Genomic DNA, 452,519 nt, shown 5'->3' on the forward strand with positions numbered 1-452,519 from the left:
CCTTCAGGCTTGCGAACAGGCCGTCGGCGTAGGCTTGCGAGATGCCCGCGCCCGCCAGCACTTCGGCCATCATGGCGAACAGGAATACGGAGTACACGGCGTGGCGTCCGGTGCTCCAGGCCGCGCGCGCCTGGGTGGCGAGCAGGCCGCGCTGGCGGCTTACGGCCGCCATCAGCAAGGCGCCGACGATCAGCCAGCTGCCCGCATGCAGCATGGGCATCCAGCCTAGCAGGTCCACAAACGGACTGAACGCCGCCAGTCCGCCCAGGCCGCTGTTCAGGCCCGGCAGCAGGCGCGTGGCGACCAGCCATGCAATCATCAGGATGTAGGGCAGGGCCTTGCGCGCCGCGGCCATCATGCGGGGCTGGTCCGGCCGGCGGTCCAGCAGGAAGCGCAGCACGATGAGCGGACCATAGGCCGACAGCAGCGCGGTTTCCGGTCCCAGCAGCGCCGTCGCGGCGCTGAGCGCGGCTAGGCTCGCCATCATCCATGCGGCCTCGCGTACATGCTCGGCGGGCTCGGCCCGCAAGCCCGCGCGTCTTGCGGTGCGCCAGTACAGCAGCATCCACAGCACGGTCAGCAAGGCCACCGGCACCATGCCGTACAGCGCCAGCTGCGTGGCCGGGACACGCGCATAGGCCGAGGCCAGCAGCGTGCCGCTGCCCATGGCGCCCCAGGGAATCAGGGTCTGGCTCAGCAGCGCGAACACCATGGTCTCGCGCGGCTTGAGGTCCAGCGGCCGGATCAGCAACACCGTTCCCAGCATGCCCACGCCAAAGCCGGTGGCCGACTCGGCGAAGGGGCCGACCAGGAAACAGGCGAAGAACAGCAGCCGGCGGCGCGCCAGCGGATGGGCCAGCGCGGTCTTGCCGCCGTCCGCCGCCTCGCGTGTCGCGCGTCCTTGCGCCGCCATGTTCCAGAACAGCAGTCCGCCCAGGATGTATGGGGTGATGATCCAGCCTATCCAGAGACCCCGTTCCAGCGCCAGCCCGAGCTGGCCGGCGCCAAAAGACGCGGGCGCCGTGTACAGCGCGATCGGTACGGCGGCAAGCAGGCCCAGGACGGCGGCGGCGGTGGTGTTCAGGCGTCCGCTGGCAATGGCGCCGATGACGGCCAGGGCGGGTATGGACCACAGGAGGTACATCATGGATCGAGCGTCTGCATGGCGGAGTCCGGGGTGTGGCGTAGCGCGTAGCAGTGTATGCCGGTAGCGCGACGGCGCCGGCTCATGCCTGCCTGATTGCAGGGTCTTTTGGAAGGTGCGGCAACCGTACGCTGCGTCCTGCGTCTGGAACGCAGGACGATGATAAAAATGCCGCAACCTGCTGGGGCAGGTTCAGAAATCCAGCGTGGCGTGCGGCCAGCGCTTCTGTGCCACCAGCTCGCGGGCGACCTGGCGCAGGATATCGACCACCGCCTTGGTGGCGCGCGAGGCCGGCCGGTCCGATGGGTGGGCCAGTATGCGGCGCAGGCTGAGGCCTTCGATCGGCTGGGCGGACAGGCGGCCTTCCTCGATGTCTTCCAGCACGGTCGCGGCGAAATGCACGGTCACGCCGACCTTTTCCCTGATGAGGCGTTTGGCGACTTCCATGGTTTCCACTTCCACCACCGGATTCAGATGCACGCCCGCGTGCGCCGCCTGGGCCTCGAGCTCGAGCCGCACGCCGGACTTGGCCAGGCCGGTCATCACCAGGGGCAGCTCGGCCAGGTCCCGTACGCCGATCCTGGCGGGCCGCGTCTTGCGCGGCGTGGGCGGGCCGATGAGACACATGCCTTCGGTCAGGAAGGGATAGGTGAGCAGGTTGGCGACGGGAACCGGACCATTGAGCACGGCCAGGTCCACCTGGCCCTTGAGCAGCATCTCGTGCAAGGCGGGAGAGAAGGCTTGAACGAAGCGCAGCCGGACTTCCGGCAGCTGTTCATGCACCGCGCGGGTCAGGGGCACGGCCAGCGTCATGGCGAGTCCGGGGGAAATGCCGATGACGATGGGGCCGCTGGGATGGCGTTGCAGGGCCGACATGTCCTGCTTGAGCTGTTCGGCGTAGCGCAGCAGGAAGGAGGCGCGTTCCAGCAGGAAGGCGGCTTCCTCGGTGGGGGACGCGCCGCGCGAGTGGCGCACGAAGAGCTGCACGCCGAGCTCTTCCTCGAGCAGCTGGATCTGGCGCGTGAGCGCGGGCTGCGCCACGTGCAGGACGCTTGCGGCCCGGCCGAAATGCCTCTGATGGGCCAGAACGACAAAGTAGCGGAGTTGCCGCAGATCCATTTCTGTCCGTGCTCCCAGTACCAGAACGAGTCATAACAAAATTATATGAGAGTGGTAAGAAAATGGTAGTGGACGCTGTATGGAGCAGGGCTTTAACTTGCATCAGCCGCGAGAAAAGCGCAGCGAAATCTCTGTTTGAAGCCCATCTAAAAAAGGAATGACATGGATATCAACGTCCAGGAAATGGAAGCCACCCGCATCGCGCGCTGGGGCAAGGTCGAGCCCTACCGCGAGACCTTCATCGAAAGCCGCCTGCCGGGCATGAAGAAGAACATCTACAAGATCATGAACCGCGGCGTGCTGGAGAACAAAGGCGTGGAGCCGGCCATTCCCGGCAACCACCGTTTTGGCGTGACCTTCATTGAAATCCCCGTGGGACAGGGCGCCAGCCTGCATGCCCACAAGACCGAGGAAGTCTTCTGCCCGCTGAACGGCCAGATGGAAGTGATCTGGGGCGAGAAGGGCGAACACTCGGTCATGCTGAACCAGTGGGACGTGATTTCCTGCCCCATCGGCGTGATGCGCGGATTCCGCAATCCCAACCCGCATGCCCTGGTGGTGTATTCCGTGGTCGGCGGCACCGATGAGGAATGCGGCCGCATCGCCTGGCATCCGGACGTGGTGCGGGCTGCCGAGAACACCGGCCTGGTTTACGGCACGGACGGCTTCCTGAAGGAAAAAGCGGACAGCTGATGTCCGCGGATGGCGTGCGCCAGTTTTCGGGTGGCGCCATCAATCAGAAAAAGAACATCGAGGAGATCATGGAATGAGCGATGCCAACGGCCTGTCCCGGCTGATAGCGAGACGACGCGTGCTGCGGGCTGTCGCCTGTACCGGCGCGCTTTGCGCGGTCCCCGCGATGGGCCAGGCCAAGCAGATCGTTCCCTTCTTCGGCAGGAGTTCGCGCAAGCCGGTGCGCCTGGTGGTGCCGTTTGCGGCTGGCGGCACTACGGATATCGTCGCGCGCCTGCTGGCCGCGCACCTGCCCGCCTACCTGGGCCAGACCGTGATCGTCGAGAACCGTCCGGGCGCCGGCGGCAATATCGGCGTCGCCTCGGTCGCGAAGGCGGACCCGGATGGCGGCACGCTGCTGCTGGTGTCCTCCTCGTTCGTCACCAATCCGGCCATCGCCCGGGAGCGGCCCGCCTACGACCCCATGCGCGACTTTGCGCCGGTCAGCCTGGCGGTCAGCTCGCCGGACGTCATCGTGGTGCGCGCCGAAAGCGGCTTGGCCACGCTCAAGGACCTGCTGGACGCTGCGGCCCGCAGCCCCGGCACGCTCACGTACGCCACGCCGGGCAACGGCAACAGCGTGCATCTGGCGGCCGAACTGCTGTGGCGGCGCGCGGGCGTAACAGCCCTGCACGTGCCGTACTCGGGCGCCGCGCCCGCCGTGGTGGCTGCACTGGGCGGCCAGGTCGACTGCGCGTTCTCCGCGCTGCCCGCGGCTCAAGCCTTTCTTGCGGAAGGCAAGCTCAGGGCCTTGGCGGTGGGCGGAGAAGAGCGCTGGCCGGCGCTCTCCAGCGTGCCGACGATTGCGCAAGCCGGGTTCGCGGACTTCCGCTCCGAAACGATCCAGGCGCTGTTCGCGCCGGCGGGCACCCCGGCCGCCACGGTGGAGCGCGTCAACAAGGCGGTGGCCGAAGTGCTGGGCAAGGCACCCGTCCGCAAGCAATTGGACGGACTTGGATTCCGTGTGGTGGCCAGTTCCGCCGCGGAACTGCAGGCACGGGTGGCGCAGGAAGTCCCCAAATGGGCAGCCGTTGCATCCCAGGCCGGCATATCGGCCGACTGAAGCGCGGCCCGCAAATTTCAATAGTCAGACTACAGGGTTGAACGTATATGAGTCATGCCAATTCCTCCACGCAGACGCGCGCTGCCGGCGAGCCGCGCGCCATTCCCGCCACGCCGCAAGCGCTGCTGGCAGCCGTACTGGCGGCCAACCAGGCGCAGGATCCGCGCACCCGCGAAGTCCTGGATTCTTTGATCCGCCACCTGCACGCGTTCGCGGCGGACGTGAAGCTGAGCTACGAGGAACTGCACCAGGGCCTGGATTTCATGGTGCGGGTGGGGCAGGCCACCAATCCGCTGCGGCACGAAGGCATATTGCTGGCCGACATCCTGGGCGTGGCCACGCTGGTGTTGCTGATGGACGCCGAGGGCGTGCTCGAGGCCGGCGGCACCGAGCCTGCGCTGATCGGGCCATTCTGGCGCGCAAACCAGCCCATACTCGAGAACGGCGCGACGATCGCCTCCGAAGATACGACGGGGGAGCGGCTGCTGGTGTCCGGCCGCATCTGTACGCTTGACGGCAAGCCGCTGGCGGGAGCCCGCCTGGAAACCTGGCAAGCCGCGCCCAGCGGCCTCTACGAGAACCAGGATCCGCACCAGGAAGACATGAACCTGCGGGCCGTGTTCCTGAGCGACGAGGACGGCCGCTTCTGGTTCGACAGCGTCAAGCCGGCCGGTTACGGGGTACCCATCGATGGCCCTTGCGGCGACCTGCTGGCCGTGCAGCAGCGCAACCACATGCGGCCCGCGCACCTGCACTTCATTGCGTCGGCCCCCGGCCATAAAGTCCTCACCACGCAGATCTTCGACGCCAATGACGCCTACGCCTACAGCGACGCGGCGTTCGGTGCGGTCGGCTCGCTGTTGCGGAAGTTCGAGCCCTCGGGCGATGGCAGCTATCGCCTGGAGGTGGAGCTCAAGCTCGAACCGGGCGAAACCCGCATGCCCAAGCCGCCGCTTTCCTGATTGCGCCTTTCCCCATCAGTCCTCAACCCCGGCGCGGCTTGCCGCGCCCAGGGCAGCCTTTGCCCACCACAACCAGAATCCAGAGACAGACATGAGCCAGAAAACCCAAGCCCTGCGCGTGATCGAACGCGTCTCCGCCGTCGCCGACCTGCAGCCGACCCTGGTCGACATATCCGTACCGCAGGCACCCGAAGGCCACGCCGTGGTGGAAGTCAGCGCCGCCGGGATCAATCCCAGCGACGTCAAGGCTGCGATGGGCATGATGCCTTACGCCATCTGGCCGCGCACGCCGGGGCGCGATTACGCGGGCAAGGTGATCGCCGGCCCCGGGGAATGGATCGGGCAGGAAGTCTGGGGCACGGGCGGCGACCTGGGCATTACGCGCGACGGCACCCACGCGCGCTACCTGCTGCTGCCGGTTGCGGCGCTGGTGCGCAGGCCCGCGCACATACCCGCCGCCAGCGCGGCCATGGCGGGCGTGCCTTTCGTCACCGCCTACGAAGGCTTGCGCCGCGCCGGCCTGTCCGGCGCGGGCCAGACGGTGGTGGTGTTCGGCTCGAACGGCAAGGTCGGGCAGGCCGCCATCCAACTAGCCAGCCGCGTCGGCGCCAGGGTGATCGGCGTGGAGCGCGGCGGCGAAGGCTATGTCGGCCACGCGATGTCGGGCGTGTCGGTCATCGATGGCAGCCGCGACGGGATCGCCCAGCGCGTCATGGAACTGACCGGCCAGGCGGGCGCCGACATTGCCTACAACACGGTGGGCTCGCCGTACTTCGCCGCGGCGCTGGAATCGCTCAAGGTGGGCGGCCGGCAGATCGTCATTTCCACGCCTGACCGCAACGTGCCTTTCGACATCCAGGCCTTCTACCGCCGCGACCTGCAGCTGATCGGCGTGGACAGCCTGAAGCTGGACTCGGCCCGTTGCGCCGCGGTGTTCCGCGAGCTGCTGCCCGGCTTCGAGGACGGCAGCCTGCAGTCCTTTCCCGTGAACCCGGACGCCGTGGTGCCGCTGGCGCAGGCCCGCGAGGCCTACATCAAGGTGCTGGAGGGCGCGCAGGACAGGCCTGTGCTCGCGCCCTGATCCCCCGCAAGTCTTATCTGGCCGATCGCCTGTCCGTCCTTGGCGATCGGCTTTTTTTCGCGCAGCAGAAGAACATCAGGAGACAAATCATGACACTGCATCGCAGGCATTTCCTTCAATACGCGACCGCGCTGGCCGGCACGGTGGGGCTGAGTTCCACGCTGCTGGCGCAGTCGGACTATCCGGTGCGCCCCATCAGGATGGTGGTGCCGTTCACGGCGGGATCGACCACCGACGTCATAGGCAGGACGGTGGCCGAGCAGCTGGAGAAAAAGCTCGGCCAGCCGGTGGTGGTGGAGAACCGGCCCGGCGCGGGCGGCGTGCTGGGCGCCACCATGGTGGCCGGCGCCGCGGCCGATGGCTACACCGTGCTGGTGCATTCCGCCGCCCATGTGGCGAACCAGTCGCTCTACGCCAACCTCAAATACGACACGCTCAAGGACTTCGCGCCCGTGACCATGCTGGCGTCGATGCCGAACGTGATCGTCGCATCGAACGCGCGCAACTTCACATCGCTGAAGGACCTGGTGGAGCGTGCCCGCGCCGAACCCGACCAGTACACCTACGGCTCGTCCGGCAGCGGCAGCGGCGCCCACATCGCCGGAGAGAAGTTCCGGGCGGCGACCGGCATCCAGGCGATCCACGTGCCATACCGTGGCACGCCGGAGGCGGTCAATGACGTGATCGCCGGCCGGGTGGACTGGTTCTTCCTGCCGCTGCCGCTGGCGCTGCCCATGGTCAAGGCCGGCAAGTTGACCGCCTTGGCGATCAGCGCCGACAGCCGTTCGCCGGCGCTGCCGGACGTGCCCACGACGGCGGAAGCGGGCTACCGCGGCGTGGATCAGCAGTTCTGGGTGGCCATGTTCGCGCCGGCCGCGACGCCGCCGGCGGTCCTGGCCAAGCTGCATGCCGGCACCGAACAGGCGCTGCGCTCGGAGACCACGCGCGAACGCTTCGAGAACCTGGGGGCCGAGCCCGCGCCGATGCCGCAGCAGCAATTCGCCGAGCTGATCAGCCGCGAAATGGAAAGCACCGGCAGCCTGATCCGCGGCGCTGGCATACGCGTAGGCAACTGAGGCAGGGGGAAGGGGGGATATGTCTACACTGAGAAAAATCGGCTTGCTGGGCGCCTGTGCGCTGGCCGGTCCGGCGTTTGCGCAATCGTCGTCGCTGACGCTGTTCGGCCATATCGATCTGAACGTGACCAGCGCCTCGGCGGGCAGCACGTCCAAGGTCGGCATGGACCAGGGCGGCTACATGCTGCCCAGCCGCATCGGCATGCGCGGCACGGAGAGCCTGGGCAATGGCAACTCGGTCGGCTTCTGGCTGGAGGCGCCGATCCTGCCGGCCTCGGGCGGGCCGCAAGGCTTGAACTGGACCCGGCGCTCGACCATCAGCCTGAGCAACGACCGCTATGGGGAGCTGCGGCTGGGGCGGGACTACACGGCGGCATTCTGGAACGTGTCGTCGTTCTCGCCCTTCGGCACCGTGGGCGTGGGCGGCAGCAGCAACATCATCAAGGGATGGCCTCTGGGGCTGGAAGGCGCCACTACGCTCTCGCGCGCCAGCAACATGGTGGCTTACTTCCTGCCGAAGAAGCTCGGCGGCGTATACGGGCACCTGAACTATGCGCGCGAAGAGGATCTGCGCGGCGCCGATTATGCGGGCGGGCGGCTGGGCTACCAGTCCGGTCCGCTCAACGTCGCGGCGGCTTATGGCAGAACCTCGATGGGCGGCGGCGACCACTACGAAACGGCAACCCTGGGCGCCAGCTATGACTTCAGCGTGGTGAAGCTGTTTGCCAACTATCTGCTGCAGAAGATCGGGCCGGACAAACAGCACGTAGCCCTGGCGGGCGCGTCGGTGCCCGTGGGCGGCGGCCATGTGACGCTGTCGTATTCGCGTTCCACCCAGAGCGGCCAATACGAAGGCGACGACGCCCAGCAGTTTGCGCTGGGCTACACCTACGCGCTCAGTAAGCGCACCGTGCTGTACACGGCGGCCTCGTTCATCAAGAACGACGGCAACGCCGCCTTTGTGACCGGGGACGTCGCGCCGGAAGGCGTGCCGGGCGCCAACTCGAAGGGATTCCAGGTGGGTATCAGCCACTCGTTTTGACCGCGGCGCCGGGCGGCCCCGCGTGTACTGCGGGGCCGCGGCCGTCTTCGTCGAACCGGACAGCACCGGCGGCCCGATCCGTGGCGTCGTGTTGGTCACAATTCCTTGCCAACTTTCTCTTCTGGAGAGGGGCGGCACGCTACCCCTGTAACCATGACGTGTCACAGTGTTCTGGCGACTCTCAGCTGAAGCTTGCCGCCGCGCCCGGAGACTCTGACAATTAGCTTACAGACGCCGTATTACGTGTACTATCGAACACAGTGTTGCGGGTGGCCCTTCACGGGCTGTCCGTGACCACGGCGCCAATGATGTATCTCCAAGCTAGAGAATTTGCAGTTCCGGATTTTTCAAAAAAGCAGTGGGTATATCTTGTTGGATGCTATGTCTATAACCCCCTCCGTCTCGTGTGGCACCGCGCGCAACTGTGCGATCTATATTTCCGGTGGTATCGGCGACGGCGTGCTCAGCATGGTTTTCGTCCGGGCGCTCGCCGAGCAAACTGGGGGGACTGTTTCATTGCTGATGACTCAAAACGAGTCGGCGCAGGAACTGTTTCGCGCTCAGCCCTACGTGCGGGAAGTCGTATCGGTGCGATCAGAGCATCGACTGCGAGGGTGGGAACGAGTCGCACGGCTGAGCCAGGTATTGGCGGACCACGCCTACGACACCCTGTTTTTCTTTACCTTCCGTACTCACGTTGCCTTGGCGGCCCGCTTGGCGGGGATTCCACAACGCATCGGTTTCGTGCGCATGCACCAGCCGCATCTCGGGGCGCTGCTTACGCATCGGATCTGGGTGCGCCGCAAGGGGACCCCGCATCCTGATTTCTATACATGGCTGCCGTTGCTGTATGCCAAGGCGGGCTACCAGTATGAGCCGCGTTATCCTTCGTTGTTCTGTACCGCGTCGGCCAGCAGCAAGGCCATGCAATTGTGTCAGACACAGTCGCGGATGATCGGATTCGGTTTGAATGGCTCAGTGCCATGCAAACGCTATAGCGGCCGGGCTTTTGCCGAGGTGGCGCGGATCTTGCATGCGCGGGACAACGGGCTGCGTTTCATGTTGGTGGGCGGCCGCGACGTCCAGCATATTGCGCAAGAGATCTGCGCCTTGCTGCCTGAGTCCATGGTCGTGCTGGACGCGACACGGCAGGCCTCGGACATATGCGAGAGTCAGGCATTGATCGCGCGCTGTTCGGTATTTGTGTCCAACGATAGTATGGGCATGCATATTGCAGCGGCCCACGGATTGCCGACCATAGGATTGTTCGGGGCTACCCCTGCGATGCGCTATGTGCCTTGGCTCCATCCTCTTCAATCCACCGTGGATGGCGACATGGCCGCCATCGCGCCGGCAACGGTGGCCGACGCGATCTGGGAGCGTTTGGGCGAAGCCTCCGAGAAGGCGGAGGCGGTTCCCGCGCTCCACCAAGAGTCGGTATGAAACGATGCGCGGCGCCGCGTCGGCAGCGTGACCGCGCTTTTGCGGATTACCTGCCACCTCGCGCGGGCGCGGCCGGCAGCGCGCCGGCGTCGTGCACCGCCTTGCCTCCCAGCAGCGTGAGGACGGAATTGATCGCGTGGATCTGGTCGGCCGGCATCGTCAGATAGGGCTGGTCCAGCACTGCCAGGTCGGCCAGCTTGCCGGCCTTCAATTGGCCGCGATCGTCTTCGTCGAATGCCAGCCAGGCGGCCTGGCGCGTATAGAGAGCGAGCGCTTCTTCGCGCGTCAGGAGGTTGTCCGGCTGGCGCTGCACGGTGGCGCCGATGGCTTGCCCGTGGACGTGGTACTCGACCGCCTGCCAGACGCCGGCCACGCCGATGCGGGTGGAGTCCGTGCCGCCGGCGACGGGCAGGCCCAGGTCCAGCGCCGTGCGCACCGGCGGCGAATCCTGCTCCGCGCCCTTGGGATTGGCGGCGCGTATCGCCTCGCCCTCGAAGTACGGACCCATCTGCACCGTATAGGCCAGTCCCAGCCGCGCCATGCGCTCCAGCGTGCGCCGCGAGCCGGTATTCAGGTGGGCGATCGACCAGCGCAGCGGCCGCAGGTCGTGGTCGCGGCCGACTTCCTCGAACACATCTAGGATGGCGCTGGCGGCATCATCGGTGTAGGCGTGGATCTCCAGGGGAATGCGGCGTTCGGCTGCGTAGCGGGCGATGCGGGTAAGTTCCTGGCGCGCTTCTGCCGGAGGGTTGAACCCCGGCCCCATGCGCACGCCGTCGTTCATGGCGGACACCAGGTTTTCGCCCAGCCCCAGGAAGGCAAGCTGGCCATCGTCATGGCGCGGCGGGCGGAATGCCATGATCTCGCGGAACCATTGCGCCTCGCCGCCCGCGCGCATGGCCGAGATCCGGTAGCCGGCGCGCACGGTGAGCGCGCCGCGGTCGCGCAGCGCGTAGAGCGGCTCGTAGGCCTCGGCGGCGCCGGCTGAGGGATCGATGAAGCCCGTCAGCCCGCGCGCGTTCATGGCGCGCAGAAAGGCTTGCAGCCCGGCGGCACGGTCGGCCGTGTGGCTCAGGCGGGCGAACAGTGCGTTGAACGGGCCGATGCCGCCCAGCAGCCTGCCGGTGGCGCGGCCTTGCGCGTCGCGCTCGACCGTGATGCCGTGCAATTCCGGTGGCTCGGCGCGGTCCAGACCCAGGGCTTCGATGCCGCGACTGTTGAGCAGGGCGTAGTCATACAGGTACTGCACATAGGCGGGATGGCCGGGAACCGCCTGGTCCAGGTCGGCCCGCGTGGGCGCCCGGCGCTCGCGGAACTGCCGCGGATGCCACGATCCGACCACGGCCACCCAATGGTCGCGCGGGCGTTGCGCCGCGTCGCGCGCCAGCCGCGCCAGGGCATCGGCCAGGCTGGGCGCGTCGTACCAGTAGGTTTCGAACGCATAGGTCTGGCCGCCGCGGATGGCGTGGATGTGCGTGTCGATGAGGCCGGGTATCACCGTGCGGCCCTGCAGGTCCAGCTCGCGGGTGGCCGGGCCGATGTGCTCTGCCACTGCGTCATCGCCGCCCACCGCGACGATGCGCTCGCCGCGGATCGCCAAGGCGGTCGCGCGCGGCGCGGCCGCGTCCATGGTGATGATGTGGCCGTTGCGCAGCACCAGGTCCGCATCGTGGCCGTAGGCGGCGTAGGGCAGCGCGGCGGCCAGGGCGAGGACGAGGGTCGTGGTTTTTTTCATGGATGGTCTCCAGTCATCGATGGGGCTCAGTAGCGCCATAGCGCTTCCAGGCCAAGAAAATGGACGGTCTCGGCGCGGCCCGTATCGCGGATGAAGCTTCCGGGCCGGAACAGCGAGTAGGCAGCTTCGAAACTCAGGTGCCGCGACACCTCCCAGCCCAGCACCACGTCGGCCTGCGTGCCGATGTAGCGCGAACGGCTGGAGCCGGCCGGGCGCAGCAGATTGCCGGCCACACCGTAAACGCCGTCCTGCAAGCTCTGACGCCAGTAGAAGATGGCCGCGGTTCCCAGCGTCCAGCCGGACCCCAGGTCCAGCGTGAGCGAGGGGTGCAGGTTGATCAGGTTGGAAGGGCCTATCAGGCCTGCTTCGCCGAAGTACTTGCCCTTGGGGAAGAAGACGGCGAAGGTCTGCAGTTTGGGATCGTCCGGATTGCGGTCGCCGCTGATGATGTTGGCTTTCAGGCCCAAGCGCGGCTGCAACGGCGCGCCGCGGAAGGTGTAGCTGACGTCGCTGGCGAGCGACCAGGCCCGCACCGGCGCGCCGGCGAAGCTGCCGTACTGGTACACCGCCTCCAGGTCCCAGCGCCATCCCGCACGCTTGCCGAAGTAGCGCGTGCCCAGCGCGTTGCGGGTCTCGGGGCCGCTGCCCTGGTTGTAGCGGGCCGAGTCGCTGGACAGCGACAACAGATACGCGTCCAGGCCGGCGACGCCTGGGGGCTCGGACCAGGTGCCGTAAAGGCCGGCCAGTTTGCGCTGCGGATCGGCGCGGTCGCTGAAGTCGTCCGGGTCGTTGCGCACCGGGCGCACGTAGAAACCGTCCACGCGCAGGTCCTGGCCCTGCCAACTGAGCGCGCCGCCGTCGAACGAGCGCAGCACGTTCGGCCCGTAGCGCGCCGAGATGAGCCGTTCGCTGCCATAGGCCATGACCTGGCGGCCCGCGCGCGCGGTCCAGGTTCCCGCATCGCCCGGCAAGGAAACGTCGACGAAAGCCTGCAGCACATCGTTGCCGGTGTCATCCGGCGGGCCAATGGAACCGGCATCCCGCTCCGCGTGGGTCAGGCTCAACTGGCCGAAGGCGCGGACCCGCGAGCCCAGCCGCAGGTCCGCGTAGGGCAGAAAGCGATAGAGCTGGTAGCCCTCGTCGGGTACCGGCGCATCGCCGAATTCGTTGTTGCGGTAGCGCTCGTAGCGCGCCCGCAATTCGGCGCCGAAGGTCAGCGCCGCGGAATCTCCCAGCCGGATCCATTTGCCGGCCTCGCCCCAGGCGCCGGTGCGCTGGGCGGGATCGTCCAGGTAGCTGTAGTCCTCGGAATAGCGCCAGGGGTCGATGGGCGGCAGCGCGGTTTCGGCGGCCTGCGCGGTGCCGATAGCCAGCGCGGCCAGCAGGATGATTGCGAAATGGTGGAAGTTCAAGTTGCCTGGGCTGCGGCCGGCACGTGCGGACGCAGAATGTGATGAATGGAGCCAGGCGGGGAAGATAGGGTATGCGCAGGGGCGGCGGTAGTCGTCGCGAACCGCCTGATGCGTCCTATAAAAGGAACGACTGAACCAGGCGCCATGTGCGGACCTGGGTTGAAGAAAATGCGATCAATCGACGCAAAAATCGCGCTCGCCGACGCCGGGGCGGCCCGATACAGTGATCTGGCGGCAAGATCCTGCGCCGCGTGCACCGAACTCTTGCATAAGGCAGCCACCGTGTCTCAAACGCAGCAAACCCATTCTTCATCCCCGGACCGAGCCGCAGCGCCCGCCGGGCCCCTGGCGGGCGTGCGTGTGCTCGATATCGCGACGTTCATCGCCGCGCCGTTCTGCGGCACGATCCTGGCGGATTTCGGCGCCGAGGTCATCAAGATCGAACAGCCGGGCGAAGGCGACTCGCTGCGCCAGTTCGGCACCGTGACGGAATGCGGCGATAGCCTGATCTGGCTGAGCGAAGCCCGCAACAAGCAGACCACGACGCTGGATCTGCGGCAGCCGGAAGGCGCGGAACTGTTCCGGCAACTGGTCGCCCAATCCGACGTGGTGCTGGAGAACTTTCGTCCCGGCACCCTGGAAAAGTGGGGGATCGGCTATGAAGACCTGCGCAAGATCAATCCGCGGCTGATCATGCTGCGGATTTCCGCTTACGGGCAGACCGGGCCCAAGAACCAGGAACCCGGGTTTGCGCGCATCGCGCATGCGTTTTCGGGCCTGGCCAACCTGGCGGGCGAGGCGGATGGCCCGCCCGTGGTGCCCGGATCCACCTCGATGGCGGACTACACCTCGGGCATGTGGGGCGCCATCGGCGTGCTGCTGGCCCTGCGCGTGGTGGAGGCCGGCGGGGACGGGCAATTCATCGATATCGGGCTGTACGAATCGGTGTTCCGGTTGCTGGACGAAATGGCGCCTGCCTACGCGCGCTATGGCGTGGTGCGCGAGCGGCTGGGCGCCGATGTGGTGAACGTGGTGCCGCACAGCCACTACCGCTGCGCAGGCGGCGAATGGGTGGCGCTGGCGTGTTCGAATCACCGCATGTTCGAGCGGCTGGCGGGGGCGATGGGCCAGCCTGAACTGGCGCAAGCCTATCCGAACGGCACGGTGCGCGTGGCCAATCGCGATGCGATCAACCGGCGCGTGGCCGACTGGATCGGCGGCCTGGCCATGGCCGAGGTATTGCGCCAGACCCAGGAGGCCGGAGTGCCTTGCGCGCAGATCTACACCATCGAGGACATATTCAAGGATCCGCAGTACGCCGCCCGCGCCAATCTGCTGAACGTGCAGGATGCGCGCGCCGGCGAACTGGTGCTGCCCGCGGCGGTGCCGCGCCTGTCGGCCACGCCGGCCAGCTTTCGCCACAGCGGACGCGGCCTGGCGGCCGATAACGATGCCGTCTATGGCGGCCTGCTGGGCCTTTCGGCCGAGCGCATGCAGGCGCTGCGGCAGGCGCGCGTCATCTAGCGTCGGTCTACATTCATAGGAGAGATGCATGAGTGCCACTCTGATTGCGCCAGCCACGGCGCGCTTGCAACGGTCGCAGCTGGCCGTGCCGGCATCCAATACCGCCTTGTTCGAGAAGGCGGCGCGTTCGCAAGCCGACGTGATCTTCCTTGACTGCGAGGATGCTGTTGCGCCCGGGGAAAAGGCGACGGCGCGGCGCAACGTCATTGCCGCCCTCAACGAGATCGACTGGGGCGGCAAGACGATGCAGGTGCGTATCAACGGCCTGGATACCGAGTATATGTACCGCGATGTGGTCGATATCGTGGAAGCCTGCCCGCGCCTGGACATGCTGCTGATACCCAAGGCCGGCGTGGCCGCGGACGTGTATGCGCTGGACATGCTGGTGAGCCAGATCGAAATGGCGCGGCCACGGGCCAGGCGCGTCGGCTTCGATGTGCTGATCGAGACCGCCCTGGGGCTGGCGAACGTGGACCGGATTGCGCAGAGTTCGCGCCGCATCGAGGCCCTGTCGTTCGGCGTGGGTGACTACGCCGCCTCGGTGCGGGCGCGGTCCACGGTCATTGGCGGCGGGCATCCCGACTATGGGGTCCTGTCCGAGGGCGAGGCCGGGGCACGCGCCTTCCATCCCGCGGACCTGTGGCACTACGCGCAATCGCGCGTGCTGGTGGCTTGCCGGGCGTATGGACTGCGGCCGATAGACGGCCCGTTCGGCGACTATTCCGATGCGCAGGGCTATGCAGCGGCCGCTCGCCGCGCGGCGGCGCTGGGCTATGAGGGCAAGTGGGCCATCCATCCCTCGCAGATCGCACTGGCCAACGCAGCCTTCACGCCGGCCGAGGCCGAACTGGCGCAGGCGCGCAGGATCCTGGCCGCCATGGAGCAGGCGCAGGCGCAAGGCCGCGGCGCCGCCAGCCTGGACGGCCGCCTGATCGACATCGCCAGCATCAAGATGGCCGAGAACCTGTTGCGGCTGGCGCCCAAGCCGGATGGGCCGCAAGCAGCGGGCGGCGCGCCAGGCGGCAATGGGGGGCGGACATGAACGTTGCGCAAGAGCGGAGCGAGCGTCCCTTCCGTTCGGTGTTGTACATGCCGGGCGCCAATCCGCGCGCGCTGGCGCGCGCCAGGGACCTGGACGCGGACGCGGTGATCCTGGACCTCGAGGATGCCGTGGCGATAGCGGCCAAGGAGGAGGCGCGGGGCCTGGTGGAACAGGCGCTGCGGCAGAGAGGTTTCGGCCGCCGCAGCGTGGTGGTGCGGGTCAATGGCCTGGACACGCCCTGGGGCCGCGCCGACGTGCGCGCGGTCGCGCCGCTGCGGCCCGACGCCTTGCTGCTGCCCAAAGTAGAGCGCCCGGAACAGTTGGCCGAGGTATCGGAACTGGCTGGCCGGTGCGGCGCCGCGGATCTGCCGCTCTGGGCCATGGTGGAGACGCCGCGAGCCATCGTGAACCTGGCTGCCATCGCCGGCGCCGGGCTGCCCCTGCGCGCACTGGTGGCGGGCACTTCGGACCTGGTCAAGGACCTGCATGCCCGCCATACGCCGGCGCGCACGGAAGTGCTGGCCGCTTTGTCGCTGACGGTGCTGGCGGCGCGGGCGCATGGGTTACTGGCGCTGGACGGTGTGCATCTGGCACTGGACGACGCGGCGGGCCTGCAGGCGGCCTGCGAGCAGGGGCGCGATCTGGGCTTTGACGGCAAGACGCTGATCCATCCGCGCCAGATCGAGGCGGCCAATGCTGTCTTCGGCATGTCGGCTGCCGAGATCGAACGGGCGCAGGCCGTGATCGCGGCCTGGAGGGAGGCTCAGGCGCGCGGCAGCGGCGTCGCCGTGCTCGATGGCAGGCTGGTCGAGGCCCTGCACGTGGGCGAAGCGCAGCGCGTGCTGGCGCTGGCGCGCGCGATCGCCGCAGCCTGAAGCTTCAGATTGCCCCGGCGATCATGCGTTGAGCCAGGTCGGCCAGCCGGGTCGCCGCCGGCGACAATTCCCTGCCGCGCAGCGTGCAAATGGCCAATTGGCGGGTTAGCGATGGACGCGCGATGCGCAGTGCCGTCAGGCCCGAGCCGCGCGTATCCGGCAGCGCGATCTTGGGCAGGATGGCGCAGCCCAGGCCGGCGCGGGCCATTTCCACCAGGGTCTGGACCTGGGTGAACTGGTAGCGGCATTGCCATTGCAGCCCGGCCGTGCGCAACGCGTCCTCGATGATCGCGCGCAGGCCGGTGGCGTGGTCCAGCAGCAGCAGCGGCATCCGCGCCACGGCTTGCAGCGAAATGGTGGCGGCGGAGGTGGACAGACTGAATTGCTTGGGCGTAACCGCGTACAAAGGGTCGTCGCAGATGTGGCGGAAGTCGAAGTCCGCGCTGTCGGTGACTGGACCCACGGCGAAGTCGACCTGTTCGCCGCGCACGCTGTCGAACATGGATTGCGCCGACTGTTCGAACACCTGGACGTGCACGCCGGGGTAGTCGCGCTCGAACACGGCCAGGATGCCGGCCAGCTGCGAGCCAGCCACGGTGGGGGCGCAGGCCAGCGCGACGCGTCCGCGCCTGATCTCGACGGCTTCGCGCAGGCCGCGCAGCCCTTGGTCGATCTCCTGGACGGCGCGGCGCGCGTGCGCCAGCAACTGTTCGCCTTCCTGGGTCAGCCGCACATTGCGGGTGGTGCGGCGGAACAATTCCACGCCAAGCTGGGTTTCCAGCTGGCGCACCTGAGCGCTGACGGCGGACTGGGAACGGTTGGCGCGGCGGGCCGCTTCGCGGAAGCTTCCTACTTCGCCGACCAGCGCGAAGATCTGCAGCAGCTTCAGATTGATGTTCGGCGCCAGGGGAGCGGGGCGGTCGGTGGGCATGGCGCTGGCCGGGTCCGGCATCAGGAACGGAAGATCGAGGCGGGCATGCTCTCGACCATTTCGCAGGCGCGCTTCAGATGGGCCTTGACCTCGGCAGCCGCCTTGCGGCCGTCGCCGTCGATGATGGCCTGGGCTATCCGGCGGTGCTCGTCGATGGACGCCTGGATGGACCCCGGGCTGATGGCGCCGCCCAGCTGGAACATGATCAGCGGCAATTGCAGTTTCTTGATCAGGTCGGCCAACTGGGTGTTGCCCGACAGGTCGGCGATCGCCTGGTGAAAACGCCGGTTTTCGTCGAAGTAGGGCGTGGCCGCCAACGGATGGCTCTCCCAGATGGGCCCGATGGCCCTCAGGAAGGCGGTCTTGGCCGCAGGATCCTGCATGCACTGCGCCGCGCGCCTGGCTGCCAGCGCTTCGAGTTCGGCGCGGATCTCGAAGAGCTCCAGCATCTCTGCCTTGGAATAGCGGCGGACCATGGTGGTCTGGTTGGGAATGCTCTCGACCAGACCCTCGGCTGAAAGGCGGCGGAAAGACTCGCGCACCGGCCCCCGGCTGACGCCCAGCTGGCGCGTGAGGTCGGCTTCGACCAGGCGCTGGCCCGGCACCAGCCGGCCGCTGAGTATGCCCTGGCGCAGGGTGTCGACGACGTATTCGAGCGTGCTGCCAGCGCTGGCGGCGGGCTTGTTGGTTTCGGTCATGAGGTTCGGTCTGCTACGCGATTACCCTGATTGTACGGCACATGGCCGTACATTATTGTCCTACAAAACCGTAGTTCAATAACGCTGAGCAGACTGGCGCAGCCACCCCCGGAGACATGTGGACATGAATGCCGTAGAACGTATCGACAAACTGCTGAACCCACGCAGCATCGCCATCGTTGGTGCATCCCAGGCGCCCAACAAACTGGCGGGGCAACTGATTCCAGCCCTGCTCGAAGGGGGCTATCAAGGCCACATCTATCCCGTCAATCCGCGCTACCAGGAAGTGGCGGGGCTGGCCTGCTACGGGTCGGTGGCGCAGATTCCCGCAGCGGTGGACCACTGCGTGATCGTGGTCGGCAAGGAGCGGGTGCCGCAGGTGCTGCAAGAGTGCCGCGTCAAGGGCGTGCCCGGCGCCAGCATCTACACCTCCGGCTATGCCGAGGCCAGCGCGGACGGCCATGAGGCGCAGCAGACGCTGGAGGAACTGGCGCGCGGCATGACCTTCATCGGCCCCAATTGCATGGGGTTCTCGAACTTGGCGGCACGGGTGATGGCGGCGCCTTCGGCCGTGCTCAAGCGCGCCCAGGGCGTGGGCGACGTGGCCCTGGTGTCGCAAAGTGGCGGCCTGGCCTACGCCACGATTGCCTATTTCGCGCAGCGAGCCGGCCTGGGCTTCAGCCATATCGTCAACACCGGGAATTCGGCCGGCGTCTCGTACGGCGACCTGCTGGAATACATGTTCCAGGATCGGGCCACGCGCGTGGTGCTGGCGGTGACCGAAGCCGAGCGGGCGGCCTGCGAGGTCATCGATGCGGTGCGCAGGCTGGGCCTGCGCAAGCCCGTGGTGCTGTTGAAGCTCGGGCGTGGCCAGACCGGCACGCGCATGGCGCTGTCCCATACGGGATCGCTGGCGGGCGACTACCGGCTGGTGCGCGACGTGGCGGAGCAGCACGGCATCGTCTGCGCCAGCGACGCCGATGAGGCGCTGGGCCTGTGCGAACTGCTGCGGCATGGCTTTGACGCCGGGCATGCGCAGGGCATCGCGTCCCTCTGCATCTCGGGAGGCAACATCACCTTGTTCGCGGATCAGGCCGACGCGTACGGCCTGCATTTCGCCGAACTGGCGCCGGCCACCGAAGCCCGGTTGGCCGAGGTCTTGCCCGACTACATCTCGGTGCACAACCCGATCGACATCACCGCCTTGGGATACGAAAACCCGGGGCTGCACGCCGACGTGCTGAACGTCCTGCTGACGGACCCGGCCGTGCACACCGTCGTTCCCATTCTGACGACCCTGGACGATTACACGGAAGTCTGCGGGATCCTGGCAGGCGTGTGCGCGGCCACTGCATGCCGCATGGCCGTCCTGTGGAGCGGAGGCTCCTACGAGTCACGGTCGCGGGAAATCTTGCGGGACGCCGGCATTCCAGTGTTCCACTCGGCCTCGCTGCTGGCGGCCTGCCTGGACCGTCTGCGCCGCGCGGCGGGCCGCCGGCCCGCCGGCGCGTCGCTGCCGTCGGCGGGCAAGCCCGGCGTATCCTCGCAAGCGATGAGTGAAGGCGCGGCGTTGCAATGGCTGGCCGAACGGGGCGTGGCGGTGCCCGCCATGCGCGCCTGCGCGCGCGACGGCCTGGCGATGGCGGCGCGGGAACTGGGTTATCCGCTGGTGATCAAGGCCGACACCACCGAGACTCACATTTCCGACCAGGACGGCGTCATCCTCAATATCCGCAATGACGATGATCTGGCGCAGGCGCTGGCGCGCGTGGCGCAGTGGCGCAGCGAACGCGTGCTGGTCCTGCGCTATCTGCCTGGCAACGAGCTGGTCGCGGGCACCTTCGCGCATCCGCAGCTGGGACTGGTGCTGATGGTGGGATCGGGAGGACTATGGGTCGAACTGCTGAAGGACGTGCGCTTCGTGGCCTTGCCGGCCAGCGTTGAAGAGCTGGCCAGCGCGCTCGAATCGACTCTGGTGGGTCGCGCCTTGCGGGAAGGCTACCGCGGCGCCAGCGGCTTCGAGCAAGCGGTGCAACTGTTGGGCGCGTTGGCGGATGCGGCGCTGCAAGCCGCGCCGGCGGTGACGCAGATCGAGTTGAACCCGGTCACGGTGGGAAAACATGGCGCCGCCGCGGTCGATGCGGCGATCTATCTGCAGGCATAGGCAGACAAGCACAAGGAGATTGTGATGAGCAAGTTCGCTGCAATATTGGCGGCGCTGGTCTTGGCCGGTGCCACGGCGCCAATCTGGGCGCAGGCGGCCGGGTATCCGGAAAAGCCTGTGAAAGTCGTGGTGCCGTATTCCGCCGGCGGGCCGGCCGACGCGCTGATGCGCGCGGTCGGCCAGAAACTGAGCGAGAAGTGGGGCCAGCCGGTGATCGTGGAGAATCGGCCGGGCGCCAATGAAATCATCGGCGCCGACCTGGTGGCCAAGTCCGCGCCCGACGGCTACACCTTGCTGCTGGGGTCCGAAGCCGCCTTTTCGCTGAATCCTCAGCTGTACGCGAAACTCCCCTACAAGGCGGAATCCGACCTGGCGCCGGTCTGCCGCGTGGTCACCGCGCAGCTGATGCTGGTGACGCGGCCCGATTTTCCCGCCAACGACGTGGCCGGAACCATCGCCTTCCTGAAGTCCAATCCCGGCAAGCACACCTTTGCCATCACCGGCATAGGCGGGGTGCTGCATCTGGCGGCAGCCTGGTTCGACAAGCTGTACGGCGTGCAGACCACCGAAGTGCCCTACAAGGGGCTGCCGCTGGCGCTACAGGACGTGATGGCGGGGCGCGTGGACATGCTCTTCGCCATCAGCGGCGGTCCCATGCCCTATGTTGCCACCGGCAAGCTGAAGGCCATCGCGCTGGCAGGGCCGCATCGCGTGGCGATCGCGCCCGACGTGCCGACGTTCGCGCAGGCGGGCTATCCCGAATTCGATGCGTCGGTGTATTTTGCGTTGGCTGCGCCAGCGGGCACGCCGCAAGCCATACGCAGCAAGATTGCCGCCGACGTGGCCGAGATCGTGGGCGCCGCCGACTTCATTGATAAGAACCTGACGGCGATCGGCTTCGAGCCCGTCAGCGAAACGCCGGAAGCTTTCGCAGGCTTCCTGACCAAGGACCGCGCCGTCGCGGCGCAACGCGTGCAGACCGCCGGCGTGAAGCTGGACTAGGCCGGGCACAGACTACACGGAGCACAAGCATGACTACCCTGACTTCCGACATGGGCTGGAGCAACGCCACGAAGATCGTGGTGCGCGGCCACGATCTCAATCGCGACATCATCGGCCGCTTGAATCTCGGCGATTTTGCATTCCTGGAAATTACCGGCCGTACCCCCAATCCGCAAGAGTCGACGCTATTCAACGCGCTGCTGGCGGTGCTGGTCGAGCATGGCATGACGCCCACCGCGATGGTGGCGCGCCTGACGTACCTCGGCGCTCCCGAGTCGATGCAGGCCGCCATTGCGGCCGGTCTGTGCGGCATGGGGACCAAGTTCGTCGGTACGGCGGAAGGCGCGGCCCGGCTGCTGCAACAGGCGTTGCCGCTGGGCAGCGCGGAGCCGCTGGATATCGATACCGCCGCGCGCGCCATCGTCGCCGATCATCGCGCCGGCAAGCAACTGGTGCCGGGGCTGGGGCATCCGGTGCACAAGCCGGTGGACCCGCGCGCAACGGCGCTGTTTGCCGTCGCCGAGCGCACCGGGTTCAAGGGCCGCTATGTGGCGCTGATGCAGGCCTTGTCGGCAGAGGCGGAGCGGGCATTGAACAAGCCGGGCGTGCTGCCGGTGAACGCCACCGGGGCGCTGGCGGCCCTGGCGAGCGAGCTGGGCATACCCTGGCAGCTGTGCCGCGGCATCGCCGTGATCGGGCGCGCGGTGGGGCTGGTCGGCCACATCGCGGAGGAATTGCGCAATCCCATCGCCGAACGCTTGTGGGTGCGCACGGATGCGGAAGTGTCGGCGCATCTGCACGCGGCCGCAGCCGTCTTGCCGCAATAGGCGTGGCGCGGGCGGCCTCAGCCAGCGTATGGCCGCGTCGAACTGCGGATGGTGAGCGTGGCCGGAAAGCGCGAGGGCAGGGGATGGCCGGGGTCGGCCGGGGTGGGTTCGGTCTCGCCGTGTATGCGGGCCAGCAGCAGGTTGATGGCGTAGGCGCCCATGGGATATACGGGGGGCGCCACGGTGGTCAGGCCGTCGCCGACCAACTCGAACCAGTCAGGGTCGCCGTAACCCACCACCGATACGTCGGCCGGGCAGGCCAGGCCCAGGCCGCGCAATGCCTTGAGCGCGCCGACCGTAAGGCGCGAACTGCCTACGATCAGCGCGGTCGGCGGCTTGGCGCCGCTCATCATGCCGTGTACTGCGCGATGGGCGAACTCGACCCGGGGCGGCCCCACCGCGGTCATGCTGGCGTCCAGCCCGGCATGCCGCATCGCGCCGTAGAAGCCGGCCAGCCTGTCCTCGCCGCAACTCAGGTCGGTGGTGGTGCCGACATAGGCGATGCGCCGGTGGCCGTAGTGGATCAGGTGCTCGGCGGCGGCGCGGGTCGCGGCCTGCTCGTCGATCACCACCGCTTCGGCCGCCATCGAGGCATGCTGGCGGATCAGCTGGATTGCGTGCACGCCCTTGAGCAGCGCCACGGTCTCGGGTTTGGGGGTGACGGTGGGCGTGATGATGACGCCGGCCGCGCGCGACACGACGAAGGCGCGCAGATCGTTGAGCTCGCGTTCCGGGTTGTCCTCGGTGATGCTCAGGGCCAGCTGGAAGCCACGGGCAACGGCGGCGTCGGCGACGATCTTGGCGATCGAGGCGTAGAAATCGTTTTGGATGTCCGGCACGATCAGGCCTATCACCGGGTTGCGCGCCGAACGCATGTTCTGCGCGGTGCCGTTGGGCACGTAGCCCATCTTGCTGGCGGCGTCGCGCACGCTGGCCTTGGTGGCGGCGCTGATCTTGGGGTGGTCGGCCAGCGCGCGCGACACGGTTGCATGCGACAGGTCCAACGCGATTGCGATGTCCTTGATGGTGACGTTGGTGCGGGCGGCTATGTCAGCCATGGCTGGGTCCGTTGCTGGCGTTGCTGGAAGGCGTTGATCTCGGCGGTTCGCTGCAGCGCGAGGTCGATGTCGTCCGTGCCGTCGAGCAGCAATTGACGCCGCCCGGCATCGATGTCGAAGGGGTACGCGCGGCCGTCCGGGCCGATGACGCGCTGGCTGGCCAGATCCACGGTGCAGCGGCTGCCGGGGCGGTCCAATACCTGTTCCATCAAGGCGTCGATGGCGTCGCTGGGCAGGGTGACGGGCAGCAGCCCGTTCTTGAGACAGTTCTCGTGGAAGATCGGCCCGTAGCTGGCGGCCACGATGGCGCGGATGCCATATTCCTGATGCGCCCATACCGCATGTTCGCGCGACGAGCCGCAGCCGTAATTTTCGCGCGCCAGCACGATGGCGGCGCCTTGGTAGCCGGCCTGGTTCAGGACGCAGTCCGGGCGCGGCTGGCCGTGCTCGTCGTAGCGCAATCCTCCCATGAAGCCATCGGCCAGGCCGCTGCGTTCGACAGTCACCAGCCAGCGCTGGGGCACGATCGCGTCGGTGTCCACGTGGTCTTGATTCATGGGCAGGATGATGCCGTGGGCTTGGAGGAAGGGCTTCATATTAGACCAGATCCCTATGATCGATGATGGCGCCGGCAATGGCCGCGGCGGCCGCGCTGGCGGGGCTGGCGAGATGGGTGCGGGCGCCCGGTCCCTGGCGGCCTTCGAAGTTGCGGTTCGAGGTCGACACGCAGCGCTCCCCGGGTGGCACCTTGTCCGCGTTCATACCCACGCACATGGAGCATCCGGGTTCGCGCCATTCGAATCCGGCCGCGCGGAAGATGCTGTCCAGGCCCAGCTTCTCGGCCGCGCGCTTGACCCGCTGCGATCCAGGGACCACCAGCGCGCGCACGCCCGCGGCGACCTGGCGGCCCTGCGCGACGCGCGCCGCGGCCAGCAGATCGGACAGGCGGCCGTTAGTGCAGGATCCGATGAATACCCACTGCACCGGCACGCCCGCCAGCGCGGCGCCTGGCGTGAGGCCCATGTAGCGATAAGCCTGCCGCAGGGCGGCGCGTTCGCTGGCATCGGCTGCGTCGTCAGGGGCGGGCAGAGCTTCGCGCACGCCCGCGACCTGCGACGGGCTGGTGCCCCAGGTCAGTTGCGGGCTGTCCAGCGCCAAGGTCAGTTCCAGCTCGGCTTCGTAGCGCGCCCCCGCATCGCTGCGCAAGGCGCGGAAGGCCTGTTGCGCGGCGTCGTCGAGGCAGGTGGCGGGCGCATGGCGGCGCAGGTAGTCCAAGGTAATCGCGTCGGGTGCGATCACGGCCGCGCGCGCGCCGGCTTCGATCGCCATGTTGCAAAGAGTCAAGCGCTCTTCCATCGACAGCGCGGCTACCGGCGCGCCTGCCAGTTCCAGGAACCCGGCAGCCGCGCCGCGCACGCCTATGCGGCGCAGCACGTGCAGCGTCAGGTCCTTGGCGCTGAGGCCGGCGGGCAGGGCGCCGGCCAGCGTCAGACGGATCGCCCGCGGACGGCGCATCGCCAAGGTTTGGGTGGCCAGCACATGCTCGGCCTCGGAGGTGCCTATGCCCCAGGCCCAGGCACCCAGCGCGCCCAGGGTAGAGGTATGGCTGTCGCCGCAGGCCACCGTCATGCCCGGCAGCACCAGGCCCAGTTCGGGCGCGATGACATGCACGATGCCCTGATCGGGATCGTCGATGCCGTAATGGCGTATGCCGCTGCGAGCGGCATTGCTTTCCAGCGCGGCGATCATGGCCTCGCTGCCGGGTACATGTTCGCCGCGACGTCCGGGCGCCGTAGTCACGATGTGGTCGGCGATCGCCACATTCCGTTGCGGGCTGTGCACGCGGCGGCCCTGGGCCTGCAGCGATGCGAAGGCCTGCGGGCTGGAGAGGTCGTGCAGCAGGTGACGGTCGATGTGGATCAGGCTGCGCCCGTCGGCCAGGTCGGCCACGTGATGGGCCCCCCAAAGCTTGTCGAACAGGGTTTGCGGCAAACCGCCAGGGAGGTCGGACAACGCGGTGACGGGATTCGGCATGGCGACTCTCTAGTGCACACGTATGAATTCTAAGGGGTTGGTATAAAAACTCGGGTAAACGAGCATCATCAGGCTTATTGACTCGAAATTTCCGGCTCATTATATTGCGATCAGTGCAAACGTGTGCATTATCAGAAAGTCGCTTCCAAAAAAATAAAGAGGAGACAACCATGAAGTGCGTAAAGCAGGTTCGCAGCAGGGCGGTCGCCATGCTGGCAGCGCTGAGTTTGTGCGCGGCGCTGACGCCAGCCGCCGCCACGGCGGCCTATCCAGACAAGGCCATCAGGCTGATCGTGCCATTCGGCGCGGGCGGCACCACCGACATCCTGGGCCGTGTGCTCGGGCAGAAGCTGGGCGACGCCTTGGGCCAGACCGTGATCGTGGAGAACCGCCCCGGCGCCAACGGCAACATAGGCAGCGATGCGGTGGCGAAGGCGGCAGCCGACGGCTACACGCTGTTGTTCGCCGCCGATGCCACGTTGGTCATCAATCCCTCGCTGTATCGCCAACTGCCGTTCCAGCCTGAACGCGATTTCGCGCCGATCTCGCGCATTGCCGTGGTGCCGCTGGTGCTGGTGGCCAATCCGGGCGTCAAGGCCGACACGCTGCCCGAGTTGGTCAAGCTGGGTCGCAGCGGTGACTCGCGCTTGGATTTCGGCAGCGCCGGCGCTGGCAGCATGGGCCATCTGGTCGGCGAGCGCCTGAACCGCGCGACCAGCATGAAGATGACGCATATCCCCTACAAGAGCGGCGCACAGGCGATCGCCGACGTCGTGTCGGGTCAGATTCCGCTGTTGATCACCGGGCTGGCGGTAGCCGATCCGTTTCTCAAGAATGGCAAGCTCAAAGCCATTGCGGTCACCTCCGGCCAGCGCTTTCCAGGCGCGCCGACGGTGCCCACGATCGCCGAAGGCGGAGTAAAGGATTTCGATTCCCCCAGCTGGTACGGCCTGCTGGCGCCGGCCGGCACGCCCGCGCCGGTGCTGGAGAAAATCCATAGCGCCCTGGCGACCGCCTTGCAGACCGAAGAGATGAAGGCGCGCATGGTCGAACTGGGCGCGTGGCCGGTGGTCGACAGCCAAGCGGCGTTCGCCGAACTCATCAAGCAAGACACCGTCCGCTGGTCGCAGATCATCCAGGCCGCCGGCATCACCGTCCAATAACCTCACATTGACGACTCATTCATGCGCATTACCGCCATACGAGAAATCGCCGTCCCCCTGCAAGGCAACATATCGAATTCGCTGGTCAACTTCGCCGAACATACGGTGTCGCTGGTGGCGCTGGTAAGCGATGCGGTGCGAGATGGCCGTCCGGTCATCGGCTACGCCTTCGATTCCATCGGCCGCTACGCCCAGCCCGGCCTGTTGCGCGAACGCTTCGTTCCGCGCCTGCTCGCGGCGCCGCCCGAAGCGCTGCTCAATGAGGACGGCACTGCGTTCGATCCCGCGCGCGCAAGCAGCGTCATGATGCGCAACGAGAAACCCGGCGGCCACGGCGATCGGGCCGCCGCGGTTGGCGCGCTGGAACTGGCGTTCTGGGACTTGAACGCCAAGCTGCTGGACGAGCCGGCCTATCGCGGCATCGCGCGGCACGCGGGGCTTGCTCCAGGTGGCGGCTCGGCGCAGGTGTACGCGGCTGGCGGCTATTACTACGACAGCGGCGACCCCTTGCGGCGCTTGCGGGAGGAATTCCAGGCCTACCGCGACCAGGGGTTCACCAAGTTCAAGATGAAGATCGGCGGCGCGTCCTTGCCGCAGGACCTGGCCCGCATCGAGGCCGCGCTGGGGGTGGCGGGCGAGGGCGCCAATCTGGCGGTGGACGCCAACGGGCGCTTCGACCTGCCTACCGCCTTGGCCTATGCCCGCGCCATGGAACCCTATGGCCTGCGCTGGTATGAGGAAATCGGCGACCCGCTGGACTATGAGCTCAACAGGCAGGTCGCGCAGGCCTATGCCGGCCCGATCGCCACCGGCGAGAATCTGTTTTCGTTACCTGACGTGAACAATCTGCTGCGCTTTGGCGGCATGCGCCCGGCCAGCGACATCCTGCAGATGGACGCGGGCCTGGCCTACGGCCTGACCGAGTACCTGCGCATGGTGGCGGCAGTGGAACGGGCTGGCTTTTCGCGCGGCTGCCTGCATCCGCACGGCGGGCATTTGATCAATCTGCACATCGCCGCCGGTCTGGGACTGGGCGGGTGCGAAGCCTACCCGGGGGTGTTTCAGCCATTCGGCGGCTATCCCGCGCAGTGCGCGCTGGGCGAGGGACAAGTCCGGCCGACCGACGCCCCTGGATTCGGGCTGGAACAGAAACAGGAATTGGCGCCGTATATTGCGGCCCTGGCTACAGGCAGTGCTTGAGGAAGCTGACATCATGAAGATTGCGATTATGGGATGTGGGGCCATGGGCTCCGTGTACGCCGGCCTGCTGGCGGCGGGCGGGCATGATGTGCTCGCCATCGATCATTGGGCCGAGCACGTCGAGGCCATGGCTTCCCGCGGCCTGCGCGTGGAAGGCGCCAGCGGCGACCGCGTGGCGCGGCTGCGCGCGTTCAGCCAGGCGCCGGCCGAAGCGGTCGATCTGATCATCATCGCGGTCAAGGCCGCGCAAGCCGCCAGCGCGGCTGAGCAGGCGCGCGCGATGCTCGGACCGCGGACGCGGGTGCTGACGATACAGAACGGCCTGGGCAGCGCAGACGGCGTGGCCCAGGCCATAGGGGCGGACAGGTTGGCGGTTGGTATCGCCGCCGCGTTTGGCGCGTCCTTGCCGGGACCGGGGCATGTCCACCACAACGGCATGTCGGCGGTACGCATGGGCGCCTACGCGGGCATGCCGCAGGCGGAGCTCGAGGATATCGCCGCAGTGTGGAGCAATGCCGGCTTCAATGCGCAGGCAGTGGACAACCTGGCTGCCATGCAATGGGAAAAGTTGATCTGCAACGTCGCCTACAGCGCGCCTTGCGCGCTCACCGGGCTGACCATAGGCGCCGTCATGGACGATCCGCACATCGGCGCGGTCAGCCAGGCGGCGGCCACCGAGGCATGGACGGTGGCCCGCGCCCTGGGCGTGCCAATCCAGGTCGCCGACCCCGTCGCACACGTCCGCGCCTTCGGCGACCGCATACGCGACGCCAAGCCTTCGGTGCTGCTGGATCATGAGCGAAAGCGCACGAGCGAGATCGACTACATCAACGGCGCGATTCCCGTCCAGGCCAGGAAGGCTGGCATTTCCGCGCCTGTGAATGAGACCCTGACCAGGCTGGTCAAACAGCGCGAAGGGGACTTCAGCAGCGGCCGCGCCAAGCGCTAGCAGGCGCGGCGAGCGGACGCATGGCAAAGCGCACGCCAGTTCCCCGTGCGTTCGAGCACGTTCAGGCGTCTCCGCGTGCGGCTACGCCAGGAAGGTCCTGTTGATGTCCTTGATCGTCGCCGTGCCGGCAAGCTTCATGCTGAGCTCCAGCTCGTACTTCAAGGTGTTCAGCACGGACGTCACGCCCGCGGCCCCACCCAAGGCCAGGCCGTACAACACCGGGCGGCCGACGGCGACTCCGCTGGCGCCCATGGCCAGCGCCTTGAACACATGCACGCCACGGCGCACGCCGCCATCGAGGTAGACAGGCACCTTGTGGCCTACGGCGTCCACGACCCCGGGCAGAGTCGTGAACGCGCCGGGAACGGAGTCCAGTTGGCGCCCGCCATGGTTGGACACCTGGATGGCGGCCGCGCCGGCATTGACCGCTTCCTTGGCGTTGGCAGGCGATTGAATACCCTTGACCACGACGGGTAGGCCCGATTCGCTGGCGATGAACTCCAGGTCCTTGAAGTCCAGGTCGCGCTTGAAGATCGTGAACAGTTCGGCCAGCGTCGCGCCCGCAGGCGCGCTGGGGACGTTGGGGAAGGGCAGGGACGCCGGGAATTTGAAGCCGGTGCGCCGGTCCGATTCGCGGTTGCCCGACCACTCCAGATCCACCGTGAAAACAATGGCCGTCGCGCCCATGGCCTTGGCCCGCGCGATCAGTTCGCGGTTCACGCCCATATCCTTGGTGAAATACAGCTGGAACCACTTCGGGCCGCGACTGACCTTGGCCATTTCCGACAGGGGGACGTTGGCCAGCGTCTGGGCAGTGAATAGCGCGCCGGCATCGGCCGCGCCTTTCGCCGTGCCTAGTTCCGCCGAGGCGTGGGCCAGACCATGCGCGGCCATGGGTGGCACGAATATCGGGATATCGACCTTGGATCCGAGCAACTCGGTCCGGGTGTCGGGCTGCTTCACCCCGGCCAGATAGCGCGGCATGATCGCGTGATCGTCGAACGAGCGCAGGTTTTCGCGCAAGGTCCATTCGTCGCCGGAACCGCTGCTGATGTAGCTGAACTGCGGAACGGGGATGAGTTTCCTGGCCTCTTCCTCGAGGTCATGGAGATTGATGATGTCCAGCTTTCTTTCGGCGCTGCCAGCCTTGTAGACGCCGGCGCCTGCGGGGGCTGCTTGTGCGGCAGAGACAGGCGAGGCCGAAGCCGCCAAGAGGCCGCCCGCCATCATGCTCAGGCTGCCGATCATCATTTCACGTCTGGAAGTTTGCATTTTTCTACTCCGCCGCACGGGGTTTGCCCGCCGGCAACATCTCTTGGTCCGGATTACGCCCGGCGCGGACGCGTCCACGCCGAAATCGCTGCGCTTTCAGCGGATGCTGAAGACGTCCTATAAGCTTAAGCAGCAGGATATTGGTGCGGTAGGAGGCAATAATTGATCTGACTGTCCTGATTTTGTATTTAATTGACAGCTCCGCTTAGGAACGCCTCAAAAGCCGGCGGTGTAACTCGCGTACCAGACCCATAATTTCGGTCCGCATAAATCTACAAAACAATAAATATCTTTATTGTAGAAAAAATATATAAAATTGGTAGAATTGCCGCGACAGGCCGCAAAGACGGCCCCCAGCGGCCGCCGGCCGCGTTTCTGGAGACCAAGAGTGAAAAGCTTTTCCGCGATCGTCCTGGCGGTTGGCATGGCATGCGCGACCTCGGTACCGGCTGCCAGCCCGCCGCCCCCCAATGTGCTCATCATCCTGGCCGACGACCTGGGCTACAACGACATCCAGCCGTTCGGCCAGGACCTGATCCAGACCCCCGCGCTCCAGCAACTGGCGCAGGAAGGCATGCGCTTCACCAATTTCCACGTCAACCCGACCTGCTCGCCGACCCGCGCGCAACTGCTTACCGGGGTGGACAATCACCTGGCCGGCATGGGCGCCATGGGCGAGTACCGCATCCCGGAGATGGACAAGCATCCCGGCAATTACATCGGCTCGCTCAACGACCGCGTCAACACGCTGGCCGAAGTGCTCAAGGAGCGCGGCTACGCGACCTTCATGGCGGGCAAGTGGCATCTGGGCGGCAAGCCGGAGCAGTTGCCGGGGGCGCGCGGATTCGAGCGTTCCTTCGCCCTGATCAATCCAGGTGGCAGCCACTGGGACAACAAGGGCTTGCTGGCGGTGCAGCCGCGCACCCGCTTTGTCGAGGACGACAAGACAGTGGCGCGCGACACGGGCGAGTTCTCGTCCAATCTCTACACCGACCGTTTCGTCGATTACATGAAAGCCGCCCAGCAGGCCGGCAAGCCGTTCTTCGGCTATCTGGCGTTCCAGGCCGTGCATGATCCCTTGCACGCGCCCGAGGCCGACATCGCCAAGTACCGGGGCAAGTTCTCGGAGGGCTACGACGTGCACCGCCAGCGGCTGTTCGAGAACATGCAGCGCCTGGGCGTCATCCCCGCCGGCACGCGCATGTCCGCGCCGGCGCCGCTGTTCACGCCCTGGAAGGACCTGGTTCCAGAGGAGCGCGCCCGTCAGGAGCGCGTCATGGAGATCTACGCCGGCATGGTGGACAACCTGGACAGCAATGTCGGACGCGTCATCGACCAGCTCAAGCGCAGCGGCCAGTATGAGAATACGGCGATCTTCTTTTTCTCGGACAACGGTCCTTCTGCCGCGTATATGGATTTCTACCCGGGCAATGCCGATGGCAGCTGGATCGCCAAGGAGTTCGACACTTCGTTCAAGAACATGGGCGCGCCCGGATCGTTCGCCGGGGTGGGCCCGGGCTGGGCATACGCCAGTTCCGCGCCTTTCAAGCTTTTCAAGCTGGTCATGACCGAAGGCGGCACGATCTCGCCGCTGATCGTCAAGGCGCCCATGGTGGCCAGGCCCGGCGCGATGAATGACGGCTACCTGGGCGTGGAGGACATCTACCCGACGGTGACGGCCATGACAGGCGCCGTGCGCGGCGAAACGCGCCAGGGCGTGCCGCTGGAACCGCTGAAGGGCGAGTCGTTCCTCAAGGTGCTGGACGGCGGCGCGGCGTCGGCGCGCGCGCCGGACTTCGAGCGGGGCGCCGAACTGTTCGGGAACAAGGAGTACCGGATGGGCAAGTGGAAGCTGAGCTGGCTGCCGGAACCCTTCGGCACCGCCGGCTGGCAGCTCTACGATACCGATGCGGACCGCGGAGAAACCGAAGACCTGGCCGCCAGGCACCCCGAAATCGTCAAGGCGATGGCGGCCAAGTACGAAGCATGGAGCAAGGCTAATCGCGTCATCCAGTGGGATACGCAGTATCTGGCGGATCAGCTCTTCAACTACTTCGACTGGCGCAAAGGCATGCCGCGCCAGATCGTCGACCAGCACTAGCCGGCCATGTTTCCGAAGAAACGCGCATGGGCCGCGGCGGCGCTGTTGTCCGGGTTTGCGGCGGCGGGGGCGTATCTGCTGCCGGCCGCGGCGCCGCAGGCAGGGCAACTGGGCGATGGCCGCCACGGGCCCGCCGGCATGGTGTGGATTCCGGCTGGCGATTTCCTGATGGGCAGCGACAGCCCGCGCTCGCAGGCCAATGAGCGGCCCGCCCACCCGGTGCGACTGGCCGGCTTCTGGATCGATCGCGACCATGTGACGAACCGGGATTTCGCCAGGTTCGTGGCCGCGACCGGCTACCTGACTACGGCGGAGCGGACGCCGGACTGGGACACGATCCGCGTGCATCTGCCCGCGGGCACGCCGCGTCCCGCAGGCCTGGTGCCAGGCGCGTTGGTGTTCGTGGGCAGCGGCAAACCCGTGGACCTGAACGATTACGCGCGCTGGTGGCGTTTCGCGCCGGGCGCCAGTTGGCGCCACCCGCAGGGGCCGGGCTCGGACATCGCCGGCAAGGAAGAACATCCTGTCGTGCAGGTGTCGTACGAGGACGCCCTTGCGTATGCGGCCTGGGCGGGCAAGCGTCTGCCGACCGAGGCCGAATGGGAATACGCGGCCCGCGGCGGCCTGGAACAGGCGGACTTCGCCTGGGGCGCGGACCTGCGGCCCGGCGGCAGGCCGATGGCGCGCACCTGGGACGCGGGCCTGGCGTTTCCGCTGCAGTCGCCCAAGGTCATGCCGGGCACCGAACCGGCGGGCAGCTATCCGGCCAACGGCTACGGGGTCCGCGACATGGCGGGCAATGCCTGGCAGTGGGTGGCCGACTGGTACCGGCCGGATGCGTTCAGCCTGCAGTCGCAGGAACGGCGAGTGCGCAATCCCGGCGGACCCGCCGCCCCCTACGATCCCGCCATGGTCAGGCCCGAGGCGCCCAAGCGCGTCATCCGCGGCGGCTCGTTCCTGTGCAGCGAAGACTATTGCGAAGGCTACCGGGTCAGCGCGAGGCAGGGCCAGGATCCCTACAGCAGCGCGTCCAATGTCGGGTTCCGGTTGGCGTTGAGCGCCGCGGACTGGCAGCCGCAAAGGCCCTAGCGCGCGTTCCCCAGGCGATCGGCGTGTTCGAGCACCAGGGCGGTGGTGACGCGCAGATGCTCGGACAGCAGGGCGCAAGCCAGGTCGGCGTTCTTGGCGAGGGCGGCCTTGGCGATGGCTTCGTGTTCGGCTTGCACGTCGCGGGCGTCGGCCTCCGCCGGCCCCATGACCGAGAGGTTGCGGTACCGCGCGGTCTGTTGACGCAGGATCAAGGAAAACCGCATGCTCCAGCGCGAGGGGCAGGCCGACAGCAGCGCTTCGTGGAAGGCATCGTGCGCCAGTTCCCACGCGGGGTTCAGGCCGGCGGGATCCGCCAGCATCATCGCCTGGCGGTTGAGCCGGTGCAGGGCCGCCAGCACCCGTCCTTCCCATTCAATGTCGCCATTGGCGATGGAGGCGCGCAAGGCGTCGGACTCGATGCGTTGGCGGGTCTGGGTGATGTCCAGCAGTTCTTCGCGGGACGTGCGGCTGACGCTGAAACCGCGCTGGTCCTCGGCATTGACGAAGCCGGTGGTGGCCAGGCGCGAGAGCGCCTCGCGCAGCGGGTTCACGCCCGTGCCGTAGCGCAGCGCCAGTTCCTTCAGCTTGAGCTTGGAGCCTGGCAGCAGCCGGCCGGCGATGATGTCTTCCTGGATGGCGGTGGTGAGCACCGACGCCTGCGTGGGTTGCTGCGTGGCATGGCCAGGGGCGTGGTCGATGGCGAGCGGCTGAGGCATGGAAAGAACAGATCCGGGTTGGGCCCCCGAATTTTACGCGCCGGGCTCAAAATCGACAAACCAATAAATATATATTTTTATTGATTTGTAGATATAAATGCCTATACTGATCCGCAGGTTGGACGGGCATGCCGCAGCGTCCATCCCGCCTGATCCCGGCGCCCGGTCCGCGGATGCGGGCGCGGCGCTTCATCGCTCATCAAGGACGTCTAGCTCATCATGAAATTCATACGCTTTTCCCACGGCAACGAGCAGCATCTCGGCATCCAGGAAGGCGACCAGGTGGTCAGCCTCGGACAGCATGAATTGCTGGACCTGCTGCGGCAAAAGGCGGACCTGTCCGCATTCGCGCGCGAACGCGCCGCGTCGGGCAAGCGTTACGCCCTGCAGGAAATCCAATACCTGCCGCCGCTGGCCAATCCTGGAAAGATCATCTGCATCGGCCTGAACTATCTGGACCACACCGCGGAAAGCAAGTTCGAGCAGCCCGCGTACCCCACGGTGTTCAATCGCTTCAACAGCAGCCTGATCGCGCATGAACAGCCCATGATCCGCCCCAAGTCCTCCGATTCCCTGGATTACGAAGGCGAGCTGGCCGTGGTGCTGTCAGGCGGCGGGCGCTACATCAGCAAGGAGGATGCGCTCAAGCACGTGGCGGGCTATTCGGTCTTCAATGACGGTTCGGTGCGCGAATACCAGTTCAAGTCGCCCCAGTGGACGGTGGGCAAGAACTTCGACGGCACCGGCGGTTTCGGTCCGGCGCTGGTCACCGCGGACGAACTGCCGCCGGGCGGCTCGGGCCTGGCGCTCGAAACCAGGCTGAACGGCAAGGTGGTGCAGTCGGCCAACACGCGCGACATGGTTTTCGACGTGGCCACCCTGATTGCGCTGCTGAGCGAGGCGTTCACGCTGGAAGCGGGCGACGTTATCGTGGCCGGCACGCCGTCGGGCGTGGGCTGGGCGCGCGAGCCGCGCCTGCTGATGCAGGACGGCGACGTCTGCGAAGTATCTATCGAAGGTGTGGGCATCTTGCGCAATCCCATTGCCTTGGAGCGCTAGCGCCAGGCGCGGGGCAAGAACAGCATTGGATACCGCCAGAGGCCGGCCGCAGCGGCCCTGGCAGGAATATGGAGAGAGACATGAAGGAAATCGAGATCCCCGTCCTCGTGGTCGGGGCCGGGCCGGCCGGCCTGGCGGCGACGGCCCTGCTGGCCAAGTACGGCATCCAGACCCTGGCCATCACCCGTTATCCGGGCACCGCCAATTCGCCGCGCGCGCACATCACCAACCAGCGCACCATCGAAGTCATGCGCGACCTGGGCATCGAGGACCGGGTGCGGGCGCAGGCCACGCCCAACGCGCTGATGCTGAACAACGTCTGGGCCACCAGCTTTGCGGGCAAGGAGTTGGCGCGCCTGCAAACCTGGGGCGGCGGGGACCAGCGGCGCGACGATTATGACCGGGCCAGCCCCTGCGCCATGTGCAACATCCCGCAGCACCTGTTGGAACCCATCATCCTGACGGCGGCGCGCGAGCACGGCGCGCAATTCCTTTTCAATACCGAACTCAAGACCATCAGCCAGGATGCGGACGGCGTGGTCGCCGAGATGGTGGACACGATCAGCGGCGAGGAAATCCGCGTCCGCGCCCAGTACGCCGTGGGCGCCGATGGCGGCAACAGCCTGGTGGCGAAACAGCTGGGCTTTGAATTCGACGGAGAAATGGGCCTGGGCGCAGCCATCAGCTGCTGGCTGGATGTGGACCTGACGCCCTATGTGCAGCACCGCCCAGGCGTACTCTATTGGATGGCCGAGCCGGGCAACAGCTATTGGTTCGGCAGCGGCACTTTTGTCTGCGTGCGGCCCTGGAACGAGTGGATCATGCTGTCCATGTACGACAAGTCCAAGGGCGAGCCGGACCTGAGCGAGGACGCCATCGTGGCGCGCGCCCGCGCCGTGATCGGGGTGCCGGACATTCCCGTGAAGGTGAAGTCGGCCAATAAATGGCAGATCAACCATATCGCCGCGCGCGCAATGGGCAAGGGCAGGGTGTTCCTGGCGGGCGACGCCGCGCACCGCCACCCGCCGGCCAACGGCCTGGGCACCAACACCTCGATCCAGGATGGCTTCAACCTGGCCTGGAAGCTGGCCCTGGTCCTGAAGGGCCAGGCCGGCCCGGACCTGCTTGAGACCTACAGCCAGGAGCGCCAGCCTGTCGCGCGCGGCGTGGTGGATCGGGCCATGAAGTCCGTGAACGACATGAAGGCCATCGCCGATGCCATCGGCTTCACGCCGGGCCAGTCGGCGCAGGAAGGCTGGGCCAACCTGGACGAGCTGTTCAGCGATAGCGGCCGTGGCCGCGAGCGCCGCGCGCAGCTGGACGCGGCCGTGGCGCTGCAGAACTACCAATTCAACTGCCATGGCGTCGAACTTGGCCAGATGTATGTGTCTTCCGCCATCGTGCCCGATGGCAGCGCGCGCCGCCCGCCCGAGCGCGATAGCGAGCTCTACCACCAGGCCACGACCTTCCCGGGCGCTTCCTTGCCGCATGCCTGGGTGGAACAGGGGCGGCGCCGTATTTCCACGCTGGATCTGGCCGGGCATGGGCGCTTCGCCCTGCTGGTCGGACGTACGGACCAGACTTGGCGCGCGGCTGCGGCGCAAGCCGCCAGCGTATTCGGCATCGACATCGCGGTGTACAGCATCGGGGCCGGTTGCGAGGTGCTGGACATCTACGGCGACTGGGCGCGGCTGCGCGAGGTGTCGGAGTCGGGCTGCCTGCTGGTGCGTCCGGATCGCCATGTGGCCTGGCGCAAGCATGCCGCGCCGGATGAGCATGGCGCGGCGGCGGAATTGCTGGACGCCCTGCAAGGCATACTGGGCCGGCGGGCCCGCGCCGGCCTGGGCGCGCGCGCGGTGGCTGAAGCCGCTTTGTCCTGAGCGGACACTGTTCCAAGGGAGACTTGAGCCATGTCCTTCAACAAAGCCAACGCCGCGCGCTACGGCGTGCATTCCATCGATCATTTCGCGCTGATCGTGCCCGACCTGGCGGAAGCCGGGAAATTCCTGACGGCGTTCGGCCTGGACGTCCGGTCGGCCGCGGGCGGGCTGGAATTACGCTGCGCGGGCGACGAACATTGCTGGGCGCGCATCGCGGGCGAAGGCCCCAAGCGCCTGGCGTACCTGAGCCTGAACTGTCACGGTGACGAGCTCGAGGCTATCAAGGCGCAGGCCCACGCCCAGGGCGCGCGGCCGGCGGCGGCGGCCCCGGGCGCCGCGGCGGCAGGCGAGGGCTTCTGGTGCCTGGACCCCGACGGCAATCTGCTGCAGATCAAGGCCGGGCCCAAGACCACGCCCCACACCAAGAGCCGCAATGCGTGCGTGCAGATCGCGCCCGGCCAGCGCGGCGCGCTGGGCCGGTCCGCAAGGGCCGCGGTCAGTCCGACGCGGCTGTCCCACGTCCTGCTCTTCACCACGGACCTGGAGCGCAGCCTGGCGTTCTACGCCCAGGCCTTGGGGCTGTACCTGTCGGACCGCTCGCGCGATATCGTCGCCTTCATGCATGGGCGGCACGGCTCGGACCATCATTTGCTGGCCTTCGTGCAGGACCGCGCGCCCGGGTGGCACCATAGCGCGTGGGATGTGCCGGGCATCGAAGAGGTCGGCAGCGGCTCCGAGCAGATGCGGGCCGCGGGCTACCCGGAAGGCTGGGGCGTGGCGCGCCACACGCTGGGTTCGAATTACTTCTACTACGTGCGCGACCCCTGGGGATCGTTCTGGGAGTACTCGGCCCACATCGATTACGTGCCGGCCGGATACGACTGGCCGGCCGGCGACTATCCACCAGAGGATGCGCTCTACATGTGGGGGCCGGAAATGCCGGAGTACTTCATCCGCAACACCGGCTAGTCCTCCTGCAGCCGCCCGAAGCGCTCCGCCAGGTAATCCACCAGCGCCCGGACCGACGACAGCAGGCCGCGCCGAGACGGGAACACCGCGTGTATCAGTTCGCGGCGCGGCGCCCAGTCCGGCAGCAGCCGGATCAGTTGTCCCGCCTGCAGCTGGTCCCGCACCATCAGCGTGGGCAGCTGCACCACGCCCACGCCGGCCATCGCCGCGTTGCGCAAGGCGATCATGTCGGTGGTGATCATCCTGGGCGCGAGCGAGACCGTGGCCTGCTGGCCGTCCTGCTTGTACAGCTCCAGGCGATAGGCCTGGTTGGGCGCGCCCAGCGCCAGGCTGGGCCAGGCGCCCAGGTCGTCCGGCGTCGCCGGCTGCCCGCATTCGGCGGCCAGCGCGGGGCTCGCGACCAGGCTCTGCCCGCGATCCGCCAGTACGCGCATGACCAGGTCGCTGTCCTCCAGGGGAGGCGGCCGCACGCGTATCGCCACGTCCACGGCTTCGCCCAGCACGTCGACCCGGCGGTTGGTGGCTTCCAGCTGTATCACCACGCGCGGGTACTTCAGCATGAAGTCCGCCAGCATCCCGCCCACATGGGTATGCAGCAGGGCGATGGGACAGGTCAGCTTGATGACCCCGCGCGGTTCGACCTGGGCCGCGTCTATCACTTCCTGCGCGGCCTCGGCTTCGGCCAGCATGGCCTTGCAGCGTTCGTAATAGGTCTGGCCGATGTCCGTGACCATGAAGTGCCGCGTCGAGCGCTGGATCAGCCGCACGCCCAGGCGTTCTTCCAGCAGGGCCAGCCTGCGGCTGAGGCGGGACTTGGGCATGCCCAATGCGCGTCCGGCGGGCGCGAAGCCCTGATGCTCGACGGTCTGCACGAAATAGAAAAGATCGTTGAGGTCCTGCATCGCGTTCCTTTACATCCAAAAATAGGACTCTGATAACAAAAAACTGGTCTTTCGCCAATTTTGTTCTATTTTTATTATTTGTGCAGCCATAAGGCTTCTGGTTCGGCACACCGCCGTCGATTTTCAATCAAGGAGTACACCATGTCCGCACCCGCCAACTTCAACGGCCAACGTCCCGTCATCGATCCCGCCGACGCCGTCATGCTGCTGATCGACCATCAAAGCGGCCTGTTCCAGACCGTGGGCGACATGCCCATGCCCGAGCTGCGCGCCCGCGCCGGCGCGCTGGCTTCGATGGCCACGCTGACCAAGATGCCGGTCATCACGACCGCTTCCGTGCCGCAAGGCCCGAACGGCCCGCTGATTCCCGAGATCCACGCCAACGCGCCGCATGCGCAATACATTGCGCGCAAGGGCGAGATCAACGCCTGGGACAACCCCGAATTCGTCGCCGCCGTGAAGGCCACCGGCCGCAAGACGCTCATCATCGCCGGCACCATTACCAGCGTGTGCATGGCATTCCCGGCCATCAGCGCGGTCGCCGACGGCTACAAGGTGTTCGCGGTGATCGACGCCTCGGGCACCTACACCAAGATGGCGCAGGAAATCACGCTGGCGCGCGTGGTGCAGGCTGGCGTGGTGCCGATGGACACGGCCGCCGTGGCCTCCGAGCTGCAGAAGACCTGGAACCGCGAAGACGCCATGCAGTGGGCCGAGGTCTACACCAAGGTGTTCCCGGCCTACCAGTTGCTGATCGAAAGCTATGCGAAGGCGCAGGAAGTGGTGAAGAACAACGAAGCGCTGGATTCGCAACGCTGATCCGCTACGAAAGCTGGCGGCCATCCGGGCCTCAGGGTCCGGATCAGGCTGCCACGCCATGGCGCTCGGCAATGCGCAGCAGCAAGGCTTCCAGTTCCTGGAGGATGGGCCGGTGGTCGTCCACCCGCCGCACCAGGGCCGAGGGCATGGCGGGCAGGTCTATCTCCACGAAGGCGATCTCGGGCGTTGCGTAGTAGCTGGCGGCGCGCTTGGTCAGCATCAGCAGGCCCTCGCGCGTGTTCACGGCGGCGATGCCTTCGCGGATGGTGCGCACCACGGGGCCGTCGCCTATGGGTTTGCCCTTGGGGGTATGGCGCGGAAAGTGGTAGTCCTGCCATTCCTGGTTGACCGATCCCGGCACCATGCGCACCAGTCGCTCCTCGGCCAGCAGCTCGGGGTCCAGCAGGGTCGCCGCGGCAAACGGGTGATCCAGCGGGACGCACAGCATGCGCTGGTCCCGCAGCACTATCGGCCCATGGCACAGGCCGTCCGCGCCCAGCGGCAAGCGACAGAACGCCACGTCGACCGAACCATCGGCCACCGCCGCGTAGTGGGTGACATAGGTCAGTTCCACGAACTCCAGCTCCACGTTGGGATGTGCCGCCTTGAATTCCGAGACCAGGGGCCGATACAACTCGTAAAAACCGCCGCCCAGGAAGCCGATGCGCAGATGGCGCGGCTTGCCCGCGGCCTGGCGCTTGCAGTCGTCCAGCGCGGCTTTCAGCATGACGACGGCCGGCCCCGCGCCCAGCTTCAGGGTTTCACCCAGCGGCGTCAGCGCGACGCGGCGGCTGCTGCGCTCGAACAAGGGGGCGCCCAACGTTTTTTCCAAGGCCTTGACCGCCTCCGACACGGAGGACTGGCTCATGTGCAGCGTTTCCGCCGCGCGGCCGAAATGCAGTTTGTCCGCGACGGCCAGAAAGCAATCGAATTGGCGTAGATCCATGGCTCCGGGGCATCCAAGGGGGGAAATTAATTGTTCCTATATCAATCGGAATTAACGATTGATTGCGTGAATAATAGCGCTTGTTCGCGCGCGGCCCGATGGGCAGAATTCGACCTGTTCACACAAGCTTAGCTCATTGATGAGCGACAAGGAGACAGGCATGAGTCCATCTATGCCAAACAGGTCAGGTCCAAAAGGATCGGCAGAGCCGATTGAATTCATGGTTGAAGGCGACTTGGTCCGCGGCACCTTCTACCTGCCGTCGAATGCCGCTGGTCCCGTGGCCGCGGTTGCGCTCGCGCACGGCTGGTCCATGGTGGCGGGTGGAGACCTGGAGGAGTACGCCGCCGCCGTGGTGGCCCAGGGCCTGGCCGCGTTGACCTTCGACTTCCGTCATCTCGGCCGCAGCGAAGGCATGCCGCGCCAGGAGATCGATCCGCAGCGGCAGATCCAGGACTTCCGGTCCGCCATTTCCTATCTGCGCCGGCGCCCGGAAGTGGACCGCGAACGCATCGGTATCTGGGGCAGCAGCTATAGCGGCGGCCACGCCCTGACGGTTGCGGCCATCGACCGGCGCGTCAAATGCGTGGTCAGCCAGGTTCCCACCACCAGCGGCTTCTCGGCGGCGCAACGGCGCGTGCGCTACGACAAGGCGCAGGCGCTGCAGGCCGCGTTCGAAGCGGATCGCGAGGCTCGCGATGCCGGACAGCCGCCGGCGGTGCTGCGCATGGTCGATGCCGACCCCGACGCGGCGGTCGCCTATCCGGGTCCGGATTCCTACAACTACATGACCGGCGAAGCGCGCCGCTGCCCGGCATGGGTCAACGAAGTCACCTTGCGTTCGCTGGAATTGGCTCGCGCCTATGAGCCTGGCATGTACGTGCGACGCATCGCGCCCACGCCGCTGCTGATGATCGTCGCCACCGGCGACGGCCTGACGCCGGCCGACCTGCAGCAGGACGCGTTCAACGCGGCGCACCAGCCCAAGGAGTTGTTGCTGCTGCCTGGCGGCCACTACTCGGTCTATACGGAACATTTCGAACGCACCAGCAGCGCCGCGGCCAACTGGTTCGCGCAGCATCTGGGTTGAGACAAGCACGGATAAAAAAATGACGACGACAATAATGATGGAGACACAGGACCGCCAACGCCGCCACGCTTCGCTGCGCGCGGCGGCCGTGGGCAATGCCCTGGAGTGGTTCGACTGGACCTTGTACGGCACGTTCTCGGCTTATCTGGCCATGAACCTGTTCGATCCGTCCGACCGCGGTTCGGCGCTGTTGGCCACGCTGGCCGTGTTCGCCGGCGGCTTCCTGGCGCGGCCGATCGGTGGCTGGCTGTTCGGCCGCATCGGCGACCGCTATGGCCGCAAGTTCACGCTGGTCCTGACCATGTGCCTGCTGGCCTTGACCAGCCTGGCGATCGCGTTGCTTCCCACCTATGAGCAGGCAGGCGTGATGGCGTCGGTGCTGCTGTTCATCTGCCGCCTGATGCAGGGCCTGGCGCATGGAGGCGAGTCCGGCGTGGCCTACACCTATGTGGCGGAAATCGCGCCGCCGGCCAAACGCGGATTGTGGTCCAGCTCGGTGTTCGTCAGCGTCACCATCGGCGTCATGGCGGCGACCGCGCTGGCGGCGTTGCTGACCTCCTGGCTGGGCAAGCCGGCGATGGAGGCCTGGGGCTGGCGCGTGGGCTTCGGCGTCGGCGCGTTGTTGGGCGTCTATGCGCTGTTCCTGCGCCGCAGCGCCAGCGAGAGCGAGGTGTTCGAACACAGGACGGAGCAGGGCGGCGCGCAAAAGGTCTCGGCCCGCCAGGCGTTCAAGATCGCCCGCAACATCGTGATGATCGCCGCCGCGTCCAACGCCACTTACTACACCTGGGTCACGTTCGCGCCGGCCACGGCCATCGCGACCAAGGGCATGGATCCATCGGGCGCCTATACGGCCAGCCTGATCGCGCAGCTGGTCTGCCTGTTGTGGCTGCCGGTGTGCGGCTGGCTGGCGGACCGCTACGGCCGCAAGCCCATGGTGATGGCCTTCGGCCTGGGCGTGGCGCTGGCGGTGTTCCCGGTATCGCACATCGTGACCGACCAGCCCTGGACCCTGTTCGTGGGGCAACTGATCGGCCTGCTGGTCTGGGCGCTGCTTGCCGCGATTTTCCCGGCCGTCGTGGCCGAGCAGGTGCCGACCGGCGCGCGCGCCATGGGCGTGGGCTTCATTTCATCGCTGTCGGTCGCGATCTTCGGCGGCACGGCGCCCTACATCAATGCCTGGCTGGGCGCCCAGGGACTGGACTGGGTATATACGGCCTACGTGGGGGCGCTGGGGCTGATGGCTTTCGCGGGCGCTTTCCTCATCAAGGAAACGGCGGGGATGGACCTGAACGACATCCGCCTGCCGGGCGAGGAGGCGGGCGCCACCACTGGCAACAAGCCCGCCAAGCGCGCGGCATTCAACTGAACTTTCATACATCCATCATCACATGAGCAACATGAACTATCCGGATCTGGCAGGAAAAATCGCGGTCGTCACGGGCGCCGGGGGCGGCATCGGGCGCGCCATGGCGGCGGCGTTCCGCCAGCAGGGGGCGACCGTGGTAGCCACCGACCTGAACCTGGAAGCGCTGTCCGGCGTGGACGCGGATTGCCGCGAGCTGGACGTGACCCAGGCGCAAGCGGTGCGCGAGCTGGCCGACGCGGTGGCTGCGCAATACGGCGCGCTGGACGTGTGGGTCAACAACGCCGGCTTCATGGCCCGCATGCCCGCCCTGGACCTGGACGAGGCCGCATGGCAACGCACCATGGACATCAATCTCAAAGGCACGTTCTTCGGCGCCCAGGCGGCCGCGCGCCACATGATCGCGCAAGGCAGCGGCGCCATCATCAACCTGTCCAGCTATGCCGGCGTCAAGCCGCGCCCGAACTGCGCCGACTATGCCGCCGCCAAGGCCGGCGTGGCCCACCTGACCCAGTGCCTGGCGCTGGAATGGAGTCCCAAGGGGCTGCGCGTCAACGCCATCGCGCCCGGATTCATCGAAACGCCGATGAGCAGCTGGATGCACGGCGATGCCGCCACCTATGCCGCGTACGTCGAGCGCCTGCCGGTGCAGCGGGTCGGCCAGCCGTCGGAGATCGCCGATGCGGCGCTCTACCTGGCCTCGCAGGCCTCGGCCTATGTCACGGGCCACGTGCTGATGGTTGACGGCGGAGTCTCCAAGACATGAGGACCGGGAACGGCGTGGAATCGTACTGGACCGGAAAGGCGGCGGTCGTTACGGGCGCGGCGCGGGGGCAGGGCGCTGCCGAGGCGCTGCGCCTGCTGCAGGCCGGCGCAACCGTCTACGCGCTGGACGTCCTGCCCGAAAGCGATGCGACCTGGACGGACTTGCGCGCGGCTGCGGGCGCGGATGCCGAACGGCTGCGCATCCGCGTGGCGGACGTGGCCCGCGAATCCGATTGGCTGACGCTGGCCGAAGAAATTTCGCAGGCTGGCGTGCCGCTCTACGGCCTGGTCAACAACGCCGGCGTGACCCTGCGCAAGACCGTGACCGAGACCACGCACGCGGAATGGCGGCGTCTGCTGGACATCAACCTGGACGGGCCGTTCCTCGCGATCCGCAATCTCGCCGGACTGATGCCGGAGGGGGCGGCCATCGTCAATACCTCGTCGACGGCTGGGCTCACGGGCTATTTCAGCGCGGCATACACCGCCAGCAAGTGGGCCTTGCGCGGCCTGACGCGGGCGGCATCGCTGGAACTGGCGGGGCGCGGCATACGCGTCAACACGGTATGCCCGGGCCTGGTGGAAACGCCGATGATCATGCAGCCCAATGCGGTGCACGACGCCGGACGGGCGCGCCTGTTCTATGAAGGCAACCGCGATGCCACACCGCTGTCGCGCGGCGCGGACGCCGATGAAATTGCGGCGGCGGTGATGTTCCTGTTGGGACCGGAGGCTTCGTTCATTACCGGCGCGGACCTGCCGGTCGACGGCGGCATGACGGGAGGGGGCGTGTACTGGCGGATCGGCAAGTCCACCGGCAATCTGTAGCCTCAGTCCCGGGCGGCGGCCCGGGACTCGTGGCTGCGCAAGTAAAAGCGGCTTAGTGCTTGTCGCCGTAGATGTTGCCGGCGATGCCGCCGGCGGCGGCGCCGATGGCGGCTCCGGTCCAGCCGCTGCCGCCCGCGATGGCGGCGATGCCCGCGCCGGCGGCGGCGCCGATGGCCGCGCCCGACAGCGTGCCTTGCTGCTTGGAACTCATGTTGGTGCAGGCAACCAGCGACCCCATCATGAGGCCTATGGCAATCGATCGGATGACTTTCATGGCTGACTCCTAGCGGGCGCGCTTGGCGGGAGTGGCGGGAGTGGCGGGAGTGGCGGGAGTGGCGGGAGTGGCGGGAGCGGCTGGCGCGACGATTTCAAACCAGAGCGTTTCCACCACGGGCCGGTCCATCCTGCTCGGATTGGCCGCATACCAGCGATCCAGGCTTTCGCGCACGGAGTCCAGCGTGTGGCTTTGCAGGCCCTGGGCGAAGCGGGGGATCAGCGTCTGGTTGGCCGCCGGCGCGCGGCGTTGCTGATAGGCTTGCTCCACTTGGATGATATTGGCCATGCCCAGCAGGTAGGCCTTTTTCAGGTTTGCGTCGGACTCTGTCCATTGCTTCCCGGTGATGATGGGCGCCGGCTCAGTGGGCGCGGCCACCACCGGCGCGGCGGCCAGCAATGACAGCGCAAGCGCTGCCGGACCTAACAGGTGTTTCACTTTCATCGCATCGCTCCTTGTGGAACAAAAGACAGAAAAACAACCCAATGACGCCATTCGCGCCGCGCGCTTGCAGGGGCCAGACGGCGGGCGACATCAATCAATTTAGGCTCGAACGCAGGCCGGCGCAAGAGGCGCGGCGGGCGGGTCAGATTCCCAGATAGGCCTGCCGCACCTTGGGATCGGACAGCAGCGATTGCGCCGGGCCGGAAAGCGCGATGCGGCCGGTCTCCATCACATAGCCGCGGTCCGCGCCCGTCAGCGCCAGATGGATGTCCTGCTCCACCAGCAGCACCGTGACGCCTTCCTCGCGGATATCGGCCAGCACGCCCATCAGCTGCTCGACCACCACCGGCGCCAGGCCCAGGCTCATTTCATCGATCATCATGAGCACCGGCGCCGCCATCAGGGCGCGCGCCATGGCGCACATCTGTTGTTCGCCGCCGGACATGCTGCCGGCAAGCTGGCGCCGCCGTTCCGACAGCCGTGGAAAGTAGGCGTAGACGCGCTCCAGGTCGCGCGCGACATCCGCCTTGCCGCCGCGGCGGTAGGCGCCCATCAGCAGGTTGTCCTGCACCGTCATGCGGTCGAACAGCTGGCGTCCCTCGGGCACCTGCACCATCCCGCAGGCAAAAGCCTCGTCCGGCGCCGCGCGTGACAGCTGGCGGCCGTCCATCACGATGCTGCCGGTGCAGGGCAGCACCCGCGACAGCGCCCGCAGCAAGGTGGTCTTGCCGGCGCCGTTGCTGCCCACAAGCGCCACGATCTCGGCGCGGCGGACTTCGAGCGCAATGTCGCGCAGCACCGGCAGTTCGCCATAGCCGGCGCTCAGTCCTTCCACTTTCAATAGGGGGGCGTCGGCGTCGCTCATGCGCGTCTCTTGCCCAGATAGGCCTGCACCACCGCGGGATCGGCCAGCACCGCGTCGGGCGCGCCGTCCGCGATCTTTTCGCCATGATGCAGCACCAGCAGCCGGTCCGACAGGCTCTTGATGGCTTTGATGACGTGTTCGATCACCAGCACGCTGATGCCGCTGTCGCGGACCTTGCGGATGACCTCGATGACTTCGTCGATCTCGACCAGGTTGAGCCCGGCCATGACCTCGTCGCACAGCAGCACCTTGGGCTGCATGGCCAGGGCCTTGGCCAGTTCCAGCCGCTTGCGGCCCGGGCCGCCCAGCTCCTCGGCGCGCTGCTCCGCCGCGCGGCCCAGTCCGACGAAGTCCAGGCAGGCGCGGGCCTGTTCGCGCGCCAGCGCAAGCTTGGGCTGGCCGCCCCCGTGGCCGAACAAGGCGCCCACCGCCACATTGTCCAGCACCGACAGGCCAGGAAACGGCCGCATGATCTGGAAGGTCCGGCCTATGCCCAGGCGGGCGCGACGGTAGGCCGGCAATCCGCCTATCGGCCGGTCCTGATAGAGAATTTCGCCTGCGCTGGGCGCCAGCGTGCCGCTGATCAGACTGACCAGCGTGGTCTTGCCCGCACCATTGGGGCCGATCAGGCCCAGGATTTCGCCCTCGGCCAGCGTAAAGCTGACCTGGTTCACGGCCACCAGCCCGGCAAAGCGCCGGGTCACATTGCGCAGGTCCAGGATCGCGCTCATAGCCGGTGCGCCCGTATGTTGTCGATGAAGTAGCGCCAGCCCGACTTGCGCGCGTGCCGCAGCAAGTCCGCCAATCCGCGCGGCATCAGCACCACCGCCGCGACGATCACCGCGCCGAAGAACAGTCCCGCCACGCTGGTGATCTCGCTGGAAAGCAGTTCGGAAATGGCCGATAGCGAGAACGCGCCCACTACCGGACCCAGCACCGTGCCTGCGCCCCCGAACACCGCCATGATGATCATCTTCACGTTCAGGCTGATGTCGAAGGCGCTTTCCGGATCGAGAAAAGTGATCCAGTAGGCATGGATGCCGCCGGCCAGGGCGCTGAACACCCCCGAGATCGCGAACGCCGTCACCTTGTACAGCGTGGTGTTCACGCCCATGACGGCCGCGCCTTCTTCGTTCTCCCGGATCGCGATCAGTCCGAAGCCGAAGCGGCTGCGCGTAAGCCAGGCGACGGTCAGCGTGGCCAGTGTCAGCAGGCCCAGGGATAGTTCATAGAACAGCGGATCGTTGTTCAGCGGCGGCAGCACCAGGCCAATGTTCTGCCCGGCCAAGCCGATGTTGGAGACGATGGCCGTCATGACCTGCGCCAGCGCCAGGGTGGCGATGGCGAAATAATGGCCGCGCAGCCGCAGCACCGGCACGCCCAGCAGCACGGCGAAGACTACCGCCAGCGCGGCTCCCAACGCCAGCCCGGCCGCGAAGGGCAGTTCCCACTGCGCCATGGCGATGGCCACGCCGTAGCTGCCCAGGCCGTAGAAGACCGAGTTGCCGAAGGACGCATAGCCGGCGTACCCGCCGATGATGTTCCAGCCCTGGGCCAGCACGGCCAGCAGCAGGGTATTGATGCCGAATTGCACCAATACGTCCGAGCCATACCAGGGCACGCCGGCCAGCACGGCCAGCGCCAGCAAAGCCAGCAGCAGGCGCGGCGCCTTCATGCCGCTCTGCCCAAGAGGCCGCTGGGCTTGGCCAGCAGCACCAGCACCAGGATGCCGAAGCTGGCCACGTCGGCGTAGGTGGGCCCTATGTACAAGGTGGTCAGCGATTCCACGATGCCCAGGAACAGGCCGCCCACCATCACGCCCAGCGGATTGTCCAATCCGCCGATGATGGAAATGGCGAAGCACTTTGCGGTTAGCGTGGCGCCGATGTAGGGATTGATCTGCGAGACCGTGCCGTACAACCCGCCCGCCGCGCCCGCCAACGCCAGGCCCAGGCCGAAGGTCACCGCGTAAAGGTGGCGCGGCTCCACCCCATAAAGCATGGCCGCCACCAGGTTCTGCGCGGTGGCGCGGATGGCGCGGCCCAGGCGGCTGTGCAGCAGGAACAGCCACATGCCCAGCGTGATCACCAGCGCCACGCCGAAGGCGGCCAGCCGCGCCATGGGCAAGGTGACGGGACCCAGCGCGTAGCTGTCGCCGGCATAGGGAGGGTTGATGGTGCGGAAGTCGGCCGAGAATGCCAGCTGCGCCAGATAGGTCAGCACCACCTCCAGGCCGAAGGTGATGAGCAGCGTGTTGAACATGGGCGCGCGCACCACCAGGTTCAGCAGGCCGCGCTGCAGCGCGTAGCCCAGCAGGAACATGGCGGCCGCCGTCAATGGCAAGCCCAGGAAGGGATCGACGCCCGCGTCGTTGTACAGGTACCAGGACGCGTACGCCCCCAGCATGATGAACGCGCCATGCGCCAGGTTGACGATGTTCAGCACGCCCCAGACCAGCGCCAGGCCTTGCGCCATCACGGCATACAGTCCGCCCAGCAGTATGCCGTTGACGAGGATTTGCGCGAGCAGATCCATCCTGTCCTCCGGCCGGCCCTAGCGCGCGTTCCAGGCCGGCATCGGGTACTTGGGCTGCGTGATGAAGCCCTTGGCGCCGTAGACCGCGGCCAACTGGTCGCCCTGCACCTGGATCACCACCTGAGGCAGGTCGATCTGCCCCTGCGCGTTGAAAGCGACCGGGCCGTACAAGCTGTCGAACTTGATCTTGGCCAGGGCATCGCGCACTTGCTGCGGCTTGGCGCTGCCGGCGCTTTCCATGGCATAGACCAGCGCTTCGACGTCGGCCACGCCGGATGCCGCGTGGTAGTCCGGGTCATAGCCGTACTTGGCTTTGTAGGCGCGGGCGAATTGCTCGGCGTCGCCGAACCAGCGGTCCTTCAGCGCGGCCGAAGGCAGCCAGGCGGTCATGCCGAAAGCGTAGTCCGCGTCGCGCCCCAGCGCCTTGCGGAAATCCTCCGACGGCACGCCGACGGTGAAGGAATACATCTTGGGCGCGACGGCCAGGCTCTTGGCCTGGCGCACGAAGTTCAGGATCTCGGTCTCGTGTCCCGCCACCAGCACCGCGTCCACGTTCTTGCTCTTGATCTGCGACAGCAGCGAGTTGAAGTCGGTGGCGTTGGTGCTGTAGCGCTCGTCCATCGCCACGGGCAGTCCCGCCGCCTTCAGCAGCGGGCGGGTACCCTGGGCCACCGAGACATCGAAAGCGTCATCCGCATACAGCAGCGCCACGTTGGCGGGCATGGGCTTGAGCGCCTTCAGCATTTCCACGGTGCTGCCGAAGTAGTTGCTGGCCGGCGCCAAGGTGCCGAAGATGTACTTGAATTTGCGCGAGAAGATCTGGTCCGAGGCGCCGCCGCCCTGGACCATGGGTACTTTGTACTTTTCCGAAACCGCCGAATCGGCCAGCGCGAAATTGCTGGCGAAGGGGCCTAGCAGCAGATTGGCCTTGTCCTGCGTCACCAGTTGCGTGTACTGGCGCACGCTCAGGTTGACGTCCGACTGGTTATCGTAGATCTTCAGCGCCAGCTTGTGGGTGGCGCCGCCGATCTTGACGCCGCCTGCGGCATTGATCTGGTCCACCGCCATCTGGTAGGCATCGCGGTAGTAGCGGCCGGTATTGGCGACGGGGCCGGTCAGTTGAACGGATGCGCCCAGCAGGATATCGGGCGCCGGTGCCGCTGCCGAGGCGGCGCTGTGCAGGGCCAGCGCCAGGACGGGCAGGGCGAGCAATAGTCTCCGAGACATGATGATGTCTCCTGCAAGTTCTTATGCGGTCCATTCTCTGCCCCTGCGTTTACGTCTACCTGAACCGTGCCACAGCCCGGTACTGGTTACATATTCTGACTAAGCTGATCAAATGAAACAGCGTTCCACGAACCCGTGATTTGGCTGTACATATTGTTGGCGGTCGCTTCGGGCGGCATGGCCCTCTCGAAGCCGGCAGGCAGATAGAAGACAAATAAATCCGAGGAGGAGTCAATGCGTACGTTCAATCGCAGGGCCGCCGCATGGCTGGCGAGTGGGCTGATTGCAGTGCTGGCAGGCTGCGCATCGCCCGGAGGCAAGAAAGAAACCGTAGACATGAAGGGGCTGTCCCAGCCCGTGGAGATCGTGCGCGACCGGCATGGGGTGTCGCACATCTACGCGCAGAACCAGGATGACCTGTTCTTCGCGCAGGGCTTCAGCGCGGCGCGCGACCGCCTCTGGCAGCTGGACCTGTGGCGCCGCCAGGGCGAGGGCAAGATGGCCGAACAGTTCGGCCCGCGCTTTGTCGAACAGGACCGCGCGGCGCGCTTGTTCCTGTACCGCGGCGATATGCAGGCTGAATTCGCCAGCTACCATCCGCAGGGCAAGGCCATCCTCACGTCTTTCGCGGCGGGCATCAATGCCTATGTCGATTGGGTCAAGGCGAATCCCGAGCAGATGCCGCCGGAATTCAAGCTGACCGGCACCGAACCCGGCTATTGGAGTCCCGAGACTTCGCTGATCCGCATCTACGGCCTGACGCGCAACCTCAGCGAAGAGGTCAGGATGGCGCAGCGGGTCGCCGCGCTGGGCCTGAACGCCGTGCAAGGACTCAGCACTTTCGAGCCGCCGCTGGCCCTGCAGGTGCCGGCCGGCCTGGATGTGCGCCAGATCGACAACACGGTCCTGGCCGACTACAACCTGGCGCGCAACGGCCAGAAGTTCGTCGCCGCCGACTTCCCGCGCAGCCCGCTCGCCGCCGCCGAACGCGAGAAGCTCGCGCGCGAACTGTCGGCCAGCATGCTGGCCTCGCTGGACCCCGCCTTCGATCCCATGGCGACCCGCTATGAAAGCAACAACTGGACCATAGGCGGGCAGCACACGGCCACAGGCAAGCCCATCCTGGCGGGCGATCCGCACCGTTCCATCACCATGCCGTCGCTGCGCTACATGGTGCACCTGAACGCGCCCGGCTGGAATGTGATCGGCGCCGGCGAGCCGGCGCTGCCCGGCGTGTCCATGGGACACAACGACCGCATCGCCTTCGGGTTGACCATCTTCGCCTTTGGCGACGAGGAAGACCTGTATGTCTACGATACCAACCCGGCCAAGCCCGACGAATACCGCTATAAGGGCCGCTGGGAGAAGATGCGGCAGGTCGACGAATCCATCCCGGTGCGCGGACAGAGCGCCGCGGTGCGCCAGCTGAAATTCACCCGCCACGGCCCGGTCATCCACGTGGACCCTGTACGCCACAAAGCCTATGCCTTGCGCGCGGCCTACCTGGAATTTCCGGGAACCGCGGCCTATCTGGCCAGCCTGCGGCTGAACCAGGCGCAGAACTGGAACGAGTTCGTCGCCGGCATGGAAAAGCACTACACGCCCAGCGAGAACATGGTCTACGCCGACGTCGACGGCAACATCGGCTGGTTCGGCGGCAGCATCGCGCCGATACGTCCGCGCGCAGACTGGTCCGGCATGCTGCCCGTGCCGGGCAACGGCGATTTCGAATGGCGCGGCGTCCTGCCGGGCAATGCGCTGCCGCGCGCCTACAACCCGCCGGAAGGCTACGTCGCCACCGCCAACGAGTACAACCTGCCGGCCGACTACCGCTACAAGGACATGTCCGCGCGCACCTGGGCGGAACCCTACCGCGTGCAGCGCATACGCGAAGTGCTTGCCGACAGCAAGGGCCAGACGGTCCAGGCTTCGCAGGCGCTGCAGTATGACAATCTGTCCATCCCGGCGCGCACCCTGACGGGCTACGCGAAATCGCTGAATTCGGCCGATTCCGGAACCTCGCAGGCCTTGAGCTTGTTGAAGGACTGGGATGCCCGCGTAGGCACCGAGTCGCGCGCCGCGACGGTTTACGAGTTCTGGCTGCCCGAAGTGGTCAAGCGCGTGACCGAGCTGTACGTGCCTGCCAATGGCCGCGCCGCGTTCGGCAATCTGTCCACCGCGAAAACGCTGGAGAAGCTGGCGACGCCGGACAGCGCCTTCGGCCCGCAGCCGCAGCAGGGCCGCGATGCCTTGCTGCTCCAGGCCTTGAACGACGGCATGCAGAAGCTGCGCGCCAAGCTGGGTCCGGACTCCTCGCAATGGCAGTGGGGCAAGCTGCACCACATTCAGTTCGAGCACAGCCTGGCCAGCTTCCTGCCCCCGGCGACCGCCAATGCCTACGGCACGCCGCGCTATCCGGTCAGCGGGGACAACGACACGGTGCATCGCGCCACCTTCCGCGCCAGCGACTTCCGCCAGATCAGCGGCTCGTCCTACCGCCAGGTGATCGATGTGGCCGACTGGGATAACTCGCGCGTGCAGAACGTGCCCGGGCAGTCGGCCGATCCGCGCAGCCCGTACTACCAGAACCTGCTCAAGGACTGGGCGACCGGCGAGTATTTCCCCATGGCGTTCAGCCGCGGCAAGGTGGATAGCGAGAAGGCCGATACCTTGAATCTGCGTCCGGCGCCGCGCTGATTCAGGCGAGAGCGCCCATGGTCGAATTGACAAGGGTGCTTACCGACGGTTGCGTGCGCGTATGGCTTGGCCCAGTTAAGGTTTCGGGGTCGCACGGAATTCCCGATCCAGGAGACTGAGGCCCCCATGCATTCCACGCAATCCTACAAAACCGTTGTTCCGCGCAAACCCGCAGCCGGCTCGCCGATCAGCTGGCTACGGGAGCGCACGCAGTTCGTCCGGGCGCTGTTGTCCAATCCCGCCGCCATAGGCGCGGTGGCGCCGTCCGGCCCGGCGCTGGCGGCGGCCATTACCGCCTGCATTCCGCCCAGCGCGGGCAAAGTCCTGGAACTGGGCTGCGGCACCGGCGTCTTCACGCGTGAAATGCTGCGCCGCGGGGTGGACCCCGCCCGCCTGGTGCTGGTCGAGCAGGACTTGGCCATGAGCTCCAGCTTGCGGACGCAGTTTCCAGAGGCGGCGGTGTTGCAGGTCGCGGCGCAGGATCTTTCCCGCAAGAGCCATCCGGAGCTTGACGGGATCGGCGCCGCGATTTGCGGCCTGCCGTTGCGCAACATGAGCCAGGCGCATCATCACCAACTGCTGGCCGCGGTGTTCGATGCCTTGCCTGCCGAGGGATCGATGGCCCTGTTCACCTATGGGGTGCGCTGTCCGATATCCACGGGCGTGCTCGAGGCTTGCGGCCTGCGGGCGCGCAAGGTCGGTTTCGTGCCGCTGAATCTGCCGCCGGCCTCGGTGTACAGCCTGGCCCGGCAGGTCTAGGGGGCGGCCCGGCAGGCTCGCGGCTTGCCCTAGCCAAATGAACTAGGGCAGCGTATTGCAAATAACTAATTGACACGAAAAGGTCGCTGAACCAACATCGCAGGCATAACTATTGGCGGCCTGGGACACGTGGGTGCGGGGTAAACAGCCACGTTGAAGCAGGCCGGCAGGGTTCGGGAACAACAACGATTCCCGGCCCCAACGAGGAGACTGCGATGCGTTCATCCCTGATCGAGAGCGCGGCGCGCCGGCGCCTGTTGGCCGGCGGCGCGAGTGCCTTGGCCGCAGCAAGCTTGGGACGCGCGGCCTTGGCCGCGGAACAGAAGGCGGCACCGGGCGCGGCTGCGCCACCGGCTCCGGCCTCCGCTGCCAAGCCATTGCCCGCCTACGCGGCGTGGAAGCAGCCCGACGCGATGATCGTGCATAGCGCCAACACCATAGAAACGCGCCGCGAGGCATTCGGCAGCGGAGTGGTGACGCCTTTGCGCCAACTCTATGTGCGCAACAACTTGCCGCCGCCGGACGAGGCGATCGTGGCCGATCGGGACGCGTGGACCATCGAGATCGCGGGAGTGGCCAAGCCCATGTCCCTGAGCGTGGGGCAACTGAAGACCATGGGCTTGCAGACGCTGGCGATGGTGCTGCAGTGCTCGGGCAACGGCCGTGGCTATTTCCCGAACAAGCCCAGCGGCACGCCCTGGCAGGTCGGCGCGGCCGGCTGCGTGATCTGGAGCGGCGTGCCGGTAAGCGTGCTGGTCGAGCATTGCGGCGGATTGGCGGCGGCAGCCGTGTACATGACCGGTACCGGCGGCGAGAAGTTGCCGGACGGACTGGATCCGAACATGGTCATGGTCGAGCGTTCGGTGCCCAAGGAAGCGATGCGGGATGCGCTCCTGGCGTGGGAACTGAACGGCGAGCCGATTCCGCTGGCCCACGGCGGCCCCTTGCGCCTGATCGTGCCGGGGTACACCGGCGTGAACAGCGTCAAGTACATCAAGCGGCTGGCCTTCACCGAAAAGGAAAGCCCGGCCGCGATTCAGCAGACCGGCTACCGCCTGGCGCCACCGGGTCAGAAGGGTGATCCGAGCCAACCCTCGGTGTGGGCCATGGGCGTGAAGTCGTGGATCAATACGCCCAATCCGGCCGCTGCCACCCTGAAGGCCGGGCGCGTGGTGGTGCAGGGAGTGGCGTTTGGCGGCACCAACGGCATCAAGCAGGTCGAGGTTTCGACCGACGGCGGCAAGAACTGGCAGAAAGCGGAACTGGTCGGCCCGGACCTCGGGCGCTATGCCTGGCGCCAGTTCGCGCTGCCGGTGGAATTGGCGGCCGGCGAACACGTGCTGGTCAGCCGGGCGACCGATACCGAGGGCAGGGTGCAGGACGAAGAACGCCCACAGAATTCCGGCGGCTACATCAACAACGGCTGGCGCGATCACGCCGTGGCCGTGGCGGTCAAGGCATGACGGCGAAAGCTCTGGCATCGCCTTGGAAGCTTGCGTTTTGCGCAGTATTGTTGGGCGCCAGCCTGCCTGGAGGCGCGCTGGCGGCCGAGCCCGACATGGAGGCGGGCCGCGCCTTGTTCGTCGGCGCGGCGCCAGCCTGTGCGCTTTGCCACACCTTGAATGACGCGCAATCCAGCGGGGCCATCGGCCCCAAGCTCGATGAGATCAAGCCCGACGCGGCGCGCGTGGAGACGGCCATCCGCAACGGTATTGGCCAGATGCCGGCATATACGACCCTGTCGGACAAGGAGATCGAGACGTTGGCGGCATACGTGGCCAAGGCTACCGGCGCGCAGCCTTGATGCCGTCAGGGGCCGCACGCCCCAATCAGGATTTGCCGTGGCGGAAGGCCCTTTGCAGCCGGTTGGCGGCGGCCTCCAGCAGCGGCAGGACCTCCGCGACCAGCCTGTCTCGCGTGTAGTCCTTTGTGTTCACCGACACTGCCAGCCCATATCGCTGGGCGCCAGCTTCCACCAAGGTGCCGATGGCTGAATAGCCCATGCCCAGGTCCTCTTCGACCAGAGACCAGCCGCGTTTGCGGGATTCCTTGATTTCCTTCGTCAGCTTGCCGCGGTGAACCAGCGTCTTGGGCGTCATCTGCGTGATGCTCATGGCGGCCACGTGCGCATCGATGTCCTCGGCTTGCGCGATCAGCATGCGGCCCATCGCTGTGCAGTGGGCAGGCAGGCGGCTCCCGACATGGATGTTCATCGTGACCAGCTTGCGGGTTTCGAGGGACGCGATGGAGCGGGCCACCACCACGACCTCGTCGCCATCCAGCAACCCCAGATGCACCGAGCCGCCAACGGCGTCGGCCAGCACCTCCATTTCGCTTTCCGCCATCAGCGGCAGGGACAGGCTGGACAGCGCCGCATAGCCCAATTCCAGCACCAGCGGCCGCAATTGGTAGCGCTTGGATTCCTCATCATGGCCGACATAGCCTTCGTCCTGCAGGGTGCGCAGAAAGCGCAGGCAGGTCGCCTTGGTCAGTTTCACTCGTGTCGCAATCTCGGTGAGAGACGGCGAGGGGATTTCATTGAAAACGCGAACGATGGCGAGGCCTCGCGAAAGCGAGCGGTTTGAAACGGTCACGGTATCTCCGATTTTGCGGACTTATTGTTGCCGCAAAGACTATCGCATAAGCGTCTTGGTGTTGATGCTTCCCACGCGTGGGCACCTAGTGTAAATGGGTGGGCGCGCCGTCCTGGACACAACGCTGCCGACGTAGAAAAACGAATGATTTCAAGGACGTCCGCGGCCATGTTTTCGCTGCGGTGCAGAACAACTTGTTCTTGCATGTTCATGATTTGCCCACTAGCATGGGTTTAAAGAGCGATACAAAGGTTCATTAGATGAACCATGATGATAACTAAAGGAGGCATGCATGCATACCCTATTTGGTTCCATCCGGCGCGCATTCACGGCCGCGTTGTTTGCAGTATCACTTGCCGCGCCCATGGCCCATGCGCAGGACCCGGTGAAGCTGACGCTTTGGTTCACCGACTCGCGGGCGCAGTACAAGACCTGGCTGGAAAAGTCCGCCGCGGAGTTCCGCAAGACCAATCCAAACGTCAGTTTCGAGATCGTCCAGATGTCTCCGAACGATGCCTACATCAAATGGCCAGCCTCGATCGCCGCGGGCAACCAGCCGGACATCACCTGGATGTTCTTCGCGTTCTCCGCTTGGGTAAATGACATTCCCGGCGGGACCTTGGCCTCCATGGACGACGTGGTCAACGCGCTGGGCCGGGACAAGTTCCATCCCGACGGCCTGTCCGCGTGGCGTTACAAGGACAAGTACCTGGGCGTGCCGTATACCCGACAGCCGTTCTATCTGTTCTGGCGCAAGGACAAGTTCGCGGCGGCTGGGCTGCCCGCCCCCAAGACCTGGGAAGACATCGTCAATGCCGCCAAGGTGCTGCACAAGCCGGAAAAAGGGGAGTACGGCATCGCCATCGCGGGCAAGAACGATTGGACGGTACGCCAGAACTTCGAGCTGGTGCTGTATTCGAATGGCGGTCATCTGCTGACCAAGGACGGCAAGGCTGCGTTCGATAACGACGTGGGCCGCAAGGCCATCGATATCTACACCGAACTCTTCAAGTACACGCCGCCGGGGTCCCTGAACGCGGCCTACGCGGAAGTGAACCGCAGCTTTGCCACCGGCACCGCGGCGATGGCCATCTCCCTGCCGGTGGCGCTGAGCCAGTTCCACGATGCCAATCCGGGCAAGGCGGGGCAGGTCGGGGCGCTGATACCGTCCGACGCCGGGCTGGCCCTGACCATGCAGAACAACAAGGGCTGGTCGGTCTTCGAGAAGTCCAAGCATCAGGCCGAGGCCAAGAAGTTCGTGCAGTTCCTCTATGAGACGGAGCAGTATGCCCGCGGACTGGAGGCCAGCGCCTTGGGGGGACTGGCGCTGTACGACGACAAGCAGGCCGTCGAAATGTACTTCGACCGGGTCGGCTCGGTGAAGGCGTACCCCGATGTCGTGAAGACCTTGCTCTCCAATCATTCGGGCTACTACTCGGGCATCGATTGGTATGGACAGAATCCCAAGGGCGGGCTGGTGGGCTCCAAGGGCATCGTGGAGCGCAACCTGAACATGCATCTGGCCAAGAAGCAGGACTCGGCCCAGACCGCCCAGGCCATACAGCGCGAACTGCAGGAAATATTCGACTGACGTTCCGGAGAGGCACTCCTCTCCCGCTTTTCCATCCATCGGAGAAACAGCATGCAGGATGACACCATCCTTGGCACGGGGTTGCGCGCGCTCGCGCAACGCTGGGAGCGCAATGGATACCAATTGATGAGTCGCCGCCTGGAAGGGGCGCTGGGACGCGAGTTCCGTTTCGAATGCACCGGCGAACCTGCCATGAGCGTGAAGCTGACGGCCAGCGCGGCCGAGATCCGTCCGGCCGACCCCGCGCAGCCCGCATACGCGACCATCGCCATGGGCGCCGCGGACTGGAAACAGGTCTTTTCCGGCAAGTGGTCGGTGATGACGGTCGTGCTGGGCGGCCGCAGCAATTTTCCCAAGCATGAACGCCGCTACATCATGCAGCTGTCCATGCTGATGCAGGCACTTTTGCTTCTGGAGGCATGAATGGGCGCGTCGGAATTGCAGCAAGCGCAGGGACTGGTGCGCGAACCGGTCACCATGGAATACGCCAGGTTCGTCGCCGGCCTGAACTACGAGGCGTTGCCCGAGGCGGTCGCCACGACGGCCAAGGACCAGATCCTCGCCACGATAGGATCCTGTCTCGCCGGCTCACGCATGCCGGGCGCGGAATCCTTGCGCAGGGGCAGCCGGATCCTGGGCAGCGGCGAAGTCGCAACCCTGTTCGGTCTGCCCGAGAAGGTTCCCGCGCCGGCCGCGGCGCTCTACAACGCGGGCACGGGCCAGATCATCGAATGGGATGACTGGGTCCTGATCAGCCACACGGGCGCCTGTGTCGTGCCCACCGCCTTTGCCAGCGGCGAAGCCTGCCGCAGCAGCGGCCGCGACGTGGTGACTGCGGTCGTGATCGGCAACGAGATCGCGGGCCGCACCTCGCGGGCCATCCAGCGCGGCGCGTATCTCGGCAACGGCATGCCGAACCATCAGGCCGAAGCGTCCCTGGTCGCCGGCCATCTGATGAAGCTCGATCCCATTGCATTGGCGCGGTCGGTCAGCCATTCGGCCTATCTGGCGATGGAGAACTGCTTCCTGGGCTGGGCCAGCGATTCCAAGGTGCTGGTGAACGGGCTGCCGGCCATGTGGGGCATCGTCTCGGCGAGTCTTGCCAAGGAAGGGTTGATCGGCAATCTCGACATGATCGAGCATCCGGCGGGCTACCTGGCCACGGTCTCCGAGGAGGTGGACCATGCCGAACTGCTCAAGGGCTTGGGGCAGGACTGGTACACCCTGACTTTGAACACCAAGCGCTATCCGTCCTGCGCCTACAACCTGGCGGCGATCGAATCGGCCATTACGCTCAACGCCCGGCTCGGGCCGCAGGCGATGCGCAGGATCCGCAAGATCGTCATTCAATGCCCCGGCGTCACGATCTACGTCAGCGGCCGCTACCACGGCTTCGAACCGGACATCCGCGAACTGATCCGCGACGACAGGTTGAGCCACATGGGCCTGTGCTTTGACGCGGGCTATGCCGTGGCCGCCGCGCTGGTCGACGGCAAGCTCACCTACAAGCAGTTCCTCAAAGAGCGGATCTTCGACCCCGAGATCGCGCGGCTGCACGGCATCGTCGAGTACCGCACCGATCCTGACATGCAGAAGGCCTATTACAAGGACTACCAGTACGGCTCGCGGGTGGAACTGCACATGGAGGACGGCGAAGTGCTGCATGAGGAGCGCAAGCAGTTGCTGGGCGCCCGCGACCGGACTTTCGACCACGTCGAGAAATTCATGGAAGGCGCGGAGGACGTGCTGTCCTATTCCCAGGCTTGCGAGGCCGCGCAGGCCTTGCGCACGCTGGAAACGATCCATGACATCAATGAAGTCGGCGCCTTGCTGCGCCCCAGGAACGGCTAACCCCACGAGGAAACGCGAAATGAAGAATTTCTCCACCGTATGGCCGCGCGACATGGTGTTCGGGCGCGGGGCGTTGAGCCAGCTGGGCGCGCGCGCGAAGGCCATGAATGTGCGGCGCATGCTGATTGTCACCGACGCCGGGCTGGTCAAGTGCGGCCTGGCGGACAGTGTCGCGCGGACGCTGGCCAAGGACGGCATCGACGCGCGCATCTTCGGCGAAGTGCAGCCCAACCCCACGATGACCGAGGTGCGGCGAGGCGTCGAACTCTGGCGCTCGGAAGCGTTCGACGGCTTGCTGGCCTTGGGCGGCGGCAGCTCCATGGACGCCGCCAAGGCCATGGCCACGACCCTGTTGTCGGGTAAGGAGATCGTGGAGCAGGTGACCCAGGGCGTCGACCATCTGCCGGGGGAACCGGTGCCGTTCTTCGCCGTGCCAACCACCTCCGGCACCGGTAGCGAGGCGACCTCGGCTGCGATGGTGAAGGACGACGACGGCCGGAAGTACCTGATCCGCAGCTTGCGCTGCCGGCCCGTGTTGTCGGTCCTGGACCCCGAGATCACGGCGAGCGTGCCGGCGCGCATGACCGCCGCCACCGGGATGGACGCGCTGATCCACGCCATGGGCGCCTATACGAACAGCAGCCAGCATCCCATTGCCGATGTCCTGGCGTTGGAGGCGATGCGCCTGGTCATCGAGAACCTGCCGCGCGCCGTGCGGCAGGGAGACGACCTGGAGGCGCGCGAGAACATGATGCTGGCCAGCCATCTGGCGGGCATCGCCATTTCCTGCAAGGGCAACGATGCCGTGCATGGACTGTCCACGCCGGTCGAATCCTTGCTGGATGTGACGCACGGCGAAAGCCTCTCGGCCATCCTGCCGCACGTCATGGCGTTCAACCTGGAGGCGCGGCCGGACCTCTACGCCACGATAGGGCGGGCGATAGGCGCGGCAGGCAAGGACGCGGACGACCAAGCCGCCGCCCGGGCCCTGCTGGAGCGCGTGACGGCCTTGCGCGACGAGATCGGCGTGTCGCGTTCGCTGGCGCCGCTGGGCGTTAAGCCCGAAATGATAGAACGCCTGTCGGAACTGGCGGAGAACAGCCGCTCCACCCTGATCAACTGCCGCAAGATGTCGCGCGGCGAGATCCAGTCCATGTACCAGCGGATGCTGTGATGAACGCGCCCGCCATATCCCTGTGGCGGCCGGGTCCCAGGTTGGCCCGGCACAGCCTGCCTTATCTGCTGATGGCGCCGGCGCTCATCCTGCTGACGGCGCTGACGCTGGTGCCGCTGCTGTACTCCATTTTCCTGAGCTTCTACGAAGCCCAGCTGGGGTTGGGGTTGGGGCGCTTTGTCGGCCTGGACAACTACGTTGCGGTCCTCAAGGAGCCCCGGTTCTGGATCGCGGCGTGGAATACCCTGGTCTGGGTGGCGGGCTCGGTTTCTTCTCAGATCATCGTGGGGGTGGGACTGGCCGTGATCCTGGAACGGCTCGTCATCGGGCGCAATTTCTTCCGCGCGGCGCTGTTCCTGCCCTGGGTGATGCCGGTGGCCGTCATCGCCTATCTATGGCGCTGGATCCTCAATCCGCAATCGGGCATTGTCAATGTCACGCTGCGGAACCTGGGGTTCGACTGGGGCGCGACCTTGCCCTGGCTGTCGGAGCCGGACACCGCCATGGCCAGCGCGCTGCTGATCAACCTGTGGCGCGGCGTGCCGTTCGTGCTGATCATGGTGGTTGCCGCCTTGCAGGGCATACCCAAGGACGAATACGAGGCGGCGCGCATCTCGGGGGCTGGAGCGTTGCGGGAATTCTGGTACGTGACGTTGCCGAACCTGAAGCTGATCATCGCCACCCTGGTGCTGTTGCGCACCATGCAGATCGCGAACAACTTCTCGCTCATGTGGCTGCTGACGGGCGGCGGACCGGCGGACTCGACGGAAATACTGCCGATCCTGGTGTACCTGAAAGCCTTTGGCGCACACCAGTTCGGGCAGGCCTCCGCGCTGGCCGTGCTGCTGCTGATCGTCCTGATGGCGGTCGCCGTGGTCTATGCGAGGGCGCTGAAGGAGAACCGCCATGCTTAGGAAGCCGACTCCGGGTGTGCTCTTTGCCTACGCCGCCGTGATCGCGACCACGTTCGCGGTGCTGTTTCCGATTGTGTGGATGGTGTTGACGGCGATCAAGCCCACGGCCGAAATCTATTCGCCGCAAGCGTCGTGGATACCGGCCACGATCGACTGGTCGCATTTGCGCTCCGCCTGGCTGGAGAAGAACTTCAGCGTCTATTTCCTGAACAGCCTGATCGTCTCGACCGCCACGGCGGTCTTCAGCACCGTGGTGGCGATACTTGGAGGCTACGCCTTGTCGCGCTTCGAGTTCAGGGGCAAGCGGGTGCTGGGCGCCTTCGTGCTGGTGATCTACCTCGTGCCGGTCATTCTGCTGGCCTTGCCGTTCTATCTGCTGCTCAGCAAGCTTGGGCTCCTGGACACGAGGTTGGGGTTGATCCTGGCCGTGGCGACCTATGCCGTGCCGTTCTCGGTCTGGGTGCTCAAGGGGTACTTCGCGCAAGTGCCCCCGGAAATCGAAGAGGCCGCCATCGTGGACGGCGCCAGTCGCATCGGCGCCTTGTGGCGCGTGGTCCTGCCGGTGGCCCTGCCGGGCATCGTGGCGACCTTTCTCTTCTGTTTCATCCTGGCCTGGGACGACTATCTGTTCGGGCTGATCATCATCAACTCCGACAGCATGCGCACGCTGCCCCTGGCTGTCGGCTTGCTGGCGGCCGACTACTCGGTCACGGACGGCCAGATGATGGCCATGGGAACCATCACCACCATTCCCATCATTTTCCTGTACCTGTTCTTTCAACGCTATTTCATCAGCGGCCTGACCTCTGGATCGGTCAAGGGCTAGCAATAGGAGACAAAAATGGATCAGGCATTGCCGAAGACCTTGCGCCAGAAGCCGTACCCCTTGTTGATCGGCGGCCAGGAAGTGCCCGCGGCTTCCGGGGCGACCTTCGCCAGCATCAATCCGGACAACGGCGAAATCCTGGCGCAGGTGGCGCAGGCCGGGGCCGAGGACGTGGACCGCGCGGTGCAGGCGGCCCGCCTGGCCTTCGAGGGCGCGTGGGGCCGGATGACGCCCAAGGAGCGCAGCAAGGCGTTGTTGCGGCTGGCGGCCGCGCTGAACGACAGGGCCGAGATGCTGGCGCAGATCGAAATGCTGGACGTGGGCAAGCCCATCAAGCAATCGCGGGCGTCGATGGCAGGGTTGGCGCCGACGCTGGAGTACTACGCCGGCGTGCTGCTGGGCATGGGCGGAGAGACCATCAATGTTTCCGATCCCACCATCATGGACTTCACCTTGCGCGAACCCCTGGGCGTATGCGGTTTGATCGTGCCCTGGAATTATCCCGTCAGCCTGGCGGTCCTGAAACTGGCGCCGGCGCTGGCGGCGGGCAATACCGTGGTGATCAAGCCCTCGGAAGTCACCCCGCTGTCCACCACCGAGCTGGGCCTGGCCGCCCTGGAGGCAGGTATTCCGCCGGGCGTCATCAATATCATCCACGGCACGGGAGAGGAGGCGGGCGACGCGCTGGCGCGTCATCCGGGCGTGGCCAAGATCTCGTTTACCGGCGGCACGGTGACGGGCCGCAAGATCTTCCGCGCGGCGGCGGATTCGATCAAGCGCTTGACCTTGGAACTGGGCGGCAAGTCACCCCTGATCGTGTTTGCCGACAGCGACATCGACGCTGCCGTCACCACCGCCTACAACGACATGACGCGCAATACCGGGCAGGTATGCGCCGCCTGCACGCGGCTGGTCGTCGAGCGGCGGGTCCACGACGAATTCATCGAGAAGCTGGGCAAGCGGATCGCGCAGGTGCGGATCGGCCGGCCCGCCGACGAAGCCACGGAAATGGGGCCCATTGTCAACGCCACGCAGATCAAGCGTATCCAGGCCTATCTGCAGGTGGCGAGCGAGGAGGGCGTGCGGACCGTGCGCGGCGTGGACCTCGCCAACCGGCCGGAGCTGAGCAAAGGCTATTACATGGATCCCGTCCTGTTCCTGGAGGCCGACAACACCATGCGAGTGGCGCGTGAAGAGATCTTCGGCCCGGTGCAGACCGTCATGGCCTTCGACACCGAGGACGACGCGGTGCGGATTGCCAACGATTCGCCGTTCGGGCTGGCGGCCGCCGTCTTCACGCGCGACGCGGCCCGTTCCATGCGCCTGGTGCGCAAGATCCAGGCCGGCACGGTGTGCGTCAACCATGGCGCCAAGGCGGCCGTCGATGCTCCTTTTGGCGGCTACAAGGAAAGCGGCATCGGCAAGGAGCGCGGCATGTTGGCAATGTTGGACGACACGCAGGTGAAAAATGTCCGTTATGCACTTGTCTAAGCCCAGCTCCCGGATCGAGATCGACGGGATCGCGAAGCGCTTCGGCGACAACGCCGTCCTGCACGACCTGAACTTGTCCATCGATCCCGGCGAGTTCGTGGTGCTGCTGGGGCCCTCGGGCTGCGGCAAGAGCACCTTGCTGCGATTGATCGCAGGCCTGGAGGAGCCCAGCGCCGGGCGCATCCGCATCGGCGCGCGCGACGTGACGGATTTCCCGCCGCGCCGCCGCGACATCGCTATGGTGTTCCAGAGCTACGCGCTCTATGCCCACCTGAGCGTGGCCGACAACATCAGCTTTCCGCTGCGGATGCGCGACATGCCCTGGTACTACGAGATACCGCTGTTGCGAGGCTTGATCCCCGCGGCGCGGGAACGCAAGCGCTCGCATCGCGATCAGGCCGCCAAGGCCGCGGAAGCCGTGGGCATGCAGCACCTGCTGCATCGCAAACCGCGTGAACTCTCCGGCGGCCAGCGCCAACGCGTGGCGCTGGCGCGCGCCATGATCCACGATCCGTCCGTCTTCCTGATGGACGAGCCGCTGTCCAACCTGGATGCGCAGCTGCGCTCCCATACGCGGGCCGAGATCATACGGCTGCACCAGCGCCTGAAGCGCACCTTCATCTACGTGACGCACGACCAGGTCGAGGCGATGACCATGGGCACCCGCGTCATCGTCATGAACCAGGGCAGGATCCAGCAGGACGGCACGCCGGACGATCTTTACGACGCCCCGGCCAACGCGTTCGTCGCGGGTTTCGTGGGCAGTCCCGCCATCAATCTGGTGACGGCGCAGCCCGCGGGGGAAGGGTTCGCCATCAACGGACAGGTGCTGCCCGGATCGGTCCGGTACCGCGCCGCTTCGGGATACGGCCCGTTGCCGAACAGCCTGACGCTGGGCATACGGCCCGAGTATCTCCGGATAGGGGAGGAGGGATTGCCGGCGGCGATCGAACTGGTGGAGCGCCTGGGCACGGAACAGGTGGTCACCCTCCAGGCCTGTGGTGTCTCATTGCGCGTCAAGCTCGATAGCGAGGTGCGCTACCGCGCCGGCGACCGCGTGAACCTGAGTCTGGACTGGAGCCGCGTGCATCTGTTCGACGCGGACAACGGAAACCGTATTGAACCCGTGCGCGCCGACGCGCGTCCGCTGAGGGAGAAATTCGCATGAACCCAAAGACTGTCAGGGAGCCGGCCCGCGAGACTCCCGTGCTGGGAGAACCCGACGTGCTGGTGGCCGGAGGCGGCGTGGCGGGCATCGCCGCCGCGGCCGCCGCGGCCCGGGCGGGGGCCAAAGTGCTGCTGCTGGAGCGCTGGGGCTTTCTGGGCGGCACGGTGTCCGCAGTCACGCTGGGAGGCTTCTGCGGCGTCTGGGCGGTCACGCCCGATGACCTGATTCCCGTCGTCGACGGCCTGTTCGGTGAACTGGTGGACCGGCTGAAGCAGCGCGATGCCGTGACGGCTCCGCGGCGCTGGTCCCAAGCCGCGTCGCTGCCTTACGATCCCACCAGCGTGCGCCTGGTGGCCGACGAGATGATGGCAGCCTATGGCGTGGAGGTCATGTTCCATTCCTGGGTGGCCGACGTTGCCGCCGAAGACGGCCGGGTCGCCACCGTCTTTGTGGAAAACAAGGGTGGGCGCCACGCGGTGCGGCCCCGCATGGTCATCGACTGTACCGGCGACGGCGACATCGCCGCGCGTGCCGGCGCGCCATTCGAGCTGGGTTCGGGCGGGATCACGCAGTTCGGTTCCAGCATGTTCCGCATGGCGCCCGTGGATGTGGAAACGTTCGGCAAATTGAGCCGGGACGAGGTCGGCGAACGCATGGCCGCGATCGTCGCGGCCGGCACGCCGTTGCCCCGGACCATGGTCGCGCTATACCCGAACCCGATAGAAGGCGTCGTGCACCTGAACGCGACCCGCGTCGCCCGCAGCGACGGCGAGCCATTCGACCTGACCGATCCGATGCAGTTGTCCGAAGCGGAAAGAGAAGGACGCCGCCAGGCCTATTTGTACGAATCCGTGCTGCGCGAGCACATGCCCGGTTTTGCGCGGGCGCGCATCATCGATATTGGCGCGCAGATCGGCATCCGGGAAACGCGGCTGATCGAAGGCGACCACGTGCTGACGGCGGAAGAAGTCCTGGGCGCCGCGAAGCCTGAAGACGGGATCGCCTGCAACGCCTGGCCCGTCGAAGTCCATGCCCAGGGACTGAAAACCGTATGGAAGTTCCTGGAACCCGGCGAGTACTGCCGGATCCCGTATCGCTGCCTGACGCCGGCCGGGCTGCGCAACGTGCTGGTGGCCGGGCGCTGCGTGTCGTCCACGCATGAGGCGCAAGCGTCGATCCGCGTATCCGCGCCATCGATGGCCATGGGCGAAGCCGCGGGCATCGCCGCGGCCATGGCGCTGTCGGCAAACTGCGACAGCCGCTCGGTCGAGGTCCCGGCGCTGCAAGAGGCGCTGCGGCGGGAGGGCGCGATACTGGAGCCGGGGGGCTGAGCGGCTCGCACGCATGAGCAGATCGTGCTGGCTCGGATCAAGAGGCCGCGTTGGCCGCCCCTTCCAGAAAGAGCTTCTGCACCATGGAAGTCATGCCGAGCGGCGCAATTTCCCCGCGCTGAGCGGCATCCATCGCCGCGTACAGCAGGGAGTCGTACGCCCTGACCAGCCACAGGGAAGGCACATCTATACGAAAGACGCCAGCCTTCTGACCGCTCAGGAAGAAGGTCTCCAAGGCATCCCCGTAGAACGAGGGTATCGGTGCGTTGACGTCCTCGTTTCTTGCATCTATCACGCGGACCCACTGGGCGTGATTCCAGAACAGGTAGTACTCCCGGCCCAGGACCATCGCTTCGGTCAGGCGCTGGAGCGCTGCCGCATGGGGCGGCGTCTCCAGGTCCGCGCGGACCAGCGCATCTTGCAGGTGTTGGGTGGCCCGCTCGATGAGCAGGTCGATGACCCCTTCGCGGGTGGGCGATATCCGGTACAGCGTCGCTTTGCTGATGCCGGCGCTGCGCGCCAGCTGTTGCAGGTTCGCCCTGGGCTGTTGTGAGACGGATAGGGCCAATGCGCGGGCGAGCTTGTCGTCGAGGGCTTCAGACATGGGGTTCTCCTGGCGACCGATATTGTTGAGTCTTTTTGAATTCAATTGTGGCTAAAAACAAACACATAAAGTCTACTACGAATCTTATGAGTCTACTAAAAATCTATTGAATCAATATTGACTCATTTAAATCCAATAAGTACTATCGGGTCCTCGATCGCCTCAGCCTGAGGCGGCATTTGGATGTCAGAGGACTACATGACCCGATTCAGAGCCAGCGCCATGGCGCTATGCCTGCTCGCCGTTCTCGCCGGGTGTGGCGAGCAGGACCCGCAAGCGGCGCAGGTGCCGCCCGTCGAAGTGGAGCCCCTGGTGATTGCCCCCCGGCCCCAGGCGATCATGGTCGATCTGCCCGGGCGGATTTCCCCTGTGCGCGTGGCGGAAGTGCGCGCGCGGGTCGCGGGCATCGTCCAGAAGCGCCATTTCGAGGAAGGGGCCACGGTGAAGGAGGGCGATCTGCTTTTCACGATCGAGCCGGCGCCGCTGGAGGCCTCGCTAGCGCGTACCCAAGGCGCGCTGGCGCGGGCCCAGGCCCAGGTCAAGCAGGCCCAGGCGCTGGTCAGCCGGTATCAGCCCCTGGTCAAGATCGAGGCTGTCAGCCGTCAGGAATATGACGACGCGTTGGCCGCGCTTCAGACCGCGAAGGCCAATCAGCAGTCCGCCCAGGCGGAGGTAAAGGTCGCGCAGCTGGACCTGGGCTATGCCAGTGTGCGCGCGCCCATCTCGGGCCGCATCGGCCGCGGCCTGGTGACCGAAGGCAGCCTGGTCGGGCAGGGCGAATCGACGCCCATGGCGCTGATCCAGCAGATCGATCCCATCTATGCGGACTTCCGGCAGCCTGTCAATGCGGTGCTGAAGCTGCGCGAGGCAGTCGCAGGCGGTCGGATGCAGACTGGCGGCCAGGCCGAATCGGCGGTGAGCGTCCGGGTGGATGGCACGAACTACACGGCCCAGGGCAGGCTGCTGTTCTCCGACGTCTCCGTCGATCCGGGCACGGGCCAGGTGTTGCTGCGAGGCCAATTCAGCAATCCCGACGGGCTGCTCTTGCCCGGCATGTATGTGCGAGTCAACGCCGAACAGGGCGTGGACCAGAACGCGATTCTCATCCCCCAGCGCGCCATCATGCGCGGGGCGGACGGCCAAGCCAAGGTGCTGGTCGTGTCCGACGACAGCAAGGCGGAAGAGCGCGCGGTGCAGACCGGCGCGATGCAGGGTACGGAGTGGCAGATCACGCAGGGACTGGCGGCGGGCGACAAGGTCATCGTGGATGGCGCCGCCAAGATCCCCGCCGGCACGCCAGTGACCGTCAAACAACCTTGAGCCCAGACTGATCACATCATGCCGAACTTCTTCATCCAGCGGCCCAACTTCGCGTTGGTCATCGCGATCTTCATTTCCCTGGCGGGCCTGCTCGCCATCTTTGCGCTACCCGTGGCCCAGTACCCCAGCGTTGCGCCACCGCAGGTCATCATCAAGGCGACTTATCCCGGCGCATCCGCCGAAGTCATCAACGACACGGTCATCAGCCTGATCGAGGAAGAACTCAACGGCGCCAAGGGCCTGCTTTACTACGAGTCGCAGAGCAACAGCTCTGGCGTGGCGGAAACCACGGTGACTTTTGAGCCGGGCACCAATCCCGATCTGGCGCAAGTCGACGTGCAGAACCGCATCAAGCGGGTGGAATCGCGACTGCCGCAGGCCGTCATCCAGCAGGGCCTGCAACTCGAACAAGCCAGTTCCAGCTTCTTGCTGATCTACGCGCTGACCTACAAGGACGCAGGCAAGGACCAGGTGGGCCTGGCTGACTACGCGGCCCGCAATATCAACAACGAAATCCGCCGCGTGCCGGGCGTGGGCCGGGTGCAGATGTTCGCGGCCGAACGGGCGCTTCGCATCTGGATCGATCCGGCCAAGCTGGTCGGCTACGGCTTGTCGGTCGATGAGGTCAACAAGGCGATCGCCGCGCAGAACGTGCAGGTTTCGGGCGGCTCCACGGGCGAACAGCCCAGCCCGTCGACGCAGGAAATCACTGCGACCATCATGGTCCAGGGCCAGCTCACGACCATTCCGGAATTCGAGGGCATTGTGCTGCGCGCCAACCCGGACGGTTCCACGGTCCGTCTTGGCGACGTCGCGCGCATTGAACTGGGTCGCCAGGACTACCGCTTGTCCAGCCGCCTGAACGGCCAACCGGCCGCGGCCATGGGCGTGCAGCTCGCGCCCGGCGCCAACGCGCTGGAAACCGCCAAAGGCATCAAGGCGCGCTTGGCCGAGCTGTCCAGGAACTTCCCCGGAGATATGGCGTATAGCGTGCCGTTCGACACCTCGGTATTCGTCGAGGTGGCCATCTCCAAGGTATTGATGACGCTGGCCGAGGCCGTCGTCCTGGTGTTCCTGGTGATGCTGCTGTTTCTGCAGAACTTCCGCTACACCCTGATCCCGACCATCGTTGTGCCCATCTGCCTGTTGGGCACGCTGGCGGTCATGCTGCCGCTGGGGTTCTCCGTCAACATGATGACCATGTTCGGCATGGTGCTGGCGATCGGCATTCTGGTGGACGACGCCATCGTGGTGGTCGAGAACGTCGAACGGCTGATGGCCGAAGAGGGCCTGTCGCCGAAGGAGGCGACCATCAAGGCCATGGGGCAGATCAGCGGCGCGATCGTGGGCATCACGCTGGTGCTGGCCGCCGTGTTCCTGCCGCTGGCCTTCATGACGGGCTCCGTAGGCGTGATCTACCGTCAGTTCTCGGTGTCGTTGGCCGTGTCGATTCTGTTTTCGGGCTTCCTGGCGCTGACTCTGACGCCGGCGCTCTGCATCCTGTTGCTCAAGCCGATTGAAAAGGGGCATCACGAAAAGAAGGGCTTCTTCGGCTGGTTCAACCGGGTGTTCGCGCGCATGACCGAGCGCTACTCGGCGACCAACGCGCGCCTGCTTGCGCGCAGCGGCCGCATGATGGTGCTGTACGCCGTTCTTGTAGGCGGGTTGGGCTACGTCTATGCGAGCCTGCCGTCGGCCTTCCTGCCGACCGAGGATCAGGGCTACATGAACACGGACATACAGTTGCCGCCGGGCGCCACGCTGTCGCGCACGCTGGAAACGACCCAGCAGTTGGAACAGTACCTGGACACGCGCCCGGCCGTCTCGGACGTGCTCACGGTGCAAGGCTTCAGTTTCTCCGGGCAAGGCCAGAACGCGGGCCTGGGCTTCGTGATGTTCAAGGATTGGGCCCAGCGCGCAAAGAGCGAGTCGGCCATGGCCGAGGCGGACCAGGCCAATCAGGACCTCGCGGGAGTTCCCGATGGCGTGCTGTTCTCGGTGGTGCCGCCCTCAGTGGAAGGCATGGGTAATTCCTCGGGCTTTGCGCTGCGCCTGCAGGACCGTGCCGGCCTGGGCCGGGAGGCCTTGCTGTCGGCCACCGAAAGCCTCATGAAGAAGGTGTACGGGAATCCCAAGGTCTTTTCCTACATCCTGATCGAGGGGCTTTCCGACGCGCCGGAGCTGGATCTGCGCATCGACCGCAGCAAGGCCGAGGCCCTGGGCGTGTCGTTTGATGCCATCAACTCGGCGCTGTCCACGGCGTTCGGCTCGGCGCTGGTCAACGAGTTTCCCAACCAGGGCCGCATGCAGCGCGTGATCGTGCAAGCCCAGCCCGAAAGCCGCGACACGCCGGAGTCGGTGGGCAAGCTCAATGTCCTCAACCGTGCGGGCGAGCTGGTGCCGCTCGAATCCTTCAGCGAGATTGGCTGGAAGCATGGTCCGGTTCAATTGATCCGCTACAACGGCTATCCCAGCATCAAGCTGATCGGAGATGCCGCGGCCGGAGGCAGCACGGGCGAGGCGATGAAGGAAATCGAACGGCTGATCTCGGAATTGCCCCAGGGCATCGGCTTCGAGTGGACCGGCCTGTCGTTTCAGGAAAAGGCCACGGGTTCGCAAGCCCCCATGCTGCTGGCGCTGGCGCTGCTGGTGGTGTTCCTGGTGCTGGTCGCACTGTACGAAAGCTGGAAGATCCCCGCGTCCGTGCTGCTGATCGTGCCGGTAGGCGCGCTGGGCGCGGTGGCCGCCGTGATCGTGGCCGGCTTGCCCAATGACGTGTATTTCAAGGTGGGGCTGGTGACCATCATTGGCCTCGCGGCCAAGAACGCCATCCTGATCATCGAGTTTGCCAAGGATCTGCATGAGCAGGGGCGCTCACTGAAGGAGGCCGCGATCGAGGCCGCCCGCCTGCGGTTCCGTCCCATCGTGATGACGTCGGTCGCCTTCATCCTGGGCGTGGTGCCGCTGGTCATCGCAACGGGGGCGGGCGCCACCAGCCAGCGCGCCATAGGCACCGGCGTGCTGGGCGGCATGCTCAGCGCCACCATCCTGGGCGTGCTGTTCGTGCCTGTGTTCTTCGTCTGGACGCTATCCGCTTTCAAACGCCGCAAGGCGCATGTCGCGCCCGGCCAGTTGGCGACCAATCAAGCAGGTGAGAAATGAAAGCGATGACCCATACCCTCATGCGGCTCAAGCCGCTGGCCGCGGCTGCCGCTGTCATGGCAATGCTGACGGGCTGCGCGCTGGCGCCGACCTATGAGCGCCCCGCGTCCCCCGTCGCTCAGCAGTGGGGCGCCGAAGACCGGGCGGACTTCGCGTCCGGACCTGGCTCGGCCGCCGCCGCGCTGGATTGGCGCGGCTTCGTGACCGACCCGTCGCTGCGCGGACTGATCGAAACCGCGCTCGCCAACAACCGTGATTTGCGCCGCGCCTTGCTCAACGTCGAAGCGGCGCGCGCGATGTACCGCGTGCAGCGTTCCGAGCAGTTGCCATCCATTGGCGCCCAGGCTGGCGGCACGCGCCAGCACAGTCCGGCGGATCTGAATGCCAACGGCACGTCCAGCGTGCAGAGCGAGTGGCGCGCCGGCGTGGGCGTCACAACCTTCGAGCTGGACCTGTTCGGCCGCGTGCGCAGCCTGTCGGAGGCGGCGCTGCAAGAGTATCTGGCCACCGAGAACGGCGCCCGCAGCGCCCGCATCAGCCTGATCGCGGAAGTGATAGACGCCTATCTCACACGCGAGGGCGCGCGACAACGCGGCCTGCATACCGAACGCACTTTGGCATCGCGCGAGCAGTCGCTGCAGTTGATCGCCCGGCGCCGCGCCGAAGGCATCGGGAGCGCCTTGGATTATGAGCAGGCGAAGGGCCTGACGGACCAGGCGCGCGCCGATCTGGCGCGCATGGAACGGCAGTACCGGCAGTCGACCAATGCGCTGACGCTGCTGGCAGGAGTCAGCGATTTGAGCCCATACCTGGCTCCCAATGACGGCGCCGCGCCCATGCTGGTGCAGCAACTGGCGGCGGGCACGCCGTCAGAGCTGCTGACCTACCGTCCAGACATCCTGGCCGCGGAGCATCGGCTGCGGGCGCGCAACGCCGATATCGGCGCCGCGCGCGCGGCGTTTTTCCCACGCATCTCCTTGACCGGCATGTTCGGCAGCGCCAGTTCGGACCTGTCGGATCTGTTTTCGGGCGGCCAGCGCGCCTGGTCGTTCGCGCCGCAGATCACGCTGCCCATCTTCGACGGCGGCCGCAATCTGGCCAACCTGGATTTGGCCCGGGTCCGGAAGGAAGCGGCGGTGGCCGAGTACGAACAGTCGATCCAGACCGCGTTCCGCGAGGTCATGGACGGGCTGGCCGCGACCGACACCTTGCGCAGGCAGGAGGACGCGCTGCGCGCGCAAACCGATAGCAGCCAGGCCGCGCTGCGCCTGTCCGAGGCGCGCTATCGCGGCGGCGTGGACAACTATCTGCGCTACCTGGATGCCCAGCGCAGCGACTTCGCCAATCAGATCGCGTTGATCGAAGTCCGGACCGAGCGCCAGATCGCGCTGGCCTCGTTGTTTCGCGCCCTGGGCGGAGGCTGGCGTGGCGATGGGGTAGCGGAAAAGTAGGGCGCCCATTGCGCGGCAGCCGGTTCGAACGACGGGGGTGAACGTTTGCCTGGCCGTTCCGGGCCGGAGGGAGAGGGAAGGGGCGTCATGCGTCCTGTTCCGAAGCCGTGGCCGCGCGTTTGGGCGGACGCGCTCGGGACAGCTGCACGTTCATGCGCGGCATGGAAGGCTCCAGTCCGGCCTGGTCCAGCCGGCGCCGCAGGCGCATGTTGAAGGCACGCTGGACTTCCCATTGCCGCAGCGGCGCGGTCTTGAAGCGAAAGCGCAGGATCGCCTGGCCGTTGTCGAAACTTTCCACGCCTTGCTGTTCGATGGGCGACCACAGGAAGGGATAGATCGCCGGATCGGTGCGCAGCTCCGTGGCCACTTCGCGGACCAGCGCCACGGCGTCGTCGATCGGCATGGTGGCCGGCACCGGCCAGCGGAACATGGCGTAGCCGAACTCGCGCGAGTAGTTCTTGATAGTCTTGATTGCGCTGAACGGAATCGTGTGCACCACGCCATCCAGGTCTCTCAGGCGCACGGTGCGTATGGTCAGGCCCTCGACAAATCCAAGGTGATTGCCCACGTCCACGTAGTCGTCGATGGAAAGGGAGTTCTCGATGATGATGAACAGGCCCGTGATCAGGTCGGCCACCAGCGATTGCGCGCCGAAGCCGATGGCCAGGCCGATGACGCCGGCGCCGGCCAGCAGTGGCGTGACGTTCATGCCCATGTTGGCCAGCGCGACGATCACGGCAATCACGAAAATAGTGGCAAGCAGGACGTTGCGGATCAGCGGCAGCATGGTCAGCGCGCGGACGTTGGCCCGGTTTTTGCCGCTGGTGCCCAGGGTGTGCTGCAGCGCGGTGTCAGTCAGGATCCATATCAGCCAGGCTACCAGCAGGGTGCCGACGAAGCTTGCCACCTTGGGGCCGATCGCCGATCCGCTACTTTCCATGAACGCGATCAGAGACAGGCCCAGCACGCGCAAGCCGATTTCCAGGAACACCAGCAGGTTGGCGATCCAGAGCAGGGTGTAGCCGAAGTACCTGAGCTGTCCCAGGTAGGCCGTGCGCCGGTTCGCGGCGCGGCTGGAACTGAGGTAGGCGCGGCGGATGATGCCGCTGACGGTCATACCCGCGATTGCCACCAGCGCGCAAAGCAGGGCGCGGCGTATCACCTGATCGCTGTCGTTGGCGGTAGCCAGGGTGGTGAACAGCGAGATGCCAACCAGGATGAGGAACGGGACGAACCAAAGCGGCCCGATCAGCCGCAGCAGCTTGTGTAGCCCTTGGCGCTTGACGCGGCGCTCTTTGGGCTGGTTGCGGATCAGGTGCGTGACGGGGCGGCGGAACCGCAGGATGAACAGCGCGCTCAGCGTCGCGGCGGCTACGTTGGCGAGCAGGCCGGCGAACTGAGCGATGCCGAGTCCGAACACGCTGGTCACCTCGGGATCGTGCAGGGCGTCGCCCAGTGCGGCCAGACTGCCTATCAGCCAAAGCGGCAGGGCGGCGCGGCGCTGCAGAATATCCAGCGCCCGCCCGCGGTGCGCGCCGTCCAGCAGGGTCAGGGCGATCAGGCAGAGCGAAGAGAAGAGCGCGCCGACGAGCAGCACGTAGGCCAGCACCAGGGCCCCGAGCCGGCCCACGGAGTCCGGCGTCAGGACGGAAAGGGCGAGCATGATCACAAAGGCGATGGCCCAGGGCGCCAACTGCCGCGCCGCCAGCCAGAGCAGCTGGCGGGTCTTCGGACGGCCGGGCACCGCGTCAGCCGGTGCCCGGCGCCGCTCGAGGCGCCGGCCTATCCAGCGCAGCGCCAGGGCCAGGCCGGCCCAGATCGCCAGAACGATCAGGAAATCGGCAATCAGCGTGGGCCATTCGCGCCATGCCGGCAAGCCGGTGGCGAGCTCGGCGCGCGCTTGCCGGTACAGCATGCTCCAGCGGGTCAATGCGCCTTCGGGGCCATCCAGGCGTCGTTCCAGGCTTTCGGCGGTGTCGCGGATGAGGGCGAGGATGCCGTCCTTTTCGTTCTCCGCGCCTTGCTTGGTCGCGTCGCGCAGCTGCTTCAGCTGGCTCAGGAGGTCAGCGCGTTGCTTGTCGTTTTCAAGCGTCTGGATGACCTGGTCCAGCGATTGGTTCAGTTGCGCGTTGTCGATGGGTTTGCTGGAAGTCGACCCGGTCAGGCTGGGGAGCGCTGCGGATGAGGTTGGGATGAAACCCAAGCTCAGCACAAGGAGTATCAACGGCAGGCATAGGCGGAAACAGCGCAGGGTTGAAACTCGCAAGACCGTCTCCCTGATGGTGATATGGCTACCTTTTAGAGGAGTCCCGAGCAGGACGCAAGGCTTGGTCTTCAGGAGTCCAGGGGTAGCCTGGTCCCGTGTTGGCGTTATGCGCATAATGTGTATTATGTAAAGTAAGATAAATCGTTTTATCAGGCCCGCCTGGGCCTGACGTCCAATCAACCACACTTCCCGATCAAAATTCGAGGCCGCGCAAGCCTCAAAGCTTGTGCACCCATCGCAAAACGAAGCGATTGCCTTCAGCCCTGTTCTCCGCGCCTGACTCGAAGTACAGATTGGCGTACAGGATGTTGTTGCGCGAGAACGAGTACATGGCTCCGGGACCGATGCCGAATACCTGTTCGCGTCGACCGGAAACGGCGTTGCCGTTGACTTTGGTGTCGGTGAATTGCTTCAGCCAATAGCCGTTGATGCCGGCGTGCAGCTGGTCCGTGAACGCATAGGCGGCGTTGAAGTTGATGTGCACAGCCTGCCCGGCCTGCACGTTCTTGACGTCCGCTCCGTATAGGGCCGGCGACGGCGCATTGTTCTTGGCGTTCCAGAGGTAGTGCGCGTTCCACGTGACGGTGGTCCTGGGCGTGAGCCATAGGGTTGCCGCCCAATACGGGTTGACCGACCAGAAGTTTGCTCCGGGATTGATGGCGCGGTCCTTGTTGTATTTGCCGGTGGGCAGTACGACGTCCAGCTCCAGCCGGTGGGCGAATATGGGGCCGTTCTTTCCCATCAGCGGTTCGAACTGCAGGAAGGCGCCGGCCCGAAGGTCGGCAACGCCATCCTGTGCCTTGAGCACGGCATTGTTCAGGCCGTCGTTCACCTCGGCCTTGGTAAGCACCGGCAGGATGAAGCTAAGGCCCCAGTTGACGTTCTTCGAGGCGCCGTCCTGGTAAATCAGCTGCAGCGCCGTGGCGTCGACGCTGGTGGTGGATTTAGGCAGGCCGATCTTGTCCCCGCGGCTGTCGGTAATCCTGCGTCCTTCGTAGCGGGATGAATAAACCGATGCGGACCATCCCGGCCCGCCGGGAATGGGAGCGCCGTCATAGAAGGTGGTCAACCCCAGGTTGACCGTGGGCAAGTCCCCCGCTTGCGCGATGCCGGCAAATAGGGAAAATCCGCACAATGAATGTGCCAGGACACTTTTCTTTGGACAAGACGCTACCAAACAGCTCATGAAGATCTGCTCCGCTGGAATTGTTCTTTGAGGAAAATGCGCTTCGAACGGGATGCCTGCATGCCGGCCCCGGACCAGATCGTCCGGCCGGTTTCAGGAGATGAAGCCGCGCTTCATCAGTTCAGAAAGTGATCAGTCGCTGCCTGCGTCCGCATTGAACATGTCCCGGTGCAGCAGCCACTTCCCGTCCACGGACTTCCAGATAACCAGGTAGCGGCCCTTCTCGACCACTATGGGGTCGCCCGCGGGCGTTCTTGCATAAAGCTCATAACTGCCGATCTCGTTGGCCTCCTGCCCCCTGCCCTCCACTTCGACCACCTGGAATCTCGCCCCGGTGACGCCCATCCGAAAGACCTGCTCGAAGAAGCCGCCAATGGCCGCCTTGCCGTGCAAGGTCGGCTGCCCGTTGGGCATCAGCCGGGCGTCCTCGGTGTACAGCGCGATCACCTGCGCCACATCTGAACGTTCAATTGCCGCCGCCAGGGAGTGCTCGGCCGCCTGGATCTGCTCATGCAGTGTCATGTGAGTTTCCATCTGATCTCTCCCGATTCAAGGTCGTTGGAACTCTACCGGCGAGCCGCAGCCGTGCCATGACAAAAGACGGTCATATGCTGCCAATCCATCAGCCCGACGGGATTCCTGCGCTCCATTCGCCATGGTCCGAACGGCATGGCCAGCGCAGCTCGCCAATGAGTACGGCCGTCAGGCAGGGAAAAGAGAGGAAGGGAGATCGCCCTGCGGCGGATCTTCCCTATCGATCAGCGCTCTTCCTGGGCATGCTGCGCCCTGGGCGGGAAACCGAAATGCCTGATGAAGGCGCGGCGTAGCTGCTGTTCGCTGCTGAAGCCGCATTCCCTGGCGATCTGTTTAAGTGAGAGATGCGCTTCGCCAAGGCGGCGGTTGACTGCCTCGACCCGGAACAGCTCGACGGTTTTCGCCGGCGTGCGGTTCACGCGCTCGACATAGCGCCGCGCGAAGGTGCGCGGCGTCATGTTGGTCTGCGCCGCGAGCGCCTCGACGCTCAGGTCGGCGGCAAGATTGTTCAGCATCCAGGCGTGCAGCGCGCCGAAATCGGCGCTCGCTCCGGACTGGCTGGCAAGTGGCGCGGAATGCTGGGCCTGGCCCGCCGGGCGCTTGAGAAAGACCACCAGGAGCTGGGCGATTTCGATGGCGGCGGAGTAGCCGCGGTCTTCCTCGATGAGCGCCAGGGCCATGTCGACCCCGGCGCTGAAGCCGGCGGTACTCCACAGCGCATCGTCGCGCTGGATGGGTCGTACAAGTCAAGCACCTCGCGGTTGGCGCCGGACAGTTGCCTGCCGTCGGCGAAGGAGCCGTGGCGGCGCGTGAGGAAGGAATCGACGCTCGCGAGTCTTGCAGTCGTGGGTGTGCTCAAGGGTATTTCCTCCGGTTGATCGGCCCAAGGGCCATTACCGCCAGGAGGCTATCCGGAGGCGCCGCTGCCATCTTGACTCAGCGTGCAACTCATTCTCAGGGGAAGGGTCGCGCCGGGGACATATGCTCGATATTCCCCTTCCTGGCGTTCAGTCGAGTGGTTGGAAGTTGGTTTTCTGAACGAATGCCTGGTAGCGCTCGGACGCAGCAGCCAGATCCTCACCGTACTGTTTGGCCTGCTTGAAGTCTGGCCGGTACTCAAGGATCCGCAAGGCGTTGAGGACACTGGCCTCTCCCATCGCCTTCTGCACGGCCTCCTGCATTCGGAGAATGGTCTTCTCCGGCGTTCCCTTTTTCGCAATAATGCCGATGGATTCCTCGAAAACGAGATCGCCATAGCCCAGTTCAGCAAGGGTTGGGACCTCGGGCGAGAATGGGGAACGGGTAGCAGTGCTCACAGCCAGGACCTTGACCTTGCCGGCTTTTGCGAGCTCGACAAAATTGCTCGACAGGTTGATCGCCACGTCCACTTCGCCAGCCAGTACCGCTTGGGTCAGTTGGGGACCACCCCGGTACAAGATGGGCTCCAATGCCAAATCCTCGGCTTTCGAGAGCAAGTTACCGACGAAGTCAGTCCCGCTCCCACGGCTGGGTACACCGAAGGTGCCTCTCTTGGTCTCCTTGGCCCAGGCGACGAATTCCTTGAGCGTCGAGAACGGCGAATCGCTGCGCGTAACCACTGAGACGTGGTAGTCGCATATCTTGCAAACAGGAACGAAGTTGTTTGGATCGTAGGAGAGTTTCTTGTAGACATGGGGAAAGGACGCGAGCATGGCAGCCGGTGTCAGGCCAAAGGCTGATCCGTCGGCAGCCTGGTTGCCCAGCCAGTCCAGGGCAATTCTGCCTCCCGCGCCGGTCTTGTTTTGAACCACTATGGGCTGATTGAGTTCGCGCTGCCCTGCCTCGGCCAACGCCCGGGCCACCAGGTCAGGTCCACCGCCGGCGGGAAAGCCTACAACCAGGGTAATCGGTCCATTCGATTGCGCGTGCGCAGCGACCGGGCCAGTCAGCGCGGCGCCAACGCCAGCAAGGCGTACGGCAACGGCGCTGGCCCCGATCTTCGTCAAGAAATCGCGTCTTGTAGACATCTGTGTCTCCTCACAGTTAGTAGGTCACATGGGGGATGAGGCCGTTTTCAGGGCTCCACGACGTTGAAAAGCGGATCGAACGAGTCCAGTCCCGCCAGGAGAGAAAGGACAGGCCCGGCATTGCCGTCGATCCGGACGTCGCCGCTGTCGACGGCCCCTGAAAAGCCGGTTTCTGCCTGTAGCGCCTGAAATAGTCCCGCGCGCGTGGTCTGAAGCACGGCGTCGGCCGCGTCGCCGTGCGATCCCGGGCGATGGCTCAGCGCGCCATTGCTGAGTGTCACTTTGGTGCAGCTCTGCTCGTCGGTCATGTGCCAATCAAAACGGATGGTCTGCCCCTCGACCGCCTCGCCCACGACACGAATGGCGATGAAGTCAAAGAACAGTGGCATCGGCAGCTTGGACACCACGCCAGGACTGATGCGGTTGCCATCCTTCTCGCGCGGCCGCAGACCCTCGCGCAGCTCGCGCGCGCCGAGCAGATATGCATTGCGCCAGGTGGCTGATTCCGCTTGATACCCCAATTGCTCGAAGGCATCGGCGCAGAGTTCGCGCGCTGCCCTGTTCGCCGGATCGGCAAACACCGCATGGTTCATGATCTGGGCCACCCAGCGGAATTCTCCGCGCTCAAAGTCTTCACGGGCGCGGGCAATGGCGCGCTCCGCGCCTCCGGCGTACTCAATGTATTTGGCCGCGGCGGCACTCGGCGGCAATGGGTTCAGGTTGACGGGATTTCCGTCGTAGGGACCCATGTAAAAGGCATAGATCGCCTGCACGTTGTGCACCACCGCGCCGTAGTACCCCCGGGTGTGCCATTGCTTGGACAAGTCGTTGGGCATCATGAGCTGCTCGGAGATTTCCCGAGGCGTCAGCCCGTGGCTCATCAATCGAAGCGTCTGATCGTGGATGTATCGGTACAGGTCACGCTGTTGGCTGAGATACGTGATGACCTTTTCCTGGCCCCAGGTAGGCCAATGGTGCTGAGCCAGACATACGTCTGCCTGGCCGGCGTAGAGCTCCACACTCTCGTCCAGGTAACTTGCCCAAGCCAGCGCATCGCGCACCTTTGCGCCGCGGAGGGGACAAAGATTGTGCATCGTGTGGCACGCATTCTCGGCCATGTTGAGGGCGCGCATCTGCGGGAAGTAGAAATTCATCTCCGCCGGCGCTTCCGTGCCCGGGGTCATCTGGAAGATCACCTCGACCCCATCGATCACCATGCGCTCATTGGTATGGGTGATCAGGCGCGTAGGCGGGATCAGACTGGAGGTTCCGGTGCCCATGCCCTTGCCCAACCCGCTGTCCACGTGAGCCTGCGGGCCGGGTTCCAGGTAGGTGCCGAACTGAAATTCGGCGCGTCGGCGCGATGGGATGCCGGCGAGCAGAGACTCCGACATGACCTCTTCCATGAAGCCTTCGGGGGCAATGATCTGCACCCGCCCTGCTGCTACATCTTCCTCGCTGACCACTCCCTTTACGCCGCCATAGTGGTCCCGATGGCTGTGGCTATACATGACGGCCACCACTTTCCGCGGGCCGAAGTGCTTTTCGTACAACTCCAAGGCGGCGCGCGCCGGTTCTTCGAACGTCAGCGGATCGATGACGATGAGACCGGTGTCCCCTTCGATGAAGGTGATGTTGGCGAGGTCGAAGCCACGCACCTGGTAGATGCGGTCGCAGACCTTGAACAAGCCGTGGATCTTGTTGAGCCGGGACATGCGCCACAAGCTCGGATTCACGGTGAAGGGAACATATGCATTGTCGAGAAAGGAATACTCCTTTTGGCTCCAGACCACCCTGCCGCTGGCGTTGCGGACCGTTGCGTCTTCGATCGTGCCGATGAAACCCCGATTGGCATCGTCGAAATCATCGGCATCCGAAAAATCCAGCGATGAACGCAAGCGTTCCTGCATGGAGACCGTGCGCGGGTGCGCTTCCTTGTGCCGGCTGTTGGTTGTGTCGTGGTTCATGTTTGATCCGCCAATGGCATGGGTCAGGCGCTAGCCTGGGTGTGGGTGAAGTCCAGCACGGTCCGTCCGACACCGCGGTGCTGGTCCAGGTCTTGGAGAATGTTGCTGATTTCGCCAGGGGCTTTGACTGTGATCGGGGGGGCCTGCAGCTTGCCGGCCTTGGCAAGCTCGACTACGCCATGCAGGTCGCTCAAGGTCCCGACGAATGAACCGACGATGGCGATGGACCTCTGGGCCACGGGAGGCATGGGCAGAGCAACTTCGCCGCCGTGCAGTCCCACCAGTACGTATGTTCCGCCTTTGCGCAGGACGGAATAAGGCAGGTTGAAGGTCGAAGGCATGCCCACAAAATCAATGGCGGCAGCCAGACGTCCCTCCGTGGCTTGGTTCAGTGCGTCGCGCGCCTGCAGGTCGTCGCTGCGGACCGTTCGGGCAGCGCCCTGCACCTTCGCAGCATCCAGTTTTGCGTCGTCGATATCGCAGGCCACGATGTTCCGGAACCCCATGCCCTTCAACATGGAAATCGCAAGCAGCCCGAGACCGCCGCAGCCGACGACGGAGATCCAGTCGTCTGTGCGCATTTGCGGGATGGCTTTCGCAATGGCCGAATAGCAGGTGACACCGGAGCAGGCCAGGGTCGCGGCGAATGCGTGGTCAATGCCGGAGACGTCGACCAGATATTTCGGATCCGGCACGAGCAGGTGCGTGGCAAACGCGCCCGGCGTGGCGATGCCCACATTTTTAGGGGTGGCGCACAGCGTGGACTGGCCTTCATCGCAGGCCCAGCACTTGCCGCAGCCGATCCACGGGTAAACCACCCGCCTGTCTCCGACGGCCACTCCGCGAGCGTCCGGGCCAAGCGCCTCGACGATGCCCAGCGGCTCGTGTCCCAGCGTCAGCGGCGGATTCAGACCCCGGTCCTTGAGATAGGCGCGTTTGCCCTCCCCCAGATCGAAGTAGCCGTGCCAGAGGTGGACGTCGGAGTGGCAGACGCCGGAATGCGTGATCCGGACCAGGATCTCGGTTCCAGAGGGTTTGGGCGTTTCGCGCAGGCGGACCTGCAAGGGTTTGCCGTGTTCGGTTACTTCATAGCTCAGCATGCTGTCTCCAATCTGTTGCGTCGTAAGGCGGCGCCATTCATAAATTCCAGTTTAAGTCACGTGACTTATAAAAAGCAATCAGGTGACTTAAAAATGAAATGCGCCTTACAATCGCAACAGATCTGACACTGCGCTCCAGTCATGCCTACACCTGCCAAAGCAAGTCCGCCGACGACCAAACATTCGTCTCGTGTGCCAGCATCGAGAGGGAAAGAGAGTGCCGCCGCCCTTATCGCTACCGCCCAACGCCTGTTTGCCGAGCGCGGCATCGATGCCGTTTCGTTCCGGGAGATCGCACGAGAAGCGGGGCAGAAAAATAATTCCGCCCTCGCCTACCATTTCGGATCCAAGGAGGCCCTGATTCAGGCCATCCTTGATGCAGGGATGCAAGAGGTCAACGTATTGCGCAATGACTACGTCGATCAGCTCTACACATCCGGGAGATACACCGATTTGCGGGCATTGGCCGAGGCGCTGGTGTGGCCGCTTGCGACCAAGCTTCTGACTGAGAAAAAGAAGACATACAACCGCTTTCTTGCTGCCGCGCAGTTGCATCCCGACATTGACTTGGGCGCAAGTTCCACAGAGGTGGACCGGGGCTTTCGACGGGTCTATGAACTGCTCGAGGCGGCACTGCCAAACGTTCCCGGACCGATCCTGAGACAGCGCTGGCTCGCCAGCATCAGCTTCATGATGTTTGCTTTGGCCGACTATGAGCGTCTCAGCGCCAGGCGCAGCAAATCCGGGCAGTCATTCGACATTCATCGCGCTATCGAGAATCTCATCGACATGCTGACGGGAGCGTTGGCGGCGCCCGTCTCCGTGGAAGCTGCGAGTCGCCTCACGAGCCCGATTCCTCCGTCTGACAATCTGGCCGTCGACGGATAGCGCGCCTCCAACTAGGGAATTGGCGGATCGAACGCGGCCGCATAGATCGCCAAGGCGTCAGCCTGCGTAACTTCGCGCGGGTTATTCATCAGCAGGCGGGTTTGCAGCATGGCATCGCTGGCCATGCGCGCCAGGTCGTCCTGCTGCACCCCGACCTCCCGCAAGCTGCGCGGGATGCCCGTGTCGGCGACCAGCTTTTCAAAATAGCCGGCAAGCGCCGCTGTCTTGGCCTCGTCGCTGCCGCTAGTGCCGGGCACGACTACCTCGGCGATCTGCGCATAGAGCTTACTGGCGGCCGGCGCGTTGAATTTCAACACGGGCGCAAGCACCAGCGAATTCGACAGTCCGTGTGGCACGTGGAAGATGCCGCCGATAGGATATGCCAGGGCATGTACGGCGCCGACCGGCGAATTGGCGAAGGACTGGCCGGCAAACATTGCGCCCAACAGCATGGCTGCACGCGCTTCCCGATTCTTGCCGTCCTGGCATGCACTCAGGATGTTGCGGGACAACAGTTCCAGAGCCTTGATGGCCAGCATGTCCGATACGGGGTTCTTCAGGCGGGCTGAAGTGTAGGCTTCTATGGCGTGTACCATCGCGTCGATCCCGGTGTAGGCTGTGGCCGCGCCAGGCAGTCCGATGCTCAGCTCCGCGTCAAGGACTGCGAGATCTGCGTACAGCTGCGGCGCGACCACGCCCATCTTGGTGGTGCCTCCGGTCGTTACGATGGATACCGCCGTCACTTCCGAGCCGGTACCGGCGGTAGTCGGCATCTGCACCAACGGCAGGCGCGGGCCGGCCACCTTGCCCACGCCATACATGTCTTCCAGCGACTGCTGGCCTGGCAACAGCACGGCCAGCAGCTTTGCCACATCCATTGATGAGCCGCCACCCAGTCCAAGCACCACTTCGATATCTGCCTTGCGGGCGCGCTTGGCGGCTTCGAGCACGATGTGCGCGGGGGGATCGGCGATCACATCATCGATCACGGTAACCTGCCAATGGTGCTTGGCCAGATCAGCCAGAGCCGGGGCCAGGAGACCGCTCTTGTGCAGGAAGCCATCAGTGACAACGCACAGCCGCAGCAAAGACGGATATTGCTTGCGCAGAATCGCGCCCAGCTGGCGCGCCCCGCCGAATTCGGAAATGATCGTGGGAACCGTCTGGAAGTGAAATGAGTTCATGGAACTGTGCATCAAGGTTGTTGTAGCGTTTCGCGCAGGAAGGAGGCCGCCCGGATTGTCATGGTGCGCCCGGTGCCGATACGGCCCGCGGATGTGACGATGCCGTGCGCGTGCGCAGGCAGGTGGTGATGCTCGACGCGCACGCCGGCGGCGATGGCTCGTGCGGCATAGGCCACTCCTTCGTCGGCCAGCGGATCAAGTCCGCAGCTGAGCAAGAACATCGGCGCTAGGGACAAGCGTGGGGCCAATAGCGGGGAAAGACGGGGATCGTCCCAGGCCGTGCCGGGCCCGACGTAGTGGTTGCGGAACCAGCGCATTGAACCAGCGGTCAGCGGGAAGCCGGAGACAATGCGACGGTACGACGCCGTATCGCCTCGCAGATCGGTCACCGGATAGAACAGAACCTGCGCCCGCAAGCAGCAGCCTTGCGGCAACGGCTCGTCCGAGTTCGCCAGAACCGCGGCCAGGTTTCCGCCCGCGCTATCACCCGCAAGCGCCAGACGCAACGGGTCAATTCCGAGCGTCTTGGCATTCTCGACGAGCCAGCGCAACACCGCCGAACAATCTTCGAACGGCCCGGGAAACGGATGCTCGGGAGCCAGGCGGTAGTCGACGGCGTATACCGCGGCTTCGCTTTCCCTGGCCAGCAACCGGCAGACGGCGTCGTGCGTATCCAGGCTGCCGATCACCCAGCCTCCGCCATGCATGAAGAGTACCGGGGGCAGCATTTCCGCCGCGCTGCCGCGATATTCACGCACGAGTATCGTCCCCCCATGGACGGGGACTTCATGATCACGGACCACGGCGCATTCGGTACGCGGCAAGCCGTTGGCTTCACAGCCGCGCGCGTAATTCTCGCGCGCAGTGGCCAAGGGGACATCCTGGAAAGAGACCTCCCCGTTCTCGCGGTAGGCCCGGATCAGATCGCGCGCATCCGGGGCAATGGAGGACAAGGGGATACTTTCAGCGCGTTCCGCGAGGGGTTTGCTCATCTCGATGCCCCCTCGCCCATCCACAGGTAGTCGTCCGCCTTCCAGCGTACGGCGGCCCGGTATTGATCCACTGTCCCGGACCAATTGTTGATGACTTTTCCCGCCTTGTTCTTGTACCAGCTGGAGCAATCGGATGAAAACGCCGACGTGGCCATATCCGCCTGCAGCTTGCTATTGAAGTCGTGAAATACCGGAGGTTTCACGGCCAGCGCCGCGCCCTGGAGTTCGGCAGCCCGTAATGCTTCGATGATGTAGTTCTGCTGGATTTCCAGCATGGTGATGATGGAGTTGTGGTTCAGATTGGTGTTGGGTCCATAGACCAGGAACATGTTCGGGAAGTCCGGAACAGCCATGCCGAGATAGGCTGCCGCGCCCTCTTCCCAGGCGTGCGACAGGTTGGAGCCAGCTGCGCCGCGTATCGTAAGGTCACCGTGAAACGCCTGGCTGGCGAAGCCCGTACCGAAAATAACGGTGTCGAAAGGCAATTCGTCGCCGTCGGCAGTCACTATCCCCTGCGCGTAGAAGCCCTTGATCGGGCGCGTTTCGAGCGTTACGTTGGGCCGGGCGAGCGCCGGATAGAAATCGTCGGAACGCAGGATGCGTTTGCAGCCCAATTCGTAGTCCGGAGTCAGTTTGGCGCGCAGCTGCGGATCGGCGACCTGGGCGGCCAGGTGTTGCCTGGCGATGCTGACGCCCTCTTGTTGGTCGTGGGTGCCGATTTGCGTGCGCCGGAACCCCCTCTCGCGAAAGTCGTGCAGTTGCTTGCGCGAGGCCTCGAATGTGCTGGGGTCGGCCTCGTAGGCGTCCAGCTGTTCTTCCGTAAAGACCTGCTGATTGCGCGGCATGATCCAGTTTGCCGAACGCTGGAAGACAGTCAGATGCGCAACTTCGGGAGCAATCTCGGGTACGTACTGCACGGCCGATGCGGCGTTCCCGATGGACGCCACGCGCTTGCCCCGCAGGGCTGCGCCTTCGTCCCAACGCGCCGAGTGGAAAAACTTGCCCCGGTATACGTCCAAGCCTTCAAAAGCGGGAATGGAAGGCTGATTCAGCTGACCCCAGGCCGGCACAAAGAACGTCGCCGTGCAGCGCTCGCCGTCAGCCATCTCGAAGCGCCACACGCCGTTCTCCGTATCCCAGCGCGCCTCGGCAACCTCGCGATTCAGGCGCAAATGGGCGCGCAGGCCAAAGGCGTCTGTCAGCCGGTTCATATAGCCCAGCAGTTCTTCGCGGCCAGCGTACATGCGGCTGACCCGCAGGTGCGGGAAAAACGAATAGCAATAGAGATGCGCCTCGGTGTCGCAGGCGGCACCCGGATAGTTGTTATCCAGCCAGACTCCGCCAATATCACTGGAGCGCTCAAGGATGACAAAGTCTTCGTCGCCATTGCGGACCAGCTGGGCCCCCATGCCCAGGCCGCCGAAGCCGGCGCCGAGTATCAGGGTACGAAAATGCGGAATGCGTTCGCTCATGATGGTTCTACTCCAATTGAATCAGGCGCCGTGGCGCTCCAGGTGGGCGCGGTCCACCTCGTGCAGGGAAATGTTCCTGGTTTCCGACAGCAAGCCGAGCGCCAACAGCGACACCACGACGGTTCCGGCCAGGTAGACAACGATGGGACCGGTGCTGCCGAAGTCGCGCAGCAAGACGGTTGCGACCAGCGGCGCGATGGAGCCCGCGACTATCGTCGCTATCTGGTAGCAGAAGGACGCGCCCGCATATCGCATCGAGGTCGGGAAAATTTCCGAGAAATAGGCCGCCTGGGGGCCATAGCACAGCGCCTGGAAAAAGAGTCCCAGGCAAATGACGCCGAGTATCTGGATGTTGGAGCCGGAATCCAGCCCGGGAAAATACAAGAACGCCCAGACCAGCAGGCCTGCATAGCCCAGCCCGATGCACGCCTTGCGTCCGATGCGGTCAGACAGATAGCCGCCGAACAACATGGAGAAGAATTGCAGGATGTTCGCGACGAACATGATGAACATCACTGTCTGCGCAGGCAGCTTGGCATGGACGGTGAGATAGGTGATCGAGAACACGACAATGATGTAGTAGACGGTGTTTTCGCCCACGCGCAGAAGGATGCTGAAGATGGACTTTCCGGGATAGGCGGCCAATGCGTCCTTGAGCGAGGCCGCTTTCTTTTTGGCCGCCTTTTGCCGGAGATAGGTCTCCACAAAAATCGGCGCGTCTTCCACGGACCGGCGGATGTAATAGCCGACAAACACGATGATTCCGGAGAGCCAGAACGCCACGCGCCAGCCCCAGTCGAGGAATGCCTCCTTGGACAACAGGGACGAGAGGCTGAACAGCACGATCGACGCCAGAACGTTGCCTATGCACGCCGCCGATTGCGGATAGCTCGCCCAATAGCCACGCCGGTCAGGAGGCGAATGCTCGGAGATCAACAGCACCGCCCCACCCCATTCGCCGCCGACGGCAAAGCCCTGGATGAATCGCAGCAATACCAGCAGTGCTGGCGCCGCGAAGCCGATGGCCTGGAACCCGGGCAGGCATCCCATCAGAAAAGTGGAAGATCCAACCAGCAGCAGGCTGAACTGCAGCAGCTTCTTTCTTCCCAGCCTGTCACCGAAATGGCCAAAGACGATGCCCCCCAGCGGCCTGGCGACGAAGCCGACCGCGTAGGTCGCGAACGCTGCGATGATGGCGCTGAGCGGGCTGTCGACGTTCGGGAAGAACAAGGGGCCAAAAACAAGTGTGCTGGCCACGCCGTAGATGAAGAACTCATACCATTCCGCGACCGTGCCGGCCATCGAGGCCGCCACCACTTTCTTGATCCCGCTGGTCTCTGCTTTTTCTGGTGGATTTCCGTCTATGGGAGCGACGATCCCGCTGCTGCTGATGGCCATGCCTATCTCCTCCTGGTAACCGCATTTCTATGTGTTTGGGTTGAGGCGCGATCGTCCTTCTTGATCGCGCTCAAATGAATATGGAATAAAATCCATGCAGGAGAAGGAAGCGTATCGCCGGCCCAAACGCGGCGTCTTGCACCAAAGCGCAAGTGACTTGCTCCAGGCTGCAAAGAGATTCCCCCAGGAGAGACACATGCAGTTGGTTTTCGATGCTCGGCAACACGAGCTTCCGCAGCGTCGCGATCTATGGCAGGAAGCGCTATGCAGCGCCTACATAGCACTGGATGCCGAACTGCCGGGTACAAATGGTTATCAAGGCAGTTTGTGCAAGGCGGATTTCGGCCCGGTATCCATCACCGACATCCAGCTGTCTCCACATAGGATCCGGCGGCGCAAGCAGCATCTTGCTCGGCTCGACAAGGACTGCTACTACTTGCAAATCCTCCAGAAAGGCCGCGCACAGCTCGCCCAAGGCGGTCACGAGCTGCCGTCAAACCCCGCGGTCGCGGCATTGTTCTATTCTGGCGAACCCTATGACCTGCAATGCCTCGCCGAGATGCGCGCGCTTTATCTGGAAATTCCAAGGGAAAGCCTGAAAAGCCGCATGGCGCGCCAGGATCTGCCGATTGCAGGCAATGTCAGTATCGGTAACGGTATTGGCAAGCTCGCCGCACAGTTGTGCGCGAACTTGGTCGCGGAAAGCCTGGCCATCGCCGCGACCGACAAGCCGCGGCTCGGCGCGGAATTGCTGAACATCGTCGCTCTCGTGCTGGATCGAGACCCGGTTCCGGACACCGATGGCGACCCGCACCGGTTAGCCCGGTTGAGCTTGATTCAATCCTGGATCGAACAGCATTTGTCGGACCCCGGGCTGTCGCTGGAAGCAATCGCCAAGTATCACCACATCTCGGTGCGGTTGCTGCATCATCTCTTCCGCGAAGTGGGCGCCTCCCCCGCGGATTGGATCTGGAGCCGGCGGCTTCAGAAGTGCCATGACCTGATCTGTTCTCAGCAGGAATTGCACCGCTCTATCACGGACATTGCGTACTCGCTGGGCTTTAGCAGCTCCTCGCATTTCAGCAATGCGTTCAAGGCGAAGTTCGGCATGCGCCCCAGCGAAGCGCGGCGCAAGTAAGCCGCGGCCGCTGATCGGCTTGGGGCGCCCTAGACGCCATGGCGGTTCAACTTCAGCGCGGCCCCAACACTTCGGCCAGTTGCTCGCCCTGCGGCATGCCGTTGAACTTCTTTATCGAGCCGTCGTTCTCCCGGACCACGATGCCAGGCGTGCCGCGGAAGCCGGTCGATATCATCAGCATGTGGTTGTCTTCGAGTATCCGGAGAATCTCGTCGGGGACGCTGGCGGCGGGCTTGATGCCGCCCTGGTCAAACTTGTGTTCGTTCTCAGTCAGCGCGGCCGATGGATCGGACGCGCCAAGGATCGCCGCCGCCTTGGCTGGGCTGTCTGCACGGATCACGCCTACGAGCAGATGGCGAAGTTGGACTTTGCCTGCCTGCACCCAGGGACGAGCGGCTTCCCAGAACTGGTGGCAATAGGGACAATTTGCATCGGAGAAGGTATAGATAATGCGGGGCGCGTCGGATTTTCCATCCTGCACCCAGGTAGCGGACTCCAGTTGGGCCCAAGTCTTCTCGCCCATGGGCTTTTCAACCAACTCGCGAAGCTTCGCCCTGTCGATCGGCTTGCCATTGGCGTCCAGGCGCGTACCCACGATAGCGTTGCCATCGCTGGTGACATAGATCGCAACGGGGCGATCTTCTGCCGCGCCCGCGAACGCACGCAAGCCGCCTTCCACCTCGAATTCTGCGATGACGGCGAGGCCTTGCGCTTCCAATGCATGGATGGCTGGCGGCCGGTTCCCGTTCTGCGCCTGGCTGTAGCCGGCCGCCAGCATGAGCGGGATGGCTGCGATCGACGAAAAACGCATACGCAATGCAAACATGGTTATTCCTTATTTGGGTAAATCTTGAGCGCCGTTCGAGGGAAGATCGAAACGGCGTGACATCTTGTCCTTGAGACTGGCCATGGTGATCTCGCCTAGATGCGAATCCACCAGACGTCCCTCCGCGTCAAAGAACAGGGTCGTGGGCAAGCCGCGCGAGTTCATTGCCTGCATCGACGCGGATGCCGGGTCGAGCAGAACGTCGTTCAATGCCAGGCCTGCGCTGTCGAGAAAGGCCCGCGCCAGTTGCGCGCTCTCCCCCTGATTGATCAGAACGATGCCGACACCGGGGAACTCAGACTGCGCTTTTTCCAGCGCGGGCATCTCACGGCGGCAAGGCGGACACCAGCTGGCCCAAAGGTTGACGACCATCGGCTTGCCCTCGTACGACCTCAACGCGATGGGTTGGCCATCCAGCGTCACCAACTGCACATCTGGCAGGCGCGGCGACTCGTAGAGCAGTGAAAACACGGCGCCGCCTGTGAACCAGGCGACTACCCCGGCCAATACCCCGGCGTAGATGGGGCGGCGCGGCACAGACATGGACCGGGTTCGCCACCAGATGAACGCAATCGTCGCCGGCACCCCAATCCACCAGTAATATCCACCATCGCCGATTGCAATCATCGACATGGGCGCCGCGAAATAGTCTTCCCACCAGAAGGCGATGTATCCCAGGCGGGCTGCCACGATGCCCCAAAAAACCGCGTCGAGCAGCACGGCGCCGGCAAGCCGATGAGAGGCGTCCGGCAAGCGTTTGGCCAGCGCGCGGGTCACCAGCCAGGAAAGCAGTACCGCCGCGACGACACCAATGCTCTGAATGGAGAACGGACCGATACCTATCATGGCGTGCCTGCCTGGTTCAGATGCCCCAGGAAATCAGCCGCGCTGACCTCACCCACCACACGCAGGTCTCTGCGCTCCGTGCCGTCAGGCCCCACCAGGATAAGCGTGGGCGGCCCCATGACGCCCCAGTGCTTGAGCAGGGCCTGATCGGTGGCATCGTTGCGCGTCACGTCCGGCCGCAGTACCAGCATGCGCGCCAGCCGTTGCGCCACAGCCGGGTCGCCAAACACATTGCGCTCGATCACGTGGCAACTGATGCACCAGTCGGCGTAGAAATCGATCAAGGTCCATTGGCCCTGCGCAGCCGCTTGCGCCAGGCGCTTATCGACGTCCTCGACAGACTTGGCCTGGACGTAGGCCGGTTTGGCGGTCGCTGACGCGGCCGCCGAAGATGCGGCGCGCAGATGCGCCAACGGCTGCGACGCCGACTCGCCTCCCGACGCGGCGCCCACGAGCATGAAGATGGACCATAGGCCGGCAATGGCTCCCAGTGTGCGCAAGGTCCACATCAGACGCAGTCTTTGCGCCAGCGCTTGCGCCCAGGCCAGCAGGCCGATGGCGATAGACAGTATCCAAGCCCCCCACAGCACCAGGCTTACGGTAGCTGGCAGGAAGCGGTCGAGCATCATCACCGCCATTCCGACCATGACGTAGCCGAAGGCGACGCGTACGCTATTCATCCAGGCCCCGGGCTTGGGCAGTATGCGGGCGCCGCAGACAGCGATCGCCAGCAGCGGCAGACCCATGCCCAGGCCCAGGGAAAACAGCGCCAGGCCACCATACAGCGCGCTGCCCGTCTGACTGATATAGAGCAGAGCCCCCGCCAAGGGCGCGGTCATGCAGGGGCCGACCAGCAATGCCGACAAGAAACCCAGCGCCGCAGCGCCGACCACGCTGCCGCCAGAACGTCCTTGGTTGGTGGATCCGAGCCGGTTCAACAATGCGGACGGCAAGCGCAACTCGAACAGTCCGAACAAGGAACTGGCGAGAATCAGGAACAAGGCCGCAAATGCTCCCAGCAGCCAGGGCGATTGCAGGGTCGCCTGGAGATTGGCGCCTGCCAAGCCTGCCGCGACACCCACGGCAGCATAGGTGCCGGCCATGGCCAAGACATAGAACAGGGATGTGATGAAGGCGCGTCGCGGCTTGGCTTGATTGCCGACGACCATGCTGGAAATGATGGGAATCATCGGCAAGGTGCAAGGCGTGAAAGCCAACAACAGCCCGAAGCCGAAGAACAGCAAGGTGCCTGCGACCGGCCCCAGCGTCGCAAGACGTTGGGCAGCAGCCTGGTCCTCGGCGACGTTGGCGCCGCCGCTTGCGCCCGCCTCCCGTGGACGGACGCTTGCCGGAGGTGGGACAGCGGGAGCAGCGGCGGCTGCAGAGGCTTCAGCCGCCGTCACGGGCAAATTCACGGCCATGGTCTGCGGCGGATAACAGATGCCCCCTTCCGCACACCCTTGCCAATGCAGCGTCAGCGGACCTGTCACGGAGGAAGGAAAACGCAGGCGCAGCGCATCTCCGAGATAGATTTCCGTATTGCCAAAGAACTCATCATTCTTGGGCGTGCCTGGAGGGAGATCCAGGCGGACCTCCTCGCCCTGCCCGGAAACCAGCTTCAACGAGTGACGATAAACATAGTAGCTATCGGCAATGCGCCCTTGCGCCGTCAGCTCCCTTCCCTGCCGCTGCACTTGCGCCAGTTTGAATACATCGACCGGATCCAGGAATTCGGCTTCCTCCTTCCAGGAAAACAGTCCGGTACTCGCCCACGCACTGCCGATGGCGAGCAAACACAGAAAGACAATGGCCAGTACTCGCCGATATACAAACAACCTGATTCCTCCGGGCAATAGTCGGCCCCCTGACCACCCTCATGCGGCGGTGAAAGGGAGCATATCCAGCGATGATGGAGGAGGTCGATTAACTGAAACTAAAGAAGGGAACGCAGGCGCGGAGAGCTTGGATACCCAGGAGCCGACCTGCCTGGGTCAACAATTTCTGGCCTAACATATGGATTCTTTGCTGCAGCGGATTGGGATGCAAATGCGGGTATTGCTGGTAGAAGACGACGAACTGATCGGCAAAGGAATTGTGGCTGGCTTGCGCGCGCACGGCATCATGGTGCATCACGTTTGCACGGCAGTGGAAGCTGAAGCCGCCCAAACCGGGAACTCCTTCAATGCCCTGGTTCTCGACCTGGGACTTCCCGACCGTGACGGCATGGAGTTGCTCTCCGTTGTGCGCGCCATGGAGCCGTGCTTGCCCGTGCTGATACTGTCCGCCCGGGATGCCATAGAGCACAGGATCGCGGGCCTGCACCAGGGCGCCGACGACTACATGACCAAGCCGTTTGATCTGCGGGAATTGGCAGCGCGATTGCATGCGCTGGTCAGACGCACACAGGGGCGCGCAGCCCAGATCATCGCGGCGGGTCCGTTGCGCCTGGAACCTGAAAGCGGGCTTGCCTGGCTGGAAGGCCAAGCCATCTCGCTATCGCGTCGCGAGCTGGATCTGCTGGCTCATCTGGCCACTGCCGACGCGAGATGGATTTCTCCTGATCTGCTCAATGAACGCCTGTACGGGTTGGGCGAGGAAGTCAGCAGCAACGCGCTCAATGTCCATATTCACAACCTGCGCCGCAAACTTGGAGCTGAAGTGATTGAAACTTCGCGTGGATTGGGATACAGGCTGGGTTGGAGGCTCAACGCATGAGCTTGCGTCTTCGCGCGGTCCTGATCGCCGGAATTTCTCTGATGGTTTTGTGGGCGGCGGCAGCCGCCTGGATGATGCTGGGTGTGCGTGCCGACGTTGCTCGTACACTCGACGGCCGGCTGGCCATGTCGGCTCGCATGGTCTCTGGCCTGCTTGCAGGCTCGGCGATAGATCCCGACGCCAAGCCGACGGATTTCGCGCAAGCGGTTCGTGTCAATGGCAGCGAAGGAATCGCTTGCGAGATTCGCGCGCTTCGCGGTGAAGTCTTGGCGCGCACCAGCGGCAGCCCCGCCTCGGACTTCGAAAGCCTGCCTGGCGGTTACAGCACGCGCATGATAGCGGGGCAGGAATGGCGGATCTATGTGCTTCGTGACGACGGCTACCAAATCACGACAGCGGATCGTGTCGATCAAAGGAACACGCTGATCAATGAGTTGCTGCTTGCGGCAGGCGTGCCATTCCTGATCGCGCTTCTTGGTGGACTGGCTGCTCTCTGGATCGGTATTGGGCAAGGCCTTGCGCCGCTGCAAGCCTTGCGCATGCAGTTGCGGGCCAAGGAGACGGACGACACCACGCCTATTGCCGTCGCGAAGCCGCCAACGGAGCTGCGTCCGGTCCTGGATGCGATGAACGGACTGTTGGGACGCCTGGCCCAGGCACTCTCAAGCCAGCGGGCGTTTACGGATGCGGCAGCGCATGAATTGCGGACCCCTCTGACCGTGATCGATACTCACCTGCAAGTGGCCAGGCTGACTGAAGGCGAAGAAGCCGCGTCTTCACTTTGTAGTGCCGAAGAAGGCGTAAAGCGCCTGCGGCGCACCCTGGACCAAATGATGGTTCTTGCTCGTGCCGAGGCATCAATCAACCCGGAAGACAGGTGCGCATCCATCCAGGAAGTCATCTCCAGCGTCATCAATGCAACAACGGTCGAGGCACAGGTGCGCTTGGCGCTTTCCATCCATGGCTCAGATAGCGGTAGTTCGATTCCCCGCGGGATGCTGGAGGCTGCCGTCCGCAACCTTGTAGACAATGCAATCCGCTACTCCCCCGAAAACATGGCTGTCGAAGTCGCGGCGCACTTCGAGTCCCCGACCCGACAATGCCGTGTCATCGTGGCCGATCGCGGGCCAGGGCTCAGTGAGGATCAAGTAGCCAAAATTGGGCGACGCTTCTGGCGCGGAGACCAAGGCCGAAGCCGCAACGACGGTGCTGGTCTTGGTATCTCGATCGTGCATGCCATTGCCGAGCGATTCGGAGGGACGCTGAATCTGAAGCCCCGGGCAGGCGGAGGTCTGATTGCGGAACTTGTGCTTCCATGTTTCCCGCAGGTTCAGTGAACTTCAGAATGCACTAGCAGCAGTCCGACAGGCCACAGCGACAGATACAGTGGCTCTCTCCCCTACTCTCTGGATCCCGCAGGACCGTTCTTTTCGCTCTTGCTGGCCTGGAAGCGGGCCTTCTTCTGGCGATTCCCGCACGTGTTCATGTCGCACCACCGGCGGCTGCGGCTCTGGCTGGTGTCAAAAAAAGCGGCCTGGCAGCTTGGCGATGCGCACAAGGCCAGCTTTCCGTCTCGTTCGCCTGCGACGATGCTGATGGCGTCGGCGGCAATGACGCCCAGGGCATCTTCCACGCGGGCCGCCGGACCCAGCCACCACTGCCGCCTGCCTTCGGCTGTCAGGATTGCCGCAGCCTTGCTCCCGACGCTGCGGGCATTGATGACCTGGACGGCGGAGGCAGGCAGTGCATCTCCGACGGCGGCCGCGCTCGCGGCGGCGTGGATCGCTTCCCGCAGTTCCCGGGCAAGGTCGAGCTGGGCGGCGTTGCAGGACGTCACGGCCAGGCCGTTCAACGCCAGCCAATCCAGGAGCCGGCGCGGCGTGGGAATGCGCTCCACGGGATCACCCTGGCGTTCCGTCAAGGTTCCGGTGAAGCATGTCGCCAGCACGCTGCCGAGACGGAATTCAGGAAAATCGGCGCGCATGAGCACTCCTAAGCCGGTTGACGGTGAAATTGGCGGTATGTTAGAACCATCTAAGCCGGTTCGCAATGGCTCGTACTTCAAACCACGACGACCAGGAGATCGCATGCCTGCTTCAAACAACGACGTACACGTATTTGAGGCCCGCGCTACTGACGCGGATCTCGACGATCTGCGCGCCCGACTGGCTGCGGCGCGCTTGCCGGAGGCTGAAACCGTTCAGGGCGCGGCACCCGGCGCCGGCCGCTGGGCGCAAGGCGTTCCGCTGTCCGACCTCATCAGCGTGGTGGACTACTGGCGCACCGCGTACGATTGGCGCTCGTTCGAGGCGCGCCTGAACGGGATCGGGCAGTTCCGCACCGTGATTGATGGCCTGGGGATCCACTTCCTGCACCGCCGGTCCCGGCGCGCGGACGCGACTCCATTGATCCTGACGCATGGTTGGCCGGGCAGCATCGTTGAATTCATCGATATCGTGGACGAGCTGGCAGATCCGAAGGACGCCAGCGCGCCGGCGTTTCATGTGGTGGCGCCGTCGCTGCCGGGATTCGGCTATAGCGACAAGCCGGCGGCGACGGGCTGGGGAACCGGGAAGATCGCAGCGGCCTGGGTGGAACTGATGGAACGGTTGGGCTATGACAAGTTCCTGGCCCACGGCGGCGATTGGGGAGGCGTGATCACCGCGATCCTGGGCGGCAGGTTTCCGGCGCAGGTCATGGGCATCCACACCACGCTCGCGCAGGCCCCGCCTGGGTTGGCGTTGGATGGGCTGACGGCCGCCGAGCGCAAATGGGCCGAGGACACCCGCGACTTCTGGCGCTACCGCGCCGCTTACGCGAAACAGCAGGCGACCCGGCCGCAGACGATAGGGTATGCGCTGGTCGACTCGCCGGTCGGGCAACTGGCCTGGATCCTGGATAAATTCGCGGAGTGGACGGATAGCGTAGACAGCCCGTTCGAGCGGATTTCGCGGGATCGCATCCTGGACAACGTCACCCTGTATTGGCTGACGCGGACCGGCGCGTCGTCGGCGCGTATCTATTACGAAAGCCACGACTCGCTGGACCCCGAGTTGCGGGTGGATGTGCCGTCGGCCATCAGCATCTACCCCCGCGACATCGAAAAATGTCCGCATCCCTGGGCGCAGCAGCGGTATCGGCGGATCGTCCGGTGGCGGACACCGGCCATCGGCGGGCATTTTCCGTCGCTGGAAGCGCCCGAGGATTTCGTCAAGGATCTGCAGGCTGGCCTCGCGGCCGTGTTGGCCGCCCATCGGTGAGGCGCGCCCGGGACTTATGGTCATGCACGGTGGGATGGGCGTATTCGCGGGCCATGCAATCTCAACGACCTCCTGCGCCACCAGAGCCAGAGCCCGCTGATGCCCAATGCTCCCAAGCCCAGGCCCAGCAAGGCCACGACGGCTTCTCCCGCAACGCCGCCCAGCTCGCCCGTGTGCAACGGATAAAGCACGGAATTGATCCGCGCGCCCGGATCGAGTTCGTTCCAGCGCTGCGCCGCCAGCACCTTGCCGTCGCGCGGGTCCAGCCAGACGGTGGACCGTCCGTTGGGATGCGGATCGTCCGGCACGATCATGCGGATGGCCAAGGGCCGGTCGCTGCGCGGGGTGTAAAGAAAGTAGCCTATCGAGCCGTCCGGAAATGCCGCCTGGGCGGCGGCGGCCAGTTCGTCCAGGGACCGAGGCTGGATGGCGCCTGCGGGCCGCGCCGGCAGCTTGGGTGCGACGACCGGGGTCTGGCCGCTGGCCAGCGTGATCCAGCCGCCTATCGGACGCCAAGCCATGTAGGCGCCGCTGGCCATGCACACGGCTAACGCAAGCGCCAGGATGGCGCCGCCGTTGCGGTGCAGGTCGAACAAGGCGCGCAAGGTGCCCTTATCGAACGCCATGCGCAAGGACGGCGGCCATTTGCGCGGCCACCAGACGATCAGGCCGGATACCGTCAGGACCAGATAGGCCAGCGCCGTCCAGGCCAGTATGGCTTTGCCGGTCTGTTCCAGCATCAGGGCGCTGTGCAGCTTATAGACCAGGGCGACGATGCCCTCGTCCTCCCCCCTTCTGCCCTGCTCCCGGCCGCTGGCCGGATCCAGGTAGACCGTGCCGTCCCAGGCGCCCGCCACCCTCACCCTGACCTGCATGGTTTCGCCCGGTTCGCGCGGCGGGCGGAAGGTGTAGGAAGCTTGCGGGCCGAACTCGGCGGCCAGATGGCGGCGCAAGGATTCGAACGATGCCGCAGGCCCGGCGCCTGCGCTGCCGGCCCGGAAGAGCTCCGGATGCAGCAGCTTGTCCAGCGGCCGCGCGGCCACGAGGAAGGCGCCGGTCAGCCCGGACAGGATCAGGATCCCGCCCAGGCTCAGCGCCACCCAGCGATGGCAGAGCAGCCAGATGCGCTTGGGCATCAGTAAGCCAGGCGCGCCTGCAGGTAGACCATGCGCGGCGCGCCGACCATGCGGCCGCCGTTGGTGTCGACGTTGCGGGTGTAGTAGCGGCGGTCAAACAAATTGTTCACGCCGACGGCCAGTTCGCTGCCCTTCCATTGCGGCAGTTTGTAGCTCAGCTGCGTGTTCCAGACGCTGAAGCCCGGCACCCGGCCATCGCTCGCGTCGGCGCTCTCGTCTTCGGTGTTGGCCGTGTCCGAATACTGGCCGCTCTGCGCGGTGGTGTAGAGGTTGAAGGTCCAGTTGTTGCGGGTGTAGCGGCCGCCCAGCGTGCCGGTCTGGCGCGAATAGAACGGCACGTCGTTGCCTTCGAACTCGCCGGATTTCTGGATGGCGCGCACGTAGGTGTAGTTGGCGTAGAGATTCAGGCCGGCGAGCGGTCCGGACTTGTCGAAGTCGTAGTCGATGGCGAATTCGACGCCGTTGTGGGTGGTGGCGCCCAGATTGCGGAACACGGCCGGATTGGTGCCGGGGATCGACAGGATCTGGTTGTCGAAGCGCAGATCGAAGACCGTGAATTCGGTGTGGGTCTGTTCGCCCGAGTAGCGCAGGCCCGCTTCGATGGTCTTGGCGACTTCCGGGCTGAGCGGATTGGACGCCGACATCGAGTTCAGCTGCGTGTACTGCACCGCGCCGAACGAGGTGTTGTAGTTGGTATAGAGCGTCAGCGCGTCGTCGACCAGATAGGCGACGTTCAGCGACGGCAGGCCGCGGCTGTTGCGCAGGTCGAACGGCGTGTCGTTGGCGGTGCCGCTGGGCTGGCGGTTGGTGCGGATGTGCTCATAGCGCACGCCGGGCGTCACGCGCCATTGGCCGAAGGCGATGCGGTCGTCCAGGTAGATGGAGTGCGCTTCGGTCTTGTTGTCGAAGACCTGGGCGACGCCGACGCGCTGGCCGGTGGCCAGGGATTCCGAATAGCGCCGGTCCTGGCCGGTTTCGTGGATGTAGCGATAGCCGATGGTCACGTCGTGCGTGGTCGGGCCCCATTCCAGGCGCTGCGTGTAGCGCGGCTCTATGCCCAGCACCTGGTTGTTGCGCGGCTGGTAGTCGTTGCGTCCCGTCGTGGTGTTGATCAGCGAACTCTGGCGCGAGCTGTCGTAGTGATAGACGCGGGCCTCGAACTCCTGGGTGTCCGAGATGGAGTTCAGGTAACCGATGTCGACCTGGTCGCGCTGGCCTTTCCAGTAGTCGGTGGGATGGGTGTTCTGGAACGGATCGTCGCGGTACTGCGCCACGGTCAGGCCGCCCGGCGTCATGGACTTGACGTCGTAATGCGCGAACTTGCCGTAGATTTCCGAGGTCGGGGTCAGCTCAAAACGCCATTTCAGCGCCACGTCGTTGTAGCGGTCATGGCTGGCATCGCGCCATTGTTCGCCGTCCATGCCGGAATACATCAGCGCCACGCCCAGGCCGTTCTCGAACTGCGTGCCCATGAAGCCGGTGTACTGGGTATTGGTGCCGCCCTGGCTGAAGATGTTGTAGCGGGCGGAAGCCTCGGCGGTGAGTCCGGGGGTAGTCGGAATCGAGCGGGTCTTGAAGTTGATCACGCCACCCACGTTCTGCGGGCCATAGCGCACTGCCCCGCCGCCGCGCACCACGTCGATGGCCTCGATATTGCCGAGGCTGGTCGGCGACATCACCAGGTTCGGCTGGCCGTAAGGCGCCATGGCCATGGGGATGCCGTCCAGCAGCATGGTGGTGCGAAACGAATTGCGCGGATTCAGGCCGCGGATGCCGACATGCAGGCCTACCGAACTGCCGCTGGCGCTGGTGCTGCCGCTGATCTGCACGCCGGGCACGCGGCGCAACACGTCGGCCACGCTGGTGGCGCCGCTGTTCTGGATTTCGTCGCGCTTGACCAGCGTGCGGGCGCCGCCGAAGGTCTGCACGCTGTTCTCCAGGCCGGTGCCCAGCCAGTCGCCGCTGACCTGGATCGACTCCAGCGTGTTGGCGTTGCCTGCCGGTATGGCCTTGGCCGCGGGGGCGGGCGCGCGCACCACGTACCCCTGGCCGCCCTGCTCCACCGCCACCAGGCCGGTGCCGGACAGCAGCTGGGCCAGCCCGGATTCCACGCCGTAGCTGCCATCCAGGCCCTGGGTCCGCAGCCCGCCGGTGTCCTCGGGACGGAAGGAAAGCGTGATGCCGCCTGCCTTGGCGAAGGCGGAGAGCGCCTGGTCCAAGGGACCTGCCGGGATGCGATAGTCGTGCATGGCGGCCGGCGCGGCGCTTTGGGCTGCCGCGGGCGGCGCCGCGGCGAACGCGGCCGCCAGGCTCAGCGTCAATCCGGCTAGCCGCAGGACGCGGGTTTGGGTTTGGTCTTCGACTGCCACTTGGTCACATCCCTACAGGTCATCAATGCGCGGTATGCCGGATGAGGCCGGGGGAAAGGGACAACCGTGATGCGGCAAAGTTGTAAATAAGTGAAACCTGGACGGACTGGCGGCGCGTCAGCGCGTCAGCGTGACCCAGTAGGACGTGCGCGCCACGACGCGCAGATCCAGCGTCTTGGCCACAACAGCGAGCAGCGCGTCGGTGTCTTGCAGGCGGAACACGCCGGACACCCGCAGGCCGCCCACCGCCGGATCGCAACGCACCACGCCGCGCCGGTAGCGCGATACCTCGCCCAGCAGCGCGTCCAGCCGCATGTTGTCGGCTTCGATGACGCCGCGCGTCCATCCGGGCGACTCCAACGCGGCGGGCGCGCTGGGCAGGAAGGCATGGGAGGTGAAGCGGACCGACTCGCCGGCGTTGAAGATCCGTTCCGGACTCCCATTCCTGAGGTTCACGGCGACGCGGTGCTCCAGCACAGCCAGTTCGGTCAGGGCGTCGCCGTCATCCAGTTGCCGGACCACGAAGCGGGTGCCCAAGGCGCGCAAGCGGCCCTGGGGCGTCTCGACGATGAAGGGCCGCGCCCTGCCCGACTGGTCGGCGGCCGTGCGCACATAGACTTCGCCGCCGCGCAGCTGCAGCAGGCGTGTTTCGTCGGAATAGCGCACGTCCATGGCCGTGTCGGTATTCAGGTGAACCTGGCTGCCGTCGGCCAGGCGCAGATCCTGGTTTTCGCCCACCGCCGTGTGATAGGCGCCCGCCGGCTGAGTATTCATGCGGTAGGCCAGCAAGGCGGCCGGCGGCAGCGTCAGCCCCAGGGCTGCCAGCGTGCGCAGCACCGTGCGCCGGCTGACTTGCGGCGCACGCGTCAAGAGCGGCACGCCTACCGAGGCCGGCACGGCGTCGAATTGCTGCATCAGGCGCTGCGCGCGCTGCCAGGCAAGCTCGCGCTCCGGATTGCCGTGGCGCCAGCGTTCAAAGGCGGCATGATCGGCCGGCCCGGCCTCGCCGGAGTGCAGGCGCACCAGCCAGCGGGCGGCTTCCCGAATGACCGAGGCATCGATCGGCTTGGATCCTGTCGCGTCCATTTGTCAGGAGTCCAGCATGGTCAGGCAGATTTCGAAGCCTTGGGCCATGTAGCGCTTTACCGTGCGGTCGCTCAGTCCGGTGCGGGCGGCGATCTCGACGTAGGTAAGACCTTCCAGCTGCGACAGGACGAACACCTCGCGCGCCTGCGGCGCAAGGTTGCCGAGCATGCGGTCCAGCTGTTGCAGCGCCTGCTGCACGCCCAGCAGCATCTCGGGCGTAGCCTCCAATTCCGGCGGCAGCGCGGCCATGGCCTCGAGCCAGGCGCGTTCCAGCGAGCGGCGGCGCCAGTGATCGTTGAGCAGCCCCCGGGCGATGGTCGTCAGATAGGCCCTGGGCTGGCGCAGCGTGCGGACTTCCTCGGGATTGCGCAGCACGCGTAGAAAAGTGTCGTGCGCGAAGTCGGATGCCTCATCGCCATGGCCGAGGCGATGCCGCCACCATTGGCAGAGCCATTCGTAGTGGTTTTCGCAGAGTAGCTGGAGCGGCTGTAGGGGGTTGGACATGCTCGAACGCCCCGATAGGCAGCGCGATGACACGGAACGGCGGCCTGCCGGGCGGTAGCGCCGGCGGCCAATTGGGCTAAATGATACCAAGAACCGTTCGCAGTATCGAACTGGCGGCGCCGCCGCGACGCATGGGCCTCAGGCGTACATCAACTGCGGAATGCCGGCCAAAGCCGCTCCTTCGTAGAAGGCCACGAGATTCTTGAAGGACGTGGCGTAGGCCTTGCCGCCATTCGGGTCGACAACCCGCGCGCTCAAGCCCTGGAAGTCGGCCGTGTCGCCCTTGAGTCCGGACAGGACGATGGCATGGCCCATCTGGGCGTTGCTCGAATATCCCAAAAGCAAGATCGGCCCCGGGCTTAGCAAACTGCCCCAGGCATCGGCCGTCATGGACTTCAAGCCGTCCGTGCGGACCTTCAAAGCGGCGGCGAAAGGGACCACGCGATCGGCAGTGATGGGGGACTTGGTGTCGTACATGGGCTTCCACATGCCGCCGAGTTCGCCAGCGAGTTGCGCCATCGTGACGGGCACTCCCCGTGTTGCCGACATCAGCATGGCCGCGGACGCGAGCCAGCACAGATTCGACAAGCCCTGGTCCACTGGCACGATTCTGTTCGTATGGTCTATATCAACTGGCGCGGCAAGCGCCGAGCGGGATACGCACGCCGCGGCGGCCGCGACGATGAACTGACGTCTTTGCACCATTGCGTGTTCCCCTCGAAGTACGCGATCCGCTCGCCGGATTCCGCCGGGGCGCAGCTCGGGCGCGTCTGGCGGAAGACCGTCCGATTTCAGCTGCTACGCGCGTTGTCGTCCATACTCAAAACGGAGTATGGGAATCCCGGCGGGGAACCGGGATTGCGCGTCACTCATGCAAGGCAAGCTGCCTCATGCGCTCAGAATGGCACCATCACCTTCAAGGTGCCGCGGTGACTTTGTATGTGGGACGAAAAGTCGCCGTCGTACTGCAGCCGGAAGTCGATGCCGCCGGCGTTCGACACCTGCAGGCCCGCGCCGATGCGGCCGATGACGTCGTCCATGGGCACCGAGGTCTCGAAGGCACCCGAGCCCGCGGGCGCGCCCTGCAATTGCGCCTTGACCGTGTATTCGTCCTTGGACAGGAACGACACGCCGCCATACATATAAGGGCGCATGGTGGCGCCGTTCTTCAGCGCAATCTTGCCGCCCAGCTCCAGCGTCGGCGAGAGGGCCATGACGAACTGGTTGCTGCTTTCCACGTCCAGATGCAGGGCGTTGCGGGATTCGCTGTAGCCGGGCATGTGGGTGTAGGACGCGTCCAGGTCCACATAGGGTTTCAGATAAACGTGTTCCGCGGCGTAGGTGCGGGCGATGCGCAGGCGCAAGGCCGCGCCATAGACGTCCAGGTCCGAGTCGGCCGTGCTCTGCATGCCGGGGATGCGGATGCTGCGGTCGATGTCGTACTGGCCATAGCCGCCGCCCAGGGCCGCGGACAAGGTCCATGGGCCGGCTTCGCGTTTGACCACCACGCCCGCAAAGCCGCTGTCGCCTTTTCCGCTGACACGTCCGTCGTCGCCGCTCAGATGGCTGTTTTGATAGGCGACGGAGCCGCCCAGGAACCAGCCTGGGCTTACCTGGCGTTGGCCGCCGAACTGGTAGGTGACGCCATCGAAGGAGAAGCCGGAGACGCCGCCGTCGCCATTCTGATTGGTATTGATGCCGGACACCTGGCCCCAGACGCAATCCTGCTCGCCGGTCAGCGCGTCGCCGCCCTGGAACGCGGGGCACGACAGCATGGCGCCGGTAAAGCGCGCCATGCTGGCCTGCATCTGCGCGGCGGGCGCCACGGTGACGCCGGCCGACAGGTCCGACAGCCGGTTCGAATAGGTGTCGGCGCCTTCCCGGGAGGCCATGTCCAGCGCCGCGAACAAGGACGCCATCGCGGTGTTCCCACCCAGGTTCCAGGCGCCTTGCAGATGCCGGGCCACCGAGCGCTGGTTGGCCGCCAGCTGCATGGACGGCGCGGCGAAGTCGGCCTGTACGGCGCGCACGCGCACGTCGCGGCCGTCCAACCTGGCGTCATAGTCGATCACCGGACTGTCCTTGGCCGCCGGGCTGCCCTGGACGTCGCCTTGCAGCGTCGCCACGGTGACTTCGTAATCGGGCAGCAGCGTGATGGGCTGCACATTGACCAGGCCGTTCAGCCGCGTGTCTCCCTGCACCACCATGCGCGGCGATTTGAGGTTGGCGAAGTCCACGTCCGCCTGCAGGATGCCGCCGGCCTGCAGATTGAAATTACCCGCCACCGTCAGGCTGTCGAATGCGCCGGACCTGCCGATGGCCACCAGGCCCGCGTTGTCGATGTTGGCCTGATAAAGCGTGGCGTCGCTCAGGGTGCCGGTGGCGGCGTTCCAGACGTTGCAGGCGATGCCGCCCGCGCCGCCGCATTCGATATTGCCGAGGACGGTCCCTGCATTGTTGATGGCGAGGCCGGCGCTGGCGGGGCTGGCGAGGAAGCTCGCGGTTTTCGCCTGCTGCAAGGCGGCGCCGTCGTAGCGCACGGCGCTGCCGCCGGCGCCGGCCGTGATCGTGCCTGCGGTACCCACGGTCAGCGTGTTCTGCTTGTCTCCCGCGATCCAGACGCCATAGGCGCCCGCGCCCGTGCCGCCGCTGACGGCACCGTTGACGGTGACCGCGACTTGGCCCGAACCTTGCGGCCCCGCGCTTTGCGCAAAGATGCCGGTGGCGCCGGCTCCAGTGGCGGCGATGCTGCCGCTTTGCATTAGCGTGATGTTCCCGCCCGAACCCGTGCTGCCCGCGCCCGCCGTGCTGCCCGCGAAACCGCCGGCGGCGTTGCCGCCCAGCCCGCCCCCGCCGCCGATGGATTGGGCGATCACGCCGTAGGCGTAGTCGCCTTGGGTCGTGATGTTACTGGCGACATTGAGGTTGAGCGTGCCGCCGCTGCCGCTGCCGCCCGTCTGGCCGCTGCCCGGGATCCAAGCGCCCGAGCCCAGTTGCAGCCCCTTGCTGGTGTCGCCCGCAATACCGCCGCCGCCGCCGATGGACTGGGCGATCAGGCCATGCGAGCCTGCGCCCCCGGTCGTGATGTGGCTGCCTGCGTTCAGTGTCAAGGTCACGGCCCCGCCGTCGCCGGCTGCGCCGCCGCGCCCGCCCAGCGACACGCCGGTCAGGTTGCTGGCGTCGCCCGCGCCGCCCAGGCCGCCGCCGCCGCCGATCGATTGCGCCAGCACGCCATAGGCGCGCGCGCCTTGCGTGGTGGCGGCGATGCCGGTGGCGACGTTAATGGCGCCGCCCGAACCGGCCAAGCCGCCGCTGCCGCCCACCGAGACGCTCATGGAATGGCTGTTTTGCTGCAGCTTGGAGCTGCTGTTGCCCGCGCCTGCCGTGCCACCGCCGCCGCCGATGGACTGCATCGCCAGGGCTGGCGCGTCGTCGCCCGAGGTCTGGACGTTCAGCCATCCGCCCCCGCCGGAGGTCAGGATGCTGCCGCCGTTGCCGGCCACGCCGCCGGTGCCGCCAAACGAGGCGCCGACGGTGATGGTGCCCTGGGCCTGGTCCGAGCCGTCGCCGCCCTGCCCGCCCCCTCCGCCTATGGATTGCAGCAGCACGCCATAGGCGTTGTAGCCCGCAGTGGAAATGCTGTTGCCATGGTCGTCGTCGAAGGAGACGCTCAGGCTGCCGCCGTCGCCGCCGGCGCCGCCGCTGCCGCCCACGCCGATGATCGCGTTGGCCTTGATCTTGCTGCCCGAGGCGCTGGACGATCCGCCCACCCCGCCGCCCCCGCCTATCGATTGGGCCACCAGGCCGTCGGCCCAGTCGCCGGCGGTGGCGATCTTGCCCGCGTAGTTCACGCTGACGTTGCCGCCATGGCCGCCCGTGCCGCCGGTGCCGCCCACGTCCACGCCGAATTGGTAGGTGCTGTTCTCGTCGTCGAGCCGTTCCTTGTTGTCGCTGTGGTTGCCGATCCGGTCCAGGATGGGATAGGACGAGGCGTCGGCGCCCAACGATCCGCCCAGTCCGCCACCGCCGCCTATCGATTGCAGCAGGACGCCATCGGCGTCGCCGCCTTCGGTGCGGATCGCGCCTTGCAAGGTTGCATTGATGTCGCCGCCCGTGGCGCCCGAGCCCCCGGTGGCGCCCAGGCCCACCTGCAAGCGGGCGGATGGCCGGTCTTCGGCGCTGCCGGCCACGTTCAGCGTGCCACCCTGCGAGGCCCCGCCGCCGCCGCCGACGGACTGCGCCATGAGGCCGCGCGAACCCGAGCCCAGCGTGCGGATAGTGAAGTTGGGGTTCAGCGTCACGTCCACCTTGCCGCCGGTGCCGCCCGCCCCGCCAGTGCCGCCCAAGGCCAGCGTGAGCTTGACGTTGGTGGGGCCGCCATGCGTGTAGGCGTTGCTGCTGCCCACTCCGCCATTGCCGCCGCCCCCGCCTATGGATTGCGCCAGCACGCCATTGGCGTAATCGCCATAGGTCACGATGGTGGACGCCGGCGGCACGCGCACGCCTGGCGGCGTCAACAGCGATGGGGGCAAGCCCGCATAGGCGCCGTTGGCGTCGCCCAGGCCCACGCTTACCGCGCCGCCGTTGCCGCCGCCGGAGCCGGAGCCGCCCAAGGTCATGCCGGCGGACAGCGAGATCGTGGTTTCATCGCCCAGCACCGTGGACAGCACGGATGAATCGCCGCCGTTGCCGCCTCCTCCTCCGACAGACTGCGCCATCACCGCGTGGGAGCCGTCGCCCAGCGTGACGACCGTGGAGCCGTTGCTGAGGTTGATCTGCGTGACGCAGGTGGTATCTCCGGCCGGGCAGGCGTCGCTGCCCGCGCCGCCGCTGCCGCCCACCGCGGCTTCGAAGTTGAATGCCAGCGACGCGCCCTCGCCGGTGGGCACCGCCACCACCAGATCGCTGGCGCTGGAGCTGCCGCCGTTGCCGCCGCCGCCTCCTATGGTCTGCGCCAGGATGCCGAACGAGTCGTTGGGCGCGTAGGTGTCTGGGTCGATATCCGGGCTGGCGTAGTCCATGCCCGTGGCGACATGGGAGCTGCTGAGGTTCACGATGGAGGAATAGCCGGTGCCGCCCGAGCCGCCGCTGCCGCCCAGCACCACGGCCGCGTTGAAGCCCACGGTGACGTTGTAGTAGCTGGCATCGCCGCCGTTGCCGCCGCCTCCGCCTATCGATTGGGCCAGGATGCCGGCCGAGTGGGCGCCGCCGGTGCTGATGTTGAGGTTGCTGTAGCCCACCTTGACCTCGGCGGCCTTGCCCCCGCCGCCGCCGCTGCCGCCCAGTTGCAGCGCGGCGAACGAGGCCACGCTGGCGTTCTTGACGCTGCCACCCGTGCCGCCGCCACCGCCAACGCTCTGCGCGATGATGCCCGGCGCATAGTTGCCGTGAGTGGCGATGTTCGATGTCGAATACGTCAACGTGCCGTCGCAGCCGCCCTGATTGCTCATGCAGACCGAGCCGCCGTCGCCGCCGCCGCTGGCGCTGCCGCCGATCGCCACCGATACGCCGACCGATGCGGTGAAGGTGTCGCCGCCGTTGCCGCCGCCCCCGCCCACGGACTGGGCCAGCACGCCCGCGCCGAATTGGCCGGCGGTCTGGATAGAACCCAGATCCTGGATGATGACGTTGCCGCCCGCGCCGCCCCCGGCGCCGCCGCCGCCCACGCCCAACACGCCGATACTGTCGCCGCCGCTGCCGCCGCCGCCGCCGATGGACTGGGCCACCATGCCGATGGCGGCGTTGCCGGCAGTCGTGATGGAGCCGGTGTTGCCGAGCACCACCGTGCTGCCGGACGAACCAGTGGCCCCGGCCGAGCTTCCGCCCACGCTGAGCAAACCGGTGGCGCTGCCGGAGGCCCCGCCGCCGCCGCCGATGGACTGGCCGATCATGCCGTGCGAGTTGTAGCCCGACGTGGCGATGGAACCCGTGTTGTTCAGGCTGACCTGGCTGGCCGCGCCGCCGCCCGCGCCGTCTCCGCCCAGCGAAACCAGTTCGGCCGTGTCCGCTCCGCCCGCGCCGCCGCTGCCGGCGATGGACTGGGCCAGCACGCCGTAGGCATGGTCGCCGCTGGTCGTGATGGTTCCGCCGGTCGTGGCGGTCACCGTGCCGGCGTTGCCGCCATTGCCGCCGTTGCCGCCCTGGCCGCCCAGCACCGAGACGAAGTCGCTGCCGGTGCCGCCGCCGCCGCCGATCGATTGCGCCACGATGCCGGTCGCAAAACTGCCTGTGGTGCTGATGGCGCTGCCGCTCGCGGCTACGACGTTGACAGCGCTGGCGTTGCCGCCAAACCCGCCGCCGCCGCCCTGCCCGGCCAGCGCGGTGCTGTCGCTGCCATCGCCGCCCTGTCCGCCCAGGCTTTGCGCCGCCAGGCCAGGAAGATTGTCGCCGCGGGTGGCGACGCTGGCGCCCTGATAGAGATTGATGGCGACGCTTCCGCCCGCGCCGCCATTTCCGCCCGAGTGGTCCTTGTCGGGACCCGTGCCGCCTTTGCCGCCTATGGCGCGGGCAGCGACGCCCGCGCCTTCGATGGTAGCGCCAGCGGCCGAACCGGCCACATCCAGCAGCACCGAGCCATTGACGTCCACCGTCACCTTCTGGGTCCAGCTGTCCGACGTGCCGCCGCCGTTGCCGCCGTTGTCGCTATTGTCGGTCGAGGCCGTGCCGTCGCCGCCGATGCTCTGCGCATAGATGCCAAAGACCGTGGCGCTGTCGTAGACCTGCCAGTAGCTGTAGGCCTGGCCCTGGTGCGTCACCTGCACCGTGCCGCCGGTGCCGGCATTGCCGTTGTTGTAGCCGCCCATGCCGCCCACGGAATTCGCGTAGATGGCGGCGCCGTTGGCATAGGTGCGCAGGCGCGCCGCGCTGCTGCCCAGGTTGATGGCGCCGGTATTGCTGACCGTGACCGTGCTGGCGTTGCCGCCATTGCCGCCCACCTGCTCGCCGTATTCCAGCGTCGGGTCGTTCTGGTCGCCGCCCGCCCCGCCCAAGGCGCGGGCATTGATGCCGTATAGGCCCTGGCGCGGCGTGGGCAAGGAACCCGACATCGTCAGGTTGCCGGAGTTGGTCACGGTGACGGTCTGGCCCAGGCCCCCGTGGCCGCCGTTGGAGTCGTTGTTGTCGTTGGCGGGGTCGCCGATCCCGCCGGACGATACCGCCATGATCAGGCTGTTGAAGTTGCTGAGCGCCGTGCCGTTGAGCGCGACGTCGCCGCTGCTGGACACAGTGACGTTGCCGCCGTCACCCGCGGTGCCTTCGTCCACGCCGTCGCCGCCGCGCGATAGGGCCGTGACCACGCCCAGCGGGTTCAGCCGGGTTTGATTCGCGTCGGCGTTGTAATTGCCCGATGAGGTGACGGACACGTCAGGCCCGTTCTGGCCGTCCTTCTCGTCGTTGTGGTCCACCCCGCTATCGCCTTCGCAGATGGCCTGGGCGCTTGGGTAGTTTCCCGACGACACATTCAGCGAAGGGCCGCCGGCACAGGCGTAGCCGGCCTGCGCGCTGCCCGTCGCGCCCCAGGCGCAGGCGCCCAGCGCCGACACCACGGCCAATCGCAGGGTGTTCTGCCGCAGCAGAGGGAAAGGCAGGCCGGGGGGGCGCACGGGGAAAGAGATGGGCTTCATCGATTCGCGGATTCTGTTGGCCTGAGCGCGAAGGCCGCCCGGATGCCCGGGGGCGCGCTCAGTAGTAACTGGCAAAGTTTCGCCACTAGAATCCGCAGGGTGCGCGCTGGGTGCAACTTTTTTTCGACGAATCAGTGGTTTTTTTCGACGAAATCCGCAAAAAAAACCACATCGTTACATTGGGTCCGGGCTTAGGTGTAAGCGAAAGTTAGGCCCCTGGAGGCGGCGCCGCCCCGCATATCAGGAACGGGTAGAGCCGCTGGCCGACGCCAGCAGCGTCCGCCCTTTCTGCGTCAGGATGACGACCGGTTCGGTATGCGCTTCTTCCCGGTCCCGGGACATGTCGACCAGCCCATTGGCGGTTGCGTCTTCCCAGGCGGACAGACGCGGGCAAGAACTGCGCCAGGCGTCCATGGTCTGCGCATAGGTGCGCGGCCGCTCGGCGATCCAGGCCAGGAATTGCAGCAAGTTGCCGAGCTGGGAGGTGCCGGGCTCGAGTGTGGGGTTGTCGTGCATGATGTGCTCCCGCCATGGCGGCTGTCCATGAACAATACTCCGGCGGGCTCGCCGGAGTCATTCCGCCTGGAGCCGTGCCGGCCTAGACCGCCAGCCTGCGCATCGTCAGCGCGACGACCGCCGTGGCGACGAGCTGCATGCCGGCCACAACGTACAGCCCGGCGGCGACGCCGCCCGTCCATTCCTTGAGCCAGCCCATCATGAAAGGCGTGGCGAAGCCCGCCAGGTTGCCCACCGAATTGATGAAGGCGATGCCGCCGGCCGCGGCGGTGCCGGTCAGGAATGCTGCCGGGATGGCCCAGAACACCGGGAAGGCGCCCAGCACGCCGATGGCGGCGATGCTCAAGGAGGCCATCGCCAGTACCGGGCTGCCGATATAGGCGCCGGTCAAGGACAGGCCCAGCGCGCCGACCAGGGTGGCACCCGCGCAATGCAGCCGGCGTTCGCGGGTGGAATCCGAGTGCATGCCATTGATCACCATCGCGGCGGTGCCCAGGATGAAGGGAATGGCCGACAGCAGGCCTATGTTCAGGGTGCCTTGCACGCCCAGTTCGCGCACGATCGAGGGCATCCAGAACGCCAGCGTCGCGTTGCCGCCGACGATGCAGAAGTAGGCGGCGGTGCACAGCCACAAGGCGGGCAGGCGCAAGGCCTGGGCGAAGCTGGCGTGCTTGGCGGGATCCAGGCGCTCGCTGTCCAGTTCAGCCGTGAGCGCGGCCTTTTCCGCCGCGCTGAGCCAGCGCGCCTGCTGCGGGCGGTCCGGCAGATACGCCAGCACCACCATCCCGGCGATTACGGACGGAATGCCTTCCAACACGAACAGCCATTGCCAGTTGCGCAGCGGGGCCACGCCGTCCATGCCGCTCATGATGAGACCGGCTATCGGCCCGCCCACGATGCCGGCCAGCCCGAACGACGTCATGAACCAGCCATTGATGCGCCCTCGCCGGCTGGCGGGAATCCAGTACGTCAGATAGAGCATCACCCCGGGGAAAAAGCCGGCTTCGAAGGCGCCGAGCAGAAAGCGCAAGACGTAGAAGGAAGTCGGCGTGGTGACGAACGCCATCGCCATCGACGTCAGGCCCCACATTATGGTGATGCGGGCCAGGGTCTTGCGCGCGCCGATGCGCTGCAGCAGCAGGTTGCTGGGCACCTCGAAGATGAAATAGCCGATAAAGAAGATGCCCGCCCCCAGGCCGTACACGGCCTCGCTGAAGCGCAGGTCCTGCAGCATCTGCAACTTGGCGAAGCCGACATTGACGCGGTCGATCCATGCCAGCAGGAACAGGAATATCAGGAAAGGGATGAGTCGCCAGGCGACCTTGCGGTGCATCAGGCCTGGATCGGCGGCAGCCGACGCGGCGTCTTGTGGCGGCGCGGAGAGGGGTTGCGGTGAAACAGCATCCATAGCGGGTTCCTCGGTGGAGCGGATCAGGGGTGCGCCCTAGCCCGCCGATACCGGGGCAAGGTCACGCGAGCAGATGTTTTAGGCTGCTATAAATATATTTTGCCATTTTGAAAAAATACAATAATGAGGATTTACCCGCATTGTCCGTACCCGGGACGAGCCTTGCCCTGATGCCGGATCGTCAGGCCAGCAGGTTCTTGGGCAGTGCGGCAACAAAGGAAGCAAAGCTGATCGACCCTTGTCCGGGGCTCATATGCAGCGTCATGACCGCGGCCGCGCGGGCCGAGTCCTGCGCCTGGATCGCCTCGAGCAACTGGCCGTGCTGCTCCCACGACGACGCAAGGCGGCCGAAGGCGGAGAAGGCGTGGAGCCGGTAGGCGCCCGTGCGCGAGCGCATGCGCAGGATCTCCTGGCGCAGATAGGGATTGCGGGCGCCCATGTACAGCGCATCGTGAAACCGCCGGTTGTGCTCCTGCCAGGCGTCGGTGTCCTCGCGCCGCACCACCGCGGCGGCGCGCTCATGGATGACCGCCAGCTCATCGCGTTCCGCGGGCGTCATGCGTTCGCAAGCCAGGCGCGCGCCGATCCCCTCCAGTTCGGCCAATAGCTCCCACATGGCCATCAGCTGAGCCACATCCATCTTGGCCACCACCATGCCGCCGCGCGGCAGGCTGGCCACCAGCCCCTGCGCCTGCAGTTGCAGCAGCGCCTCGCGCACCGGCGTGCGAGAGACGTCGTAGGTCTGCATCAGCATCTGTTCGTCGACGGGATCTCCCGGCAACAGGCTGCCGTCGCGGATCGACTCTTCGACGGACAGGCGGATGCGCTCAGCGGCTTTCATGGCGGACTCCGGTCAGGGTGCTAAGAAAATTCATCCACAGCATAGTATTTTCTTGACTTATATAAATATATTTATGAGACTAGACTTTTATTTTACCGAGCAAAGTGCGGCAGGAGGTAATGAGCATGGAAGACTCGCCCAAGCTGGCGTGGCAGGCCTGGGTGGCCCTGGTGTGCAGGACCCATGGCCTGAAGGTGCCCGCCGAAACCCAAGCGGCGGTCGCGCGCAGCTTGCTGCGCCTCTCCGTTATCGAGGCGGATATCGCGAATTGCGGGGATGAGGATGCTTGACCCCCGCGCTCATCTTTCCATCGGCGACATGCGCAGACGCTATGGCCAGGCCACCGCAGGCGAGCGCGTCGAGCTTGTTTCGGCGCAGGCCGCCACGTTCGAGCGCAGCGCGGCTGAGCTGCACTGCGCCACGCGTATCTATCAGCCCTGCCCGCCCGCCGGTCGGTCCGGCGGCCTGCTGGAAGGTGTGGCGCTCGCGCACAAGGATGCATTCGAGACCGGCGCGCATGCGCCTGGCCGTGGCCGGCCGCTGCGCGACGATGCGCCGGGACCGATGGCGACCGTACTGCGGCGCTTGCAGGACCAGGGCGCGCTCAATCTCGGCGCCCTGGCGATGGCCGAGCACGCCTGCGGGGCCACGGCCGAGAACCCGCATGGCCCGGCCCTGGTCAATCCGCTCGATCCCGCCGCCGCGGTGGGCGGCTCTTCCAGCGGCTGTGCGGTGGCGGTGGCGGCCGGCCTGGTGCCCGCCTCGCTCGGCACCGACACGGCCGGCTCGGTGCGGATGCCGGCGGCTACCTGCGGCCTGGTGGGGCTCAAGCCGACCCAAGGGGTGATCCCGGCGGACGGCGTGGCGGCCTTGGCGCCGACGCTGGACACGGTGGGGGTGATCGGCCGAGACGCGCTGGACGCCGCCTGCGTCTATGCCGCGTTGCTGCCATCGGCGACGGTCGCGCCGGCGCTGCCCACGGATGCGGCGGGTATCGAACAGGAACTTTCCAGGCCCCGGCGCTGGCGGGTGGCGTCCACGCTCGCGACCGCCGGCGCGCGCGCCGACGTGGGCGCGGCGATGGCGTGCTTCGAACAGCGATTGCGGGATTCGGCTCGGATCGGTGCCCAACCGGGGCCCGATCTGGACCGCCTCAACCGCCTGGCGCAGATCGTGCTGCACGCGGAGGCTGCCGCCACGCTCGCCGGCAGCGTGCGCCGCGAATTGGCGTCGCTGGCGCCCGCCACCCAGGCCATCGCGCTGCCTGGTTGGGCCATGCCGGCGATCTGGTATCGGCATGCTCTGTCGCAAATCGCGTCGTTGCGCGCCGCGTTCGTCGCCACGTATCTCGCCGATGCGGACCTGCTGCTCACGCCCTGCCTGGCGCAAGGGGTGCCGGACCGCGCGGCGGTCACCACCAGCAGCCCTGCTTTCGACCCGCGCGCGCTCGCGGCGCTGCATCGCCACCACGCCTACCTCAACTATCTGGGCCTGCCCGCGCTGGTCCTGCCTGTCGGCATCGACGCGCTGGGCCGCCCCGTCTGCGTGCAAGCGGTCGGCGCGCCTGGCAGCGAGGCCCTGCTGCTGGCCTTCGCGCACCAGTTCGCCCTGCCCTTTTCCGCCATCCTGCAACACTAATCCACGGACTCATCATGGCCAGAATCAATGCCTCCCCCACCCTTGCGCGCTTTCGCGTGCTGGACCTTTCGCGCGTGCGCGCCGGCCCGACCTGCGTGCGCATCCTGGCCGATTTCGGCGCGGACGTGATCCGCATCGAGCCGCCGGCCGGAATCGATCCCAACGAAGCCATGTTCGCCGCCGACCGCACCGGCGGTGACTTCCAGAACCTGAACCGCAACAAGCGGTCGATGACGCTGAACCTGAAGAAGCCCGAAGGCTTGGCCGTGTTCAAGCAGCTGGTGGCCACGGCCGATGTGGTGGTGGAAAACTGGCGTCCCGACGTCAAGGCGCGCCTTGGGGTGGACTACGAGGCGCTGCGCGCCATCAATCCCCGCATCATCCTGGCCAGCATTTCCGGCTTTGGCCAGGACGGTCCCTACGCGGACCGGCCAGGCTTTGACCAGATCATCCAGGGCATGGGCGGCCTGATGTCGGTCACGGGCTTTGCCGGCGGCGGTCCGCTGCGCGCCGGGCTGGCGGTCGCCGATTGCGGCACCGGCATCTACGCCGCGGTCGGTGTCCTGCTGGCCTTGCTGGAACGGGAACAATCCGGCGTCGGCCAATGGGTCCACAGTTCCCTGCTGCACACGCAGATCGCGCTGATGGACTTCCAGGCGGCGCGCTACCTGAACGACGGCGACACGCCGGTGCAGGCGGGCAACGATCATCCGACCAGCAGCCCGATGGGCCTGTTCGAAGCCAGCGACGGCGCCTTCAACCTGGGTGCGTCGGGCGAAGGCAACTGGCGCCGCCTGTGCGAGTGCCTGGACGCGCCGCAATGGCTGGAGGATCCGCGCTATGCAACCGAAAAGCTGCGCGTGGCGAACCGCGCCGCGCTCAATGAATCGCTGGCGCAGCGCTTCCGCCAGCAAAGCGTGGCGCATTGGGTCGGGCTGCTGAACCGGGTCGGGGTGCCGGCCGGCCCGGTCTATAGCATCCCGCAAGTATTCGAGGACGAGCAGGTCCGCCATCTGGGTGTGGCGCAGCCGGTCGCGGACGAGGCCGGACACGAATACCGCCTGATCTCGCAGCCCGTGGCCTTGACGCGCACGCCCGCCCAGATCGCTCGGCCTGCCCCGGGCTGGGGCGAGCACACCCGCGAGATGCTGGCGGAGGTGGGCTATGGCGAGGGCGACATCGAGCGCTTGTATGAAGCGGGGGTGGTATGAGCGGCGGTCAGATCCAGGTCGATTTACAAGACGGCATCGCGACCCTCACGGTCTGCCATCCGGAAAAGCGCAATGCGATGACTCTGGCCATGTGGCAGCAATTGGCCGCCGCGCTACGTGAACTGGAGGGCGCCGGGGTGCGGGTGCTGGCGCTCACCGGCGCCGGTACGCGGGCCTTCGTGTCCGGGGCCGACATCAGCGAGTTCGACCAGGCGCGCGACGGCGCCGCCGCGGTCGCCAGGTACAACCAGGCGGTGGCGGACGCGCAACAGCTGCTGGCGGAGTTCGCGGCCCCGACCGTGGCGCTGATACAGGGCGCCTGCATGGGCGGCGGCATCGGCCTGGCGCTGGCCTGCGACCTGCGCTATGCCAGCGCCAGCGCCCGTTTCCGCATGCCGGCCGCGCGGCTGGGGTTGGGCTACTCCTATGCCGACATGCGCAGGCTGGTGGACGTGGTGGGCGCGGCATCCGCGTTCGATCTGTTCTATACCGCCCGCAACCTCGACGCCGAGCAGGCCGAACGCCGCGGCCTGGTCCATGAGCGGTATGCCGATGACGACTTCATCCGCCAGACCCAGGCCCGGGTGCGCGGCATTGCCGCCAACGCGCCCCTCTCCCTGCGCGCGGCAAAGGCGGCCATACTGGCGACCATGAATCCGCCTGCGCCCGCCCGGCTCGACGCGATCGATGCCCTGGTGGCCGACTGCTTCGCCAGCGAGGACTACGCCGAAGGCCGGCGGGCGTTCGCCGAAAAACGCGAGCCGGTCTTTCTCGGCCGTTGAGACGTCTTTGAACCATGAGCAAGATGCCATGAACAACCCACGCATTCCTTTCATGCTGTCCAGCCAGCGCCCGCCCCTGGCGGCGCTGGACGGCCGGCCCATCCTGGTGCACCTGGTGGTCAATGTGGAGCACTGGCCGTTCGACCAGCCCATGCCCCGTACCTTGCTTACCGCGCCGCATGGACGCGAGACGGTGCCGGACGTGCCCAACTTCAGCTGGGCCGAGTACGGCCTGCGCTGCGGGCTGCCCCGGATCATCGACGCCATACGCGGCCGCGGCCTGCCGGCCTCGGCCAGCCTGAATGCTTCGGTCATCGATGCCTATCCCGAGGCGGCGCAGGCGCTGCTGGAAGCCGGCTGGGAATTCATCGGCCACGGCATCCACCAGCGGGCGCTGTCGCAAGAGGACGGCGACGGCCAGGCCCGCACCATCGCGGCGGCGCTGGACCGGATCGAGCGCTACACCGGGCGCAGGCCGCGCGGCTGGCTCTCGCCCGGCCTGCGCGAAACGCAGGACACGCCGGATCTCCTGGCCCAGGCCGGCATCGACTACTTGTTCGACTGGTGCCTGGACGACCTGCCCAACTGGATGCAGACCGCCGGGAGGCCGTTGCTGGCGCTACCCTACGCGCTGGAGCTGAACGATTCCGTCATCCACGCGGTGGAGAAGCATGCCACCGGGGAATTCAGCCGGCGCCTGGAAAGGACGCTGGATCTGTATGCCCTGGAGGCCCAAGCCGCCGGTTGTCCGCGCGTCCTCACGCTGGGATTGCATCCCCATCTGATGGGCGTGCCGCACCGTTACGCCGACCTGGTGACCATGCTGGACTTGCTGCAGCGGCATCCGATGACCACTTTCGTCACCGGCGCCGCGATGTATGACTGGTATGCCGGCCAGGCTCCCGCCAAGTCCGCCGGAGCCGCCGCATGAACGCCATCGATACCTTGGTCACGCATTTGCTGCGCACCTGCTACCAGGACCTGCCGGCGGCGGCGGTGGCGGCGGCCCAGACCTTCATTCTCGATGCGGTCGGCGTCGGGCTCTCCGGCTCGCGCCATCCCCGCATGGCATCGCTGCGCCAGGCGGCCCAGGCTTTGGGCCAGGGCGCGGAGGCCACCGTCTGGGGCAGCGGCGAGCGGTTGCCGCTGGCCAGCGCGGTCATGCTGAACGCCTATCAGGTCTTCAACCAGGAGTTCGACGCCATCCACGACCGCGCCGTGGTGCACGCGTTTGCCTGCATCGTGCCCGCGGCGCTGGGCTACGCCGAGCGCGAAGGCGGCATCGATGGCCGTCAACTGATCACGGCGGTCGCGGCCGGATTGGACTTCGCCATCTACGTCGCGCTGGCCCAGCGCGCGCCCATGCGCTTCTTCCGGCCCGCCATGTGCGGCGGCCTGGGCGCGACGGCCACGCTGTGCAAGCTGGCGGGACTGGATGAAACCGCCACGCGCGACGCGCTGGGGCTGGCATACAGCCATCTCTCCGGCACCATGCAGGCGCATATCGAAGGCTCTCCCGCGGTCGGCCTGCAGGTCGGCCTGAACGCCAGGGCCGCCGTCACATCGTTCGAACTGGCGCGCGCGGGCTTCCCCGGGCCGCGCGACATCCTGGAAGGCCCCTACGGCTACTTCGCGCTCTACGACGCTGGCCAGGCCGACTGGGACGCGGTCCGCGAGGATGTGGGCCGGGTGTTCCAGATCACCCGCATGAGCCACAAACCGTATCCGACCGGCCGCGCCACGCACAGCGGCATCGGCGCCGTGCTGGACCTGATGCGCGCCCATGCGCTGCAGCCCGAGGACGTGGACCAGATCACAGTCCGCGCGTCTTCATTGATCGTGCGCCTGGTCGGACGGCCGGCCCATCCAGGCATGGATTCCGCCACCGCCAGGCTGTGCATGGGTTATGCCATGGCCACGGCCCTGCTGCGCGGCCGGGTCGGTATCCCCGATTTCGATCCGGACGCGTTGGCGGAAGCCAGAACTTTCGAACTGGCCGCCCGCATTCGGGTGGTGGATGACGGCAATCCCGACCCCAACGCCATGAGCCCCCAGCGCGTCGAATTGCGGTTGAAGGACGGCCGCGTATTCACGGCCGACATGCCGGCCTTTCCCGGCAGTCCGGAACGCCCGTTGGGTGTGGCCGAACAGGACGCGAAGTTCGAAGCCTGCTGCGCCTCCGCGCAGCCGCCCTTGCCTGCCGCGCAGACGCGGGAACTGGCGCGCAGGCTACGCGGGCTGGAGGGCGAACGGGACGTGCGCGGAATCATCGGGCTATTGACGGCTCCGCGCGCGTCCTGACCGAGCCTGCCGGACTGGGTGCGTCAATACTTGAAGCTCAAGCGCGCCCAGACCGTGCGGCCCGGTTCGTTTACCGCGGTGTTGGCGGCATAGCCGAAGCCGGCGTTGCCAGCCAGGTTCAGGTGCTCGCTGTAGGTCTTGTTGAACAGGTTGTCGACGCCCAGCGACAGGCGAACCTGCTTGTTGACCGTATAGCCGCCGTTGATGGAAAACACGCCGAACCCCGCGCTGGGGCCGAAGTCCTTGCCCACGACATTGCCTTGGTTCAAGGCGTAGCGGCGCTGCGCGGCCACGACGCGCCACAACGCGCCGGCGGACCACGTACCGTCGTCGTAGGCGGCGCTGAGCTTGGCCTCCAGCGGCGGCATCTGCGGCAGCGCGCTGCCGTCGCTGCGGTTCTGGCCCCAGGCATACGCCAGCGTGGCGCCCAGCTTCCATGATGGCGCCGGCTTGTACGAGACGCCCAGCTCGCCGCCCGCGATGCGCGCGTTGACGTTCGTGGCCTGCGACGTCGGACCCATCATGCCGCCCGAGGTGTAGCTGAACAGGATGTAGTCGTTGACGTAGCCGGCGTAGCCCGAGAACCAGGCGTCCAGCGTTTCTGTCTTGTATTGCGCGCCGAAGTCCAGCTGGGTGGTCTTCTCGGGCTTCACACCCTGGAAAGCGTTGGCGGAACCTGCCGGGCCGCGGTCCGGGGAAAACAGCTCCCAGTAGTCCGGGAAGCGCTCCACATGGCCCAGGCCGACATAGAGCGTGGCCGGCAGCGAAGCCAGATCCTTCTCGTAGCGCAAGAAGCCGCTGGGCAGCGTGTCGTTGCGGCGTTCATCCGCTGTGGGATTGGGCATGGGCATCATCATCGAGCCGTTGTCCTGGCGAAAATCCTTGGCCGAGGCCCAGTCGATCCGCGCGCCGCCGATGATGCGGCTGTCCGACGCGGCACGCCAGGTCAGCTCGCCGAACAGTCCGGTGTTGGAAAAATCCGCGTCCTTGATCCAGCTCTGGCTGCTGTACGGCACGGTGTCGGTGCCGTTGCGGGAGCGGTGGCGGCTCTGCTGGAAATCCAGGCCAGTGACCAGGCTGACATCCTGCGACAGTTCCCAGGTGCCGGCGTAGCGGCCACCCCAGGTTGCGCGGTCCACGTCGGCCGCCATGGCCATGGGCATGGCGCTCATGGGGTCGGGTGCGCGCAGCGTGTAGTTGTCCATCACGTGGTCGGCGTAGTTGTAGTACAGCTGTGCTTCGACCTTGCTGAGCGCCGGACCCAGGTTGCGCTTCTCGAAACGCAGGCCGAAGCTCTCGCGCTTGAACTGGGAACCATCCATGCCGCGCCCGGCGTAGCGCGCTTCGCCGTCGCCCGTGCCCGCCGTCAATTCGTACAGCGTGTCGGCGTCGGGCGTAAAGCCCAGGGTCAGGTCGGCGTTCCACTTGTCCCAGCGCGAAGGCACGGTGTTGCCGTCGCCGTCCTTGTAGTCCTGGGAGTGGGAATGGTTGGCCGTGATGCGCGTGTAGACCTTGTCGTTGCCCACGGTCAGATCGGCGGCCTGGTCGTTGCGGCCGAACGAGCCGCCCGTCAGACTGCCGTCGAATCGCACGCCGGCGGCCGTGAAATGGGGCGTGTCGCGATCGAACTTGACCGTGCCGGCCGACGCGCCCGGTCCCCACAGCACGGTCTGAGGTCCCTTGATGACCGTGAGCTGGTCGAAGTTCTCGGGCGAAATATAGGAGCTGGGCGCGTCCATGCGCGCCGGGCACGCGCCCGGCATGGAGGTGCCGTTGGTCAGCAGATTCAGGCGCGAGCCGAACATGCCGCGCAGCACGGGATCGCCATTGGTGCCGCCGTTGCGGATGGCCGAGAAGCCGGGAATCGTCTTCAGATAGTCGGTCCCGTCGCTGGCCGGCAGCGGCTGGCGCGGGATCTTGGGATCCGTGGTGAAAGTCAACGGCGCGCTGGGTTCCACGCCCGTAATGACCACGGGATCGGTGGTGTAGATGTTGTTCGTCTCGGCGGCTTGGGGCCAGGCGGGGAACGAGGCGGCCAGGGCGGCGGCCAGGCAACTCATACGCAGGAATTCCTCTTTCTTGGTCATGTCAGGTTTCTATCGATCGGGAAAGTTCTGTAGCGGGCGCGGACTGACGGCAACCCGCGCCTTCAGGGGTGAAGGCCCGCAGTCGCACGTCTGAGGCGCGCATCGATGGCACGTGGACGCCCCTCCCCGCGGCGCGCGGGACCCGTGGTCCGGTGCGTGCCGGCGATGCTGGCGCAGCCGTTCAGGCCCGCAGGCTTGTGGGCTGAGCGGATGGCCTGTCGATAACGTTAGGGAAGGAGGTCAGGCGGTCTGCGGCGGCGCGCGCGACTGCTGTGGCAGCCGGGCTAAAGCGCTGGAGAATTGCGGTTCCGCGGCCGGAGGATGGACGGCGGGCGCCGCCGCCGGCAGGAACCAGGCGAGCAGGAGAATTTCGGGAGGCGTGGCCCCGCTGAGCATGGCGCAGCCTGCGCTGCAGCAATGCGGCAAGGCGCCGCTGTGCTGCTGTGCGCCCTGCCCCTGCCCATCGACATCCAGCGTGACCACGCGCGGGCCGCTGGCGGTGCAGACGATGGTGGTGACTCCCGCCTTGCCCGTTCCCATGCCCGAGGCCGCCAGCGCGGAGGACGCGATCAGCGCCTGAAAGACGAACAGGGCCATCGCGACCAGCGCGACCCAACGTCTACGGGCATAGGCAGATGCGTGCATCAGGGATTCCTTATCGGCGCAGATGCTATCACGCAGGGCGGAGCAGATGCCGCGGATGCATCGGGTCTTGCGGTCAATTCGGATTGCGACATGATGTAGATCAGATATCGTGAGCGGTTCTATCCATACGGACGGCCAATGTGGCAATGACCTGCTTGATTGACGAAACGTGGCTCGTGGCGGCAACGGCGATACCCGTTGCATGTAACGACTTCCCTGTGTATTCTGTTACATGCAACAGGGAGGCTGCCATGGTGACATCCGATGTAAACGCCCGCGTCAACAAGCATCGCACCGCGCTGCGCATGGCCGGCTTGCGTCCGGTCCAGATCTGGGTGCCTGATACCCGGCGGCCGGATTTCGCCGAGGAATGCCGCAGGCAGTCGCGCCTGGCGACCCAGGCGGATGCCGCGGATCATGCGACGCAGCGCCTGATGCATCAGGCGATGTCCGAGCTGGATGGCTGGGAGCCCTGATGCGCGGCGAACTGGTGACTGTCGTGGCGCAAGGCGATTTTGGCAAACCGCGTCCGGCCCTGGTCATTCAGGCTGACCTGTTCAGCGAACATGGAAGCATCACCGTCCTGCCGGTGACCAGCAGTCTGGTCGAGGCTCCCTTGCTGCGGGTCAACGCAAGGCCGACTGCTCAGAACGGTTTGCAACAGCTATCTCAAATCATGGTCGACAAGGCGCTAACCGTAAGGCGGGACAAGCTTGGCCCTGCTTTCGGCCGCATCGAGGCTGCAACGCTGCTGGAAGTCGAGCGCTGTCTGGCCGTCTTTATTGGAATCGCCAAGTGATCGGGCTACCCTGTCGCGGGCAGCTTGTTGTGGCGACCCGGCCTTTCACCCATTGAACAAAGAGGATGCAGATGTCCCGTTGGACTTTTTATTCCGCCCCTGGCACCTGTGCGCTGGCGACGCACATCGCGCTGCGCGAAGCGGGCGCCGATTTCGATCTGGTCAAGCTTGATATGGGCGCCCTGCAGCAGCAAAGCCCCGAGTACCTGCGCGTCAATCCCAAGGGCCGCGTGCCGGCGCTGGCGACCGAACACGGCGTGCTGACCGAGACCCCCGCCCTGCTCACCTTCGTGGCGCAGAGCTTTCCGGACGCGCAGTTGGCGCCTCTCGGCGACCCGTTCGCGTTCGCGCGCATGCAGGAATTGGCGAGCTATCTGGCGTCTACCGCGCACGTGGCGCACGCGCACAAGCGCCGCGGCGCGCGCTGGGCGGACGATCCGGCCGCGCATGCCGCCATGCAGGCCAAGGTGCCGCAATCCATGACGGCCTGCGCCGCCTATCTCGAATCGCAGATCGTCGGCCCCTGGGCGGCAGGCGAGCGCTATAGCGTGGTCGACGGCTATCTGTACACCATAGGCAGCTGGCTGGAGGGCGATGGCGTGGACCTGACGCAGTTTCCCAAGCTGACGGCCTATCTGGCCCGGGTCGCCGCCCGGCCGGCCGTGCAGCGAGCGCTGGCCGAAGCGCAGCCAGCCGCCTGAGATCCATGCCATGGCCCCGTGGCGGACTGGCCGGCATGCGATGCCCGGCCAGCACGGCCCGCGGGGCGCATCGATTCTCCAAGCACCGGATTCGATTGCCACCAAGGTTTGATTGCCATCAAAATTGGAACGCTGCGGCCAGTTCCATGCGGCTAGCGCGGTATTGCATCATTTCCTATCCTTCTCCCGTGCCGTCTTTGTCAGTTGGGCTTCAGCCAGCAGGCGACGGAATGAGCATCCGGACTTCTCCGGAGGCCGAACATCAAGAGAATCAAATGAAGCACACTTACGCAGCATTCCTGGCCGCCTCGCTCCTGGCCTTGGGCAGCCTCCCGGCACACGCCGCGCCCGTGGACTACCAGATCGATCCCGAACACACGGAGATCGTGGTGACCTGGGACCATCTGGGCTTTTCCAAGCCTACGGCCCATGCCGGCGCCGTGACCGGCCTGATCCGCTACGACGCCGCCCAGCCGGCAAAGTCGGCGGTGGACCTGAGCGTGCCGGTGGCGCGCCTGACCTCCCATGTGCCGAAGCTGGATGAGATGCTGCAAGGCGCGGAATTCTTCCAGGCGGCCAAGTACCCGGACATCCAGTTCAAGAGCACCTCGGTCGCCGACCATGGCGACGGCAAACTCAGCATCAACGGCGTCTTGCGCATCAAGGGCATCGAAAAGCCGGTGGTGCTGCAGGCGCGCCAGAACAAGCAAGGCATGCATCCGATGGTGCAGCGCCCGGCCATCGGCTTTGACGCCATGACGGTCGTGAAGCGCAGCGATTTCGGCGTGGATGCATTCGCGCCGGGCGTGAGCGACGAGGTGCAACTGCGCATCACGGTGGAAGCCGTCGCCAGCGCAACGCGCTGAAGTTCGGGGCGCCGGAATCGCGACCGCGCCTGCCGCGGACGCAGGCCCAGGCCGCTTTCAAAGGAATCCGATCCAGCGCCCCGCGACCAGGCAACCCAGCCACAAAAATAAAGACGCGCCTGCTCGCAGGCGCATTCCAGCCGAGGCCATGCCCTGCTCCTGGAGCATCTCCCAGGCTTTGCTGCGCCGTGCCAGCAGCGCGTTGACCGCGCCTGCGGCCAAGAGACCCATCTTGACTCCAAAGGCGGGATTTTCCAGGTATTCCAGCGGCCGCACGCTGAAGAGCATGGCACCGGTCAACACAGCCAGCGCCAGGCCCACGGCCGCCGTGCGTGCCAGCACAGGCGCCAGCATGGCCAGCGGTCCGGGCTTCAGCAGCCCCAGCAGACGCAGGTCCAGCGGGACGATGGAGCCGATGAGCAGACCGATGGCTCCGATGTGGGCGGCGTTTACCAGCAGATATAGCGTGCCCGACCGCCGCAGCCAGATCGACGGCGGCAGCGATTCAAGCTGTTCCAACGCAACGCGCAGCAGCTCAGGCATGGGCGCAGCCGCGCTTCAGGGCTTCTTGATGCGGCTGGGATAGATGTCGTAGGTCTTGCCGCCCACCTTGATCTGAACGGCCTTCATGCGTTTGGCGCCGGCCTCGCTGTCGCGGTTGCCGATGGCGATGATGGCATCGCCCGGCTTGGCGGAACCCTCGACGAATCCGGCGTCCTTGGTCTGGGTGGGGTTGCCCAGTTCAACGCGCCAGACGCCGTCGTCGGCGCGCACGTCCAGCCAGGGATGCGGAGGCGCGATCTGCACCTGTTGGACGGTGCCTTGCAGCGTCATCTGTTCGGATTCGGCCCAAGACCAGCCGTGATGCGCCAGCGCGGCGGGCGTCACGCCCAGCAGCGCGGAAAGCGCCAGCCCTGCCGTTGCCACGCGTATGGATAGCTTCATATCGCTGCTCCTGAATTGCGGTTGGCTCCCTTCCCTTTGCGGCGGCGGCTCATGTGGCGCGTCCGCCGCAATCAGCATAGCGCGGGATTCGGGGCGTATCGAGAGCGTCACATACTTAAGAGATTACTTTAAATAAAACACTTTATTAAAGCTAATAACTTAATACAAATCAGTATATTAGGAGAAACTAATAAAGTCTTACTTTATATCTGAACGGAGACTGAATCTACGTAATTGGCGACGCCCCTGGGAAAACCCGGAGAAACTTTTACGCGCCGCTGTCGGTCGCAATTCGTTCAGGTGATTGTCAGGCCCCGTCCCCAAAACGCCGCCGTCTCCCGCGCACGCCGCGCCCCACCGAGAGCCTCCGATGACACAGCCCACCCTGCGCTCGTCCGCGAATCCGGCCCTGCTGCTCCAGCCGCGCGCGCCTGCCGGCTTGTCGGTGATGGATGCCACCATGGTGCTGGTGGGCGTGGTGATCGGGATAGGCATCTTCGGCTTTCCGCCCCTGGTGGCGCAGCACGCCGGTTCCGAGGCGGCCTATATCGGGCTCTGGTGCGCGGGCGGCCTGGTGATGCTGGTCGGCGCGCTTTGCTACGCGGAGCTGGGATCGGCCTATCCCGGCGCGGGCGGCGAATACCTGTACCTGACGCGCGCCTGGGGGCGGCGTGTGGGACTGATGTTCGCGTGGGCGCGTTGCTCCGTCATCCAGACCGGCGCCATCGCGGTCGTGGCCTACATCTATGGCGACTACGCGCAACGCCTGGCGCCGCTGGGTACCTATGGCCCGGCGCTGCATGCCGCAATATCGGTGGTGGCGCTGACCGCCTTGAACGTGGCGGGCACGCGCTATTCCAAGCGCCTGCAATGGCTGTTCACCGCGTTGACGGTGGCGGCGTTGGCGTCGGTGCTGGTTGCCAGCCTGACGGCGGCGGGAGGCAGCGCGCCGCGCGCCGATGCCGGACTGGCGCCGCTGACGGGCAACACCGCGGGTCTGCTGGGCATGGGCATGGTGTTCGTGCTGCTGACCTATGGCGGCTGGAACGAGGCCGCCTATCTCAGCGGCGAGTTGCGCGATCCCGGGCGCAACATGAGCCGCGTGCTGCTGATCGGCACGCTGCTCGTGACCGGGGCGTACGTGTTGACCAATCTGGCGCTGCTGGAGATCTTCGGCCTGCAAGGCTTGCGCGACACGCCAGCCCTGGGTGCCGACGTGATGCAGTTGGCCGCTGGTCCGTACGCGGCGGCCTTGCTCAGCCTGACGATCTGCGCCACCGCGCTCAGCACCATCAACGGCACCATCATCACCGGCGCGCGCGTGTATTGCGCGCTGGGCCGCGACGTGCCGCGCCTGCGGGCGCTGGCGGCCTGGAGTGCGCAGGGCCAGACGCCCGCGTCCGCGCTGCTGGTCCAGGGGGCGATCACGCTGGCGCTGATCGCGCTGGGCGCTTTCAGCCAGAACAGCGTGCAGACCCTGGTCGCCTACACCGCGCCGGTGTTCTGGATCTTCATGCTGCTGGTCGCGGCTTCGGTATGGCGGCTGCGCCGCATCGATCCCGACCGCCCGCGCCCGTTCCGCGTGCCGCTCTATCCCCTGCCCCCGTTGCTGCTGGCGCTGACCTGCGCCGGCCTGGTGTACTCCAGCGCCATGTACGCCGGGGCCGGCGCCTTGATCGGACTGGCAGTGCTGGCCGCTGGCCTGCCTTTGCTGCGCTTGCTGGGGCCGGCGCAGCCGCAGGCCTAGCCTTATTTCCCGGGACGGCCGCCGAGCAAGGTTCGTCCGTCCGCATGCCTTACCTGCAAGGAGCCCACATCATGCAAATCGCGATCCCGTCCTTCAGGCCCGTGGCCCGGGCAAACCCGCCGCGGCTGCGCGGCGCCCTGCTCGCCTCGGCAGCGACGCTGGCCCTGGCCCTGGCATGCGTTCCGCCAGCCGCGCAGAGCGCGTCCGCGGCGGCGCAGTCCGCCGAACAGAAAGAGTATGTTCCCGACGTCGGCCAGGATGGCAAGGACGTCATCTGGGTGCCCACCCCGCAGGCCCTGGTCGATACCATGCTGGACATGGCGAAAGTCACGCCCAAGGACCGGCTGATGGATCTGGGCTCGGGCGACGGCCGCACCGTCATTACCGCCGCGCAGCGCGGCCTCACTGCCCAAGGCATCGAATACAACCCGGACCTGGTCGAACTGTCGCGCCGCAACGCGGAGCGCGCCGGCGTTGCCGACCGCGCCACCTTCGTGACGGCGGACCTGTTCGCCACCGATCTGTCGCAGGCGGACGTCATCACCATGTTCCTCCTGTCCACCATCAACGAAAAACTGCGGCCCAAGCTGCTGGAACTGGCGCCCGGCACGCGGATCGTGTCGAACTCCTTCCGCATGGGCGATTGGGAGCCGGACGCCGAGGAAACGATCCGGCAAGATTGCAGTACCTACTGTACGGCGTTGCTGTGGATCGTGCCCGCCAAGGTGGCAGGCAACTGGGAAGTCGAGGGCCAGCCTTTGCAGCTGGAGCAGCACTACCAGCGCCTGTCCGGCAAGCTGGGCAACGCGCCGATCTCGGAGGCGCGCTTGAACGGCAGCGAGATCTCATTTGTCGCCAACGGCGTGCGCTATACCGGAACGGTCAACGGCAAGCAGATGAGCGGCAGCGCCGCTGGCCAGGGGAACTGGTCGGCCAGGCGGGTGTAGCGCAGCGGGGGGGCGTGCTATGCGGCGTGGCGCCACGCCATCAAGGACGCTTCCACGTGCCCGATTTCTTCCGCCGTCATGCCGGCCATGCCGTAGTAGCGCTGGCGCCCGGCCACCACTTCGCGGACATGGTCGAGGATGGCGCGCGCGACGGATTCCGAGCGCAGGCCGAAGCGCCGGTACTCGCTCAGGCAGTTCTGGAACGAACTTTCCCGGCCCGCCGCGCCGATGTGCAGGTAGTGCCTGGCGGAGCCTTCCTGCGTCACCACATCGAACAAGGGTGACAGGCGATAGGTCTGCGCGCCCGCGTCCTTCAGGAAGCCGACGTTCTTCAAGTGGTCGTCGGTGTTGTGGACGGCCACGTTCAGGATCATGCGCGCGTACAGCTCCTTCAAGTCCTGTACCGGGTTGGAGGACACGCGACGGACCACGTCCGCCAGCCGGGCGTAGGAATAGGTGGCCTTGCCGCGCGGCCCGTCCAGTTCGCGCTTGCCGATCTGGGCCGACGGGCTGATGAGCGAGGCGCCGCTGAGGAAATGCCGGCGGGAGACCACCGGATCCCCGCCCTTCCCGGCCGGTAGCAGTTCGCGGTCGAAGCGGTGCGTCAGCAGCACCGCGCCCAGGTGCGTTTCGACCAGCCGGATTTCAGGCACGGTCAGGCCGATGGCCCGGGCCATTTGCAGGTTGGCGTATTCGACGCGCTGGCGGTCGTAGGAGTCGCCCTTGCGCGGAAACTTGGCGATCCACATTTCGCCTTGCTCGTCGCGCACGATGGTCTTGGGGCGCGCGCCGCCGATGTCCCAGGAACTGCCCAGGATGTCGCGGTACAGGCCCTTGGGTTTTACGCCCTGGTCAATGTCGGTGAGCAGGTCGGCCAGCGATTCCAGCTGGCCGAGTTCCGGCAGGCGGTAGGTCTTGCGCATGTTCGGCGTGAGCGGGCGGGCGCTGAAGAACAGCGCCCCCACGCCCATGCCGCGGCCCTTGAGCAGCACTTCGTTCTCGGTCACGCGGGCGCCGGCGTTGTCCACACGCATGACGTTGCGGCCCCAGGCGTCGGGCGCGGCGTCGAAGATGGCGCCCAGCGTTTCGTAGCGGCTTTCGGTGCGGAACGTGGTGCGCGCGTCGACCAGCGGCAGGTTCAGCGGATCCAGCGCAAAGGCGCGCGGGTCGTTCACATAGGACTGCACGTAGGTGAATTCGGCGTAGAAGCGGTCTTCCTCCGAGTCGTCCAGCGTCAGCAGGCCGGCCAGCACCGCCTCGCCGCGGATGTCCACGTAGACGTACAGCTCGCTTTCCACCGACTTGTGTTTTCGGGTCTGCACCATAGGCCGGCGCTACAGCTGGGTGGGATCGGCGCGGTGCGCGTTCGGCGCCTTGCCGCTGCCGCGGCTGGGCCGGCGCACCGCGTCCAGGCGCTTGCCCACGCCGTCGAGTTCGGGATCGCCCAGGGCATGTACCTGGTCGGCGTAGCCATACTGCAACAAGGCTTCGATGGCCAGCGCCAGGGAGACGCCGCCGTCGCCGCGCTCCAGACGCGTGATGGTGGCGCGCGACACGCCCATGCGGTTGGCCAGCGCGGATTCGGTTTCCGCGCGGCGCAACCTGGCGGTGCGGATGTTGGCGCCGATCCGGGCGAGCGCTTGGGCGCCCTCGAAGCTGGGTTCGATCTTCTTTTTCATGAATCAATAATAGTGCTTGGTCAATGAAATTGCACTATTAATGAATCATTTCAACGTGAGGAGCAGATCTATTAATGGGGCATATATATCAAATCTGACTCATTAATAGCTCATATTTTGCCTATACGACTACCGCCTGCTCCAGGCGCAGTCCGCCGCGCCCGGTGTCCAGCGTCACCTGCGCGCCCAGAGGCAAGGTCAGGTTCGGATCGCCGTGGCCGCTGGGCCATCCGGCCAACACCGGAATGCCGCGGGAGCGGAACTGGTCCAGTATCAGCGGATACAGCAGCCCCTGGGCCTGGGCATCATCCGCCGAGACGCCCAGGATCCGGGTGAAGTTACCGACCAGCACGCCTTTGAGCTCGTCGAACTTGCCGGCTGCCGCCAACTGGCTCAACAACCGGTCGATGCGGGGCAAGGCTTCATTGACGTCCTCGATGAAGAGGATGGCGCCACGAGTGTCGATTTCACTGTCGGAGCCCATCAACGCGCCGATCAGCGCCAGGTTGCCGCCGATCAGCCGTCCGGTCGCCGTACCCGATATCAGTTCCGTGGCGGTCGCATACGGGGGCGGCGTAATCCATGCCCCCTGCCCCAACTGGCCGGTGATCATCGACAGCAAATGTGACTCGGTGGGCTCGCGTTTGCCGGCCAGCAGGTCCTGCGCCAGCATCGGCCCATGGAATGTGACGAAGCCTGCGTGTCGCTGCATGGCCAGGTGCAATGCCGTGATATCGCTGTAACCGATGAACGGCTTGGGATGGCGGCGCAGCAGATCGAAATCCAGCTGGTCCAGCAGGCGCCAGGAGCCGAAGCCGCCCTGCAGGCACCAGACGGCGCCGATCTCGGGCGCGGCGAAGGCGGCGTGCAGGTCGGCCAGCCTGTCGGCGTCCGCTCCGGCCAGATAGTCGTAGGGCGCGTCCAGCCGCGAGCGTGACGCTGGCATGACCTGCGGCTCGTAGCCGCGCGCCTGCAGCCATTCGGCCGCATCGTCCGCGGCATTCAGCGCGGCGGACGCCGGCGCCACGATGGCGATGCGCGCGCCGGGCTTGAGCGCAGGCACTGGCGTCGCGCGCCCGCTGGCCAGCGGCGGCGGCGCCGATCCGGGTTTGGCCGATTGTGGCGTACGGCGCGGCGGCTTGGGCGCGGCGCAGCCGGCCAGGGCGGCGGACAGGCACAGCGCCCCTGCATTGATCAGAAAGCTCCTGCGTCCGCCACTACGCTCTGGTCGCTGGCCTTGCGGCGCTTGTTCCATAGTTATCCCTGCTGCCGTCAGAAGCGTTCGTATTCCAGGCGGTAGCGCCATTGTCCGGGGGCCAGCCCCGCCATGGGCAGGCGGCCGATGCGGATGCGCCGCAGGGCCTGCAGGCGCAATCCGGCCGCGTCGCATACGTATTCGATGAATCCGGGCGCAGGCGTCTTCAAGGCGAAGCGCAGGTGGGTCTCGTTCTGCCAACTGACCTTCATGGGCGTGGCGGCGCGGCCGTCATAGGCCATCCCGCGCTGCAGGCGCGCCAGATCGGCGGCGCTGAGCTGGCCGGATACCTGGGCCACGTACTCCTGCTCGACGTAGCGCCCTTCCTCCACCAGCTTGCGCGCCACCGGGTATTCCTGCGTGTAGACGACCAGGCCGCTGGCCGCGCGTTCCAGCGGCGTGACGAGCTTCAGGCCGTTGAACATGCGCCTCAGATAGCGTTGCCCAGAGCGGTCGCCGGGCATCAGGTTTTCCGGCAGGATCAGGTCGCGCGCGGAGCCGGGCTCGTCATTGGCGTAAATACCCGCGGGCTTGTGCAGCAGGATGGTCACGGGCCGCACATCTTCCAGGCGCGCGCCGGGCAGGAGGCCGACGGACTGGCCGGGTTCGACGCGAAAGCCTGGTTCCTCCACCGGCTTGCCGTCCACCGCGGCCCATCCGCCTTCTATGTATCGTTCGGCGTCGCCGCGCGAGCACGACAGTTCATCGGCCAAGCGCTTGGCCAGGCGTACGCTTGCGCTCATTGCGTTACCGCCTTGTGGAGAGAGGCTGCGGAATTGGCCCGGGCAGCGGGCCAGGAGGGGAAGCCGCGTTGGAGCGGCGCCAGAGGGTGCATCGTCATGAGGTATTGCCGGGGTGTTGCCAGGAAAGCGGGCCATGAGCCCGCGACGTGAGGCAGATGTTACGCCCTTCCCTGGCCTGCTGCCCGGCGCGCCCGATTGATCGTCGAGGGCGCCCGCCGTTCTAGACCGGCGGGAATCCGGCACGTTCCGCAGGCGTCTCCGCGGGCTGCGCGTCGGCGGCCAGCGCGGCGGGCGGCGGCACTTCGTCGATCCAGGCCTTGAGCAGCGTATGGGTCACCGCCAGGATCACCGGGCCGATGAACAGGCCGACGATGCCGAACGCGAACAGCCCGCCCAGCACGCCCACCAGGATCAGCAGCAGCGACAGGTTGACCCCGCGCTTGATGAGCAGCGGCCGCAGCAGGTTGTCCAGCATCGCCACCAGCACCGCCCAGACCAGCAGCACCGCGGCCGCCAGCTTCATGTCGTTCTGGAACAGCCAGACCACGCCGCCCAGCATGGGCAGAAAAGGCCCAAGCTGCGCCAGGCACAGCATCACCATCAGCGCGGTGAGGATGCCGGCGGCCGGTACGCCCGCGATCCACAGGCCGATGCCGCCCAGGCCGGACTGCACCACGGCGGTCACGACGATGCCGAGCGCCACGGCGCGTATCGCCTGCCCGGCCAGCTTGACCGCCGCCAGGCCGCGCTGGCCCGCCAGCCGGTTGAAGAAGCGCCGCACGAAGTCGACCGCCACCTCGCCCTTGGTATAGAGGATGCCGGCCACGACTACCGTGATCAACATATGCATCATGAAGGCGCCAACGATGGCGGCATGCCCCAGCAGCCACGTCACGGCGCTGGTCAGATAGGGTTCCAGCTTGGCCAGCAGGCCGCCGGCGCCGGCGTCCGATAAGGTCTGCCATTCCTGCGCGATCTTGGGGCCGATCAGCGGAATGCCGTGAACCCAGGCGGGCGGCGCCAGCAGCGCGTAGTCGGGCAGGCTCTTGACCGCCGCCATGATGGTGCTGCTATGCAGCGCCAGCGTCGAGATCACCTCGTACAGGGGCAGCACGATGACGAACAGGAGGATGACCAACATTGTCATCGTGCCGATCCAGCGCCGCCCGCCGCAATAGCGCTGTATCGCCAGCATGACCGGCCAGGTGGCCACGACGATGGTGGTGGCCCAGACCAGTCCGGGCAGGAAGGGGCGCAGGATGTAGACGCTGCCCGCCATCAGGCCGGCCAGGATCACGATGACGAGGATGATGCGGGCGAGATCGACCGTCTGGCGTGGAAGAGGATTCAACCGCTGCTCCTGACAGGGCCCCTGGCCCTGGTTTGCGGCGCATCGATGCCGGCGGGGCGTCTGCCGGATGGGTGCATGCGGATGCGCCTGTGGCGAATTTATCCGAAATTCCCGCGGACATATACCGCGGACGCCCGCAAGCCGTGGGAACGCCCCGCCCTAGCCCGGCGCCGCGCCCGCGCCCTGGGCGCGGATCAACGTATAGGCGATGTAGTACTTGTAGATGTTGCTCACGTATTGCACCGTTTCGCGCCCGATGCGTTCGGCCGCCACGCGCTCGACGTTGTCGAACCAGACATTCGGGTCCAGTCCCTTGGCGCTGGCTTCCTTGCGCAGCTGGCTGATCCGGCCCGGCCCGGCGTTGTAGGCCGCGAAGGCGAACAAGCCCTTGTTCAGATCGGTCATGGGTTCCTTGGCATAGTACTGGTCGATCATGAAGCGGATGTATTTGACGCCGCCATGGATGTTGTATTCCTCGCGCCGGATATCGCCGACTTTCAGCTCCTTGCCGGTGGCCGGCATGATCTGCATGACGCCGATCGCCCCGACCGAGCTCTTGGCGTCCTGGTCCAGCCGGGACTCCTGGTAGCCCTGCGCCATCATGAGCAGCCAGTCGATGTTGTATTGATCGCCGTACTTGCGGAAGAAATCCGCCAGGCGGTGGAATTTCTCGATTTCCTCGGGGTCGGTGGCGGCCTTTACCCACTTTACGGATTTCAGGTACTTGGTCAGCTGCTGATTGCCGAACGACGTGCCGATGCGGTTCTTCTCCATGAAGGGGTTGAGCACCGCCGCGAGCTTGGGGGAGTTCTTGCGGAAGGCGAAAGCGATGTCGTTGCCGCTGTCGACCTCCAGGTTTTCATAGACCCGGATCTGGGGGAATATCTGCTTCCAGAAATTGGCCAGATAGCGGTCGGCGACGGTGTACTTGACCAGGTCCGCGCTGGCCATCTCCAGGATGTCGTCGGTCTCGAAGGTGCCGGGCGCATCGCGGATGATGGCGGGCTTGAGCCCCCGCGACTGCAGGTCCGCGTTGAGCTTCTTGACGCTGCCGTAGTAGCTGCTGACCGGGCTGATGAAGATCTCCTGCCCAGCCAGGTCATCCAGCGACTTCAATTCGGGCGCCCCTGGCGAGGCGACCACAAGTTCCCGCACGCCAGTAGCCAAGGGCGTGGAGAAGTCCACCAGCTTCTGGCGTTCGTCGGTGATCGTCAAATTGGCCGCAATGATGTCGCCCTTGCCCGCCAGCAGGTCGGGAATGAGGCGTTCGCGCGAGGTCGGCAGAAACACCACGTACACGCGGATGTTCTTGGTCTTGAGCTGCTTGTTCAGGTCGTTCTCGAACGCAGTCATCATGTCCGCGATGATGCCGCGCTGGGTGCCGCCCTTGTCCAGGAAGTACAGCGTCTTGTTGTAGGGCACCAGCACCCGCACCTGGCGGCGCTTGACCATGCCGTCGAAATCGCCGGTCCAGGGTTTGACGTTGTAGGCCAGCGCCAGCGGGTCGCCCTTGGCCTTCGCCGGCTGGGCGTACCCGGCCGTTGGAGGCAACCATTGCAACAGCGCGCAAAGCATCAAGGCAATCACGCGAAATGACATAGTTCCTCCGGCAGGCCCGGTCGTGCTGCTACACGTTTCGTACGCCGCGCGGCGAGGCGCCTTGCGCGGCCCGCCGTGCCTATAACAATAATCCGAATCGGGACGCTAGGGATGGGAATTGTCGGGCGGCGCAAGTCCCGCATCCTGCCGCTGGACTTGCGCCATCAGATGCCGGGTCAATTCGCCCAGTTGCGCGTCCTTTCCTTTCAGTTGCGCCAGGTACTCGGACGAGCGCTGCTCGGCGGCCGCGAGCCTGGTTTCCAGCGATTGTTCGCGCTCACGGGCCGCCGCCAGGGCTGCGCTTGCCGCTGCCTGGTCAGCCTGCTGGCGCACATGCAGGGCTTGGACGTCGGCACGCAAGCCCTGCGCGTCCTGCTCTGCCTGCCGGCGCTGATCCTGTTCCTGTTCCAATCCCTTGCGGGCCTGGGCCGCCTGTTGTTGGCTGGCCGCTTGCGCTTCGTCCAGCCGCGCCTGCAGTCGCTTGACGGCGCCGCGCTCGCTGTCCAGTTCGTTCAGCCAGCGGCGCTCATGGGTGGCGTGGCGGGTTTCTGTTGCGGCGAGCGCCTGGGCATGTTGCGCGTGGATCTTCTCGCTTTCCGCCAGCGCAGCCTGGGTGGCGCTGCGGGCGTCTTCCAATTGCAGCTGGTTCCGCTTGAGCAATTCGTCGCGCTGCCGCAGCTGCCGTTCGGCCGCTTGCAAGCGGTCTTCGGCGGCGTCCAATTGGGCCGTGGCCACCCTGAGCGCTTCCTGCAGGTCCTGTTCGCGATGCGCCAACTGGGCTTCGCGTTGTTGCAGCTGTTCGGCGTTGGACGCCAACTGCTCCCCTTCCCGCGCCAGTTCTTCCCAGCGCCCGCGATAAGCGTGCTCCTGTTGCGCGCGTGCCTCGGCCAAAGCGGATTCCCAGAAGTGGGCCGCCGCCTGCGCCACCGGGTCAGGCACGGCCGCTGGCGCCGAGAACGCGCCGGGGTCCTTGATGCGCGCGCCCAGCGAGCGGAACCAGGTTTCCAGGTAAGGACTGACGGTATTGGGCGAGCCGCGGCCTATCTTCTGCCGCACCCGCTCGATGGTGGGCCGCGCGCCCTCCAGCAGCAAGGCGTCGGCGGCAGTCCAGACGTCAGTTTCGGTAATTCCCGTGGCCATGCGCTTGCTCCGTGCCCGATTTCGTATCTGTAGGATAATTACTCACGATAATGGAACCTTATCGTGAGTAATTTGATTTATAGGTTAGATATCATACAGCATACATAATAATATGTATGAAATGGAATTTTCCACACTCTTCCGCCCATGACACAGCTGAAATCGCAGGCGCCGCTGCCCGCCTTGGACCCGCTCACCCTGGACGCCCAGGCCGATGCCGCGGCAAGCGCCCTGATGCGCGAAGGCAGCTCGGCCAACACGGTTGCCAGCTACCGCGCCGCCATCCGCTACTGGAGCGCATGGTTCGAACTGCGCTATTTCCGTCCCTTCGCCCTGCCCGTCCCGGAAGCCGCCGTGATCCAGTTCGTGGTCGACCATGCCCAGCGCACCACCGAACAGGGGCTGAAATGGGAATTGCCCCTGGCGCTGGACCAGGAGCTGGTGCGGCTCAAGGCCAAAGGCAGGCTGGGCGCGCCCAGCCTGAACACGCTGTTGCAGCGCATATCGGTGCTGTCCAAGGCGCATGAACTGCACGGCCAGCCCAACCCTTGCCGCGCCGCCGCGGTGCGCGAATTGCTTTCCAGGACGCGTCGCGCTTACGCCCGGCGCGGCGCCGCGCCGGCCAAGAAGGTGGCGCTGACGCGCGAGCCGCTGGAAGCCATGCTGGCGACCTGCGACGATTCCCTGCGCGGGGTGCGCGACCGCGCCCTGCTCCTGTTCGCCTGGGCCAGCGGCGGCCGCAGGCGCTCCGAGGTGGTGCGCGCGACGATGGAAAACACGCGGCGCACGGCCGATGGCTTTCTGTTTGCGCTGGCGCATTCCAAGACCAATCAATCGGGCGCCGCCCGTGCCAACGACCAGAAGCCCATCGCCGGCATGGCTGCCCAGGCGCTCGATGCGTGGCTGCGCGCCAGCGGCATCACGCAAGGCCCGCTGTTCCGCCGGGTGCGGCGCGGCGACGTGGTGGGCGAGCCGCTGGCCGCGGCCGCGGTGCGGGACATCGTGCTGGAACGCTGCAGGCTGGCCGGCCTGGAGGGTGACTATTCGGCGCACAGCCTGCGTTCCGGATTCGTGACCGAGGCGGGCCGCCGGAACGTGCCGCTGGGCGACACCATGGCCATGACCGGCCATGCCAGCGTGGCTACCGTGATGGGTTACTTCCGCGCCGGGGCGGCGGCCGGATCGCCCGCCGCCCGCCTGCTGGACGAGCCGGACGCCCCGCGCGGGTAAAATCGCGCGCACTCGCCGCAATCCGAATCCAGCCTGACACGATCCACATGCGAATCAACCTACGCGGGCTCGTGCTTGCGCTTACCGTATTCAGCGCCCTCGCCGCTACCGCCAACGCTTTGTACGCCAGCTACCGCGTGCAGCGCGAACAGCTTATCGCCAACACGCTGGAAGCCAACCGGGTCTACGCCGCCAAGCTGGCTGCAAGCACCGGCACTTTCCTGGAGTCGGCCTTGCGGCAACTGGAATACAGTGCCCGGCACGTGGCGGCACGCTTCGATTCGCCGGCCCTGCTGATCGCGGAAGTTGCGCGCCTGCAGGAGCAGACCGACAGCTTCAACTCTGTTGGCATCGTCCGCGCCGACGGCATCATGCTGGCCGCCAGCCAGGGCATCCGCAACTTCGAGGGCGCGCGGGTCGACAATGCCAGCAGCCGCATGGCGCTGCAAACGCGCAAGCCGCTGATCAGCAAGCCCTATGTGTCCATCGCCGGCAATCTGCTGATCAACGTCTCCCATCCGATTCATTCGGAGAGCGGCGCCTACCTGGGTTATGTCTCAGGCACGATCTACCTGCGCGACGAGGGAGCCCTGCACAATCTGTTGGGCAAGCATCCCTACCAGGATGGCTCATATCTGTATGTGGTGGACAGCGATGGGCGGCTGATCTATCACCTCGACAGCAAACGCGTGGGCGAGGATGTGAGCGGCAACCCGGTGGTGGCAGCGGTGATGCGCGGCGAGGACGGCGCGCAGCGCCTGGTCAATACGCACGGCGTGGACATGCTGGCGGGATATGCCCACGTGTCGCGCAGCGGCTGGGGCGTGGTCGCGCAGCGTCCCGCGCAGGCCACGCTGGAACCTCTGAACGACCTCATCTGGGCGCTGATCCGCTACGCGGCGCCCTTCGCCCTGCTATTCCTGCTGGCGATCTGGTGGTGTGCGCGCAAGATTTCGCAGCCGCTGTCGCAACTGGCGACCAATGTCGAGCACCACGACATGGCGGAGGCGATGCAGCGGGTGCGCTCGGTGCAAGCCTGGTACTTCGAGGCCGAACGCCTGAAGCGCGCAGTGATCAGGAGCTACACCAATCTGCAGGACAAGATCGGCAAGCTCAACCAGGCCAGCATCACCGATCCCCTGACCGGACTGCGCAACCGTCGCGGCACGCGGCAGGCGGTGGAAACGTTGCAGGCGGCCGAAACGCCGTTTGCCGTGATCGCGCTGGACATCGACCACTTCAAGCGGGTCAACGATACCTACGGCCACACGGCTGGCGATGAAGTGATACAGGGCATGGCGCAGCTGATGCGCGACTGTTCGCGCCCGAGCGACATCCTCTGTCGCAACGGCGGCGAGGAATTCCTGATCCTGCTGCCCGGCGCGGGGACCAAGGAGGCGGCGGGCATGGCCGAGCGCCTGCGCAGAAGGACGGAGACGCACCGCCTGAAGGGCGCGCTGGAGATCACGGTGTCGGCTGGCGTGGCGCAATGGTCGGCGGGCAGCGCGGACGTGGATATGGTGTTCCAGGCCGCCGATGCCGCGCTGTATGCGGCCAAGCAGCAAGGGCGCAACCGCGTGGTGACACACGCGGCCTGACGCCCCTGCCCGCAGGGCGGCAAACTCAGGGCTGATTCGGCGCCAGGTCAGGCGTCCTTGTCTTCGGCTGCGTCCGCGTCCACCGGAGCGGCCTTGATGTCCGCTTCTTTATTGGTCTCGGGCGCCTTCCAATCCAGGGGCGGAATCTCGAATTGCCACTTCTTGCCGACGAGTTGATGAGACATGAACGTTCTCCTGTTCAGGGCGCATGGCTTTCCCCCGCATCAAGCGCAATGCATGAGATTCGTGCGTGCCATGGATGCTGTTCCAATGGATGCCATCGGGGCGCGGGGGGCATGCGCGCAGGCAACGCAAACGAAAATGGCGGCCGCAGCCGCCAGCGACTTACACACATTCCGACGTTTGGTTTTATTATAATTTTGCCGAAAGTTGCTGTATTTTAGCATTATATTGACTGAAAAAGCAATAATGGCGCACGGGGCTCGCCCACCCCCGATCCACAGGACTGGGCTGACCCGCAACTGCTTCTGTCCGGCTGGCGATCCGCCGCGGAACTTGATCGGGGCTGGGGCGCCGCGGCCGCGGCGCTGACGCAAATCCCCCCGCATCGTGACGCGATCGCCACTGCCCTGCGGCGGGTCGCCTCAATACACTGGGTACACCTGCCACAGGAGACACATCGTGAACCCAGCTCCCATCGAAGGCGGCTGCGATTGCGGCGCCGTGCGCTACCGCCTCGCAAGTCCGCCGATGTTTGTGCATTGCTGCCATTGCACCTTGTGTCAGCGCCACTCCGGCACTGCCTTCGCCATGAATGCGGTGATCGAATCCGACCGGGTGCGCAGCTTGCAGGGCGAACTGCGCCGCTATCCCGCGGACAAGACCGCCAACGATGGCGAGAGCGTCGTGGTGGTGCGTTGCGCGTCCTGCTTCGGCCTGTTGTGGAGCCATCATCCTGGCTATGGCGAAACGGTGGCGCTGGTATACGCGGGCACACTGGACCGGGCCGCCGATTTTCCACCCGGTGCGCATTGCTTCGTGCGCTCCAAGCATCCGTGGGTGGGCATGCCGGACGACGTGCCGGCGGCCGACGAGTTCTACGACATGGACACCTGCTGGCCCGAGGCTGCCAAGCAGCGCCTGGACGCCGCCTTGGCCGGCAGCCAGCGCAAGCCCTGGGTGCCCAAGGGCTGAAAACGCCGCGACTCAATTCCTTCTTCTCATCGTTGTCGCCGTCTGCGCATTGCGCAAGGCATTGCCCTGCCCGCGCTTCCCGCGCGGCCTAGGGATTTCCCCCGTTTTGGGCGGAAAACGGCCTGTTTTGCGCATTGCCCGTCCGCCTGAAAGGTGAACGGAAGTTTGAATTTCTAGACTTCCGCGTTCAATCAAAAGTCAGCTTTTGTTCAGAACGTAGTCAGGCAAAAGCACAACAACGGGAGGACTACAGATGCAATCCAAACGCAGCGCCGCGCGGCGCGAGGCCTGGGCAGCGGGCACGATGATCGTGCTGGGCCTGGGCGCCATCGCGCAGGCATCCACCTACAACATCGGCAGCCTTGCGCGCATGGGGCCGGGCATGTTCCCCGCCATCCTCGGCGTGCTGCTGGTGCTGCTGGGCTTGATGATCGCGCGCATGGCCGTGGCTCCCGCGGCCGTGGAGGAAGACGCCGAAGACGAGCCGCCGCCAGACTGGCGCGGCTGGGGCTGCATCATCGGCGGACTCATGACCTTCATCCTGGTGGGCAAGTACGGCGGTCTGGTGCCCGCGACCTTCGCGCTGGTCTTCATTTCCGCAATGGGCGACCGCCAGCACACGCCGCGCAGCGCGGCCTTGCTGGCCGCGGGCGTGACCGTGCTGGGCGTAGCCGTGTTCTCCTGGGCGCTGCAGCTGCAGTTCCCCCTGTTCCGCTGGGGCTGATCGATGGAAATCCTCAACAACCTGATGCACGGGTTCTCCGTCGCCTTCGCGCTGGACAACCTGATGTGGGCCGCCTTCGGCGTGTTCATGGGCAACCTGATCGGCGTGCTGCCGGGCATGGGCGTGCTGGCCGCGATTTCCATCCTGCTGCCGCTGACTTACACCATGACGCCGACGGCGGCGCTGGTGATGCTGTCGGGCATCTACTACGGTTCGCAGTATGGCGGCGGCATTACCTCCATCATGCTGAACCTGCCCGGCACCGCCTCGCACGCGGTGGCCTGCCTGGACGGCAATCCGCTGGCGCGCAACGGCAAGGCAGGCTCGGCGCTGTTCATGCTGATGTTCTCGTCGTTCTGCGGCGCGTCGGTGGGCATTCTGGCGATGATCCTGTTTTCGCCGATGCTGGTGGACGTGGCCTTCAAGTTCGGTCCCGCCGAGTACTTCTCCATGATGATGCTGGGCCTGCTGGCTGGCGCGACCCTGGCCAAGGGGTCGGCGATCAAGGGCGTGGCTATGGTGGTGGTGGGACTGCTGCTGGGCGTGGTGGGTACCGACGTCAACACCGGCACGATGCGCTTTCACTTCGGCGTTCTTGAACTGTCCGATGGCCTGCAGATCGTGGCGCTGGCCATGGGATTGTTCGGCGTGGCGGACTTCCTGAAGAACATCAACCGCATCGGCGGCGACGCCAAGGTGACCACCGCCAAGATCAGCATGAAGTCCATGCGGCCCGAAGCCGGCGACATCAAGCAATCGCGCGGCGCGCTGGTGCGCGGCACGGCCATCGGCGCGGCTTTCGGCATCCTGCCCGGCACCGGCCCCACCATCGCCTCGTTCATTTCGTATGCGACCGAAAAGAAGGTGGCGCGCGAGCCGCGCCGCTTCGGGCGCGGCGCCATCGAGGGCATCGCGGGGCCGGAAGCGGCGACCAGCGCATCGACGCAGACCAGCTTCATTCCCACCATGAGCCTGGGCATCCCGGGCGACCCGGTGATGGCGCTGATGCTGGGCGCGCTGATCATCCACGGCATCCAGCCGGGACCGCAGATGATGGTGGAGCACGCCGACATGTTCTGGGGGCTGATCGCCAGCTTCTGGGTCGGCAACGTGCTGTTGCTGCTCCTGAACCTGCCGCTGATCGGCATGTGGGTGCGGCTGTTGACGGTGCCGTTCCGCTATCTGTTCCCGGCGGCGCTGTTCTTCGTCTGCGTGGGCGTCTACAGCACCAACAACAATCTGTTCGACGTGGCCATGGTGACCTTGTTCGGCGCGGCGGGGTATGCGCTGATCCGCATGCGCTTCGAGCCCGCGCCGCTGTTGCTGGGATTCGTGCTGGGCCCCATGGTGGAAGAGAACTTCCGTCGCGCCCTGCTGCTGTCGCGCGGCGACCTGGCGATCTTCGTGACGCGGCCCATCAGCCTGGGTTTCGTGGCGGCGTGCGTGGGACTGATCGCCTTGCTGGTGGTGTCGGCGGTGCGCCAACGCAAGGGCCGCGAGGCATTGAAGCAGGCGGAGTCTTCGGCGTAGCGGCGCGAGCGCGCACTTTACGTCGGCCGGCCTCGCGGGGCCGGCCGTTCACAGGCGCTGGAGCCTGCGTAAAGCTCCGCTGGATCAGAACAGGCTAGGCGTCAGGCGTGGCCAGGGGCCCGGCAGTGTGGCCGTCGATGTGGCCCAGCGTGCGTCCGGGATCAAGACGGTCGCGCACGCGCTGCTTCAGCTCCTTGGCCGAGGGAAATCCGCCATCGCTCTTGCGGTCCCAGATCAGCTCGCCGTTGTAGGTGACCTGGAAGATCCCGCCGGTGCCGGGCTGCAGTACCACCTCGCCCAGATCGGTGGAGAACGTCGACAGGAGTTCCTGGGCCATCCAGCCGGCGCGCAGCAGCCACTGGCACTGCGTGCAGTAATGGATGACGATGCGGGGACGCAGGGCGGGTGCATTCATAGGAAGAAGATTCTACGCCGGTTCATGGATAATATCGGGTTTTCCCGGGTCTGCCTGGACCCCGAGCCTGCCATGAAGTCTGCATTATCCCCTCGCGGCCAACGCTGGCTGATCGGTCTCTTGATGGGACTGGTCACGCTCACGCCGATGGGCATCGATATCTATCTGCCCTCCCTGCCCGTCATGGCGCAGGACTATGGCCGGCCGGTCACCGCGCTGCAAGCCAGCATCACCTTGTTCATCTTCGCCGTGGGCGTGGGCCAGATCCTGATCGGCCCGCTCGCCGACCGATATGGCCGCCGGCCCGTGGCGCTGGGCGGTGCGCTGGCCTATCTGCTGGGCTCGGCGCTGGGCGCCTCGGCCAGTTCGCTGGAGGTGTTCTACGTCGCGCGCGTGATCCAGGGGCTGGGCGCCTGCTCGGCCTCGCTGGTGGCCTTCGCGGCGGTGCGCGATTGCTTCAGCCCCGCGGTGGGCGCGCGCGTCTACAGCTATCTCAACGGCGCGCTGTGCACCGTGCCCGCGCTGGCGCCCATGGTGGGCGGCGCATTGGCGGTGCACGCGGGTTGGCGCAGCACCTTTGTCTTCATGGTGCTGTTCGCGTTGACGCTGGCGGGCTTGCTGGCGATCCGGTTCGAGGAGACGCGGGCCAAGCCCGCCAAGCCGCAAGGCGCGCTCTACAGCCTGCGCCGCTATGCGCCGATCGCGGCCAGCGGCCGTTTTCTGTATTTCGCGGCGTTCGGCATGGCCGGCATGGCGATGATCCTGGTGTTCGTCTCCGCTGCGCCGGTGGTGCTGGTGCAGCAGCTGGGTTATTCCGAACTGGGTTTTTCCGCCTGGTTCGGCGGCAACGCGGCGATCAACATTGGGGCCTTCTTCCTCGCGCCCGCCTTCATCTCGCGCTTTGGCCGCCATACCATGGTGCGAGTGGGTATGGCCGCCCTGCTTGCGGCGGCAGCCATGCATCTGGCCGCGTGGCTGTGGCTGCCCTTGTCGGCCTGGGTCTTCATGTTGCCGGTGGCCGTGCTGACCGTGGGCTTTTCATTGGCGCTGGGTTCGGGCCTTAGCCTGGCGCTGGAGCCGTTCGCCGAGCGCGCCGGTACCGCGGCCGCGGTGTATGGCCTTTTCCAGATGAGCGGATCGGCCGTCATCGCCACCGTCCTGCTGGATAGCGGCATGTCGCCACAATTGGCCATGGCGCTGATCGGCGCCGTCATCGTCGGGCCGCTGCTGTGCCTGTCGCCGGGCATGGCGCGGCGCTTGGCCGCGGGCTGAGGGCCCAGCCCGCTACGTCAGGCGCCATATCCCTCTACTATCCAGGAATAGCCCACCCTGGAGACGACATGAATATCGAAGAAGCGGCGCAAGAGCCGGTCCTGGCGCGCCATGCCGAAGGCGGCGTGGTGACGCTGCGCCTGAACCGCCCCGGCCAGTTCAACGCGCTGTCCGAAAGCCTGCTGGCCGCGCTGCAGGCCGAACTTGACGCCCTGTCGCGCGATGCGAGCGTGCGCTGCGTGGTGCTGGAATCCAGCGGCCGCGCGTTCTGCGCCGGCCACGACCTGCGCGAAATGCGCAGCCAGCCCTCGCTGGATTACTACCGCGACCTCTTCAGGAAATGCAGCGCCGTGATGCAAGGCCTGCAGGCCCTGCCCGTGCCGGTGATCGCCAAGGTGCATGGCATCGCCACGGCCGCCGGCTGCCAATTGGTGGCCAGCTGCGACCTGGCCGTGGCCGCGGACACGGCGAAGTTCGCGGTATCCGGCATCAACGTCGGCCTGTTCTGCTCCACGCCCGCGGTCGCCTTGAGCCGCAACGTGTCCGCCAAGCGCGCCTTCGAAATGCTGGTGACGGCGCGCTTCATCGACGCCGGCCAGGCCAGGGACTGGGGCCTGGTCAATGACGCGGTGCCCGAGGCGCAGCTGGACCAGCGCGTGCGTGCGCTGGTGGACGACATCCTTGCCAAGAGCCCCGCCGCAATCCGCTACGGCAAGCGCATGTTCTACCAACAGCGGCAGATGGCGCTGGCGGACGCCTATGACTACGCCGGCGACGTGATGGCCCGCAACATGATGGAAGCCGACGCCAGCGAAGGCATAGACGCCTTCCTGCAGAAGCGCCAGCCGCGCTGGCAGGCCTAGCGCAGTCCTGCCGGGCCGTGCGCGCGGCCCGGCTAAGCCAGCGCCCATCCGCCTGCCGCGGCCAGCAGCACCACCCACACGGGCGACCAGCGCGCGTAGACCAGCAGGCCGAACAGCAGCAAGGCCAGGCCGAAGTCGGCGCGGTCGCGGATGGCGCTGGTCCAGACCGGGTCGTACAGCGCCGACAGCAGTATGCCGACGACGCTGGCGTTCACGCCCGCGATCAGATTGCGCACGCCTGGACGCCGCCGCAGGCTTTCCCAGAACGGCAGCGCGGCGGCCACCAGCAAGGCGCCCGGCAGGAAGATGGCGACCAGCAGCATCAGGCCGCCAGCCCAGCCCGATAAGGGGCCGGACGACATTGCGCCCAGAAAGGCGGCGAAGGCGAACAGCGGCCCCGGCATGGCCTGCGCCGCGCCATAGCCCGCCAGGAAATCGGCGTTGGACACCATGCCGCCCGCCACCGCCGCGGAATCCAGCAAGGGCAGCACCACGTGGCCGCCGCCGAACACCAGGGCGCCCGCGCGGTAGAAACCGGAGAACTGCTGCGCCAGCGGCATGCCGCTGACCGCGGCCCAGGCCGGCAAGCCCGCCAGCAGCAGCACGAACAGCGCCAAGGCCGTGTACCCGGCACGGCGCGACACCTTCAGCGGCTGCACCGCCAACGCCGGACGTGGCGGCACTTGCAGCGCGGCCATGCCGGCGATGGCGCCCAGCAGGATCGCGCTCAATTGCCCCAGCGTGGTCGGCATCAGGATGGTGATCAGCGCCGCCGCCACCGCCAGTCCGGCCCGTTCGCGGTCCGGACAGAGCGAGCGCCCCATGCCCCAGACCGCCTGCGCGATGATGGCCACCGCCGCGACCTTCAGGCCATGGATGGCGCCCGAGGCGGACAGCCAGCCGAACTGCGCCAGCCCCAGCGCGAAGAGAATCAGCGCGACGGCGGTGGGCAGCGTGAACGCTATCCACGCGGCCGCCATGCCGGCCCAGCCGGCGCGTTTCAAGCCTATCGCCATGCCGACCTGGCTGCTGGCCGGCCCCGGCAGGAACTGGCAAAGCGCCACCAGGTCGGAATACGCGTAGTCATCCAGCCAGCGCCTGCGCTCCACGAATTCGCTGCGGAAGTAGGCCAGGTGCGCGACCGGCCCGCCGAAGGACGTCAGCCCCAGGCGCAGGAATACCAGGAAGACTTCCAGACAGGAGCCCTGGCCGGGCTGCTCGCGGGTGGCAGTGGCGGGTTTGCTGGCGACGTGTTCGTCTTGAGGGGGAGGCAGCGGCGGCATGGGATTCGGGCTTCTTCGGCAGGCGGGGCATCAGGGTCCGGCCCCCGCCCCATGCTTATAGCCGGGCGGCGTGGCGGATTCAACCGCCTGAACGGGCCGGGCCATATGGCCGGTTTACCTCGCCGCCCGGCCGCGCTTCAAACAACTTTACAAATACCGTACAAATATCGGCGGACTGCCCCGGGCGCGGCCCTATAGCATCCCAGGTCGCCATTTCCGGTTCAGATCCCCAATGCTCAAGTTCGCGATTCGCATCTTCGTGGTCGCCGCTATCGGTTACATCGCGGGATCGCAGCTGGTGCAGCGCAGCCTCGAGTATCTGCTGGACCCGCTGAGCGCGGACCTGTCGTACCAGTCGGTCCGGGGGCAGATGCATGCGTTGCGGAAGGAACTGGACGGGCTCGCGCCCGACGCGCGGCTGGAGTACTTGCGCAACGAAATACAGCCGCACTACGGCCTGGACCTGAACCTGCTCACGGACGCCGAAGCCAATCCCACCGCGGCGGAGCGGCAGCAGCTTGCCACCGTCGGCTTCATCATGCGCGACGACTACAACATCTACGTCGCCCCCCTGCCCGGCGAACCCAGCCAGTGGCTGGAGGTGGGCCTGCCGCGCCCGCCGCGGGCCGTTGAACGATGGATCACGATAGCCGCCTGGGCGGCGCTCAGCCTGATCGTGGGCGGGATCCTGCTGCTGCTGTGGGCCCTGCCCTTGTGGCGCGACCTGGACCGGCTGCGTAACGCCACGCAGCGCATGGGCCAGGGCGAACTGGGAGCGCGGGTGCGGCTGTCGCGGCTGGCCGGCATGCGGCACGTGGGCGAAAGCTTCAACCAGATGGCCGAGCGCATTTCGGCCCTGGTCGAGAACCAGCGCAGCCTGACCAACGCCGTCTCGCATGAATTGCGCACGCCGCTGGCCCGGCTGTCCTTCGAAGTGGCCCTGCTGGGCCAGGACCAGCATCTGCCCAAGCGGGACCAGATACTGCGCGACATGCAGGCCGATATCTGCGAACTGGAAACGCTGGTGGCCGAACTGCTGGTCTATGCGCGGCTCGAGCGTCCCACCGACGAGACCGTCAGGCTGGAGACCGTGGACACCTGCGATTGGCTGGGCGAAGCCCTGGCTCAAGTGGCGCACCAGGCCGAGGCGCGCGCCATCCAATGCCACGTGCACCGCGACTACCCGCCGCGCGTGCGGCTGCATCCGCGCTACATGAGCCGGGCCTTGCTGAACCTGGTGCAGAATGCGGTGCGCTACGCCAGCCGGCATGTGGAGGTGAAGCTCAGGCAATGCCCGTCCGGCGGCTTTGAGCTCATCGTCGACGATGACGGCAGCGGCATTGCGCCGGCCGACCGCGCGCGAGTGTTCGAACCCTTCATCAGGCTGGATGACAGCCGCGACCGCGGCACTGGCGGCGCCGGCCTGGGCCTGGCCATTGTCTGGCGGGTGGCCGCCAGCCACGGCGGCGGCATCGAGATACACGACAGCCCCCTGGGCGGCGCCCGCTTCGTGCTGCGCTGGCCGGCCTGAGCGTTGCCTCTGCGCGCGGCCGCACTCATGGCCCAGATGAAAACTCCATTTATGGCACTACCAGCCTGGGCCAAGCTGGGTCATCCTGTCGGCACGAGATTCCGCTCGGCTACACGCATCGAAAAGGCAGCAACATGACGCAGCGTTTGAATTACTTCCAGGTATCCGAAGAACAATCCAGGAAGTACCTGGAATTCAGCATGTCGCTGAAAAAGACCCCCATCGTCCGGGAGGTCGGCGAACTGGTGGATATCCGCGCTTCGCAGATCAATGGCTGCGGCTTCTGCCTGGACATGCACATCAAGCAGGCCAGGATCGCCGGCGAACGCGAGCTGCGCCTGCACCACGTCGCCATCTGGCGCGAATCCACGCTGTTCTCGCCGCGCGAGCGCGCCGCGCTGGCCTGGACCGAAGCCGTCACCACCCTGTCCGCGCAAGGCGTGCCGGACGCCGTCTATGAAGAAGCGCGCGCGCAGTTGTCCGAGCAGGAAATCTCCGACCTGACGCTGCTGGTGGTCGGCATCAACGGCTGGAACCGGCTGAACGTGGCCTTCCGCACCGTGCCGGGCTCGGCCGATGCGGCTTACGGCCTGGACAAGGCCGGCCTGAACTAGGACTGCATCAGCTTCAGGATACGCAGGCCCAGTTCATGGGCCTGCGCCTGCGTGGCGATGTTGGTGAAGCTGAGCAGCAGCGCTGATTGCCGCTGCGGCGCGGCGCACCAGCGCGACAGCGCGCCCGCGTACATGCCCTGCTCCTCCATCCGTCCGGCCAGCGCCACGTCGCTCTGGCCGTCGTCCAGGCGCGCCACCAGATGCATGCCGCCTGGCTGGGGTTCTATCCGCAGACGCTGCCCCAGCGCCGCGTTCAGGCCCGCCACGGTCGCGGCCCGACGTTCCGCGTACAGCTTGCGCATGCGCTGGATGTGGCGGCCGAAATGCCCCTCGGCCATGAAGGCGCTCAGGATGGCCTGCGTCAGGCCCGGCGCCGCGCCTGCCTGCAGCCGCGCCGACTGCGAAAAGCGTCCGGCCAACGGCTCTGGCACCACCAGATAGGCCAGCCGCAAGCCGGGAAACAGCACTTTGCTGAAGGTGCCGGCATACAGCACCCGCCCCTGCGTATCCAGGCTCTTGAGCGCCGGCAGCGGCCGGCCGACGTAACGGTACTCGCCGTCGTAATCGTCTTCCACGATCCAGGCCCCGCGACGTTCGGCCCAGTCCAGCAGCGCCTGGCGCCGCGGCAATGACAGCGACATGCTCAAGGGGCTTTGATGGGCCGGCGTCACCACGGCGCCGCGCGCCTGTCCCGCCCGCTTGATGCCGGCGCCGACCATGATCCCATCCTGATCCACCGGCACGGGCGCCGGTTCCAGCCGGGCCTGCTCCAGCAGCGCGCGCGTCGGCGGATAGCCCGGATCTTCCATCCAGACCTGGTTGCCGGGCTCGAACAGTGTCTGCAGGATCAGCGCCATCGTACTGTTGTAGCCCGAGGTGATGAACACCTGCGAAGGCTGGCAATGAATGCCGCGCGCCACTTGCAGATAGGCGGCCGTCGCGCTGCGCAGGGCCGGCAGGCCGCCGCTGGGCGGATAGGCCAGATCCCCGGCCTGCAGGCCTCGCAACTGCCTGGCGCCCAGCCTGGCCCAGAGCTTGCGCGGAAACTCGTCCAGCGCCGGCAAGCCCAGCTGGAACGGCCGCAGGCCCGATGGCTCGCGCCAGCCCGGACCGTCTCCGGGAGCCTCCGGCGGGACGGCCGCGGCGGGCGGCGGCGCATGCTGCGGCTGCAGATCGGGCGCCACCACCGTGCCGGCCTGGCCGCGCGCCTGGATATAGCCTTCCGATGCCAGCAGCGAATACGCCACCTCTACCGTGCCGCGCGCCACGCCCAGCTCCTTGGCCAGCGCCCGCGCCGACGCAATGCGGTCGCCCGGTTTGAGCGTGCCTTGGGCGATGGCGCCGCGAAAGCGCTCATAGACCTGGCGGTACAGGGGCTCGGCGTCGCCTGATAGCGCTGGCAGGTGCGGGGGCTGAGGATTGATCATGGCATAGTAAAAAATTCAATTTATGGCCCTTCTTATTATGGCATGCGGCACATAACATAGCTGCTCATGAACTCTGATACCGCTAGTGCATCCATGACAAAAGCCGCCATGCAACACCTCGAAAGCCCGCAGGATCTGCGGGCATGCCTGCCGCTCATGCGCGAGCTCAGGCCCCACCTGAAGGAAGACGCCGATTTCGTCGAGCGCGTGAGCCGCATGCGCGCGGACGGCTATCGTCTGCTGGCCGCCATGGCCGAGGGCCAGCCCGTCGCGCTGGCCGGCTACCGCCTGCAGGAAAACCTGATCTACGGCCGCTTCCTGTACGTCGACGACCTGGTCGTGGCGCAAGGCCGCCGCGGCGAGCGCTGGGGCGCCCGGCTGCTGCAAGCGCTGGACGCTCTCGCGCGCGACAGCGGCTGCGCCCGTCTGGTGCTCGACACTGGCCTGGGCAACGCCCTGGCCCAGCGTTTCTATTTCCGCGCCGGTCTGCTGACCAGCGCCATCCGATTCAGCAAATCCCTGGATACTCCCGCCTCATGAACATCCTGCGCATCATCTGCAGCCCGCGCGGCCGCGCCTCCGAAAGCTATCGCCTGTCGCAAGCCATCGTCGATCAGTTGCTTGCCGCCGCGCCGGCCGCGGCCGTGGTCGACATGGACGCGACCGCCCTGCCTCTGGTCGACACCGACTACGCGGCCGCGCTGAGCGCGCGGGAGGATCCCGCCGACGGCCGCCAGCACCGCGGCGCGCTGGGCCGCTCGTCCGGACTGATCCAGTCCTTGCAGGCCGCCACCCATATCGTCATCGCCACGCCCATGCACAACTTCACCGTGCCGGCATCCCTCAAGACCTGGATCGACCACGTGGTGCGGGTGCGCAGCACCTTCCAGATCACGGCGCGCGGCAAGGAAGGCAGCCTGCAGGACCGCCCGGTGTACGTGGCGATCTCGTCCGGCGGCGAGTTCGGCGGCGGCGCGAATAGTCAGCCGGACTTCCTCACGCCGTATCTCCGGCACGTGCTGGGCACGATAGGCCTGAAGAACGTGACGTTCTTTTCGGTGCAAGGCACGGCGCGCGGCGCGGATGCGCTGCACGAGGCGCGCGCCCAAGCGCAGTCGGAGATCGCCGCGTATCCGTTCGCGGCAGGTCCGCAGCCGGAGCTTGCCGCTGCTTGAGTCCGCCAAGGCTGGTGCCGCCGCATCATGGCGCGCGCACCAAGCCGACTCATGCTTAGGGATAGCGCCGGCGCAAGCCCGGCGTCGGCAAGAAGCACTAGGCAATCGGACTGCGTTGACACCCCCAAACAGCCGGCACTACGCTCTTTGCGAAACCCTCTAGCCTGAGCAGACTACGCCGTATTTCCTCATTCGGGCATGGGTGCAGGAGGCGTGCAATGACATTGACCAGACCCGGCATCCTGCTGGCCGCGGCCCTCGCGCTGTCTGCCTTGGCCGCGCCGCGCGCCGAGGCGGCCTGCGCCGACAAGAAGATACTGGCGATGGCCAACGACGGCCGCACGGTGAACGCGATCGCCAAGGCTTGCAACATGCCGTCCGCCAAGATCCGGGGCGTGATCGAGCGCGCCGACGCGGATGACGAGACGCCGGCGCCACCAGCGGCCAAGGCGGAACGCACCGCCGAGGCCGATCTGGTGAAGAAGCTGCCGTCCGGCGCGGGGCTGGCGCAGTGCGATTGCCAAGGCATGGTGCCCTATGGCGAACGGGCGCCGGATCTGCGCTGCCAGAGCGGCATGTCGATGGCGACGCCCTGCGCGGGCTATTGCTCGCCCCATGGGGTCGCGCCGTGGCGGCGCATATGCAGCTGAGCCCTATTGCCTGGCGCTTGGCATGAACCAGCGGTAATAGGCGTTGTCGCCGTCGTCGCGCGCCAGCTTGTTCATTTCCCTGCCCCAGGTTTCGCGATCGCCCACGTAGGCCGCCAGCGAGGCCCGATAGAACGTGTCCAGCCGCGCCCGCTCCAGCCGCATGTCGGCACGCAGCGCCTCGGAGGCGCCGACCAGCGGCGGCTCGCTGCGCAAGGCCAGCAGCGCGGGCAGGACTCGCGCCACCTCGCGCGGACGGACCCAGGTCGCGTACTCGATGCCGGGGCGATCGTCGGTCACGGCCTGCGTGCCGCCGGCAAAGCGCGCCAATCCGTCGCGGTCGGTCACCCAGGTGGACAGCAAGGCGGCGGCCGACGGCACGCCCACCGCTTTCAAGGCGGCGGCGATGTCCGGCTGGTTGTAACGCGCCTCGATGCGGGCCGCGTCCAGCGCCAGCGGCTGCATCGATCCCAGCAGCAGCATTTCATGCAGCTCGCTGGTCCACAGTTGGGCATGCGGAAACACCTCGATGAAGCTGGCGACCAGCGCGCGGGTGTCGTCCTCGTTCTGCGTGGGCAGTGGCAGCCATTGCGCCACGATGCCCTGGGGTGCCAGCCGGTTCGCGGCAAGCTGGTAGAAATCGCGAGAATACAGATTGACCACGCCCGCGGCGGATGGCGGCGGCGGCTCCAGCGTGATCAGGTCCCAGCGTTCGGCGCTGGCCTGCAGTTCGCGGCGCCCGTCGCGCAGGCGCTTGTCCAGGCCGGGGTCCGTGGCGGCCTGGAACGTACCCTGGAAATGCGGCGCGGCGCGCAGCACGGCCGGCAGCAGCTCGGCCACCGCGCGCTTTTCCAGCCCGCGATACTGCGACAGCGCTCCCGCCGTGATGCCGGTGCCGTAGCCCACCACCAGCGCGGATTTGGGCTCGGCGTTGTGGACGATGAGCGGCAGCAGCGCCTGCAACCGCATATAGCGCAACGATGGCATGGCATCGCCGGAATTCGACACGCCCTGGATGTAGAGCCGGTGGAAGCGGTTGCCGTTGCCGGCGCGTTCGACCACGGCGACCGTGCCGCCGTGGCTTTCTTCATAGAACACCAGGCCCGCGCCGCTGGCGCCGGGCAGCAGCCGCGCGAACTGATCCACCGGCAGCATGGCGACCACGGCCAGCGTGGCGAGGCCCGCGATGCCAGTCGCCCAGCCGGTGGCGGCGCGGCCGTCGGAGCGTCCGCGCCAGGCCGCCACGGCGCCGACCGCGGCGGCGATGGCCGCCAGCACGCTCAAGGTCCGCACCAACCCCAAGGCGGGCAGCAGCAGGAATCCCGTCAGCAAGGTGCCGGCGATGCCCCCCAGTGTGTTGCAGGCCAGCACGGCGCCGGCCTCCTTCCCCACGCGCTGATCGCCCACCGCGATGCGCAGCACGGCGGGAAAGGCCGCGCCCAGCAGCAGCGTGGGCGCCAGCACCAGGCTAGCCGCCGCCACCGCGAAGCGCGCGCACATGCCGACGAAGCCACTGCCGGTCCATTGGTAGACTGCCGCTTCCGCCTGGGTCTGGGCCACGATCAGCCATTTGCCCAGCAAGGCTACCTCCAGCACCGCGATCAGGCCCGCGCCCGCGATCAGAAAGCCGAACACCGGCCAGGGATTGCGCACGCGGTGCGCCCAGCGCGAATACAGCGCCGCGCCGAGGGCCAGGCCGGCCAGATAGGTGGCCAGCACGATGGCGAAAGCGAAAGCGCGCGTGCTCATGAAGGGCACGATCATCTGCGACCAGATCACTTCATAGCCCAGCGCGACGGCGCCGGCCACCGCGTACAGCGCCACGGCCAGGCGGGCTTCGCCGGACAAGGGCGCGGCGGCGGCTTGAGCGCTGGCGGCGGGTGCCGCGCTGTCGCCTGCCTTGCGGTCCAGCGCCCAGGCCCCGGCTGCCGCCAGCAGGTTCAACGAGGCTGCGGCCAGGGCCGCGCCCTGCACGCCGAAGCGTGGAATCAACCAGAAAGCGGGCAGCAAGGCGCCCAGGATGGCGCCGCAGGTATTGGCGGCGTACATAGTCCCGCCACGGCGGCTGACGTCCGCGCCCTGCCGGCTGACCGCGCGCAGCAGCACCGGCAAGGTGCCGCCCATCAGGAACGCGGGCATGGCCAGCAGCAGTCCTATCGCCAGCCAGGCCGCCACGCTGCTATGGCTCTCGATCGCGACGAAGGCGGCGGCGCTGCGCGCCAGCAGCCATGTCACCGCGACGCAGGACAGCGCCACGGCCGCTTCCAGCATGGCGTAGAAGCGTACCGGCCGCCGCAAGCGGTCAGCCCGGCGGCCCAACAGCCAGCCGCCCAGCGCCAGCCCCAGGAAAAACGCGCTGACCGCGCCGGCGATGGCGCTGACCTCCACGCCCACCACCAGCGACAACTGCTTGATCCACAGCACCTGGAACACCAGGGCCGCCGTTCCGGACAGGAACAGCAGCGCGGCCGGCCGAGTCGCCGTCAATGGCCGCCGGCCCACGGCCAGGTTTTTCACGCCAGGTTCCTGCATCGCCGCCTCGCTTGCCCCCATGCCCATCATGCTGCTCCTGCTGCGTTGCCGGGCGGCGCGACAGGCGCCGCCCGGTCCTGCTCCGGCTCGCGCCGGAACCGGCTACTTCGACTTCTGCTTATCGACCTCTTCGAAGTGTTCCTCCATGGCCTTGTTCACCCTTTCCTGCACCTGGTCCACGCTGAAGCTGGCGGGCCGTTGGCTGGGCGGATACTTGAGGAAAGTCTCCAGGAACGCGGAAGCCTTCATGGTCGCGATCGCCGTCAGATAGGCGTTCTTGGCCAGCCAGTCGTTGTACTGGTCCGACGTGATGTCGGCGCGTTCGTAGGGATCCATGCGCAGGTTGTAGATCTTGGGCAGACGCAGGCAGACGAAGGGGTTCTGCCAGATGTTTAGGTTGCCCGGCGCCCGCTGCTCGCAGAACACCGCCTTCCAGTCGCCCCAACGCGCGCCGACCAGCAGGCCGTCGTCATTGAAGTAATAGAAGTCGTCGCGCGCGCTCTTGTCCTGCTTGCCAGTCAGGTAGGCCAACTGGTTGTAGCCGTCCAGGTGCACCTTGAACTTGGTGCCGCCCGCCTGTGGCGCCCAGCCGTCCAGCAGCCGTTCCTTGACGTTGGCGTCGCCGGTGGCGGCCAACAGGGTCGGGAACCAGTCCATGCCGGACACGATGCCGCGCTTGATTTCCCCCGCGGGAATCTTGCCCGGCCAGCGGACCATGGCCGGCACGCGGAACGCACCCTCCCAGTTGGAGTCCTTCTCGCTGCGGAACGGCGTGGTGGCGGCGTCCGGCCACGTGAAGGCGTTGGGGCCGTTGTCGGTGGTGTAGACGACGATGGTGTTGTCGGCGATGCCCATGTCGTCCAGCTTCTTCAGCAGCTTGCCCACGTCCTGGTCATGCTCCCACATGCCGTCGGCGTAGTCGTTGCCCGGCATGCCGCTCTTGCCCTTGTGCTCCGGCCGGATGTGCGTGTAGATGTGCATGCGCGTGGTGTTCATCCACACGAAGAACGGCTTGTCGGACTTGCCGTGCTTGTCGATGTAGTCGATCGCCGCGCCCACCGTTTCGTCGTCGATGGTTTCCATGCGTTTGGTGGTGAGCGCCCCGGTGTCTTGCACCTTGCCGTCGGCCGTGGCCTTGATCACGCCGCGCGGCGAGAAGTTCTTGACATAGGGATCGTTGGGGTCCTTGGGCCAGTACGGGCGCTCGGGCTCCTCCTCGGCGTTCAGGTGATAGAGATTGCCGAAGAACTCGTCGAAGCCGTGGCGTGTCGGCAGGTACTCGTCACGGTCGCCCAGGTGGTTCTTGCCAAATTGCGCCGTGGTGTAGCCCTGCGCCTTCAAGGCTTCGGCGATGGTGATGTCACCCTTCTGCAGCCCGACGGTGGCGCCAGGCATGCCGACCTTGGACAGCCCGGTGCGCAGCGGCGACTGTCCGGTGATGAAGGACGAACGGCCCGCCGTGCAGCTGTTCTCGGCGTAATAGTCCGTGAACAGGGCGCCCTCCTTTGCGATCCGGTCGATGTTGGGCGTGGTGTAGCCCACGACCCCGTGCGTGTAGGCGCTGATGTTCGCCTGCCCGATGTCGTCGCCGAAGATCACCAGGATGTTCGGCTTCTTGTCCGATGCCGCCGCCTGGCCTTGATTGGCCGGCGGCGTCTGGGTCTGCGCCTGCGCGCTGCCCAGGGCCGTGAGCCCGGCTGCGGCGAAGAGCGCCGCGCTCAACAGTTTTCTTGCGTTCATCGCTTTCTCCTGACCCTTGCGGGCGGTTCCCAGTCACGTAAACGAATCACTGTGTTTCAAATGCGTATACCCTTCTCCACTCCTTTGCCATGTCCACGATTACCCAACCCTGTTGCTCCGCTTCATCCAGCGCCTTGTCGAGCCGGCCGATCTTGGATTCGCGGTCGTAAGCCCACTCTCGCCTGGCGTCGGTGTGATGCACCAGCCCGGCGAAGCGCTTGCCGCTGCCGGCCGCCGTCCACTGCAGCATCTGCAGATCGCCGTCCGAATTGCCGAAGGCGAAGATGGGCTGGCGGCCGATGAACTTGTTGATGGCCACCGGCTTGCCCGGACCGTCGTCGTTGAAGTCGAGCTTGGGCGTGCGCATCAGCACGGGCTTGCCGTCCTGCATCTGGAACTCGGTGACGAAGGTGGTGCCTATCACCTGTTCGGGTGGAATGCCGTAGACGTCCTGCGCCCACGCCCGCATGAACTCCACTTCGCCGCCGGACACGATGTAGGTCTTGAAGCCGTTGCCGCGCAGGTAGTCCAGCAGCTCCAGCATCGGCGCGTAGATCATGCTGGTGTACGGCTGCTTGAAGCGCGGATGGCGGGCGGTCTTGATCCATTGCCTGACCTCGGCGCCAAAGGCCTGCGTCGTCATATTGGTGTGCGTGGCGCCGACGATCTTCAGCAGTCCTTCCGTGCCCGATGCGGCCAGCGCCTGGCGGTCGCCCTCGATCGCGGCCTTGAAGGGCTGCTCCGTGGCCCATTCAGGATGCTCGGGCGCCATGACCTTGACCTGATCCAGCGCGAAGATCAGCTGGAAGTACATGGGCTGCTCGCTCCATAGCGTGCCATCGTTGTCGAACACGGCAATGCGGTCGGCTGGCGCCACGTAGTCCGGGGTGCCCTCGGCCGTGACTGCTTGCACAAAGCTGAGTATGGCCTGGCGCGAGGGGCCCTCGTTCCAGGAAGGCAGCGGCGTCTGCGCGCGCGCCACGCCAGCCAGCAACAACAGGATCAGCAGCGCGAACCAGCGCCGGAGCAGCAAAGGCGTCGTCATGGGAGATCTCCTGGGGGTTCGCCGGACGCGATGCCTGCGCGTCCGCGTGAGGATTCGGCTGGACGGGGATTCAGAGGCAGCAGACCATGCGCTTCGGTCGGCCTTGCCCGGGCGCCCAAGGCGCGGCGCCACCGTGGAAACATCCCGCGCAAGCCGCGCCAGCCCAGCGTCGCGTCAGGATCGCGGCCATAGATGGCTCGCAGCGCGTCGGTCCCGGTCTGCCGCAGCGCAGATTCCAGGCCAGCCGTCGCCTGTGCAACCGTGGCTGCCCCAGCAGCGCGCCGCAGCCAGACGTAAAGCGCGTCCAGGCGCGGCCGCGGTTGCGCCAGCAGGCGGCGCAGCGTCATCGCTGCATAGGGCTCGGACGCGCGCCACTGTGCGCGCCGCGCCCGCAAGCCGGCGCGCAGCCGGGCAATTGCCCGCCGCAGCCAGGGCGCGCCCAGCCACCAGGCCAGCGCCGCGAGCGCCGCCCCGGCGGCCAGCGCCAGCCACCCTCCCGGGATACGCACCTGCACCTGCCGGCCCATGTCCCGCAGGTCCTGTTCGACCGAGAATGGCGTCTGGTAGGCGGCGCCGGCCTGCGCCTCGAAGCGTTGCGCCGGCAGCGCCACGCGCTCTTCCTTATTGGCCGCGATGTTCCACCAACGGATCTCCATCGCGGGCAGCTCGAAAGCGCCGCCACGTTCGATCACATAATCCAGGCGATCCACCCGTCGTCCGCCCAGGAAGCCGCCGCGGTTGTCGGAAAGCTGTGTCAACTCGGGTTCCGACGGGTACAGCTTGAGGCCCGGTACGGCCGCCATGGCCGGCGGCGGAATCAGCATCGCCTGCGCGCCCTGCGCCTCTATGGTGATGACGCGGCTGACGTGGTCGCCCACGGCGGGAGGCTCGGCCGAATAGCGGATCTGTTGGGTCGCCTGGACCGCGCTCGCCGCCAGGGCGCGCCCGGCGATGCCGCCCGGCGGCCCCGCGGCGCGTACCTCCAGCGGGCGCGTCTGCGCGGCCAGCGGGGCGGATGCCTGTCCCACCTGCGCGCTGACATGGATGGCCGGCACTTGCAGGCTGCCGGCCGCTTGCGGACTGATCAGATACGAAAAGCGCAGTCCACTGTAGGCGACGCCGCCGATCGAGGTCCGGATGATGGTGGCCTGTCCCGACGGTCCCGAGACCAGCGCGCCCGGAATATCCAGGGCCGGCATCTGCGGCGGCTGGGTGAACCAGGTCGAAGTCAGCACGTCGACCTGCAGGATGGACGTGCCGCCCGCCATCAGGTCGCCGGATGCCGCCATGCGGGCTTCGGCGCGCAGTTGCGGCCCCTCATCCGCGGACTGGGCGCGCGCCATGCCGGCGTACAGTCCCAGCTGCAACGACAGTAGCAGCAGGCCCAGGTGGCGCAACAGCGCGGCATGGCAGCGGATCATGGCTGCTTCCCCTGCGCCGGCGCGGCCTTGCGCGCGTCTTCGATGGCGAACTTCTGCTTCAGGAAGCCGGCAGGCGACAGGCTCAGGTTGCGCAGCCAGACCTCGTCGGACGCGGCCTCGGGCACCGTGGTCCGCATCATCTTGCCTGCGCTCTTGTTGCTGTCCACGCGGGTTTCGTCGGGCTTCTCCGAGTCGTCGTCCTGTTGCTCACTTTCCGCAGCGGCGATCAGCCTGGCGACCAGTTCGCGGTTGTCGCGCGCTGCGCTGAAGTCCGGCCGCAGGCGCAGCGCCTGGTCATACGCCGCGAGCGCCGCATCGTAGCTGCGCAGCCGGACTTGGGTATTGCCCAGATAGAAGTAGCCTTCGGGCGTATCCAGTTTCGCGAACGCCGCCAGCGCCGCCTGGTACTCGCCCGCGTCGTAGGCGGCGCGGCCCTTCCAGTAAGGATCTGCGTACAAGGCCGCGGCTTCGGCATAGCGTTTGTGCTCATAGGCCCAGCGGCCTTGCTGATCGGGCGTGAAGAAGGCGTCGGCCAGCGCGCCGGCGTCCGCTCGCGGCGTGTGCAGCGCGGCAGTGAAGGCCAGCAGCAGGCAGGCCGTCCAGTTGATGTTCCAGCCGCGCCGCAGCGCCAGCAGCGCCAACAGCGCCAGCGGCCAGCACAGCCAATAACCCGCGTCCTTCCAATGCAGCGGCTTGTCGGCGTCCTGGACCTCTTGGTAGTGGCGTTCGGCGTGCAGCGTCACCCAGTCCAGATCATCATCGTTCAGGGTCAGGCTGCCCAGCGGCGCGCGGGCCGCCTGCGCCAGCTGTTTCAGGGCGCCCTCGTCGAAACGCCCCAGCACCGGCCTGCCCTGTGCATCGATGCGAGGCTGGCCGCGGACGTCGCGCACCACGCCGCCATCGCGGGTACCCACCGCCCACACCAGTATCTGGAAGGAATTGGCGCGCGCCAGGCGCTCGACCTCGGCCAGCTGTCCGGTGTCTGCGCCGTCCGTGACCAGCAGCAAGGTGCCGCCGGCCTCGCCGGACTGCAGCAGACTCGCGGCCAGGGCGATGGCGCCGGCCGCGTCCTTGCCCGGCGCGGCGATAAGTCCGGTGGACAGGGCCTGCACGAACATGTCGGGTAGCGCCGGATCGTCGGTGGGCGGCAGCACCAGGTGCGCGGAGCCGGCGTAGGCGATCAGGCCCGTCTTGGCGCCGGCGCGCCGTTTCAGCAGATCGCGCAGCTTGCGCTTGGCGGCCTCCAGCCGGCTGGGCGGCAGATCGGCCGCGTCCATCGACGGCGACAGGTCCACCGCCGCGATCAGGGGCGCGAGATTATCCAGGAAGGCCGGGCGGTCTTGTTGCCACGTCGGGCCCGCCGCAGCGATGCCGCCCAGCGCCAGCAAGGCGGCCAGCAACTGCGCGGGGCGCAGTCCGCGGCTGCCTTGCGTGCGTACGGTCAGGTACGGCAGCAGCGCTGGCGAGATATTGCTGCGCCATCCGAGCTGGCCGTCCTCGTCCCGCCGCCGCCATAGCAGCAAGGCCGCCGCCGGAATCGCCAGCAGCCACCAGGGACGCAGGAAATGGAAGGCGCTCAGATCGACTTCCATTCGCCCTCCTCCACGCTTGCACCGCCTTGCGGCCTGGCGCCGCGGCGCCAGCCGAGCAACGCGGCCGCGAGATGCCAGCCCGCCAGCAGCAACAGCGCCAGGCCCAGCGGCACCCAGAAGAAATCCTGCTTGGGCTGATGGCGCAGCTCGCGGACCTCGTGCGGCGTGATGCGGTCCAGCTCGGCGTAGACCTGCCGCAGCGATGCCTGGTCCTGCGCCGGAAAGAAACGGCCCCCAGTCTTGGCGGCGATTGCGCGCAAGGCATCGAAATCGACCTTTTCCTCGCCTTCCGCTTGCGGATCGCCGATGCCGACGGTGTGCACCACGATATGGCGCGCGGCTGCCATGGCCGCCGCGCGGTCAGGCGGCACGGCGCTGCCGGTGTCGTTGCCATCCGTCAGCAGGATCAGTACCTGGTCATGTTCGCCGGCGTGCTCGAACTGCTTGATCGCCACCCCGATGGCATCGCCGATGGCGGTGTTGGGTCCGGCCATGCGCGTGCTGACCTGCTCCAGCAGCAGCTTGAGCGTGGCGTGGTCCTGGGTCAGCGGCGCCTGCGGATAGGCCGCGGTGCCAAACACGATCAGGCCGAGCCGGTCGTCTTTGCGGCGGTCGATGAAATCGGCCACCACCGCCTTCACGCCGCTCAGGCGGTCCTCGCGGCGGCCGTCCGGCGCCACGAAGTCCTCGGTCTCCATGGATTGCGAGATGTCGATGGCCAGCAGCAGGTCGCGCACCGGCTGGCGGTGTTCCAGCGGCGGCTCGACCCGCTCGGGCCGCGCCAGGGCAAGGATCAGCAGCAGCCACACCAGCGCGCTCAACGCCAGTTGCCAGCGGTCGCCGCGCACGCCGGGGCGCTGCGGCGTCTGGCCGGTGCTGCGCGCCACCGATTCGAAGAACGGAATGCGCACCGCGCTGCGGCGCTGCACGTATGGCGGCAGATAGCGGTACGCCAGCCAGCCCAGCGGCAGCAGCGCCAGCAGCCAGGGATACTCAAGCCGCCACATGGTGACGCTCCATCCATTGCCGGCTGGCGAGGAACAAATTCCGCACGCGCGCGGGATCGATAGCCCGCAAGGTTTCAGGCGGCGCATAAGCCAACGCTCTCAGCAAGACGCTGGCGTCGGGAGGAAACACGGCCATGCCGTCGTCCATGAAAGCCACCCACTCCGCGCCCTGCAAGGCACCCACCCTGGCCCTGTCGGCTTCTGCCACCGAGGACAATCCGACGCGCTTGAGCAGTTCCGGCAACGCGCGCGCGGCCAGCGGGTCGGACTGCGTTTGCCGCCGCAGCGCCTCCAGCATGCGCAGGCCGGTGCGGCGGTAGCGATTGCGCCGGCGTCGGCGCGCGATCCGCCACGCCGCCCATCCGGCCAGCGCCAGCACCGCGGCCAACAGGACCAGCCAGCCCCAGGTCTGCGGCCAATAGCTGACCGGCGCGGGCAGCGGAAGCTGCCGCAGCTGTTCGATGGACGGCGCGGCGTCGGCGTTCATGCCCTGCCCCTGGTTTGCGGACGGCTCGTCTGCCGACCCAGTTCGCGGCGCAACTGCGCCACGGTGTCGTCCGCCGTGTCGATCGACAGCAGCGGCACGCGGCTGCGGCGCAGCAGCCCGGCCACGTCGTGCAGGCGTCCCGAAAAAAAGTCCGACAATGGCTCGCGCACCTGCTTGCGATCCGCCGCCACCTCGACCTGCAGTTCGCCTTGCGTCACCACCAGCCGGCCGCGCAAAGGCAGGCGCAGCGCCAGCGGGTCATACACCAGCGTGGCCACCACGTCGTTGTGTGCGGCCAAGCTGCGCAACAGGCGCAAGCTCGTATCGTCGGCGCCAGCGAAGTCGCTGACCACGCACACCAGGCAATCGTGCGGCGCATGAGCCAGCGCGCCTTGCAGGGCTTCGTTCAGCCGGCCAGACGCGTCGACATCGGGCTGATCGGCGCCCATGGACTGGCTGCGCCGCGCGATGGCGGCGAACAGGGACTGGATGCGTTCGCGGCTGCGCAGCGGGCGCACGCTGTCGATGCCCGCGTCGCTGAACACCAGGCCGCCCACGCGATCGCCCGCCAGATAGGCCATCCAGGCTGACAGCGCCGCCACGCGCGCAGCCACCACCGACTTGAAGCTGCGCACCGAGCCGAAATACATGCCCATGCGCTGGTCCACCACCACCAGCACCGGGCGGTCGCGCTCCTCGCTGTAAGTGCGCACATAAGGCTTGCCCAGGCGCTGCGAGGCGCGCCAATCCAGTTGGCGCAGGTCGTCTCCCGGCAGATAGCGCCGCAGTTCCTCGAAGTCCAGGCCGCGCCCGCGCAGGCGCGAACCATGCTGGCCCGCCAGTATGCTGCGCACAGGCTGGCGGCTGAAGAACCCCAGGCCGCGCGCGGCGGGTTCCAGCGCCATCAGGTCCGTGATGCGGACCTGGACCTCTGGGGAAGGAGCGGCCGAGGACATGGCGGACTCAGGCTGGCACCGCGACCGCATCCAGCAGTCTGTCTATCACCTGGTCCGCCGACACGCCGTCGGCCACCGCGTCATAGGACAGATGCAAACGATGCCGCAGCACCGGCCTGGCCACGCTGCGCACGTCATCGGGCGAGGCGTAATCCTGTCCCGACAACCAGGCGTGGGCGCGCGCCACCTTGTCCAGCGCGATCGCGCCGCGCGGGCTGGCGCCGACCTGGATCCAGCGCGCGAGATCGGCGTCCTGCCCGGCGGGATGGCGCGTGGCATTGACCAGGTCCACCAGGTACTGGTCCAGCGCCTCGGACACGTGCACCCGATCGATTTCGGCGCGGCAGGCGAACAAGGCTTCCTGCGTCAGCGGCGCGGAATCGGCACCCGCGTCCTGGCGCGACTCGCCGCGCAGCATGGCCAGCATCTGCCTTTCGCTGTCGGGGTCGGGATAGTCCAGCACGATCTTCATGATGAAGCGGTCCATCTGCGCCTCGGGCAAGGGATAGGTGCCCTCCTGCTCTATCGGATTCTGGGTGGCCAGCACCATGAAGAGGCGCGGCATGCGGTGGGTGGTGCCCGCCACGGTGATCTGCCGCTCTTCCATGGCCTCCAGCAGCGCGGCCTGCACCTTGGCCGGCGCGCGGTTGATCTCGTCGGCGAGGATCAGATTGCCGAACAGCGGCCCCTGCTGGAACTGGATGCGGCTATGGCCTTGCGCATCCTGCTGCAGCACCTCGGCGCCGGTAATGTCCGAAGGCAGCAGGTCGGGCGTGAACTGGATGCGGCTCATGGCAGCGGCCAGATGCTGCGCCAGGGTCTTGACGGTGCGCGTCTTGGCGAGCCCGGGCAGGCTTTCCAGCAGCAGATGGCCGTCGGCCAACAGGCCCAGCAAGACTTCACGTATGACGGCGCCCTGGCCCAGCACCGAGCGCGCGATGGCGCGCTCCAGTTCCAGGATGCTGTCGCGGTTACTCGTGGTCATTCCCTCTCCTGAGTGACGGATGGCATTTCGCGCTAGCGGCTGGCGACGCCGTTCCTGGCGGTCTGGGCCAGTTTCCATTGTTCAGGCGTCATGACGGTGCGGAATCCCAGGTGCGACATGCCGTTCATCGGGTCCGTGCCGCGCCGGGCGCTGGTGCGGTAGCTGATGCAATAGGTGTCGCTGCACAGGAATGAGCCGCCGCGCGTCACGCGCTTGGGCGCGCCCGGCGGGACGATGCCGTCGTCCGGGTCGTAGCTGTCGGCCGGCCCCGCGGGGTTGGCGGGCGGCTGGCGGTATTGCGCCTGGATCTTGAAGGCGTCGGCACGATACCAGTCGGCGGTCCATTGCCACACATTGCCCGCCATGTCGTACAGGCCATAGCCGTTGGGCGAGAAGCTGCCCACCGGCATGGTGCCGACCTGCACCTTCTCATCCTTCACCACCGGGAACGGCTGCGGTTGCTGCGTGTCCCAGATATTGGCCATGGGCTTGCCTTGCGGCAGCAGTTCCTCGCCCCAGGCATAGGTGGCCTGCTCCAGCCCGCCGCGCGCGGCCATCTCCCATTCCGATTCCGTGGGCAGGCGCTTGCCGGCCCATTTGGCATAGGCTGCCGCGTCCTGATACGACACCTGCACGACAGGATGGTCGTCCTTGCCGGCGATGGAACTGCCCGGTCCTTGCGGATGACGCCAATTGGCGCCCGGAACATAGCGCCACCAGCGCGAATAGTCGCGCAAGGACACTTCGCTCTCGGTGCCGACGAACACCATGGCGCCGGGCACCAGCAGGCGGTCGTCGGGACGCGGCGTGCCGGGCGGCAGTTGGACCTTCAGGTCCTCCCATTTGGGCTTCTGTTCGGCGGTCGTGACGTAGCCGGTGGCGTCGACGAAGCGGCGGAACTGCGCGTTGGTCACATCGTTCACGTCCATCCAGAATCCGCTGACCGATACCTTGTGCGCCGGCATCTCGTTGGGCTGCGCCAGCTTGTGGCTGCTGCCCATCAGGAACTCGCGCCCCGGCACCCAGGCCATGCCGGCCGGGCCGCTCTTGCCGTCGCCCAGCACCACCTTGACGGCCGTGGGCGGGCCGTCCTTGCCCATGACCACATAGGCGGTGCTCGCGCCCGCGCCCAACACCACGCCGGCCAGCAGCAGTGCTGCGGCGTAGCGCGTTTTTCCTTGTGTTTGCTTTGCCATTTCAATCACCCGAAAGCTAGCGGTTCAGGGGCGGCGGGGCCGCGCCCGGGGCTGACCGCCCCTTGAAATCGTGCTGACGTTCAGAACACCAGCGTCGCGGTCGCCATGACCGTGTCGTTGCTGTCCAGACGGTTCGTGCTGCTGATCGTGGGTACCCAGCGCAGGCTCAGGGACAGGGAACGCTTGTCTGCCAGCTTCCTGTCATAGGTCACGATGGGACCCAGCGCCCAATCGTGTCCCTTGAAACCGCTGAGCCGGTCCGCGGTCGGCCCGGAATCGTTGCCCAGCTGCTGGATGGTGCCCAGGATCAGGCCCGCGCTGACGCCGTTGCTGAACACCTTGCGGCCCATCAGGTCCATGCTGAACAGCGGTGCGTTGCGGTAGTCAGTGGCGTTGTTGCGCGTGTAGAACTGAATGCCCGCCACGGTATCGAACTGGAACCCGGATTCCGGAAATATCTTGGTATAGGCCACCTGCGGAATGAAGGTCCAGTTGTTCAGGCTGGGGTTGGCCATGTCGTCGGCGTTGTACTTGCCGGTGGGCGCCCAGATGTTCAGGCTGAGCGCCATGTGCGAGGTTTCGGAAAAGTGGTAGCCCGCGATGATGGGCGAGAAATACAGGTCGAACAGGTTCGACGCGGTATCGCTTTGGCCGGCGCTCCGTCCTCCGGAGCCCGTCACGGTGGAGTTCACCTTGGTCCAGACATAGGGCAAGGTGAAACTGGAGGCGAAGTTCCAGCGCCCCGGCCCGGTGTCCCAGGTCTTCAGGACGGTGGCCAGCGTGAACGCGACTTTCGCATCCAGGCCCAGCGAGGTGCGCCCTGCTACAGGCACTTCCCGGCTGCCGCCTATGTTTCCGTCCAGGTAGATCTGCGACAGGTTGACGGCCCAGATCGGTTCGGGCGACACGATGCCTGCGTTGGGCTGCACGTTGGTGCCGGTGATCTGACGTCCCAGCGCGCCTTCGGTGGCCCAGGCCGCCGTGGGCAAGGACAGTGCGGCGCAGACCACGACTGCGCGCGCCAACAGCACGCTGCTGGCCGCGGCTACTGCTGCGCTGATTCTCTGGAATGCCGAACTCGTACTGCCCATGCGATGTACCCCGGTTGGAGATAACAAAGTGCAAAGACACGCCGTACGGAAACGCTGATTTCAGCAATGAGCGCCGAAATCAAAATTCGAGAAATCCTTCGCAATATTCGCACAGAGTTTTACTTTCACCAAGCCGGGTTTCCGAGGCGCGCAATGCCTTTCAGCTATGCGAAAGCTATGGCGCCATCATCGGGCGGCCAATTGAAAAAGGGATGCCTCACGGCATCCCCAGGGACAGCGATCACCGGCGGCGTGCGTCAGCCCGCCTGCTCAGCCTCCTGCCGCAGCGGGCTGGCGTGCACCTGATCGATGCGCAGCCCATCGCGCCGGGTGATCTCGAAGCGCCAGTCGCGCCACGCGATCGCGTCTCCCGTCTCGGGAATCCGTCCGCCCGCGCGCAGCAGGCAGCCCGCCAAGGTCGCGTCCGGATACTCATCGGCCAACGCCGGCGCGTCCAGCAGGCGCGCGGCTTCCGCCACCGCCAGCCGGCCTTCCAGCAGCCAGGATCCATCGGCCAGTTGCAAGGCTTCGGGCTGGTCTTCCTGATGCTCGGGCAGATCGCCCGCGACGGCGGTCAGCACATCCATGGGCGTGATCAGACCTTCGCACACGCCATGCTCGTCGACCACGATCAGCATGTGGTCGCGCGAGGCGCGCAGCTCGTCCAGCACCTTGAGCACCGGCGTGGTTTCCATGACATAGCGCGGTTGGCGCGCCAGTTCCACCAGATCGATCGGGCCAGGATTCTGCAGCAGTGGCAGCAGATCCTTGAAGTGCAGCACGCCCAGCACATTGGCCGGATCGCCGGCGCACAGCGGCAGACGCGAGTGGCCGCTGGCGAACTTGCGCACGATGGCGTCGGGGGTATCGGCCACGTCCAGCCAGACCATGTCGCCGCGCGCCACCATGATGGAGCGCACGTCCCGCCCGCCGATGGAGAGCACGCGCTCGATCATGGTGCTTTCCTCCGGCGCAAAGGCGGGTTCGCCTTCCGCGCCGTCGACCAGCGCGGCTACCTCGTCAGCCTGCGCGCCCGCCTGTCCGGCGCGGCCGGCGCGCAGCAGGCGCAACACGGCCTGCGCGGTGCGTTGGCGGCGGCCCAGGGCGTGCGTGCCCTTGGCGCGGTTGCGGCGCGCCAGCTGGTTGCACAGCTCGATCAGGATCGAGAAGCCGATGGCGGCGTACAGATAGCCCTTGGGCACGTGGAAGCCCAGGCCTTCGGCCACCAGGCTGAAGCCGATCATCAGCAAGAGGCCCAGGCACAGGATCACCACGGTGGGGTGGCGGCCGACGAAGGCCATCAGCGGGCGGCTGGCCAGCATCATCACGGCCATGGCCACCACCACCGCGATCATCATGATGCTCAGGTCTTGCACCATGCCCACGGCGGTAATCACCGAGTCCAGCGAGAACACCGCGTCCAGCACAACGATCTGCAGGATCACCTGCCAGAACACCGCATGCTGCGGCTTCTGGCCCTGGTCGTGGCTGGCGCTGCCCTCCACGCGCTCATGCAGTTCCATGGTGCCCTTGAACAGCAGGAACAGGCCGCCCAGGATCAGGATCAGGTCGCGCCCTGAGATCTCCGCGCCCAGCAGCGTGAACATGGGTTCGGTCAGCGTGACCACCCACGCGATACTCGCCAGCAGGCCCAGGCGCATGACCATCGCCAGCGTCAGGCCGATCAGACGCGCGCGGTTGCGCTGCGCGGGCGGCAGCTTGTCCGCCAGGATGGCGATGAACACCAGGTTGTCGATACCCAGCACAATTTCAAGCACGACCAGGGTCGCCAGGCCTAGCCAGGCGGTGGGGTCGGACATCCAATCGAAAATCATCGAGATTCCATGCAAATCGGGACCGCGCGCCAAGTGGCGCCGGACAGGATCAAGGGAAATGCGCCGCGGACGCGGGCTAGAGGCTCAGTGCGGGCGCGAATGCGCCTGGAGGCTGCCGGCGGAGCGCGGCAACCCAGGCGCGGCGTGGCCGCGGCGGCGAGGATGGAATCGGCGTGCGGGCTGCTTGCCCTGGCCGTGGCAGGAAGATGGGGCATCGGGCGCCGGCTTGCTTGCGGCGCCCTGCTAGAAGGTGGGTCTTCAGTCATAAATGGCGGACGGCTCTGGCTGCCGGGGCAGCAAACGGATGGAGCGCCCGCCTTGCTCTCGTTCTTACAGGAAACTGAATACTACCTGAATCTAGTTTCCGGCGCATTCTGGCGAGTCCGGTTCCTGGATGGCGCGGGGCCGCAACTTTGCCGGATTTTTACTGGTGTTTACCCTAGGGCGGCGATATACTGCGGGCACTTTCAACTCACCCGAGATCAATGTGGACAACGACGGATGTAGTCGACACACGACTGCAAGCGCCGCTTGACGCAGGATCCGCGGCCATAGTCCGCGCCGGTCCTGCCTGAAGCCAGGACCCGGCTCTCCGGCCCCCCTTCTACGGGCCGCCAGCCCTCTCCCTACTGCTTGCCGACACGCGATGCGTTGCGCCCTGTTGCGCGCGCCTGCGGCCGGCCAGGCGGCGCATGCATGTGGACCTTCCACCGTACTCCCCGCTAAGGAGACGATCATGCGTATCAAGCAATTCCTGCCTTTCCTGGATCGGAGCGGCGCGGCCGGCTTAGGCGCGGCCGGCTTAGGCGCGGCCCGTACCGCACACGCTGTGGCGGCCCCGCCCAAGCCCGCCGCCATCTACCAATTCACCATAGTCAGCCTGGGCGACACGCTCAACGCGCTGCGCAAGCAGCTCTATTACGAACTGCGCGACCTGGACTTGCGCGTGCTGGCGGTGCGCATTTCGCGCAGCGAATCGGATCAACTGGCGTCGACCATCGTCACGCTGCATTGCCCGCCGCACCTGCGCAATCTGTTGAGCGCCGTTGCGCTGCGGCTGGGCCAGAGCCCGGACGTGCGCCGGGTGCACTGGGAATGCGAGTCCGGCGCGGCGATTGCCGTGCTGCCTGCCTGACCCAAGCGCGGCCGCGGGCCGCAGCCAGGAGGCTGTCATGAAAGATCCGTACAAAACCCTGATGATTGCGCGCGTCGTCGCGCTGGCGCTGATCTGGCTGGCGGGGCTGCTGCTGGTCCTGGCCTCGGTCTGGCGCCTGCCCTGAGCGACCGGCTCCTTCCACAACATGCTGAAGCATCGAGAAGAAGATGAAGAACTTCGAAAACATCCAGTTCATCACCCTGGCCAATACCCTGGTCAGCCTGTTTACCGCCTTCGTGCTGGGTTCCGTGGTCGGCTTTGAGCGCCAATTCCGCCAACGCACCGCCGGCCTGCGCACCAATGTGCTGGTGGCGGTGGGCGCCGCCATCTTCGTGGACCTGGCGTTCCGGGTGGGTGGCGCCGACGGCGGCTCGCGCGTGATTTCCTATGTGGTCTCGGGCGTGGGCTTCCTGGGCGCCGGCGCCATCATGCGCGAAGGCGGCAGCATCCGCGGCCTGAACACCGCCGCCACGCTATGGGGCTCGGCTGCCATCGGCGCCTGCGCGGGCGCATCGCTGATCCTGGAAGCGGTTGCCGCCACGGCTTTCGTGCTGGCGGCGAACACCTTGCTGCGGCCGGTGGTCAGCTACGTCAATCGCCAGCCGGTGGATGCGCAGACCACGGAAGTCACGACCGTGATACACGTCATCGCAAACGTGGAGCAGCGGCAGGCGGCGATGACGGTGCTGGAAGACGTGCTCGAAACCGAGCAGCTGCCCCTGTCCGAACTGAAGATCGACCAGTTCGGCGAGAACGAGGTCGAGATCGAGGCCGCGCTCAGCGAAGCGTCGGTGGACGAACTGGACCTGGACCGGGTCACGGCCAGCATCGCCGCCTCGCCCGCCGTGCGTACGGCGTTCTGGGCGGCCCGCACGGTGTAGCGCAGCCCGGATCAGGCCGCCTGGCGCAACGCCGCCGAGGCCGGATCCCAGCGCCGCCCCGGCACGGCGGCCAGCAAGGCCTGGGTGTACGGATGCGCGGGCTGGCTGAACACTTGGGCGCAGGCGCCCGCTTCGACCACTCTGCCGTTCTGCATGACCGCGATGTCGTCGCAGACCTGCGCGGCCACGCGCAGGTCATGCGTGATGAAGAGGATGGACAGCCCCAATTGCTCGCGCAGCCGCGCCAGCAGATCCAGCACCTGCGCCTGCACCGACACGTCCAGGGCCGATACCGGTTCGTCCGCGATCAACACCTGCGGCCGCATCGCCAGCGCCCGCGCCAGCCCGATCCGCTGGCGTTGGCCGCCCGAGAACTCGTGCGGATAGCGCCGCAGGGCGTCGGGCGACAAACCCACCAGTTCAAACAGCTCCTGCGCGCGCGCCAGTGCTTCGCGCCTGGGCGTGCCGTGCACGATGGGGCCGCGCGCCACGATCTCGCCCACGCGCTGGCGCGGATTCAAGGAACCGTAGGGATCCTGGAACACCATCTGCACTCGCCGCGCATGCTCGCGCCGCGCGATGGTCCCCTTGAGCGCCAGCGGTTCGCCGGCCAGGCTTATACCGCCCGCGTCCGGCGGCGCCAGTCCCAGCAAGGCGCGCGCCAAGGTCGATTTGCCGGACCCGCTTTCGCCCACGATGCCCAGCGTGCCGCCCTCCTTCAGGCTGAGCGTTACGTCGTCCAGCGCCCGCGTCTCGCGGCCCGGACGGCCGAACCACCCGCGCTTGCGATAGGTCTTGGACACGCCCTGCGCGCGCAGGATGACTGGCGCGTCGGCCGGCAACGCCGGCCGGGCCGCGGCCGGCGCCAAGGGCGGCACCGCCGCGATCAGGGCGCGCGTGTACGGGTGCCGGGGGTGTTCCAGCACCTGCTGCGCCGCGCCGCTTTCCACCAGTACGCCGCGCTGCATGACCGCTACGCGGTCGGCGATTTCGGCGACCACGCCGAAGTCATGCGTGATGAACAGCACGGCCGTGCCCTTGCGGCGCTGCAGGTCGTGGATCAGGTGCAGGATCTGCGCCTGCGTGGTCACGTCCAGCGCGGTGGTCGGTTCGTCCGCGATCAGCAGGGCTGGCTCCAGTGCCAGGGCCATGGCGATCATGGCGCGCTGGCGTTGGCCGCCGGACAGTTCGTGCGGATACGCGTCCAGCGCCCGCGCCGGGTCCGGCAAGCGCACGGCGTCCAGCAGTTCCAGCGTGCGGCGCCGGATCTCGGTTCGTCCCAGGCGGGTATGGGTGCGGAAGACTTCCGCGATCTGGTCGCCGATGGTGCGCAACGGATTGAGCGCCGTCATCGGTTCCTGGAAGATCATGCCGATGCGCTGGCCCCGCAGGCGGCGCAGCGCATCGGGCGCCAGCCGCAGCAGGTCCTGCCCTTCCCACAGCACCTGGCCACCGCTTGCGCGCACGTCCGGCGGCAGCAGCCCCAGGATCGCGCCGGCGGTCAGCGACTTGCCCGAGCCGCTTTCCCCCACCACGCACACGATCTCGCCCGCGCTGATGCTTAGCGACAAGTCTTTCAGCGCGTGCGGACGGTCGGCGCCTGGCGGCAGGTCCACGGTCAGATTCTGGATGCGCAGCAATTCGGTCATGAGTGGTCCACCACGAAGTAGCCCTGGATCGTAGGCTTGCCCGGATCGCGTGGGAACTGCGCATTTCTCATTTGCTCATTCGGTTTGTGGCGCACGGCTTCTGTGGCGCACGGCTTCTGTGGCGCACAGCTGTTGTGGCGCACGGCTGTCGCTGCGCTGCGTCAGTTACGCCTGTTTACGTTTTGGGAACGCGGATTGCTCCGCACTGCGGATCGACCCCTACCGGAGCGTCCATGCCCTCCTCGCACTACATCGATGCCACCACGCTGACCGTGCTCACCGTGAACACACATAAGGGTTTCACCAGCTTCAACCGCCGCTTCATGTTGCATGAACTGCGCGAAGCCTTGAGGCTGGCGAGCCCCGACATCGTGTTCCTGCAGGAAGTGCTGGGAGAACACCAAGGGCACGCGGAACGGCACCAGGCCTGGCCCGCCCTGTCCCAGTATGAATTCCTGGCCGACTCGCTATGGACCGATTTCGCCTATGGCCGCAATGCGGTCTATCCGGCGGGGCACCATGGCAATGCGCTACTGTCCAGGTATCCCATCGAACGCCATGAAAACCACGACGTCACCGTCCATGGGCATGAGGGGCGCGGATTGCTGCACTGCGTCCTGCGGGTGCCCTCGCTACCTTCCCCAGTCCATGCAATATGCGTGCACCTGGGCTTGCTGGAGGGGCACCGGGGCAAGCAATTGCGGCGCCTGTGCGAACTGGTGGCGGACGGCGTGCCTGCCGGCGAACCGCTGCTGATCGCGGGCGATTTCAACGACTGGCGCCTGCGCGCCGACGCGCTGATGACAGGCTGCGGCACGCGCGAAGTCTTTACCACGCGGCTGGGCCGCCCTGCCCGCACGTTTCCGGCGCGTTGGCCCTTGTTGCGGCTGGATCGCATCTATGTGCGCAATGTCCGCGACTGGAAACCTGTGCCGCTGGCCTCGCGGGTCTGGTCGCGGCTGTCCGACCATGTGCCGATCTGTGCGGAGATCGCGCTATGAACCTGCGCTGGCGCGAGCACAACCGCTACACGCTGCTGGAAAACGGCACCGGCTACTTCCCAGCGGTGCTGGAAGCGATCGGCACGGCGCGCAGCGAAGTGCTGGTGGAGACCTTCATCCTCTTCGATGACGCCGTGGGCCAGGAATTCCAGCGCGCCCTGATCGCCGCAGCCTGCCGCGGCGTCAGCGTGGACCTGACGGTCGACGGCTATGGATCGGACGAACTGGGCGACGCCTTTGTCGGCGCCATGACCGAAAGCGGCATCCGCGTCCATGTATTCGACCCGCGTCCGCGTTTCCTGGGCGTGCGCACCAATGTGTTCAGGCGCATGCACCGCAAGATCGTGGCGGTGGACGGCCGCGTCGCCTTCGTCGGCGGCATCAACTTTTCCGCCGACCACCTGCCCGACTACGGCCCTGAAGCCAAACAAGACTATGCGCTGCGGCTGGAAGGCCCGCTGGCCGCGGACATCGCGGACTTCGCCCGCGCCGCGCTGGCCGTGGACGCCTGGGCCCGCCCGCGGCGACGCCGGCCGGCACGCCTGGATCCCATGCCCGAGGGCGATGGCGGCGGACGCCTGGTGGTGCGCGACAACATCGAGCATCAGACCGACATCGAGCGCTACTACCGCGCGGGCGTACGCGCCGCGCGCGAAGACGTGTTGATCGCCAACGCCTACTTCTTCCCCGGCTATCAGCTGCTGCATGACCTGGCCAACGCCGCCCGCCGCGGCGTGCGCGTGCGGCTGCTGCTGCAGGGCGAGCCCGACGTACTGGTCGCGCGGCTGGCGGCGTCCATGTTGTATGACTACCTGATCGATGCGGGCGTGGAGATATACGAATACTGCAAGCGCCCGCTGCACGGAAAAGTGGCTTGCGTGGACCAGGACTGGAGCACGATAGGGTCCAGCAACCTGGATCCCCTCAGTCTGGCGCTGAATCTGGAGGCCAATGTGGTGGCGCGCGATGCCGGATTGAACACCGCGCTACGCGCCAGCCTGGATCGGCTCATCGAACAGGATTGCCGGCGCATTGAACTGCCCGAAGGTTCGAAGCGGCGCTTGCGGCGACTCTGGATCGGGGTGGTCGTGTTCCACTTCCTGCGGCGCTTTCCTGCCTGGGCCGGCAGCCTGCCCGCGCATAAGCCGCGCCTGAAATCCATTGCCATGGAACCGCAGCGGGAGTCGGCATGAGAGTGTTCCGCTCCACGCTGACGCGCGCATGGCGGCATCGCTGGCCCCGCCTCAAGCGCGTGTTGCCGGCGCTGGTGCTGGCCTTGGTCGCAGCGCTGCTGTACTACTTTGGCCGTTCGGTCGACTGGGCCCAGGTCTGGATCGCCATGCGCAGGATTCCGCCAGGCACCATTGCCGCCGCAGCCGGGCTCGTCGTGGCGGGCTACCTGAGCTATGGCGCCCTGGATCTATTGAGCAAGCGCTACACCCGCCATACCCTGCCCTGGCCCAAAGTGCTGGGTGTGGCCATGATGAGCTATGCCCTGAACCTCAGTCTGGGCGTGCTGTTGGGCGGCCTGGGCGCGCGCCTCAGGCTTTATGCCCGGCTGGGCTGCCGCAAGTCCTTGGCGACGCGGGTCGCCCTGTTTTCGGCGGCCTCCAACTGGATAGGCTACGCATGGGTCGCGGGCACGCTGTTCGTCGCGGGCGCGGTGCCGGTGCCGCAGGGCTGGGCCATAGGCTCGAATCTGTTGCGCGCGCTCGGCGTGGCGCTGCTGGCGCTGGCGGCGGGCTATGTGGCGGTATGCGCGCGGGCGCGGCAGCGCACCTGGACCTGGATGGGGCAGCACGCCGTCCTGCCCGGCGCCCGGATGGCGGTGGCGCAAAGCCTGGCGGCCGCGCTGTCGTGGGCCATCATGGGCGCCATCATCTATCTGCTGTTGCAGGACAAGGCCAGCTACCCCGCCGTGCTGGGCATACTGCTGTGCGCCAGTTTCGCCGCGCTCATCATCCGCGTGCCGGGCGGCCTGGGTACGACCGAAGCGATCTTCGTGGCCGCGCTCGCGCCCGGGATTCCAACCGCCGAGGTGCTGGGCGCGGTACTGACCTACCGCGCGCTTTATGCCTTCGCGCCGCTGTTCCTGGCCCTGGCGGCGTTTGCCGTGATGGAAGTGAAGCTCAGACACAGGCGGGCGCACCCGGCGCCGCCCGCGGATGCCGGCGGCAAGAATGCGCACGGGTCGTTCAAGGCTTAGGCGTGAGCAGGTCCGACAAGGCGTTGCCCAGTTCCTTCACGGCGCCCGTGACGCCTTCCGCCGCGCCCTCGGCGCCGACCCCTATCGCATGGCCGAAGCCCCGGGCAACCTGCGCGGTAAAGCCGCGCGTGGCCGAGAACTTGGGATTGTCCAGGTCGCCAGCCAGCGCGAAGTCGAAGCGCAGCGTGCCGCTCTGGTCCTTCAGCGCCGCCAGCACCGCCTTGCGCGGCAATGAAAACAGGCTGCCGTCGCCGCTGAATCGCAAGCCGCGCAACGCCACCGTGCCCGTGGCCTGAAGTTGGCGCTTGGCGATGGCGGTGCGCATGTCCAGGTCCATGGTGCCCGCGGCCAGCGAGGTGGCGCCGTTGTCGGCCAGGTAGGGAGCGGCATGCTTGATGTCCATATTGCGCACCGCGACCTTGATGTCGGCATCCGTGCCGCCGACCACCAGCCAGCCTTCCGCGCGCACCGTGGCCGCGCCGTTGCGGTTGCCTTCGATGTTGCCGGTGAATTCCATGTCGCTGCGGGCGCCGTCGCCGGGTATGGTCAGCGGACGCAAGCGCGCCTGGACGTCCGAAAACGGGATCCGGTGCGCGGGCCTGGACACGGCCGCGTCCTCGAAATCCAGGCGGCCGTCGCGCAGGATCAATTCCGCGATGCGGATCGGTGTCCTGGCCCGGGGTTGGCTGTCGCCGCCTTCACCGGCCCGCAAGGACGACTGCAGGGCGGGCGCGATGTCCATGTCGCCGTTGGCCCTGCGCACCACGGTAAAGTCGAAGCCTTCGATGGTGACGGTCTTGAAGACTGCCTCGTGCCGCAGGAAGGCGGGCCATTCAGGTTCCAGGACCACCTGGCGCGCCGTGGCGCCCGCCTGGCCGGTTCCGCCCGAGATTGTTACGTCCTTGAGGATCACCTGCCTGTACCCGACCTCGACGTGGCCTACCTGGCCGCGCGGCCCCAGCATGTTCGCGATGCGCTGTTCCGCAATGCGCAAGGCGGCAAACGCCAGCACCACGGCCACGGCCGCAATCAGGGTCAAGACCGCGAAGGCGTTCCCCCATGGCGACTTGCGGCGTGGCGCGGCTGGGTCGAGGTTCATCGTGGTTCCGGAGGTGCGGCGCAATCCGTGCATGGTCCTGGAAACGCCCCGTCTCATCAATGGGCAAAAAGGATTAGGCGCTCAGCGGCGTTTGTGGTCGGACATGAGGCACACGCCCGCCAGCTCCTCGTGAAAAAAGGGTGCGCTCCGACCGGCCGCGACACGCGGCCCGTCGAGCCGGTCGATGCCGGGTGTCTGCTGGGGATCCAGCCCGGGCATGGGGTTGGGCAGGCTGTCCGGCGGCCAGCGGCCGCGCTGGTCTTTTTCCTGCCGGGCCGGATCGGGCCCTGGTTGTTCCGCCGGGTGCTGCTCCGGGGCCGGTTGCTCCCGGTCCCTGGACTGGGCAGGCTTTGAAGGCGTGGTCTTGGTCATGGCATGCTCCTGGACGACAAACACGATCGATGCGGCAGAGCGGCTTGCAGGCTTGGTCCTGTCCACGAGAGGCCTGTTCGACCGCCGGCAAATCCTGCACATCGTTTGGAAATATGACGCAGGGCCACGCAGCGCCGCTCAATGGCGATGCGCGTGGCGGGGTCGATCATGTGGCGCGCCTGCTCCACCGTCGCCGGCCTCTGCACGCAATCGTGCGCCACCGTTTTCATTCGAGTCTCCCTGCTTCTCCAACAATCCGGCGGAACGCTCGGCGCAGCAAGTGCCATGCCCGGGAATCTGACACCTGTAACGGCGCCGTGGCGGGCACGGCACTTGCGGATGAAAGCCCTGCGGCGGACGCGTTGGACGATCCGCCACACAAAGGGAGTTGGCATGGCGAAGATTCGAACCCTGGTAGTAGCGGGTGAAGCATTTCCCCTGGCGAAGACGGGTGGCCTGGGCGATGCCATCACGGGCATGGCGCGCGCGCTGCGCGAAGCCGGATTTCCCTTGATGGTGCTGCTGCCGGCGTACCGTGGCGTGCGGCGACGCCTGGAACGGGTCCGGGTAGTGGCCCCCCTCCACAACTTGCCGGGTGGCGAGGCGCGGCTGCTCGCCGGACATTGCGCCCAGTCCGGGCTGGACTTCCTGCTGCTCGAGAACGCTGCGCTCTATGACCGGCCGGGCCTTTACCTGGACGAGAACGGTTGCGAGCACACCGACAATGCGCTGCGCTACGCGGCGCTGGCCCATGCGGCGGTGCGCGTGGCGGGCGGCCTGCCAGGCATCGCGCGCCCGACCCTGCTGCACGTGCACGACTGGCACGCCGGACTGGTGCCGCTGCTGCTGCGGGAATACGGGCCGCGCGATGTCAAAAGCATCATGACCATACACAACCTGGCCTTCCAGGGACAGTTCCCCATGGAATGCGCCGAGTCCCTGGGCATCCCCGAGCGCTACCGCAACGACGAGGGCGCGGGCGCCTGGGGCCGGTTGAATTTCCTCAAGACCGGAATCCGTTATGCCGACCGCGTCACCACGGTCAGCCACACCTACGCCCGGGAAATCCTGACGCCGGCCTTTGGCTGCGGCCTGGACGCGCTGCTGCGGCGGCGCGCCGCCGACCTGGTTCCCATCCCCAACGGCATCGACAACATGCTGTGGAATCCGGTCCGCGATCCGCACCTCGGTTCCTTACGCTTCTCGGCGCGCGACCTCGGCAGGAAGGCGCGCTGCAAGGCGGCCCTGCAGCGCGAATTCGGGCTACGCGAAGACAGCGACGCGGTGCTCATGGCCATGGGCAGCAGGCTGACCGAACAGAAGATGGCGGACGTTGCCGCGCAGGCGCTGCCCGCGGCCCTGGAGCGCCACCCGCGCTTGCAGGTCGCCATCCTCGGCCAGGGCGAACGCCGGCTGGAAGAGGCGTTGAAAGCGCTGAGCGCGCGCTATCCGGGACGCTGCGCCACCCATATCGGCTATGACGAGGCGGTGGCGCACCGGCTGCATGCGGGCTCCGATGTGCTGCTGCATGGCAGCCGCTTCGAGCCCTTCGGCCTGACCCCGCTGTATGCGATGCGCTATGGCTCGATTCCGATAGGCTCACGGGTGGGCGGCATGGCCGACACGATAGACGATCCGGGGCCGCGCGCACCGCTGTCGGCGATGGCCGGCGCCAACGGCCTGCTGTTCGATGGCGACGATCCGGCGGCCATGGCCGCTGCAATCGCGCGCGCCCTGAGTCTGCGCGAGGATGCCATGCTCTGGCGCACCATGCAGCGCAACGCCATGAGCGCGGATTTCAGCTGGCGCTCGGCTGCGGGGCCTTACGCCGAGCTGTACCGCTCACTGGCCGAGGCCGACAGGCCGGCGCGCTTCCCGGCGCCGGCCGAGGCAGCCGCGAGCGCCGCCGCCCTGCGCGCGGGGCAACGTTCCGGCAGCCCGCTGCCCGCACCCGCCGCATAGACGTGTCCACAGGAGGAACCGCAGGTGCCCACAGCCCACGCCGACCACGCTCCATTGCGCCTCTATCATGCCCGAGGTGGCACGCCCGGGCTTTCCTCCTTCCCGGGTGGCGAATCGGGACCGGCCCTGTATGCGCGCCTGCGGCAACGCGGCTTCAATGCGCTGCTGATGCCTGCACCCTGGCTATTGGGCCGGGACAGCCTTTCGGCGGCGCCGCTGGACGCCGATAGCGCATTGCTCGCTGGCAGGCGCGTGCCCATGGCCGAATGGATCGGGCATGCGGCCGATCAATTGGCGCCGCATGGGCTGGCGCTGTACCTGGATATCGTCCTGGACCGCTGCGCCGTCGGCGCCGTGTCCGGCACGGCGGGCCCGGGCTGGTACCAACCGCCTTCCGAAAACCCCGCGCGTGATCCGCGCATGAGCGTCGAGGCACGCGACGTGCTGCATTTGCGGCCTGGTCCTATGCCCCCCGGCTTTCTACAGGCCTGGAGCGAGCGGCTGCGGCGCTGGACGGAACGCGGCGCCGCAGGCTACGCCTTTCAAGCGCCGGGATGTCTCCCGGCCTCGGATTGGGCCGAGCTGGCGGCCACCCTGCGCGGCGCGCACGCAGCCCCGGGGCTGCTCGCCTGGGCTCAGGGGCTCACGCCCGAATCGCTGGCGGCCTTGCGCGGAGCAGGATTCGATGGCCTGTTCTCGTCCTTGCCGTGGTGGGACTTCAAGTCCACATGGCTGGCGGAAGAAGATGGCAGGCTGCGCGCCCTCGCGCCCGTGATCGCCTCGCCACCTCGACCCGATACGCCGCACTCAGCGGCCGACAAGCGGGCAGCCTGGACTGCAGCGCTATGTGCCGACTGCCTGATGTTCGACGACCAGGATGAAGCCGGGCTGCCCGACGTTGCGGCCGCCAATCACTGGTTTGCGCAGGCCGGTTTGCGCGGGCCCCTGCGCCTGGCGGGCGGGCGCGATGGCCATTGCACCATGCTGCTGCGCGCATGCGCCGCCGGCACCGTCGTGCTGGCGCTCAACCCGTCGGACACGGCCGAGGCAAGCGTGGATTGGGATGCGCTGGCTCCTTTGCTGCCCCCTGCCGATTTTCTGTCCGAAGGCGTGCCGGACGGCCTGGCAGCGCAAGCGGATAGCATTGCGCCGGCGGGCTGCGCCATGTTCCTCCTCGAACCCACGCATCCGGTGCGCGAACCCTCGCGGCACGCTGCAAGACGCATGGACGGCGCCGCTAGCCAGCGCATCGTCGTCGAACAGGTCAGCCCCGCCGTGGATGGCGGCGCCTTCCCGATCAAGTGCATTCCGCATGAGCGGATTCTGGTGTGCGCCGACATCTATATGGATGGCCATGAACTGCTGGCGGCCGAACTGCGTTGGCGTGCGGCCGACGAGAGCTCGTGGCGCGCCACGCCCTTCACGCGCGGCTTGAACGACCGCTGGGAGGCCGCGTTCCGTCCGCGCCGCATCGGGCCGCATGAGTTCGCCATCCACGCCTGGCTCGACGCCTGGCAGACGTTCCGCCATGACCTGGAAGTCAAGCGCCAGGCCGGCGTGGACCTGCGTTTGGAAGTGGAGGAAGGCCTGCTGATGCTGCGCGCGGCCCTGGCGCGCGCCCGCAACGCCTCGCACCCTGGCGCCATGACGCTGCGCAACACCTTGCAGCGGTTCAGCAAGTCCGCCGAAGACGAGACGGCTCCGCCCACGCCGGAGCAACTGTCCGCCTTGTTGGACGAGGACCTGGCCAGCACCATGAGCGAACTGGACGACCGTCCCTTCGAGTACGTCAGTCCCGCGCCCTATCCAGTCTGGGTGGACCGCAGCCAAGCCTGCCACGCCAGCTGGTATGAACTGTTTCCGCGATCCCAGTCCGCGCAGCCGGGCCAGCACGGCACCTTCGACGACGTCATCGCCCGATTGTCCGACGTGCGCGAGATGGGATTCGACGTGCTCTATCTGCCGCCCATCCATCCCATCGGGCAACGCAACCGCAAGGGACGCAACAATAGTCTGCACGCGGCGCCCGGCGATGTGGGCAGTCCTTATGCCATCGGTTCCACCGATGGAGGACATGACGCCATCGAACCCCTGCTGGGCGGGCTGGACGGCTTCCTCAGGCTGGTGGAGGCTGCGCGCGCGCACGGCATGGAGGTGGCGCTGGATTTCGCGATCCAGTGCTCCCCGGACCATCCCTGGCTGGCGCGCCACGCCGACTGGTTCTCCTGGCGGCCGGACGGTACGCTGCGCTACGCCGAGAATCCGCCCAAGAAGTACCAGGACATCGTCAATGTGGCCTTCTACGGCGCCGTCGCCCGCCGCGCCCGCAAGCTGGCTTTATGGCGCGCGCTGCGCGACGTGGTGCTGTTCTGGGTGCACCATGGCGTGCGCACCTTCCGGGTCGACAACCCGCATACCAAGCCCCTGCCGTTCTGGCAGTGGCTGATCGCCGAGGTCCATGGCCAGCATCCCGACGTGATCTTTCTGTCCGAAGCCTTCACCCGCCCCAAGATGATGTACCGGCTGGCGAAGATCGGCTTTACCCAGTCCTATACCTACTTCACCTGGCGCAATGACAAGGCGGAACTGGAGGCCTACCTGGAAGAGGTGTCCACACCGCCTGCCGCGGACTTCTTCAGGCCGCACTTCTTCGTCAATACCCCGGACATCAACCCCTATTTCTTGCAGTCCTCCGGCCGTCCGGGCTTTCTGATACGCGCCGCGCTGGCCGCGCTGGGGTCCGGTCTGTGGGGCATGTACAGCGGCTTCGAACTGTGCGAGTCGGCCGCCCTCCCAGGCAAGGAGGAATACCTGGATTCGGAGAAGTATGAACTGCGCCAGCGCGACTGGTTCGCGCCAGGCAATATCCGCGCGGAGATCACCCGCCTGAACCAGATCCGGCGCGCCAATCCCGCCTTGCAGAGCCATAGGGGCCTGACCCTGGCGCGCAGCGGCAACGACCGCGTGCTGGCGTTCTGCAAGTCCACGCCCGGCCGCGGCAATTTCATTCTGGCGGCGATCAGTCTCGATCCCTTCCAGCCGCAGGCGGCGCGCATCGAAGCGCCCTTCTGGCTGTTCGGCCAGGCCGACACCGGGCGGCTGGTCGCCGAAGACCTGCTGGCTGAACGCAGCGAGCCATGGCAGGGCCAGACCCGTGAACTGACGCTGCATCCCGATCAACCCTATCGCGTGTGGCGCCTGTCGCTGCATGGCTGACGCCGCACGCCCATTGCCATGATCAGTGAAACCCAGCCCCTCCAGGACGACGGCCTTTGGTACAAGGACGCGGTCATCTACCAGCTGCACGTCAAGTCCTTCTTCGACTCGAATGGCGATGGCGTGGGCGACCTGCCCGGCCTGATCTCCAAGCTGGACTACATCTCCAGCCTGGGGGTCAACACGATCTGGCTACTGCCCTTCTATCCCTCGCCCCGCCGCGATGACGGCTATGACATTGCCGACTACCGCGGCGTGCATCCGGACTACGGCACCGTGGCCGACGTCAGGAAGCTGATCCGCGCGGCGCACGCCCGCGGCCTGCGCGTCATCACCGAGCTGGTGGTCAATCACACCTCGGACCAGCACCCCTGGTTCCGCCGCGCCCGCGCGGCCAGGCCGGGGTCGGCCGCGCGCAATTTCTATGTCTGGTCGGACAACGACAAGGCTTACGCCGGCACGCGCGTCATTTTCTGCGATGCCGAGAAATCCAACTGGACCTGGGACCCCGAGGCCGGCGCCTACTTCTGGCACCGTTTCTATTCCCACCAGCCCGACCTGAACTACGACAACCCGCAGGTGCTCAAGGAAGTGCTGGCCGTGATGCGCTACTGGCTGGACATGGGCGTGGACGGCCTGCGGCTGGACGCGGTGCCGTATCTGGTCGAGCGCGAAGGCACCAATAACGAGAACCTGCCCGAGACGCACGATGTGCTCAAGCGCATCCGCTCCGTGATCGACGCGGAATATCCCAACCGGCTGCTGCTGGCCGAGGCCAACCAATGGCCGGAGGACGCGCAGGAGTACTTCGGCGCCGGGGACGAATGCCATATGTCCTTTCATTTCCCGCTGATGCCGCGCATGTACATGGCGATCGCGCAGGAGGACCGCTTTCCCATCATCGACATCATGCGCCAGACGCCGGACATTCCCGCCACCTGCCAATGGGCCATCTTCCTGCGCAACCACGATGAACTGACCCTGGAAATGGTCACCAGCCGCGAACGCGACTATCTCTGGAACGTGTACGCGGCGGATCCTCGCGCCCGCATCAACCTGGGCATCCGGCGCCGCCTGGCGCCGCTGCTGGAGCGCGACCGGCGCCGGGTGGAATTGATGAACAGCCTGCTGCTGTCCATGCCGGGCACGCCGGTGCTGTACTACGGCGACGAACTGGGCATGGGCGACAACGTGCACCTGGGCGACCGCGACGGCGTGCGCACCCCGATGCAGTGGTCGCCGGACCGCAACGGCGGCTTCTCGCGCGCCGATCCCGAGCAGCTGCCGCTGCCGGTGCTGATGGGACCGTTGTACGGCTACGAAGCCGTCAACGTCGAGGCGCAGCAGCGCGATCCGCACTCCTTGCTCAACTGGACCCGGCGCTTGTTGGCGCAACGCCGGCAAAGCCATGCCTTCGGGCGCGGCGCGCTGCGCTTCATCTTCGCCGGCAACCGGAAGATCCTGGCCTACCTGCGGCAATGGCAGGACACCACCATCCTGTGCGTGGCCAACCTGTCCAACGCCGCGCAGCCGGTCGAGCTGCTGCTGCAGGAGTTCAACGGCCGCGTGCCGGTCGAAATGCTGGGCGGAACGCCGTTCCCGGCGGTGGGTGAACTGCCCTATCTCCTGACCCTGCCGCCTTACGCGTTCTATTGGCTGGACTTGAGCAACCAGGCCGCACCGCCGGACTGGCACGCCAGCGCGCCCGAGCAGATGCCGGAACTGACCACGCTGGTACTGCGCGCGCATGGCGGCGCGGCCTTGACGGACGCGTCCCGCGCCACGCTGGAGCGCGAGGTACTGCCGCAGTACCTGGCGCGCCAGCGCTGGTATCCCGGCAAGCAGCCGCCGGCCCGTGCGCGCCTGGCCTACGCCACGCCCTTCACCCCGGCGGATGGCGAATACTACTGGGCCGAGGTTGAACCCGAGGATGGCGTCACCGGCTTGCGCGCGCAGGCGCCTTTCGTGCTGGTATGGGATGAAACCGCCGCGGTGCAGTATGCGATTGCCCGGGTCCGCCGCGGCGCCGAGGTCGGCGTGCTGGCGGACGCATTCCTGCAACCCGGCTTTGTGCGCGGCGTGGTCCAGGCCTTGCAAGAGAGCCGCGAGCTCGACGGCCGCAGCGGCGGCAAGCCCGGCGACAAACCCGGGGTAATCCGCTTCCTGCCCGAGCAAGGCCTGGCCGCCATGGACCTGGCCGAGGACGGCGAACTGCAGTGGCTGAGCGGCGAACAATCCAACAGCTCGGTCATCGTCGACGGCAAGCTCATCCTGAAACTGATCCGCGCGGTCCAGGCAGGCGCATCGCCAGAAATCGAAATGACCCGCTACCTGACGCGGGCGGGCTATGCGAACATGCCCGCGCTGCTGGGTGAAGTGCAGCGCGAGGACGCCGACGGCGTGCCCCACACGCTGGCCGTGGCGCATCGCTACGTCGCCAACGAGGGCGACGCCTGGAGCTGGACGCTGGATCTCCTGAAACGCACGCTGGACAATGCGCTGCTGGTAAACCAAAGCCCCGACGAATTCGCTCAAGACCTGCAAGGCTACGCCGCCATGGCCGCCACCATGGGCGAACGCCTGGCGCAGATGCACAATCTGTTGGCACAACCCAGCGACGACCCCGCTTTCCAGCCGCGCCCGGCCAGCCAGGCCGACGCCGACGCACGCGCGCAGCACGTCCAGGGCCTGCTGGAGCGCGCGGAAAAGGATCTGCGCGCGCAACTCGGCAAGCTCGAAGCCCCTTCCCGCGCTTGCGCCGAATGGTATTTCGAGCACCGCGCCCGGCTGGCCGCGCGCGTGGCCGCGATGGCACAAGCCGAAGCCGGAACCCTGTGCCTGCGGGTGCACGGCGACTTCCACCTGGGGCAGGTGCTGGTAGCGCAGGCCGACGCCTATCTCATCGACTTCGAGGGCGAACCGATCAGCAGCGTGCAGGCGCGCCGGGCCCTGGCCTCGCCCTACAAGGATGTCGCGGGCATGCTGCGTTCGTTCGACTATGCCGCGGCTTCGATCGCCCGCAGCGACATCATCGGCGGCGCGCCGACCGACGCCAACGCCGGCGCGGGCGAGACGCCCGGCACGCCGGTGACCCCTAGCGAACTGCGCGACGCCTTGCTGTCGCGTTTCCGCCAGACCGCCACCCAGGCTTTCCTGCAAGGCTATCGCGATGAGCGCGCCTCGGCGTTGATTCCGCCTGCGGACGAGGACGCGCTGCTGGCCCTGGCCGAGCTGGAGAAAGCCGCCTATGAGGTGAGCTATGAGGCGGCGCATCGCCCCGACTGGATCTCGATACCGCTGTGCGCGCTGACGGAGCTGGCGCGCAGCCTGCTGCTGTCGGCGGCGGTGGACGATGAGGACACGCCATCATGAACCAGGACACGCGCGCCGCAGCCGCAGCCATCACTGCCGATCCCGCCGAACTGGCGGCGCTGGCTTGCGGCCTGCACAACGATCCCTATGCCTTCCTGGGACCGCACGATGGCGAGCTGCGCGTGTATGCCCCGGGCGCGCAGCAGGTCGACGCGTTGGACCCGTCCGGCGCGCGCACCGGACTGCGCGAACAGGGCCAGGGCCTGTTCCTTGGACGGGTGCCGCACGCCCGGGCGGGTGACGCGGGTTCGTACCGCCTGGCCATCCAGTGGCCCGGCGCCGAGCAGATCACCGCCGATCCCTACGCGTTCGGCCCCTTGCTGGAGGAAGAGACGCTGGAGCAACTGACGCAAGGTTCGTGGCGCGATGCCGGGACAGCGATCGGCGCGCGGCTGATGGAGGTCGATGGCGTGGCCGGCCTGCGCTGCGCGGTGTGGGCGCCCAATGCGCAACGCGTCGCCGTGGTGGGCGATTTCAACGCCTGGGACAGCCGCCGCCACGGCATGCGGCTGCGACACCGCGCCGGCGTCTGGGAAATCTTCGTCCCGGGCGTGCGCGCCGGCGAGCGCTACAAGTTCGCCATCACCGACCGCGCCGGCAATCAGCGTCTCAAGGCCGATCCGCTGGCGCGGCGCAGCGAAGCGCCGCCAGCCACTGCATCGGTGGTGGAGGATCCAGCAGACTATTCGTGGGAAGACCAGGCCTGGATGGCGGACCGGCAGGCGCGCCAAGCTCCGGAAGCGCCGCTGTCCATCTATGAAGTGCACGCCGGCTCCTGGCTGCCCGACGACGCCGGATCCAACGCCTGCATCTGGGACCGCCTGGCCGACAAGCTGCCGGCCTACGCCCGCGCCATGGGTTTCAGCCACGTGGAGCTGCTGCCCGTCATGGAGCACCCCTTCGGCGGATCCTGGGGCTACCAGCCCCTGGGCATGTTCGCACCCGCCGCCCGTTACGGGCCGCCGGAGGCGTTCGCCCGCTTCGTCGACCGCTGCCACCACGCCGGCATCGGCGTCATCCTGGATTGGGTGCCCGCGCATTTCCCCGACGATGCGCACGGCCTGGCCCGCTTCGACGGCAGCGCGCTCTACGAGTACGAGGATCCGCGCGAAGGCTACCACCCGGACTGGCACACCATGGTCTACAACCTGGGGCGCACGGAGGTGCAGGCCTTCATGATCGCCAGCGCACTGCACTGGCTGCAGCGCTTCCACATCGATGGCTTGAGGGTCGACGCAGTGGCGTCGATGCTGTACCGCGACTACAGCCGCCAGCCCGGGCAATGGATCCCCAACCGCTACGGCGGTCGCGAGAACCTGGAGGCGGTGCAGTTCCTGCAGGCGCTGAACAGCACCGTGCGGCAGGAAGTCCCGGACGCCATCATGGTGGCCGAGGAATCCACCGCCTGGCCGGGCGTGACCGCGCCGGTCGCCGAGGGCGGCCTGGGCTTTCACTACAAGTGGAACATGGGCTGGATGCACGACACCTTGCGCTATCTGTCCCAGGACCCCGTGCATCGCAAGCATCACCACCACGACATCACCTTCAGCATGGTGTACGCGTATAGCGAGCGCTTCATCCTGCCGCTGTCGCACGACGAAGTGGTGCACGGCAAAGGCTCGCTGCTGGCCAAGATGCCCGGCGATGCGGCCGCCAGGCTTGCCAACCTGCGTGCCTACCTGGGCTTCATGTGGGCGCATCCGGGCAAGAAGCTGCTGTTCATGGGCGGCGAGATGGCCCAGCCGCGGGAATGGAACCATGACGAGCCGCTCGATTGGGAATTGCTGGACCGACCCGGCCACCTGGGCATGCAGCGCCTGGTCGCCGATTTGAACGGCCTGTACCGCGCGCTGCCGGCGCTGCACGCGCGGGATTCCGACCCTGCCGGCTTCGCCTGGACGATTCTGGACGACCGCGACAACAGCGTGGTTGCGTTCATCCGCAGCGACGGCGCGCACCATGTGCTCGCGGTTGCAAATTTCACGCCTGTGGTGCGCCATGACTATCGCATAGGCGTGCCACGGGCCGGCCGCTGGACCGAAAGGCTGAACACCGATGCCACGCACTATGGCGGCTCGGGCCAAGGCAACCAGGGCGGCGCCAGCACCGGAGCAGGCGCCGCCCATGGCCAGCCCCAGGCCTTGTCGCTCACCTTGCCGCCGCTGGCCACCCTCTTCCTGCTCTACGAAGGCTGAACGGATCATGGACCCTACCCAATTCACGCGGCTCGCCGGCGGACAGCCCCATCCCCTGGGCGCGGTAAGCGATGGCCTGGGCGTGAACTTCGCGGTGTTCTCGGCCAATGCCACGCGCATCGAGCTGTGCCTGTTCGATGCAAGAGGCCGCAAGGAGCTGCGCCGCTTCGACCTGCCGGAATGCACCGACGAGATCTGGCACGGCTACCTGCCGGACGCGCATCCCGGGCTGGTGTACGGCTACCGCGCCCACGGCCCGCATGATCCGCGCAATGGGCACCGCTTCAATCCCCACAAGCTGCTGCTGGATCCCTACGCAAAGCAGTTGACCGGTCCGCTTCATTGGAGCGACGCCCTGTTCGGCTACCGCATGAACCATGCGCGCGCCGACCTCAGCATCGACCGGCGCGACAGCGCGCCCGCCATGCCCAAGGCCATCGTGGCCGAGGAAATGCCGTTCACCTGGGGCAACAGCCGCCCGCCGGCCACGGCCTGGAACGATTCTGTGATCTACGAGGTTCACGTGCGCGGCGCCTCGATGCTGCGCGAAGACCTGCGCCAGCCCTTGCGGGGCACCTGTTCCGCCCTGGCTGACCCGCGCTTCATCGAGCATCTGCTGCGGCTGGGCGTCACGGCCGTGGAGCTGCTGCCGGTGCAGGCGTTCCTGCAGGACCGCTTCCTGACCGAACGCGGCCTGCGCAACTACTGGGGCTACAGCACGCTGTCGTACTTTGCGCCGGAACCGTTCTATCTGCAGCACAATCCGAACGAACTGCGCCAGGCCATACGCAGGCTGCACGCCGCCGGCATCGAAGTCATCCTGGACGTGGTCTACAACCACACCTGCGAAGGCAGCGAACTGGGGCCCACGCTGTCCTGGCGCGGCCTGGACAATGCCAGCTACTACCGGCTGGTGCCGGGCGATGAACGCTATTACATCAACGACACCGGCTGCGGCAACACCGTCAACCTGTCGCATCCGCGCGTGCTGCAGATGGTCACCGATTCGCTGCGCTACTGGGCGCAGTCCTACGGCGTCGACGGATTCCGCTTCGACCTGGGCGTGACGCTGGGCCGCGAAGGCACCGGCTACGACCCGGGCTCGGGCTTTTTCGACGCCGTGCTGCAGGATCCCGTGCTGGCTCGCCTGAAGCTGATTTCCGAGCCCTGGGATGTGGGGCCGGACGGCTATCAGCTGGGCAACCATCCGCCCGGATTCGCGGAGTGGAACGACAAGTTCCGCGACGCCACGAGGCGCTATTGGCGCGGGGATCCGTCCATGCGCGGCGAGATGGCGGCGCGCCTGTGCGGATCGCGCGACCTGTTCGACCGCCGCCATCGCCGCCCCTGGAGCAGCATCAACTACGTGGCTTCGCACGACGGCTTCACGCTGGCTGACATTGTCAGCTACGACGCGAGCCACAACGAGGCCAACGGCGAAGGCGGCAACGACGGCCATGGCGAGAACTACAGCCACAACTGGGGCGCCGAAGGCGCAACCGATGACGCAGCAATCTTGCAGACCCGCAAGCTGGTACAGCGGGCCCAGCTTGCCTGCGTGTTCCTGTCGGATGGCACGCCCATGCTGCTGGCCGGCGACGAGTTCGGCAACAGCCAGGACGGCAACAACAACGCGTACTGCCAGGACAACACCCTCTCGTGGCTGGACTGGACGCAGGCGCAGGCCGACGACGGCCGTGAACTGAGCCGCTATGCGGCGCGCCTGATCGCCTTGCGCCGCGCCCATCCCAGCACACGCGGCGCGCGCTACGGCGATGCCGGCCAGGAGCTCATGCCGGGCGTCAAGGCAATCTCCTGGTTCGATCCCACGGGCGCGGAACTGGACGCGGCAGCCTGGGAATCGGAGCAGGACAATGCCATGGCCCTGCGCCGCGCCGCCTGCCGCGAGGACAGCAGTGTCGACGTGACGCTGCTGATCCTGAACCCGGGCGCGGAGGACCTCGTGTTCCAGCTGCCGCCGCCCGCGCTGGCCTGGATCCGTGAGCTGGATTCCGCCACGCAGGCGCCCGCCGCGCCCCTGGCCGACGCCGCCATCACCGTGACCGCGCGCAGCCTGGTACTGCTGGCGGCAACCCACGTGCCGGGAGACCCTCCATGACGTATGCCTATGCATCCGGCGCCGCGCCGTTGGAGAGCGGCATCACGCGCTTTCGCCTGTGGGCGCCCTCCGCGCCCGCCGGGCTGGCACTAGAGGTGGAGGGCCATCCACCCATCGCCTTGCGCCCCGGTCCGGACGGCTACGTGCAAGCGGACCTGGACTGCCCCATAGGCGCCCGCTACCACTACCGTCTGGACGCCGACACCGTCGCGCCCGATCCCGCCTCGCGCCTGCAACACGGCGACGTGCATGGCGACAGCGTCGTGGTCGCACCGGATTCCTATCCATGGCGCTACGCGACCTGGCGCGGACGCCCCTGGGAAGAATCCGTCCTGTACGAGACCCATGCCGGCCTGGAGGGCGGCTACGCGGGCCTGCTCGCGCGCCTGCCCGAGCTGGCGGCGCTGGGCGTCACGCTGCTGGAACTCATGCCGATCGCCGACTTCCCCGGCCCGCGTAACTGGGGCTACGACGGCGTGCTGCCCTATGCGCCCGACGCCGCCTACGGCACGCCGGACGAACTCAAGCGGCTGATCGACGAGGCCCACGGCCTGGAGATGGGCGTCATGCTGGACGTGGTCTACAACCATTTCGGCCCGGACGGCAACTACCTGCCGCGTTACGCCGCGTCATTCTTCAGGAAGGACGTGGCCACCCCCTGGGGCGATGCCATCGATTTCCGCCAACCCGCCGTCAGCCAGTTCTTCAAGGACAATGCGCTGTACTGGCTCACGGAATATCGCTTCGACGGACTGCGCCTGGATGCCGTGCATGCCATTGCCGGCCATGAATGGCTGCATGAACTGGCGCAGTACCTGCGGCAGTACATTCCTGCCCAGCGCTACGTGCATCTGGTGCTGGAAAACGACGACAACCGGGCCAGCCTGCTGCAGGGAGATTTCGATGCGCAATGGAACGATGACGCCCATCATGTCCTGCATTGCCTGCTGACCGGCGAGCGCCACGGCTACTACTCGGATTACAGCGCGCAGCCGGCCCAGGACCTGGCGCGCTGCCTGGCTGAAGGTTGGCTGTACCAAGGGCAGCGTTCGCCGTACCGTGGCGGACAGGCGCGCGGCGAGTCCAGCGCGGCGCTTGCGCCCACCGCCTTCGTGCTGTTCCTGCAAAATCACGACCAGATCGGAAACCGCGCGGGCGGCGAACGCCTGGCCAGCCTGGTGGACAACCCCGCGCGGCTGCGGGCCGCGGTCGCCCTGCAATTGCTGGCGCCGCAGATTCCGCTGATTTTCATGGGCGAGGAACGCGGTTCTCGCACGCCTTTCCACTACTTCACCAGCCATGCCGACCCGGCCTTGGCGCAAGCGGTGCGCGAAGGCCGGTCGCGAGAGTTCTCGCGGTTTCCTGAATTCCAGGGTGCGGCCGCGCTGGCCGATCCGAACGATCCCGAGACCTATCTCGCGAGCAAACCTCGGGCCAGCGCCGCGGACGCGCACGCCTGGATGCGTGACTACGCGGTGCTGCTGCATCTGCGCGCCCGTCTGATTGCCCCGCGGCTGCCCGGCGCGAGCAGCCTGGGCGCGGCCGCGATCGGCGAGCGCGGCGTGTTCGCGCGCTGGGAACTGGCCGGCGGCGCGCGGCTGACGGTCTATGCGAATCTCGGCCCCGAGCGCCTGGCCTTGCCCGAGCCCCTGCAGGCCGGCGCCGAGGCCTATGCCACGCTGCTCTTCGAATCCGTGGCAGGCGCACGCGACGCGCTGATCCACGGGGAAGTGTGTGGCGACAGCACCGTATGGCTGCTTGAGGAACCGGCATGAGCGCGGCGCCTGTCGACGATGCTGCCCTGTCCGCGTTGGCCGCCCGGGCCGGCATCGCCGAACATTGGACCGACGCGCGCCAGCGCCCGCAACGCGTGTCGCCAGACACCCTGCGCCTGCTGCTGGCGGGCATGGATCTGCCAGCGCGCAGCGCAGAGGACATCCGCGAGAGCGACCATCGCCTGCGCGCGGAGCACGCCGGCGTGCTGCCGCCCTTACTGGTGACGCGCAGCGGCATGGCCACGTCTCTGCCTCCGTCCGCACGCGGCCGCTATCGCATCGTGTGCGAATCGGGCGCAGCCTTCGAGGGCGACATTGCCGACGACTGCCGTCTGACTGCGCCGGACGAGCCCGGCTATCACGCGCTATACCTGCGCGCAGGCAGGACCATGCTTGCCGTGGCCCCCGTGCAAGCGCCTGGCCTGGACCTCTTGACGGCAACTGACCGGCCCCGCGCCTGGGGACTTTGCGCGCAGGTCTACAGCCTGCGTCGCGATGGCCCCGGCAGCCAGCCTGGTGACGGTGGCTACGGTGACTTCGCCGCCGTGCGCGAACTGGCCGCCGCGGCCGCCGCCGAAGGCGCCGATGCGCTCGCCATCAGCCCGGTGCACGCCATGTTCGCCGCCCAGCCGCAGCGTTGCAGTCCCTATGCTCCCTCCAGCCGCCTGTTCCTGAATACCCTGTATGCGGACCCTGCGGCGGTGCTGGGCGTCGATGCGCTATGCCGCGCATCCACGGGTATCGGCGCCGCGCCGCCTGCAACGAATCTGATCGATTGGCCGGATGCAGGCGCCCGACGGCAGCGCCTGCTGCGCGCGCTGCATCGACAGTTCCGCGCCACCGGCCCGGAGGATTGCCGCCTGCGCTACGACGCCTTCTGCGCGCAGCGCGGCAAAGCATTGCGCGATCATGCCGTGTTCGAAGCCCTGCATGCCGCCCAGGCGGCGCGCAATGCCGCCTCCTTGCCCTGGACGCAGTGGGCGGCAGGCCTGCGCGATCCGGACTCGCCCGAGGTCGAGCGCTACGCGCAGCAGTATCCTGAAGACGTCGACTTCCATCGGTTCGCCCAATGGCTGGCGGCCGAGAGTCTGGCTGGCGCGCAAGACGCGGCGCGGCGAGCCGGCATGCGCGTGGGGCTGATTGCGGACCTGGCGGTCGGCGACAGTCCGGATGGCAGCCACGCCTGGAGCCGGCAGACCGATCTGATGCCGCAGTTGTCCATCGGCGCCCCGCCCGACATCCATAACCCTCAGGGGCAGAACTGGAACCTGGCCGCGTTCTCGCCGCGCGCGATGCATGCCCAGGGTTTTGCGGCCTTCATCGATATGTTGCGCGCGTCCCTGGCCCATGCCGGCGGGCTGCGCATCGATCACATCCTGGGCATGGCGCGGCTGTGGCTGGTGCCCGACGGCTTTGCCGCGGGCGCCTATCTGCGCTATCCGCTGCGCGAGCTGCTGGCGCTGACGGCGCTCGAGGCCTGGCGCCACCGGGCCCTGGCCATTGGCGAGAACCTGGGCACGGTGCCCGAGGGATTCAACCGCGAACTGGCGGACCACGGCATTCTGGGCATGAATGTGCTGTGGTTCATGCGGCGGGAGACGGACGCGGCGGCTGAGCAAACCATGCCGGACGCGCCGGAACCCTTTCTAGCCCCCGAAGCCTGGCCCGCCGAGGCCGTGGCCATGACCAGCACCCACGATCTGCCTACCTTGCGCGGCTGGTGGGCCGAGCGCGACATCGATGTGCGCGCCAAACTGAACTTGCTGGGCGCGGAGGATGACGAAACATCGCTGCGCCGCTGCCGGCGGATGGACCGCAGCTTGCTGACGCAGGCCATGGGCTGTCCCGCCGAACCCGCGCAGGCGCCGTTGGCGGACATGCTGCGCTTCGTATCTTCCAGCCCCTGCCCGCTGCTGCTCGTTCCCCTGGAGGACCTGGCGGGCGAGCTGGAGCAGCCCAACCTGCCCGGCACCGTCGATGAGCATCCCAACTGGCGTCAACGCCTGCCGGCGGGCAGCCAGGCTTGTCTTGCCGACGCAGCGGCGCAGGCGCGGCTGCAAGCGATCCGCTGCGGGCGGGGCCGGCCATGAACATGCCGCGCGCCACCGCCCGGCTGCAACTGCATGCCGGGTACACCTTGCACCACGCCCGCGCCTGCGTGGACTATTACGCCGACCTTGGAGTAAGCCATCTATACCTGTCGCCCATCACCCGCGCCCGCGCTGGCTCAACGCATGGTTATGACGTGGTCGACCACGCCATGGTCAATCCGGAGCTGGGCGGCGAGCCCGCGCTCCGGGACCTTGCCCAAGCCGCGCGCCGACGCGGACTGGGCCTCATCGCGGACATCGTGCCCAATCACATGGCGGCCCATCCTGACAATGTCTGGTGGCGCGATGTGCTCGAGCACGGCGCCGCAAGCGCGCACGCGTGCTGCTTCGACATCAGTTGGGATGGCCCGGACCCGGCGTTGCGCGGCAAGGTCCTGCTGCCCATCCTGCCCGAGCCCTATGGCGTGGCGCTGGCCCAAGGCGCCATGCGGCTGCGCCATGACACCGACAGCGGACGAATCGAACTGGAGGTCGCGGGCCTGCGTTATCCGGTAGCGCCGGAGTCGATTCCACGCGGGCTGGATCCGCAAATCTTGCTGCGCCGATATGATCCCGCCCGCCAGGCTGGCCGGGAACGTCTGCACCGCTTGCTGGAATGCCAGCATTACCGGCTGACCTGGTGGCGCAACGCCGCCGACCAGATCAACTGGCGGCGCTTCTTCGAGATCAGCGAACTCGTGGGCGTGCGGGTCGAAGACGAAGCCGTGTTCGATGCCGTGCATGCGCTGGCGCTGCGTCTGTATGCGCAGGGCGTACTCGACGGGCTGCGCATCGACCACATCGATGGTCTGGCCGCGCCGGGCGCCTACCTGCGCCGCCTGAACCAGCGCCTGGGCGCAGCGGGCGCCAGTCGGCCGCCTTCCTGCGCGCAACCTCAAGCCTATGTGGTGGCGGAGAAAATCCTGGCGCCGGATGAATCGCCCGATCCGCGCTGGTCGCTGCACGGCACCACCGGCTACGACTTCATGGACCAGGTCGGCGCGTTGTTGCACGACCCTGACGCCGAGGCGCCGCTGCGCGCGTTCTGGCAATTGCTTACGGGCGACCTGCGCACGCCGCAGCAACAGCTGGAAGCGGCGCGCGCGCGCATGCTGGAGCGGCACTTTCCGGCCGAACGACAGGCGCTGGTCCGCAGCCTGGAACAGATTGCGCGGCAACACCGCCAGACCCGCGACTGGAGCGCGGTGTCGATAGACCGCGCGTTGTCCGCCTGGCTGACCGCCTTCCCGGTGTACCGGACCTACGCCGAAGACGGCGGGCGCAGCGGCGCGGATCGCCGCGGGTGCGATAGCGCCAGCAAGCGGGCAGCCGCCCTTTTGAACGCCCTGCCCGGTTCGGCGGACGCTGCCCTGCTCGCGCAGTTGGACCGCTGGCTGGACGGCGGCGCTGCCAGGCCTGCGGCACCGGAACACCGGACTGGACCACCGCAGCAAGCCGAAGCCTTGCGGCGGTTCCAGCAACTGACGCCGCCGCTGGCCGCCAAGGCGCTCGAAGACACGCTGTTCTACCGCTACGGCCCGCTGCTGTCGCGCAATGAAGTCGGCGCATCGCCCACGCGATTCGCCTTGCCGCCGGAAGCCTTTCTTGCCCTGGTCCAGGCCCGCGCGAACGACTTCCCCCATGCCATGCTGGCCACCGCCACGCATGACCACAAGCGCGGCGAAGACACGAGGGCCCGGCTGGCCGTGCTGTCGGAAATGCCCGGGCAATGGCGCAAGAGCGCTTACCGCTGGATCCAGGCCCTGCCGGACGGCGGCCGCCTTTCTTTGGCGGATCGCTACATGCTCGTGCAGACGCTGGTGGGCGCATGGCCGGCGGATTGGACCGCAGACGCGATCGAGCACAAAGCCGACGTCGTGGCCGGCTGGATCGAACGGGTGGCGCAATGGCAGCTCAAGGCCTTACGCGAAGCGAAGATCCACAGCAGCTGGACCGATCCCGACCTCGCATACGAAAACGCGGCGCGCGCGGCGCTTGCGTTCCTGCGGGATCCGGGGCCAGGGCGCCGCCTGTTGGCGGAAATCGCTGCCTATGCCTTGCAGTTGGCTCCGGCGGGCATGATCAACAGCCTCGCGCAGACACTGTTGCGCAACACGCTGCCCGGCGTGCCGGACTTGTACCAGGGGACGGAGCTTTGGGACTACAGCCTGGTCGATCCCGACAACCGGCGCGCCGTGGACTATCCGAGGAGAATCACCATGCTCGCCGAGGCCCTGGCCGCCGAAGGCGGAATATTCACGCGGGAATCGGATTGGCGCAGCGGCGCGGTCAAGCAGGCGCTGATCCAGCGGCTGCTGGCGGCGCGCCAGCGCCATCCGGCATTGTCCAGCCATGGAGGATGCGTCCCGCTGACGGTCGCGGGGCCGAACGCGCATCACGTACTTGCCTGGCTGCGGCGTCATGAAGATGGAACTGCACTGATCGTTGCCCCGCGGCTATGCGCGAGCCGGCTGTCCGGCTACGCGAGCGGCAAGCCTGCGGCAGCGCGCGAGTTCTGGGCGAGCACGGTCATCCTGCTGCCTGATGCCGTCAGGAACGGACCCTGGCGCGACGCCGTGAGCGGTGCCCTGGTGCAGCCCGGCCCGGATGGCGCGTTGCATCTGCATCACCTGCTGCGCGAACTGCCGGTAGCCTTATGCCTGTCCCTCCATCCTTGAGGAGGGAGTCCCGCGTGAACGCCGTCCATGAATAAACGGCCTTGTCCGCCCACAGCGGGACAAGGCCGTCTTGCTACCGCGATGCCCGCCCGACTATGGGGCCCGGAACACGCGGTCTACGAGTCAGCGCGGCATCTTGCTTTGCTGCCCGGGGTTCTGGCCAGGTTGCTGCCGGTCTTTATCGGCATGCTGGCCGGACTGGCCGGGCTGTTGCTGCCCAGGCTGATTGCGGTCCTTGGGGTTTTCCTGGGCCTGTTGCTTCTGCTGCTGCTTTTGCTGGTCGGGCTGGTTCTGATTGGGCATTGCAAGTCTCCTGGAAGACGGAAAAAACTCCGCCACCTTCCATACAGCAACCCGCGTGCCCAAACCCCGGCGGCCAAGCGTCCGCACCCGGGCGCGCATGGGGGACGCAAGCCCCGAGGGTAAAGTCCGGCCCGGCCGGTAAAAATTGCGCTCGGCGGCCTGCGCTATTGCGTGGCCGCGTGCCGTTTGCCGCGCACGGACTGCGGCTCCTGGGCGGCATCGTAGGTATCGAGCCAGGACGAGGTATAGGCGGCGGGCGCGGCCAGCGGCTCGCCCTGGTCGCGCTGCGTGCGCAGGCGGACCATCAATTCGTCCAGCGGCATGGGACGGCCCAGCGCAAAGCCCTGCCCGTAGCGGCAGCCGGCGGCGCGCAAGGCGGGAATGTCCGCGACGTTTTCGACGCCTTCAGCCACCACGCGCCGGCCCAGCCGGTTGGCCAGTTCGGCGGCGGTGCGCAGCACTTCGAACGCGACGGCGCTGCGCCGCATGCGCGTGACGAAATACTGGTCGATCTTGACTTCCGACAACGGCAGCGCCGATAGCAATTTGAGCGACGCATGGCCGGTGCCGAAATCGTCCAGGCTGACTTCGCAGCCCGCGTTTTCGAGCTTCAGCAGCGTCGCGCGCAGCACGTCGAGTTCACGGATGGGCTGGTCTTCGGTCAGTTCCACCCGCACCAGCGATGCCGGTAGCTCCGCCGCGTAGATGCGGTCCAGCAGGAAATCGACGGCGGCCTCGTCCGACAAGGTGGAGGCAGGCGCATTGATGGCCACGGGAATCGCGATGCCGGCGCGCCGCATGGTCAGCAGCATATCTATCACCCGCAGGCAGACGCGCTCGAACAGCATCTTGTCCAGCCCCAGGCGATTGACCGCCGGGATGAAATCGGAGGGCATGATGATGCCCAGCCGCCGATGCCGCCAGCGCGCCAGCGCTTCGGCCGACACGATCCTGCCCGTCAGCAAGTCCACCTGCGGCTGCAACAGCATGCGCAGCCCATCCTTGCCGGTGATCATGGCGGCGATCTCGTCGTCGCTCGCCACCGAGTCTGTGGAAGCCTCGTGATTCGACATCATGTCGACACTCCTTGCGCGCCCCTGGGCTTGACCTGCGCTGTCCGGGCGCAGAAAGAGGCACATTGGACTGAGTATTCCCAGCTACAGCGCTTTTTGTATGCCATTTCCAGACTTTCTTCCAGGCAATTCTGCGCCCCTGCGGCGGCAAAGTCACATATATGTATCCATACGTATTAAGCTGCTCGGATTCATGAACGAGGCGGCGATCTCAGGCGCTCCGGCCGCCTCTCGCCGGAATGCCTTGTCGACATGGTAGGGTTGCCGTCATTCGCCCTGCCGGGCCCACCTCCGCTGCTGTACTCCTAGCGTGAAGAACCTGTTTTCCCGTTGGCGCGCATCCTTGCGCAACGTCTTGTGGTTGGACGCCCTGCAAGCCGCGGCCATCAGCGCCGCCCCTGTCATCCTGGCTGTGCTGGCGCACGAACCGCGTCTGGGCTGGAGCGCCATCGCGGCGTTCTGGGCCTGCTTCGGCGACCCGGGGGGCCCGCTGCGGCAGCGCGCCGGCGCGATGCTGGCGTTGGGGCTGATCGGCGCGCTGTTCTGCTTCCTGGCCAGTGTCAGCGCTGCCCACCTGTGGCTGCTGCTGCCGTTGACCTTCGTGTGCTGTACCTTCGGCGGCTTGTTGCGCGTGCTGGGGCCGGCCGCAGCCATCGTCGGCACCCTGCTGTCGGCCGGCTTCGTCGTGGCAGCCGAACTGCCTGCCCCGACCTGGACGGAGAGCCTGTCGTACACGCTGTTTTTCCTCGCCGGCGCGGCCTGGGCCATCCTGATGACCGCGCTGGTGTGGCGCAGGCGTCCCTGGAAGGACGCGACCCACGCCGTCGCGCATTGCTACCGCGGCCTGGCCGATTTCGCCGACGCGCTGGCCCGCATGTATTCGGGGCTGGCGCCGGCGGCCAGTCCCCAGGACTGGAGCGCCGTCACGCGCCCGCAGCGCAGTGCCCAGCGCGCCGCGCTGGAAGCCGCCCGGGTGCGCATCCGCGAAGTGCAGGACGCGCGGCCCTCGCGCCGCGCCCGCGCGCAGCAGTTGCTGTACCTGCTGGACAATGCCGAGGACAGCTTCATCGCGCTGGTGGCCGCAGCCGACCTGCTGGAATCGAATGCGCCGCAATGGCTGGGCCGCGGCGCCGGCGCCCATCTTTCCCACGCGCTGCATCGCTATGCCAGCCTGTGCAATGCCATCGCCAGCACCTCGGACCTCAACGACGCCAAGCAGGCCCAGTGCCTGCGCGATCGCCTGGCCCATTACGGTTCCGGCCTGCACGAGCTGCGCGGCGGCGCCATGGCCCATGCGCCGGAACTGGCCACCATGGTGCCGGTGCTGGACCGCCTGCTGCACACCGCGCAAGCCGTGACGCAGTCGCTGTTCGACCAGGGCGATGCGCCCGCCGCGCCGGCGCGCGACCGCCTCAGGACCAGCCGTGCGCAAGACGCCTGGCGCGCACTGCGCCAGAACCTGAGCGTCGAATCGGACGCGTTCCGCCATGCCTTGCGCGTAGGCGTGGGCGCCACCATCGCGGTGGCTCTGTCCAAGACCTTCACCGTCAACCATGGCTACTGGATGTCGCTGACGCTGGTCTTCATTCTGCAGCCCTACTTCGCCACCACCTGGCAGCGCACCCTGGAACGCGTCGCCGGTAGCGTGGCGGGCGCCATCGGCGCCTCGCTGCTGGGGCTGTTCCTCAGCACGCCCTTGTCCGTGGCCCTGGCGGTATTGCCCATCGCGCTGGGCACGTTCGCCGCGCGCACCATCCATTACGCGCTGTTCACGTTCTTCCTGACATCGCAGTTCGTGCTGGTCACCCATATCCAGCAGCCGGACATCCAGGAGCCCATGCTTGCCGCCCTGCGCGCCTTCAACAGCGTGCTGGGCGGCATCCTCGCGCTGCTGGTGGGCTTTCTGGTCTGGCCTGAAAAAGAGCCGCGCCAACTGGCAGGCGCCCTCAGCCTGGCGCTGGAACGCCATGCCGCCTACGCACGCGCCCTGGTCCGGGAAAAAAGCGGCGATGCCCGCGCGGGACAGGACATCGTGACGCTGCGCCGCATGGCTTGCCTGTCCGCCGACAATGCGCAGGCCTCCTTGCAGCGGTTGCAGCAAAATCCGGTCCATCGCGACCGCAACGTGAGCACGGCGGAAAACCTGCTGAACGCAATGCGCCGCGTCACTGCGGCGGGAACCGTGCTTGAGATACAAGCCGCCTTGCCTGCCGCGTCCCCCGCAGCCCAGGCGCTCGCCGAGTACGGGCCGGTGCTGGCGCACGCGCTGCATCCGCAGGAGCCCGCTCCGGAATCGGGAGCCCGGCAGTTGACCGTGCCCGCAGCGGTCGCCGCCGGCTATCCGGAACTGGCCGGGCCGCTGGAGCGCATCGCGCAGCAAGCGCGCCAGTTGCGCCAGCTGCGCGAGCGCGTGGAACGGGCGCAGCCCTCGCCCTAGCCGGCCGGTTTGCGCTGGACCCGGCGAACTGCCGCGGGCTTGACGCTTATCAAGGGCGAAATGGCCGAAAAGCGTAACCATAGGCACATGGCACGCTTAAACAAGGAGGCCTCCATGTATCGCCGCATTTCCGTCCACCTGGATCACGGATTCGACTGCAAACGCCGCATTGAAGCTGCCCTGGCCCTGGCCAAGCGCCACAAGGCCGAGCTGGTCGGCATCTATGCCAACGCCGCGCCGCCCCAGTATTACTACGGCGAATCCGTGCTCATGTCGCGTTCGCTGGGCATCATCAAGGAACTGCACGCGCAAAACCGCGATGCGGTGGAAGCCGCCTTTCTCGAGGCTGCCGCAGAAGCGGACGTTCCCGCCTTCATGCGCGCTGGCACCTCCTCACCCAGCGAGACCGTGGCGCTGCTCGGCCGCACCACCGACCTGATCGTGGTCAGCCAGGAAAACCGCGAAGACGTCGAAGCCGCGCACGAAATCGAATTCGTCGAGCAGACGCTATTGACGGCGGGCCGGCCGGTGCTGGCGATTCCGTCCAGCGGCGAATTCCCGGTCATCGGCGACCGCGTGCTGTGCTGCTGGGACGGCAGCCGCGAAGCCGCCCGCGCGCTGGCCGATGCCGCGCCGATCCTGCGCCTGGCTTCGCATATGACCGTGCTGACCATGAACGAAGGCGCCGCCAGCCCGAAGCATGAAGCGCCGTTCGAGGACCTGGCGACCTATTGCGTCGCGCAAGGCATGCCGGCGCCCGAGCACGTGCGCCGCGACATCAAGGGCGTCGGCGTGGGCAGCACCATCCTGAATGCCGCCGCCGACCATAGCGCGGACTTGATCGTCATGGGCGCCTACGGCCACAGCAAGCTGCGCCAGTGGGCGCTGGGCGGCGCCACCGCGTCCATCCTGAAGAGCATGACCGTGCCGATCGTGTTCTCCCACTGACGTCAGGCTGTCAGCCTCCGCGCACGGGGGTCACTACCGGCCTGCCGGCGAAGTGCGCCGTGGCGTTGTCCAGGAACAGCGCCACGGTGGCATGCACCGCCTCCGGCGAGCGCCCCGCGCTGTGCGGCGTCAACACCACGTTGTCGAGCTCGATGAGCGCCTTGGGCACGTCGGGCTCGCCGTCCACCACATCCAGGCCCGCGCCCGCAATGCGGCGCCCGGCCAGGGCCGCGATCAGCGCCTGCGTGTCGACCACGCTGCCGCGCGCGATGTTCACCAGATACCCTTCGGGTCCCAGCGCTTCCAGTACTTGGGCGTCCACCAGATGGCGCGTGCCCGCCCCGCCCGGCGTCGCCACCACCAGGAAATCCGACGCCGCGGCCAGCGCGCGTGGGCTGTCGAAGTAGGTGTAGCCGGATTCCGGGCGGACGCTGCGGCTGTAATAGCCCACGCTCATGCCGAAGCCCAGGGCGCCGCGCCGGGCGATTTCCAGGCCTATGGTGCCCAAACCCAGGATGCCCAGGCGCTTGCCCGAGACCTGCGGCCCCATGAAGCCGCTCCAATGGCCTTGACGCACCGAAGCATCGGCCTGCGGCAAGCGCCGCGCCGCGCCCAGCAGCAGCGCCATGGCATGGTCCGCCACCGACACTGCGTTGGCGCCCGGACCGTTGGTCACCACGATGCCGCGCGCGGCCGCCGCGGCCAGATCGATGTTCTCATGGCCCACGCCCAGGGAACAGGCGATCTCGAGCTTGGGCATCGCTGCCATTTCCTCCGCGTGCAAGCCGGTGGCGCCGCGCGTAAGCACGATGCGGATCTCATGGCCATGGTCGCGGATCGCCTGGGCGCGCGACGCGTCGGTAGGCGCAAAAATCGCGCGAAAGCCGCGCGCTTCGATTTCGGGCAGATAGTCCTGCACGCTTTCAATCAGGACAAGCAAGGGGATGGTCATGTCGGGAATGCCGCGCATCGCGGGAGCTGCATAAAAACCCGGCGATGTTACGCCTGGGCCGTGACGCGCGCCAGCCGCCGTCCGTCAGGCGGCCGCCCGGCGACAGTACCGGCGCGCGAGCCGCCCGACACGGCTCGCGCCCGCGCTACTGTGGACCGGCCCCGCTACAGCCGTCCGGTCAGCAGCATCACAATCAGGACGATCAGCAATATGCCCAGTATGCCGCTGGGGTAATAGCCCCAGCCACGGCTATGGGGCCAGGCCGGCACGGCGCCGACCAGCAAAAGGATCAGGATAATCAGCAGGATGGTCGACATGGCGACTCCTCGGTTCTTGTTGGGGTCTGTGGAATCCCGTTGCCCGCCTCAGGGGCTGGGCGGCGTGATTTCCTTGCCCGGCGGCGACAAGGGCGGCAGGTCGACGTCCGGCTCGTCGGTATCCGGATCCACCGGCAGGTCCCCGGGAGGCGAACCCGGCGGTATCGGATCTGGTTTGGGCGGAACGTGCAGGTAATACGAGTACGCAATGTGCATGGCTGTCTCCGGGGAAAATCCATTCCTCCCTCAGCAAGCCGCGTGCCCGGGCCGGCCCGCGTGACCGGCACGGGCACGCCGCATGCTGATGCCAGCGCCCATGTCCCCCTTGGCTGGCGCCGACGACATGAACTCAAGCTCCCAAGCGCCCCGCACGTCCGGCGGCGCGGCACTGGTCTATTACGACGACAGCCGGGCAGGCTATACGCGAGCCCGCATCAACGGCCACGCCTTCCACTACCTGGACGCGCGCGGCAAGCGTATACGCAGTGCGCGGGAGATCAAGCGCATCGATGCCCTGGCGATACCGCCGGCCTATGAGCAGGTATGGATCTGCCCGTCTCCGCTTGGGCACCTGCAAGCCACCGGGCGCGACGCGCGCGGCCGCAAGCAGTACCGCTACCACCCGGACTGGACCGCGGTGCGCGACGCTAGCAAGTACCAAAGCCTTGCGGATTTCGCGCAGACGCTGCCGCGCATCCGGCGCCAGGTCGAACGCGATCTGCGCACCCCCGGTTTATCCCAGAACAAAGTGATAGCCGTACTGGTGCGGCTGCTGGAGGCAACCCTGGTGCGCATCGGCGCGCGCGAATACGCCCGGGCCAACAAGTCCTATGGCTTGACCACCCTCAAGCGCCGCCACGCCAGCGTCAGCGGCGACCGCTTCCGTTTCCGCTTCCAGGGCAAGAGCGGCGTAAGCCACGACGTGAGTGCCGCGGACCGGCGCGTGGCGCGCATCATCAAGCGCTGCCTGGACATCCCCGGCCAGCAGCTTTTCCAGTACCTGGACGAGGACGGCGGCAGCCATCCGGTGGACTCTGGCGCCGTCAATGCCTATCTGCGCGCGGCGGGTCGGGGCGACTTCACGGCGAAGCACTACCGGACCTGGGCAGGTTCCGTCATGGCCTACGCGGCGTTGCAGAGCTGTCCGGCCGACGACGCCGCCCAGGCGCAGAAGAACGTGGTGGAAGTGGTCAGGCAGGTGGCGCGGCGTCTGGCCAATACGCCGGCCGTGTGCCGGGCCTGCTATGTGCACCCGGCGATTCTGGCCGCCTATCTGGAGGGCGCGTTGCCACCCGCCGCGGCCGCGCCACAAGCGCCCCGCGGCCTGCACCCGGACGAACGCCGCCTGCTGGCCTTTCTGCGGGCGCAGACCGCTGCGGCGGCGCCGGCCGCTCAGGAATCAAAGGATCGATGAGCGCGCATTCTTGGCCTGCGGCTGCGGCGCGGAACCGTCAGCCCAATTCGACTCGGTGCGCGTGTCGGCCACGATGCGCTTGTCGCGCGCGGCCTCGTCCGGGCTCAAGGCGTCTGGTTTATCCGGTCTGCGCGGAACATCGACGGGAGAACGCGGCGGCAGTATCTTAGCGTTGTCTTCCGGCTGCTTGCCGGCACGCGCCGGCTTCGCGGATCCCAATACGGATGCTGGTTTCATGCGTGGCTCCTGGGGTCGCTCCCCAAGGGAAGCTGCATCCCAATGCTACGGCGGCAGGCCGCAAGGGTCATCGCCGGCTGGCTTCAAATTGCAAGCGGATGTGGCCTTCGGGCCAGGCATGCAGGTTGCGGCGCGTACCGGGCATCACAAGGAGATGCAATGCGAGATCCAAATTTCGAGCAATGTGTGCAAGCCTGCTACGAATGCGCGGTCGCCTGCGATATATGCGCCTCCGCCTGCTTGCAGGACAACCCCGCGCAGATGCAGCGTTGCATCGCGCTGTGCACCGATTGCGCCGCGGTTTGCCGGCTATGCGCGGCCATGCTGGCGCGCGACGGCGAGTTCGCCACCGCCCAGTGCACCTTGTGCGCGTTGATGTGCGATGCCTGCGCGCGCGAGTGTTCGTCGCACGAGGCCGAGCATTGCCAGGTTTGCGCAGGCGCATGCCTGGGCTGCACGCTGGCCTGCCGCGACATGCTGGAGGCCTGAATCCTTCCGACCCGCCGCGCGGCCGTCCGGGCCGGCCGCGCCGACGCACTTTCCGCCCGACTGCCAGGAGCTACCGATGGCCTCTACCCACACCCCCCTGCCCTCCGACTTTCCGGAGAACGGCCCGGACAACCGCGGCGCGCACCGACGCTCACGGCACCCTGAAGCCTGGATCGACGATCTGGAAGCCACGCTCAGCGACACCGCCGCAACCGACATGGAAGCACTCAAGGCGCGCTTGTCCGAGCAGTTGCGCGCCACGCGGCGCAGCCTGCGCGACGCTTCCGACAACGCCAGCGACCTGATGCGCGAAACCATAGACTGCACCGAGGAATATATCCACGCCCGGCCCTGGCAGGCGATCGGCCTGGTGGCGGGCGCGGCTTTCCTGTTTGGCGTGGTGGTGGGACGGCAGTAATCACGCGCGCAGGCCAGCCAGCCACGCCATTCGCCCGGCCGGGGGCAAGGCTCCTGAGCATCCGGAAACGCGTGCGAGCAAAAGGCGCCTCGCCGCGCGTACTCTCATTTGGCCGGCGCGATCGACGCGGGCGCCTGGCGGGACGCGGGCGAAACAGCTGGCGCCTCTCCCTTGACGGCCGGCTGGATCTTGTCGGGGTCGGCCGGCGCAGTGCCCTGCAGCTTGCGGGCGATGGCCAGATGCTGGGCCAGCATGGGCAGCGAGCGCGCAGCGAAGTCTCGCACCTGCGGATCCTTGGACTCGCGCGCAGCAGTCTCGAACAGACGGTTGGCCATCGTGTGCGCATCCATGGCCGCCTTTTCGATGTAAAGCGCATCGAAGTCCGGCCCTGTCCTGTTGCTCAGTTGTTCCAGAGTGCCGCGGTCGGGCTCGGACGGTTCTGTCGGCAGCTTCGCTTGTTTGCTCGCTGCCAGGGTCTTCAGTTCGGCATTCATGGCGCGATGCTGCTCCAGCATCTTCGCCGCGTAGGCCTTGACGTCGCCATCGCCGGCGCGCTTTTTCGCCAGTTCCGCAGCCTCCACCTCGAACATCCCCGAACCCGCCGCAGCCTGCAGGAAGCGCGCCTCCGGCTCCGCCAATTCCTGCGCCCGCACACCGCCCAGCACGCCTGGCGCGATCAGCAGGCAAACCGCGACGATGCCGCACAGCCAAGTGGTCTTCTTCATATCGGGCTCCCGCAACGATAGTCCAGCCGTAATTCGCCTCATGGCCAGCAACTGCCATGCCTGCCGCCAGGCACGGTGCTTGCTGTCGGCGGGGCAAGCGGCCTGGCCCGGCCGGCACAGGCAGTCCGCCCGCGGTTCCGCCCCACCCGCATCCTGCGCAAAGGACATCCCATGGACATGCCCGGCAACAATGAAGACTTCTCCGACCGGGAAGACGAAGCGGCGCCACCGCCCATGCCTCCCGAAACCCGCGGCCTGTCCATCCTGGACTGGTCGGCATTGATCGCCGTGGTGGCAGGCGGCCTGAATACCGGCCTGATCGCCGCGGTGGATCTGGACGTGTTCGCCAAGATACTGCCCTCGGCCGCTGCCACCCGCAGTGTCTATGGCCTGATCGGGCTGGCCGCGCTATACAGCGTGGTGCTGCTTTTCAGGCTGGGCGAACAGGCGGATTGAGCACGCCGGAGACGATCACGCTGCGCCCGGACGCTTGCCCGGATACTGCCCGCCTTCCTCGTACTCGGCGCCCTTGTCATTGGGCTTCTTGTCCGATTCGCGCTTGGGCGCGGCGGGCGGCTTGCCGAAATCGGGCTTGTCCGTGCCGAACTGGCCGCTGCGATGGGCGGCTTCGGTTTCCGTGCGCGGCGCATTGGCCTTGGCATGTTCCAGATCCGCCTTCGCCTTGTCTTTCCGCTTGGTTTCCATATTCGTATCCCCGCCTCGTTCCATGGATGCCGCGGGCGCCGCGCATCTGCATCGCCCGCCGTCAGCCCCCGAGCAAGCGGCGTTCCCGGCCGGCCCGGGCACGCCGCTTGCTTGCGCATGACGCCAGGCCCGGACGATGCCGGGCCCCATCCAAGGAGTCAGCCATGAATCTGTCCCGAGTCGTTCTCCCCGCAGTCGCCCTGAGTCTCTCGGCCCTGGCCTTTCAGGCCCCGGCGCAAACCATGCAAGGCGGCGCCACTGCCGTGCGCAGCAACGAGCAGATCGACGACCAGTACAAGCTGGACAAGAAGCGCTGCGACGGCATGAAGGGCAACCAGAAGGACGTTTGCCAGCAGCAGGCCGAAGCCACGCGCGACAAGGCCCGGGCGGATGCCAAGGCCGGCAAGGAAAAGGCCGAGGCCTCGCATGACGCGGCCAAGGTGCGCAACGACGCCGACTACAAGGTCGGCAAGGAGAAATGCGACGGCATGTCCGGCAACGCCAAGGACGCCTGCATGGCGGACCTGAAAACGCGGTACGGAAAATGACGTCAGGACCGGTCCTGTTTCCTGGCAGGCGCCGCGGCGGGCGCCTCCGCGTCCGCCGCAGCGTACTCCTCCAGCCGGTTGTACAGCGTCTTGGGGCTGATGCCGAGCACGGCGGCGGCCTGCTTCTTCACGCCGTTGCAGCGCTCGAGCGTCGCCAGGATCAGGCGCCGGTCCGCTTCCGCCAGCGTTTCTCCCACGGGCACGCTCACCTGGCCGGCCGCGCCTTCGCCGGCAGGCGACACCCGTGGCGTCAGCATGTCCGCCTCCAGCGTGTCGCCTTCCGCCATGATGAACGCGCGGCGCACGTAGTTCTTGAGTTCCCGCACATTACCGGGCCACCCGTACTGCTGCAGCGCCGCCACCGCGCGTGGCGAGAATTGCTTGTTCTTGCCCGCCTCCTGGTTCAACCCTTGCAGGAAACGATTGGCGAGGAACACGATGTCGTCGCCGCGTTCGCGCAGCGCGGGCAGCTTGATGGGAAAGACGCTGAGGCGGTAGTAGAGATCTTCACGCAGCTTGCCTTCCTTGACCGCCTGCTCGGGATCGCGGTTGGTGGCGGCGACGATCCGGATATCGCAAGCGATCTCCCGGTTGGTCCCCACCCGCATGAACTGCCCGGTTTCCAGCACGCGCAGCAGCTTCACCTGCAGATCCAGCGGCATCTCGGTCACTTCATCCAGGAACAAGGTGCCGCCGTCGGCACGCTCGAAATAGCCCTTGTGCTGGCGGTCGGCGCCGGTGAAGCTGCCGCGTTCATGCCCGAACATTTCGCTTTCGATCAGGTTGGGCGAGATCGCCCCGCAATTCACCGCGATCAGCGGACGCTGGCGGCGCGCGCTGAGTTCATGGACGGCATGCGCGGCCAATTCCTTGCCCGTGCCGCTCTCGCCGATCAGCAAGATCGTAACGTTGGTGGGCGCCACGCGGCCGATCTGGCGATAGACGTCCTGCATGCCGGCGGATGCGCCATACATCCTGCCGTAGCGGCCGGGTTCCTCGAACGGTGCGCCGGCAGGATCGCTGCCCGAGTTCGCGCTCACGCGGGCGAAGATGCCGTTCAGGCGCTCCATGCAGATGGGCTTGACGAGATAGTCGGTAGCCCCCAAACGCAGGGCCTGGACGGCGTTGTCCACGGTGCCGTGGCCGGTCATCACCACCACCTCGGCGCTGGCCGCGGCCTCATTCTTGAAGATGTCCATGCCGCTGCCTTCGGGCAGGCGGATGTCGGTCAGCACCAAGTCGGGCGCGTGCCGTTCCAGCTGGATCAGCGCGTCCTTGACGCTCGCGGCCAGTGCCACGGAAAACCCGTTCTCGCGACCGATCTCGGCCAGGGTTTCGCGTATCGTGGGGTCGTCGTCAACGATCAGCAGATGGGGCATGCCTACTCCGTATCGCGAATGTTGCGCTCAGTTATCCAGCATAGCGACTACGGCCGGAGGCAGGGTAAATGTTCGATACTTTCCATCAACGTTTTCGTATGCTTGCAAATCGTCGCATCCCGGACCGCTGCGTCCCTCTAGCATGATCGGATGCGCATGGCCCCAAGGCCGGGCCAAGGAATCAGCATGGCGAATCGCACTCCCAACGCCGCGCGCGAGACGGCGTCCGCGTCTACGGGCGTACTCATGGATGTATCCGGCCTGTCACCCGTGATGCAGAAGCTGGGCGCGCAACTACAGCTGGCGGCGGCCACCGACGCCAGCGTTTTCATCGTCGGCGAAAGCGGAACCGGCAAGGAAATCGTCGCGCGCGCCATCCACGAGGCGAGCGAGCGCCGCGCGCAGCCCTTTGTCGCGGTGAACTGCGGCGCCATCAGCGGCAGCCTGGCGCACGCTGAACTATTCGGCCATGAGAAAGGCAGCTTCACCGGCGCCGTGGCGCAGAATGCGGGCTATTTCGAGTATGCCAGCGGCGGGACGCTGTTCTTGGACGAAGTGACCGAAATGCCGCCTGACCTGCAGGTCAATTTCCTGCGCGTGCTTGAGGCCGGCACCTACCAGCGCGTGGGCGGCTCCGATCTGTTGCGCGCCAATGTCCGCATCATCTGCGCCAGCAACCGCGATCCCCACGCGTCGGTCGCCGAAGGCCGCCTGCGCCAGGACTTCCTGCACCGCCTGCTGGTGATCCCGCTGCGCGTGCCGCCCCTGCGCGAGCGCGGCGACGACGCGATGGTGCTGGCGCACTGGTTCCTGGATACCCTGAACACGGCGCACGGCACGCGGAAAGCCTTCAGCCCGCGCATGCTGGAAGCGATCTCCACGCACGATTGGCCCGGCAACGTGCGTGAACTACGCAATGCGGTGCAGCGCGCGTACATCCTGGCGGACCACGAGCTCGCGGCCGACCTGCTGCCCCGCGCCCGCGATGAGCCGCGCGCCACCGTGCGGGATGGCGCACTGACCCTCCCCGTCGGCATGCCGCTGGACGAGGCGCAGCGCGCCTTCATTCTGGCGACCCTTGCGCATCATTCAGGCGACAAGCGCATTACCGCCGAGACGCTGGGACTCAGCCTGAAGACGCTCTACAACCGTCTGGACGGGTACGAGAAGGACGGCGCCGGCCCCTGATTTCCACGCGCCGGCGGCATTTCTTACCGGCACCTTGTAATACTGAGGCAGCAAGCGGACACGATTTCCGCGCCCTGCCCGCTGCGGGACTTGGCACGGTCCTTGCTTAAGTTTCTGGATGGGCTGCCCGTCGGCAGCCGCTGTCCAGGAGACTCGATTGGTCTACCCCACGCAAGAATTGCGCCTGCGCCAGCAGATGACGCTGGCGCCCCGGCTGCAGCAATCCGTCAAGCTGCTGCAAATGACCGCACTGGAATTCACCACTGCGGTGGAACAGGCGCTGGCCAGCAATCCGTTCCTGGAAGAAGCCGATGAGCAGGAGGCTGAACCGGGCGCCGCCGCGGCCGTCTTTCCTCCGGCCGCCGACACCGCCGCCCCGGACCCCGCGCCGCAGGCCGAGCCGCCGATGCCGGACGTACCGGCCTACTCCGGCGACTACCCGACGCGCGGCCAGGGCGACGGCCAGGAACGCGACCAAGGGCTTTGGGCCGCTTCGACGCTGTCCATGAGCCAGCGCCTGTCGCTGGAACTGGGCAACTATCAGCTGGCGCCGCGCGACCGCTTACTGACGGAGTTCATCATCGATGCGCTCGACGACGACGGCTACCTGCGCGTGCCGCTGTCCAGCCTGTGGGGCGACGCGCACCGCGGCGCCGACGCCGTTCCCGACGAAGGCGAATGGATGACGGCGTTGCGCCTGGTCCAGCAGTTGGACGCTCCAGGGCTGGCGGCGCGCGACCTGGCCGAATGCCTGTCGCTGCAGTTGGCGGCAGCCAGCGGCATCGGCGACGAACTGCGGGCCCTGGCCTTGCGCATCGTGCGCGAACAGCTCGACCGGCTGGCCCGCAACGATTGCGCCGGCTTGCGCCAGCAGTTGGGCTGCTCCGAGGAAGCGCTGCGCGAGTCCTGCGCGCTGATCCGCGGCCTGGACCCCAAGCCGGGCGGCCGCTACAGCGCCGAAGCGCCTGTCTACGTCGTGCCCGACGTGTTCGTGGACAAGTGGCAATCGCGCTGGCGCGTGCTGCCCAACCGCAACGCCATGCCCCAGGCCAGGCTGCACCAGACCTATGCCGAACTGTTCCGGCGCGCTCGCCTGGACGACCGCAGCCCCATGGCGCAGGAACTCCAGGAAGCCCGCTGGCTGGTGCGCAATGTCGAACAGCGCTACGTCACCATCCAGCGCGTGGCCGAAGCCATCGTCAAGCGCCAGCAGACCTTCTTCGAGTATGGCGACGTTGCCTTGCGGCCGCTGATGCTGCGTGAAGTGGCCGACGATCTGGACATGCATGAGTCCACGGTGTCACGCGCAACCGTCGGCAAGTACATGGTGACGCCGCGCGGAGTTTTCGAATTCCGCCACTTCTTTTCGCGTGAGTTGGCCACCGACACCGGCGGTTCCTGCTCCGCCACGGCGGTGCGCGCCCTCATCAAGGAAATGGTCGAGGCCGAGGACCCGGCCATGCCGCTGTCCGATGTTGCGCTGACCCAGCAATTGGCCGCGAACGGCATCCTGCTGGCGCGTCGCACGGTATCGAAGTATCGCGGCCAACTGCGCATGCCGCCCGCGGAATTGCGCCGTCGCCACTAGGCCGCGCGCAAGGTCCACCGTCGCGTGGGCAAGCGCTAGGCCTCCTGCCGGGTCCCGTCCGGCGCGCTGTCCAGCATGCCCTGCACACGCTCCGACAGCTTGTCCAGGCGAAAGGGCTTCACGATCAGCTCCAGCCCCTGTTCCAGAAAGCCCTGGCCGCGCGCCGCGCTCTCGGCGTAGCCCGTCATCAGCAACACGCGCAGGCCGGGGCGCGTGACGCGGGCGGCGTCGGCCAACTGCCGGCCATTGAGTCCCGGCAATCCGACGTCAGTCACAAGCAGGTCAATGCCGCGCGCGGACTGCAAGATCTCCAGTCCGGCCTCGCCGTCCGCCGCGGCCAGCACCTCCAAGCCCAGTTCGGCCAGGCATTCGCACACCATCTCGCGCACGTTCGCATCGTCTTCCACCACCAGCACGACTTCCTTGCGCACCGCGCCTGGCGCGGCCTGCGCCGGACGCTCGCCGTTCTGCACATTTTCGGGCGCGCCATCGTGGCGCGGCAGGAACAGCCTGACCGTGGTGCCTATGTCTACGGTGCTCTCCAGGCCGGCGGCGCCGCCCGCCTGCTTGGCGAAGCCGTAAATCATGGACAGGCCCAGGCCAGTGCCCTGGCCCATCGGCTTGGTGGTGAAGAACGGGTCGAAAGCATGCGCCAGCACGTCAGGCGCCATGCCGCAGCCCTCATCGGTCACCGAAACTTCGACGAAGCGTCCCGAATGCGCGCCGACCGACTGCAATAGCAGGGGATCATCCGGCTCCACATTGCGCGCGGCGACCGTCAGCGTGCCGCCGTTGGGCATGGCATCGCAGGCGTTGATCACCAGGTTCAGCATGGCGTTCTCGAACTGGTTCTTGTCGCAGCAGACCGTCCACAGCTCTTGCCGCAGGTCCAAGCGCAACGCCACGCGTTCGCCGGTATACCGGTGAAACAAGGCAACCATGGACTGCAGCGCGGAGGCCGCGCAGAACGGTTTGGGGTCAATGGGCTGGCGCCGCGAAAAAGTCAGCAGCCGCTGCGTCAGATGGGCCGCCCGGTTGGCCGAATCCATGGCGACGTCGACGAACCGCAAAGCCTGTTCCGGCGCGCCCGCGGTGATCTTGCGTTGCACCAGGTACAGCGCCCCGGAGATTCCTTGCAGCATATTATTGAAGTCGTGGGCGATGCCGCCGGTCAGGCGCCCCACCGCTTCCATCTTCTGGGACTGGCGCAAGGCATTCTCGGTATCGCGCAAGGCCTGGGCTTGCAGCTTCAGGTCGGTGTCGTCCCGTCCCGCCACGTAAAGGCTGTCCTGCGCCCAGGACATGCTCCAGGTTATCCAGCAATGGCTGCCGTCACGCTTGAGCATGCGGTTTTCCAGATGCCTGGCGGCGGGTCGCGGCCCCATGTCCTCCGAAGCCCAGCTCCAGGCCCCCAGGGTCGCGGCCAGATCGTCGGGATGGACCAGTTCGGACAGTTCCATCGCCATGAACTGCTCCGGCGTCCAGCCCAGGATGACGCGCACCGCCGGATTGACGCTGACGAAGCGCCCTTGCCGGTCGATCACCGCCAGCAATTCCGGAGACAAGCGCCAGATCCGGTCGCGCTCGGCGATCGCATCCTCGACGCGCTGCTCCAGAGTGCGCGCGTATTGCGAACGTTCGACGGCGCCGCACATGCGTTCGGCCACTTCCTCGATGAACGCGATGTCGCTGCTCTTGAGACGGCTGCCGGACGAGGGACGTGCCAGCAAGGCGCCTTTTTGCCTGCCCCAGCGCCGCAGCGGCGCCAAAATGGCCCATGGCCGGATCTCGCCACCGGCTTCTCCCAGCAGCGGCGCCAGATAGGTCGTGCGTCCCTGGCGTAGCGCCGCATGGTAGTCGTCGCCCAGGGCATCGAGCGGGTGCGGCGGCTGTCCCAACAGATCGGCGCCAGGCGGCCAACATGAGGAGATGGCAGGCCCCTGGCCCTCGCCTTCCGCATCCAGCACCGCAACCTGGGCCAGCGCCAGATGCTGGCACAAGCCCTCGCAGGCAGCTCGCTCGATATCCTCCTGGCAATGCAGCTCGCGCATGCGGTCACCGAGCGCGGCCAGGTAGTTCTTGCGGTGTTGCCCTTCCCACAGTTCGGCCTCTGCCGCCTTGCGCGCCGTCACGTCCAGGAACAGCGCCATCATCCGGCCGGGCCCATCCTTGCGCGCGCGGGCTTCGTACCAGGCTTCCTTGGGCGCGGGCACCATGAATTCGAACTGCGTCGGCTCGCCGCTATCAACCACCTGGGCGAACGTGTCCATGATCTGCCCCGGCACGCCGGGAATCATCTCTCGCAAGGTATGGCCCAGGGTGTCGCCCTCCTTCATGCCTGTCTGGCGCTCGAATGCGGGGTTGACCTCCAGGAAGCGGAAATCGACGATACGGCCGGCGTCGTCGCGCAACGCCTCGCTAAGAAAGAACGCCTCCTGCATGCCAGCGAACATGGCGCGCCAGCGCTCGCCGCTTTGGCGCAAGGCCAGTTCCGTCAGATGACGCTCTATCGCCAGGGCTGCGCTGCGCGCGACCAGGGCGATCGCATCGATATCATGGGCCGACGGCGTACGCGCGACGCCGTAGTAATTCGAAAATACGCCCAGCAGGCGTCCGTCGGGCGCCTTAATCGGCGTGGACCAGCAGGCCCGCAAACCGTGCGCCAGGGCCAGCTCCCGCCAGCGCGTCCAGCCCGGATTCAAGGCGATATCTTCGACATAGACCGGACTGCCGGTGTAGGCGGCCTCGCCCCATGACGCCATGCCGGGGCCGATGGCCGCCCTGTGCACCGCCGCGTTATATGCCGCCGGCAGGCTGGGCGCGGCGCCGTGCAGCAGGAAGCCGCCGGTCTCGTCCACCAGCGCGATGGCGGTGCGCAGGTCTACGCTGGATTGCGCCTCGATGGCATGCAGCACATGTTCCAGCACCTCGGCCAACGGCACGCCGGCGGCGATCCGCTGCAACATGATGCGCTCGTCCTCCAGGCGGGCAAGCGTGTCCGTCCAGGGTAGCGCCACTTGATCTCGCTTGGTCAGCATGTCGGCCCCTTTGCCCCCGACTGTATTGCGGGAGCGGCCGTGCAGCCGAAACGCTAGGTAACCCGACGCTACGGATCGCCTGCCGCCAACGGCCGGTTCAGCTCTCCGTCTTCAGCGGTTCGCGCTCTAGCCGCAGCGCCTGCAGGGCCTCGGGCTTGTCGACCAGCACGCATTGCTTGCCGGTGCGCGTGCAATGGTCCTTGACGCGCCAGTACGCGCCATGGCTGACGCAACCGGTCTGGCAGATCACCAGGTCCGCGGCGACCAGGCTGGCTTCCAGCGTATTGCCGTCGGTATCGGCGCCGCCGTCATGGCCGAGATAGCGTCCGCCAGCCAGTTCGACCATCTTGCGGGTCAGCGCCAGCGCGACGGCATCCTCGCCCACGCAGAGCACCGCCTTTTCATGCAGCACCACCGCGGAAGGCGCGGGCCGCCAGGCCGGCGGCTCCGTAAGCGTCTCCAGCTCGCGCGCGGCAGCGCCAGTCCGTCCCTGCCAGGCCAGGCGCTCCCGCATCAGGGTCTGCACCCGTTCCATCAGTTGGGCGACGCTGCGGGCCAGGGCCACGCGCCGGGGCAATCCGGGAATGGACATCTCCAGCGCCTTGCGGTCTTCGCGCGCCCAGGCCAGCGCGGTGTCGCGCAGGATGACCGCCGCGCGCAGGCGCATGGCCTCGCTCTCCAGATACAGGATGCGCGCCGCCTGCGCCGCCAACAGCCGGCTGCAATGCGCTTGCGCCTGGCCGTAGGCGGCCAGCAGCGCGGCATGCTCGCGCTGCAGGTTCTGGCTGTCGGGGGAGATAGGATTCATCGCGGCCCTCGGATCTGGTTGGGGATGCCGCTTTACGGGCGGGCCGCTAATTATAAATGAGAATTACTAGCTTTTAGGTGCTATCTTTACGAGGCGCTGCCCCCCACTGCGGCGGAGGCCGATGCGCGGCCCGTGCGCCAGTACAGGCTGGCGCTGATCGTCAACGCCAAGGCCAGCAGCGCGCCCGCCATCGCCGCTACGCCGGGCCACTGGCCGGTGCTCCAGAAGTGGCCGCCCAATGAGCCGAGCACACTGGCGCCGACGTAGTAGACCAGCAGATAGAGTGAAGCAGCCAGCGCCTTGTAGCCGCGCGCCATCTGCCCGACCCAGCCGCTGGCGACCGCGTGGGCGGCGAAAAAGCCGAAGGTGAACACCACGATCCCGGCTATCAGCAGCGGCAGCCAGTTGGACAGGGTCAACAGCAGGCCGGCCAACGCCATGCCGGTGGCGGCCGACAGCATGGCGCCGCGTCCATGACGGTCGGCCAGACGACCGAACCAGGTCGACGCGAAGATCCCGACCAGATACACCACGAAGATGAAGCCGATGAAGGTCTGGCTCAACGAAAACGGCGGCAGCAGCAGGCGGAAGCCCACGTAGTTGTAGACCGTGACGAAGGCGCCCATCAGCAGGCCGCCCAGGGCGAACAAACCGCACAGGGGGCCGTTCTTCAAATGCGAGGCGGCGCCGGCGCGCACGTCGCCCCACACGCCGGTCCACCCCCTGCCCCGCTGCGGCGCAAACCTGCGCGACGCGGGCAGCAGCCAGACGAACAGCACCGCCGCCACGATACCCAGGAGGCCCAGCGTGGCCAGCGCGGCGCGCCAGCCGAAATGATCCGACACCAGGCCGGTGATGACGCGGCCGGACAAGCCGCCAAAGGCGCTGCCGCCGATGTACAGGCCCATGGCGAAACCCAAGGTGCCCGGCTCGACCTCTTCGGCCAGATAGGCCATGGCCAGCGCCGGCACGCCGCCCATGGCCAGGCCCTGCAGCGCGCGCAGCGCCAGCAGGCTATGCCAGTCTGGCGCCGCCGCGGCAATGGTGCCCAGCACCGCGGACGCAAACAGCGACAGCGCCATGGCGCGCTTGCGCGGCACGGCTTGCGAGAACAGGCCCACGAAAAAGATGGCCACCGCCAGAAAGCCGGTGCATAGCGACAGCACCAGGCTGCTTTGGGCAGCCGATACGCCGAACGCGTGGGTGAACAGAGGCATCAGCGGCTGCACGCAATACAGCAGCGAAAACGTGGAAAAGCCGGCGGCGAACAAGGCCCATTGGGCGCGCCGCAATCCGGCGGTGCCGCGGGCAAGATGATCGGACGAGGTGGAGACAGGCGCTGCCGCGGCGGACGCCGAGGTTGAAGACGAAGAACAGGCTGAGGGGGAAGACATCGGAATTCTCGAAAGCAGCGGGCAGGCAGCCCACGCGATCAAGGTAGACTTTTCCCCTGCATATGTCCAATATATGAAACACACCCCAACCATATTTAATAACGATGGAACTGCGCCACCTGCGGTATTTCACCGCCGTCGCCGAGGAACTGCACTTCACGCGCGCCGCCGCCAGGCTGGGCATAGGCCAGCCGCCCCTGAGCCAGCAGATCCAGCAGCTGGAGCGCGAGATCGGCACCCCGCTCTTTCTGCGCCTGCCGCGAGGCATCGCGCTGACCGAAGCCGGCGCCCAGTTCCTGGACGACGCGCGCGCCATCCTCGCCAGCGCCGACCGCGCGATCGACACGGCACGCCGCCTGGGACGCGGAGAACGCGGCGCGATCACCGTGGGATTCACGGCATCCGCCGTGTTCCACCCCTATCTGCCGCAGGCCATCCGTGCCTATCGGGACCGCTATCCCGACGTGCGCGTGACGCTCACGGAAAGCAACACGGTCTCGCTGCTGCGCGGCCTGCGCGCAGGCGAAGTCGACGTGGCCTTCGTGCGTCCGCCCTACGTGCTGGATCCGGAATTCGAGTCCGAACGCGTGCTGGACGAACCCATGCTGGTGGCCCTGCCCCCCGACCACCCGCTCAGCCGCAAGCGCAGCCTGCCCATCCCGGCGCTGGCGGACGAAGATTTCGTGCTGTATCCGCGCCCCATCGGCGCCGGCCTGTACGACGCGATCATGTCGGCCTGCCTGCGCGCCGGCTTCGCGCCGCGGGTAATCCAGGAAGCGCCGCAAATGGCATCCATCGTCAGCCTGGTCGCGGCCGGCGTGGGCATTTCCATCGTGCCGGCCGCAATGCGGCACATGGGCGCGCAAGGCATCGAATACCGGCCCATCAAGGGCGACGCGCCGCATGCGCTGTTGGACATGGCCTACCGCCGCCACGACCGTTCAACCGCTGCCGCCAATGCCGTCGACATGTTGCGCCAGCTTGCCCACCCCTAGATCGCGCCACGGTATCGCACTGTCGCGTTTGTCATCTTCTGTAAGACCCGCGTCCGGGCCGCAATGTAAATTTGGCGCGCGCGGCGGTCCGTCCCTGTCGAGGAGCACGGCGCCGCGCGATTCCAACCTGTCTAAAGGTGAAATAGTGCGACGTACCCTTCTGGCCTTGGCCATTGCGACGATCCCCGGCCTGGCCGCTGCCGCCGGGCTGGCCTCTTCCATCGGTTCCGTGACCGTCTACCAGGACCGCGCCGTCGTGACGCGCGCCGCCAGCAGCGAGCTGGCCGCCGGCGAGCATGAATTGGTGCTGGAGAAGCTGCCCGCCAGCCTGCAGGAAAATTCCTTGCAGGTCTCTGCCAAGAGCACTGGCCAGGCCACGCTGCTGGACGTAAAGGTGCGCGACGCCTATCAGGCCGACACCGCCAACGAGCGCGTCAAGCAGCTGGAAGAGCAAGTGCGCAAACTGCAGGGCCAGCAGGCGCTGCTGGACGATGAGGCCGCGGTGCTGGACAACCAGCGCGAGCTGGTGCTGATGATGCAGCGCGGCGCCACCGAACCCGCCAAGGACGGGGCGCGCCTGACCTTGGACGAACTGAAGGCGATCCAGTCGCTGAGCGCGGATTCGCTGGCACGCGCGCTGGCCGGGCTGCGCCGCGTCGCGGAGCAGAAAGAGGCGCTGGAGCGTGAACTCACCGCCTTGCAGGACCAGTTGGGCCAATTGCAGAGCTCGCTCAACCGCCGCACCAAGACCGTCACTTTGCGCGTGAACCTGGCGCGCGCGGGCAAGCTGGACCTGAACGTTTCCTACGCCGTGGCCGGCGCCCGCTGGACGCCCGCCTACGACGCGCGCCTGCGTCCGGCTGACCGCAGCGTGGACCTGGGCTACTTCGGCGTCATCCGCCAGAACACCGGCGAAGACTGGAACAACGTCAAGCTCACGCTGTCTACCGCGCGCCCCTCGCTGGGCGGCGGCGCGCCCGCGCTGCAGCCGTGGATCCTGGACGTGGCCGCTCCGCCGCCTCCGCCCCGCCCGCGTCCCAGCCCCGCTCCGGTGGCGGCCATGCAGCAGGCCGAAGCCCAGGCCAAGATGTCGCGCCAGCGGGTCCAGTCCTTCGAGGACGCCGGGGCGCCCGCCGCCGAGCTGATGCCTGAGCCGCTGGATCAGGCCACCGCCCAGGTACAGGCCGAAGCCACCAGCGCATCGTTCCAGATCAAGAATCCGGCCACGCTGCTGTCCGACAATTCCTCGCAGCGCGTGGCCATCGCCACGGCCAAGCTGCCCGCCACGCTGCAGTACCAGTCGACGCCGGCGCTGCGCGAAGCCATGTTCCTGACGGCGCATGCCAGCAACAGCACCGACTTCCCGTTCCTGGCCGGCTCGCTCAACACCTTCCTGGACGACGCCTTCGTGGCGGCCAGCGCCATGAAGGCGGTGATGCCCGGCGAGAAGCTCGAACTGGCGCTGGGCGCCGATGACGGCATATCGATCAAGCGCCAGCTGGTCAACCGCTATACCGAAAGCACCGGCTTTTCCGGCAGCGGCAAGCGCGTGACCTACGAGTACAAGATCACCGTCAAGAACAACAAGGCCACCAAGGAGCAAGTGTCGTTCAAGGACCGCCTGCCCATCTCGCGCAACGAGAAGATCGTGGTCAAGCTGCTGTCGCCGGCCGATCGCGAGATCAAGCGCGAGGAAGACGGCAAGCTGGTCTGGGACTGGGAAATGGAGCCCGGCAAGTCGCGCGAAACGGTGTTGAAATTCTCGGTGGACTATCCGGGCGATATCGACGTCTCCGGCATCTGACGCGCTCAGCGCATCTGGAACGCCTCCTGGTGGAACAGTTCGCTCACCGGCATGCCGCGCCGGTGCAGCCCGTCCTTCAAGGCATCGGCGAATCCCGCCGGGCCGCAGAACCACACGCTGGGCCAGGGCGCGCCCGGCGTGTGGTGCGCGGCCAGCTCGGCGGCCGTCAGCGGCCGCTGGGTCTCGCTGTAGCGCACGTCCAGCGTCACGTTCGGGACGCGCGCGCATAGCGCTTTCAGGTGGTCCGCGAACGGCGCGTCATCGGCGTTGCGGGCGCAGTAGTACAGGGTCGCGACCGGAGCAGTGTCCGGGTCCGTTTGCAGTGATTCCATCCATGAGATGAACGGCGTGACGCCGATGCCGGCCGCCACCCAGATCTGCTGCCGCCCATCGTCGCGCTGGAAGTCGAAACAGCCATAGGGGCCTTCGATGATGACGTCCTGCCCCACCTGCAGGTTGCGCTGCAGGCGCCGCGTGTAGTCCCCCAACGCCTTGATGGAGAACTGTACCCGGCCGGTGCCGTCGTCCGCGCCGGACACCGTGTAGGGATGCGCGCCCTCGCGCCGGTTCGTGGTCAGGAAGGCGAACTGCCCGGCGCGATGATGCCAGTTGCCCTCCACCCTACAGGTCAGCGCCAGTATGTCGTCGGAAAGATGATCTATGGCCAGCACCTGCCCCCTATAGCGGCGGCCGCGCCCGATATTGCCCGTCAGCGCCATCAAGGCGCACACCGTCCCCACCGCCGTGCATATCGCCACCAGCCAGCCGGCCGGCTGCCACCACCAGGCGGCAGGCGTCAACACCACGCCATGAAAGGCGACGACCAGGAAGATCACCGCCGCGATGCGGTGGACCTGGCGCCAGATGTGATACGGAAAGCGCCGCCACAAGGTCAGCAGCACCATCGCCGCCAGGATCCACAAGGCCCATTCGCCGATGTCCTTGGCCGAGCCGCGGAACATGTCCAGCAAGGCTGCGGCCCGCGGGGTCTTCGGCACCGGGTCGAACAGCGCCAGCAGCAACGGCTTGCCCAGCTTGATCAGATAGTGCGCCGCCGCCAGCGCGGCCGCCAGGATGCCGCTCCATTTGTGCAGCCGGTACATCTTATCCAGTCCGCCCATCCGTGTTTCCAGCCACATCGGGCGCACCGCCAGCAGCATGATCAGGGTCATGACCGCGTAGGCGCCCAGGCCGGTCAGCAGGATGAGTTGGTCGCGCGCGGTCCAGACGTTGAGCTCGGCCGGAGGTTGAGCCCACCAGGCCCCGGCCCAGGCCAGCAGGGAAATCAGCAGGACGGCGGCCAGTATGCGTCGCATCGGTTCATCGCTCCATCTAGGGAACCGCGCCACCGAGCGCGATCCGCATGAAGCCATGGTAAATCCGCCTGTGAGGTGGATTCTGGCTATGCGGCCGCAGTCTTGATCGGGGTCAAGTTCGCCGAAAATCGGGATGGCCCGGACGGGTCCGGCCAGCGCCAGGATACTCCATGGCAGCGGACCGATGGCTCAATGGCCGCGGCAGAACTCGATGAAGGCGTCGGCTTCCAGCGGCACGGAAATCCCGTAGCCTTGCGCCATGTCGCAGCCCAGCTCGCGCAGCAGCTCCACGTCGCGCTCGTGCTCGACGCCTTCGGCCACCACGCGCCGGCCCAGCACGCGGCCCATCTCGATCGCGGCCGCAACCACGGCGCGCGACGCGGGCTCGCGGTGCATGTGCACGATGAAGTCGCGGTCTATCTTCAGTTCCGTGAAGGGCATGGCCGAGAACAGCCGCATGGAAGCGATGCCGGCGCCGAAATCGTCCATCGCCAATTCGAAGCCGCGCACCCGCAGCAGGTTCAGCGCCGAGGACAGGGCCAGCCAATCGGTCACCGGCTCGTCCTCGGTCAGCTCGACCTTGACCAGCCGCGCCGGCAGGCCGGCTTGCGCCACGCGCTGCTCCAGCAGGCCCGGCAGGTCGCGCGAACATAGCGTGGAGGCCGAGGCATTGATCGCGATGGGCACGGCGATGTCCTCGGCATGCATGCGCTGCAGGACTTCCAGCACCCGGTCCGTGACCCGGCAGAACAGGGTCCGGTCCAGCCCCAGCCGATGCGCGGCGGGCACGAAGTCCGACGCGGGAATCGCGCCCAGCTCGGGATGATCCCAGCGCGACAGCGCCTCGGCGGCCAGCACCCGGCCCGTCGACAGGCTCATCTGCGGTTGCAGTACCACGCTCATGCCCTGCCCCGTGATCAAGGCATGGCCCAGCGCCGCCTCGATGACGTCGCGCCGCAGCGAACGCGGCCGCGGCGACTCGGCATCGTCCTCGTCCAGGCTGCGCAGCGCCGCCTTGATCGCCTGCTGCATGGCGGTGCGCGACACCGGCTTGGACAGCGCCTGCGCCGACGGACAGCCGGCCTGCAAGGCCAGCCGCACATGCGACTGCAACAGTTCATCGCTGAGGCTGCTGATCCAGATGATGGGCGGCATGCTCTTCAGGCGGCCGGCGTCCACCAGCCGCCGCAGCTCATTGGGCAGGCGCGTGCCGTCGCCCTCGCCCGTGACGATGTCGCTGATGACCACGTCGTAGAACTGGCGCGCCAGCGCGGTGACGGCTTCGATGCTGCTGCCCAGGCCGGCCACCCGGCGGAAACCCAGCGCCAGCAGCACGTTCTGCAGATAAGCGCGTTCGACCGGATGGTCTTCGACGAGAAGTATCCGTCGGGTCCCGCCGGGTTCCGTTTTAGGCATGGTCTACCGTCCTACTCATATAGGGCGGGCCCCCGCAGGCGGCCGCTGGAAACTGTGTACACCATGCTAAGGCATTCGCGCCCGGACTGTCGTTATTGCTAACGGGTTAATGCAAGCCCATCGCCGATAGTCGTAGTATCGGGAACATCAGCCAGACGGAGGCAGCCTTCCGTCGCCCCGCGGCGCGGCCGGTGCCATAATAGATGTCTTTATTTCCGCATCTACGGCACGGAGCTACCCTTGACCCGCATTGACGACCCCCTGCACGACCGCGAGGTCGGCGCGGCCGACTCCACCCAGGACAATACGCGCACGGACGATACCCGCATCAGCGCGGTCCGCCCCTTGATTTCGCCCGCACTGCTGCAAGACGAGCTGCCGGTTTCGACCGAAATCCAGACGCTAGTCGAGCAAAGCCGTGTCCAGATCGCCGACGTGCTGCACGGGCGCGACGACCGCCTGGTGCTGGTGGTCGGCCCCTGTTCCATCCATGACCATGGCCAGGCCATGGAGTACGCCCGCCTGCTGCGCTCCGCCGCCGAACAGCACCAGAAGGACTTGCTCATCGTCATGCGCGTGTACTTCGAGAAGCCGCGCACCACCGTGGGCTGGAAGGGCTACATCAATGATCCGCGCCTGGACGGCAGCTTCCGCATCAATGAAGGCCTGCGCCGCGCGCGCGAGCTGCTGCTGGACATCAGCGGCCTGGGCCTGCCGATCGCGACCGAATTCCTGGACCTGCTCAGCCCGCAGTACATTGCCGACCTGATCGCCTGGGGCGCCATCGGCGCGCGCACCACCGAAAGCCCCAGCCACCGCCAACTGAGCTCGGGCCTGAGCTGCCCGCTGGGCTTCAAGAACGGCACCGACGGCGGCGTGCAGATCGCGGCCGACGCCATGGTCGCCGCCAGCGCCAAGCATGCTTTCATGGGCATGACCAAGATGGGCATGGCCGCCATCTTCGAAACCCGCGGCAACCAGGACACCCACGTCATCCTGCGCGGCGGCAAGCAAGGCCCGAACTACGACGCCGCCAGCGTCGACGCCTGCTGCGCCGCCTTGCGCGCGGCCGGCCAGCGCGAACAGGTCATGATCGACTGCTCGCACGCCAATTCCAACAAGTCGCACCTGCGTCAGGTCGACGTGGCCAACAACATCGCCGCGCAGATCAGCCAGGGCGACGGCCGCATCACCGGCGTGATGATCGAAAGCCATCTCGAAGAGGGCCGCCAGGACCTGAAGCCCGGCCTGCCGCTGCGCCGCGGCGTGTCCATCACGGACGCCTGCCTGGGCTGGTCGCAGACCGCGCCTGTGCTGGAGACGCTGGCCCTGGCCGTGCGCCAGCGCCGCGAAAAGGCCGCAAAGCAGGCCTGACGCTCCGGCCTGAATTTGCGGCCTGTGTGTCGGGTCCGGGATTCAGGCCCGAAAGCCCTTTCCCTCCCGCCTTGCTGCGTCCGCCCTCAACGGCCGACGCGGTAAGGCGCCGGATCCATGTCCGGCGCCTGGCCCGTGATCATGCAGGCCAGCAGCTTGCCGGTCACCGGCCCCAGCGTGAAGCCATGATGCGCGTGGCCGAAGGCCAGCCATAGTCCCGGATGGCGCGGCGCCGGTCCGATGACCGGCCGCATGTCCGGCATGCAGGGCCGGCATCCCATCCAAGGTTCGCGCTCCACGGCCTCGCCCAAGGGCAGCAGCTGGCGGGCCAGCGCGCGCGTGCGCTGGATCTGGATCGGTGAAGGCGGCGCATCGCGCGCCGCGAATTCCGCGCCGGTCGTCAAGCGCACGCCCAGGGTCATGGGCGTCACCAGGAAACCGCTTTCGATGTCGGCCACCGGATGCGACAAGGTCGCGCCGTCCTCCAGCGCGAAGTGCTGGTGATAGCCGCGCTTGACCGCCATGGGGAGGCGATAGCCCAGCGGGCGCAGGATGTCCGGCGACCACGGGCCCAGTGCCACAACCACGTCGCGGGCCTCGATCAGATCCTGTTCGCCCTGCACCTGCCAACCCTTGCCCGATGGCTTGAGGCTGCGCGCGTCGCCGCGCGCCAGCACGCCGCCGCGCCGCTCGAACAAGGCTGCATAGCCCCGCGTCACGGCGCCGGGGTCCGACACGTTGACCGGATCCAGCCAATGCACCGCACCCGCCATGCGCGACAGCGAGGGTTCGAGCGCCGCCAACGCCTGGCGGTCCAGCACGCGGTAGTTCAGGCCATAGGGCGCCAGCGCCTGCGCCTCGGCGACGGCCTGGGCCAGTCCGGCCTCGCTGCGCACGCCATCGATCCAGCCGTTGCGCCGGAATAGATGGGAAAGGCCTGCTTCGTCCTTGAGCGCATCGTGCTCGGCCACGCTGCGCTCGATCAGCGGCAGCATGGCCTCGGCCGCGCGCGCCAGGCGCGACGGCGCCGAATGCCACCAGTAGCGCAGCAGCCACGGTGCGATGCGCGGCAGGAAGCGCGGGTGGTAGCTCACGTCCGGCGTATTGTTCCTGGCGTAGCGCCACAGGCTGCGCCAGTCGCGCGGAAAGGCATAGGGAATCACGCTGGCCCGTTCGATCAGGCCCGCGTTGCCATAGCTGGTTTCCTCGCCCGGGCCGCGCCGGTCCAGCAGCACCACGGAACGGCCGCGCGCCGCCAAATGCAGGGCGGTGCTGACCCCGACGATGCCCGCACCCAAGACCAAGGCGTCTGTTTTCATGCGGCGGATTCTGCTCTCGCAGGCGGTGTTCGGCAAGAGCGCTCGCGCGTAGAATCCCTTCCTGCGCGGCACGCCTCCATCGTCTTCGTTGCTCCCAAGGAATACGCCATGACACCCCCTCGCCTCCCACCCGTCACGCTCGCTGGCGAGGTCGTGCGCCTTGAACCCATGGCCGCCAGCCATGCGGCCGCGCTCGCGCAGGCAGGCCTGCACCCCGAGCTTTGGCGCCTGCAGCCCGAGCCGGTGCAGACGCAGGACGACATGCAGCGCTATGTGGATCGCGCGCTGGCCGGCCAAAGCGACGGCCATTGCCTGCCGTTCGTCATCGTGCGCCAGGACAACGGCCAGATCATCGGGGCGACGCGCTACATGGACATTGCGCTGGCCCACAAGCGCCTGGAAATCGGCGGCACCTGGCTCACGCCCGCAAGCCAGCGTAGCGGCGCCAACACCGAGGCCAAGTTTCTTTTGTTGCAGCACGCCTTTGAAACAATTGGTATCATGCGCGTTGTATTCAAGACTGAACTGAGCAATATGCAATCGCGCCAAGCCATCCTGCGCATCGGCGGCGTGGAGGAAGGCGTGTTCCGCAAGCACCTGATTGCGCAATCGGGACGCGCGCGCGACATGATCTACTTCGCGATCCTCGACGAGGACTGGCCCGCGGTCAAAGCCCGCCTGCTGATGCGCATGCGTCGGGCCGCGTAGGCCGGGCCGCGTAAGGCCGGGCCGCCACGCTCTTTTTGCAGCTTGTCCGGGCCGCAAGGCCCGCCCCGCACTACGCACTATTGAAGCCAGGTATGCAACAGACTTTCGCCGCGCCCGCGCGCCACACGATATACATCTACACCGAGGAACAGCGCGGCAACCAACTGGTCGAGTCGCCAGTGATCGGCATGCTGTCCGACATATCGGGGTCCGACAAACTCGTGGTGGCGCTGGACCCGCACAGCGGCTTGAAGTTCGTCTACCGCATCGACCACGACAGCAACAACCTCGACGCCGCGGCAATCACCGAACAGGACCCGTCCCTCTTCAACGGCAAGACCTCGGTCCAGATCAACTCCATGACCTATCGCCTGGGCACGGTCGAGAACGCGATGAAATTGCTGCGCGGCAAAACCCAATGGATACAGGACAAGGGCGCGGTGCTGTCCGTGCTGCTGCAGAATGCAGCCGCGCGCAAGACCCGTTTTGCCTCGCCGCGCATCGAGCGCGACCGTATGCGCAAGGTGCCGCCCGGCGTTCCCGTCGAGCACTTGTCTACATAAAAAGCACAGTATCCACAGCGCCGGCCTTATCCACAATTTCTGTGGATAAAACAGGCTCGAACCCATGGCTGATGGCCGTTCGGCCGACGCGCAACGGGCTGCTCATTTTTTGATCAACCCAAAGTTCTCCATCGCGCGGCTGCCATCCTTGATTCTTGACGCGGCGCCGCAGCGGCGATGATGATATTCTCCGCAAGCGCGCGATACGAAAAATATCGCGCTCGCGGACTCCCCCTATACAAGAAGACCCAGATACAAGGAGCGGATGGCGTGTTTGCACTCGAACCTCCTTGCGCGCAACCGCTGACGCCGGACTCGCCGTGACCATCATCATCGTCGACGACCACGGAGACTGGCGCGACACCATCGCCGAGTACATAGAAGACCTCGGTCTGGGCCGCAGCATCCTCACTGCCGGCTCCCTGGCGGAGCTGGACCAGCTGTTGCTCACCGTCACGCCGGGCATCCTGGTGCTGGACGCCATGCTGCCGGACGGCGACGCGCTGACCCGCGTGTCCCACTTGCGGACCTCCTTCCCGTCCATGGGCATCATCATGCTGACCGGACGCCTGTTGAGCGAAGACAAGGTCTCGGGCCTGAGCCTGGGCGCCGACCACTACCTCACCAAACCCGTCAACCTGGCCGAACTGGGCGCCACTCTGGTGTCGCTATCGCGCCGCCTGCGCGTGGTGCCGGCGGGCGATGCCGACGCTCCCGAATCCGACGCCTGGCGCTTCGATCCGGCGCGGCGCACGCTGATGTCGCCCCAGCAGGTCTGCGTGGACATCACCGACACCGAAAGCCGGCTGATCGGCGCACTGATCCAGGCCGCGCCGCTGCCCCTGTCGCGCGACCGCCTGATCGAAGCGCTGGGCGCCAGCGTGGAGGCCTACGACACGCACCGGCTGGATGCCCATATGCACCGCCTGCGCCGCAAGCTGCGCGCGCAGGCAGGCGGCGACATGGGCATACGCACGGTGTACGGCGTGGGCTATGTGTGCACCACGCCCGTGCGTATCGTCGGCAACGCCAAGAACTGAAACCGCCTCATGCATCCTCCGATCCGACCCCGCCGTTCCGTCCTCTACATGCCTGGCGCCAATGCGCGCGCGCTGGACAAGGCGCGCAGCCTCGACGCCGACGTCCTGATTCTTGACTTGGAAGACGCCGTCGCGCCCGACGCCAAGGCGCAGGCTCGCGACCAAGTCGCCGCGGCCCTGCGCGCCGGCGGCTACGGCCGCCGCGAATGCGTGGTGCGCGTCAATGCCTTGGACACGCCCTGGGGACTGGACGACGTCCGGGCCATTGCCCAGGCGGGCGCCGACGCGGTGCTGTTGCCCAAGGTACAGTCCGCCGCCGAACTCGACGCGCTCGCGCGGGCGCTGGACGCGGCGGGCGCGCCTGCCGGCCTGCCCTTGTGGGCCATGGCGGAAACGCCTTTGGGCTTTCTGCGGCTGGACGCCATCGCCTGCGGTCATCCGAGACTGGCGGCCATCGTCGTCGGCACCTCGGACCTGGTGAAGGACCTGCACGCGCGCCACACCCCATCGCGCGAAGAAACCCTGTGGGCGCGATCGATGGCGGTAATGGCGGCGCGGGCCCACGGCCTGGCGGCGCTGGACGGCGTGCACCTGGACCTGCACGACGACGCCGGCCTGGAGGCGGCCTGCCGGCAGGGACGCGACCAGGGTTTCGATGGCAAGACGCTCATCCATCCAAAGCAGATCGCGGCGGCCAACGCCGCCTTCGCGCCTACCGAAGAAGAACTTGCCACCGCGCGCAAGCGCCTGGACGCCTGGCAAGCCGCGCAGGCCGCCGGCCTGGGCGTGGCCGTGGTCGACGGCGCCTTGGTGGAGAACCTGCACGCGCACGAGGCGGAACGGCTGCTGGCGCTGGCCGAGGCCATCCCGCGCGCCTAGCGCCCTGTCCCGCAGATACGGCCGAGCGGATGCAAGACCACGCGCGCAGCCTGCGCCGCCATGCGCGGGCAAACACGGCGGCGACAAAAGCGTCCGTCGCAGTAATATCAGCTTTCAAATGCATATTCCGGTAACGCGTCTTCGGGCGCGGGTCCGGCGAATCTGGGAGAGATCGTGGCGCTGATCTTGCGGCAAGTATCGATGTCATTCTGCGCGGCGGCGCTGTGGGCCGCCACCGCTGCGGGCTTGCCGGCGCCGGCGCGGGCTCAGGCCGCCAATTTCCACCCCTGCAATTCCCAGCCCTCCCTGCCGATGTGCCAGCATGGCTACGGCAAGCGTATCGCGGTCCAGCGCTGGGGCGCGCAGCCCGATCCGCAGGACCCGGACGCGGCCGTCAACGCCTCGCTGGTCACGCGCGACCCGGCCAAGGAAATCGGCAAGCTCAAGTCCAGCACCATCCTGGTCCAGGACCTGGACACCTCCGAAATCCTGTTCGCGCGCAACGAGGGCGCCGTGCGGCCCATCGCCTCCATCACCAAGCTGATGACGGCATTGACGCTGGTGAAGGCCGGCCTACCCATGGATGAAATCATCACCATCGACGCCAGCGACACCCGCTCCGCCAGCGAGCTGCCCTCGCGCCTGACGGCCGGCACCAAACTGAGCCGCGCCGATTTGCTGCGCCTGGCGCTGGTCCCATCCGAAAACAGCGCCGCGCAGGCCCTCGGGCGCACCTATACCGGCGGCACGGCAGCCTTCGTCGCGGCGATGAACGCCGAAGCCCGCGCCCTGGGCATGACCGACTCCAGCTTCGCCGAACCGAGCGGCCTGTCCAACGAAAACCAGTCCTCGGCCAGGGACCTCGTCAAGTTGCTCACTGCGATTTCCGCGCAGCCGCTGATCTCGCAGTACACCGGCGAAACCAGCTACCAGGCCGCCGGCCAGACCTTCCGCAACACCAACATCCTGGTGGGCCGTCCGCAATGGGACATCCTGGTGTCCAAAACCGGCACCACGCGCGAAGCCGGCGACTGCCTGGTCATGGCGGTGAAGGTCGGCAAACGCAACCTGGCCATGGTGCTGCTCAACGCGCAGGGCACCAGCGGCTCGCGCTTCGGCGACGCGGTTCGCCTGCGGCGGGTGCTGGACAGCCGGTTCGCCTCGCGCTAGCCAACGCCATCGCGCCTGCCTGGCGCGCCGCGCCCTGTACAATACTGCCCTTTGACGTGGAACGAACGCCCGTTCCGTCCGCCCGTCGCGCCGCCCGTGCGCCCCCTTCCCCGATTATTTTTCAGCGCGCCCGGCCGGCGGGAATTCTGCCGCGTCCCTGTTGCACCATCCATGATCCGCTTCCAACAAGTTTCACTCATGCGGGGCGTCAAGCCCTTGCTCGACAAGGTCGACCTGCTGCTCAACCCCGGCGACAAGATCGGCCTGATCGGCGCCAACGGCGCCGGCAAGTCCAGCCTGTTCGGCCTCTTGCGCGGGACGCTGCACGCCGACCAGGGCGACCTCGACTACCCCTCCAGCTGGCGCATGGCCTATGTGGCGCAGGAAACGCCCGCGCTCGACCGGCCGGCCATTGAGTACGCGATCGACGGCGATGTGACCTTGCGCAAGCTGGAAGCGGAACTGGCGCAGCTCGAAGCCGAACCCGAAAGCACCGAGAACGGCCTGCGCATGGCCGACATCTATGCCGCGCTGGCCGATGCCGACGCCTACACCGTGCATTCGCGCGCCGAGCAATTGCTGACCGGCCTGGGCTTCACGCAGGCGCAGATGCACCTGCCGCTGACGAGTTTTTCTGGCGGCTGGCGCATGCGTTTGAACCTGGCGCAGGCACTGATGTGCCCTTCCGACCTGCTGCTGCTGGACGAGCCCACCAACCACCTGGACCTGGACGCCATCATCTGGCTGGAAGACTGGCTCAAGCGCTATCCGGGCACGCTTATCGTCATTTCGCACGACCGCGATTTCCTGGATGGCGTGGTCAACGTCATCGTCCATATCGATGAGCGCAAGCTCAAGCGCTATTCGGGCAACTATTCTTCCTTCGAGCGCCAGCGCGCCGCGCAGCTGGAACTGGCGCAAGGCATGATGGAAAAGCAGATGCGCCAGCGCTCGCACCTGCAGTCCTTCATCGACCGCTTCAAGGCCCAGGCCAGCAAGGCGCGCCAGGCGCAGAGCCGCATCAAGGCGCTGGCCCGCATGGAAGAAGTGGCGCCGCTGCGCGCGGCCGCCGAGTTCTCGTTCGAGTTCCGCGAGCCCTTGCGCGCGCCGAATCCGCTCTTGACCATGGACGCGGTCAGCGCCGGCTATCGCATCGCGGATGAGGAAACGGAAGTCGAATCCGACAAGATCATCGTGTCGGGCATCAATTTTTCGCTGCAGGCTGGCCAGCGCATTGGCCTCTTGGGCATCAACGGCGCGGGCAAGTCCACCTTCATCAAGACCATCGCGGGCGAACTGGCAACACTGGCCGGCGAGGCGCAGTTCAACAAGGGACTGTCGATCGGCTACTTCGCCCAGCACCAGGTGGAGATGCTGCGCCATGACGAATCGCCGCTGTGGCATATGACGAAGATCGCGCCCACCGTGCGCGAGCAGGAATTGCGCAACTTTCTGGGCAGCTTCAACTTCAACGGCAACATGGCCACCAGTTCCATCGCGCCGTTCTCCGGCGGCGAAAAGGCGCGGCTGGCGCTGGCCCTGATCGTCTGGCAACGCCCCAACCTGCTGCTGCTGGACGAACCCACCAACCATCTGGACCTGGAAACCCGCGAAGCCCTGACCACGGCGCTGGCGCAGTTCGAAGGCACGCTGATGCTGGTGTCGCACGACCGCCACCTGCTGCGCGCCACCACCGATGAATTCATCATCGTGGCCGACGGCGAGGTCAGCCCCTTCGATGGCGACCTGGACGACTACAAGGACTGGCTCTACAAGACCAAGCTGGCCGCCAAGGCTGCTTAAGGTGGTGCGCGCTGGCCCCGATGGGCCGCGCGCCACGCATCACGCCAGCGCGCTGGGATAGGGGCTGGTGTCGATGTGTTGCAGCATGCCGTAGGCCAGCCTTTCCAGCAGCCGCGCGCGATCGCCGGCATGCGCCGGCTCGTCCCACAGATTGCGCAACTCGTGCGGATCCTGCTTCAGGTCGTACAGCTCGCCCCAGCGCGCCCCATCGTAGACCGTGACGCGAAAGCCGTCCGCCAGCAAGGTGCGGCAGCGGATGCGGCTGTTGAAGCCCAGGATCACGCGCTGCCCTTCTTCCTCGATCATGAGCGCGTCGCGCACGGCCGCCTCGCGCCCGTTGATGAGTCCGACCATATCACGCCCCTGGATGCCGTTGTAGGGCTGCACGCCGGCGCGCGCCAGCACGGTGGGCGCGACGTCGATAGTGCTGAGCAAGGCGTCGCTGGCCGCGCCCGCCGTCGGCGTGGCGGCGGGATCGCGCCAGATGAATGGCACGCGGGTCAGGCCGCGGTAATGGATCGGCCCCTTCAGCATCAGTTGATGGTCGCCCAGGTAGTCGCCATGGTCGCTGGTGAAGATCACCACCGTGTTGTCGGCCAGCCCCAGCGCGTCGAGCTCGGCCAGCACCCGGCCGATCTGATTGTCGATGTTGGCGATCGAGCCGTAGTTCAGCGCCAGCGCTTCGCGCGCCTCGCGCTCGTTGCAGGAGAAGATCGCGGGCGTGTGCTTGACCGCGGTGCCGGCGTCACGCTGGGCGCGCAGCCAGGCCACGTGCGGCGGCGGGGTGCCTGCGCCGTGGAAGGACGCGGGCAGCTCCATGTCCTCGGGCTTGTGCAGGTCCCAGAAGCGTCCCGGCGGCGTGAAGGGATGGTGCGGGTCGGGGAACGAGCATTGCAGGAAGAATGGCTGGTCCGACGCCGCATAGCCGCGCAGCGCATCGATGCTGCGGTCGGCGATGTAGGCCGTGGGATACAGCTCTTCAGGCACGCGCGTGCGCCAGGCCTGGCGGATGCGCGTCAGCTCGTATTCCGGCGCGGGGATGGCATGCGCCGGACCGATCAGCGCCTCGACCTCAGGATGCACGCTTCGCAACCAGCGCCGGTAATGCCCGTGCACGTCGTCGCTGTGGTCGTCGACCAGGTCCACCTGGTCGAAGCCGTAATAGGGATAGCTCAACTCATGGTCGGCGCGTTCCAGCCACAGCTTGCGCTGCTCCTGGTCATAGCGGCCGGCGTCGGGCTCGACCGCCTCGCGCGGCAGCCTGTCCTCGGCGCGCACCGGCCAGGACGGCGGGATGTCGGTCATGTTCTGCAAGTGCACCTTGCCGACCAGCGCGGTGCCGTAGCCGGCCTCGCGCATGGCTTCGACAAAGGTACGGCTGCGCAGCGACAGCGCGATGCCGTTGTGGCGCGCGCCGTGGGCGGACGGATAGCGTCCCGTCATCAGACTGGCGCGGTTCGGCATGCAAATGGGCGTGGCCACGTGCATGTTGTCGGCGCGCCAGCCAGCTGCGGCAAGGCGGTCCAGGTTGGGCGTGCGGACCACCTGGTTGCCATAGGCGCCCAGATGGTCGGCGCGGTGCTGGTCGGTGATGAACAACAGGAAATTGACGGGTTTCGCGGCACGGCTCATTGCTTGGCCCCGGACATTTCCACTGCCGTGCGCCACGCCGGCATGTCGCGCTTGACCATGTCGCCGAACGCCTCGGGCGTCATGTAGATCGGCACCATGCCCAGGGGCTGCAGCGCCTGTTCGAACGCGCCGTCGGTGAGCACCGCCTGCAGGTCCGCGTTCAGCTTCTTCACCACGGCGGGCGGCGTGCCGGCGGGCGCGAACAGGCCGATCCACGACCGCACCGCAACGCCCGCGGCCACGTCGGAGAACAGTGGCACGTCGGGCAGCGCGGCATACTTTTCGGTATTGGCCACGCCCAGCACCTTGACCTTGCCGGACGCCAGGAAAGGAATGGCCGGCGCGATGCCGCCTATCATCAGCGGCACGTGGCCGGCGACCAGGTCGGCCATCGCCGGCGCGGCGCCCTTGTAGGGCGCATGCACCACGTCCAGGCCGGCGGCATGCTTCAACTGTTCCATCGCCAACTGGTGCACCGTGCCCAGGCCGGGCGAGCCATAGGTGTACTTGCCGGGGTTGGCCTTGATCAGCTTGACGGCCTCCGCCAGCGTCGAAGCCGGAAACTCGGCATTGGCCAGCAGCACCACCACGTTGTCCGCCACCAGGCCGACCGGAGCGAAGTCGCGCACCGGGTCGTAAGGCAGGCTGGCGTACAGCGCGCTATTGATGCCGTGCGTGTTGGTGGTGCCCATCAGCAGCGTGTAGCCGTCGGGCGCGGCGCGCGCCACCATGGATGCGGCGATATTGCCGCCCGCGCCCGGCTTGTTCTCCACCACCAGGGTGTAGCCGCGGGGTTCCAGGCGCTGCGCCAGTTGGCGCGCCAGCACGTCCACCGCGCCGCCCGGCGAGAACGGCACCACGATCTGCACCGGCCGCGCCGGATACGCATCTGCGGCAGCCGCCGTACCCGTCATGCCACAGGCCCAGCTTGCGGCCAGGGCCATCCAGAATTTCTTCATTGCTTCGTCTCCATCGCGGCGCCCTTCCCTGGCCTGGGGTGCGCCTGTCTTTCGTAGAGCGGCAAGTATGCCCAGGGCCAGGTGTCCGCGTGAAATGAAATAAACTGAACGATGCATAACCATATGAATATGAATCGCCATGCCAGAGCGCGCCAGCACCCATCTCAAGCGGCGTCATGCCGAACTGCTGGTCGCGCTGGACGACGAGCGTCATCTGGGCCGCGCCGCCGAGCGCCTGCACATGTCCCAGCCCGCCGCCTCCAAGGCGCTGGCGCAGTTGGAGGAACAGGTGGGCTATGCGCTATTCGAGCGCGGGACCCATGGCACCCTACCGACCAATGCCGGAATGGTTATGATCCGCCACGCCCGGCACAGCCTGGGCGCAGCCCAGCGGGTGGCTGCGGAATTGCGGGCCGCCGAAGAGCGCGGCGCCAGCCTGCTGCGCTTGGGCACCTTGCCCTCGGCCGCGCCCAAACTCGCGCCGCAACTGATCGCGCATCTGCTGCGCCAGTCGCCCAGGCTCGAAGTGAAATTGGTGGAAGGCGCGCTCGGCGAACTCACGGACAAGCTGGCGCGCGACGAGCTGGACATCATGCTGGGCCGTCTGGGCAGCCGCCTGCTGCCCGCGGACTGCGAGGTGATCCGCCTGCACGAAGAACCGATCCTGGTGGTGGCCCGCCCCGGCCACCCGCTGGCCGGACGCGACGCGCTGGAGGCCGCCGAACTTGCGCGCTGGCCCTGGGTGCTGCCGCTGGAAGCCACCATGATGCGCGAACGCCTGGACGAGGCTTTCGTGCACGCCGGAGCGCGCCCGCCCGACTCCAGCATCCAGTCCAACTCGCTGCTGGCCACGCTGGCGCTGCTGGACCAGGACGACCGCCTGGCGGCCCTGCCCCAGGCGATTGCGCGCTACTGCGAGAGGCAAGGCGGCGTGGCGGTGCTGCCGCTACGGCTGGAAGCCAACTTCGGCGCCATCGGCGCCGTGGTCAACCGCAATACGGCGGGTATGCCGGTGGTGCAGGCGGCGATGGAATGGCTACGCGGCTTGTCTGCTGGCGCGGGCCACGCCGAGCCGGACTAAGGCGCCTGATAACCCAGCAGCACGCTGGCGGCCTCGGCTTCGCGCCGCACCGCCTGCGCGATCGGACCGTCCGCCGCGGCGTCGAAGCCGCCTGTCGCGCCCAGCGCGGTCAACGCGGCGCAGGGCCGGCCGTTGTGGTCCAGCAGCGGCGCCGACACGGCGCTGATGCCCTTCAGATTGGTGTCGCGCACCGTGGCGCAGCCGGCGGCCAGCACCTCGCGGCGCAGGTGGCCTATCGGGTCAACGGCGTCCAGCTGCGCGCGCATATCGGCCGGCGCGCGCGCCAGTTCGGCCTCGGCAAGCGCCCGCACCCGCGCATCGTCCTGCAAAGCCAGGAACACCCGTCCGGTCGCGGACCAAAGCATGGACAGCACCGATCCCATGCGCACATTCACCGTCACCGGCAGGCCCGGCTCCTCGAAGCGCACGATGGTGGGTCCCTTGTTGCCCATGACCGCGATGAAGCAGGTCACTTCCAGGTCTTCGCGCAGGCGCACCAGGCTGGGCTCGGCCAGGCGGATGGGATCGGCCTGGCGCAGCGCGGCCAAACCCAGCAGCATCGCTTCCAGACCCAGGTAGTACTGTTGAGTGGCGGCATCCTGCGCCACCAAACCCTCTTCCATCAGGCTGACCAAGTAGCGGTGGACTTTGGCGGGGCTTTCGTCCACCTGCGCGGCCAGCAACGTAAGGCTGGCGCGTCCGCCCAGCCGGCCCAGCCCCTTGAGCACGGCCATGCCGGTTTCGGCAGCCTGCACGCGCTGGCGCCTTTCGCGCGGACGCGGCGCCTCGGCGGTCGTGGCGGGGACGGAGGAAGGAGCGGGAGTCTGTTTCATGGGCGCGATGAGGGAGCCGCCAGCCGGCTGGGGACGCAGCCCGGAGATTACCCCAATTGAATAATTACGCAATGCGTATATGATTTACGCAATTGTAATTCGGAGCGACACCATGGGCCACCCTGACACCCCCGCACCCGCCACGCCCGCCACCACCGGCGGCTGTCCCATCGACCACGCCGCGCTGACCCGGGCCCAAGCCTGTCCGGTCAGCCCGCGCGCCGCGGAATTCGATCCTTTCGGCGACGGCTACCAGCAGGACCCGCCCGAGTACGTGCGCTGGGCGCGCGAACAGGAACCCGTGTTCTACAGCCCCAAGCTGGGCTACTGGGTGGTGACGCGCTACGACGACATCAAGGCGGTGTTTCGCGACAACCACACCTACAGCCCCTCGATCGCGCTGGAAAAGATCACCCCGACCGGCCCCGAGGCCAACGCCGTGCTGGCCACCTATGGCTACGCCATGAACCGCACTCTGGTCAACGAGGACGAGCCGGCCCACATGCCGCGCCGCCGCGTGCTGATGGATCCCTTCACGCCGGACGAACTCAAGCACCACGAACCCATGGTGCGGCGCCTGACGCGCGAGTACGTGGACCGCTTCATCGACGACGGCCGCGCTGACCTGGTGGACCAGATGCTGTGGGAAGTGCCGCTGACGGTGGCCCTGCACTTCCTGGGCGTGCCCGAGGAAGACATGGACGTGCTGCGCAAATACTCCATTGCGCACACCGTCAACACCTGGGGCCGGCCCAAGCCCGAGGAACAGGTTGAGGTCGCGCACGCGGTGGGCAATTTCTGGCAATTGGCGGGCAAGATCCTGGACAAGATGCGCCAGGATCCCGATGCGCCGGGCTGGATGCAGTACGGCATCCGCAAGCAGAAGGACCATCCCGAGGTCGTCACGGACTCGTACCTGCATTCCATGATGATGGCCGGCATCGTCGCAGCCCACGAAACCACCGCCAACGCTTCCGCCAACGCCATCAAGCTGCTGCTGCAGCATCCCGACGCCTGGCGCGAACTGTGCGAAGACCCCGGGCTGCTGCCCAACGCGGTCGAGGAATGCCTGCGCCACAATGGCTCGGTCGCGGCCTGGCGCCGCCTGGCCACGCGCGACACCGAGATCGCCGGGGTGGCGATCCCTGCGGGCGCCAAGCTGCTGATCGTGTCCTCGTCCGCCAACCACGACGAGCGCCATTTCGCCGACGCCGACTTCTTCGACATCCGCCGCGACAACGCCAGCGACCAGCTGACCTTCGGCTATGGCGCGCACCAGTGCATGGGCAAGAACCTGGCGCGCATGGAGATGCAGATCTTCCTGGAAGAACTGACTCGCCGCCTGCCGCACATGCGCCTGGCGCAGCAGCAGTTCACCTACGTGCCCAACACCTCGTTCCGAGGCCCGGAGCATCTGTGGGTGGAATGGAACCCGGCCGACAACCCCGAGCGCCGCGATCCCGCCCTGCTAGACCAAGCGCAGCCGGTGCGCATCGGCGAACCCTCCACCCATGCCATCAGCCGCAAGCTGGTGGTGACCCAGGTCACGGCCGCAGCCGACGGCATCGCGCGCATCCGGCTGGAATCGCCCGACGGCAAGCCGCTGCCGCGCTGGACGCCGGGCTCGCACATCGATGTGGAATGCGGCGATACCGGCCTGTCGCGCCAGTACTCGCTTTGCGGCGATCCGGCGGCCGCCCATGCGCTGGAGATCGCCGTGCTCAAGGAAACGGCGGGCCGCGGCGGCTCGGCCTGGATCCATCAGCACCTGCGCGCGGGCAGCATCGTGCGCGCGCGCGGTCCGCGCAATCATTTCCGCCTGGATGAAAGCGCCAAGCGCCTGATCCTCATCGCCGGCGGCATCGGCATCACGCCCATCAGCGCCATGGCGCGCCGCGCGCGTGAATTGGGCATGGCCTACGAACTGCATTACAGCGGCCGCTCGCGCGCCTGCATGGCCCTGCTGGACGAGCTGCGGCAACTGCATGGCGAGCGCCTGCACCTGCATATCAGCGGCGAAGGCAGCCGCAACGACTTCGCCGCCCTGCTGTCCCGCCCCGAAGCCGGCACGCAGATCTACGCCTGCGGCCCCGAACGCATGCTGGACGCCTTGCAGGCCGCATGCAGCGCCTGGCCCGAGGACAGCCTGCGCGTCGAGCATTTCCATTCCACGCTAGCCACGCTGGACCCGTCCAAGGAGCATGCCTTCGAGGCCGAGTTGAAGGACTCGGGCATCGTGCTGCAGGTGCCCGCCGGCCAGACGCTGCTGAGCGCGCTGCGCGGCGCCAACATCGACGTGCAGAGCGATTGCGAGGAAGGACTCTGCGGCTCCTGCGAGGTGCGCGTGCTGGGCGGTGCGGTCGACCACCGCGACGTGGTGCTGACCCGCGCCGAGCGCGAGGCCGGCACCCGCATGATGGCCTGCTGCTCGCGCGCCCAGGGCGCACGCATCGTGCTGGAGCTGTAGCGGCCGGCATGCATGCGGCGCCGGGTCCTTGCGCCCGACGCCGCATGCGCGCATCCATATGCCTGAAGTGCGCCTGAAAGCGGTAGAATTCACCCTCTGCTCATCACCACGCCGTCCCGCTGCAACGCGGGACGACGTTTTTTGACGCGGCCAGTCCCGGGCCTGCAGGCGGGCCCCCAGCGGGGCTTGCCCATGCCGCGGCCAGCCGCGGGGTCATTTCTCAGCGCTCCTAGATGTCGATCAAAGACCAACTTTTCCTCGCCAGCCAGTATCTCGCCCCCCACCACCTGGTGTCGCGGCTCTTCGGGTACGCCTCCGACTGCCGGGAACCGGCGGTCAAGAACTGGATGATCTCGCGCTTTGTCCGCCGCTATGGCGTGGACATGCGCGAAGCGCTGCAGGAAGAGCCGCTGGCCTACGATTGCTTCAACGACTTCTTCACGCGCGCGCTCAAGGAAGACGCGCGGCCGCTGGACGACGAACCGGGTTCGGTGGTCTGTCCCGCCGACGGCGCCATCAGCCAGATGGGCGCGATCGAGCACGGCCGCATCTTCCAGGCCAAGGGCCACAACTACGGCGTGGCCGACCTGCTGGGCGGCGACGCCGAGCGCGCGGCGCCGTTCCAGGGCGGCCAATTCGCCACCATCTATCTGTCGCCCAAGGACTATCACCGCGTGCACATGCCGGTTGCCGGCACCCTGCGCGAAATGATCCACGTGCCGGGCCGCCTGTTCTCGGTCAACCCGCTGACCGCGCGCAACGTGCCGCGCCTGTTCGCGCGCAACGAACGCGTGGTCTGCATCTTCGACACCGAGCACGGCCCGATGGCCCTGGTGCTGGTGGGCGCGATGATCGTCGCTTCCATCGAGACCGTATGGGCCGGCCTGGTCACGCCGCACAAGCGCCGCGTGAAATCCACCCGCTATGACGACGCGGCGCGCGCCCCGATCCATCTTGCCAAGGGCGCGGAAATGGGCCGTTTCAAGCTGGGCTCCACCGCCATCGTGCTGTTCGGCCCCAACCAGATCCGCTGGGCCGACACGCCCTCCGTGCTGGGTCCGGTGCGCATGGGCGAGCTGATGGCGCTGCCTGCGTAGTATTCCGCCGCAACTTCTTCGATTGAATCGAATTTGGATGTCTGGTTTTATTCGCTTTATGCGATGAATCGACGTTGCTAGATTACGGGCTTTTGCCGGCCCGCCATGACATCCATCATCTCGACCACTGCCAGCCCCCGCGCCGCCTCGGCCGACCGCCCCTTGCCGCGCGCGCTGGCGCGCATGCTGTCGCTGGACGATTTCGAGGCCGCCGCCAAACGGCGCCTGCCGCGCCCGATATTCGGCTACGTCGCGGGCGCGGCCGAAGACAACCAGTCCCTGCGCGGCAACCGCAGCGCCTTTGCGCAATACTCGTTTTCGCCGCGCGTGCTGGTGGACGTATCGCGCCGCACCCAGCAGACCGAGATCTTCGGCCGCCGCTATGCCTCGCCCTTCGGCATCGCCCCCATGGGCATCAGCGCGCTGTCGGCCTACCGCGGCGACATCGTGCTGGCGCGCGCCGCCCGTGAACAGGGCATACCCGCCATCCTCAGCGGCACCTCGCTGATTCCGATGGAAGACGTTATCCGCGCAGCGCCCGGCACCTGGTTCCAAGCTTATCTGCCCGGCGACCCGCAGCGCATCGACGCCCTGGTCGAACGCGCCCGCCGCGCCGGCTTCGAAACGCTGGTGCTGACGGTGGACATTCCCGTGTCGGCCAACCGCGAGAACAATGTGCGTACCGGGTTCTCGACCCCGCTCAAGCCCAGCCTGCGCCTGGCCTGGGACGGTTTGACGCGGCCGCGCTGGCTGGCCGGCACGTTCATGCGCACGCTACTGTCTCACGGCATGCCGCATTTCGAGAACTCCTTCGCCACGCGCGGCGCGCCGATAGTGTCGGCGTCGGTGCTGCGCGACTTCAGCGCGCGCGACCACCTCAGCTGGGAGCACGTGGCGCGCATCCGCCGCCAATGGCCGGGCACGCTCATCATCAAGGGCATCCTGCATCCGCGGGACGCGGCGCTGGCGCGGCAGCACGGGGCCGACGGCATCATCGTGTCCAACCATGGCGGCCGCCAGCTGGACGGCGCGGTCTCGCCGCTGCGCGCCCTGCCCGGCGTAGTTGCGGCGGCGGGCGGCATGACCGTGATGATGGACAGCGGGGTGCGCCGTGGCAGCGACGTGCTCAAGGCGCTGGCGCTGGGCGCGAGCTTCGTCTTCCTCGGGCGGCCCTTCAATTACGCAGCCGCGGTAGGCGGCGAAGCCGGGGTGTCGCACGCCATCGGCCTGCTGCGCGCCGAGGTCGATCGCAACATGGCGATGCTGGGCATTAACCACGTGAGGGAGATGCAGGCGGATTTGCTGGTGCGCGAAACCATGCCCGCAAGTTGATGCGGCATCCGACCCAGGGCATGGCCACAATAAAAGGAATCTTGCGCAGGCTCTGGCCTCGCGCGCGGCCGGCATAGAATGGCGTTTCCCTTGCTACGCGCGCCGCTGCTCCCCGCCCGGCGCGCCCCAGAGCCGCCGTGTCCCTACGCCAATCCTCATTCTTCCTGCGCTTCCTGACCCTGGGCGCCCTGGCTCACGTCTACGTGGGCGCCCGCCTGATCCCCGACGCCGCGCTGGGTGGCGCGGGTACCGCCGCCGCCATACTTGCCCTCCTGCTGTCCTGCATCCTGATTCCGCTGGGCATGCTGGGGCGTTCGTCCGTGCATCCGCCCTGGGGCGACCGCATCGCCTGGGTCGGGCTGTTCGCCATGGGCCTGTTCTCGTCGCTATTCGTGCTGACCGTGCTGCGCGATGCGCTGCTGCTGGTAACCTGGCTGGCGAACCTGATCATCGGCGCCGACCTGCCCTGGACCACGCTGCGTTGGGTCAGCGCCTGGGCCGTGCCCGTACTGGCCCTCGCCGGCACCTTGATCGGCCTGTACAACGCCCGCAAACGGGCGCGTATCGTCGACGTGGACGTGCCTATCGCCGGGCTGGCGCCCGACCTGGACGGCTTCACCATCGTGCAGATCAGCGATATCCACGTCGGCCCGACCATCAAGAAACGCTACGTGCAGGCCATTGTCGACGCCGTCAATGAGCAACTGCCGGACATGGTCGCCATCACCGGCGACGTGGTCGACGGCAGCGTCGAACAGCTTGCAGCCCAGGCCAGTCCGCTGGGCCAGCTGCGGGCGACCCACGGCGTGTACCTGGTCACCGGCAATCATGAATATTATTCGGGCGCCACGCCCTGGATCGCCGAATTCCGCCGCATGGGACTGCGCGTGCTGATGAATGAACACGTAGTCATCCACCCTGCCGGCCTGCCCGTGGTGGTGGCCGGCATTACCGACTACAGCGCCGGTTCCTTCGACCCGCAGCAGCGCAGCAACCCCAAGGCCGCGCTGGCCGGCGCGCCCGCCGACGCGCTGCCCAGGATCCTGCTGGCGCACCAACCCCGCAGCGCGGCGGCGGCCGAGCCGCTGGGCTATACCCTGCAACTGTCCGGCCATACCCATGGCGGGCAGTTCTTTCCCTGGGGTTTCTTCGTACGGTTCCAGCAGCCCTACACGGCGGGCCTGCATCGCCTGGGCAAGATGTGGATCTACATCAGCCGCGGCACCGGCTACTGGGGACCGCCCAAGCGCCTGGGCGCCCCGTCCGAGATCACGCGGCTGCGCCTGCGCGCGGCTCGCGCCGGCTGAACGGCGCGCTTCAGCCGTTGTCCGGCAAGGGTCCGCGCTCCAGATAGCTGGTCAGCGCGATGTCGCTGGTGGTGTTGGTGATGCCGTCGATCTGATGGATGCGCGCCAGCAGCAGTTCCAGCGCCTGCGTGTCGCGCACACGCACTTTCAACAGCATCGCGCTCTTGCCGGTGATGGTGTGGATCTCTTCCACCTCGGTCAGCTCGGCCAGCCCCAGCACCTGCTGCGTGATGGTCCAGTTGTTGGTGTCCACGTGCACGAAGGCCAGCAGCGGCCGGCCTATGCGGGCGCCGTCCAGCTTGGCGGCGATGCCCTTGATCAGGCCGTCGCGCTTAAGGCGCTTGACCCGTTCATGCACAGCCGGGGCGGAAAGGTTCAGCAATTTGCCCAGTTCGGCGTAGCTGGGGGAGGCGTCGTCGGCCAGCAGCGTTAACAGCTTTCGGTCGCGGTCATCAAGATCAGGCATTGGAATCAGGTTCTGCCGAACGGCATTCGAACTTTTATGGAATAAGGAAATATACGCGTTAACCCTTATTTTATTCCAATAAAATTTGGCGATGCAGAACCGTAGCACCCGCCAGGCCTCTCCCGTCCCCGCCTTGATGTTCGCCGTCAGCGTCGTAGGCTCCAACGGTCTGGCGCTCAGCCCTATCCTGAGCGACGTGGCGCGCTCCTTTTCCACCTCGCCGCTGACCATCAGCACCGCCATTTCCGCCTACGGCGCGGCCACCGCCGCCAGCGCCTTCTTCCTGGCCGCCCGCATCGACCGCATCGGCATCCGCCGCTCGCTCCTGGGCGCGATGACCGTGCTGATCGCCGCCTTGATCCTGTCCGCCTGCGCGCCGCACTGGATCGTGCTGACGCTGGCGCAAGCCCTGGCAGGCGCCGCGGCGGGCGTCATCCTGCCTGCAGCCTATGGATCCGCCTCGCTGATCGCCCAGCCCGGCCAGGAAGCCCGCACGCTGGGCCGCGTCATCGCGGGCTGGTCCGTGTCGCTGGTGGCGGGCGTGCCGTTGTCCGCCCTGATCTCCGATGCCGTGGGCTGGCGTGCGACCTACGGCACGCTGGCGCTATGCGCGGCGATCGCCGTGCTGGGGTTGCGCAAGCTGCCGGAACGCCGCGCGGACAATCCAGCCCCTTTGCGGTTGTCGCGCCTGCTGGCGCCGCTGTCCTACCGCGACGTGCCCGCCTTGCTGCTGGGCTGTCTGGCGTTCTCGTCGGCCTTCTATGGCGTGTACGCCTTCCTGGCCGACCACGTGCGCGGCCTGCTGGGGCTGAGCGCCGGGCAAGTGGGCTTCATCGCCTTTGCCTACGGCGCCGGGTTCCTGCTGGCCGGCGTGGCCGGCGCGCCGCTGATCGAACGGCTGGGACCGCGCCGCGCCCTGCCGCTGGCGCTGGGCGTCATCGCGCTGGTGTACCTGGGACTGCTGCCGGCCGCCCATGCGCTGGCCGCGGTACTTGCCATCGCCACGCTATGGGGCGCGGCCTCGCAGCTGAGCCTGAACCTGCTGGTGCTGCTGCTGTCGCGCGCCCGGCCCGAAGAGCGCGGCGCGGTACTCGGTCTGAACACCTGCACCACCTACCTGGGCGCCAGCGTGGGCACTGCCATCGCCGGCACCCTGTATGCCCATGCCGGCTTCGAAGCGCTGGGATTGGCCGCAGCTTGCGCCCTGGCTGCCGCCGCGCTAGGCCTGCATTGGCGCCTGAACGGCCGGCGCGCGGCACGCGGCCAGGCTGCTGCCTGAGCCGGCACCGCTATCGCCGGATCGCCGCTCAGCTCCGGTATTCCACCGCGCAGTCCCGGCCCGACCGCTTGGCCTGATAGAGCGCGAAGTCGGCGCGGCGCAGCACATCCGACGCCGTGGCATCGCCGGGTAGAAAGCCGGCGATGCCGCCGCTGACCGACAGCGTCACCACCGCTCCGTCTATGTCCGCCGGATGCTGCCGCAGGCTGGCGCGCAAGCGTTCGCAGATCGCGCGCGCCACCGCCGCGTCCGCATCGGCCAGCAGCACCAAAAACTCCTCGCCGCCCAGCCGGCCGATCGAATCGCCCTCGCGCAGACAGGTGCGCAGCTGATCGCAGAAATGCCGCAGCGCGACGTCTCCGCCCAGATGGCCATAGCGGTCGTTGACCTGCTTGAAGTAGTCCAGGTCCAGCATCAGCGCCGTGGTCGGTCCGCCCTCCCCGTGCCGGCCGCCGGCCAGCCGGTCTTCCATGCGCTTGAGGATTTCGGCGCGGTTCCAGCAGCCGGTCAGGCTGTCCACTCTGGCCATCCGCGCCAGCGCCGCTTCGGCGCGCCGGCTTTCGGTGACGTCCATGCCCAGGTTGACCACTTTGCCGTCGGGCAACCTGACGTTGGACCACAGCACCGACAACAGCTCGCCGTCGCGCGTGCGCGGCTGCCATTCGCGGAAAGAGCGGTCGGGCCGCGCGACCACGCTGTCCATCGCGCGGTCCCGGACCGACGGGTCGGGATAGAACAGCGCGAACGGGTCCGGGCTCTGCTTGATCTCGGCTTCTGACCAGCCGAAGCGGCGCGCGCAGGCGTCGTTCCACAAGGTACAGCGGCCGTCCGCATCGAAGGCGTTGATCAACACCGGCGCCGTCCTGAACAGCGCGCCGAACTGCACAATGACTTCGTTGAGCCGCGCCAGTTCGCGATCGCGGGCAGCCACACCCAGCACGGCGTGCTGCGCATACGCGGCCAGGATATCTTGCGCATTGGCATAGGCGGACACGTCTGCCAGCGCCCGCCTGAACGCAAAAACGATGCGGCCGCAGGCCACCGCATTGGCGTCGTAAAGGGTGCGCACCACACAGGCCTGCACGCCGGCCTCGCTCAACCAAGGCTCGTCTTGCGGCATGCCGTCCAGGCAGGCGTAGGCCGCGCGATCCGCCAACAAGGCATGCAACGCCTCGTCTGCGCCCGCAAGATCCGCGGCAATGCCCTCGCGGCAACTGGCGCTGGCGATCAGCCCTGCGGCGTCATCGGCTTGATCCAGCCGGACCCAGGCGTAATCCGTGCCCATGTCCTGCACGGCGCGCCCGGCCAGCGTCTGGAAAAAACTGTCTTGGCCCGCCGCCAGAATTGCGCTGGCGGCCGCCAGGATGCGGCCATTTTGCGCGGCCAGAACCTGGGCATGGGCAACATCATCAGACGATGGAATACGCATGGCTCTGCTATCGAGGGGAGGACGGCGTGGCCCTCCGGATAGCGACCATCGTGGCGACTACAGGCCGGGGGGGTAAAAATTGGGGCCAGTATACGAGTAATCCCTGAGCCCAATTGGCAAGAATCGTCAACGCCCCCTCGGCCAGGCCCCTGCGCGCTACCAGGGAAAGTCGATCAGATCGCCGTACAAGCTGCGCAGCTTGGCCTTCACTTCGGCCGAATTCTGATAGATCGAAATGAACTTCAGGAGCCGCGGGTCCTGCGCGCCGGCCGGCGTGGCCACCCAGCGGATGGCATAGCGCCGCACACTGGCCGGATCGGTGTTATCGAAGGCCAGGCCGTCCTTTTCATTCAAGCCGGCCTGCTTGGCGAAGGTGGTGTACGTGACGGAGGCGGTCACGTCGTCGAAGGTGCGCGCGGACTGCGAGCCTTCGATCGGCACGAATTTCAGCTTCTTCGGATTCGACACCACGTCCTCCAAGGAGGCCTGATGCGCCACGCCGGGCTTGAGCTTGATCAGGCCGATGGATTCCAGCAGCAACAGCGCGCGGCCCGTGTTGACCGGGTCGTTCGGCACCGCGATGGTCGCGCCTTCAGGCACCGCATCTCCCTTCTTCAGCTTCTTGGAAAACAGGCCGATGGTGGTGGAATAGCCGTAGGCGATGGGCTTCAGGTTGGCGCCGCGGCGCTGATTGAACAGTTCCAGGAAAGGTTCGTGCTGGAAGAAGTTAGCGTCCACCGAGCCATCCGCCACCGCGATGTTGGGCAGCACCCAGTCGTTGAATTCCACCAGCTTGACGTCCAACCCCTCCTTTTTGGCCTGGGCGATGGCAAGTTCGGTAGCGGCGTTCGCGACACTCGGAATCACGCCGATGCGCAGCGGCTTGTCCTGCGCCATGGCGTTGCTTGCGCAAGCCAGGACCAGCCCGGCGGCCGCGGCGCAGCGGGTAAATTTCAGAAGCAGTTGATGCAGGAACATAAGGACCATCCAGATATGAAAAACAGGGCATTGCCCGGCACAAGCGCTATTGTGCAGCAGCCTGCTGCGGCCGCCCGCAATGCCCTTTTGTCACGCAATGGCAATGCCGCGGAGCCGCTGACGGCGCTAAGATGGCTGCAATACCTCCTCGGGAGACGCTCATGAGCGCGGTATTGAACACCCCACCGGGCGCACAGTCCGCCGCCAGCCACCGCGACCGCGTGGAAGACCAGCTCGGCGCGCACAACTACCATCCCCTTGACGTGGTCATCGCGCGCGGCAGCGGCGTCTGGCTCTACGACGTGGACGGCCGCAAGTACCTGGATTGCCTGTCGGCCTATTCGGCCGTGAACCAGGGCCATTGCCACCCCGCCATCCTCGCCGCCATGAACGAGCAGGCGCAGAAGCTCACGCTGACCTCGCGCGCCTTCCGCCACGACCAGATGGCGCCGTTCTACGAAGACCTGGCGCGCCTGACCGGGGCCCACAAGATCCTGCCGATGAACAGCGGCGCGGAAGCCGTGGAAACCGCCATCAAGGCAGTGCGCAAATGGGGCTACGAAGTGCGCGGCGTGCCCGAGAACCAGGCCGAGATCATCGTCTGCGCCAACAACTTCCATGGCCGCACGCTAGGCATCGTGGGCTTCTCGACCGATCCCGACGCCTACGGCCACTACGGCCCCTTCGCGCCCGGCTTCAAGGTCGTGCCCTTCGGCGACTACGATGCCTTCGACGCCGCCATCACGCCCAATACGGTGGCCTTCCTGGTCGAACCCATACAGGGCGAAGCCGGCGTGGTCCTGCCGCCCGCGGGCTATTTCACCCGGGTCCGCCAACGCTGCACCGAAAGCGGCATCACGCTGATCCTGGACGAGATCCAGACCGGCCTGGGCCGCACCGGCAAGCTGCTGGCCGAAGAACATGAAGGCATCGAGGCCGACGTGACGCTGATCGGCAAGGCGCTGTCGGGCGGCTTCTATCCGGTGTCCGCCGTGCTGTCCAACGCCGACGTGCTGGGCGTATTCCAGCCGGGCCAGCACGGCAGCACTTTTGGCGGCAATCCGCTGGCCTGCGCCATCGCGCGCGCCGCGCTGCGCGTGCTGACCGAGGAAGGCATGATAGAAAACGCCGCCGCCATGGGCGCGTACTTCCTGGAGCGCCTGCGCACCCTGCCCGGCCCGGTGCGGGAAGTGCGCGGACGCGGCCTGATGCTGGCCGTGGAACTGGAGTCCGACGCCGGCGGCGCGCGCCTGTGGTGCGAGCGCCTGCAGGCACGCGGCATGCTGGTCAAGGACACCCACGGCCACACGCTGCGCCTGTCGCCGCCCCTGATCGTGACGCGCGAGCAGATCGACTGGGCTTGCGATCAGTTGAGCGCGGTACTATCCGCCACTTGATGCACCCCACCGGAGCCCGCGACTTGCAGAACACCGCCAACCTGCCCCACCACATCACCCTGATCGGCGCGCCCACCGACATCGGCGCCGGCGCGCGCGGCGCCTCCATGGGACCCGAAGCCCTGCGCGTGGCGGACCTGGGTCCGGTCATCGAGGCCCAGGGCTTTCAGGTCACCGACCGCGGCAACCTCTACGGACCCGCCAATCCCTGGCTGCCGCCGGTGGATGGCTACCGCCATCTGGACGAAGTGGCCGCGTGGAACCGCGCGGTGCACGACGCCGTCCACGAGGAGCTGAGCCAGGGCCGCCTGCCCATCCTGCTGGGCGGCGACCACTGCCTGGGCATAGGCTCCATCAGCGCGGTGGCGCGCCACTGCCGCGCGACGGGCAAGAAGCTGCGCGTGCTGTGGCTGGACGCCCATGCCGACTTCAACACCAACGCGCTCACGCCCACCGGCAACATCCACGGCATGCCGGTGGCCTGCCTGTGCGGCTACGGCCCGGCGCAAATCACCGGCCTGTCCGGCCAGACGCCCGACATCGAACCCGGCTGGGTGCGGCAGATCGGCATACGCAGCGTGGACCAGGGCGAAAAGCGCCTGGTCCATGAAGCCGGCCTGGAAGTCTTCGACATGCGCTACCTGGACGAGATGGGCATGCGCGCCACCATGGAAGCGGCCCTGGCGGGGCTGGACGCCGACACGCATCTGCACGTGAGCTTCGACGTGGATTTCCTGGACCCGGAAATCGCCCCCGGCGTAGGCACCACCGTGGCGGGCGGCCCCACCTACCGCGAAGCCCAGCTCTGCATGGAAATGATCGCCGACACCGGCCTGATGCGCTCGCTGGACGTGGTGGAACTGAACCCGGCCTTCGACGTGCGCAACAAGACCGCGGAACTGGCGGTGGACCTGATCGAAAGCCTGTTCGGCAAGTCCACCCTGATGCGCCGCGGCTCCTGAGCCGGCCTGCAGCCTGCGCCATGCGGCGGCAGCCATGCGCGGGTCCGGGCCGCACATGGCGCGTGACCTGCGCGCGCTCCGCCTGACGCCCATATTGCGGCGCCCCCCTTCGCCCCCCCCGCCAGTCCCGCGGATCGGCCGCGGCCTGGGAAATCCCCTCTGTTGACTTTTCACATGTGCGAATCTAAGTTCTTGCACAGGAATTTTCTTTCACTATTGTGAATTAATTTTCAGCCAGGTGGAGAACTGGCGCCCCGCAAGCGGATACACGGCATCAAACGAAAAACCGATAAATCGGCCCGACCGGGCCGGGAGGCAAGCAGATGCGTATCAAACCCCTGTTGGCGGCGCTGGCCGCCTCGCTGGCCGCCTGTGCGGCCCAAGCCCAATCCGACGTGGTGCGCCTGGGCGTGTCCAACGACCGCTCCGGCATCTATTCGGACCTGGGCGGCCTGGGCTCGGAAATGGCGGTCCGCATGGCGGTCGAGGACTTCGGCGGCAAGGTGGCAGGCAAGACGGTCGAGGTCATCGGCGCGGACAACCAGAACAAGGCGGACGTGGCCTCGGCCCTGGTGCGCCGCTGGTTCGACACGCAGGGCCTGGTGGCCGTGGTGGACGGCGGCGCCAGCTCCGCGGGCCTCGCCGCGCAAGGCGTGGCGCGGGAAAAAGGCGGCACCGCCCTCATCAGCGGCGGCTTCGCCGGCGACTTCAGCGGCAAGCAATGCAGCAACCTCAGCACGCAGTGGGCGCCCGATACCTATGCCCTGGCCAACGCCGTGGTCAAGAGCGTGGTCGAGGGTGGCGGCAAATCCTGGTACTTCATCACCACCGACTACGTGTTCGGCAAGTCGCTGGAAGCGAACGCCTCGCGCTTCGTCGACGCGGCGGGCGGCAAGGTACTGGGCAGCACGCGTCATCCCCTGGGCGCCATGGACTTCGCCTCGTTCCTGGTGCAGGCGCAATCGTCCAAGGCCGATGTGGTGGGCCTGGCCAGCGCCGGCGGCGATCTGGTCAACCTGATCAAACAGGCCCAGGAGTTCGGCCTGACCGGCGGCAAGCAGCGCATGCTGACCTTCCTGACCTTCATCAACGACGTGCAGGCGATGGGCCTGCCAGTGGCGCAAGGGCTGACCTTCCCCACCGGCTTCTACTGGGACGCCGACGCAGACACCCGCGCCTGGACCCAGCGCTGGCAGAAGAAGATGGGCGTGACGCGCGCGCCGTCCATCGTGCAGGCGTTGAGCTACGTCGCCACCACGCACTACCTGCAGGCCGCCCAGGCCGCCGGTTCCTTCGACGGCGCCACCGTCAACCAGAAGATGCGCGAGTTGCCCATCACCACCAAACTGATCAAGAATGCCCGGGTGCGCCCCGAAGACGGCCGCGTCATCATGGATCTGTATCTGGTCGAAGTGAAGAAACCCGCCGAATCCAAATATCCCGGCGACTTCTACCGCATCCTGTCCACGGTGCCAGGCGAAAAGGTCTTCGTGTCCCTGGCGGACAGTGAATGCCCGAGCGTGAAGAAATAGCGTTGCCGCGCCGCGCCCGCCTTGCGGGCCGGCCGTTAAAAACACCCAGGAGGAGACATCCCATGAAGTGCTATTGCGTCGTGAACTTCCGCGAACCCCTGCAGGAAATGAACCCGCCCACCCCGACGCCGCAGGGGTCGCAGGTGCTGCTGAAGGTACGCGCAGCGGGCGTTTGCCACAGCGATATCCACTTGTGGGAAGGCGGCTACGACCTGGGCCAGGGCCGCACGCTGTCACTGAAGGACCGCGGCGTCTCGCTGCCCCTGACCATGGGCCACGAAACCGTGGGCGCCGTGGTCGCCGCCGGCCCCGACACCCAGGGGCTGGCTTCCGACCGCAACTATCTGGTCTATCCCTGGATCGGCTGCGGCAACTGCCCGCCTTGCCTGGCCGGCATGGAAAACCATTGCTCCGCGCCCGCCTGCCTGGGCGTGCACCGCGCCGGCGGCTACGCCGACCACATCCTGGTGCCGCACCCGCGCTACCTGATCGACATCGGCGACCTCGATCCCGCGCAGATCGCCCCCTATGCCTGCTCCGGGCTGACCACCTATTCGGCGCTGAAGAAGATCGGCGCCGACGTGTACCGCGCACACCCCGTGGTCATCTTCGGCGCCGGCGGCCTGGGCCTGATGAGCCTGACGCTGATCAAGGCCCTGGGCGGCGCGGGCGCCATCGTGGTCGACATCGACCCCGCCAAGCGCCAGGCCGCGCTGGAAGCCGGCGCCCTGGCCGCCATCGACGGCGCGGCCCCGGATGCCGCGCAGCAGATTATCAAGGCGGCCGGCGGCAAGCCCGTGCAAGCCGCCATCGATCTGGTCGGCGCGCCCGCGACCACCTCGCTGGCCTTCGACTTCCTGACCAAGGGTGGCAAGCTGATCATCGTGGGCTTGTTCGGCGGCGCCTCGTCCTGGCCGATCGCGCTGATCCCCATGAAGGCCCTGTCCATCGTCGGCAGCTACGTCGGCAACCTGGCCGAGCTGCAGGAACTGATGGAACTGGTGCGGGCCGGCAAGGTGCCGCCCATGCCGGTGCACCGCCATGCGCTGGCCGAAGCCGACAGCGTGCTGGCGTCGCTGCGGGCCGGCAAGGTGGTGGGCCGCGCGGTGCTGACGAACTGAACTAGACGGGCCGCAGGCGCGGATCGTAGATGAAGCGGTCGCGCCGCACCACCACGATATGCTCGGCGTCGGGGTGCGCCGGATTGATCAGGAAATTGCAATCCGGCACACCCCGATAGGGCACGATGGCGCTGGGCAGTTCCAGCAGCGCCGACACGCCGGACTGCACCCAGTTATCGCCCACGGCCTGCGAGGCCTCGGCGAAAGGCACCGCGTCCCAGAACGGATAATCCTCTTGCAGCTGCGTCAGGCTGAGCGTCTGGCGGGCTTCATGCACGGCGCGCGGCACGGCCAGTTCGATCAGATAGCGGTTGGCCTGCTCGGACGCGCGCGCCGCGAAGTGCACCACGGTTTCCAGTACCGCCAACGCCACGCTGGCCGAGGCATAGACCACGGGGGTGCCCGGGCTGTTGTAGCGCCCGCCAACGGCCGCGGCCCCCGCCCCGCTCACATCGTCGGCGCGGTACTTGCCTGCGGTCGTGCCGATGCGCCAGATCGAAACGCTGTCATCGCTCATGCGTAGACGCCTGCCGCAGCGCGCGCCAGCGTGTCCTCGACGATGCGGCTGCTAGCGTCGGAGGTCAGCAGCGACAGCGGTTTGACGTTGCCCAGCGCGGGCACCGGCGTGTTCAACCAGGCCACCGCCTCTTCGTCGCTGCCCAGCACCTGGCGCGCCACCCGCGCCACCCGTGCCACGCGCGCCAGACGGTCGGATTCGCCCAGGGGCAGCATCAGGCCTTCGCGGCTCCAGCGCGACAGCGAGGCCGCCTTGACCTCGGTGATAGCCATGATCTCGGACTTGGGCACCTGCAGGTAGTCGGCCGCATCATCCACCATCTGTGCGGGCAAGCCGCGGCGCACGTCGCGCGCCATGTCGACCAGGGGGCTGTCGACCAGACCGCGGAACAACTGTTTGGCACGCGCGGCGGCATGGCGCGGCGGACGTTTGGCGGTGTTTTTTTCGAGGGCGGCTACGCTCATGACCTGGCTCCTGCAAGTTGGGGCGCCACGGTTGCGGGCGCACCAGAAAATTCCAAATTGAATTCATGATATCTCATTTGGAATTCCCATCACAAGACCCGTCCCCATGCACGCCCTGCCCCGGGGCAGGCCTGGATTTGGGCATATCATAGGCGGCTGTAACACGATTAATCAGACACTAATAAGGACTGGCGATGACGGACCGGCAGCTGACGATACTCGCGGCGTTGAATCTCATGGTGGCGGTGGGCGCCGGGGCGTTTGGCGCCCATGGCCTCAAGCGCATGCTCACGCCGGAACTGCTGTCCGTCTGGCAGACCGGCGTGCTGTATCACCTGATCCACGCGCTGGGCCTGTTCGTGGTCGCGCTGCTGGGCGCCCGCTACGGCTCGCCCCTGCTGTCCGCGGCGGGCGTGGTCATGTTCGTCGGCATTGTGCTGTTCAGCGGCAGCCTGTACGTGCTGTCCCTGACGGGCACGCACTGGCTGGGCGCGGTCACGCCTTTCGGCGGCGTCGCCTTCCTGGCGTCCTGGGGCATGGTCGCGCTGGCGGCCTATCGCGCCCAAGGCTGAATTCCCTCCTCTTTTCCTTTTCAGGCGGCCGGAACCGCCCACCCTCCCAGGCTGTAGATGTCCACTTCTTCCGTACTGCCCGCCCCCCAGACCCAATCCGCCGCAGCAGGCATTGCCTGTGTGGTGGGCGGCATTTTCTTTCTGACCCTGAGCGACGCCAATGCCAAATGGCTGGGCGCCCACTACAACCCGCTGCAGATCCTGTTCCTGCGCGCGCTCATCGCCCTGCCTTTCGTCGCCGCGCTGGCGCTATGGCTGGGTGGGCGCCGGGTCTTGCGCACCGCCCATCCCGGGCTGCACCTGACGCGCGGCGCCATCAACGTGGTGTCGGCCTATTGCTTCTATCTGGGGCTGCGCACGCTGCCGCTGGCCGAGGCCACCGCCATCGCCTTCGCCGCGCCGCTGTTCGTGACGGCGCTGTCGGTGCTGGTTCTGAAGGAGCGCGTGGACGGCAAGCGCTGGCTGGCCGTGCTGGCCGGTTTTGCCGGCGTGCTGATCGTGGTGCGGCCTGGCGCCGCCACCTTCCAGGCCGCAACCCTGCTGCCGCTGATCACCGCCATGCTCTACGGGGTAATGATGATCACGGCCCGCGGCATCAACCGCAACGAAGGCATGCTCACGACCACGCTCTATATCGTGCTGGGCCAGCTGGTCTGTAGCGCGGTCGCCCTGCCCCTGGTCTGGGAACCGCCGGCGATGGCTGACTTGCCGTACTTCGGCGCCGTCGCGCTGTTCAGCACCCTGGGCCTGGCGCTGATCACGCAGGGATTCCGCATCGGACCCGCCTCGGTGGTGGCGCCCTTCGATTACACCGGACTGATCTGGGCCACCGTCCTGGGCTGGGTCTTCTGGCACGAAACCCCGGACGCCTATGCCTATCTGGGTGCGCTCTTCATCGCCGGCAGCGGCGTCTACATCGCCGTGCGCGAAGCGCGGGCCAAGTCCAAGTCCCGCACCCGCAAGCCGGCCAAAGGCTGACGACGCGTTATTCCGTGGGCGGCGGGAAGTTCCGCCGCAGCACCCGCGCCACGTTGGGTTCCAGCGCCGCCTCGCGCGCCACGGCCGTCAAGGCAGGACATTCGGATGCGAACCACGCTTGCCCCGGACGCCAGCGCGTCATCACGGTCACATACAGGTCCAGCGCCGAAAAACGCCGGCCCAGCATGTGCGGCGCGCCGGCCTGCCGCTCCAGTTCCAGCCAGATGTCCGCCCGCCGCGAGTGCACCCGCTGCCTGAGCAGCTCGGCCGCGGGCCCCTCCGTGGTCCACTGCGGCGGATCGTCGCCGTAGGTGAACGTGGGATAGATCGCCGCCACCACGCGGATCAGCAGATTGAGAAAAAGCGCCCGTTCCGGCTTGTCGGCCGCAGGCGCCAGCCCGGCTTGGGGCGCCACGTCGTTCAGGTGCAGGATCATGGCGGCGCTCTCGGTCATGACCCCGCCGTCCGGCAGGATCAGCGTCGGCACCTGTCCCAGGGGATTCAATTGCAGCAGCCGGTCGCGCTCGGCGCAGGGCTTGAGGTACGGCAGGTCCGTCAGCGTATGCGGCACATTGGCCAGCACCAGCGCCATCTCGACGATGGCGGATCCGCAACCGGCGGACCCGATCAGCTCATACGGTTTCATGGCGTTCATCCTCCCTGTTCTGCCGGCGCCAGGCGCAGCAATTCGCCCGGCGAGGCGTCCGTCAACACGTACACATAGCCGTCCGGCCCCTGCCGCACGTCGCGTATCCGCTGCTTGCGGTCCGTCAGCAGCCACTCCTGGGCCACCACGCGGTCGCCATCCAAGGTCAGGCGGATGAGATTCTGGTTGGCGAGCGCGCCGATGAATACGGAGTTGCGCCAGGCTGGAAACCGGTCCGCGTTGTAGAAAGCCATGCCGCTGATGGCCGGCGACTTCGGCCACCAGTACAGCGGCGCCTCCAAGCCGGGCAGTTCCGCGCCCTTGGCTTCGGGTATGGGTTGGCCGGAGTAGTTGATGCCATGGGTGGCCAGCGGCCAACCGTAGTTCTTGCCGCGCTGGACCAGATTGATCTCGTCCCCGCCGCGGGGTCCGTGTTCGTTTTCCCAGAGCTGGCCGGTCCAGGGGTTGAGCGCCATGCCCTGGGGATTGCGATGGCCGTAGGACCAGACCTCGGGCCGCGCGCCGGCCTGGCCGACGAAGGGATTGTCGGTCGGCACCGAACCATCGGCCTTCAGCCGCACCACCTTGCCTTGCAGCTTGTCCAGGTCCTGCGCGGTAGGCCGCTGGTTGTTTTCGCCCAGCGAGATATAGAGATAGCCCTTACCGTCGAACACCAGCCGCGACCCGTAATGCAGGCCCGAAGACAGCTTTGGCTGCTGGCGGAACAGCACGCGGAAATCCTCCAGCGCCGTGCCGTCGGCGGACAGCCGGCCGCGCCCTACTGCGGTACCGCTCTTCGAGCCCTCGGCTTCGGCATAGGACAGGTAGACGTATCTGTCCTTGGCAAAATCCGGCGACAGCGCCACGTCCAACAGGCCGCCCTGGCCCTGCGCCGCGACCTTGGGCACGCCGGCCAATGGCTTGGACAATCCGCCCGGAATGCGCAGCAGCCTGAGGCTGCCGGGACGCTCGGTAATGAGCACGCCTCCCTCGGGCAGGAAGGCCATGGCCCAGGGATGGTTGAGGCCGCCCACCACGGCCGTGACGCGGGCCGGGACGGAAGCGGGTTCGGGACCGGGCTGCGCGGACACCGCCAACGCGGCGCACAGCGTGAACGACAGCAACAGCGCGCGCGTAATCGCGGCGGGGCGTGACGGCATGGGCATCTCCGGCAACGGGTGGCGTACCATATCGGCCAGCAACGGAGATCCCCGTCCTTGCTCTCAGGAGACCCCATCTGATGAAACTGTACTACATGCCCGGCGCGTGCTCGCTCGCATCCCACATCGTTCTGGAATGGATCGGCAAACCCTATGAAACGCACAAGCTGAGCCGCGACGAGCTCAAGGGCCCGGAGTTCCTGAAGGTCAACCCGCTGGGCGCCGTGCCGGCTCTGTCGCACGATGGCTGGACCGTGACGCAGAACGCCGCCATCCTCGAGTACCTGGCTGAACATGCCCCGGAACTGCAGCTGCTAGGCGACGGCACGCCGCGCTCGCGCGCCGAAGTGCGCCGCTGGCTGGGCTTCATCAACTCCGACATCCACAAGACCTTCTCGATGATCTTCGGCGCGCCCCGTTTCCTGGGCGACGAGGCCGCGCAGAAGGAGCTGGCGGCTTCCGCTTCCGCGCTGCTGAGCAAGCTGTTCGCGCAGCTGGACGGCCAGCTCGCCGGCAAGTCCTACCTGACCGGCGACAAACCCTCCATCGCCGACGCCTACCTGTACGTGGTGCTGCGCTGGGCGCACGGCAAGGAAGTAAACCTGTCGGGCCTGGACAACCTGGCCGCCTTCTTCAAGCGCATGGAAGCCGACAAGGGCGTGCAGGCCGCGCTCAAGGCCGAAGGCCTGTAAGGCTTTCGGGGGCTTGCGCCGACTGACGCAAGCCCTCAGCGGGAAGCGTCCGGCGCCTCCGCCAGATCGGGCGGCGCCCCCTCTTCCAGCGTCTTCTTCACCGCCGCCAGAAAGCGCCGCGCCAGCAAGGGCGGCGCGCTCAGATTCGAATGCGTGGCCCAGATGTCCACGCTGGCCTGCGGCGATATCGGCCGCAACACCATGTGCGCGGCCTGGTCCGGCGTCACGCACCAGGCGTCGACCAGCGCCGGCCCCAAACCCTGCTGCACGAACGAACAGGCAGTCACGGGCGAATGCACCTCGACCGCCGCCGCGCAAACCGGCCCCTCGCCGAAGAAGGGCTTGAGCGCCCGCGCCAGCGGCGTATCGCGCGGATAGCCGATCCAGGCCGCCGTGGAGAAATCCTCCGGCTGTACGACTTCGCGCGCCGCCAGCGGATGGCCGGCAGGCAGCGCGCACAGGATCGGCACCTGCGCCAGGCGCACGGATCGCAGATTGGGATGATCGGGCGGCTGCATGGAAACGCCAATGTCCGCCTGGCCCGACAGGAAATACGCCGCCAGTTCATCAAAGGTCACGCTGCGGTAATCGACCCGCGCGTCCGCGTTGCGGCCGCGGAAACGGTCCAGCGCCATCGGTATCAGGCGCTGGCCGAAACTGGCGCTGGCAACGATCTTCAGCATGCCCGCGCCCGATTGGCCCAGGCTGGCCGCCAGGTCGTTCACGCGTTGGATGCCGCCATAGACCTGCTCGACTTCCGCGTACAGCCGGCGCGCCTCGGCCGTGGGCGACAGCCGGCTCTTCACGCGCTCGAACAGCTTGTAGCCCAGCCGGCTCTCGGTCAACGCCAGTACGCGGCTTACCGCGGGCTGCGACACATGCAGCATGCGCCCCGCGCCGCTGATCGAGCCGGCCATCATGATGGCCCGAAACACCTCGATCTGGCGCAGGTTCAAAGGTCGACCGGCAGTGGGTCCGACCTCGTCCGCGTAGGCATGCTCATCCATTTTTTCCCCTGGCAAATCCGCCCCAAACCGATAACGCCCGATTATAGGTTTTCGACATTTTTCGATGAGGGCGCGCGCCGTCCCGGGGTGTAACCTGCCCGCCTCAACACTAGAAAACCAGGGGAAATCCACCATGCACGGCAAAGTCATCCGCGGCCTTTCCGCATTGGCGCTCGGCACCGTCCTATCGGCAACTGCGACCGCCGGCGGTTATCCCGACAAGCCCATCACCTTCGTGGTGCCGTCCGCCGCAGGCGGCTCGCCCGACGTGCTGTCGCGCCTGATCACGACCCAGCTGGCGCGCGACACCGGCGCCACCGTCGTGGTCGAAAACCGCCCCGGCGCCGCCGGCAACATCGGTATCGCCCTGGTCAAGCGCGCCGCGCCCGACGGCTACACGGTCGGCTACGGCAACATCAACACGCTGGCAGTCAACCGTTCGCTGTTCAAGCGCCTGCCGTATGACGTGGACGCGGACCTGACGCCCGTGGCGCATCTGTTCGATCTGTACAACGCGCTGATCGTGCCGGCCGACTCCCCGGTCAAGAGCGTACAGGACCTGATCGACCGCGCCCGCAAGGAACCCGGCCGCCTGTCCTACGGCGCCTCGGGCGTGGGCACCACCGGCCACATGGGCGGAGAACTGTTCAAGAGCATGGCCAAGATCAACGTCATGTTCATCCCCTACAACGGCGGTCCCGCCGCCATCCAGGACTTGCTGGGCGGCCGCCTCGACTACCTGTTCGTCAACACCTCGGAAGCCACCCCGCTGGTCAAGAGCGGCAAGGTCCGCGCCATCGGCGTGAGCAGCCTGAAGCGCCTGGCGCTGATGCCCGACGTGCCCACCCTGGACGAAGCCGGCCTGAAGGGCTACGAGACCGTCGCCTGGGGCGGCGTGGTCGCACCCAAGGGCACGCCGCCGGAAGTGGTGGCCACCCTGAACGCCGCCATCCAGAAGGCGCTGCAGGCGCCTGACGTGCGCACCGGCCTGGCCACGCTGGGCGCCGAACCGGCCAGCGGCTCGCCCGCCGACTTCAAGCAGCTGATCGACCGCGAAACCGCCAAGTGGCAACAGATCATCGACGGCGCCGGCATCGAGAAACTCGATTGAACATGAGCACGCGCATGCTGCAAGCAGACTTCATCGTGGCAGGCGCCACGCTCATCGACGGCAGCGGCGGGCCCGCCCGCCTGGGCGACCTGGCGGTGCTGGACGGACGCATCGCGGCGCTGGGCGAGTTCGCCCATCCCGCCGGCGTCCCCGTCATCGACGCCAGCGGCCTGACGCTGACGCCCGGCTTCATCGATTCGCACACCCACGACGACGGCTACCTGCTGGCGCACCCAGACATGTTGCCCAAGGTCTCGCAGGGCATCACCACCGTGGTCACCGGCAATTGCGGCATCAGCCTGGCCCCGCTGACCGGCGCCGCGATCCCGCAACCACTGGATCTGCTGGGTCCGGCCGAGCTGTTCCGTTTCGGCACCTTCCGCGCATGGCTGGACGCGCTGCGCGCCACGCCCGCCGCCGTCAACGTCGCGCCCCTGGTCGGCCACACCACGCTGCGCGTGGCCGTCATGGAAGACACCTCGCGCGCCGCCGACCCGGACGAGCGCGCCACCATGCGCGAATTGCTGCAAGAAGCGCTGGACGCGGGCGCCTTCGGCGTTTCCACCGGCACCTTCTACCCGCCCGCCAGCGCCGCGCCCACCGACGAAATCATCGACGTCTGCGCGCCGCTGCGCGGCCGTCCCGGCGTGTACGCCACCCATCTGCGCGACGAGGCCGACGACATCGTCCCGGCCATGGAAGAAGCGCTGCTGATCGGTCGCGAACTCGATTGCCGCGTGGTGTTCTCGCACCACAAGCTGGCCGGCGAACGCAACCACGGCCGCAGCCGCGAAACGCTGGACCTGATCAGCCGCGCCGCCGCCACCCAGGCAGTGTGCCTGGATTGCCATCCCTACCCAGCCACGTCCACCATGCTGCGGTTGGACCGGGCGCGGCTGGCCAGCCGCACCATGATCACCTGGTCCAAGGGCTACCCCGAGGCCACCGGCCGCGACTTCGGCGAGGTCATGGCCGAACTGGGCCTGGACGACGAGGCCGCCATCGCCCGCCTGGCGCCGGCCGGCGCCATCTACTTCCTGATGGATCCGGCCGACGTCGGCCGCATCTTCTCGCATCCGCTGACCATGGTGGGTTCCGACGGCCTGCCGTTCGACCCGCATCCGCATCCACGCCAATGGGGCACTTTCACCCACGTGCTGCGCGCCATGGTGCGCGAACAAGGCCTGCTGACACTGGAAGCCGCCATCCACAAAATGACCGGCCTCGCCGCGGACCAATACGGCATCGCGCAGCGCGGACTGCTGCGCGAGGGGTATCATGCTGACCTGGTGCTGTTCGATCCCGCCACGGTGACAGATGTGGCCACTTTTTCAGCTCCCATTCAGGCAAGCCAGGGCATCCAAGCGGTGTGGGTCAACGGCAAGCAGGTCTGGGACGGGGAACGAACCGGCGCCGAACGCCCGGGCCAGGTTTTGACGCCCGGGTTGGCATTACCTCGGAGTGAATAACGTGAACAACTATTCCCAGGGTTGTTACCTGGGTGTATTGGGCGGCATGGGCCCCATGGCCGGCGCGGCCTTTGCCCTGCGCCTGGCGGCACTGACGCCCGCCGCGATCGACCAGCAGCACATCCCCACGCTGCTGCGCAACGACCCCCGCATTCCCGACCGTTCCAGCGCCTACATGGCCGGCGGCGAGAATCCCCTGCCCTACATGCAGGAAGGCGTGCGCTTCCTGCAGGACGCCGGCGCGCGGCTCATCGCCATTCCCTGCAACACGGCCCACCTCTGGTACGACCAGATCGCCGCCTCCACCGGCGTGCCGGTGCTGCACATCATCCAGGCCGTCATCGACGACCTGCGCCGCCTGGGCCTGCCTTCCGGCCGCATCGGCCTGATGGGTACCGCCGCCACCTTGAAGCTGGGCCTCTACCAGCGACATCTGGAAGCGCAAGGCTACCAATGCATCGTGCCGGACGACGATGAAGTCGAGCGCTACTGCATGGGTTCGATCCGCGCGGTCAAGGCCAACCGCCTGGAAGACGCCTATGCCCCGGCCGCCGAATGCATCGCCCGCCTCAAGGCGCGCGGCGCGGATGCCGTGGTGCTGGGCTGCACCGAACTGCCGCTGGCCGTGCCGCACGCGCTGCGCCCCAGCCTGGGCGTGACGCTGACGGATTCCATCGACGCGTTGGCGCGGGCAGCGATCGCGCACTACCAGGCCGAGGAACTGGCGGCGGCTTGAACCGCCTGCCGGCCGCGAAGCGAAAAAAAAGCGCATCTTGCGATGCGCCCCAATTTCCCTTCGCGGGGAATTGCCATCAACCGCCCAGATACGCCTTGCGCACCTGATCGTTGACAAGCAGGTTGGCGCCGGTGTCCTGCAGCACGACCCGGCCGTTTTCCAGCACGTAGCCGCGGTCGGCCACGCCCAGCGCCTTGTTGGCGTTCTGCTCGACCAGGAACACGGTCACGCCCTGTTCGCGGATCTCGCGGATGATGTCGAAGATCTGGGCAATCACCAGCGGGGCCAGGCCCAGCGTCGGTTCGTCCAGCAGCAACAGGCGCGGACGCGTCATCAGCGCGCGGCCGATGGCCAGCATCTGCTGCTCGCCACCCGACATCAGGCCGGCGCGCTGGCTGGCGCGCTCCTTCAAGCGCGGGAACAGCCCATAAACGTGGTCGATGCCCGCCTGGATCTCGTCGCGCTTGGCGAAGAAACCGCCCATCATCAGGTTCTCGGCCACGGTCAGGTCCTTGAAGACCCGCCGCCCTTCCGGCGAAATGGCGATGCCACTGCGCATGATGTGGTGCGTGTCCTTGTGGGTGATGTCCTCGCCCTCGAACGTGATCTTGCCTTCCTTCGCGCGGGGGTTGCCGCAGACCGTCATCAACAGCGTCGTCTTGCCCGCGCCGTTGGCGCCGATCAGCGTGACGATCTCGCCCTTGTTGACTTCTACCGACACCCCGTTCAGCGCCTGGATGGCGCCGTAGTAGGTATGAATGTTGTCCAGCTTAAGCATTATTCCTCCCCCAGGTACGCCTTGATGACGCGCTCGTCGTTGCGCACCTGCTCGGGGGTGCCGGTAGTGATGGGCTTGCCGTGCTCCATGACCAGGATGCGGTCCGAGATGCCCATGATCAGGCTCATGTCGTGCTCGATCAGCAGCACCGCGACGCCGAACTCGCGCCGCAGCTGGTCGATCAGCGACTGCAGATCGCGTTTTTCCTGAGGGTTCAGGCCCGCGGCCGGTTCGTCCAGCATCAGGAGGCGCGGCTTGGTGATCATGCAGCGCGCGATCTCAAGGCGGCGCTGGTGGCCGTAGGCCAGGTTGCCCGCCTCGCGGTTGGCGAACTCGCGCAAGCCCATGAAATCCAGCCATTGCGCCGCGCGCGCCAGCGCATCGGTCTCGGACTGGCGATAGGACTTGAGCTTGAGCAGGCCCGGCAAGAGCCGAGATTCCACCTGGGTATGCTGCGCCACCAGCAGGTTTTCCAGCACGGTCAGCTGCTTGAACAGGCGCACGTTCTGGAAGGTGCGCACCAGCCCATGGCGCGCCACCTTATGGCTGGGCAGGCCGGTGATGGCCTTGCCGTCCATGGTGATGTCGCCCGCGGTCGGCGCATAGAAGCCGCCCACGCAGTTGAACACGGTGGTCTTGCCGGCCCCGTTGGGGCCGATGATGGCGAACACCTCGTCGGATTTGACTTCGAACGCCACGCTGTCGACGGCCAGCAGGCCGCCGAACCGCATGGTGAGTCCGGAAACTTTCAGCAATGCCTCGCTCATTTAGCCAACTCCACATGGGGACGCTTCATGGGCAACAACCCCTGCGGACGCCACATCATCATCAATACCATCACCAGGCCGAACATCAGCATCCGGTACTCGGCGAATTCGCGCGCGACTTCCGGCAGCACCGTCAGCAGCACGGCCGCCAGGATCACGCCCACCTGCGAACCCATGCCGCCCAGCACCACGATGGCCAGGATCAGCGCGGACTCGATGAAGGTGAAGGACTCCGGGTTCACCATGCCCTGGCGCGCCGCGAAGAACGCGCCGCCAAAACCGGCGAACATGGCGCCCAGCGTGAACGCGGACAGCTTGATGCGCGTGGGGTTCAAGCCCAGCGAACGGCAAGCGATCTCGTCTTCGCGCAGCGCTTCCCATGCGCGCCCGACCGGCATGCGGATCAGCCGGGTCGACACGAACAGCGTGGCCAGCGCCAGCAGCAGCGCCATCAGGTACAGATAGACCACCATGTGCTGGTTCTGGAAGGTCCAGCCCATGAATTCATGGAACGTGGTGCCGCCCTCGGTGCTGGCGCGGCGCGTCATTTCCATGCCGAACACCGTCGGCTTGGGAATGCCCGAAATGCCATCCGGGCCGCCCGTCAACGTGTTCAGGTTGATCAGCAACAGGCGGATCATCTCGCCGAAGCCCAGCGTCACGATCGCCAGGTAGTCGCCGCGCAGCCGCAATACCGGAAAGCCCAGGATGAAGCCAAACAGCGCCGACATGGCGCCCGCGAACGGCAGCGCTTCCCAGAAGCTCCAGCCGCCCCAGTGGTACAGCAAGGCATAGGTGTAGGCGCCCACCGCGTAGAAGCCCACGAAGCCCAGGTCCAGCAGGCCCGCGAAACCCACCACGATGTTCAGGCCCAGGCCCAGCATCACGTAGATCAGCACCAGCGTGGCGATGTCCACCGAGCTGCGCCCGGCGAAGAACGGCCAGATCACCGCGATCGCCAACAGCAGCAGCGCAAGCGGCTTGTGGGTACTGGCCGGCGCGGCCGGCAGTGTGGGCATGCTGGTCTTCAGCTTCTGGAACGGCTTGGCGATCCAGGGGCGCAGCAGCTGGAAGAAGAACACCACCGCGGCGGCAATCGCCACCAGCGACCAGTTCGACTCCATCGTGGTGCGCGCGCCCTGGCGGATCAGCTGCAGGCCGAAGACGGGGGTGACGATGACGGCCGTCAGCACGGCCGCCATCGTGGCGTTTTTCAGATTGTTGTTCGACATCAGACTTTTTCCACCTCAGGTTTGCCCAACAGCCCGGTGGGACGGAACAGCAGGATCAGGATCAGCAGCGAGAACGCCACGATGTCCTTGTACTGCGAGGAGATGTAGGCGGCCGCGAAGGTCTCGGCCAGGCCCAGCAGCACGCCGCCGAGCATGGCGCCCGGGATGCTGCCGATGCCGCCCAGCACTGCCGCAGTAAAGGCCTTGATGCCGGCCAGGAAGCCGATGAAGGGATTGAGCTTGCCGATGGTGATGGCGATCAGCACGCCGCCCACCGCCGCCAGGATCGCGCCCATCACGAAGGTGAACGAGATCACGCGGTTAGTGTCGATGCCCAGCAGGTTCGCCATGTGCATGTCCTGCGAGCAGGCGCGCGAGGCGCGGCCCATGCGGGAATACTTGATGAACAGCGTCAGTCCGATCATCAGCAACACCGTGACCACGATGATCATGATGCGCGAATACGGCACCGTCACGTCGAAGTCGGTGCCCATGTGGAACTGCACGGCGCCCGACACCAGCGATGGCACCGCCATGTCGCGCGCGCCCTGGCCCAGGGCCACCCAGTTCTGCAGGAAGATCGACATGCCGATGGCGGAGATCAGCGCCACCAGGCGGGGGCTGCCGCGCACGGGCCGGTAAGCGACGCGTTCGACGCTGAAACCGTAGATGCCGGTAACGACGATGGCGACGACCAGCATGGCCGCGATGATGAACGGTATCGGCAAACCGCTATTGGTGCCGATGGCCGTCAAGGTGACCAGGCCGACATAGGCGCCGATCATGTAGATTTCGCCGTGAGCGAAGTTGATCATACCGATGATGCCGTAGACCATTGTGTAGCCGATGGCAATCAACGCATAGATCGCGCCCAGAGACAATCCGTTGAAGAATTGCTGGGTAAGTTGGGGTATGAGGTCAGACATTATTTCTCTTGCTCCAAATGGTTCCGGCCCCGGTGGTAAGACCCGGAGCCGGAAACCTGGGCGTATTTTATAAGGGCCTGACATCTGCGCCTGCCGGCCGCACAGCGCTTTTGGCGCATCGCTACGCGGATTACGGCAGAACGAGGACGACAGGCCCTACACGCCGGCGACGTGCCGGCGGATCGCGAGTTTACAGCTGGGTCTTCTTGCCGTCCTTATCCCATTTATAGACGGCGAATTCGAAGTTCTTCAGATCGCCCTTGGCGTCGTACTCGACCTTGCCGATGCCGGTGTTGAACGTCGTCTTGTGCATGTAGTCGGCCACCTTGGCGGGGTCTTCGCCCACCGCGTTGATGCTGTCGGCCAGGATCTGCACGGCGGCGTACGCCGGCATCTGGAAGGCGCCGTCCGGATCGCGCTTGGCGTCCTTGAAGGCCTTCACGATGCTTTCGTTGCCGGGCAGCTTGGTGAAGTCGGCGGGCAGCGTGACCAGCAGGCCGTCGATGGCCGGGCCGGCGATCGCCACCAGATCCTGGTTGGCGGTGCCTTCCGGACCCATGAACTGGACCTTCAGGCCCTGTTCACGCGACTGGCGCAGCAACAGGCCCAGTTCCGGGTGGTAGCCGCCGAAGTAGACCAGGTCCACGCCTGCCGACTTGAGCTTGGTAATGATGGCCGAGTAATCGCTGTCGCCGACGTTGATGCCTTCGAACATGGCGACGTTCACGCCTTCCTTGGCCAGGGAATCCTTGACCTGGGTGGCCACGCCCGAACCGTAGGTCTGCTTGTCGTGCAGCACGGCGACCTTCTTGGGCTTCAAGGTCTTGGCGATGTAGCTGGCGGCGTACGGGCCTTGCTGGTCGTCGCGGCCGATGGTGCGGAAGAAGAAGTGCGGCTTGATCGTGTCGGTGACCAGCGGCGAGGTCGCGCCCGGGGTGATGCCGACGATACCCTCTTCCTCGTAGACCTTCACGGCAGCCACGGTCACGCCCGAGCAGGCATGGGCCACGGCGAACTTGGCGCCGGAGTTGACCACGCGGTTGGCGGCCGGCACGGCCTGCTTCGGTTCGCAGCCGTCGTCGATCAGGATGGGTTCGAGCTTCTTGCCCTTGACGCCGCCCTTGGCGTTGATGGTCTCGATCGCGGTCAATGCGCCGGCCTGGATCTGGTCGCCGTATTGCGTATTGGGGCCGGTCATGGGCTGGGGAATGCCGATCTTGATCGTGTCGGCGGCGTGCGCGGCGCCAGCCAAGGCAAGTGCCCCAAGCGCCATGGCTACCGGGGTAAGGCGATTCAGAAACTTCATGCGGAGTTCTCCAGCGAGGTTTTGAGCGGCTCTGTCCGACGCGGTTTATCGGTTGGGTAATCCGTTAATCCTCGTCGCCCGTCGCCGGCTTCTTGGGCAAAAACACGGTGTGGGCGGTATTCTGGAAGCAAGCCGCCATACTGTCACTGCGTGTAATCCCCAATATTTTGGCCAGCGCCTTTAATCGTGACGGATAGCGGCGGCAAGCCCATGAAATCGCTGGAGAATCTGCAATCGAACCTTATTTAATATGTGGCGCGGCCCAAGAATTTGTGCTCGAGGATAAATATCCGCGTGGATTAATACGCCGTTTAAAGACGCATTTAAATACAGTGCTTACGCAAGCCTTACGAATAATAATTAACGCGCGTAGTAATTCACCGCTTTGAAGGGCGGAGGCGGGCCAAAATATCTGCCCGCCCCTGCCTCTTGCTTAGGCATTGGCCGGCTTTGCCAGATTCCACATCAGCGCGCGGAACGGCGCCAGCATGCTGATATTGACGGCAAGCTTGATCGCCAGGTCGCCCATCATCCAGGTCATCCACGGCGCGCCGGTGGCGGCGAAGGCGACGCTGAAGAACACGGCGGTATCCAGGATGGCGCCCAGCACGCCCGATACCAGCGGCGCGCGCCACCAGCGCTGGTCGCGCAAGCGGTCGAACACCTGGATGTCGACCAGCTGGGCGCAGATATAGGCCAGCCCCGAGGCCAGCGCGATGCGCGGCGACGCCACCCATACCGACACCACCAAGGCGGCGGCGAAGCCGAACCAGACCACCCGGCGCGCGGCCGCCGGACCGAACCGGCGGTTCAGCACGTCGGTCACCAGGAAAGCCACCGGATAGGACAGCCCGCCCCAGGTCAGCCAATCATTCAGCGGCACCTGGACCAGGATGTTCGAGCCGACCACCACCACCAGCATGCACAGCACGGCGATGGCGAACTGCGGCCTGCTCATGAGAGCGTAGCGCCGCGCAGCAGCGCTGCCGTCCGTGGCCGTCATTTCCCGAATTCCTCCGCCAGCTCGCGCGAGCGTTGCGCGGCAGCGGCCATGGCGTCTTCGACGATCCCGGCAAAGCCCGCCGCGCCGAAGGCATTGAGCGCCGCGGCCGTAGTGCCGCCCTTGGAAGTGACGCGTTCGCGCAGCGTGGCAAGCGGCTCGGAGGATTCGGCCGCCAGGCGCGTGGCGCCGGCCAGCGTGCCCAGCGCCAGCTGCTTGGCCTGCTCGGCCGTCAGGCCGACCTTCTGGCCGCCCGCGACCAGCGCTTCCAGGAACAGGAAGACATAGGCCGGGCCGCTGCCCGACAGGGCCGTCACGCCGTCGAGCGCGGCGTCATCCGCGACCCAGACGACTTCGCCCACGGTGGACAACAGCTGCGCCGCCAGATCGCGGTCGGCCGCGTCCACCCCGTCCAGCGCCGCCAGGCCGGTGATGCCCGCGCCCACCAGGGCCGGCGTATTGGGCATGCAGCGCACCAGGCGCTTGAACGGCGCGTCGGGCGTGCCCAGCCAGCCAGCCAGCGTGTCGGCGCGGATGCCGGCCGCCACGCTTACCACCAAAGTGTCTTCGCGCAGCCATTGACGCGTGGAAGCCACAACGTCTTTCATGTTCTGTGGCTTGACTGCGAACACCCACACGCGGCATGCCGCCAGGGCCTCGCCGGCGGCCGTCGCGGTAGTCATGCCGCGGGCCTGCCAGGCGGCGTGCGCATCCTGGTTTATGTCAATGACATGGATGTTGCCGGCGGCGCATACTTTGCCGGCCAGCCCGGAGGCCAGGGCGGCAGCCATATTGCCGCCGCCGATGAACGCAATCGAAAGTTCGTTTTTCATAGGAGACGATTGTAAACGTGAGTTCTCGTTGGGAAAAAAAAGAAAAATGTTCGTTCGCGCCTGAAACGCGCAATTTGACAGGCGTTTAGAGTGATGTGAAAGTCACGGTTTTGTCACAAACAATTCATAAGGTGTCGTGTTTTCCGCGTCCGGACAACCCGGCCGCGTCACGCCCAACTGGAGGAACCTCTCTATGCGATCCCACCGTATTGCACTAACCTTTGCCGCCATCATGACGGCTTTCGCAGGCGCCTCCGCGCATGCCGCCACCGAGATCCAATTCTGGCACTCGATGGAAGGCGCGCTGGGCGACCGCGTGAACGGCCTGGTCGACGAATTCAACAAAAAGAACCCCGACTACCAAGTCAAGGCAGTCTACAAGGGCAACTACGGTGAATCCATGAATGCCGGCATCGCCGCGTTCCGCGCCGGCAATGCCCCCGACATCCTCCAGGTGTTCGAAGTCGGCACCGCCACCATGATGTACGCCAAGGGCGCCATCAAGCCGGTGCAGCAGATGTCCGAGGAAGTCGGTAACCCGATCGACCCCAAGGAATTCATCGGCGCCGTGGCTGGCTACTACTCGTCGGCCGACGGCAAGCTGGTGTCGATGCCCTTCAACAGCTCGACCGTGGTGTTCTACTACAACAAGGACGCCTTCAAGAAGGCCGGCCTGGACGCCGACAAGCCGCCCAAGACCTGGGAAGAGCTGGCCGCTGCCGGCCAGAAGCTGAAGGCAGCCGGCCAGGAATGCGGCTACACCACCTCCTGGCCGTCGTGGGTCCAGCTGGAAACGTTCTCGGCCTGGCATAACGTGCCCTACGCCACCAAGGACAACGGTTTCGGCGGCCTGGATGCGCGCATCGCCATCAACACCCCGCTGCACGTGCGCCATCTGGACAACCTGGCCAAGCTGGGCAAGGAAGGCATCTTCATGTACGGCGGCCGCGGCGACGAGCCGAACTCGCTGTTCATCAGCGGCAAGTGCGCCATGATCACCGGCTCGTCCGGCCTGCGCGCCAACATCGCCAAGAACGCCAAGTTCGAATTCGGCACCTCGACCCTGCCCTACTACGCCGACGTGCAAGGCGCGCCGCAGAACACCATCATCGGCGGCGCTTCGCTGTGGGTCTTCGCCAACAAGAAGCCGGAAACCTACAAGGGCGTGACCGCGTTCTTCAAGTTCCTGGCCAGCCCGGAAATCGCCGCCCGCTGGCACCAGCAGACCGGCTACGTGCCTGTCACCAAGGCCGCCTACGAGCTGACCAAGAAGGACGGCTTCTACGACAAGAACCCGGGCACCGAAGTCGGCGTCAAGCAGCTGAACGTCGAAACCACCGCGCAATCGCGCGGCCTGCGCCTGGGCTTCCTGCCGCAGATCCGTGAAATCGAAGACGCTGAAATCGAGCGCATCGTTTCGGGCAAGGTCAGCGCCAAGGACGGCGCCGAAAGCATCGTCAAGCGCGGCAACGAACTGCTGGAAAAGTTCGAGAAGAGTGTAAAGTAACGCCCTTCTGAAATGCCGGCCAAGTCCTGTCAATCGGTATTTTCCATGCCGTAACAAGGACTTGGGCGCTTCGGCAGCACGCAGTACAAGGCTTAAGGCCCGGCATTTTCAGGGCTTTAAGCCTCTCGTATTTTACGAAGGCGGTTTCAGGCGGCGGTTACTCCAACCGCCGCTTTTCTGTACCTTGGGTTCCCCCTATGGAAAAACGCGTTGTATTCGGGCACAAGACCTTGCCCTATCTGCTGCTCCTGCCGCAGATCATCATTACCGTGGTCTTCTTCTTCCTGCCTGCCGGCCAGGCCATGTGGCAGTCGCTGCGGCTGGAAGATGCTTTCGGACTGTCCTCCGAGTTCGTCGGACTGGACAACTTCATGGAACTGTTCTCGCAACAGGCCTACCTGGATTCCTTCCGCGTCACCGCCGTGTTCTCGATCCTGGTGGCGGTGGTCGGGCTGAGCGTGTCCTTGCTGCTGGCCGTCATGGCAGATCGCGTCATCCGCGGCGCCGGCCTCTACAAGACTTTGCTGATCTGGCCATACGCCGTGGCGCCCGCCGTCGTCGGCGTGCTGTGGCTGTTCCTGTTTTCGCCTTCGGTCGGCATCCTGGCGGTGGCGCTGAACCACTCCGGCGTCGACTGGAACCCGCGTCTGAACGGCAACCAGGCCATGACCCTGGTGCTGATCGCCGCCGTGTGGAAGCAGGTGTCGTATAACTTCCTGTTCTTCCTGGCCGGCCTGCAATCGATTCCGCGCTCGCTCATCGAAGCCGCCGCGATCGACGGCGCCAGCCCGTCGCGCCGCTTCTGGAGCATCGTGTTCCCGCTGCTCTCGCCCACCACGTTCTTCCTGCTGGTGGTCAACATCATCTACGCCTTCTTTGACACCTTCGCCGTGGTGGACACGACCACGCAGGGCGGTCCGGGCACGTCGACCTCGATCCTGGTCTACAAGGTGTACAGCGACGGCTTCCGCGGCCTGGACCTCGGTTCGTCCGCGGCCCAGTCGGTGGTGCTGATGTTCATTGTGATTGCCTTGACGGTCGTGCAGTTCCGCTACGTCGACCGCAAAGTGCAGTATTGATTTTGTCCGAGGCTATAAACAATGGTTGAACGCCGTCCCTGGCTGGATATTCTGGCCCACGTCATTCTGCTCTGCGGCGTGGCGATGGTGGCATTTCCGCTCTACGTCACTTTCGTCGCGTCCACCCAGACCGCGCAGGAAGTGGCTTCCGCGCCGATGTCCCTCATCCCCGGCAAGCATTTCGTCGACAACTACATGCAGGCGCTGTTCGGCGGCTCGTCCGGCGGTTCCTCGGGCGCGCCCGTGGGCCGCATGATGTACGTCAGCCTGATCATGGCGCTGGCGATTTCCATCGGCAAGATCGCCATCTCGCTGCTGTCGGCCTTCGCGGTGGTGTACTTCCGCTTCCCCGGCCGCATGTTCTTCTTCTGGATGATCTTCGTCACGCTGATGCTGCCGGTCGAAGTCCGCATCGCGCCCACCTACAAGGTCGTGGCCGATCTTGGCCTGCTCAACAGCTATGCCGGCCTGACCTTGCCGCTGATTGCCTCGGCCACCGCCACCTTTCTGTTCCGCCAGTTCTTCCTGACGGTGCCGGACGAGCTGATCGAGGCCGCGCGCATCGACGGCGCCGGTCCGGTGCGCTTCTTCCGCGACGTGCTGCTGCCCTTGTCCAAGACCAGCATCGCCGCGCTGTTCGTGATCCAGTTCATCTACGGCTGGAACCAGTACCTGTGGCCGCTACTGGTCACCACGCAGGAAGACATGTATCCCGTCGTCATCGGCATCAAGCGGATGATCAGCGGCGGCGACAGCGTGACCGAATGGAACATCACCATGGCCACCGCCATGCTGGCGATGATCCCGCCGGCGCTGGTCGTCATCCTGATGCAGAAATGGTTCGTCAAGGGTCTGGTCGACACTGAAAAGTGACGCTTACCCACGCTCGCCCACCCGAACACGACTCCGAACACGAATAACTCATGGCTACTCTCAGCTTTCGCAACGTCAAGAAAACCTACGCCGGCAACATTCCGGTCATCCATGGCATCGACATGGACGTCAAGGATGGTGAATTCATCGTCATCGTCGGCCCCTCCGGCTGCGGCAAGTCCACGCTGATGCGCATGGTCGCCGGCCTGGAAACCGTCACCAGCGGCGAAATCGTCATCGACGACAAGGTCGTCAACAACCTGGAACCCGCCGAGCGCGACATCGCGATGGTGTTCCAGAACTACGCGCTCTACCCGCACATGACCGTGTTCGAGAACATGGCCTACGGCTTGAAGATCCGCAAGTTCTCCAAGGACGAGATCAAAAAGCGCGTGGACGTGGCCGCGCAGATCCTGGAACTGAGCCACCTGCTGGACCGCCGCCCGCGCGCGCTGTCGGGCGGCCAGCGCCAGCGCGTGGCCATGGGCCGCGCCATCGTGCGCGAACCCAAGGTGTTCCTGTTCGACGAACCACTGTCGAACCTGGATGCCAAGCTGCGCGTGGCGATGCGCCTGGAAATCATGAAGCTGCACCGCCGCCTGGGCACCACCAGCCTGTACGTGACCCACGACCAGGTCGAGGCCATGACCTTGGCCCACCGCATGATCGTCATGTACCAGGGCGTGCCCGAGCAGATCGGCACCCCGATGGAAGTGTTCGAAAAGCCCGCGTCCACCTTCGTCGCCGGCTTCATCGGCTCGCCGCCGATGAACCTGATGGAAGTGAACGTGGCCGGCGACGGCACGGTGCAGACGCTGGACGGCACCGCGCTGGAAATCTCGCCGCTGCAAGTGCCCTCGCAGGTGCGCGGCCGCAAGGTCATCATGGGCATGCGCCCCGAGCACATGCTGCTGAACACCCAGGGCGTGCCGGCCGAAGTCGAGATGGTCGAAACGCTGGGCTCCGAGCAACTGGTCCACAGCCGCTGCGGCAAGTCCATGCTGGTCGTGCGCTGCACTACGCGCCAGTTGTCGGAGTCGTCGGCCAAGGTCGGCGACCGCGTCAATCTGGGACCGGACGGCCGCCATCCGCTGCACTGGTTCGAGGCCGACACCGGCCGCCGCGTGCAAGGCCTGTAAACACATTCACAGGCGAAACCGGCGGCGCTGCCCGCCCGGCTCCGCCCCGCCCGTTTCCGTCCGGAAACGGGCTTTCCCCCGATCAATACGAGTACGTCATCATGGTGCCTATGGTGTACTGCGCGCGGTCCTTCACGATGGGGCTGTCGGCGGCGTCGCCAAACAGGCGCCGCGCTTCCGCCGCCGTGGTCCACGACCAGGACTTGCTCAGCGGCACCGTCCAGGTCGCGCCCAGGCCCACGCTTTCGAGGCCGCCTTTGGGCGTGTACTTGCGATAGCCGGATTTCGCCGACTGGTTGCCGCTCACGCCGTACCAGGTGCGCATGTAATTGCCGTCGCCGAAGGTACCGGACAGCGCCAGCGAAATCGCTCCCGCGCTGCCCTCGTACACCGTGGTGCTGGCCCCCAGATTGAACATGGTGTAGGCGCTGCCGACATCGCGGTTGTCGCCCTTCTTGAACGCGTGCGCCACCGTCGCCGACAGGGTCACCGGACCCAGCGTCGTTTCGGCGTCCATGCCGATCTGCGCGCGGCTTTCGATATCGCCCATGCCGCGCAGCTTGTCCGACCCCTGGAACCCCTTCTTGTGGTCCTTGCGCGAGGCGCTGGGCGCAAGATAGAAGCGGAAGGTGCTGTCCAGCGCCTGCGTTTCCCAGCCCAGCCCATGGTCGGTGCCGAGGAAGAAGCCGCCAGGGCTGCGCACGCCCAGGCCGATGATAGGCACTGCGGAGTATTCGTCGCTGCCGCTGTAGCGCGGCGCGTACCCGGCGCCCAGCGTGCCGTAGAACAGCCATTCTTCGGCCGGCCCCTCTCCGGTCGCTACCGTCAACCCGCGCGAACTGGCCCCGCGCTGGCCGTAGACGGAACTGGTCGCAGCGTCATCGGCCAGGGATAATCCCGGCACTAAAGCCAGCAGGCACGCGGCGCCGGCGCCGCGCGTAAACAGGGAAGAACGGATTTTTCGCTTCATAACAGCTTCCAAGAAACGAGGTTGAGGGGGTAAAACCGTAGAGCCGCAGGCGGCCCGATCTATTGGGTGGCAGCGCCCTGCTTGGCCTGGCGCATCAGCGCCATTGCCATCGTCGACACCGCGGCGACCAGCGGTTCACTGGTGTCGGAATTGCTCATGACGAGCACGGCAAGCTTGTCGCGCGGCGCCAGTACAAAGCGCGAATGAAAGGCCTCGGTGGCGCCGCTGTGCTGGCGCAAGGGTGCGCCGGCGATGTCCTCGCCACAGGGCGCCGCCAGCCACGACAGCGCCAGGCGGCACTCCAGCGCCATTCCGCCCTCCACCGTTTCCATGTCCAGCACGGCGCGGGCCGACTCGGCATTCAGCACGCGGCGGCCCTGGTAGAGGCCGTCGGCGAAAAGCATGCTGGAGAAGCGCGCCATCTCGGAGGTGCTGAGCCACAGGCCGTCGGCGGCCTCATTGGGCTGGGGCGCCTCGGTCCAGGGCGCGCCGCGGCGGTAGCCCGAGGCGCGCAGATCGAGCATGCGGGAGCTGGGATGAAAGCCGGCTCGCGGCATGTTCAAGGGCTGCATGATCGTGCGGCGCACATAGGCGTCGAAGGGCTCGCTGGCCACGTGCGCGACCATGTCGCCCAACAAGGCGTAGGCCATGTCGGCACGCGCGCGTCCCATGGTGTCTTCCAGCGATCCCGGGTGCACGGCCAGCAGGTTGCGGGCGGTGAAGGGATGCGTTCCCAACCATTGCATGGCGCCGCGGCGCGGCTGGATGTCCCAATCGGGCAGCGCCTGCGAAGCGGGCTGGTCCAGCGCCAGGCGTCCGTCATCGGCGGCGCGCAGCACGCCCGCCGCCGTGACGATCTTGGTGATGGTTCCTACGCGGTACAGCGTGTCGCTGGTGGCGCTGCGGTGGCGCAGCGGATCCGCGTAGCCGAAGCCGGTGCTCCACACCACGCGCTGGTCGTCGACGATGGCGATCGACAGGCCCGGCACGCCGGACGCGTCCATGTCATAGGGGATGCGCTGGGCCAGATAGCCGACGACCGCCTGGTAGTCGCCGTGCGCGATCGGCGGCGGCGTGTCGGGAGGCACGCCCTGGCAACCGCCCGCGGCGACCAGCAACATACCTACGGCAACCAGGCGGCTGAGGGAAAACATGGCTAGCGGCAAGACCTCTGTAGAGAACTGCCGTCATGCTAGCCACGCGCGTATTCGCGATCTTTCCCGCTTTGTATGGAGTTTGTGAAGATTGCGGCGGCGGTTTGTGAAGTTTGTTTACGTTGTGCCGCGCCGCGCCGTCAGGCGGTCTTCCAGCTGATCACGAAACGCGCGCCGCCCAGGGGGCTGTCGCTGGCCTGCACCGTGCCGTTGTGCCAGCGTGCCACCCGACTGACGATGGCCAGGCCCAGCCCCACCCCGCCCGTGCCGCGGTCGCGGCTTTCGTCCAGGCGGATGAAGGGCTCGAAAACGCGCTCGCGATCCGCCGGCGGGATGCCTGGGCCGTCGTCGTCCACGATCAGCACGTACTCGCGCGCGCCAGGGCTGATCAGGCTGACCTGGACCTGCCGGCCAGCGTGCCGGATGGCGTTCTGCAGCAGGTTGAGCAAGGCGCGCGTCATGTAGCGCTGGTGCAGGTGTACCTCGGGTACCTGGCACAGCGCCACCTCGCAACGCACGCCCGAGACCCCGGCCTCGAATGCGGCATGCTGCACCACCGAATCCAGCCAGCCGCGCGCATCCTGCGCCTGCAGCGCCACGCCGTCGCCCTTGTGCTCTAGGCGGGCGTACATCAGCAACTCGGAAGCCATGGCATCCAGTTCGGCCACGTCGCTCTTCATTTCCTCGACCAGCCGCTTGCGCGCGGCGGGATCGTCCTCGCGGTCCATCATGTCCAGTTCGAACGACAGGCGCGCAATCGGCGTGCGCAGTTCGTGCGACACGGCGTTGGTCAGGTCACGCTGGTTGCCTACCAGGGCGCTGATGCGGTCGGACATCTGGTTGAAGGTGTCGCCCAGGTTGCGGATGCTGGAATGGCGCGAGAGGCGCGCGCGCGCCTGCAGATCGCCCTGCCCCATGCGCTGGGCCGCGGTTTTCAGGGCCTCCAGGTCGCGCCAGATGGGCAGCGCCCACACCAGCATGAATACGCACAGCAACAGACCCAGCGCGGAATACACCGCCGCCATCAGCCACGGCCCGATGGAGGGTTCGGGTGGCAGCTTGACCTCCAGCCATTGCCTGCCCGGGCCGGGAATCGCCGCCACGAAAGTCTGCTGCTTGTCACGGACGAAGAAGCTGCCGGAATCCACCATGGCGCGCTCGTCCTCGGTGGCCCCATAGCTGTCGGCATCGACCACCTTGAGCGCCAGGCCGTAATGCGGCGCCAGCGCGTCGCGCACGTGCGCCTCGCGCTCGGCGGGCGGCACGCCGCCCAGTTCCTGCACCAGGCTGTGGATCTGGCCCCGCACCGCTTCGCGCGTGTAGGCATCGCTGACGGGTTCGAAGAAGTAATTGGCCGACCGGTCCACCACTTCGTTGGAAATGACGAAGCCTATCGCCAACACCACGAACAGCCGCAGGACAAACTTAAGCATCACCGCCCTCGTGTGCCTTGGGCGAGAACAGATAGCCCTTGCCCCACACGGTCTTGATGCGCGCGGGGTCGCGCGGATCGTCGTCCAGCTTGCGCCGCAGCTTGCTGACGCAGACATCGACGCTGCGGTCCAGCCCGTTGAACTCGATGCCGCGCACCGCGTTGAGCAGGTCGTCGCGGGTCAGCACCTGGCCGGCCTGGCTGGCCAGCGCCCAGAGCATTTCGAACTCCATCGTGGTCAGGTCCACTTCGGAGCCGGCATGGACCACGGCGCGCGTGCGCCGGTCTATGACCAGGGGACCGAACTCCAGGCGCTCCGGCGGCTCGTCCAGTTGGCTGTGCCGCCGCAGCAACGCCCGGATCCGCGCCAGCAGCACGCGGGGTTCCACGGGTTTGATGACGTAATCGTCCGCGCCCGATTCCAGGCCCAGGATCTGGTCCAGGTCGTCTTCGCGGGCCGTCAGCATCAGGATGGGGGCCGACGAGAACGCGCGCAGGTCGCGGCAGACCTGCAGGCCGTCACGGCCGGGCAGCATCAGGTCCAGGATGGTGATGGCCGGGTCATGCCTGCGGAAAGCCTCCACCGCGTGATCGCCACGGTAGGCCTGTGCGACATGGAAACCATGCTGCTCCAGGAACTGCGCGATCAGGCGCGATAGTTTCGGATCGTCTTCGACTAGCAGAGCCTTGGTCATGGTGTCCAGACAGAAAAGGTGAAGTCAATGGTGCCGCATTCTACGCAAAGGCGGCGAACAGAGCCTTCGACAGAGAGATGTGCAACACAGTTCCCAGCCTGTCAAGTGAAAAAAAATCGCTTGGAAGATCTCGTTTTCCCGGAAGGGACGATCTCCCTATCGCCCAACGGCCGGTCCGCCTAGGCGGACCCACATTTTCCTAGCGTGTCAGAGATGAGGCCCGATCACCGCGACGGTTTCCTCGAAATGGCTCATGAGCAATGCGCATGCGCGGTCCGCGTCGCGCGCCCGCCCGGCATCCGTCAAACCGCGGTGCTCTCTTTGCATATCCCTTTCGGTCATGGCAAGCGGTAGCCTGCCATTGACGGGCGCATGGCGATAGCGCTCGGAATGGAGCACCAGCTGCTCGACGGCTGGTATCGCCGGACCGGCAAACGGCCCAGGTGGCACCAGCTGGACACAGGCATCGACTGGTTCCTTTCGAAGCGGACCGACGTTTTTCTGGTCGGCATAGCTCAGAAAGTTGCGGGGGACGCACGGTTGGCGCAGATCTACAACCACTTGCCATCCAGTACCGGCCAGCAGGTGTCCGTGTCCGTCGGCGTCAGACATACATTCCGAGGCCCGCCGTCGCTTGAACGACGGAATCCCTGCCATGCGCGGGACAAAGAAACAAGCCGGGCCGGAAGACTGTCGCTTCCGGCCCGGCTTCTTGGCAGCAAACGACTGCCGCTCGCGGACTTACTTGTAGACGCTCTTGGAACCGTCCTTGTGCCAGGTGAACACGTCGAACTGGAAGTTCGTCAGGTCGCCTTGCTTGTTCCAGGACACCTTGCCGATCGGCGTGTCGAAGGAGTTGGCGTGCAGGTACTTGGCGACCTTGGTCGGGTCGTCGCTGCCCGCGCCCTTGATGCCGTCGGCGATGACCTGGGTAGCCGTGTAGGCGGTCATCTGGAAGGCGCCGCTGGCGTTGCGCTTCTTGGCCTCGAAGGCCTTGACGATGTCGGCGTTGGCGGCGTTCTGGGTGAAGTCGGCCGGCAGCGTCAGCAGCATGCCTTCGACGGCGTCGCCGGCAATGGCGTTGATGTCGGGGTTGCCGGTGCCTTCCGGACCCATCCACTTGGCCTTCACGCCCTGTTCGGCCGCCTGGCGCAGCAGCAGGCCCATTTCGGGGTGGTAGCCGCCGTAGTAGACGAAGTCCACGCCCTGGCTCTTCAGCTTGGTGATGACGGCCGAGTAGTCGCTGTCGCCGGCGTTGATGCCTTCGAACACGGCGACGGCCACGCCGCCCTTCTCCAGGTCGTTCTTGACCGCGGTGGCGATGCCCTGGCCGTAGGACTGCTTGTCGTGCAGCACGGCGACCTTCTTGGGCTTGATCTTGTCCAGGATGAACTTGGCGGCGGCGGGGCCTTGCTGGTCGTCGCGGCCGATGGTGCGGAAGATGAACTCGTAGTTCTTACCGTCGGTCAGCGCCGGCGATGTGGCCGAGGGCGTGACCATGACCACGCCTTCGTTGTTGTAGATGTCGGCGGCGGCGATGGTGGCGCCCGAGCACACGTGGCCCACGACGAAACCGATCTTGCTGTTGACGACGCGGTTGGCGGCGACCGGGCCTTGCTTGGGTTCGCAGCCGTCGTCGATCACGACGGTTTCCAGCTTCTTGCCGTTGATGCCGCCGGCGGCGTTGATACGCTCGACCGCGGTATCGACCCCTTCACGGACCATATCGCCATACTGAGTGACCGCGCCGGTGGTGGGGCCGACCACGCCGATCTTGATGGTTTGCGCTTGCGCTCCCGAGGCAAACGCCATGCCGGCCGCGACGCCCAGCGCTGCGATGACCGGGGTCAGACGAAAAACTGGCTTCATGTGTGGACTCCTCTAATGATTTGTAATCGTTAGTTTTTTGCACCGTGGCGGACGCCGGATCATCTCCAGGCCAAGCATGCCTGCTGGACTGCCCTTTGCAGGGGTTTCGGCCCCGGTCACGCCCGGTTGCATTGCGATTGCACGGCAAGCATACACTGAAAAATAGCCCTTCCCAGGCCAGTTTCGGACCACTTTGATACGCGTCCGATTATTGCGCTGCGGCATTCTTCGCGGCCCGTCCTTATACCCGCCAGCGTATATGCAAAAGACGATTTATTCGTTTGCGTTACTAAGGCCGCGCGGCATCATGGCCGCCATGAGACTCCAACCGATCATCGTTCCCGGATGGAAAAACTCCGGACCCCAACACTGGCAATCGCGCTGGATGGCCCTGCTGCCGCATGCGCGCCGGGTCGAGCAACGCGATTGGGAACATCCGGCTCCCGGTGAATGGATTGCAGCGCTTGCCACCGAGGTGAATGAGGCCCGCAGTCCCGTCCTCCTGATTGCGCACAGCCTGGGCTGCCTGATCAGCGCCGCGCTGCCGGTGCCGCTGCGCGCCAAGGTCGCGGGCGCCCTGCTGGTGGCGCCCGCCGACGTTGAGCGGGAAAGCGCGCCCGCCTGCCTGCGGGCATTCGCGCCGGTCCCGCGCCTATCCCTGCCCTACCAGAGCGTGGTGGTCGCCAGCGACAACGATCCGTATTGCCAGCTGGAACGCGCCCGCGCCTTCGCGCGCGATTGGGGCAGCCGGCTTGTGATCGTGCCGGGCGCGGGCCACCTCAATGCCGACAGCGGCCTGGACGACTGGCCGCAAGGTTTGAAGCTGCTGGGCGCGCTGCGCCGCCGGGCGGTGTGGCGGGTGTCGCCGCCGCCCGAACGCATCGCGCCGATTCCCGCCCGGCCGCTGTCGCACCAGGCCTGAACGCGGCCTGACGGCCGGACGAAAAAAAACCGGAACCGCGAGGTTCCGGCTTTTTCATGCGGCGGTGGCCGCCGCGGTCACTGCAGCAGGCTGCGCAGCATCCAGGCGTTCTTTTCGTGCACGTCCAGGCGCTGGGTCAGCAGGTCGGCCGTGGGCTGGTCGTTGGCGGCGTCGGCCTTTTCGAACGCGGCGCGCGCGGTCTTGGCGACGGACTCGTTGGCGGTCACCAGCAGGCGCACCATTTCCAGGGCCTCGGGCACCGAGTCCGGCTCGGCGATCGAGGACAGTTTGCCGAATTCGCGATAGGTGCCCGGCGCGTAGTGGCCCAGCGCGCGGATGCGTTCTGCGATGCTGTCCAGCGCATTCCACTCTTCCGTGTACTGGGTCATGAACATCAGGTGCAGCGTGTTGAACATGGGCCCCGTGACGTTCCAGTGGAAGTTGTGCGTCATCAGGTACAGCGTGTACGAGTCGGCCAGCAGCTTGGACAGTTCGCCGGCGACGGCGGCGCGGTCCTTGTCCGAGATACCGATGTTGATGCGCGGAACGCTGGAGGTCTTCTTGGGGGACTTGGCCATTGCTAGCTCCTAGGGATGAATGTGCGAAACAAGGATAACACTGCAAATACGGCGAAATGCCGCAATATCCGCTGCTACGGTCAATAAGTCCTGCGACCTTTTGACGCGGCGCAAGGCGCGCGCGCCAAGGCGCCGGACGGCGGGCTGGAAATCAATCCTGCATGGCCGCGACCTCGTCGCTCAGCATCTTCACGCCAGGCAGATCGCAGGCGTAGACCGCCTGCGCCAGCGCCTCGATGGCGGCCAGACGCGGGAAGCTGCGACGCCAGGCCAGCACCACGCGGCGCTCCGGCACATGGCCGTCAAACGGTAGATAGCGCAACAGGCTGTTGGAAGGCGGCTGCTCCGGCACCGCGGTCACGGGCAGGACCGTCACGCCTATGCCGGCGGCGACCATGTGGCGGATGGTCTCCAGCGAGGACCCTTCGAAGGTGCGCTGGATGCCGTCGCTGGCAGCCGAAAAACGCGACAGTTCGGGGCAGACTTCCAGCACTTGATCGCGGAAGCAATGGCCGCTGCCCAGCAGCAGCATGGTCTGCTGCTTCAGGTCCTGCGCGTCGATGGATTCGCGCCGCGCCAGCTCGTGGTCATTGGGCACCGCCACGATGAAAGGCTCGTCGTAGAGGGGCTGCATGACCAGGCCGGCCTCGGGCAGCGGCAAGGCCATGATGGCGCAGTCGATCTCGCCCTGGCGCAACAGCTCGACCAGGCGCACGGTGAAGTTCTCTTGCAGCAGCAGCGGCATCTGCGGGGTGCGGCCGATCTGCACCGGCACCAGCCGCGGCAGCAAATACGGGCCTATGGTGTGGATGACGCCGACGCGCAAGGGGCCGGCCAAGGGGTCGTGCCCCTGGCGCGCAATTTCCTTGATGCTGGCGCTTTCTTCCAGCACCTTCTGCGCCTGCGCCACGATGCGCTGGCCAATCGGGGTGACGCCGACCTCGGCGCCGCCGCGCTCGAACAGCGTCACGCCCAATTCGTCCTCCAGCTTGCGTATCGCTACCGAGAGCGTGGGCTGGCTGACGAAACAGGCCTCGGCCGCCCGGCCGAAATGCCGTTCGCGCGCCACGGCGACGATGTACTTCAGTTCGGTGAGAGTCATGGTGGACTACGCCCCCGGGGTTATGCCCCAGCCTCGTGGCTGGCGCTTGCTAGATTAAGGTTGGCGGCTGGCTGCATGGTCAGGTGCGCAGGAAGTCCTCGCGCCCGCGCATCCAGCGCGCCAGGTGCGCTTCGACCGCGGCCGGGTGTTCGGCGCGCAGCCAGACCGCGGCGTCGCGCGCGTCCTCGGCGATGGCCGCGTCGGTTTCCAAATCGGCGAAGCGCAATAGCGCCATGCCCGACTGGCGCGTGCCCAGGAATTCACCCGGGCCACGCTGTTCCAGGTCGCGCCGGGCGATTTCAAAGCCGTCGGAGGTTTCGAACATGGCCCGCAGCCGTTCGCGCGCCACTTGCGACAGCGGCGTCTGATAGAGCAGCACGCATACCGATTCGGCGGTGCCGCGCCCTACCCGGCCGCGCAGCTGATGCAGCTGGGCCAGGCCGAAGCGTTCTGCGTGTTCGATCACCATGAGCGAGGCGTTCGGCACGTCCACGCCGACCTCGATAACGGTAGTGGCGACCAGCAGGTCGACCTCGCCATCGCGGAAGGCCTGCATCACCGCGGCCTTCTCCGCTTGCGGCAGCCGGCCGTGCACCAGGCCGATGCGCAGGTCCGGCAGGTCGACCCGCATGCCTTCGTAGGTATCCACGGCAGTCTGAAGTTCCAGGGCCTCGCTTTCCTCGACCAGCGGACAGACCCAGTAGGCCTGTTGCCCGCCGCGCGCGGCCTGCGCGATGTGGGCGATGACTTCCTCGCGCCGCGCGTCCGACACCAGCTTGGTCAGGACGGGGCTGCGTCCCGGCGGCAGTTCGTCGATGACGGAAACGTCCAGGTCGGCGAAGAAGGTCATGGCCAGCGTGCGCGGAATCGGCGTCGCGCTCATGTTGAGCTGGTGCGGCACGTTGCGGCCGCGCACGGTTTCGCCCTTGCGCGTCAGCGCCAGGCGCTGCCCGACGCCGAAGCGGTGCTGTTCATCGACGATGGACAGGCCCAGCCGGTGGAATTCGACGTGGTCCTGGATCAGGGCCTGCGTGCCCACGATCAATTGCACGCTGCCGTCCGCCGCCGCTGCGGCCGCCTCGCGCCGCGCCTTGGCCGACAGGCTGCCGCTCAGCCAGGCCACGTTCACGCCCAGCGGCTGCAACCAGGACACCAGCTTGCGGAAGTGCTGTTCCGCCAGGATTTCGGTGGGCGCCATCAGGGCGACCTGGGCGCCGCTGGCGATGGCCTGGGCGGCGGCGATGGCCGCCACGACGGTCTTGCCGCTGCCCACGTCGCCCTGCAGCAGTCGATGCATGGGATACGGCTTGGCCAGGTCGGCGGAAATTTCCTGGACCACGCGCTCCTGCGCGCCGGTCAGTTTGAACGGCAGCGCTTCATATAACTTGGCGACCAGGCCGCCGGCCTCGTTGCGCGCCGGCAGCGATTCGGCTTCCTTGACGCGGCGCGCGGCGCGCGCGGCCGCCAACGACAGCTGCTGCGCCAGCAGCTCGTCGAACTTGATGCGGCGCCAGGCGGGATGCACGCGATCCAGCAAAGCCTGCTCGGACTCGCCCTGGGCCGGCGTATGCAAGGCGCGGATGGCCGGCTCGAACGGCGGTAGGTCGTAGCGCGCGCGCGCCTCGTCGGGCAAGGTGTCGGACAGGTCGGCGCGGTCCAGCGCCTGCGCGATGGCGCGGCGCAAAGTCAGCTGGGGCAGGCCTTCGGTGCTGGGATAGACGGGCGTCAGCGCCGTCGGCAACGGCGCGTCGGCATTGGTCATGCGCGGGTGCACCATCTGGCGCCCGAACAGGCCGCCGCGGACCTCGCCGCGCGCACGCAGGCGCTTGCCCACGCTGACTTGCTTCTGCTGGCTGGGATAGAAATTCAGCCAGCGCAATTGCAGTTCGCCGCTGTCGTCCGCCAGGGTGGCGGTCAGCTGGCGCCGGGGCCGGTAAGAGACCTCGGATTTCGTGATCTCGCCTTCCACCTGGCCGGCGAAACCAGGCCGCAGATCGCTGATCGGGACGATGCGGGTTTCGTCCTCGTAGCGCAGCGGCAGGTGCAGCACGAAGTCCTCGGGCAGCACCAAGCCCAGGTTACGGAGCTTGCGCTCCGTATCCGTCATTGCTTTGCCGGCGCCTTTGGTATCGGCGCCGGACCGCTTGGAAGCCGCGGTTGCGGCCGGCATGGAGAAACGAACCTCTGGATCGAAAAGTCCCTGCGGGCTTTACAGGACCAGAATGGCTTCGACTTCGAACTGCGCGCCCTTGGGCAGGCTGGCCACGCCGATGGTGGAGCGCGCCGGGAACGGCTGCGGAATGATCTCGGCCATGATGGCGTTGGCGGCCGTAAACTTGCCCAAGTCGGTCAGGAACAGCGTCAGCTTGACCACATTGTCCAGCGTGCCGCCGGCGGCCTTGATGACTTCCTGCATGTTGGCGAAAGCCTGACGCACCTGAGCGTCGAAGTTCTCGGAAACCAGATCGCCAGTGCCCGGCTCCAGGCCGATCTGGCCCGAGAGATAGACAGTCTTGGTGCCGCTTACGGCAACCGCTTGCGAGTAAGGGCCTACCGCGGCGGGCGCGGTGTCGGTATGGATGATTTGCTTGCTCATGGGCGGAATCCTTCGAAAGACGGATAGAAGCTACAACTATCGAAGTTTATCCAGCAATAGACTTTTGCGAAAGTGGCTGAACGCCTTAGGGTGGGTTATCGATATCCCCCCGATGCTCCCGCAGCAGGTCATACAGGGCCTGCGCCGCGACCGACAGCGTGCGGCCCTTGCGCCGCACCAGGTAGAGCGGCCGGGTCAGGGCTTTGCCAGCCAGCGGCACGATGCGCAGGTCGGCGCCGCCGAAATGGAACAGCGTCATCGCCGGCACCACCGAGATGCCCAGGCCGGCGCGCACCAGTCCAGTGGCGGTCGCCAGGTGCTCCACCTCAAAGACCGGGGCCGGCGCATCGGCGCCGAGGGCGGCATCAAGATGTTTGCGCACGCTGCTGCCCCGCGCCAGCTGGATCATGGGATAGCGCAGGATGTCGCGCAGCCGGGCCTTGCCCGCGCTTGCCAGCGGATGGTCGGCGCGGCAGACCAGGAAGTAGCGGTCCGCATGCAGGAACTCGCTGTCCAGCTCGTTCATGTCCGGCCGCCGCGAAGCCACGGCGAAATCGACCTGCCCTGCTTGCACCAGGTCCAGGCAAGGGTCCAGCAACGCATCGCGCAGGTCCACCGTGATCCCGGGATAGGACGCACGAAAACGCGCCAATAGCCCCGGCAGCCAACCCGCGGCGAGCGAGGGCAAGGCCGCCAGGGCCACCCGCCCGCGGCGCCTGGCCGCATGGTCGCGCAAGTCTTCCATGACCAGATCCATGTCGGCCAGCAGCCTGCGCGCCGTCGCGTCCAGCACCTGGCCTTCCACCGTCAGCTCCACATGGCGCGTGTTGCGGTCGAACAGGCGCATGCCCGCACTGTCCTCCAGCTGGCGGATCAAGGCGCTGAAGGCCGGTTGCGTCAGGTGGCATCGCTGGGCCGCCCGGGTGAAGTGCTTTTCTTCGGCCAGGGCCACGAAGGCGCGCAATTGCCGGGCAGACAGATTCATGGCTTTTCTCTATGAATTGATCCGATCTTTCTATTTTACTGATTAGCGGCGGATGCCTATAGTGAGCTCAGACACCTTGATCCAGCACCGCTTCCGTATGCCACTCTCCCCCCTCTACATAGGCTGCGCCTCCGGCTTTTCCGGTGACCGCAGCGACGGCGCCGCCGCCGTGGTGCGCACCCTGATCGCCCGAGGCGGCGGCGTGCTGATCTACGAAACGCTGGCCGAACGCACGCTGGCGCTGGCCCAGTTGGCGCGCAACGCAGACCCGGAGCGCGGCTACGAGCCCTTGCTGGACGAACTGGTCGGACCCGTGCTGGGCGACTGCCTGCGCCACGGCATCAGCATCGTCGGCAACTTCGGCGCGGCCAACCCCGCCGCCGCGGCCCGACGCATTGCCGCGCTCGCCCGGCAGCAAGGCTTGCCGGCGCCACGCATCGCCGTGGTGCACGGCGATGCGCTCACCAGCGATGCGCAGCGGGAATTGCTGCGTCAACGCCTGGGCGGCGCGCTGGACGGTTTGGACGTGGTCAGCGCCACTGCCTACCTGGGCGCCGCCGAGATCGCGCAAGCGCTGGCAGCGGGCGCACAGGTCGTGGTGGCGGGCCGCGTGTCCGACCCCTCCCTGACATTGGGACCGGCGCTGGCCCACTTCGGCTGGGCCATGGACGATTGGCCGCGCCTGGGCCGCGCCACCATGGCCGGCCATATGCTGGAATGCGGCTTGCAGGTCACCGGTGGCTACTTCTGCGTGCCGGGCCTCAAGGACGTGCCGGACGTGCATGCCGCAGGCTTTCCCATCGCCGAAATCCATGCCGACGGCCAATTCGTGATCGGCAAGGCGGACGGCACCGGCGGCATGGTCGACGCGCGCACGGTCAAGGAACAACTGCTGTACGAAGTGCACGACCCCGCGCGCTACCTGACGCCGGACGTCGTCGCCGACCTGAGCCGCGCCGAAGTGGCGGAGCTGGGCGGCGACCGGGTGGCGCTGCGCGGCATCACCGGCCATGCGCGTCCCGATGAACTCAAGGTCAATGTCTGCTACCACGGCGGCTGGCTGGCCGAGGCCGAGATCTCCTATGCCGGCGTGCAGGCCGAGGCGCGCGCGCGCCTGGCGGCCGAGATCGTGCGCAAGCGTCTGGATCCGGGCCTGCGCCTGCGCGCCGACCTGATCGGCGCCATCAGCATCCTCGGCGACGATGCCGGCGAAATGCTGTCCAGCCTGCCCGACGGTCATGGGCGCGACGTGCGCCTGCGCATCGCCGCCGAACACGGCGACCGCAAGCTGGCCGAGAGCGTGCTGCGCGAAGTAAACGCGCTCTATACCTGCGGCCCGGCCGGCGGCGGCGGCGTGCGCACCGCGCTGCGCCCGCGCCTGAACATGATGTCCTGCACCCTGCCGCGCGACGCCGTGCCCAGCGGCTGGACCTTCCTGGAGGAAGCCTCGCAATGAATCCGCCGCTGATCGCGGTCCCCTTGTACCGCCTGGCGCACAGCCGCTCCGGCGACAAGGGCGACATCTCCAACCTGAGCCTGATCGCCTGGGACCCGGAATGCTATGAGGCGCTGGCCGCGCAGGTCACCGAAGCCCGCGTCGCGGCCTGGTTCGCCTACCGCCATCCCCGGCGCGTCACGCGCTACACGCTGCCCACGCTGCATGCCATGAACTTCGTGCTGGAAGGCGTACTGGACGGCGGCGTCAACGATGCCCTCAACCTGGACACGCACGGCAAGAGCCTGTCCTTCAGATTGCTGGACATGACGGTCGAGGTCAGCCCGGCGCTGGCCGGCCGGCTGCCAGACATACCCGGCGACCGCCCCGCGGCCGCCTGATTTCAATTCCTATAAAAATCCCACAGGAGACACATATGCGCATCGCTACCAAAGGCCGGCTGGCCTTGCTGCTGGCCGCCGCCCTGCCCTTGAGCGCCATGGCCCAGTTCCCCGCCAAGCCCATTACCTTCATCGTGCCGTTCGCGGCGGGCAGTGCCACCGACCAGATCGGCCGTGCCATCGGCCAGGGCGTCACCGAACAGACCGGCCAGGCCGTCGTGATCGAGAACAAGCCCGGCGCCAGCGCGATGATAGGCGCCGCCGCCGGCGCCCGCGCGGCGCCCGACGGCTACACGGTGCTGATCACCACCAACACCACGCACGCCGCCAACGAACACCTCTACAAGACGCTGACCTACGACCCGGTCAAGGACTACGCACCGCTGACCTTGTTGGGCAAAGGCGGCCAGATCATGGTGGTCAATCCCAGTTCGCAGGCCAAGACCGTCGGCGACTTCCTGGCCCAGGCCAAGCAGTCGCCCGGCAAGCTGAGCTTCGGCAGCGGCAGTTCCAGCAGCCGTATCGCCGGCGAACTGCTGCAGCAGATGGCGGGCGTGCAACTGCTGCACGTGCCGTACAAGAGCAACCCGCTGGCAGTCACCGACCTGCTGGGCGGCCAGATCGACATGATGATCACCGACACCGCCACCGGCCTGCCCCAGGTCAAGTCGGGCAAGCTGCGCGCGCTCGGCGTCACCGGTCAGGCGCGTTCGCCGCTGGCGCCGGACGTCCCCACCATCGCCGAAGCCGGCGTGCCGGGCTATGAAATGGGTTACTGGTTCGCCGCCTACGCGCCGGCCGGCACGCCGCCGGATGTCGTCAAGCGCCTGAACGAGCTGCTGGTCAAGGCCACCGCAAGCGCGCCGGCCAAGCAGTTCTATGCGCAAACGGGGACGGACGTGGCCAGCTCCACCCCGGACGAACTCGCGAAGTTCCAGCAGGCCGAGTCGAAGAAATGGGGCGAAATCATCAAGAAGGCCGGCATCCAGCCCGAATAGGCCGGAGGCTCCGAGGTGATGATGTACCGACGCGCCGCAGCCAGAAACGTCGCCACGGTGTTGCGCAGCGCCAGAAAACACAAAACCCATCGCATCGCTGCGATGGGTTTTGTGTTTGGAGCCTGCGCCGGGACTTATTTGTCCACGAATGCGCGCTCGACCACGTAGTCGCCCGGCTGGCCCACGCCTGGCGAAACGGTGAAGCCGCGCTTGTCCAGCATGGCGCTGATGTCGGCCAGCATATGGGGGCTGCCGCAGATCATGGCGCGGTCGGTTTCCGGGTTGATCTGCGGAATGCCGATGTCTTCGCACAGCTTGCCGTTTTCCATCAGTTCCGTGATTCGGCCCTGGTTGCGGAACGGCTCGCGCGTGACCGTCGGGTAGTACACGAGCTTGTCGCGCACCACGTCGCCGAAGAATTCGTTATTCGGCAATTCTTTTTCGATGAAGTCGGCATAGGCCAGCTCGCTGACCCAGCGCACGCCATGCACCAGGATGACCTTGTCGAAGCGTTCGTAGATGTCCGGGTCCTTGATGATGCTCATGAACGGAGCCAGGCCGGTGCCCGTGCCGAACAGGAACAGGTGCTTGCCCGGCTTCAGGTCGTCGACGACCAGCGTGCCCACGGGCTTGCGGCTGACCAGGATGGTGTCGCCTTCCTTCAGATGCTGCAGGCGCGACGTGAGCGGGCCGTTCTGCACCTTGATGCTGAGGAACTCGAGGTTCTCTTCATAGTTGGCGCTGGCGATGCTGTAGGCCCGCAGCAGGGGCTTGCCTTCAACTTCCAGTCCGATCATCACGAAGTGGCCATTGTGGAACCGCAAGGCCGAGTCACGCGTCGTGGTAAAGGAAAACAGGGTGTCGTTCCAGTGGTGCACGCTTAGTACGCGCTCAGTGTTGAAAGCAGCCATGTCGTATCAAATTAGGGCGACCGCCCCGGGCAATGCGCCCGGCTTGTGCCGCTGGGTCATTCCGTGCCGCAAAAAAGACGCGGCCCGGCATTAGGGTTGACCCTATTCCACAGGGTCTCGATGATAACTGCTCTCATTATTCCGTAATACGCTTATGCCGTATTGATGGGGATCAAGGCTGCAGCCTGCCCGACTTACGAATAGTTGAACGCCGCTTTGCTTCCTGTTATCGTCGCGTTCTCATTTGATAATCATTTTCGTTAGCAGACTGTTTTGAGCGGTGGGAAGCCTGGACACCCGGGAAACCCGCTGCAGCCCTAGCCGGAGCACCTCCTCATGAACAAGCGTCCCCAATTGAATTCGCTGCTGCGCGCCCTGGCGCTGGCCGGCGCCGCCGCCTTCACCGTGTCGGCCAACGCCGCCGAGGAAGTCAGCCTCTACACCACCCGGGAACCCAAGCTGATCCAGCCGCTGCTGGACGCTTTCACCAAGGAAAGCGGCATCAAGGTCAACACGGTCTTCGTCAAGGACGGCCTGCTGGAACGCGTCAAGGCCGAAGGCGCCAAGTCGCCCGCCGACGTGCTGATGACCGTGGACATCGGCAACCTGCTGGACCTGGTCGACGGCGGCGTGACCCAGTCGATCAAATCGCAAACGCTGGAATCCGTCATCCCCGCCAACCTGCGCGGCGCCGATGGCAAGTGGTACGCCCTGTCGCTGCGCGACCGCGTGCTGTACGTGGAAAAGGACCTGAAGCTGGAAGCCTTCCGCTACGAAGACCTGGCCGATCCCAAGTGGAAGGGCAAGGTCTGCATCCGCTCGGGCCAGCATCCCTACAACACCGCGCTGGTCGCCTCCATGATCGCGCATGACGGCGCCGAAGCCACCGAAAAATGGCTGCGCGGCGTCAAGGCCAACCTGGCCCGCAAGGCCGCCGGCGGCGACCGCGACGTGGCCCGCGACATCCTGGGCGGCATCTGCGACATCGGCCTGGCCAATGCCTACTACGTCGGTCACATGAAGAATGCCGAAGCCGGCACCGACGCGCGCAAGTGGGGCGACGCCATCAAGGTCATCCGCCCGACCTTCGCCAACGCCAAGAGCGGCGGCACGCACGTGAACGTCAGCGGCGCGGCGGTTGCCGCCCATGCGCCCAACAAGGCCAACGCGGTCAAGCTGCTGGACTTCCTGGTGTCCGAGCCCGCCCAGGCCCTGTACGCCCAGGCCAACTACGAGTACCCCGTCCGCAAGGGCGTGAAGCTGGACCCCGTGATCGCCAGCTTTGGCGAACTGAAGGTCGACCCGCTGCCGTTGGCCGAAATCGCCAAGCATCGCAAGCAAGCCAGCGAACTGGTGGACAAGGTCGGTTTCGACAACTGATAAGCCCGTGGAACGCCACGCCTTGCGGCGCGGCGCAGCCATGTGGCAGTGACACCCGCGCGGGCCGCGCCCCGGCCAGCGCGTAGGGCCTGCTCCCTTTTTTGGAGGGAGCAGGCCTTGCCATTGATGCAATCGACTTTGAAGCATGCACACTGATTCTTTGCCCCGGCCGCTGCGTCTGCGCTGGACTGAACGCGGGGCCGGCTGGCTGGCCGGCGCCGCCCTGATCGCGCTGGCCGTATTGGCCCCCGTTCTGACGCTGGGCTGGTGGGCGCTGGGCGGCGAACTCTCGCACTGGCAGCATCTGGCCAACTATGTGCTGCCCCAGGCGCTGGCCAATACCGCCGTGCTGCTGGCCGGCGTGGGCGTGCTGGTCACCCTGCTGGGCACGGGCGCGGCCTGGCTGGTCACCGCCTACGACTTCCCTACCCGCCGCGTGCTGACCTGGGCGCTCTTGCTGCCGCTGGCGGTGCCGACCTACATCATCGCCTTCGCCTATCTGGACCTGCTGCACCCGATAGGCCCCATACAGAGCGGCATCCGCGCGGTGCTGGGCTACGACAGCCCGCGCCAGTTCCGCCTGCCGGACCTGCGCTCGATCTACGGCGCGATCTTCGTGCTGGGCTTCGTGCTCTATCCCTATGTGTACCTGAGCACCCGCGTCATGTTCATGACGCAGGCCGCGAGCCTGCTGGAAGCGGCGCGCACGCTGGGCGCCGGGCGTGTCGCCGTGTTCTTCCGCGTGGCCTTGCCGCTGGCGCGGCCCGCCATCGTGGTGGGCGTGAGCCTGGCGCTGCTGGAAACGCTGAACGATATCGGCGCCTCCGAATTCCTGGGCGTGCAGACGCTGACCGTGTCGGTCTACACCACCTGGGTCACGCGTTCCGACCTGGCCGGCGCAGCCCAGATCGCGCTGACCATGCTGGCGATCGTGATCGGGCTGATCCTGCTGGAACGCCATGGCCGCAAGCGCCAGCGCTACGCCAACACGCAGCGCATGCGGCCTATGCAGCCGCGCCGTCTGCGCGGCGCCGCCGGGGCCATTGCGGCAATGCTGGGGTGGATCCCGGTGCTGGTGGGCTTCGTCGCGCCTGCGCTCTACCTGATCGTGGAAACCTACAAACGCCTGCACCTGGTGGGCGGCGTGTCGCACCAATTGATCAACGGACTTTCCAACACGCTGATCGTGGCCTTCAGCGCCACCATCGTCACCCTGCTGTGCGGCCTGATCGTGGCCTGGGCCGGGCGCACCCTGCGCGAAAGCTCGGGTTTCAACCCCGGCCGCGCCTGCGCGCGCATCGCCAGCCTGGGCTATGCGGTGCCCGGCACGGTGCTGGCCATCGGCCTGCTCACGCCCTTCGTCTGGATCGATACGGCCGTCGCCAAGGTATTCGGCGGCACCGGCCTGTTCCTGATGGGGTCGATGGGCGCGCTGGTCTGCGCCTACGCGATCCGCTTCCTGGCGATTTCGACCGGGGCGCTGGAAGCCGGCCTGGCCCGCATCCCGCCGTCGCTGGAACAGGCTTCGCGCCTGTTGGGCGAAAGTTCGGCCGGCACGCTGCGCCGCGTCCATCTGCCGCTCCTGCGCCCGGCGCTGGCGGCCAGCGCCCTGCTGGTGTTCGTGGACGCCATGAAGGAACTACCCGCGACGCTGCTGCTGCGACCCATGAATTTCGACACGCTCGCCACCTGGCTATACGCGGAAGCGGCCCGCGGCACCTATGAAGAAGGCGCCGTCGCGGCCCTGGCCATCGTGCTGGCCGGCCTGTTCCCCGTCATACTCCTGGCGCGCACCAATCTGAAAATGGGACATTGATCATCGTGCCCGATCTGTTAGAACTCGATCACCTTTCCCTCGCCTATGACACCCCGGCGGGACTCAAGCCCGTGGTGCAGGACCTGACGCTGGGCCTGCCCGTGGGCCATATCGGCTGCCTGCTGGGCGAATCCGGCTGCGGCAAGACCACGGTGCTGCGCGCCATTGCCGGCTTTGAGCCGGTGCGGGCCGGACGCATCCTGCTGGACGGCACGGTCATTTCCTCGCCCACCGTGCAGGTGGCGCCCGAGCATCGCCGCGTGGGCATGATGTTCCAGGACTATGCGCTGTTTCCGCACTTGTCGGTAGCGCTGAACGTGGCCTTCGGCCTGCGCAAGCTGGCGCGCCCGGAACGCGCGCGCCGCGTCGAAGAGATGTTGGAACTGGTGGGTCTGGCGCATGCCGCCAACAGCTATCCCCACGAGATTTCCGGCGGCCAGCAGCAGCGCGTGGCGCTGGCGCGCGCGCTGGCGCCCTCGCCCGACCTGCTGCTGCTGGACGAGCCGTTCTCGAACCTGGACGTGGACACACGCGAGCGCCTGGCCTTCGAAGTGCGCGACATCCTCAAGACCACCGGCCACACGGCCATCCTGGTGACGCACAACCAGGCCGAAGCCTTCGCCATCGCCGACCGCATCGGCGTCATGTCCCAGGGCAGCATCGCGCAGTGGGATACGCCCTATAACCTGCATCATCATCCCGCCAGCGACTTCGTGCGCGATTTCATCCGCCGCGAAGCGCTGGAAGAGCGGCGCGAGCAGGCCTACGCCCGCGGCCGCTGAGTCTGCGCCGGCCGCTCAGTCGGCCGACAGCTTCACCTTCTGCGACAAGGCCTTGAAGGCCTCGTGCTGGCTTTGGGTCAGGCGTTCCACTTCCTGCGGCGTGGAACCGTAGGGCATGAAGCCGGCCTGCTCCAGCTTGGTCTTCACTTCCGGCAAGGCCAGCGCCCATTGGAAGGCTTCGCTCAGGGCACGGGTCACCTCCGGCGGCATCTTCGCCGGGCCATAGACCGCGAACCACGGATCGACCGCGGCGGCTTCGTAGCCCAGCTCGGCCAGCGTCGGCACGTCCGGCAAGGCCGGCGCGCGCTTGCTGCCGGTCACCGCCAGCGCATGCACCTTGCCCGCCTTGATGTGCGGCAGGGAAGCCGGCAGATTGTCGAACATCACCGGCAGATGGCCGCCCAGCAAGTCGTTCAGACCCTGCGCGCTGCCCTTGTACGGGATGTGCTGCATGCCGGCGCCGGTCAGTTGATCGAACATCACGCCGGCCAGATGCATGGACGTGCCGGTACCCGGCGTGCCGAACGAGGTGCCCGGATGCTGCTTGGCGTAGGCCACCAGGTCCTTGACGCTGTCGACCTTCAAGGCCGGGCCGACTTCCAGCACCACGGTGGACGCGCCCAGCATGCTGACGCCCGTGAAATCCTTGGTGGGATCGAACGGCATGGACGGGTAGACGAAGGGATTCAGCGCATTGGTCGAGATGGCGCCGAAGCCTATGGTGTAGCCGTCGGGCGCAGCCTTGGCCACCGCGTCCATGCCGATATTGCCGCCCGCCCCGGGACGGTTCTCGACGATGACCGGCTGGCCCAGCTTTTCAGCCACTTTCTGGCCGGCTGTGCGCGCCACCAGGTCGGTGGTGCCGCCCGCCGTGTAAGGCACGATGAAGGTGATGGGCTTGGCCGGATAGCCGGCGGCAAGCGCGGCCGATGCGCCCTGGATCAGCGCCAGCGCGGCCAGGCCGCGCAGCGCGTTGAATGTATAGCGATGCATGATGTCTCCATCCCGGTTTGTTGTTGGGTCGGGAGGCGCATCATACCGCCGGCCGCGCCGCGCTAGCGCGGCCGGTGTGCGTGCAACTTCAGGCGCGCGGTTCGGGCAGCGGGATGTACTCGGTCTCGTCGCCCGGCACGATCTGGTCGAAGCGGTTGCGTTGCCAGTCCTGCTTGGCCTGTTCGATGCGGTCCTTGTTGCTGGAAACGAAGTTCCACCACACGAAGCGCGGGCCATCCAGGGGTTCGCCGCCGATCACGGCGAAGCGCGCCGCGGTCTTGGCGCGGATCTGCACGGGCCGGCCGGGTGCGAACACGACCAGGCGGCCGCTTTCGAACTCCTGGCCGTCGATCTCGACCGTGCCTTGCGCCAGATAGGCGGCGCGCTCTTCGTGCTCGGCCGGCAGCACCGTGGTCGCGCCGGCCTGCAATTGCAGGTCGCCATAAAACAGCGGCGACAGCGTCTTCACCGAGGACGTCTTGCCGAACAGCGAACCCGCCACCACCTGGGCGCGCACGCCCTCGCCTTCGACGACCGGCTGCGCGTCCAGCCCGTAGTGGGTGAAGCCCGGATCTGTCTCTTCATGCTCCTTGGGCAGCCCCACCCAGATCTGCAGGCCACAGAGGCGCTGCGCGCCCTGGCGGCTTTCGGGCGAGGAACGTTCCGAGTGCACGATGCCGCGGCCGGCCGTCATCCAGTTGACCTCGCCGGGCAGGATGGTCTGGGTATTGCCCGCGCCGTCGCGGTGCACCATGGACCCTTCGTACAGGTAGGTCACGGTGGACAGGCCGATATGGGGGTGCGGGCGCACGTCTATGCCGGAACCGGGCGCGAAATCGACTGGACCCATGTGATCCAGGAAGACGAACGGTCCGACGGTGCGGCGCTGCGCGGACGGGATGGCGCGGCGCACGGAAAAGCCGCCCAGGTCGCTGGTGCGCGGCACCACGACGGCTTCAATCTGGCTTTCGCCGGCTTCGGACAAAATGGACATGATCAGACTCTCCAGGTTGTAGGGCCAATGGCCATCTTAAGGCCTGCCGCTTGCATGGAAAAACAGCGGCGGGCGGGCTTCATCAGCCCGCCCGCCCAGGGGCTTTACGCCAGGTCGAACACCAGGACTTCGGCATCCTTGCCGCCCGAGAGCTCCACGCGGGTCTCGTCGGTGATGGCCAGCGCATCGCCGGCCGAAAGCTCGACGCCGTTGACCGTCACGCTGCCACGAGCCACGTGCACCCAGGCGCGGCGGCCAGCGGCCAGTTCCAGCACGGCGGACTCGTCGCCATCGAACAGGCCGCCGTACAGCCGCGCGTCCTGATGGATCTTCATCGAGCCGTCAGCGCCATCCGGCGACACCAGGGCCTGCAGGCGGCCGCGCTTCTGCTCGTCGCTGAAGCTGCGCTCTTCGTACTCCGGCGCGATGCCGGCCACATCGGGCTCGATCCAGATCTGCAGCATGTGCGTTTCGCGGTCCGACAGCGGGTTGAACTCCGAGTGCATCACCCCGCGGCCGGCGCTCATGCGCTGCACGTTACCGGGCTGGATGGTCGAGCCGCTGCCCATGCTGTCCTTGTGGGCGATCGCGCCGTCCAGCACATAGGTGATGATTTCCATGTCGCGGTGGCCGTGCGTGCCGAAGCCGCGGCCGGCCGCGATGCGGTCGTCATTGATCACGCGCAGGGCGCCAAAGCCCATGTGGGCCGGATCGTAGTAGTTGGCGAAGGAAAAGGTGTGAAACGAGTCCAGCCATCCATGGTTGGCGTGACCCCGTTCAGCAGCGCGGCGAGTGGTAAGCATTGCGGACTCCTGTTTCAATAATGTGAATGGTTGTGCAACCTGCCTTTCGTCACCTCCTTTTGGAGGGAAGCCGCTGCACTACCGGCATGAGTGATATTGTGCGCGTGCGCCTTCGCCTGTTTGGCGCTATATTTTGACGGAACCATTCAAATTTTTTGAATACTCGTTTCAGGCACATCCATGCAAGCCATCACCCCAGAACTGCTGATCCTGGTGGACGCCATCGCGCGCCACGGCAGCTTTGCCAAGGCGGCCCGCGAACTTGGCAAGGTGCCCTCGGCGGTGACCTACTCCATCCGCAAGCTGGAAGATGGGCTGGACGTGCTGCTGTTCGACCGCTCGGGGCACCGCGCGCTGTTGACGCCGGCGGGCGAAACGCTGCTGAAGGACGGCCGCCACGTGCTGCAGTCGCTGGACGACCTGGCCTGCCGCGTCAAGCGCATCGCCACGGGGTGGGAAGTGGAATTGCGCATCGCGGTCAGCGCGGTGCTGCCGTGGCGCCCGCTATACGACCTGATCGAAGAATTCCAGGCGCTGGGCAGCGCCACCACGCTGCGTTTTTCCAGCGAGGTACTGAGCGGCAACTGGGACGCGTTGACTTCCGGACGGGCCGATCTGGTCATCGGCGCGGGCGCCGCGGGCGAACCTACCGGCCCGTACCGCTCGCAAGCCATCGGGCAATCGCAATTCGGCTTCTGCGTGGCGGCGCACCATCCGCTGGCGTCGCTGCCGCAGCCCCTGAGCCGTGCGGACATCACGCGCTACTGCGCGGTAGTGGTGGCGGATACCTCCCGCAACCTGGCGCCGCAGACGCGCGGCATCCTGGCCGAACAGCCCACGCTGGTCATGCCCACCATGCAAGCGAAGATAGACGCCCAGGTCCGCGGCCTGGGCTGCGGCTACCTGCCGCTGACGCTGGCCGCGCCCTATCTGGCGCAAGGACTGCTGGTGGTATGCGAGACCGACGAAGGCATGTCCCTGACGGAGCACCTGGCCTACGCCTGGCGGTCGGAGCCCCCCGGCGAAGCCTTGAAATGGTGGCTGCAGAAACTGAAGTCGCCGCGCCTGTGCGAGAGCCTGCTGGGGATGGGGTAAGGCGCGCGCCCTACTCGTCCTCGATGCCCAGTTCGCGCAGCTTGCGCGTGATGGTGTTGCGGCCTATGCCCAGGCGGCTGGCCGCTTCCACGCGACGACCACGGCTGGCGTCCAGCGCGCTTTGCAGCAGGATCTTCTCGAACTGGCGCGTCAGCGTGGCCATGACCGCGGGCTCGCCCCGTTCCAGCCGGTACTGCGCGTCGCGCAGCAGGGAATCCTGCCAGTTGCGCGCAGAATCGTCGCCCACGGGCGTCGCGGCCTGCACCACGGCACCCACGCCGGCCATGGGCGCGGCAGGCCGCGCAAGCGCCGGAGCCGGCTGTTGCTGATGCTCCATGGCGCGGATTTCCGGCGGCAGGTCGGCGCGCTCCACCGTCTGGCCGGGCGCCATCACCGTCAGCCAGTGACAGAAGTTCTCCAGCTGGCGCACGTTGCCCGGAAAATCGAACTTGGACAGCACGGCCAGGGCTTCCGGCGTCAGACGCTTGACCGGCACCCCCAGCGCGCGGGCGCTGGCCGTCAGGAAGTGGCCGGCCAGCGCCGGGATGTCCTCGACCCGCTCGCGCAAGGGCGGCAGGCGCAGCCGGATCACGTTCAGGCGATGGAACAGGTCCTCGCGGAACAGGCCATGCTCCACGCGCTGCTCCAACGGCTGGTGGGTGGCGGCGACGATGCGCACGTCGACGCGCACCGGCTGCGCCCCGCCGACGCGGTAGAAGCTGCCTTCGGCCAGCACGCGCAACAGGCGCGTCTGCAATTCGATCGGCATGTCGCCGATTTCGTCCAGGAACAGGGTGCCGCCGTGCGCTTCCTCGAAGCGGCCGCGGCGCAGATTGTTGGCACCCGTAAACGCGCCGCGCTCATGGCCGAACAGCTCGGCCTCCAGCAGGTCGCGCGGAATCGCCGCCGCGTTCAGCGCCACGAAGGGGCCGCCCGCGCGCACGCCATGGCCATGCAGGGCGCGCGCCACCAGCTCCTTGCCGGTGCCGGATTCGCCCGTGATCAGCACGGTGACCTTGGATTGGGCCAGCCGGCCTATCGCCCGGAACACTTCCTGCATGGCGGTGGACGAGGACTGCGTCATCATCCAGCGCTCGTTGTTCTGCGCCGACTCGCCCTGCCCTTCAGGCCCTTCCGGCTCGGCGGACTCCTGCATGGCGCGCTGGATCAGCGCCACCGCCTCGTTCACGTCGAACGGCTTGGCCAGATAATCGAAGGCCCCACCCTGGAAGGCGGACACGGTGCTGTCCAGGTCCGCGAACGCGGTCATCACGATCACGGGCAGGCCGGGATGACGTTCCTTCAGCTGGCGCAGCAGTTCCAGGCCGTTGCCGCCCGGCATGCGGATATCGGATACCAGCGCGGCGGGCGCTTCCGCGGCCAGCTTGTCGCGCGACAGCGCGTCCAGCACGTCGGCCGATTGGGAGAAGCTGCGGGTAGGGACCCCGGCGCGGGCCAGGGCTTTCTCCAGGACCCAGCGGATGGCCTGGTCATCGTCGACGATCCATACGGGTTTCATCAGAGTGCGGGCTCCATCGGAAGGACCAGGCGGAACTCGGTGCGGCCGGGCCGGGATTCAAATTCGATGATGCCGCCGTGCTGCTGCACGAAGTCCTGCGCCAGGCTCAGGCCCAGGCCGGTGCCTCCGGCGCGGGCCGTGACCAGCGGATGGAAAATGCGGTCGCGGATCTGGTCCGGCACGCCGGGACCGTTGTCCATGATGGACAGCTCCAGCGCCAGGCGGTGCTGCCGGTGGGCCAGCATCACCTGGCGCGCCACGCGCGTGCGCAGCGTAATCACGCCGGGTTCGGTCTGCGGCCCCTGCGGGCGCGCGACCAGTTCCTGCGCGGCATTGCGGGCCACATTCAGGACGGCCTGCATCAGGCGGGCGGCGTCGCCCTTCAGGTCTGGCACCGAGGCGTCGTAGTCGCGCAGCAGCGTGACGTCGTTGCGGAACTCGGCCTGGATCAGCGCGCAGACGCGTTCGCAGATTTCATGGATATTGACCGGCCGCGCGTTCAACGGCACACGCTGCGGGCCGCTCAGGCGGTCCACCAGCGCCTGCAGGCGGTCGGCTTCGGAAATGATGACCTGGGTGTACTCGGCCAGGGCCGCGCTGGGCAGCTCGGCTTCGAGCAGTTGCGCGGCGCCGCGCAGGCCGCCCAGGGGATTCTTGACTTCATGCGCCAGATTGCGCAGCAGTTCGCGGTGGGCCTCGATCTCGTCAACCAGCCGGTGGTTGCGGTCGGCCAGCACGCGTTGCTCGATCTCGCGGGTTTCTATCAGTACGGGCCAGCGCTGGCCCGTCAGTCCGACCGTCGTCACGGAAACTTCCACGGATTCGGCGGCGCGGCGCAGCGAGGCCAGTTGCCTGACGTCGGCATAGCGTCCGGCGGCGGCGCGGTCGATGGAGGATTGGATGTTTTCCGGACTGTCGAACAGCGTGGCGGCGGATTGACCGCCCAGTTGCTTGCGCGAGCGGCCGAACAGATCTTCGGCGGCCGCATTGGCGTATTCGATATGACCGCGTGCGTTGACCAGGAAAACGGACGTGGCTAGCAAATCGAGAGCTTCTACATTCATTTTCTACATACCCGAATGTGAGGGGACGGCGGAACGCGACGGCCGCGCCGGAAGCCGGCGCCCTGCCCGCCAAGCGCAGCGCCTGGCGGGTAGCACGTCGAACCGCGATCTGGCGGTGAGCGTGCTGCGGGCCCTGGTTTCTGCCTGCAGCATCGCGCCACCTCCAGCTACTGCCTCAAGCCATCAGAGGCTGTAGTACATGTCGAACTCGACCGGATGCGGCGTCATGCGCAGGCGGTTCACATCGGCCATCTTCAGGTCGATGTAGGCGGTGAGCATGTCGTTGCTGAACACGCCGCCGCGGGTCAGGAACTCGCGGTCGTTGTCCAGGGCTTCCAGGGCCTGCTCCAGCGAGGCGCAGACGGTCGGGATCTTGGCGTCTTCTTCCGGCGGCAGGTCGTACAGGTTCTTGTCGGCGGGATCGCCGGGGTGGATCTTGTTCTGCACGCCGTCCAGGCCGGCCATCATCAGGGCCGAGAAGGCCAGGTACGGGTTGGCCAGGGGGTCCGGGAAACGCGCTTCGACGCGGCGGCCCTTGGGGTTGCCGACGTACGGAATGCGGATCGAGGCCGAACGGTTGCGGGCCGAGTAGGCCAGCTTCACCGGCGCTTCGTAGTGCGGAACCAGGCGCTTGTACGAGTTGGTGCCGGGGTTGGTGATGGCATTCAGCGCGCGGGCGTGCTTGATGATGCCGCCGATGTAGTACAGCGCGAATTCCGACAGGCCGGCGTAGCCGTTGCCCGCGAACAGGTTCTGGCCGTCCTTCCAGATGGACTGGTGGACGTGCATGCCGGAGCCGTTGTCGCCGACGATGGGCTTGGGCATGAAGGTGGCGGTCTTGCCGTAGGCGTGGGCCACGTTGTGGATCACGTACTTGACGATCTGCGTCCAGTCGGCGCGCTGCACCAGCGTGCTGAACTTGGTGCCGATTTCGAGCTGGCCGGCGCCGGCCACTTCATGGTGGTGCACTTCGACCGGCACGCCCATCTGCTCCATCAGCAGGCACATTTCCGAACGCATGTCCTGGAAGGAATCGACCGGGGGCACGGGGAAGTAGCCGCCCTTGACGGTGGGACGGTGGCCAGTGTTGCCGCCTTCGAATTCCAGGCCCGAGGACCAGGGCGCTTCTTCCGACTTGATCTTGACGAAAGTGCCGGACATGTCGCTGTTCCAGGTCACGCCGTCGAAGACGAAGAATTCGGGTTCCGGACCGAAGTAGGCGGTGTCGCCCAGGCCGGAGGACTTCAGGTAGGCTTCGGCGCGCTTGGCCAGCGAGCGCGGGTCGCGGTCATAGCCCTTCAGATCGGACGGTTCGACCACGTCGCACGACAGGATCAGGGTCGGCTCTTCGCGGAACGGATCCAGATTGCCGGTGGACAGATCGGGGATGAGCAGCATGTCGGAGGCTTCGATGCCCTTCCAGCCCGGGATCGACGAACCGTCGAAGGCCTGCCCGCTTTCCAGCTTGTCTTCGTCGATCTGGCTGATCGGCACGGACACGTGGTGCTCACGGCCAACCGTATCGGTGAAGCGGAAATCCACGAATTTGACTTCGTTGTCGGCGATCTGTTTCAGGACATCTTTCGGGCTTGCCATGTCATCTCCATTAGATAAAAAGGTCGAGGGCTGTGCCCGTCGACTGGCATAAAAGAAGAAAGCAATAAGCGTGCCAGGTTTTACCCCCGGGATTCCCCGGGGAAGGCAGCTGGGTCAGGGGAAAATGTAGCACCATAATGGTGCAAAAAGTGGGGCATGAAAGCCCCACTATGGTGCATGCACGCTACAGGAACATTTCCTGCAGGTCATTGAGGAATCGCCAGCCCAGCGGGGTCGCCCGCAGTCGGGTGGGATCGGCGTCCAGCAGGCCGCGCTTGGAGGCCGCCTCCAATTGGTGCGCAATGGCGGCCAGCGACAGGCCGGTGCGTTCGTTGAAGGCGGTGGCGGCGACGCCGTCCTTCAGGCGCAAGGCATTCAGCATGAACTCGAACGGCAGCTCGTCCGGGCCGACCTGGCGGCTTTCGGCAACGTGGCTGCCGTCGCGCGCCATGGCCGCCTGCATCCAGGAGTCCGGACTGCGCAGCCGCGCCTCGCGCAGGATGCGGTCATGGAAGGACAGCTTGCCGTGCGCGCCCGGGCCCAGGCCCAGGTAGTCGCCGAACTCCCAGTAATTCAGGTTGTGGCGGCAGCGCGCGCCGGGCTTGGCATAGGCCGAGACTTCGTAGCGGGCCAGGCCGGCGCCCGCCAGCTCGGCTTCCACCGCGTCCTGCATGGCGGCGCTGGTGTCGTCGTCGGGCAGGTCCTCGGGCGGGAACTTGGCGAAGACGGTATTGGGCTCCATCGTCAGGTGATAGAGCGACAGATGTTCGGTGCCGAAGGCCACGGCTTGCCGCAAGTCGGCCACACAGGCCTCCAGCGTCTGGCCAGGCAAGGCGAACATCATGTCCAGGTTCACGCGCGCGACGGCGCGCTGCGCCATCTCGATCGCCGCCCTCGCCTGCGCGCTGTCATGGATGCGGCCCAGCTTCTTCAGCTGCGCATCGTCGAAACTCTGGATGCCCAGCGAAAACCGCGTCACGCCGCTGGCGGCGTAGTCGCGGAAGCGCCCCGCCTCGGCCGTGCCGGGATTGGCTTCCATCGTGATCTCGGCGTCGGGCCATAAGTTCAGACAGGCGCGCAGCATCGCCAGGAGCTCATCCAACCCCTCGGACGACAGCAGGCTGGGCGTGCCCCCGCCGATGAAAACCGACACCACCTGCCGCCCCCAGATGGAAGGCAGCGCCTGTTCCAGGTCGCTACGCAGGGCGTCCAGATAGGCGCGTTCGGGGATCTCACCCGGCGCCGCATGCGAGTTGAAGTCGCAATAAGGGCATTTGCGCACGCACCAGGGCACGTGCACGTAGACCGACAGCGGCGGCAGGCTGGACAGGGTAGCGCCGGCCGGCAGCTTCAGGCGCGACGGCTGCGCGCCCATATCGTTGCGGATGGGAATGATGATGGACATGCGTAATTCCTGGACCGGGCGCCACGCGGCGCCCTCGTCAAGCCTGGTTCAGCTTGCTCAACAGTTCGCGCAGCGCGCGGGCACGGTGGCTCAGCCGGTTCTTTTCCTCGGGATCCAGGGCTGCGGCGGTCAGGGCCTGGTCGGGCAGGTAGAAATGCGGGTCGTAGCCGAAGCCGTTGGCGCCTTCGGGCTGGTCGATGATCTCGCCATGCCACAGGCCTTCGCCGATCAGGGGCCGCGGGTCGTTCTCGGCGCGCACCAGCGCCAGCACCGCCACGTACCAGGCGCTGCGGTCGGCCACGCCGGCCAGCTTGCGCACCAGCAGTTCGTTATTGGCCTGGTCGGATTTTTCGCCGCCATGCATTTTGGCGTAGCGCGCGGAATACACACCAGGAGCACCATCCAGTGCCGCCACGCACAGGCCGGAATCGTCGGCCAACGCGGGCAGCCCGGTCAGGCGGCTGGCATGGCGGGCCTTGGCCAGCGCGTTCTCGACGAAGGTGACGTGCGGCTCTTCGGCTTCGGGTACGCCCAGTTCGCCTTGCGGCACCAGCTCCATGCCCAGAGGCGCGAACAAGGCGGAGAACTCGCGCAGCTTGCCGGCATTGTTGGACGCCAGCACGACGCGGCGTAGGGAATCGGGAATCTTGGGAACGGTCATGGGCAAATTGTATAGGGCGCGGGCCGGATGCGCCGCCGCCGGGCGCGATGTCCCCGCGCGCCGGAAGGATATGCCCTGGGCCGGGGTTGACAGTGATGCGTACCCTAATTGAAGATGGCGCGCCCGTCGTCGACGCAACAACGCCGACATATTTTCTTGTCAATATGATCAAACTTGTCACTGATAGTATCTGAACCCACCGGCGATGGACCCCATTCACGCTTTGCCCCGGCCGGTAGCGGCCCGCGCGCCCTCATCTTCCCTGGACAACGCGTCAGCGCACGTGAGCCTGGCCGGCATACTGCGCGAACGGCTGTTGCGCCCGCGCTTCCAGCCGGTGGTCGACCTTTCGCACAGCCGCATCTACGGCCATGAAAGCCTGATCCGCGGCCCGGCCGACACCGCCCTGCACTTTCCCGACGCGCTGTTTGCCGAGGCCCGCCGCCAGGGCCTGCATCCGCAGTTGGAACTGGCCAGCTTCCGCGCCGGCGCCCAGGGCTTTCATCAGCACGACGCCGCTGGCATGCTGTTCCTGAACCTTTCCGGCTCGGCGCTACTGCATTACTGGAGCCTGTGGGGCGAAGAAATGCCCCAACGCCTGCTCAAGAACTGCTCGCTCGCGCCGTCCAGCATCATCGTCGAACTCACCGAACAGGATCCGCTGTCCGAGCACATGGCCGAGCTGTCCAGCGCCTTTGCCTGCCTGCGCGAACACGGCATGCGCGTTGCGCTGGACGATTACGGCGTGGGCAACTCCAATCTGCAGCTCTGGGCCGAGATGCAGCCGGACCTGGTCAAGATAGACCGCTATTTCTTCGACGGCATCGGCCAGGACGAGCGCAAGCAGAACATGGTGCGCGCCATCCTGAAGGTGGCGCAGCACCTGGGCACCACCATCGTCGCCGAAGGCATCGAAACCGCCGACGATCTGGCCGTGGTGCGCGAGCTGGACATCCGCTACGCCCAAGGCTGGTTGCTGGGCCGGCCAGAAGAAATGCTGCTGACCGAGCTGGCGCCGCCGCTGCGCGATTCGCTGCGGCAGCGGGCGCCAACGGCCGCGCTGCAGCGCGGCATCGGCGGCACCGCCGCCAGCCTGCGGGTCGAAGCGCCCGCGGTGCAATTGAGCGGGCACACCAACGACGACGTGCACCGGCTGTTCATCGAGCACAAGGACATGCACGCGGTGGCCGTGGTGGACGACGACAACCGCCCGGTCGGCATCATCAACCGCCGCGACTTCTCGGAACATTACGCCCAACGCTATACGCGCGAACTGTTCGGACGCGACGCCTGCTCCACCTTCATGAACGCGGAACCGGTGCTGGTGGATCTGAACGTGTCCATCGACCAGTTGAGCCACGTGCTGATCTCCGAAGACCAGCGCTACCTGATGGACGGCCTGATCATCACGCGCGAAGGCCGCTACGACGGGTTGGCCACGGGCGAAACGCTGGTGCGTTCAGTCACCGAAATGCGCATCGAGGCGGCGCGCTACGCCAATCCGCTGACCTCCCTGCCCGGCAACATCCCCATCAGCCGGCACATCGCCACGCTGCTGGAAGACGCGGACGACTTCACCATCTGCTACGGCGACTTGAACAATTTCAAGCCGTTCAACGACGTCTACGGCTACTGGCGCGGCGACGACATGATCATGCTGACCGCCGACGTCATCAAGCGCCATTGCGACCCGCAACGCGACTTCGTCGGCCATGTGGGCGGCGACGATTTCGTGGTGCTGCTGCGCAGCCCCGATTGGATGGCGCGCGCCCAGCGCATCATCGCCGAATTCAACGAGCGCGCGATGGATCTTTACGACGACGAGGGCCGCCGCAACGGCGGGATCGAAGCCGAGGACCGCTACGGCGTGCCCCGCTTCTTTCCCTTCGTGACGCTGGGTGTCGGCGCCCTCACCGTCACGCCCTCGCTATGCGAGCGCATCCGCCCTGAGGACATCGCGTCGGCCGCCGCTCATGTCAAGCACAAGGTCAAGCACGGGAACCTGTCGCTGGTGGCCGAGCGCTACACCGGCGGCATCCTGCCGCAGCTCGACAGCTAAGCCCTGCCCAGCCGCGCCATCGGCCGGCTGGGCGATCTGGAATACCGCCACCGCCCGGCGCAAGCCCTGCGCCTGCGCTTCCAGGGCAGCCGCCGCAGCCGCCGTCTGTTCCACCATGGCGGCATTCTCCTGGGTCGAGCGCTCGATGTCCGCCACCGCGTGGTTCACCGAGGCGATGCCTGCGGCCTGCTCGGCCGTGGCGCTGGAAATCTCGGCCACGATCTGCGTCACCCGGTCCACCGACTGCACCATGTCGCGCATGGTGTCGCCCGCCAGGCTGACCTGACGCACGCCCGTCTGCACGCGCGCCGCGGAGTCCTCGATCAGGCCCTTGATCTCCTTGGCCGCCTGCGCGCTGCGCTGGGCCAGCGAGCGCACCTCGCCCGCCACCACCGCAAAGCCCTTGCCCTGCTCGCCCGCGCGCGCCGCTTCCACGGCGGCGTTCAGCGCCAGAATGTTGGTCTGGAAGGCGATGCTGTCGACCACGCCGACGATCTCGCCGATGCGGCGCGCGCTCTCGGCGATGCCCTGCATGCTCTGCACCACTTCTTCGACCGCCGCGCCGCCGCGCTGCGCCAGCTGGGTCGCGCCCAGCGCCTGGCGGCTGGCCAGGTCGGCGTTGCCAGCGGTCAGCTGCACCGTGTGCGCCAGCTGCATCATGTTGGCCGACGCTTCCTGCAGCGAGCCCGCCTGGCGCGCGGTGCGGTCCGACATGTCCGCTCCGCCCGCGGCGATCTCGCCCGAGCCGGTATGGATTTCCTCGACGCCGTGGCGCACCGAGGCCACGGCCGCCGACAGCCCTTTCTGCATGCGCCGCATGGCGCTGTACAAAACGCCGATCTCGTTGTCGCCGCGCATAGCGATCGCGCCCGTCAGGTCGCCGTCGGCGATGCGGTCGAAATGCGCGCCGGCCTCGTTCAGCGGCCGCAGGATGCCGCGGCGGAACGCCAGCCGGATCAGCACAGCCAGCAGCAACACCAGGGCCAGCACGCCCGCCGCCACCGCGATCACCCGCTGCAGCGTGAGGCTGGCGCTGGCCACCGCCGCCTGGCCCTGGTCGCGGGCGTAGGTCTGGTAGGCGTCGGCCTGCTTGACGTAGGCGGCGCCGCTGCCCGGCAGCACCTTGTCCACCAGGCGGTTCACCTCGATGCCGTTCCAGCCCTTGATCGCCGCATGCATGGGCGCCAACGTCTTGTCCGCGAAGGCGACATAGGCGGCCAGCACCCCGTCGAACAGCGGCGCGCCCCCGGCGCTGACGTCGGGGTTGGCCCGCAGGCTCGCCAGGCTGGCCGCTGCCTGCTTGAACAGCGTCTCGGCGTGCGCCAGGGACTCGTTGCGCGCCTCTTCCAGGCCGCCTTCCATCGCCGTCTTGGCATCCGTCAGCGCGGCGCGCGCCTGGAACAACCGGCTGGTCATATCGGCCAGGTCGCCGGCCCGTTCTATGCTGCCCCGGCCCAGCGCTTCAATGTCCGCGCGATTTTCCCGCAGCACCGAGATTCCTGCCGCCGCCGCCAGCGCGAACAGCACCACGAACAACGCAAGAATGGCCGACAACGCCGTCGTGACTCTGATGTTTTTCCGCATATCAGTCCATACAAAACCTGCCGCCAGCGGCGGCGTTCACAGGGATTATGGACACCCAGTTTGGCAATTTCTTGACACAACCCCGGCGCCGGGATGACAAACTCCCGTCACGAAACCGAACCCCGTATTAAGCAATTGTGAATTGGCAGAGCCCACGGCTTGCGGCACATTCAATGCTGCACCGATCCATTACCCATATAGAAAACAGCAACATGCCCAACGCCTCCCACGCCTATCAGGACATCCGCGAAGCCGTGCGCGACCTCTGCGCCCAGTTCCCCTCCGAATATTTCCGCAAGGTCGACGAAGAACGCGGCTACCCCGAAGCCTTCGTCCGTGCGCTCACCGAAGCCGGCTGGCTGGCCGCGCTGATTCCGCAGGAATACGGCGGCTCCGGCCTGGGCCTGACCGAAGCATCGGTCATCATGGAGGAAATCAACCGCAGCGGCGGCAACTCCGGCGCCTGCCACGGCCAGATGTACAACATGGGCACGCTGCTGCGCCACGGCTCCGAAGCCCAGAAGCGCGAATACCTGCCCCGCATCGCCGCCGGCGAACTGCGGCTGCAATCGATGGGCGTGACCGAGCCCACCACCGGCACCGACACCACCAAGATCAAGACCACCGCAGTCAAACGCGGCGACCGCTACGTCATCAACGGCCAGAAGGTCTGGATCTCGCGCGTCCAACACTCGGACCTGATGATCCTGCTGGCGCGCACCACGCCGCTGGACCAGGTCACGCGCAAGTCGGAAGGCATGTCGATCTTCCTGGTGGACCTGCATCACGCCGTCAAGCACGGCATGGCTATCCGCCCGATCCCCAACATGGTCAACCACGAGACCAACGAGCTGTTCTTCGACAACCTGGAAATCCCCGAGGAAAACCTGATCGGCGAGGAAGGCAAGGGTTTCAAGTACATCCTCGACGGGCTGAACGCCGAACGCACCCTGATCGCCGCCGAATGCATCGGCGACGGCTACTGGTTCGTGGACAAGGTCACCGCCTACGCCAAGGAGCGCATGGTGTTCGGCCGCCCCATCGGCCAGAACCAGGGCGTGCAGTTCCCCATCGCCCGCGCCCACATCAACGTCGAAGCCGCCAGCCTGATGCGCTACGAAGCCTGCCGCCTGTTCGACGCCCATGAGCCCTGCGGCGCCCAGGCCAACATGGCCAAGCTGCTGGCGGCCGACGCGTCCTGGGAGGCCGCCAACGCCTGCCTGCAATTCCACGGCGGCTTCGGCTTCGCCACGGAATATGATGTGGAGCGCAAGTTCCGTGAAACCCGCCTGTATCAGGTTGCGCCGATCTCGACCAACCTGATCCTGTCCTACGTGGCCGAACACATCCTGGGCCTGCCCCGTTCCTTCTGACCGGATCCCGACATCAATGACCGTTGTCAAAGACACCCCGCACCTGAGCGCCGAGCTCGCGGCCTTTGCCGCCAACTTGCGCTACGAAGACATCCCGGCCCCGGTGCTGCGCCGCGCCGAGGACCTGCTGCTGGACTGCCTGGCCTCCATCCTGGCGGGCGCTTCCGCCCGCGCGGTGCAGGCCATCGACCGCTATGCCGCCGCCATGGGTCCGGCCGACGGTCCCAGCGAAGTCCTGATCACCCGCCGCCGCACCACGCCGCTGTTTGCCGCCATGGTCAACGCGGCGGCCGCCCACGTGGTCGAGCAGGACGATGTGCACAATGGTTCCGTGTTCCACCCCGCGGCCGTGGTGTTCCCGCCGGCGCTGGCCGTGGCCCAGGCCTTGGGCCGTTCGGGCCGCGACCTGCTGGTCGCCTCTGTTGCGGGCTACGAAGTGGGGATCCGCGTCGGCGAATTCCTGGGCCGTTCGCACTACAAGATCTTCCACACCACCGGCACCGCCGGCACGCTGGCCGCCGCCGTCACCACCGGCCGGCTGCTCAACCTGTCCCCCGAGGAAATGCTGCACGCGCTGGGATCGGCCGGCACGCAGGCGGCGGGCCTTTGGGAATTCCTGCGCGACGCCGCCGACTCCAAGCAACTTCACACCGCCAAGGCTGCCGCCGACGGCATCACCGCGGCCTACCTGGCGCGCGAAGGCTTCACCGGCGCGCGCCATATCCTGGAGGGCCCGCAAGGCATGGCGGCCGGCATGTCGACCGACGCCGATCCCAGCCGCCTGTGCGACCGGCTGGGCGAGCGCTGGGCGCTGGCCGAGACCTCGTTCAAATTCCACGCCTCCTGCCGCCACACCCATCCGGCCGCCGATGCGCTGCAGCAGGCGCTGCGCGACAACAATCTGACCGAGGCCGATGTCGAACGGGTCGTGGCCCACGTGCATCAGGGCGCCATCGACGTACTGGGGCCGGTGGTCAATCCGCAGACCGTGCACCAGTCCAAGTTCTCGATGGGTACCGTCTTGGCCCTGATCGCCCGGCAGGGCCGCGCCGGCCTGGCGGAATTCGACGCCGGCCTGGACGATCCGGGCGTGGCCGCGTTCCGCGGCAAGGTCGAAATGGAGCTGGACGCGGAAGTCGACGGCGCCTACCCCCAACGCTGGATCGGCAAGGTCACGGTCTACACCCGCGACGGCCGCAAGCTGCATGGCCGCGTCGACGAGCCCAAGGGCGATCCGGGCAATACCCTGAGCCGCGCGGAAATCGAGGACAAGACGCTAAGCCTGGGCCGCTACGCCGACGCCGCCACCGAGCAAGAACTGCGGGGGCTGATCGCGGCGATCTGGAATCTGGAAAAGGCGGAGAAGCTGGAACCGCTGCTGCCACGGGCTTGAAGACGACAGGCTGCTCGACGGGTTGGCCGGGATGAACCCGTCCAACCCGTCATTTTTTTGGCTCCGATCAGACCAGCGCCGCGCGCTGTTCGCGCACCAGGCCAGCGATGCCGCCTTCGGCCAGCACCAGCATCGCGTCCAGTTCAGCGCGGGTGAAGGTCGCGCCCTCGCCCGTGCCCTGCACTTCCACGAATGCGCCGCCGCCGGTCATGATCACATTCACGTCGGCGTCGCAGGCCGAGTCTTCCTCGTAATCCAGGTCCAGCACCGCGCGGCCCTGCACCAGTCCCACCGACACCGCCGCCACCGCGTCGCGGATCGGGTTCACGGCCAAGTCGCCGCGCTTCATCAGCAAGGCGATCGCTTCGGACGCCGCGACCCAGGCGCCGGTAATGCTGGCGCAGCGCGTGCCGCCGTCGGCCTGCAGCACATCGCAATCCAGATGCAGGGTGCGCTCGCCCAGCGCCTTCATGTCGAATACCGCGCGCAAGCTGCGGCCGATCAGGCGCTGGATTTCCTGCGTGCGGCCGCTCTGCTTGCCGCGCGCGGCCTCGCGATCGCCGCGCGTATGGGTGGCGCGCGGCAACATGCCGTATTCAGCCGTTACCCAGCCTTCCCCCTTGCCCTTCAGAAAAGGCGGTACCTTCTCCAATACGCTGGCCGTGCACAGCACGTGGGTGTTGCCAGCCTTCACCAGTACCGAACCTTCGGCGTAGCGCGTGAATCCGCGCTCCAGGCTGAACGGCCGCAATTCGTCGACGGCGCGGCCCGAGGGACGGGCGATGGCGGGGGTAGTGGTCACAGGCAGACTCCAGACGTGGCTTAGATCCGCCGCATTGTACGGGGTGCCGCCGCAGGAAACCGCCGCTTGGAGTATCCTGCCGCGATGTAACCGGTACAAACACAAGGTCCGCGCCGAAATACCGGCTGGCGCGGACTGGGCCGTAACCGGTTCCCAATAAAAAGCATTACCAGGACACGCACATCATGATTCGCAGCATGACCGCTTTCGGCAACGCCCGCGCAGATCTCGAGCAAGGCACGCTTGCGCTCGAATTCCGCAGCGTCAACAGCCGCTTTCTCGACCTCTATTTCCGACTGCCCGATGAATTGCGCCACGTCGAAACGCCGCTGCGCGAACTGCTGACCGCCAACCTCGCGCGCGGCAAGGTCGAAATCCGCGTTTCCTACACGCGCAACGCCAGCACCGACCTGTCCAAGCTGGAACCCGCCTGGCTCGAAAGCCTGGCCGAACAGTTGCAGGCCGCGCGCCGCATCCTCCCGGACATCGCCGCCCCGCGCCTGGTGGAACTGTTCAACTGGCCCGGCCAGCGCGCCAACGACGCCCTCGACCCGCAAGTCTGGGGCGCCGCCTGCCTGCAGGCCGCCCAGCAGGCCCTGACCCAATTGCAAGAAGGCCGCGAGCGCGAAGGCGAACGCCTGGCCGGCATGATGCGCGAATGCGCCGACGGCGTGGCACGCATCGTCGAGCTGGTGCAAGCGCACCTGCCCCAGCTATTGGCCGACCACCGCGACAAACTCGCCTCCAAGCTGCGCGAAAGCGTGGAATCCGCCTTCCCCGGCGGCTTCACCCACATTTCCGGCGCGGAACTGTCCGAACGCCTGTCGCAGGAAGCCAATCTGTTCGCGCTGCGCATCGACGTGGCCGAAGAACTGTCGCGCCTGCGCTCGCACCTGGAAGAACTGCGCCATCTGCTGGGCGACGGCGGCGGCAAGCAAGCCTCCGGCAAGAAGAACGCCGGCAGCGCAGGCAAGCGCCTGGACTTCCTGTTCCAGGAAATGAACCGCGAAGCCAACACCCTGGGCTCCAAGGCCGGCAGCATGGAAGTCACCCGCGCGGCCATGGATCTAAAGCTGCTAATCGAGCAGATGCGGGAACAGGCGCAGAACATCGAGTAGAAAGACTCGCAGCGGCGCTTCGAGCGGGCGCCGGACCTGACACAAAAAAGGCAGCCCTTACCTGCTGGATGACCAATCCAGTATGTAAGGGCTGCTTTTCGTCTGGTTTTAAGGGCACACGCGCCCCGCATTGGCCCGTAGCTGTTGATATACGCGTTTTCGATCCAGCCCCGATGCTGGACAGCTGATCTTGGCCAAACTAATCCAATGGATTAGAATCAACTTTGCGACAAACCATGCATGGCATTGCAGAACTGCCCTATTACATTCGTCTTGCCGACAGACTATTGCTGCCAGACGAACGCCAAGATCTGATCGACTACCTGGCCGGGCATCCGAAAGCGGGAGACATCATGGAGGGCACCGGCGGAGTCCGTAAATTGCGCTGGCGTCGTGGTGGGCAAGGCAAGAGCGGCGGCGCGCGCATCATCTATTACTACCACGATGATCTTATGCCGCTATATTTGCTGACGCTTTTTGCGAAAAACGACAAAGCCAATCTGACCAAGGCCCAACGCAACGAGCTAGCCAGCATGGTGACCTTGCTGGTGAATATCTGGAAAGGACAAACAAGATCATGAGCACTGCATTCGATGGCATCAAGCAAGGTCTGCAAGAAGCGATTGCCCACGCGCAAGGAGATACGCGCGGCGTTCGCTTGCATCGCCCCCGCGAAGTTGACGTCAAAGCCGTACGCGCCAAAGTCGGAATGACCCAGGAGCAATTCGCAGCCCGATTCGGTTTTTCGACTGCCACACTGCGGCACTGGGAACGCGGTGATCGTTCACCGCGCGGCCCTGCCCTGGTACTACTCAATGTCATCGAACGGAACCCGGAGGCCGTCATCGAAGCGCTGGCTTGACCGGTGTTCAGCGCGCCTCACCCGCCGCGGGTTCTCCTCGCAGCGCTGAATCCAGATAAGCGCTGCGCGCCCGCGCATCGGGGAACTTCATGTCGCGGTAGTTCACGAAGCGCGAGCCGCGCGCCAGCCGGTAGCCGGCCCAGATCAGCAGGAACAACGGAATCCCGATATAGGTCGCGACCACCCCGCCCCAATCGATCTTGTCCTGCAGGAACGCCTGATAGTTCTGCCCCAGGGTAATGATCAGGCACAACACAAAGGCGAAGATCGGCCCGAACGGAAAGAACGGCGACACATAGGGCAGATCGGCCAGGTTATGGCCCTGTTTGACGTAGCCGCGGCGGAACCGGTAATGGCTGATGGCGATGCCCAGCCAGGCGATGAAGCCCGTCATGCCGGACGTGTTCAGCAGCCAGATGTAGACGGCGTTGGGGCTGAAAATGAAGGTGAAGAAGCACAGCGCCGCCACGGCCGTGGTCGCCAGCAGCGCCCACAGCGGCACGCCGTTGCGCGAGATGCGGCCGAAAATGCGCGGCGCCTTGCCGTCGCGGGCCAGGCTGTAGAGCATGCGCGTGGCGGCGTACATGCCTGAGTTGCCCGCCGACAAGACCGACGTCAACACCACCGCGTTCATGACCGACGCCGCTCCCAAGAGGCCGGCGCGCTCGAAAATCAGCGCGAAGGGGCTGACGCTGATGTCCTCGACCTCGTTGCGCAGCAGATGGGGATCGGTATACGGAATCAGCAGGCCGATGACCAGGATGGCCGCCACGTAGAACAGCAGGATGCGCCAGAACACCTGCCGCACCGCGCGCGGCAGGTTGCGTGCCGGGTCCTTGGATTCGCCGGCGGCGATGCCGATCAGCTCGGTGCCCTGGAACGAAAAACCCACCACCATGGCCACGCCGATCAGCGCCGCGAAGCCGCCCGAGAAAGGCGCGTCGCCCACCGTCCAGTTGGCCAGGCCGCCGGTCTCGCCGCCGCGGATGATGCCCAGCAGCATCATCACGCCCATGGCCACGAACGCCAGCACGGCCACCACCTTGATCAGCGCGAACCAGAACTCCGCCTCGCCAAAGCCGCGCGCCGACATGGCGTTCAGGCCGAAGGTGATCGCCAGGAACAAGGCGCTCCAGTAGAAGCCTGGCACGTCCGGAAACCAGTAGGCCATGACGAGCTGCGCCGCCACCAGGTCCACCGCCACGGTCACCGCCCAGTTGTACCAATAGTTCCAGCCGAGGGCGAAGCCGAAGCCGTCCTCGACGTAGCGCGCGCCATAGGTGGAAAAGGATCCGGAAACCGGCATCGCGGCGGCCAGTTCGCCCAGGCTGGTCATCAGGAAATAGACCATGATGCCGATCAGCACATAGCCCAGCAGCGCGCCGCCGGGGCCGGCCTTGGCGATGGTCGCGCCCGAGGCCACGAACAGCCCGGTGCCGATCGACCCGCCTACCGCGATCATGGTCAGGTGGCGCGCGGACAGCGTGCGGCGCAGCTCGGAAGGCCGTTCCGCCTCCGCTGTGCGTGTGCCGCCTGAGCGACGTTCATCGTGTTCCGATGGAGCCAAAATGCATTTCCTTCAGGTCATGAAGGCACCCGCGCCACGCGCCCGGGTGCCTGGGGATTTCCAAGCAACCGGCGAGGATAGCGCAAGAGGCCCCATCCGGTGAAATCGCGGAGCCTCGGGGACGGATCAATCAGGCTATTGAAACGCCGTTTCCATGAAGGTGCGCAACTTGCGCGAATGCAGGCGTTCCGGCGGCATGTCGCGCAGCCGCTCCAGCGCGCGGATGCCGATTTCCAGATGCTGGTTCACCTGCCGGCGATAGAAGGCGCTGGCCATGCCGGGCAGCTTCAACTCGCCATGCAAAGGCTTGTCCGACACGCACAGCAAGGTGCCGTAAGGCACGCGGAAGCGGAAGCCGTTGGCCGCGATGGTGGCGGATTCCATGTCCAGCGCGATGGCGCGGGACTGGGCAAAACGCTCCACCAGCTCCAGGTGGTCGCGCAGTTCCCAGTTGCGGTTGTCGATGGTAGCGACCGTGCCCGTACGCATGATGCGCTTCAGATCCCAGCCCGACAGCCCCGCCACTTCTTCGACCGCCTGCTCCAGCGCCACCTGCACCTCGGCCAACGCGGGCACCGGCACCCAGGTCGGCAGGTCGGCGTCCAGAACGTGATCCTCGCGCACATAGCCGTGCGCCAGCACGTAGTCGCCGAGGCGCTGGGAATCGCGCAGGCCTGCGCAATGGCCCAGCATCAGCCAGGCGTGCGGACGCAGCACCGCGATATGGTCGGTAATGGTCTTGGCGTTGGACGGGCCCACGCCTATGTTCACCAGCGTGATGCCGGAATGGTCGCCGCGCACCAGGTGATACGCCGGCATCTGCGGCAGGCGGACCGCCTGGTCCTCATCGCCCGGGCCGCTTTCGCCGCGGCGCGTGATGCGGTTGCCCGGTTCCACCAACATTTCGTAGTCTTCGTTGCCGCTGGCCATCAGCGCACGGGCGCGGGCGCAGAACTCGTCCACGTAGAACTGGTAGTTGGTGAACAGCACGAAATTCTGGAAATGCGCCGGCGCGGTCGAGGTGTAGTGCTGCAGGCGGTGCAGCGAATAGTCCACGCGCTGGGCGGTGAACGGCGCCAGCGGCTTGGGTTCGCCCTCCTTGCCGCGCCAGGAACCGTTGACGATGGCATCGTCCGTCACCGCCAGGTCCGGCACGTCGAACAGGTCGCGCAGGGGCCGCTTGAGCGCCTCCAGGTGCTCGCCTTCGACATAGGCGCCCTCGGGGAAAGCGAAATGCAGCGGGATGGGCGAATCGGACTCGCCGACTTCCACCGCCACGCGGTGATTCTGCAGCAGCTGGCCCACCTGCTCTATCAGGTAGTCGCGGAACAGCGCGGGCTGTGTGATGGTGGTCTGGTAAATGCCAGGCTCGGCCACGTGGCCATAGGACAGCCGCGTGTCGATCGGGTCATAGGTTTCCACGACGATGCGAATGGCCGGGTAGTAGGCGCGGGCGCGCTCACGGCCGTTGGTCGAGCCTTTCAGCACTTCGCGGAAGGCGGCGCGCAGGAAAGCAGTGTTGCGCGCATAGATTTCAATCAGGCGCTCCACCGCCGCCACCGCATCCTGGTATGGCTCGAACGGCAAGGCGTCGGGCCGGCTCATGGAAGACAAAGGGTGCACTGCGTTCATCATCGAGCTTTACTCCGCTTCTCATCTTATCTGTTTCAGCGGCCACCGCCGGCTTGCCGTGCCGCAGGGCCGATGCCGCCGATTATGCCCGAGCCAGCGCAAGATGAAGTGTCATATTCGGGCCTGCCGGAGCGGCGCGGCGGCGTAACGTCTGCCGACAAGAATGCTGCATTGCACTACAAATGTAATGAAACATTATTCCATTACAATCTTGTGGCAACCCGGGATTCTGCGTCCCGGTGTTGCCCCCCTTTCCGCCGGCTTGCCTGTCCAGGCAAAGCCATGCCGCCCACTCCGATTCTTGAAGTGACGTAATGACGCCGCCCACGCGAAAAGCCCGAACTGCCTGCCTACGCATTCCCGTATTCCTGTCAGCGCCCATCATCGCCCTGACCCTCTCCTGGATCCCCGACGCCGCCCAGGCGTCCATCCGCCCCGAGCCGGCCCGTCCCTCGCTCACCGGCCTGCGGCTGGCGCAGGAACCCACCGTCCCCACCCTGCGCGACCGCGTCGTGCAGGCCGGCCTGGAAGCAATCGGCACGCCCTACAGCTGGGGCGGCGACGACGCCGAAGGTTTCGATTGCAGCGGACTGGTCCTGCATGTCTTCCGCGAAATCGCCGGCCTGGAACTGCCGCGCACCGCGCGCGCCCAGCGCACCGCCGGCGAATCGGTCGCCAACAAGCAGGAACTGCGTCCTGGCGACCTGGTGTTCTTCGCCACGCGCGGCCGCGGCGTGACCTCGCACGTGGGCATCTATATCGGCCAGAACAAGTTTGTCCACGCCCCGCGCCGCGGCACCAAGGTGCGCGTGGATGAAATGAAGAATCCGTACTGGACCAAGCGCTACGTCGGCGCGCGGCGCTACCTGGATATGCAACCGGGCCAGATGCTGGCCCAGGCTTCCGCGCCCTGACGAAAAAAAGGCGCGCTTGCGGCGCGCCACGGGGGCGGCACCACAGCCTGCCGCGGCCAGTCCTCGATGGACGCGCCGCCGCAGGCTGAGCGCGTTTCAGCCCCGGCCCACGAAGGGCATATTGGTCGCCATGATGGTCATGAACTGCACGTTGGCTTCCAGCGGCAGGCGCGCCATGGCGGCAACCGCCTGCGCCACATGCGCCACGTCCATGCGCGGCTCCACCTTGGTGCTGCCGTCGGCTTGCAGGATGCCTGCGGCCATGCGTTCAGTCATGTCGGTCGCGGCATTGCCGATGTCGATCTGGCCGCAAGCGATGTTGTAGGGCCGGCAATCCAGTGAAATCGACTTGGTCAGCCCGGTCACCGCATGCTTGGTAGCGGTGTAGGCGATGGAGAACGGTCGCGGCGCATGCGCCGAGATCGAACCGTTGTTGATGATGCGGCCGCCCTGCGGGTTCTGCGCCTTCATCACGCGGATGGCGGCCTGCGCGCACAGGAACATGCCGGTCAGGTTGGTGTCGACCACGTCGCGCCAGACGGACACGGGCAACTCCTCGATCGGCATCGCCGGCGCGCCGCGTCCGGCATTATTGAACAGCACGTCCAGCCGGCCGTATTCGCGTTGCGCCGCGTCGAAAAGCTCGCGCACGGCCTGCTCGTCCGACACATCCGTGGGTACCACCAGCGCCCGCACGCCGTCCTCGCCCGCCGCGGTGCGGGTCGCTTCCAGCGGTTCGCGGCGGCGGCCGGCCAGCACGACCCGATAACCTTGCGCCAGGAATTCCAGCGCCACCGCGCGGCCTATGCCGGTACCGGCGCCGGTGACCAGCGCCACGCGCGGGTGTTCGATCTCGTTCGCTTGCATCGGATTCTCCTTGTTATCGATCGGCGGAATGCTACCCCAATCGTTCTGGCGATGCTGCAAGCGAAGGTTCCAGGCGTGACACTTACGCAGCCGTCACACGCAAGCAAAAATTACGCGGCACGGCAACCCGCCTGAAAGCGCCGAGACGGGCGTTTTTCCGCAAGCACCCACACCTCGTGCCCGCCTGCGCAAACAGGCCTTGCTCCACACATTTCCCACCGCGGAATCGAATGCGGCGTATGCCACCGAACCGACAATCCCGTGTTGATCCGTCACAAGTCTTTATATAATTCCTGGAAATTAACTTATTACCAAAAATCCAAAGACACCTATGGAGCAGCATCCATGACCCCAAGGTCCCTGACTGGCGCACTCGTCCTGGGCGCGCTCTACGCCGCCTCGGCCGGGGCTCAAGGCGCACCTGACGGCAAGCAGATCAGCACCCAGGGCGCGAATGGCGCCCCCGCCTGTATCACCTGCCACGGCGCCCGTGGCGAAGGCAATCCGGCCGCCGGGTTTCCGCAACTGGCCGGCATGGGCGGTGCCTATCTGGAAGAACAGCTCGAAGCCATGGCCAACGGCTCGCGCATCAGCCCCGTCATGGCCGCCACCGCCAAGGCGCTGGATCCGGCGCAGCGCAAGGCCGTGGCGCTGTACTACGCCTCGCTGCCGTCCGCATTGGACACCGACAAGCTCGCCGCCACCGCCATGCATCCGGTCAAGCCGGCCGACACCGGCGCCTGGCTGGCTACCCGCGGCGCCTGGGACAAGAACGTGCCGGCCTGTAATCAATGTCACGGGCCGGGCGGCATCGGCGTCGGCGCGAATTTCCCCGCGCTGGCGGGCCAGCCCGCCGCCTACATCGCGGGCCAACTGCGCGCCTGGCAACAAGGCCAGCGCCCGCCGGGTCCGCTGGGCCTGATGCCTGCCGTGGCCACCCGCCTCTCCAGCGCCGAGATCGACGCCGTGTCCGCATACTACGCAGGCCTGCCCAAGGCAGCCGACCAGCTTGCCGCGCAAGCCAACACCGCCGCGGGAGCCCAGCAATGACCGCCACCAGCCTGCGCCTGCTGTCCGCCGCCTGTCTGTTCGCATCCGCCGCCACTTTTGCGGCCGAACCCCGCCCGTCCTTCACGCCGCCATCCGCCGCGTCCATCCCCGACAACGATTTCGGCAAAGCCGTACGCGAAGGCGAGCAGATATTCCTGCATACGCCGCAGAAGGCCGGCAAGTTCGTCGGCAACGACCTGAACTGCGCCAGCTGTCACCTGGACGCCGGCCGCCGCGCCGATTCCGCGCCGATGTGGGCGGCCTATGTGCTGTACCCGGCGTATCGCGCCAAGAATGGCCACGTCAACACCTTGGCCGAACGCCTGCAAGGGTGCTTCCGCTTCAGCATGAACGGCAAGGCGCCAGCCGCCGACGATCCCACGCTGACCGCGCTGCAGACCTACATGTTCTGGCTGGCCAGCAAGGCGCCTACCGGCGTGGTGCTGGAAGGCCAGGGCTACCGCAAGTTGCCGCCGCCCGCCAAGAAAGCGGACTACGTGCGTGGCAGCGAGGTCTACGCGCAGTATTGCGCCGTCTGCCACGGCGCCGAGGGCGGGGGGCAGAAGAACGGCAAGCACTGGGTATTCCCCGCCCTGTGGGGCGCGGACTCGTTCAACTGGGGCGCGGGCATGCACCAGATCGGCAATGCCGCCGGCTTCATCAAGGCCAATATGCCGCTCGGGCAGGCCGGCATGCTGAGCGACCAGGAAGCCTGGGACGTCGCCTACTTCATGAATGCGCATGAACGCCCGCAGGATCCGCGCTACACCGGGTCCGTCGCCGCGACTCGGGCCAAGTACCACGACTCCGACGATTCGCTGTACGGCATCGAGGTCAACGGCCATCTGCTGGGCAGCGACTCCCCGCCGTCCGGCGGCAAGCTGACCCAGGCCGCGGCCAAGGCTGGCGGCTGAATCCCGCGTCCGCAAATCGCGTGGCTGGGCTGCGGGTTGCCCCCTGCCCGGCCGCGTGATTTGTTATTCTTCGTGTCTCAGCATCACACGCCCGCCACATTCATGTCCGCCAATCCCGGAAACGTCTTCATGGTCGTCGCACCCAGCGGCGCCGGCAAATCCAGCTTGGTCAAGGCCTTGCTCCAGCAAGACCCCTCCATCCTGCTCTCCATTTCCTGCACCACCCGCGCGCCCCGCCCCGGCGAGGAAGACGGCCGCGAATACCGCTTCGTATCCGCGGACGAGTTCAAGCTCCTGCGCGAAGGCAACAATCTGCTGGAATGGGCGGAAGTGCATGGCAATTTCTACGGCACGCCGCGGGACCGCATCGACGAAGCCACGCGCGCCGGCCGCGACGTGCTGCTGGAAATCGATTGGCAAGGCGCGCGCCAGGTGAAGCAGCGCTTCCCCGGCGCGATCGGCGTGTTCGTGCTGCCGCCGTCCATCGATGAACTCGAAAGCCGGCTCAAGGCGCGCGGCCAGGATGCGCCGCAGGTGATCGCGCGCCGCCTGATGGCCGCGGGCGGCGAAATCGCCCACGCGCCTGAATGCGAATATGTTATTATTAATCAAGAATTTAGCGTGGCCTTGTCGGAACTGACTCAAATAGTTAGCGCCGCACGGCTGCGCTTTTCGTCTCAGGCCGCCCGCCATAGCCAGTTGTTCTCGCAACTTGGCATCCCGGCCGAGCACTGAGCCGAACGCATTCTCCCTATCCTCCATCAGCACCAGGTGTCCTAATGGCTCGCATTACCGTCGAAGACTGTCTGAATCAAATCCCCAATCGTTTCAAGCTCACGCTGGCCGCGACCTACCGCGCCCGCGAGTTGGCGCAAGGCCATGCCCCGCGCCTGGACAGCAAAGACAAGCCCACGGTCACTGCCCTGCGCGAAATCGCGGGCGGCCTCACCGGCGTGGAAATGCTGCGTAAAGTACCCACCTGATCGTTTCCGGGGGCGGCAAGCATGGCTTTTCCCGGGCTGAAGTACGCTTCATCAGGTCTACTTGCCGCACTACGCGCCGGCTCCCGTCTCGGGCGCCGCACGGGCAAGAAAGACAAGACTCCCCCCACGCCACCGTCCGTCGCCGCGCAAGAAGCGGCGGACGCGACCGCCTCGCCGGTCGCCTCGCTGGCGCCGCTGACCGAAATCATCGGCAGCTATCTCGACAAGAAAGACGTAGAGCGCGTGCGCGAAGCCTATCGCTTCGCGGACCAGGCTCACCTGGGCCAGTTCCGCGCCAGCGGCTCGCCCTACATCTCTCATCCCATCGCCGTCACGGAAATCTGCGCAGGCTGGAAGCTCGACGTCAACGCGTTGTCCGCCGCCCTGCTGCACGACGTGATGGAAGACCAGGGCATCGCCAAGCACGAACTGGCCGAGAAATTCGGCCCTGAAGTCGCCGAACTGGTCGATGGCCTGTCCAAGCTGGACCGCCTGGACTTCGCCACCAAGGCCGAACAACAGGCCGAAAGCTTCCGCAAGATGCTGCTGGCGATGGCGCGCGACGTGCGCGTCATCCTCATCAAGCTGGCCGACCGCCTGCACAATATGCGCACGCTGGACGCGGTCAACCCGGAAAAGCGCCGCCGCATCGCGCGCGAAACCCTGGACATCTACGCGCCCATCGCGCATCGCCTGGGCCTGAACCTGCTGTTCCGCGAACTGCAGGACCTGTGCTTCGCGGCCATGTACCCGAACCGCTACCAGGTGCTGTACAAGGCCGTGCTGGCCGCCCGCGGCAACCGCCGCGAAGTCATCACCAAGATCGCCGATTCGGTGCGGGCTTCACTGCCCGCCGCCGGCATCGAGGCCGAAGTCACCGGCCGCGAAAAAACGCTGTACGGCATCTACCGCAAGATGGTCGACCAGAAGAAGTCGTTTTCCGACGTCCTCGACATCTACGGTTTTCGCGTCATCGTGCACACCCTGCCCGAGTGTTACCTGGCCCTGGGTACGCTGCACCAGCTCTACCGGCCCGTGCCCGGCAAGTTCAAGGACTACATCGCCATTCCCAAGGTGAACGGCTACCAGTCCTTGCACACGACTCTGGTCGGCCCCTATGGCACGCCCGTGGAGTTCCAGTTCCGCACCCGCGACATGCATCACGTGGCGGAAGAAGGCGTGGCCTCGCACTGGCTCTACAAGGGCGCCGACCTGACCCTGAACGACCTGCAAAAGCGCACGCATCAGTGGCTGCAGTCGCTGCTGGACATCCAGAGCCAGACCGGCGACTCCGGCGAATTCCTGGAGCACGTCAAGGTCGACCTGTTCCCCGACGCGGTCTACGTGTTCACCCCGCGCGGCAAGATCATTTCGCTGCCCCGCGGCGCCACGCCGGTGGACTTCGCCTACGCGATCCACACCGACATCGGCAACCAGGCGGTGGCCGCCAAGGTCAACGGCGAATTCGTACCGCTGCGCACGGAACTCAACAGCGGCGACACAGTGGAAATCGTCACCTCGCCCGCCTCCCGTCCCAACGCGCAGTGGCTCAACTACGTGCGCACCGGGCGCGCGCGCTCCGAAATCCGCCACTACCTGCGCACGGTCAAGTACGAAGAATCGGTGGCCTTTGGCGAACGCCTGCTAGGCCAGGCGCTGCAGGAACTGCACATGCCCCTGCCCGCCACCGACGACCCGGCCTGGCAAAAGCTGGCGCGCAGCACTGGCGCCAGCTCGCGTGAGGAAATCCTGGCCGACATCGGCCTGGGCAAGCGCCTGGCTGCCGTGGTGGCGCGCCGTTTCGCACCCGAGCATCAACTGGTGGCGACCACGGCCGCGGCGGTGGACGAACTGACCTCGGCGCGCAGCGCCCCCATCCTGATCCAGGGCAACGAAGGCCAGGCCGTACAGTTGGCGCCTTGCTGCGGCCCCCTGCCCGGCGACCCCATCATCGCCGGCATGCGCATGGGACATGGGCTGGTGGTGCATACCGCCGACTGCCCGGTGGCGATGCGCCAGCGCCTGCGCGAGCCGGAACGCTGGATCAATGTCGCCTGGGACGCCCACACCGCCAAGCACCTGGCCACGCGCCTGGACATTGTCACGCGCAACGAGCGCGGCGTGCTGGGACGGCTGGCCGCGGAAGTCACGGCGGCCGATGCCAACATCGTGCACGTCACCATGCACGACGACGCGGTCGCCACGGTATCGTTGCATCTGACGATACAGGTCGACAGCCGCAAGCACCTGGCGCAGGTCATCCGCGCCATCCGCCATGTGCCTCAGGTGCAGAAGATCGTGCGCGTGAAGGGCTGAAGGGCCAGGCCGGCGCGCAGGGCCGACCCCGGCCCTGCGCGCCGCAATCAGGTCACGTGCTGCAGGAAATCCTTGAGCCGCTGGCTGGGCGGATTGCTCAGCAATTCGCCCGGAGGCCCGTCGTGGGCGATCTTGCCGGCATCGATAAAGATCAAGCGGCTGCCCACCTTGCGCGCGAACTCCATCTCATGCGTGACCACCACCATGGTCATGCCCTCCTCGGCCAGGTCGCGCATGACCTTGAGGACTTCGTGGCGCAGCTCCGGATCCAGCGCCGACGTGGGCTCGTCGAACAGCATCAGCTTGGGCTTGATGGCCAGTGCCCGCGCGATCGCCACGCGCTGCTGCTGGCCGCCGGACAGCTCCGACGGATAGTGGTTCATGCGCTCGGCCAGGCCGACCTTGGCCAGCAGGCTCTCGGCCAGTTCGCGCGCCTCGGCGCGGCTCTGGCCGCGCGTATGCACCGGGCCGAACATGACGTTTTCCAGCGCGGTCATCTGCGGGAACAGGTTGAACTGCTGGAACACCATGCCCGCTTCACGGCGGATTTCGCGCACTTGCGCCGCCCCGCCGTTCACGCTCAGGCCATCGACCAGCAAGTCGCCGCCATTGATGGTTTCAAGTACGTTGATGCAGCGCAGGAAGGTGGACTTGCCGGAGCCCGACGGCCCCACCACCACCACGACTTCGCCCGCGTCGATGTTCAGCGAAATGCCGTTGAGCACCATGGACTCGCCGAAGTTCTTGGTGACGTTGTGAAATTCGACCATGCTCATAGTATGCGCATCCTTCTTTCAACCAGATGCAGGGCCAGCGCCATGAGGCCGGTCAGGATCAGGTAAACGATCGCCACCGCCGACCAGATCTCGACGGCGCGGAAATTGCTGGCCATGATTTCCTGGCCCTGGCGGGTCAGCTCGGCCACGCCGATCACGATGAAGAGCGACGAATCCTTGAGGCTGATGATGCATTGGTTGCCCAGCGGCGGAATCATGCGGCGAAACGCCACTGGCCCGATGATGTGAAAGAGAATCTTGTGAAACGGCAGCCCCATGGCTTGACCCGCTTCCTTCAGGCCCTTGTGCACGGATAGCAGCGCGCCGCGCACGATTTCAGAGATATAGGCCCCGGAATTGATGATGAGCGTGACAATCGCCGCCCATTCCGCGTCCACCCGGATGTTCGCCAGCAGGGGCAAGGCGAAATAGATGAACATCACCTGCACCACGATGGGCGTGCCGCGGATGACGGCGACGTAGACCTGCGCGATGGCCGACAGCACGGGATGCCCGTAGGCCCGCGTCACGCCGGATAGCGCGCCCAGCAAAAAGCCGCCGAACAAGCCCCAGAACGTGATCTTGATGGTCATGAGCGTACCCTCGAGCAAATTGGGTAGCGCGTCCCTGATTACAGTCCAGTCAAACTCCACGATATTCCCCCTATGGCGCGGCGCCGCGGCATGGCACGGCGGGAGCGGCGCGGGACCGCCCGCCGGGCTGCGGCGCGGCGGCCGGCATCAGCCGGCGCTGGCCGATGCCGGACGGTCCCGGAACGCAAAGCGGACCCGTATGCTCAGGGCTTCTTGCCGAACCACTTGGTGTAGATGGCGTCGTACTGGCCGTTGGCCTTCAGCGTGGCCAGCGCCTTGTTCACCTGCGGCACCAGATCGCTGCCCTTGGGGAAGGCGATCCCATAGAAGTCGCCGCTCTTGACCGAGCCCACCACCTTCACGCGGCCCTTGCCGGCCGTGTTGGCGTAGTACTGGACATTGGGCGTGTCGTGCACCGCCGCGTCCACGCGGCCCGTGGCCAGTTCCAGATAGGCGTTGTCGATGTTCGGGAACAGCTTGAGCTTGGCGTCCGGCACCTGGGCCTTCAGGAAGTCCACGGTGGCGGTGCCGGTCTTGACGGCGACGGTCTTGCCGGCCAGGGACTTGGCATCCTTGATGTCGGTGTTCTTTTCGCCGACCAGGATGGCCAAACCGCTTTCGTAATAAGGATCGGAGAAGTCGATGACCTTCTTGCGGTCGTCGCGGATCGTGATGCCCGCCAGCGCTGCGTCGATGTTCTTGGTCTGCAGGCCCGGGATGATGCCAGCGAAGTCCATGGGCTGCAGCTTGTACTTGAGGTTGAGTTCCTTGGCGATGGCCGCCCAGAGATCAACGTCGAAGCCCACATAGGTATTACCCTGCTTGAACTCGAACGGCACGAAAGCGGTATCGGTGGCCACCACCAATTCCTTGCCTTGGGCCTGCGCGCCGGAGGCGGCGCCGAACATGGCCACGGACAGGCCGACCAGCGCGGCGGCGACTTTGCGTTTGATCATGAAACTCTCCTCTTGGGGACCAGTCGGCACCCCGGGGTTGTTGTAGGGGCATGATTCCTGGGCCGCGCCGGGGTCTCCGGCACAGCTTACCGCCGATCTTAACGCATACGTCCCCACCCGGCAGCGGCCGGAAAATTTACAATCCGCATGACACCCGGAGGATTCCCATGCCCTACAAATACGTGCGCATTGCCGGCAACCGGCGTCAGGCCGGCCTGGCGCTGGGCAAGCTGGCGCGCCCCCTGATGGCAACCTATCTGGAGCAAAGCCGCAGCTGGGACGCGCTGCGGCCGTGGCGCAGCCACGCCTTCCTGGACACGCTGGCGCAACAGGCGCAAACGGCTCTGCCGGCCGTCTGGGAAGAGCTGGAAGGCATGGCGGAAGGCCTGCGCATGCCAATCGAGGACGTGCTGCTGTGGAACTGCCGCGGCGACCTGCTGCACAGCACCACCGACGGCTGCACCTCGGTCGCGCTGAGGGCGGCGGACGGCACGCGCTGGATCGGCCACAACGAGGACGGCGATCCCTACCTGCATGGGCGCTGCCATCTGGTCGACGTGGCGCTGGACGATGCGCCCGGCTATGTCAGCTTCTATTACCCCGGTTCCCTGCCCGGCCACACCTTCGGCGCCAACCGCGCCGGGCTGGTCCAGACCATCAACAACCTGCGCATCCGGCAACGGCATCCGGGCGTGCCGCGCATGCTCATGGCGCGCGCGCTGCTGGATTGTGCCACCCTGGACGAGGCCGTCGGGCTGTTGCGCGAACTGCCGCATTCCGGCGGCTTCCATCACACCCTGGGCGCGGCCGGCGACGCGCGCCTGCTCAGCGCCGAAGTCACGCCGGGCTCAGTCTCCATCCTGGAGATCGGCACGCGCTACGGCCATGCCAATCACATCGTGCATGCGGACATGGGCGGCGTGGCGCAACTCGTCACGGACTCGTCGCGGGCGCGGCAGAACCGCATCGAAGGGATCGTCGACGGCTGGTCCGGCAGCACCGGCCGCGACGATGTGATCGCCGCCTTGCACGACACCGAGGGAAAGCTGCCGATATTGCGCACTGCGGCGGACGATCCGGATGACGAGAACACCTTGGCGACCGCGCTGTTCGAGATCGGAGAAAGCGAAGTGACCTTGCGGGTGTATGACCGGAAGGCGAAGGCGGACATTGCCTTGGATGTCATGTCGGATGCCGGGTAACCCGCGAGCGCTACGCGGAAAAGCAACGGCCGCGTCATTGCTGACGCGGCCGCTTTGTTGGCAATAGGCTGGGCGGTCAGGGGTTACGCCTGGCCGTAGCCGCCGCCTCCGGGAGTTTCGATAACGAAGATATCGCCCGGATGCAGTTGCGCGCTGTCTTGCGGGCCCAGTTCCTGGATCGACCCGTCCGCACGCTCGACCGAATTTCGGCCCATGGCGCCGGGCTGTCCGCCTGCCAGGCCGAACGGCGCATACCGCCGGTTGTTCGACAGGATGGCCGCCGTCATGTCCTCCAGGAAGCGGATGCGGCGCACGCCGCCCTCGCCGCCCGGATAGCGGCCGGCGCCGCCCGAACCCTTGCGGATTTCGTAGGACTCCAGGCGCACCGGGAAACGGAACTCCAGCACTTCGGGATCCGTCAGGCGCGAGTTGGTCATGTGCGCCTGCACCAGCGAAGTCCCCGCGAAGCCTTCGTCGTGGGGACCCGCCGCGTCGATGCGCACCGGACCCGCGCCCGTGCCGCCCGAGATGGTCTCGTAGTACTGATGACGCGCATTGCCGAACGTGAAGTTGTTCATCGTGCCCTGGCTCGCGGCCAGCACGCCCAGCGCGCCGTACAACGCGTTGACGATGCACATGGAGGTTTCCACGTTGCCCGCCACCACCGAGGCCGGTGGATTCGGGCGCAGCATCGAGCCTTCCGGCAGGATGATGGACAGCGGCACCAGGCAGCCGTCGTTCAGCGGAATGTCGTCATTGACCAGCGTGCGGAACACGTACAGCACCGCCGCCACGGCGATGGCGCCGGGTGCGTTGAAGTTGTTGTCCAGCTGGTTGGACGTGCCGGTGAAGTCCACCACGGCGCTGCGCGCTTCGGTGTCCACCTTCACGGCCACGCGGATCATCGCGCCGTTGTCCAGCGGGTATTCGTAGCTGCCGTCCTTCAGCACCGAGATCACGCGGCGCACCGCCTCTTCGGCGTTGTCCTGCACGTGCCCCATATAGGCGCGGACCACGTCCAGGCCGAAGTGGTCGCACATGCGCAGCAGCTCCTGCACGCCCTTTTCGTTGGCGGCGATCTGCGCGTGCATGTCGGCGATGTTCTGGTCCGGGTTACGCGCGGGCCAGCGGCCCGATCCCAGGATGCCGCGGGCTGCAGCCTCGCGGAACTCGCCGTTCTTCACCAGCTGGAAGTTGGTGAAGAGCACGCCCTCGTCTTCCACCGTCTTGGAATCCGGCGGCATGGAGCCCGGCGTGGTGCCGCCGATGTCGGCGTGGTGGCCGCGTGATCCCACGTAGAACAGGATCTCGCGTCCGTCGCGGTCGAACACCGGGGTGATGACCGTGACGTCGGGCAAGTGCGTGCCGCCATGGTACGGATCGTTCACCACATAGGCGTCGCCAGGCTGCATGTTGCCGGCATTGGCGTGCATGACGGTGCGCACGGATTCGCCCATGGAACCCAGGTGCACCGGCATGTGCGGCGCGTTGGCGATCAGGCGGGCCTGGGCATCGAAGATTGCGCAGGAGAAGTCCAGGCGTTCCTTGATGTTGACCGAATAGGCCGTGTTCTGCAGCCGGTAGCCCATCTGCTCGGCGATCGACATGAAGAGGTTGTTGAAGACCTCCAGCATGACCGGATCGGCCTGCGTGCCAATAGCGCGGCGTTCCGGACGGGCTTCGACCCGGCGGATCACGAAGTGGTCCTGCGCCGTCAGTTCCGCCTGCCAGCCGGTTTCGACCACCGTGGTCTGGTTGGGCTCGGAAATGATGGCGGGCCCCGCCACCACGTCGCCACCCGCCATGTCCTCGCGCACATACAGGGGCGTGTCGCGCCAGGCGCCGCCGCTGTACATGCGGACGACGCGGCTCGGAGCCAGGGCGCCATCGCGCAGCCGCGCAGCGGTCGCTTCGCTGACGCGCTCGCCGCCGCCCGTGGCTTCGACCGAAATGGTCTCTACCACCAGTTCGCGGTTGGGCATCAGGAAGGAATAGCGCAGGCGGTAGGCCGTCTCGAAATCCTTGCGCGCCTGCTCCAGATCCGTGTAGGCCACTTCCAGCGAGGTGTCCGTGCCGCGGTACTTCAGGTGCAGGCGGCGCTGCACGCTGATATCGCTTTCGGCCACATGCTGGCGGCGCAGTTCGCCCACGGCCTGGCCGGCCAGCTCATCCAGTTCGCCCTGGAGCGCCTGCATCAGGTCCGCGTCCAGCACCTTTTCGACCGTCTTCTGGCGCATGTCGGTCTGGTCAGCCAGGCCCATGCCATAGGCCGACAGCACGCCGCCCAGCGGGTGCGCGAACACGGTCGTCATGCCCAGCGCGTCTGCGACCAGGCAGGCGTGCTGGCCGCCCGCGCCGCCGAACACGGTCAACGCGTATTCAGTCACGTCGTGGCCGCGCTGCACCGAAATGCGCTTGATGGCCTCGGCCATATTGCCCACCGCGATTTCCAGGAAACCCTCGGCGAGCTGTTCCGGACTCATCTCGCGGCCGGTGGCGGCACGCACTTCGTCTGACATGGCGGTAAAGCGCGCCACGACCGCGTCACGGTCCAGGGGCTCATTGGCCTCGGGGCCGAAGACCTTGGGGAAGAAATCCGGTTGGATCTTGCCCAGCAGGACGTTGCAGTCCGTCACCGCCAGCGGGCCGCCGCGGCGATAGCACGCGGGACCAGGATTGGCGCCGGCCGAATCCGGACCCACGCGCAGCCGCGCGCCGTCGAAATGCAGGATCGAACCGCCGCCCGCCGCCACCGTGTGGATACTCATCATGGGCGCGCGCATGCGCACGCCGGCCACCTGGGTCTCGAATTCGCGTTCGAATTCACCGGCATAGTGAGATACGTCGGTGGAGGTGCCGCCCATGTCGAAGCCGATGACCTTCGGAAAGCCCGCGATCTCGCTGGTGCGCACCATGCCGACGATGCCGCCGGCAGGCCCCGAAAGAATGGCGTCCTTGCCGCGGAAGCGGTGCGCGTCGGTCAGGCCGCCGCTCGATTGCATGAACATCAGGCGGATGCCAGGCAGTTCGCCAGCCACCTGGTCCACATAGCGCATCAAGATGGGCGACAGATAGGCGTCCACCACCGTGGTATCGCCGCGCGACACGAACTTGATCAGCGGGCTGACCTCGTGCGAGGCCGACACCTGCGGGAAGCCCACTTCACGCGCGATGCCGGCAGCGATGCGCTCGTGTTCCGGCGCATGCCAGGCATGCATGAAGACGATGGCGACGGCACGGATGCCGCTGTCGTAGGCCGCCTGAATGGCCGCGCGCAGCGCTTCCCGGTCCAGCTCGCGGATCACTTCGCCGTCGGCCGCCACGCGCTCGTCCGCTTCCACCACGGATTCGTACAGCATCTCGGGCAAGAGGACGTTGCGGTCGAACAGGCGCGGACGGTTCTGGTACGCAATGCGCAGGCCGTCGCGAAAGCCGCGGGTCGTCACCAGCAAGGTGCGCTCGCCCTTGCGTTCCAGCAAGGCGTTGGTGGCCACCGTGGTGCCCATCTTCACGCACTCGACCTGATCGGCAGGCACGTGCTGGCCGGGCGCGATGCCCAGCAGCTTGCGGATGCCGGCCACGGCCGCGTCGCGGTACTGCTCCGGGTTTTCCGAGAGCATCTTGGCCGTGGTGGTCGTGCCATCGGGACGCCGCGCCACGATGTCGGTAAAGGTACCCCCACGGTCAATCCAGAATTGCCACTTCATAGCTGTCCTTGCAAACAAAGAGTCGCCGCGGCGCATGCGGCCGCGCGCGGGTAAATGGAATCAGAGAGAGGTCGCCGCGCGCGCGGCCTGGTCGTACAGGCCGGACAACGCGCGCAAGGTGTGCGCCAATTGGCGGCTGTAGTCCAGCCCGCCCCCGCCCGGCGCGTCCAGGCCGGCGGTCAGGCATTGTTCGCGGATCTCGGCGTAGCGCTTAAGGATGGCCGCGCCTTCCGGGGTCACGCTGTAGAAGACTTCCTTGCTGTTGCGCTCGCCCTTGACCACGCCGAGGCGGTCCAGCTTCTTGAGCGCATAGCTGACGATGTGCGTGTCCTCGACGTTCAGCGTGAAGCAGATGTCGGCCAGCTTCTTGGGCCTTTCACGGTGATAGACATGATGAAAGACCATCACGTCGGTGGGCGTCAGGTCGGGCAGCCCGGCCGCCGCCATGCAGCGCACGGTCCAGCGGTCGAAGGCGTGGCTGGCGATCATCAGGCCGAACTCCACCTCGGAGAGGTCGGGCGCGCTGCCGCCGGCCAGATGGGCTGATGATGCAATCAAAGCAGGTGTCATGGGAGACGCAAGCCGAGTTTATATGAGCGAAATACTAATAATTTATCTATATTTCATCAATAAAAAATACGAACGAGGTGCGGAAAATCCCCTCATTCGAGGGAATACCCCTAGAAAATTCCAGACCGGAAAGGCGGTTTAAGGCGCCGACCACCCCATGGGCAGATTGGCCCGGATCAGCCAGCCGGCGATGGAAATCCGCGGCGCGATCTCGGGCATGGGATCGCCCGGACCGAACCAGCGCGCGTCGGCGATCTCGTCTTCCTGGACGCGGATATCACCCGACACGTAGTCCGCCGTGAACGCGACCATGAGCGAATGCGGAAACGGCCAGGATTGGCTACCGAAATACTGCAGGTTGCCGACCTTCAAGCCGACTTCCTCGTGGACCTCGCGATGGATGGTCTGCTCGATGCTTTCGCCAGGTTCGACGAAGCCGGCCAGCGCGGTGTAGCGCGAGGTGGCCGTGGTGGTGTGGCGCGCCAGCAGGATGCTGTCGCCCTTGCGGATCAGCACCATCATGGCCGGCGAAATGCGCGGATAGGCCGAAAAGCCGCAGGACGGGCAGCGCAGGCAGAACTCGGTGGGCACGCGCTCCGCCAGCGTGCCGCAGACGCCGCAGAACCGGTGCGTGCGCGCCCATTCGGCGATCTGGTAGGCGCGGCCGGCCAGCGCCATGCGTTCGTCGTCCAGCACGCCGAAGAGCGAGCGCAGCTTCCTGAAGGCATAGCCTTGCGGCGGCTCCATGCCCGGCTCCACGTGCACGGTGCGGTACGGCGAACCGGGCAATGCCCAGATGGGCTGCAAGGCCGCAGCCGCCACGCCTATCTGTACGCACAAGGCGGTGTCCGGCAAGACGGCGGACGTCTCTTCGACCAGCAATTCATCACGACGGAAAACGAAATTCACACACGCCTCTGCACCATGCATTCGATACGCAATGTTAGAAGAAAAACAGCTGCCGCATTACGTTTGCGCAAAGATTGAACCCTCAATGATCGACGCTGCGCGCGGCTGTTAGGAATAACCCGTAAAGACGCGATTTCACGCGCCCTGCCGCCGCATAGCAACATAGAATGGCACGGCTTTTCAGCTGCGCGTCATCGCCGCGGCGCACTCTTTCGCAATGCCTTTCGGGCACAACCCGGCTTCACCATTCGCAAAGAAGGACCCACCCATGCACAAGAAAATTTCCCTGCTCGCCGGCAGCATCGTCCTGGCGTTCAGCGCAGGCGCACAGGCGCAAACGAAATGGGATCTGCCCACGGCCTATCCGGCCAGCAACTTCCACGTCGAGAACCTGACCACCTTCGTCAAGGACGTGGATACGCTGTCGGAAGGCAAGCTGAAGATCACGCTGCACAACAACGCCTCGCTGTACAAGGCGCCCGAGATCAAGCGCGCGGTGCAAGGCAATCAGGCGCAGATCGGCGAGATCCTGCTGACCAACTTTGCGAACGAAGACCCGATCTACGAACTGGACGGCCTGCCCTTCCTGGCCACCGGCTACGACGCTTCGTTCAAGCTCTACCAGGCGCAGAAGCCCTTCCTCGAAAAGAAGCTGAATTCGCACGGCATGACGCTGCTGTACGCGGTGGCCTGGCCGCCCCAGGGCATCTTCGCCAACAAGGACATCAAGCAGATCAGCGACATGAAGGGCCTGAAGTGGCGCGCCTACAGCCCGGTAACCGCCAAGATCGCCGAACTGGTCGGCGCGCAGCCCGTCACGGTGCAACAGGCTGAACTGGCCCAGGCCATGGCCACCGGCGTGATCGATTCCTACATGTCCTCGGCATCGACCGGCTACGACACCAAGACCTACGAGTACATCAAGAAGTTCTACGACACCCAGGCCTGGCTGCCGAAGAACGCCATCATCGTCAACAAGAAGGCGTTCGACGCGCTCGACCCCGCGACCCAGGCTGCCCTGAAGAAGGCCGGCGCGCAGGCCGAGGAACGCGGCTGGAAGCTGTCGCAGGAAAAGAACAAGTGGTACCAGGAAGAACTGGCCAAGAACGGCATGGAAACCATCAAGCCCACGGTCGAGCTGAAGGAAGGCCTGTCGGTGATCGGCAAGCGCATGCTGGACGACTGGCTGAAGAAAGCCGGCGCCGACGGCCAGGCCATGATCGACGCCTACAAGAAGCAGTGATATTTCCATGCGCCGCTTTCTAGATGGTTTATACGGCGCGGCCGGCCTGCTGGCCGGCCTGTGCACGATCGGCGTCCTGGTGTCGGTGCTGGCCGCGATCATCGCGCGCCAACTCAGCATGAACATCCCCGGCACGGACGCCTATGCCGGGTACTTCATGGCCGCCGCCGGTTTCCTTGCATTAGCCAGCACGTTCAAGCACGGCGAGCACATCCGAGTCACGCTGCTGCTCAATTCGCTCCAGCCGGCCGCGGGTCGCAGGCTGGATATCTTCGCCCTGGCGGCCGGCTCCCTGCTGGCTGCCGCCTTCGCATTCTTCAGCGTCAAGCTGACTTACGACTCCTGGCAGTTCAACGACATCTCCACCTCCAACGACGCCACGCCGCTCTGGATTCCCCAGCTCAGCATGGCCGTGGGCACGGTGCTGTTCCTGGTCGCCCTGATCGACGAACTGATCCGGCGCTCACGCGGCCTGGCCGCCGCTACTTCGCAGCAAACCCATGAATGAACTACTCGTCATAACCCTATTGGTCGTCTCGATCTTCGCGCTGCTGGGCTGCGGCGTCTGGGTCGGCCTGACCCTGGCGGGGACCGCATGGATCGGCATGGAGATCTTCTCCAGCCGGCCGGCGGGCGATGCCATGGCCGTCACCATCTGGGGCGCGTCCTCCAGCTGGACGCTGACCGCCCTGCCGCTCTTTTTGTGGATGGGCGAAATCCTGTTCCGCACGCGGCTGTCCGAAGACCTGTTCAAGGGGCTCGCCCCCTGGCTCAATCGCCTGCCCGGGCGGCTGCTGCACACCAACGTGATCGGCTGCGCCATCTTCGCCGCAGTCTCGGGCTCGTCCGCGGCGACCTGCGCCACGGTCGGCAAGATGACCATCCCGGAGCTGACGCGCCGCGGCTATCCCGAGGACAAGATCCTCGGCACGCTGTCCGGCGCCGGCACCCTGGGCCTGCTGATTCCGCCATCCATCATCATGATCGTGTACGGCGTGGCGGCGGACGTGTCCATCGCCAAGCTGTTCATCGCGGGCATCGTGCCGGGCATCCTGCTGGCCCTGCTGTTCATGGGTTACATCGCCTGGTGGGCGATCCGCAACCCCAGCCAGGTGCCGGCGGCCGATCCGGGCCTGTCGCTGATGCAGAAGCTGTCGCGTTCGCGCCACCTGATCCCGGTGATGCTGCTGATCGGCGCGGTGCTGGGGTCGATCTACACTGGCATCGCCACCGCCACGGAAGCGGCCGCGGTCGGCGTGGTGGGGGCCCTGTTCCTCTCCGCGCTGCAGGGGTCGCTGAACCGCTCCACCTTCATGCAATCGCTGCTGGGCGCTACCCGGCTGTATTGCATGATCGCGCTGATCCTGGCGGGCGCGCAGTTCCTGACGCTGGCCATGGGCTATATCGGCCTGCCGCGCGCGCTGGCCGAATGGATCGGCGGACTGGGCCTGTCGCAGTTCTGGCTGATCATGGCGCTGATGGTGTTCTTCATTATCCTGGGCTGCTTCCTGGACGGCATTTCCATCGTCGTGCTGACCATGGGCGTGCTGCTCCCCACGGTGCAGGCCGCCGGCATCGACCTGATCTGGTTCGGCATTTTCATCGTATTCGTTGTGGAAATGGCACAGATCACCCCGCCGGTCGGGTTCAACCTGTTCGTGCTGTCCGGCATGAGCGGCAGGGAATTGCCCTACATCGCACGCGCCTCGCTGCCGATGTTCTTCCTGATGATCCTGGCGGTGCTGCTGCTCTATGCCGTGCCTGGCATAGCGACGTGGCTGCCGCTGCACATGACGCTATAGCGCGTTGCCAACCAGAACCCCGTTCCCTGAACGGGGTTTTTTTTGGCCCCTGCTCGCGCACCCTACCCGCTCCCCCTGTTTTGCTCTTCTGTAAACCAGGGAAAACTCCAAAAAACTACAGGTGTTGTTCGCGCCCCAACTTTTCTAGAATTCCCAGGCGCTGATACGTTGCAACATTACGGCGTATATGTGCATATGCGGCCATCGCCCGGACCCGCGCTTACCCGAAGCGTCGGTGCGACAGCCCAGCGCCTGACGATCCGCCAGGCGCAACCAGCCGGGCCACAAGCCCGGCGCCACTAAAAAATAGCGCTACCCAGGAGGAGCCCCCGCATGAAACGCATTACCCTTTCCCTCGCCCTTGCAGGCCTGGGCTTGGCCGCCGGCACGGCCCAAGCCGAAACCAGCGTCACCCTCTACGGCATTGCCGACGTCAGCATCCGCTACTTGAGCACCAGCGCCGGCAGCGTCGGCGCGGACGGCAGCCGCGTGTCGATGGAGAACGGCGCCATTTCCAACAGCCGTTGGGGCCTGCGCGGCTCCGAAGACCTGGGCAACGGCAACCGCGCCTTCTTCCGCCTGGAAAACGGCTTCAACATGCAGAACGGCCGCGGCTCGGATCCCAGCAAGACCTTCAGCCGCCTGGCCTATATCGGCCTGGATGGCGGCAACATCGGCGCGCTGACCCTCGGCCTGCAGAACACCCCGATGTTCGACCTGCTGGCCGACTACTTCGACCCGCTGACCGTCGGCAACTACGACCAGAACGCCTGGCTGCCCGCCGCCATGTCGCGGGTGCGCACCAACAATATGACGAAGTACTCCAACACCATTGGAGACCTGGCGTTCGTGCTCTCGTGGGCCAACGGCGACGACTACAACGACCACAAGGCCGGCCAGCAGTACGGCGCCAGCCTGCGCTACACCGTCGGCAACCTGGGCCTGGGCGCGGCCTACCAGCAGACCTACGATGGCACGGATTCCGATCTGCGCCAGCGCGTCTGGAACCTGAACGCGTCCTATCAGTTCGAAGGCGCCAAGGTGTTCGCCGGCTACTACAACGGCCGCGACGAAACCGGCTGGGTCAACGCCGTCATGGGCGGCGCCCAGGCCGCCGGCCTGGACCGCAAGGATAACGGCTACTTCGCCGGCGTCACCTGGCAGGCCACGCCGCGCTGGGCCCTCACCGGCGCCGCCTACTACGACCAGAGCAAGAACGTGGTCGAAGACGGCGACAAGGGCAAACGCTACGCGCTGGTCGCCGTGGCCGAGTACTCGCTGTCCAAGCGCTCGCAGGTCTACGGCACCGTGGACTGGAACAAGGTCAGCGATGCCGCCAGCGGCGAAATCACCGGCAAGAGCAACCAGCTCGGCGCCGCAGTGGGCTTCCGCCACATCTTCTGATGACTGTCCGCGCCGGACGCCTTGCGCGTCCGGCGCGGTTTCATCGCCCCCCCCCCAGATTTACATCCCCAGATACGCCTTGCGCACCTCGTCAGAGGCCGCCAGTTCCGCCGCTTCGCCCGACAGCGCCACCCTCCCGCTCTGCATCACATAGGCGCGCGCCGCGACTTCCAGCGCCTGCGCCATGTTTTGTTCCACCAACAGGACCGACAGGCCGTCGTCGCGGTTCAGGGCAGCCAACGCATCGAATACCTGTTCCACCAGCAAGGGCGACAGACCCAGGCTGGGCTCGTCGATCAAGAGCAGGCGCGGACCGCTCATCAGCGCCCGGCCGATCGCCAGCATCTGGCGCTCGCCGCCGGACATGGTGCCGGCAAGCTGCGCGCGGCGCTCCTTCAGTCGTGGGAACAAGGCGTACACCCGTTCCAGGCGTTCGCCGTACACGCGCTCGTCCCGCACCGTGTAGGCGCCCAGGCGCAGGTTCTGCTCCACCGGCTGGCGCGCGAACACGCGGGCGCCTTCGGGAATCATGGAGATGCCCTGGGTCACCAGCCTGTCCGGCGGCGTGCCGGTGATGTCCCGGCCTTCGAACACTACCCGTCCGCCCTTGGGCTTGACCGCCCCCACGATGGCCAGCAAGGTGCTGGACTTGCCCGCGCCGTTGGCGCCCAGCAAGGCCGCAATCTCGCCCGGCCTGACTTCCAACGACACGCCGCGCACTGCCTGTACGCCACCATAGGCCACGTTCAGCTCTTCCACTTTCAGCATCGCATCAGGCACGGTGCTTTCTCCCCAGATAGGCTTCAATCACGGCCGGGTTGCGCACGATTTCCTGCGGCGCGCCCTCGGCGATCATCTGGCCGAAGTTCAGCACCAGCACCCGCTGGGCCAGCCGCATGACCACCTCCAGCACATGTTCCACGATGATGAGCGTGACGCCCGACGCGTGGATGCCGCGCAGGATCTCGGCCAGGGCGATGGCCTCGGCCGGGTTGAGGCCGCCCGCCACTTCATCGAGCAGCAGCATGCGCGGCTCGGTCGCCAGCGCCCGCGCCAGCTCGACGCGCTTCTGGCCGGCCACGTTGAGCTCTGCCGCCCGCACGTCGGCGCGTTCGGCCAGCCCCACCAGTTCCAACACGCGGGCCGATTCGCGGCGCGCGTCCTGCAGGCGCGGATGGCGCAGCAGCGCGCCGACCATGGCGTTCTCCAGCACCGTCATCTGGCCGAAGCTGCGCGGGATCTGATACGTGCGCACCAGGCCCATCGCCGCCACCTGCTCGGGCCGGCGCCCTATCATGGACTGGCCGTCGAAGGTCACCGCGCCGGAGGTGGGCTCGTGATGCCCCACCAAGCCGTTGAACAGGGTGCTCTTGCCCGCGCCGTTAGGGCCGATGATGGCGACGATCTCGCCCGCCTCGACCGACAGCGAGATGTCCTTGTTCGCGACCAGGCCGCCGAATTGCTTAGTCAGGTTCTTAACGTCGAGCAGAGCCACGGCGCCTCCTCAATGTGACCAGCCCGCCCGGCAGGAACATGGTGACCAGCAATATGGCCAGGCCGAAAACCAGCAGGTCCAGGCCCATGCCCGAACTGCCCCACAGCACGCGCGTACCCTCGGACAGCGGCAACAGCACCGCCGCGCCCAGCCAGGGGCCGACCAGCGTGCCGACGCCGCCCAGAATGGTCACCAGCACGACCTGCACCGACATCGTCAGATTGAACATGGATTCGGGGTCGATGAAGCCCACGTACATCGCGAAGAAGCCGCCCCACACGCCGGTCATGCCCGCCGACATCACGAAAGCCAGCATCTTGTAGCGGTCCGCGGGCACGCCCAGGCTGCGCGAGGCGGCCTCGTCGCCATTGATGGCGCGCCAGTAGAAGCCGGTCTTGGAATGCACCAGGAAGAAGGTGGCGCAGAAGGTCAGGAAGGCCAGGCCCACCGCGATCCAGTAGTACGGCACCTTGCTGCGGAACAGCAGCATCCACGCGGCATCGCCGATGGGCGCCTCCAGGCCGACGGCGCCGCCCGCCCATTCCCAGTTGATCATCAGCAGCAGCCCGATCTGCAGCAGCGCGATGGTGGCCATGGCGAAATAGTGGCCGGACAGCCGCAAGGTGGGGCCGCCCACCAGCCAGGCCAGCCCGGCGCTGATCAGCCCGCCCAGCGGGATGCCCAGCAGCGGCGTGAGCTTCAGGTGGTGCAGCAGCAACAAGGTGGTGTAGCCCCCTACCCCCACGAACACGCTGTGGCCAAAGGAGATCCGTCCCAGAAAGCCGCCGACGAGGTTCCAGCACGCGCCCAGCGCGCCGAACATGATGGCCAGCAGCAGCACCTGCAGGGTGAAGGCGTCCTTCACCACCAGCGGCACCAGGGCCATCAGGATGGCGGCCACGGCCGCCGCCGCGACCGGCCACTTGGGTACGCCCGCATACGCGGTGTCGATTCTGTTTGTCTTGTTCATCTCACCACCGCCCGAACAGGCCGCGCGGCCGATACCAGAGAACCAGGATGAACAGGATGAAGACGCTCACCGTCTTGAGCGCCGGCGCGACGAAGTAGCCCGTCATGGCCTCGATGATCCCGATCAGAATCCCCGCGATGAAGGCGCCCGGCAGCGACCCGAAGCCGCCCATGCACACCGCCACGAAAGCCAGCAGGCCGAACACCGTGCCCACCGAGGGAAACACATAGAAGAAGGTAGTGAGCAAGGCGCCGGCCAGGCCGACCGCCGCGCTGCCCAGCATCCAGACCTGGGCGTTGACCCGGTCCGGCGAAATGCCCACCAGGGCGGCGACCTGCCGATCTTCAGCCACCGCCTGCAAGGCATGGCCCCAGCGCGTGCGGTACACCAGGATGAACAGCGCGGCCACCACCACCAGCGCGATCAGGCCCGTCACCACCTGCGGCCGGCCCAGCGAAATGCCGGCCACCGTGACGCTGCCTGACACCAGGGTGTCAGGCAGGCTGCGGTAATCGGGACTGAAGGCGATGAAGGCGACCTGACGCAACACCAGCCCGAGGCCGAAAGTGGCCAGAATGACCGCCATCGCAGGCCCTTTCTGCAAGCGGCGAATGATGAGCGCGTAGGTCAAAAAGCCGACGAAGGCGAGCACGATGGCCACCAGCGGCGCCGATAGCGTGGGATCGATGTGGCCCAGCGTATAGAGCCAATAGGCGGCATACATGCCCAGCATCAGGAACTCGCCGTGGGCGAAGTTGATGACGTCGGTAATGCCCCAGATCAGCGCCAGCCCCACCGCCACCGCGGCATAGATCAGGCCGTTGAACAGGCCTGCCGAGAGAGCTTCAAACATGGAGTGCTCCTGCGGTGGGCCCCGCGGCCCGCCGCGTCTGTGGTTACTTCCAGGCGAACGGCAGCGTGGGCAGGCTCTTGTCCGTGCGGTATTTTTCCGGCCAGACCGTCTGGTAGGACGAACCCTTGAGCTCCAGGATCAGGCCCGAGCCCTTGGTGTTCTGGCCCTTGGCGTCGAATTGCACCCCGGCCCAGGGCATCGCGACCTGCGCCTCGCCCAGGTCGGTGGCGGCCAGTGCCTTGCGTATCGCCTCGGGATCGGTCGAGCCGGCCCGGTTGATCGCGTCGGCCAGCACCAGCACGCCCTGCATCGAACGGGCGTTGTTGCCGTTGAGATCCTTGCCGGTCTTGGCCTTGTACATGTCGTTGATCTTCTTCAACCCGGCCTTGGACGCCGCCACGTCGTTGCCCCAGACGTCGCGCGTCAGCACGCCCTGGACCTGCGGCCCCACTTCCTGCACGAAGCGCGAATCGATGAAGCCCGCATCGTTGGCCAGCAGCACCGGCGGCGCGTACTTGCTTTCCCGCATGGTGCGCACGAACAGCATGGCGTCCGAGGTATAGCTGGCGAAGATCGCCACGTCGGCCTTGGCGGCGGCCAGCTTCTGCACTTCGGCCGTCACCGAGGCCGAGCCCGCGCTGTAGGCAATGTTGGCGACCAGTTGGCGCTTGTATTGCTTGGCGAACTTTTCGACGGCCTTGTAGGTGTTCACGCCGAAGTCGGTGTTTTCGTACACCACGGCGATCTTGGCGGTCGGCACGGCCTTCACGCCGTCCAGGAACTGCATCATGTTCTCGACGAAGGTGTCGTCGTTGGGCGAGGTGCGGAAGAACCACTTGTAGCCGCGTTCGGTCAGGTCCGGACTGCTGGACTCGCCGTTCACATAGGGAATGCCGCGCTGCTCGGCGATGCGGCTGGCGGTCTTGGTCACGGCCGACTGGTAGGCGCCAGTCAGGGCCACGACTTTCTCCTGGTCGATCAGGCGCTGGGCGTCGGCCAGACCCACTTCAGGCTTGCCCTGGGAATCGCCGAACACCACTTCGATCTTGGCGCCGCCCAGCGCCGGCAGGCCGCTGCCCGCGGCCAGCGGTATGCCTTCCAGTTCGGGATGCGGATTGTTGATGATGTCGACCGCCAGTTCGACGGCGGCCTTGATTTCCGCCCCGGTGGAGGCCAAGGCGCCCGACAGGGGATAGATCGCGCCAATGCGCACGGCCTGCTGGGCCTGAGCGGGCACGGCGCACATCAGCGCCAGGCTCGCGGCGACACCCGCGATGAGCTTCATCTTCATAACTGGACTCCTGGATTGAACCGGCTAGGTGTGTAAGCAATTCATCTGCGCGGGCGGGTGCATCGCCTGGGCAATGGCCCCGTTCGCGGCGTCACGAGACCCTCCGGCCAGCCGGAAGGCCCCAGATTCAAAGCGTTGTCGCCATTTCCCCTTGTCCTATGATGGATCGTTCTGGTGGCACAACGGGTACTGCTGCACAAGTACGACTGCTGCCGCTTCCTGTTTACGCGCTGCCGGGAAACGACAGGCAAGCGGTCAAAACACCGCCATCCTGCTGTTGATAAGGTCCGTGACCAGCATGTGGCCCGGCGCGTGGGTAATGCAGAATTCCGGCCGCACGGCCGCGACCACCGACTGCGGCGTCACGCCACAAGCCCAGAACACGGGCATTTCGCCTTCGCGTATTTCCACCGGATCACCATAGTCCGGGCGGCTGATGTCGGCAATCCCGATCAACGCGGGGTCGCCGATGTGCACCGGCGCGCCGTGGACCGAGGGAAACCGCGAGGTCACCTGGATGGCGCGGATGGCGTCCGCAGCCTTCAGGGGACGCATGGACACGACCAGCGGGCCGCCGAACACGCCTGCGGCCAGGGTTGGGACATTGGTGCGGTACATGGGCACGTTGCAGCCCTGCTCGATGTGGCGCACGGGCAGGCCGTTATCCAGCATCGCTTCCTCGAACGAGAAGGAACAGCCGATCAGGAACGACACCAGGTCGTCGCGCCAAAGATCCCGCACGTCGGTGGGCTCGGCCACCAGCTCGCCGTTCTGCCAGACGCGATAGCGCGGGATGTCGCTGCGGATGTCGATGTCGTGGCCCAGTTCCGGCAAGGCGGGATCGCCCGGCTCGGACATGGCCAGCAAGGGACAGGGTTTGGGATTGCGCTGGCAGAAGTGCAGAAAGTCCGCGGCCAGCGCGCGCGGCAGGATCGCGAGGTTGGCCTGCACATGGCCCGGCGCGAGGTTCGCCGTGGGGCCGGTGAGCTTGCCGCTGCGCGCATCCAGGCGCGCCTGGCGGGCCAATTCCACGCTGGTGCGCACGGCAGGGTTCGTATGCATGTCCATCCCTTCAATGATGATTCCGGTATGGGGACATTGCACAGGAACCGCGGACCAGCGTCCAATCACAAGTTGCGATAGACCCCGATCAATATTCCTTATCAGGGTTAAGCCGGATGGCGCAGCGCCTCTTCACGCGCAATCTGCTGTGCCGCCTCGGCCACCGCGCGCGGGATCTGGCTATCCGGCCCCTGCATCCAGCAAGCGGTGTAGTGCAGCGGCGGCAAGGCCGGCGCCTTCACCTCCAGGATGCGCAATTCGCCCTGCGCCAACTCTTTGTGCAGGATGACGGGCGCGATGACGGCGGTGCCGATTGCGTCCTGCGCCATCCGCACGATGACGCTGAGCGCGGAACTGCCATACATGCGCGGCGCCTCCACGCCGGCCTGCTGCAGCAACTGGCGCACGGCGCGGTGCGGATCGGTGGTCGACGGATAGGTGATGACGGGCCATTCGGCCAGCCGCTTCAGGGCGATCGGCTGGCGTCCGACCTTGAGCTTGGGGCTGGCCACCCAGGACAGGGGGTAGTTGCAGAGATAGAGATTCTCGATGCGGGGCTCTTCCATCGGCCCCAGCAGGAACGCCAGGTCGATCTGGCGCGAGGCCAGCTGCGTCTTCAGCACCGTGGTCGTATCCACCTGGATCTCGACCATCAGCGCCGGATAGACGTCGTGCAGATGCTCCATCAAGGTAGGCAGCCAGGTATGCACGATGGTTTCCGAGACGCCCAGCCTGAGCGTGCCGCTCATGACGCTCTTGGCGCGCGCGGCCTCCTGCATGTCGCGCCGCATCTGCAGCATGCGCTCCGCATGCGACAGCAGTTCGCGGCCCTTGCCCGTCAGCTTGATGCCGCGGGTGTCGCGGTCGAACAGACGCACGCCCAGATCCGATTCCAGCGACGCGATGCGCTGGGAAATGGCGGGCTGGGTGGCGTTGAGCTTCTCGGCCGCGGCCCGGAACCCGCCCAGGGTGGCGACCCAGAAGAAGGTCTCGATATTGCGCAGATCGATCATGGCGGCGGCGTCCGGCTATGCAGCCGCCATCTTAGCGCCCGGGGCGGGCCGGCGGCCGCCGCCCGCCCCGGCCGTGCATCACTGGCCGGCGTACAGCGCTTCCACCGCCAGGCCGATGCTCAGGATGCGGCGGTCGGCGCCATTGCTGCCGGCGATCATCAGCCCCACCGGCGCCGTGCCGGACGCATGGCAAGGCAGCGACAGCGCGCAGCCATCCAGGAAATTGATCAGCGTCGGATTGCGCAGGATCAGGCCGTTGGCCGCGTAGTAAGCATCGTCCGACTTCTGCAGGTCGGCGACCGCCGGCGCCACGATCGGCGTGGTCGGCATGATCAGGGCGTCATAACCGGCGATGCGGCGGTCCACCGCCGCCACCCAGGCTTCGCGCGCGTCCAGCAGGTCCAGGTAGTCGGCCGCGCTCATGTCCTTGCCGCGCATGATGCGCGACACCACGCGCGGGTCATAGCGCTTGCCGGCGCGGGCGATCAAATCGCGGTGCCAGGCCCAGGCCTCGGCAGCGGTGAAGCCGCCCTTGGCATTGATGGCGGCAAGTTCCGCGAACTCCGGAATCGCGATCTCTTCGACCAGCGCGCCGGCGTCCTTCAAGCGGCTGACCGCGGCCGCAAAGCTGTCGGCGACGTGCTTGTCCATGGCGTCCAGCGCCAAGGTGGTCGGGATGGCCAGGCGCAAACCGCGCAGCGTCGCCGCTTCCGGCACCGGGCCGCCGTCGCCGGACAGGATGGCATCCAGCTCGGCGCAGCAGCGCACGCTGGCGGCGATGGGGCCGATGGAATCCAGATTGGCCGACAGCGGCAGCACGCCTTCCATGGAGACGCGCCAGGCGCTGGGCTTGAAGCCCGTCAGGCCGCAAAGCGCTGCGGGGATGCGCACCGAGCCGCCGGTGTCCGAACCGATGGCGGCTGCCGCCATGCCATCGGCGACCGAGACGGCGGCGCCCGAGGACGAGCCGCCGGGAATGCGGCCGGTGGCGCGGTCGTAGGGATTCAGCGGCGTGCCGTAATGGGGGTTGATGCCCAGGCCCGAATAGGCAAATTCGGTCATGTTGGTGCGGCCGATGATGACCGCGCCCGCCGCCACCAGACGACGCACGACTTCGGCGTCGGCGTCGGCCGCCGGCTCGCCTTCGCGCGCCACGGAACCCGCCATCGTGGTCTCGCCCTCGATGTCGAACAGGTCCTTGATGCTGATGGGCAAGCCCTCGATCGCGGAGCGGACAATGCCGGCCGCGCGCAGCGTGTCGGACGCCTGCGCCTGGGCCAGCGCCGTATCGGCGTACAAGCGGGTGTAGGCGCGCGCGCCCTCGCCCGCTACGTCCTGGGCGCGGGCCAGCGCGGCCCGCGTCAGTTCCACGGAGCTGCTGCGGCCCTCTTGCAGGGCCAGGGTCAGATCATTCAGAGTCGAAACCATAGTCATCCTAGTGCCGCCTTGCGGCATGAGTGCAAACAGGCGCGCCCGCGGGCGCGCCTGGCGATAGGCGCCGGAGGCCGGAATCAGGCCACCACGGGCAGCGTCTCGACATGATAGCGGTGACGCAGGCTGCGCTGCCGGCGCGGGTCGTGCAACTCCATCGTGAAGTCGACCGAGGGGCGGATGCCGCCGATCGCGCCCACGGTGCCGCAAGTCATGCCGGCGCCCGCCGGCAGCACGGCCGAACCGCCGGTATAGCCGGCCACCAGGTCCTGCGGCGTGCGCAGCGACGCCAGCGGACCTTCTTGATACAGCACTTCCACGCCGTTCTCGACGATGTAGGAACGGATCACGAGTTCGTCCCAGTAGTCGGCCACATCGGCCAGGCGCCAGGCGCTATTGGCCAGCGGCTTGACGCAGACCTGCTTGGACATCGCCACGCTATAGGTCTCCAGCTTGCGGTCGGTGTGGTCCGAGGCGATGCTGACGTACATCTCGCCGTCCACCGCGAACACGAAGGTTTCCACTTCGCCCGAGGAGTCCTCGCCCAGGGCCTGCACGGTTTCCTTCTGGGTCAGCTGGTTGTCGGCGATGCGGTAGTACAACGGCACGCTGCTGGGACGCGGCACGCCGATGGCGGCCAACTCTTCGATGTGGTGCTCGATCGCGGCGATGTCGCGTCCGGCCCAGCCAGCGACGATCAGGGTGTCGAACTCGACTTCGACCTGGCGGGGTTGCGAATCTTCGATCTGGAATACGGCTTTCATATCTGTCCTGCTGAAATAAGAGGATGAAGAACGCGGCGGCTTGCCGCGCCCGGGATGTCTATGGAATGGATATCAGCCGAACACGCGCGGCAGCCACAGCGCCACGTCCGGCCAGAAAGCCAGCAGCGCCAGCATCACGAACATGGCCAGCACGAACGGCAGGCTGCCGACGATGACCGCGCTCATGGAACCGCTCTTGCGCAGGCTTTGCACCACGAACAGGTTCAGGCCCACGGGCGGGGTGATCAGCGCGGCTTCGACCAGGATGATGATGACGATGCCCAGCCAGATGGGATCGAAACCCAGGCCGATCATGATGGGCGCGACGATGGGGATGGTCGTGATCATCATGGACAAGGTTTCCATGAAGCAGCCCAGCACCAGGTAGAAGACCACCACGATCAGCAGCATCCAGCCGGGCGACAGGCCCAGGCCCGTGATCGACTTGGTCAGCGCGTCCGTCAGACCGGTAGCGGACATGACGAAGTTCAGGAAGCTGGCGGCCACCACGATCAGCATGATCATGGCCGTCGACCGCATGGTGCCTTCCATGACCTCGCGCAGCATCGACCACGACAGGCGGCGGAACCAGGCAGCCAGGATGAAGGCGCCCAGCACGCCCAACGCGGCCGCTTCCGTAGGCGTGGCCAGGCCGGCGTAGATGGAGCCCACCACCAGGAAGAAAATCCCCATGGGCGGCGCCAGGTGCACCAGGCTGGCGATGCGCTGGCCCCAGGTCGCCTGGATCTTCTTGCCGCCCCAGGACGGCTTGGCAACGCAGGCGATGACCACCGTCAGCATGAACAGCGCGGCCATCGCGAAGCCCGGGATGATGCCGGCCAGGTACAGCTTGGGCACCGAGGAGTTCGTCAGCACGCCATAGATGACCAGGTTGATCGACGGCGGGATCAGGATGCCCAGCGTGCCGCCGGCAGCCAGGCTGCCCAGGAACAGCGGCTCGTTGTAGCCGTACTTGCGGATCTGCGGAATGGCCACGGTGCCCACGGTCGCGGCGGTCGCCACGCTGGAGCCCGAGGTGGCCGAGAACAGCGTCGAGGCGCCGATGTTGGCGTGCATCAGCCCGCCCGGCAGCCACGACAGCCACAGGCTCATCGCGCCATACATGCGTTCGGCGAAACCAGCGCGCAGCAGCACCTCGCCCAGCATGATGAACAGCGGAATCGCCACCAGCAGGAATTCGTTGTTGGTGCTCCAGGACACTTCGCCGATCGCGCGCGTCAGCGGCAACATCGAGAACAGCGGGTCCAGGATCAGGCCCAGCACGCCCAGCGCCGCGCCCACCGGAATGGACAGGCCGATCAGCACCAGAAGCAGTATCAATGCGGTGGAAATCATGCGGCCTCTCCCTTCACCATGCGCTCGCCGGCGGCGGCTTCCTCGTCGGCCTCTTCCTGCGCCGAACGCACGCCGCAAATGTTCTTGACCAGTTCGATGTCGCCCGTGACCAGCGCGGCGGAGGCGCGCGCCAACATCAGCGCGACCGTGATGCACATCCAGCCCAGGCCCAGCAGCCACAGGCCCTGCGGAATCCACAAGGGCGTGGCCAGCGGCGTGTTGGCGGCGGATTTCTGCGCCCAGGAGGTCTGCACCACCTCGGACGCGTAATAAGTCAGGTAGACCATGAAGACCGCCAGGGCCACCATGGAGATCCAGTCCAGCACGGCCGCGATGCGCACCGGCATGTACTGGTAGACCACGTCCACGCGCACGTTGGCGCGTTGCAGCGTGGCGAACGCCAGCGCCCACGAGGTGCTGATGGCGAAAGCGTAGCTGGACAGCTCGTCCGCGCCGCCCGTCGTGAAACCCAGGAATTTGCGGGCCAGCACGTCAAACGAGATCAGCAGCACGCTGGCCACCGTCAGTGCGCCGCCGGCCCACACGGCCACGCGGGAGAAGCTCTCAGCGCGCTGCAAAAGCCCGCCCAGCAGGCGAAAGTGTTCAGTTTGAGTCATGAGTAAAACCTTTGCAGGGCCAGGCATACATCGCCGCCTCTGCGATTAACGAACGATCCCATAGGGATGCCACGAAGCCGGCTATGCCGATCTACAGCGACTCCCCCCCCCGATCGGGATGCCGCGGATCCGGCTCTGCCGGTCCGCAGGCATGCCCCCCGGGGGGAAGCGCGCAGCGCTTCGGGGGGAGTCCACCTTGCGGATCCGGCTCCGCCGGTCCGCAGGCATGCCCCCCTGGGGGGGAAGCGCGCAGCGCTTCGGGGGGGGTCTTACTTCATTGCCGTCACGCCCAGCGTCTTGCCGATCGTGGCGTTGAAGTCCTTCACGCACTGGGCCGAGCAACGCGCGGCCCACTTGGGCAGCACGGCTTCCTCGGTGACCTTCTTCAGCAGCGCGCGGTCCGCGTCCGAGGGCTGGACCAGGACCATCTTGCCCTTGACCGGGAACGGGCAAGCGGCAGCGCCCGTATTGCAGTCATAGCCTTCCTGCGTCTGGCGCGCCGCGGCGTCCCAAATGTTGTCGACCAGGGTCTTCACATTGGTCTGCAGGAACGTGCGCACCTTGGGATCCAGCTTGTCCCATGCCTTCTGGTTCACGGCGTGGATCTGCTGGTTCCAGTTGATCGGCAGCGCGACCAGGTGGGTCGATACTTCGTACCACTTGGCCGAATAGCCCGACAGCGAACCCGTGATGGCGCAATCGACCACCTTGTTCTGCAGCGCGGGGACCACTTCGCCGAAGGCCATGGTCACGCTGGAACCGCCCAGCGCCTCGACGAACTCGGCGGTGGTGCGGCTGCTGGTGCGGACCTTCTTGCCCTTGATGTCCGCCAGGCTCTTGATTTCGGCGTTGCAGAACAGCACTTGCGCGGGGTAGGTGGAAATGCCCAGCAGCTTGACGTTGTTGCCTTCGCCATACAGCTTGGCATAGACCGGCTCGAACGCGTCGGTGACGGCGCGCGCGGTCTTGACGTCAGGCGCCAGGCCGGCCAGGTCGATCGCTTCGTTGATGGGGTTGTCGCTGGCGAAGTACGCCAGGGTGGCGGTGCCGAACTCGACCACGCCTTGCGACATCAGGCGCAGCAGTTCGGGACCCTTGAGGCCCATTTCGTTGAAGCCCTTGATATCTGCCGTGACCTGGCCCTTGGACAGCTCGGGAATGGTCTTGGTCCAGAACGGCTTTTCGTAATCGTTGTAGGCGGTCAGGTTGCTCAGGCCGCCCACGACCTTCAACTGCGTCTTGGGCAGGTCCTGCGCCTGGACGGCGCCGGCCAGCAAGCCGGCGGCGACAGCGGCGAAAACTAGCGACTTCTTCATGGACAAAACTCCTAGCTGGCGGGATGGTATGCCGCGCGCCGGATCCCGTTATCCTGGCAGCGCACGGTGGCAATCGGAGAGTCTGGAGATCAGCCGCGCGACGACGGGCGTCGCACTTGCGCGGCATGGCTTGCCGCCCGGGTCTGGGAATGGGACATACACTGGTTCATGCTTTCCCCCGCTCTATGCATCCAGGCGATCGTTATTGGTGTGCCGCCATTGCAGCGTCAGGGGCGCGGAGCGTCCAATCGTATGTTGCGATACGGGGGTATAAATTTTTCTTTGGTCTCGCCCGACAGGCGCGTTGCGTTTCGCGCAGACGACGCAGTGGCGCGGCTCAGCGGGCAGCTAGCCACGCCGGGCCGCAGCCCTGCCAAATGACTGATTGCGCCGCTCTCGCGACGTTTGCTGGGGTAAACACCTAGATAGGCACCCCGTCCGCTGCCTGCTCGGCCACCTTCTGGGCCATCTGAGCGATGACGCGCACCGCGTGGCTATCCGGCCCCTGGACCCAGGTCGCCGTGAAATTCAGTTCCGGCAAGGGATCGGCCTGCACGCACAGGATGCGCAGTTCGCCGCGGGCCAATTCCTTGCCAAGGAAAACAGGCGCGATCACGCTGGTGCCGATGGCATCCTGGGTCATGCGCACCATCATCGACATCGACGCGCTACCGTACATGCGCGGCGCGGTCACCCCCGCACGCGTCAGCATGTCGCGCACCACGCGGTACGGCGCGCTGTTGGAGGGATAGGTGATGATGGGCAGCTTGCCGATCTGCTCCAATGTCAACGGTTCGGGTCCAAGGTCCAGCACCGGGCTCGCGACCCAGGCCAGCGGATAAGTGCAGAGTGGCAGATTTTCGACCCGCGCCTCCAGCACCGGCCCCATCAGGAAGGCCAGATCGATCTGGCGCGACATCAGGTGCGAACGCAACACATGGGTCGTGTCGACCTCGATCTCCAGCACCAGCGCCGGATAGTTAGAGTGGATCAGTTCGATCAGCGTGGGCAGCCAGGTCTGCACGATGGTCTCGGCCACGCCGATGCGTACCGTGCCGCTCATGACGTTCTGCTCGCGCGCGGCCTCGAACATGTCGCGCCGCACCTGCAGCATGCGTTCGGCGTGCGACAGCAGTTCATGCCCCTTGGCGGTCAGCTTCACGCCGCGCGCCTCGCGCTCGAACAGGCGCACGCCCAGGTCGGCCTCGAGCGAGGCAATGCGCTGCGATACCGCAGGCTGCGTAGTGTTGAGCTTGTCCGACGCGGCGCGAAAGCTGCCCAGCGTGGCTACCCAGAAAAAAGTTTCGATATTGCGTAGTTCGATCATCAGCCTGTTCCCCCGGCGCGATGAGCGTATCATGTCAGCCGCCCGGTACCCGCAAGCCGGCGTCCCAGCCAGATAAGGAGTTTGTCGATGACCCCGGCCGATAACGGTCGCACGCGCTCAACCGCGCCCGCCTCCGGCGGCCCGATGATGGGGGTGCTGTTGCTGGTGCTGTCGATGTGGACGTTGTCGTGCCTGGACGCCAGCGGCAAGTGGGTAATGAACGCGGGCGTGCCGCTGCTGGTGCTGTCGTGGTTCCGCTATGCCGTGCACTTGGCGCTGGTGCTGGCCCTGGTGCTGCCTGCGCGCGGCCTGGGCGTTTTTCGCAGCAAGAAGCCGCGCGAACAGATCCTGCGCGGCGGCTCGATGTTCCTGGCCACGCTGATGTTCTTCACCACGCTGAGCTACATCCCGCAGGCCGAGGCCACCGCCATCAACTTCCTGGCGCCGCTGCTGGTGCTGTCGGCCGCGCCCTGGGTGCTCAAGGAACCTGCCCGCCTGTCGCGTTTCGTCGCCGCGGGCATCGCTTTCATCGGCGTGATCATCGTGATCCGTCCCGGCGGCGGCCTGGATCCCGTCGGCACGGTGTTCGGCCTGCTCACGGCCTGTTGTTTCGCAGTGCAATTCATTGCGACGCGCCGCGTTGCGGGCGACGACCCGTTCACCTCGCTGATCTGGAGCGGCGCCGTCGGCACGATCTGCCTGACGCTGGCCCTGCCCTTCATCCTACCGCCCGCCCTGCCCATCCTCAAGGCGCTGGCGCCGCTGGACTGGGTCGTGCTGATTTCCACCGGCATCACCGGCGGCCTGGGCCATCTGTTCCAGATCGCCGCCTACCGCCGCGCGCCCGCATCCACCCTGGCGCCCTTCGTCTACCTGCAGATCATCAGCGCCACCTCGGTCGGTTGGCTGGTCTGGGGCCATTTCCCGGATCCGCTGACCTGGCTGGGCATCGCCATCATCTGCGCCAGCGGTATCGGCATCGGCCTGATCGAATGGCGCCGCAGCCGCGCCCAGGCCGCGCCGCTGGCCCGGGCCGGCGTGCGCTGAGCCGGCAGCGCGCCGGCGCCTCCTCCCGTACAATGCGGGTCGCTTTTTGCGCTTTCGCGCATGGGCGATCCAGGCATTTCCCCGAATCGAGGCTCCCATGATCATCAAGCCCCGCGTGCGCGGTTTCATCTGCGTCACCACCCATCCGGCCGGCTGCGCCGCCAACGTCCGCAACCAGATCGACTACGTCCAGGCCCAGGGGCCCATCGCTGGCGGGCCGAAACGCGTGCTGGTGCTGGGAGCTTCCACCGGCTATGGCCTGGCGGCGCGGATCAGCGCGGCCTTCGGCTGCGGCGCGCAGACCCTGGGCGTGTTCTTCGAACGGCCCGGCGACGCCGCCAAGGCCGGCACCCCGGGCTGGTACAACAGCGCCGCCTTCCATGAGCAGGCCCATGCCGCCGGGCTCTACGCCAAAAGCATCAATGGCGACGCCTTCTCCGACGAGATCAAGCGCAAGACCATAGATCTCATCAAGCAGGACCTCGGCCAGGTCGACCAGGTGATCTACAGCCTGGCCGCGCCGCGTCGCACGCACCCGAAAACCGGGGAAGTCTTCAATTCCACGCTCAAGCCCATCGGCCAGGCGGTGAACCTGCGCGGCCTGGACACCGACCGTGAAGTGGTCAAGGAATCCGTGCTGGAACCCGCCACCCAGGCCGAGATCGACGCCACCGTCGCTGTCATGGGCGGCGAAGACTGGCAGATGTGGATCGACGCCCTGCTGGAAGCGGGCGTGCTGGCCGAAGGCGCCACCACCACGGCCTTCACCTACCTGGGCGAGAAGATCACCCACGACATCTACTGGAACGGCTCCATCGGCGCCGCCAAGAAGGACCTGGACCAGAAGGTGCTGGAAATCCGCGCCAAGCTGGCCGCGCGCGGCGGCGACGCCCGCGTGTCGGTGCTCAAGGCGGTGGTGACGCAGGCCAGCTCGGCGATCCCCATGATGCCGCTCTACCTGTCACTGCTGTTCAAGACCATGAAGGAAGCTGGCACGCATGAAGGCTGCATCGAACAGGTCTATGGCCTGTACCGCGACAGCCTCTGCGGCCAAGCGCCCATCCTGGACCAGGACGGCCGCCTGCGCGCCGACTACAAGGAACTGGATCCCGAAATACAGGCCCGCGTGCAGGCGCTGTGGAGCCAGGTCACCAACGACAACATCTACCAGCTGACGGATTTCGCGGGCTACAAGCAGGACTTCCTGCGTCTGTTCGGCTTCGAGATCGATGGCGTCGACTACGAGGCCGACACCGATCCGGCCGTGGAAATCCGCGGCCTGGCGTAAACCCCGCCGCTAGCGGGCCATCAGCTCCAGCAGGCGGTCCAGGCCGCCTTCATCGATGGCCACCTTGACCTCCTCGCGCACAGCCGGCTTGGCGCGGTAACCCACCGACAAGCCTGCCGTCCGCATCATCGGCAGATCGTTGGCGCCGTCGCCCACGGCGATGGCGCGCTCCGGTCCCACGCCCAGCGCCGCACACACTTCGAGCAGCTTGCGGCGCTTCTCCTCGCCGTCGCAGATATCGCCCCAGGCCTGGGGCAGCAGCCGGCCCGTCAGGCGGCCATGTTCCACTTCGAGCACATTGGCGCGCACGTCGTCCAGGCCCAGCCGCAGCCGCAGCCTGTCGGTGAAGCAGGTGAAGCCGCCCGTCACCAGCAGGCAGGTGAGGCCCGCGGCCTTGCACGCGGCGATCAGCGTTTCCGCGCCCGGGTTGATGCGCACGCGCTGCTCATAGACCTCGTCCAGCGCCGCCTCGGGCATGCCCGCCAGCAACGCCACGCGCTCGCGCAGGCTTTGCTTGTAGTCCTTGATCTCGCCGCGCATCGCGGCTTCGGTCAGCGCCGCCACCTCGGCCTTCTTGCCCATCAAGTCCGCCATCTCGTCCAGCGTCTCGATCGAGATCAGCGTGGAGTCCATGTCGAACGCGATGAGCTTGTAGTCCGTCAGCGCCAGCGGAGGCGCAATGCCGCGCCAGTGCAGGCCGGGTATCGTCGAGGCGGAATGCATGAAAGATCCTTGTCTATGCGGGGTGGGAGGGGTCGCGCCCTTGTTCGCGCAGCCACTCGATGAACAATAGCGCCGACGCGGCGGCCGGGCCGTCCTGCCGGTACAGCGCGTGGATGCCGGCGTTGGGCAGTTGCGGGCCGGCGAACAGCGGGCGCAGCCGGTCGGCGCGGATATCGTCTTCCAGCAGGCACCAGGGCGCCAGCGCGATGCCGAGGTCGTTCATGGCAGCCTGGATGCACAAGAACTGGTGGTCGAACACCGGCCCGGGCAACTGCGCGGGCACGTCCACCTTGGCCAGCGCGAACCAGCGCGGCCAGTGGTCCATGCCGCCCGCGATCTTCAGCAGCGGATGCCCCAGGCAATCCGCAGGCGCGGCCAGGCGGTTGCGCTCGATGAAGCGCGGCGACGCCACCGGCACGTGAAAGTCGTCCAGGCAGTGCACACAGGCCAGGTCCGAATGCGCCATGTAGCCATGGCGGATGAGCACGTCGCTGCCCGTATCGCCGCCACGGTCCAGGAAAGAGCGCCCCTGCGTGGTGAGCTGCACGTCCACGCCCGGATGCCGCGCCTGGAACGCCGACAGGCGCGGAATCAGCCATTTCATGGTCAGGGACGGCGTGGCGCAGACGCGCAGCACGCCGCCATAAGCGGGCGATTTCAGCTTGGCGGTCGCGGCCGCGATACGCTCCAGGCTGGCCTGGATCTCGGGAAAATAGGCCTGGGCGCAAGGCAGCAGCGCCACGCCGCGCGCCTCGCGCGCGAACAGGGGCTGCCCCACGTACTCTTCGAGTATGCGGATCTGCTGGCTGACCGCGCTGTGCGTGATGCTCAGTTCATCGGCGGCCGCGGTGAAGCTGCGCAAACGCGCCGCGGCTTCGAACACGCGCAAGGCCTTGAGCGGCGGCAGGCTCTGCCCCGCCATCTCAGTTGCGGCCCGCCCGCGCGCCGGCCCGGCGCCGCGCTGTGCTGCTCTTTCCCACGTTTTCCCTTGTCGTCTATTTTTCTATGGGCGCGGCTTGCGCGCGCCTCCGCTATCCAGCCGCATTCTAGGTGATAGCCCGCGCGCCGACCTCTTAGAAAAACTAACGACTACCCTTAAAAAACACCGCTGGTCGGGGGCGCAGCGCGTTCCTATGATGCCGACAACCTCAAGCAGGAAGCGAAACATGGCATCAATCACCGTAGACGGCATCGTCAAGACTTTCGGCGGGCAGCAAGTGCTGCGCAATCTGTCGCTGCACATACCCGACGGCGCGTTCTACACGCTGCTGGGACCCAGCGGCTGCGGCAAGACCACGTTGCTGCGCTGCATTGCCGGCTTCTATGCGCCCGACGGCGGACGCCTGCTGTTCGACCAGGACGACGTGACCCATGTATCCGCGCACCGCCGCGACATCGGCATGGTGTTCCAGGACTATGCGCTGTTCCCCGACAAGACCGCCTTCGACAACGTCGCCTACGGCCTGCGCGCCCGCGGCGTGGCGCGCGCCGAAATCACGCGGCGCGTCAATGAGGCGCTGGACAAGGTCGGGCTGCTGGCCCTGGCGGAACGTTATCCCGCGCAGATGAGCGGCGGGCAGCGCCAGCGCGTGGCCCTGGCGCGCGCGCTGGTGATCCGCCCGCGCGTGCTGCTGATGGACGAACCCCTGTCCAACCTGGACGCCAAGATGCGTCTGCAAATGCGCGACGTGATCCTGGACCTGGTGCGCGAGGCCGGCATTACCACGGTGTTCGTGACGCATGACCAGGAAGAAGCCCTGGCGATGTCCGACCGCATCGCCATCATGGATCGCGGCGACATCGCCCAGCTGGGCACGCCGGAAGAACTCTACGGCACGCCGGTCAACGCCTATGTGGCGGACTTCATCGGCTCGGCCAACGTGATCCCGGTGCCGGCCCGCAACGGCCAGACAGGCGCTCCCGCCGGCCATGTGCGCTACGAGATCTGCGGCCTGGGCTTTGACGGCGTGCAAGGCAGCGACCAGCTGGACGGCAAGGGCGTGCTCATCGCCCGCCCGGAGGAACTGGCCCTGATGGCGCCCGCCCCTTACGTGCCCAATACCTTGCCCGGCAAGGTGCTGCGCCGGCAGTACCTGGGCTTCAAGACGGCCTACCGCATCGCGCTGGACAATGGTTCCGAGATCCGCGTCGAACTGCATGCCGGCAATATGGTGGCGCAGTTCCAGCCCGGCGAAGCCGTGCAGGTGCTGATCCCGGCCGACAGCCGCGTCGTCAACGCCTGAGGACGCCCCGACCATGAAAATCAAATGGTGGCCCTGGGGCATCCTGACCGCGATCAGCCTGGCCTTGCTGCTGTTCTTCGTGCTTTATCCGCTGGGCGTGCTGTTCAGCAACAGCGTCACCGGGCAGGACGGCGGCTTCACGCTGGAGGGCTTCAAGGCCCTGCTGGCCGATTCGCAGTATGTGGAGGCCTTCGGCAACACCCTGATCCTGGGCCTGGCGGTCACGACCTGCACGGTGCTGGTGGGCGTGCCTTTCGCCTACATGGTGGCGCGCTTCGACTTTCCGCTGAAGAACCTGGTGGCGATCCTGCCGGTGCTGACGATTGTGATCCCTGAGATCATCGTCGGCCAGTCCTGGCTGCTGATCCTGGGCAACAACGGCATCCTGACCAATCTGCTGGGCGACGCCGGCATCTCGCTGCCTTCGTTCTACGGCTGGACCGGCATGGTGTTCTCCATGACGCTGGTCTACTACACCTACATCTACCTGGGCGTGCTGGCGGCGTTGCGCGGCTTCGACGGCCAGCTGGAAGAAGCCGGCCTGAGCCTGGGCACGCCGCCGCTGCTGACCAAGCTGCGCGTGCTGGTGCCGGTGCTGCTGCCGGCGGTGCTGGTCAACGCACTGGTGGTGTTCACGCTGGTGGTGGGCAACTTCGCCCTGGCCATGCTGCTGGGCAGCCGCGTGCCGCTGCTCTCGGTCATGACGTACAACACCTTCGTCAGCGAAATGGGCGGCAGCCCGACGCTGCAGAGCGCCATGTCGGTAGTGTCCATCGCCATCGTCGCCATCGTGCTGTTCTTCCAGAAGCGCGTGGTCGAACGCAAGGTCTACACCATGACGCAGGGGCGCGCGCCGGCCGCCACCCGCGTGCGGTCGTGGACCGCCCTGCTCTACACCAGCGGCGTCGGGCTGATCATCTTCATTTCGCTGCTGCCGCTCATCGTGGTGTTCATCGCCGCCTTCACCAAGACCAGCGGGCCGGTGATGCAATGGGGCCAGTGGTCCTTGGCCAGCATGCAGCGCGCGCTGCATGGCGCGCCGGAGCCCATCCTGAACTCGCTCAAGTTCGCGTCCCTGGCCACGGTGTTGGGCGTGGCCTTCGCGGTGCTGGTGAGCTACCTGACGATCAAGAAGCGCAGCGCATCCACCCAGGTGCTGGACTACATCGTGGTGCTGCCGCTGACCATTTCCGGCACGGTGCTGGGCATCGCGCTGGTGCAGACCTTCAACACCGGCTGGCTGGTACTGGCGGGCACGTCGGGAATCATGGTGCTTTGCTACACGGTGCGGCGCCTGCCCTTCGCGGTGCGCAACGCGTCGTCGGTGCTGTTCAACATCCCCGAATCGATCGAGGAGGCCTCGATCAGCCTGGGCGTGTCTCCGCTCATGACGTTTTTCAAGGTAGTCCTGCCCGCGATGAAGGCATCCATCATCTCGGCAGCCATCCTGATGTGGCTCACCACCATCTCCGAGCTGTCGGCCTCCATCGTCGCCTACAGCGGCGGCCTGGAGACCATGCCCATCGCCATCTTCCGCCAGGTCGACGGCGGCAGGCTGGGCATGGCGTCGGCCTACGGCGCGGCGTTGGTCACGGTCATCGTGCTGCCCATCATCGTGTCGGTCAAGGCGTTCCGCATCAAGCTGTTCTCCGGTAAATAACCCACTCGCACAGAGGCTAACCATGCAACTCAAGCACCTACTTCAGTACAGCGTCCTGGCCGCCGCCCTGGCCACCGGCGCCGCGCAGGCCCAGAACGTCGTGCTCTATTCGTCCAACAACACGGAGACGATCGAAACCGCCCTGGACGCGGTGAAGCAGAAGTCGCCGAAATTGAACGTGCAGCCCGTCACCGGCGGCACCGGCACGATGATGAAACGCATCGAGGCGGAAGCGCAGAACCCGCGCGGCGACCTGTTCTGGAGCGGCGGCTTCGGCACGCTGGGCGCCTACCGCCAGCACCTGCAGCCTTACCGCCCGGCCGACCTGGACAAGATCCCCACCGAGTTCCGCGGTCCGGACGACCTGTGGGTCGGCACCAACGTGCACGTCATGGTGATGATGGTCAACGAACGCCAGCTCAAGGGCCTGCCGGCCCCGGCCACCTGGTCCGACCTGATGCAGCCGCAGTGGAAGAACAAGTTCGCCATCACCGATCCGTCCAAGAGCGGCACGGCCTACATGCTGGTGTACGGCCTCTTCAAGCAGTTCGGCCAGGAAGGCCTGGACAAGATCGCGGCCAACGCGGTGGTCACGGCCTCGTCGGGCACCACCTACAAGGGCGTGGCCGCGGGCGAGTATGCCGTCGGCATGACGCTGGAATACGCCGCGCAGGAATACGTGGCCGGCGGCCAGAAGGAGATCAAGCTGGTCTACCCGACCGAGGGCAGCTACCTGGCGCCTGAAGGCATGTTCATCATCAAGGGCGCGAAGAACATGGACGCCGCGAAGGCGCTGTACGACGGCCTCTTGAGCAAGGAATCGCAGGAAGCCCAGCTGGTGAAGAACTTCCGCCGCCCGACCCGCACCGACGTGGCCGTGGCCAGCCTGACCACCTTGCCTGAACTGAAGACCATCAAGATCTTCCCGGTCAGCCAGGATGCGGCGGCGAAGGAGTATGAGGCGGTGGTAGCGGCCTGGAACCAGGCGGTCGCCAAATCCAAATAGGCAGGCCCCAAGCCGCACCCCTTGGGGGCTAACTGCACCCCGAGGGGGCCGGCCCACTTCGGGGCGGTCCGGCGGTGGACCCGGCGCCTCAGGCGCCGTTGACCATCCGCCCCGCAGCCAGCACCAACTGGCGCCCGCAACGGGCCGCCAGCTGCGGATCATGGGTCACCAGCACCAGCGTGGTGCCGTGTTCCCGGTGCAGGTCGAACATCAGGTCGATGACCGTCACGCCCGTGGCGGCGTCCAGGCTGCCGGTGGGTTCATCCGCGAACAGCAAATCCGGCTGCACCACGAAGGCGCGCGCCAGCGACACGCGTTGCTGTTCGCCGCCCGACAGGGTGCGCGGGTAATGATGCAGGCGCTTGCCTAGCCCCACCCGCTCCAGCATGGCCTGCGCCGCGTCGCGGGCGGATTGCCCGGCCAGTTCCAGCGGCAGCATCACGTTTTCCAGCGCCGTCAGGTTGGGCAGCAGCTGGAACGACTGGAACACGAATCCCACATGATTGGCGCGCAGGCGCGCGCGGCCGTCCTCGTCCAGCGAGAACAAATCCTGTCCCGCCAGGCGCACGCTGCCCGCGCTGGGAACATCCAGGCCCGCCAGCAGTCCCAACAGAGTCGACTTGCCCGAACCCGAACTGCCGGTAATGGCCACGGCGCTGCCCGCCTCGACCGTAAAATCAATACCTTCCAGGATGGAGAGCGTGCCGCCGGCATCGGCCACCTGCTTGCCCAGCCCTTTCACCTCGATCGAATTCTTGTTATCCATGCGCCTATTTTCCCGTCTGCTACTCATGACCGCCGTGGCGACCGCCATCATGGCACCCGCCCACGCTCAGACCGCATCCGCGGCCCAGGGTTCCGCCCCGCGCACCGTATTGGTCCTGGGCGACAGCCTGTCGGCCGAATACGGCATCAAGCGCGGCACCGGCTGGGTGCCGCTGCTCTCGGCCCGCGTAGCGGAACAATACCCCAAGTACCAGGTCGTCAACGCCAGCATCAGCGGCGACACGACCAGCGGCGGCGTGGCCCGCCTGCCTGCCCTGCTGCGCCAGCATGCGCCGGCGGTGGTAGTGCTGGAGCTGGGCTCGAACGACGCCCTGCGCGGCCTGCCCCTGAACATGACCGAGCAGAACCTGCGCACCATGGCCCAGACCGCCCGCAAGGCCGACGCCGAAGTCCTGATCGTCGGCATGCAGATCCCGCCCAATTACGGCCGGGACTACACCCAGCGATTCGCCCAGGTGTTCCCCACGGTCGCCAAAGACGAAAACGCCCGGCTCGTGCCCTTCCTAATGGAAGGTATCGCAACGAACCGGGCGATGTTCCAGGCCGACGGCATCCATCCGAACGAGGATGCCCAGCCTCTTTTGCTGGACAACGTGTGGCCGACGCTGCGGCCACTGTTGAACTGATTCCGGGCTGATCAGCCGGCTGCCGGCTGCTCGCCGCGGATGACCGCGGCGGCGGCGGGCAGCACCTGCACCTTGTATTCTTCGCGCAGCATGCGCACCAAGGCTTCGTTCTCGGCCTGGCCCCAGGCGCCCGACAACTGCTGCGCCAGGCGTTCCTTGTCGGCCGGATCGACCGTGCCGGCCTCGACCTTCTCCAGGCGTGCCAGCGTGTAGTCCGCACCCGATTGCACGCCGGCGTAGGCCGGCAGCGTGGTGGCGGGCAGACGCATGACGGCATCCAGCACCGGGCGCGGCAGATCCTTGGGATCCTGGCGCGACACGATTACCGGGGCGCCAAAGCCTTCAGGCGTGGCGGCGGGGTTGGCCTGGTCGGCGGCCAGCGCGGCCTCGCCGGCCTTCTTGGCGGCTTCGGCCGAGCGCTCGTCGAGCAGCTTGGCGCGGATGATCTCCGACACCTTGTCCAGCGGCGGCACATGGGCCGGCTCGACCGCGGCGACGCGCAGGGCCAGCATGGTATCGGGCGACAGCTCGATCACGCCGGAGTTCTGCTTTTCACGCAGCACGTCGGGCGAGAACAGCACCTGGCGCACGCGCGGGTTGTCCAGCAGCGCGGCGTCGGGGCTGGCGGCAGCCGAACCCGGGCCGGCCTTGTCGGCAGGCAGCAGGCCTTCGCGGGTCACGCCGGAGGCGGTACGCAGCTTCAGGCCGACGGTGTCGGCGGCGGGCTGCAGGCTGTCGCGCTGGTCGTAGACCTGCTTGTTCAGCTGGCTGGCCATTTCCGAGAAGCGCACGGCGGCGAGCTGCTTGCGGACTTCAGCGGTGATCTGGTCCTTGACCTCGGCCAGCGGCTTGATGGCGGCGGGCTGGATCTCGGTGACCTTGACGACGTGCAGGCCGGACGGGGTTTCGATCACGCCGGACACCTGGTCCTTGGCCTGGCCGAAAATGGCCTTTTCCAGCGGGCCGGTCAGCATGCCCGGAGCCAGCCAGCCCAGATCGCCGCCATTGGCGGCCGAACCCGCGTCCTGCGAGTTCTTGCGCGCCAGTTCGGCGAACTGCGCCGGATCGGCGGCGGCCTGCTTGGCCAGATCCTCGGCCTTGGCGCGGGCGGCCTTGCGGGCGTCTTCCGAGGCGCCGGGGGCCAGGTTGATCATGATGTGGCTGGCGCGGCGGCGTTCGGGCTGGCCGAAGCGGTTCTTGTTCTGCTCGTAGTAGGAGGCCAGGTCCTCGTCCTTGACCTGCACGCCTTGCGTGGCGGCGGCCTCGTCCAGCACCAGGTACTGGACCTGGACCTGTTCGGGAATCTGCAGCTGCTGCTTGTTGGCGTCGTACCAGGCCTGGATGTCGGCCGGGGTGGCGCTGACCTGCGAGCGGAAATCGGCGGCGGCGAAGCGGCGCAACTGCACCGTGCGCTGCTGCGTCAATGCCGTTTCCAGCGACGCCACGACCTCGCCGGGCGCGCGGGCCGACTGGCCGACGGGCTCCAGCACGCGCGCGACCGCCAGGTCGCGGCGCAGGCCGGCTTCGAACGAAGTCGGCGACATGCCTTGCGCGGCCAGCACCTGGCGGTAGCGCTCGGGCGAGAAGCGGCCATTGTCCTGAACTTCCGGAATCGCGGCGATGGTGTTGCGTAGCGTTTCGTCCGACACCGAGAAACGGTTGTCGACGGCGACGTTGGCCAGCAGGCGCTGATTGATCAGCTGATTGAGCAGGCCTTCGCGCAACGCCGGCGTGTCGATCACGGCCGGGTCGAACTGGGCGCCGAGGCGCTGGCGGAACTGCTCCAGCTGGTTGCGGTGCGCCTGGTCGAATTCGGCCCGCGTAACGGGCTGACCATTGACCGTGGCCAGTTCAGGCTCGGCGCGCATGAAGCTGTCATAGCCTTGAATACCGACCAGGAAGAAGGACGGCACAATCAGAAGCAGCAGGATGAACTGCATCCAGCGCCGATGGCTGCGAATAAATTCGAACATGGAATCCCTGTTGCCGCACTCCAGGCAGACGCCCGAAGCCGCAAGAAAACGCATAAAAAAAGGCGAAGTCGATTCGCCCTATTCCCATACCGGTCAATACCGGATCAGCGGGCGGATTTTAGCATTTCTCATTCGCCGCGCAGGCTAGGATTCTTCCGAATGGCGTCCGGGGCTGTCCCCTGGCTCCGGCGGCACGGAACCGGGGACCGAGTCAACCCGGGGAACCACCATTTCCAGGCCCTTGTGGCCCCCGTATCGTGGCCTGTCAGGGTAAGTCCCCACTACCCCGACGCCGCGCCTCCAAGGACGCGGCCCCCTCCACGCACGCTCAGAGGTACACACTGATGCCGTTCCCATCTCCCCGCCTGCCACTCCTGCGCACCTGCATCGCCCTGGCCTTCATAAGCGGCGCCCCCGCCGCGCTGGCCGCGCCCGTCGCCGCCGTCCACCAAGCCGCCCAAGCCCAGCAGCAAGCCATGCTGGACACCATGCGCGACCTGGTCGGCATCGAGTCGGGCAGCAAGGACGTCGAGGGCGTGGAGCGCATTGCCGTACTGATCCGGGACCGGCTCAAGGCGCTGGGCGGCACGGTGGAGATCATCCAGCCCACCGACGTCTTCCGCCTGGACGACACGCCGGAGAAGGTCGGCCCCATGGTCCATGCCGAGTTCAAGGGCCGGGGCCAGAAGAAGATCATGCTGATCGCCCACATGGACACCGTCTACCGCAACGGCATGCTCAAGGACCAGCCCTTCCGCGTCGACGGCGACAAGGCCTACGGCCTGGGCATTGCCGACGACAAGCATGGCGTCGCCGCCATCATCCATACCCTGACCCTGCTGCAGAAGCTGGGTTTCGAGGACTACGGCACCATTACCGTGCTGATCAACGGCGACGAGGAAATCAGCTCGCCCGGCGCGCGCAGCACCATCACCCGCCTGGGCGCCGATCAGGACGCGGTGTTCTCATTTGAGGGCGGCGGCGCCGAGGCGCGCCTGACGCTGGCCACCAGCGGCATCGGCGCGGCCTACCTGACCGTGCAGGGCAAAACCTCGCATGCCGGCGCGCGCCCGGAAGGCGGCGTCAATGCGCTCTATGAACTGGCGCACCAGCTGCTGCAACTGGACAAGCTGTCCAAGCCCGAGGAAGGACTGAAGCTGAACTGGACCGTGGCCCAGGCCGGCACCAACCGCAACGTCATCCCGGGCCAGGCCACCGCCCAGGCCGACGCCCGCGCATTGCGCGTCTCTGACTTCGACGCGCTGTCGCGCACGCTGGAAGAGCGCATACAGAAGAAACTGCTGCCCGAATCCAAGGTCAGCGTGAAATTCGAGGTGCGCCGCCCGCCGCTGGAAGCCACCCCGGCCTCGCGCGCCCTGGCCCAGCACGGCGTACAGATCTACAAGGAACTGGACCTGCCGATGAAAGTCGTGGATCGCGCCAGCGGCGGCGGCACCGATGCGGCGTTCGCCGCCCTGAAGGCGCGCGGCCCGGTGATCGAAGGCATGGGCCTGAGCGGTTTCGGCGCGCACTCCAACGACGCCGAGTACATCCAGATCAACAGCATCGTGCCGCGCCTGTACCTGGCGGCGCGGATGATCATGGACGTATCGCAGGACAAGGCGCCCATGAAGTAGGCCCATGGGCAGGCCGCGGCGTCCGCGCGCGCCGCGGCGGGTCGGGATCCAGCGTGCAGAAGGAGTATCCTTGCAACCCTGTACAAAAGAACCCGAAGCAACACCTAAATGAGCGCAAAACTCCCCTCCTGGCCCTACTCCCGTTACATCGCGCACCGCGGCGGCGGCCGTCTGGCCCCGGAGAACACCCTGGCCGCCATGCGCGTGGGCGCCGAGCACGGCTTCAAGATGTTCGAATACGACGTCAAGCTGAGCAGCGACAACGTGCTGGTGCTGATGCACGACGACAACGTGGACCGGACCTCCAACGGCCAGGGTCCGGCCGCCGCCAAGACCTACTCGGAGCTGGCCCAGCTGGACTTCGGCAGCTGGCATTCGGCCGCCTACGCCGGCGAGCCGCTGCCGACCTTCGCCGCCGTCGCCCGCTATACGGTGGCCAACGGCATCGCCAGCAACGTCGAGATCAAGCCCTGCCCGGGCCGCGAAGCCGAAACCGGCCGCGCCGTGGCGCTGGCCACGCGCCAGCTGTGGCAAGGCGCAGCCGAACCACCGCTGTTGTCCTCGTTCGCCGAAGAGGCGCTGCAGGCCGCAAGGGAAGCCGCCCCCGAACTGCCGCGCGCCTTGCTGGTGGAAAAGGTCCCCGCCGACTGGCGCGAGCGCCTGGTCAAATATGACTGCGTGGCCTTGAACATCAACCAGAAAGACGCAACCCGCGAGCTGATCGACGCCGTGCACGCCGCCGGCTACCGCATCGCGGCCTGGACCGTCAACGACCCCGAGCGCGCGCGGCTGCTGCTCGACTGGGGCATAGACGGCATTTTCACCGACGAGCTGGCCGCGATCCGGCCCGCCGCCTGAGGCAGAACGCCCGTGTTCAGTTACCGCCACGCCTTCCACGCCGGCAACCACGCCGACGTGCTTAAGCACGCCATCCTGATCCACACGCTGGATTACTTCAATAAAAAGGACGCGCCCTACTGGGTCGTCGACACCCACGCAGGCGCCGGGCTCTACAGCCTGGACAGCGACTGGGCGGCCAAGACTTCAGAGTTCGCCGACGGCATCGGCCGCCTGTGGGAAGCCGAAGACCTGCCGCCTATCCTGGCGGACTATGTCGCCCGGATCCGCGCCTACAACACCAACGGCCGCCTGCGGCGCTATCCCGGCTCGCCGTGGCTGGCGCTGGACGCGCTGCGCCCGTCGGACCGGCTGCGCCTGTTCGAGATGCACCCGACCGAAATCGACACGCTGGTCGCCAACCTGGAACACCAGGGCCGCGCCGCGCAGCGCCAGACCACCATCTACGGCGACGACGGTTTCGAAGGCGTCAAGGCCCTGCTGCCGCCGCCCACGCGCCGCGGCATGGTGCTGATCGATCCCTCGTACGAGGACAAGAACGACTACCGCCGCACGTTCGTCACCATCAAGGAATGCATCAAGCGCTTCGCCACCGGCACCTACGCCGTCTGGTACCCGCTGGTGCAACGCCGCGAGGCCAGCGAAATGGCGCGCCACCTGGAAAACCTGAAGGTCAAGAGCTGGCTGCACGCCACCCTGACCGTCAAGAAGGCCACCATCGACGGCTACGGCCTGCACGGCAGCGGCATGTTCCTGATCAACCCGCCCTGGACGCTGCATGACGCCCTGAAGCAGGCCATGCCTTATCTCGCGCGCACGCTGGGCCAGGATGAGCGGGCCGGCTTCACGCTGCAATTCCGCGAGAATCCGTTCCCGGTGCCGAAGAAGCAGTCGGACGACTGATTCCGCGCAGCACGCGAAAAAAAGGCCACGAATTCACTCGTGGCCTTTTTACTGCCGGGTCGCGCAATCGCTATTGCGGCGCTCAGGCTGCTTCGCTTTCCGGCTCTTCACGGCGCAGCGCCTCTTGCGCCCGGGCCAGCTTGGCCGCCGCGTCGCGCAGCGCGGTGCGCAGGCCCTCTTCGATCACGGGGTGATAGAACGGCATCTCCAGCATGCGCGCCACGGTCAGTTCCTGCTGCACCGCCCAGGCCAGCAGGTGGCCGATGTGCTCGGCGCTGGGGCCGACCATTTCGGCGCCCAGGAAACGGCCCGTCTCGATATCGGCGTAGACGTGCAGCATGCCGCGGTTCTTCAGCATGACGCGCGAACGGCCCTGGTCACTGAAGTCCACCTCGCCGGTCACGAAGGTACCCGGCACCAGCCGCGCATGCCCCTGGCCCGCCATGGCGATCTGCGGGTCCGAGAACACCACGGCCAGCGGCGCGCGGCGCAGGCCCTGGCGCACTTCCGGATAGCGGGCGGCGTTCTCGCCAGCGATGCGGCCTTCGTCGGCCGCTTCGTGCAACAGCGGCGCGTCGGCATTGGCGTCGCCGGCGATGAAGATGGGCGCGTCGCCCGCCTGCATGGTTGCGCGGTCAAACAGCGGCACGCCATGCTTGTCCAGTTGCAGCGAGGTGTTTTCCAGCCCCAGCCCGTCCACGTTGGCGCGGCGGCCGGTGGCCACCAGCGCATAGTCGAAGCGTTCGGTGCGTTCGGTATTGTCCAGCGCCACATAGCGGACTTCCACTTCATCGCCGACGCGAGTCGTCTCGAGCACGCGGGCGTCCGGATCCAGATAGAACTCGCGCTGGAAGATCTTGCGGGCGGTGTTGCGCACCTGCGGATCGCTGATGCCGGCCAGGCTGCCGCTGACGCCGAACACGCGCACTTCCACGCCCAGGCGCGCCAGCGCCTGGCCCAGTTCCAGCCCGATCACGCCTGGACCGAACACGGCCACGCGTCCCGGCAGATCATCCCAGGCGAACACGTCGTCGTTCAGCACCAGCCGGTCGCCCAGCGCGCGGAACGGCGGCGGCACCGCCGGGCGCGAGCCGGTCGCGATCACCACGCGGGACGCGCGCACTTCCGTGTGCTCGTCCACCTGCAGCACCGTGTCCGACACGAAGCGCGCATAGCCGCGCAACTTGTCTTCGGCGGGGATGCTTTCCACGCCTTCCAGCACAAAGCCCACGAAACGGTCGCGCTCGCGCTTGACGCGGTCCATCACCTCGACCCCGTCCACCGTGATCTCGCCCCCAACGTGCACGCCGAAGGGCTCGGTATGCGCGGCGCTGTGAGCCGCTTCGGCAGCGGCGATCAGCAGCTTGGACGGCATGCAGCCGACGCGGGCGCAGGTGGTGCCGTAGGGACCGCCTTCAATCAGCAGCGCGCGCTGGCCCGCGGCGCGGGCGGCGCGATAGGCGGCCAGGCCGGCCGTGCCGGCGCCGATGACGGCGATATCGGTATGCAGAGTTTTCATGACTGGGGATCCCCCGATGTGGCGTGGAGCAGGAATTCAGGAAGGCAGGTTCCGCCTTGTTGCGCACCCTCAGGACGTAGGCCGTCCCGCAGTGCCCGCCAGGGGCCGCGCGCAAAGGTGCGTAAAAAGGGAAACTGGCGAGGGTTGCGGCGGGCGGCGAACCGCCCCTCCGCCCTGCCCGGCCCCTGGGGCGAACCCAGGAACGGGGCAGGTTGCAGACGCTTAGGCGAAGTGCGCCTTCAGGTCTTCCAGGCCGCCGATCAGCGCGCCGTTGATGAACACCTGCGGAGCGGTGCCCTTACCGGAGACGGCGCCGATCACACGACCGCGGACCTTGTTTTCCAGCGGGATCTCGATCGGAGCGTAGCCCTTGGCATCCAGCAGCGCCTTGGCTTCCACGCAGAACGGGCAGCCCGGCTTGGAGAACACGACCACCTGGTCGGGCTTCTTGGCCGACGGAGCGAAGTGAGCCAGCATGGTGTCGGCGTCCGACACTTCAAACGGGTCGCCTTCCTTTTCCGGCTCGATGAACATCTTCTGGACCACGCCGTCCTTGACCAGCATGGAATAGCGCCAGCTGCGCTTGCCGAAGCCCAGGTCGCTCTTGTCGACCAGCATGCCCATGCCTTCGGTGAAGGCGCCGTTGCCGTCGGGCAGCAGCGTGATGTTGGCCGATTCCTGGTCCTTGGCCCATTCGTTCATGACGAAGGTGTCATTGACCGAGACGCAGACGATGCTGTCCACGCCGGCGGCGAAAAACGCGGGAGCCAGTTCGTTGTAGCGCGGCAGGTGGGTCGACGAGCAGGTCGGCGTGAAAGCGCCGGGCAGCGAAAAGACCACGACGGTCTTGTTCTTGAACAGGTCGTCGGACGTGACCTTCTTCCAGGTGTTGTCCTCACGGACCGGGAACGTTACGTTCGGAACACGTTGGCCTTCGCGGTTTTGCAGCATTCAAATCTCTCCTTGGGGTAGCGGGGTTGTTTGATTAACCACCATGGAAAGAATGATAAATCCTTGCTATCAATTATTCAAATTTAATAAATTCAATAGATCGATAGGTTTTAGCAATGAAGTAATAACTGATGCGAGACCGGACCTATCATAGCCCGGCCTCGAGCCTGGAGGAATTACACCGGCAGAGGCTCGTAGCCGGCGTCGCGGATCGCGTCTTCGATCTTGTCGGCGTCATCGGCGCCGGTCACCGTCACGCGGTGCGTCGGCAGGTCGATCGCGACCGTTGCGCCCGGCGCGGCCTGGTTCACCGCGGCCGTGATGGTCTTGGCGCAATGGCCGCAGGTCATGTCAGCCACTTGGAACTCGATGCTCATAGTTATCTCCATAGGATTCAAGGGTGATGGACATTGTTTCGTCCACCATGGAAAACAGCTTAAACCTTCCTATCATGGCAAGGTCAAGCGTAGAATCGGAGTCAGGCTACACAGGAGCAGAGCAATGAATATCGGAGAGGCATCCAAGAGTTCCGGCATTTCCGCCAAGATGATCCGCTACTACGAAAGCATCGGCCTCATCAGCCCCGCCGGGCGCACGGATTCTGGCTACCGCGTGTATAGCGACCACGATCTGCATACGCTGCACTTCGTGCGCCGCGCGCGCGACCTGGGCTTTTCGGTGGAACAGATGAATGAGCTGCTGGCGCTGTGGAAAGACCGCAGCCGCGCCAGCGCCGACGTCAAGCGCATCGCGCTGGAACACGTGCAGGAACTGGAACGCAAGGCCGAGGCGTTGCGCGACATGGCGGCCACCTTGAAGCATCTGGCCGAGCACTGCCAGGGCAATGAGCGGCCGGACTGCCCGATACTGGAAGGCCTGGGCTGCAAGCACTGAAGCGGCCCAGGCCCTTCCTGCTGCGGCGTCAGTCCTGCGCTTCGGCCGCGACCTTGGCGTGATAGGCGTCGGTGGCGGCCTGCTTGGCGGCCGCCTTCTCGGCGGCGGCCGCGGCCTTGGCCTCTTCCGCGGCGGCAGCTTCCGCCGCGGCCTGGATGGCGCGCTGGCGGGCGCGTTCCCGCACGACCTGGATGCCTTCGGCGTCCAGCGATTCGAACACCGCGATGGACTCCACATGGCCCGTGTGCGGGAACATGTTGATCACGCCCGCGCTCTTCAACAGATAACCGCCTTCATGCACCATGATGGCCGCATCGCGCGCCAGCGTGGCCGGGTTACAGGACACGTAGACAATGCGCACGGGACGCTCGTGCGCCTCCAGCAGCGACAGGGCCTGCGCCACCGCATGCGCGCCTTCGCGCGGCGGATCGATCAGCATGCGGTCGAAGTAACCCAGCCCGCGCAGCCAGTCCACGTCCACCTCGAACAGGTTCAGGGTGGCGAAGCTGGTGCGATCGCCCAGGCCATGGCGCGATGCCGCGTCGAAAGCGCGGTCGGTCAGCGCCTTGCTGCCTTCCACGCCCACGGCTTCCCTGCCCTGCGTCGCCAGCGGCAGCGTGAAGTTGCCCAGGCCGCAGAACAGATCGGCCACGCGGTCGGTAGTCTGCACTTCCAGCAGCTTCAGCGCGCGCGAGACCATGGCGCGGTTGATGGCGTGGTTGACCTGCGTGAAATCGGTGGGCCGGTACGGCATGCGCAGGCCGAACTCCGGCATGGTGTAGGCCAGCGTGTCGCCATGCTCGCGCTCCAGCGGATGCACGGTTTCCGGACCCTTGGACTGCAGCCACCACTGCACGTTGTGCTTGGCGGCGAAGGCGCGCAGGATGGCGATGTCGCCGTCGGTCAGCGGCAACAGATGGCGCAGGACCAGGGCGGTCACGCCCTCGCCCAGCGACACTTCGATCTGCGGCATGCGGTCCGGCGCCGACATGGAGCCGATCATTTCGCGCAAGGGGATCAGCAAGTCGCTGACGTGGCGCGGCAGCACATGGCATTCACGCATGTCGGCCACGTAGCTGCTCTTGCGTTCATGGAAGCCGACCAGCACCCCGCCCTTCTTCGGCACCACGCGCACCGACAAGCGGGCGCGGTAGCGGTAGCCCCAAGTCGGGCCTTGCAGCGGCGCCAGGATGCGCGCCGGGCGCAGCTTGCCGACGTGCCAGAAGGTGTCTTCCAGCGAACGCTGCTTGATGGCCACTTGCGTGCTGGGCTCCAGGTGCTGCATGGCACAGCCGCCACAGACGCCGAAGTGCGGGCAGCGTGGCGCCACCCGCTGCGACGAAGGCCGCAGCACCTCGTCCACGCGCGCAATCTCGTAGGACGGCTTGCGGCGCAACGTGACCGTGGTAACCCGTTCGCCCGGCAAGGCGCCTTCCACGAAGACGACCTTCCCGTCGCGGCGGGCGATACCCCTGGCTTCCAGGTCCAGGGACTCAATACTCAAAACGTCAGACATCTCACGCAGTCCAGAAGATTTACACGCAACCCGCTATTGTAGAAGGACTGGGGCCAATCCTGGAAATGGCGGTAGCGGGGCCGGAACGCGCCGCTGACGGCCCTAGCCCCTGGGCTGTCGGGCGATATCCCGAGCCTGCGTGCGCGGCCGCTGCAAGCGCAGCGCGGCCATGGCCGCCACGGCGGCAACCGCTCCCACGAGCGGCAGCCACGCCAGGCCGGCATGGACGATGGCCAGGCTGCCCAGCCCGCCGCCCACCGCGGTTCCAAGATTGAAGGAAGCGATGTTCAGGCCGGCCGCTACCGCCGTGGACTCGGGCACATGGCGCTGCGCCAGCTTCAGCAGCCGGAGCGTCAGCAAGGTGACGATGCAGAAGAACACCATGCCCAGCGCGCCGGCCAGCGCCACCACCGCCAGCCCGGAACCCCGCAACAGATATAGTCCCAGCAGGTTGACGGTCAACCCCGCGAGCGCATACAGCGCGGCGCGATCCCCGTCCATCGCGTCAGCCAGATAGCCGCCCAACAGATTGCCAGCAATCGAGCACAGGCCGAACAGCAGCATAGCCGCGCTGAGCCACCGCACATCCGCCCGCGTGACCTGTAGCAGATAGGGAGAGATGAAGGTGAAGAAACTGAACGTCGCCACACTGACCAAGGCGCCCACTCCGGCCGTCGCCAGCATGCGCGGATGCGCCAGCGCCTTCAAGCCAGCCCGCACGCCCGCCTGCGGCTTGCCCGGCCCGCGCACCGGCATGAAGCGCAGCAGGCCGATGACGCCGGCCAGCGCCAACGCGCCCACACCGGCGAAAATGGCACGCCACGACCAGATGCTGCCCAGGAATGTGCCTAACGGCACCCCCAGCGCCAAGGCCAACGTCAGGCCGATCCACACCACCGACAGCGCCCGCCCGGCCCGCGGCGCCGGCACCAGCCTGGCGGCCGCATCCGAAGCCACCGCCATGAACACCCCGTGCGCCAGTCCCACCAGAAAACGCACGCCCAGCAAGACCGGCAAAGTGGGCGACAGGCTCATCAGCACGCTGCCCGCGGCCAGCACGGCCATGGCTAGCGCCAGGATGCGGCGGTCCGTCCAGGGCGCGAGCAGCGCGGTCACCAGCGGTGCGCCTATGGCTGCCCCCAAGGCGTAGACCGCGATTGAGGCGCCCGCCGCCTCGATGCTGGCGCCAAGGCTTGCGGCCATGGCCGATATCAGGCCGGCCGCGACAAATTCGGAAAGACCGAATGCAAAAGTGCATATGGAAAAGACGTAGACGGCGACAGGCATGGCGATCCCGGACTCAAATGGAAAGGTCCGGCGCAAACCGCGAGGCGCTGTGAGGCGCTCGGCCGGATCCTGGGACTGAGCTTAGGGATGTGTCGCGGGTTCGTAAAATATCTTATTTATTAAAAAATAAGACTTTCAACGTCTGAAAAGGCCTGCTGCATGGTGCAGACCAGACGGTCGCGGGCGGGCGACGCCCGCTCCGGATTCCAGGCCATCAACAGGTCCAGATGCGTCAGCGCCATGGGCGCGTCGCTCTCGATGGCGCGAAAGACGACGTCGTCGCGCCGTTGCGCGGCCAGCGATCCTGGCAGCAGAGCGATACCGAAGCCCGCGGCCACCAGTGCAATCAGTGTCTGCAGTTGACGCGCCTCCTGCGCCACCATGGGCCGGAAGCCCGCGGTCTGGCATAGCTGGATCAGCTGGTCGTGCAGGCCCTGCCCCAAGCTTCTGGGCGACGCGACAAACGCTTCATCCTTGAGTTTGGCGAGTTCGATCGAAGGCTGGTAGGCCAGGGGATGGCCTGCCGGAAGGGCCACGCAGAGGGGTTCGCGCAGCAGGGCTTGAAAGCGCAGATCCGGCGTGCTGCCGCCCGGCGTGCGCAGGAATCCGATATCCGCAGTCCCGTTCTCCAGGGCCTCGACCTGCTCTCGCGTCGTGCCTTCGCGCAGGGTGAACGCTACTGCGGGGCACGTCAGCCGGAAATCACGCAAGGCCCGCAGCAACGAGGCATAGGGCGCGATGTTGATGAAGGTCATCGTCAAATGCCCGTCCATGCCCTGCGCCACCCGCCGGGTGCGCGCCACGCCTTCATCCAGCCCGTCCAGGATGCGCCGGGCCGTCTCGAGGAACGCCGCGCCTGCGGGCGTCAGCGCGACGCTGCGGTTGGTGCGCTCGAACAGCGTTGCGCCTATCTCGGCCTCCAGCCGCCGGATGGCCTGGCTCAGCGGCGGTTGCGCCATGTGCAGGCGCTGCGCGGCGCGGTTGAAGTGCAGGGTTTCGGCCACCGCGATGAATTGCCGCAATAGGCGTGTTTCTATCATTGGAACGCCTGAGGTTCTGATTCGACTCCCACAGTATATTTTTTATCTTGTCCGGCAAAAAAAGGCTTGCCGTAGACAGCGCGCCAACAGCTGTCCCACGGCAAGCCCAACGCCGGCGCTGTCAGGCGCCGCCACGGATAAAGGTCAGAAGGAACGCGCCACCGAGAACACCGCGCCCAGGCGCCCCGAGGGATGGCCGTACTTCGTGGGCAGCCAGTTGTCCTTGGTCGCGCCCACGGCCGCCAGGCCCAGGATCCAGCCCTTCAGGTCCTTGGTCACGCCGACCTTGTAATCGACGTAATGGCCGATGGAGTCGCCATCCATATTGGTCTGGTTCTTGAGCTTCTGGTAGCCCAGGTGGCCGACCAGGCCCCAGCCGTCGCCCAGGTCGAAGTTGGCCGTGCCGTCCAGGTACCAGGTGCCCTTGCTGTCGGGCGTGCTGAAGAAGTCGCTGGGCGTATAGGAGTACTTGAGGCTGTAGTTGCCATAGGACGCGCCCAGGTAGAGGTCGGTGTTGTTGTAGTTGCCACCCTTCGGCGAGCTGGAGCCCGGGTAGTAGTAGTGCAGCACGCCCGCGTCCAGCGTGAAGCCGCCGCCTACGTCGCCCTTCCAGCCGCCGTAGAAATCCATCTCCAGGTTGCCGTCGGTGAAAACGAAGTCCGAGACGTTGGAGTTCCAGTTGCCCAGATAAAAGCCGGAACTGTGGGTCAGGTCGAAGCCCAGCTGCACGGCGGGCCGGAAGTCGGTCTGCGAGTAGCCGCGAAAACGGTAGTCGCTGACGATGGCGGCGTTGCCGCTGAGCGAAAATCCGCCGCCCAGATCGGTGGGTTCGGCCTGTGCCGCCGCGGCGAAACAAGCGGCGAACGCAAGGGGCACGGCTAGCAACGTCTTCTTCATGGTGCGGAGTCCTGATCGGATTTGTCGAGTGGGGGGATGGCCGTAGCGCATCCACAGGACCGGCTGGGCAACATTTCGTACCGGTTCCCACTTCACCAAGCAATGTCCGTGCCAGGTCCGGCGCAAGCTGATTGCGGCGCGCATGCGCCGCGGCGCCGCCTGCCGCGCACCAGGACAGTGCAGACGCAGGTCTGTGCGCAGGCATTCATGCGTCAAAACGGGGAGTCCTCGCCCGCATGGTTCGGCGCCGCTGGCGGGCATGCCACAGGCAGTGTCCGCAAATGAAAAACCCCGGCACGCGACTGCGTGTCCGGGGTAGTACGACCGGGCCGGCCAGGAAGGCCGGCCGCGACGTTTAGTTGGCGGCGGGCTTGGCCGGTGCGGCGGCCGCGGGCGCTTCAGCCCTGCCCTTGCCATGGCGCCCTTCCATGCGGGCGTGGCGCTCCTGCATGCGGTCCTGGCGCTCCTTGACGAACTTGGTCACCTGGCCGCGCTGCGTGTCGTTCAGGCTGTCCCACACGGCGAGCCATTGGTCGCGCACCTGCTTGGCCTGGGGACCGAAGGCTTCACGCGATTTTTCGGACTGTTCAACCAGTGCGCGGGGATCCAGCTTGCCGCTGTCCAGTTGCGCCTTCAACAGGTCGTGGCGCTTGCCGCCGGAGGCGCGCATGGCTTCGTGCAGGCTGCGTTGGCCGTCCTGGGCGGTCTTGAACAAGGCCTGCTGTTTGTCGTCCAGCTTCAGCTCGGCGACCTGCGCCTTGGTCACGGGACCCAGGCCGGGAACGAAGAGGCCGTCGCGCATGCCTTTGTGGAAGCCGCCGCGCTGGCCATCGTGCATGGCGGCGGGACCGCCGTCAGCGGGAGGAGGAGGCGCAGCCATGGCGGAGCCGGCCACCATGCCGCCCGTCGCGGCGACAAATGCAAGAGCGGCCAAATTGGAGCGGATAGCGAATCGGGACATGTAGGTCTCCTGAAAGTGAAGAAAGCGAGGCCATTGTGCGATTGCCCCGGTTTCATCCAGGTTTCGTCCGCGCAAGCAATGTTTCAGTCGATTGCGCAGGCTTCAGACGCAAGAACGGGGCCGCGCGGACCCCGTTCCATCCTTGCTTGCCGGAAGACGGATCTTCCGGCCGCTCAGGCGTTCAGCTGGCGTCCCAGGCCGCCATGTATTCCTTCCAGTGCGGTGCGTCGCTGGCGCTGAGGGTGTCGCGCACCAGCGCAATTTCGGCCTCGTAGGACGTGCGGTCGAGTTCGCCGCGCAGGAAGCGGAACCGGCAATACACCAGCCAGGTGTTGACCACGTCGGTTTCGCAATAGGCCCGCACCTCGTCGGCGCGACCCTGGCTCCAGGCCTCCCACACCTTGCTGCCATCCATGCCCAGCTTGCCGGGAAAGCCGCAAAGCTTGGCCAGATCGTCCAGCGGCGCGTTGGCGCGGCCGTTGTACTTGGCCAGCAGGTCCATCAGGTCCAGGTGGCGGGAGTGGTAGCGCGAGATGTAGTTGTTGAACTTGAAATCGCGGTCTTCCTCGCCCATGTCCCAGTAGCGCGGCGCGGGCACGCCCTGGATCAGGCTGCGGTAATGCAGCACCGGCAGGTCGAAGCCCGAACCGTTCCAGCTCACCAGCTTGGGCGTGTAGCGCTCGATGGTCTTGAAGAAGCCCGCCAGCAAGGCGGCTTCGGGATCGTCGGGCTGGCCCAGGGTCTTGACGCGAAAACCCTGGTCATCGCGAAAGACGCAGCCCACCACCGCCACCTTGTGCAGATGCAACGGCAGGAAATCATGGCCCACGGCCTCGCGCCGCGCGGTCAGCGCGCGCTCGACCACTTCCTGGTCAGGCACCTCGGGTCCCCAGCCATTGAGCTTGCGCAGCCCGTCCGCATCGGGGATGGTTTCCAGGTCGAATACCAGGGTGGGCGTCATTTGGCAGGCAGGTACTGCATGGGGTCCACCGGCTGGCCTTGGCGGCGGATCTCGAAATGCAGGCGCGGCGAGGTGGTGTCGCTCTGGCCGAGTTCAGCGATCTTGGCGCCGCGCTTGACCGTCTGGCCTGTCTTCACCAGCACCGCGCGGTTATGCGCGTAAGCGGTGATGAAGCCGTTCTGGTGTTCGACGATGATCAGGTTGCCCAGGCCGCGCACGCCGTTGCCGCTGTACTTGACCAGGCCGTCCGCCGCGGCGGTGATGGGATCGCCCAAGGCGCCGGCGATGTCGATGCCCTTGCTGCTGTTGTTGAAGCCCTGCACGATCTGCCCGCTGGCAGGCCAGGCCCAATTGATGACGGCCGCATCGGCCGCGCGCGTGGCGGGCTTGGTTTCGACCGGCGCCGTGGGCGGCGGGGTGGTGGTCTCGGTAGTGGGCGGCGGCAGGGTTTCCGGCTGGTCCAGCGGACGCGGCTGCGGCTTGGTGCCTGCGACCGGCGCGGTCTGCGCCCCGCCGCTGGCGCCGCCGGACATCTTCAGGACCTGACCGACCGAGATCTGGTTGGGGTCGCTGAGGTTATTCCAGCGCTTGACGTTCTCGATGTCCACATTGTTGGCGCGGGCGATCTTGTACAGCGTGTCGCCCGGCTTCACTACATAGCTGCCGCCGGGTTGGGTCGCCGGCGCGGGTTGCCCGCCGGTCATGTCGACCACCGGGGCGCGAGTACCTTTCGAAGCGCAGCCCGCCAGAATGGACAGGCTGAGAGCCCCCGCGATGAAGAGCGGGCGGCGCAGGCGCGTCATGGACGCGCCCAGGGTGATATCGGTCAGTTGCAACTGCCCGTTGAGCATACGTTTCTCCTGTTTGCTCAAGATTGTATTCCGGCCCGTAGCGGCACAAAGCGCACGGCCTCTAATTCGGTGCGTTTCCAGCTGGCCGCGCCTGTGCGTTCGATGAGAACCAGGCGCTGGTTGGCGCCCCCTTCAGGAGCGATCAGGCGGCCACCCGGCGCGAGCTGAGACAGCAGCGCCTGCGGGATGGCAAGGCCAGCGGCAGCCACAACGATAGCATCGAACGGCGCCACGCCGGGCAGGCCCAGCATGCCGTCGCCGTAGATCAAACGGATCCTCGTGGTGAGCCGCAAGGCGCGCAGATGCTCGCGCGCCAACTCATACAGTCCGCGGATACGTTCGATGGTGTGGACCTCGCGCACGAACTGCGCGAGCACCGCTGCCTGGTAGCCGCAACCCGCGCCGACTTCCAGCACGCGGGTGGGCGTGCGGTCGTCGCAGGCAGCGGCGATCATGCGCGCCACCACCCAGGGTTGCGAAATGGTTTGCGAATGGCCGATGGGCAGCGCCGCGTCTTCGTAGGCGCGGCTGGCCAGCGCCTCGTCGACGAACAGATGGCGCGGCACGGCGCCCATGGCGTTGAGCACGCGTTCGTCGGTAATGCCCTGCGCCCGCAGGCGTTCCACCATGGCCTGGCGCAGGCGGTCGGAGTTCAGGCCCAGGTTGCTGCCGGAAGCTGGCGTCGGCGCCTGCGTCTGGCGTTGCAGCGTGGCCGCGGAAATGCGCGTATTGCTGTTGGCGGGCGTGACGCCCGGACTGAGTCGGCCCGAGTCGTAGCGCACCGGGCCGGTGCGCCCGGACACGGGCTGGCTCACATCCGGTTGGCTTACGCGTTTGCGCATAGCGGCTCCGCCCAGGTCCGGATCTCGTCGAGCTGGCTGTGCTGGGTCAGGTCCAGGCGCAGCGGCGTGACCGACACGGTGCCCTGCTCGACGGCATGGAAGTCCGTGCCCGGCGTGGCGTCGGCCGCCATGCCCACGGGCCCGATCCAGTAGACGGTATCGCCATACGGCGTGGTCGTGCGCACCACCGGCTGCGAGGGATGGCGCTTGCCCAGGCGCGTGACCGCGAAGCCGTGCATGTCTTCGAAGCGGCGGCTGGGAATGTTGACGTTCAGCAGCACCGGCGCGGCCAGCGGTTGGGCCAGGTGGCGCTCGACCACCAGGCGCGCGGCGCGCGCGGCGGAATCGATGTGCGCCCAGCCCTTCTCGGCCAGCGAGAACGCGATGGCGGGAATGCCGAACAGATAGCCTTCGCTGGCGGCGGCCACGGTGCCCGAATAGAGGGTGTCGTCGCCCATGTTGGCGCCGTTGTTGATGCCGGACACGACCAGGTCGGGCCGGGTATCCATAAGACCGGTGAGGGCCACGTGCACGCAGTCGGAGGGGGTGCCATTGACGGCGATGTAGCCGTTGGAGGCGGTGCGCACCGACAGCGGCCGGTTCAGCGTCAGCGAATTGGACGCGCCGCTATGGTTGGTCTCGGGCGCGACGACGGTGAGATCGCCCAGGCCCTGCAGCGCGTCAACCAGCGCCTCGAGCCCGGGGGCGGAGTAACCATCATCGTTCGAAACCAGAATTCGCATTGTGCATCCGAAAGAAAATAAAACGCGGGTGAACGCGTCGGATTGTACCGTCCGCGGCCGCCATCCGTGCGATCTGCTGGCAGACGGGCGCCGGCATCCCGCTCGATAACCCGTAGCCGGACCCGGCCCCGGGCGCGGTAGAATCCGCAGCCATTACGGTAACAACACAACAACAACGGACCCCTTTCATGGCGATAAACGACCCCTCCCTGGTCTTCAGCGCTGCGCTCATCCTGCTGGCCTACTTGATCGGCTCCGTGCCGTTCGCCGTGGTCGTCAGCAAGCTCATGGGCCTGCAGGACCCCCGCAGCTACGGCTCCAAGAACCCGGGCGCCACCAACGTGCTGCGCACCGGGAACAAGACCGCCGCCGCGCTGACGCTGCTGGGCGACGCCGCCAAGGGATGGTTCGCGATCTGGCTGGCCGAAAAACTGGCGCCCGGGATCTCCCCGATCGCGCTGGCGCTGGTGGCGCTGGCCGCCTTCCTGGGGCATCTGTACCCGATATTCCTGCGCTTCAAGGGCGGCAAGGGCGTGGCCACTGCCCTGGGCGTGCTGGTGGCGATCCAGCCCTGGCTGGCGGTCGCCACCGCCGCCACCTGGCTCATCGTCGCGGTGTTCTTCCGCTATTCGTCGCTGGCATCCCTGGTGGCAGCCTTTTTCGCCCCCGTGTACTACGTGTTCGGCTCGGGCCTGGCCTGGTATGCGCAGCCGCCCATGGGCGTCGCGCTGGCAATCATCGGCGTGCTGTTGTTCTACCGCCACCGCGCCAACATCACGCGCCTGGTGCAAGGCACGGAAAGCCGCATCGGCGGCGGCAAGAAGAAATAAGCAAGACGCGTATGTGACAGGGCGGCCCCAGGGCCGCCCTTTTCATTTCAGGCGATGTCGGCCAGGTCCCAGCGCGGCTTGACGGTAAAGCTGTGCGCATCGGGGTCCAGGGTCGCCAGGCCCGCCTTGACCCGCTCGGCGGCCGCAAAGGCGATCATGGCGCCGTTGTCGGTGCACAGTTCCAGCGGCGGGAAATAGGCGCGCGCCTTGAGCGGCTTGAGCGCAGCGTCCAGCTTGGCGCGCAGCAATTGATTGGCGCCCACGCCGCCGGCCACCACCAGACGCTTCAGGCCAGTCTGTTTCAGGGCTTTGATGGCCTTGGCTGCCAGCACTTCCACAATGGCGGCCTGCGTGGCCGCGGCCAGGTCGGCACGGGCCTGCTCATCCAGCCCACCAGCGGCCTCGGCTGCCTTGACGCGGGTCAGCACGGCCGTTTTCAGGCCACTGAAGCTGAAGTCCAGGTCGCCGCTGTGCAGCATGGGCCGCGGCAGCTCGAAACGCGCGGCGTCCCCGCTGGCGGCCAGCTTGGACAGCGCCGGCCCGCCCGGATAGCCCAGCCCCATCAGCTTGGCCGACTTGTCGAAGGCCTCGCCCGCCGCGTCGTCCAGCGTTTCGCCCAGCAATTCGTAGCGGCCCACGCCGTCCACCCGCATCAGCTGCGTATGCCCGCCGGAAACCAGCAGCGCCACGAAGGGGAATTCCGGCCGCGGATCCGCCAGCATCGGCGACAGTAGGTGGCCTTCGAGGTGATGGATGCCGATGGCGGGCAGATGGCGCGACCAGGCGAACGACTGCGCGACGCTGGCGCCCACCAGCAAGGCGCCGGCCAGGCCCGGCCCTGCCGTGTAGGCGACCGCGCCGATATCGGACATCTGCAGGCCGGCTTCTTCCAGGACCTGCCGCGTCAGCGGCACGACCCGGCGGATATGGTCGCGCGAGGCGAGTTCCGGCACCACGCCCCCGTATTCCTGGTGCATGGCGATCTGGGTATGCAGCGCGTGCGCCAGCAGACCGCGTTCGGTACAGACGGCTGCGACACCGGTTTCGTCGCAGGAGCTTTCAAAGCCGAGAATAATCATGGCGGCAGAGTTTACAACTGATGCGAAAATACGCCCGTTTATGAATAACCGGCGGGCAACCCGGCCCGCCTACAACAACCCGCAATCCTGCAAACACATTGGGGACTCGAATGCTCGAGAAGCTATTCAAGCTGCGTGAACACGGCACGACAGCGCGCACGGAACTGGTCGCCGGCCTGACGACTTTCCTGACGATGTCGTACATCATCTTCGTCAATCCGGACATCCTGTCGTCAACCGGCATGGACCGCGATGCCGTGTTCGTCGCCACCTGCCTGGCCGCCGCGCTGGGCTCGCTGGTGATGGCGCTGATCGCCAACTGGCCGATCGGCATGGCGCCGGGCATGGGCCTGAACGCCTTCTTCGCATTCACCGTGGTCAAGACCATGGGCTATACCTGGGAGCAGGCGCTGGGCGCCGTGTTCATCTCGGGCGTGATCTTCCTGTTCCTGACGTTCTCGGGCATCCGGGTCTGGCTGGTCAAGGGCATACCGCATTCGCTGCGCAGCGCCATCGCCGCGGGCATCGGGCTGTTCCTTGCCATTATCGCGCTATCCAGCGCCAACATCGTGGTCGCGCACCCGGCCACCAAGGTCACGCTGGGCGACCTGACCCAGCCCGGACCGCTGTTCGCCATCCTGGGCTTTTTCATCATCGCCGCACTCGACGCCCTGCGCGTGCGCGGCGCCATCCTGATCGGCATCATCGTGGTCACGCTGCTGTCGATGGTACTGGGCTACAACGAGTTCAAGGGCATCTTCGCCGCCCCGCCCAGCCTGGCGCCCACACTCATGAAGCTGGACATCCTGGGCGCGCTGCACAGCGGCTTCGTGCATGTGATCCTGGTGTTCGTGCTGGTCGAAGTGTTCGATGCCACCGGCACGCTGGTGGGCGTGGCCAAGCGCGCCGGCCTGGTGCCCGAGAACCGCCCCAACCGCTTGGGCCGCGCCTTGTTTGCGGACAGCACTGCCATTGTCGCGGGCTCGATGCTGGGCACCAGCAGCACCACCGCCTATGTGGAAAGCGCCTCCGGCGTGCAGGCTGGCGGCCGCACCGGCCTGACCGCGCTGGTCGTGGCGCTGCTGTTCCTGGCCGCGCTGTTCATCTCGCCGCTGGCCGGCGCCGTGCCGGCCTACGCCACCGCGCCCGCCCTGCTCTATGTAGCCGGCCTGATGATGCGCGAGCTGATCGACATCGACTGGAACGACGTCTGCGAAGCCACCCCGGCCGCGCTGACCGCGCTGGTCATGCCGTTCACGTACTCGATCGCCAACGGCATCGCCTTCGGCTTCATCAGCTACGTGGTGCTCAAGACCGCCACCGGCAAGATCCGCGACGTGCATCCCGCCACCTGGTTGGTCGCGGCGCTGTTCGTGATCCGCTACGCCTTCTTCCCAGGCTAGGCGCGGACGTAAGACCATCGGACAGAGCGGCTCAATCGCAGGGATAGCGGAATTCAATCAACCCGCCGCACCATAAGGTTGCTGGCGGGTCCGCTTGATTTCACCGATACACTCCCCATGTATAACGGCATATGGAGTCCGCCTTGCGCCTTACCCGCTTTGTTCCCGCCCTGTTGTCCTGTTCCGCCTCGAGCACGGAGGTGTCCGCATGAGCAGCCTGGCCCGCATCCCTTTGTCCGTATTGGACCTGGCCCCGATTGTGCAAGGCCGCGACGCGGCTGACGCCTTCCGCAACACGGTCGCGGTCGCGCAGCACGTGGAACGCCTGGGCTACAAACGTTTCTGGCTGGCGGAACACCACAACATCAACGGCGTGGCCAGCAGCGCCACGGCCGTGCTGATCGGCCACGTGGCTTCGCATACCAATACGCTGCGCGTGGGTTCGGGCGGCATCATGCTGCCCAACCATGCGCCGCTGATCATCGCAGAGCAGTTCGGCACCCTGGAAACGCTCTACCCCGGCCGCATTGACCTGGGCCTGGGCCGCGCCCCCGGCAGCGACGGCGCCACGCAGCACGCGCTGCGCCGCGGTCCTCGCAGCGGACTGGAGTTTCCGGCGCTGGTGGAAGAATTGCGCGGCTTCCTGGCGCCCTCGCGCCCCGGGCAACCGGTGCGCGCGATTCCCGGCGAAGGCCTGGACATTCCGATCTGGCTGCTGGGTTCCAGCGACTTCAGCGCGCGGCTTGCCGCGGAGCTGGGCCTGCCCTTCTCCTTCGCGGGACATTTCTCGCCCGAAGGCATGGCGGCCATGCGCCTCTACCGCCACCTGTTCAAGCCATCGGCAACGCTGGCCCGCCCCTACGCCATGATAGGCGTGCCCGTCGTGGCCGCCGAAACCGACGAAGCCGCAAGACGCCAGGCCACCACCCAGCAACTGAAGTTCCTGTCGCTGGTGCGCGGCAACCGGCTGCAGCTGCAGCCGCCCGTGGACAGCATGGACGGCCTGTGGAACGAATGGGAGCGCGAGGCTGTCCAACAAAGACTGGGCGCCGCCATCGTCGGCGGCCCCGATACCGTCCGGCGCGAGCTGGAAGCCCTGGTCGCCGAGACCGAGGCCGACGAAGTCATGATCGTCTCGGATTTCTACGATATCGCGGACCGCCTGCGCTCCTTCGAGATCGTCGCGTCGTTGAAAAACGGCGCCCCGACCACCACGGCGCCCTGAACGCCGCAGATTTCGCCCCCGGGCGCCAACCATTGCGATGCAGCAGCCACCCGCTCTACTATGACTCAAAGAGCAGAGAATACGCATCGCCCTATCGGGTCCGGGACGGGCACACCCCGGGCCTCCGACACCGCCTTTTGCGCCGCTCCCGCGGCAAGGATTCAAAATGAGTATTGTTGAACTCACCAAAGACAGCTTCCAGGAAGCCATCACCCCCGACGGCACCCTGATCGTTGATTTCTGGGCCCCCTGGTGCGGCCCGTGCCGCGGTTTCGCGCCGGTTTTCGAGCAGGCAGCCACCGAGCACCCCGACGTCACATTCGCCAAGGTCAACACCGATGTGGAACAGGAACTGGCCGGCGCCCTGGGCATCCGCTCGATCCCGACCCTGATGGTCTTCCGCGAGAAGGTCTTGCTGTTCTCGCAACCGGGCGCCCTGTCCGGCGGCCAGCTCAACGAGCTGCTGGCCAAGATCAAGGAAGTGGACATGGAAAAGGTCCACCAGGAAATCGCCGCGGCCCAGAATGGGCAGGACGCCTGAGCCGGCACGGATGATGACGGGTCATGCGCGCTGAATACCTGGCTTCTTGCCTGGGCGTTCTCGCGCTGCACCCGTACTACGATTCCACTTCCCAGGCGGCTCGGCCGCGGGTGATGTTGGCGACCGTTACCTCCAGGTCCGCGACCGCCGCGCGCGGCAGCGTGAACCGCAGCGCAACGCCTTCTTCATTGAAGTCTTCCTGCAGGATCGCCGCGCCTGCCTGAGCCAGGCGCGACTTCAGCAACGCCAGTTCGCCGAAGCTGCAAGCGCAGGCGACCGTCGCCAGATCCACGATCTCCGTGCGCTCTCCCAGCCGCAGGCAATTGGCGGCGCAGCCCCCGTAGGCGCGCACCAGTCCGCCTGCACCCAGTTTGATGCCCCCGTACCAGCGCACTACCAGCACCGCCACACGATCCATGTCCTGGCCTTCGATGGCTTGCAGGATGGGACGTCCTGCCGTGCCGCCGGGCTCGCCGTCGTCATTGAAGCGATATTCCTGGCCGATACGGTAGGCCCAGCAGTTATGTGTCGCTTCCGGATCGCTGTGCTGGGCAAAGAAGCGCATGGCTTCGTCCACGCCGGACACGGGCGCCGCATACGCGACGAAGCGGCTTTTCTTGATGTCTTCCTGGTAAGTGCAAGGAGCGGTCAGCGTGTGCGTCATGACCGGCATTGTATGTGCTGGCACTGTCGCCCAGTGCCATGCCGAGGGCCCGCAGCGAGCGTCTCGCAGCGCCAGGACGCAGCCAAACAGGAGGCCGGCCTAGCCGTGGCAGTCCGGCACTTCCTGGTCCAGGTACACGTCGAAGGCCACGTCGCGCGCCCATTTCGCCGTCATCGCCTTCCAGGCGCCGGCACGGTCCCAGACGCGCATTTCCTGGCCCAGCCAGTTGCGGCTGGCAGAGTCGGACGCCGGCAGCAGCCACACGCGTTCACGCCTGGCACCATCGGCCGCCAGCGTCGAGGAGAATTTCTTCCATTCCGGGAAGCGCACCAGCGGCTCCCAGACCGCGTCGTCCACCAGCCCGATATCGCAGCTGCCTTCGCGCACGGCGACCAGCGCATCGGACGGCACGCGATACGTACGCACCACTGCGCCCCAGCTCTCGGCCAAGGCCTTGGAAGCGGTCGCGGCCTCGGCCATGCAGACGCTGCGCCCGCGCATGTCGGCGGGCCGGCGCAGGCTGGTGTCGCTGCGGATGACGGCCTTGGGCCGCGCGGCATAGCCCGTGGCTTGCGCACCGACCATATCGGGCAAGCCCGAGGCGTCATCGGCCAGGACCAGGTCGACCTGCCCTGCCGCCAGCGCGGCGGCGGCCTGTTCCCGTGGCAGTTGCAGCAACCGCACCGGCAGTCCCAGGCTTTGCCCCAACCTGTCGGTCATGGCGGCATCCAGGCCATCCGGCGTGCGGATCTTGGCGCCAGCCGCGGGCGGCGGCGCCAGATAAGGCACGCCCACCACCAGTTCACCGCGCGCCCGCGCCGCCGCGAAGGCTTCCGGCTGCGCCTGCACGAGGCCGGACGCAGCCAGGCAGGCGCCAAGGACGAAGAGACGGATGCGGTCGATCATGCGGGACTCCTGTCGCCCTCAGACGTACTGATAGCGCAGCAGGCGATGCTTGAGGTTTTCAAGCACAAACTGGTCGATCAGCGCGGCTAGCACGGCGATGACCAGGATGTTGGTCATGACGCCGGTCATGTCGGCGATCTCGCCCGAATAGGCCAGCGAACGGCCCAGGCCCTTGCCGAAGCCGATCAGCATTTCCGCCGAAATCAGCGCGCGCCAGGCATTGCCGAAGGCCAGCTGCGCGCCGGTGATCAATTCAGGCATGACGGCCGGCAGGTAGACCCGCTTGACGAGGCCCCAGCGCGTGGCGCCCATGACGCGCGCCGCCGACACGTGCACGCGCTGCACGGATTCGGTGGCGTTCATCACGCTGAGCGCGGCCGGGAAAAACGCCGACAGCGCCACCACTACGATGATGGGCGTGTTGCCAAAGCCCATCACGATCAGGAACAGCGGCACCCAGGCGATCGACGGAATCGACTGCAGGATGACGATGGCGCTGCGCAGGACTTCGCGGAAGAAGAACAGCACCGCCGCCACCAGACCGAAGCCGATGCCGGCGGCCAACGCCAGGCCGTAGCCCGCGCCCAGCCGCCCCAGCGTACCGAGCAGGCTCTGGTGGAACGATTGCTTGCCCAGGTCTTCGAACAGACGTTCGACGACCGCCGGCACGCCCGGCATCAGGAAGTCCGGCAGCGCGAACGCCGCCAGTTGCCACAGGGCCAGGATGAACAACACGCCCAGAACGCCCGCGAAATGCTTGCGGGCGCCGGTGACTCGGGTAGATGCGCTCAAAGCTTGCGAGCCTCTTGCCAGGACAGGTCGACGATGCTGGAGACGTCATACGGCTTGCCGTCGCGCGTCTTCAGCGAACCCTGGGCTTGCAGGATATCGGCGATTTCCTGCATGCGGCGGGTGTCCTTGTCGGTCAGCTTGGGCGTGAAGACCTGCGTGCCGATGGCTTCGGCGATGACGGTCTCGCGCGGCAGTTCGCCTCGTGTCAAGGTCTTGAGCGTGGGTTCGGCAATGAAATACGACGCGATCAGCTTGGAAGCCTGCGCGGGCTCCTTCTGCAGCAGCTGGATGGCCTGGTTCTGCGCGTCCAGCGCCTTCCAGACGTCGTCCTTGCGCTTGGCCAGCGTTTCGCCGGAGGTGATCACCACCATGCACGGGAACGGCCAGGCCTGGCCCACTTCATAGATCTGCTTGACCGGCGCGATCAGCTGCGCGATGCGGTCGTAGGGTTCGAACAGGAAGGCCGCGTCCACGCGCTTACCCACCAGCGACTGGACCGCCACGGCCGGGCTCACGCCCATGACGTTGACGTCATCGGCGGACAGGTTGCCCTGCTTGAGCACTACGCCCTTCAGGACCACGTCGGCGGTGCTGCCTTCGGCCTGGGACGCCAGGGTCTTGCCCTTCAGCCCCGCAATGTCCTTGATGCCGGAGTCGTCGCGGACGATCAGCGAGTGGTAGCCCTGCTGCGCGCCGCCCACCACCTTCAGGTCCGCGCCCTTGGACGCCCAGGCCACGGCGTTGGTGAAGCCCAGCACGCCGATGTCCAGCTGGCCGCCGACGATGGCCTTGATCAGGTCGGTGCCCGACTTGAACTCGATCAGCTCGGAATCCAGCCCGGCCTTCTTGTAGTAGCCACCCTCTTGCGCAACGATGGCTTGCGCATCGTCCATCACGCGCAGATAGCCCACGCGGAATTTCTCGGCGGCCATGGCGGGGGCCGCCGCCAGCAACGCCGCGGCCAGCGGCAGGGACAGCCATTGCTTCAATTTCATGGGAAGTGCTCCAGGGGTATGCAGGGCTGGCCGGCGCGCAGGCGCCGGCAGCAAGGATTCAGGTCAGGCGTGTCAGGCGGCCAAGGCCAGGTCGGCGTGCTCGCTGGAGCCGTCCACCGCGATGCCGAGCAGGCGCAGGATCTCGCGCTTCTCGGTAGCCAGACCGGACAGGTCATGGGTCTTTTCGCGGTGCGCCAGGTTGAATTCGCGCAGCACGCGAGCCGGTCGCGGGCTGAAGACGATGATGCGGTCGGCCAGGAACAGGGCCTCGTCCACGTCGTGAGTGACGAGCAGCACCGTGGGCTTTTCCTGGGCAATCAACTGGCGCAGCACGTCCTGCAGGCTGAGCCGGGTCAGCGCGTCCAGCGCGCCGAAAGGCTCGTCCATCAGCATGGTCTGGGGCTGGGCGATGAAGGCCCGCGCCAGCGCGGCGCGCTGACGCATGCCGCCGGAAACCTGATGCGGGTAATAGTGTTCGAAGCCGGCCAGGCTGACGCGCGCCAACCACTGGCGGGCGGCTTCGCGGGCGCGGGCCTTGGGCGTGTTCTGGAATTCCAGCGCCAGCGCCACGTTGTCTTCCAGCGTCAGCCAGGGGTACAGCGCATGTTCCTGGAACACCAGGGTACGGCTGGGATGGGGGCCTGCGACCGCCTTGCCGTCGGCCAGCACGCTGCCTTCGGTGGGCTTTTCCAGACCCGCCGCCAGATGCAGCAAGGTGGACTTGCCGCAACCCGACGGGCCTACCAGGGCGACCAGTTCGCCGGCCTTGATTTCACTGGTAAAGCCGTCCACCACGGGCAATTCGCCGAAGTGCTTGTGGACATGGTCGAAGGTCAGGTTCATGGAACGTATCGTCGCGGGCCAAAAAATGAGCCTCCAATCTAACAATTCGTTATATGAATCCAAACTATCAATATTGAATGTCTTAACTTCTTTTCGTAATAAAGATCGGGGCTGCGCTGGCGGGGCGGTGGGCCTAGAGGGACCCGCAATAGCCAAATCGAATCGATAACGCTCAAAACGATATTGGACCCCTGCCCCCTCCGTCATTAAGGTGGGCCCAGACATAACGGGGTCCACCCCGATCGGAGCGACATGGAGCGAGACCACACCGCCGCCGCGCAACCGCGCGGCGCGCTATCCCATTTGAAGATCCTGGACCTGACGCGCGTGCTGGCCGGCCCATGGGCGACGCAGACGCTGGCGGACATGGGCGCGGACGTCATCAAGGTCGAACGCCCCGAACACGGTGACGACACGCGCGGCTGGGGGCCTCCCTTCCTGACCGGCGCCGACGGCGCCGAAACCCGGGATTCGTCCTACTTCCTCAGCGCCAACCGCGGCAAGCAGTCGATTACCGTGGACCTCGCCACCGCCGAGGGCCAGGCGCTCATTGCGGAACTGGCGAAGGATTCCGACGTGCTGGTCGAGAACTACAAAGTCGGCACGCTGGCGCGCTTCGGGCTGGACTATGACAGCCTGCGCGCCATCAATCCGCGCCTCATCTATTGCTCGATCACGGGCTTCGGCCAGGACGGCCCCTACGCGCCGCTGCCGGGCTACGACTTCGTGTTCCAAGGCATGGGCGGGCTGATGAGCATCACCGGCGATCCGGCCGGCGAACCGATGAAATCCGGCATCGCGATCAGCGACCTGCTGACGGGCGTCTATGCCAGCACGGCGATCCTGGCCGCGGTCGAACACCGCCACGTCAGCGGCGTCGGGCAATACATCGACATGTCGCTGCTGGACTGCGTGATCACGATCTCTTCCTACCAGGCCATCAACTACTTCCTGTCCGGACGGGTACCGCAGCGCATGGGCAATGCCCATTCCAACATGGTTCCCTACCAAGTGTTTGCCTGCAAGGAAGGTTCGGTCATCCTCGCGGTCGGCAACGACGGCCAGTACCGCGCATTCTGCGGCGCCATCGGCCGCGATGACCTGGCCGCAGACGAACGCTACGCCACGGCCGGCCAGCGCAACCGCAACCGCGACACGCTGATTCCCCCCATCGCCGAGGCCATGCTGGCGCGCACCATGCAGGAATGGGTGCAGATACTGCAGGCGGTGAACGTACCCTGCGGCCCCATCTACAACATCGAGCAGGTCTTCCAGGACCCGCACGTGCGCCATCGCGGCATGCAGCTGTCGCTGCCCCACGCCGCGGGCGTGGACACGCCGGCCGTGGCCAATCCCATCCGCATGCGCGACACCCCCATGCGCTACGACCGGGCCGCGCCCACGCTGGGGCAGCACACCGACAGCGTGCTGCGCGAACGGCTGGGCCTGGACGACAGCCGCATCGCGGAGCTTAAAACCCGCGGAATCATCTGACCCCAGCCGCCGGACAGGCGGCCATGACAACACCCCAGGAGACACCACCATGCGCATCATTACCGCCGCGGTCTGCGGCGCCCTGACACTGGCGGCCGTCGCGGCCGCGCCTGCGTTGGCCCAGGACGGGCCGGTCCGCTTCATCGTGCCCTACCCGCCCGGCGGCGCCGCCGACCAGATCACGCGCCTGGTCGCGCAGGAAATGAGCAAGGACGGCGCCGCGGTCATCATCGTCGAGAACAAGCCCGGCGCCGCCGGCATGATCGCGGCCGACTACGTCGCCCGCGCCAAGCCGGACGGCAAGACCTTCTTCGTCGGCTCCAACGCGCCATTGGTGGTGAACCAGGCGCTATACGCGAAGATGACCTACGACCCGGCCAAGGACTTCGTGCCGGTCTCGGGCATGGCCAAGTCGCCGCTGCTGCTGGTGGTGCGCCATGACTTGCCGGCGCGCGACGTGAAGGCCCTGATCGCCCTGGGCAAGCAGTCCCCCGGCAAGCTGACGATGGGCTCGGCCGGCACCGGCAACATCACCTATCTTGCCGGCGAGTACGCCGTCAGCAAGCTGGGCTTCCAGGTCACGCATGTGCCCTACCAGGGCAGCGCGCCCGCCATCGTCGGCCTGATGCGCAGCAGCACCGACATGATGTTCGATGCGCTGCCCTCCAGCATGGCCCAGGCGCAGGCCGGCAAGATCCGCCCCTTCGCCGTGCTCGATGACAAGCGCTTCGCCGGCCTGCCCGACGTGCCCACCGCCACCGAGCTGGGCTACGCCGGCATGGACGCCAGCGCCTGGTTCGGACTGGTGGCGCCCGCCGGCACGCAACCTGCTGTCGTACAAAGCATGAACCGCGGCGTCAACCAGGCGCTGCAGCAGCCGGAGCTGCAGCGCAAGCTCACGCAGATCGGGGCGGTGACCATGCCGGGCGACGCCCAGGCGTTCGCCGCCTTCGTGCAGGCGGAGCGCGACCGCTGGTTACCGGTCGCCCGCGACCTGGGCCTGAAGGCCCAGTAGAGGGAGTCCGCCATGATCACCTTGGACTCCATCGAGGCGCTGCGCGTCTTTTCCGGGCAGCCTGCCGCCCTCACGCCCTGGCAGACGGTAGACCAGGACACCATCAACCGCTTCGGCCTGGCCACCGGCGATACGCAGTGGATCCACATGGATCCGCAACGCGCGCAGGCCGAATCCCCCTATGGCGCTGCCATTGCGCACGGCCTGCTGACGTTGTCGCTGCTGCCCAGCCTGTACGCATCCGCCATACGTTTTCCCAACCGCAGGCTCGCGGTGAACTACGGCTTTGACCGCGTGCGATTCACGCAGGCGGTCAAGGTAGGCGCACGCATCCGGGGCGCATTCGCGCTGGCTGGCGTGGACGAGCTGCCCGACGGCCAGGCGCGTCTCGCCTGGGACGTACGCATCGACATCGACGGCGAGGAACGGCCCGCGCTAGTCGCGCGCTGGCTCACGCAGATCGCGTATCACCCAGCCCAAAAGGAGCAGGCATGACACTGAAGATCACCCGCCACGGCGCCACCGCCGTGCTGGCCATGGACCGGCCCGATCAGCGCAACGCGCTCAGCCTTGAGATGCGCGACGCGTTCGCGCGGGCCCTGCCGGAACTGCGCGAGGACGACGGCATCAAGGCCGTCGTGCTGACGGGTTCAGGCGGGCATTTCTGCGCCGGCGGCGACATCAAGTCCATCGCCCAGGCGCATGCGGCGGGCCTGGACGCCTTCGAAGGACGGGAACGCATCCGCAAGATCCACCGCTGGTACGACGCGCTGGTGGATCTGGAAAAACCGGTCATCAGCGCGGTCGAAGGCATTGCCTTCGGCGCCGGCCTGTCGCTGGCGCTTTGCGCGGACTATGCCATCGCGCGGCGCGGCGCCACCTTCTGCGCGGTGTTCGCCCGTATCGGCTATGTGCCCGACATGCTGGGCATGTATTTGCTGCCGCGCGCGGTCGGCCTGGCGCGCGCCAAGGAGCTGGTGTTCACCGCCCGGGTCTGCGAGGCGGAGGAGGCGCTGGAACTGGGCCTGGTGCAGGCCTTGTGCGACGGCGATCCGCTGGAACAGGCGCTGGCCATGGCGGAACGCTTCCACGCGGCGCCGACTCAGGCGCTGGGCCTGGCCAAGACCATCATGAACCGAACTTTCGAGTCCAGCCGCGAGGACATCTACGCGCAAGAGGCCATGGCCCAGGCCATCTGCCGCGACAGCGCGTTCCATCGCGATGCCGCCCGGCGTTTCGTGGAAAAACTGCCGCCTGCCTACAAATGGGATTGAACGACAAGGGATTGAACAACATGCCGACAGAAACCCAAGCTGCCGAACCCGGCCCCCAGGCCCGCTACGAGGCCTATCTGGACGAAGGCCGTTTCATGCTGCAGCGCGACCGCGCCAGCGGCGAGTTTTTCTTCTATCCGCGCGTGGCCGCGCCGCGCAGCGGCTCACGCGACCTGGAATGGGCCCCGCCCAGCGGGCTGGGGCGGATCTACGCCACGACCGTGATCCATCCACGTCCGCCCGAAACGCCCTACGGCGTGGTGCTGGTGGACCTGGACGAAGGGCCGCGGCTGATGTCGCGGCTGGACGGCGTTCCCGCGCAAGAGCTGCGCATCGGCGCCCGGGTGCGCGCCCGCGTCATCCAGGAGGCCGGACGCGGCGTGCTGGTATTCGAACCCACGGCGGAGCAGGCATGACCCAAGACCGTTTCCCGCGCGGCAAGGCCGCCATTGTGGCCGGCGCCACCTACGGCATAGGCCAGATGCCCGGCATGAGCTCCATGGACCTCGCGGTCCAGGCCAGCCTGGCGGCCCTGGACCAGGCTGGCCTGCGCCCCGACCAGGTCGACGGCCTGTTCATCGGCCTGCCCGACGACTTCATGTCCGGCCTGGGCTTTGCGGAATACCTGGGCATCTCGCCCCGCCTGACCGATAACAACCGCACCGGCGGATCCTCCTTCCTGACCCATGCCATGTGGGCCGCGCTGGCGCTGGAGGCCGGTCAATGCGACGTGGCGCTGATCGCCTACGGCAGCAACCAGCGCAGCGGCGCGGGCAAGCTGGTCAGTTCCATGCGCCCCTCTCCCAACGAGGCGCCCTACCGGCTGGCGCGCCCCGTGGGTGCCTATGCGCTGGCGACCTCACGTTACGCCCACCAATACGGACTGAAGCGTGAACAGCTGGGCGCGGTCGCCATCGCCGCCCGCCAATGGGCCATGCTCAATCCCGAGGCCGCCATGCGCGAGCCCCTGGACATGGCGCAATACCTGTCGGCCCGCATGGTGGCCGAGCCCCTGAGCGTGCGCGACTGCTGCCTGGTGACCGACGGCGCGGCCGCCGTGGTGATGACTCGCGCCGACCGAGCACGCGACCACTGCGCCCGGCCCGCATATCTGCTGGGCGCGGCGGCCGCCACCGACCATCGCGAGATCACCAACATGCCGGACCTGACGGTGACCGCCGCCGTGCGCAGTGGCGCGCGCGCCTACGCCCAGGCCGGCGTGCGTCCTCAGGACATCGACGTGCTGGAGCTGTACGACGCTTTCACCATCAACCCCATCCTGTTCCTCGAAGACCTGGGGTTCTGCGCCAAGGGCGAAGGCGCGGCCTTTGTCGAAAACGGCCGCATCGCGCCGGGCGGCGAGTTGCCCGTCAACACCAACGGCGGCGGCCTGTCCTACGTGCATCCCGGCATGTACGGCCTGTTCACGATGGTCGAAGCCTATGTGCAGCTGGCGGGCCTGGGCGGCGCGCGCCAAGTGCCGCAAGCCCGCCTGGCGCTGGCGCATGGCAACGGCGGCGAGCTGTCCAGCCAGGCCACCCTGATCCTCGGCACGGCCGAAACGCTTTGAACCCGACAAGGAAAATCATGAATCGCACTGCTTTTCTGCTCGACCAACGCAGCATCATCGTGACGGGCGCGGCCCAAGGCATAGGCCGCGCCATCAGCGAACTGGCCATGCAATTGGGCGCACGCGTCACGGCCCTGGACATGAACGCCGATACGCTCGCCGCGTTTGAGCGCGAGGCGCCGCAAGGCCAGTTGCTGACACTGGCCGGCGACGTGTCGGACCCGGCATTCGCCGAAGCGGCGGTGGCGCAGGCCGCCAAGCGTTTCGGCACGGTCGACGGCCTGGTCAACAACGCCGGCATCACGCGCACCGCCATGATAGAAAAGATGACCCAGGAAGCCTGGCAGAAGGTGATCGACGTGCACCTGACCGGTTCCTTCCAGTTCCTGCAGGCCGTCGGCCGCCATATGCTGGCGGTAGCGCGCGAGACCGGCAAGCCCGGCGGGTCGGTGGTCAACATCACCTCGGACGCCGGACGCCGGGGCACCATCGGCCAGATCAACTACGCCGCGGCCAAGTCCGGCGTGCTGGGGCTTACCATGAGCGCGGCGCGCGAATGGGGCAAGTACGGGATACGGGTCAACACCATCGGCTTCGGCGTGGTGGAAACGCCCATGACGGAAACCATACGCGGGGACAAGTTCCGCGACACCTATCTGTCGCAGATCCCGCTGGGGCGCTTCGGCCAGCCTGAGGAAGTGGCGTGGCCGGTGTGTTTCCTGCTGTCGGATGCCGCCTCGTACATGACCGGCCAGCATCTTTATGCCAATGGCGGGATGACCATCGGCATGTAAGGCAACGCCGGGGCCGCCCCATTGGGCGGCCCGCGGTGTCCTCAGGCGTCGATGCCGCGCGAGGTCAGGTAGTCTTCGTAGCCGCCGCGGTAGTCGACGATCTCGCCCGTAGGCAGGATTTCGATCACGCGCGTGGCCAAGCCAGAGACGAACTCGCGGTCATGCGACACGAATACGAGCGTGCCTTCGTACTTTTCCAGCGCGAACTGCAGCGACTCGATCGATTCCATGTCCAGGTGGTTGGTGGGTTCGTCGAGCAGCATGACGTTGTGCCGGCCCAGCATCAGGCGGCCGAAGGTCATGCGGTTCTTTTCGCCGCCGGACAGCACCTTAGGCGCCTTGGGCAGGTCGTCGGCCGAGAACAGCAGGCGGCCCAGCACCGAACGGATGGACTGGTCGTCGTCGCCCGGCTGGCGGTGGTCGCCCATCCAGTCCAGCAGATTGATGTCGGTCTGCAGGAACTGGTCGGACACGTCCTGCGCCATGTAGCCCAGGTCGGCGTTTTCGGACCACTTCACGTCGCCCGAATCGGGCTGCAGGTCGGTGGCCAGGAGGCGCAGCAGCGTGGTCTTGCCGACGCCGTTGGCGCCGATGATGGCGATCTTCTCGCCCGCGTCGACCATGGCCGAGAACTTGCGGATAACGGGCGCGTCGTAGGCCTTGGTCAGGTTCTCGACGGTGACCGCCAGGCGGTGCATGACCTTGTTCTGTTCGAAGCGGATGTACGGGTTCTGGCGCGACGAGGGCTTGACCACGACCTGGTCGGCCTTGATGCGGTCGATCTGCTTCAGGCGCGAAGTGGCCTGGCGCGACTTGGACTTGTTGGCGGCGAAGCGGCGCACGAAGTCCTGCAGTTCGGCGACGCGTTCCTTGGCCTTGGCGTTGTTGGACACCAGGCGTTCGCGCGCCTGGGTCGAGGCCAGCATGTAGTCGTCGTAGTTGCCGGCATAGATGCGGATCTCGCCATAGTCCACGTCGGCCATGTGCGTGCACACCTGGTTCAGGAAGTGGCGGTCGTGGCTGATGATGATCATCGTGCTCTGGTAGCCGTTGAGCACGTTTTCCAGCCAGCGGATGGTGTTGATGTCCAGGTTGTTGGTCGGCTCGTCCAGCAGCAGCACGTCGGGATTCGAGAACAGGGCCTGCGCCAGCAGCACGCGCAGCTTCCAGCCCGGCGCCACTTCGCGCATGGGCAGGTTGTGCTGGTCGACGGCGATTTCCAGGCCCAGCAGCAGTTCGCCGGCGCGGGCTTCGGCGGTATAGCCGTCGTACTCGGCGAACTTGGCCTCCAGGTCGGCCGCGCGCATGTAGTCGTCTTCGGTCGCTTCCGGGTTGGCGTAGATGGCGTCACGCTCGGACATGGCGGCCCACATCTCGGTGTGGCCCATCATGACCACGTCCAGCACGCGCAGGTCTTCAAACGCGAACTGGTCCTGGCGCAGCTTGCCCAGGCGCACGCCCGGCTCCAGCGACACGTTGCCCGCCGTGGATTCCAGGTCGCCGCCGATGATCTTCATGAAGGTCGACTTGCCGGAACCGTTGGCCCCGATCAGCCCGTAGCGGTTGCCTTCCCCGAACTTGACGCTGACGTTCTCGAAAAGGGGTTTGGGACCGAACTGGATGGTGAGATTGGCGGTGGATATCACGGTGTGTTTTAGAGGCTAAAGGCGTCTGGGACGCGTGCGGGAAACCTGACATTGTACCAAGCCCGCTTGACGCCCGCCCTGCCCTGCGCTTGGCACCCCCGCAATCCATCTCGGAAGCCGGACCGGGAGCGGCCTTCCCGCCGCCCAGGCGCCTGCCCGCCGCTACCGGGTGACGTCGATGACGTACCTGCCGCGATTGCCGCCCGCCATCATTCTTGCGGCAAGCTCCGGCACCTGTCCCAAGCCAGCCGTCATCACGATGTCGGCGAACGGCGTATCGCCGTACACCCGCCCCAGCCGCTCCCAGGCCTCGCGCCGCCGCGCAACCGGACACATCACCGAGTCCACCCCCAGCAGGCGGACGCCGCGCAGGATGAAGGGCATGACCGTGGCAGGCAAGTCGACGCCGCCGGCCAGGCCGCAAGCCGCGACCGCGCCACCGTACTCCGTCGAAGCCAGCACCCGTGCCAGCACAGCGGATCCCACCGTGTCCACCGCGCCGGCCCAGCGCTGGTTCTCCAGGGGTTTGCAAGCCTGCGCCCACTCCGCGCCCGCAAGCACTTCGGACGCGCCCAACGAAATCAGATAGGGATGCACGGCCTCGCGCCCGGGCTGCACCAGCGCCGCGACCCGATACCCCAGGTGTGCCAGGAGCGCCACCGCCACGCTGCCGACCCCGCCGGACGCGCCAGTCACCAGCACCGTGCCGCTTCCTGGACCGATACCCGCGGCTTCCAGTTCCATGACGCATAGCATGGCGGTCAAACCCGCGGTGCCGATCGCCATGGCCTTGAAGCTGTCCAGGCCCGGCGCCAGGGGCACCAGCCATTCCGACTTGACACGCTGCACCTGGGCATAGCCGCCCCAATAGCGTTCGCCGACACTCCAGCCGGTCAGCACGACCGGCGTTCCGACGGGATAGTCCGGCGCGGCGGACTCAAGCACGGTACCGGCCAGATCGATCCCGGGCACCATGGGAAAGTCGCGCACGATCCTGCCCGTGCCGGTTACGGCCATCGCATCCTTGTAGTTCAGGCTGGAGTAGTCGACCTTGACCGTCACGTCCCCGGCCGGCAGTTGGGCGATGCTCAACTCCTGCAACTGGCACTGCGTCTTGCCGCCCTCCTGCGTCAGCACCAGGGCCTTGAATGGGTGGTCATGCTTCATGCTGCGTTCCTTTGTAGTTGGTTGGGTGTCAGTCCACCCGGCTGCCCGAGAGCTGCACGAGTTCGCCCCAGCTGCGGTACTCCTGGCGCAACAGCTGCGAGAATTCCTCCGGCGTATCGACGCGCGCGAACGCGCCGATGGCCTTGAGCGACTGGGCCAGCGCCGGCGTGGCGACCGCGTCGCGGATTTCCTGGTTCATGCGCTGCACGACCGGCTGGGGCGTTCCCTTCGGAAACAGCATCCCCAGCCAGGGATTGGCCTGGAACCCGGGGTAGCCTGCTTCGGCGAAAGTCGGCGTATCCGGCAGCATGGGCAGGCGCTGGCTCGCGCCCACCGCCAGCGCCTTCAGGCGGCCGGACTGGATATGCGGCAGGGTCACCGCCACTGTGTCCAGGCCGATGGCGACGTTGCCGGCGATCATGTCGGTCATGGCCTTGGCGCTGCCCTGATAAGGGATATGCGTCAGCTGCAGCTTGGCCTCGCGCTCCAGCATCACCATGCCGAGGTGCGACAGGGTGCCGTTGCCCGAAGAGGAGAAATTCAACGCGCCGGGATGGCGTTGCGCGTACTCCCGCAAGCTCGCCACGTCGCTGAACGGCTGGGCGGCATTGGCCACCAGCACCATGGGCAGGTCGGCCACCAGGCCGACGGGTTCAAAGTCCCGCAAAGTGTCGTAGCCGGTCGATTTGTAGAGGTGCGGATTGCTGACCAGCGACGCGGTCGCCGACAGCATCATGGTGTAGCCGTCGGGCGCGGCTTTCGCCAGCGCCGCCAAAGCAATGCTGCCGCCCTGCCCGGGCCGGTTCTCCACGATCACGGGCTGGTTCAATCTGGCCGACAGCCTCTCGGCCAGCAGCCGCGCCACCGCGTCCGTCGCCTGGCCGGGCGGGAAGCCCACCAGCAGCTTGACCGGCTTGGCGGGCCACTCGGGCCCGGCCTGCGCCGGCGCCGCCGCGATCAGGCCCGCCGCCAACATCCACCCTGCTGTCCATGCGCGCATCGTTGTCTCCTCCTGGTGGCGCCCGGAGCCTGTCTCGAGGCGGCTCCGTGGCTATTCGAATCCTGCCTAGATCACGCCCTGCTCCCGCAGGGCTGCCTGCTGCTCGCCGCTGATGCCCAGGCCGCCCAACACCTCCGCGTTGTGCTGCCCCAGGCTGGGGCCGGCGTGATGCACCGCGCCCGGCGTCGCCGAGAACCTGGGCACCACGCTTTGCATCCGTACCGGCCCCAGCTCTTCATCCTGCACCGAGACAATGCCCTGGCGGGCTGCGATATGCGGATCGCGGAAGATGTCGGCGATGTCATAGATCGGGCTGAAGCCGACCGAGTGCGCGTCAAGCAAGGCCCCCAGTTCGGCCAGCGTATGGCGCGCGATCGCCGCGGCCACCAGGGCATCCAGCGCCTCGCGGTTGCGCACCCGGTCTGGATTTGTCAGGTAGCGCGGATCCTGCGCCACGCCGTCCAATTCCAGCGCCACGCACAAGCGTTCGAAGATGCGCTGCGTCGATGCGGCGATCGAGGCCCAATGGCCGTCACGGGTCCGATAGACGTTGCCTGGCGCGGCGTACTGGCTGCTGTTGCCCAGCCGGCCGCGGACGATGCCCAACTGGTCGTATTCGATGGGCAGGAAGTCCATGACCCGGAACATCGACTCCATCAGCGAACAATCGATCTCCTGCCCCTGCCCCAGCGGCGCGGCTTTTTCACGGTACAAGGCGGCGACGATGCCCAACGCCCCAAACAGGCCAGCCACCGCATCCGCAATGGGAAAGCCCATGTGCAGGGGCCGGCCATCCGGTTCGCCGCAGATATTGGTCAGTCCGCTCATGGCTTCGAACACGCGGGCGAACCCCGGTTTGTTGCGGTACGGGCCGGTCTGGCCGAAACCGGTCACGCGCAGGATGGTCAACGCCGGGTTCTGCTGGCGCAGCCACTCGCCCGGCATGCCCCAGCCGTCCAGCGTTCCGGGACGGAAATTCTCCACCAGCACATCGAAATCGGGCAGCAGCCGCGCCACGATGTCGCGGCCTTCGGCGGTGCGCAGATCCACCGAAATACCCTTCTTATTGCGGTTCGCGACCTTCCACCACAGCGGCACGCCGTCCTTGTGCGGCGCCAGTGCGCGCAAGGGATCGCCCGGTCCCGGAATCTCCACCTTCAACACGTCGGCGCCCAGGTCCGCCAGCAGCGTCGCAGCCCAGGGCCCGGCCACCACGGTGGACAGATCAAGGATACGCACGCCTTTCAGCGGCCCCGCATTTTCCTCGAAACTCATCTGCTGACTCCCCTGTTTCCGGCCGGACCTGTCCGGCTGGTACCGCCATGCGCACGCATCAAGTTGGGAGAATTCTGTGCTGAAATGCTCCCATCCGGAATGGGCATTTTTAATAAATCAGTTATCTCCAATCGAGATGGGATGCAGCCATGGACCTGAAGAACCTGAGGGTATTCACGCGCATCGCCGAAGCGGGCAGCCTGACCCGCGCGGCGACGGCCCTGGGCATCGCGCAGTCAGCATTGAGCCGCCAACTGTCCGAGCTGGAACAGGAGTTCGGCGGCAGGCTGTTCTTTCGCACGGGACGCGGGGTGCTCTTGACCGAACTGGGCGAAAGCCTGATGCCGCGCGCCCAGGCTTTGCTGCTGGAGGCCGACCAGTTGCTGGAGGAAGCGCAGGCCGCCCAGCGCAAGCCTGCGGGTATCGTCAACCTGGGAGTGATTCCGTCGCTGTCGCAGCCGCTCATCGGCATGCTGCTGACCTACACGCAGGCGCGCTATCCGGGCATCCGGCTGCGGGTCTTCGAGGGTTACAGCGGGGAGATCGAGGCCTGGCTGGCCAACGGCAAGATCGACATCGGCATCTACAACCGGTACCGCGCCGCTTCCACTCGCCCGCAAGAGGTATTGTTCGAAACCGAAATGAAGCTCGTGACCAGCGCCAAGTCGGCGCTGGCCGCAAGCCGCGAACTACGCCTGGCCGATCTGGCCGCGGTGCCGCTGGCCCTGCCCGTACGTCCGAACTCCTTGCGTGCGGTGCTGGACAGCCTGACCTTGCGCGCCGGCATCGAACTGAATGTGGTGCTGGAAGCCGACTCCGGCGTCGTCATCAAGGACGCGATCCTGCGTGGCGGCCTGCACAGCATCCTGCCCAGCCACGCGGTATCAACGGAACTGGCGGACGGCAGCCTGGTTGCGATCGGTCTGGCAGATCCCGCTGTCCGGCAGACGGTACTGATGGACCTTAGCCGCCAGCGGCCCGCCACCGCGGCCACCCGGCAGCTGTTCAAGGCCTTGCCGGATCTTGCGCGGCAGGTTGTGGCCGGTGCGCCCGCCGACAAGCCGCGCCGGCCGCGCGCAGCGCCCCGGAGCGGCTGAGGTCGCGCAACGGCCCGAGGCTCAGTGCGTGTGCTCGTCCAGCACCAGGTGCGCCATGCCCTTCTCAGTGGCCAGGCCCACCTTCTGCCCGATCGGCAGGGTCGCCTTGGTCGCGACGTGGCCGTAAGGCAGGCCCGTCACCACCGGCACCTTGACCGTCTTGCGCAGCCAGGCCACCACTTCGTGCAGGTCGTAGCCGTTGTCGTGCGCGGCCAGCTTGTAGTCCGAGAAGCGGCCCAGCACGATGGCCTTCTGCTTGCCCAGGATGCCGGCCTGCGTCAGCTGGATCAGCATGCGTTCGATGCGGTAGGGATGCTCGGCCACGTCTTCCAGGAACAGGATGCCGCCGCGCACCTTGGGCATGTAGGGCGTGCCCAGCAAGGACGTCAGCATGGCCAGGTTGCCGCCCCACAGGATGCCGCGGCAGTCCACCGCATCGGCGTCCTGGGTTTCGAAGCTGAGGATTTCCAGTTCGCCGCGCATGATCTCGCCGAACAGGGCTTCGGTCAGGTCGTCGACCTTCTTGCCGCCGAAATCATAGATGGCCGAGGCGCCGGTATAGCTGACCGCGCCGGTCTGCGCCAGCAGGCCCAGGTTGAAGGCGGTGAAGTCGCTCATGCCGACGAAGCGCTTGCCGCTGTCGGCCATGGCCTTCCAGTCGATCGCAGGCAGCAGCCGGCCCATGCCATAGCCGCCGCGCGTAACCATGACGATGGGCAGCTTCTGCTTGGCGGCGCGCGTCAGGCTGGCCAGGCGCTGCGCGTCGGTGCCGGCGAAGCGCTGGTGCTCAGCCAAGGCAGTGCGGTCCAGAGCGGTCTTGAAGCCCTGCTGCTGCAGGCGCTCGCGGGCCAGTTCGACCGTGGCCGGGTCGCGCACCGCGGAGGACGGCGAGATCAGGTAGATGCCGCGGGCGTCCGGCAGCACGTGGGCGTGGCTGTGGTCATGCCCGCAGTCTTCATCACATTCGTGGCCTGCGTGGCCATGATCGTGGTTGTGGTCATGCTCGTGGGCGGCGGCTGCTTTTGCGCCGCGCGCCTTGGCGCCTTGGGATTTGCTCATGCTGCGGATTCCTTGCTGCGGCGTTCGCGGAAGAACCGGCGCAGCAATTCGCCGCAAGGTTCCGCCAGCACGCCGCCGGTGACTGAGGTGTGATGATTGAGTTTGGGGACCGAGCCTACGTCCAGCACGCTGCCGCAGGCGCCGGTCTTGGGGTCGTAGGCACCGAACACCACGCGGGCGAGCCGCGCGTGCAGCATGGCGCCAATGCACATGACGCAGGGCTCCAGCGTCACATACACGGTGATGCCCGGCAGGCGGTAGTTTTCCAGCGCGCGCGCGGCGCCGCGCAAGGCGACGATCTCGGCGTGGGCGGTGGGGTCGTGGTCGATGATGGTGCGGTTGTAGCCCCGCCCCAGGATATCGCCCTGGGCCGACACCACCAGCGCGCCCACGGGCACCTCGCCGATGTCGTAGGCAGCCTGGGCCTCTTGCAGCGCCAGTTCCATGAAGCTGGCGTCCTGCGCGGTCCAGGGTTGAACCGCCGCCAAAGGGACTGCTTCAACCACGGTACACCCGGGACTTCAGTGCGATGCGGCCGGCCAGGCTGGTCACGGCTTCTTCCAGCCATTGGTAGAGTTCGGCCTGCTCGTCGTAGCGGGCCTGGTTCAGGTTCGATACCCGGCCCTCTTCGATGAAGCCCCAGGCCCGGCTGCGCTTGTCACGATGCTTGGGGTCCCAGACGCCGAAGGCGAAGCCGCCGGCGCGGCGGATCAGCGAAAAGCACGGAATGTCGGTGTAGCCGTCGCCGACGAACACCATCTGGTCGAACGGCACGCGCAAGCGGTCCTCGGGCACCTTGCGGTTGACCTCGAAGGGTTTGTTGCGGAAGTCGCGGCCGATGATGCCTTTCTGGATATGGAACAGGTAGCGGGTCTTGTCGGTGAAGCTGACGATGCGGCGCGGAAAGGCGATGCCGCCGTCTGCGCCGTAGACGAATTCGGACGCCCAGATCTCGGTGAATTCATGCGCGATGGGCGTGGAGCGGACCACGTCGCCGATGCCGCTGGAGATCAGGTAGAACTCCAGCTGCACTTGCGGCTGCTCGGCCCGCACCGCGGCGCGCAGGCGCTGGAACAGCGTGGGCACGCCATCGTGCAGTTCCAGCCGCGCGCCCCAGTCCTTCAGGCGTTGCTGCGTGATGAGGCCATGCTTGCCCGATTGCGACAGCTGGATCATCTGGTACAGATAGGCGGGCACGGGGTCCCAATCCTGCTGCGACAGCAAGGGATCGACCTCATCCTTCCAGAAGGATGCCGTGTCCACGCCCATGCTTTCCAGGAAGCCGGACGTGCTGTCCGAGGCCAGCGTGTCGTCGAAGTCGAATATCAGGGCGATGACGTCGGACATGTATATGCGTGAAAAAGGGGCGACAGCCGCCATTTTGCCTGAATGTGGCGGCGGCTGCGCCCCTGTGGGCCCGGATGCAGGCCCTGTGCCCGACCCGTCCGCTTACTGGCGGACCGGCGCGGTCATGGGCGCCGCGGCGGGCGCGGGCGCCATGCCCGGCGCGCCGGCCGCGGGCGGCACCGTGTCGGCCGGCACCTGGATGACGGTTTCACGCAGCACGCCCCCGCCCTGCACGCTGCCGCGCACATTGGTGGGCGAAGTCATCTGCGTGACGCAGTCTTGGCGCGACGCGGCCGGCAGGCGGTTGCAGCGGTCCAGCATGTTCTGCTGCAGCTGGTCGGTGCCGCCGTCCTTGAGATTGTTGCGGCCGCTCTCTTGCCGCGCCGCGCCGGCTTCGCGCATGCAGGCGGCCTGGTCCTGGCCGGTGGCGCCGCTCTTGCAAGCGGCGACGTCCTGCTGGTACTGGGACTGGGCTGAGCCGCGGCCGCTCGCATCAGCCGCGTGGACCGCTCCCGCGGCCAACATCAGGCCTGCAGCGCAAAGCGTCGCCGCGAGGCGTTTGGTATGCATGGGACGTGTAGTCATGGTCAGCTCCTTGAGAATGGTTGATCCGTTACCCACTATCCCACGATGACGCTTCTGCTACATGTCCAGCGACTTGAATTCGTAAGACTACGTTTCAATTGACGCGGCGCAACAAACCCGCCCTGCCCGCTTAGCTGGCATCGCGCTCGGCGTCGGCTTTGCTCAGGCGGTTACGGTAGGTCGCCGCGCGCATCAGCAGCATGGCGGTCACGGGCGAAGACACGATCAGCAGCAACGTGATGATGACTTCATGAAACACAGGCCGGGCAGACAGCGCCGAAAACACCAGGATGGAAGCGGCCAGCACGCAGCCGCAGCCCATGGTGTTGCCCAGGGTGGGCGCATGGATGCGGGCATAGAAGGTACGGAAGCGCAACAGGCCGGCCGACCCGGTCAGCGCCAGCAAGCCACCGAGCACCAGCAGGATGCTGGCGGGTATGGCGGCCCACAGCGGGATCTGGGCGTCGATCATGGCTCGATCACCTCGCCGCGCAGCAGGAAGCGCGCCATCGCGGTGGAACCGACGAAACCGAACAGCGCGATCAGCAGCGCGATGTCGAAGTACACGGACGTGCCGGAGCGGATGCCGAACACCAGCATGGTCAACATGCCGTTGATGTACAGCGTGTCCAGGGCCAGCACGCGGTCCTGCGCGGTGGGACCGCGCAGCAGCCGGATGGCGGCGAAGACCATGCCCAGCGCGAAGCAGAGCAAGGCGAAGGACGCGGCCCAGTAAAGTATGTTGTTCATTCGAAAATCTCCATCAGCGGGCGCTCGTAGCGTTCCTGGACCAGCTTGATCCAGTCGCCCTCGTTCTGCAGGTCCAGCACGTGCAGCTTGAGGCGATGGTCGTCGGTCAGGTCCACCCAGACGGTGCCCGGCGTGTAGGTGACGATGCAGGCCAGCATCGCCAGGCCGTGCGGGTCGCGCATGGTCAGCGGGATCATGATGAACCCAGGCGAAAAGTTATTGCGGCGCGGATTCAGGATCAGCCGCGCCACGGCGATATTGGATTTGATGATGTCCGCGGTCACGTGCAGGAACAGCGGCACCGCCTTCCACAGGCGGCGCGGCCGCGCCCGCAGCGGCCGCAGGCGGGATGCCGCCCAGGTGAACCACAGCGCGAGCGCGATGCCCAGCGCGATCTGGCCGGCGGATGCGCTCTCATTGAGCACCAGCCACAGGACGAACAGGTAGACCGGCAGGAACAGGAAGTAGAGGCGGCGCATCAGCTTCCTCCCTTGAGGCCGCGCACGGTCTGCGCGGACATGACGGCGTCGATATAGGACTTGGGCTGGTCCAGCGAGCGCGCCGCGTCGTCCAGGTAGGCAGACACGGGGCCCGCGCCGGCCGCCAGGCCCACGCACAGCAGCAACAGCACGGCCACCGGCCCGGCTTCGATCAGCCGCAGGCGCGGCGTGCTGCGGTCATCGCTGGCCCAGAACACCCGGATGCCGGTGCGGCCCAGGCCGATCAGGCCAGCCAAACCGGACAGCAGCACGGCGGCCACCAGTATCCATGCGTCCATGGGCACGGCCGATTCATTCGCGGCCGACACCGCCGCCGACAGCAGCGAAAGTTTCGCAACGAAGCCCGACAAGGGCGGCAGGCCGGTCACCAGCAAGGCGCAGCAGATGAAGGCCAGGCCCAGGAAGGCCATGGCTGCGGGAATGGCCACGCCCACCACGTCGTCGGACCGGTTGACCGAGGCCGGATCGTCCAGGTCGAACGCGTCCAGCGTCACGGCCAGCACGTTGGCGCCGAAACTGCGGGTGCGTTCGATAAGCTCAGCCAACAGGAAGAACGCGCCCGTGGTCAACACCGAACTGAGCAGGTAGAACAGCGCCGGACCGGTCAGCGTCACGCCCGGCATGCCCAGCGCGGTCAGCAGCGTGCCGGCCGACACGATCACGCAATAGCCCACCATCTTTTCCAGCTGCTGCGTCGCCAGCAAGCCCAGGCCGCCGAACAGCAGTGTGGCCAGCCCCGCCGCGAACATCCAGTCCAGGCTGAAGGCCGCCGGCGCGCCTGTCGGCAGCAGCAAGGAGCCGATGCGCAGCAAGGCGTAGATGCCGACCTTGGTCATGATGGAGAACATGGCCGCGACCGGCGCGCCGGCCGAACCGTAGCCCTTGACCAGCCAGAAGTTCAGCGGCCAGGCGCCCGCCTTCACCAGGAAGGCCACGCCCAGGATGGCCGCACCGGCCTCGAACAGCATGCGGTCCGCGCCGGCCAGGTTGCCCGCGCGCACCGCCAGGTCCGCCATGTTCAGCGTGCCGGTGACGCCGTAGATCAGCGCGATGCTGATCAGCAGCAGGAACGAGGCCACCAGGTTGACCGCGATGTACTGCAGGCCGGCGCTGACGCGCGCCACGCCCGAGCCGTGCAGCAACAGGCCATAGGACGCGGCCAGCAGCACTTCGAAGAACACGAACAGGTTGAACAGGTCTCCCGTGAGAAATGCCCCGTTCAGCCCCATCAGCAGGAACTGGAACAGCGAATGGAAGTGCACGCCGGCGCGGTCCCAGCGGGCCAACGCATAGACCAGCGTGGCCAAGCCCAGCACCGCGGTCAGGGTCAGCATGACGGCGGCCAGGCGGTCGACCACCAGCACGATGCCGAAGGGCGCGGGCCAGTCGCCCACCAGATAGACCCCTACCCCGTCCGGCCAGACGCCGGGTACGCCGCCGCCCGCCACCACCAGCAGCGCGATGGCGGCGGCCAATTGGCCCAGGGTGGAGACGAGCGCGATGGCGCCACGGGTATAGCGGCGGGTGTCAGCCAGCAGGAGCATTGCCGCGCCGGCCGCGAGCGGCGTGACAATGGGCAATACGGGCAGGTGTTGCAGCCAAAAATTCAAGATTGGGACTCCCGTCCATCAACGTGGTCGGTACCCGTGAGGCCACGCGAGGCCAGCAGCACAACCAGAAACAGCGCGGTGGTGGCGAAGCCGATCACGATGGCCGTCAGCACCAGCGCCTGCGGCAGCGGATCCGCATACCAGGAAGGATCATGGGCCACTGCCGGATCCACCACGGGCGGACGGCCCGAGGTCAGCCGGCCCATGCCGAAGATGAACAGGTTCACCGCGTAGGAAACCAGCGACAGGCCCATGATGAACTGGAAGGTCCGCGGCCGCAGCAGCAGCCAGACGCCCGAACCCGCCAAGACACCGATAGCGATGGCGTATATCAATTCCATCAGGCTTCCCCTGTTTGTGCGGCGGCCGCCTGGATTTCAGCGGCTGCCTTGCGTTGCGCGCGCAGCGATTGGTGGGCCAGCGCCACCAGCACCAGCACGGTGGAACCCACGACCAGCATATAGACGCCCAGGTCGAACAGCAGCACGCTGGACAGGTGCACGTGGCCGATCAGCGGCAGCGCGATGTCCCACGACAGCGCCGCCAGGAAAGGCTTGTAGGCCAGCCAGGCGGTCACCGCCGCGGCGCCGGCGAACAGCAGACCCAGGCCGATCCAGTTCTGCGGATTGAGGCGGCTGCGCGACTCCACCCAGTACACGCCGCCCACCATGTATTGCAGGATCACGGCGGTGGCGAAGATCAATCCACCCACGAAACCGCCGCCTGGCTGGTTGTGGCCGCGCAGCAGGAAGTACACGGAAATCAGCGCGGCGGTGGGCAGCAGCAGGCGCACCAGCACGGTAGGCACCATCATCGAGCCCGCGGGCACCAACGACTTGATGTCCGGCGCATCGGGCACGCCGCCATCCTGGTCGAGCTGCTGGCGCGGCAGATCCGCGCTTTCGGCGGCCGGACGGAAGCGGCGCAGCAGCGCGTAGACCGTCAGCGCCACGATGCCCAGCACCGTGATCTCGCCAAAGGTATCGAAGCCGCGGAAGTCCACCAGGATCACGTTCACCACGTTGGTGCCACCGCCGTCCGGCAGCGCGCGGTCGACGAAATACGAGGAAATGGTGTCGCCTTGCGGACGTACCAGCACCGCATAGGCCAGCGCGGCCATGCCGGTGCCCGCGGCGCCCGCCATCAACAGGTCGCGCAGGCGGCGCCCGCGCGCCCGCAGCGTGACCTTCAGGCCCTCGTCCTCGTCCTGCTCGATGCGCCGCGGCAGCCAGCGCAGGCCCAGCAGCAACAGCACCAGGGTCACCACCTCGACCGACAACTGGGTCAGGGCCAGATCGGGCGCCGAGAACCAGACGAAGGTCAGGCAGGTGATCAGCCCCGCGCCGCCGGCCAGCGCCAGCGAGGCCAGGCGGTGGTACTTGGCCTGGAAGGCCGCAGCCAGCGCGCAGCCCGCGCCCACCAGCCACAGCAGCGCGAACGCCGGGTCGATCGGCGTCATGCGGCCGGCGCCATCCAACCAACCGCCCCCGCGCAGCGGCAGCCAGGCCACGAACAGCGTACCCAGCACGATCAGCAGCATCTGCACCTGCAGGCGCGAGGACGCCAGCCAGCGCAGCAGCCAGGCCGCGGCCACGCTGGAGCCGTCCAGCAGCGCCTCGAAGCTGCGGCGGCCGTCCAGGCGATAGATGAACGGCACCCGGCCCGGGTTGGCGCGCTGGTGCGCGCGCAAGGCCAGGTAAAGCAGAATGCCGGCCGTGGTCGCCACCAGGCTCATGACCAGCGGCAGGTTCAAACCGTGCCAGACGGCCAGGCTGTACTCGGGCATGTCCTGGCCCAGGATGCTTTGCGCCGCGGTCGCCAGGAACGGGCCGACGGTCAGGCCAGGCACCACGCCCACCAGCAGGCAGATAGCCACCAGCAACGCGCTGGGGAACAGCATCCAGCGCGGCGGCTCATGCGGCGCGCGCGGCAGGTCGGTCGCCGGCGGGCCGAAGAACACTTGCAGAATGAAGCGCAGCGAATAGGCCACGCTGAAGGCGCCCGCGATGGTGGCCACCAGCGGCAGGCCGATTTCGGTGATGCGGTCGCCGCTGACGAAGGTGGTCTCGGCGAAGAACATTTCCTTGGACAGGAAACCGTTGAGCAGCGGCACCCCCGCCATGGACGCGGCCGCCACCATCGCCAGCGTCGCCGTGATGGGCATGGCCTTGTACAGGCCGGACAGCCGGCTCAGGTCGCGCGTGCCGGTTTCGTGGTCCACCACGCCGGCCGCCATGAACAGCGAAGCCTTGAAGGTGGCGTGGTTGATCATGTGGAAGATGGCCGCGACCAGCGCCAGCGTGCTGTTCAGGCCCAGCAGCAGCGTGATCAGCCCCAGGTGGCTGATGGTGGAATACGCCAGCACTCCCTTCATGTCCTGCTGGAAGATGGCGGCATAGGCGCCCAGCACCAGCGTGATCAGCCCCGCCCCGCCTATGATCCAGAACCATTCGTCGGTGCCGGACAGCACCGGCCAGAACCGCGCCAGCAGGAACACACCGGCCTTCACCATGGTGGCCGAATGCAGGTAGGCGGATACGGGCGTGGGCGCCGCCATGGCGTTGGGCAGCCAGAAATGGAAGGGAAACTGGGCGCTCTTGGTCAGCGCGCCCAGCGCCACCAGGATCAGGACGGCCGGATACCAGGGATCGGCGCGCACCAGGTCGCCGGCGGCCAGCACCCGGTCCATGTCGTAGCTGCCGACGATGTGGCCCAGGATCAGCACGCCGGCCAACAGGCACAGCCCGCCCCCGCCCGTGACCGTCAGCGCCATGCGGGCGCCGCGGCGCGCGTCCAGGCGGTGATGCCAGTAGGCGATCAGCATGAAGGACGCCAGGCTGGTCATTTCCCAGAACATGACCAGCTGGATCAGGTTGCCGGACAGCACCACGCCCAGCATCGCGGCCATGAAGGCCTGGAAAAACGAGAAAAAACGCGGCACCGGATCTTCCGGCGACATGTAGTAGCGGGCGTACAGCACCACCAGCGCGCCCATGCCGGACACGATCAGCGCGAACAGCCAGGCATAGCCGTCCATGCGCAAGGTGAATTGCAGACCCAGGGCGGGCGCCCAGGGCATGTCGAAGCGGACCACGCCGCCGTTGGTGACTTCGGGATACAGGCTGATGACCAGCACCACACAGGCCAGGGCGATGAGCCCCGCCAGCCAGGCCTCGGCGTTGCGGGCGTTGGATGGCAGGAGCGCGGCGCACAGGCTGCCGGCAAACGGCAGAGCGAGGATCAGGATCAGCGACATGGCGTTCCGAGAGTGTCCGGGCCCCCTCCCGCCAGCGCAAGGCAGCGAAAGACGAACAGACCGGGGATTGAAAAACGGACGGAACCCTGGCCCGGTGCGTCGCTGCACTACACGTTGCCCCGCGGGGGACATCAACCAACGCCATTGAACGGCGCAGACAGAAACAAACGCAATAGCTTTCTTGCAAGACCGGCCAAGAATCTCATACGAAAAATATCAGATTCTTGTAAGTTATGCAGAGATTTATGTGTGTACCGAGCGGATGACGGCATGTTCGATGCGCAATCCTTGCGCAATTGAAATATTCCTGAAGCTATTCATGTCGTTGTCAGCATTGGATTTTTTCATCTATTCCGGTCTTCTCCGCGCAACGGCGCCGTGAAAAATAACCCTGGACAAGCCAGGGTCTATCCGGGTTGACCGGCGCAAATTTACTGTGTGGAATGGCGCCCACGAGGCATCCACCGCGCCAGCATCCCGGCGCGGCAAGCTTCACCGACGCCGGCCCAAGAAGCCGGCCGGGTCGGAAATTCAAATAATCTGGAGAAGACTCTTGACCATGTTGTCCCAAGCCAAGGCCGTCCTGGCCGCCGCCATCGCCGGCCTCTGCCTTAGCACCGCCGCGCAGGCCGCCGACCCCTACCCCAACAAGCCCATCCGCCTGATCGTTCCCTTCGCCGCCGGCGGCACCACCGACATCGTGGCGCGCATCGTCGCCGAGGGCCTGACCCGTGAGCTCGGCCAGGCGGTGGTGGTCGAGAACCGCGGCGGCGGCGGCGGCTCCATCGGCGCCGACGCCGTGGCCCGCTCCACGCCCGACGGCTACACCCTGGGCGTCGCCACCGTCAGCACCATGGCCACCAATCCGGCCACCAACCCCAAGAACCCGTACAACCCGCTGAAGGACTTCGCACCCATCACCAATATGGTGAACGTCCCCAACGTGCTGACCGTGAATCCGGCCGTGCCGGCCAAGAACCTGGCCGAGTTCATCGCCCTGCTGAAGGCCAACCCCGGCAAGTACGCTTACGCGTCCTCGGGCGCGGGCGGCATCGGCCACCTGGACGGCGAACTGTTCAAGTCGTTGACCAAGACCGACATGGTGCACGTACCCTACCGCGGCTCGGGCCCGGCCCTCAACGACGTGATCGCCGGACAGGTCAATGCCCAGTTCGACAACCTGCCCTCGTCCATGCCCCATATCCAGGCCGGCAAGCTGCGCGCCCTGGCCGTGGCCGCGCCCAAGCGCCTGCCGGCGCTGCCGGACGTGCCGACCTTCTCCGAAGGCGGCCTGCCGGAAATGGACAACATGGCCTGGTACGGTCTGGTCGCGCCTGCCGGCACGCCGCAGGCCGTGATCGACCGCATCCATGACGCCGCCGTCAAGGCGCTCAAGGATCCCAAGATCGTGCAGCGCTTGGCCGACGGCGGCTCGTTGGTGGACGGCAACACGCCCGCCGAATACGCCGCCCAGATCAAGCGCGAGCTGGAACTGCGTCAACGCATCGCCAAGGAACGCAACATCCAGTCGACCAACTGATCGTCCGCTGCGACGCGCCGGCCCGATCTTCGGGACCGGCCATGCCCGAGAGCCGGTCTAGCCAGACCGGCTCTTTTGCTGGGTCAGCGCTTTTCCGGCAGGCGTACTTTCCCGAGGTCCGGCCTTGACTGCAATCGCCCCGGTGGTAGCATGTGCGACCGTGCGATCCCATTTTTCTCCCCTCCCCTGCGCCGCCTGCGCGCTTTGCGCCCTGCGCTCGACCCTGTTGAGCTCGCAGGAAGTCGCCGCGCGCTCCGCCTACGCCCGCTCCAAGCCCGGCTAATCGCCCGCCTCTCCCCTTCCTGAGCCTTTTCCGGCCCGCCGCCGGCTGCTTGCGCACATCCGCGCTATCCGCAGCCTCGCCGCCGGCCGGCGCAAGCCCTGCCGCGTGGCCGGGCCCCAAGCCTCGTCTCTTTATCCGCAAGCCGCCGGAGGCTTGCGGCCAGGCCACGCACCGACCTATTCCAAGCGCCATGCAACTCACCAAGAATTTCGTCAAAGCCAAGAATCCCTGCGCGGGCGGCTACAAATGGTTCATCCGCGACCACAACGGGCAAGGAGACTATCAGGCCGTGCTTGACGCCCTGGTCGCTGACGGACGCGTCAGCGACGCCTGCTGGCTGCTGGACCAGTTCGGCCCCACCGACGCCGTGCTGCGGCTGGATTCGGTCGACGCCAATGCCATCGTCTTTGCCGGCACTCTCGAAGTGCGCATGGGCATCAATGTGGATAGCGTGGTGCGCGCCGGGCGCAGCATCGTCACTGGCGGCGGCATCCGCGCCGGCGAGACCATCCAGGCGGGCGAGAACATCACCGCCGGCGCCACCATCGCCAGCGCCGGCAACATCCGCGCGGGCGGCGACATCATGGCCGACTGGGGCATCGAGACCGCCACCCGCCTGGATTGCGGCGGCAACGTCCGCGCCAAATGGGACATCTGCGCCGGCCAGGACCTGGCCGTGACCGGCCACCTGCATGCCGGACAGGACGTGCAGACGCAAGGCGCAATCAAATGCGGCCAAGGCATCAAGGCCGGCGGCGACGTGCGCGCCGAAAAGGAAATAGACGCGGCCTGCGGCATCCAGGCCGGCGGCTCCATCCAGTGTGGCGAACACCTCGCTTCGGGCTGGGGCCTGATCGCCGGCGAGGACATCCGCGCCGACGGGGCGATCCGCGCGGGTGAAGGCGTGCAGGCCGAAGGCGTCATCGAAGCGGGCGCGGGCCACGGCATCTACGCCGGCCTGAGCGTGCGTCTGGACGCCTGGGCCGCCTGCGCGCGCGTCGTGGCGCAGAGCCGGCCCGAGCAACTGGTCAGCGGACACTGGGACGGCCAGGACAGCGCCGCCTACGCATAGCGGCTGCCCCGGCGCGACAGGCCTCGCCTACTCTGCCTGGATGTTCGCTTCCTGCATGCGCCGGCCCCAGGTGCCCAGTTGCGCCTGCACGAAAGCCTGCTGCTGCGCCTGCGTGTTCGGCGCCGCCGTCATGCCCAGGGCAGCAAACTTCTGCTGCACCTCAGGCCGCGCCAATGCGTCGTTCACCGCCTTGTTCAAACGCTCCAGGATCGGTTGAGGAATGCCGGCGGGACCGGCCAAGCCGACCCAGACCACCAGGTCGAAATCCTGATAGCCGGTCTCGGCGAACGTCGGCACGTCCGGCAAATCCGGCAGCCGGCGCTCGGTGCTGATGGCAAGCGCCCGCAGCTTGCCGCCGCGCAGCAGCGGCGTCGCCACCGAGAGGTCGGCCATCACATAGTCGACCTGGCCTCCCGCCAAGTCCGTCAGCGCGGGGGGCTGGCTCTTGTATGGCACGCCTTCCGCGCGCACGCCGGCAATGCGATTGAAGGCGGCTGCGCCTACCTGCCCGCCCGGCGAACCGTAACCGTAGTTCAAGGAACCCGAAGCGGCCTTCTTCACGAACGAAGGCAGGTCCTTGTACGGACCGTCCGCGCGAACCAGCAGCAGCATGGGCATGGTGGTCAAGCGCGACACGTGGCTGAAGTCCTTCTGCGCATCGTAGGGAAGCTTCTTGAACAGCCCCGGATTGATGGAGTTCAGCGAACTGCTGGAGATCGTCAGCGTGTAGCCGTCGCCTGGCGAACGCACCGCGTACTCGGTGCCTATCAGGCCTTGGGCGCCGGGCTTGTTCTCGACGATCACATTGGCGTTCAGGTCGCGGCGCAATTCTTCCGCAATGATGCGGGCGCTGGTGTCGGTCGCGCTTCCTGGCGAAAAGGCCGCCACGATCTTGATGGGCTTGTCGCCCGGATAGCTATCGGCCTGCGCCGCGCCCTGCGCGGACAGGCCCAGCACGGCGCACGCCAACAGCGCGAATCGAATCGTTTTCATGGTTTGTCTCCTGGTTTTATGGGTACTGCCTGGTTTGCCTTACCGCTCTGACGGCGGTGTTGCGGCATTCATTTCGCCCAAGCGCGGCGGGCCCCGGCGTATGGCCGCAGGCGTGCCGGACAGCTTTATCGGTATGCCTGGCCCGTGGTAATCGTCACGGCGGACCACCATCTGGCGATGCTCGGTATGCGCGGCCGCGGCCACCGACGCCATGTCCAGAATCGGCGCGGCGGGCACGTTCTGCGCCAGCAACTGCTTGCCGAATGTCTCGCCATCCACTTGCGCGAAAGCCTGGGCCAGCGCGGCATCCACGGCCTCGCGGTTGACCACTCGCTGCCCGTTGGACTTGTAGCGTTCGTCCTGCGCCATTTCCGCAATACCCAGCTGCGCGCACAACTTGCCGAACAGACGATCGTTGGCGACCGCGATGAACAGAGGGCAAGTCCGGGTCTGGTAGACGTTGTAGGGCACGATGTTCGGATGCCCGTTGCCACTGGGCCGCGGCGTATTGCCCGAGGCCAGGTAGTTGGCCAGGAACGGATGCGCTACCGACACGGCGGAATCGTAGAGGCACACGTCGGCCATCTGCCCGCGTCCGGTGCGATGGCGCGCCTGCAGCGCCAGCAACACGGCAATCGCGGCATTCATGCCCGTGGTCAGATCGACCACCGGCACCCCAAGCCTCAAGGGTTCGCCGCCCGCCTCGCCGTTGATGCTGAGCAGGCCGGCCATGGATTGCACGGCGGCGTCGTAGCCCGGCAATTCGCCCAGCGGACCATCATCGCCGAAACCCGTGATGCGGCAATGGACCAGCCGCGGAAAGCGCTCGGTGATGGCGGACGGTTCGGCCACGCCCCAGCCGCGCAGCGTGCTGGCCTTGAAGTTTTCGATCAGCACGTCGGCGGTTTCCAGCAATTGCCAGAAGGTCTCGCGTCCGGCCTCGCTGTTCAAGTCCAGCACCATGCTGCGCTTGTTGCGGTTCACGGCGCGAAAGTAGGCCGAACTGCCATCCACGAACGGCGGGCCGAAACCGCGGCATTCATCGCCTTCCGGCGACTCGATCTTGATCACATCGGCGCCGTGGTCGCCCAGCATCTGGCCGCAGAACGGGCCCGCCAGGACGCGCGAGGCGTCGATCACGCGCAGGCCGGCGAGCGCGCCGCCCGCATCGCTGCTATGCATGTCTGTCTCCTTTCCGATTCAGGACTCAGGCCGTGGCGCGGGCGATCAGCCAGTTGAATTCCCGCCCCTGTGCGCCCGCCTGTGTGCTCGTGCGCAGCGTGAGCCGGTGGTTGTGCGCGTCCAGCGCGCCTTCCAGCAGGCCGTTCCAGGCTTGCGCCACGCAGGGGTGCGCATCGGCCACGCCGTCCATCAGGTTCCAACCCCGCTGCGTCACGCGCACGCCTTCCGGGGTTTCGACCAACTCGCAGGCATCGCCCTGCGCTTGCGCCAGCGCCACCATGAAGCGCCCGAACTGCAAGGCCGAGGCATCCTGCGCCACGCCCAGCGCCTGCGCCGTCTGGTGATAGAACTGCATGCCTATCATCCGTCCGGTCAGGTGCAGCAGGCCGGCCGCTTCCTCGGGGCCCCACAGGTTCACGGCCACGGGCAAGGCGCTGCGCACGTACTCCATCGCGTAGTTGCGGCTGGCCTTGGCCAGGCGCGTCGCGGGCCAATCCGCCGTGGGCAGCGTGGGCGCGGCCGCGGCATCGAAATCGGGCGCGTCCTCATTGCGGCAAAAGCGCAGGCGTTCATGCGGCTGCAGATCGCGGTCGTACTCGTAGTAATAGCCCTCAAGGCCGGATTGGCCGTCCACGGCCTGCTTGGTGCACACGAAGCCCAGCCGCGGATTGTTAAGCGACACGCCGTTCTGCGCGTGCCAGCCCGCCAGCATGGCGCGCGACACCTCCGACGGTATCGCGCACAGCGCGGTGCCCGACCAGATCCAGCGCGGCGCGGAATAGCGTATCCAGGCCTTGCGGTCGGACTCGTGCATGTACTGCACCGCCACGCCGCCGATATGGTTGGACAGGTAGTGATATTGCGCCGCCGCGACCGCGGGCGGCAGATGCGCGATGCCCAGCTTCTTCAAGCCCGGCAGGAAGCGCTCGTTGCGCTGGCGGCAGAAAATCTCGTAGACCAGTTCCGCGGCGCGCGCGGTACCGCGGCGAGTCACGGCGGACAGGACGATGCCCGTGAAATAGGCGTGGTACCACTCGGAAACCGCGCGCCAACCGCGTTCCTCGGATTGCATGTCATGCATGGCCATTCACTCCGGTGGGAGCCGCCACGGAACCGGGCAGCAGGGATTGCATCGACGCGACGGCGAAATCCGCGATGTCGCGCGCGATGGCCTCGCGATCCGCCTCCGATTCGCCCTCTCTCGGGCGATACCACATGGTGGTCCAGTTCAATGCGCCCAGCAGCGGCTTGACCTGCAAGGCCGGGGGGCCGCGCCGGAAATCGCCCGCCGCCATGCCCGCCTCGATCACACTACGAAACAGCGACTCGTAGCGGTCGCGTTGCCGCACCAGCTCTTCCAGTTCGGCGCGCTGGCCCGCGGTGGTGCGTCCGGCCAGATGCAGCTCGACGCCCTGCACCGTGACGCGCTGGTATGGCAGATGCGCCATCATCAGATGCGTGTGGGCATGGGCCATGTTCCACAGCCGCTGGGGCGGCGACGCGGCGGCGTCCTTTGCCAGCGGCGTCAGCGTATCCAGGTTCAATTGCATGGCGCGCCGGTGCACGGCGAAGAACAGGTCGGTCTTGCTGCGGTAGTAGTAATAGACGCTGCCTTTGGTGACGCCAATCAGGTCGGCGACCGAATCGATCGTCGTGGCGGCGAACCCCATTTCGGTAAAGGCTTGCGCGGCGGCGTCCAGCAGCTCCACCTGCCGCAGCGGCATCTCGTCGTAAGGAACAACAGTCTTGGTTTTCATGGCGTTCCTAGCGTTGCGCGGCTGCGCCGGCGCTTTTCTTGATGGCGCGGGCCAGGACCACGCGCTGGATTTCGGAGGTGCCTTCGTAGATTTCGGTGATGCGCTGGTCGCGGTAGCAGCGCTCCACCGCGCTGGGCTTCACATAGCCGCGCCCGGCCAGGATCTGCATCGCGTCGTCCACCACGCTGTGGGAGGTCTCGCTGGCCAGCAACTTAGCCATCGCGCCCAGCGTGCCGATGTCCTGCCCGGCGTCGTAGGCGCGCGCGGCCTCATAGGTCATCATCCGCGACGACGACAACGCGGTGGCCGCATCGGCCAGCTTGAAGCCCACACCCTGGTGGTCGATGATGCTGCGCCCGAAGGTCTGGCGCTGCACCGCGAAGTCCCGCGCTTCGGCATAGCTGCACAGGGCAATGCCGTTGGCCTGGGCGGCCACCACCACGCGGCCGATGCTCAGCGTCGCCAGGGCGAGCTTCAGCCCTTCTCCCAACGCCCCGACCACGCTTTCCGCGCCGACCCAGGTGTCCACTTTCAAGTTGGTAGTGGTGGTGCCACGTATGCCCATCTTGTCTTCGTAATGGTCCACCACCACGCCCGGCGCATCGCGGTCCACCACGAATGCGCTGATGTTGTTGCGCGCGCCGGGTTCTCCCGTGCGTGCGAACACAATGAAGTAACGCGAATGCCCGCCGTTACCCAACCAGCATTTTTCACCCCGGATGCGCCATCCATCGCCTTCCGGCACCGCCGTGGTCGACAGGGCCGCCGCATCCGAACCCGCGCCGCGCTCGCTCAGGGCGAAATTGACCGCATGGCCGTCGCGCGCCAGGCCGCCCAGCAGCACCATTTTCTGTTCGGCGGAACCTCCCAGGATGACCGGAAACGCGCCCAGCGACAGTGCCGCCAGGATGGCGGCCGTGGAGGCGCAGCCCTGGGCCACGGTCTCCACCACCGCCACCAGCGAGGTCAGCGATGCGCCTGCGCCACCGTATTCGGCCGGAATGAAAAGCCCGGAAATCCCGCTTTCCCGCAAAGGCGCGAGGTGTTCGACGGGGTAGCGCTGGTCCCGGTCGATGGCGGCGGCGGCGGGCGCAAACGCCCGCGACGTCAGGTCGGCGGCCTTGTCCCGCCAGGCACACGCTTCCGGGTTGAGTGAGGGGTTCCAGATCACGGACATGCTTGTCTCCAGCAACATACTAATCAGTATTTAGTGAGTTGAACGAGAACATACTACTTGGTATTTTTCTTAGATACCTGGGGAAAACCCGGCGTATGCGAACGAGGCCCCACAGGCGAACGCCAGTTCGCCCGTGGGGTGTTCCATCAACCGCTGACGGCCGCAGCTATGCGGCTTTCGCCTGCGGCGCCGGGTTGCGCAACACCAGCATCAGTCCCAGCAGGATCGCGCCCATTCCGCCCAGGCTCAGCGCCGACAGGCGGTTGCCCAGGATCAGGTAATCCAGGGCAGCGGTGCCGGCCGGGACCAGATAGAACAGGCTGGTGACGTTGACGAGATTGCCGGCCTGGATCATGCGGTAGAACAGCAGGGTCGCGCCGACGGATATCACCAGCCCCATCCAGATCAACGGCAGGACGAAGCCCGTCACCCACTCCACATGCATAGGCTGAAACGGCACGAACAGCAGGCACAGCGCCAGGCTGACGAGGTACTGCAGCGGCATGACGTCCATGGGCGCCTGACGCACGCGCTTCTGCAGGATGGCGCCCGTCGTCATGCAGACCAACGCGGCCAGCGCGAAGACCATGCCGGCCGCGGAAAAGCGCGCCATGCCTATGCTCTGGTAGACCACCATCACCAGCCCGCACAGCGCCAGGAACAGGCCGGCCAAGCGCGGCAGTGAATAACGCCGCTCCATCAGCGCCAGCGTCAGGATGGGCTGTGCGCCCAGCAGCGTGGCCAGCACTCCCGGCGTGATGCCGTGGTCCAACGCCAGCAGATAGCAGATGGAATACCCGCCGATCAGCAGCAAGCCCGTCGCCGCCACCGTCGCGCGCGTGCCGCGCTCGGGCAGCCAGCGCCGCCGCCATACGCAGATCAGCAGCAATACGGCCAGGGCCAGGATGAAGCGCAGCAGCAGGAAGCCGAAGGCGGAGGCATGGGACAGCCCCCATTTGGCGAAAATCGCGCCGCCGCTCCACAGCAGCACGAACAAGGAAGTGGAGCCATAGGAGGTCCACGCGTTTCTATCGAAAGACATGAGGTTTCTACCTGTCGGGGTATTAACAGGCTCCGGTCCCGTCCGCGCAGGCGCACGCAAGCGTGCGCTAGACGGATGCAATACGCATCAAGACGTCTGGCAAATCTGCTGGGAAAGAGACTGGAGTCGCGTTGCGGACGGCGTCAGCCGACGACGACCGCGCAAGGCGGGTAAGCGCCCGAGACCACGCCGCAAGGCGGCGCGACCGGCGGCGATACCACCGTGGGCACGACAGGAGAAAAACCGGGGGAAACTGCGGAGTGCCGCGACGACACGCGCGCACGCCGATCGGCTGCGGAGGCAGCGGATGCGAAGTCGGCGAGGAACGTGTGATCAGGCATGGGGCGTAGCCTACCGTCTGCGCGCAACGCGGTCAAGCGATGCGCCGCTGCTCCACGCCCATGTCGCGCCACGCTTCGCCATGGCAGGTGAACATCAGGATCTGGTGCCGCGTGGCCGCGTCGAACAGCGCGCGCTTCATGAAGTCGCGGCGCGCGTCGTCCGTATGGACCAGTGCGTCGTCCAGCAGCAGCAGCGTCGGGCGCCCTGCTTCGCGCAGCAGGTCCGCGTAGGCGAAGCGGGCCAGGATGCCCAGTTGCTCGCGCGTGCCGAAGCTGAGCGCGGACAGCAGGTCCTCGCCGCCGGCGCGCCGCAGCGCCATGGGCAGCAAGGCTTCGTCCAGCCGCAGGTCGGCCTCGGGGAACAGCAAGGCCAGGTAGTGGTTCAGCCTGCGGGCCAGCGGCGCCTGCAGGCGCTGGGTCGCGGCGGCGCGCTTGTCCGCCAGCAGCTTCTGCAAAAGCTCCAGGGCGGCCGCACGCCGGGCGAAGTCGCCGCGCCGCCGTTCCAGGCGTTCGCAGGCGGCCTCGGCTTCGGACAGGCGCTCGCCCAGCCCTTGCGCGCCCGCCTGGTCCAACTTGCCTTGCAGCTGCAGGATTTCGCCGTGGCGCTTGTGCTGCGCATCGCGCTCGATGGCGGCGGACTTCTCGTAGCGCTGGACATCCTGCTCGACCAGTTCGGGGCGATGGCCGGCCAATGCGGCCTGCGCTTCGCGCACGCGGCGCTCCAAGTCGTCGTGGCTGCTGCGCGCTTCGGCGAGCCTGCCGGCGCGGGCTTGGCGTTGCGCGCCGCGCTCGGACGACTGGAGTTCGGCGCCGCGGGCGGCGGCCTGGTTTTCCAGCAATTGGGCGCGCGCGCCGTCCGCGTCCAGGGCGCGCTGCGCGGCGGCCAGCGCGGTCTCGGCTTGCGCCGCGACCGTCTCCGCTTCCCGCAGGGCCTGGAGCGCGGCGGGCAGATCGCCGCCATCCGCGTCCTGCACGGGAGGCAGCTTGCTCAACCGTTCCTGCAACTGCGCACGGCGCGCCAGCGCGTCGTCGCGCTGGCCACGCAGGACGTCCACGCCCTTGGGCGCATGGATGCCCAGCGTCTTGCGCATGCCGTCCAATTCGCGCAGCAAGGCGCCATGGCGGGCGTAGCGCTGCTCGGCCTGCGCCAGGGTCTCGACGTCCAGGCGCTTGAACAGGGCCGCGCAGGCCGCTTGGGCCGCGTCGACTTCGCGCTTGAGCGCGGGCAGGTCCTGGCCGCCCGGTTCGATGCGCAAGCGCCCCACGCCCGGCAGATCCAGTTCGGCCGCGGCCGTCAACAAGACCTCATCGGCGCCGCTCAGGATGCGGCCGTCCAGCCGCGCTTGTGCGCCCGCATCCAGCTGGTAGGACAGGCGCGTGGCGCTGGCCTGTTGCCGCAACTGCAGATTGGCCAGTTCGCGCTCGCGCTTGCGCAGCGCCTCGATATCGGCATCGGCGATTTCGATCCGCATGGTCTCGGCCTTGAGCGCGGAGCCCTGCTCGATCAATGCGGTCACTTCCTTCAAGGCGCCGTCCAGGCGTTCGATCTCCGCGCCCAACTGGACCAGTTGATGCTGCAGGTCGCGCCGGTCGGCCACAGCCTGCACCGAGGTCACGCGCAAGCGCGCCGCGTCCACCGCGGCGGCGTGGGTCTGGCGCTGCTGCTGCGCGCGCGCCAGCGGCTCGCGCGCGGCTTCGACCCGGGCGCGCGCGGCGCGGGCCTCGTTGACCAGGGACTGGAGTTCGGCCTCGTCCTGCTGGTCGCGCCGGACCTGGTCCTGCAACAGCGCCAGCGTCTGCGCGGCTTGCGCCTGTTCACGGCGCAGGCCTTCGAAGGCCTCGCGTTCCTTGGCCAGGGCCGCCAGGCGCGAGCGCGCCTCAGCCGCCTTGGCCTCGAAGTCCTTCCAGGGTTCGCCAGCCTGGGCGCGTTCATGGTCACGACGCAATTCGGCCAGGCGATCCACGTCGGCGTTCAGCTGCGCCATGGCTTGCGCGCACTCGTCGCGTTCGGCCGCGGCGCGCGCGAGCGCGTCCTCGGCTTCCTTGTAGGCGCCCTTGGGACGGCCGTTGCGTGCGTCCAGCAGCGCGCCGCGCTCGGCGGCCACGCGTTCATACAGGCGGTCGCCATCGCCGGAAGCCAGTTCGCCCGACAGCTGCGTCAAGGCGTCGCGCAGATGCGCGCCGGCATGACCGGCGGCTTCCTGCAGGTTGTGGCCATCGCCCTGCTGAATCCACAACAGGCCGGGGATGCCCGCCAGGTCCGGCTTGCTTTGGCCGCGTCCGGGCAATTCAAAGCCCAGCAGCGCGGCCAGCGCGTTCTCGGCTTCTTCGCCGTCCAGGCGCTGCGCGCCGCCGTCGATCAGCAGTTCGCAGCGGGCGCGCGACAGAAATTGCTTCTTCAGCACATAGCTGTGGCCAGCATGCGTGAATTCCAGTTCCACGCTGGGCCGCGCGCCGGACTCGCCGTGCGGCGCCAGGTCGGCGACCTTGCTGGTGCTGTAGCGTTCGAGGAAGGCGGAACGGATGGCCGCCGCCACGGTGCTCTTGCCAGCTTCATTCGGACCCACGAACAGGTTCAGGCCGTCTTGCAGTCCTTCCAGCGCCATGGGCTGGCGGAACTTGCGGAATTCTTCCAGGGCGATGCGCGAGAGCTTCATTTGGCGGCTCCCGGCGCGGCGCTTTCGCGCTGGAACCGCAGCAATAGCCGCAAGGCCTCGCCGGCGACCGCGGCTTGGTCCGGGTCCGACTGCAATGCCTGCAATTGCGTCGCCACTTCGCCCACATAGCCGTTGGCGCGCAGTTCGGCCAGGTCGGCTTCGTCTGGTTCAAGCAACAGGCCGGACAAGTCCGGCAGCAGCGCGCGCACCTGCGCCGCGGCCTGGTCCACGGCGCGTTGCAGCGCCTCCCAGGTTTCCATGTTGACGTGCCCTTGCACCTCCAACCGCAACACGTCCTCGGCGCGGAGCTCTGCCATGCGCCCGGCCAGCGCCTGCGCATCGGTGGGCAGGCTCAGCGTTTCCGACCAGGCCGACCAGCGGTACTTGCCCGTGGCCACGCGTTCCACGACGGGCACGGCACCCGGCGCGGCTATACGCACGTGCAGCGTGTAGCCGGGCTCGTTGCCGCGGAAGCGGTCCTGCTCCGGCGTGCCGGCATACCAGGTGCGCTCGTCGATGGACAGGCAGCCATGCCAATCGCCCAGCGCCAAGTAGTCCAGGCGCGCCCGCGCCGCGCGGTCCGGGGCGATGGGATTGGTAGCGTCTATGGTGTCCGGCAGGCGGCCCGCCACGCTGCCGTGCGCCAGGCCCACGCGGATGCGGCCGGCTTCGGTTTCCAGCGCGTCAAAGGCCTGGGTCACGTCGTCATAGGTATGGCGCTGCGTCAAGGGCGCGGCCAGCACGGCAAGATTGATCGCCGCCAGATCGACCGCGCCGGTGCGCAGCGGCACGTGCACGTTGGAAGGTATGCAGTCCAGCTGCATCGCCCGGCTCCAGACGCTGTCGGCCAGCGCCGCGTCGTGGTTGCCGGCGATCATGACCCAGGGTCCGGCGTAAGCCGCCATGGCGGCGAACAGCCGGCGTATCGTGCGGTCCGACACGCCTTGCGTATCGAACACGTCGCCCGCCACCAGCACGGCGTCCACGCCGCGCTCGGCGGCCAGCGCCGCGATGCGGGCGACAACGTCGAAGCGGGCCTCGGCCAGCATGGCGGCGTCGTCGGTTTCAAATTGGCCGTATTGCCGCCCGATCTGCCAATCGGCGGTATGCAGGAAATGGGTCATGCGCGGAATTGTAAGAGCAAGACCCAGCTTGTGGCGGAGTTCCCCTTCAGGCAGGCGAAGCCAGCAACGGCAAGACCTGCGCCAACGTCAAGGGCGTTTCTTGCAGCATCAGCCTGTCGCCCTGCGTCTCGCCGTCCTGGGCCGCGTCACGCAAGGGATCGGCCGGCAGCAGGTAATGGCGCAACACGGTGTCGGCAAGCAGCAGGCGCCTCGCATCCACGCCAGGCTGGCAGCTCTCCCAGGCCATGAATGCCGCGGCCGACACGTAATAGAGCGCCGACGCCGCGCGCCGCACCTGCGCCTCGTGCTTTTCGTCCGCCCCCACAGCCTCGGCCAGGCCGACGGCCCGGCGCAGGCAAGCCCGCAAGGTGGCGCGCCACGCGGCAGGCAGGGCCGCCGCTTGCTCGATCCGGCTTTCCAGCAACGCAGACAACGCCTCGTGCGCCCGCTCCTTGCGCACGGCGCGCTGGATGGCGTCGAGCGCATTGATGTTGCTGGTGCCCTCCCACAGCACGCCGATATGCGCGTCGCGCACCAGCCGGGCATTGATGAAGTCCTCGATGTAGCCGTTGCCGCCGCGTACCTCCATCGCGCCGGTCGCCACGCTGACGTTGTCGCGGCAAGTCCGCAGCTTCAACAGCGGCGTCAGCAGGCGCAGCACCGGCGCCGCGGCCGTATCGCCCTCTTGTGCGCGGCGCATGATGTCGGCGGTGGCCATGACCATGGACAAGGCCGCTTCCGTCGGCGTCAGCAGTTTCAGCAATTGGCGGCGCAGCAGCGGATAGGCCATGACATCGCGTCCGAACGCGTGCCGATGCCGCGCCGCCAGCATGGCCTCGTTGAGGCAGCGGCGCATCATCGCCGCCGCGCGCACGCCATGCGACAGACGCGACAGGTTGACCTGCTCCATCATGTGCTTGAGCCCCTGATCCACCTGCCCCACCAGGTACGCCTGCGCGCCTTCCAGCCGGATTTCTCCGCTGGCCATCGACCGCGTGCCCAACTTGTCCTTCAGGCGGACGATGCGATAGGCGTTGCGGCTGCCGTCTTCGAGGCGGCGCGGCATCGCAAACAGCGCCAGCCCGCGCGTGCCTGCGGGCGCGCCTTCCGGGCGGGCCAGCAACAAGGCCACATCCGCGTCCGTGTGCGAGCAGAACCACTTTTCGCCGTGCAGACGCCAGGTGCCGTCGACCTGGCGCGCAACGGTCTCCAACGCGCCCACGTCCGATCCTCCAGCTTTCTCCGTCATGAACTGCGTGCCCTTCCAGAGCGTGTCCGGGTCGCTGGACAGCATGCGGGGCAGCAGCTTTTCCTGCAGGGCCGGACTGCCGAACTTCCGGATCAGATGGATCGAGGTGTCCGATACGCTGATGGGACACATCTGGCCGAATTCGGCCTGGACGAACAGGTACTGCAAGGCGTACTTGGCCACGGGCGGCAGCGGCGCGTCGCAACCCAGCACGCCGGCGCGATGGCTCATGGCATGGAACTGGAAATCGGCGAAGGCGATGTGTTCCATTTCCTGGTAGGCCGGGTGGTACTCGATCCAGTCTTCGTCTTCGCCCCAGCGCGTGCGCGGATGCAGCACCGGCGGGAACTTGTCCGCCACGGTGGCCAGCGCATTCAGGCGCCCCCCAGCCAATTGCCCCATGCGCTGGAACTGCGGCAGCAACTGGGCATGCGCGGCCTCTGGCACGTAAAGCCTCAGCAGATCCTGCAAGCCCCGGTCCAGCGCGTAGAAATCCTGGCCCGCGCAATCGGGCGCAAGGAAATGCGAACTCTGCGAGGACCGCTCGGGACGCGGGCGGACGTATTCGTCGTATCTGGCGAGAAAAGGCATAAGCAGCTCCTGAAGGTCGTGGTTCGACACCGCGCCCCCAATCGGCGCGGACGCGTGATTCGAAAATGGAAAGTCAGATGACGCCGGCCGCGCGCAATTCGGTCAGGGTGGATTCCGACAGCCCGAGACGCTGCGCCAGCACCTCGCGGGTATGCTCGCCCAGCACCGGCGGACCCGCGCGATGGTCCAGCGGCGTCGCCGAAAAGCGCATGGGGCTGGCGATACTTGGGCAGGTCCCGCCCGTGGATAGCGGCAGATCGACCCGCAAGCCCCGATGCATGACCTGCGGATCGGTGAACGTTTCGGCAAAGGTGTTGATAGGTCCGCAAGGAACCCCCGCGCCTTCCAGCCGGCTCTGCCATGCCGCGCTGGTATCCGTCGCCATGATTTCAGCCAGCAAGGGCAGCAGCGTGTCGCGATGGGTCAGGCGTCCGCTGACCTTGGCGTAGCGCGGATCCTGCGCCAGGTCCGGCCGCTGGATCTCCTGGCAATAGGCCGCGAACTGGCTGTCATTGCCCACCGCCACGATCAGGCGCCCATCCTGCGTGTCGAAGACCTGATAAGGCACCGCGTTGGCATGCGCGTTGCCGTAGCGCCGGGGCGTCTTGCCGGACACCAGGTAGTTGACCGCGGGGTTGCTGCCGAACGCCAGCACGCAGTCCAGCAAGGCCATGTCGATGTGCTGCCCCTGCCCGCTGCGTTCGCGCCACGCCAACGCGGCCGCAATCGCCAGGCTGGCGTACATGCCGGTGGTGATGTCCGCCACCGCGACTCCCACCTTCTGGGGACCCGCGCCCGGCAAACCATCGGCCTCGCCGGTGATGCTCATCAGGCCGCCCATGCCCTGGAAAATGAAGTCGTAGCCCGGCCGGTGGCGATACGGCCCGGTCTGCCCGAAGCCGGTGATCGAGCAATAGACCAGGCCGGGGTTATCCGCGCGCAGGTCTTCGTAGCCCAAGCCATAGCGCGCCAGCGTGCCGACCTTGTAGTTCTCCACCAGCACGTCCGAATCGGCGGCCAGGCGGCGGATGATGTCCTGGCCTTCGGCGGTGGAGATATCCACGGTCACGGATTTCTTGCCGCGGTTGGTCGAAGCGTAGTAGCCGGAATCCTCGCGCGGCTGGCCGCCGGCATCCGGCATCCAGGGCGGCCCCCAGCCGCGGGTATCGTCGCCCGCGCCCGGGCGTTCGATCTTGGTCACGTCGGCGCCCAGGTCGGCAAGGTTCTGGGTGCACCAGGGGCCTGCCAACACGCGGGTCAGGTCCAGCACGCGGATATGGGATAGCGGTTTGATGGTCATGTATGTGTCTTGGGTCTCGATGCCGTTGCGGCGCAGTCAATCGATGCGGATGTTGGCGTCCTTGATGACCTGCCCGTAGCGCGCGCTTTCCTCGCGCATGTAGGCGCTGAAGGCCTCGCCGAAGTAGCCCACCGGCTCGCCCCCCGAACGCAGCAGGGCTTCGCGCACATCGGCCTGGGCCATGACCTGCTCGATCGTGCCGCTCAGCGACTTGACGATGGCGGGCGGCGTGCCCGCCGGCGCCAGGATGCCGACCCACGCGGACATCTTCATGTCGGGATAGCCCAGCTCCGCCGTGGTCGACAGTTGCGGCAGCACCGCGGAGCGCTTGTCGCTCATGACGGCCAAGGCGGTCAGCTTGCCGGCCAGGATCTGCGGCAAGCCGGTGAACGCGGGCTCGAACGTGACGGAGACTTCCCCGCCCATCACCGCCGCCTTGGCCGGCGCGCTGCCCTTGTACGGCACATGCAGCAGATTGATCTTGGCCCTGGACCGCAGCATTTCGCCCGCCAGGTGCGCGGTCGAACCGGCCCCGTAGGACGCGTAGCTGAATTCGCCCGGCTTGGCCTGGGCCAGGGTCACGAACTGTTCCAGCGTCTGCGCGGGAACCTTGGGGTTGACGACGATGACGCTGGGCGTGCTCGCGATCAAGGCGATCGGCGCAAAGCTCTTGACCGCGTCATAAGGCAGCTTCGGGTACAGCCAGGGATTGATGGTCAGCGTGGTGTTGGTCGCCGCCAGCAAGGTGTAGCCGTCCGGCTTGGCATTGGCGACCATTTCCGCGCCGATGATGGTGGCCGCGCCCGCGCGGTTTTCCACGATCACGGGCTGGCCCAGCCGTTCTCCCAATTTCTGGCCGATGACGCGGGCCACCACGTCGGTCATGCCGCCCGCCGAGTACGGCACGATCAGGCGGATCGGCATGCGGGGATAGTCCTGGGCTTTTGCGGCGCTGGCGGCTAGCAATGCGCTGGCGGCCAACGCGGTGAGGATGGAAATACGCACGAGAGTCTCCTTGGGGGATCGCGGGTCTGTGCCCGGATTCATTGCCGCATGTCTCTGCGGTGAAACCCATTATTGGCAGCGTGATTTTTCTCGTCCAATATATTTTTTTGTGCTATTCATACCGATATTGGATCAATCTTTTCCAAGCTGCCCGAGCGATCCGGCGTCCTTCCCATCCGCGAGCCTTCCCATGGATCTGCGCCAACTCCGCTACTTCGTGGCCGTCGCCGAGGAGCTGCATTTCGGCAGGGCCGCCAAGCGCCTGGCCATCAGCCAGCCTCCCCTCAGCTTCAACATCCGCCAGCTGGAAGCCTCGCTGGGCATGGAACTGCTACGCCGAACTACCCGCGAAGTGGCGTTGACCGAGGCGGGCAAGGTGATCTATCGGGAAGCGTTGAAGCTGCTGGCGCTGGCGCGCGATGCAGAGGAACAAGCGCGGCGCGCGGCCAATGGCGAAGCCGGCGCCGTGCATATCGGATTCGTGGGCTCGTCGTTCCTGACCCGGCTGGCCTCGGATGTGCGGGCCTACGCCGTGGCGCGTCCCGAGGTCGAGGTCGTCCTCTATGAACTCAGCAGCTACGAACAGATCGACGCGCTGCAACGCGGCCAGATCGATATCGGGATCGTGCATCCGCGGGTCATGCCATCCGGCGTCTCGTCGCGCGTGCTGCACCGCGAAGACTTCGTCTGCCTGCTCCCGGCCACGCATCCGCTGGCAGCGCTCGAAACGATAGACGCGCAGCAGTTGCAGCACGATGACTTCGTGCTGTTTCCGCGGGACTTTTCGCCGGGCTACTACGACAAGATATTGGCGCTATGCCTGCAGGCCGGTTTCACGCCGCATATCCGGCACAAGGTGCGCAACATGTTGACGATCGCGACCTTGGTCTCACATGAGTTCGGCGTGTCCCTGGTCCCGGCCTCGCTGGGCAAGGTGCAATTGCCGAACCTGGCCTGCCGTCCCCTGACGCATGCCTCGACCCCGTCGGACCTGCGCGGCATCTGGCGCCACGACGAAACGCAGCCTGCCGTGCTGGCGATGCTGGAGCAATTGGCGCAACCGCAACACCCATGAAGCCAGAGGCCCCGCCGACGTTCTGTGCTGGCGGGGCCTCCACAGGGCCAGGCTTGCGGCCCGGGCCAGAGAAAAACAGGAATCAGGCGCTCTTGCCGTCCAGCACCAGCGACTGGTTGGACGCCGCCTTGCGGTCGTAGCGCGACAGGTCCAGACCGTCCGTGCGGATGGCGGGACGCTGGCCCATGACCTGGTCGGCCACCAGCTTGCCGGAGCCGCAGGCCATGGTCCAGCCCAGCGTGCCGTGGCCCGTGTTCAGGTACAGATTGCCGTAGCGGGTCGCGCCGACCACCGGCGTGCCGTCCGGGGTCATCGGACGCAGGCCGGTCCAGAACTCCGCCTGCGCCACGTGGCCGCTGCCCGGGAACAGGTCGTTGACGACCAGTTCCAGCGTCTTGCGGCGGGCCTCCTTCAGACGCAGGTCGAAGCCCGTGATCTCGGCCATGCCGCCGACGCGGATGCGCTGGTCGAAGCGCGTGACGGCGATCTTGTAGGTTTCGTCCAGGATGGTCGACACCGGCGCGGCCGATTCGTCGGCCATGGGGATGGTGAGCGAATAGCCCTTGAGCGGATACACCGGCAGGTCCAGGCCCAGCGGCGCGAGGAAATCGCGCGTGTAGCTGCCGAAGGCGGCGACGTAGCGGTCGGCGGTCAGCACTTCGTTGCCCACGCGCACGCCGGTGATCTGGCCGCCAGCCGTGTTCAGGCCCGACACCGTCTGGCCGAAGCGGAACTCCACGCCCAGGCCCTTGGCCAGTTCGGCCAGGCGCGTGGTGAACAGCTGGCAGTCGCCGGTTTCGTCATTGGGCAGGCGCAGGCCGCCCGACAGCTTGTGCAGCGAACGCGCCAGGGCCGGCTCGGCCGTCACCAGGCGGTTGCGGTCCAGCAGTTCGTAGGGCACGCCCACTTCTTCCAGCACGGCGATGTCGCGGCGGGCGGCTTCCAGCTGGGCCTCGGTGCGGAACAGCTGCAGGGTGCCGCGGGTGCGCTCTTCGTAGTGGATGCCAGTGGATGTACGCAATTCGCGCAGGCAATCGCGGCTGTATTCCGACAGACGCAGCATGCGTTCCTTGTTGACCGAGTAGCGTTCGGCGGAACAGTTGGCCAGCATGGCCGCCATCCACTTGAGCTGGAACAGGCTGCCGTCCAGGCGGATGGCCAGCGGGGCGTGCTTCTGGAACAGCCACTTGATGGCCTTCAGCGGAATGCCGGGCGCCGCCCAAGGCGTGGAATAGCCCGGCGACACCTGTCCGGCGTTGGCGTAGCTGGTCTCCTGCGCCGCCGCGGGCTGGCGGTCCAGCACCGTGACTTTGGCTCCCTGACGGGCCAGGTAATAGGCGGTGGTGGTGCCGATGACGCCGCTGCCGAGGACGATGACGTGCATGATTCTTTCCGATGATTGGTTTTGTTCAGGAATTTCGGTAGTCTATGGGCCTCTCAGTAGTGAAAAGCACTGAAGATTTTTCTTTGGCAGTGCTTTTTCCCGGCCCCCTTCTGTTTTTCGATCGCCAAAAGTGAAATGCGCGAGCTAGACCGTATCGACCTGAAAATCCTGGATATCCTGCAGCGGGAAGGCCGGATTTCCGTGACCGAACTGGCCGACCGGATCAGCCTGTCGGCCACCCCGTGCTCCGACCGCGTCAAGCGCATGGAGCGCGAAGGCGTGATCACGGGTTACCATGCGCGCGTCAATCCGGCGGCGCTGGGCAAGAACCTGCTCGTATTCCTGGAGATCAAGTTGTCGGCCAAGTCCGGCGACGTGTTCGACAAGGTCAAGAAAGAGCTGCTATATGTGCCCGAAGTCATGGAATGCCACCTGGTATCCGGCGACTTCGACTACCTGGTCAAGGCCCGCCTGACTGAAATGAACGAATACCGCCGTCTCCTCGGCGAAATCCTCAAACGCCTGCCCGCGTCCGCCGAATCGCGCAGCTACGTGGTCATGGAGGAGATCAAGGAGACCCTGTACCTGCCTGTGGACCGCTAGGCGCGCGCCGCCTGCGCGGATTGCACGCCGATTGTTACCGGTCGGGTCCGCGCTGGCTGCTATGCTGGCGGCCCTTCGGCGCGTGCCTATGCCGCGTAATCCGACCCTAATTTATTTGCCTATGTCTATGACCCGTCTCTACAAGTATTTCTTCCGCGGCCTGATCACGGTCCTGCCGCTGGCCCTGACGATCTACCTGCTCTATATCTTCCTGGCCTGGACCGAAGCCGTGGCGCTGACCTTCCTGCGCCCCTTCATCGGCGGGTTCTACGTGCCGGGCATGGGCCTGGCGCTGGGCATCCTGGGCATCCTGGCCATCGGCTACCTGGTGTCCAAGGAGCGCGTGCAGCGGGTGCTGGTGTTGCTGGAAATGCCCTTCACCAACCTGCCGGTGGTCAAGAGCATCTACTCGTCCCTGAAGAGCTTCGCGGATTATTTTTCGCCCAGCTCCAAGAACACCGCCCAGCAGGTCGTGATCCTGCGCGTGCCGGGCCAGCAGCTGGAACTGGTGGGCCTGGTCACCCGCCGCAACATGGAAGGCCTGCCTGAAGGCTTCACCCAGGGTGAGCGCGTGGCCGTGTACCTGCCGATGGGCTACATGATCGGCGGCTATACCGTGTTCGTGCCGCAGGAATGGGTCCAGCCCATCCAGATGTCGGTCGAGGAAGCCATGCGTTCGTCCCTGATCGCCTGGATGGCGCGCGCCGAGAACAACAACAGCCGCCCCACCGCGCAGGAGCCTCCCGCCGAAGCCCCGGGCGGCGCCAACGGCAGCGGCCAGGCCTGAGCGCCCCACCCTTACCTCCACGACAGACCAGACATGCCCATCATCGAATTCACGCTGGCCGAAGGCAGCCCCTATATTGAAGTGAACCAGCTGCTCAAGGCCACCGGCGTGTGCGACAGCGGCGGCGCGGGCAAGATGCTGGTGGCCGAAGGCCACGTCAGCGTGGGCGGCGCGGTGGAAAGCCGCAAGACGGCGAAGATCCGCGCCGGCCAGATCGTCACCTGCGGCGACGTGCGCATCGTCGTGCGCGCCGCCGACGCCGGTGGCCAGGACGCCTGAAGCCCACCCTCCCCAAGCATCACCGCGAGCCGCCATGAAATTCAAGATGTCCCAGAACTCCATCTTTGCCGTGCTGCTGCGCTCGCCCTGGTGGATGAGCGCCGGCGTGGCCGTGCTGCTGTCGGCCGCCGGCTTTGCCGCGCTGCCGCTGGAGTACGCCGCGATGGGCGTGTTCGCGGCGGTGCCGTTCGCGGTCATCGCCATCATGGCGGCCTACAAGCAGCTGCGCTCGCCCTCGGGCGCGCGGGTGCAGGCCGTGGCCGAGGCCGCCGCCGGCATGTCCTGGGCCGACTTCTCCAAGACCGTCGAAGCAGGCTTTCGCCGCGACGGCTGTGAAGTGCAGCGCCTGCAATTGCCCGGCGCCGATTTCGCGCTCACCAAGGACGGCCACGTCGCCCTGGTCAGCGCCAAACGCTGGAAAGCCGCCCGCGTCGGCGTCGAGCCCTTGCGCGAGCTGCAGGCGGCGCGCGAGAAACGCGGCGCGCGCGAAGCCATCTACATCGCGCTGGGCGAGGTTTCGGACAATGCGCTGCAATACGCCAAGTCGCAGGGGGTGTCGCTGATGATGGCGCCCGAGCTGGCCAAGCTGCTGCGAGACCTCAAGCCCTGACCTCGATGCGGCAATGAGCTACCGCCTGCTTGCCGACCTCGTGCTCATCGTGCACGGCCTCTTCGTCGCCTTCGTGGTGTTCGGCGGACTGCTGGCGTTGTGGAAACGCTGGATCGCCTACCTGCACCTGCCGGCGCTGGCCTGGGGCGCGCTGGTAATAGGCATGGGCTGGATCTGCCCGCTGACGCCGCTGGAGATTTCGCTGCGGCAGCAGGCCGGCCAGCAAGGCTATGGCGGCGGCTTCATCGAACACTACGTACTGGCACTGATCTACCCCGAGGGCATCACCCGCGCGACGCAGATCGTGCTGGCGACCTTGCTGATCGTGGGCAATATCATCGTCTACACGATGTGGGCACGGCGCGGCCGGCGCCAGCCGGCCGCCTAGGCCGCACCGTTTACAAGCCTCGGGCGATCACCAGGCGCTGGATATCGCTGGTGCCCTCGTAGATCTGGCAGACGCGCACGTCGCGATAGATCCGTTCAACCGGGAAATCCTTCAGATAGCCGTAGCCGCCCAGGGTCTGGATGGCGGCGGAGCATACTTTCTCGGCCATTTCAGAGGCGAACAGCTTGGCCATGGAGGCTTCCATCAGCGCGGGCCTGCCGGCTTCGCGCAGCGCCGCAGCGTGCAGCACCATTTGCCGCGCCGCGTGGATCTGGGTGGCCATGTCTGCCAGGCGGAACGCGACGGCCTGATGCTCCATGATCGGCTTGCCGAAGGCCTGCCGATCGCGCGCGTAGTCGCGCGCGCACTCGAATGCCGCCCGCGCCATGCCCACGGATTGGGATGCGATGCCGATACGCCCGCCTTCCAGGTTGGACAGCGCAATCTTGTAGCCCTCGCCTTCCGCGCCAAGGCGGTAGGCGGCCGGGATACGCATATCCTCGAACGCGATCTGGCAGGTGTCCGAAGCATGCTGGCCCAGCTTGTCCTCCACCCGCAGCACCTTGTAGCCCGGAGTGTCGGTGGGCACGATGAAGGCGGAGATGCCGCGCTTGCCGGCCTCGGGGTCGGTCACCGCGAACACGATCACGACCTGGCCGCTGCGCCCCGACGTGATGAACTGCTTGGCGCCGTTCAGGATGTAGTCCTCGCCGTCGCGGCGCGCCCGGGTGTGCAGGCTGCTGGCGTCCGACCCGGCCTGCGGCTCGGTCAGCGCGAATCCGCCGATATGCTCGCCGGTTGCCAATGGCCGCAGGAACTGCTCTTTCTGCGCGTCGGTGCCGAATTTCAGGATGGGCATGCAGGCGACCGAATTGTGCACGCTCATGATGGTGGAGCAAGCGCCGTTGCCGGCCGCGATTTCCTCCAGCGCAACCGCATACGAGATATAGCCGCTGTCATTGCCGTCCCAGGCTTCGGGCACCAGCATGCCGAAAAAGCCCAGCTGCGCCATTTCGGCGATGGCGTCGGCGGGATAGCCGTGGTCGCGGTCCCAGTGCTCCGAGTTGGGCGCCAGGCGCTCCTGCGCGAAGCGGCGCGCCATTTCCTGGACGCTGAGCTGTTCTTCCGTCAAAAGCATGTTTGTCTCTCCTGGGTGCGGTGGCGGCCGATACACGGCCTGCTCTGTTCTGCAAGGTCGGGCCCGCCAGGCGGGCGCCGCATGACCGCCAGAATACACTGCGGCGGGCACGCCTCCGGCCACGCTGCGCGCCGGCCTATTCGCGCGGCGCATCCTGCTCGGCGCGCTGACGCGCCGGGCCGCTCGCGCGGCTCAGGTTGTACGCGGTATTCACCAGTCCGATGTGCGAGAACCCTTGCGGAAAATTGCCGACCAGGCGGCGCCGGCCGACGTCGTACTCCTCCGCCAGCAGGCCCAGGTCATTGCGCAGCGCCAGCAGATGCTCGAACAGACGTTCGGCATCGTCGATACGCCCCTGCATGACATAGGCGTCGGCCAGCCAGAAGCTGCAGGCCAGGAACACGCCCTCCTCGCCCGGCAGGCCGTCGCTGGCGTGCTGGGTGGAATAACGCAACAGCAGGCCGTCGCGCAGCAGTTCGCGTTCGATGGCGCGCACCGTTCCCGTCACCCGCGGATCGTCCGCGGGCAGGAAGCCCACTTGGGGAATGAGCAGCAGGCTGGCATCCAGTTCGTCCGATCCGTAGCTCTGCACGAAGCTGCCGCGCGCCGGGTTGTAGCCATGCTTGCAGATGTCCGCGCGGATGCGGTCGGCGAGGCGCTGCCATTCGTCCTTCGGTCCGCGCAGGCCGAAGCGCTCGCAGGACTGCACCGCGCGGTCGAAGGCGACCCAGCACATCAGCCGTGAATGCGTGAAGGCGCGGCGCTCGCCCCGCACTTCCCAGATGCCATGGTCCAGGTCCTGCCAACGGTCCTTCAGCGGCTCCAGCAGCACCTTCTGCAGGCGCCAGGCCTCGGCCAGCGGCGCCAGGTCGGCCGCGCGTGCGGCGTACAGGGTTTCGATGAGCTCGCCATAGATGTCCAGCTGGCTCTGGCCAGCGGCGCCGTTGCCGCGCCGCACCGGCAGGCTGGCCTCATAGCCCGGTAGCCAGGGGATTTCCAGTTCAGGCAGCCAGCGTTCGCCGGCGATGCCGTACATGATCTGCAATTGGTCCGGATGCCCGGCCACGGCGCGCAGCAGCCATTGGCGCCAGGCCTCGGCCTCTTCGCGGTAGCCGGCATTGAGCAAGGCGTATAAGGTCAGCGCCGAATCGCGCAGCCAGCAATGCCGGTAGTCCCAGTTGCGGCTGCCGCCCAAGGCTTCCGGCAACGAGGTGGTGGGCGCGGCGATGATGCCGCCGGTGGGCTGGAAGGTCAGCAGCTTGAGCGTGATCAGCGAGCGCACCACGGCATCGCGCCCTTCATCGCTGCCCTCCCAGCGGCAGCGCTTGGCCCACTCCTGCCACCAGGAGATGGTGCGATCCATGCTTTCCACGCGGTCCGGCACGAAGTGCGGCGTGCGGTGCGAACGGTGATAGGACAGCGTGAACGGCACCACCCGCCCCGGGTGCACGGTGAAACGCGCCGTGGTCGTGAGTTCATGCCCCGCCAGGTCCACCGGCGTATGCAGCTCCACCGCGTCCGGGCCGGCAATGGCGCTCAGGCCATAGTCGCGCCGGCGCACCCAGGGAACGGCCTGCCCATAGTTGAAGCGCAGCGCCATCTCCATGTCCATCTGCACGTGCCCGGATTCGCCGCGCACGATGCGCACCACATCGGCGCGCTCATCGTCGTCGCTCAGGGGCATGAAGTCGTATAGCAGCGCCGCGCCCGAGCTGGTCTCGTAGCGCGTTTCCAGCACCGCGGTATCGGGCACGTAGCGGCGCGATACCGTGTATTTCCGCGCATGCGGGGCGATGCGCCAATGACCGTGCCGTTCATCCCCCAGCAACGCCGCGAAGCACGCCGGCGAATCGAAGTGCGGCAGGCACAGCCAGTCGATGGAGCCATCGCGTGCCACCAGGGCGGCCGACAACATGTTGCCGATCAACCCGTAGTCTTCCAGGGGCTTGGACATGGTCTAGCCCGCGCCCCGGAACTCGGGATACAGCGTCATGCCGCCGTCGACGAACAAGGTCGTGCCGGTGACGTAGTCCGACGCGTCGCTGGCCAGCCATACCGCCGCGCGCGCCACGTCTTCGGGTTCGCCGATGCGGCCGTAGGGAATCAGCTTCAGCAGCCTGGCCAGGCTTTCCGGCGTATCCCAGGCCGGCTGGTTGATGGCGGTGCGTATGGCCCCCGGCGCGATGGAATTGACCCGTATCCGGGCCGGTGCCAGTTCCTGCGCCAGCGATTTCATCAGCATGGACACGCCGCCCTTGGAGGCTGCGTAATTCACCTGGAAGGCCCAGGGGATGACCTCGTGCACGGAACTGATGAAGAGGATGTTGCCCGTCGCCAGCCCCTGCCGCGCCGGGTCGGCCGGCTGCGACTGGAACAGCCGGGCCGCGGCGCGCGCGCACAGGAACTGCCCCGTCAGGTTCACGTCGATGACGCGTTGCCAATCGGCCAGCGTCATGTCGGCGACCGGCGCTGGATGCTCTATGCCCGCATTGTTGACCAGGATGTCCAGCCGTCCGTAGTGCTGCAGCGCCTGCGCGAACAGGTGCTCCACCTCGGTCTCTTTGCTGACATCGCCGGCCGCCGTGACGGCCGAACCTCCCTGGCGCTGTATCGCTTCGGCGACTGCCGCCGCGCGCCCCTGGGAATCGCCGCCCGCGCGATGATTCACCACCACCCGCGCGCCAGCCGCGGCCAGCCCGATCGCGGTGGCGCGGCCTATGCCGGAGGACGCCCCTGTCACCACGGCCACCCGGCCGCGCAGTTCACTCGGGTGATGCATGCCTGCCTCCCTGGCGGCCGCTACCCATCGTGGCCGGCCGCCGCGTGTAGAAAGTCCAGGGTAGTCCCGCGCACAGGTTCCATGCAACCCACTGCGCAGCGTGCATAATGACGGCTATGCCGGCCCGCGCTTCTCCTGGAGCGACGGGCCGCAGGTCCATATGCCCACCCGTATGCCCTCGCTTCCTGGAGACGCCGTGCTGGATCCGATACTTGCAGAACTGTCGACCACCCTGCCCGAGGCCAAGTCAGTCGAACAGCTGACGCGCCCGCTGCTGGACATGCTGGGCGCGGTGACCGGGCTGGAGTCCACCTATCTCACCTCCATCGACCTGAAGGCGGATCTCCAGCACATCCGCTACGCGCGCAACGCCGGAGCACTGCAGATCCCCGAGGGCCTGTCCGTGCCCTGGGACGACACGCTGTGCAAGCGCGCGCTGGACGAAGGACGCCTGTGCACCAGCGATGTCTCCAGCTGCTGGCCGGATTCCGACGCGGCCCGCCAACTGGGCATACAAACCTATCTGAGCGCACCGGTGCGCACGGATGACGGCGTCCTGTTCGGCACCCTGTGCGCCGCCAGCGCCACGCAACGCCAGATCGAGCCGCAGGCGGAATCGGTGCTGAAGCTCTTCTCCAGCGTGATCGCCCGCTTCCTGGAACGCGAAATGCTGATGGAGCAGCTGCACGCCGCCAACGTCCAGCTCATGTCCTATGCGCTGACCGACACGCTGACCGGCCTGCCCAACCGCCGCGCCCTCTACGAGGCACTGGACCGGCTGCAGGCGCGCGCCATCCGCGAAGGCGGCAGCGTGCTGGTCGGCGTCGTCGACCTGGACGGGTTCAAGGGCATCAACGACGTCTACGGCCACCAGCAAGGCGACGTGTTCCTGCAGGAGGTGTCGCGTCGCATCGCCGCGGCCCTGCGCGGCTCGGACATGCTGGGCCGGCTGGGCGGCGATGAATTCGTGCTGATCGGCCCGGGCCCGGCCCTGGCGGCGGGCGACGGGCCGCATGGCGTGCACGCGCCGCGCGGCGAGGCCGAAGAAGCCGCCCGGTCGCTGGAAGAGCGCGCCACCGCCGCCACCGTGGGACGCTACCAGCTCGGCGCAGATGTCGTGCCGTACGAGGGCGCGAGCGTAGGCGTGGTAGCGCTGGACCCGCGCGGCCTGGACGCGGAAGCCGCCGTGCGTTTGGCCGACGCCCGCATGTATGAGGTCAAGCGGGCGCGCAAGACGGCGCGCGTCATTCACTAGCGCGAGAAAGGCGCCTTGTTCAGGCTGCCGCGGGCGCTACCGCGGCGCCTTCTATGCCGTGGCGGCGCAGCGCGTTTGCGACGAAGCCGTTGGCCTTCATCTCTTCGACAAACCCCGACAGGACTTCCATGGCTTCGGCGCCACGGCTCTTGGGCGCGCCCATGGCCTGGCGTATGGTCATGAAGCTGCCGGGCAGCAAGCGCAAGCCCTGCAACCGCCTGGCGTCCACCTCCAGCTGCTGCAGCACACCCGCCGCCACGTCCGTGCCCTCTGCCAAAAAAGTGTCGACCACGGCCGGCGAGGTAGGCGCACGCGTAATGGTCGCCCGCTTCAGTTCGCGGCTCAGGTACAGGTCGTACGCGCTGCCTTGTCCGACGGTGACGCGATGTCCCTCGCGGTCGACCTCGTCCAATGCGCGTAGCGCAGAATCTTCGCGCACGAGGTAGGCGCCCTGGATCAGGACATAGGCGTCGGTAAAGGCAATGCCGGCCGCGCGCAGCGGATCGATGGCGAAGAAGCCGATGTCCGCGTCCTCCCGCGTGACGGTCTCCACGGAAGCGCCCGCGCTATCCAGCACGACCAGGTCCAGCGGCACGCCCAGCCTTTCGGCGAAAGCCCGCGCCAGGTCCACGGACACGCCGGCCGGCCCGCCGGCGGCATCGCGCCCCGCCAGGATGGGATTGCCCAGGTTGATGGATGCCCGCAGCCGGCCGGTGGGCGCGAAGGCGGAAATGATGTTCGTTTTCAGCTTCATAGGTTTGTGCAGGGTGGGAAGATCATGAACCATGGCGGCTGAAGACGCCGCCGCAGCAGAGGTCGATGCGCGTCGGCTCCAGCGTGTCGCCGAACCAGGCGTTCAACGCCGCGCGCCGTTCGCCGACATACACCGGCTGCCCGTCCGTGCCGAGCTTCATGCCCAGGTCATGGCCCGGCACCAGCAGCGTTCCGGGCGTCTTGCGCCACAGCTCCCAGATGCGGGCCAGCGTAGCGCGGCTGGCGTCCATATCGGCGGTGTCATTGACCGTGCCCGACAGCAGTTCGGCCCGGTTCTTCGCGGCATCGCCGGTGAACAGAACCGTTTGCCGGCCATCGTCGACGTAGAACAGCAAGTGGCCCGGCGTGTGCCCCGGCGACGCAATCGCGCGCAGGTACGGCAGGAATTCGTCGCCATCGCGTATGCGCCGGACACGCTCCGACGACGCCAGTTCGCGCACGTAGAGCTCCGGCAGCGGATTGAACCCGGGCGGCTGGGCGGCCGCCCAGGCCAACTCCAGTTCGCCGATCCAGACGGTGGCGTTGGGAAACAGCGTGAAATTGACGGCGTGATCATAGTGGGCGTGCGTCAGCACCACGTCGGTGATGTCGGCCGCAGCCACGCCGCAACGCCTCAGGTGCTGGCCCAGCAGATGGCGCACACCGAACGCGCCCACGTCCACCAGTATGTTGCGCCCGCCGCCCCGCAAAAGCGTGGTGGTGCTCCAGCCCAGTCCGCCATGGCACAGCGAACGCCCTGGATAGCCTTGTATCAATACCTCGATGTCATACATGGCCTACTCCGCTTGCACATGAGCATCCGCGATCAGCTTGCGGTAGCGTTGCAGGTCTTCCTGGATCAGGCGCGCGAACTCCTGCGGCGTGCCCGCAACGATCTCGTTGCCGCCTTCGGTCTGGAGCTTCTGGATCACGTCGGGTTCGCGTGCGGCCTTGACCACCTCTTCATGCAGGCGCGACAGGATCTTGGGATCGGTGCCAGCCGGCGCCAGCAAACCCTGGAATTGCGTGACCACGAAATCCTTGAAGCCCAGTTCCTCCATCGTCGGGATATCGGGCAGGCCTTGCGCGCGGTTCGGCCCCGACACCGCATACCCGCGCAGCTTGCCGGAACGCAGATGTGGCGTGGCCGTCACCACCGTGTCGAACGTGAAGCTGAGCTGCCCGCCCAGCACGTCGGTCAGGGCCTGGGCATTGCCCTTGTAGGGAATATGCGTGAGCTGCGTCTGCGTCATGACCGCCAACAGTTCGCCCGCCAGATGCCCGCCCGCCCCCACGCCCGCGGAGCCGTAGCTTATCTGGCCCGGCTTGGCCCGCGCCGCCGCGATCAGGTCATCCACGCTGCGTATCGGCGATTGCTGCGGCACGACCAGCACGTACTGATAGCTGGTGATCTGGCTGATCGGCGCCAAGTCGGCCACCGGATCATATGGCGTCTTCTTGTACAGCGAGGGATTCACCACCAGCGGCCCGCTCGCATCCAGCAGCAGCGTGTAGCCGTCAGGCGCGGCCTTGGCGACAAAATCAGTGCCTATCATGCCGTTGGCGCCCGGCTTGTTCTCGACGACGAAGGTTGCGCCCATGCTGACCGACAGCTTTTGCGCGATCACACGGGCGGTGATGTCCGCTGCGCCGCCCGCGACATAGGGCACGATCAGGCGCACCGGTTTGCTGGGATAGCCCGACGCCAGCGCCGCGCCGGCCGCCATTATGCCCAACGCGCCCGCCATCATTGCCGTAGCCATGGCTGTGTATTTCATGTCTGTCTCCGAAATGCTGCCGCCAGTGCAGGTCAGGCCGGTAGGGAATCCGCATGGCGGCGCAACAACGCCAGGACATCCGCGTCCAGTGCAATCCCCTGCTCCTTCTGGCGCGCCATCTTGGCCAGTTCGATCTCGCCGGGCTGAATCACCGGCCGCGCGGGATCGGCCGGCGCGCTGCCGTGCAGGATCTGCGCGAAGTCGGCCATGCGTTGGGCGAGCCATTGCGTCGAACCCAGCCTGCGGGTGTCTATCAGCAGGAAAAAGTGGCCAAGGTTCTGCGGCTGATCGGGCGCATCCACCCATGACTTCACATGCGTCAGATAAGCCGCGTTCGACAGCAGCCCGGCGAACAGGTCGACCATCAGCGCCAGGCCGTAGCCCTTGTGCCCGCCGATCGGAAGCAGAAAGCCGTCAAGCGCATCCTTGGGACTGGTCGTCGGCTGTCCGGCCGCGTCGGTGGCCCAGCTGTCGGGAATCTCCTGCCCGGCTTTCAGGGCGTTGCGGATCTTGGCGCGCGCGACCACGCTCATCGCCATGTCCAGCAGAAAGTGCGCGCCCTCCGGATTGGGCACGGCGAAGCCGATCGGACTGTTGCCGACCCGGGCGTCGGTGCCGCCCCAGGGCGCGATGGTAGTGGTGGCGTTGCTGCCGATGATGCTGGCATAACCCGCTTGCGCCGCGATCAGGCCATAGGGAGAAATGGGACCGAAATGATTGCTCTGGCGAGCGAACGCCATGCCTACCCCGCACTCGCTGGCGGCCTGCATGGCGGCGCGCAGCGCGTGCATGCCGACCAGCGGCCCGACGCCGTTGTCGCCATCGACCAGGCACAGGCCGGGCGCGGGGCGCTCGACTTGAATCCGGGCGCGGGGATTGATGCCGCCCACCTGCAGGCGCTCGCCGTACGATTCAATGCGGCTCAGGCCATGGGTGGACAAGCCGAACAGGTCCGCCAACACCAACACCTGGACAACATCGGCGGCATCCTGGGCAGGCAGCCCCAGGCTTTCGAACGCGCGTACGCCGAGCTGGGTCAGCTCCTCTTCGGCGATAAGAATCGGGTCTTGCTTTTGGCTACTCATGGCAATGCTTCTCGAAAAAGAATGGGGATTCGTGAAAGATGGATCATTCGGCGGACAGGCGGGCGCTGCGCACCACCTGCCCCCAGCGCTTCTCTTCGGCGTCGATGAAGGCGGCAAATTCGGCCGGTCCCGCGCCGGACGCCTCGCTGGCGTCGTGCGCCAGGCGTTCGCGCACGGAATCGGTCTGCAGCGCCTTGAGCGCGGCCTGGTGCAGGCGCTCGATGACGGGGGCCGGCGTGCCCGCAGGCGCCAACAGGCCGAACCACTGCGAACTTTCAAAGCCCGGATAGCCCTGCTCTGCCACGGTGGGCACATCAGGGAGCACGGGCAGGCGCCGTTCCGATCCCACCGCCACGATGCGGATCTTGCCCGCCTGGGCATGCGGCAGCAGTCCGGGCGTGCCGGCCGCCGCAGCGTCGATGTTGCCCGCCAGCAGATCGGTCACCTGCGCGCCGGTCCCCTTGTAAGGCACATGCACCACGTCGATGCCAGTCGCCGTCTTGAGCATTTCGAACGCCAGATGGCCCGCGCTGCCGTTGCCGGCGGACCCGTAGTTCAAGGCTCCCGGCCGGGCGCGCGCCAATGCCACGAACTCCGGCAGCGTCGACGCCTGGACTTTGCCGCCCACCGCGAACACCATGGGCAGCTTCGCCAGCAGCACGATGGGCGCGAAGTCGCGGCGCGGGTCATACGGCAGCTTGGCCACCATGGACGGGTTCACGGCCAGCGTGCCCACATGGCCCAGGATGAGGGTGTAGCCATCGGGAGCGGCGCGCGCCGCTTCCACGGTGGCGATCATCCCCTGCCCGCCGCCCTTGTTTTCCACGATGACCTGCTTGCCCAGATTGCGCGACATCTCTACCGCCACCGCGCGTGCCACCACATCCGAACTGCCGCCGGGACCGTAGGGCACCAGCAGGCGGATCGGACGTTGCGGCCAGTCCCCGCTCTCGGCGCGCGAGGCCGGCGCCAAAAGCGCCATCAATGGCACGCAGGCCAGTGCAAGGGCGAATTGCCGGCGTAGGCGGCGGACGCGAATCATGAGCTTGTCTCCTGGTATGTGCCGCGCTCGGGGCGGCTTGGAAGACATGATGCGCAGCACGCACAATAGAGTAAAGTGCAAAAATTAGATCAATTCTTGACGAAAACGCATGAAATTCGATTTGGCCGATTTGCGCGCCTTCCTGGCGGTCGCCGACCTGGGCAGCTTCCGCGCCGCCTCCGAAGCCCTGCATCTTTCTCAATCCGCCCTGTCGCGACGCGCCGACAAGCTGGAGGCCGCGCTAGGCGTGCAGTTGCTGACGCGCACCACCCGCAAGGTCGAACTGACGACCATAGGCCGCGGCTTCGTGCCGCGCGCGCGCAACGTGCTCAACGAGCTTGAAAGCGCCCTGGTCGGCATACAGGACGTGGCCGAACGCCTGTCGGGCCTGGTCACCATCGCTTGCGTGCCGTCCGCGGTCGCCTACTTCCTGCCCGGCGTGATCCGCAGCTACCACGAGCAATACCCGCGCATACGCATCCGGATCATCGATGAGTCCTCGTCGCAGATCCTGACCGCCGTCGCGCGCGGCGATGCCGATTTCGGCCTGACCTACATAGGCGCGAACGACGCCGACATCGAATTCAAACCCTTGCTGGAAGAGCCCTTCGTGGCCGCGGTCAGCCGCCAGCACCCTTTCGCGCAAAGAGAATCGGTCACCTGGGCCGAACTGGACACCCATCCCTACATCAGCCTGGCCCAGGGTAGCGGCAACCGCTTCCTGATAGATCAGGCGCTGGCGCACAGCGGCGTGCGGCCTCGCCATTTCTGCGAGGTCCAGCATGTGCCGGCGCTGGTGAGCATGGTCGAGGCGGGGCTGGGCGTAGGCGTCGTGCCACGGCTGGCCATGCCGGCCGGCGAACACGCCGACTTGGTGAGCGTGCCGCTGCGCGAGCCGGCCATCACGCGGACCATAGGATTGATCCATAGCCGGGGCAAGGCGATCAACCCGGTTGCCAAGCTGTTCTATGACCTGCTGGCGGCCAGGGTCGGCGAGCGGCAGGATGTTTGAGCGGCGGCCCCCAGATCAGGACTCGCCTGATCCGGCCGTCGATGCCAGACCGAGCGCGTCCACTACCGCCTTTGCCATCGTGGCATCTTCAATCGCTTTCGAATGCCGACCGTTCATCAAGGATCGCCTGCCATCTCGCAGGGTCCAACGCCCATTGGGCATGTGGACTCTGCGCTGTTCGCAACCGGGCCCGTGGCTAGCTTCGATGCTCGCGCCGTGAACCAGCAGTTCTTGGCTGGTGAGGCCTGCGATCCGCGCCACCACTTTTCGGCGATTGAATCGGAGCAGCGCAGCGTAATCCACCAAACCGAGCAGATCGCGCATCAAGGCATGAATATCCCGAGCCATCTTGCTGATGCTCTTTGCGCATGCGAGCAGGATGATGAAAGCGATGACGTAGAAAAACCCGCGCAAAAACGCGGTCAGTCCATAGAGCAAGACCGATTCCATCCAAAGGGCCTTTCCTTTGGTTGTGGCGGCTAGCCAAATTAGTTCCAAAACAACACACCAAACATACAGGGGCAGAGACCACTTCCTGAACTGCTCCCTGCGCAGCGACTTTTGCTCCACAAAAGCCGGGCTGCTTCCAGGTTCGACACCTGCGTTAACGGATGCGTCCAGCATTTCGTCCAGGATTTCATCTTCGTCCACCCTCAAAGCTATCACCCTGCGCGCCCCAGGCAGCTCGTCCGCTATGGGCCGCCACCGTGACCAAGCCCCCACAATGCCGACAACCGTGCGGACGAAATCAAGAACCGCCACACCGACAGCGATCGTCACTGATTCCCATGTACTCCAGGAAATGGTTGGCCACAGCGCGTCCAAACCCGTATACGGCGCGCTGACCAACAAGCCAAAGAACACAATTATCAACAGGACGAAGCGACTGAATACCGCCATCCCTCCAGAGGCGATTTCTTCAATCGTCAACTTCCTCAACGAGACAAATGGCGCAGCAATCGTGACCGCCCTTTCAACCGCGGGATGGTCGGCCGCCATTGCCGCCACTTGGCCGCCATACGAATGGCCGATCAGCACCACCGTATTCAGTGGAAACTTGGCCTCATCAAGCCACTTTCTGACGTTCTCCGCAGCGACGCTTCGCGATAGCTGCTTGTTTCCAGACTCCCAGCACAGGCCGTACACCGTCAAGCCAGCGGACTCAAGGCCCTTTCGGCATTGATCCCACCGCGCCCAGTCGTACCTGGGCCCGCTCCAAGTGCCGGGAATAATGAGGGCTGTCCGAAGTCGCTCATGACTTTGGAAAGATTGGCCGCAGGACATCTCACTCAATAGGCGGATACTTGCGGCCTCCATTTCCTGCCCCGTGCGCCGATACGCAAAATTGCGGAATCGGCTACCGACGGAAAACAGGATGGCGCGGCGATGCTTGAACACGTACATGCACTGATCCGGGATCGAAAAAAGCGCACTTAGCAAGAGCTTCACGCTCCAGATCAAGAAAACGCCGCCACCTGTCGCCAGGAATCCACCCATCAAGGCCAATAGAGTGGCAAGGACAGCAGCTAGCGCCGGAAAACTGTGCAAAGGTACGGCCGGGTCCATCTATGCCTGAAGGTTGAAGTAACTAATAGTAAATAAATCTATCAAATTAGATCCTTCGCCACAAGCCGCCTCGAGAGTCTGCTGTGCGCACGATGGCCGCAACATTCCAAGCCAAAAAAAAAGCGCCGCCTTCCAGCGACGCTTTATTCCGGGACTGGCAGCGTCTTACCTCACCTTGCCCTGCTTCCAAGCATCCAGCAGCTTCTCATAAGCGATCGTCTCGCCCTTGGGCTTTTCGTTGGCCAGCTTCTTCCACGGCGCGTGCTGGTCCGACAGCCACTTGCTGGGATCGCTCTTGGCGTTGAGCTTGGGCGCGCACTGCGCCATGCCAGCCCGTTCCAAACGCGCCATGACCTGGTCCATCTCATTGGCCAGGTTGTCCATGGCGGCCTGCGGGGTCTTTTCGCCGGTGACCGCGGTGGCGACGTTCTTCCACCACAGCTGCGCCAGCTTGGGATAGTCAGGCACGTTGTTGCCGGTAGGCGTCCACGCCACGCGCGCCGGGCTGCGGTAGAACTCGATCAGGCCGCCGTAGTTCGCCGCGTTCTTGGTGAAGAACTCGCTGTTGATGTCGCTGTCGCGGATGAAAGTCAGGCCGGTGATGGACTTCTTCAGCGACACCGACTTGGACGTGACGAACTGCGCGTACAGCCAGGCCGCGGCCATCTTGTCCGGGTTGGTGGACTTGAAGAAGGTCCAGGAGCCCACGTCCTGGTAGCCGTTCTGCATGCCGTCCTTCCAGTACGGTCCATACGGCGACGGCGCCATGCGCCACTTCGGCGTGCCGTCGTCGTTCACCACCGGCAGGCCCTTCTTGGTCATGTCGGCCGTAAACGCGGTGTACCAGAAGATCTGCTGGGCGATCTGGCCCTGGGCGGGTACGGGGCCGGATTCCGAGAAGGTCATGCCCATGGCCTGCTGCGGCGCGTACTTCTTCATCCAGTCCACGTACTTGGTCAGGGCATAGACGGCGGCCGGGCTGTTGGTGGCGCCGCCGCGTGAAACCGACGCGCCTACCGGCGTGCACTTGTCGTCGGCCACGCGGATGCCCCACTCGTCCACCGGCATGCCGTTGGGCAGGCCCTTGTCGGCGGCGCCGGCCATGGACAGCCACGCGTCGGTGAAGCGCCAGCCCAGCGACGGATCCTTCTTGCCGTAGTCCATGTGGCCATAGACCTTCTTGCCGTCCAGTTCCTTGACGTCGTTGGAGAAGAAGTCGGCGATGTCCTCGTAGGCGGACCAGTTGGTGGGGACGCCCAGCTCGTAGCCGTACTTGGCCTTGAACTTGTCCTTCAAGTCCTGGCGCGCGAACCAGTCGGCGCGGAACCAGTAGACGTTGGCGAACTGCTGGTCGGGCAGCTGATAGAGCTTGCCGTCGGGCGCGGTGGTGAACTTGGTGCCGATGAAATCCTTGAGGTCCAGGTTGGGATTGGTCCATTCCTTGCCCGCGCCCGCCATGTAGTCGGACAGCGGCAGGATGGCGCCGTAACGGTAGTGCGTGCCGATCAGGTCGGAATCGGAGATCCAGCCGTCATAGATGGATTTGCCAGACTGCATGGAGGTCTGCAGCTTCTCGACCACGTCGCCTTCCTGGATCAGGTCGTGATTGACCTTGATGCCGGTGATCTCGGCGAAGGCCTTCGCCAAAGTCTTGGACTCGTACTCGTGCGTGGTGATGGTTTCGGACACCACGCTGATTTCGTTCACCCCTTTAGCCTTGAGCTTGGCGGCGGCGTCGATGAACCATTTCATCTCGGCCATCTGCTGGTCCTTGGACAGCGATGAAGGCTGGAACTCCGAATCGACCCACTTCTTCGCTTCCGGTTCGCCGGCCCAGGCCGCCGAAGTCCCGATCAGGGCGATAGCGGCCGCCATGGCGTGCATGCGCAATTTCATGACCTGTCTCCTCGATAAATCTTCCCCATCGTTTGCTGCGGACCGCTGGCCGGGGAAGATGCTGGCCGATAGTCCTTCCACTACCTCTTGAATATCCGAGGGGTCTGGCGCCCCTCTTCAGCCTTTCCGCATGACGAAGGCCAGCAGCAGCATGGACGCGATGAAGCTGATCCACACCGATGGCGGCTCGTCCAGTGAAAACCATTCCGCCGCCTTCTGGCCGAGCCCCAGGAATGCCAGGTTGAGCCAGGCCGCGGCCATCAGGCCGATGAACAGGCGGTCACCGCGCGTGGTACGCAGGGGCAGGAAACCCTTGCGCTCCGTCGTGGGCGATTTCAATTCCCAGACCGTCATGCCGACCAGCATCAAAACGATGCAGGAAAAGAACACGGCGACGGGCGTGGTCCATACCATCCAGCTGAACATGATCGAGTTCTCCTGGTATTCCTTGCACCTACACCCGGCCCATCGCGAAGCCCTTCGCGATGTAGTGCCGCACGAACCAGATCACGATGCCGCCCGGCACGATGGTCAGCACGCCGGCCGCCGCCAGCACGCCCCAGTCCATGCCGGAAGCCGACACGGTGCGGGTCATGGTGGCGACGATGGGCTTGGCGTTGACCGAGGTCAGCGTGCGCGCCAGCAGCAGCTCCACCCAGCTGAACATGAAACAGAAGAACGCGGCCACGCCCACGCCCGACTTGATCAAGGGCAGGAAAATGGTCAGGAAAAATCGCGGGAAGGAATACCCGTCGACATAGGCGGTCTCGTCGATTTCGCGCGGCACGCCCGACATGAAGCCCTCCAGGATCCATACCGCCAGCGGCACGTTGAACACCAGGTGCGCCAGCGCCACCGCCAGGTGCGTATCCATCAGGCCGAACGAGCTGTACAGCTGGAAGAACGGCAGCAGAAACACCGCGGGCGGCGTCATGCGGTTGGTCAGCAGCCAGAAGAACACATGCTTGTCGCCGATGAAGCGGTAGCGCGAGAACGCGTAGGCCGCGGGCAGCGCCACCGCCAGCGAGATCACGGTATTGATGACCACGTAGATCAGCGAGTTGATGTAGCCGGAGTACCAGGCCGGGTCCGTGAAGATGGTGCGGTAGTGCTCGAAGGTGAAGTCGCGCGGCCACAAGGTCAGGGAGCTGACGATTTCGGTATTGGTCTTGAACGACATGTTCAGCATCCAGTACAGCGGCAGGATGGCGAACACCAGGTACAAGGTCAGGAAGACGCCGCGCCAGCGGGAATTTTTCTCACGCATTTGCGCGCTCCTCGTCGAAGCCACCGGTGGTTCCGGCGCGCTGCATCCAGTTGTAGAGGATGAAACACAAGAGCAGGATGATCAGGAAATAGACGATCGAGAAGGCGGCCGCCGGCCCCAGGTCGAACTGGCCCACCGCCTTCTGCGTCAGGTACTGCGACAGGAAAGTGGTGGCGTTGCCGGGCCCGCCGCCCGTCAGCACGAAGGGCTCGGTATAGATCATGAAGCTGTCCATGAAGCGCAGCAGCACCGCAATCATGAGCACCCCGCGCATCTTGGGCAGCTGGATGTAGCGGAACACCGCCAGGCGCGACGCGCCGTCGATGCGGGCGGCCTGGTAATAGGCGTCCGGGATGGCGCGCAGGCCGGCGTAGCACAGCAGCGCCACCAGCGGCGTCCAGTGCCAGACGTCCATGATCAGCACCGTGATCCAGGCATCGAAATCGTTGCCGGTGTAGTTGTAGTCCACCCCCAGCCAGGACAGCGTGGCGCCCAGCAGGCCGATGTCGGTGCGCCCGAACACCTGCCAGATGGTGCCCACCACGTTCCACGGGATCAGCAGCGACAGCGCGATGATCACCAGCACGGCGGACGCGCGCCAACCGCTGGCCGGCATGGACAAGGCCAGCAGGATGCCCAGCGGAATCTCGATGGCCAGCACCGCCAGCGAAAAGCCGATCTGGCGGAACAGCGCGCCGTGCAACTCTTCGTCCTGCAACACGGCGGCATACCACTCGGTGCCGACGAAGACGCGGCGCTCGGGCGAAATGATGTCCTGCACCGAGTAGTTGACGATGGTCATCAGCGGCAGGATGGCCGAGAACGCCACGCACAGCACCACGGGCAGGACCAGGAACCAGGCCCGGTGATCTATGGGTTTCATCGGATCAGCTCCTCGTTGCGGTAGAAGCAGGTGTGCGGATTCACGACCGACAGCCAGACCGTGCCGCCGGCGGCGGCCGGAACGATGTTGCTGCCCAGCCTGGCCCGCACCGGGGTGCCCTCGAAGTCCGCCACCAGCAGCGTGTACGTGCCTACGTCCTGTACCCGCTCCACGCGCATGGCCACGGCGCCGGGCGCGCCCGGCTCCGTGATGCGCAGGTACTCCGGACGCACGCCCAGTTTCACGGGACCCGCGCCGTCCAGCTTGGCCGCCATCTCCGCCGGGATCCCGGCGACGCGGCTCTTGCCCACTTCCAGGCCGCCGTCGCGCCATTGCGCCGGCAGGAAGTTCATGCCCGGCGAGCCGATGAAATGGCCCACGAAGGTGTGCGCCGGCCGCTGGAACAGGTCATCCGCACTGCCCACCTGCACCGCCCGGCCGCGCGCCATCACCATGACCTCGTCGGCGAAGGTCAGCGCCTCGGTCTGGTCGTGCGTCACGTAGATCAGCGTCAGCTTGAACTCGTGGTGGATTTCCTTGAGCTTGCGGCGCAACTCCCATTTGAGCTGCGGATCGATCACGGTCAGCGGCTCATCGAACAGGATCGCCGACACGTCGCTGCGCACCAGTCCGCGCCCCAGCGAGATCTTCTGCTTGGCATCGGCGGTGAGGCCGCTGGCGCGCCGGTCCAGCACATTGGACATTTCCAGCATCTCGGCGATGCGCCCGACGCGCTCGCGGATGAGTTTCGGCGCCATGCCGCGGTTGCGCAGCGGAAACGCCAGGTTCTCGGCCACCGTCATGGTGTCGTACACCACCGGGAACTGGAACACCTGGGCGATGTTGCGCGCCTGCGGCGTCTTGTCCGTGACGTCCTGGCCGTCGAACAGGATGCGCCCGTGCGACGGCCGCAGCAGGCCAGACACGCAATTGAGCAAGGTGGTCTTGCCGCAGCCCGACGGCCCCAGCAAGGCATAGGCGCCACCATCCCTGAAGGTGAAGGCCAGCGGCAACAGGGCGTAGTCCTCGTCGGTCTTGGGATCGGCCACGTAGGAATGGGACAGGTCCAACTCGATCTGCGCCATCAGGCCGTCTCCCCCGCGCCCACCGGCTGCCGGGGCGCGGCCAGCAGCGCGCCGCCCGCGCCGAAGGCATAGGTCTGCGCCGGGTCGAAGTACAGCTGTACGCGGTGGTCCAGGGTATAGCGATGGACGCCAGGCAATTGCGCCACCACGTCGCCCGCGGGCGTCTGCGCGTGCACGAAGGTGTCCGACCCGGAGATCTCGGCCAGTTTCACCACGCCCGGCAGCACGATGTGGCCCGGCCGCGCTTCCACGTCCAGCGCGCCGGCGCGCAGGCCGGCGGTGATGTCCGCATCGGCGCCTGACGGCAGCGCCCGTTCGACCGCCACGTCTCCTTGCAGGACGAAGCCGGTAGCCGTGCGCTTGGCGGAGAACAGGTTCATGGGCGGATCGCTGAAGGCGCGCGCCACGCGTATGGAGTTGGGCCGGTGGAAGACTTCGGCCGTGGGGCCGTATTGCAGCAATTCGCCGGCGTCGAGCACCGCGGTGTGGCCGCCCAGTAACAGGGCTTCGCCCGGTTCGGTGGTGGCGTAGACCACCGTGGAACGCCCTTCGGCGAACAATTCGGAAAGTTCGTCGCGCAATTCCTCGCGCAGCTTGTAGTCCAGATTGACCAGGGGCTCGTCCAGCAGGATCAGCGGCGCGTCCTTGGCCAGGGCCCGCGCCAGCGCCACCCGCTGCTGCTGTCCGCCGGACAGTTCCGAGGGATAGCGTTCCAGCAGATGGTCGATATGCAGCCGCGCCGCCATGGCGCGGACCTTTTCGGCAATGTCGCCCGCCCCGCGCAGCTTGAGCGGCGAGGCGATGTTGTCGTAGACCGACATGGACGGGTAATTGATGAACTGCTGGTAGACCATGGCGACGTTGCGCTGCCGCACCGGCACGCCGGTCACGTCGGCGCCATCGGCCAGCACGCGGCCTTCGGTGGGCCGGTCCAGTCCGGCCATGATGCGCATCAGCGAGGTCTTGCCCGCCAGGGTGGCCCCCAGCAATACCGTCATGGCGCCCGCGACGGGGGCCAGGCTCATGGGATACAGGTGCGTCTGCGAGCCGGCCCGCAAACCTATCCTGTCCAAGTTCAGCTGCATCTGGTCTCCTCTACCTACTAATACGTCCCTGTTTTTACGGCGGACTTCGGTATTCGGTACAGCGGCTCGGCCTGCATTCAATCGAACAACAGGATGAGCATACTCTTTCAGATAGCTTTCGTTTATTGTGCGTTTTACTCAAGAAGCGAACAAAAAACAATCTTGCGGCGCGTCATTATTTTTCGCTTTTGTTGTTTTACTATACGAACATGACACTGAACCCCAGACAGAGCGCCCTGATCGAAATGGTGCGGGCCCAAGGCTCGGCTTCGATCGAGGAACTCGCCAAACGCTTTGACGTCACGCTGCAGACGGTGCGGCGCGACGTCAACATTCTTTCCGAAGCGGGCCTGCTGTCGCGCTTTCATGGCGGTGTGCGCATCGAGGCGTCCACCATCGAGAACATCGCCTACCGCAAGCGCCAGGGCCTGCACGCCGCCGGCAAGCAGCGCATCGCCGAAGCCGTGGCGCGCGCCGTGCCCGACGGCTGTTCGCTGATCCTGAACATCGGCACCACCACCGAAGCCATCGCGCGCGCCCTGCTGCGCCACCGCGGCCTGCGCGTCATCACCAACAACCTGCACGTCGCCGACATCCTCTCGGACAACCCGGACTGCGAAGTCATCGTGGCCGGCGGCGTGGTGCGTTCGCGCGACCGCGGCATCGTCGGCGAAGCCACCATGGACTTCATCCGCCAGTTCAAGGTCGACATCGGCCTGATCGGCATTTCCGGCATCGAGGCCGACGGCACCCTGCGCGACTACGACTTCCGCGAAGTGCGGGTCGCGCGGACCATCATCGAACAATCGCGCGAAGTCTGGCTGGCCGCCGACAGCAGCAAATTCAAGCGCCAGGCCATGGTGGAACTGGCGCATATCTCGCAAATCGACCGGTTCTTCACCGATGCGCATCCGCAAGAACCGCTGGCCCAGGTCCTGCTGGACGCCGGCGTGCGCTGCGACGTTGCCGCAGCCCCGAATACCTTGAAGCAAACACCTTGAACGCCATGAACCAACCGCTAGCCTCCGTCGCCCCGCCCGACCGCAACCGTCTCCTGAACACGCTGGACAACACGCACTCCTGGGACGTAATCGTCATCGGTGGCGGCGCCACCGGCCTGGGCACGGCCGTCGATGCCGCCTCGCGCGGCTATCGCACCCTGCTTATCGAAGGCGCGGACTTCGCCAAGGGCACCTCCAGCAAGGCCACCAAGCTGGTGCACGGCGGCGTGCGCTATCTGGCGCAGGGCAACGTCAGCCTGGTGCGCGAAGCGCTGCATGAGCGCGGTCTGCTCAACCGCAACGCGCCGCACCTGGTGTGGCCGCTGGGCTTCGTGGTGCCGGCCTACAACCTGTTCGACCAGCCCTTCTACGGCGTCGGCCTGAAGATGTACGACATGCTGGCCGGCAAGTTGAACCTGGCGCCGAGCCGCTGGCTGTCGCGCCGCGACACGCTGGCCAACGCGCCAACCCTGGCCGAGAACGTGCAGGGCAAGAACCTCAAGGGCGGCGTGCTGTATTACGACGGCCAGTTCGACGACGCGCGCCTGGCAATGAGCCTGATGCGCACACTGTTCGACCTGGGCGGCACGGCGGTGAACTACATGCGCGCCACCGGCCTGACCATGACGGGCGGCAAGGTCGACGGCGTGACGGTGCAGGACGCGATCGGCGGCGCCAGCTTCACGCTGCGCGCCCGCTGCGTGGTCAACGCCACCGGCGTGTGGGTAGATGCGGTGCGCCGCATGGAAGACAAGAATGCGCAGACCATGGTCGCGCCCAGCCAGGGCGTGCACCTGACCTTGCCGCAGGATTTCCTGCCGGGCAAGCGCGCCATCCTGATCCCCAAGACCGACGACGGCCGTGTGCTGTTCGTGGTGCCATGGAACGGCCACACCATCGTCGGCACCACCGATACGCCGCGCGACGACCTGCCGCTGGATCCGCAGGCCGGCGCCCAGGACGTGGATTTCATCCTGAGCACGGCGGCGCGCTACCTCAGCCGCAAGCCCACGCGTGATGACGTCACCAGCGTCTGGGCGGGGCTGCGTCCGCTGGTCAAGGCCACCGGCGAAGCCTCCACCAAGGCCCTGTCGCGCGAGCACACCATCCTGGTGTCCAAGGCCGGGCTGGTGACCGTCACCGGTGGCAAGTGGACCACCTACCGGCGCATGGCGCAGGACGTGGTGGACACGGCCATCCAGCACCAGCTGCTGACCCAGGCCAGCTGCCGCACGGAATCGCTGCCGCTGCATGGCGCGGCGGGCCTGGCGCCCTCGCAGGAACATGCCGGTACGCCGGACAGCTACTACGGCAGCGACCTGCCGGCCTTGAAGGCGCTGCCTGGCGCCGAGCGCATGCTGGTCAAGAGCAGCGGCCTGTCGGAGGCGCACGTGCGTTTCGCCGCGCGCTACGAACTGGCGCGCAGCGCCGAGGACGTGCTGGCACGCCGCAACCGCGCCCTGTTCCTGGACGCCGAGGCTGCGATGTTGGCCGCGCCGGAAGTCGCGCGCATCCTGGCGGAAGAGCTGGGACACGATGCCGCCTGGCAGCAGCGCACCTTGCAGGACCTTGAAGTGGTCGCGGCGAATTACCGTCTCAAGTAGCGCGGTGGGCAATGGGTCGCGCGTGCTCGCGAGCGGCTTTCTTGCGCTCGCTCTCACGCGCCGCACCCATCGCCTACGGGACTCTTAGCCGGCTCTTCTGGATCATCGCCTCGAACGTGCGCAGCAGCGCCGGGTCGCACTTGGAGCCGGCCTCCTGGTTCAGGATGCGCATGATCTCCGCGTGCGTGCGCGCCGGGTGATAGGGCCGCGCGTCGCCTAGCGCGTCGTAGGAATCAGCCAGCGAAATGATGCGCGAATGCAGCGGGATGTCCTCGCCGGACAAGCCGGCCGGATAGCCCGAACCGTCGAAATGCTCGTGGTGGTGGCGCACCGCCAGCGCGATCAACTCGCGTTGCGGAATATCGCTGTGCATGATGATGTCGGCGCCCGCCGCGGCGTGCGCCTTCATGATTTCCCAATCGTCCGGGTCCAGCCGCTTGGGGGAGTACAGCACGCGGTCCGGCGTGCCGATCTTGCCGATGTCGTGCAGGCGGGCGGCAACCGCGATCGCCTCCTGCTCCGCTGCGGGCAGGCCGCAGGCCCCTGCCAGCGCCACGCTCAGCGCAACAACTCTTTCGGAATGGCGGCCTGTGGCAGCGTCGCGCGCCCGCATGGCGGCGAACAAGGCCGCCACGCAGGAACCAGCAGGATATTCGGGTACGTCTGGAGGCATCGGTCATCGCGCGCAGGCGGTTCGTGCCGCGTTGCGCCGTATCAAAAGGTCGCGATTCTGACACATTGCGCAGCAATCCTTGCCGATCAGATGCCGCGCCCCAGACCAAAGCAGAGCCGGGCCGTCCGCGGACTTGCCGCGCGATGGCGCCGGCTGCGCCAGGCCTCAGCCCTTCAACCTGTCCAGCAGCGCGTTCGCCACGCCCACGGAAGACGCCGGATTTTGGCCCGTGACCAGCAGGCCGTCGCCGACCACATGCGGCTGCCAGTCGGGACCGCTGGTGTACAGCCCGCCCAATTGCTTGAGTTCATCCTCCACCAGGAACGGCACCACGTCGGTCAACTGCACCGCGGCCTCTTCCGCATTGGAGAAACCGGTGACCTGCCTGCCCTGCACCAGCGGCTTGGCGTCGGCCGTCTTGGCGTGACGCAGCACGCCGGGCGCGTGGCACACGGCCGCCACCGGCTTGCCCGCCGCCAGCATGGTTTCGATCAGCGCGACCGAATTCGGATCTTCCGCCAGATCCCATAAAGGGCCGTGGCCGCCGGGATAGAACACGGCGTCGTAATCGGCCGCCTGCACCTGCGCAAGCCGCAGCGTGGTGGCCAGTAGCCGCTGTGCGTCCTGATCCTGGCGAAAGCGCCGCGTATCGTCGGTCTGGGCGTCGGGATCGTCGCTCTTGGGATCCAGCGGCGGTTGTCCGCCTGCAGGCGACGCCAGCGTGACCTGGGCGCCGGCGTCGACGAACGCATAGTACGGCGCGGCGAATTCCTCCAGCCAGAATCCGGTCTTGCGGCCGGTGTTGCCCAGCGTGTCGTGGGAAGTCAGCACGATCAGGATGTTCATTTGGCGCTCCTTTCGTCCGGGCCGACGCGCACGATGCGCTTGCCGGCGTTTTCACCCTTGAGCAGCCCGATCAGGCCGCGCGGCGCGTTTTCCAGCCCATCGACCACGTCCTCGCGATACTTGATGCGGCCTTGCTTGATCAAGCCTTCCATCGCCTCGCGGAATTCGCCGTAACGGTGAGCGTACTCGTTGAAGATGATGAAGCCCTGCATCTTGAGGCGCTTGGTGAGGATGGTGCGCATCAGCAGGCCCAGGCGGTCCGGCCCCTGCGGCTGGCTGGTGGCGTTGTAGGCCGAGATCAGGCCGCAGACCGGTATCCGCGCGCGCGGATTCAAAAGCGGCAGCACCGCGTCGAAAACCGCCCCGCCCACGTTTTCGAAATACACGTCGATGCCCTGCGGCACGGCGCGCGCCAGGCGGCCCGGCAGGTCGGGCGCCTTGTGGTCCAGGCAGTCGTCAAAGCCCAGTTCCTGGACCGCATAGCGGCATTTGTCCGCGCCGCCGGCGATGCCGACCACCTTGCAGCCGTGGATCTTGGCGATCTGGCCGACCACCGCGCCCACCGCCCCGCTGGCCGCGGCCACCACCACGGTCTCGCCCGCCTTGGGCTGGCCGATGTCCAGCAAGCCCATGTAGCCGGTGAAGCCCGGCATGCCCAGCACGCCCAGCGAATAGGACGGGTGCTCGGGATCGGGCCCCAGCCGCAGCAGGCCGGCGCCGTCGGACAGCGCGTAGTCCTGCCAGCCGGATTGCGCCAGCACCCACTCGCCCGGCCGGTAATCAGGGTGATTGGAGGCCTCGACCCGCGTCACCGTGCCGCCGACCATGGCCGCGCCGACCTGCACCGGTTCGGCATAGGACGGCGCGTCGCTCATGCGGCCGCGCATATAGGGATCGAGCGACAGGTACACGGTGCGCAGCAGCACCTGGCCTGGCCCCGGCTGTGGAACTTCGCCGGTTTCCAGGCGGAAATCGCTGTCGGCCGGCTCGCCCTGCGGGCGCGCGGCGAGCACGATGCGACGGTTGATGGAAGACGATTGCGGCATGACGGTCCAGCCTCCTGCAAGGAAGCCGCCCGGGCCTTGCGGGAACAGCCCGGGTGGCGGGATGGGTACCGGGCCATTACACCATCGATGCTCGCGCGGCCGGCCCGTAACCCTGGCCGCTGCTCCCCTTTTAATTAATTAATAATTTAATTAACATAGGCCGCATGCGTTCTACTTCCTCCACCCCACCTCGCCGGCCCGGCCGTCCGCCGCGCCCCGACAACGCCGCCGCGCGCGCCAATCTACTGGACGTCGCCACCGGCCTGTTCGCGGCCCAGGGCGTCGCGGCCACCACGCTTACGCATATCGCGCAGCGCGCCGGCGTCACCACGGCGATGGTGCACTACTACTTCAAGAGCCGCGACCAACTCATAGACGCGGTGGTGGAGGAGCGGATCCTGCCGGTCATCGGTTTTGTCTGGTCGCCCGTGCCGCAGGCGCAGGATCCCGCGGCGGACCCTCCTGCCGCCGTGCGGGCCTTCATCACTGAGGTCGTCGGCCGCCTGGTGCAAAGCGCCGCCGAACGGCCCTGGCTGCCCGCCTTGTGGCTGCATGAGGTCGTCAATGAAGGCGGCCAATTGCGTGACCGCGTGCTGCGCCATCTGCCTGTTGAACGCCTGCAGACTCTGATTGGCCTGATCGCCGAAAGCCAACGCGTGGGCGCCATCACGCCGGGCGTGGAGCCGCGCCTGGTGTTTCTTTCCATCCTGGGCCTGACCTTGCTGCCGCTTGCCACCTCCAGCCTGTGGCGGCGCGTGCTGCAGGACGACGCCCAGGCGCAATCCATCGACACCCGCGCGATCGCGGCGCACGCAATCGCCATGCTGACGGGCGGCCTGTTCTCGCCGTCCGTTTCGATTTCCGCTCCTCCAGGACGCTGACCATGCGCATCCCTCCCGTCTTGCGCCGCCCCCTGCCCGCCAGCGCGCTGGTCTTGCTTGCCCTGGGCGGCTGCGGCAAGGAAGACCACGCCTTCTTCCAGGGCTACGCCGAAGGCGAATACGTCTACGTGGCGTCCTCCGAGGCCGGCAGGCTGGCCGAGCTGCCGGTGCGGCGCGGCCAGCAAGTGGCGGCCGACGCGCCGCTGTTCGCGCTGGAAGCCACGCGCGAAACCGCGGCGCGCGACCAGGCCAGCGCGCAATTGGCCGCCGCCGTGGCGCAGCAGGAAGACATCGCCACCGGTAAACGCCCGGCGGAAGTCGACGTCAACCGCGCCCAGCTGGCGCAGGCCGAGGCCGCCAGCCGTCGCTCCGCGGCGCAACTGCGGCGCGATACCGACCAGTTCCGCATCGGCGGCATCGCCCGCGCGCAGCTGGACGACAGCCGCGAACAGGCGCAGTCGGACGCGGCACGGGTGCGCGAACTGCAGGCCCAACTGGAAGTGGCCCGCCTGCCCGGCCGCGACGAACAGCGCCGCGCCCAGGCCGCCGAGGTCGATGCGGCCAAGGCCGCCCTGGCCCAGGCCGAATGGACGCTGGCGCAGAAGCGCCTGGCCGCGCCGGCCGCGGGACTGGTGTTCGACACGCTCTATCGCGTGGGCGAATGGGTGCCCGCAGGCAGTCCGGTGGTCAGCCTGTTGCCGCCGGGCAATATCAAGGTGCGCTTCTTCGTGCCGGAGGAAGCGCTGGGCGCGCTCAAGATGGGCCAGCAGGCCACCGTGCGCTGCGACGCCTGCGGCGATCCCATACCCGTGCGCATCGACTACATCTCGACCCAGGCCGAGTACACGCCGCCCGTGATCTACAGCCGCGAGAGCCGCAGCAAGCTGGTGTACATGGTGCAGGCCCGGCCCGCGCCCGAGGCCGCCGCGCGGCTGCACCCAGGTCAGCCAGTGGAGGTTACGCAGCAATGAACGCGCCGGCCGCCACGCAAGCGTCCAACGGACAATACGTCATCGACGTGCACGGGCTGAACAAGCGCTTCGGCGACAAGCACGTCGTCAACGACGTGTCGCTGCAGGTGCGCGAGGGCGAGATCTTCGGCTTCCTGGGTCCCAACGGCAGCGGCAAGACCACCTGCATCCGCCTGATGTGCGGCCTGTTGACGCCGGACTCGGGCAGCGGCACTTGCCTGGGCTACGACATCCTGCGCGACAGCGAGCAGATCAAGCGGCACGTCGGCTACATGACGCAGAAGTTCTCCTATTGGGACGATCTGACCATACGCGAGAACCTGGATTTCGTGGCGCGCATGTATGGCATGCCGGACCGCAAAGCCACCGTGGACCGCGCGCTGGAAGATCTGGGGCTGCAAAGCCGCGCCAAACAGCTGACCGGATCCTTGTCCGGCGGCTGGAAGCAGCGGCTGGCCTTGGCGGCCTGCCTGCTGCATCAGCCGAAACTGCTGCTGCTGGACGAACCCACCGCGGGCGTGGACCCAACCGCCCGTCGCGACTTCTGGGAGCAGCTGCATGAGCTGGCGGCGCGCGGCATATCGGTGCTGGTCAGCACGCACTACATGGACGAGGCCGAGCGCTGCCACAAGCTGGCCTACATCTCCTACGGCAAGCTGCTGACGCAGGGTACGGCCGAGGACGTCATCGCCGAACAGGGCCTGACCACCTGGGCCATCCACGGCCACAACCTGGTGCCGCTGGCGCAGCGGCTGCGCGGCGCGCCAGGCGTGGACCAGACCGTGGCCTTCGGCTCCGCCCTGCACATCAGCGGCCGCGACGCGGCGCTGCTGGAACGCACGCTACGGGATGCCATCGCCGGCCAGGACCTGAGCCTGGAACGCATCGACACCAGCCTGGAAGACGTCTTCATCTACCTGATGAAGCGTTCCACCGACAATTTCGCGAGCCCGCCATGATGCGCCATCTGCAAGGCTTTTCCTGGTCGCGCTGGTGGAGCATGGTGCTCAAGGAGTTCCTGCAGCTGCGCCGCGACCGCATCACCTTCGGCATGATAGTGGGCCTGCCCATCATGCAACTGGCGCTGTTCGGCTACGCCATCAACACCAATCCCAAGCAGATGCCGACGGCGGTCATCACCGCCGACCACAGCCCCTTCACGCGCAGTTTCGTCGCGGCGATGAAATCGTCGGACTACTTCCACATCATCGAGGAACTGGACACCGAAGAGGCCGGACGCACGGCGCTGGCCCAGGGCCGCGTGCTGTTCGTGTTGACCATCCCGCCGGACTTCAGCCGCAAGCTGCTGCGCGGCGAGCGTCCCGCGCTGCTGATCGAGGCCGACGCCACCGACCCCATGGCGACCGGCTTGGCTCTGGGCGCGGCCACGCAGCTGTCGCAGGCGGTGGCGACCAAGGACCTGACCGGCCCGCTGGCCAGCCTGGCGGGCGGCCAGCCGCCCTTCGACGTATTGGTGCACCAGCTCTACAACGAGGAGCAGATTTCGCAGTACAACACCGTGCCCGGACTGATGGGCGTGATCCTGACCATGACGCTGGTGATGATGACCGGCCTGGCCATGACGCGCGAGCGCGAACGCGGCACCATGGAAAACCTGCTGGCGATGCCGGTGCGGCCGCTCGAAGTGATGACGGGCAAGATCGTGCCTTACATCGCGATCGGCCTGATCCAGTCCAGCATCATCCTGCTGGCCGCGCACTTCGTGTTCCACGTGCCGTTCCTGGGGTCGCTGCTGGCCGTGTACCTGTCCGCGCTGGTGTTCGTCGCCGCCAACCTGACGGTGGGCATCACGCTGTCGTCGCTGGCGCAGAACCAGTTGCAGGCCATGCAGCTGACCATGTTTTATTTCCTGCCCAATATGCTGCTGTCCGGCTTCATGTTCCCGTTCCAGGGCATGCCGCTGTGGGCGCAATACCTGGGCAACCTGCTGCCCCTGACCCATTTCAACCGGCTGATCCGCGGCATCCTGCTCAAGGGCAACGGCTGGTGGGACCTGTGGCCCAGCATCTGGCCGCTGCTGCTGTTTACCTTGGTCGTGATGACCGCCGCCG

The 452,519-nt window shown here is 66.6% G+C and carries 404 protein-coding genes and 1 pseudogene (1 of these 405 only partly in view); 185 read left to right on the plus strand and 220 right to left on the minus strand.

Annotated elements, in window-relative coordinates; translation table 11 throughout:
- A protein-coding gene (locus IPU70_RS02615; protein ID WP_207464707.1) for a hypothetical protein crosses the window boundary here: on the minus strand, positions 1–1,147 show its 5' portion. 320 nt of this gene lie to the left of the window's left edge; 1,147 of the gene's 1,467 nt are visible here — the first part of the coding sequence; it begins with the start codon at positions 1,145–1,147; its stop codon lies off the left edge, out of view.
- A 189-nt stretch (positions 1,148–1,336) separates the two neighbouring features.
- Positions 1,337–2,263 (minus strand): LysR family transcriptional regulator, encoded by a 927-nt coding sequence (locus IPU70_RS02620; RefSeq protein ID WP_207464709.1) that lies wholly within the window; start codon positions 2,261–2,263, stop codon positions 1,337–1,339.
- 162 nt (positions 2,264–2,425) lie between these two features.
- Between IPU70_RS02620 and IPU70_RS02625 the strand changes: the two genes are divergently transcribed.
- From IPU70_RS02625 to IPU70_RS02655, 7 genes are all read left to right on the plus strand, one after another.
- Positions 2,426–2,956, plus strand: coding sequence for a cupin (locus IPU70_RS02625; protein ID WP_013393743.1), 531 nt, complete (start codon positions 2,426–2,428; stop codon positions 2,954–2,956).
- A 73-nt stretch (positions 2,957–3,029) separates the two neighbouring features.
- On the plus strand, positions 3,030–4,058 hold the full coding sequence (locus tag IPU70_RS02630) for a tripartite tricarboxylate transporter substrate binding protein (protein ID WP_207464711.1): 1,029 nt from the start codon (positions 3,030–3,032) through the stop codon (positions 4,056–4,058).
- 47 nt (positions 4,059–4,105) lie between these two features.
- Entirely contained in the window at positions 4,106–5,020 is a 915-nt protein-coding gene (locus IPU70_RS02635; protein WP_207464713.1) for a dioxygenase, read from the plus strand.
- 91 nt (positions 5,021–5,111) lie between these two features.
- Positions 5,112–6,101 (plus strand): zinc-binding alcohol dehydrogenase family protein, encoded by a 990-nt coding sequence (locus tag IPU70_RS02640; protein ID WP_207464715.1) that lies wholly within the window; start codon positions 5,112–5,114, stop codon positions 6,099–6,101.
- 89 nt (positions 6,102–6,190) lie between these two features.
- Positions 6,191–7,177, plus strand: a complete 987-nt coding sequence (locus IPU70_RS02645; RefSeq protein ID WP_207464718.1) for a tripartite tricarboxylate transporter substrate binding protein — start codon at positions 6,191–6,193, stop codon at positions 7,175–7,177.
- Positions 7,178–7,196: 19 nt separating this feature from the next.
- Positions 7,197–8,219 carry a porin gene (locus tag IPU70_RS02650; RefSeq protein WP_207464720.1) on the plus strand — a complete coding sequence of 341 codons (1,023 nt, stop codon included), beginning with the start codon at positions 7,197–7,199 and terminating at the stop codon, positions 8,217–8,219.
- Between the two features lie 369 nt (positions 8,220–8,588).
- A complete protein-coding gene (locus IPU70_RS02655; RefSeq protein WP_242702289.1) occupies positions 8,589–9,662 on the plus strand; it encodes a glycosyltransferase family 9 protein in 1,074 nt (357 codons plus the stop codon).
- A 46-nt stretch (positions 9,663–9,708) separates the two neighbouring features.
- Here IPU70_RS02655 and IPU70_RS02660 read toward each other — a convergent pair whose 3' ends face one another.
- Both IPU70_RS02660 and IPU70_RS02665 read right to left on the minus strand, forming a co-directional pair.
- Positions 9,709–11,397, minus strand: coding sequence for an amidohydrolase (locus tag IPU70_RS02660; protein ID WP_207464722.1), 1,689 nt, complete (start codon positions 11,395–11,397; stop codon positions 9,709–9,711).
- A gap of 26 nt (positions 11,398–11,423) precedes the next feature.
- Positions 11,424–12,809: an alginate export family protein gene (locus IPU70_RS02665; RefSeq protein WP_207464724.1), complete on the minus strand. Its 1,386-nt coding sequence runs from the start codon at positions 12,807–12,809 to the stop codon at positions 11,424–11,426.
- A gap of 282 nt (positions 12,810–13,091) precedes the next feature.
- Here IPU70_RS02665 and IPU70_RS02670 point away from each other — a divergent pair, with 282 nt between their 5' ends.
- Genes IPU70_RS02670 through IPU70_RS02680 form a run of 3 tightly spaced genes read left to right on the plus strand, consistent with a single transcriptional unit; the run spans position 13,092 to position 16,250 of the window.
- Positions 13,092–14,333, plus strand: a complete 1,242-nt coding sequence (locus IPU70_RS02670) for a CaiB/BaiF CoA transferase family protein (RefSeq protein ID WP_371818854.1) — start codon at positions 13,092–13,094, stop codon at positions 14,331–14,333.
- A 28-nt stretch (positions 14,334–14,361) separates the two neighbouring features.
- Positions 14,362–15,375: a CoA ester lyase gene (locus IPU70_RS02675; protein ID WP_207464728.1), complete on the plus strand. Its 1,014-nt coding sequence runs from the start codon at positions 14,362–14,364 to the stop codon at positions 15,373–15,375.
- Complete coding sequence (locus tag IPU70_RS02680) at positions 15,372–16,250, plus strand: CoA ester lyase (RefSeq protein ID WP_242702290.1); 879 nt, start codon at positions 15,372–15,374, stop codon at positions 16,248–16,250. The genes IPU70_RS02675 and IPU70_RS02680 overlap by 4 nt, the downstream gene beginning before the upstream one ends.
- A 4-nt stretch (positions 16,251–16,254) precedes the next feature.
- Here IPU70_RS02680 and IPU70_RS02685 read toward each other — a convergent pair whose 3' ends face one another.
- Together IPU70_RS02685 and IPU70_RS02690 are read right to left on the minus strand one after the other, a co-directional pair.
- On the minus strand, positions 16,255–17,181 hold the full coding sequence (locus tag IPU70_RS02685) for a LysR family transcriptional regulator (RefSeq protein ID WP_207464730.1): 927 nt from the start codon (positions 17,179–17,181) through the stop codon (positions 16,255–16,257).
- Positions 17,182–17,201: 20 nt separating this feature from the next.
- Positions 17,202–17,879, minus strand: a complete 678-nt coding sequence (locus IPU70_RS02690; protein WP_207464732.1) for a GntR family transcriptional regulator — start codon at positions 17,877–17,879, stop codon at positions 17,202–17,204.
- Between the two features lie 124 nt (positions 17,880–18,003).
- On the opposite strand from IPU70_RS02690, the gene IPU70_RS02695 reads away from it, so the two are divergent.
- The 3 genes from IPU70_RS02695 to IPU70_RS02705 are packed head-to-tail and all read left to right on the plus strand — an operon-like array spanning position 18,004 to position 21,872.
- Positions 18,004–20,043, plus strand: coding sequence for an acetate--CoA ligase family protein (locus IPU70_RS02695; protein ID WP_207464735.1), 2,040 nt, complete (start codon positions 18,004–18,006; stop codon positions 20,041–20,043).
- Between the two features lie 24 nt (positions 20,044–20,067).
- Positions 20,068–21,045 carry a tripartite tricarboxylate transporter substrate binding protein gene (locus IPU70_RS02700; protein ID WP_207464737.1) on the plus strand — a complete coding sequence of 326 codons (978 nt, stop codon included), beginning with the start codon at positions 20,068–20,070 and terminating at the stop codon, positions 21,043–21,045.
- 29 nt (positions 21,046–21,074) lie between these two features.
- A complete protein-coding gene (locus IPU70_RS02705) occupies positions 21,075–21,872 on the plus strand; it encodes a citryl-CoA lyase (RefSeq protein WP_207464739.1) in 798 nt (265 codons plus the stop codon).
- A gap of 17 nt (positions 21,873–21,889) precedes the next feature.
- Here the strand turns inward: IPU70_RS02705 and IPU70_RS02710 are convergent, their stop codons facing one another.
- Genes IPU70_RS02710 through IPU70_RS02720 form a run of 3 tightly spaced genes read right to left on the minus strand, consistent with a single transcriptional unit; the run spans position 21,890 to position 24,964 of the window.
- Positions 21,890–22,930 (minus strand): LacI family DNA-binding transcriptional regulator, encoded by a 1,041-nt coding sequence (locus IPU70_RS02710; protein ID WP_207464742.1) that lies wholly within the window; start codon positions 22,928–22,930, stop codon positions 21,890–21,892.
- Positions 22,918–23,526 (minus strand): 3-isopropylmalate dehydratase small subunit, encoded by a 609-nt coding sequence (gene leuD, locus IPU70_RS02715; protein ID WP_207464744.1) that lies wholly within the window; start codon positions 23,524–23,526, stop codon positions 22,918–22,920. The genes IPU70_RS02710 and leuD overlap by 13 nt, the downstream gene beginning before the upstream one ends.
- Position 23,527: 1 nt before the next feature.
- Positions 23,528–24,964, minus strand: a complete 1,437-nt coding sequence (locus IPU70_RS02720) for a 3-isopropylmalate dehydratase large subunit (protein ID WP_207464745.1) — start codon at positions 24,962–24,964, stop codon at positions 23,528–23,530.
- A 170-nt stretch (positions 24,965–25,134) separates the two neighbouring features.
- Between IPU70_RS02720 and IPU70_RS02725 the strand changes: the two genes are divergently transcribed.
- The 3 genes from IPU70_RS02725 to IPU70_RS02735 are packed head-to-tail and all read left to right on the plus strand — an operon-like array spanning position 25,135 to position 28,276.
- Positions 25,135–26,127 carry a tripartite tricarboxylate transporter substrate binding protein gene (locus tag IPU70_RS02725; protein WP_207464747.1) on the plus strand — a complete coding sequence of 331 codons (993 nt, stop codon included), beginning with the start codon at positions 25,135–25,137 and terminating at the stop codon, positions 26,125–26,127.
- A 21-nt stretch (positions 26,128–26,148) separates the two neighbouring features.
- Positions 26,149–27,327: a mandelate racemase/muconate lactonizing enzyme family protein gene (locus IPU70_RS02730; protein ID WP_207464749.1), complete on the plus strand. Its 1,179-nt coding sequence runs from the start codon at positions 26,149–26,151 to the stop codon at positions 27,325–27,327.
- 13 nt (positions 27,328–27,340) lie between these two features.
- On the plus strand, positions 27,341–28,276 hold the full coding sequence (locus IPU70_RS02735) for a ketopantoate reductase family protein (protein ID WP_207464751.1): 936 nt from the start codon (positions 27,341–27,343) through the stop codon (positions 28,274–28,276).
- 81 nt (positions 28,277–28,357) lie between these two features.
- Here the strand turns inward: IPU70_RS02735 and IPU70_RS02740 are convergent, their stop codons facing one another.
- A complete protein-coding gene (locus IPU70_RS02740; RefSeq protein ID WP_207464753.1) occupies positions 28,358–29,548 on the minus strand; it encodes a lactate oxidase in 1,191 nt (396 codons plus the stop codon).
- Positions 29,549–29,936: 388 nt separating this feature from the next.
- Between IPU70_RS02740 and IPU70_RS02745 the strand changes: the two genes are divergently transcribed.
- Both IPU70_RS02745 and IPU70_RS02750 read left to right on the plus strand, forming a co-directional pair.
- A complete protein-coding gene (locus IPU70_RS02745) occupies positions 29,937–31,649 on the plus strand; it encodes an arylsulfatase (RefSeq protein ID WP_207464755.1) in 1,713 nt (570 codons plus the stop codon).
- Between the two features lie 6 nt (positions 31,650–31,655).
- Positions 31,656–32,738: a formylglycine-generating enzyme family protein gene (locus tag IPU70_RS02750; protein ID WP_207464757.1), complete on the plus strand. Its 1,083-nt coding sequence runs from the start codon at positions 31,656–31,658 to the stop codon at positions 32,736–32,738.
- Here the strand turns inward: IPU70_RS02750 and IPU70_RS02755 are convergent.
- Positions 32,735–33,454, minus strand: coding sequence for a GntR family transcriptional regulator (locus tag IPU70_RS02755; RefSeq protein WP_013393754.1), 720 nt, complete (start codon positions 33,452–33,454; stop codon positions 32,735–32,737). The two genes, IPU70_RS02750 and IPU70_RS02755, sit on opposite strands and share 4 nt — an antisense overlap.
- A 219-nt stretch (positions 33,455–33,673) precedes the next feature.
- Between IPU70_RS02755 and IPU70_RS02760 the strand changes: the two genes are divergently transcribed.
- The 3 genes from IPU70_RS02760 to IPU70_RS02770 all read left to right on the plus strand — a co-directional run bounded on the left by IPU70_RS02760 (position 33,674) and on the right by IPU70_RS02770 (position 37,362).
- Positions 33,674–34,513, plus strand: coding sequence for a fumarylacetoacetate hydrolase family protein (locus tag IPU70_RS02760; RefSeq protein WP_207464759.1), 840 nt, complete (start codon positions 33,674–33,676; stop codon positions 34,511–34,513).
- Between the two features lie 80 nt (positions 34,514–34,593).
- Positions 34,594–36,393 (plus strand): FAD-dependent monooxygenase, encoded by a 1,800-nt coding sequence (locus IPU70_RS02765; protein WP_207464760.1) that lies wholly within the window; start codon positions 34,594–34,596, stop codon positions 36,391–36,393.
- A 30-nt stretch (positions 36,394–36,423) separates the two neighbouring features.
- A complete protein-coding gene (locus IPU70_RS02770) occupies positions 36,424–37,362 on the plus strand; it encodes a VOC family protein (RefSeq protein WP_207464761.1) in 939 nt (312 codons plus the stop codon).
- On the opposite strand, the gene IPU70_RS02775 is transcribed toward IPU70_RS02770, so the two are convergent.
- Positions 37,359–38,264: a LysR family transcriptional regulator gene (locus IPU70_RS02775; RefSeq protein ID WP_207464762.1), complete on the minus strand. Its 906-nt coding sequence runs from the start codon at positions 38,262–38,264 to the stop codon at positions 37,359–37,361. The two genes, IPU70_RS02770 and IPU70_RS02775, sit on opposite strands and share 4 nt — an antisense overlap.
- Before the next feature lie 141 nt (positions 38,265–38,405).
- On the opposite strand from IPU70_RS02775, the gene IPU70_RS02780 reads away from it, so the two are divergent.
- The gene (locus IPU70_RS02780) at positions 38,406–39,083 is read left to right on the plus strand and encodes a hydrolase (RefSeq protein WP_207464763.1); all 678 of its coding nucleotides are present in this window, start codon (positions 38,406–38,408) and stop codon (positions 39,081–39,083) included.
- Between the two features lie 43 nt (positions 39,084–39,126).
- Here IPU70_RS02780 and IPU70_RS02785 read toward each other — a convergent pair whose 3' ends face one another.
- On the minus strand, positions 39,127–40,029 hold the full coding sequence (locus tag IPU70_RS02785; protein WP_207464764.1) for a LysR family transcriptional regulator: 903 nt from the start codon (positions 40,027–40,029) through the stop codon (positions 39,127–39,129).
- A 220-nt stretch (positions 40,030–40,249) separates the two neighbouring features.
- Here IPU70_RS02785 and IPU70_RS02790 point away from each other — a divergent pair, with 220 nt between their 5' ends.
- From IPU70_RS02790 to IPU70_RS02805, 4 genes are read left to right on the plus strand one after another with little or no spacing between them, the layout of a single operon-like run.
- Positions 40,250–41,119, plus strand: a complete 870-nt coding sequence (locus tag IPU70_RS02790) for an alpha/beta hydrolase (protein WP_242702291.1) — start codon at positions 40,250–40,252, stop codon at positions 41,117–41,119.
- A gap of 37 nt (positions 41,120–41,156) precedes the next feature.
- A complete protein-coding gene (locus IPU70_RS02795) occupies positions 41,157–42,488 on the plus strand; it encodes an MFS transporter (RefSeq protein WP_207465312.1) in 1,332 nt (443 codons plus the stop codon).
- Positions 42,489–42,510: 22 nt separating this feature from the next.
- Positions 42,511–43,251, plus strand: a complete 741-nt coding sequence (locus IPU70_RS02800; RefSeq protein WP_242702293.1) for an SDR family NAD(P)-dependent oxidoreductase — start codon at positions 42,511–42,513, stop codon at positions 43,249–43,251.
- 14 nt (positions 43,252–43,265) lie between these two features.
- Positions 43,266–44,078, plus strand: coding sequence for an SDR family NAD(P)-dependent oxidoreductase (locus IPU70_RS02805; RefSeq protein ID WP_207465316.1), 813 nt, complete (start codon positions 43,266–43,268; stop codon positions 44,076–44,078).
- Between the two features lie 52 nt (positions 44,079–44,130).
- On the opposite strand, the gene IPU70_RS02810 is transcribed toward IPU70_RS02805, so the two are convergent.
- The 8 genes from IPU70_RS02810 to IPU70_RS02845 all read right to left on the minus strand — a co-directional run bounded on the left by IPU70_RS02810 (position 44,131) and on the right by IPU70_RS02845 (position 49,761).
- Positions 44,131–44,352, minus strand: a complete 222-nt coding sequence (locus IPU70_RS02810) for a YMGG-like glycine zipper-containing protein (protein ID WP_013393765.1) — start codon at positions 44,350–44,352, stop codon at positions 44,131–44,133.
- Between the two features lie 9 nt (positions 44,353–44,361).
- A complete protein-coding gene (locus IPU70_RS02815; protein ID WP_207464768.1) occupies positions 44,362–44,796 on the minus strand; it encodes a hypothetical protein in 435 nt (144 codons plus the stop codon).
- Between the two features lie 142 nt (positions 44,797–44,938).
- Entirely contained in the window at positions 44,939–45,661 is a 723-nt protein-coding gene (locus tag IPU70_RS02820) for an ABC transporter ATP-binding protein (RefSeq protein WP_207464770.1), read from the minus strand.
- Complete coding sequence (locus tag IPU70_RS02825) at positions 45,658–46,392, minus strand: ABC transporter ATP-binding protein (protein WP_207464772.1); 735 nt, start codon at positions 46,390–46,392, stop codon at positions 45,658–45,660. The genes IPU70_RS02820 and IPU70_RS02825 overlap by 4 nt, the downstream gene beginning before the upstream one ends.
- Positions 46,389–47,336 (minus strand): branched-chain amino acid ABC transporter permease, encoded by a 948-nt coding sequence (locus tag IPU70_RS02830; RefSeq protein ID WP_207464774.1) that lies wholly within the window; start codon positions 47,334–47,336, stop codon positions 46,389–46,391. Before IPU70_RS02830 ends, IPU70_RS02825 begins: the two co-directional genes overlap by 4 nt.
- On the minus strand, positions 47,333–48,196 hold the full coding sequence (locus IPU70_RS02835) for a branched-chain amino acid ABC transporter permease (RefSeq protein WP_207464776.1): 864 nt from the start codon (positions 48,194–48,196) through the stop codon (positions 47,333–47,335). Before IPU70_RS02835 ends, IPU70_RS02830 begins: the two co-directional genes overlap by 4 nt.
- Before the next feature lie 18 nt (positions 48,197–48,214).
- The gene (locus IPU70_RS02840) at positions 48,215–49,423 is read right to left on the minus strand and encodes an amino acid ABC transporter substrate-binding protein (RefSeq protein ID WP_207464778.1); all 1,209 of its coding nucleotides are present in this window, start codon (positions 49,421–49,423) and stop codon (positions 48,215–48,217) included.
- An 86-nt stretch (positions 49,424–49,509) separates the two neighbouring features.
- The gene (locus IPU70_RS02845) at positions 49,510–49,761 is read right to left on the minus strand and encodes a hypothetical protein (protein WP_207465358.1); all 252 of its coding nucleotides are present in this window, start codon (positions 49,759–49,761) and stop codon (positions 49,510–49,512) included.
- Between IPU70_RS02845 and IPU70_RS02850 the strand changes: the two genes are divergently transcribed.
- The 4 genes from IPU70_RS02850 to IPU70_RS02865 all read left to right on the plus strand — a co-directional run bounded on the left by IPU70_RS02850 (position 49,658) and on the right by IPU70_RS02865 (position 54,683).
- Positions 49,658–52,120 (plus strand): penicillin acylase family protein, encoded by a 2,463-nt coding sequence (locus IPU70_RS02850; RefSeq protein WP_207464779.1) that lies wholly within the window; start codon positions 49,658–49,660, stop codon positions 52,118–52,120. The two genes, IPU70_RS02845 and IPU70_RS02850, sit on opposite strands and share 104 nt — an antisense overlap.
- Before the next feature lie 126 nt (positions 52,121–52,246).
- The gene (locus IPU70_RS02855; RefSeq protein WP_207464781.1) at positions 52,247–52,879 is read left to right on the plus strand and encodes a class I SAM-dependent methyltransferase; all 633 of its coding nucleotides are present in this window, start codon (positions 52,247–52,249) and stop codon (positions 52,877–52,879) included.
- 215 nt (positions 52,880–53,094) lie between these two features.
- Positions 53,095–54,342, plus strand: coding sequence for a sulfite oxidase (locus IPU70_RS02860; RefSeq protein WP_207464783.1), 1,248 nt, complete (start codon positions 53,095–53,097; stop codon positions 54,340–54,342).
- Positions 54,339–54,683, plus strand: a complete 345-nt coding sequence (locus IPU70_RS02865) for a cytochrome c (protein WP_207464785.1) — start codon at positions 54,339–54,341, stop codon at positions 54,681–54,683. Before IPU70_RS02860 ends, IPU70_RS02865 begins: the two co-directional genes overlap by 4 nt.
- 25 nt (positions 54,684–54,708) lie before the next feature.
- Here IPU70_RS02865 and IPU70_RS33065 read toward each other — a convergent pair whose 3' ends face one another.
- Positions 54,709–55,473 (minus strand): IclR family transcriptional regulator C-terminal domain-containing protein, encoded by a 765-nt coding sequence (locus tag IPU70_RS33065; protein WP_207464787.1) that lies wholly within the window; start codon positions 55,471–55,473, stop codon positions 54,709–54,711.
- Positions 55,474–55,765: 292 nt separating this feature from the next.
- Between IPU70_RS33065 and IPU70_RS02875 the strand changes: the two genes are divergently transcribed.
- From IPU70_RS02875 to IPU70_RS02915, 9 genes are read left to right on the plus strand one after another with little or no spacing between them, the layout of a single operon-like run.
- A complete protein-coding gene (locus IPU70_RS02875) occupies positions 55,766–57,064 on the plus strand; it encodes an ABC transporter substrate-binding protein (protein WP_207464790.1) in 1,299 nt (432 codons plus the stop codon).
- A gap of 51 nt (positions 57,065–57,115) precedes the next feature.
- A complete protein-coding gene (locus IPU70_RS02880) occupies positions 57,116–57,487 on the plus strand; it encodes an SCP2 sterol-binding domain-containing protein (protein ID WP_207464792.1) in 372 nt (123 codons plus the stop codon).
- Positions 57,488–58,915, plus strand: coding sequence for an MmgE/PrpD family protein (locus IPU70_RS02885; protein WP_207464793.1), 1,428 nt, complete (start codon positions 57,488–57,490; stop codon positions 58,913–58,915). It begins immediately after the preceding gene.
- Positions 58,916–58,934: 19 nt separating this feature from the next.
- Positions 58,935–60,089, plus strand: coding sequence for an iron-containing alcohol dehydrogenase (locus IPU70_RS02890; RefSeq protein WP_207464795.1), 1,155 nt, complete (start codon positions 58,935–58,937; stop codon positions 60,087–60,089).
- Positions 60,089–61,003 carry a carbohydrate ABC transporter permease gene (locus tag IPU70_RS02895; RefSeq protein WP_207464797.1) on the plus strand — a complete coding sequence of 305 codons (915 nt, stop codon included), beginning with the start codon at positions 60,089–60,091 and terminating at the stop codon, positions 61,001–61,003. Before IPU70_RS02890 ends, IPU70_RS02895 begins: the two co-directional genes overlap by 1 nt.
- The gene (locus IPU70_RS02900) at positions 60,996–61,829 is read left to right on the plus strand and encodes a carbohydrate ABC transporter permease (protein ID WP_207464799.1); all 834 of its coding nucleotides are present in this window, start codon (positions 60,996–60,998) and stop codon (positions 61,827–61,829) included. Before IPU70_RS02895 ends, IPU70_RS02900 begins: the two co-directional genes overlap by 8 nt.
- Positions 61,830–61,844: 15 nt before the next feature.
- Positions 61,845–63,320: an aldehyde dehydrogenase gene (locus IPU70_RS02905; RefSeq protein ID WP_207464801.1), complete on the plus strand. Its 1,476-nt coding sequence runs from the start codon at positions 61,845–61,847 to the stop codon at positions 63,318–63,320.
- On the plus strand, positions 63,313–64,488 hold the full coding sequence (locus IPU70_RS33030; protein WP_305827095.1) for an ABC transporter ATP-binding protein: 1,176 nt from the start codon (positions 63,313–63,315) through the stop codon (positions 64,486–64,488). The genes IPU70_RS02905 and IPU70_RS33030 overlap by 8 nt, the downstream gene beginning before the upstream one ends.
- Positions 64,485–65,819 (plus strand): FAD-dependent oxidoreductase, encoded by a 1,335-nt coding sequence (locus IPU70_RS02915; protein ID WP_207464805.1) that lies wholly within the window; start codon positions 64,485–64,487, stop codon positions 65,817–65,819. Before IPU70_RS33030 ends, IPU70_RS02915 begins: the two co-directional genes overlap by 4 nt.
- Positions 65,820–65,856: 37 nt before the next feature.
- Here the strand turns inward: IPU70_RS02915 and IPU70_RS02920 are convergent, their stop codons facing one another.
- Positions 65,857–66,423: a TetR/AcrR family transcriptional regulator gene (locus IPU70_RS02920; protein ID WP_207464807.1), complete on the minus strand. Its 567-nt coding sequence runs from the start codon at positions 66,421–66,423 to the stop codon at positions 65,857–65,859.
- A gap of 198 nt (positions 66,424–66,621) precedes the next feature.
- Here IPU70_RS02920 and IPU70_RS02925 point away from each other — a divergent pair, with 198 nt between their 5' ends.
- Genes IPU70_RS02925 through IPU70_RS02935 form a run of 3 tightly spaced genes read left to right on the plus strand, consistent with a single transcriptional unit; the run spans position 66,622 to position 72,356 of the window.
- A complete protein-coding gene (locus tag IPU70_RS02925; protein WP_207464809.1) occupies positions 66,622–67,743 on the plus strand; it encodes an efflux RND transporter periplasmic adaptor subunit in 1,122 nt (373 codons plus the stop codon).
- Between the two features lie 18 nt (positions 67,744–67,761).
- Positions 67,762–70,905 carry an efflux RND transporter permease subunit gene (locus IPU70_RS02930; protein ID WP_207464811.1) on the plus strand — a complete coding sequence of 1,048 codons (3,144 nt, stop codon included), beginning with the start codon at positions 67,762–67,764 and terminating at the stop codon, positions 70,903–70,905.
- 5 nt (positions 70,906–70,910) lie between these two features.
- Positions 70,911–72,356 carry an efflux transporter outer membrane subunit gene (locus tag IPU70_RS02935; protein WP_305827097.1) on the plus strand — a complete coding sequence of 482 codons (1,446 nt, stop codon included), beginning with the start codon at positions 70,911–70,913 and terminating at the stop codon, positions 72,354–72,356.
- Between the two features lie 85 nt (positions 72,357–72,441).
- On the opposite strand, the gene IPU70_RS02940 is transcribed toward IPU70_RS02935, so the two are convergent.
- From IPU70_RS02940 to IPU70_RS02970, 7 genes are all read right to left on the minus strand, one after another.
- A complete protein-coding gene (locus IPU70_RS02940) occupies positions 72,442–74,568 on the minus strand; it encodes a mechanosensitive ion channel domain-containing protein (RefSeq protein WP_207464813.1) in 2,127 nt (708 codons plus the stop codon).
- Between the two features lie 271 nt (positions 74,569–74,839).
- Entirely contained in the window at positions 74,840–75,712 is an 873-nt protein-coding gene (locus IPU70_RS02945; protein WP_242702297.1) for a transporter, read from the minus strand.
- A gap of 228 nt (positions 75,713–75,940) precedes the next feature.
- A complete protein-coding gene (locus IPU70_RS02950; RefSeq protein ID WP_207464817.1) occupies positions 75,941–76,330 on the minus strand; it encodes a DUF4440 domain-containing protein in 390 nt (129 codons plus the stop codon).
- A 236-nt stretch (positions 76,331–76,566) separates the two neighbouring features.
- Positions 76,567–77,022 (minus strand): helix-turn-helix domain-containing protein, encoded by a 456-nt coding sequence (locus tag IPU70_RS02955; RefSeq protein WP_207464818.1) that lies wholly within the window; start codon positions 77,020–77,022, stop codon positions 76,567–76,569.
- Between the two features lie 327 nt (positions 77,023–77,349).
- Entirely contained in the window at positions 77,350–78,348 is a 999-nt protein-coding gene (locus IPU70_RS02960; RefSeq protein WP_207464820.1) for a tripartite tricarboxylate transporter substrate binding protein, read from the minus strand.
- A gap of 47 nt (positions 78,349–78,395) precedes the next feature.
- Positions 78,396–80,315 carry an alkyl/aryl-sulfatase gene (locus IPU70_RS02965; protein ID WP_207464822.1) on the minus strand — a complete coding sequence of 640 codons (1,920 nt, stop codon included), beginning with the start codon at positions 80,313–80,315 and terminating at the stop codon, positions 78,396–78,398.
- A gap of 23 nt (positions 80,316–80,338) precedes the next feature.
- On the minus strand, positions 80,339–81,415 hold the full coding sequence (locus IPU70_RS02970; protein WP_207464824.1) for an alcohol dehydrogenase: 1,077 nt from the start codon (positions 81,413–81,415) through the stop codon (positions 80,339–80,341).
- A 141-nt stretch (positions 81,416–81,556) separates the two neighbouring features.
- On the opposite strand from IPU70_RS02970, the gene IPU70_RS02975 reads away from it, so the two are divergent.
- Positions 81,557–82,303 carry a TetR/AcrR family transcriptional regulator gene (locus IPU70_RS02975; protein ID WP_207464825.1) on the plus strand — a complete coding sequence of 249 codons (747 nt, stop codon included), beginning with the start codon at positions 81,557–81,559 and terminating at the stop codon, positions 82,301–82,303.
- Between the two features lie 11 nt (positions 82,304–82,314).
- Here the strand turns inward: IPU70_RS02975 and IPU70_RS02980 are convergent, their stop codons facing one another.
- The 4 genes from IPU70_RS02980 to IPU70_RS02995 are packed head-to-tail and all read right to left on the minus strand — an operon-like array spanning position 82,315 to position 87,349.
- Positions 82,315–83,487, minus strand: a complete 1,173-nt coding sequence (locus IPU70_RS02980; RefSeq protein WP_207465323.1) for an iron-containing alcohol dehydrogenase — start codon at positions 83,485–83,487, stop codon at positions 82,315–82,317.
- Positions 83,488–83,498: 11 nt separating this feature from the next.
- Positions 83,499–84,479, minus strand: a complete 981-nt coding sequence (locus IPU70_RS02985; protein WP_207464827.1) for an alpha/beta hydrolase — start codon at positions 84,477–84,479, stop codon at positions 83,499–83,501.
- Complete coding sequence (locus tag IPU70_RS02990; RefSeq protein WP_207464829.1) at positions 84,476–85,951, minus strand: NAD(P)/FAD-dependent oxidoreductase; 1,476 nt, start codon at positions 85,949–85,951, stop codon at positions 84,476–84,478. The genes IPU70_RS02985 and IPU70_RS02990 overlap by 4 nt, the downstream gene beginning before the upstream one ends.
- A gap of 21 nt (positions 85,952–85,972) precedes the next feature.
- A complete protein-coding gene (locus IPU70_RS02995) occupies positions 85,973–87,349 on the minus strand; it encodes an MFS transporter (RefSeq protein WP_207464831.1) in 1,377 nt (458 codons plus the stop codon).
- A gap of 196 nt (positions 87,350–87,545) precedes the next feature.
- Between IPU70_RS02995 and IPU70_RS03000 the strand changes: the two genes are divergently transcribed.
- A complete protein-coding gene (locus IPU70_RS03000) occupies positions 87,546–88,487 on the plus strand; it encodes a helix-turn-helix domain-containing protein (protein ID WP_207464833.1) in 942 nt (313 codons plus the stop codon).
- A gap of 52 nt (positions 88,488–88,539) precedes the next feature.
- On the opposite strand, the gene dsbG is transcribed toward IPU70_RS03000, so the two are convergent.
- Genes dsbG through dsbD form a run of 3 tightly spaced genes read right to left on the minus strand, consistent with a single transcriptional unit; the run spans position 88,540 to position 91,994 of the window.
- Complete coding sequence (dsbG, locus tag IPU70_RS03005) at positions 88,540–89,313, minus strand: thiol:disulfide interchange protein DsbG (RefSeq protein WP_207464835.1); 774 nt, start codon at positions 89,311–89,313, stop codon at positions 88,540–88,542.
- A 9-nt stretch (positions 89,314–89,322) separates the two neighbouring features.
- Complete coding sequence (locus IPU70_RS03010) at positions 89,323–90,159, minus strand: TlpA disulfide reductase family protein (RefSeq protein ID WP_207464837.1); 837 nt, start codon at positions 90,157–90,159, stop codon at positions 89,323–89,325.
- The gene (dsbD, locus tag IPU70_RS03015) at positions 90,156–91,994 is read right to left on the minus strand and encodes a protein-disulfide reductase DsbD (RefSeq protein WP_207464839.1); all 1,839 of its coding nucleotides are present in this window, start codon (positions 91,992–91,994) and stop codon (positions 90,156–90,158) included. Before dsbD ends, IPU70_RS03010 begins: the two co-directional genes overlap by 4 nt.
- Before the next feature lie 211 nt (positions 91,995–92,205).
- On the opposite strand from dsbD, the gene IPU70_RS03020 reads away from it, so the two are divergent.
- On the plus strand, positions 92,206–92,874 hold the full coding sequence (locus IPU70_RS03020; RefSeq protein ID WP_207465325.1) for a response regulator: 669 nt from the start codon (positions 92,206–92,208) through the stop codon (positions 92,872–92,874).
- Positions 92,871–94,211 (plus strand): ATP-binding protein, encoded by a 1,341-nt coding sequence (locus tag IPU70_RS03025; protein ID WP_207464841.1) that lies wholly within the window; start codon positions 92,871–92,873, stop codon positions 94,209–94,211. Before IPU70_RS03020 ends, IPU70_RS03025 begins: the two co-directional genes overlap by 4 nt.
- 62 nt (positions 94,212–94,273) lie before the next feature.
- Here the strand turns inward: IPU70_RS03025 and IPU70_RS03030 are convergent, their stop codons facing one another.
- Entirely contained in the window at positions 94,274–94,858 is a 585-nt protein-coding gene (locus tag IPU70_RS03030) for an ABATE domain-containing protein (protein WP_207464843.1), read from the minus strand.
- Positions 94,859–94,961: 103 nt separating this feature from the next.
- Here IPU70_RS03030 and IPU70_RS03035 point away from each other — a divergent pair, with 103 nt between their 5' ends.
- A complete protein-coding gene (locus tag IPU70_RS03035; RefSeq protein ID WP_207464845.1) occupies positions 94,962–96,134 on the plus strand; it encodes an epoxide hydrolase family protein in 1,173 nt (390 codons plus the stop codon).
- Positions 96,135–96,154: 20 nt separating this feature from the next.
- Here IPU70_RS03035 and IPU70_RS03040 read toward each other — a convergent pair whose 3' ends face one another.
- The 9 genes from IPU70_RS03040 to IPU70_RS03080 form a co-directional block, all read right to left on the minus strand.
- The gene (locus IPU70_RS03040) at positions 96,155–97,270 is read right to left on the minus strand and encodes a PepSY domain-containing protein (RefSeq protein ID WP_207464847.1); all 1,116 of its coding nucleotides are present in this window, start codon (positions 97,268–97,270) and stop codon (positions 96,155–96,157) included.
- Positions 97,270–99,639 (minus strand): TonB-dependent receptor, encoded by a 2,370-nt coding sequence (locus tag IPU70_RS03045; RefSeq protein ID WP_207464849.1) that lies wholly within the window; start codon positions 99,637–99,639, stop codon positions 97,270–97,272. Before IPU70_RS03045 ends, IPU70_RS03040 begins: the two co-directional genes overlap by 1 nt.
- A 117-nt stretch (positions 99,640–99,756) precedes the next feature.
- Positions 99,757–100,725, minus strand: a complete 969-nt coding sequence (locus tag IPU70_RS03050; RefSeq protein ID WP_207464851.1) for a FecR domain-containing protein — start codon at positions 100,723–100,725, stop codon at positions 99,757–99,759.
- A gap of 3 nt (positions 100,726–100,728) precedes the next feature.
- A complete protein-coding gene (locus IPU70_RS03055) occupies positions 100,729–101,229 on the minus strand; it encodes a sigma-70 family RNA polymerase sigma factor (protein WP_013393794.1) in 501 nt (166 codons plus the stop codon).
- A gap of 138 nt (positions 101,230–101,367) precedes the next feature.
- Positions 101,368–101,934: a papain-like cysteine protease family protein gene (locus IPU70_RS03060; RefSeq protein ID WP_207464853.1), complete on the minus strand. Its 567-nt coding sequence runs from the start codon at positions 101,932–101,934 to the stop codon at positions 101,368–101,370.
- A gap of 191 nt (positions 101,935–102,125) precedes the next feature.
- A complete protein-coding gene (locus tag IPU70_RS03065) occupies positions 102,126–108,851 on the minus strand; it encodes an autotransporter outer membrane beta-barrel domain-containing protein (RefSeq protein ID WP_207464854.1) in 6,726 nt (2,241 codons plus the stop codon).
- A 240-nt stretch (positions 108,852–109,091) separates the two neighbouring features.
- Positions 109,092–109,367: a hypothetical protein gene (locus IPU70_RS03070; protein ID WP_207464856.1), complete on the minus strand. Its 276-nt coding sequence runs from the start codon at positions 109,365–109,367 to the stop codon at positions 109,092–109,094.
- 82 nt (positions 109,368–109,449) lie between these two features.
- Entirely contained in the window at positions 109,450–110,775 is a 1,326-nt protein-coding gene (locus IPU70_RS03075; RefSeq protein WP_013393797.1) for an MFS transporter, read from the minus strand.
- Positions 110,776–110,956: 181 nt separating this feature from the next.
- Positions 110,957–111,616: a GntR family transcriptional regulator gene (locus IPU70_RS03080; RefSeq protein WP_013393798.1), complete on the minus strand. Its 660-nt coding sequence runs from the start codon at positions 111,614–111,616 to the stop codon at positions 110,957–110,959.
- Positions 111,617–111,741: 125 nt separating this feature from the next.
- Between IPU70_RS03080 and IPU70_RS03085 the strand changes: the two genes are divergently transcribed.
- The 6 genes from IPU70_RS03085 to IPU70_RS03110 are packed head-to-tail and all read left to right on the plus strand — an operon-like array spanning position 111,742 to position 117,548.
- Positions 111,742–111,906: a hypothetical protein gene (locus tag IPU70_RS03085; RefSeq protein WP_207464858.1), complete on the plus strand. Its 165-nt coding sequence runs from the start codon at positions 111,742–111,744 to the stop codon at positions 111,904–111,906.
- The gene (locus IPU70_RS03090) at positions 111,899–113,254 is read left to right on the plus strand and encodes an amidase (protein WP_207464860.1); all 1,356 of its coding nucleotides are present in this window, start codon (positions 111,899–111,901) and stop codon (positions 113,252–113,254) included. The genes IPU70_RS03085 and IPU70_RS03090 overlap by 8 nt, the downstream gene beginning before the upstream one ends.
- Positions 113,255–113,268: 14 nt before the next feature.
- Positions 113,269–114,465, plus strand: coding sequence for a CaiB/BaiF CoA-transferase family protein (locus IPU70_RS03095; protein ID WP_207464862.1), 1,197 nt, complete (start codon positions 113,269–113,271; stop codon positions 114,463–114,465).
- Positions 114,462–115,247 (plus strand): enoyl-CoA hydratase, encoded by a 786-nt coding sequence (locus tag IPU70_RS03100; RefSeq protein WP_207464864.1) that lies wholly within the window; start codon positions 114,462–114,464, stop codon positions 115,245–115,247. The genes IPU70_RS03095 and IPU70_RS03100 overlap by 4 nt, the downstream gene beginning before the upstream one ends.
- Before the next feature lie 28 nt (positions 115,248–115,275).
- Positions 115,276–116,178 carry a polysaccharide deacetylase family protein gene (locus IPU70_RS03105; protein ID WP_207464866.1) on the plus strand — a complete coding sequence of 301 codons (903 nt, stop codon included), beginning with the start codon at positions 115,276–115,278 and terminating at the stop codon, positions 116,176–116,178.
- Positions 116,175–117,548 carry an MmgE/PrpD family protein gene (locus IPU70_RS03110; RefSeq protein WP_207464868.1) on the plus strand — a complete coding sequence of 458 codons (1,374 nt, stop codon included), beginning with the start codon at positions 116,175–116,177 and terminating at the stop codon, positions 117,546–117,548. Before IPU70_RS03105 ends, IPU70_RS03110 begins: the two co-directional genes overlap by 4 nt.
- A 23-nt stretch (positions 117,549–117,571) precedes the next feature.
- Here IPU70_RS03110 and IPU70_RS03115 read toward each other — a convergent pair whose 3' ends face one another.
- Both IPU70_RS03115 and IPU70_RS03120 read right to left on the minus strand, forming a co-directional pair.
- Complete coding sequence (locus IPU70_RS03115; protein ID WP_207464870.1) at positions 117,572–119,635, minus strand: TonB-dependent copper receptor; 2,064 nt, start codon at positions 119,633–119,635, stop codon at positions 117,572–117,574.
- A 240-nt stretch (positions 119,636–119,875) separates the two neighbouring features.
- Complete coding sequence (locus IPU70_RS03120) at positions 119,876–120,280, minus strand: DUF2946 family protein (protein ID WP_207464872.1); 405 nt, start codon at positions 120,278–120,280, stop codon at positions 119,876–119,878.
- 251 nt (positions 120,281–120,531) lie between these two features.
- Between IPU70_RS03120 and IPU70_RS03125 the strand changes: the two genes are divergently transcribed.
- From IPU70_RS03125 to IPU70_RS03140, 4 genes are all read left to right on the plus strand, one after another.
- Positions 120,532–120,756, plus strand: a complete 225-nt coding sequence (locus tag IPU70_RS03125; protein ID WP_207464874.1) for an antitoxin MazE family protein — start codon at positions 120,532–120,534, stop codon at positions 120,754–120,756.
- Positions 120,756–121,079 carry a type II toxin-antitoxin system PemK/MazF family toxin gene (locus tag IPU70_RS03130; protein WP_013393808.1) on the plus strand — a complete coding sequence of 108 codons (324 nt, stop codon included), beginning with the start codon at positions 120,756–120,758 and terminating at the stop codon, positions 121,077–121,079. Before IPU70_RS03125 ends, IPU70_RS03130 begins: the two co-directional genes overlap by 1 nt.
- Before the next feature lie 71 nt (positions 121,080–121,150).
- Positions 121,151–121,780, plus strand: a complete 630-nt coding sequence (locus IPU70_RS03135) for a glutathione S-transferase family protein (RefSeq protein WP_207464876.1) — start codon at positions 121,151–121,153, stop codon at positions 121,778–121,780.
- Positions 121,781–122,055: 275 nt separating this feature from the next.
- Positions 122,056–122,646, plus strand: coding sequence for a YceI family protein (locus IPU70_RS03140; protein ID WP_207464878.1), 591 nt, complete (start codon positions 122,056–122,058; stop codon positions 122,644–122,646).
- 57 nt (positions 122,647–122,703) lie between these two features.
- Here the strand turns inward: IPU70_RS03140 and IPU70_RS03145 are convergent, their stop codons facing one another.
- Together IPU70_RS03145 and IPU70_RS03150 are read right to left on the minus strand one after the other, a co-directional pair.
- Positions 122,704–123,189 (minus strand): DUF6644 family protein, encoded by a 486-nt coding sequence (locus IPU70_RS03145; protein WP_207464880.1) that lies wholly within the window; start codon positions 123,187–123,189, stop codon positions 122,704–122,706.
- A gap of 15 nt (positions 123,190–123,204) precedes the next feature.
- On the minus strand, positions 123,205–123,591 hold the full coding sequence (locus IPU70_RS03150; protein WP_207464882.1) for a DUF6152 family protein: 387 nt from the start codon (positions 123,589–123,591) through the stop codon (positions 123,205–123,207).
- 448 nt (positions 123,592–124,039) lie between these two features.
- Here IPU70_RS03150 and IPU70_RS03155 point away from each other — a divergent pair, with 448 nt between their 5' ends.
- Both IPU70_RS03155 and IPU70_RS03160 read left to right on the plus strand, forming a co-directional pair.
- Positions 124,040–125,338 (plus strand): APC family permease, encoded by a 1,299-nt coding sequence (locus IPU70_RS03155; RefSeq protein ID WP_207465327.1) that lies wholly within the window; start codon positions 124,040–124,042, stop codon positions 125,336–125,338.
- A 71-nt stretch (positions 125,339–125,409) separates the two neighbouring features.
- Entirely contained in the window at positions 125,410–126,285 is an 876-nt protein-coding gene (locus tag IPU70_RS03160; RefSeq protein ID WP_242702299.1) for a cyclopropane-fatty-acyl-phospholipid synthase family protein, read from the plus strand.
- Between the two features lie 17 nt (positions 126,286–126,302).
- On the opposite strand, the gene IPU70_RS03165 is transcribed toward IPU70_RS03160, so the two are convergent.
- From IPU70_RS03165 to IPU70_RS03195, 7 genes are all read right to left on the minus strand, one after another.
- Positions 126,303–127,610 carry a type II toxin-antitoxin system HipA family toxin gene (locus IPU70_RS03165; protein WP_207464886.1) on the minus strand — a complete coding sequence of 436 codons (1,308 nt, stop codon included), beginning with the start codon at positions 127,608–127,610 and terminating at the stop codon, positions 126,303–126,305.
- A 9-nt stretch (positions 127,611–127,619) separates the two neighbouring features.
- Positions 127,620–127,964: a helix-turn-helix transcriptional regulator gene (locus tag IPU70_RS03170; RefSeq protein ID WP_207464888.1), complete on the minus strand. Its 345-nt coding sequence runs from the start codon at positions 127,962–127,964 to the stop codon at positions 127,620–127,622.
- A 121-nt stretch (positions 127,965–128,085) separates the two neighbouring features.
- The gene (locus tag IPU70_RS03175) at positions 128,086–129,027 is read right to left on the minus strand and encodes an LD-carboxypeptidase (protein ID WP_207465328.1); all 942 of its coding nucleotides are present in this window, start codon (positions 129,025–129,027) and stop codon (positions 128,086–128,088) included.
- Between the two features lie 209 nt (positions 129,028–129,236).
- Positions 129,237–129,962 carry an RNA pseudouridine synthase gene (locus tag IPU70_RS03180; RefSeq protein ID WP_207464890.1) on the minus strand — a complete coding sequence of 242 codons (726 nt, stop codon included), beginning with the start codon at positions 129,960–129,962 and terminating at the stop codon, positions 129,237–129,239.
- Between the two features lie 220 nt (positions 129,963–130,182).
- The gene (ydiK, locus tag IPU70_RS03185) at positions 130,183–131,313 is read right to left on the minus strand and encodes an AI-2E family transporter YdiK (RefSeq protein ID WP_207464892.1); all 1,131 of its coding nucleotides are present in this window, start codon (positions 131,311–131,313) and stop codon (positions 130,183–130,185) included.
- Between the two features lie 159 nt (positions 131,314–131,472).
- Positions 131,473–132,912: a lytic transglycosylase F gene (locus IPU70_RS03190; protein ID WP_207464894.1), complete on the minus strand. Its 1,440-nt coding sequence runs from the start codon at positions 132,910–132,912 to the stop codon at positions 131,473–131,475.
- Between the two features lie 105 nt (positions 132,913–133,017).
- Entirely contained in the window at positions 133,018–134,052 is a 1,035-nt protein-coding gene (locus IPU70_RS03195; RefSeq protein WP_207464896.1) for a DNA-binding protein, read from the minus strand.
- A gap of 147 nt (positions 134,053–134,199) precedes the next feature.
- Between IPU70_RS03195 and IPU70_RS03200 the strand changes: the two genes are divergently transcribed.
- A complete protein-coding gene (locus IPU70_RS03200; RefSeq protein ID WP_207464898.1) occupies positions 134,200–135,282 on the plus strand; it encodes a site-specific integrase in 1,083 nt (360 codons plus the stop codon).
- 47 nt (positions 135,283–135,329) lie between these two features.
- Positions 135,330–136,880 carry a sensor domain-containing diguanylate cyclase gene (locus IPU70_RS03205; RefSeq protein WP_207464901.1) on the plus strand — a complete coding sequence of 517 codons (1,551 nt, stop codon included), beginning with the start codon at positions 135,330–135,332 and terminating at the stop codon, positions 136,878–136,880.
- Between the two features lie 47 nt (positions 136,881–136,927).
- Here the strand turns inward: IPU70_RS03205 and IPU70_RS03210 are convergent, their stop codons facing one another.
- Positions 136,928–137,065, minus strand: coding sequence for a hypothetical protein (locus IPU70_RS03210; RefSeq protein ID WP_207464903.1), 138 nt, complete (start codon positions 137,063–137,065; stop codon positions 136,928–136,930).
- A 457-nt stretch (positions 137,066–137,522) separates the two neighbouring features.
- Here IPU70_RS03210 and IPU70_RS03215 point away from each other — a divergent pair, with 457 nt between their 5' ends.
- The 3 genes from IPU70_RS03215 to IPU70_RS03225 all read left to right on the plus strand — a co-directional run bounded on the left by IPU70_RS03215 (position 137,523) and on the right by IPU70_RS03225 (position 140,289).
- Positions 137,523–138,035 (plus strand): GFA family protein, encoded by a 513-nt coding sequence (locus IPU70_RS03215; RefSeq protein ID WP_207464906.1) that lies wholly within the window; start codon positions 137,523–137,525, stop codon positions 138,033–138,035.
- Positions 138,036–138,288: 253 nt separating this feature from the next.
- Positions 138,289–138,759, plus strand: coding sequence for a tripartite tricarboxylate transporter TctB family protein (locus IPU70_RS03220; RefSeq protein ID WP_207464907.1), 471 nt, complete (start codon positions 138,289–138,291; stop codon positions 138,757–138,759).
- A gap of 3 nt (positions 138,760–138,762) precedes the next feature.
- Positions 138,763–140,289 carry a tripartite tricarboxylate transporter permease gene (locus tag IPU70_RS03225; RefSeq protein ID WP_207464909.1) on the plus strand — a complete coding sequence of 509 codons (1,527 nt, stop codon included), beginning with the start codon at positions 138,763–138,765 and terminating at the stop codon, positions 140,287–140,289.
- Positions 140,290–140,383: 94 nt separating this feature from the next.
- Here the strand turns inward: IPU70_RS03225 and IPU70_RS03230 are convergent, their stop codons facing one another.
- Complete coding sequence (locus IPU70_RS03230) at positions 140,384–140,704, minus strand: SelT/SelW/SelH family protein (protein WP_207464911.1); 321 nt, start codon at positions 140,702–140,704, stop codon at positions 140,384–140,386.
- A gap of 72 nt (positions 140,705–140,776) precedes the next feature.
- Between IPU70_RS03230 and IPU70_RS03235 the strand changes: the two genes are divergently transcribed.
- The gene (locus IPU70_RS03235) at positions 140,777–141,976 is read left to right on the plus strand and encodes a multidrug effflux MFS transporter (RefSeq protein ID WP_207464913.1); all 1,200 of its coding nucleotides are present in this window, start codon (positions 140,777–140,779) and stop codon (positions 141,974–141,976) included.
- A 68-nt stretch (positions 141,977–142,044) separates the two neighbouring features.
- Positions 142,045–142,839 (plus strand): enoyl-CoA hydratase, encoded by a 795-nt coding sequence (locus IPU70_RS03240; protein ID WP_207464915.1) that lies wholly within the window; start codon positions 142,045–142,047, stop codon positions 142,837–142,839.
- Positions 142,840–142,871: 32 nt separating this feature from the next.
- Here IPU70_RS03240 and chrA read toward each other — a convergent pair whose 3' ends face one another.
- The gene (gene chrA / locus IPU70_RS03245) at positions 142,872–144,122 is read right to left on the minus strand and encodes a chromate efflux transporter (protein ID WP_207464917.1); all 1,251 of its coding nucleotides are present in this window, start codon (positions 144,120–144,122) and stop codon (positions 142,872–142,874) included.
- A 232-nt stretch (positions 144,123–144,354) separates the two neighbouring features.
- On the opposite strand from chrA, the gene IPU70_RS03250 reads away from it, so the two are divergent.
- Positions 144,355–145,653 (plus strand): ATP-binding protein, encoded by a 1,299-nt coding sequence (locus IPU70_RS03250; RefSeq protein ID WP_207464919.1) that lies wholly within the window; start codon positions 144,355–144,357, stop codon positions 145,651–145,653.
- Positions 145,654–145,787: 134 nt separating this feature from the next.
- Positions 145,788–146,267 carry a carboxymuconolactone decarboxylase family protein gene (locus IPU70_RS03255; RefSeq protein ID WP_207464921.1) on the plus strand — a complete coding sequence of 160 codons (480 nt, stop codon included), beginning with the start codon at positions 145,788–145,790 and terminating at the stop codon, positions 146,265–146,267.
- On the opposite strand, the gene IPU70_RS03260 is transcribed toward IPU70_RS03255, so the two are convergent.
- A complete protein-coding gene (locus IPU70_RS03260) occupies positions 146,264–147,694 on the minus strand; it encodes a PLP-dependent aminotransferase family protein (RefSeq protein ID WP_207464923.1) in 1,431 nt (476 codons plus the stop codon). The two genes, IPU70_RS03255 and IPU70_RS03260, sit on opposite strands and share 4 nt — an antisense overlap.
- Positions 147,695–147,802: 108 nt before the next feature.
- Between IPU70_RS03260 and IPU70_RS03265 the strand changes: the two genes are divergently transcribed.
- The 3 genes from IPU70_RS03265 (at position 147,803) to IPU70_RS03275 (ending at position 149,519) form a co-directional block, all read left to right on the plus strand.
- Complete coding sequence (locus IPU70_RS03265; protein WP_242702301.1) at positions 147,803–148,234, plus strand: GNAT family N-acetyltransferase; 432 nt, start codon at positions 147,803–147,805, stop codon at positions 148,232–148,234.
- Positions 148,231–148,869 carry an FMN-dependent NADH-azoreductase gene (locus IPU70_RS03270; RefSeq protein WP_207464926.1) on the plus strand — a complete coding sequence of 213 codons (639 nt, stop codon included), beginning with the start codon at positions 148,231–148,233 and terminating at the stop codon, positions 148,867–148,869. The genes IPU70_RS03265 and IPU70_RS03270 overlap by 4 nt, the downstream gene beginning before the upstream one ends.
- A gap of 218 nt (positions 148,870–149,087) precedes the next feature.
- Positions 149,088–149,519 (plus strand): hypothetical protein, encoded by a 432-nt coding sequence (locus IPU70_RS03275; RefSeq protein ID WP_207464929.1) that lies wholly within the window; start codon positions 149,088–149,090, stop codon positions 149,517–149,519.
- 3 nt (positions 149,520–149,522) lie between these two features.
- Here IPU70_RS03275 and IPU70_RS03280 read toward each other — a convergent pair whose 3' ends face one another.
- From IPU70_RS03280 to IPU70_RS03335, 12 genes are all read right to left on the minus strand, one after another.
- Complete coding sequence (locus tag IPU70_RS03280) at positions 149,523–152,075, minus strand: fused MFS/spermidine synthase (protein WP_207465330.1); 2,553 nt, start codon at positions 152,073–152,075, stop codon at positions 149,523–149,525.
- Positions 152,076–152,150: 75 nt separating this feature from the next.
- Positions 152,151–153,788 (minus strand): arylsulfatase, encoded by a 1,638-nt coding sequence (locus IPU70_RS03285; RefSeq protein WP_207464931.1) that lies wholly within the window; start codon positions 153,786–153,788, stop codon positions 152,151–152,153.
- Positions 153,789–153,834: 46 nt separating this feature from the next.
- Positions 153,835–154,833 carry an HAD family phosphatase gene (locus IPU70_RS03290; protein WP_207464933.1) on the minus strand — a complete coding sequence of 333 codons (999 nt, stop codon included), beginning with the start codon at positions 154,831–154,833 and terminating at the stop codon, positions 153,835–153,837.
- Positions 154,830–156,254 (minus strand): BatD family protein, encoded by a 1,425-nt coding sequence (locus IPU70_RS03295; protein WP_207464935.1) that lies wholly within the window; start codon positions 156,252–156,254, stop codon positions 154,830–154,832. Before IPU70_RS03295 ends, IPU70_RS03290 begins: the two co-directional genes overlap by 4 nt.
- On the minus strand, positions 156,251–157,846 hold the full coding sequence (locus IPU70_RS03300; RefSeq protein ID WP_207464937.1) for a VWA domain-containing protein: 1,596 nt from the start codon (positions 157,844–157,846) through the stop codon (positions 156,251–156,253). The genes IPU70_RS03295 and IPU70_RS03300 overlap by 4 nt, the downstream gene beginning before the upstream one ends.
- Positions 157,831–158,853, minus strand: coding sequence for a VWA domain-containing protein (locus IPU70_RS03305; protein WP_207464939.1), 1,023 nt, complete (start codon positions 158,851–158,853; stop codon positions 157,831–157,833). Before IPU70_RS03305 ends, IPU70_RS03300 begins: the two co-directional genes overlap by 16 nt.
- Positions 158,840–159,340 (minus strand): DUF4381 domain-containing protein, encoded by a 501-nt coding sequence (locus IPU70_RS03310; protein ID WP_207464940.1) that lies wholly within the window; start codon positions 159,338–159,340, stop codon positions 158,840–158,842. The genes IPU70_RS03305 and IPU70_RS03310 overlap by 14 nt, the downstream gene beginning before the upstream one ends.
- Positions 159,337–160,296, minus strand: a complete 960-nt coding sequence (locus IPU70_RS03315; protein ID WP_207464941.1) for a DUF58 domain-containing protein — start codon at positions 160,294–160,296, stop codon at positions 159,337–159,339. Before IPU70_RS03315 ends, IPU70_RS03310 begins: the two co-directional genes overlap by 4 nt.
- A gap of 7 nt (positions 160,297–160,303) precedes the next feature.
- On the minus strand, positions 160,304–161,281 hold the full coding sequence (locus IPU70_RS03320; RefSeq protein WP_207464942.1) for a MoxR family ATPase: 978 nt from the start codon (positions 161,279–161,281) through the stop codon (positions 160,304–160,306).
- A gap of 32 nt (positions 161,282–161,313) precedes the next feature.
- Positions 161,314–162,477 (minus strand): formylglycine-generating enzyme family protein, encoded by a 1,164-nt coding sequence (locus IPU70_RS03325; protein WP_207464943.1) that lies wholly within the window; start codon positions 162,475–162,477, stop codon positions 161,314–161,316.
- Positions 162,478–162,557: 80 nt separating this feature from the next.
- On the minus strand, positions 162,558–163,568 hold the full coding sequence (locus IPU70_RS03330) for a transporter (RefSeq protein ID WP_242702302.1): 1,011 nt from the start codon (positions 163,566–163,568) through the stop codon (positions 162,558–162,560).
- Positions 163,569–163,825: 257 nt separating this feature from the next.
- Entirely contained in the window at positions 163,826–165,403 is a 1,578-nt protein-coding gene (locus tag IPU70_RS03335) for a TerC family protein (protein ID WP_207464944.1), read from the minus strand.
- Positions 165,404–166,139: 736 nt separating this feature from the next.
- On the opposite strand from IPU70_RS03335, the gene IPU70_RS03340 reads away from it, so the two are divergent.
- Together IPU70_RS03340 and IPU70_RS03345 are read left to right on the plus strand one after the other, a co-directional pair.
- Positions 166,140–166,538, plus strand: coding sequence for a hypothetical protein (locus IPU70_RS03340; RefSeq protein WP_207464945.1), 399 nt, complete (start codon positions 166,140–166,142; stop codon positions 166,536–166,538).
- A 188-nt stretch (positions 166,539–166,726) separates the two neighbouring features.
- The gene (locus IPU70_RS03345) at positions 166,727–167,440 is read left to right on the plus strand and encodes an MgtC/SapB family protein (protein WP_207464947.1); all 714 of its coding nucleotides are present in this window, start codon (positions 166,727–166,729) and stop codon (positions 167,438–167,440) included.
- 11 nt (positions 167,441–167,451) lie between these two features.
- Here IPU70_RS03345 and IPU70_RS03350 read toward each other — a convergent pair whose 3' ends face one another.
- Complete coding sequence (locus tag IPU70_RS03350; RefSeq protein ID WP_207464949.1) at positions 167,452–169,089, minus strand: ABC transporter ATP-binding protein; 1,638 nt, start codon at positions 169,087–169,089, stop codon at positions 167,452–167,454.
- Between the two features lie 233 nt (positions 169,090–169,322).
- Between IPU70_RS03350 and IPU70_RS03355 the strand changes: the two genes are divergently transcribed.
- From IPU70_RS03355 to IPU70_RS03365, 3 genes are read left to right on the plus strand one after another with little or no spacing between them, the layout of a single operon-like run.
- Positions 169,323–170,090, plus strand: coding sequence for an endonuclease/exonuclease/phosphatase family protein (locus IPU70_RS03355; protein WP_207464951.1), 768 nt, complete (start codon positions 169,323–169,325; stop codon positions 170,088–170,090).
- Entirely contained in the window at positions 170,087–171,283 is a 1,197-nt protein-coding gene (gene clsB, locus IPU70_RS03360) for a cardiolipin synthase ClsB (protein WP_207464953.1), read from the plus strand. Before IPU70_RS03355 ends, clsB begins: the two co-directional genes overlap by 4 nt.
- A complete protein-coding gene (locus IPU70_RS03365; protein WP_207464955.1) occupies positions 171,280–172,296 on the plus strand; it encodes a lysylphosphatidylglycerol synthase domain-containing protein in 1,017 nt (338 codons plus the stop codon). The genes clsB and IPU70_RS03365 overlap by 4 nt, the downstream gene beginning before the upstream one ends.
- On the opposite strand, the gene IPU70_RS03370 is transcribed toward IPU70_RS03365, so the two are convergent.
- Together IPU70_RS03370 and IPU70_RS03375 are read right to left on the minus strand one after the other, a co-directional pair.
- Positions 172,286–173,395 carry a DUF748 domain-containing protein gene (locus IPU70_RS03370; RefSeq protein WP_207464957.1) on the minus strand — a complete coding sequence of 370 codons (1,110 nt, stop codon included), beginning with the start codon at positions 173,393–173,395 and terminating at the stop codon, positions 172,286–172,288. The two genes, IPU70_RS03365 and IPU70_RS03370, sit on opposite strands and share 11 nt — an antisense overlap.
- A gap of 81 nt (positions 173,396–173,476) precedes the next feature.
- Positions 173,477–173,767 (minus strand): hypothetical protein, encoded by a 291-nt coding sequence (locus IPU70_RS03375; RefSeq protein WP_207464959.1) that lies wholly within the window; start codon positions 173,765–173,767, stop codon positions 173,477–173,479.
- A gap of 393 nt (positions 173,768–174,160) precedes the next feature.
- On the opposite strand from IPU70_RS03375, the gene glgA reads away from it, so the two are divergent.
- From glgA to treY, 8 genes are read left to right on the plus strand one after another with little or no spacing between them, the layout of a single operon-like run.
- The gene (glgA, locus tag IPU70_RS03380) at positions 174,161–175,729 is read left to right on the plus strand and encodes a glycogen synthase GlgA (RefSeq protein WP_207464961.1); all 1,569 of its coding nucleotides are present in this window, start codon (positions 174,161–174,163) and stop codon (positions 175,727–175,729) included.
- A gap of 24 nt (positions 175,730–175,753) precedes the next feature.
- A complete protein-coding gene (locus IPU70_RS03385) occupies positions 175,754–178,945 on the plus strand; it encodes an alpha-1,4-glucan--maltose-1-phosphate maltosyltransferase (RefSeq protein WP_207464962.1) in 3,192 nt (1,063 codons plus the stop codon).
- Between the two features lie 18 nt (positions 178,946–178,963).
- Entirely contained in the window at positions 178,964–182,317 is a 3,354-nt protein-coding gene (gene treS, locus IPU70_RS03390; protein WP_207464964.1) for a maltose alpha-D-glucosyltransferase, read from the plus strand.
- Complete coding sequence (gene glgB, locus IPU70_RS03395) at positions 182,314–184,512, plus strand: 1,4-alpha-glucan branching protein GlgB (RefSeq protein ID WP_207464967.1); 2,199 nt, start codon at positions 182,314–182,316, stop codon at positions 184,510–184,512. The genes treS and glgB overlap by 4 nt, the downstream gene beginning before the upstream one ends.
- Before the next feature lie 7 nt (positions 184,513–184,519).
- On the plus strand, positions 184,520–186,631 hold the full coding sequence (glgX, locus tag IPU70_RS03400; protein WP_207464969.1) for a glycogen debranching protein GlgX: 2,112 nt from the start codon (positions 184,520–184,522) through the stop codon (positions 186,629–186,631).
- On the plus strand, positions 186,628–188,406 hold the full coding sequence (gene treZ / locus IPU70_RS03405; RefSeq protein WP_207464971.1) for a malto-oligosyltrehalose trehalohydrolase: 1,779 nt from the start codon (positions 186,628–186,630) through the stop codon (positions 188,404–188,406). Before glgX ends, treZ begins: the two co-directional genes overlap by 4 nt.
- Complete coding sequence (malQ, locus tag IPU70_RS03410; protein WP_207464973.1) at positions 188,403–190,496, plus strand: 4-alpha-glucanotransferase; 2,094 nt, start codon at positions 188,403–188,405, stop codon at positions 190,494–190,496. The genes treZ and malQ overlap by 4 nt, the downstream gene beginning before the upstream one ends.
- A 2-nt stretch (positions 190,497–190,498) precedes the next feature.
- Positions 190,499–193,174 carry a malto-oligosyltrehalose synthase gene (gene treY / locus IPU70_RS03415; protein ID WP_371818867.1) on the plus strand — a complete coding sequence of 892 codons (2,676 nt, stop codon included), beginning with the start codon at positions 190,499–190,501 and terminating at the stop codon, positions 193,172–193,174.
- Positions 193,175–193,297: 123 nt separating this feature from the next.
- Here the strand turns inward: treY and IPU70_RS03420 are convergent, their stop codons facing one another.
- Together IPU70_RS03420 and IPU70_RS03425 are read right to left on the minus strand one after the other, a co-directional pair.
- The gene (locus tag IPU70_RS03420) at positions 193,298–193,477 is read right to left on the minus strand and encodes a hypothetical protein (protein ID WP_013393882.1); all 180 of its coding nucleotides are present in this window, start codon (positions 193,475–193,477) and stop codon (positions 193,298–193,300) included.
- Positions 193,478–193,641: 164 nt separating this feature from the next.
- Entirely contained in the window at positions 193,642–194,553 is a 912-nt protein-coding gene (locus tag IPU70_RS03425; RefSeq protein WP_207464977.1) for an EAL domain-containing protein, read from the minus strand.
- A 340-nt stretch (positions 194,554–194,893) separates the two neighbouring features.
- Here IPU70_RS03425 and IPU70_RS03430 point away from each other — a divergent pair, with 340 nt between their 5' ends.
- Both IPU70_RS03430 and IPU70_RS03435 read left to right on the plus strand, forming a co-directional pair.
- On the plus strand, positions 194,894–196,987 hold the full coding sequence (locus IPU70_RS03430) for an FUSC family protein (protein WP_242702303.1): 2,094 nt from the start codon (positions 194,894–194,896) through the stop codon (positions 196,985–196,987).
- Between the two features lie 114 nt (positions 196,988–197,101).
- Positions 197,102–197,935: a universal stress protein gene (locus tag IPU70_RS03435; RefSeq protein ID WP_207464981.1), complete on the plus strand. Its 834-nt coding sequence runs from the start codon at positions 197,102–197,104 to the stop codon at positions 197,933–197,935.
- A gap of 10 nt (positions 197,936–197,945) precedes the next feature.
- On the opposite strand, the gene IPU70_RS03440 is transcribed toward IPU70_RS03435, so the two are convergent.
- The 3 genes from IPU70_RS03440 to IPU70_RS03450 form a co-directional block, all read right to left on the minus strand.
- Positions 197,946–198,887: a 2-hydroxyacid dehydrogenase gene (locus IPU70_RS03440; RefSeq protein ID WP_207465334.1), complete on the minus strand. Its 942-nt coding sequence runs from the start codon at positions 198,885–198,887 to the stop codon at positions 197,946–197,948.
- Between the two features lie 164 nt (positions 198,888–199,051).
- Positions 199,052–199,204: a DUF3309 family protein gene (locus IPU70_RS03445; protein ID WP_013393887.1), complete on the minus strand. Its 153-nt coding sequence runs from the start codon at positions 199,202–199,204 to the stop codon at positions 199,052–199,054.
- 48 nt (positions 199,205–199,252) lie between these two features.
- Positions 199,253–199,420 (minus strand): hypothetical protein, encoded by a 168-nt coding sequence (locus IPU70_RS03450; protein WP_013393888.1) that lies wholly within the window; start codon positions 199,418–199,420, stop codon positions 199,253–199,255.
- Positions 199,421–199,547: 127 nt separating this feature from the next.
- Between IPU70_RS03450 and IPU70_RS03455 the strand changes: the two genes are divergently transcribed.
- The gene (locus tag IPU70_RS03455) at positions 199,548–200,618 is read left to right on the plus strand and encodes a DNA topoisomerase IB (protein WP_207464983.1); all 1,071 of its coding nucleotides are present in this window, start codon (positions 199,548–199,550) and stop codon (positions 200,616–200,618) included.
- Here the strand turns inward: IPU70_RS03455 and IPU70_RS03460 are convergent.
- Positions 200,604–200,855 carry a hypothetical protein gene (locus IPU70_RS03460; RefSeq protein ID WP_207464985.1) on the minus strand — a complete coding sequence of 84 codons (252 nt, stop codon included), beginning with the start codon at positions 200,853–200,855 and terminating at the stop codon, positions 200,604–200,606. The two genes, IPU70_RS03455 and IPU70_RS03460, sit on opposite strands and share 15 nt — an antisense overlap.
- 159 nt (positions 200,856–201,014) lie before the next feature.
- Here IPU70_RS03460 and IPU70_RS03465 point away from each other — a divergent pair, with 159 nt between their 5' ends.
- Positions 201,015–201,344, plus strand: coding sequence for a four-helix bundle copper-binding protein (locus IPU70_RS03465; protein ID WP_207464987.1), 330 nt, complete (start codon positions 201,015–201,017; stop codon positions 201,342–201,344).
- Between the two features lie 76 nt (positions 201,345–201,420).
- Positions 201,421–201,762, plus strand: a complete 342-nt coding sequence (locus IPU70_RS03470; RefSeq protein ID WP_013393892.1) for a YqjD family protein — start codon at positions 201,421–201,423, stop codon at positions 201,760–201,762.
- 104 nt (positions 201,763–201,866) lie between these two features.
- Here IPU70_RS03470 and IPU70_RS03475 read toward each other — a convergent pair whose 3' ends face one another.
- Positions 201,867–202,487 (minus strand): DUF4142 domain-containing protein, encoded by a 621-nt coding sequence (locus tag IPU70_RS03475; protein WP_207464989.1) that lies wholly within the window; start codon positions 202,485–202,487, stop codon positions 201,867–201,869.
- Between the two features lie 171 nt (positions 202,488–202,658).
- Between IPU70_RS03475 and IPU70_RS03480 the strand changes: the two genes are divergently transcribed.
- The gene (locus tag IPU70_RS03480) at positions 202,659–202,943 is read left to right on the plus strand and encodes a DUF378 domain-containing protein (RefSeq protein ID WP_207464991.1); all 285 of its coding nucleotides are present in this window, start codon (positions 202,659–202,661) and stop codon (positions 202,941–202,943) included.
- Between the two features lie 15 nt (positions 202,944–202,958).
- On the opposite strand, the gene IPU70_RS03485 is transcribed toward IPU70_RS03480, so the two are convergent.
- Positions 202,959–203,192 (minus strand): hypothetical protein, encoded by a 234-nt coding sequence (locus IPU70_RS03485; RefSeq protein WP_207464993.1) that lies wholly within the window; start codon positions 203,190–203,192, stop codon positions 202,959–202,961.
- A 164-nt stretch (positions 203,193–203,356) separates the two neighbouring features.
- On the opposite strand from IPU70_RS03485, the gene IPU70_RS03490 reads away from it, so the two are divergent.
- Complete coding sequence (locus tag IPU70_RS03490; protein ID WP_013393898.1) at positions 203,357–203,740, plus strand: hypothetical protein; 384 nt, start codon at positions 203,357–203,359, stop codon at positions 203,738–203,740.
- A gap of 2 nt (positions 203,741–203,742) precedes the next feature.
- On the opposite strand, the gene IPU70_RS03495 is transcribed toward IPU70_RS03490, so the two are convergent.
- A complete protein-coding gene (locus IPU70_RS03495; protein ID WP_207464995.1) occupies positions 203,743–205,119 on the minus strand; it encodes a sigma-54 dependent transcriptional regulator in 1,377 nt (458 codons plus the stop codon).
- A 273-nt stretch (positions 205,120–205,392) separates the two neighbouring features.
- On the opposite strand from IPU70_RS03495, the gene IPU70_RS03500 reads away from it, so the two are divergent.
- Together IPU70_RS03500 and IPU70_RS03505 are read left to right on the plus strand one after the other, a co-directional pair.
- On the plus strand, positions 205,393–206,307 hold the full coding sequence (locus IPU70_RS03500) for a sigma-54 dependent transcriptional regulator (RefSeq protein WP_207465337.1): 915 nt from the start codon (positions 205,393–205,395) through the stop codon (positions 206,305–206,307).
- 118 nt (positions 206,308–206,425) lie between these two features.
- A complete protein-coding gene (locus tag IPU70_RS03505; protein WP_207464997.1) occupies positions 206,426–207,895 on the plus strand; it encodes an RNA polymerase factor sigma-54 in 1,470 nt (489 codons plus the stop codon).
- Between the two features lie 35 nt (positions 207,896–207,930).
- Here IPU70_RS03505 and IPU70_RS03510 read toward each other — a convergent pair whose 3' ends face one another.
- The 3 genes from IPU70_RS03510 to IPU70_RS03520 all read right to left on the minus strand — a co-directional run bounded on the left by IPU70_RS03510 (position 207,931) and on the right by IPU70_RS03520 (position 213,135).
- A complete protein-coding gene (locus IPU70_RS03510; protein ID WP_207464999.1) occupies positions 207,931–210,933 on the minus strand; it encodes a GAF domain-containing protein in 3,003 nt (1,000 codons plus the stop codon).
- Between the two features lie 97 nt (positions 210,934–211,030).
- Positions 211,031–211,741, minus strand: a complete 711-nt coding sequence (locus IPU70_RS03515) for a DUF2325 domain-containing protein (protein WP_207465001.1) — start codon at positions 211,739–211,741, stop codon at positions 211,031–211,033.
- Between the two features lie 86 nt (positions 211,742–211,827).
- The gene (locus IPU70_RS03520) at positions 211,828–213,135 is read right to left on the minus strand and encodes an MFS transporter (protein ID WP_207465003.1); all 1,308 of its coding nucleotides are present in this window, start codon (positions 213,133–213,135) and stop codon (positions 211,828–211,830) included.
- Positions 213,136–213,239: 104 nt separating this feature from the next.
- On the opposite strand from IPU70_RS03520, the gene IPU70_RS03525 reads away from it, so the two are divergent.
- Positions 213,240–214,130 carry a LysR family transcriptional regulator gene (locus IPU70_RS03525; RefSeq protein WP_207465005.1) on the plus strand — a complete coding sequence of 297 codons (891 nt, stop codon included), beginning with the start codon at positions 213,240–213,242 and terminating at the stop codon, positions 214,128–214,130.
- A gap of 145 nt (positions 214,131–214,275) precedes the next feature.
- Positions 214,276–215,934 (plus strand): mucoidy inhibitor MuiA family protein, encoded by a 1,659-nt coding sequence (locus IPU70_RS03530; RefSeq protein WP_371818859.1) that lies wholly within the window; start codon positions 214,276–214,278, stop codon positions 215,932–215,934.
- 5 nt (positions 215,935–215,939) lie between these two features.
- Here the strand turns inward: IPU70_RS03530 and IPU70_RS03535 are convergent, their stop codons facing one another.
- Complete coding sequence (locus IPU70_RS03535; protein WP_207465007.1) at positions 215,940–217,250, minus strand: ferric reductase-like transmembrane domain-containing protein; 1,311 nt, start codon at positions 217,248–217,250, stop codon at positions 215,940–215,942.
- 189 nt (positions 217,251–217,439) lie between these two features.
- Positions 217,440–218,666: an EAL domain-containing protein gene (locus IPU70_RS03540; RefSeq protein WP_207465009.1), complete on the minus strand. Its 1,227-nt coding sequence runs from the start codon at positions 218,664–218,666 to the stop codon at positions 217,440–217,442.
- 240 nt (positions 218,667–218,906) lie between these two features.
- On the opposite strand from IPU70_RS03540, the gene IPU70_RS03545 reads away from it, so the two are divergent.
- A complete protein-coding gene (locus tag IPU70_RS03545) occupies positions 218,907–220,040 on the plus strand; it encodes a 3-deoxy-7-phosphoheptulonate synthase (RefSeq protein WP_305827108.1) in 1,134 nt (377 codons plus the stop codon).
- Between the two features lie 86 nt (positions 220,041–220,126).
- On the opposite strand, the gene IPU70_RS03550 is transcribed toward IPU70_RS03545, so the two are convergent.
- Positions 220,127–221,359, minus strand: coding sequence for an FAD-binding oxidoreductase (locus IPU70_RS03550; protein WP_207465011.1), 1,233 nt, complete (start codon positions 221,357–221,359; stop codon positions 220,127–220,129).
- Positions 221,360–221,467: 108 nt separating this feature from the next.
- On the opposite strand from IPU70_RS03550, the gene IPU70_RS03555 reads away from it, so the two are divergent.
- The 6 genes from IPU70_RS03555 (at position 221,468) to IPU70_RS03580 (ending at position 227,522) form a co-directional block, all read left to right on the plus strand.
- Positions 221,468–222,067, plus strand: a complete 600-nt coding sequence (locus tag IPU70_RS03555) for a GNAT family N-acetyltransferase (RefSeq protein ID WP_207465013.1) — start codon at positions 221,468–221,470, stop codon at positions 222,065–222,067.
- Positions 222,068–222,159: 92 nt separating this feature from the next.
- On the plus strand, positions 222,160–222,630 hold the full coding sequence (locus tag IPU70_RS03560; RefSeq protein WP_207465015.1) for a hypothetical protein: 471 nt from the start codon (positions 222,160–222,162) through the stop codon (positions 222,628–222,630).
- A gap of 320 nt (positions 222,631–222,950) precedes the next feature.
- Entirely contained in the window at positions 222,951–223,670 is a 720-nt protein-coding gene (locus IPU70_RS03565; RefSeq protein WP_207465343.1) for a response regulator transcription factor, read from the plus strand.
- Positions 223,671–223,679: 9 nt separating this feature from the next.
- Entirely contained in the window at positions 223,680–224,549 is an 870-nt protein-coding gene (locus tag IPU70_RS03570) for a CoA ester lyase (protein ID WP_207465017.1), read from the plus strand.
- 174 nt (positions 224,550–224,723) lie between these two features.
- A complete protein-coding gene (locus tag IPU70_RS03575) occupies positions 224,724–225,719 on the plus strand; it encodes a serine hydrolase (RefSeq protein ID WP_371818860.1) in 996 nt (331 codons plus the stop codon).
- A gap of 171 nt (positions 225,720–225,890) precedes the next feature.
- Positions 225,891–227,522 carry an ATP-binding cassette domain-containing protein gene (locus IPU70_RS03580; protein WP_013393916.1) on the plus strand — a complete coding sequence of 544 codons (1,632 nt, stop codon included), beginning with the start codon at positions 225,891–225,893 and terminating at the stop codon, positions 227,520–227,522.
- A gap of 39 nt (positions 227,523–227,561) precedes the next feature.
- Here IPU70_RS03580 and IPU70_RS03585 read toward each other — a convergent pair whose 3' ends face one another.
- A complete protein-coding gene (locus IPU70_RS03585; RefSeq protein WP_207465019.1) occupies positions 227,562–229,154 on the minus strand; it encodes a sulfatase in 1,593 nt (530 codons plus the stop codon).
- Positions 229,151–230,113 carry a tripartite tricarboxylate transporter substrate binding protein gene (locus IPU70_RS03590; protein ID WP_207465021.1) on the minus strand — a complete coding sequence of 321 codons (963 nt, stop codon included), beginning with the start codon at positions 230,111–230,113 and terminating at the stop codon, positions 229,151–229,153. Before IPU70_RS03590 ends, IPU70_RS03585 begins: the two co-directional genes overlap by 4 nt.
- Before the next feature lie 139 nt (positions 230,114–230,252).
- Between IPU70_RS03590 and IPU70_RS03595 the strand changes: the two genes are divergently transcribed.
- Positions 230,253–231,194 carry a LysR substrate-binding domain-containing protein gene (locus tag IPU70_RS03595; protein ID WP_207465023.1) on the plus strand — a complete coding sequence of 314 codons (942 nt, stop codon included), beginning with the start codon at positions 230,253–230,255 and terminating at the stop codon, positions 231,192–231,194.
- On the opposite strand, the gene IPU70_RS03600 is transcribed toward IPU70_RS03595, so the two are convergent.
- The gene (locus IPU70_RS03600; RefSeq protein ID WP_207465025.1) at positions 231,191–232,027 is read right to left on the minus strand and encodes an IclR family transcriptional regulator; all 837 of its coding nucleotides are present in this window, start codon (positions 232,025–232,027) and stop codon (positions 231,191–231,193) included. The genes IPU70_RS03595 and IPU70_RS03600 overlap by 4 nt on opposite strands.
- A 112-nt stretch (positions 232,028–232,139) precedes the next feature.
- Between IPU70_RS03600 and IPU70_RS03605 the strand changes: the two genes are divergently transcribed.
- From IPU70_RS03605 to IPU70_RS03620, 4 genes are all read left to right on the plus strand, one after another.
- Positions 232,140–234,494 carry a cytochrome P450/oxidoreductase gene (locus IPU70_RS03605; RefSeq protein WP_207465027.1) on the plus strand — a complete coding sequence of 785 codons (2,355 nt, stop codon included), beginning with the start codon at positions 232,140–232,142 and terminating at the stop codon, positions 234,492–234,494.
- Positions 234,495–234,727: 233 nt separating this feature from the next.
- Positions 234,728–235,591 carry an archaetidylserine decarboxylase gene (asd, locus tag IPU70_RS03610; RefSeq protein WP_013393922.1) on the plus strand — a complete coding sequence of 288 codons (864 nt, stop codon included), beginning with the start codon at positions 234,728–234,730 and terminating at the stop codon, positions 235,589–235,591.
- Between the two features lie 105 nt (positions 235,592–235,696).
- The gene (locus IPU70_RS03615) at positions 235,697–236,923 is read left to right on the plus strand and encodes an alpha-hydroxy acid oxidase (protein WP_242702305.1); all 1,227 of its coding nucleotides are present in this window, start codon (positions 235,697–235,699) and stop codon (positions 236,921–236,923) included.
- Positions 236,924–237,060: 137 nt separating this feature from the next.
- Positions 237,061–238,230 carry a metallophosphoesterase gene (locus IPU70_RS03620; RefSeq protein WP_207465028.1) on the plus strand — a complete coding sequence of 390 codons (1,170 nt, stop codon included), beginning with the start codon at positions 237,061–237,063 and terminating at the stop codon, positions 238,228–238,230.
- 10 nt (positions 238,231–238,240) lie between these two features.
- On the opposite strand, the gene IPU70_RS03625 is transcribed toward IPU70_RS03620, so the two are convergent.
- Positions 238,241–238,696, minus strand: a complete 456-nt coding sequence (locus tag IPU70_RS03625; RefSeq protein WP_207465029.1) for an Lrp/AsnC family transcriptional regulator — start codon at positions 238,694–238,696, stop codon at positions 238,241–238,243.
- 91 nt (positions 238,697–238,787) lie between these two features.
- Here IPU70_RS03625 and IPU70_RS03630 point away from each other — a divergent pair, with 91 nt between their 5' ends.
- Positions 238,788–239,975, plus strand: a complete 1,188-nt coding sequence (locus IPU70_RS03630) for an MFS transporter (RefSeq protein ID WP_207465030.1) — start codon at positions 238,788–238,790, stop codon at positions 239,973–239,975.
- A gap of 28 nt (positions 239,976–240,003) precedes the next feature.
- Here the strand turns inward: IPU70_RS03630 and IPU70_RS32750 are convergent, their stop codons facing one another.
- Together IPU70_RS32750 and IPU70_RS03640 are read right to left on the minus strand one after the other, a co-directional pair.
- Positions 240,004–241,404 carry a sensor domain-containing diguanylate cyclase gene (locus tag IPU70_RS32750; protein ID WP_242702306.1) on the minus strand — a complete coding sequence of 467 codons (1,401 nt, stop codon included), beginning with the start codon at positions 241,402–241,404 and terminating at the stop codon, positions 240,004–240,006.
- A 156-nt stretch (positions 241,405–241,560) separates the two neighbouring features.
- Entirely contained in the window at positions 241,561–242,382 is an 822-nt protein-coding gene (locus tag IPU70_RS03640; RefSeq protein ID WP_207465031.1) for a MetQ/NlpA family ABC transporter substrate-binding protein, read from the minus strand.
- Positions 242,383–242,543: 161 nt separating this feature from the next.
- On the opposite strand from IPU70_RS03640, the gene rocD reads away from it, so the two are divergent.
- The 4 genes from rocD (at position 242,544) to IPU70_RS03660 (ending at position 247,394) form a co-directional block, all read left to right on the plus strand.
- Positions 242,544–243,779 (plus strand): ornithine--oxo-acid transaminase, encoded by a 1,236-nt coding sequence (rocD, locus tag IPU70_RS03645; protein WP_207465032.1) that lies wholly within the window; start codon positions 242,544–242,546, stop codon positions 243,777–243,779.
- Positions 243,779–244,741, plus strand: coding sequence for an arginase (rocF, locus tag IPU70_RS03650; RefSeq protein WP_207465033.1), 963 nt, complete (start codon positions 243,779–243,781; stop codon positions 244,739–244,741). Before rocD ends, rocF begins: the two co-directional genes overlap by 1 nt.
- Before the next feature lie 323 nt (positions 244,742–245,064).
- Entirely contained in the window at positions 245,065–246,273 is a 1,209-nt protein-coding gene (locus IPU70_RS03655; RefSeq protein WP_207465036.1) for an ABC transporter substrate-binding protein, read from the plus strand.
- Between the two features lie 62 nt (positions 246,274–246,335).
- Positions 246,336–247,394: an alcohol dehydrogenase gene (locus tag IPU70_RS03660; RefSeq protein ID WP_207465037.1), complete on the plus strand. Its 1,059-nt coding sequence runs from the start codon at positions 246,336–246,338 to the stop codon at positions 247,392–247,394.
- 1 nt (position 247,395) lies between these two features.
- On the opposite strand, the gene IPU70_RS03665 is transcribed toward IPU70_RS03660, so the two are convergent.
- Positions 247,396–247,911: an RES family NAD+ phosphorylase gene (locus tag IPU70_RS03665; RefSeq protein WP_207465039.1), complete on the minus strand. Its 516-nt coding sequence runs from the start codon at positions 247,909–247,911 to the stop codon at positions 247,396–247,398.
- Positions 247,908–248,375 carry an antitoxin Xre/MbcA/ParS toxin-binding domain-containing protein gene (locus tag IPU70_RS03670; protein ID WP_207465041.1) on the minus strand — a complete coding sequence of 156 codons (468 nt, stop codon included), beginning with the start codon at positions 248,373–248,375 and terminating at the stop codon, positions 247,908–247,910. The genes IPU70_RS03665 and IPU70_RS03670 overlap by 4 nt, the downstream gene beginning before the upstream one ends.
- Positions 248,376–248,569: 194 nt before the next feature.
- Between IPU70_RS03670 and IPU70_RS03675 the strand changes: the two genes are divergently transcribed.
- Positions 248,570–248,947, plus strand: coding sequence for a DUF423 domain-containing protein (locus tag IPU70_RS03675; RefSeq protein WP_207465043.1), 378 nt, complete (start codon positions 248,570–248,572; stop codon positions 248,945–248,947).
- Positions 248,948–249,004: 57 nt separating this feature from the next.
- Positions 249,005–249,925, plus strand: a complete 921-nt coding sequence (locus IPU70_RS03680) for a DMT family transporter (protein WP_207465045.1) — start codon at positions 249,005–249,007, stop codon at positions 249,923–249,925.
- 7 nt (positions 249,926–249,932) lie between these two features.
- On the opposite strand, the gene IPU70_RS03685 is transcribed toward IPU70_RS03680, so the two are convergent.
- Entirely contained in the window at positions 249,933–250,571 is a 639-nt protein-coding gene (locus tag IPU70_RS03685) for a glutathione S-transferase family protein (RefSeq protein ID WP_207465047.1), read from the minus strand.
- Positions 250,572–250,576: 5 nt separating this feature from the next.
- Positions 250,577–251,731, minus strand: coding sequence for a PQQ-dependent sugar dehydrogenase (locus IPU70_RS03690; protein WP_207465049.1), 1,155 nt, complete (start codon positions 251,729–251,731; stop codon positions 250,577–250,579).
- A gap of 80 nt (positions 251,732–251,811) precedes the next feature.
- Between IPU70_RS03690 and IPU70_RS03695 the strand changes: the two genes are divergently transcribed.
- On the plus strand, positions 251,812–252,423 hold the full coding sequence (locus tag IPU70_RS03695) for a glutathione S-transferase family protein (RefSeq protein WP_207465051.1): 612 nt from the start codon (positions 251,812–251,814) through the stop codon (positions 252,421–252,423).
- A 35-nt stretch (positions 252,424–252,458) separates the two neighbouring features.
- On the opposite strand, the gene IPU70_RS03700 is transcribed toward IPU70_RS03695, so the two are convergent.
- Positions 252,459–253,430 carry a LysR family transcriptional regulator gene (locus IPU70_RS03700; protein WP_207465053.1) on the minus strand — a complete coding sequence of 324 codons (972 nt, stop codon included), beginning with the start codon at positions 253,428–253,430 and terminating at the stop codon, positions 252,459–252,461.
- A 133-nt stretch (positions 253,431–253,563) separates the two neighbouring features.
- Here IPU70_RS03700 and IPU70_RS03705 point away from each other — a divergent pair, with 133 nt between their 5' ends.
- The 3 genes from IPU70_RS03705 to IPU70_RS03715 are packed head-to-tail and all read left to right on the plus strand — an operon-like array spanning position 253,564 to position 256,746.
- The gene (locus tag IPU70_RS03705) at positions 253,564–254,541 is read left to right on the plus strand and encodes a tripartite tricarboxylate transporter substrate binding protein (protein ID WP_207465055.1); all 978 of its coding nucleotides are present in this window, start codon (positions 253,564–253,566) and stop codon (positions 254,539–254,541) included.
- A gap of 2 nt (positions 254,542–254,543) precedes the next feature.
- Positions 254,544–256,010, plus strand: a complete 1,467-nt coding sequence (locus IPU70_RS03710; RefSeq protein ID WP_207465057.1) for an amidohydrolase family protein — start codon at positions 254,544–254,546, stop codon at positions 256,008–256,010.
- Between the two features lies 1 nt (position 256,011).
- On the plus strand, positions 256,012–256,746 hold the full coding sequence (locus IPU70_RS03715; RefSeq protein ID WP_207465059.1) for an amino acid racemase: 735 nt from the start codon (positions 256,012–256,014) through the stop codon (positions 256,744–256,746).
- 76 nt (positions 256,747–256,822) lie between these two features.
- On the opposite strand, the gene IPU70_RS03720 is transcribed toward IPU70_RS03715, so the two are convergent.
- From IPU70_RS03720 to proC, 7 genes are all read right to left on the minus strand, one after another.
- Positions 256,823–257,524: an ABC transporter ATP-binding protein gene (locus IPU70_RS03720; protein ID WP_207465060.1), complete on the minus strand. Its 702-nt coding sequence runs from the start codon at positions 257,522–257,524 to the stop codon at positions 256,823–256,825.
- Positions 257,524–258,291, minus strand: a complete 768-nt coding sequence (gene livG, locus IPU70_RS03725; RefSeq protein WP_013393946.1) for a high-affinity branched-chain amino acid ABC transporter ATP-binding protein LivG — start codon at positions 258,289–258,291, stop codon at positions 257,524–257,526. Before livG ends, IPU70_RS03720 begins: the two co-directional genes overlap by 1 nt.
- Complete coding sequence (locus tag IPU70_RS03730; protein WP_013393947.1) at positions 258,288–259,523, minus strand: high-affinity branched-chain amino acid ABC transporter permease LivM; 1,236 nt, start codon at positions 259,521–259,523, stop codon at positions 258,288–258,290. The genes livG and IPU70_RS03730 overlap by 4 nt, the downstream gene beginning before the upstream one ends.
- Positions 259,523–260,449 carry a high-affinity branched-chain amino acid ABC transporter permease LivH gene (gene livH / locus IPU70_RS03735; RefSeq protein ID WP_207465062.1) on the minus strand — a complete coding sequence of 309 codons (927 nt, stop codon included), beginning with the start codon at positions 260,447–260,449 and terminating at the stop codon, positions 259,523–259,525. The genes IPU70_RS03730 and livH overlap by 1 nt, the downstream gene beginning before the upstream one ends.
- A gap of 190 nt (positions 260,450–260,639) precedes the next feature.
- Positions 260,640–261,755, minus strand: coding sequence for a high-affinity branched-chain amino acid ABC transporter substrate-binding protein (locus IPU70_RS03740; protein WP_013393949.1), 1,116 nt, complete (start codon positions 261,753–261,755; stop codon positions 260,640–260,642).
- Positions 261,756–262,188: 433 nt separating this feature from the next.
- Complete coding sequence (locus IPU70_RS03745; RefSeq protein ID WP_013393950.1) at positions 262,189–262,758, minus strand: queuosine precursor transporter; 570 nt, start codon at positions 262,756–262,758, stop codon at positions 262,189–262,191.
- Positions 262,755–263,588 (minus strand): pyrroline-5-carboxylate reductase, encoded by an 834-nt coding sequence (gene proC, locus IPU70_RS03750; RefSeq protein WP_207465064.1) that lies wholly within the window; start codon positions 263,586–263,588, stop codon positions 262,755–262,757. Before proC ends, IPU70_RS03745 begins: the two co-directional genes overlap by 4 nt.
- A gap of 193 nt (positions 263,589–263,781) precedes the next feature.
- Here proC and ugpB point away from each other — a divergent pair, with 193 nt between their 5' ends.
- The 4 genes from ugpB (at position 263,782) to IPU70_RS03770 (ending at position 268,186) form a co-directional block, all read left to right on the plus strand.
- Entirely contained in the window at positions 263,782–265,095 is a 1,314-nt protein-coding gene (gene ugpB / locus IPU70_RS03755; protein WP_013393952.1) for a sn-glycerol-3-phosphate ABC transporter substrate-binding protein UgpB, read from the plus strand.
- Between the two features lie 197 nt (positions 265,096–265,292).
- Positions 265,293–266,174, plus strand: a complete 882-nt coding sequence (gene ugpA / locus IPU70_RS03760; protein ID WP_013393953.1) for a sn-glycerol-3-phosphate ABC transporter permease UgpA — start codon at positions 265,293–265,295, stop codon at positions 266,172–266,174.
- A gap of 21 nt (positions 266,175–266,195) precedes the next feature.
- Positions 266,196–267,047: a sn-glycerol-3-phosphate ABC transporter permease UgpE gene (gene ugpE, locus IPU70_RS03765; protein ID WP_013393954.1), complete on the plus strand. Its 852-nt coding sequence runs from the start codon at positions 266,196–266,198 to the stop codon at positions 267,045–267,047.
- A gap of 50 nt (positions 267,048–267,097) precedes the next feature.
- Complete coding sequence (locus IPU70_RS03770; protein ID WP_207465066.1) at positions 267,098–268,186, plus strand: sn-glycerol-3-phosphate import ATP-binding protein UgpC; 1,089 nt, start codon at positions 267,098–267,100, stop codon at positions 268,184–268,186.
- Positions 268,187–268,268: 82 nt separating this feature from the next.
- Here the strand turns inward: IPU70_RS03770 and IPU70_RS03775 are convergent, their stop codons facing one another.
- The 6 genes from IPU70_RS03775 to IPU70_RS03800 all read right to left on the minus strand — a co-directional run bounded on the left by IPU70_RS03775 (position 268,269) and on the right by IPU70_RS03800 (position 274,306).
- A complete protein-coding gene (locus IPU70_RS03775) occupies positions 268,269–269,156 on the minus strand; it encodes a MipA/OmpV family protein (RefSeq protein ID WP_207465068.1) in 888 nt (295 codons plus the stop codon).
- A 59-nt stretch (positions 269,157–269,215) separates the two neighbouring features.
- On the minus strand, positions 269,216–270,310 hold the full coding sequence (locus tag IPU70_RS03780) for a serine hydrolase (protein ID WP_207465070.1): 1,095 nt from the start codon (positions 270,308–270,310) through the stop codon (positions 269,216–269,218).
- A 140-nt stretch (positions 270,311–270,450) separates the two neighbouring features.
- Positions 270,451–271,743 carry an ATP-binding protein gene (locus IPU70_RS03785; protein ID WP_207465071.1) on the minus strand — a complete coding sequence of 431 codons (1,293 nt, stop codon included), beginning with the start codon at positions 271,741–271,743 and terminating at the stop codon, positions 270,451–270,453.
- Entirely contained in the window at positions 271,736–272,437 is a 702-nt protein-coding gene (locus IPU70_RS03790; RefSeq protein ID WP_207465073.1) for a response regulator, read from the minus strand. The genes IPU70_RS03785 and IPU70_RS03790 overlap by 8 nt, the downstream gene beginning before the upstream one ends.
- Before the next feature lie 207 nt (positions 272,438–272,644).
- Positions 272,645–273,049 carry a hypothetical protein gene (locus IPU70_RS03795; protein WP_207465075.1) on the minus strand — a complete coding sequence of 135 codons (405 nt, stop codon included), beginning with the start codon at positions 273,047–273,049 and terminating at the stop codon, positions 272,645–272,647.
- 129 nt (positions 273,050–273,178) lie between these two features.
- Positions 273,179–274,306, minus strand: coding sequence for a branched-chain amino acid ABC transporter substrate-binding protein (locus IPU70_RS03800; RefSeq protein ID WP_207465077.1), 1,128 nt, complete (start codon positions 274,304–274,306; stop codon positions 273,179–273,181).
- Between the two features lie 316 nt (positions 274,307–274,622).
- Here IPU70_RS03800 and IPU70_RS03805 point away from each other — a divergent pair, with 316 nt between their 5' ends.
- Positions 274,623–275,228, plus strand: a complete 606-nt coding sequence (locus tag IPU70_RS03805) for an alpha/beta hydrolase (RefSeq protein ID WP_207465079.1) — start codon at positions 274,623–274,625, stop codon at positions 275,226–275,228.
- Between the two features lie 77 nt (positions 275,229–275,305).
- Here IPU70_RS03805 and IPU70_RS03810 read toward each other — a convergent pair whose 3' ends face one another.
- From IPU70_RS03810 to IPU70_RS03830, 5 genes are all read right to left on the minus strand, one after another.
- Entirely contained in the window at positions 275,306–275,806 is a 501-nt protein-coding gene (locus IPU70_RS03810) for a Dps family protein (protein ID WP_207465082.1), read from the minus strand.
- 151 nt (positions 275,807–275,957) lie between these two features.
- Positions 275,958–276,908 carry a LysR substrate-binding domain-containing protein gene (locus IPU70_RS03815; RefSeq protein ID WP_207465084.1) on the minus strand — a complete coding sequence of 317 codons (951 nt, stop codon included), beginning with the start codon at positions 276,906–276,908 and terminating at the stop codon, positions 275,958–275,960.
- A gap of 79 nt (positions 276,909–276,987) precedes the next feature.
- A complete protein-coding gene (recG, locus tag IPU70_RS03820) occupies positions 276,988–279,078 on the minus strand; it encodes an ATP-dependent DNA helicase RecG (protein WP_207465086.1) in 2,091 nt (696 codons plus the stop codon).
- Between the two features lie 39 nt (positions 279,079–279,117).
- On the minus strand, positions 279,118–279,504 hold the full coding sequence (locus IPU70_RS03825) for a Rid family detoxifying hydrolase (RefSeq protein ID WP_013393965.1): 387 nt from the start codon (positions 279,502–279,504) through the stop codon (positions 279,118–279,120).
- 85 nt (positions 279,505–279,589) lie between these two features.
- The gene (locus tag IPU70_RS03830) at positions 279,590–280,489 is read right to left on the minus strand and encodes a LysR family transcriptional regulator (protein WP_207465088.1); all 900 of its coding nucleotides are present in this window, start codon (positions 280,487–280,489) and stop codon (positions 279,590–279,592) included.
- 97 nt (positions 280,490–280,586) lie between these two features.
- Here IPU70_RS03830 and IPU70_RS03835 point away from each other — a divergent pair, with 97 nt between their 5' ends.
- Genes IPU70_RS03835 through IPU70_RS03845 form a run of 3 tightly spaced genes read left to right on the plus strand, consistent with a single transcriptional unit; the run spans position 280,587 to position 283,323 of the window.
- Positions 280,587–281,945: an acyclic terpene utilization AtuA family protein gene (locus IPU70_RS03835; RefSeq protein ID WP_207465090.1), complete on the plus strand. Its 1,359-nt coding sequence runs from the start codon at positions 280,587–280,589 to the stop codon at positions 281,943–281,945.
- The gene (locus tag IPU70_RS03840) at positions 281,942–282,325 is read left to right on the plus strand and encodes a hypothetical protein (RefSeq protein WP_207465092.1); all 384 of its coding nucleotides are present in this window, start codon (positions 281,942–281,944) and stop codon (positions 282,323–282,325) included. The genes IPU70_RS03835 and IPU70_RS03840 overlap by 4 nt, the downstream gene beginning before the upstream one ends.
- A gap of 35 nt (positions 282,326–282,360) precedes the next feature.
- Positions 282,361–283,323, plus strand: a complete 963-nt coding sequence (locus tag IPU70_RS03845) for a tripartite tricarboxylate transporter substrate binding protein (protein ID WP_013393971.1) — start codon at positions 282,361–282,363, stop codon at positions 283,321–283,323.
- Between the two features lie 134 nt (positions 283,324–283,457).
- On the opposite strand, the gene IPU70_RS03850 is transcribed toward IPU70_RS03845, so the two are convergent.
- Complete coding sequence (locus tag IPU70_RS03850) at positions 283,458–284,234, minus strand: ferredoxin--NADP reductase (RefSeq protein WP_013393972.1); 777 nt, start codon at positions 284,232–284,234, stop codon at positions 283,458–283,460.
- A 336-nt stretch (positions 284,235–284,570) separates the two neighbouring features.
- Between IPU70_RS03850 and IPU70_RS03855 the strand changes: the two genes are divergently transcribed.
- From IPU70_RS03855 to IPU70_RS03865, 3 genes are all read left to right on the plus strand, one after another.
- A complete protein-coding gene (locus IPU70_RS03855; protein ID WP_207465094.1) occupies positions 284,571–285,614 on the plus strand; it encodes a Fe(3+) ABC transporter substrate-binding protein in 1,044 nt (347 codons plus the stop codon).
- Between the two features lie 145 nt (positions 285,615–285,759).
- Positions 285,760–287,430, plus strand: a complete 1,671-nt coding sequence (locus IPU70_RS03860) for an iron ABC transporter permease (RefSeq protein WP_013393974.1) — start codon at positions 285,760–285,762, stop codon at positions 287,428–287,430.
- Positions 287,431–287,435: 5 nt separating this feature from the next.
- The gene (locus IPU70_RS03865; RefSeq protein WP_041655668.1) at positions 287,436–288,212 is read left to right on the plus strand and encodes an ABC transporter ATP-binding protein; all 777 of its coding nucleotides are present in this window, start codon (positions 287,436–287,438) and stop codon (positions 288,210–288,212) included.
- Positions 288,213–288,227: 15 nt separating this feature from the next.
- Here the strand turns inward: IPU70_RS03865 and IPU70_RS03870 are convergent, their stop codons facing one another.
- The 3 genes from IPU70_RS03870 to IPU70_RS03880 all read right to left on the minus strand — a co-directional run bounded on the left by IPU70_RS03870 (position 288,228) and on the right by IPU70_RS03880 (position 291,002).
- A complete protein-coding gene (locus tag IPU70_RS03870; protein WP_207465096.1) occupies positions 288,228–289,205 on the minus strand; it encodes a tripartite tricarboxylate transporter substrate binding protein in 978 nt (325 codons plus the stop codon).
- A gap of 88 nt (positions 289,206–289,293) precedes the next feature.
- On the minus strand, positions 289,294–290,199 hold the full coding sequence (locus IPU70_RS03875) for a pirin family protein (RefSeq protein ID WP_207465098.1): 906 nt from the start codon (positions 290,197–290,199) through the stop codon (positions 289,294–289,296).
- A gap of 104 nt (positions 290,200–290,303) precedes the next feature.
- On the minus strand, positions 290,304–291,002 hold the full coding sequence (locus IPU70_RS03880; RefSeq protein WP_207465100.1) for a pirin family protein: 699 nt from the start codon (positions 291,000–291,002) through the stop codon (positions 290,304–290,306).
- 180 nt (positions 291,003–291,182) lie between these two features.
- Between IPU70_RS03880 and IPU70_RS03885 the strand changes: the two genes are divergently transcribed.
- On the plus strand, positions 291,183–292,097 hold the full coding sequence (locus IPU70_RS03885) for a LysR family transcriptional regulator (protein ID WP_207465102.1): 915 nt from the start codon (positions 291,183–291,185) through the stop codon (positions 292,095–292,097).
- 10 nt (positions 292,098–292,107) lie between these two features.
- On the opposite strand, the gene ntrC is transcribed toward IPU70_RS03885, so the two are convergent.
- The 5 genes from ntrC to rdgB form a co-directional block, all read right to left on the minus strand.
- Positions 292,108–293,616 (minus strand): nitrogen regulation protein NR(I), encoded by a 1,509-nt coding sequence (ntrC, locus tag IPU70_RS03890; protein WP_207465104.1) that lies wholly within the window; start codon positions 293,614–293,616, stop codon positions 292,108–292,110.
- Positions 293,616–294,680, minus strand: coding sequence for a nitrogen regulation protein NR(II) (gene glnL / locus IPU70_RS03895; RefSeq protein ID WP_207465106.1), 1,065 nt, complete (start codon positions 294,678–294,680; stop codon positions 293,616–293,618). Before glnL ends, ntrC begins: the two co-directional genes overlap by 1 nt.
- A gap of 183 nt (positions 294,681–294,863) precedes the next feature.
- Positions 294,864–296,276, minus strand: a complete 1,413-nt coding sequence (gene glnA / locus IPU70_RS03900; protein WP_207465108.1) for a type I glutamate--ammonia ligase — start codon at positions 296,274–296,276, stop codon at positions 294,864–294,866.
- Between the two features lie 184 nt (positions 296,277–296,460).
- Positions 296,461–297,681 (minus strand): radical SAM family heme chaperone HemW, encoded by a 1,221-nt coding sequence (hemW, locus tag IPU70_RS03905; RefSeq protein WP_207465110.1) that lies wholly within the window; start codon positions 297,679–297,681, stop codon positions 296,461–296,463.
- 37 nt (positions 297,682–297,718) lie between these two features.
- The gene (rdgB, locus tag IPU70_RS03910) at positions 297,719–298,342 is read right to left on the minus strand and encodes an RdgB/HAM1 family non-canonical purine NTP pyrophosphatase (protein ID WP_207465112.1); all 624 of its coding nucleotides are present in this window, start codon (positions 298,340–298,342) and stop codon (positions 297,719–297,721) included.
- Between the two features lie 205 nt (positions 298,343–298,547).
- Between rdgB and IPU70_RS03915 the strand changes: the two genes are divergently transcribed.
- Positions 298,548–300,401 (plus strand): EAL domain-containing protein, encoded by a 1,854-nt coding sequence (locus IPU70_RS03915; RefSeq protein ID WP_242702307.1) that lies wholly within the window; start codon positions 298,548–298,550, stop codon positions 300,399–300,401.
- Positions 300,402–300,551: 150 nt separating this feature from the next.
- On the opposite strand, the pseudogene IPU70_RS03920 reads toward IPU70_RS03915, so the two are convergent.
- Positions 300,552–301,985 (minus strand): annotated as a pseudogene (locus IPU70_RS03920) (methyl-accepting chemotaxis protein); the annotation flags it as partial.
- A 212-nt stretch (positions 301,986–302,197) separates the two neighbouring features.
- On the opposite strand from IPU70_RS03920, the gene IPU70_RS03925 reads away from it, so the two are divergent.
- Positions 302,198–303,358, plus strand: a complete 1,161-nt coding sequence (locus IPU70_RS03925) for an acyl-CoA dehydrogenase family protein (RefSeq protein WP_013393987.1) — start codon at positions 302,198–302,200, stop codon at positions 303,356–303,358.
- A gap of 16 nt (positions 303,359–303,374) precedes the next feature.
- Positions 303,375–304,751 carry an MmgE/PrpD family protein gene (locus IPU70_RS03930; RefSeq protein WP_207465113.1) on the plus strand — a complete coding sequence of 459 codons (1,377 nt, stop codon included), beginning with the start codon at positions 303,375–303,377 and terminating at the stop codon, positions 304,749–304,751.
- A gap of 67 nt (positions 304,752–304,818) precedes the next feature.
- On the opposite strand, the gene rph is transcribed toward IPU70_RS03930, so the two are convergent.
- Entirely contained in the window at positions 304,819–305,553 is a 735-nt protein-coding gene (gene rph / locus IPU70_RS03935) for a ribonuclease PH (RefSeq protein ID WP_371818861.1), read from the minus strand.
- 185 nt (positions 305,554–305,738) lie between these two features.
- Here rph and IPU70_RS03940 point away from each other — a divergent pair, with 185 nt between their 5' ends.
- From IPU70_RS03940 to IPU70_RS03950, 3 genes are all read left to right on the plus strand, one after another.
- The gene (locus tag IPU70_RS03940; RefSeq protein ID WP_013393990.1) at positions 305,739–306,671 is read left to right on the plus strand and encodes a YicC/YloC family endoribonuclease; all 933 of its coding nucleotides are present in this window, start codon (positions 305,739–305,741) and stop codon (positions 306,669–306,671) included.
- A gap of 236 nt (positions 306,672–306,907) precedes the next feature.
- Positions 306,908–307,252: a type II toxin-antitoxin system RelE/ParE family toxin gene (locus tag IPU70_RS03945; RefSeq protein WP_242702308.1), complete on the plus strand. Its 345-nt coding sequence runs from the start codon at positions 306,908–306,910 to the stop codon at positions 307,250–307,252.
- Complete coding sequence (locus IPU70_RS03950; protein ID WP_082400972.1) at positions 307,249–307,533, plus strand: DNA-binding transcriptional regulator; 285 nt, start codon at positions 307,249–307,251, stop codon at positions 307,531–307,533. Before IPU70_RS03945 ends, IPU70_RS03950 begins: the two co-directional genes overlap by 4 nt.
- A gap of 7 nt (positions 307,534–307,540) precedes the next feature.
- Here IPU70_RS03950 and IPU70_RS03955 read toward each other — a convergent pair whose 3' ends face one another.
- A complete protein-coding gene (locus IPU70_RS03955) occupies positions 307,541–309,100 on the minus strand; it encodes an amino acid permease (protein ID WP_013393993.1) in 1,560 nt (519 codons plus the stop codon).
- Positions 309,101–309,235: 135 nt separating this feature from the next.
- Positions 309,236–310,735, minus strand: coding sequence for an AMP nucleosidase (locus IPU70_RS03960; protein ID WP_371818862.1), 1,500 nt, complete (start codon positions 310,733–310,735; stop codon positions 309,236–309,238).
- A gap of 311 nt (positions 310,736–311,046) precedes the next feature.
- Between IPU70_RS03960 and IPU70_RS03965 the strand changes: the two genes are divergently transcribed.
- A complete protein-coding gene (locus tag IPU70_RS03965; protein WP_207465115.1) occupies positions 311,047–311,646 on the plus strand; it encodes a C40 family peptidase in 600 nt (199 codons plus the stop codon).
- A 96-nt stretch (positions 311,647–311,742) separates the two neighbouring features.
- On the opposite strand, the gene IPU70_RS03970 is transcribed toward IPU70_RS03965, so the two are convergent.
- Positions 311,743–312,513: an SDR family oxidoreductase gene (locus IPU70_RS03970; protein WP_207465117.1), complete on the minus strand. Its 771-nt coding sequence runs from the start codon at positions 312,511–312,513 to the stop codon at positions 311,743–311,745.
- 345 nt (positions 312,514–312,858) lie between these two features.
- On the opposite strand from IPU70_RS03970, the gene IPU70_RS03975 reads away from it, so the two are divergent.
- From IPU70_RS03975 to IPU70_RS03995, 5 genes are all read left to right on the plus strand, one after another.
- The gene (locus IPU70_RS03975; RefSeq protein ID WP_207465119.1) at positions 312,859–313,563 is read left to right on the plus strand and encodes a c-type cytochrome; all 705 of its coding nucleotides are present in this window, start codon (positions 312,859–312,861) and stop codon (positions 313,561–313,563) included.
- Complete coding sequence (locus IPU70_RS03980; protein WP_207465121.1) at positions 313,560–314,477, plus strand: c-type cytochrome; 918 nt, start codon at positions 313,560–313,562, stop codon at positions 314,475–314,477. Before IPU70_RS03975 ends, IPU70_RS03980 begins: the two co-directional genes overlap by 4 nt.
- 102 nt (positions 314,478–314,579) lie before the next feature.
- A complete protein-coding gene (gmk, locus tag IPU70_RS03985) occupies positions 314,580–315,212 on the plus strand; it encodes a guanylate kinase (protein ID WP_013393999.1) in 633 nt (210 codons plus the stop codon).
- Positions 315,213–315,256: 44 nt separating this feature from the next.
- The gene (rpoZ, locus tag IPU70_RS03990; RefSeq protein WP_006219679.1) at positions 315,257–315,460 is read left to right on the plus strand and encodes a DNA-directed RNA polymerase subunit omega; all 204 of its coding nucleotides are present in this window, start codon (positions 315,257–315,259) and stop codon (positions 315,458–315,460) included.
- 21 nt (positions 315,461–315,481) lie between these two features.
- A complete protein-coding gene (locus IPU70_RS03995) occupies positions 315,482–317,776 on the plus strand; it encodes a bifunctional (p)ppGpp synthetase/guanosine-3',5'-bis(diphosphate) 3'-pyrophosphohydrolase (RefSeq protein WP_063959721.1) in 2,295 nt (764 codons plus the stop codon).
- Positions 317,777–317,823: 47 nt separating this feature from the next.
- On the opposite strand, the gene glnQ is transcribed toward IPU70_RS03995, so the two are convergent.
- The 3 genes from glnQ to glnH all read right to left on the minus strand — a co-directional run bounded on the left by glnQ (position 317,824) and on the right by glnH (position 320,101).
- Complete coding sequence (glnQ, locus tag IPU70_RS04000; RefSeq protein WP_013394001.1) at positions 317,824–318,552, minus strand: glutamine ABC transporter ATP-binding protein GlnQ; 729 nt, start codon at positions 318,550–318,552, stop codon at positions 317,824–317,826.
- Positions 318,549–319,205: a glutamine ABC transporter permease GlnP gene (gene glnP, locus IPU70_RS04005; RefSeq protein ID WP_207465122.1), complete on the minus strand. Its 657-nt coding sequence runs from the start codon at positions 319,203–319,205 to the stop codon at positions 318,549–318,551. The genes glnQ and glnP overlap by 4 nt, the downstream gene beginning before the upstream one ends.
- Before the next feature lie 143 nt (positions 319,206–319,348).
- Complete coding sequence (glnH, locus tag IPU70_RS04010; protein WP_013394003.1) at positions 319,349–320,101, minus strand: glutamine ABC transporter substrate-binding protein GlnH; 753 nt, start codon at positions 320,099–320,101, stop codon at positions 319,349–319,351.
- 167 nt (positions 320,102–320,268) lie between these two features.
- Between glnH and IPU70_RS04015 the strand changes: the two genes are divergently transcribed.
- Positions 320,269–321,303: a C45 family peptidase gene (locus IPU70_RS04015; protein ID WP_207465124.1), complete on the plus strand. Its 1,035-nt coding sequence runs from the start codon at positions 320,269–320,271 to the stop codon at positions 321,301–321,303.
- 83 nt (positions 321,304–321,386) lie between these two features.
- On the opposite strand, the gene IPU70_RS04020 is transcribed toward IPU70_RS04015, so the two are convergent.
- The 3 genes from IPU70_RS04020 to nudC all read right to left on the minus strand — a co-directional run bounded on the left by IPU70_RS04020 (position 321,387) and on the right by nudC (position 326,489).
- A complete protein-coding gene (locus IPU70_RS04020; protein WP_207465126.1) occupies positions 321,387–325,010 on the minus strand; it encodes a hydantoinase B/oxoprolinase family protein in 3,624 nt (1,207 codons plus the stop codon).
- Between the two features lie 60 nt (positions 325,011–325,070).
- A complete protein-coding gene (locus tag IPU70_RS04025; protein ID WP_207465127.1) occupies positions 325,071–325,580 on the minus strand; it encodes a winged helix DNA-binding protein in 510 nt (169 codons plus the stop codon).
- Between the two features lie 138 nt (positions 325,581–325,718).
- The gene (nudC, locus tag IPU70_RS04030; RefSeq protein WP_207465129.1) at positions 325,719–326,489 is read right to left on the minus strand and encodes an NAD(+) diphosphatase; all 771 of its coding nucleotides are present in this window, start codon (positions 326,487–326,489) and stop codon (positions 325,719–325,721) included.
- Between the two features lie 268 nt (positions 326,490–326,757).
- On the opposite strand from nudC, the gene IPU70_RS04035 reads away from it, so the two are divergent.
- The 4 genes from IPU70_RS04035 (at position 326,758) to IPU70_RS04050 (ending at position 330,938) form a co-directional block, all read left to right on the plus strand.
- Positions 326,758–327,732: a TRAP transporter substrate-binding protein gene (locus tag IPU70_RS04035; RefSeq protein ID WP_013394008.1), complete on the plus strand. Its 975-nt coding sequence runs from the start codon at positions 326,758–326,760 to the stop codon at positions 327,730–327,732.
- Positions 327,733–327,739: 7 nt separating this feature from the next.
- Positions 327,740–328,240, plus strand: a complete 501-nt coding sequence (locus tag IPU70_RS04040) for a TRAP transporter small permease (protein WP_207465130.1) — start codon at positions 327,740–327,742, stop codon at positions 328,238–328,240.
- Positions 328,233–329,534: a TRAP transporter large permease gene (locus tag IPU70_RS04045; RefSeq protein WP_013394010.1), complete on the plus strand. Its 1,302-nt coding sequence runs from the start codon at positions 328,233–328,235 to the stop codon at positions 329,532–329,534. The genes IPU70_RS04040 and IPU70_RS04045 overlap by 8 nt, the downstream gene beginning before the upstream one ends.
- A 333-nt stretch (positions 329,535–329,867) precedes the next feature.
- A complete protein-coding gene (locus IPU70_RS04050) occupies positions 329,868–330,938 on the plus strand; it encodes a porin (RefSeq protein ID WP_207465131.1) in 1,071 nt (356 codons plus the stop codon).
- Positions 330,939–330,998: 60 nt separating this feature from the next.
- On the opposite strand, the gene IPU70_RS04055 is transcribed toward IPU70_RS04050, so the two are convergent.
- The 13 genes from IPU70_RS04055 to IPU70_RS04115 form a co-directional block, all read right to left on the minus strand.
- On the minus strand, positions 330,999–331,706 hold the full coding sequence (locus IPU70_RS04055; RefSeq protein WP_207465355.1) for an ABC transporter ATP-binding protein: 708 nt from the start codon (positions 331,704–331,706) through the stop codon (positions 330,999–331,001).
- A 4-nt stretch (positions 331,707–331,710) separates the two neighbouring features.
- On the minus strand, positions 331,711–332,433 hold the full coding sequence (locus IPU70_RS04060) for an ABC transporter ATP-binding protein (RefSeq protein WP_207465132.1): 723 nt from the start codon (positions 332,431–332,433) through the stop codon (positions 331,711–331,713).
- Positions 332,414–333,403, minus strand: coding sequence for a branched-chain amino acid ABC transporter permease (locus tag IPU70_RS04065; protein WP_207465133.1), 990 nt, complete (start codon positions 333,401–333,403; stop codon positions 332,414–332,416). The genes IPU70_RS04060 and IPU70_RS04065 overlap by 20 nt, the downstream gene beginning before the upstream one ends.
- 1 nt (position 333,404) lies before the next feature.
- Positions 333,405–334,256, minus strand: a complete 852-nt coding sequence (locus tag IPU70_RS04070; RefSeq protein WP_207465134.1) for a branched-chain amino acid ABC transporter permease — start codon at positions 334,254–334,256, stop codon at positions 333,405–333,407.
- Positions 334,257–334,299: 43 nt separating this feature from the next.
- Entirely contained in the window at positions 334,300–335,547 is a 1,248-nt protein-coding gene (locus IPU70_RS04075) for an ABC transporter substrate-binding protein (RefSeq protein WP_013394016.1), read from the minus strand.
- Between the two features lie 255 nt (positions 335,548–335,802).
- A complete protein-coding gene (locus IPU70_RS04080; RefSeq protein WP_207465135.1) occupies positions 335,803–336,609 on the minus strand; it encodes a putative hydro-lyase in 807 nt (268 codons plus the stop codon).
- A gap of 107 nt (positions 336,610–336,716) precedes the next feature.
- On the minus strand, positions 336,717–337,622 hold the full coding sequence (locus IPU70_RS04085) for a LysR family transcriptional regulator (protein ID WP_207465136.1): 906 nt from the start codon (positions 337,620–337,622) through the stop codon (positions 336,717–336,719).
- A 78-nt stretch (positions 337,623–337,700) separates the two neighbouring features.
- Entirely contained in the window at positions 337,701–339,050 is a 1,350-nt protein-coding gene (locus tag IPU70_RS04090; RefSeq protein ID WP_207465138.1) for an amidase, read from the minus strand.
- A gap of 83 nt (positions 339,051–339,133) precedes the next feature.
- Positions 339,134–339,817 (minus strand): DUF2848 domain-containing protein, encoded by a 684-nt coding sequence (locus tag IPU70_RS04095; protein ID WP_207465141.1) that lies wholly within the window; start codon positions 339,815–339,817, stop codon positions 339,134–339,136.
- Positions 339,818–339,889: 72 nt separating this feature from the next.
- Positions 339,890–341,173: a TRAP transporter large permease gene (locus IPU70_RS04100; protein WP_207465142.1), complete on the minus strand. Its 1,284-nt coding sequence runs from the start codon at positions 341,171–341,173 to the stop codon at positions 339,890–339,892.
- Entirely contained in the window at positions 341,170–341,790 is a 621-nt protein-coding gene (locus IPU70_RS04105; RefSeq protein WP_207465144.1) for a TRAP transporter small permease subunit, read from the minus strand. Before IPU70_RS04105 ends, IPU70_RS04100 begins: the two co-directional genes overlap by 4 nt.
- A gap of 269 nt (positions 341,791–342,059) precedes the next feature.
- Complete coding sequence (locus tag IPU70_RS04110; RefSeq protein ID WP_207465147.1) at positions 342,060–343,106, minus strand: TRAP transporter substrate-binding protein; 1,047 nt, start codon at positions 343,104–343,106, stop codon at positions 342,060–342,062.
- A gap of 421 nt (positions 343,107–343,527) precedes the next feature.
- Positions 343,528–344,433, minus strand: a complete 906-nt coding sequence (locus IPU70_RS04115; protein ID WP_013394024.1) for a LysR family transcriptional regulator — start codon at positions 344,431–344,433, stop codon at positions 343,528–343,530.
- A gap of 87 nt (positions 344,434–344,520) precedes the next feature.
- On the opposite strand from IPU70_RS04115, the gene IPU70_RS04120 reads away from it, so the two are divergent.
- Both IPU70_RS04120 and fabV read left to right on the plus strand, forming a co-directional pair.
- A complete protein-coding gene (locus IPU70_RS04120) occupies positions 344,521–345,480 on the plus strand; it encodes a DMT family transporter (protein ID WP_207465149.1) in 960 nt (319 codons plus the stop codon).
- A gap of 97 nt (positions 345,481–345,577) precedes the next feature.
- Positions 345,578–346,768, plus strand: a complete 1,191-nt coding sequence (fabV, locus tag IPU70_RS04125; protein WP_207465151.1) for an enoyl-ACP reductase FabV — start codon at positions 345,578–345,580, stop codon at positions 346,766–346,768.
- Positions 346,769–346,777: 9 nt separating this feature from the next.
- Here fabV and serB read toward each other — a convergent pair whose 3' ends face one another.
- Together serB and IPU70_RS04135 are read right to left on the minus strand one after the other, a co-directional pair.
- Positions 346,778–347,491: a phosphoserine phosphatase SerB gene (serB, locus tag IPU70_RS04130; protein ID WP_207465153.1), complete on the minus strand. Its 714-nt coding sequence runs from the start codon at positions 347,489–347,491 to the stop codon at positions 346,778–346,780.
- A gap of 13 nt (positions 347,492–347,504) precedes the next feature.
- Entirely contained in the window at positions 347,505–348,413 is a 909-nt protein-coding gene (locus IPU70_RS04135) for a LysR substrate-binding domain-containing protein (protein ID WP_207465155.1), read from the minus strand.
- A gap of 244 nt (positions 348,414–348,657) precedes the next feature.
- Here IPU70_RS04135 and IPU70_RS04140 point away from each other — a divergent pair, with 244 nt between their 5' ends.
- Genes IPU70_RS04140 through IPU70_RS04150 form a run of 3 tightly spaced genes read left to right on the plus strand, consistent with a single transcriptional unit; the run spans position 348,658 to position 352,400 of the window.
- On the plus strand, positions 348,658–349,734 hold the full coding sequence (locus IPU70_RS04140) for an ABC transporter ATP-binding protein (RefSeq protein WP_207465157.1): 1,077 nt from the start codon (positions 348,658–348,660) through the stop codon (positions 349,732–349,734).
- Positions 349,735–349,747: 13 nt separating this feature from the next.
- Positions 349,748–351,394, plus strand: coding sequence for an iron ABC transporter permease (locus tag IPU70_RS04145; protein ID WP_013394030.1), 1,647 nt, complete (start codon positions 349,748–349,750; stop codon positions 351,392–351,394).
- A 22-nt stretch (positions 351,395–351,416) separates the two neighbouring features.
- Positions 351,417–352,400: an ABC transporter substrate-binding protein gene (locus tag IPU70_RS04150; protein ID WP_207465159.1), complete on the plus strand. Its 984-nt coding sequence runs from the start codon at positions 351,417–351,419 to the stop codon at positions 352,398–352,400.
- Between the two features lie 88 nt (positions 352,401–352,488).
- Here IPU70_RS04150 and IPU70_RS04155 read toward each other — a convergent pair whose 3' ends face one another.
- Positions 352,489–353,166 (minus strand): ABC transporter ATP-binding protein, encoded by a 678-nt coding sequence (locus IPU70_RS04155; protein WP_054454006.1) that lies wholly within the window; start codon positions 353,164–353,166, stop codon positions 352,489–352,491.
- Here IPU70_RS04155 and IPU70_RS04160 point away from each other — a divergent pair.
- On the plus strand, positions 353,165–353,812 hold the full coding sequence (locus IPU70_RS04160; RefSeq protein WP_207465161.1) for an arylesterase: 648 nt from the start codon (positions 353,165–353,167) through the stop codon (positions 353,810–353,812). The two genes, IPU70_RS04155 and IPU70_RS04160, sit on opposite strands and share 2 nt — an antisense overlap.
- Before the next feature lie 11 nt (positions 353,813–353,823).
- On the opposite strand, the gene IPU70_RS04165 is transcribed toward IPU70_RS04160, so the two are convergent.
- On the minus strand, positions 353,824–355,785 hold the full coding sequence (locus IPU70_RS04165; RefSeq protein WP_207465163.1) for a SurA N-terminal domain-containing protein: 1,962 nt from the start codon (positions 355,783–355,785) through the stop codon (positions 353,824–353,826).
- 344 nt (positions 355,786–356,129) lie between these two features.
- Here IPU70_RS04165 and IPU70_RS04170 point away from each other — a divergent pair, with 344 nt between their 5' ends.
- From IPU70_RS04170 to IPU70_RS04180, 3 genes are all read left to right on the plus strand, one after another.
- On the plus strand, positions 356,130–357,422 hold the full coding sequence (locus tag IPU70_RS04170; protein ID WP_207465165.1) for a M20/M25/M40 family metallo-hydrolase: 1,293 nt from the start codon (positions 356,130–356,132) through the stop codon (positions 357,420–357,422).
- A gap of 108 nt (positions 357,423–357,530) precedes the next feature.
- Positions 357,531–358,280 (plus strand): glycerophosphodiester phosphodiesterase, encoded by a 750-nt coding sequence (gene ugpQ / locus IPU70_RS04175; protein WP_207465167.1) that lies wholly within the window; start codon positions 357,531–357,533, stop codon positions 358,278–358,280.
- A 12-nt stretch (positions 358,281–358,292) separates the two neighbouring features.
- On the plus strand, positions 358,293–359,183 hold the full coding sequence (locus IPU70_RS04180) for a 23S rRNA (adenine(2030)-N(6))-methyltransferase RlmJ (protein ID WP_013394037.1): 891 nt from the start codon (positions 358,293–358,295) through the stop codon (positions 359,181–359,183).
- A gap of 82 nt (positions 359,184–359,265) precedes the next feature.
- Here IPU70_RS04180 and IPU70_RS04185 read toward each other — a convergent pair whose 3' ends face one another.
- The 3 genes from IPU70_RS04185 to IPU70_RS04195 form a co-directional block, all read right to left on the minus strand.
- On the minus strand, positions 359,266–360,702 hold the full coding sequence (locus IPU70_RS04185; protein ID WP_207465170.1) for a dihydrolipoyl dehydrogenase: 1,437 nt from the start codon (positions 360,700–360,702) through the stop codon (positions 359,266–359,268).
- A 222-nt stretch (positions 360,703–360,924) separates the two neighbouring features.
- Complete coding sequence (locus IPU70_RS04190) at positions 360,925–361,653, minus strand: glutathione peroxidase (RefSeq protein WP_207465172.1); 729 nt, start codon at positions 361,651–361,653, stop codon at positions 360,925–360,927.
- Between the two features lie 176 nt (positions 361,654–361,829).
- Positions 361,830–362,030: a heavy-metal-associated domain-containing protein gene (locus IPU70_RS04195; RefSeq protein ID WP_207465174.1), complete on the minus strand. Its 201-nt coding sequence runs from the start codon at positions 362,028–362,030 to the stop codon at positions 361,830–361,832.
- A gap of 124 nt (positions 362,031–362,154) precedes the next feature.
- On the opposite strand from IPU70_RS04195, the gene cueR reads away from it, so the two are divergent.
- Positions 362,155–362,547, plus strand: a complete 393-nt coding sequence (gene cueR, locus IPU70_RS04200; protein WP_173148154.1) for a Cu(I)-responsive transcriptional regulator — start codon at positions 362,155–362,157, stop codon at positions 362,545–362,547.
- 28 nt (positions 362,548–362,575) lie between these two features.
- Here cueR and rlmD read toward each other — a convergent pair whose 3' ends face one another.
- The 9 genes from rlmD to surE all read right to left on the minus strand — a co-directional run bounded on the left by rlmD (position 362,576) and on the right by surE (position 371,645).
- Positions 362,576–364,063 (minus strand): 23S rRNA (uracil(1939)-C(5))-methyltransferase RlmD, encoded by a 1,488-nt coding sequence (gene rlmD / locus IPU70_RS04205; RefSeq protein WP_207465176.1) that lies wholly within the window; start codon positions 364,061–364,063, stop codon positions 362,576–362,578.
- Between the two features lie 102 nt (positions 364,064–364,165).
- Positions 364,166–365,350 (minus strand): MFS transporter, encoded by a 1,185-nt coding sequence (locus IPU70_RS04210; protein ID WP_207465178.1) that lies wholly within the window; start codon positions 365,348–365,350, stop codon positions 364,166–364,168.
- Positions 365,351–365,469: 119 nt separating this feature from the next.
- The gene (locus tag IPU70_RS04215) at positions 365,470–366,390 is read right to left on the minus strand and encodes a LysR substrate-binding domain-containing protein (RefSeq protein WP_207465180.1); all 921 of its coding nucleotides are present in this window, start codon (positions 366,388–366,390) and stop codon (positions 365,470–365,472) included.
- A gap of 144 nt (positions 366,391–366,534) precedes the next feature.
- Positions 366,535–367,287: a TorF family putative porin gene (locus IPU70_RS04220; protein WP_207465182.1), complete on the minus strand. Its 753-nt coding sequence runs from the start codon at positions 367,285–367,287 to the stop codon at positions 366,535–366,537.
- Positions 367,288–367,642: 355 nt separating this feature from the next.
- Positions 367,643–368,248 (minus strand): hypothetical protein, encoded by a 606-nt coding sequence (locus IPU70_RS04225; protein ID WP_207465184.1) that lies wholly within the window; start codon positions 368,246–368,248, stop codon positions 367,643–367,645.
- Positions 368,249–368,429: 181 nt separating this feature from the next.
- Entirely contained in the window at positions 368,430–369,209 is a 780-nt protein-coding gene (locus IPU70_RS04230) for a 3'-5' exonuclease (RefSeq protein WP_207465186.1), read from the minus strand.
- Positions 369,206–370,060: a peptidoglycan DD-metalloendopeptidase family protein gene (locus IPU70_RS04235; RefSeq protein WP_013394048.1), complete on the minus strand. Its 855-nt coding sequence runs from the start codon at positions 370,058–370,060 to the stop codon at positions 369,206–369,208. Before IPU70_RS04235 ends, IPU70_RS04230 begins: the two co-directional genes overlap by 4 nt.
- A 17-nt stretch (positions 370,061–370,077) precedes the next feature.
- Complete coding sequence (locus tag IPU70_RS04240; protein WP_013394049.1) at positions 370,078–370,902, minus strand: protein-L-isoaspartate(D-aspartate) O-methyltransferase; 825 nt, start codon at positions 370,900–370,902, stop codon at positions 370,078–370,080.
- Positions 370,887–371,645 carry a 5'/3'-nucleotidase SurE gene (gene surE, locus IPU70_RS04245; protein WP_013394050.1) on the minus strand — a complete coding sequence of 253 codons (759 nt, stop codon included), beginning with the start codon at positions 371,643–371,645 and terminating at the stop codon, positions 370,887–370,889. Before surE ends, IPU70_RS04240 begins: the two co-directional genes overlap by 16 nt.
- Before the next feature lie 188 nt (positions 371,646–371,833).
- On the opposite strand from surE, the gene plsY reads away from it, so the two are divergent.
- Positions 371,834–372,475 carry a glycerol-3-phosphate 1-O-acyltransferase PlsY gene (plsY, locus tag IPU70_RS04250; RefSeq protein WP_013394051.1) on the plus strand — a complete coding sequence of 214 codons (642 nt, stop codon included), beginning with the start codon at positions 371,834–371,836 and terminating at the stop codon, positions 372,473–372,475.
- Between the two features lie 47 nt (positions 372,476–372,522).
- Here the strand turns inward: plsY and tsaD are convergent, their stop codons facing one another.
- Positions 372,523–373,554, minus strand: a complete 1,032-nt coding sequence (gene tsaD, locus IPU70_RS04255) for a tRNA (adenosine(37)-N6)-threonylcarbamoyltransferase complex transferase subunit TsaD (protein ID WP_207465188.1) — start codon at positions 373,552–373,554, stop codon at positions 372,523–372,525.
- Between the two features lie 110 nt (positions 373,555–373,664).
- Here tsaD and IPU70_RS04260 point away from each other — a divergent pair, with 110 nt between their 5' ends.
- The 3 genes from IPU70_RS04260 to IPU70_RS04270 all read left to right on the plus strand — a co-directional run bounded on the left by IPU70_RS04260 (position 373,665) and on the right by IPU70_RS04270 (position 376,723).
- A complete protein-coding gene (locus IPU70_RS04260) occupies positions 373,665–374,957 on the plus strand; it encodes an NCS2 family permease (protein WP_207465190.1) in 1,293 nt (430 codons plus the stop codon).
- Between the two features lie 208 nt (positions 374,958–375,165).
- The gene (locus tag IPU70_RS04265; RefSeq protein ID WP_207465192.1) at positions 375,166–376,182 is read left to right on the plus strand and encodes an LLM class flavin-dependent oxidoreductase; all 1,017 of its coding nucleotides are present in this window, start codon (positions 375,166–375,168) and stop codon (positions 376,180–376,182) included.
- Between the two features lie 166 nt (positions 376,183–376,348).
- Positions 376,349–376,723 carry a co-chaperone YbbN gene (locus IPU70_RS04270; protein ID WP_013394055.1) on the plus strand — a complete coding sequence of 125 codons (375 nt, stop codon included), beginning with the start codon at positions 376,349–376,351 and terminating at the stop codon, positions 376,721–376,723.
- Positions 376,724–376,799: 76 nt separating this feature from the next.
- On the opposite strand, the gene IPU70_RS04275 is transcribed toward IPU70_RS04270, so the two are convergent.
- The 5 genes from IPU70_RS04275 to IPU70_RS04295 form a co-directional block, all read right to left on the minus strand.
- Positions 376,800–377,387 carry a YigZ family protein gene (locus tag IPU70_RS04275; protein WP_207465194.1) on the minus strand — a complete coding sequence of 196 codons (588 nt, stop codon included), beginning with the start codon at positions 377,385–377,387 and terminating at the stop codon, positions 376,800–376,802.
- 99 nt (positions 377,388–377,486) lie between these two features.
- Entirely contained in the window at positions 377,487–378,293 is an 807-nt protein-coding gene (locus IPU70_RS04280) for a transporter substrate-binding domain-containing protein (protein WP_207465196.1), read from the minus strand.
- An 18-nt stretch (positions 378,294–378,311) separates the two neighbouring features.
- Complete coding sequence (locus tag IPU70_RS04285; protein WP_013394058.1) at positions 378,312–379,085, minus strand: ABC transporter permease; 774 nt, start codon at positions 379,083–379,085, stop codon at positions 378,312–378,314.
- Positions 379,082–380,080, minus strand: coding sequence for an ABC transporter substrate-binding protein (locus IPU70_RS04290; RefSeq protein WP_013394059.1), 999 nt, complete (start codon positions 380,078–380,080; stop codon positions 379,082–379,084). The genes IPU70_RS04285 and IPU70_RS04290 overlap by 4 nt, the downstream gene beginning before the upstream one ends.
- Positions 380,081–380,152: 72 nt before the next feature.
- Positions 380,153–380,923, minus strand: coding sequence for an ABC transporter ATP-binding protein (locus IPU70_RS04295; RefSeq protein WP_013394060.1), 771 nt, complete (start codon positions 380,921–380,923; stop codon positions 380,153–380,155).
- A gap of 252 nt (positions 380,924–381,175) precedes the next feature.
- Between IPU70_RS04295 and IPU70_RS04300 the strand changes: the two genes are divergently transcribed.
- From IPU70_RS04300 to IPU70_RS04330, 7 genes are read left to right on the plus strand one after another with little or no spacing between them, the layout of a single operon-like run.
- Positions 381,176–382,417, plus strand: coding sequence for a CaiB/BaiF CoA-transferase family protein (locus IPU70_RS04300; RefSeq protein WP_207465198.1), 1,242 nt, complete (start codon positions 381,176–381,178; stop codon positions 382,415–382,417).
- Between the two features lie 49 nt (positions 382,418–382,466).
- Entirely contained in the window at positions 382,467–383,432 is a 966-nt protein-coding gene (locus IPU70_RS04305) for a tripartite tricarboxylate transporter substrate binding protein (protein ID WP_207465200.1), read from the plus strand.
- Positions 383,433–383,444: 12 nt separating this feature from the next.
- Entirely contained in the window at positions 383,445–383,927 is a 483-nt protein-coding gene (locus IPU70_RS04310; protein WP_207465202.1) for a MaoC family dehydratase, read from the plus strand.
- Positions 383,924–384,706, plus strand: coding sequence for an enoyl-CoA hydratase/isomerase family protein (locus tag IPU70_RS04315; protein ID WP_207465204.1), 783 nt, complete (start codon positions 383,924–383,926; stop codon positions 384,704–384,706). Before IPU70_RS04310 ends, IPU70_RS04315 begins: the two co-directional genes overlap by 4 nt.
- Before the next feature lie 20 nt (positions 384,707–384,726).
- Complete coding sequence (locus IPU70_RS04320) at positions 384,727–385,122, plus strand: Zn-ribbon domain-containing OB-fold protein (RefSeq protein ID WP_207465206.1); 396 nt, start codon at positions 384,727–384,729, stop codon at positions 385,120–385,122.
- The gene (locus tag IPU70_RS04325; RefSeq protein ID WP_207465207.1) at positions 385,119–386,276 is read left to right on the plus strand and encodes a thiolase; all 1,158 of its coding nucleotides are present in this window, start codon (positions 385,119–385,121) and stop codon (positions 386,274–386,276) included. The genes IPU70_RS04320 and IPU70_RS04325 overlap by 4 nt, the downstream gene beginning before the upstream one ends.
- Positions 386,277–386,293: 17 nt before the next feature.
- Complete coding sequence (locus tag IPU70_RS04330; RefSeq protein ID WP_207465208.1) at positions 386,294–387,070, plus strand: SDR family NAD(P)-dependent oxidoreductase; 777 nt, start codon at positions 386,294–386,296, stop codon at positions 387,068–387,070.
- A 41-nt stretch (positions 387,071–387,111) separates the two neighbouring features.
- Here the strand turns inward: IPU70_RS04330 and IPU70_RS04335 are convergent, their stop codons facing one another.
- The 4 genes from IPU70_RS04335 to IPU70_RS04350 form a co-directional block, all read right to left on the minus strand.
- Entirely contained in the window at positions 387,112–388,716 is a 1,605-nt protein-coding gene (locus IPU70_RS04335; RefSeq protein WP_207465210.1) for an ABC-F family ATPase, read from the minus strand.
- 162 nt (positions 388,717–388,878) lie between these two features.
- Positions 388,879–389,883: an MDR family oxidoreductase gene (locus IPU70_RS04340; RefSeq protein WP_207465212.1), complete on the minus strand. Its 1,005-nt coding sequence runs from the start codon at positions 389,881–389,883 to the stop codon at positions 388,879–388,881.
- 28 nt (positions 389,884–389,911) lie between these two features.
- Positions 389,912–390,883, minus strand: a complete 972-nt coding sequence (locus IPU70_RS04345; protein ID WP_207465214.1) for a tripartite tricarboxylate transporter substrate binding protein — start codon at positions 390,881–390,883, stop codon at positions 389,912–389,914.
- A gap of 66 nt (positions 390,884–390,949) precedes the next feature.
- Complete coding sequence (locus tag IPU70_RS04350; protein WP_207465216.1) at positions 390,950–392,158, minus strand: CaiB/BaiF CoA-transferase family protein; 1,209 nt, start codon at positions 392,156–392,158, stop codon at positions 390,950–390,952.
- A gap of 149 nt (positions 392,159–392,307) precedes the next feature.
- Here IPU70_RS04350 and IPU70_RS04355 point away from each other — a divergent pair, with 149 nt between their 5' ends.
- Positions 392,308–393,255: a LysR family transcriptional regulator gene (locus tag IPU70_RS04355; RefSeq protein ID WP_207465217.1), complete on the plus strand. Its 948-nt coding sequence runs from the start codon at positions 392,308–392,310 to the stop codon at positions 393,253–393,255.
- A 21-nt stretch (positions 393,256–393,276) separates the two neighbouring features.
- On the opposite strand, the gene IPU70_RS04360 is transcribed toward IPU70_RS04355, so the two are convergent.
- The 10 genes from IPU70_RS04360 to IPU70_RS04405 form a co-directional block, all read right to left on the minus strand.
- Positions 393,277–394,314, minus strand: a complete 1,038-nt coding sequence (locus IPU70_RS04360; RefSeq protein ID WP_207465220.1) for an LD-carboxypeptidase — start codon at positions 394,312–394,314, stop codon at positions 393,277–393,279.
- Positions 394,311–394,802, minus strand: a complete 492-nt coding sequence (gene tadA, locus IPU70_RS04365) for a tRNA adenosine(34) deaminase TadA (RefSeq protein WP_013394074.1) — start codon at positions 394,800–394,802, stop codon at positions 394,311–394,313. Before tadA ends, IPU70_RS04360 begins: the two co-directional genes overlap by 4 nt.
- Positions 394,803–394,812: 10 nt before the next feature.
- Complete coding sequence (locus tag IPU70_RS04370) at positions 394,813–395,661, minus strand: HAD family hydrolase (protein ID WP_207465223.1); 849 nt, start codon at positions 395,659–395,661, stop codon at positions 394,813–394,815.
- Positions 395,662–395,763: 102 nt separating this feature from the next.
- Entirely contained in the window at positions 395,764–396,246 is a 483-nt protein-coding gene (locus IPU70_RS04375) for a hypothetical protein (protein WP_013394076.1), read from the minus strand.
- A 130-nt stretch (positions 396,247–396,376) separates the two neighbouring features.
- Complete coding sequence (gene mnhG / locus IPU70_RS04380) at positions 396,377–396,718, minus strand: monovalent cation/H(+) antiporter subunit G (RefSeq protein ID WP_207465225.1); 342 nt, start codon at positions 396,716–396,718, stop codon at positions 396,377–396,379.
- Entirely contained in the window at positions 396,715–396,996 is a 282-nt protein-coding gene (locus IPU70_RS04385; protein ID WP_013394078.1) for a K+/H+ antiporter subunit F, read from the minus strand. Before IPU70_RS04385 ends, mnhG begins: the two co-directional genes overlap by 4 nt.
- Positions 396,993–397,475: a Na+/H+ antiporter subunit E gene (locus IPU70_RS04390; protein WP_207465227.1), complete on the minus strand. Its 483-nt coding sequence runs from the start codon at positions 397,473–397,475 to the stop codon at positions 396,993–396,995. Before IPU70_RS04390 ends, IPU70_RS04385 begins: the two co-directional genes overlap by 4 nt.
- Positions 397,475–399,106, minus strand: a complete 1,632-nt coding sequence (locus IPU70_RS04395) for a monovalent cation/H+ antiporter subunit D (protein ID WP_207465229.1) — start codon at positions 399,104–399,106, stop codon at positions 397,475–397,477. The genes IPU70_RS04390 and IPU70_RS04395 overlap by 1 nt, the downstream gene beginning before the upstream one ends.
- Entirely contained in the window at positions 399,103–399,447 is a 345-nt protein-coding gene (locus IPU70_RS04400; protein WP_013394081.1) for a Na+/H+ antiporter subunit C, read from the minus strand. The genes IPU70_RS04395 and IPU70_RS04400 overlap by 4 nt, the downstream gene beginning before the upstream one ends.
- On the minus strand, positions 399,447–402,362 hold the full coding sequence (locus IPU70_RS04405; RefSeq protein ID WP_207465231.1) for a monovalent cation/H+ antiporter subunit A: 2,916 nt from the start codon (positions 402,360–402,362) through the stop codon (positions 399,447–399,449). Before IPU70_RS04405 ends, IPU70_RS04400 begins: the two co-directional genes overlap by 1 nt.
- Before the next feature lie 559 nt (positions 402,363–402,921).
- Between IPU70_RS04405 and IPU70_RS04410 the strand changes: the two genes are divergently transcribed.
- Together IPU70_RS04410 and IPU70_RS04415 are read left to right on the plus strand one after the other, a co-directional pair.
- Entirely contained in the window at positions 402,922–403,902 is a 981-nt protein-coding gene (locus IPU70_RS04410) for a tripartite tricarboxylate transporter substrate binding protein (RefSeq protein WP_207465356.1), read from the plus strand.
- Positions 403,903–404,375: 473 nt separating this feature from the next.
- The gene (locus tag IPU70_RS04415) at positions 404,376–405,257 is read left to right on the plus strand and encodes a hypothetical protein (RefSeq protein ID WP_207465234.1); all 882 of its coding nucleotides are present in this window, start codon (positions 404,376–404,378) and stop codon (positions 405,255–405,257) included.
- A 27-nt stretch (positions 405,258–405,284) separates the two neighbouring features.
- Here IPU70_RS04415 and IPU70_RS04420 read toward each other — a convergent pair whose 3' ends face one another.
- From IPU70_RS04420 to IPU70_RS04470, 11 genes are all read right to left on the minus strand, one after another.
- A complete protein-coding gene (locus tag IPU70_RS04420; RefSeq protein ID WP_207465236.1) occupies positions 405,285–406,250 on the minus strand; it encodes a tripartite tricarboxylate transporter substrate binding protein in 966 nt (321 codons plus the stop codon).
- 39 nt (positions 406,251–406,289) lie between these two features.
- On the minus strand, positions 406,290–407,432 hold the full coding sequence (locus IPU70_RS04425; RefSeq protein ID WP_207465238.1) for a CaiB/BaiF CoA-transferase family protein: 1,143 nt from the start codon (positions 407,430–407,432) through the stop codon (positions 406,290–406,292).
- A gap of 25 nt (positions 407,433–407,457) precedes the next feature.
- Positions 407,458–408,513, minus strand: a complete 1,056-nt coding sequence (locus IPU70_RS04430; protein ID WP_371818865.1) for a hypothetical protein — start codon at positions 408,511–408,513, stop codon at positions 407,458–407,460.
- On the minus strand, positions 408,506–409,189 hold the full coding sequence (locus IPU70_RS04435) for a TetR/AcrR family transcriptional regulator (RefSeq protein WP_207465242.1): 684 nt from the start codon (positions 409,187–409,189) through the stop codon (positions 408,506–408,508). Before IPU70_RS04435 ends, IPU70_RS04430 begins: the two co-directional genes overlap by 8 nt.
- Before the next feature lie 7 nt (positions 409,190–409,196).
- A complete protein-coding gene (locus tag IPU70_RS04440; protein WP_207465244.1) occupies positions 409,197–410,366 on the minus strand; it encodes an acyl-CoA dehydrogenase family protein in 1,170 nt (389 codons plus the stop codon).
- 166 nt (positions 410,367–410,532) lie between these two features.
- On the minus strand, positions 410,533–411,408 hold the full coding sequence (locus IPU70_RS04445; protein WP_207465246.1) for a DMT family transporter: 876 nt from the start codon (positions 411,406–411,408) through the stop codon (positions 410,533–410,535).
- Positions 411,409–411,781: 373 nt separating this feature from the next.
- Positions 411,782–414,406 carry an AAA family ATPase gene (locus IPU70_RS04450; RefSeq protein ID WP_207465248.1) on the minus strand — a complete coding sequence of 875 codons (2,625 nt, stop codon included), beginning with the start codon at positions 414,404–414,406 and terminating at the stop codon, positions 411,782–411,784.
- A complete protein-coding gene (locus IPU70_RS04455) occupies positions 414,403–415,530 on the minus strand; it encodes a DNA repair exonuclease (RefSeq protein ID WP_207465250.1) in 1,128 nt (375 codons plus the stop codon). The genes IPU70_RS04450 and IPU70_RS04455 overlap by 4 nt, the downstream gene beginning before the upstream one ends.
- A 46-nt stretch (positions 415,531–415,576) precedes the next feature.
- Positions 415,577–417,370: an acyl-CoA dehydrogenase family protein gene (locus IPU70_RS04460; RefSeq protein ID WP_207465252.1), complete on the minus strand. Its 1,794-nt coding sequence runs from the start codon at positions 417,368–417,370 to the stop codon at positions 415,577–415,579.
- A 73-nt stretch (positions 417,371–417,443) separates the two neighbouring features.
- Entirely contained in the window at positions 417,444–418,670 is a 1,227-nt protein-coding gene (locus IPU70_RS04465; protein ID WP_207465254.1) for a CaiB/BaiF CoA-transferase family protein, read from the minus strand.
- A gap of 36 nt (positions 418,671–418,706) precedes the next feature.
- Positions 418,707–419,675 carry a Bug family tripartite tricarboxylate transporter substrate binding protein gene (locus tag IPU70_RS04470; RefSeq protein ID WP_371818866.1) on the minus strand — a complete coding sequence of 323 codons (969 nt, stop codon included), beginning with the start codon at positions 419,673–419,675 and terminating at the stop codon, positions 418,707–418,709.
- A 190-nt stretch (positions 419,676–419,865) separates the two neighbouring features.
- Here IPU70_RS04470 and IPU70_RS04475 point away from each other — a divergent pair, with 190 nt between their 5' ends.
- Positions 419,866–420,750 carry a LysR family transcriptional regulator gene (locus IPU70_RS04475; RefSeq protein WP_207465257.1) on the plus strand — a complete coding sequence of 295 codons (885 nt, stop codon included), beginning with the start codon at positions 419,866–419,868 and terminating at the stop codon, positions 420,748–420,750.
- An 82-nt stretch (positions 420,751–420,832) separates the two neighbouring features.
- Here IPU70_RS04475 and IPU70_RS04480 read toward each other — a convergent pair whose 3' ends face one another.
- Positions 420,833–422,134, minus strand: coding sequence for a D-amino acid dehydrogenase (locus IPU70_RS04480; protein ID WP_207465259.1), 1,302 nt, complete (start codon positions 422,132–422,134; stop codon positions 420,833–420,835).
- 135 nt (positions 422,135–422,269) lie between these two features.
- Here IPU70_RS04480 and IPU70_RS04485 point away from each other — a divergent pair, with 135 nt between their 5' ends.
- The 5 genes from IPU70_RS04485 to IPU70_RS04505 all read left to right on the plus strand — a co-directional run bounded on the left by IPU70_RS04485 (position 422,270) and on the right by IPU70_RS04505 (position 424,801).
- Complete coding sequence (locus tag IPU70_RS04485; RefSeq protein WP_013394098.1) at positions 422,270–422,737, plus strand: winged helix-turn-helix transcriptional regulator; 468 nt, start codon at positions 422,270–422,272, stop codon at positions 422,735–422,737.
- A gap of 127 nt (positions 422,738–422,864) precedes the next feature.
- Positions 422,865–423,524, plus strand: coding sequence for a DUF502 domain-containing protein (locus IPU70_RS04490; RefSeq protein ID WP_207465357.1), 660 nt, complete (start codon positions 422,865–422,867; stop codon positions 423,522–423,524).
- A gap of 33 nt (positions 423,525–423,557) precedes the next feature.
- Positions 423,558–423,803: an RNA-binding S4 domain-containing protein gene (locus IPU70_RS04495; protein ID WP_207465262.1), complete on the plus strand. Its 246-nt coding sequence runs from the start codon at positions 423,558–423,560 to the stop codon at positions 423,801–423,803.
- 34 nt (positions 423,804–423,837) lie between these two features.
- Complete coding sequence (locus IPU70_RS04500) at positions 423,838–424,413, plus strand: restriction endonuclease (RefSeq protein WP_013394101.1); 576 nt, start codon at positions 423,838–423,840, stop codon at positions 424,411–424,413.
- 13 nt (positions 424,414–424,426) lie between these two features.
- On the plus strand, positions 424,427–424,801 hold the full coding sequence (locus tag IPU70_RS04505; RefSeq protein ID WP_207465263.1) for a DUF2784 domain-containing protein: 375 nt from the start codon (positions 424,427–424,429) through the stop codon (positions 424,799–424,801).
- A 10-nt stretch (positions 424,802–424,811) separates the two neighbouring features.
- On the opposite strand, the gene IPU70_RS04510 is transcribed toward IPU70_RS04505, so the two are convergent.
- The 3 genes from IPU70_RS04510 to IPU70_RS04520 form a co-directional block, all read right to left on the minus strand.
- Entirely contained in the window at positions 424,812–425,939 is a 1,128-nt protein-coding gene (locus tag IPU70_RS04510; RefSeq protein ID WP_207465265.1) for an acyl-CoA dehydrogenase family protein, read from the minus strand.
- 136 nt (positions 425,940–426,075) lie between these two features.
- The gene (locus IPU70_RS04515; protein WP_207465267.1) at positions 426,076–427,893 is read right to left on the minus strand and encodes a glycoside hydrolase family 15 protein; all 1,818 of its coding nucleotides are present in this window, start codon (positions 427,891–427,893) and stop codon (positions 426,076–426,078) included.
- 3 nt (positions 427,894–427,896) lie between these two features.
- Entirely contained in the window at positions 427,897–428,718 is an 822-nt protein-coding gene (locus IPU70_RS04520; protein WP_207465269.1) for an SDR family oxidoreductase, read from the minus strand.
- 160 nt (positions 428,719–428,878) lie between these two features.
- Between IPU70_RS04520 and IPU70_RS04525 the strand changes: the two genes are divergently transcribed.
- Entirely contained in the window at positions 428,879–429,973 is a 1,095-nt protein-coding gene (locus IPU70_RS04525) for a sensor domain-containing diguanylate cyclase (RefSeq protein WP_207465272.1), read from the plus strand.
- A 19-nt stretch (positions 429,974–429,992) separates the two neighbouring features.
- Here IPU70_RS04525 and IPU70_RS04530 read toward each other — a convergent pair whose 3' ends face one another.
- Genes IPU70_RS04530 through IPU70_RS04550 form a run of 5 tightly spaced genes read right to left on the minus strand, consistent with a single transcriptional unit; the run spans position 429,993 to position 434,631 of the window.
- Positions 429,993–430,727 (minus strand): ABC transporter substrate-binding protein, encoded by a 735-nt coding sequence (locus IPU70_RS04530; RefSeq protein WP_207465274.1) that lies wholly within the window; start codon positions 430,725–430,727, stop codon positions 429,993–429,995.
- Between the two features lie 22 nt (positions 430,728–430,749).
- Positions 430,750–431,520 (minus strand): MBL fold metallo-hydrolase, encoded by a 771-nt coding sequence (locus IPU70_RS04535; RefSeq protein WP_207465277.1) that lies wholly within the window; start codon positions 431,518–431,520, stop codon positions 430,750–430,752.
- Positions 431,521–431,523: 3 nt separating this feature from the next.
- On the minus strand, positions 431,524–432,504 hold the full coding sequence (locus tag IPU70_RS04540) for a tripartite tricarboxylate transporter substrate binding protein (RefSeq protein ID WP_207465279.1): 981 nt from the start codon (positions 432,502–432,504) through the stop codon (positions 431,524–431,526).
- 32 nt (positions 432,505–432,536) lie between these two features.
- The gene (locus IPU70_RS04545; protein ID WP_207465281.1) at positions 432,537–433,589 is read right to left on the minus strand and encodes an Ldh family oxidoreductase; all 1,053 of its coding nucleotides are present in this window, start codon (positions 433,587–433,589) and stop codon (positions 432,537–432,539) included.
- A 43-nt stretch (positions 433,590–433,632) separates the two neighbouring features.
- Complete coding sequence (locus IPU70_RS04550; RefSeq protein ID WP_207465283.1) at positions 433,633–434,631, minus strand: tripartite tricarboxylate transporter substrate binding protein; 999 nt, start codon at positions 434,629–434,631, stop codon at positions 433,633–433,635.
- Between the two features lie 109 nt (positions 434,632–434,740).
- Between IPU70_RS04550 and IPU70_RS04555 the strand changes: the two genes are divergently transcribed.
- On the plus strand, positions 434,741–435,643 hold the full coding sequence (locus IPU70_RS04555) for a LysR family transcriptional regulator (RefSeq protein ID WP_207465285.1): 903 nt from the start codon (positions 434,741–434,743) through the stop codon (positions 435,641–435,643).
- 15 nt (positions 435,644–435,658) lie between these two features.
- Here the strand turns inward: IPU70_RS04555 and IPU70_RS04560 are convergent, their stop codons facing one another.
- From IPU70_RS04560 to IPU70_RS04590, 7 genes are all read right to left on the minus strand, one after another.
- A complete protein-coding gene (locus IPU70_RS04560) occupies positions 435,659–437,209 on the minus strand; it encodes an alpha/beta fold hydrolase (RefSeq protein WP_207465286.1) in 1,551 nt (516 codons plus the stop codon).
- Positions 437,210–437,374: 165 nt separating this feature from the next.
- Positions 437,375–439,105, minus strand: coding sequence for an ABC transporter substrate-binding protein (locus tag IPU70_RS04565; protein ID WP_207465287.1), 1,731 nt, complete (start codon positions 439,103–439,105; stop codon positions 437,375–437,377).
- A 117-nt stretch (positions 439,106–439,222) separates the two neighbouring features.
- Positions 439,223–439,531, minus strand: coding sequence for a DUF2160 domain-containing protein (locus IPU70_RS04570; protein WP_207465288.1), 309 nt, complete (start codon positions 439,529–439,531; stop codon positions 439,223–439,225).
- 28 nt (positions 439,532–439,559) lie between these two features.
- On the minus strand, positions 439,560–440,372 hold the full coding sequence (locus IPU70_RS04575; RefSeq protein WP_013394116.1) for a carbohydrate ABC transporter permease: 813 nt from the start codon (positions 440,370–440,372) through the stop codon (positions 439,560–439,562).
- Positions 440,365–441,255 carry a carbohydrate ABC transporter permease gene (locus IPU70_RS04580; protein ID WP_013394117.1) on the minus strand — a complete coding sequence of 297 codons (891 nt, stop codon included), beginning with the start codon at positions 441,253–441,255 and terminating at the stop codon, positions 440,365–440,367. The genes IPU70_RS04575 and IPU70_RS04580 overlap by 8 nt, the downstream gene beginning before the upstream one ends.
- Positions 441,252–442,340: an ABC transporter ATP-binding protein gene (locus IPU70_RS04585; RefSeq protein ID WP_207465289.1), complete on the minus strand. Its 1,089-nt coding sequence runs from the start codon at positions 442,338–442,340 to the stop codon at positions 441,252–441,254. Before IPU70_RS04585 ends, IPU70_RS04580 begins: the two co-directional genes overlap by 4 nt.
- A complete protein-coding gene (locus IPU70_RS04590; protein ID WP_207465290.1) occupies positions 442,340–443,425 on the minus strand; it encodes an ABC transporter ATP-binding protein in 1,086 nt (361 codons plus the stop codon). The genes IPU70_RS04585 and IPU70_RS04590 overlap by 1 nt, the downstream gene beginning before the upstream one ends.
- A 209-nt stretch (positions 443,426–443,634) precedes the next feature.
- Here IPU70_RS04590 and IPU70_RS04595 point away from each other — a divergent pair, with 209 nt between their 5' ends.
- Both IPU70_RS04595 and IPU70_RS04600 read left to right on the plus strand, forming a co-directional pair.
- Complete coding sequence (locus tag IPU70_RS04595; protein WP_013394120.1) at positions 443,635–444,426, plus strand: DeoR/GlpR family DNA-binding transcription regulator; 792 nt, start codon at positions 443,635–443,637, stop codon at positions 444,424–444,426.
- A gap of 5 nt (positions 444,427–444,431) precedes the next feature.
- Positions 444,432–446,030 (plus strand): glycerol-3-phosphate dehydrogenase/oxidase, encoded by a 1,599-nt coding sequence (locus tag IPU70_RS04600; protein WP_207465291.1) that lies wholly within the window; start codon positions 444,432–444,434, stop codon positions 446,028–446,030.
- A 73-nt stretch (positions 446,031–446,103) separates the two neighbouring features.
- On the opposite strand, the gene IPU70_RS04605 is transcribed toward IPU70_RS04600, so the two are convergent.
- The 3 genes from IPU70_RS04605 to IPU70_RS04615 all read right to left on the minus strand — a co-directional run bounded on the left by IPU70_RS04605 (position 446,104) and on the right by IPU70_RS04615 (position 448,595).
- Positions 446,104–446,703, minus strand: a complete 600-nt coding sequence (locus tag IPU70_RS04605) for an HD-GYP domain-containing protein (protein ID WP_207465292.1) — start codon at positions 446,701–446,703, stop codon at positions 446,104–446,106.
- Positions 446,704–446,868: 165 nt separating this feature from the next.
- The gene (locus IPU70_RS04610) at positions 446,869–447,549 is read right to left on the minus strand and encodes a type 1 glutamine amidotransferase domain-containing protein (RefSeq protein WP_207465294.1); all 681 of its coding nucleotides are present in this window, start codon (positions 447,547–447,549) and stop codon (positions 446,869–446,871) included.
- On the minus strand, positions 447,546–448,595 hold the full coding sequence (locus IPU70_RS04615) for an NADP-dependent oxidoreductase (protein WP_207465296.1): 1,050 nt from the start codon (positions 448,593–448,595) through the stop codon (positions 447,546–447,548). Before IPU70_RS04615 ends, IPU70_RS04610 begins: the two co-directional genes overlap by 4 nt.
- Before the next feature lie 164 nt (positions 448,596–448,759).
- On the opposite strand from IPU70_RS04615, the gene IPU70_RS04620 reads away from it, so the two are divergent.
- The 4 genes from IPU70_RS04620 to IPU70_RS04635 form a co-directional block, all read left to right on the plus strand.
- Positions 448,760–449,476 (plus strand): TetR/AcrR family transcriptional regulator, encoded by a 717-nt coding sequence (locus tag IPU70_RS04620; RefSeq protein ID WP_207465297.1) that lies wholly within the window; start codon positions 448,760–448,762, stop codon positions 449,474–449,476.
- Between the two features lie 2 nt (positions 449,477–449,478).
- Complete coding sequence (locus tag IPU70_RS04625; protein WP_207465299.1) at positions 449,479–450,447, plus strand: HlyD family secretion protein; 969 nt, start codon at positions 449,479–449,481, stop codon at positions 450,445–450,447.
- Positions 450,444–451,406: an ABC transporter ATP-binding protein gene (locus tag IPU70_RS04630; RefSeq protein ID WP_207465301.1), complete on the plus strand. Its 963-nt coding sequence runs from the start codon at positions 450,444–450,446 to the stop codon at positions 451,404–451,406. Before IPU70_RS04625 ends, IPU70_RS04630 begins: the two co-directional genes overlap by 4 nt.
- Positions 451,403–452,519 (plus strand): ABC transporter permease (locus IPU70_RS04635; protein WP_207465302.1); only part of this gene is annotated, 1,117 nt, incomplete at its 3' end. The genes IPU70_RS04630 and IPU70_RS04635, both read left to right, overlap by 4 nt.

It is taken from the genome of Achromobacter sp. SD115 (assembly GCF_017355315.1).
GTDB lineage: Bacteria > Pseudomonadota > Gammaproteobacteria > Burkholderiales > Burkholderiaceae_B > Achromobacter > Achromobacter xylosoxidans_B.

Coding starts and splice junctions, on each gene's coding strand:
- IPU70_RS03445 (WP_013393887.1), bottom strand. CDS start 199,204: ATGTCGACCATCCTGCTGATTATCCTGATCCTTTTGCTGGTCGGCGCC.
- IPU70_RS03570 (WP_207465017.1), top strand. CDS start 223,680: ATGCATCCTCCGATCCGACCCCGCCGTTCCGTCCTCTACATGCCTGGC.
- IPU70_RS02810 (WP_013393765.1), bottom strand. CDS start 44,352: ATGAAAGTCATCCGATCGATTGCCATAGGCCTCATGATGGGGTCGCTG.
- IPU70_RS02965 (WP_207464822.1), bottom strand. CDS start 80,315: ATGAACCACGACACAACCAACAGCCGGCACAAGGAAGCGCACCCGCGC.
- IPU70_RS03525 (WP_207465005.1), top strand. CDS start 213,240: ATGGAACTGCGCCACCTGCGGTATTTCACCGCCGTCGCCGAGGAACTG.
- IPU70_RS03510 (WP_207464999.1), bottom strand. CDS start 210,933: ATGCTGACCAAGCGAGATCAAGTGGCGCTACCCTGGACGGACACGCTT.
- IPU70_RS02705 (WP_207464739.1), top strand. CDS start 21,075: ATGACTACCCTGACTTCCGACATGGGCTGGAGCAACGCCACGAAGATC.
- IPU70_RS03425 (WP_207464977.1), bottom strand. CDS start 194,553: ATGATGTCGAATCACGAGGCTTCCACAGACTCGGTGGCGAGCGACGAC.
- IPU70_RS04505 (WP_207465263.1), top strand. CDS start 424,427: ATGAGCTACCGCCTGCTTGCCGACCTCGTGCTCATCGTGCACGGCCTC.
- IPU70_RS03800 (WP_207465077.1), bottom strand. CDS start 274,306: ATGAAGCCAGTTTTTCGTCTGACCCCGGTCATCGCAGCGCTGGGCGTC.
- IPU70_RS04305 (WP_207465200.1), top strand. CDS start 382,467: ATGCGCATCATTACCGCCGCGGTCTGCGGCGCCCTGACACTGGCGGCC.
- IPU70_RS04310 (WP_207465202.1), top strand. CDS start 383,445: ATGATCACCTTGGACTCCATCGAGGCGCTGCGCGTCTTTTCCGGGCAG.
- IPU70_RS04545 (WP_207465281.1), bottom strand. CDS start 433,589: ATGAGTAGCCAAAAGCAAGACCCGATTCTTATCGCCGAAGAGGAGCTG.
- IPU70_RS03100 (WP_207464864.1), top strand. CDS start 114,462: ATGAGCGGCGGTCAGATCCAGGTCGATTTACAAGACGGCATCGCGACC.
- ugpB (WP_013393952.1), top strand. CDS start 263,782: ATGCGATCCCACCGTATTGCACTAACCTTTGCCGCCATCATGACGGCT.
- IPU70_RS02765 (WP_207464760.1), top strand. CDS start 34,594: ATGAAGGAAATCGAGATCCCCGTCCTCGTGGTCGGGGCCGGGCCGGCC.
- IPU70_RS03745 (WP_013393950.1), bottom strand. CDS start 262,758: ATGACGGCCACGGACGGCAGCGCTGCTGCGCGGCGCTACGCTCTCATG.
- IPU70_RS04525 (WP_207465272.1), top strand. CDS start 428,879: ATGCCCACCCGTATGCCCTCGCTTCCTGGAGACGCCGTGCTGGATCCG.
- IPU70_RS03085 (WP_207464858.1), top strand. CDS start 111,742: ATGGAAGACTCGCCCAAGCTGGCGTGGCAGGCCTGGGTGGCCCTGGTG.
- IPU70_RS02680 (WP_242702290.1), top strand. CDS start 15,372: ATGAACGTTGCGCAAGAGCGGAGCGAGCGTCCCTTCCGTTCGGTGTTG.
- tsaD (WP_207465188.1), bottom strand. CDS start 373,554: ATGATTATTCTCGGCTTTGAAAGCTCCTGCGACGAAACCGGTGTCGCA.
- IPU70_RS04405 (WP_207465231.1), bottom strand. CDS start 402,362: ATGTCGCTGATCCTGATCCTCGCTCTGCCGTTTGCCGGCAGCCTGTGC.
- IPU70_RS03810 (WP_207465082.1), bottom strand. CDS start 275,806: ATGGCCAAGTCCCCCAAGAAGACCTCCAGCGTTCCGCGCATCAACATC.
- ugpA (WP_013393953.1), top strand. CDS start 265,293: ATGGAAAAACGCGTTGTATTCGGGCACAAGACCTTGCCCTATCTGCTG.
- IPU70_RS04075 (WP_013394016.1), bottom strand. CDS start 335,547: ATGAAGATGAAGCTCATCGCGGGTGTCGCCGCGAGCCTGGCGCTGATG.
- IPU70_RS02635 (WP_207464713.1), top strand. CDS start 4,106: ATGAGTCATGCCAATTCCTCCACGCAGACGCGCGCTGCCGGCGAGCCG.
- IPU70_RS03490 (WP_013393898.1), top strand. CDS start 203,357: ATGAATCTGTCCCGAGTCGTTCTCCCCGCAGTCGCCCTGAGTCTCTCG.
- IPU70_RS02860 (WP_207464783.1), top strand. CDS start 53,095: ATGCGTTCATCCCTGATCGAGAGCGCGGCGCGCCGGCGCCTGTTGGCC.
- IPU70_RS03275 (WP_207464929.1), top strand. CDS start 149,088: ATGACATTGACCAGACCCGGCATCCTGCTGGCCGCGGCCCTCGCGCTG.
- IPU70_RS03190 (WP_207464894.1), bottom strand. CDS start 132,912: ATGTCATTTCGCGTGATTGCCTTGATGCTTTGCGCGCTGTTGCAATGG.
- IPU70_RS04555 (WP_207465285.1), top strand. CDS start 434,741: ATGAAATTCGATTTGGCCGATTTGCGCGCCTTCCTGGCGGTCGCCGAC.
- IPU70_RS04150 (WP_207465159.1), top strand. CDS start 351,417: ATGCAACTCAAGCACCTACTTCAGTACAGCGTCCTGGCCGCCGCCCTG.
- IPU70_RS04165 (WP_207465163.1), bottom strand. CDS start 355,785: ATGTTCGAATTTATTCGCAGCCATCGGCGCTGGATGCAGTTCATCCTG.
- IPU70_RS04170 (WP_207465165.1), top strand. CDS start 356,130: ATGCCGTTCCCATCTCCCCGCCTGCCACTCCTGCGCACCTGCATCGCC.
- IPU70_RS02935 (WP_305827097.1), top strand. CDS start 70,911: ATGACCCATACCCTCATGCGGCTCAAGCCGCTGGCCGCGGCTGCCGCT.
- IPU70_RS03705 (WP_207465055.1), top strand. CDS start 253,564: ATGCACGGCAAAGTCATCCGCGGCCTTTCCGCATTGGCGCTCGGCACC.
- IPU70_RS02795 (WP_207465312.1), top strand. CDS start 41,157: ATGGAGACACAGGACCGCCAACGCCGCCACGCTTCGCTGCGCGCGGCG.
- IPU70_RS03615 (WP_242702305.1), top strand. CDS start 235,697: ATGACATCCATCATCTCGACCACTGCCAGCCCCCGCGCCGCCTCGGCC.
- IPU70_RS04320 (WP_207465206.1), top strand. CDS start 384,727: ATGCCGACAGAAACCCAAGCTGCCGAACCCGGCCCCCAGGCCCGCTAC.
- IPU70_RS04340 (WP_207465212.1), bottom strand. CDS start 389,883: ATGAAGCATGACCACCCATTCAAGGCCCTGGTGCTGACGCAGGAGGGC.
- IPU70_RS02820 (WP_207464770.1), bottom strand. CDS start 45,661: ATGAGCGACGCCGACGCCCCCCTATTGAAAGTGGAAGGACTGAGCGCC.
- IPU70_RS03195 (WP_207464896.1), bottom strand. CDS start 134,052: ATGGCCACGGGAATTACCGAAACTGACGTCTGGACTGCCGCCGACGCC.
- IPU70_RS04345 (WP_207465214.1), bottom strand. CDS start 390,883: ATGCGCGCATGGACAGCAGGGTGGATGTTGGCGGCGGGCCTGATCGCG.
- IPU70_RS03515 (WP_207465001.1), bottom strand. CDS start 211,741: ATGAATCCTATCTCCCCCGACAGCCAGAACCTGCAGCGCGAGCATGCC.
- IPU70_RS03850 (WP_013393972.1), bottom strand. CDS start 284,234: ATGGCTGCTTTCAACACTGAGCGCGTACTAAGCGTGCACCACTGGAAC.
- rdgB (WP_207465112.1), bottom strand. CDS start 298,342: ATGACCGTTCCCAAGATTCCCGATTCCCTACGCCGCGTCGTGCTGGCG.
- malQ (WP_207464973.1), top strand. CDS start 188,403: ATGAGCGCGGCGCCTGTCGACGATGCTGCCCTGTCCGCGTTGGCCGCC.
- IPU70_RS03950 (WP_082400972.1), top strand. CDS start 307,249: ATGAGCACTGCATTCGATGGCATCAAGCAAGGTCTGCAAGAAGCGATT.
- IPU70_RS04190 (WP_207465172.1), bottom strand. CDS start 361,653: ATGCTGCAAAACCGCGAAGGCCAACGTGTTCCGAACGTAACGTTCCCG.
- IPU70_RS04580 (WP_013394117.1), bottom strand. CDS start 441,255: ATGAAACCCATAGATCACCGGGCCTGGTTCCTGGTCCTGCCCGTGGTG.
- IPU70_RS02740 (WP_207464753.1), bottom strand. CDS start 29,548: ATGCAAACTTCCAGACGTGAAATGATGATCGGCAGCCTGAGCATGATG.
- IPU70_RS03775 (WP_207465068.1), bottom strand. CDS start 269,156: ATGAAGCGAAAAATCCGTTCTTCCCTGTTTACGCGCGGCGCCGGCGCC.
- IPU70_RS04110 (WP_207465147.1), bottom strand. CDS start 343,106: ATGAAGAAGTCGCTAGTTTTCGCCGCTGTCGCCGCCGGCTTGCTGGCC.
- IPU70_RS02675 (WP_207464728.1), top strand. CDS start 14,362: ATGAGTGCCACTCTGATTGCGCCAGCCACGGCGCGCTTGCAACGGTCG.
- IPU70_RS03340 (WP_207464945.1), top strand. CDS start 166,140: ATGCGTATCAAGCAATTCCTGCCTTTCCTGGATCGGAGCGGCGCGGCC.
- IPU70_RS02980 (WP_207465323.1), bottom strand. CDS start 83,487: ATGAACTCATTTCACTTCCAGACGGTTCCCACGATCATTTCCGAATTC.
- IPU70_RS03815 (WP_207465084.1), bottom strand. CDS start 276,908: ATGACTCTCACCGAACTGAAGTACATCGTCGCCGTGGCGCGCGAACGG.
- IPU70_RS04540 (WP_207465279.1), bottom strand. CDS start 432,504: ATGAAATACACAGCCATGGCTACGGCAATGATGGCGGGCGCGTTGGGC.
- IPU70_RS02925 (WP_207464809.1), top strand. CDS start 66,622: ATGACCCGATTCAGAGCCAGCGCCATGGCGCTATGCCTGCTCGCCGTT.
- IPU70_RS02840 (WP_207464778.1), bottom strand. CDS start 49,423: ATGTCTCGGAGACTATTGCTCGCCCTGCCCGTCCTGGCGCTGGCCCTG.
- IPU70_RS04420 (WP_207465236.1), bottom strand. CDS start 406,250: ATGAAAACGATTCGATTCGCGCTGTTGGCGTGCGCCGTGCTGGGCCTG.
- IPU70_RS03265 (WP_242702301.1), top strand. CDS start 147,803: ATGCAACACCTCGAAAGCCCGCAGGATCTGCGGGCATGCCTGCCGCTC.
- IPU70_RS02825 (WP_207464772.1), bottom strand. CDS start 46,392: ATGAGCGCGATCCTGGACCTGCGCAATGTGACCCGGCGCTTTGCCGGG.
- IPU70_RS04410 (WP_207465356.1), top strand. CDS start 402,922: ATGTTGTCCCAAGCCAAGGCCGTCCTGGCCGCCGCCATCGCCGGCCTC.
- IPU70_RS04070 (WP_207465134.1), bottom strand. CDS start 334,256: ATGTTTGAAGCTCTCTCGGCAGGCCTGTTCAACGGCCTGATCTATGCC.
- IPU70_RS03130 (WP_013393808.1), top strand. CDS start 120,756: ATGCGCGGCGAACTGGTGACTGTCGTGGCGCAAGGCGATTTTGGCAAA.
- ntrC (WP_207465104.1), bottom strand. CDS start 293,616: ATGAAACCCGTATGGATCGTCGACGATGACCAGGCCATCCGCTGGGTC.
- IPU70_RS03000 (WP_207464833.1), top strand. CDS start 87,546: ATGCAGTTGGTTTTCGATGCTCGGCAACACGAGCTTCCGCAGCGTCGC.
- IPU70_RS04100 (WP_207465142.1), bottom strand. CDS start 341,173: ATGATTTCCACCGCATTGATACTGCTTCTGGTGCTGATCGGCCTGTCC.
- IPU70_RS03115 (WP_207464870.1), bottom strand. CDS start 119,635: ATGACCAAGAAAGAGGAATTCCTGCGTATGAGTTGCCTGGCCGCCGCC.
- hemW (WP_207465110.1), bottom strand. CDS start 297,681: ATGTCCATCATCATTCCCATCCGCAACGATATGGGCGCGCAGCCGTCG.
- treY (WP_371818867.1), top strand. CDS start 190,499: ATGCCGCGCGCCACCGCCCGGCTGCAACTGCATGCCGGGTACACCTTG.
- IPU70_RS04440 (WP_207465244.1), bottom strand. CDS start 410,366: ATGTCCGTGATCTGGAACCCCTCACTCAACCCGGAAGCGTGTGCCTGG.
- IPU70_RS03860 (WP_013393974.1), top strand. CDS start 285,760: ATGCACACTGATTCTTTGCCCCGGCCGCTGCGTCTGCGCTGGACTGAA.
- IPU70_RS02790 (WP_242702291.1), top strand. CDS start 40,250: ATGGTTGAAGGCGACTTGGTCCGCGGCACCTTCTACCTGCCGTCGAAT.
- IPU70_RS03235 (WP_207464913.1), top strand. CDS start 140,777: ATGAAGTCTGCATTATCCCCTCGCGGCCAACGCTGGCTGATCGGTCTC.
- IPU70_RS02835 (WP_207464776.1), bottom strand. CDS start 48,196: ATGGATCTGCTCGCGCAAATCCTCGTCAACGGCATACTGCTGGGCGGA.
- IPU70_RS03680 (WP_207465045.1), top strand. CDS start 249,005: ATGTCCACTTCTTCCGTACTGCCCGCCCCCCAGACCCAATCCGCCGCA.
- IPU70_RS04275 (WP_207465194.1), bottom strand. CDS start 377,387: ATGACGCACACGCTGACCGCTCCTTGCACTTACCAGGAAGACATCAAG.
- IPU70_RS04490 (WP_207465357.1), top strand. CDS start 422,865: ATGACCCGTCTCTACAAGTATTTCTTCCGCGGCCTGATCACGGTCCTG.
- IPU70_RS04550 (WP_207465283.1), bottom strand. CDS start 434,631: ATGATTCGCGTCCGCCGCCTACGCCGGCAATTCGCCCTTGCACTGGCC.
- IPU70_RS04570 (WP_207465288.1), bottom strand. CDS start 439,531: ATGTTCAGCTGGATGGTATGGACCACGCCCGTCGCCGTGTTCTTTTCC.
- IPU70_RS03095 (WP_207464862.1), top strand. CDS start 113,269: ATGGCCAGAATCAATGCCTCCCCCACCCTTGCGCGCTTTCGCGTGCTG.
- IPU70_RS02640 (WP_207464715.1), top strand. CDS start 5,112: ATGAGCCAGAAAACCCAAGCCCTGCGCGTGATCGAACGCGTCTCCGCC.
- chrA (WP_207464917.1), bottom strand. CDS start 144,122: ATGCCGCCGCTGCCTCCCCCTCAAGACGAACACGTCGCCAGCAAACCC.
- IPU70_RS04240 (WP_013394049.1), bottom strand. CDS start 370,902: ATGCGCAAACGCGTAAGCCAACCGGATGTGAGCCAGCCCGTGTCCGGG.
- IPU70_RS03655 (WP_207465036.1), top strand. CDS start 245,065: ATGCGTATCAAACCCCTGTTGGCGGCGCTGGCCGCCTCGCTGGCCGCC.
- IPU70_RS02685 (WP_207464730.1), bottom strand. CDS start 17,181: ATGCCCACCGACCGCCCCGCTCCCCTGGCGCCGAACATCAATCTGAAG.
- IPU70_RS03080 (WP_013393798.1), bottom strand. CDS start 111,616: ATGAAAGCCGCTGAGCGCATCCGCCTGTCCGTCGAAGAGTCGATCCGC.
- IPU70_RS04625 (WP_207465299.1), top strand. CDS start 449,479: ATGCGCATCCCTCCCGTCTTGCGCCGCCCCCTGCCCGCCAGCGCGCTG.
- IPU70_RS03825 (WP_013393965.1), bottom strand. CDS start 279,504: ATGAGCAAGCAAATCATCCATACCGACACCGCGCCCGCCGCGGTAGGC.
- IPU70_RS03670 (WP_207465041.1), bottom strand. CDS start 248,375: ATGAGCGTAGCCGCCCTCGAAAAAAACACCGCCAAACGTCCGCCGCGC.
- IPU70_RS03320 (WP_207464942.1), bottom strand. CDS start 161,281: ATGACCACGAGTAACCGCGACAGCATCCTGGAACTGGAGCGCGCCATC.
- rocF (WP_207465033.1), top strand. CDS start 243,779: ATGCACCCCACCGGAGCCCGCGACTTGCAGAACACCGCCAACCTGCCC.
- IPU70_RS03030 (WP_207464843.1), bottom strand. CDS start 94,858: ATGCGCGCCGATTTTCCTGAATTCCGTCTCGGCAGCGTGCTGGCGACA.
- IPU70_RS02855 (WP_207464781.1), top strand. CDS start 52,247: ATGCATTCCACGCAATCCTACAAAACCGTTGTTCCGCGCAAACCCGCA.
- IPU70_RS04355 (WP_207465217.1), top strand. CDS start 392,308: ATGGACCTGAAGAACCTGAGGGTATTCACGCGCATCGCCGAAGCGGGC.
- IPU70_RS04195 (WP_207465174.1), bottom strand. CDS start 362,030: ATGAGCATCGAGTTCCAAGTGGCTGACATGACCTGCGGCCATTGCGCC.
- IPU70_RS03180 (WP_207464890.1), bottom strand. CDS start 129,962: ATGAGCGCAAGCGTACGCCTGGCCAAGCGCTTGGCCGATGAACTGTCG.
- IPU70_RS03105 (WP_207464866.1), top strand. CDS start 115,276: ATGAACAACCCACGCATTCCTTTCATGCTGTCCAGCCAGCGCCCGCCC.
- IPU70_RS03440 (WP_207465334.1), bottom strand. CDS start 198,887: ATGACCATCCCCTTGCTTGTCCTGATTGAAAGCGTGCAGGACTATCTG.
- IPU70_RS03310 (WP_207464940.1), bottom strand. CDS start 159,340: ATGAACGCCGACGCCGCGCCGTCCATCGAACAGCTGCGGCAGCTTCCG.
- IPU70_RS03375 (WP_207464959.1), bottom strand. CDS start 173,767: ATGACCAAGACCACGCCTTCAAAGCCTGCCCAGTCCAGGGACCGGGAG.
- IPU70_RS03945 (WP_242702308.1), top strand. CDS start 306,908: ATGCATGGCATTGCAGAACTGCCCTATTACATTCGTCTTGCCGACAGA.
- IPU70_RS04065 (WP_207465133.1), bottom strand. CDS start 333,403: ATGAACAAGACAAACAGAATCGACACCGCGTATGCGGGCGTACCCAAG.
- IPU70_RS02775 (WP_207464762.1), bottom strand. CDS start 38,264: ATGCAGGACCTCAACGATCTTTTCTATTTCGTGCAGACCGTCGAGCAT.
- IPU70_RS04500 (WP_013394101.1), top strand. CDS start 423,838: ATGAAATTCAAGATGTCCCAGAACTCCATCTTTGCCGTGCTGCTGCGC.
- IPU70_RS04035 (WP_013394008.1), top strand. CDS start 326,758: ATGCACAAGAAAATTTCCCTGCTCGCCGGCAGCATCGTCCTGGCGTTC.
- IPU70_RS03500 (WP_207465337.1), top strand. CDS start 205,393: ATGCAGAAGCTGGGCGCGCAACTACAGCTGGCGGCGGCCACCGACGCC.
- IPU70_RS02995 (WP_207464831.1), bottom strand. CDS start 87,349: ATGGCCATCAGCAGCAGCGGGATCGTCGCTCCCATAGACGGAAATCCA.
- IPU70_RS03330 (WP_242702302.1), bottom strand. CDS start 163,568: ATGGGCAGTACGAGTTCGGCATTCCAGAGAATCAGCGCAGCAGTAGCC.
- IPU70_RS03200 (WP_207464898.1), top strand. CDS start 134,200: ATGACACAGCTGAAATCGCAGGCGCCGCTGCCCGCCTTGGACCCGCTC.
- IPU70_RS03470 (WP_013393892.1), top strand. CDS start 201,421: ATGGCCTCTACCCACACCCCCCTGCCCTCCGACTTTCCGGAGAACGGC.
- livH (WP_207465062.1), bottom strand. CDS start 260,449: ATGTCTGACCTCATACCCCAACTTACCCAGCAATTCTTCAACGGATTG.
- IPU70_RS02880 (WP_207464792.1), top strand. CDS start 57,116: ATGCAGGATGACACCATCCTTGGCACGGGGTTGCGCGCGCTCGCGCAA.
- IPU70_RS02960 (WP_207464820.1), bottom strand. CDS start 78,348: ATGTCTACAAGACGCGATTTCTTGACGAAGATCGGGGCCAGCGCCGTT.
- IPU70_RS03625 (WP_207465029.1), bottom strand. CDS start 238,696: ATGCCTGATCTTGATGACCGCGACCGAAAGCTGTTAACGCTGCTGGCC.
- IPU70_RS04300 (WP_207465198.1), top strand. CDS start 381,176: ATGGAGCGAGACCACACCGCCGCCGCGCAACCGCGCGGCGCGCTATCC.
- IPU70_RS04485 (WP_013394098.1), top strand. CDS start 422,270: ATGCGCGAGCTAGACCGTATCGACCTGAAAATCCTGGATATCCTGCAG.
- IPU70_RS04565 (WP_207465287.1), bottom strand. CDS start 439,105: ATGAAATTGCGCATGCACGCCATGGCGGCCGCTATCGCCCTGATCGGG.
- IPU70_RS04475 (WP_207465257.1), top strand. CDS start 419,866: ATGGATCTGCGCCAACTCCGCTACTTCGTGGCCGTCGCCGAGGAGCTG.
- IPU70_RS03685 (WP_207465047.1), bottom strand. CDS start 250,571: ATGAAACCGTATGAGCTGATCGGGTCCGCCGGTTGCGGATCCGCCATC.
- IPU70_RS03305 (WP_207464939.1), bottom strand. CDS start 158,853: ATGTGGCGGCTTGAGTATCCCTGGCTGCTGGCGCTGCTGCCGCTGGGC.
- IPU70_RS02815 (WP_207464768.1), bottom strand. CDS start 44,796: ATGAAAGTGAAACACCTGTTAGGTCCGGCAGCGCTTGCGCTGTCATTG.
- leuD (WP_207464744.1), bottom strand. CDS start 23,526: ATGAAGCCCTTCCTCCAAGCCCACGGCATCATCCTGCCCATGAATCAA.
- IPU70_RS04400 (WP_013394081.1), bottom strand. CDS start 399,447: ATGGAATTGATATACGCCATCGCTATCGGTGTCTTGGCGGGTTCGGGC.
- IPU70_RS03155 (WP_207465327.1), top strand. CDS start 124,040: ATGGATGCCACCATGGTGCTGGTGGGCGTGGTGATCGGGATAGGCATC.
- IPU70_RS02955 (WP_207464818.1), bottom strand. CDS start 77,022: ATGGCCCTGGCGCTCATCGAGGAAGACCGCGGCTACTCCGCCGCCATC.
- IPU70_RS03690 (WP_207465049.1), bottom strand. CDS start 251,731: ATGCCGTCACGCCCCGCCGCGATTACGCGCGCGCTGTTGCTGTCGTTC.
- IPU70_RS02630 (WP_207464711.1), top strand. CDS start 3,030: ATGAGCGATGCCAACGGCCTGTCCCGGCTGATAGCGAGACGACGCGTG.
- IPU70_RS02700 (WP_207464737.1), top strand. CDS start 20,068: ATGAGCAAGTTCGCTGCAATATTGGCGGCGCTGGTCTTGGCCGGTGCC.
- IPU70_RS04415 (WP_207465234.1), top strand. CDS start 404,376: ATGCAACTCACCAAGAATTTCGTCAAAGCCAAGAATCCCTGCGCGGGC.
- IPU70_RS03590 (WP_207465021.1), bottom strand. CDS start 230,113: ATGAAGAAATTCTGGATGGCCCTGGCCGCAAGCTGGGCCTGTGGCATG.
- IPU70_RS03585 (WP_207465019.1), bottom strand. CDS start 229,154: ATGAGCCGTGCCGCGAAACCCGTCAATTTCCTGTTGTTCATCACCGAC.
- IPU70_RS03975 (WP_207465119.1), top strand. CDS start 312,859: ATGACCCCAAGGTCCCTGACTGGCGCACTCGTCCTGGGCGCGCTCTAC.
- IPU70_RS03520 (WP_207465003.1), bottom strand. CDS start 213,135: ATGTCTTCCCCCTCAGCCTGTTCTTCGTCTTCAACCTCGGCGTCCGCC.
- IPU70_RS03915 (WP_242702307.1), top strand. CDS start 298,548: ATGGACCCCATTCACGCTTTGCCCCGGCCGGTAGCGGCCCGCGCGCCC.
- IPU70_RS03205 (WP_207464901.1), top strand. CDS start 135,330: ATGCGAATCAACCTACGCGGGCTCGTGCTTGCGCTTACCGTATTCAGC.
- IPU70_RS03010 (WP_207464837.1), bottom strand. CDS start 90,159: ATGATAGGTATCGGTCCGTTCTCCATTCAGAGCATTGGTGTCGTCGCG.
- IPU70_RS03450 (WP_013393888.1), bottom strand. CDS start 199,420: ATGCACATTGCGTACTCGTATTACCTGCACGTTCCGCCCAAACCAGAT.
- IPU70_RS03880 (WP_207465100.1), bottom strand. CDS start 291,002: ATGCTTACCACTCGCCGCGCTGCTGAACGGGGTCACGCCAACCATGGA.
- IPU70_RS03210 (WP_207464903.1), bottom strand. CDS start 137,065: ATGTCTCATCAACTCGTCGGCAAGAAGTGGCAATTCGAGATTCCGCCC.
- IPU70_RS04185 (WP_207465170.1), bottom strand. CDS start 360,702: ATGAAAACTCTGCATACCGATATCGCCGTCATCGGCGCCGGCACGGCC.
- IPU70_RS04430 (WP_371818865.1), bottom strand. CDS start 408,513: ATGCATGACATGCAATCCGAGGAACGCGGTTGGCGCGCGGTTTCCGAG.
- IPU70_RS04375 (WP_013394076.1), bottom strand. CDS start 396,246: ATGACTACACGTCCCATGCATACCAAACGCCTCGCGGCGACGCTTTGC.
- IPU70_RS04325 (WP_207465207.1), top strand. CDS start 385,119: ATGACCCAAGACCGTTTCCCGCGCGGCAAGGCCGCCATTGTGGCCGGC.
- IPU70_RS03870 (WP_207465096.1), bottom strand. CDS start 289,205: ATGCATCGCTATACATTCAACGCGCTGCGCGGCCTGGCCGCGCTGGCG.
- IPU70_RS03560 (WP_207465015.1), top strand. CDS start 222,160: ATGCAACAGACTTTCGCCGCGCCCGCGCGCCACACGATATACATCTAC.
- IPU70_RS02865 (WP_207464785.1), top strand. CDS start 54,339: ATGACGGCGAAAGCTCTGGCATCGCCTTGGAAGCTTGCGTTTTGCGCA.
- IPU70_RS03135 (WP_207464876.1), top strand. CDS start 121,151: ATGTCCCGTTGGACTTTTTATTCCGCCCCTGGCACCTGTGCGCTGGCG.
- IPU70_RS03640 (WP_207465031.1), bottom strand. CDS start 242,382: ATGTTCCTGCATCAACTGCTTCTGAAATTTACCCGCTGCGCCGCGGCC.
- IPU70_RS03055 (WP_013393794.1), bottom strand. CDS start 101,229: ATGTCCAACCCCCTACAGCCGCTCCAGCTACTCTGCGAAAACCACTAC.
- IPU70_RS03805 (WP_207465079.1), top strand. CDS start 274,623: ATGAGACTCCAACCGATCATCGTTCCCGGATGGAAAAACTCCGGACCC.
- treZ (WP_207464971.1), top strand. CDS start 186,628: ATGACGTATGCCTATGCATCCGGCGCCGCGCCGTTGGAGAGCGGCATC.
- IPU70_RS02915 (WP_207464805.1), top strand. CDS start 64,485: ATGAACCCAAAGACTGTCAGGGAGCCGGCCCGCGAGACTCCCGTGCTG.
- IPU70_RS04455 (WP_207465250.1), bottom strand. CDS start 415,530: ATGACCCATTTCCTGCATACCGCCGATTGGCAGATCGGGCGGCAATAC.
- IPU70_RS04605 (WP_207465292.1), bottom strand. CDS start 446,703: ATGCCTCCAGACGTACCCGAATATCCTGCTGGTTCCTGCGTGGCGGCC.
- IPU70_RS04230 (WP_207465186.1), bottom strand. CDS start 369,209: ATGACGCCCACCCTGGTATTCGACCTGGAAACCATCCCCGATGCGGAC.
- IPU70_RS03780 (WP_207465070.1), bottom strand. CDS start 270,310: ATGTTTTCCCTCAGCCGCCTGGTTGCCGTAGGTATGTTGCTGGTCGCC.
- IPU70_RS04235 (WP_013394048.1), bottom strand. CDS start 370,060: ATGCTCAACGGGCAGTTGCAACTGACCGATATCACCCTGGGCGCGTCC.
- IPU70_RS02690 (WP_207464732.1), bottom strand. CDS start 17,879: ATGACCGAAACCAACAAGCCCGCCGCCAGCGCTGGCAGCACGCTCGAA.
- glgA (WP_207464961.1), top strand. CDS start 174,161: ATGGCGAAGATTCGAACCCTGGTAGTAGCGGGTGAAGCATTTCCCCTG.
- IPU70_RS03025 (WP_207464841.1), top strand. CDS start 92,871: ATGAGCTTGCGTCTTCGCGCGGTCCTGATCGCCGGAATTTCTCTGATG.
- ugpE (WP_013393954.1), top strand. CDS start 266,196: ATGGTTGAACGCCGTCCCTGGCTGGATATTCTGGCCCACGTCATTCTG.
- mnhG (WP_207465225.1), bottom strand. CDS start 396,718: ATGATCGACGCCCAGATCCCGCTGTGGGCCGCCATACCCGCCAGCATC.
- cueR (WP_173148154.1), top strand. CDS start 362,155: ATGAATATCGGAGAGGCATCCAAGAGTTCCGGCATTTCCGCCAAGATG.
- glnL (WP_207465106.1), bottom strand. CDS start 294,680: ATGAATGTAGAAGCTCTCGATTTGCTAGCCACGTCCGTTTTCCTGGTC.
- IPU70_RS04225 (WP_207465184.1), bottom strand. CDS start 368,248: ATGTCCCGATTCGCTATCCGCTCCAATTTGGCCGCTCTTGCATTTGTC.
- IPU70_RS02650 (WP_207464720.1), top strand. CDS start 7,197: ATGTCTACACTGAGAAAAATCGGCTTGCTGGGCGCCTGTGCGCTGGCC.
- glnQ (WP_013394001.1), bottom strand. CDS start 318,552: ATGAGCATGGTCGAATTTCACAACGTCACCAAGAACTTCGGCGAGTCC.
- IPU70_RS03260 (WP_207464923.1), bottom strand. CDS start 147,694: ATGATCAATCCTCAGCCCCCGCACCTGCCAGCGCTATCAGGCGACGCC.
- IPU70_RS04450 (WP_207465248.1), bottom strand. CDS start 414,406: ATGAAGCTCTCGCGCATCGCCCTGGAAGAATTCCGCAAGTTCCGCCAG.
- IPU70_RS03605 (WP_207465027.1), top strand. CDS start 232,140: ATGGGCCACCCTGACACCCCCGCACCCGCCACGCCCGCCACCACCGGC.
- IPU70_RS02660 (WP_207464722.1), bottom strand. CDS start 11,397: ATGAAAAAAACCACGACCCTCGTCCTCGCCCTGGCCGCCGCGCTGCCC.
- IPU70_RS03270 (WP_207464926.1), top strand. CDS start 148,231: ATGAACATCCTGCGCATCATCTGCAGCCCGCGCGGCCGCGCCTCCGAA.
- IPU70_RS04330 (WP_207465208.1), top strand. CDS start 386,294: ATGAATCGCACTGCTTTTCTGCTCGACCAACGCAGCATCATCGTGACG.
- IPU70_RS03665 (WP_207465039.1), bottom strand. CDS start 247,911: ATGAGCGATGACAGCGTTTCGATCTGGCGCATCGGCACGACCGCAGGC.
- IPU70_RS02950 (WP_207464817.1), bottom strand. CDS start 76,330: ATGACACTGCATGAGCAGATCCAGGCGGCCGAGCACTCCCTGGCGGCG.
- IPU70_RS04445 (WP_207465246.1), bottom strand. CDS start 411,408: ATGTCTTTCGATAGAAACGCGTGGACCTCCTATGGCTCCACTTCCTTG.
- IPU70_RS02970 (WP_207464824.1), bottom strand. CDS start 81,415: ATGCTGAGCTATGAAGTAACCGAACACGGCAAACCCTTGCAGGTCCGC.
- rlmD (WP_207465176.1), bottom strand. CDS start 364,063: ATGTCTGACGTTTTGAGTATTGAGTCCCTGGACCTGGAAGCCAGGGGT.
- ugpQ (WP_207465167.1), top strand. CDS start 357,531: ATGAGCGCAAAACTCCCCTCCTGGCCCTACTCCCGTTACATCGCGCAC.
- glgX (WP_207464969.1), top strand. CDS start 184,520: ATGGACCCTACCCAATTCACGCGGCTCGCCGGCGGACAGCCCCATCCC.
- IPU70_RS04080 (WP_207465135.1), bottom strand. CDS start 336,609: ATGCATACGAACCCTGCCGTGCGCACCAGCGTGGAATTGGCCCGCCAG.
- IPU70_RS04360 (WP_207465220.1), bottom strand. CDS start 394,314: ATGAGCAAATCCCAAGGCGCCAAGGCGCGCGGCGCAAAAGCAGCCGCC.
- IPU70_RS02760 (WP_207464759.1), top strand. CDS start 33,674: ATGAAATTCATACGCTTTTCCCACGGCAACGAGCAGCATCTCGGCATC.
- dsbG (WP_207464835.1), bottom strand. CDS start 89,313: ATGTTTGCATTGCGTATGCGTTTTTCGTCGATCGCAGCCATCCCGCTC.
- IPU70_RS04105 (WP_207465144.1), bottom strand. CDS start 341,790: ATGACTCAAACTGAACACTTTCGCCTGCTGGGCGGGCTTTTGCAGCGC.
- IPU70_RS03790 (WP_207465073.1), bottom strand. CDS start 272,437: ATGACCAAGGCTCTGCTAGTCGAAGACGATCCGAAACTATCGCGCCTG.
- IPU70_RS03535 (WP_207465007.1), bottom strand. CDS start 217,250: ATGCGACGCATACTGGCCGCCGTCCTGCTGATTTCCCTGCTGGCCTGG.
- IPU70_RS32750 (WP_242702306.1), bottom strand. CDS start 241,404: ATGCGTATTCCATCGTCTGATGATGTTGCCCATGCCCAGGTTCTGGCC.
- IPU70_RS04425 (WP_207465238.1), bottom strand. CDS start 407,432: ATGCATAGCAGCGATGCGGGCGGCGCGCTCGCCGGCCTGCGCGTGATC.
- IPU70_RS04535 (WP_207465277.1), bottom strand. CDS start 431,520: ATGTATGACATCGAGGTATTGATACAAGGCTATCCAGGGCGTTCGCTG.
- IPU70_RS02875 (WP_207464790.1), top strand. CDS start 55,766: ATGCATACCCTATTTGGTTCCATCCGGCGCGCATTCACGGCCGCGTTG.
- IPU70_RS03160 (WP_242702299.1), top strand. CDS start 125,410: ATGCAAATCGCGATCCCGTCCTTCAGGCCCGTGGCCCGGGCAAACCCG.
- IPU70_RS04480 (WP_207465259.1), bottom strand. CDS start 422,134: ATGCACGTCATCGTCCTCGGCAGCGGCGTCATCGGCACCACCACCGCC.
- IPU70_RS02895 (WP_207464797.1), top strand. CDS start 60,089: ATGAACGCGCCCGCCATATCCCTGTGGCGGCCGGGTCCCAGGTTGGCC.
- IPU70_RS04560 (WP_207465286.1), bottom strand. CDS start 437,209: ATGGACCCGGCCGTACCTTTGCACAGTTTTCCGGCGCTAGCTGCTGTC.
- IPU70_RS03110 (WP_207464868.1), top strand. CDS start 116,175: ATGAACGCCATCGATACCTTGGTCACGCATTTGCTGCGCACCTGCTAC.
- IPU70_RS03365 (WP_207464955.1), top strand. CDS start 171,280: ATGAGAGTGTTCCGCTCCACGCTGACGCGCGCATGGCGGCATCGCTGG.
- IPU70_RS03250 (WP_207464919.1), top strand. CDS start 144,355: ATGCTCAAGTTCGCGATTCGCATCTTCGTGGTCGCCGCTATCGGTTAC.
- IPU70_RS03785 (WP_207465071.1), bottom strand. CDS start 271,743: ATGCTTAAGTTTGTCCTGCGGCTGTTCGTGGTGTTGGCGATAGGCTTC.
- IPU70_RS03280 (WP_207465330.1), bottom strand. CDS start 152,075: ATGGGCATGGGGGCAAGCGAGGCGGCGATGCAGGAACCTGGCGTGAAA.
- IPU70_RS04260 (WP_207465190.1), top strand. CDS start 373,665: ATGCTCGAGAAGCTATTCAAGCTGCGTGAACACGGCACGACAGCGCGC.
- IPU70_RS03255 (WP_207464921.1), top strand. CDS start 145,788: ATGACGCAGCGTTTGAATTACTTCCAGGTATCCGAAGAACAATCCAGG.
- IPU70_RS03065 (WP_207464854.1), bottom strand. CDS start 108,851: ATGAAGCCCATCTCTTTCCCCGTGCGCCCCCCCGGCCTGCCTTTCCCT.
- IPU70_RS03675 (WP_207465043.1), top strand. CDS start 248,570: ATGACGGACCGGCAGCTGACGATACTCGCGGCGTTGAATCTCATGGTG.
- IPU70_RS03730 (WP_013393947.1), bottom strand. CDS start 259,523: ATGTCGAACAACAATCTGAAAAACGCCACGATGGCGGCCGTGCTGACG.
- IPU70_RS04220 (WP_207465182.1), bottom strand. CDS start 367,287: ATGAAGAAGACGTTGCTAGCCGTGCCCCTTGCGTTCGCCGCTTGTTTC.
- IPU70_RS03120 (WP_207464872.1), bottom strand. CDS start 120,280: ATGCACGCATCTGCCTATGCCCGTAGACGTTGGGTCGCGCTGGTCGCG.
- IPU70_RS03980 (WP_207465121.1), top strand. CDS start 313,560: ATGACCGCCACCAGCCTGCGCCTGCTGTCCGCCGCCTGTCTGTTCGCA.
- treS (WP_207464964.1), top strand. CDS start 178,964: ATGATCAGTGAAACCCAGCCCCTCCAGGACGACGGCCTTTGGTACAAG.
- IPU70_RS03420 (WP_013393882.1), bottom strand. CDS start 193,477: ATGCCCAATCAGAACCAGCCCGACCAGCAAAAGCAGCAGCAGAAGCAA.
- IPU70_RS04145 (WP_013394030.1), top strand. CDS start 349,748: ATGAAAATCAAATGGTGGCCCTGGGGCATCCTGACCGCGATCAGCCTG.
- IPU70_RS04390 (WP_207465227.1), bottom strand. CDS start 397,475: ATGCGCCGCCTCTACTTCCTGTTCCTGCCGGTCTACCTGTTCGTCCTG.
- IPU70_RS03040 (WP_207464847.1), bottom strand. CDS start 97,270: ATGCCCAAGCGCATCTGGCTGCTCTGCCATCGCTGGGTGGCGCTGAGC.
- IPU70_RS04585 (WP_207465289.1), bottom strand. CDS start 442,340: ATGGCGCAGATCGAGTTGGACCTGTCCCATTCCTACGTGGCCGATCCC.
- IPU70_RS04135 (WP_207465155.1), bottom strand. CDS start 348,413: ATGGCGGGGCAGAGCCTGCCGCCGCTCAAGGCCTTGCGCGTGTTCGAA.
- IPU70_RS03170 (WP_207464888.1), bottom strand. CDS start 127,964: ATGAAAAAGAAGATCGAACCCAGCTTCGAGGGCGCCCAAGCGCTCGCC.
- IPU70_RS04160 (WP_207465161.1), top strand. CDS start 353,165: ATGCGCCTATTTTCCCGTCTGCTACTCATGACCGCCGTGGCGACCGCC.
- IPU70_RS03830 (WP_207465088.1), bottom strand. CDS start 280,489: ATGAATCTGTCTGCCCGGCAATTGCGCGCCTTCGTGGCCCTGGCCGAA.
- IPU70_RS02735 (WP_207464751.1), top strand. CDS start 27,341: ATGAAGATTGCGATTATGGGATGTGGGGCCATGGGCTCCGTGTACGCC.
- IPU70_RS02885 (WP_207464793.1), top strand. CDS start 57,488: ATGGGCGCGTCGGAATTGCAGCAAGCGCAGGGACTGGTGCGCGAACCG.
- IPU70_RS02845 (WP_207465358.1), bottom strand. CDS start 49,761: ATGTCTACGGTTTCTTTCTTGCCTCCGGGCGATGCGCAGCCTGCCAGC.
- IPU70_RS03300 (WP_207464937.1), bottom strand. CDS start 157,846: ATGGAAGTCGATCTGAGCGCCTTCCATTTCCTGCGTCCCTGGTGGCTG.
- IPU70_RS03495 (WP_207464995.1), bottom strand. CDS start 205,119: ATGCCCCATCTGCTGATCGTTGACGACGACCCCACGATACGCGAAACC.
- glnH (WP_013394003.1), bottom strand. CDS start 320,101: ATGATCAAACGCAAAGTCGCCGCCGCGCTGGTCGGCCTGTCCGTGGCC.
- IPU70_RS02645 (WP_207464718.1), top strand. CDS start 6,191: ATGACACTGCATCGCAGGCATTTCCTTCAATACGCGACCGCGCTGGCC.
- IPU70_RS03550 (WP_207465011.1), bottom strand. CDS start 221,359: ATGAAAACAGACGCCTTGGTCTTGGGTGCGGGCATCGTCGGGGTCAGC.
- IPU70_RS04210 (WP_207465178.1), bottom strand. CDS start 365,350: ATGCCTGTCGCCGTCTACGTCTTTTCCATATGCACTTTTGCATTCGGT.
- IPU70_RS03795 (WP_207465075.1), bottom strand. CDS start 273,049: ATGTCTGACGCCGACGGACACGGACACCTGCTGGCCGGTACTGGATGG.
- IPU70_RS03325 (WP_207464943.1), bottom strand. CDS start 162,477: ATGGCAAAGCAAACACAAGGAAAAACGCGCTACGCCGCAGCACTGCTG.
- IPU70_RS04280 (WP_207465196.1), bottom strand. CDS start 378,293: ATGATCGACCGCATCCGTCTCTTCGTCCTTGGCGCCTGCCTGGCTGCG.
- serB (WP_207465153.1), bottom strand. CDS start 347,491: ATGCATTCCGCCTCGACGATACCCGGCCTGCACTGGCGCGGCATTGCG.
- IPU70_RS03150 (WP_207464882.1), bottom strand. CDS start 123,591: ATGAAGCTATCCATACGCGTGGCAACGGCAGGGCTGGCGCTTTCCGCG.
- IPU70_RS04055 (WP_207465355.1), bottom strand. CDS start 331,706: ATGCTGAAAGTGGAAGAGCTGAACGTGGCCTATGGTGGCGTACAGGCA.
- IPU70_RS04270 (WP_013394055.1), top strand. CDS start 376,349: ATGAGTATTGTTGAACTCACCAAAGACAGCTTCCAGGAAGCCATCACC.
- IPU70_RS03225 (WP_207464909.1), top strand. CDS start 138,763: ATGGAAATCCTCAACAACCTGATGCACGGGTTCTCCGTCGCCTTCGCG.
- IPU70_RS02750 (WP_207464757.1), top strand. CDS start 31,656: ATGTTTCCGAAGAAACGCGCATGGGCCGCGGCGGCGCTGTTGTCCGGG.
- IPU70_RS03240 (WP_207464915.1), top strand. CDS start 142,045: ATGAATATCGAAGAAGCGGCGCAAGAGCCGGTCCTGGCGCGCCATGCC.
- IPU70_RS03125 (WP_207464874.1), top strand. CDS start 120,532: ATGGTGACATCCGATGTAAACGCCCGCGTCAACAAGCATCGCACCGCG.
- IPU70_RS04215 (WP_207465180.1), bottom strand. CDS start 366,390: ATGATAGAAACACGCCTATTGCGGCAATTCATCGCGGTGGCCGAAACC.
- IPU70_RS03580 (WP_013393916.1), top strand. CDS start 225,891: ATGATCCGCTTCCAACAAGTTTCACTCATGCGGGGCGTCAAGCCCTTG.
- IPU70_RS04590 (WP_207465290.1), bottom strand. CDS start 443,425: ATGCAGCTGAACTTGGACAGGATAGGTTTGCGGGCCGGCTCGCAGACG.
- IPU70_RS04435 (WP_207465242.1), bottom strand. CDS start 409,189: ATGAAAACCAAGACTGTTGTTCCTTACGACGAGATGCCGCTGCGGCAG.
- IPU70_RS04020 (WP_207465126.1), bottom strand. CDS start 325,010: ATGAAGTGGCAATTCTGGATTGACCGTGGGGGTACCTTTACCGACATC.
- IPU70_RS03295 (WP_207464935.1), bottom strand. CDS start 156,254: ATGATCCGCTGCCATGCCGCGCTGTTGCGCCACCTGGGCCTGCTGCTA.
- IPU70_RS03050 (WP_207464851.1), bottom strand. CDS start 100,725: ATGGACGCGACAGGATCCAAGCCGATCGATGCCTCGGTCATTCGGGAA.
- IPU70_RS03485 (WP_207464993.1), bottom strand. CDS start 203,192: ATGGAAACCAAGCGGAAAGACAAGGCGAAGGCGGATCTGGAACATGCC.
- clsB (WP_207464953.1), top strand. CDS start 170,087: ATGAACCTGCGCTGGCGCGAGCACAACCGCTACACGCTGCTGGAAAAC.
- IPU70_RS03995 (WP_063959721.1), top strand. CDS start 315,482: ATGGCTTTTCCCGGGCTGAAGTACGCTTCATCAGGTCTACTTGCCGCA.
- IPU70_RS03480 (WP_207464991.1), top strand. CDS start 202,659: ATGGACATGCCCGGCAACAATGAAGACTTCTCCGACCGGGAAGACGAA.
- IPU70_RS04595 (WP_013394120.1), top strand. CDS start 443,635: ATGACACTGAACCCCAGACAGAGCGCCCTGATCGAAATGGTGCGGGCC.
- IPU70_RS03840 (WP_207465092.1), top strand. CDS start 281,942: ATGAATCCGCCGCTGATCGCGGTCCCCTTGTACCGCCTGGCGCACAGC.
- IPU70_RS02985 (WP_207464827.1), bottom strand. CDS start 84,479: ATGAGCAAACCCCTCGCGGAACGCGCTGAAAGTATCCCCTTGTCCTCC.
- IPU70_RS03855 (WP_207465094.1), top strand. CDS start 284,571: ATGAACAAGCGTCCCCAATTGAATTCGCTGCTGCGCGCCCTGGCGCTG.
- IPU70_RS02625 (WP_013393743.1), top strand. CDS start 2,426: ATGGATATCAACGTCCAGGAAATGGAAGCCACCCGCATCGCGCGCTGG.
- IPU70_RS04620 (WP_207465297.1), top strand. CDS start 448,760: ATGCGTTCTACTTCCTCCACCCCACCTCGCCGGCCCGGCCGTCCGCCG.
- IPU70_RS03075 (WP_013393797.1), bottom strand. CDS start 110,775: ATGGATGCTGTTTCACCGCAACCCCTCTCCGCGCCGCCACAAGACGCC.
- IPU70_RS02920 (WP_207464807.1), bottom strand. CDS start 66,423: ATGTCTGAAGCCCTCGACGACAAGCTCGCCCGCGCATTGGCCCTATCC.
- IPU70_RS03435 (WP_207464981.1), top strand. CDS start 197,102: ATGTATCGCCGCATTTCCGTCCACCTGGATCACGGATTCGACTGCAAA.
- IPU70_RS02620 (WP_207464709.1), bottom strand. CDS start 2,263: ATGGATCTGCGGCAACTCCGCTACTTTGTCGTTCTGGCCCATCAGAGG.
- IPU70_RS03695 (WP_207465051.1), top strand. CDS start 251,812: ATGAAACTGTACTACATGCCCGGCGCGTGCTCGCTCGCATCCCACATC.
- IPU70_RS03885 (WP_207465102.1), top strand. CDS start 291,183: ATGCAAGCCATCACCCCAGAACTGCTGATCCTGGTGGACGCCATCGCG.
- IPU70_RS03035 (WP_207464845.1), top strand. CDS start 94,962: ATGCCTGCTTCAAACAACGACGTACACGTATTTGAGGCCCGCGCTACT.
- IPU70_RS03140 (WP_207464878.1), top strand. CDS start 122,056: ATGAAGCACACTTACGCAGCATTCCTGGCCGCCTCGCTCCTGGCCTTG.
- IPU70_RS04465 (WP_207465254.1), bottom strand. CDS start 418,670: ATGACCATCAAACCGCTATCCCATATCCGCGTGCTGGACCTGACCCGC.
- IPU70_RS04120 (WP_207465149.1), top strand. CDS start 344,521: ATGACCCCGGCCGATAACGGTCGCACGCGCTCAACCGCGCCCGCCTCC.
- plsY (WP_013394051.1), top strand. CDS start 371,834: ATGGCGATAAACGACCCCTCCCTGGTCTTCAGCGCTGCGCTCATCCTG.
- IPU70_RS03700 (WP_207465053.1), bottom strand. CDS start 253,430: ATGGATGAGCATGCCTACGCGGACGAGGTCGGACCCACTGCCGGTCGA.
- IPU70_RS03335 (WP_207464944.1), bottom strand. CDS start 165,403: ATGATTTTCGATTGGATGTCCGACCCCACCGCCTGGCTAGGCCTGGCG.
- IPU70_RS02830 (WP_207464774.1), bottom strand. CDS start 47,336: ATGAAGGCGCCGCGCCTGCTGCTGGCTTTGCTGGCGCTGGCCGTGCTG.
- IPU70_RS03145 (WP_207464880.1), bottom strand. CDS start 123,189: ATGCCTGAGCTGCTGCGCGTTGCGTTGGAACAGCTTGAATCGCTGCCG.
- IPU70_RS03630 (WP_207465030.1), top strand. CDS start 238,788: ATGCAGAACCGTAGCACCCGCCAGGCCTCTCCCGTCCCCGCCTTGATG.
- IPU70_RS03540 (WP_207465009.1), bottom strand. CDS start 218,666: ATGCCTAAAACGGAACCCGGCGGGACCCGACGGATACTTCTCGTCGAA.
- IPU70_RS03370 (WP_207464957.1), bottom strand. CDS start 173,395: ATGAACCTCGACCCAGCCGCGCCACGCCGCAAGTCGCCATGGGGGAAC.
- glgB (WP_207464967.1), top strand. CDS start 182,314: ATGAACCAGGACACGCGCGCCGCAGCCGCAGCCATCACTGCCGATCCC.
- recG (WP_207465086.1), bottom strand. CDS start 279,078: ATGCCGGCCGCAACCGCGGCTTCCAAGCGGTCCGGCGCCGATACCAAA.
- IPU70_RS03710 (WP_207465057.1), top strand. CDS start 254,544: ATGAGCACGCGCATGCTGCAAGCAGACTTCATCGTGGCAGGCGCCACG.
- IPU70_RS03020 (WP_207465325.1), top strand. CDS start 92,206: ATGCGGGTATTGCTGGTAGAAGACGACGAACTGATCGGCAAAGGAATT.
- surE (WP_013394050.1), bottom strand. CDS start 371,645: ATGCGAATTCTGGTTTCGAACGATGATGGTTACTCCGCCCCCGGGCTC.
- IPU70_RS04350 (WP_207465216.1), bottom strand. CDS start 392,158: ATGAGTTTCGAGGAAAATGCGGGGCCGCTGAAAGGCGTGCGTATCCTT.
- IPU70_RS04040 (WP_207465130.1), top strand. CDS start 327,740: ATGCGCCGCTTTCTAGATGGTTTATACGGCGCGGCCGGCCTGCTGGCC.
- IPU70_RS04630 (WP_207465301.1), top strand. CDS start 450,444: ATGAACGCGCCGGCCGCCACGCAAGCGTCCAACGGACAATACGTCATC.
- IPU70_RS03350 (WP_207464949.1), bottom strand. CDS start 169,089: ATGACCGAATTGCTGCGCATCCAGAATCTGACCGTGGACCTGCCGCCA.
- IPU70_RS03345 (WP_207464947.1), top strand. CDS start 166,727: ATGAAGAACTTCGAAAACATCCAGTTCATCACCCTGGCCAATACCCTG.
- IPU70_RS04520 (WP_207465269.1), bottom strand. CDS start 428,718: ATGCATCACCCGAGTGAACTGCGCGGCCGGGTGGCCGTGGTGACAGGG.
- IPU70_RS04095 (WP_207465141.1), bottom strand. CDS start 339,817: ATGAAAGCCGTATTCCAGATCGAAGATTCGCAACCCCGCCAGGTCGAA.
- IPU70_RS04515 (WP_207465267.1), bottom strand. CDS start 427,893: ATGTCCAAGCCCCTGGAAGACTACGGGTTGATCGGCAACATGTTGTCG.
- gmk (WP_013393999.1), top strand. CDS start 314,580: ATGTCCGCCAATCCCGGAAACGTCTTCATGGTCGTCGCACCCAGCGGC.
- IPU70_RS04115 (WP_013394024.1), bottom strand. CDS start 344,433: ATGATCGAACTACGCAATATCGAAACTTTTTTCTGGGTAGCCACGCTG.
- IPU70_RS04155 (WP_054454006.1), bottom strand. CDS start 353,166: ATGGATAACAAGAATTCGATCGAGGTGAAAGGGCTGGGCAAGCAGGTG.
- IPU70_RS04610 (WP_207465294.1), bottom strand. CDS start 447,549: ATGAACATCCTGATCGTGCTGACTTCCCACGACACGCTGGGCAACACC.
- IPU70_RS04315 (WP_207465204.1), top strand. CDS start 383,924: ATGACACTGAAGATCACCCGCCACGGCGCCACCGCCGTGCTGGCCATG.
- IPU70_RS03970 (WP_207465117.1), bottom strand. CDS start 312,513: ATGCAAGCGAACGAGATCGAACACCCGCGCGTGGCGCTGGTCACCGGC.
- IPU70_RS03505 (WP_207464997.1), top strand. CDS start 206,426: ATGGGCTGCCCGTCGGCAGCCGCTGTCCAGGAGACTCGATTGGTCTAC.
- IPU70_RS03925 (WP_013393987.1), top strand. CDS start 302,198: ATGCCCAACGCCTCCCACGCCTATCAGGACATCCGCGAAGCCGTGCGC.
- IPU70_RS04085 (WP_207465136.1), bottom strand. CDS start 337,622: ATGATCGATCTGCGCAATATCGAGACCTTCTTCTGGGTCGCCACCCTG.
- IPU70_RS03595 (WP_207465023.1), top strand. CDS start 230,253: ATGCCAGAGCGCGCCAGCACCCATCTCAAGCGGCGTCATGCCGAACTG.
- proC (WP_207465064.1), bottom strand. CDS start 263,588: ATGAAAAACGAACTTTCGATTGCGTTCATCGGCGGCGGCAATATGGCT.
- IPU70_RS03660 (WP_207465037.1), top strand. CDS start 246,336: ATGAAGTGCTATTGCGTCGTGAACTTCCGCGAACCCCTGCAGGAAATG.
- IPU70_RS04370 (WP_207465223.1), bottom strand. CDS start 395,661: ATGTCCGACGTCATCGCCCTGATATTCGACTTCGACGACACGCTGGCC.
- IPU70_RS02905 (WP_207464801.1), top strand. CDS start 61,845: ATGGATCAGGCATTGCCGAAGACCTTGCGCCAGAAGCCGTACCCCTTG.
- livG (WP_013393946.1), bottom strand. CDS start 258,291: ATGAGCGAGGCATTGCTGAAAGTTTCCGGACTCACCATGCGGTTCGGC.
- IPU70_RS03455 (WP_207464983.1), top strand. CDS start 199,548: ATGAACTCAAGCTCCCAAGCGCCCCGCACGTCCGGCGGCGCGGCACTG.
- fabV (WP_207465151.1), top strand. CDS start 345,578: ATGATCATCAAGCCCCGCGTGCGCGGTTTCATCTGCGTCACCACCCAT.
- IPU70_RS02975 (WP_207464825.1), top strand. CDS start 81,557: ATGCCTACACCTGCCAAAGCAAGTCCGCCGACGACCAAACATTCGTCT.
- IPU70_RS03220 (WP_207464907.1), top strand. CDS start 138,289: ATGCAATCCAAACGCAGCGCCGCGCGGCGCGAGGCCTGGGCAGCGGGC.
- glnA (WP_207465108.1), bottom strand. CDS start 296,276: ATGGCAAGCCCGAAAGATGTCCTGAAACAGATCGCCGACAACGAAGTC.
- IPU70_RS02800 (WP_242702293.1), top strand. CDS start 42,511: ATGAGCAACATGAACTATCCGGATCTGGCAGGAAAAATCGCGGTCGTC.
- IPU70_RS03835 (WP_207465090.1), top strand. CDS start 280,587: ATGCCACTCTCCCCCCTCTACATAGGCTGCGCCTCCGGCTTTTCCGGT.
- IPU70_RS03475 (WP_207464989.1), bottom strand. CDS start 202,487: ATGAAGAAGACCACTTGGCTGTGCGGCATCGTCGCGGTTTGCCTGCTG.
- IPU70_RS02720 (WP_207464745.1), bottom strand. CDS start 24,964: ATGCCGAATCCCGTCACCGCGTTGTCCGACCTCCCTGGCGGTTTGCCG.
- IPU70_RS03355 (WP_207464951.1), top strand. CDS start 169,323: ATGCCCTCCTCGCACTACATCGATGCCACCACGCTGACCGTGCTCACC.
- IPU70_RS04385 (WP_013394078.1), bottom strand. CDS start 396,996: ATGAACAACATACTTTACTGGGCCGCGTCCTTCGCCTTGCTCTGCTTC.
- IPU70_RS03465 (WP_207464987.1), top strand. CDS start 201,015: ATGCGAGATCCAAATTTCGAGCAATGTGTGCAAGCCTGCTACGAATGC.
- IPU70_RS03600 (WP_207465025.1), bottom strand. CDS start 232,027: ATGAAACAGACTCCCGCTCCTTCCTCCGTCCCCGCCACGACCGCCGAG.
- IPU70_RS03070 (WP_207464856.1), bottom strand. CDS start 109,367: ATGCACGACAACCCCACACTCGAGCCCGGCACCTCCCAGCTCGGCAAC.
- IPU70_RS02755 (WP_013393754.1), bottom strand. CDS start 33,454: ATGCCTCAGCCGCTCGCCATCGACCACGCCCCTGGCCATGCCACGCAG.
- IPU70_RS04290 (WP_013394059.1), bottom strand. CDS start 380,080: ATGAAATTGAAGCAATGGCTGTCCCTGCCGCTGGCCGCGGCGTTGCTG.
- IPU70_RS02785 (WP_207464764.1), bottom strand. CDS start 40,029: ATGGATCTACGCCAATTCGATTGCTTTCTGGCCGTCGCGGACAAACTG.
- IPU70_RS04510 (WP_207465265.1), bottom strand. CDS start 425,939: ATGCTTTTGACGGAAGAACAGCTCAGCGTCCAGGAAATGGCGCGCCGC.
- IPU70_RS03090 (WP_207464860.1), top strand. CDS start 111,899: ATGCTTGACCCCCGCGCTCATCTTTCCATCGGCGACATGCGCAGACGC.
- IPU70_RS04460 (WP_207465252.1), bottom strand. CDS start 417,370: ATGCCTTTTCTCGCCAGATACGACGAATACGTCCGCCCGCGTCCCGAG.
- IPU70_RS03930 (WP_207465113.1), top strand. CDS start 303,375: ATGACCGTTGTCAAAGACACCCCGCACCTGAGCGCCGAGCTCGCGGCC.
- IPU70_RS02770 (WP_207464761.1), top strand. CDS start 36,424: ATGTCCTTCAACAAAGCCAACGCCGCGCGCTACGGCGTGCATTCCATC.
- IPU70_RS02890 (WP_207464795.1), top strand. CDS start 58,935: ATGAAGAATTTCTCCACCGTATGGCCGCGCGACATGGTGTTCGGGCGC.
- IPU70_RS03460 (WP_207464985.1), bottom strand. CDS start 200,855: ATGAAACCAGCATCCGTATTGGGATCCGCGAAGCCGGCGCGTGCCGGC.
- IPU70_RS03315 (WP_207464941.1), bottom strand. CDS start 160,296: ATGTCCTCGGCCGCTCCTTCCCCAGAGGTCCAGGTCCGCATCACGGAC.
- IPU70_RS04140 (WP_207465157.1), top strand. CDS start 348,658: ATGGCATCAATCACCGTAGACGGCATCGTCAAGACTTTCGGCGGGCAG.
- IPU70_RS04615 (WP_207465296.1), bottom strand. CDS start 448,595: ATGCCGCAATCGTCTTCCATCAACCGTCGCATCGTGCTCGCCGCGCGC.
- IPU70_RS04050 (WP_207465131.1), top strand. CDS start 329,868: ATGAAACGCATTACCCTTTCCCTCGCCCTTGCAGGCCTGGGCTTGGCC.
- rocD (WP_207465032.1), top strand. CDS start 242,544: ATGAGCGCGGTATTGAACACCCCACCGGGCGCACAGTCCGCCGCCAGC.
- IPU70_RS04265 (WP_207465192.1), top strand. CDS start 375,166: ATGAGCAGCCTGGCCCGCATCCCTTTGTCCGTATTGGACCTGGCCCCG.
- IPU70_RS03960 (WP_371818862.1), bottom strand. CDS start 310,735: ATGATGAACGCAGTGCACCCTTTGTCTTCCATGAGCCGGCCCGACGCC.
- IPU70_RS04025 (WP_207465127.1), bottom strand. CDS start 325,580: ATGACACCTGCTTTGATTGCATCATCAGCCCATCTGGCCGGCGGCAGC.
- IPU70_RS02990 (WP_207464829.1), bottom strand. CDS start 85,951: ATGAGCGAACGCATTCCGCATTTTCGTACCCTGATACTCGGCGCCGGC.
- IPU70_RS02900 (WP_207464799.1), top strand. CDS start 60,996: ATGCTTAGGAAGCCGACTCCGGGTGTGCTCTTTGCCTACGCCGCCGTG.
- IPU70_RS03845 (WP_013393971.1), top strand. CDS start 282,361: ATGCGCATCGCTACCAAAGGCCGGCTGGCCTTGCTGCTGGCCGCCGCC.
- IPU70_RS04600 (WP_207465291.1), top strand. CDS start 444,432: ATGAACCAACCGCTAGCCTCCGTCGCCCCGCCCGACCGCAACCGTCTC.
- IPU70_RS02725 (WP_207464747.1), top strand. CDS start 25,135: ATGAAGTGCGTAAAGCAGGTTCGCAGCAGGGCGGTCGCCATGCTGGCA.
- asd (WP_013393922.1), top strand. CDS start 234,728: ATGTCGATCAAAGACCAACTTTTCCTCGCCAGCCAGTATCTCGCCCCC.
- IPU70_RS03940 (WP_013393990.1), top strand. CDS start 305,739: ATGATTCGCAGCATGACCGCTTTCGGCAACGCCCGCGCAGATCTCGAG.
- IPU70_RS03230 (WP_207464911.1), bottom strand. CDS start 140,704: ATGAATGCACCCGCCCTGCGTCCCCGCATCGTCATCCATTACTGCACG.
- IPU70_RS04015 (WP_207465124.1), top strand. CDS start 320,269: ATGCCCTACAAATACGTGCGCATTGCCGGCAACCGGCGTCAGGCCGGC.
- IPU70_RS02930 (WP_207464811.1), top strand. CDS start 67,762: ATGCCGAACTTCTTCATCCAGCGGCCCAACTTCGCGTTGGTCATCGCG.
- rpoZ (WP_006219679.1), top strand. CDS start 315,257: ATGGCTCGCATTACCGTCGAAGACTGTCTGAATCAAATCCCCAATCGT.
- IPU70_RS02730 (WP_207464749.1), top strand. CDS start 26,149: ATGCGCATTACCGCCATACGAGAAATCGCCGTCCCCCTGCAAGGCAAC.
- IPU70_RS04575 (WP_013394116.1), bottom strand. CDS start 440,372: ATGCGTGAGAAAAATTCCCGCTGGCGCGGCGTCTTCCTGACCTTGTAC.
- IPU70_RS03555 (WP_207465013.1), top strand. CDS start 221,468: ATGACACCCCCTCGCCTCCCACCCGTCACGCTCGCTGGCGAGGTCGTG.
- IPU70_RS04295 (WP_013394060.1), bottom strand. CDS start 380,923: ATGAACCTGACCTTCGACCATGTCCACAAGCACTTCGGCGAATTGCCC.
- IPU70_RS03165 (WP_207464886.1), bottom strand. CDS start 127,610: ATGGTGCAGACCCGAAAACACAAGTCGGTGGAAAGCGAGCTGTACGTC.
- IPU70_RS04090 (WP_207465138.1), bottom strand. CDS start 339,050: ATGGTTTCGACTCTGAATGATCTGACCCTGGCCCTGCAAGAGGGCCGC.
- IPU70_RS03290 (WP_207464933.1), bottom strand. CDS start 154,833: ATGACGACGCCTTTGCTGCTCCGGCGCTGGTTCGCGCTGCTGATCCTG.
- IPU70_RS03740 (WP_013393949.1), bottom strand. CDS start 261,755: ATGAAGTTTCTGAATCGCCTTACCCCGGTAGCCATGGCGCTTGGGGCA.
- IPU70_RS02850 (WP_207464779.1), top strand. CDS start 49,658: ATGCGTACGTTCAATCGCAGGGCCGCCGCATGGCTGGCGAGTGGGCTG.
- IPU70_RS04495 (WP_207465262.1), top strand. CDS start 423,558: ATGCCCATCATCGAATTCACGCTGGCCGAAGGCAGCCCCTATATTGAA.
- IPU70_RS02780 (WP_207464763.1), top strand. CDS start 38,406: ATGTCCGCACCCGCCAACTTCAACGGCCAACGTCCCGTCATCGATCCC.
- IPU70_RS04045 (WP_013394010.1), top strand. CDS start 328,233: ATGAATGAACTACTCGTCATAACCCTATTGGTCGTCTCGATCTTCGCG.
- IPU70_RS02695 (WP_207464735.1), top strand. CDS start 18,004: ATGAATGCCGTAGAACGTATCGACAAACTGCTGAACCCACGCAGCATC.
- IPU70_RS04530 (WP_207465274.1), bottom strand. CDS start 430,727: ATGAAGCTGAAAACGAACATCATTTCCGCCTTCGCGCCCACCGGCCGG.
- IPU70_RS03060 (WP_207464853.1), bottom strand. CDS start 101,934: ATGGTGCAAAGACGTCAGTTCATCGTCGCGGCCGCCGCGGCGTGCGTA.
- IPU70_RS03285 (WP_207464931.1), bottom strand. CDS start 153,788: ATGAACGCAAGAAAACTGTTGAGCGCGGCGCTCTTCGCCGCAGCCGGG.
- IPU70_RS02710 (WP_207464742.1), bottom strand. CDS start 22,930: ATGGCTGACATAGCCGCCCGCACCAACGTCACCATCAAGGACATCGCA.
- IPU70_RS03720 (WP_207465060.1), bottom strand. CDS start 257,524: ATGCTTAAGCTGGACAACATTCATACCTACTACGGCGCCATCCAGGCG.
- IPU70_RS03875 (WP_207465098.1), bottom strand. CDS start 290,199: ATGTCCATTTTGTCCGAAGCCGGCGAAAGCCAGATTGAAGCCGTCGTG.
- IPU70_RS03770 (WP_207465066.1), top strand. CDS start 267,098: ATGGCTACTCTCAGCTTTCGCAACGTCAAGAAAACCTACGCCGGCAAC.
- IPU70_RS03965 (WP_207465115.1), top strand. CDS start 311,047: ATGACGCCGCCCACGCGAAAAGCCCGAACTGCCTGCCTACGCATTCCC.